Consider the following 461373-nt stretch of genomic DNA (forward strand, 5'->3'; position numbering starts at 1 on the left):
AAATTCTCTTCTTATAACATGGTCTTCAGTTTTAAGGTTATTAATAATATTAATTTTATTAATATAAACCTTATCAGCTTTCTCAATAATAAATTTAATATCTGCAGTATGATTAGCACTTTTCATTATATCCGGATAAACATTTACTGCAGGATAACCGTTTGCTGTAAAATATTCTCCGATTTTTTCAGCTATATCATCAACCCTTTTCATATTAAAAACCTTGCCTTGCTTAATATTAACAATTTTATTAAGCGGTGTTATATCTATATTAGTTAATTTATTGTCTATTGTAATATTACCGAAGCTATATTTTTCTCCCTCTTCAATGGAATAGGTAAGGGTAAAATATTCTTTAGTATTATTGAGTTCTGCCGATGCCGAAATTACTCTAAAATCTGCAAAACCTACAGATTGATAAAACTCTCTCAGTAATTCTTTATCATACTCCACTCTATCAGGATCGTAAGTATCGTTACTTTCTAAAAAACGAAACCAACGAGATTCTTTAGTTAAAACAATAGATTTAAGTTCTGAATCACTATAATTTTCATTACCGCTAAAATAAATATATTTAATACCGGTTTTTGGTCCTTCTGCTATATCAAAAATAACCTTAACTCTGTTGTTTTCTAAATTTTCGATTTTAGGCGTTACCGTGGTAGCAAAACGTCCGCTACGTTTATAAATTTCTAATATTTTCTTTACATCTAATTCAATTTTAGCTTGGCTAAGAGATTCGCCAGACATTGTATAAATTTCTTTAGCGAGCATATTAGTTTTGATTTTAGAATTACCGCTAAATACTACGCTACTTATAAAAGGCGTTTCAGTAACGTTAACTATTAAATTACCCTCATTTGTTATATACATATTTATACTTCTAAAAAGTGAGGTGGCATATAAATTTTTTATTGCTTCATCTTCTTTAGAATTATTATAGGTTTCTCCTATCTTAAGCTTTAAATAGCTCTCAATAGTAGAACGCTCAACCCTATGGTTACCTTCGATAGTTATTTTACGAATTACAGAGTCAGCTAATGAAATATGATAATAAAAAATAGTTAATAATAAAATTGTTAACTTACTAATTGATCTGATTTTCACCTAAAACCTTCTTTAAGATTTAATTTAAATTTCTAATGTTTAAATACGATGTCATTCCCGCATGGGGCGATTCTGCCAGTGTCATCCCGCGACTTGATCGCGGGATCCAGTCTTTTTAAATTTTTTTCTGGATACCGTGGACAAGCCACGGTATGACACCGAATGCGTTTTCCGATCCACGTACCACTACCACGGGATGACAGGTGCATTTAAACGTAATTAATGTACTCCACTATAGTAGATAATATAAACGAGAGCAAGCAAATCTATAATTTAGGAAAATAAATTTTGTATATCGTTGGAAATAGAGATTATAATAAGAAAAATTATTATTGCCGTTCCTAATTGTAATAAAATATTTTTAGTTTTAGGATTCGGTAATTTACCTGTAATTGCTTCATATAATATAAATACTAAATGTCCGCCGTCAAGCACCGGTATAGGTAGTAAGTTAAGTAACCCTAAATTAACGGAAAGCATTGCTATAAATAATAGATACATTTGGGTTCCACCAGCTATAGATTTTCCTGACTCTTTAGCAATAGCTACCGGTCCTCCTATCTCATCGAATGAACGTTTTCCTACAATCATTTGCGATATTGCTTTTAGAGTTAAAGCAGACATATCTATAGTAGTATTAATAGCTTCCCAAAATCCTCTTAAAATTCCTATTTTAGTATGAATAGGTTCATTTTTAGCTATAATACCGATGCGAAGAGTTTTCTTAACTTTCTTTTCTTCGGGAGGCGATATAATTATTTCTTGAGGCATTATATTAACGGTAAATTCTTCACTTTTTCTTTCTATAGTTAAAGTAGAAGAGCTAAAGCCGTTAATTAATATCTCTCTCTGTACGTCCCCGAAATCTTTAACAGATTTATCGTTAACCTTAACAATTTTATCTCCTTCTCTTAAGTCTGCTCTCTCTGCCGGTGATGAAGCTACCACATCACCTATTATAGGAGGAATCTCTGTTTTTCCAAAGTAACAATAAAAACCTGCAAATATTATTACGGCAAGTAAATAATTAATGAGCGGTCCTGCCGCAACTATTAAAAAACGTTCTAAACAAGATTTAGCATAAAAAGCTACTTTTTCGTCAACTTCTTTAGTCTTATCCATAAGGCTGCGATCATAGCCGTAAATCTTGACATAACCGCCAAGCGGTATAAGACAAATCTTCCACCTAACTCCTCTTGTATCGGTAATGCCTATTAGTTCTTTACCGAAACCTATCGAGAATTCTTCAACTTTTACATTAAAATATCTAGCAATACAATAATGCCCAAATTCATGGATAAATACCAAGATACTGATAGTTATAATAAATCCGATTATAGAAAGCATAAATTATACTCGTTTTATTTGAAAAATTGGCGGCGTTACTTCTCGCTTATAATCCTCACGTATTATATATACGCTGCGGTTATAAGCTTCAAAGTGCCTTGCTCTTTTCCAAATAAAACTTCGTCTACGCATTTTCATATTTTTTATAAGTTTACTAATAAGTTATTTTAAGGTATAAATTGCAAGATTATAGATATCGTTTCGTTGTTGCGAGTGATATTGTTGTAGGGTTTGAGTTTCTTAATGTCATCCCGCGACTTGATCGCGGGATCCAGTCTTTTTTATTTTTTTTTCTGGATACCGTGGTCAAGCCACGGTATGACCCTGAACGTAATACTCACTCGCAATAACAAAAATTAAATTTTAAATTTCTTTTCTCTATGAGTTCAAATAAAATTAATAAAAAGTCGATTGCACGTATTGCAGCAGTGCAAGCTATTTATCAAAACATATTGCAAAATAACGACGATATGGATGATATCATGCAGAATGTACTTTCTTTTTATCAAAATAATAATTCTATAACAGATTCACCTGAGAATTTAAAAATATCACTAAGTATAAGTCATTTTAAAATGCTGGTAAAGTCAGTATTTGAAAATATTAATAAACTAGACGAAATTATCGACAATCATTTAACAAATGATAAAGATCCTGCACATATGCCGATCTTACTCCGAGCTTTATTGCGGGTTAGTATATGTGAGCTATTATTTTGCCCTACTACTCCTGCTAAAGTAGTAATCAACGAATATACGGACATAGCAAATGATATGTTAAATGAGAATGAAATTGGTTTTGTTAATTCCGTATTAGACACAATAGCCAAAGAGCATACTCGTTTAATTTGAAAAATTGGCTACAGCGTATTTCAGAAAGCTTGATACAAGCGAATTTTGCAGGATTCGCCTGTGCTCACGTAGTATATCTACGCTGCGCAGGCTTACCTTTAAATTCATCTTGTCTGAAGCTTTCTGAAATACGCTGTAAGTTGTCCTATAAGTACGCAGGTAGCCACGTATTAAGTATACGCTCCGCTCCTCGTCTTATGGACTCCTTGCTCTTTTCCAAATTAAACTTCGTCTGCTTATTCTTCATTTATTTAAAGTATAAAAGATTTTATGACAAATAATTTAAGCGGTTATAGAAATAAATTCGTTAGAGTTAAGACTTCTAAAAAACGTACCGTCTCTTCTAGTAATTGGCTTAGACGCCAATTAAACGATCCGTATGTTGCAAAAGCACGTATAGAAGGCTTTAGGTCGAGAGCTGCATATAAACTACTTGAAATCCATGAAAAATTTAAACTTTTTAATTCTAACATGAAAATTGTTGATCTAGGAGCAGCTCCTGGGGGGTGGAGTCAAGTAGCTTCCAAGCTTATTAAAGCTTCAGATAATAGCTTAAATAATAAAATAATCTCTATCGATTTGTTAGAAATCGAACCTATTGCCGGAGTTGAGTTTTTTCAAAAAGACTTTTTTAAAGAAAATACGGAAGAATTAATTATTCAGGCTTTAGACGGTAAAGCTGATATAGTAATGAGTGATATGGCATCAAATACCATAGGTCATAAAGCTACAGACCATATAAGAACCTTACTTTTATGTGAACAAGCTTTTGAATTTGCTTTAAAAGTACTAAAGCCCTCAGGTCATTTTATTGCTAAAATTTTTCGTGGCGGTGCAGAAAATGAATTATTAAATAAAGTGAAGCGTGAATTTAGAACGGTGAAACATTTTAAACCTTCATCCAGCCGTAGCGAATCTACGGAAATCTATTTAGTTGCTCTAAATAAGAAATAATCAATATGAAAGGCGAAAGATGGTTTTCGCCTTTAACATACTAGAGGACATAGATGATAATTACTTATATCTCCTGTTGTTTTGACTTCCTGAGTGTATTCTTGATTGCAGCTTTGAAAATTATTATATATCCCAACTAAATTAGCTCCGGTTTCAGTTTCAACTATTTGATTATATAAATTAGTTTTTAAGTTTAGAGTATTTTTAGCATATTTTTGTGTTCCTGCTTCCCAATCATCTATGGTTAAAGTAATATTCTGTTTTAAATCAGAAAAATTAACAAGTCCATGTTTACTGATTCCGGCTATTATTTCCTCAAAGCCTTCGACTATTCCATTAATTCCTAGATATTTTGTAGCTTTTTGCTTGGCAAAATTATATAAATATGATGCCCATTCTTCTGATTGTGATAGTCCTGTTTTTTTACCAGGAAGAACCATTGTTGTTTTTCCCAAATGCTTATTAGTAATATTAATAAGATTATGTTTTGCATTATATATCTTAGAATGGGTAGCTAGCTCTTCTATTGGAGTTGTTACTTTTCCGGTAAATAAATTTTTTTCTATGCCTCTTTCAATTATTGGTTTTGAGCCAGGGCTGTCAAAAGTTGTAGATTTATTAAAATGTAAGTTGCGAGAATGTATTTCTACTGAAGTTAAATCTGCAGTTATTGCTCCAAGTGAATGACCGCTAGTATTAAAAATATATTCTGTGGCTTTACTTAAGCCGCCTAATTTGTTAATTACTTCATTAACAAATTCCTGAAGTGGAGTTAGTTTAGTAGGTAAATAATGAAGAGCGATAAGTAAGTCGTCTAGTAAATCATATATATTGAATTTTGTACCGGCACTAGCAATATGAACTTCTTTAGTTTCTTTATTTATAAATGCAACAGCTTTATAACCATATTTAGCAGTGTTGACATAATCACATGAAGCAGTCAGTATTTCCCAGCCGCTATCTGTTAATTGTTCATTGACCTTTGATGCTTCTAGATTATAAACATTTAAATCATCTGTTTTATATGCGAGGTCTAACCCTATATAAGCAAGTTTTTTAGTGCTAATATGTTTAGAATTTTTGTGCTTAGACATATCTACCTCTTTTTTAACTTGTGACCATATTTTATGGTAATTTGAAATAAAAGTCAACTAATTAGTTAATGTTTATTAAGATATAGAATATGAATCTGTTTTAAAATATTCTGTAAGACACAGTAAATTAAAAATTTATAGAGTGGCTTAAAGTAAAAAACCATCAGCTATTTATCAATAATTGATGGTAATTTAGATTGTAATTAAAGTATAAAAATTTACTTTCCTATTAGAGATACTTCTACCCATTCGTCTTCAATATCTTTTGACTCTAAGTTAGGTGCTTCTATTACTTCCGGAGTTGTATTTGAAATAGTATCAATAGTGTTTTTACAAGTTTCTACTATGTCTGAAATAGTATTAGCCCCACTGCGTGCTAGTCTAGCAATACCAAAAACAACATACTCTAACATATCATTGATATTAAATTATTATTTATATTGCCTATTTGTTCAACTTCCATAGCACAAGATTGTTGCAAATCATTATATGCCCAATGGAATACATCTACTCCAACCATACTAGTATATTCATCATCAGTAATTCTAGTGGTATCTAGTAAATATACGTCCTTGCCGCTAGATGGAATAGCTTTAAGTTTTTGAGTATCTTCGTTATTTTCTAATATTTGTTCTTTCCAATCGGCTATAGGTAAAACAGCATTACCTTTTAAATCAGCAAAATTCTTTAGCTTATGATTGTTTAATCCTTCAACCATTTTATTAATACCTAGATATTCTGCAGCTTTGTAAGCGGCAGAGCCAGCCATATTATATAAATATGTTCCCCATCCTTCTGCTTTTGATGATTCTGATTTCTCGATATTATTTACTTTCGGTAGAACTAAGTTTATTTTACCGGCATGATTATTAGTAGTATTAATAATATTAGGTTTTGCATTATATACCTCGGAATGTTTAGCTAACTCTTCTAGCGGAGTTAGTACTTTTCCGGTAAATAAATCCTGATTTATAGCGTATTTAATTACTTCTTGTGAACCTGGGCTGTCAAAGGTTACAGATTTATTAAAATTTAAATTACGAGAATGTAATTCTACGCCGGTTAAATCCGCAACTATTGCTCCAAGTGAATGACCGCTAGTCTCAAAAATATATTCTGCAGCTTTCTCAATACCGCCTATTTTTTCAATTACTTCATCAACAAATTTTTGAGCCGTTTTTAGTTTATTAGGAGCATAATGGAAAGTGATAAGTGCATCATCCCATACGTCATTCATATCTGCTTTTGTGCCGGCACTAGAAATATGAACGACTTTAGTTTCCTTATTTATAAATGCAACAGCTTTATAACCATATTGAGCTGTATTTGAATTATCACAAGAAGCAGCAAGTATTTCAAATCCACTACCTACTAAATGATTACCATCTGTCGTTAATGCTTCTGCAAGGTATCGATTTGTATCATCTGTCTTGTACGCAAGATTTACTCCTAAATGGGCAAATTCCTTATGATTTATAGCATTTGTAGGAATTTCTGCTTTATTCACAAATTCAAAATTTTCCATATGTTTTTCAACCTATTTATATCTAAGTTACCATAAAATACGGTATTTATTAACAAATGTCAAGCATTAATATTAATATTTCTTAACAGTCTCTTTAGCTCTCTTTTCAAAAGCTATAATCATTTTTTCGGTTGCTTTGGTAAAATAAGTACCAATTAATTTATCCAGTATTAAGGACTTCATTTTAAAACTAATAAAGAATTTTAATTCAGTTCCTGCCGTGCATGGAACAAATTGCCAAGTACTTTTTAAATATTCAAAAGGTCCTGAAATAGCTAATGTATTAATCAAATATATTCCATCATACGTTATTTCGCTTGTAACTCGTGAGTTATATTTTTCTGAAAAGCCTTTTAACTGAATTACTAATTCAGCAATAACCTCTTGATTATTTTCTGAAATGATTCTAGAAGCAGAACACCAAGGCAAGAATTTAGGATAAGACTCTACATCCCACACCAAATCAAACAATTCTTGTGGTTTATAAGGTAAAATTTTAGTTTCTTGGAAAAAGGCCATCAGAAGTCAGTTACTTTACCTTTATGTTGCCAATCGCCGTATCTTGTCGGTTCTAGTCCTTTAACACCGCCGATTTCTTTTGGTACAGCGTCATTCACAAAGTTTGATACAGGCGAATTTTTTGAGTTAAGTCTGTACTCACGGACGTAAGTACGCCCCGTAGACTTACTCTTAAATTCATCCTGTCTGAAGCTTTGTGAATTTAGCTGTAAATTTTCTTCTTCTAATATATTATTATCTTTTTTATCGTCCATAATTAACACTCCTGCGAAGTGAAGAGTTGATATACGAAGATCAACTTGGAAAAGAGCAAGGAGTCTGTAAGCCGAGGAGCGGAGCGTACAAAAGTACGTGAGCATTCGAGGACTTACAAAGACGACACAGCCAATTTTTCAAGTTCATCGAGTATATATGAAATATAATCGTATCTATATTAATAGTCATTTAGCTGAAAATATCAAGATAGAATTAGCAGGTGATCATATTCATTATGTTAAAACGGTGCTACGTCTTAAAGTAAATGATGGTTTGCGTATCTTTAACGGTACGGATGGAGAATTTTTAGCACAAATTACCGATATAGGTAAGCATAACCTATCGGTTAGGCTTAAAGAACAGTTAAAAAAGCCGTATACAGAATCTGCGTTAACTCTTGCTGTTGCTATAATAAAGCAAGATAAATTAATGCTTGCAATAAATATGGCTACGCAACTCGGTATAACTAAAATTATTCCGTTAATTACTAGGCGGTGTCAATTTAGAACGGTAAATATCGAACGTTTAACGAAATGTGTTATTGAGGCAACAGAGCAATCAGAACGTCTTACTCCCCCGATAATTGAAAAAGCTATCACAATACAAGATTACCTTAAAGAGAATAATAATTTGATGTTATATGCTAATGAACATGAAAAAGAAGAAAATTCTATATTACGAATTTTATCATCACTTAGTAATAGTGATATAACTATTATTGTAGGACCGGAGGGAGGCTTTACTAATGATGAGCTGGTACTTCTTGCCTCATATAAGAATACAAAATCTATAAGTTTAGGAAGTAATATATTACGTGCTGAAACAGCAGCAATAACTGCTATAGCACAAGTGAGGTTGTTAAGTCGTCATTGCGAGTAGGTATTGCCCGTGTGAATACCTGAGCCGTCATTGCGAGGAGATGCGTAGCATCGACGTGGCAATCTCAGGAATTTGGCACGAGATTGCTTCGTCGAATTACTACGTAATTCTTCTCGCAATGACGAGAAAATTGATCCACGCAATAATGTCTGCTTGCAATGACAAAAAGATAAAGTTACTTCGCCTTTTCTATTCCGGGTTTACAAAATAGCTTACCTAAACAAAGGAAAGAATATACACCACAAAAGCCTATAATTATATAAAGTATTGTAACAATAATTGGAAATGAGCCAAATAAAAGTGTGACTAAATTAAAATTAAATAATCCGACTAAGCCCCAATTTATAGCACCTATAGAAGATAATAAATGTATAGTAGTAATAAGCGGATTATTAGAAGTATTTATTAACATATTTAAGCTCCTTTTAGTTAAACGTAAAATAATCATTTCTCATTTTGAGCTATATGTCTACTAAATTTTATAATTCTATAATTTATTAATCCTTCTTAAAAGTTTGATATATTACAGGTATAACAAAAATTGTAAATATAGTACCGATGCTTAATCCTCCAACTATTACAAAGCCTATAGAATTACGAGCAGCAGCACCGGCTCCATCTGCAAAGACTAGAGGTAAAGCTCCGACTACAGCAGCAAGGGTAGTCATAAGAATTGGACGCAAGCGAAGTTTTGAGGATTCTATTATAGCTTCTTGAACCTTTACTCCTTTTTCTCTTAGCTGATTAGCAAATTCTACTATCATAATAGAATTCTTAGTAATTAATCCAATTAAAGTAATAAGTCCGATATTACTATACATGTTAAGGCTATTACCGGCAAGCCAGAGAGCAAGTACACCGCCGGTTATGGAGAAAGGCACGGCGAGTAATATTAATAAAGGATCAGTAAAGCTTTCAAATTGAGCTGCAAGCACTAAATAGATAAATACAAGAGCAAATAAAAATGTTATAAGCATATTACTGTCTGCCTCTCTCATTTGTTTAATTTCGCCGATATATTCAATTATAGTATTACTAGGGTCAAGTAACTTAGCGGCTATTTTATTGATTTCATTAATTGCATCGTTAATTTTTCCGTCAGGAGCAAGATCGGAAGAAATAGTAACGGATTTTGAATTATTATAATGACTATATGATTTTACTGATATTTTTTCTGTAATATTGGCTATCGATTCGAGCGGTAACATATTATTATTTTTTGCTCTGATTAAAATTTTACTAAAATCGCTAATATCTTTTCGATCTTTTTGATTAAATTGCAATATAACATCATATAAATCATTACCCATTCTAAAATCCCCGATTTGTTGACCTGCAAGTAAATATTGTACCGTTTTGCCTATATTTGCCAAATCCATTCCGTATAAATAAGCCTTATCACGGTTGACTTCTATACTTATAGTCGGCATTGCCGATTGTAAATTTCTATTGACGTTTAAGAAAATAGGATTTGTTTTCATTATATCAATAAATTGTTGTGATATTTTATCTAAATCATCATATTCAAGGTTCGTTTGAATAGTAAACTCGATAGGGCTACTTGCATTCCCGCTAACCATTGAACGTGGATCCATAGCGAAAATCGACATGCCCGGTATTTCGGAAAACTGTTTATTTAACATATTCTTAATGATTTCTTGAGAACGAGAACGCTCACCCCAATCTTTTAACGGAATGAATCCAAAAACATTATCACTACCGCCTGCACCTATTACCATCAGATAACCTAATATATCTTTATAATTAGCAAGGATTTTTTCGGCTTCTTTCACTACTTTAGTAGAAGATTCTAAACTAGAACCTTCAGGTCCTTTAAGAGAAACTTGTAAAAATCCGTCATCTTCTTGGGGTACGAAAATTTTTTGAGTAAATTTAAAACTAATAATCAGCACTATAAAAGATGATGCAATAATGATGATAAATTTCTTTTTATTGTCAAAAGTTAGCTTTAGATAGTAAATATATTTATTTTGAATAAATTGTAGAATGTCGTTAAACTTTACTAAGAATTTCGGTAAGTCCGTATTATGTTTTATAACCATACGACTTGACATCATAGGAGTTAAAGTTAAAGCAACAAATCCTGAGAACAAAACGCAAAATGCTAAAGTCCAAGCAAATTCAATAAATAATTTCCCAATAAAACCCTCTATAAAACCGACGGGTAAAAATACGGCAGCAAGCGTAATAGTCATAGCAATGATTGCAAAGCCGATTTCTTTAGAAGCAAGTAAAGCTGCTTCCATGGGTTTATGTCCCATTTCATTATATCTAAAAATGTTTTCAAGCATAACTATCGCATCATCGACGACTAGACCTATAGCAAGTATCATAGCAAGGAGCGTAAATATATTAATAGAAAATCCAAAAGCATACATTATGCTAAAAGTACCGATCAACGATACCGGAATCGTCACAAACGGAATTAAGGTGATTTTAGCAGAAGCAAGAAATAAATAAGTGACTAAAACTACTAATATTAAAGCTTCAAAAATTGTTTGAAATACCGCATAAATTGATGCTTTTACAGGTGTTGCTCCATCATATGCGATACCCATGCTTATTCCTTTGGGCATGGATTCTTTAATTCTTTCTAGCTCTTTAGTTACTTCATTTGATAAATCTATGACATTAGCTTTTGATTCTTTTATAAGACCAAGAGCAATGGAGCTTTTGCCGTTATATCTGAAAATTATGTCCTAATCGGGAGAAGTTAAAGATATTTTTGCTATATCTCGTAATTTTATGATACCTCCGTTTTGTACTTTTAGAATAATATTACCGAATTCTTCCGGTGTAGATAAAGAACCTTCGAGAGTGACTATAAAATTATTACTTTTTGTTTTAATCGTACCTGCGGGATAATCTTTATTTTGCTCTTTTATTGCAGATTCAATCTCCAATAAAGAAATTTTATGTTGATATAATTTTTTGGAATCGGGTTCTATTCTCATTATATATTCCCGACCGCCGTAAATTTGTGATTGTCCTACGCTTTCAAGTTTATCTAAGGGTGTTTGTAGATTATCTTCGACGATCTTTGTTAATTCCAAATCGCTATATTGATCACTTTCAACACTTATGAAGAGGCTTGGGAAACTATCGGCATCAAGTTTTGCAATTGATGGGGCTTTCATATCTTGCGGGAACATATAAGTGATATCCGATATTTTAGAACGAACATCGTTTAATGCTACTTCAATATCGGTAGATAGTAAAAATGATAAAGTAATACTACTTTCACCTGTAGAACTTTGAGAAGTTATATAATCTAAATTTTTAACCGTCTTTAAAGCTTTTTCTATACGCGTCGTTATTTCTTTTTCCATATATAAAGCATCGGCACCTGCATAATGAGCTTCGACATTTATAATGGGAACTGAAATATCCGGAGTTCCTCTAATTTGTAGTTTGGTAAAAAAAATTGCTCCAAGAGCTACGATAACCAAACTCAAAACTGTAGCAAAGACAGGGCGTTTAATACAAATTTCAGACAATAACATTGGATTTAATATATTTTTCTTTAAAAATTTTATTCTAAATTTAATGTGAGTAGAGAATTATTACATAAATCTGCTATTCGGTTAGAAATATTCTATATAACAAAGTGAAAGATGGTTTCTAACTTATTATATAAATTAAGTATATATTGTTTTTTATTAAAAAACTTATAATTTTTTATAAAGTAGAAAATTAGCTTTTGTAATTTACTATTGACAATAAATTAGGGTTTTAATGCTAAATTTTCACTTTAATTACTTGATTAAGATAGTTTTAACAGTATAACTGATGTAAAATGGCTACGTTTTTCTATAAATTAATATAATAACGTATATATTTTAAACTTTGTAAATAACTGGCATTTGCAGTATGTGGGTAGTTTGTTATAATTAACTCACATAAAAAATATATTGATGTATATTATTGCCAGTTGTATATATTGTTTTATAAAAAAACATCAATACATATTAACCCATTAAAGGAGAGTTGATTTTATTATGAGTACACATAACAAAAAAGAACCAAAAAAAATGAATAAAACCGAATTTATAGCATTTATGACCGACCATGGTCATAATCATAAACATGCTTCACATAAAACATTAACAAAAGCTGATGCTGAGAAAGCACTTAATTTAGTTCTTGATAGTGTGATTAGTGCTATAAAGAGCCACCATAATATTAATATAACAGGTTTCGGTTCATTTGAAATACATCATAGAAAAGCACGTGAGGGCCGTAACCCAAAAACCGGAGCAAAAATGAAAATAGATGCTTACAATCAACCTATCTTTAGAGCTGGAAGAAAAATGAAAGAAGCTTGTAATTAATTAATAAATGATGTGACGTTGATCAAAATCGTCATTGCGAGGAGCGAAGCGACGTGGCAATCTCATGAAATAGTAACAAACTCCTGAGATTGCTTCGTCAATTGCTATGCAATTTTCTCGCAATGACGAGAAACCACGCATAAACCACTTATGATAATTGAACGCCTAGAGTTTAACTTAAAACATAATAAGCTATATAATAGTTGGCTTATCGAAGCCGAAAATATAGAGCAAGCTTTAAAAGATTTAGAAGATTTTATATATAGTAAGCTTTTTAAGAATAGCATTCCTCTTGAAAACAATCCTGATTATCATTTCATCGCTAGGGAAACTTCGGCTACATCTAATGCTAAAAATATTTCTATTGAACAAATAAGAAAATTACAAGATTTCTTAAGTAAAACTTCTGCAATTTCAGGTTATAAAGTTGTCGTAATTTATGCGGCTGATCTTATGAATTTAAATGCGGCGAATTCATGCTTAAAAATTCTTGAAGATGCACCAAAGAATAGTTACATTTTTTTAATTACTTCAAGAGCTGCAAGTATTATATCTACAATTAGATCAAGATGCTTTAAAATTAATGCTAACTCATCTCAACCTCATTCTATAAATGAACTATATCTTCAATTTATTCAGCCGATAGCAAATAATGAAACGTTAGATTTTATTAATCGTTTTACTACTAAAGACCGAGAATTATGGCTAGATTTTATTGATAATTTATTATTATTATTGAATAGAATTCTTAAAAAATCTGCTAACGTTAATATTGAGCTTCTAGATTTAGAAAACAAGATTTTTGATAGACTGGCAAATAAGCATCCTTCCTATTTAATACAAAAATTTACCGACATAAAAAAGTTAATATATAATACCGTTGATTATGATTTAGACTTAAAAATAAGTTATATATTAGTGGTAAATGAGTTTTTTAGTAATTAACACGATATCACTACGTTCCTTTCCACGTTATCCATAAAAGGCGTTATTGCATGGATAGGTAAAACCCGTTGTGTCACTTAGTTCGCTTGACCGCGAGATCCATAAAAACAACTTGAAATACTAATAATTTTAGTATTTTTAACTGGATCCTGCGATCAAGTCGCAGGATGACAACGGAAAATCGATCCATGCAACAACGCCTACATAAAACCATAAAATATATTGTTGCTAAAACATATTGAGCAAAATATATTAGAACTTTATAAATTAAATTATTTGCATGTTTAAAACTTTAACACAAAATTTAACGAAGATTTTTGATAAATTAGTCAGCTCAGGGATTTTAACGGAAGCTCAAATAGACACCGCTATGCGGGATATAAGAGTGGCTCTTTTAGAGTCGGATGTTGCATTACCGGTGATAAAAGATTTTATAGCAGAAGTTAAACAAAAAGCTTTAGGGCATGAGGTTATTAAGTCTGTTTCACCGGGGCAGATGATAATTAAAATTATCCATGAAGAGATGATAAATCTCTTAACTTCAAGCGAAAGCGATACGAAGCTAAATTTAAATGCCAAACCGCCCGTAAATTTATTAATGGTAGGACTGCAAGGCAGCGGTAAAACTACGGCTAGTAGTAAGCTTGCCTTACGTCTTAAGAATCAAAATAAAAAAGTTTTACTTGTTTCTCTAGATACTTACAGACCGGCCGCACAAGAGCAACTTGCTATACTTGCAAACTCAGTACAGATTAATTCATTACCTATTGTGCAAGGTGAGAAACCTTTGGACATTGTCAAAAGAGCTATTGCCGAGGCTAAAATTTCTGCTTATGACGTCGTAATTTATGATACGGCAGGTCGTACACAAATTGATAAAGAGATGATGGAGGAAGCTCTTGCAATAAAAAAGATAGTAGAGCCTACGGAAACTTTGTTAGTAATTGATAGTATGACAGGGCAGGATGCGGTAGTTACAGCAAGTAGCTTTAATGAAAAGTTAGAGATTTCAGGATTAATTTTATCGAGAATTGATGGCGATTCCAAGGGCGGTGCAGCACTCAGTGTAAAATATATTACTAAAAAGCCGATTAAATTTTTAAGTAGCGGTGAAAAACTAACTGATTTAGAAGAATTCGATGCTGAACGTTTAGCTTCTCGAATACTTGATATGGGTGATATTATCTCTTTTGTTGAAAAAGCAGCTAGTATTGTTGATAGAGAAGAAGCTGAAAAAACGGCAGCTAAATTAAAAAAAGGTAAGTTTGATTTAAATGATTATCTTCAGCAAATGAGAAGTATAAAAAAAATGGGAGGTTTTGGAAGCATACTTAGCATGTTACCGGGTAGCGGTAAAATTATGGATCAAATAGATCAATCAAAATTAAATAGTAAAATAATTGAACATCAAGAAGCAATTATTTTATCTATGACGCTGAAAGAACGTAAGAATCCTGACATCATTAATGCTTCTCGTAGAAAACGTATAGCTGCTGGAGCAGGGACTACGGTACAAAAGGTAAATATTTTGCTAAAGCAATATAAGCAAATAAACGAGATGATGAAAAAAGCAAGTAAAATGAATCCTAAAAATCTATTACGTAGCGGAATTGGGAAGTTGTTTTCGTAGTAGTAAATAGACGTTGTTGCGTGGATACTGAGTCGTCATTGCGAGGAGCGAAGGGCTTTGTTGCATAGCTCGGTTTTTTTGTTGTTATCCCGTGATTTATTCACGGGATCCAGTTAAAAATACTAATAATATTAGTACTTTTAGTTGTTTTACTGGATACCGTGGACAAGCCACGGTATGACACTCAGCAGGTTTTCCGAGCCATGCAACAACGCCGGAGCGAAGCGACGTGGCAATCTCGTAAAATAATAACAAACTCCTGAGATTGCTTCGTCGAATTACTACATAATTCTTCTCGCAATGACGAAAACTGCTCCACGCAGGTGAGCTAAATTTAATTAATTTTTAATTTCAAAGCATTTGCAAAAAATGTATAGATATTGATAAAATAATTAGCACTATCTTTTAAGTCACTGCCGCTACCGTGTCCGCTATCATTACTCTCTAAGAAATAAGTTGTAATGTTTGAATTTTGCTCAAGTGCATACTCAAAAATACGTGCATGCCATGGATGTACACGCTGATCAAGCACTGAGCCGGTAATTAAAATAGTAGGATATTTTTGAGTTAAAGATAAATTTTCTAAAGGTGCATATTTTTTAATATGTACTAAATCATTTGGATTTTCCGGATCTCCATATTCAGTTACCCATGAATGTCCTGCTCCGAATTCTTTATAGCGTACCATATCAAGTATCGGTACTTCGCATGCTATAGCTCCAAATAAATCGGGACGCTGCGTCATTGCAACACTTACTAGCAACCCGCCGTTACTTCCTCCTTTAATTCCTAAATACTCAGGTCTAGTAATATTTTGCTTTATTAAATCCTCTGCTACTGCAATAAAATCATTAAAGCCGGTTTGACGTTTTATTCCTTGAGCCGCCTTATGCCACTCAGGACCAAACTCTCCACCACCTCTGATATTAGCAAGAACATTAACTCCACCATGTTTAACCCATACTTCATTTTCCACACGAGAGAAATATGGAGAGTTAATTACTTGAAAACCGCCATATGCTTCAAGTAATGTTGGGTTTTTACCATCAAATTTTGTACCTTTTTTATAGACAATAAAATATGGTATTTTAACTCCATCCGAACTTGTTGCTTCCTTTTGCTCTACAACATAATTTTTGCTATCAAACGGATATAAAGGCTTTCTAATAACTTTTAATTCATGAGTTTTATCCCATAAATAGATAGTTGGAGGAACTATAGAATTTTCTATAGTAATTAATGCGTCTTCTTCCTCATCATCAGACAACATACCAAAAATTGCATTTTCATAAGGCAGTTTTAAAGTTACCGGTTTTGTCCATTCATTATTTTCTAATGTAAATGTTACTACTTTTGAAATAACATTCTCATAGCTAGTTAAAAATACTGTATCTTTAGTCATCCCTACAAAATAAAATACTTCTCTCTCTGTTGGGGTAAATAATATTTTTAAGCTAGTTTTATCGTTATCTTCTTTTAGAAGATCAGCGTAGTGTATGGCAATAAGCGAACCTGCTTTTATATTACTATTTTTAAATTTCCAATCGGAACGCAGCCGCCAAAATACATATTCTTTAAAAGAACCTTCAGGTGTTGCATCTGATGGCATATTTATTTTTTGTAATTTTAAGTCCTCATCTTTAGTATCTAAAATATAATTATCGTAATTATAAAAATCCTTATCTGCAGATATAAATATTAAAGATGAAGAAATATTATCGGATAAAAGCTTACCGGCTGATACACGTATATAATTCTTTGGTATTTCAAATAGTTTTTTGGCTTTCTCTATAGGTTCTCCTCGCTTCCATATGTAGAGCGAGTTAGGATATAAAGAGTCAGTAACTTCCTCTTTATGCAAAACTGGATTAAATATAATAGTATTTTGGTCAACCCAAGTAGGGTAGGTAAATTTACCTTCTAACAATTTTCCATCGCTAGTTTTTGGTTCAAATCCATTTTTTACAAAATCTTTTTTCTCTAAATCCCATTCTCTAAAAAACATCTCATCCTTACCGCCAAATGACATGGCAATTAAGAAGCGATTAGGGTTTTGAAAACAATCACTTCCACCTCGATACATTACTTTTTTACCGAGTTTTTTGGATAATTTATCAAAATCGATTAGAACTTCCCAATTTGGTTTGTCTTTCGAGTAATTCTCAACTAATGTCCTACGCCATAATCCTTGCGGATTTTTATCATCCATCCAAAAATTATATACATATCCTTTACGGATAATACCATAAGGGGTTTTTCTTTGGTCATATAATATAGATTCTATTTCTTTTTTAAGTATCTTATAACTAGGCATAGATTGGAAAGCCTTTTCTGTTTTATCAGTACGCTCTTTTGCCCATTTTAGAGCTTCAGCTCCTTCAGCTTCCTCTAGAAACTTAGTGTCTTTTGAGTTATATATTTGTTCATCATTGTTTCCCATAGCTTGAACACAAAAAGTTAATAAAACAATTATAAAATAGCAGGTAATTTTTTTCATAATTTTAATGATATCTATTAAATTAAAAGCTTTATTTAAAGTTTTCTTTGAATTAGAATAGTGTTTTATCATACACCTTGAATAAAATCAAAGAAAATGCTAGGTTTTGTGGGCATTTCTAATTGATTTGCTATTTTGAGGTCTTTTTTAGCAAAAATTAATAAGATTTTTGTAGGAATAGTTATTCATATTTCAAAAAAATCTTATAATTGCTAGCTGCAAATAACCAAAATTAAATCTTTTTAGAAATGTCCACAGAATCTAAGCTAGCACTAGCAAAAATACAAAATATGAGAGTTATGGCTAATGATTTAAGTATTTATATTCATTGGCCGTTTTGTTTGTCAAAATGTCCATATTGTGATTTTAATTCTCATGTGGTAAGTACTATAGATCATCATCAGTGGCTTAAATCCTATGAAACGGAAATTGAGTATTTTAGGGATATTATTCAAAATAAATATATAAAATCCATTTTTTTTGGCGGCGGTACTCCCTCTTTAATGAATCCTGTAGTCGTTGCAGGAATAATAAATAAAATCAGTAATCTAGCAATTATTGATAATAAAACCGAGATAACTCTAGAAACTAATCCCACATCCTTTGAAACTGAGAAGTTTAAAGCATTCAAATCCGCCGGAATTAATCGTGTTTCAATTGGAATACAATCCTTAAAAGAAGACGATTTAAAAAAATTAGGCAGAACTCATGATTGTATGCAGGCCATTAAAACAATTGAGGCGGCAAATACAATTTTTCCACGCGTGTCATTTGATTTAATATATGCACGTAGCGGTCAGAAATTAAAACAGTGGCAAGAAGAATTAAAGCAAGCTATGCAGCTCGCAAATGGCCATATCTCTCTTTATCAATTGACTATTGAAAAAGGTACACCTTTTTATAAATTATTTAAGGAGGGTAATCTGATTTTGCCGCATTCAGATGCGGCAGCTGAAATGTACGAATGGACGAATCATTATCTAGAATCTAAAAAATATTTTAGATATGAGATATCTAATTATGCTCTAGCAAATCAGGAATGTTTGCATAATTTGACTTATTGGAATTATAATAATTATTTAGGTATAGGTCCCGGAGCTCATAGTAGAATAATTGATACTTCAAATTCAGTATCGGCAATTATGATGTGGCATAAACCTGAAAAATGGTTAGACTCGATTAACACAAAAAATGTTGGTATTCAAACTAATACTAAGTTAACAAATAAAGAAATCATTGAAGAAATACTAATGATGGGTTTACGTCTTAGCAAAGGCATAAATATTGCCACATTAGAGAAGAAAATAAACGCAAAATTAGTGGATATTTTAGACATGAATAACCTGCAGCATTATCAAAGCCAAGACTTAATTAAATTAGATAAAAATATCTATCTTACCGATAAAGGTTTAATGCTACATAGCTACATAGTCCCTAGGCTGATTATATGAAAATTATTCAAGTAATTTTAAAGTTTATAATTATTTTTATTATTCCTTCTATTCATGCTATGGAATGTAAACTTGAGTTTAAGACTGAAAAGATATATGTGAATGGTGCCACGTATGATCAAAAAGTCGGAACTCCAATTACACCGATAGCAGATGCTATTAAAGCAGATAATATTGATGAAGTAAAAAAAATATTAGACGAGGGGTACGGAGTAAATCAACCATGCTTGGGTTGGACTCCTCTAGATTATGCTATATCGAATAATAATATAAAAATTGCCGATTTTTTATTAAAGCGTGGTGCATCCATGAGTTTAATCCATATAAATATAGGATTTATGAAGTCGGAAATTGCTGAATTTTTAATTAATCAGGGAATGAGTCCTAATTTAAGATATGAAAACGGTATTACCGGAATGATGCTAGCCGCAGAAAGAAATAATCCTGATTTAATAAAACTTTTGCTTAAACTAGGTGTTAATCCTAACGTTCAAAATTCTAAAACCGGGATGACTTCCCTTATGTATGCAGCATCATATCTTAATGTTGAACCTGTTCGTATTTTATTAGAATATGGAGCAGATCAAAAAATTAAAGATTTTAAAGGAAAAAGAGCTTTGGATTGGATAGCAGTGGATGCTAATAGAAATTTGCATGCTTCTGATGCAGAATATTATACTGCTTTATTTCTTGCTCCATTTAAAACTAAACTGAAAATTATAAAAGAAAGAAATAGCATTAAGACAAGAAATAAAGAAAAGGAAAAAGAAATAAAAAAGCTTCTCAATTCTCACCACTAAATTTTGGTAGTGTTTCTATTTATATTTTACAAGTTAGGATAAAAATCTATTCTAAATTTTTATGGCGTTGTTGCATGGCTCAGAAAACCTGCTGAGTGTCATACCGTGGCTTGTCCACGGTATCCAGTAAAACAACTAAAAATACTAATATTATTAGTATTTTTAACTGGATCCCGTGAATAAATCACGGGATGACAACAAAAAAACCGAGCCATGCAACAAAGCTGCAGTCGTAGTACTTGCGTAGCAATCTCATGAAATAATAACAAACTCCTGAGATTGCAGACGTACAATTGCTATACAATTTCCTCGCAATGACGACTTTCAGTATCCACGCAACAATGCCTGAACGCAATGACGTTTTTACGTGATTTGCATAAAACCGTCTGGTATTATGGTTACTATACCCATATCCAAGGTTGAGCAGAATTTGCTAATATACCTTGCTTTATATCTTTCACTGAATATATTCTAATAAAATAACGGTCTTTTCCATCCCATTTAGGACTATAGCTATCTCTTTTATGTAAAACCGTTTTATTGCTTAATACAATAATATCACCGGAAGTAACATATATATAGTTTTGAATAGATTTTTGATCTACGATTTCTCTAATTTTATTTAAAAACCCTGCTGCTCTTGGTGTTTCAGGAATAGCATTCATTTTTATTCTGCTATAATAGCCGGTAGCGTGTTCTATTAATAAAGGAAGATTCTTGCTCACTATTTTACATGAAAAAGAATCTGCACTTGTTACTGTAAATTCATTACTACACCCGATTAAGATATCTTGGTAGCTCAATTGATTTAATATATCTTTAAGGCTAATATATACTATAGGTAGATTCTCATGTCCTTTATGTACAATCCCAAAAATTAAATAGTCAACTATAGGAGATAAGTTATCACTCTTCTCTGTCATTGGACGGTATGCAGCATCTACATGCCAATCTAAATCATTATACGGCGATTGAGAGCTACGTTCATTATGAGAATTACGTTTTGGTGCTACTGCTCTAATAATATTCTTATCCTCATCTTTATATAATACAGGAAAACTACCAATTATCCCTATTACTCCATACATATGATAAATTAGCTCTTCTATTTCGCTAACCCGTACCTCACCGTCATAGGGAGTCATTATATTATAATTTTTTTGATCGATATTTTTTATATGTATAATTTCTGCATTATTATTTACAGCATCTTTAATTTCTTTTGTATAATTTACATATTTTGTTTCTAAAAAATTTTTTAAAAATACAGTAGATTTATATGGATTTTTAGTAAAATTGTTTAAAGCCTCATCGTTATTAATATTAAAATTTTTTAGATAAATTTCCTTTCTCATAATACACAGTCATTATCTTTAAATCTTTTTTATGACTGAGTTCCAATTTTTAGAAGCATTAATAATACCGAAAGGATCTACATATTTTGTATCTACTAAATATAAATCTTTTTTTTCTTTCAACCAGGTAGTTAATCTAACGATTTTATTGTTTAAATTTTCTAATTTTGCTATACAAGTTTTTTCATCTAAAGTTTTTCTCCAAACATCATAGCAAGCATTATTATAGTCAATATTAGTATCTTCAATGATGAAATAATCCCCTTCTTCAAAGATATTATTATGAAAATATTCTAAAATACCTATAGTATTAATATGAGCATCTTCTATTAATAGTATAGGATGCACTATTTCGGATATTTTTTCTTTTGAGAATATAGCCTCTACTTTATTAGAATCGCCTTGTAAAAATTCTATTCTATTATCCCCTTTTACGGTTTGATCAATATTTTCAAAATCAATATCTATACTAATAACTTTACCGTCTTTTACTGATAAACTTTGTATATCCGCCAACCAGAGGGCGGAAGCTCCTTTAAAGCTTCCAAATTCAATTATGGTTTTGGGTTTTAATTCTTGAATTAAACCTTGAGTAGTAACAATCTGAAAAGGACTTTTTTGTAATGGTATATTTTTCCAATTAATATCACAGCTATTTTCAGCGATAGAATGCCAAAACGATTCAGGTAAATCGCTTGCCGGAATTCTATTATTTATAGATACAAATCTTTTTGATGATGCAGTATTATTTAGGAAATTTAACATATATCCTCAACTTTAAGTTAATATAGCTATTGTAATACACGCTATGAATTCCAAAGTCAATAGCTTTTTAAATTAAAAGTTGAAAATAAGAAAAGAAATTTGAGCATTATCATCCTGCAAACTTGTAGGCGTTGTTGTATGGATATCAAATCGTCATTGCGAGCGACCGTAGGGAGCGTGGCAATCTCATGAAATAATAACAAACTCCTGAGATTGCTTCGTCAATTGCTATGCAATTTCCTCGCAATGACGATATTCGGCCTTAATATAATTAAGATAAATATACTTCCTTATCTAAAGTATCTTCGCTGTTATCTATAATCATAGTAATTGTTGCATCACCGGTAATATTGATAGTAGTACGTAGCATATCAAGTATTCGGTCAATACCGGCAATAATTGCTACTCCCTCTATAGGTAAGTGAACCGAAGAAAGAACCATAGGAAGCATTATTAAAGAAGCACCGGGAATGCCGGCTCCGCCGATAGATCCAAGTGTTGAGGTGAGAATAATTACTAGATAGTCGTGAGGAGCAAGCGTTACTCCCATCATTTGAGCAAAGAATATGGTAGTAAGAGACAAATTTATAGCAAAGCCATCCATATTAATTGAGGCTCCTATCGGAAGTACGAATGAAGTACTAGACTCTGAAATGCCAAGCTTTTCACGACAAACTTGCATAGTAGTTGCAAGAGTTGCTTTACTACTTGAAGTAGAAAAAGCAAGTATCTGATATTCAAAACTTTTTTTATAAAAAGGTATAGGGGAAACACGGCAGAATACATATATAAGTAAGCCAAAAACTAAATATTGAAATGTCATCGCCACAACTACCGCTACAACAAGTTTCGATAAACTAATCATTACTTCAACTCCCTGCATGCCTACAATCCAGCCTGTTAAAGCAAAAGCACCGTAAGGAGATAATTGAATAACAAACGATATCATTTTTAATATTAATTTTGACATTACATGAATTAAATCAGTAACAGGTTCACCGACAGATTTCATTTTGTTTAAGGTAATCCCGACAAAAATAGCAAAAAATACAACTTGCAAGACATCACCGTTTGCAAAAGCCCCAACAGCATTATCAGGGACGATATTTACAAAAAAATCAATTATATTAAATGAAGTTCTACTTGTCGTTCCTGAAGAGGTAAAATCTATATGTATGCCTACTCCCGGCTTTAATACTAAGGCAACAGTAAGTCCAAAAACCGTGGCAAAAAAAGTAGTACCTAAAAAAGCGGCTACCGCTTTCATTCCTACTCTGCCAAGGGCAGAAGTATCATTCATACTAGTGATACCGGAAACCAAGCTAAAGAAAATTAAAGGGGTAATGATCATTTTTATCAAGCGTAAGAAAATGTCACCGATAGGTTTAATATAATTAACATATTGTGGTAAGTATATACCAAATATAATACCTAAGATTAACCCTAAGGTAACTTTTTGCCATAATTTCATAATTTACTTACTTAATTTTTAAATTTGCTCAACTATAAGTTTATTTACTATTTTGGTCAATCCATTCTAAGTACTTTTGAAAGCCATAGTCAATATTTATTTTTATTATTTGCGGTAATTCATAATTATGAATTTCAAGGAGTTTATTTTCAATTTCGTTATAATTAGAAGATTTTGTTTTAATTATAACTCTATATTCGGTTTCTAAAGTTACTCTACCATCCCATCTAAAGTAACTTTTGACATCGTCAATTTGAATGCAGGCAGCAAGGTTTAATTCTAACAAAACAGATGCTATTTTCTCGGCAATTTGCAAATCATTAGTAGTCGTTAAAATTAAACAGCAATCTTGCATGCTTAAACCTCAACAAAACAATTAGGTGTTTCATATAGTTTGAGGCTCGCTACGAAGAAGTTTTGACCTACGAAAAGTTTAGGAAAAATTTCATTCTTTAAATGCGTCGCTATATTTTCTGCAGTTGGGTTATTCTGCATGTAATATATTTTTTGACCGGTACAATTTTCTATTTGTTGTCCCATTTCCTTATCGTCTTGATGTAGGATTAAGCTATGATCAAAATTTTCATCAATCCATTTTTTAGCTAAATCCTTAATTAAACCAAAATCGATTACCATACCAAGTTTATCGGTTTTGTTTGCGGCTATAGCGATCTCAAGAACATAGCGATGACCGTGCAGGAATTGACATTTATTTTGATGTCCTATAATTCTATGTCCTGCATCGAACTCAATGCGACGAGTACATTTTATCATTAATATATACTTTCTTTGAACGGTAGGCAAATCGTCATTGCGAGGAAATTACGTAAGTAATTGACGAAGCAATCCAGTAAAAAATGTTAAATTAACATTTTTTTATTATTTTTTCTAGATTGCCGTGCTCCTTACAGTCGCTCGCAATGACGACATTTACTACAAATTTAACAATAATTTCTCAGGATTCTCGATTAGCTCTTTAATTTTTACTAAGAACGATACTCCTTCTTTCCCATCAATTATACGATGATCGTAAGATAAAGCTATATACATCATCGGGCGTATTTCAATTTTACCGTTTATAACTACGGCTCTTTCCTCGGTTTTATGTAAGCCTAGAATACCTGATTGAGGAGGATTAATAATCGGGGTAGATAATAATGAGCCATATACGCCTCCGTTAGAAATCGAGAATGTTCCCCCTGACAAATCAACCATAGAAAGCTTACCCTCACGAGCCTTTTTAGCCAAAGTTCCTATAGCTTTTTCTACTTCGGCAAACCCCATTTTATCGGCATCCCTAACAACCGGTACAACAAGCCCTTGCTCTGTTCCGACAGCTACACCAATATCATAATAATTTTTATATACTAAATCATCGCCGTCTATTTCAGCATTTACCGACGGGATAAGCTTTAAAGCTTCAATTGTTGCTTTAACAAAAAACGACATAAAGCCAAGTTTCACAGCGTGCTTTTTCTCAAACTCTTCTTTATATTGATTACGCAAGGCAATTACTTTTGACATATCGATTTCATTAAAAGTAGTCAAAATAGCTGCTGTATTTTGTGAATCTTTTAAACGCTGTGCAATAGTTTTACGCAAGCGTGACATACGAACACGCTGTACTCTTTCTTCATTAGTTTTGTTTACTGTAGGAGTAGAAGTAGCAGCAGACGGTGTGTTTATTGTTTCAAGCACGTCACCTTTGGTAATTCTACCGTCTTTACCTGTTCCTTTTATATTATTGGGATCAAGCTTATTTTCGGTAACTAATTTTTGTACGGAAGGAGCAAGAATATTATTAACCACGACAGGTTTTTCTACAGACTTTTCTGAAGTAGGTTGCGTAACTGCTTGAACTTTAGCAGATTCATTATTAGTACCGGCAGTACTTGCAGCTGCCCCTTCATTTATTTCGCCTATTTCTTCGCCAACTGCTACATTTGCACCGTCAGTTTTCGATATTTTACCTATAGTACCGTTACAAGGAGCATTAACTTCTAAAGTCACTTTTTCGGTTTCAATTTCTAACAGTAATTCATCGGTTTTAACCGAATCACCTTCTTTCTTATACCATTTGGCAATAGTCGCTTCCGTTACGGACTCTCCAAGCGACGGTACTATAATTTTAACGCTCATAATTTATTCTACTCCTAAAAATACGGTCAGTGTTATTCCTGCTCTATATGTCATTCCCGCGTAGGCGGGAATCCAGTAATTAAAAGGTATAAACACACTAAATTTTTAAAATTAAAAGCTCGATTTATCTCGCTTTATGCTGGATTCCTGCCTACGCGAGAATGACATCCAATCCTATAGCTTCTTTTAGCAATCTTTCCTGCTGTTTATTATGTGCTTGCAGCGAACCTACTGCCGGAGAGGCTGATTCCTCTCTACCTACATATTTAAATTCGTTATTAATTCCTGCTTCTTTTAAAGCATCGTTTAAGTGAGAAACTATATAACGCCAAGCTCCCATATTTTTCGGTTCTTCCTGACACCAAATAAATTCCTGCGTCCTATTATATTTTTTTAATAGTGATGCTACAAGTTTTTTTTCAAAAGGGTATAATTGCTCAAGCCTAATAATCACTATATTACTGTTATTGCCACGCATTTCAAATAGATCGTAATATACCTTACCGCTACATAAAATTACTTTAGTAATATTATTTGTGTCTAGTTTATTTACCTCATCTAAAACCGGTAGGAAAGTAGTATTTTCGCTTAGCTCATTAAGTTTAGATACGGCATATTTATGACGTAATAATGATTTCGGCGACATTACGATTAGCGGTTTGCGGGTATCATCAAGTATTTGACGACGTAGCAGGTGGAAAATCGAGGCAGGAGTAGTTGGATATGTAACATACATATTATCCTCAGCCGCTAGCTGCAAGAACCTCTCAAGCCTTGCCGAGCTATGCTCCGGTCCTTGCCCTTCAAATGCGTGAGGTAACAAAACCACAAGTCCGCTCATACGAAGCCATTTTGTTTCGCTGCTTGAAATAAACTGGTCAAAAATTATCTGAGCACAATTCGCAAAATCACCGAATTGTGCTTCCCATAAAACTAAATTTTTTGGATTTGCAAGTGAATAACCATACTCAAAACCAAGTACTGCATATTCAGATAAATTACTATCGGCTACCTCGTATTTTGCTTGTTCTTTAGATAAATTATTTAGAGGTATATAGGTAGTATCGTCAATTTGATTGTGCAATACTGAATGACGATGCGAGAAAGTACCGCGTCCGCAGTCTTGTCCGGTTAGCCTTATATTTGTACCTGAAGCAAGTAAGCTTGCAAAAGCTAGCTGCTCAGCTGTTGCCCAATCAATAGGCTGATCAGCCGTTAGATTGGCTTTTCGAGCTTCAAATAGTTTTACAAGTTTTGGATTAACGGCAAAATCTTTCGGTATTTCGCATAGTTTAGTTCCTAAATCTTGTAATGTTTTTTTTCTGACGCCCGTTATTGCAGCTTGTGAGCGAGTACGAGAAATGCCTTGCCATAACCCACCTAAGAAATGTGCTTCCGGCTTATAACTTTTTGCCTGCTCATATTCCTTATCTAGTCTTGCTTTAAATTCTTCTTTTAACTTAGCAAAATAATTATTATCAATTATACCGCTTTTTACTAACTCATTTGCGTAAATATTACCGGGAGTCGGTTTGCTTTTAATAATATTATACATCTTACCTTGAGTATACATCGGCTCATCGCCCTCATTATGCCCGTATTTGCGGTAACAAATAATTTCGACTACAACATCCTTACCGAATTTTTGCCTGTATTCTACCGCAATATTGGTGGCTTTTAACACTGCCTCTATATCATCACCGTTAACGTGTAAAATCGGAGCAGCGATGATTTTAGCAAACTCCGTAGAATATCTGCTAGCTCTAGTATCTGCAGCATTAGCCGTAAAACCTAGCTGATTGTTAATGACGAAATGTAATATTCCGCCGATATCATAAGCAGTGAGCGGTGACATTGATAGGCTCTCTGCAACTACGCCTTGACCGCAAAAAGCAGCGTCACCATGCACTAAAATAGCCTTAACTTTACTGCGTTTAGTATCTACAAGAATATCCTGTTTTGCTCTTACTTTCCCTGCAACTATAGGATTTACCGCTTCTAAATGTGAAGGATTATCAGCTAGTGATAAATGTATTTTCTTGTTATCTATAGTTCTATCGGACGAATAGCCTAAGTGATATTTCACATCACCTGAAACATTTAGCTCATTAGGAAATACGCTACCGCTTATGAAGCCCGCAATAACAGCTTTATATGGCTTACCTACTACTTTAGTCAGAGTATTTAATCTCCCTCGATGTGCCATACCGATAACGATTTCTTCAACGCCTTGATTCATGGATAAATCTATAGCTTTACTCATAGCAACTATAGAAGCATCGCCGCCTTCAACGGAAAAACGCTTAGCTCCAGGAAATTTTGTATGTAAATACTGCTCAAACCCTTCTACTTCTACTAAATCATTTAAGATAGTTTTTTTGTCTTCAGGAGAAAATGTAACTTCGTTTTCTAGCTGACTATATAACCAGCTTTTTTCTTCTTCGCTTGTTAACTGTTCAAATTCAATACCGATAGAGCCTGCATAAGTTTTATCGAGCTTGGTAATTAATTCAGATAATTTACAGTTCCAATTACCAACAAATTCATCCGTAATATTGATATTTTCCTCTAGTTGACTGTTATCAAGCCCAAAGATTTCTATATTAAGTTTTAAATCGTTTTTTGTTTTACGTAGCTCAAGACCAAGCGGATCAAGATTTGCTAAATAGTGAGCATGCTTGCGATAGGCATTGATCATTTCTTTAGCTTTCAAACTATTTAAGCTTTCAGAAGATAGATTATTATTTAACGGTTCTTTTTTTGTCTCATCAGGGATAATTACTTTAGCCGTGCTTTTATTGAGTAAAGTATTATTATCCTTAATTTCGGTAAAAAACTCTTGCCAAGTTTGGTCAACAGAATTTGGGTTCGCTAAATATTGTCTATATAATTCTTCAACAAAAACAGCATTCCCACCAAATAAATAACCTGTTTTTTTTAAATATTCTTCCATATTATTGTTTATATTGTTTGTTTAATGTCATTGCGAGCGACTGTAAGGAGCGTGGCAATCTCAGGAATTTTCCCGAGATTGCTTCGTCAAAGCTTATAGCTTTTCCTCGCAATGACGGTTTTATTACTATAAATACTTCCCCTCTAAATACCCTATATATACTTGCGGATTTATCTTGTCCTCACCGCTAGCACTTTTTAATAAATCGGCTGAATTTTTTAACGAACCGAGATTTCTAAAATTCTTATTTAGATAATTATTGAGGTTATTAAAATCCCCATTTAATATATCATCTTTTATACTCGGGTACATCTCTTTTACTTTTTTCATCACCATTGATGCGATAATTGCACCGTTTGTATAGGCAGGAAAGTAACCGAAATTTCCGTGTGACCAGTGAATATCTTGAAGACAGCCATTACTAAAGCTTACCGGTTTAATGCCTAAATATTCCTGCATCTTACTATCCCAAAAGCTTGGTAACTCATCAAGATTCAAGTCACCATTGATAAGCATTTCCTCTATCTCAAAACGTAATATTACATGCATCGGGTAAGTTACTTCATCTGCATCTACTCTTATAAAATCAGGTTTAACTTTAGTAATCTTTTTATATAAATTTTCTGCTGAATATTCTTCACTTTTAAAAGCAAATTCGTCTCGAAGTAATTTAGCTAAAAATTCCGTAAATTCTCTTGATCTACCTACTTGCATCTCCATAAATAAAGACTGGCTTTCATGAAAAGCCATACCTTTAGGACGTCCTACCGGTTGTCCTTTATACATTTCCGGCAAATTCTGCTCATATAAAGCATGACCTGTTTCGTGAATAATTCCCATTAAACCGCTTATGAAATTGTCTTTATCATATCTAGTAGTTAAACGTATATCATTCGGCGTACCGCCGCAAAAAGGATGCGTTGATTCATCTAAGCGTCCTTTTGTTAGATCAAACTGCATAATTTCCATAATGCGTTTTCCGATACGCTTTTGCATCTCAGGAGCTAGCTCACTGCTTACTAATTCTTTCTCGCTTTTCTGTTTTTCTAAAACTTTATTTATGAGCAGCGGGAGTTCTTTTTTAAGTACTGAAAAAACTTGTTTGATTTCGCTACTTTTTCTGCTTGGATCAAACATATCTATTAATGAGTCGTATAATCCGCAATTAAAAGCATTTGCTCGTACTTTAGCAACTTCTTTAGTATAATCTAAAACTTTTTGTAAGTGCGGTTTAAATAAATTATAGTCGTTATTTTTTCTTGCTTCTCTCCAAACAAGTTCAGCTTTAGTAGTCGCTGCTACCAATTTCTTTTGTAGCTGTTCATCAATACAATTCGCATCTATTATTTGCCTCTCAATCTCTCTAATATTAGCATTTTGCCAATCGTCAAGACTCTTTGATTCTTCTTTTGCCTTGCTAACTAACTCTTTTAGCATAGGAGATTTGAGCAGCGAGTGAACTAGCGACGTTAAAGTTACTATTTCGTTTGTCCTACTCTCATCTGAACCCATAGGCATATTTACGGCAATATCCCAGTATAATATGCTCAAAATATTATTAAAATGCGAGACGGTAGAAAACTCGTTTTCTAATTTTGTGTAGTTGTTGTTCATATATTTCTTGTTTTTTGTCATTGCGAGGAGGCATTGCTTGCGTAGGTACCTAAATCGTCATTGCGAGGAAATTACGAAGTAATGGACGAAGCAATCTCAGGAGTATTATTTCATGAGATTGCCACGCAGTCTACGACTGCTCGCAATGACGTTCATTACAAATGCAACAACTCCTTTGCTGCTTTTAAACTTGCCTCGGTGATTGTTTTGCCTGAAATCATGCGGGCGAGTTCTTCCTGTCTTTCAGTTAAATTTAAAGCTTTTACCGTTACTTTTGTTTCTTTTTCTAGCTGCGTTTTCTCGATTTTTATATGCAAATCTGCTTTACCTGCTACTTGCGGCTGGTGCGTAATAACTATTACTTGAGTAACGCTACTAAGTTTTTTTAATCGCTCACCTACTTTATCTGCGACCTCTCCGCCAATCCCAACATCTATTTCATCAAATATAATAGACGATTTTACCATTTTATCAAACAAAGAAGTTTTTAAAGCAAGCATAAATCTTGATAACTCGCCGCCGGAAGCAATTTTATTGATTGCTTCTGCTGCCGTTCCAGGGTTAGTAGAAGCCTTAAACACAATATCATCATTACCGCCGCCACTCGGTTCTTTTCTAGCTTCTATCTCAATCTCAAAAATTGCTTTCGCCATTTTAAGCTGTTTTAACTCCTGATGCAACGATTCTTCTAGGCGTTTTGCAGCGATAAGACGCTTTGCAGACAAATCACTAGCTAGCTTATAATATTTTTCCTGTAATATTACTTCTTGAGCTTTTAACTCATTACTATTTGCTATTTTGTTTTTTAATATACCGAGTTGCTCTAAGGATTTATCTAAAAATACACCTAGTTCATCAGCAGGAACATTATATTTACGGCTAATAGCTTTTATTAAAAATAATCTTTCTTCTGTTTCTTCGAGATTATATTCTTCATGATTAAAACTATCTAACAGCTTTGATAATTCTTGACGTGCTTCTTCTAGATTATTATAGGCTTCCTCTAAACTTGTAGCAATAGTTTCAAAACGCTCATGGTTGCTGTGTCTTGCTAATAATTTCTCTGCTCTATTAATTGAGGTATTTATTTCGGGATTATTAATCTGTTCTAGAATATCTTTTATTAGCTGTAAATCCTTATCTTTATTTTGCAAATCTTTTCTGATATTTGCTAATTTTTCTTCTTCACCTATTTGAATATTCAGCTTAGTTAATTCTTCCGTTGCAAAGCTCAAATAATCAATTTCCTGCTCTATAGAATTTTGTTTAAGCGTTATTTCGGTAATTTCTTTCCGAGCATTTTGCCAAATCTGATAACATTTGGAAAGCTCGGCTCGAAAGTCCAAAAGATTTCCATAGCTGTCTAAAATATCACGCTGAGTATTTGCTTCTAGAAGAGAAATATTATTATTTTGTCCATGAAGCTCAAATAAATAAGTAGCTAATTGCTGCATGATAGCTTTATTAACTACTTGATTGTTAATGAAAAAATTTTTTCGTCCTTCGGCTTTTTGCAAGCATTTTACAAGCAATAATTCTTCAGGCTCAATAAAATTTTGGATCAGAAAATTTTTTATCTCTTTATTTAAAGAGAATATTATATTAACAACAGCGTAATCTTTTCCACGCTTTATTATATTATTTGAAGTTTTATAACCTAGGCAAAATAAAATAGCGTCAAGTAAAATAGATTTACCGGCTCCCGTTTCACCGGTAATAACACATAAACCTTTATTAAACTCAATTTCCAGCTCGTCTATCAGAATGAAGTTTTTGACTGAGAGACTGCAGAACATATACTGCTTAATTTTGATGATTTTTAACTAGCCTGTACGCATAACTATACCATTGACTATCAGGATAGTTGTAACCTAGTACCGAGGCATATTTTTTTGCTTCATCAGGTAACCCAAGCATCATATAGCTTTCGACTAAACGGTAAAGAGCTTCTATCGAGTGAGAAGTAGTTTGATAATTATCAATTACCTCTTCAAATCTGTTAATTGCTGCCATTGGGTTCTTTTTCTTTAAGTAAAATCGACCTACCATCATCTCTTTACCTGCTAAATGATCATTTACTAGGTCAATTTTTAAAGACGAATCAATAGCATATTTAGTATTTGGGAATTTTGCTATTACGTCTTCAAAACTATCTTTAGCTAAGAAAGTTCTAGATTGATCATGATTTACGTCTGAAATTAACATATAATATGATAATGCTTTAAGGTAATATGCGTAAGCAATATCGACATTTGCAGGGTGCAAATTAATGAACATATCAAGCACATCAACCGCTTCTTCATATTGAGCAGCGAGGAATAAAGAATAAGCCTGCATTAATTCGGCTTGTGGGGTCATCTCATTACCCGGATGTTGGTAAAATACTCTTCCGAATTCTTCCGCAGCTTTCTTATATTTTTTCTTTTCTAATAAGGTAACGCCTTCGTTATAAAGGGTAGGGATAGGAACTACTATGTCATCACTGGTTTTTTTACTTTTACAGCCGCTTAAAGATAGACCTATAATGAAAAGGACGCTTAATAATTTTGCTAATTTCATAAGAACTTAAATTCAGTTAATAACTAAATATACATATAGGCTTATAGAATTTCAAGGATTCAATTTAAAAATATACTCTGCTGATTTCAAGAATTGCTCTTTATTATCTTCATGGATTCACGTACTCACTTATTAAGTATAAGCTGCGTGCGTTCACCATTCGATAACAAATTCAATTCTTGAAATCATTTGAGTATACTTGGTGAATTTCAAAAATTGGCAGCGTCGTCTAGCAAGTGGCTTTGTTGCATGGCTCAAAAAACTCGCTCGGTGTCATACTGTGGCTTGTCCACGGTATCCAGTAAAATAACTAAAAATACTAATAATATTAGTATTTTTAACTGGATCCCGTGAATAAATCACGGGATGACAAAGGTGAGACTGAGCCATGCAACACCGCTCTAGCAAGTTCTGCGGTACTGAACGTTTAAGTAACGGATTCCGCTCCTCATTTTACAGACCGATTACTCTTTTTGAAATTGACTTTCGTGTATCAATTCTTCATTTATTAGGAGTGTACCCAGTGCCCTTTATCATTTTTATGATATTTTTTTTCTACGGCCGACCATGCTACTTTATGTGCAACTGTCTCTCTAGAGTCATTTCCGCGTCTTTTATCGGCATCCTTATATTGTTCAAATGCGTGATTAAAAGCTTCGCGATAAATATCCTTAGCATGGCTTGGAAGATGATTTTTAACTGAATCGGGTAAATCGTTATTATTTTTATAAGGCATAAAAACCTCCGGTAATATTATGCAAGTAATATTTTATAACATCGGAGGTTTCATTTCTATAGGAAAGTTAAATAAAATTCACGACCATAGACTTTTCATTTTATTAAAAAAGCTACCGTCATTTTCTTTTTCATTTATTGATTCTTTTTTGAATTCTTCTAGTAGTTCACGTTGTCTTTTGGATAAATTTTTAGGTACCTCGACATGAATATGTGTAAGCATATCACCTCTAATAGTAGATCTTATTTTAGACATACCTTTACTGCGGAGTCTTAACTGATCACCGTTTTGCGTACCTGCTGGAATTGTTAAGTTTACTTTTCCGCCTTCAATTACCGGTACTTCTATCTCTCCTCCAAGAGCGGCATTTACAAAACTAATAGGTAGTTTACAATGTAGATTTGCTCTGTCTACTTTATAAATATCATGTGGTTTTATTGCTATATCAACGTATAAATCACCACTATTTCCGCCTCTAACACCTGCATTACCTTCGCCTGGATGTCTTATTCTAGTACCGTTTTCAACACCTGCAGGAATATTTACCGATAAATTTCGCTGCTTATGGTAACGCCCCATACCATGACATTTCTTACAAGGATTTTTGATAATTTGACCGTTACCTTGGCATTTATGACAAGTTTGTTCGATAGTAAAAAATCCTTGCTGAATTCTAGTCGCTCCAACACCACCGCAAGCGTCGCAAGTAGTTACGGTTTTACCTTTTTCAGAACCGCTACCATGGCAAGTATCGCATTTTACTTCGCTAGAAAAACTAATATTTTTTTCTATACCGTGAAATGCTTCCTCTAGGTTAATTGTCAGATCATATTTTAAATCCGAACCTCTAGCCTTACTTGATGTAGGCTTTCTTCTATTACCTCCCATAAAGTCGCTAAAGAAGTCACCGAAAATATCGTTAATATCGGGATGAAAACCACCGTGATTTCCTCCTCCGTCTCGTGACTGTTGATTTTGAAAAGTATCATGCCCGAAACGATCATAAGCGGCTCTCTTTTGCTCGTCTTTTAGAACATCATAAGCACTATTTATTTCTTTAAATTTCTTTTCAGCATCTTTAGCATCAGTAGTATCAGGGTGATATTGCTTGGCTAATTTGAGGTAGGCTTTTTTAAGGTCAGCTTGGCTAGCTGTTTTACTAACGCCTAATATTTGATAATAATCTTGTGACATAATTTAATTTATAAACATGGTTGTAGCGTCATTGCGAGCAGCCATAGGCTGCGTGGCAATCTCGTCAAATATCCTGAGATTGCTTCGTCAAAACTTACAGTTTTTCCTCGCAATGACGAAATTATTTCTACTTCTTCTCTACATCCTGAAAATCGGCATCTACTACTTTTTCATCGTTAGCAGTATTTTCTTCAGCAGGCTGGCTTTCGCTTTGTGCTTTATACATTGCTTCACCGATTTTCATACTAGCTGCAGTTAAGCTCTCTGTCTTTTCTTTAATTAAAGCGGCATCTTCCGACTCAAGAACAGCTTTTAAAGCAGATAGTGCTTCTTCAGCAGCTCCTTTATCTTCTGATGATAATTTATCGCCATACTCCGTAAGACTCTTTTCAGTAGAATAAACTAAACTATCGGCAGCATTTTTTGCTTCAATAAGTTCCTTACGCTTTTTATCTTCATCGGCATTCTGCTCAGCGTCTTTAACCATTTGTTCGATTTCGGCATCGCTAAGACCGCCGGAAGCCTGAATAGTTACTTTCTGTTCCTTACCGCTTGCTTTATCTTTAGCCGAAACATGCACTATTCCATTAACGTCAATATCAAATGTTACTTCTATTTGTGGAACGCCTCTTGGTGCGGGAGGTATGCCTTCAAGGTTAAACTGACCGAGTAATTTATTACTAGCCGCCATTTCACGTTCACCTTGGAACACTCTAATAGTTACGGCGTGCTGATTATCGTCGGCAGTTGAGAATACCTGACTTTTTTTAGTAGGTATAGTAGTATTACGATCGATTAACCTTGTAAATACGCCGCCGAGAGTTTCAATACCAAGAGATAGAGGCGTAACGTCTAATAATAATATATCCGTTACTTCTTTATTAAGTACTCCCCCTTGAATAGCAGCACCAAGAGCTACCACCTCATCAGGATTTACGCCTTTATGCGGTTCACGCCCAAAGAATTTCTTTACGGCTTCTTGTACTTTCGGCATTCTGGTCATACCGCCGACAAGTACTACTTCCTGAATATCAGAAGCTTTTAAACCTGCATCCTTTAATGCTTTACGGCAAGGTTCAATAGTTTTCTCAATTAAATCATCTACTAACTTTTCAAGGTCTGCTCTAGTAAATTTAAGATTTAAATGTTTTGGACCGCTGCTATCAGCCGTAATATAAGGCAAATTAATATCGGTAGTTACTGCAGAAGATAGTTCTTTCTTAGCTTTTTCCGCTGCTTCTTTTAAACGCTGAAGTGCTAAAGGATCGTTACGTAAATCTATACCGCTTTCTTTTTTGAATACATCTATTAAATGGTTTAATATTCTTGTATCGAAATCTTCACCGCCAAGGAATGTATCGCCGTTTGTTGATTTTACTTCAAAAACACCGTCACCGATTTCAAGAATTGAAATATCGAACGTTCCGCCGCCAAGATCGTATACTGCAATAGTTTTACTTGCCGATTTATCAAAACCGTAAGCAAGAGCTGCAGCAGTCGGCTCGTTAATTATTCTAAGGACCTCAAGACCTGCTATTTTACCGGCATCTTTTGTTGCTTGACGTTGTGCATCATTGAAATAAGCAGGCACGGTTATTACTGCTTGTGTTACTTTTTCGCCTAAATAATTCTCTGCGGTTTCTTTCATTTTTTGTAAAATAAAAGCACTAATTTGGCTTGGTGAATATTTATTGTTATCAGCTTCGACCCATGCGTCACCGTTATCGGCTTTAATTATATTATACGGTACGATATCTTGGTCTTTCTTAACCATAGGATCGGTGAAATTTCTACCGATTAATCGCTTTACCGCATATATAGTGTTGCGAGGGTTAGTTACTGCTTGTCTTTTAGCAGACTGCCCGACTAATTTTTCGCCGTTTGCAAAAGCTATTATTGACGGCGTAGTTCTCTCGCCTTCTGAATTTTCTATTACTTTTTGCTCTTTACCTTCCATGACCGCGACACAAGAGTTAGTAGTCCCAAGGTCGATACCTATTACTTTTCCCATAAGATTCCTCGTTTTCTTTTTTTTATTTTATTATGACTTTTTATTTGATATAGTGCGGCTTAAATGATTTTACAAGAGGTGAAAATGAAAAAACTACCGATTTTACTAAAACTTTTATTTATTATTAATTTAGTTTTCCTAAATAATATAGTTTTAGCATCTTCTGAAGCAAGCAGTGCTATATTTGAAAAAGCGAAGAAAGCAATCGTAACAATTGATACTAGAATTGCCGTATCGGCATATGATGATACAAGTAGTTGGACAGGAACGGGATTTATTAACGATAAGAATAACGGTTATATAATTACTAATACTCATGTTGTCGGCGGTGCGTCTATCGGAACTTATTTTGTTACTTTTTATAATGGCGAGCAGGCGGAAGCAAAACTTATCTATTACGATATTTGGCAAGATTATGCCGTTCTAAAAGTAGAGAGCAAAGATATACCGGCATCTGCTACACAAATAGCTTTCTCAAATGAACTTCCAAAGTTAAATCAAAAGGTTTTCGTAGTCGGTAACACGGAAGCAAAAGGCTTTTCTTTCCATACCGGTTATTTGTCCGATCTTTATAATATTGAAGGTTTAATGCCGCAATGTACTTATGTTATTAATTTAAATAGTACTGGCGGTGCTAGCGGTTCACCGGTACTAAACGATAAGATTGAGGCTATAGGAGTATTATACGGCGGCGGTAAAACTCATTCTCTAGCACTGCATGGTGATTATGTAGCTCGTACCTTAGAAAGTTTAAAGAATAATAAACAACCAAGCAGAAAGCATATAGGAATAATAAGCGAGTTATATTCTTTAAATAAAGCAGTTAGACATCATAATTTCCCTAAAGAAGAAATGGATAAATATATAAATAAATTTCCTGACAGTAGAAATAGGGTGATAAGCGTTAAGGCAGTTTTAGCCGGTTCGCCTGCTGAAAAATCTTTAAAAGCCGGTGATATTATTTGGGCAGTTAATGATAAGGAACTCGGCGGTAATCTAGCATTATTTGATAGAGAAATGGATAATTTTAAAGGAATAGCTGTTAAACTTACTATATTTCGTGACGGAAAAAAGCTAGAACAAGCAGTAGATTTATATGATGTAAACAATAATAAAATCGCTAAAATGATAAATTTCGGCGGTGCGGTATTTTTTGAAGCCGATGATTATTTTAGTAATAAATCAGGTGTCCCGCTTAAAGCTTTAAGTATAGCTTCCGTTCAATCCGGTAGTAGCTTTAGCTCTATACCGACATTCTTTACCAAAGATTATAAAAATGTTTATAGATTACAAATTTTTGAGATGAAAGATTTGACCTTAAGTAATCTTGAAGATTTGGTGAAATTCTTACCTGCTATTACTAAAGAGAAATTTATAACGGTTAGATTTAAAAATTATCAACCTTATTACGCTAATTTCGGTTATAACGAACTTATCTCCTCACATGATGATATGATTGCCGATGTAACCTTGGATTCTATAGATACCAAGCCTTATATATTAAAGTATAATACTGTTTCTCATGATTGGGATATGGAAAATATAAAACTTCAGTAACTAATCAATTGTGATAAATTAACAATTCTTAATCAATTAAGTAATATATAATTCAACTCGGCTTGTTGCGTTATTACCCTTAAATTTATAATCTTAATTTTAGGAGAATTGCAAATTAGCTCAATGTCATTCACCATGTTATGTAATTCACGCATAGGGCGTTGTTGCATAGATCGATGTCATTCCTAGCTAAAAGCGGGAATCCAAAAAAATAGTCTAAATAATAGTACATACTTGATAAAATAACCCTATAAAAAACAAGTTTTATAGGGTTTACTGGATTCCTGCTTTCGCAGGAATGACATAGTCGAACACCTAAGAAATACAGCTAATTAGCAATCCCTCATAAAATAATTAATAACTAATAAATTTAGGAGAATTAATGACAAAAAAAACTATCTCTTCAGCTTTAGATTTTAAAAAAGTAGAAGAAGTACAAAAACAAGACGCAGTGATTCAAGAAACAGCATTGATGCCAGAAGCAGAACTTTTAAAATTTTTTACAGAAAATTTTGAAGAATATGGTAATAATTCTGATATTCAGGAGTCACTAACATTACCATGCTCAGATGATAATATAAAAAGGGATATTTCTAAAAAAGAAGCTTCTTTAAAAGAATTGAAAGTATTAATAACTAAGAATAATCAAGATGAACTAAAAGCATTTCTATTTGATGAAAACAATCAGTATATCTTACATGATGCGGTTGAGAGTGATGATGCAGAATCGGTTGAAACGATATTAATACTTGCTCCACACTTAACTACTGTGACCTATAATGGTTCAACAGCCTTACATTCAGCAGCTAAATTGTGTAGCCAATGTATCATTGATGCCTTACTAAGAGTAGCACCTCAACTAGCAACTGTCCAAGATGCGGATGGTAAAAAGCCATTTGATAACACACCATATGATTTGCAGCATGAAATAAATACATATTTAAAATTATCAGGAGAAAATGAGCCATATTTTGAGGAACCTAAGGCTTAACTTTTCTTATAAATAGTTTTATAGGGAAATATGCCATATGTTGTCCCCACACTACGGGAATGATATCAACGACCCACAAGCCCATGATATTGTAAAGGCTTGAGTAGCAACTGATAAATTTAGGAGAATTAATGCCCAAAAAACAACAAATGTCTACTTTACCCACGGCAGATTTAGATGAATATAAAACTTTAGGTCTAGATTCGCCTGAGTCAGATATAGAGATGAAATCCGCATCAGTAAAGAGTGATATAGACGAGTTAGAAAAATTATTTAAAGATAAAACAAAAAACGGTATAGCAATTTTTAATAGTGCATTAAAGGTATGTATTGAAAATAATCCCAATGCCTTATTACATGAAGCAGCTGAGCATGGTAAAAAAGAGTTAGTGGTAGCAATCTTAAAAGTAAATCGAGACTCTATAAATTCTACGACTCCTCTAGGTTTAACGTTATTACATTCGGCAATTGCAGGGGTTAGTAATAAAGAAACTATTGAAATTCTATTACAGGCAGAGCCTACTTTAGTGACAAAAAAAGATGCTTCAGGTCTCACTCCATTAAATTATTCTACATATTATGGAAGTAGGGTAGAGATAGTAGAAATATTACAAACTTACACTCGAGATGTTAAAGATCGAATTCCTATAGAATCATCAAAATACAATATAACACCATGTAATAATTTAGAAGAAGATATACACGAATATTCAAAAAATGATATGTCTATAATCGGAAAAGTTAAGTGTAAAATAATGGAGCTTGTATAAAAAATTTGTAAATTATTGGACAAGCATCTTCCTTGTAAATTTAACATAGAATATTAGATTTGCAAGGAAGATGTAGAGAGTTCTTTAATAAAAAACGGTAAGTATCTAAAACTTACCTATAAAATATTTTAAGCTTAAAAATTATAACTCAGTGATAGGTATTTCGTTTCCTAACTCTTCAACTTGATAATACGCTGTTTTGTATGAATCATAGCCATAAACAGGTGTTATCTCTCCATCTTCTTTGGCTATATAATACTTTACTATGTGTAGCTTATGTTCCTCAATTCGTGCTAAATTACCTTGTTCTATTGCTTTGCTTATTAACTTTAATCTATTCAGACCAAAGTTTGTATTTAAATCACTTGCTTCTTCAATACAGTCTGATTCTGTTTCTTCTGATTCCTGCTTTATTTCGTCACTTTTAAAAAAACATGCTTTGAATTTTTTGATATATTTGCTAATAAGGTGTTTTATGCTACTAAGTCCCTTTATTGTATCTTCTTGAGAAACTGGTTTTGAGTGAGTGAAAAGTGATATGATACTCATATTAATACCTTAAAATTATTTTGAAGCGGCAATATATAAGTCTTATTTATAAATGTCAACATAAATTAATATATAATTACTATAAGTATTAACAAATGCTAATTATTATAATTTTCTTTCACAAAATCGAAATAAACTGTTATTAATATAAAAAATCAATCTTAATCTAAATATATGCGTTCTTTATTTGTAGTAATTATATTCTTTCTAATGAGTAGTTGTAATTTAAAACCGGTATATAGTGAAAAATACAGTAGAAATAATGATTTAGAAGCTATTAAAGTTGAATTGATTAGAACAATTGAAGGAGCTGAGTTTTATCATCGTTTAACTAGTATTTTACCTCAGAAAGCAAAAGCAAAATACCTGCTTAAAGCAGAGCTTATCGCAACAACTATGCCTGCTACTATTGAAAAAAACTCCAATATTTTAAGGGAATATATTAATCAATTAGTTAGGTATAAATTAATTGATATAGAAAGCCAAAAGGTTTTAATTGAAGAGAAGTTTTACCAAAACACGTCATATAATGCTATTTTTACACCATATGCAACAAATGTTGAAAGAGATGAAACAGGAATAGACTTGGCATATCAAGCAGCAGAAGAAATTCGTAGCAGATTAATTTTATATTTTACACGGAAATAGTTAAGCTATGAAATTTTATTTTTCACAAATAGGTAGATTATTTGAGCTAATAACAGCCGGAAAGATTAGAGCTCTTTTACTATACGGTCCTGATAAAGGCTATATAGAAAAAATTTGTAAGCATTTAGTAAAAAGCTTAAATATGCTACAAACTTCTATAGAATACTCAGATCTTAATATTTCATCTTTAGAAATATTACTTAATTCGTCTAATTTTTTTAGTCAAAAGGAATTAATTAAAGTTAGAGGTGTAGGTAATTCAATCGATAAGAATTTAAAAACAATTCTAAACAATGATTATATAAATTTTCCTGTATTTATAGGTGAGGAAATTACTTCAAGCGGAAGCTTTAAAAAGTTTTTTGAAACAGAAGAATATTTAGCGGCAGTTGCTTGTTATCATGACGATGAAGCAAAAATTGAACGAATTATTTTAGGTAAAGTAGAAAAAACTAATAAAATTATAAGTAAAGAGGCTATCACTTATTTAAAAACTCATTTAAAAGGTGATCATGATTTAATTTGTAGCGAAATAAATAAACTGATATATTTTGTTCATGATCGAAGAGAAATTACTTTAAACGATGTTCTAAAAGTTATAAGTAGCGAAATTACGGCAAACGGCAGTGATTTAGCAATATATTTTTCAAAAAAAGATTATAGTAATTTTCTTCAAGAGCTGGAAATATTAAAAAAACAAAATGTCAATGAAGTTTTAATTATTAGAGCATTAATAAGGCATTATTTAAATTTATATATAGTTTTGTCGAAAGTACAAAACGGTGAGAGTTTGGAACTCGCAATAAAATCATTATCCCCACCGATTTTCTATCAATATATTAATGATTTTACAAAGATAGCAAACCGCCTTAGCCTAACTGAATGTTTAGAGACTTTAAAACTGTTACAGCAAGCGGAGGTGGATTATAAGCTAAACCCTGCTAGCTTTGACTTGCTCCAAAGCGTACTCCGAAGTAAATGCAGGTAGACGAAGTTTAATTTGGAAAAGAGCAAGGATACTATAAGGCGAGGAGCGGAGCGTATACTTAATACGTGAGCACCGTAGCTCTTATAAGACGAGGTAGCCAATTTTTCAAATTAAACGAGTATACATTATGCCCAGACCTGATTTTTCTGACCCTGACAAACAAATTCACGAAATAATTAGAGTTAATCATGCTGGAGAGTATGGGGCAAAAAGAATTTATCAAGGGCAGCTAAAACATATCAAATCTCAGAATGATCATATATTAATTAAAGAAATGCTTGATCACGAAGAGGTTCATTTAAATTATTTTGAAAAAAAATTATTAGAAAAAGAAGTAAGACCCACGTTTTTATTATTTTTTTGGCATCATTACGGATTTTTACTGGGTGCTTTATCTTCCTTGATGGGAATAAAAACGGCGATGCTTGTTACCGAGAGTGTAGAAGAAGTAATAGAAAAACATTATGAACAGCAAATAAATTATTTAGAAAATAAAAATGTTGAGCCGGAATTATTAAATAATATTATTAAATTTCGACTTGATGAAATTGAACATAAAAATATTGCTATAATGAATGATAGTACTGAGGCAGTATTTGCAGAAATAACTAGTAAAATAGCGAAGATAATTTGTCGTATCTCTATAATTTTAAGTAAGAAAATTTAGAGTTAACAGCTTAATTAGTTGAAAAATCTAGAAATATTTTATTTCTAAGATATTAAGAAGATAATAAAAAAACATTAATAATATTATTAGAAACGGTGATGAAAAGAAAAACTTTTTTTGATTTTTTCTTTATTTTTTGCATTTGTATTTTTTAGAATTAATAAATCTTTATTTTTATCAAACATAGCTAATACTACTCGCAATTCCTTTATTTAATTTATGCCTAAACCTAATCTAGAATTAATAAATAAAGGTGCCAGGGGTTAAGCTCCGTTGCTGTAAGACAACAACCTCCATTATACTTCATGATTTTACTCACTTATAATAATAGACCCCTGGCATAACTTAATATTAAGTTTTGACAGATTGGTCTTGCAACAATGGAGCTTAAACATTATTAGCGGTCTATATATTAGTTGAATAATATAAAGAGTCAAGAGATTTTAGTTGTCATTAATAATAAATAATGTAATTCTAAGTTACGAGGTATATTTTCTATATAATCTGCTTCTAGAATTTGCTTTTACATCAATAATAATTTATATTTATTTATATACTAAGATAGAACTTGGAAAATTGACTATCTCGTCTTTGTAAGACCTTGGACGCTCACATATTACTATACGTTACTGCTCCTCGACTTACAGACTCTTTGCACTTTTCCAAGGTGATCTTCGTATATCTATTCGTAAGTATAATTAGAAAATGATAAAATAAAATATGAGTCCAAATTCACATTCTATTACTAAATCGCACTTATTCCATATAGTAGACCCAAGCCCTTGGCCCGTCCTAACATCTTTTGCTTTACTTCTTTTGGTTATAGGCGGCGTCTCGTTCATGCATGGCTACAAATTTAATATATATATTTTATCTGCAGGGGTTATTTCAGTAGGTTACTGTTTATATTCTTGGTGGAGAGATGTAGTGAAAGAAGGAATAGTCGAACATCAGCATACTAGTCCTGTTAGAAAAGGTTTACAAATAGGTATGGCGTTATTTATTTTAACGGAGATAGTATTTTTTGGTGTATTTTTTGCTTCTTTTTTTAAATCAAGTCTATCACCCGTAGGTCTTTTAGACGGTGTATGGGTTGTAAAGCAGGGAGTTTGGCCTCCACCTACAATTAAAACTTTTGATCCATTTGATATTCCTTTTATTAATACTTTAATACTACTCTTATCAGGCACTACCGTTACTTGGGCTCACTACGCCTTAGAAGAAAAAAATCAAAAAGATTGCGTAACTGCACTTGCTCTTACCATATTGCTTGGAATATTTTTTACAACTATGCAGGCATATGAATATTATCATGCGGCATTTAAATTTACAGATGGTATATATGCTTCTAATTTTTATTTAGCCACGGGTTTTCATGGAGCTCATGTAATTATAGGTACTATATTTCTAATAGTTTGCTACTTTAGAGCAAAAAGAGGAGATTTTACTACAGAAGGTAATGGACATTTAGGGTTTGAATTTGCTGCATGGTACTGGCATTTTGTGGATGTGGTTTGGTTATTTTTATTTACGTTTGTTTATATATTTGGAAGTTAAATTATACTATATGTGATTATAATGTTACTTAAAATAAGTGTTTTTAAAATATTTTTGCATATTAATTAAAATTGCATATATTTAGGAGTTGATTTATATATAAATAAATTATACATTATTTTTTAAATGCTAATTATTTTATTGAGGTAAAACATATGAACTTTCCTATTCGTAAATTAAACGAAGAATTAATCGATTATAATCTATCATTACGCATACTATTTACTATTCTAAGCGTGGCTATTATTATGGTAGCTTTTGATAGCTTAGGTAGTGGTAGTGTCGGCGATCCTGTAGGTGATGCATTGTGTAAGTTAATTAAAGTATTCAGAGGCAATACTGCAAAAGGTATAGCTGTTGTCGGTATAATTGTTCTAGGAATTCAAACATTAAGAGGAAAATTGCAGTGGGAAGTAGCTTTAGTAGTAGTTACTGCAATCATTATATTATTTAAAGCTCCAGATATTGTTAATATGGTATCAAGTGATACTAATAGCTCAAATTGTGGTGTTTCCTAATACGCGATAATAAAAATTATTATATCTTTAGTAATACCCATAAGTTTCGGCTTATGGGTATTTTTATTTTTAAGTGAATTGCCTGTGTGGATACCGAGTCGTCATTGTGAGGAGGCATTGTTGCGTGGACCGGTTTATCCGTCATTGCGAGGGAAAACTGTAAGTTTTGACGAAGCAATCTCAGGATATTTGACGAGATTGCCACGCTCCTTACAGTCGCTCGCAATGACGGCTCAGTGTCACCCCGTGGCTTGACTACGGGATGACAGAGGCGAAATTGATCCACGCAACATTCTTACTTAAATAAAAGTCCTAATCTATTACCTATAGCAATATCAATATATTTTGCTGTAACAGGGATCCCTTCAATATTCATTTCTAGATATATTGCTTGTTTTGCAGGGATTTTTGTTTGTAGTTTTCTAATTGATACATATTCATCTAAAGCTTGATTATTACTATCCATTACTCTAACTTTGATTATAGGATCAGAAATTAAATAATCAGACTGATTAGATAATTTATAAAATATCTTCATACCGCCTATATGATGAGATTTTCCTAAATTAATTTCTTCTATCTTTAATTGATCATATTTACCTAAAAATTTAAAACTATCTATTAGTAATATCACTAAACAAAAAATTATAAAGCTAGTCCATAATATTGGAAATATATTATATTTTTTCTTAGTAGGAATATACGGTAAAATAACCGGCACATTAGCATTATAATGATTTTTAATAGGAGTTTTAATAGTTTCTGTGTGTACTTTATCTTTAAAGTCATTTAATTTACTAGTATTATAGTCTAATTTTTGATACCACAAATGGCTACATTTGGAACATTTTACTCGTCGTCCGTTAATACCTATTTGATTGCTTGTAACAATAAATCTTGTTTGGCAATTTGGGCAAGTAATATACATAGTTAATTATAATTATTATGTTTGACTTCATGATAATCTCATTTATTATTTTTGGCAATAAAACAGTTAAAAGATATGTCCTCTCTTATTAAAGAAATTGAAGAAGCTTGGCAAATTAAGAACAAACTTCTTCAAGATTCTTCAAAGCTTATAACATTAAAAAAAACACTTAATGATATTATAGAAAGCTTAAATCAAGGTGTAATTCGTGTTTGTGAAAAGAAAGAAAATAGTTGGGAAGTTAATGAATGGGTAAAGAAAGCTATATTGCTATATTTTATCACTACGGAATCGCAACTTTATAATAACAATTATAATAGTTGGTATGACAAAGTTGCTCCTAAATTTTCTGCGGATACTGATAAAAATACATTCAAAGAAGCAGCTATACGTAAAGTTCCCGGAGCTGTTGTTAGAACCGGTACTTATATAGCTAAAAATGTTGTAATTATGCCTTCTTTCATTAATATAGGTGCTTATATAGATGAGGGAACAATGATTGATACATGGGCTACTATCGGCTCATGTGCTCAAATCGGTAAGAATTGCCATATTTCAGGTGGTACGGGAATAGGAGGGGTACTTGAACCGTTACAAGCAAAGCCCGTTATCATTGAAGATAATTGTTTTATCGGTGCAAGATCGGAAATAGCAGAAGGGGTAATAGTAGAGGAAGGAGCAGTAATTAGTATGGGAGTGTTTATCGGTAGCTCTACAAAAATAATATACAGAGATACAGGTGAAATTATTTACGGCAGAATTCCGGCTTATTCTGTTGTAGTTCCAGGAGTATTACCTGCTAAAGAAGCAGGTAAGCCTGGACTTTATTGCGTAGTTATCGTAAAACAAGTCGATAAAACTACTAGAGCTAAAGTAAGCATTAATGATTTACTGAGGTAAATCTTTAATATCGCCTAGTATCTTGTTTCTTTCTTGCTCTGAAGAAATATCCGGTTGTTGAGTTGCGTTATTATCTGAGATTCCTAAGAAAGTATTATATGCCGTAAGTACCGAGTTTTGTTGTTTTTGAGGATCATATACAACACCGGCTGCTTTAAAATATGATTCTGTAGCATCTGCTTCCTGTTGTTTTTGAAAGCGAAGTTCGTTTCCTTGGTTCATATATAAATCATATTTTTTTATAGGCTTTTCAGCCTTATCTATAAGACTGGTATAACATTCTAATATAGAGTCTAATTTATTATTCTTTCTATAAAATATGATAGCTGAATCTTCACGTCCTAAGTTAAATAGCATATCACCGATTTTATCGTACATTTCTTTAAGCTCTTCATTACATGTTAGGGCTGCATTATAATTAGCTAAAGCTCCATTATAATCTTCTTCTTCGCTCAATATATCGCCTATTTTAGAGTAGCAGTTAGCTATAGTTTTAATTACTTCCGGCTTGTCAGGATATTTACTTAACTACTTTATGGCTTCTTGGTAATATTGCACCGGTTTATTATTTTCAGGTGTTATATTTTTTATAGAAGATAGATAGTTATTTTGTACGAATAAATCACATGTTTCAATTAAGGAATTATAGCACTCATTGGACCTAGACCATGTTGTAGATAACATTTCTTCAAATAATGATAATTCTTTAATTTGTAGGTTTAATACATATCGGTAGGTTTGAATAACCAGCTTATTATCCGTGAATTTCTCAATAGAGTCTAAAATTTGAAATATTGCCTCTATAAGGTTATTATCTTGTCTGTTTGATATAATAGTTTGAAGTTCCGATAATTGTGTTAATCCTTCAAAATAAGTAAAGAGTTTTTTCTATAGCTGGATATTGTATTGAAGAACTTGGTAAATATGGTTTAACATACTCATCATAATTATTATTATCTGAAAATTTTACACAGTTAAGAGATTTAGATATATTAAAATCTCTGAAAATTGATTGGATAGTATTAATTATATATTCTACATTTATCTGTATTTGTATATATAAACTTTCTATAAGATTGTCTTGTTCCTTTAGAAATGAACTTAGCTTCTTTATCTCTAAATTTTGTACTCCTGCTCTCTCTTCTAGATCTTTTAGCTCTAGGGTGAGCTTTATTTCTTCATCTTGAGAAGTAGGTTTATAGAAAAATTTTATATCAGAGGATTCTAATATATCTTTGTTACTAGCAATGCTATTTTGTAACATTGATATAATGTTTTCATGATTATTTTCATTATGTTGGGTTATTACGCATGTAACATTTCCTTTTAATTTTTTGTATTCTTCTAAAGGGAAAAACTTTTTAAAGTCTTCTATGATCCTGTTAAAGATACTAGGAGATTTTACAGTCTCTTCTTTTGCTACTATGATAAATTTTAATTTATCGGTCATTTGAACTAGTTTTTTTATGAAAAATATATTGATTAACTCTTGAACTATATCTGGTACCCCGTTAGAGCATTCCCAAAATACTTTTTCTGCAATTTCAAATTTTTGTGGGTGATATACGGCCGGTTCATATTTATGCTTAATTTCTGGTGTGTCAAAATCAAATAATTTATTAAATGTAAATTCTTCACCGTTCTCGATAATCTCGAGGTTGTTTTCAATAGCATTTAAAAATGTGCTTTTTCCGCTATAAGGCAACCCTATTATTACTGTAGCTTCCGGTGTTTTCCCTGCTTGTATTAGTGAATAATTAACTTCAGTCAATGCAGTTAGAATATTTTCTTTTAAAGAATCAAGAGCAGTTTCTTCTTCTGTTAAAGATTTAATATCAACTTCTGTGGGAATTTTAAACATAATACTATAATTCATTAATTTATCCGGTATTGCTAACTAAATATAGATATCGTCATTGCGAGGAAAATTACTTAGTAATTCGACAAAGCAATCCAGTAAAAAATTTTGTAAATCAGAATTTTTTTATTATTTTTTACTAGATTGCCACGTCGCTTCGCTCCTCGCAATGATGATATCTATATTTGGTTAGCAGTGCCATTTATTCTTTAATATAAATTTTTATATTGTCGTTTTCGCCGCTATCACTGATAGCTCTAATAATAAATTCACCGATTTTTGCTTTCCATATTACAGGTTCGTTTGATTTTGCGGTTGCTATTAATTCATTATCTACAAACCAAAAAACGTTATTGGTTTTATTATCGCTAATCGCACTAAAAGTAATATTACCACTATCTTTAATTGAATGTATGGAATTTCTTAACGGGTATATAATTTTAGGTTTCTGATGATGCCAATTTATCAACCTATTGCAATGGTTTGTGGGTATCGGTTTCGGTAATATATGTATTCCTGCTTTTTGGTAAACCGAAAGCATATCCGTCGGCCATAAATTTACTGTTTTATATTCTGTTTGTCCTTTAATAAAGTTGCAAGCAGGCATACCAGTTTTTAAATCTATCAACATTTTTCTATAAATACCGGATTGTTTTATCGGCGATTTGCCTTTAATAAATAAGGTTTCTGCTTTAACCGGACACATATCGTTATCAATATCTCCCGTATCTGCACAAACTTTTACTTTAGTAATATTTAGTTCATTAATTTTTGAAAAGATTAAATCCTCATCTTTATTTGGCTGGGCTATTGATTCTATAACATTAAAGAATAAAGGGGCAGCAGAAATATTACCTGTAAATGTTCCGTGAGTTTGACCTTTGAAATCTCCAACCCAAACGGCAAGTACGTATTTTCCGAATATGCCTACGCTAAGTGCGTCTCTAAATGAGCTAGAAGTACCTGTTTTCCAATAAATCGGTAAGTTATGCTTTGTATTGTTATAGGTAATAGGACGAGTCGTATCTTTTATAATATCAAGAGTTAGGTAGCTTGCTTCTGGGGATAATAGTACAGCATCCGTGTCACCCCGTGGCTTGTCCACGGGATCCAGTCTTTTTAAATTTTTTCTAGATCCCGTGGACAAGCCACGGGATGACATCAAGTTTTTCCTAAGCGGTTTATAGGTACCGAAATTAGCAAGCATAGCATAAAGAGTAGTTAACTCTTCAAGAGTAATTTCTGCTGTGCCGAGTACTATAGATAGGCCGTAATTTTCAGGTTTTCGTAATCCGCTAATTTTTGCTTGTTGTAAGAACTCATAAAAATTCGGTTTTTTTAACTTAGAGGCCAGAAATATTACAGGTACGTTACGGCTCTTTATTAACGATTCTCTAGCACTTAATCCTCCTGTAAATCTGCTATCAAAATTTTCCGGTTTATAATGATCATAGTAAGTAGGTGTATCCTTTAGTAAAGTTAACGGATGTATTAGCGATTGATCAAAACTAAGTGCATAGACAAACGGTTTTAAAGCTGAGCCTGGAGATCTTCGACTTTTGGTGCCGTTAATCTGTCCGCAAATATCGTTATTAAAAAAATCACCTGAACCAACGCTTGCAAGCACTTCCATAGTAGTAAAATCAATAAGAATTATGGAAGCATTATTAATGCCGTATTTTTTCAGGTTATTAATATATAGCCGGACTTGCTTTTCTATAGTAGTTTGTAGATTCTTATCAATGGTCGTATATATAATAGGGCTATCATTATTTGCTAGTATATCTAAAGTGAAATGCGGTGCAATAAAAGGAAGATTTTTATTTTGATTAAATTTAATCGGCAAACTAATTAACTTATTATAAATAATATCTTGTGGGTGAGTCGTTAGCCACTCAGTAAATAGATATTTACGCGCTTTAAAAATATTAATATCATTCCCGCCTCTTTTAAGAGGATTTTGTGGGATTACTGCAAGGCTTAGAATATCGATCAAATTTAAATCTTTTAGGTCACGATTGAAGTAAATATAACTGCCGGCTGCTATCCCTTCAATATTACTACCGTAAGGCACTAGGTTTAGATAAGCTTCTAGGATTTCATTTTTTGAATAATGTAGCTCTACATGAATAGCTTTAATGCTTTGATGGATTTTACCAAGAATAGTAGAAGAGCTTATTCCGTATCTTAAACGTGCTACTTGCATTGTTATAGTAGAGCCGCCTATTTTACGATTATTCTGTAAATAAGTAGAATAAAAAGCTTTAGCTAAAGAAACTGGGTTAACTCCAAAATGCTTATAAAAATGCCTATCTTCATATAATAACACCGCTTCTATAAAACTTGCCGGTATTTCACTTATAGGAGTGAATATTCTATATTTATCGTCTTTAGAAAGCGAAATACGCATTAATTCGCCGTTTCGGTCAAATACTCTTTGTGAGAAACTTATGTTTTTAAGCAGTGGAGCAGGAGGAATAGCGAAATATAATATTATAATGCCGCTGATTGTAATAAAAAGTAATTTGGTTTTGAGAGACAATTTATGTACCTTATAGTTTAATGTCATTGTTGCATAGATGTTGTTGCGTGGATACCCAAACCGTCATTGCGAGCAGCCGTAGACTGTGCGGCAATCTCATGAAATAATAACAAACTCCTGAGATTGCTTCGTCGAATTACTGCGTAATTCTTCTCGCAATGACGTTGAGATCGCACTCAACAATCATTATAAAGCATTTTAAAAATAATGAAAATTTTAATAATATAGCTTGCATGTATAGAAGTAATATCATATAATGCACCACAAGGCATTAATAAATTAACTAATCGTTAACAAAAATTAAACATTACGATTGTTATAAATATTAAATTATCATATAAAATCTACGCTACTATCCTACTTATAACTCATCAATATAAATTTCTTGACATAATATTTTTTTCGTGTATAATTACCTTTAATAACAAATTAAACATTAATATTTTAAGTAATAATTAATATTTATTAAAGGGGAATTAGATATTATGACAAAAAATATAAATTCTAAACTTACAAAATTATTCTTACTTAGCTGTGCTAACGCGGCAATCATGACTGCTATGGCCGGAGAAGCAAGAGCAGATATAGAGATCTATGATATATTAAATCATACTCCTGAGTATGAAGCATTAGTCCCTGCACAAAAGCTTAATATTATAAGAGGGATTCAAGCTCGTGAAGATTTTGGCGATCTTTTTGATGATCTTATGCCGCAGGAAAGAAGATTATTCAATAACGAAATAATAGAAGTCAATAAACTTCAAGCAGCTGCTCCTGTACTTAACGGTGCTAGAGAAAGAAGAGAAGCACGTGTAGCCGGTATTGAAGTTGTTGATTTAATAGGTAATACGGCAGTAGAAACAGGACGTAACGAGCAAGAGATGGCTCTAGAAAATAGGCTTCAAGTACTGGAAATCCTTGCTAAAGCTGAAGGGGCAAATGCCGTAAGCGTTAACGATAAAATTAAAAAGGCTATACATTTTAATAACATAGAAAATTTAAATACACCTTTGGAGCAGTTAAAATATATAGCTATGGCGGGCGGTGTAGATTCTAATGATAATTTAAAAGTTGTAAATAATTATGTTGAAACCCCTTTAACAAAAGAAACTTTTGAATATGTATTTTTTGGAGGTAATATTACTGACCCTACTGTAAGAGGTAAGGATACTTATGTTGATTATTATAAACCGGGGCAAAGTGATTTATTAAAAAAGTTTAAAAGCGTAGCGACTCCGGAAACAAAGCGTAAATTATTAAATCAATTTGAAAATTATGTTACTCAAAACTTAGTTGAACTTGAAGCTAACAAATCTAATATTACTACAAGACAGGCTATAATAAAGCTAGCCGATCCTGCAAGATTAGTTACTTATTTAGAGAAAATGGCTGAATTAAAGACGTCATATATCGATAACGGTAAAAATAAGGTGGTTAATGAAGAGGGGAAGTTACTTGATGAAGCCGGTTTAAAGAATTATAACAAGATTTTAAAAGATGCCGGTTTAATAACTAAAGATTTAGACGGCAAGAAAATGCAAGCATTGATAGATAATTTCGATGCTTTCACGATGAGTGATCTTGCACTTATTTTAAACAAGACTGTAGGTGAAATAAAAATAGATAATGAGCGTTTAGTAGGGCTTAATAATACAATGCCGCCGTTTCGGGGAGCAGGTGGTAGACCAGTTAGAAATTTAAATAATTTGGATGCGATAGCTGATCTTAGCCCAGAATTAAAATTAGCGGGTCATGATCTAAAAGCGAAAGAAGATGCGGTTGTAGTAGCAAGAGGAGCTGCACCGGTTATAGGTGGAGCAGCGGCAGTTGAAGAAGCTCTTGTAGCCCCGAATACTTTAGACGGCATATTTCATAATGAGATGTATTTAGTTAAAAATACAAAAAATCCTGAAAAATTAGAAGTAAGAACATTAGGTGCAGAAAAAGATTTAGGAATTACAATAAGAACACTTTTAACTTTAGAAGAAAGAAAAAGCCCGCGTGAGTCTTTAGCATTATTTTCAGAAGCAAATCCTGATAAAGCACAATTAATAATAAAAGCTAAGAATATTTGGAATAGACTAAAAAATGATGATTTAATAAAGCAAACTTCAAGGCAAGCTTTAACTTTAAATAATAAAATAGCAAATGGTACATTTTTTGAAGAGCTGTTCAACGAAGAAGAACATAACGCAATAGATCGTTTAAATTATACTTTTGGTAAATTACCGCTGGACCTACAAAATCATATTACGGCAAAAAGTAATGAAATAAAAATAAAAGATGAACTACAAGGTAAGAAAACAATTATATCAAGAATAGATTATATTGCTAAAAATGAAAATGTTTTAGGAGCAAATTCTTTAAATAATGAAATAGAGAGAATTGTTGATAATTTTAATAGTTTAAAATTATCCGAGGTACTAGATATTGCTCTTAATAAAGAAAATGTACGCGATAATATAGCCCTTACTCCTAAAGCAAACGAAGTAAATATTCAAGTAAATAATTGGATTAATAACAATATTGTTAATTTAACAGTGGAAAGTAATATAGATAGCGGCGATTTAACATTTTTACAAAATAAAGCTGCCCCGGCAACATTATCAAAAATTTATGAAATAGGAGTTGATACTAAAGCAAAATTACTAAAAAAAGTTTTAGCCGATAATGCAGCTGACTTATCTAAAGCTTCTAAAAACATTACAGAGAAAAATATAACAGAGGAAGTAGCAAAAAATTTCAATGCAAAAATGAAAGCTTTAACACCTAATACTAAAGATTTCTCAAAAGAGGAAATTGTAAAATTTCTTAATGTAATAAGTGATACGAAAATAGAAGCGGTATTAAAAGCAGTAAAAGCAGCGAAAGCTGCTAATAACCCTGCTGCTGCACCGGTGGTAATGGTGGTAGCAGGTGGACCACCGCCACCCCCACCGCCGCCTGTGAGAGTGGTAGGATATAATGGGCTTGGTATGGACGGTCTAGTTAGAAAGATGAATATCTTAAAGCCTATCGAAAATCTTTTTCCTAAAAAACCCGATGCAGATGTAAGTGAAGTGGTTTATATTGCTCCTACTTCTGAAATAGGAAGAAAATATGAAGATGCCGTTAAAGTTATAGCAGCTGCAGCTGACACTGAGTTTAAAAAAGAGTTAGCAATAAAAACTAAAGGAAAAGAAAAGCTAAAGGCACTAATTGTAGAGGAAGTTTTTGAGAAATATACAACTAAAAATGCAGATGCACTTGATGGTGATATAAATCAATTAGCTCAAGCTATACAAGAAGGAACCGATATTGAGTTTATCGGTCCTAAAAGAGAAGTAGCAAGTGGTATAGATCAGGAAATAAGAAATCTATGTGTTAGAATGAATCAAGATGCAGGATTAATGCAGCAACTTAAAATGAATAATCCTAGGTTAGCTGCAGTTATAGAAGCGGCGGCCGTAAATGAAGAAGAAGTTGCTACAAGGCTTCCTGAATCGGCAGCAGCACAAGCAGTAGCAAACGGAGACGTAAATTATGGTGGAGTAGTTGTAGTAGCTCCTGCTGCTGTGTCCGTAGTTCCTGTTGTACCGTTAGTGTTACCGGCAGACCCTGAAGAGGAGGAAGAAGAGCCAATAGCTGCTCCGGTGGTTATTAATATGGAAGATGTAGTGGTAGTTCCGCCTCCGGTGGAAGAAGCACCACAGGCTGATGCAGAAATTATGATTGTTCAACACATAGATAGGATTGTTCCGGTAGAGGGTAATATTGAAGACTTTGACGATGAGGATGATGATGAAGATTTTGAAGATGAGAACGATGATGATATAATACGAGAGCAAACAAAAGTAAAAGTATCTAGTAGCATTGCAGTAATTGGAAATAAATCAGAATCTAAGGATTCTGAAGATAACCTTGAAAACCTGAAACAAGAGGAAGCAAAAGTAGCCGCTTCTATAAAGGAAGCAGAGGAAGCAAGAATTGCTGAAGCTGTAAGAGTTGAAGCTGCTGAAGTTGTAGAAATGCAAACGGCAGTAAAAGAAGACAAAAAAATAATTGGAGCAATATATAATCCGATTTATGATATCGCTAAAATGGGCCGTAATATTATATCGAATAGAATGTTCTCTGTTGCTGCGGTTGCTGCGGGTGATGAAGATGAAAAAGTGTTAGATAAAGGTCTTTGGATTGCAGGTACTATCGGTACTAATAAGCAAAAAGGGGCTAGCGGTTATAAAGGTCAAGCTTCAGGCGGTACTATAGGTTTTGACATCGGTTCTGACAACTTTAAAGATTTAGTCGGTATTGCTTATACTAAACTAGATTCAAAGTTTAAATCTAGCGGTAGTAAATTAAATACTACTGTTGATAGCCATATATTAGCTCTATATGGTCAAAAAGAGTTACCGAAAAACTTTATAATCCAAGCTATGTTTGCTTACAATCATAATATAGTAAAGAGTAAAATCAATCGTTTAGGTACTATTGCAATCGGTAAATATAAGAGTGATAATTATAACTTTGAAACCTTATTAAGTTATAATCATCTTATGAAGGGCGGTATTACCCTTACTCCAAATCTCGGTATAAGATACGGTCACTCTAAAGACGGTTCGTATCAAGAAAGTGATGTAGGTATTCAGCATTTAAGTATTGCTTCTAAAAAGCAGCATTTATGGAGCGGTATTTTAGGTGGCAGCGTAGCTTTAGCTCCGCAAAAAATAGCTGAAGGTTTCAGTATTACGCCTGCACTTCAAGCGTCTGTAGAAAATTACTTTAACAATAAGAGTAAAAAACTTAATGCTAAAGTAAAATGGAAAGATAGAGAAATTAATGAAACCGTTGCATTACCAAAACAACCTAAAGTCGGTTATAATATCGGTGCTAGTGTTTTAACAGAAAAAGGTAATGTAAGCGTAACGCTTGAATATAACTGCCACTTACAGAAGAAATATCAAAGCCATCAAGGTTTTGTTAAGCTAAAAGTGAAGTTGTAATAAATGATGGTATTTCCGCAAGGTATTATTGCGTGGATATCTAATCGTCATTGCGAGGAGCGAAGCGATGTGGCAATCCGAAAAAAATAATAAAAAAATTCTGCAAATCAGAATTTTTTTTCTTCCTTGCTTCGTCAAATTACTTCGTAATTCTTCTCGCAATGATGGAAAACCGAGCCACGCAACAACGCTTTCCAGCGTAGGCGGGAATCCAGAAAAATTAATATAGAAGTTACATATTTGGTAAAATAAATCTAAAAAAACAAGTTTTTTATAGGTTTTACTGGATTCCCGCCGTTGCTAAGAATGACATAAAACTAGCCATGTAACAACGCCGACTTGATCGCGGGATCTCAGGACACAGCTTGTGATATAAGATACCGTGGCGGGGCCCCATGGGATGACACTGAATAATACTTATTACTCGTCTCTTACTACTAAAACTGATATATCTGAATGACGGACGATTTTAGAAGCATTAGGTCCAAGCATATAATCTTTTAATTGTAGTCTGACTGCAGAGATTATTATTAAATCGGCTTTAATTTCATTAGAGTGCTTAATTATTTCATCATAAACGGCACCGTTACCTATATAATAATCTGTTTCAATTTCATCAGGAATATATTGTTTGATAAGCTCTTTAATTTGAGTCTGATACTTTTCTTTTTTCTCCGTTTTCCAATTTTTAGGTAAATAATCTTCAAACATTTTCGTACCGAATTCAGGAATTACATACATAAAATGTAATTTTGCTTGAAAGTTCGTTGCAAGCATTAAAGCCTTAGAAAGAATACCTTTTATAGATTTTTTATCATTTAAATCTATAGGTATAAGTATATTTTTAAATATAGTATTTTCAGACATAAGATATTGTTAGTTTTTATTTCTTACTGAATCATGTTTTGGTAGAACAAAATTTTTAGTATCGGCAAAATAGTTAATATCGAGGTTATTTAATAAGTAATTAGAAAGTTTAAAATTTGCTACGTTTCTATGAAAAGCTCCGATAAATTTATCTAAAATATCACGATTCGCCTCATCTCTAGTTACTAGGATTGCTGATACTTTTACTGTAGTTTGATCATCGGTAATCCCTGGATATAAGCCCTTGTGAAGTATAGCTTTATGAAACGCTCTATTTTGTTTTATTAATTCTGCTATTTTATCATTTTCAATTGAAACGAAATCAACTTCACACTTATTAGCTATTAAATTTACTAAGGGGTTAGAGTGTCCAACCATCATTATTATAGCATCTATTTCCTTATTACAGAATTTATCAATAGAATCTTCATAATTAATATGTAGCTCTTCAGGTTCTTTAGAAAATTTATATAAAGAACGTATGGCATCATAAGTAATATTACTACTGGAAAATGCCGGACCGTTAGTTATTTTTTTTCCGTCAATATCAGCAAAAACTTTTATTTTATCCTCATCTTTTACAATAATCGTAAAAAACTCATCATGTAGATTAAGTACCTGACGTAAATTTTGCATTTTTTCTTGATCGTGATAATAACCTATGCCCTCATATGCTTCTACTGCAATATTAGCTTGCACTAGAGCTAAATCAATTTTGCCTTGTTGTAATAATTTTAAATTTTCTATACTGCCGTTTGTTGCAACAACTTCACATTTAATATATTCATTATTTTTATCATCATTTGTAATAGTCTTGCATAAATCAAGTCCAATAGCATAATATCCTTTTAAAATAGAGCCGGTACCGATTTTAATGACTTTTGGAGCAGCATAAATACTACTACAAATAAGAAATATGCTAATAATAGTAGCTAGTTTAAAATTATTCATAAAACTAATTTGAATTATTTTCGGTGTTTTGGTCTTCTTTATGTTCACCAAGTTTTAGTTCTAATAAATTAATAGAACCGATATTTATTCCTTTATCTGAAAACTCAATATCAAACTTAGCTTTTTCTATATTGTTGTAAGCCGAATTTGAATCATTTTGATCTATATTTAATTGTTCGTCGGAAGCTTTATTAATTGCTTTAGCAATAATTGTTTTAATTATTTTCTTAGAAAAAATAATATTATTCGGTAATAATTTATCAACTATGGAATTATAATTTTCCAGCTCAAAATATAGTTTTCCTTCCGGTAATTTATTGGCAAAGAATTGTAAAGCACCGTTTAAATTAACTTTAGAATCATTGTCACAAGTAAAAATAAATCTTTCTATATTAAAATTTTGTAGAATAGCTGAATCTTCTCCGTCTTCAGCAAATTTTAAAGAAGCAGCAATATCTAAATTAGCATTTTTAAAATTCAAAATATCTTTTTCTGAATAATAATTCATATTTAAAAATAAGGATATATTTTCCTCACTTGCTAAATTCTGTTTTCTTATAAGAAATGCTAAATCATTAATTTTAAAGATTTCTTGATTATCTTTAAATATCGATAATGCTTTATTATTTAATTGAATTGATTTTAATATTTCTTTTAAATTATCATCTTTTGATATTTTATATAAAGGTTTATTAAATTTTCCTATACCCTTTATGTCATCATCGCTGCGTACATCATAGGTAAATGTTTTATCGCCGTAATTATCTACTTCTCTAATAAAAGGACCGAAATTAAGAGCGGCTCTTTTAGTACTAAAAGCTATATTTAGGACAATATTTTCACTAGTAAATTCTTTAGAATTTACATGATCAATTAATTTTACTTTAGGATCTGTTACGGTAATTTTCCAATTAAAAGGATAGCCTGAAAACTTAACTGCATTATAAGATATTTTAAGATTATCGGATTCAGAATTCTTAATTAAACTTACAACGTTATTTTTTATAGTATATGCAGTTGCAAACCATATTATAGTAAAGGCTAAAAACACAAAAAGAAGTATTTTACGTATCACTTTTTTAATCCATTATAATTTTATATTACGAGTAGCAGAGGGAAGGCGTACTTTTATGCCGTCTAATTCTTCGGTTAAAATAATTTGGCATCCCAATCTAGAAGTATCGGTAAGACCGAAGGCTAAGTCAAGCATATCTTCCTCTGCTTCCGTAGGTTTTTTTAATTTGTTGTAAAATTCTTCTTCTAAAATAACGTGACAAGTAGCACAAGCAAGCGATCCTTCACAAGCTCCCTCAAGGTCTAGATCGTTACTATGGGCAATTTCTAAAATGGAAAGCCCTATAGGTGCTTCTACAGTTTTTTCTTCTCCATCATTTATAATAAATGTTACTTTTATTTTTCCTGACATTCTTCTTATTTTTCCTTATCTAAATTAGTTCGATTATATATAACTGAGGCTATTTAATTTGATTGATATTTTTACCTTTTAGCAAATTATTAATTATTATATTAAACTTTGTATTCATAGATTTTTTTATTTTAGATTTAAACTCTTTAATAGAATTATTAATTAAGATCCGATCTCTAGAGTGTGCGGCTTCTTTTATATTATCTAATAAAGAATTAATTATAGATATCTCACTTTCCGATAATAAAGCTGTTAATTCTGCTATAGCACGTTCTATGCTAAAGATTAAAGCCTCTGCTTCAATTATTGCTTCTTGTAATAATCTTGTAGTATAATCTATTTTAGCATTTTTATAAGCTTTTTCTAACATAATATCAATCTCCGTTTTATCAATACCGTGATTTGGCTTTACTTCTATAGTATGTGATGTATTGCTGATTTTCTCATAAGCAGAAACGGATAATATGCCGTCTGCATCAATAGCAAAAGTAACTTCGGCTCTAATATTTCCTGCTTTCATAGGAGGAAGTCCCTTTAACTCAAATCGAGTCAAGCTACGGCAATCGATAGCCATTTCACGTTCACCTTGCAATATATGAAATTGTATACCAGTTTGATTATCGGCATAAGTCGTAAATTCTTTTACTACCGAAATAGGAATCGGAGTATTACGCATGATGATTTTTTCAACTATACCGCCATATAATTCCATGCCCAACGATAAAGGTACTACATCAATCAATAATGAATTTGTATGGGGTGCTATTAAATTTTCTGCTTGTAATGCAGCCCCCCATACAACTGCTTTATCAGGATCAATATCCGATAGAATATCTACTTTAAATGCTTTATATAATTCGTCTTTTATTAAAGAAGTGCGGGTTGCACCTCCTACTAAAATAACTCCGTCTATATTTGGATTTCCTGCTTGTTCTAAACATTCTTTAGCTATATTGATAGTATTTTCTACTAAAGGCAAAATTAATTGCTCTAATGTTTGTTTATTAATTGATATATGATCATTATTAAAACTATTTCTATATGTTAAAGTTTCTTTTGCTTTTTTTGCAAGTTGTAAAGTATCTATAGAATTAGGTAAATCAAATTTATTGCAAAGATATTGTGTAATTACTACATCTATATCGTCACCGCCAAGCATATTATCGCCGTTTGTTGCTATAACCTGAAAAATGCCTTCTTGGATATTAAGAATAGATACGTCAAAAGTACCGCCGCCTAAATCATATACTAAATAACAGCCTTGTTGGTTTTTGTTTAAGCCGTAAGCATAGGCAGCTGCAGTAGGTTCGGCAATTAGCCTTAATACTTCAAAACCTGCTATTTTAGCCGCAAGCATTACTTCGCCTCTTGCTGCATCGTTAAAATGTGCAGGTACGGTTATAACTGCTTTAGTTATATTAGTCTTTAATTGCTCTTCTGCTTGATTTTTTAGGTAAATAAAAACTTCTGCTGCAATTTCAGAGATTCGCAGTTGTTTATTAGCAAAATTTAGCTTAAGCTCACTACTATAGTCAATTGATTTGGACTCGCATACATCGTCACTCGTCGCTCTCCTATTAGTTATAGGCTTCGCTTCTCGCTCCTTGTATCCAAATCCAACTGAATTGACTATATCTATGTCGATATAATCTTTAACTAACGAAAAAAGTGCTGGAGTATTCAGAATTTCTTTTAATGTTTTACCGAATAGTCTTTTAATAGAACGCAGCCCTTTATTATTACCTATTATAAAATTTTCGTTTGTAAAATCTATAGTAGTTGGGGTTAATTCTTTATCATCTATAGATTTAATAACTTTAACTTTTCTATTAGTTGCAATAGCTATTAATGAGTTAGTAGTGCCAAAATCGATACCGACTGCTATTTGCCGTTCTTGCTTAAAATCAGCTTGCTCCGGTTCTGTAATTTCTATTATTTGCATGATTTTATTTTTTCCTGCAGTTTATGCAGCAATGTCCCAATATATTTAAGCTTGCTAGTTTTTATAGTTGCGTCTGATAGATTTTGTTCTTCAAAAGCTTGTTTTAAAGAATCAATCTCAAGCTTTTTCATTAATTCATATTTGTCTTTTATTTTTTCTAAATCACTAAATAAGATTGTATTTTCGATTATTTCCATTTCATCCCAGAATATGCTTAATTCTAGCGGCGAAAGTAAACTACGTGTCTTTTCGTCATTCAAATTTATATTTTGCAAAAGCAGCATATATTCAGCACGCTTTAAGGCATCTTTAAGAGTAGAGTAAGCATTATTTAATTCAGCCGCAGTAATTAGATTTTGTTCCTTTTCCTGCAAAGTTTTTGCTTTATCGGGATGATATTTTACCTGCATAGCAAAATATTGCTTTTCTAATATCTTTAAATCAATATTATAATCTTGCGAAAGTCCTAATAATTGAAAATAATTTTGCACTTTTCCTTTTTTGTAATTCTAAACTGCTCTATCATATATCAAAAATTAAAAAAATACAATTATGGAAGTAGATCTATTACATTTTGAAAAAAAATATCATAACTATATTGTAGCAGGTATAGATGAAGCAGGTAGAGGACCGCTAGCAGGTCCGGTAGTAGCAAGTGCCGTTATAATAGATAACACTAATATTATAACGGGTATTAAAGATTCTAAAAAACTTTCCAAAAAGAAAAGAGAACTATTATATGAGCAAATAACTAGTAATTATGTTTGGGCAACTGCTATTATTTCTCATACCGAAATTGATGAAATTAATATATTAGAGGCAACTAAAAAAGCTTGTTCTATTGCTGCGGCAAATCTTAGCCTTAAGCCGGAAATAGTTTTAGTTGACGGTAATATGCCGTTTAAGGATAAAAGATTTGTTAGTATAATTAACGGTGATAATTTATCGTTATCGATTGCTGCGGCTTCTATTGTTGCAAAAGTTACTAGGGATCGTTTGATGCTAGATTTAAGTACTGAATTCCCACAATATTTATGGCATAAAAATTCCGGCTACGGTACAAAAGAACATATAGAAGCTATTAATATGCACGGCTTATCACCGTATCATAGAAGAAGTTTTAAGTGTTGTTAATGGGCGTTGTTGTATGGATCGAAAAACCTGCTGGGTGTCATCCCGTGGCTTGACCACGGGATCCAGCATAAAGCGAGATAAATCGAGCTTTTAGTTTTAAAAAATTGTTATATTTATATTTTTTTACTGGACCCCGTGGTCAAGCCACGGGGTGACAATCGGGTTTAGCTCAACTCAAGTGCTGCCTCTTCTAGAGTTTTCAGCTGATCACGAAGTTTGGCGGCTTGTTCAAATTCAAGATTACTTGCGGCTTTAAGCATTTCTTTCTTTAATTTGTCAATATGAGCTTTGAGCTTAGCGGGATTATCAAATAAATTATGGGCTTGTTTTTTATCAAGCTTATTACCGACTTTTTCAAGTTCTGCTAAAGCATGGATAGCACGGTTAATAGTCTTTGGAATTATGCCGTGCTTTTCATTATATTCCTGCTGAATTTGCCTTCTACGCAACGTTTCACTAAGAGCTTTATCGATAGATTTAGTCATTTTATCGGCATAAAGTATAACTCTGCCCTCACTATTTCTTGCAGCTCTTCCGATTGTTTGTATTAACGATACTTCAGACCGTAAAAACCCCTCTTTATCTGCATCAAGTATAGCAACTAAGCCGCATTCAGGGATATCAAGCCCTTCTCGAAGTAAATTAATACCAACTAAAATATCGATAGTGCCTTGTCTTAAATCTCGTAAAATCTCGATACGCTCAAGCGTATGAACGTTAGAATGTAAATAAGAAGTTTTATATTTTAGCTCCTGCAAATAGGCGGTTAAATCTTCTGCCATTTTTTTAGTTAAGGTGGTGACTAGAACACGAAAACCTTTAGCTATAGTAGCCTGAATCTCGCCAATTAAATCCTCAACTTGGTTAGTAGCAGGCTTGATAATACATTCGGGGTCAAGCAGTCCCGTAGGTCTGATAATCAGCTCTACTACAGTGCCTCCGGTTTCTTCTAGCTCAAATGGTCCCGGGGTTGCTGATACAAAGACGGTTTGCGGTCTGAATTTTTCCCATTCTTCAAATTTTAAAGGTCTGTTATCAAGTGCAGACGGCAGACGAAATCCATGCTCTACCAATACTTCTTTCCTTGCTCGATCACCGTTATACATTGCTCTAATTTGTGGTACGGATACATGGCTTTCATCGACAAATAATAACGCATCTTCCGGTAAATATTCAAACAAGGTAGGCGGCGGTTCACCGGCATTACGTCCTGTAAAGAATCTCGAATAATTTTCAACGCCTTTACAGCTGCCTGTTTCCGTTAACATTTCAAGGTCATATTGAGTACGCTGATTTAGCCTTTGCGTCTCAAGCGGTTTATCTTGCGACTTTAAGAATTCTAAGCGTTTTTGTAATTCTTCTTCAATGCCTGATATGGCACTATTTACAGTTTCTTGGGGCATCACAAAGTGCGAATTACCAAAGACCATAGCTTTATCGAGCTTAGCAAGTTTTTCGCCTGTTAGGGGATCGAATTCATGGATATACTCAAGTTCGTTACCGAAAAACGACAAACGCCAAGCTTTATCGCTATAATGTGAGGGAAAAATATCGATATTGTCACCTTTAACCCGAAAACAACCACGCTCAAACCCGATATCATTACGCTCATATTGCAGATTTATCAAATCATTTAGTAGCTTATCACGAGGATAGCTTTTACCAGGTTCTAGATTAACCGTCATCTGATAATACAAATCAGGAGAGCCAAGCCCGTAAATACATGAAACGGAAGAAACTACTATAACGTCACGGCGCTCTAATAGCGATCTTGTAGCGGAATGACGCATTAAATCAATCTGTTCGTTAATTGATGAATCCTTTTCTATAAAAGTATCGGTACGTGCTATATAAGCTTCGGGCTGGTAATAATCATAATATGAGACAAAATACTCAACGGCATTTTTTGGGAAAATCGACTTTATTTCTGAATAAATTTGAGCAGCTAAAGTTTTATTATGAGCCATTATTAACGTCGGACGATTTGTCCTTTCTATAATATTCGCCATAGTAAAAGTTTTGCCTGACCCCGTAATACCAAGCAACATTTGTGAGCGTTTTTTACTATTTAACCCTGCTATAATTTCATCTATTGCTTTTGGTTGATCGCCTGCCGGTTTATATTCTGAGATAATAGAAAAATTATTCATGTATTTTTACTTGCTTTAAAAACTATAGTTTAAGATAATATATTAAAATCTAACAAAAAAATATAACATTATGAATAAAGCTATATTACACACAATTATTATTTATACTCTCGCTAGTTGTCCTTATTGTATAAAAGCTAAAGCATTGCTTGATGAGAAAAATGTTGTTTATGAGGAAATTGAAGTAAGTAATTTTACTCAGGAAGAGAAAGAAAAATTTATTAAGAAATCCGGCGGCAAAAGAACTGTCCCGCAGATATTTATAGATAATATACATGTTGGAGGTTGTGATGCTCTGTTTGATCTTGAAAAAGAGGGAAGGCTAGATAAGTTGCTGGAAGGGCAACCGAAGAAGAAGACGCCTGCAGCCGGGGCGTAGGAAATAAGACTCTTAGGTGTCATACCGTGGCTTGTCCACGGTATCCATAAAAACAACTAAAAATACTAATAATTTTAACTGGATACCGTGGACAAGCCACGGTATGACAATTTCATGTCCAACAACAATCACAAAAATTCATTTTATCTACTTCTGCCGTATTTATGGTCGAAGGATTTTGATATACGCCTGCGTATTGTTACGTCTCTTATTTGTCTAGTCATAGCTAAAGTAATCAATATTTTCGTTCCGATTGTTTATAAATATATAATAGACGGGCTAAATAAAAATTTTGCTCTGTCGGTTATTATCGGGATTATTGTTGCATATGGTGGAACAAAAATACTTGTTCAAATTTTCAGTGAATTACGAAATATCATTTTTTCAAAGGTAGGACATCAGGCAACTCGTTTAGTTGCTCTAAATGTCTTTAAGCACATGCATAATTTAAGTATGCGTTTTCACATTACTAGAAAAACAGGGGGCTTAAGTAGGTCAATAGAGCGTGGTACTAAAGGTATTGAAGCGGTGCTGCGTTATTCATTATTTAATATTTTTCCGACAAGCGTAGAAATTATACTTGTAAGCGGGATGTTATGGTATGTTTATGGTATTTGGTTTGCCGTAACTATTTTAATAACCATGATAGTTTATGTTGGTTATACTTTCCTAATCAGTACTTGGCGTATTTCTTTTGCAAGGGAAATGAACCAAAGTGATAACACCGCCAATAATAGAGCAATCGATAGTTTACTGAATTTTGAAACTGTTAAATATTTCGGTAATGAAGAATATGAGGCGATAAAGTTTAATGAGGCTCTGCAAACTTATGAAAAATCAGCCACTAAAACTACTAACAGCCTATCGATTTTAAATATCGGGCAGGATGTTATAATATCCTTAGGGCTTGTTAGTCTTATGATACTTTCGGCAAATGCTATTAATCAGAATAAAATGACCGTCGGCGATTTAATAATGGTTAATACTTACTTGTTTCAGCTATCAATTCCGCTTTCAATACTTGGCTTTGCTTATAGAGAAATTAAAAACGCTCTAGTTAGTATGGAAGATATGTTTAATCTTTTAGATATACCGGCAGAAGTAGAGGACGTAGTAGATGCTAAGGAGTTAATTATCTCAAAAGGTGAGGTTAGTTTTGATAATGTTAGCTTTGCTTATAATCAGGAACGTCCGATTTTGCACAATATAAGTTTTACGATTGGTAGCGGTAAAACTTTAGCGGTGGTAGGTAGTAGCGGGGCAGGGAAATCAACTATATCACGCTTGTTGTTCAGATTTTACGATATTAATAGCGGTAGCATTACTATAGATAATCAAGATATACGAGAAGTTACTCAAGGCTCGCTACGTAAATCTATCGGGATTGTTCCGCAAGATACAGTATTATTTAATGATACGATATATTACAACATCGCATACGGTAATAACGCAGCAAGCTATGACGAAGTTATAGCAGCCTCAAAAAATGCTCATATTCATGAGTTTATTAGCACGCTGCCTGAAGGGTATGAAACGCAGGTAGGCGAGAGAGGCTTAAAGCTTTCAGGCGGCGAAAAACAACGTATTGCAATCGCAAGAACCATCCTAAAAAATCCGGCAATATATGTTTTTGATGAAGCTACTAGCTCGCTTGATACTAAAACCGAAAAGCTAATCCAAGCAAGCCTTAAAGAGATCTCAGCACATCATACTACCCTTATCATTGCTCATAGGTTATCGACTATTATCGATGCAGACGAGATTATCGTTTTAGATAACGGCTATATAGTCGAACGAGGCAACCATAAAACCTTGCTACAGCACAAAGGCTATTATGCGGAACTTTGGTATAAACAGCAGGAGGAGAAAAGTAAATAAAATACTAATTTATTAATATTCTCTTTACTTAATTTATAATTTTGTGTATAATGGTTTTTTAACAAAAAATAAGGTAGAAATTATGACAAAAAGTACAACAATATATAATAGTGCTAGCATAGAGAATCTAGGAGCAAGGGATAGTTCGGTATCAGGCAGTGATACACTCAAATTTGGAAATTTTTCTAATATAAATTATAATAGCTTAGGTAATGGAGCAATAGTTTCTTCGGCGAATGGATTGCATGCTACTATAAATACAAGGCTTACTAAAGATATTATATTTAAACCGTGTTGTCCTAAAAATGATTTTAATTATTATTATGATAATAATGATAACGGAGGGGAAGGCTTCGGGATATTAATAGGCAATTCTGAGTCTATAGAGGTTTGTTAATATAGTTACTTCTTCTTAATTTGATATAACTTTTAATAACTTTGTCATGGTTGGGGTGATAAGGCGTTGTTGCATGGCTCGGCTTCGCCTTTGTCATCCCGTGATTTATTCACGGGATCTAGTTAAAAATACTAATAATATTAGTATTTTTAGTTGTTTTACTGGATACCGTGGACAAGCCACGGTATGACACCGAGCGGGTTTTTTGAGCCATGCAACACCATCTTTTGTCGTTCGCAATGACGATGAAACCGTTCCACACAATAACATCGATAGCTAATTGACATTTCAAAAAAATTGAGTAAAATCTCTTGCAAGAATAGCGGTAACGTTATTCTGGGGTTTCAAAGCCTCACTCCTAAGCGGTATTATCAGCCGTATAAATGGTATAATCCTCGACTTCATCGCGGTCGGGGAGATAATAGCTATGTACAGAGCTTAAAGCATTGCTTTAAGCTTAAAGGCTATTGTAGCTGTCTTAGGCGGTTCTTTGAACTCCCCCGACCACCAAGGGATATTTCTCTTCGGTGGTTGAAACTTGAGCAATTTAAGTTTAATCAATCGGGAGCAATTACATGTTCAACAAAACTAATAAATTATTATCTAAAATATTACCGGTTTCTAAAAAAAATAAAGATTATAGTAAACTGATCCCCACTTTGTGCTTCGTTGTCCGCCCTTTCGCCTATTATTATAGGCTTCGCTCCTCACGTCTGTCACAAAATGGAGCTGAGTTTACTATAGAAAAATTGAGAGCTAAGTTTAAACAAAGGTTAGAAGAACCAGTAACATTAGATGATATAAAAAGAATAGAGCAGCGTTCATTATATTTAGAAAGTATAAAATAATTCTAATATATAATAAAGTTTGTTAACTCTTACGATTATGTCATTGCCTAGAAACGGTTGATGTCGTCATTGCAAGTGACTAAAGAGCTTGTTGCGTAGATACCTAAGTCGTCACTGCAAGCAGGCATTGTTGCGTGGACCGGTAAAATCCACTGTGTCACTCCGTGGCTTGCTAACTAGGTCCATAAAAACAATAATCCTGATTGACAATAAAAATCAGCTCAATATATTACCTTATATTTAGTTAAAATTAATTAATCTTTAAGGTTTGATATGTTTTTATTTGAATTTAGTCGTGATAATAAATCGGCTTATTTATTAGGGTCAGTACATTTTTTAAGCATAGATTTCTTGCCAAAGGTAGCAAAAGAATTTTTATTGAAACAGAAAATACTTATTACCGAAGGAGATGGAGAAAAATCTGTTTCAGAGAGATTACAACTCTTATCAGACTTAAAATTGCTAAATAAAAATGCTGATAGTACCCATGATGATATTGATCCAAGAATATTAAAGATAGCAGCAAAAGCTTTATCTCATAAATCGGAATTAAATCTTAAATTACACGATTTATCTCATGAAGGGGTTATAATGTTTGCTGCACAGGAAGGACATAAAGGTATGGATTCGGAGTTAGCAAGACATTACAGTCAAGAAGGAAAGTTAGTGCAAAACTTAGATGACACGAATACTATGCAAGGTATGGACATACAATACCTTGAGAATTATGTTGTTTCCTGTATAGAAGACCCAAGATGGATGAATATCATATCTTTAGAATATTTGAAAGGGCATATGTTGACAGATATGATCCCATCAGATGATGCACTGCTCATTAAACAACGTAACACAGCATGGATAACTAAAATAGATCATTACTTTAAAGAATATAATAAAGATATTGTATGTTGTGTAGGAACAGCACACTTATTTGGTGAATATGGCTTGCTAAAGCTATTAATAGAAAGAGGATATTTAATTAATAGAATTAATAATGATTTAAGTAAAATTGGATTCTCTAGCGATGATTTAAATGAATTAGAATCATCAGCTAAAGATTTATTTATCTATAACGAAAATATAAATGAGTGGTTCATCAATAAGGAATTAGACATAGAATCAGAGAATAACCTATTATATGAAGCAATAAGTTTGGCTAATCCCTTCTATGAGTTTCAAAGTGATACTAGTATAGAAAATAATAATTGTGTAGAAATTTTAGGATAAAATTAAATTAGTAGCCAAAATAAAAATCTCCTTTTATCTTGGCTACACATTATTTAAAACTCCTTTCTAAAAGAATTTTAATACTGCCTTTCAAAGTATAAAGTAAATACAAGCAATCCTTGAAAGAAATTTATTATGTCTCTATAATTAAATATAATTCATTAATTCAAGGCTAAGCAATCGTGACTGATCAAAATTTTTCCAATTTAGTACCGGTAAATATCGAAGATGAGATGAAAGTATCTTATCTTGATTATGCTATGAGCGTTATAGTAAGTAGAGCTATACCGGATGTTCGGGACGGCTTAAAGCCGGTGCATCGCCGAATTATCTATTCTATGCATGAAGCCGGTAATCATGCGAGCAAACCTTATAGAAAATCCGCAAGAATTGTCGGTGACGTGATGGGTAAATACCATCCGCACGGTGACAGTGCTATTTACGACTCGTTAGTACGTATGGCACAAGATTTTTCCTTGCGTTTACCGCTTGTAGACGGGCAGGGTAATTTCGGCTCGATGGACGGTGATGCGGCAGCGGCAATGAGATATACCGAATCTCGAATGGCCAAAGTTTCGCATAAGCTTGTGGAGGATATCGATAAAGAGACCGTCAGCTTTAACCCTAATTACGATGGTTCTGAAGAAGAGCCTTCCGTACTTCCTGCAATGTTTCCCAATTTATTGGTTAACGGTAGCGGAGGTATTGCGGTCGGTATGGCAACTAATATCCCTCCGCACAATTTAGGTGAGGTTATCGATGCTTGTTGTTTATATACAGATAATAACGATATAGAAATATTAGATTTACTTGAAGTCGTTAAAGGACCTGATTTTCCTACAGGTTCAATGATTTTAGGTATTAGCGGTATTAGATCGGCATATCTTACCGGTAGAGGTAGTATAATTATGCGAGGTCGAGCCGAGATTGAGAATATCGGTAATAGCCGTCAAGCAATTATTATTACCGAAATACCGTATATGGTAAATAAAGCAAGGCTTGTTGAAAAGATTGCTGAGATGGTTAAAGAGAAACGTATTGAGGGTATAAGTGATTTACGTGACGAATCGAATAAAAACGGTGTAAGGATTTTTATTGAGTTAAAGAAAGATGTAGTTGCTGAAGTAGTCTTAAATCAAATATACGCATGTACGCAGCTACAAACTAGTTTCGGTGTTATTATGCTTGCTCTTAAAGACGGGCTACCGAAAGTGATGAATTTGAAAGAAGTAATTGCAGCTTTCGTTAGTTTTAGGGAAGTGGTAATTACTAACCGTACTATATATTTGCTAAATAAAGCAAGAGATAGAGCACATATTTTACTAGGATTAACCATTGCCGTTAGTAATATCGATGAAATAATACGTATTATTAAAGCTTCAAATGACCCCAATGCCGCTAAACAGGAATTAATGGCCCGTAGCTGGGATGCGTTAAATATTCTGCCGCTTGTAAAGCTTGTTGATGATAAAGCAATGTTAAATGAGCATGGTAAATGTAACTTTACCGAAGTGCAAGCAAAAGCAATCTTAGAAATGAGATTACAACGTTTAACTGCTATGGAGAAAAACAAGCTTGAAGATGATTTAAAAAACCTTGCTACGGAAATTGCCGAGTACCTTAATATACTTGGCTCTCGTACAAGGTTACTTGAGATTTTAAAGGAAGAGCTAATTAAAGTTAAAGAAGAATTTGCGACTCCTCGTCTTACTTCAATTGAATTCGGCGAATTTGATCAAGATATAGAAGATTTAATTCAGCGTGAAGAAATGGTTGTAACCGTAACGCTTGGCGGGTATATCAAGCGTGTACCTCTAAGTAGTTATCGTTCACAAAAACGTGGCGGTAAAGGAAGATCAGGGCTTTCAATGCGTGATGAAGATATTACCACGCAAGTTTTTGTCGGTAGTACTCATACGCCAATGTTGTTCTTCTCAAATATAGGTCAGGTTTATAGTTTAAAACTGTATAAATTACCTTTAAGTAATCCGCAAGGTAAAGGAAGACCAATGGTTAATATATTACCGTTGAAAGAAAATGAGCATATTACGAATATTATGCCGCTACCTGAAAATCAGGATGAGTGGGATAATTTAAATATTATGTTTGCAACTGCTAAGGGTAACATCAGAAGAAGCGATTTATTAGATTTCAAAAAGATTCAGTCGAACGGTAAAATTGCTATTAGGCTTGATGAGGACGATAAATTAATAGACGTAAAACCATGTAAAGAAGACGAGCATATTTTACTTGCTACCAAAGCCGGTAAAGCTTTAAGATTCCCTGTTGAATCACTGCGTATTATTAAGAGCCGTACTTCCGACGGGGTACGAGGTATGAAATTAGCTAAAGACGATTTCGTGATTTCTATGACCGTGCTTAAAGGCATTAGCAGTACAAAAGAAGATAGAGACGCTTATTTATCTGTGCCATGGGAGCAGAGGCTCGGCATTGCTAAAGGTGAAGAGTTTAATCCTGAAGAACTTGGCGTAAGCTTAACTGTCGAGGCTATTTTAGAAATGGCAAATTCCGAAGAATTTATTTTAACCGTAACTGAGAATGGTTTTGGTAAGAGAAGTTCGGCATATGGCTATAGAATTACCGATCGTGGCGGTAGCGGTGTAATTAATATGGATATCAACGACAAAACCGGTTTAGTAGTCGGCGTTATGCCGGTTAAAATGGATGATGAGTTAATGCTGATCACCAATAGCGGTAAGTTAATTCGCTGTAAACTTGAATCAGTGCGTATTACGGGACGTAACACTAGCGGTGTAATCCTATTTAAGCTAGATGATGGTGAAAAAGTCGTGTCTGTCTCTTTAATTGCTGAAACTTCTGAAAACGAAGAAGATAGTGAGTTAGAGGAAGAGGGATTAGAACAATCTGAAGAAGTGTAGTAGTTGTTACGTGGATAAATAAATGCGTTCAGCGTCACCCCGTGGCTTGACCACGGGGTCCATAAAAACAATAAATATAATAATTTTAACTGGATCCCGTGGTCAAGCCACGGGATGACACTCGAAAAATTGTTTCATCAAATTACTTTGTAATTTTCCTCGCAATGACGTTAATTTATTAACTGCTCTGCTTTTAGTTACCAGTACCTCCCAAAGAACTTCTAAAAAAGTATTGCAACACTAATTTTTCTCTCTATAATAACTGTATATTGAATTTATGAATATGCAAATATTAACTTTCCAGTCTTTCTTTACTACTACAACCGGTTTAAGCCGGTAACAATATCTCTATATCTTTCTTTTAATTATATCCACCCCTTTAAATTAACTAATTATTATTAGGTAAGTTTTATGTTTCGTAAAATGCCACTTATTTTAATGGCTATTATCATAGCTATCATATTATTGAACCCACTAATGAGTTTAGAAGTAAAAAGGTTATTATATTCAATAAGTCTATCTATTAAATCTATAATTGGATTATTTCTTCCTTTAATTATTTTTGGCTTACTTTTTAAATCTGTTGTAATGCTAGCCAAAGATGCAACACGTATAGTTTTCTTAATATTATTACTAGTATGTGGGTCTAATTTTTGTTCTACCTTCATAAGTCATTATGTAGGTATATACATATATCAATTCGATTTATCAATGATCTCTCCTATAGAAAATGATAGCTTAAAGCCTTTATGGTTACTTAATTTCCCTAATATTATTTCTAATGATAAAATCGTATTTAGTAGTATTATCTTAGGCTTTATATCCTCAAAATTTTGTGCTGAGATTGCAATTGGATTGGCTTTCAAGATAGAAGCATTTGTTGCAAAAATATTGCGATTGTTTATCTATATAATTCCCTTATTTATAATGGGCTTTATCGTAAAATTACAGTTTGATGAAGTATTAGGTATAATTATTAAAGATTATATGTTCATTTTTGGGACAATCGCATTTGCTCAGTTTGGCTATATCTTTCTTGCTTATTTTATTTTAAGTAACTGTCGAGTTAAGGAATTCATAGTTAGCCTCAGTAATATGATGCCAGCGTCTATAAGTGGATTTAGTGCAATGTCTAGTGTTGTAAGTATGCCACTTAGTATAATAGGAGCGGAAAATAATACAAATAATAAAGCACTCGCTCGTACCGTTGTACCAATAACAGTAAATATTCACCTTGTTGGCGATTGTTTCGCTATACCGATTTTGGCTTATGCTATACTAAAAAGCTATGGATTAGCTGAACCTACTTTATTTAATTATCTTATTTTTGCTTTTTATTTTGTATTGGCAAAATTTTCAGTAGCAGCTATACCAGGTGGAGGAATTATTGTAATGCTTCCTATACTTGAACAATATCTAGGTTTTAATACTAATATGATGTCTCTGATTACAGCTCTTTATATCTTGTTTGATCCTGTGATCACTTGTGCTAATGTTTTAGGAAATGGTGCTTTTGTTAAACTGATAGATAATATATATAGTGTAACTCAGAAAGCTTAGATTAGGTTTCTCAAAATACTCTAGGTTCTTGCGTGCGGAAAATTAAATTATTTGTATTTTTAGATATTTTTAAGTGGAAATTAATAAGAACGCAAGAACCTAATATCTCTTTTTTCTTTTAAAGTAATTGTTGAATTATCTATATTTGATAAATTAGATATTTGTGTCCCTAGAATTGTTATTTTTTGTAAAGAATAGTTAATTTTTTAACTAATTATCAATATTAATTAGATAATTGATTTAAAAGAGAAAAAGCATATAATCTTTGTGTAGGAAGTTATATATTGAGTAATAAATTATGATGTGGTTATTAATTGCGATTGGTTTAACCGTTTTGGTTCTTATTATAGGGGTAGTGTCGATGGCTATCGGAGGAAAGTTTGATAAGAAATTTAGTTCAAAGCTAATGACTTTAAGAGTTTTTTTTCAGGCAGTTGCTATATTTTTATTGATTATAATATATTTTTATAAAGTTAATTTATAAATGCCTGAAAATAACTCAAAAAGCTACTTAATCAATTTCTCTAATTTCTTCACGTAATTCTTCCCATTTGTCTAAAATTTCTTCTAATGTAACTTCTTCGACTTTTTTCTCTTCATCTTCAAAGTCCTTTAAATCTCTAATCAGTTTCTCTAGCTTTAATAATGAAATTTTTTTTTCATTATACTGATCGCTACAATGTTCTTCGAGTTGTTCGGCAATTTCTTCAATATCACCCCAATGCATTATTGTTCCTCCTTAATTTTAAGCAAGCCTTATTTATTAACATGTTATCTGATATTTGCTATTATTTTTTACTAAATATTATTAATTCGACAAATTATTGCAAATAGGTGAGTTTATTATGCAACTATTGCCGGAATTAGGCAGGTTTGCTTTCTTTACATTTTAGTAGTTTTATGGTATAACTTAACGAAAATTAAAATTATACTTATGTCAATATTACCGATAGTAACAGCACCGGATGAAAGGTTAAAACAGAAATCTCAGAGAGTTTTAGAAGTTACCGATCAAACACGAAAATTTATGGATGATATGGTTAAAACTATGTACCATGAAGATGGGGGAGGGCTTGCAGCAGTACAAGTAGGGGTATTGAAACGTATTTTAGTAATTGATATAAAAGATCATGATCCGGTAGAAAGACCAAAGGATTTTTATCCGCTTTTTATAGTGAATCCTGAAATAATAGAAAAATCAGAAGAGCTAGTTACGGCTAATGAAGGCTGTATCTCATTACCGGAGCAACGTGTTGAGGTAGCAAGACCGGAATCTATAAAAATTAGATATTTAGACTATCATGGTAAACCGCAAGAACTTCAGACAAATGATTGGCTTGCAAGAGTTATCCAGCATGAGTATGATCATTTAGAAGGTAAGCTTATGATTGATTATTTAAGTAATTTAAAACGAGATGTAGCGCTTCGTAAGCTCAAGAAACTCAAAAATAATATAGTGTGAAAATAATCTTTATGGGAACGCCTGAATTTGCAGTTCCCGCTCTTAAAAAACTTATAACTCATCACGAAGTTAAAGCTGTTTTTACACAGCAACCTAAAGCTAAGGGTAGAGGACTAAACTTAGCTAAATCTCCAATACATCAATTAGCATTTGAGCATCAAATTCCTGTTTATACTCCTTCTACTCTTCGTAATGATGAAATAATAAATCTAATTAATAAAGTTAATGCTGATATTATAGTTGTTATTGCATATGGTTTTATTGTGCCGAAAGCTATATTAGAGGCTAAAAAATACGGCTGTCTTAATATCCATCCATCCGATTTGCCTCGTCATAGAGGAGCGGCTCCTCTGCAGCGTACTATTATAGAGGGCGACCGGAAAAGTAGCGTATGTATTATGCGTATGGATGCGGGGCTTGATACGGGCGATATATTGATGAAAGAAGACTTTGATTTAGAAGAAAGGACAACATTGGAAGAATTGCACAATAAATGTGCTAATTTAGGATCTGAATTACTAATAAAAACACTTGCAAATATCGATAATATAGTGGCGATAAAACAATCAAGTGATGGCATTACGTATGCTCATAAATTAACTAAAGAAGAAGGAAAAATTAATTGGCATGAATCCGCATATAAGATAGATTGTAAAATAAGAGGCATGAATCCCTGGCCCGGAGCATATTTTAGTTATAATGATAAAATAATTAAAATCCTTGAAGCAGAATATTTAAATGCGGATCATCACTTTACTTCCGGCACCGTTATTAGCGATAAGCTGGAAATAGCTTGTGGAAGCGGTATATTACGAGTGAAAAAACTTCAGCAAGAGAGTAAAAAAGCTTTGAATATAGAAGAATTTTTACGTGGTACAAATATTTTAAAAGATACAGTATTAAAATAATTAAGGACCACAAATCTGAACAAAAAGCCGACAAAGCCTACTTTAAAAAGAAGTTAAAATAACTTTAAGCCCCCTCATAAGAAATAAAATTAAAATTATTTGAAATTAGTGTTTGACAAGCTTTAAAAATATAGATATAAAATCATCACACAAAGTTTGAAACGTAAAACTTTGTAGCTGTTTAAAAAGTTGATAAAGCTAAAAAACTAAATACACCGCGATAATAAAAATTTATATCGTGAGTAGATACTGAAAATAATTGTGAAATTAATTCTGTATGCATCGTGTAATCTCAAGTTAAAAGCGTTAAGTAAATATAATAAGAGCATTTGGTGGATGCCTTGGCACTAGAAGGCGATGAAGGACGTAATACGCTGCGATAAGCTTCGGGGAGTTGCGAATAAACTTTGATCCGAAGATTTCCGAATGGGGAAACCCACCTAATTTATTAGGTATTGTATAGTGAATACATAGCTATATGAGGCAAACCCAGCGAACTGAAATATCTAAGTAGCTGGAGGAAAGGACATCAACCGAGACTCCGTTAGTAGTGACGAGCGAACGCGGACCAGGCCAGTGGCTTCAAAAAAATAACTAAAACAACATGGAAAGGTTGACCATAGAGGGTGATAGTCCCGTATAGGTAAAAAGTTTGAAGTCCTTGAGTAAGGCGGGACACGTGAAATCCTGTTTGAACATAGGGGGACCACCCTCTAAGCCTAAGTACTCTCTAGTGACCGATAGTGAACAAGTACCGTGAGGGAAAGGTGAAAAGTACCCCGACAAGGGGAGTGAAATAGTATCTGAAACCAAATGCTTACAAGCAGTCGGAGCAAGCGTATTTATATGTCTTGTGACGGCGTACCTTTTGTATAATGGGTCAGCGACTTAGTTTATCTAGCAAGCTTAAGCCGTTAGGTGTAGGCGTAGCGAAAGCGAGTCTGAATAGGGCGTTTAGTTAGATGAATTAGACCCGAAACCGGGTGATCTAGCCATGGCCAGGTTGAAAGCGGAGTAAAATCCGCTGAAGGACCGAACCCACTACTGTTGAAAAAGTAGGGGATGAGCTGTGGTTAGGGGTGAAAGGCCAATCAAACTCGGATATAGCTGGTTCTCCGCGAAATCTATTTAGGTAGAGCGTTATAGCGATTACCGTCGAAGGTAGAGCACTGAATGAGCTAGGGGGTCCCACAGACTTACCAAACTCAATCAAACTCCGAATGTCGACGAGTACAGCATAGCAGACAGACTATGGGTGCTAAGGTCCATAGTCGAGAGGGAAAAAGCCCAGACCGCCATCTAAGGTCCCTAAATCATGACTAAGTGTTAAAGGATGTGAGAAGACCAAAACAACTAGGATGTTGGCTTAGAAGCAGCCATCATTTAAAGAAAGCGTAATAGCTCACTAGTCTAAATAAGTTTTCTTGCGCCAACAATGTAACGGGGCTCAAGTCATGTACCGAAGATGCGGATTTATGCATTTGGCATAAATGGTAGCGGAGCGTTCCGTAAGCCTGTGAAGGTGAACCGTAAGGTTTGCTGGAGGTATCGGAAGTGAGAATGCTGACATAAGTAGCGATAAAGAATGTGAGAAACATTCTCGCCGAAAGTCCAAGGGTTCTTGCGTAAAGTTAATCTGCGCAAGGTTAGTCGGCCCCTAAGATGAGGCTGAAAGGCGTAATCGATGGGAATCAGGTTAATATTCCTGAACCTGAAGGATGTGACGAAAATAGTAAATTGTACAGTCTTATTGGATTGATTGTGCAGTGAATATTTTCCAGGAAATAACACCTTCATTATAGACCGTACCCGAAACCGACACAGGTGGACAGGTAGAGTATACCAAGGCGCTTGAGAGAACGATGCTGAAGGAACTAGGCAAATTGCATCTGTAACTTCGGAAGAAAGATGACCTGTATATGGGCAACCATGTGCAGGTGGCACAAGCTAGGGGGTAGCGACTGTTTATTAAAAACACAGGGCTCTGCAAAGTCAATAGACGACGTATAGGGTCTGACGCCTGCCCAGTGCTGGAAGATTAAAAGGAGGGGTGCAAGCTCTGAATTGAAGTCCCAGTGAACGGCGGCCGTAACTATGACGGTCCTAAGGTAGCGAAATTCCTTGTCGGGTAAGTTCCGACCCGCACGAATGGCGTAACGATTTCCCCACTGTCTCCAGTATCGACTCAGCGAAATTGAATTCTCCGTGAAGATGCGGAGTTCCCGCGGTCAGACGGAAAGACCCCGTGAACCTTTACTATAGCTTTGCACTGGTGTTAGGAATCAGATGTGCAGGATAGGTGGGAGACTACGAAGCGAAGGCGTCAGCCTTTGTGGAGTCACCCTTGAGATACCACCCTTTTGGTTCTTGACATCTAACCGAGATCCTTGAATCAGGATCCGAGACAATGCATGGTGGGTAGTTTGACTGGGGCGGTCGCCTCCCAAAGAGTAACGGAGGCGTGCGATGGTTAGCTCAGGTTGGTCGGAAATCAACTTTTAGAGTGCAATGGCATAAGCTAGCCTGACTGCGAGTCTGACAAGACGAGCAGAGACGAAAGTCGGTCATAGTGATCCGGTGGTCCCGAGTGGAAGGGCCATCGCTCAACGAATAAAAGGTACTCCGGGGATAACAGGCTGATGATTTCCAAGCGTCCATAGCGACGAAATCGTTTGGCACCTCGATGTCGGCTCATCACATCCTGGGGCTGGAGAAGGTCCCAAGGGTTCGGCTGTTCGCCGATTAAAGTGGTACGTGAGCTGGGTTTAGAACGTCGTGAGACAGTTCGGTCCCTATCTGCCGTGGGTGTAGGAAGTTTGAGAGGATCTGCCTTTAGTACGAGAGGACCGAGGTGGACGTACCCCTGGTGGACCAGTTGTCATGCCAATGGCACAGCTGGGTAGCTAAGTACGGAAGGGATAACCGCTGAATGCATCTAAGCAGGAAACCCACCTCAAAACTAGACTTCCCCATTAGAGCCGTGGAAGACCACCACGTTGATAGGTCAGGTGTGGAAGCACAGTAATGTGTGTAGCTAACTGATACTAATAGCTCGATTGATTTACTTTGCTGTGAGATTACATATGCATATAGTGTTAATTCTATAAAAATGTAGTATCAACTCACAAAGTTATCAGGTTAAATTAGCTTTATCGATGAATAAAAATGTTGTTGCATGACTAAACTTGTCATTCCTGCGAAAGCAGGAATCCAGATATTATAAATCTTTCTGGATACCGTGGTCAAGCCACGATATGACATTAACCATGCAGCAACATTAACAGCAAACTATAATACAAATCTGTTTTTTAAAAGTTTGTATTGCTAGCTTGGTGGTTATAGCATGAGTGAAACACACGATCCCATCCCGAACTCGAACGTGAAACCTCATAGTGCTAATGGTACTATGTCATAAGGCATGGGAGAGTAAGTCGCTGCCAAGCTTGCAATGCAAATTTTTAATTATCTTTCTTTCTCTTTATGAGATATTTTATATTCATAATTCTCATCCTCTTCTGTATTAGTAATGCTTACGCATTAAAGAATAAACATCAACTTATTTCCCGCTAAAATCTAACATAGAAATTAAAAAATTATTTAAAGAGAAAAATACTGATCAATTTATTTTAGAGTTACCAAATGGCACAGTAATTAATGAAGGTGGAATTTTAACTCAGGAAGGTTATATTCTACAAGATACTCAAACAAGCTTAGGTGATCAACATCGTTTATTAAATAAAAAACGAGATATTAATACAGAAAATCCTTTATATTTTAATGGAAAATTAGCAGTAATTTCATCTTCTGGTTCTGAAAATTGGTATCATTGGCTGCTACAAATTTTACCTAGATTAATTATATTAAAAGAATCGGACCTTGAATATGACCGTATCTATATTAATAATTTAAAATATTCATGGCAAATTAAGTCATTAGAAATAGTATTAAATTATTTAAATATACCGGAAGATAAGCTTTTTGTAGTAAATAGTGACTGTATAATTCAAGCTACTAGACTAATTATTCCATCTGTACCGTTTATTCCGGTAAAAGGTATGCCTTTGCCTTTATGGTTAAAAAAAGATTTAAGAAATATTTTTATTAAAGATAATAGTAAAGCATACGATAAAATATATATTTCTCGTAAATACGCTTCTACCAGAAAAATAGTTAATGAAGAAGAATTAATAGAAAAAATTGAGAAACTAGGCTTTAAGATAATATATCTAGAGCTATCCTCGCCGTATGAACAGGCTCAGCTTTTTAATAAAGCAAAAATAATAGTTGGACCGCACGGATCAGGATTTGCTAATCTTATTTTTGCGGCTCCAAAATGCAAAGTAGTAGAGATTGATCACGGCACAACTCCTCCTAGAAGTTTTTATAAAAGAATGGCAAATTATATGTCATGTGATTATTATCCTTTTTACGTAGATCAGACAACAGAAGAGCATTTAGAAGACGATATAAATATCAATATTGATGAATTTATTAAATTTCTTAGGTCTATCTGTAAATAAATTTTAATTAGCTTTAAAATGGATTCCAGCTTCCGCAGGAATGATATTAGAGTCTGATTTCATACTACAAAGTAACTCTTTCTAAGCAATAAAACAAAATAACTTGACTTCAAGACATACGATATATTATTAATGGATTACTTATAATATTATTGAATTCTAAATGTCTAAAGTTTTCGTTAAAGATTTAGTTGTTTTTATAACCGGTGCTAGCCGAAAAAAAGGTATAGGACGAGCTCTTGTTGAAGAAGCAATAAAAAGGGGAGCAAAAAAAGTTTATGCTACGGCACGGAATATCTCTCAATTAGATGATCTAGTTGCAAAATTTCAAGGAAAAGTAGCTCCTGTTGAATTAGATGTAACTAACTTAGAGCAAATTAAAAAAGTTGTTCAAATAGCAAAAGATACTCAGGTTTTAATAAATAATTCCGGAGCGGTAGGGTTTACCGGTTGTATTCGTAATTACAACGAAGAAATAGCCCGCCAAGAGATGGAGATTAATTACTTTGCTCCGTTTCGTCTTATAAATGCTTTTTCAGAAAATCTTATAAAAAATAGTAATTGTGCTATAGTTAACATAATTTCTATTGGAGGATTGTATCCATCTCCGGTACATGTTACTTATTCAGCTTCAAAGGCGGCTCTATATTCTTTGACGCAAGCTATTAGAATAGAAATGATGATGTATTCGCATTTTATTCCTGTTTTTGGTGTTTATCCTGGTCCTATTGATACTGATATGGCTGAAGATATTGAAGTGAAGAAAGAAACCCCTGTTAATGTAGCTCTTCGTGTTTTTGATGACATGGAGCAGGGTATATTAGATATTACGACAGATGCATTATCTGATAATTTTGTAAGTTATTTAAAAAAAGATCCTCAAATTATTGAGGCACTCAAGAAAGAATTTAATAGAAAAAACTAATTATATAAATATTATGACTGATACTAACTTAAATAAAGCAATATCTTATTACACAGCTATGCGTGATAAAAATTTTGATGAAATGGCATCATGTTTACATCCCAACATTAATTTTATAGGTCCATTATCGATTATGGATGGTAAAGAATCAGTTGTAGAAGCTGCTAAAAATTTCTCGATGTTTTTTAAGAACCTTACAATTCGTGAAAAGTTTCATGACGGAGATAAGGTTATGTTAGCACTGGATTTTGATTGTCCTGAACCTATAGGTATTTTCAGGGGTGCTTCATTATTATCTTTTAATGAAAATCTTATTTCTCGAATAGAATTATTTTATGATGCTCGTCCTTTTGAAAAGAAAAAAGAAGAGATTTTTAATTAAAATCAATTCCTAAAATCATTATTTAACAAATAAGCCGTACTATTCATTTCATTTAGTCTTGAGATAGTGCGTTTGAATTCTGCGGCTCGTGCTGAACCTTGATATATTTTATTTGGGTTATCTTCTAAGCTCATAAATAAGAGTATTTTATAGAAATAGGCATTATCGATAAAATTGATAAATCTAACGGCTGTATTTGTATCATTAGCATCGATAGTATGAATATTCCCCACTATAATAACGTTGAAATTTTGACAAATATTAACATAATCGATATAGCTTAAGTCTCTTGTAAATAATTCATTATAATCTGTTACTAATATTCTTTTATGTACTTTTTGAAAGGATATTTCTCTACCTAGAACCTGTATATTTTGAGAAACGAGATTATTATCACTAATATCTGTGATAATTTTTTCAAGTTTGTTTTGGTTTTCTAAAGTTAAGGGATAAATTATCCTTGCCCCTTTAACTCCTAACGCTTTATCAAATCGATAATCATGCTGATTATCTAGATATTTAACGTAAAATGTATTATTGATTATCTTTATAAAAGGTAAGAAAGATTCTCGTTGTAATCCGTCTTTGTAAAGATTATGGGGACTCGTGTTAGAGGTTATAAAAATAAAAATATTTTGCTTTATTAATTCATTAAATAATCTACCGATTATCATTGCATCGGTAATGTCTTTAATTTCAAACTCATCTATACATAACAGTTTAGTATGTTTAGCATAGTTTTTAGCAATTTTAGGAATGATATCTTTTTGATTTTCTGTTTGTAATTTATGCATAGATTTATGAATTTCCTGCATAAAGTTCTGATAGTGTATTATTATTTTAGGTATGCTTATCTCTTCAAAAAAAGAATTCATAAGCATAGTCTTACCGCTGCCCACTGGACCGTATAAATAAATCCCGCTTTTTAAATTTTTTTGATTAAAGAACTTAAATAAGCTCTTAGGTTTGTTAAGTTCTGCTGCTAGTTGTTTTAATTCTTCTAATAATGCAGCTTGTTTTGAATCTAATATTAATGAAGTAGAGAATTTTATCATCCAAAATATTTCTTCTCTAGTTTGTTATAGGTTTTTTCTAAAACCGGTAGATATAATTTAATATTTTCAAAAACTCGTTGTGCATCTTCATATTTATAAACATGAGAAGTAATATTACGATCATCAAGCATTCCGAGCCATAATTTCTCATCATCAATAAGACTAAACTGAAAAGCTTTACTTAGGACATCTTTTGGAGTATTACTTTCAGTCTTTTCGTGTTTAAGTATTTTTTTCAAGGTTTTCCAAAATAATTCAATAACAAATTCAAATCTTTGAATAGCAGCATCTAGAAAAATAGGTTCTTTATCGATTTTAGTTCTTTCTATAACCTCGTGTAAACGCTGTATAGCTTGCCCTAGTGCTAGGAAAGAATCTTTCCAAAATATTTCTTTCATTAGTATGAACCTTTTTTATAAAGAATTTTTTTAAAATTAATGATATTTTGTTTAAACTTATCATCATCGTTTAATGTATCGAATCGTACACAATCTATTTTTAAAAGTGTATCTGCATCATCTATTATGTCTAAAACTTGATACCAATCATCTTTATTTGCATTAGGACAAAGGATGGCGATATCAATATCAGCACGCTCATGATTATCACCTCGGCTGCGTGAGCCAAAAAGCCAAATCTCTTCTATAAAGGGTAATTTGGTTAGATTTATAAAAAAAGAATATTCTTTAATATTGCTCATATCTTCCTATACAAAAGTGTTGCATCGCCGTAGCTGAAAAAACGCATTTTTTCTTTTATAGCATATTTATATAATTCATGCATCTCTTTAAATCCGGCAAAAGCACATATAAGCATAAATAAAGTAGATTTAGGAAAATGGAAATTAGTAAGTAACATATCGGCTGTTTGGAATTTAAAGCCCGGGGTTATGAAGATATCGGTTTCAAAGCTACCTGTCTTTATGATGCCGTTATTGTAAGCACTCTCAAGAGTTCTAAGCGAGGTAGTGCCGACTGCAATAATGCGTCTTCCCTCTTGCTTTGCTTTGTTGATGATTTCAGCAGTTTCAGGAGTAATAGAGCAATATTCGGTGTGCATTTTATGCTCATGAATATTTTCGGTTTTTACAGGTAAAAAAGTTCCCGCTCCCACATGTAATGTTAAAAATGCGGTTTGCACTCCTTTTTCTTTAAGCTTATCAAGTATATCCTTTGTAAAATGCAAGCCTGCCGTCGGTGCTGCAACCGAGCCTTCTATTTTACTATAGATTGTTTGGTAGCGTAGAGTGTCTAGCTTTTCGTCATTGCGAGGCGTTTTTTGGGACGCCGTGGCAATCTCAGGATTTTGTAACGAGATTGCCGCGTCAGGACTGCGTCCTTCCTCGCAATGACGTCTAATATAAACCGGTAGCGGCATCTCGCCGTACTTGTCCAAAAATTCAAATACAGAAATATCATCAAGTTCAAATTTTACTTTAATCTCACCCATCGCAAGTTTTTCAGTAATAATTACCTTATGATTATCAAAAATAAACTCATCACCGATACTAAGCTTACGGGCAGGCTTAGCAAAAGCCGACCATAGATTATCTGATAATTTTTGATTCAAATTTATTGTAACATTCTTCCCCAAATGTAACTTAGCTTTTATCACTTTACTGTTATTAAAGACTAACAAGTCACCTTCTCTTAAGTAATCTAGTATGTTATAGAATTTAGTTTTAATAGGCTTTGTCCCGGCAATTAATAAATCCGAGTGATCACGCTTATCAGATGGATATTGTGCGATAAGCTCGCTTGGTAAATCAAAGTCAAAATCAGATAATTTCATTATAGAATATTAGCAGTTAAACAAAGTGACTATAATAACATATTACGATGCTTAATTTAAGGTTTTATTTTATTGACTAGTTATTAATAAATTAATTCTTTATTGACTAATTGATTTTTTTCTGTATGATACAAAAACATTATTAATTCATTAGGTTCTGTGAAGCTTTTTAATTGATTTGCTATTTTGAGGTATTTTTTAGCGAAAATTAATAAGATTTTTGAAGGAATAGTTATTCATATTTCAAAAAAATCTTATAATTTGCAGCAAAAAATAACCAAAATTTAATCTTTTTAAAAAGCTTCACAGAACCTACTAACAAGGGGAAAAATTATGAAGAAACAAGCAGAAAAAATAGAAATAACCGATGATATAATTAAGAATAAGTTTGATGAGATATTAAGCGGTAAAGATATAGAAGTACAACAAATTATGGGATTTAATAATATAGATGAAATAAAAAGATATGAATTTTTAAGAGAAAATTTTGTTAAAGAAGTAAAATCCTTAATTAATAATCTAAGTTATAGTAGTAATCCACTTAAGGTAGCTTATAAAGTAGCATATAATTTCACTGGCAAAATGGCGAAGGACCCGATACCTGTTATATATAGTGCAATCGCGGATAATGATATTGATTTAGTGGAAGCGTTATTAACAAGTTTAAGAGTGGATCCAAATACAGAATTTAATCAATATCCAACTAACACCTTTTTAGAAGCTGCTTTATCGCGGAATAAAGAAATGGTTAAGTGTTTACTTAAAAAAGGAGCAGATCCGATTTTTGGTTTTTATAAGATGATAAAAGAGAGTAAAGCAGCTGCAGAAATGGGCTTTGATAATATAGAGGATTATTCCAAAGCTAAAGCTGCAATAAATGATAACTTAATACCCGAAGAAGAGAAAAGCACATTAAATGCTAAAATAAAAAAACATGAATTTTTGAGAGAAAGTTTTATTACAAAATTTAAAGTCTTTATTGAAGATCCAAATAAAAATACTTGTGATGCGTATTATAAAGTATACTGCGATATAGCTACAATAACAAATAATCCCGAATATTTTACAGTTAAAGCAATTCAGCAAGGTGATTACGATTTAGTTAATACTTTGTTAACGGCTTTCAGTATTGCTCCAAATAAAGTAGCTTACGTATTGAGTGATAGCGGGTGTCTTTTATATTTTGCGTGTATTAATCATCAGAAAGAGATAGCCGAGCTTTTAATTAAAAAAGGAGCGGATGTAAACTTTAGTGATAATTATTATAAACCACCTTTATATAGTGCTATAGAAGCAGGGCACTTGGATATGGTAGCATTTCTACTTGAAAATGGGGCCAATCCTAATTACATGGGAAACCAAATTTTTTCTTGTTTAGAAGAAGCTACTTTCAGAAACCAAGATATAGCTATAGTAACCAAGTTGCTTGCTTACGGTGCTAATATGGAATTTAAAAGTAGTACAAAGACTGTATTTGAAACATTAACATCTTTAAGTAGCAGTGATCAGGGGCAGGATAAGCAAAATAAAATGATGAAAGTATTTTTACAATACGGAGCTAATCCGGAGGGGCTCGATCCTGACTGTCAAAGGTTCTATGACATGGAGATAATGTATAAACCTCTGAGAGCTCTTTTAACTCTTGAATCCGCATTTCGTCGGAATGATTACACAGCAATTAAGGATATTGACAAGAAAGATTTAGCTGAATTCATTCAATGGAAATCAGAAATATGGCCTGTTAAAAATGTTTCTAAGAATGAGTATATTAAAAATCTATCAGAGCTGATTACATTTTCAAAACAAGTGCAATTGGATTCGGATGATTCTATAAAACAACCGCTAATAAAATTAAAAGAAAAGATAGATAAATTGGCACCGTCTTTGAAGTTTCAATGCCTTGTAAAAACTGCAGATATTATTAAAGGTGATGTTGAAGGTACGATAACATTTGATAATGAGCTAAAGTATAATACTATAATGGACTTACTGGAAAAAAACGGGTTTCAAGTTGACGTAACAGGAAAAATAGAGGAACATGCTGCCTAAGTTTAAAGTTTTTTTCGGTGTCATCCCGTGATTTATTCACGGGATCCAGTTACAAATACTAATATTATTAGTATTTGTAGTTGTTTTACTGGATACCGTGGACAAGCCACGGTATGACAGTAATTGCCTCACACTATCAATCCTTTCACTTGTGAGTTCCATAATTTTTGATATAGCTTACTATTTTTTAGTAATTCTGCATGGCTACCGTCATCGATTATACTACCTTTTTCAAAAACTAAAATCCTATCCATATTAAGTAAAGTAGATAATCTGTGAGCGATAACTATCACGGTTTTATTTTGCATTAAATAATCCATTGACTCTTGAATCAGGCTTTCCGTCTCGCTATCTAAGCTACTTGTTGCTTCATCAAGAATTAAAATAGGAGCATTTTTTAAGATGGCTCTTGCTATGATAATTCTTTGACGCTGACCGCCTGATAAATTATTGCCCCGCTCTCCGCACATAGTATCGTAACCATCCGGTAGATTATCGATAACATCATGAATATGTGCAGATTTCGCTGCTTCTATAACCTCCTCAAGAGTTGCTTCTTTTTTTCCGTATCTGATATTTTCCAAGATAGTACGATGAAATAGTACCGGTTCTTGCGGTATAAGGCTAATAGCTTTTCTTAGAGAATCTTGAGTTACGTTTTTAATATTTTGATTATCTATTAAAATCATCCCTTCTTCTATATCATGTAATCTAGTGAGTAAACTAATAAAAGTGGTTTTCCCTGAACCGGAAAATCCAACTAATCCAACTTTTTGCTGGCTTGGGATTAACACTGATTTGTTATAAAACAGATTATTATTATGATGATAATTAAACGTAACATTTCTAAATTCAATAACCCCTTCTTTGATATCTAAAGGAGTAGCGTTTTCAATATCAGTTATAATATGCGGTGCCATTAGGGATAAGCCTTGATTAAATGCTCCGACCTGCTCGAACATATCGCCTATTTCTTGCGTTAAATCCCAAATATCGTCTGCTACATTTATACATAATGTTAGCACTAATACGCAATCACCTATGCTTATAGATAATTCGCTACGAAGTTTAGATAAATAATAAATCATTATAAAAATCATTATTGAGCAAGAAGTCCCAAGAGCATAACGCAATTTGAACATAAAGAATTGCATAGTCTGCTCATCAGCCACGGCATTTTCTACTCTTGTTTCTAGATGTTGACGTTCAAATTTATGGGCTGTAAACATTCTAACCGCATTAATGTTGCTAATGGCATCTACGACACTGCCTGCAACAAAAGACTGACTTCTAGCATAATTTAATGAGTATTTATTGATTTTATCCGAGAAAAGAACGCTAAGTCCTAAAAAAACCGTAATCCATAAAATAAATATCGTAGCAAAAACGTAATGTACGGAATATAAAGCAACTAATGCAAATACAATAATAGCAAGCTTCCGAAGAATTTTTTCGCCGAATATCGAGATGATCATCTCAAACGACCTTGCAGTTTCGGTAATACGATTACTAATATGTCCAGCTAGATTATCTTGAAAGAATTTATGGCTATGATATTGAGTATAATTATAAAGTTCATTTAATATTTTCCCTTTTATTACGGGCATAGTTTTTAGATACAAATAATCATATGAACGATATGTTATATTAATACTCTCCCACCAAAGAGCATAAAATACTGCCCAGTAAATCATAGAAGATAAAAGGTTATTAGCATTCTCATCGCCAAAAGATTCAATTAAATCAATGATTTTTTGAAGTAATATACTATCAATTGCCGGAATCATACCGAATAAAATACAGATCGCAGTTAATAAAGTAATTTTAACTTTATCGAATTTTAAAAAATAAATACCTAAGCTAAATGTTGATTTAGATAAAGTAGGGTATTTTATCACGATAATGTACCTCAATTTTAAAATAATATATTAATTCGTGTTATTTCGGAGCATATTTTAATTTAATTATTTTGCAAAAATATACCTAAAAATATTAAATCTATGGAAAAATAATAAACAAGCCTTGCTTCTTACCTTAAATAATGCTACAAAATTCAGAAAATAACTTCAAAATCATTAGAAATGCAAGAAAAAGAATTATCTAATAATTTTTTAGAAGAACAAGAAAAGTCTAAGGAAGACGATTCTCCGTTCTTTGATGTAAAATATATTTGTCAAGCAAGTTTATTAATTACGGATTCTATCCGAAAAGGGTATGATGTAACGCAATTGCCCAATGGTGATATTAATGTTACAGAAGTAAGAATAGTAAATGTTCATTATAATTGGAACTCCGAAAAAGGAAAATTTGTTAAAACTAATCAGATAGAATTTAATAATAGCAAAGGTGGATGATTAAATCAAATATTGTATTGATGTTATTGTGTACTTCAGTTTTTTCGTCATTGCAAGCGGGCATTGCTCGTGTGATACCAAATCGTCATTGCGAGCAAGCCGTAGGCTGCGTGGCAATCTCATGAATAATAAGAAACTCCTGAGATTGCTTCGTCAAAATTTTCAATTTTTTCTCGCAATGACGTTGAATCTTAAAACAGCAGCTTAAATATGGAATTTGATCAAGTATTATTATCGAGGATTCAGTTTGCCTTTACCATAAGTTTTCATATAATATTTCCTGCTTTTACTATAGGGCTTGCAAGCTTTTTAGCGGTAATTGAAGGATTATGGTTAAAAACAAAAAAGCCGGTTTATCAAGAAATATACAAATTTTGGGTGAAGATCTTTGCCGTTACTTTCGGTATGGGAGTAGTTTCGGGCGTTGTAATGTCTTATCAATTCGGTACTAACTGGTCGAATTTTTCAGATAAGGTTGGAAATGTCCTCGGTCCGCTTCTCGGTTTTGAAGTATTTACTGCCTTTTTCCTCGAATCTTCTTTTTTAGGTATAATGTTATTCGGCTTTAATAAAGTCAGTAAAAAAGTACATTTTATTTCTACGTTAATAGTTGCCGTTGGTACTGTAATCTCAGCTTTTTGGATACTTGCAGCTAGTAGCTGGATGCATACGCCTGCTGGTTTTGAACTGCGAGGCGAAGGATTCTTTTATCCGTTGAATTGGCTAGAAATTATCTTTAATCCTTCTTTCCCATATCGCTTTTTTCATATGATTACGGCGGCTTATTTAACTACTTCTTTTGTTATCGGGGGTGTAGCTAGCTTTTATTTACTAAATAATCGTTATAAAGAGCATGCTAAAATTATGCTTTTTATGGCGGTGTTAATGGCATTAATTGTTGCACCTATTCAAATATTTATCGGTGATCTGCATGGTTTAAATACTCTTAAATATCAGCCGGTTAAAGTTTCGGCTATGGAAGGTATTTGGAATACGGAAAAAGGAGCAGCTTTTAATCTTATCGGCTTTCCTGACGGGGAAGAAGAAAAAACAAAATATGCTGTAGAAATACCTTATGCTAGTAGTTTAATCTTAACGCATAGCTTAGACGGTGAAGTGAAAGGATTAAAAGAATGGACAAAAGAAGAGCGTCCGCCGGTGCTAGTCGTATTTTTTAGCTTCCGTATTATGATAGGAATCGGTTTCTTAATGGTATTTACAGGTATTGCGGGGTTATATCTTTACTTGAAGAAAAGATTATATACTACGCATTGGTTTCAATATTGGTATATATTAATGTCGCCTTCAGGTTTTATTGCAGTACTTGCTGGTTGGTTCGTAACCGAGGTAGGTAGACAACCTTATATAGTATATAATATTTTAAAAACCGTGGATACGGTATCACCGGTACTCGGCAAATATGTATTTATTTCTCTAATTGCTTTTGTAGTAGTATATGTGATCATTTTCGGAGCGGGTATATATTATATAATGCATTTGATAAAGAAAGGGATAGAAGCGATAGATAATAAAGAAACGTACGGAGAGATTGGTTTGAATAACCCATTATTAGAAAAGTAATAAGCTTATGTTAAATTTTGCACCTTATATAGATTTACCGCTTGTTTGGGGTGGGCTTATAGCTACCGCTATTTGTTTATATGTTTTATTAGACGGTTTTGATTTAGGAGTAGGAATCTTATTTCCGTTTGCACCTACCGATGATTGCCGTCATAAAATGATCAATTCTATTGCTCCTTTTTGGGACGGTAACGAAACTTGGTTAGTACTTGGCGGCGGTGGTTTATTTGCAGCTTTTCCGCTCGCATATTCCTTATTAATGCCGGCCTTATATATTCCTATTATATTAATGTTACTTGGCCTAATATTTCGTGGTGTAGCTTTTGAATTCCGTTTTAAGGCTCATATAGGTCATCGTTATATTTGGGACTATGCTTTTCATTTCGGTTCTATGCTTGCTGTTTTTTGTCAAGGTTTGATGCTTGGCACGTTTGTCCAAGGAATAGAGATAGAAGGACGAGAATTTGCAGGAGGGGGCTTTGATTTTCTTACTCCTTTCTCCGTTATGACAGGGATAGCATTAATATTCGGTTATGCACTCTTGGGTGCTACTTGGCTTATTCTGAAAACAGAAAAGAAAACACAAGATTGGGCTTATAAATCTGCTTTATATATTTTATTTTACGTTGCACTTTTTATGGGACTTGTAAGCTTATGGGTTCCTTTCTTAAATAACCACATAAATCATCGTTGGTTTAGTGTACCTAATATTTACTATTTATCGATTGTACCTATTGTAACGGCTTTAATATTTATTAAGTTAATTAAAGCCGTTAAGCAAAAAAAAGAAGTAAAGCCGTTTATTTATACGATCTTGTTATTTTTATTAGGATATTTAGGGCTTGCTATAAGTATATGGCCATATATCGTTCCTTATAAAGTTACGCTCGAAACCGCAGCAGCAGCGCCGGAGTCACAGTCTTTACTGTTGATAGGGGCTGGGATATTCCTACCTGTCATACTTGGCTATACTTTTTATTGTTATTATATATTCCGTGGCAAATCATCTCATCATCCGATATATTAAAAAAATAACCTCTTGTCTAAAAGGGTGGCAATGGTTTATTATTCTATGGCTCAGCGGATTATTATCTACGCTACTTTTAACTTATATAGTTAAGTTGGTGTTTAAGATGATAGGGTAAAGTAAGTAATTAAAATAGTCATCGTCATTGCGAGGAGAAACTGTAAGTTTTGACGAAGCAATCTCAGGATATTTGACAAGATTACCACGCTCCTTTTAGTCGTTTGCAATGACGATTTGGTATCCACGCAACAATAGACTAAATATATGACAAAAATCTCAGCATTTATTATTACCAAAAATGAAGCTGCAAGAATAGCACGAGCTATAAATAGCGTAAAAAATATTGCGAGTGAAGTGATAGTAGTCGATAGCGAAAGTACTGATGATACAGTAGAAATAGCTGAAAAATTAGGAGCAAAGGTAATAGTAAAGCCGTGGCTTGGTTATGTAGGGCAGAAATCTTTTGCCGAAAGCCTTTGCGTCAATGATTGGATTCTTAATATTGATGCCGATGAGGAGTTATCTAAAGAGTTACAAGACGAAATAGAGTATATTTTTGCCTCTCATAATCAAGATCGTTATTTAGCTTATCAAATAAAGCTGCTAATAATGCATCGTAACGACCGAAAGCCACGAATGTTTGCTCCATTTAATAAATGTATTCGGTTGTATAATAAAAAATTTGCAAGCTTTGCAAATACCTTAAATAGTACTACTCATGACTCGGTGGTATTTAACAAAGATGTTGATTTTGCAGATAAAGTGTATCTATTAAATGAAGCTGCTTATCATTATTCGGGTACTTCAATTGAGCAGTTGGTAACTAAAGCAAATTTTTATTCTAGTGAGCAAGCAAAAGATTTAGTTAAGCAAGGAAAAAAGCTTTCAAATTTTCGTTTAACAACTGAAATGATATGGTGGTTTTTTAAAGCGTTTTTTATCAGACGCTATTTTGTATTTGGTTTTGACGGTTTTGTAGATTCAATAATTTTTGCTTTTGCAAGATTTCTAAGGCTTGCTAAGTTAAGGGAGGCGTCGCTTAAATCAAAAAACGTCATGAGCTACGCGACTGATAAGGAGCGTGGCAATCTCATGAAATAATAACAAACTCCTGAGATTGCTTCGTCGAATTACTATGTAATTCTTCTCGCAATGACGATTTAGAAAATAAAAATAAATAAATTATGAAAGAAAATTTTAATGTTAGTAAATTAAAAAACGGTTTGACAATTTTAACCTATAATATGCCTTATGTTAATTCGGTAGCAATAAATTTAATTGTTAAAGTCGGAAGCCGTTATGAAAATCCTGAAGAAGAGGGTATTTCTCATTTTCTTGAGCATATGGCTTTTAAAGGTACTACAACAAGAACGGCAAAACAAATAGCCGAAGAATTTGATGAGATAGGCGGTCATTTTAACGCTTATACAGGTCATGAAAAAACAATATATTATGCACGAGTATTATCCGAAAATTGTGATAAAGCACTTAATATACTTGGCGATATAATACAAAATTCTATCTTTGCTGAAGAAGAGATAGCAAAGGAATATCAGGTAATATTACAGGAAATAGCACATAGCCAAGATAATCCTGATGATTTAATATATGAGAAGTTTTATAGCAGTGTTTATAAGGATCAACCGCTCGGTAAACCGATTCTTGGAACAAGCAAAACATTATCTAGTTTTACTAAAGAGCATTTTTTGAGTTTTATAGATAAACATTATAACGCTGGAAATCTGTATTTATCGGTTGCCGGTAATGTTGAACACGATAAAATAGTAAGTAGTGCAGAGCGATTGTTTTCCTCTTTAAAGCAAGGAGAAAAAAGTAATTTTCTTCCTGCAAAATATATAGGAGGTAATAGCTTTATCAATAAGGATTTGGAGCAGACTACTTTGATAATGGGTTTTGAAGGAACGCCTTATATTAACTTAGAAAGGCTTTACCGAACCCAGTTACTTGCTATAATATTCGGAGGTGGTATGTCTTCACGTTTATTCCAGCATATTCGTGAAAAATTAGGTCTTGCATATGCAGTGGGTAGTTATAATAGTACATATTCTGATAGTGGTGTATTTACTATTTATGCAAGTACCGCACATGATAAATTGGAGTTATTATATAAAGAGCTTAAAACCGAAATAACCAAGATGACTGAGAAAGTTAATGAAGAAGAGATGATTAGAGCTAAAACACAACTACGAAGTAATTTGTTGATGGCACAAGAAAAAGTAGCTTATAAATCAGAAGAAATCGGTAAAAATTATGCAGCTTTCGGTAAATATATTTCTCCTGAAGAGATTATGGAAATTATTACGAATATAAAAGCCGATGACATTATTAATACGGCAAATAAAATATTTAGTGGTATTACTACATCGGCAATTATCGGTCCGAATGATCTTCAGGGATTTTAATCTCGTTCTCGCGTTGATATCTAATCGTCATTGCGAGGAGCGAAGCGACGTGGCAATCTCATGATAACAAACTCCTGAGATTGCTTCGTCGAATTACTACGTAATTCTTCTCGCAATGACGGAAAATCGGCCCACGCAAGCAAGCATTCTTAGCAATGACGAGGAAAATGAATTTTGAGAAAATAGCAAATGAAAACACAACTTTACAAAGGTTCAAGTAAAATTTTATATTCCGCCAAAGAAGATTTTTTACTTATAATGGCCTTTTCCGATAATGTTAGCTTAGAAAGCGGTGAAAATATTGAGGTCTCAGGTAAAGGGGTACTTAATAATAATATTTCTTCCTTTCTAATGGATAAACTGGAAATGAACGGCATTGAAAATCATTTTATTGAAAAAATAAATATGAGGGAGCAATTAATTCAATATGTTGAGGTTTTTCCGGTACAAGTAATAATATCATCGGTAGCATGCGGTAGATTTGTAAAAGAGTTCGGTATGGACGAAGGGTATGTATTTGATAAACCGATCATTGATTTTAAGGTCCGAAGTCGTGAATTTAAATATCCAATAGTTAATGAGTATCAAATATTAAATTTCGGCTGGTTAACTAGGGATGAAATTAAAGCGGTAAAAGAGCAAGCTTTGCGTATATATGATTTTTTAAGCGGCTTATTTATCGGTGTCGGGATTCGTCTTGTTGAGTGTAAATTAGAATTTGGGCGTGTGTTTAACGGTGAAGAATCAATCATTATGTTAACTGATGAAATTAGTCCGGATAATTGTAGGTTGTGGCATATTAACAGTAATGAAAAATTAGGATTTGAATTGCTTGAAAACGAGCCGAATAAAGCTTTTGAGTCATATCAGCTAATAGCTGATCGTTTAAAAGAAAAATAAATATATTTTTTAAGCGATATATGATATTTTGGACTTGAAAAACACTCCGATGTCATACCGGTTTTGTTTCATCGTCATTGCGAGCGAACGTTAGTGAGCTTGGCAATCTCAGGAATTCGTCCCGAGATTGCTTCGTCAATTTACTATTGTAAATTTCCTCGCAATGACGATTTGGTATCCACACAGGAACAACATTCTTGATTTTTAATAATTTTTTACAGTAAAAAAGATGAAAATACGATTTATTATAATAAGTTTTATAGCTCTAATCTTAGTGGGATGGGGATATGCTGCTTATAAATTTGAACATCAAAGTAAAGAGAATATTATCTCTATTCTTGACGAATATGGGGAATATATAACTTATGATTCAATGAAAGTTAATAAATATTGTTTTAGTGTTACTTTGAATAAAGTAATGCTAAAACCTATAGATTTTTATCATGATGAAGTGGTTATTAAGCATATACCGTTTTTAAATATTACAAAAATTGACTCTTACGGAAATGACGTAAAAATTACTACCGCTCAAGATGAAGAAGATATTTTATATTCTCCGGATCATCATACAACAATTTGGTTTAGAAAATCTTTATTTAATAGAGAGCCAAGTTATTGGAAATTAAGCATGAATGATAGTAAATCAACTCTATATAGTTCTAGGGATTCAGAAAAATTAGAAGAGAGTGATAGTGGTAATTCTGTAATTACTAATACTAAAACCACAGACAATCTTAATTTGTTGACTATAGACGGGAAAGATAACGTTTCTTTTATTTCTGAAAACTATAGTAAAAATTTACCTGATAAGATTTTAAAGTTTTTAAGAAACAAAATAGGAGAGGATTTTAGCCTTAACTCATTTGAATATGATTTAGCAAAGTTGGAGGTATTAAATGTACCAACTACTTATAATGCTAAATTAAAGCTTAAATATAGTGATGAGCTATTAGCTCTTGGAAAATTATTAATTCAAAACTTTTCTCTAAATCAAAAGCAAGATGAAAATATGCACGCTGTTATTTTTATGCAGATATTAGGAGAATTAGTAAAAGGTAAACCGTTTTTATTCTCTTGCGATATTGAAAGAAAAGGAAAAGTAGAAAGTAATTTATATAAATTAAATATAGAAAAAGATAAAATCTTTGATTTTGCTTTAAATATTAAATCTACTAAAGAACCTTCTGAAACATACCAAAAAACGGCAGTTGAAGCTTTAGGAAGCTACTTTAGTAATGGTTTAAACAAAAGAGCCGAGTTAGATAAAATTTTTAAACTAACTAGCCCTATTACTCAAGAAGACGGAGAAAAAGTAATGGGAGTTTTTGCAAAAATAAATAATTCCGAATTTAATTTAAAAGGTGAGTTTGATCCTGAAGCAAAAAAATTATCAGGTAAAACTAACCTTGTGATGGATGATTTTAATTTTGCTATTGATATTGATATGCCTAATTTAGAGAATATTCTAAATCTAGAAAGTGTAATAAAATTATCGGATCCAAATGCGTTTATAAATAATTTTGTGAATTATACTAATAATGCTATTATACCGGTGCTTAATAAAATAGAAGATTCTAAGGAATTTGCTTTAAATCTAGGGAAACAATCTTCAATAATAAAGCAATACGGCTTTAGGGCAATAGAAGCTTTTAGTAAAAATTCTGAATTAAAAGACGGTGAATCTTTAGTAGTTGATGTAAAAAGTAAAGATGCCGGACTAACTATTAACGATAAAACTACGGATCAGATTTTTGGTGATGCAAGAGTATTAGAATTTATGAATGCTATGGCTATGATAGAGCAAGAAAGACATATTGTTATTCACCAAAAAGGATGAAATATGAAAATTTTTCAAAATGATACCGCAAAAATATATCTTGCAGATTGCTTAATTGCATTGAATGATATTCAAAATGAATCTATAGATCTTATATTCGCAGATCCTCCTTATAACATAGGTAAACGATTTGGTAACTTTGTTGATTCATGGCCTTCTGATAAAGATTATGAGAAATGGTGTTACAAATGGCTTGAATTATGTATTAAAAAACTGAAGCCTCATGGGTCTCTTTATGTAATGACAAGTACACAAGCTATGCCATATATTGATTTATGGCTGAGAGAAAAAATGACTATTTTATCTAGAATAGTTTGGCATTATGATAGTTCTGGAGTGCAAGCAAAAAAATATTATGGCTCATTATATGAACCAATATTATTTGCAGTAAAAAACCCAAAATCATATACGTTTAATGCTTCGGATATTGAAGTAGAAGCAAAAACGGGAGCAAAAAGAAAATTAATTGATTACAGGAAAGCAATTCCAACAGCGTATAAAACTACAAAAATTCCAGGTAATACTTGGTACATTCCAAGAGTTAGGTATAGGATGAATGAGTATGAAGAACACCCAAGTCAAAAGCCTGAAATGTTATTAGAGCGAATTATAAAGGCAAGTAGTAATGTTGGTGATGTAGTCCTTGACCCATTCGGTGGAACATTTTCAACTAGTGTAGTTGCTCAAAGATTAGGAAGAAACAGCATTAGTATTGAACTACAAGAAGAATACTTCAAGATTGGGTTAAGACGATTAGGAATTTCAAGTGAGTATAATGGTGAAAAACTAGTAGAATCAGATAAAAATTTTATTAGAAAGAATCAAAAAGAAATTTCCACACAGTGTATGGTATTATGACTAATAGTTTATCAATGATGCACTTTTTTTCGCAAAAGATTATTGAAATATTAGAAAAGCATTTTGGAAGCAATGCCATATTTATTTTTGAAAATAGTCCTCTTATAGGATATTTAAACACAAAAACAAAATCAGCTAGTAAAGGATCAAAAGCACGAGGAGCATTTGCAAATCATTATGCCTTGTATGTCATTATCGAGGATTATATAAATAAAGGATACCTAGATAAAAGTAATGGCGAATATGCTAATTACGAAGGTGCAAAATTTAGCGATTTATTTAGAAGGCAGAGAGAACTTCCTTTTGGTATAAAATTGCAAAACCATGCTTTAAATTCAAGATTGAATGACGAATTTAAAAAATTTTATCCACTACTTGGAAAAACTCCGATTGTTAGAGATGTTGAAACACAAAGATACTGGATACAGGAAGACTTATTAAAAATAAAAACTCAAGATGAAAACGGGAATAATTTAGAATTAAATATTTCAAAAGCTATTATTGATATAATTAATGAATATATTGCAGCAAAAAAATTAGCCTTTGAGAGTTTTATAGAGGTATGTACAAAAATTGCATTGTTAGGAAAAGAAAATCATAATTCTGCTATAGATTTTGTTAAAGAGCAGTTAAAACCAAATGTCGATGCTAGAGTTTTTGAAATTGTTAGTTATGCAGTATTGAAAACAAGGTATGGTAAGCAAACAATATGGATAGGTAGAACAAAGGAAGATTTAACGGAAGAAGTTCTAATTTTATATAAGACAGGTAGAACTAATGCTAACGATGGTGGTATTGACTTTGTCATGAAACCACTTGGTAGATTTTTTCAAGTTACAGAAACGATTGATTTCGACAAATATTTTCTTGACATCGATAAAGTGCAAAAATTTCCAATAACTTTTGTTGTAAAAACAGAAGAACCGGTAGATCTGATTAGAGAATCTATAAAAGCACAAGCCAGGTCCAAATATAAAATTAATGCTATAGTTGATTCATATATGAACTCTATTGAAGAAATTATTAATTCTTCTAATTTAATTGAGTATTTCAATTCTATTGTTCAATCTGGTTCTTTAGAACAAGTCATGGATGAAATAATTAATCAAAGTAAAGTAGAATTTAATTATATAAGTGATGAGGAGAATGAAATATTTGATGAATCAATTATTAATGAAGATTGAATTAGTTATTAAATTTTAAAAGCCTTTAAGTGAATATTACAAAGAGATTTGTAGAATCGATGAGCAGCATCTAGGCTATCAGAATCGTCATTGCAAGAAGGCATTCATGCCGGTTATAATCCTTAAAATTATAAGTTTTAAAAAATAAGTTAGAATAAAAAATGATAAATATTTCCTTTCCCGATGGTAGCGTAAAGCAGTTTGAAAAAAACATTACCGCCTATGAAGTAGTAAATGCAATTTCAATGTCGCTTGCTAAAGCAGCAATGGTTGCTGAAATAAACGGTGAGCTTAAAGATTTAAGTACTGTAATTGAAAATGATTGCAAGCTTCGTATTTTAACTGCAAAAGATCCTGAATGTCTTGAGATTATCAGACATGATGCAGCTCATATTATAGCTGAAGCTGCTAAAGAATTATTCCCTGATATTCAAGTAACTATCGGTCCTGCAATTGAAAACGGTTTCTTTTACGATTTTGCTAAGGATAAGCCATTTACGCCGGATGATGTGGCAATGATAGAAGCAAGAATGCATGAAATAGTTAAGCGAAACGAACAAATTACTAGAGAACTATGGGATAGGGATAAAGCCGTAGAGTTTTTTAAATCGATAGGAGAGCATTATAAAGCCGAAATTATTGCTTCAATTCCGGCAGGTGAACCAATTACTTTATACAAGCAAGGTAATTTTATTGATCTGTGCCGAGGTCCGCATGCTCCTTCTACGGGTTTTGTTAAACATTTTAAGTTGATGAAAGTTGCAGGAGCTTATTGGCGAGGTGATAGTCGTAATGAGATGTTGCAGCGTATATACGGTACGGCTTGGGCTACGAAAGAGCAGCTTGATAATTACCTATTTATGCTTGAAGAAGCTGAAAAGCGTGATCATAGAAAACTAGGTAAAGAGCTTGATCTGTTCCATTTCCAAGAAGAAGCTCAAGGGATGGTATTTTGGCATGATAAAGGCTGGAGTATATATAATACTATCGAGCAATATATCAGAAAAAAGATTCGTAAGAACGGTTATACAGAGGTTAAGACTCCTGTTTTGGTGGATAAAAGCCTTTGGGAGGCTTCAGGACACTGGGAAAAGTTTCGTGAAGATATGTTTGCGTTAGAAACAGATGACAAGACATTAGCTTTAAAGCCGATGAATTGCCCTTGCCATGTGCAGATTTTCAAACAAGGTATCAAGAGCTACCGTGATTTACCGCTTCGTATGTCGGAGTTTGGTTTGTGTCACCGTAATGAGGCATCAGGGGCTTTACACGGCTTAATGAGAGTACGTAGCTTAGTGCAAGACGATGCACATATATTTTGTGCAGAGGAGCAAATTACCGATGAAACAGTTAGTTTTTGTAAATTACTGACGGAAGTTTATAAAGATTTCGGTTTTACCGATATAAAGGTAAAATTCTCTGATCGCCCTGAAATCAGAGCAGGAAGTGATGAAGTTTGGGATAAGGCTGAGAATGCTTTAAAAGAAGCAGTGGAAAAAGCAGGGTTTACTTATACGTTAAACCCGGGCGAGGGAGCATTTTACGGACCGAAGCTTGAGTTTGTTTTAACCGATGCGATAGAACGGCAATGGCAATGCGGAACACTTCAGATGGATTTTGTTTTGCCGGAGCGACTCGATGCTAGCTATATTGCAGCAAGCGGTGAGAAAAAAAGACCGGTAATGCTCCATAGGGCAATACTCGGCTCGCTTGAGCGTTTTATCGGTATATTGATTGAAGAATATGCCGGACGTTTTCCTATTTGGCTTGCTCCTATACAAGTCGCTATTGCAACAATCACAAGCGATTTAAACGATTACGCTTTAGAAGTACAAAAAGCTTTAATTGATAACGGGGTAAGAACGGATATTAATATTTCTCCCGATAAAATTAACTATAAGATTCGTGAGTTTTCTAACCAAAAAATACCGATGATTGCCGTAATCGGTAAACAAGAGCAAGAAAATAAACAAGTAACGATTAGAAGGCTTGGAACTACCGAGCAGGAAGTATTATCGATAGAGAAGTTAGTACAGTTAGTGAAAGAGGAGAATGCTAAATATCTTTAAGAAAAAATATACGTCATTGCGAGAAGAATTACGTAGTAATTCGGCGAAGCAATCTCAGGATATTTGACGGGATTGCCACATCGCTTCGCTCCTCGCAATGACGATTTGGCATCCATGCAACAAATCATTATTTACTGTAAATGAAGGGTGCAATTATATCGCTGATTATATTTTCCTTCAAATATTTCACAATTAAAACCTAAAGCACGATAAAAGTCTACTGCATCATCATCAGTTTCAACTATTATTCTCTTTAAAGCAAAATGACTAATTATATATAAAATTAGTTGTTTTCCAATTCCTTGAGATCGAAAAGTTTTTAATACGCTAATATGCTTAATTATAGCTTGCATAGGTAATACTTCAATTCCAATTATACCAATTAAGTTTTCTTCTATAAAGCATCCGATAAGGTGCAGTTTAGTATTGTTGTAACTTTCTAATACTTGACTAATTTTTTCAGTAGTAGGATTACCTATACTATCAGCGATTAAAGTATCTAGATTTTTTTCGGTAAAATTTACCGGTCTAAATATTGGTTGCATAATAAAGCAGATTGAATTTTAGTTAGGAGCATTGTATTATAAATAGTCTGCAATTTAATAAAAATCAATATTTATGAATCCCCTCTCTTTTTTATGGTCGGTTATAAAGCCGTATAAATATTGCTATCTTGTTATGATAATGGCCCCGTTTGCAAATGGTGTTCATCCTATTTTATATAATTATGCCGTAAAGCTTTTACTTGATCTGTTTACCCAAAATGAATAAATTACATTTGCCCAAAGTTATAAACCGATAATATGGTTTATAGCAGCACAAGCTATACTTGATGGGGCTTGGCGTGCTCACAATTTTGCACAGCTTAAAGCTATGCCTTATATCTTCCAAGATATGATGAATAAAATATGTACTCACTGTTTTAATTTGCCGTATACTTATTTTCAAAATAACCTTTCCGGCTCTATAGTTGGAAGAATGCAGGGCATAGGTGATAACTATCATAAAATGCATCAATCTATTGAGGGGAAATTAAGCAAACCGCTACTCATTACACTATTTTCAGGGATTACTCTTGCCTATATTAATATTAAAATATTTACTGTTATTATTGCCTTTACTGCTTTTTATCTACCGCTTGCATTACGGTTTTTTACTAAACTTGCAAAAATGGAGCAGGCTAAGCAAGATTCTTGGTATAATTTATTTGGAACAGTTGCTGACTGTATTACAAATATCTTTACTATTTTTTCGTTTGCGTCAAAACAACGAGAATTAAATAAAGTACAAGATTATTACCGTAATGTACATAACCCTCTAACAATAAGATATTACAAATACGATCTAATTATCTCTATAATACTTGCCTTAGTCTATTGGGTATATTTGATAGGAGTTTTTGTATATGTAATTTACTTGCGTAATTTAGGAGAAATTAGCATTGGTGATATTGCTTTTATTATGTCGCTAACGTTTCTATTTGCTGAAAATTCTTGGCATGCTACTATGGCAGTTAAAGACTTTTTAGAAGATGTGGCAGCTTTTCGTTCATCCTTTACAATTATGCAAATTCCGCAAGATACTATAGATAAAGAAAATGCCGCTGAATTAAAAATTTCTAAAGGAGAGATTATATTTAAAGATATATCTTTTTCATACAAAGAAGGGAGTAGTGTATTTCAGTCTCTTAATTTGCATATAAAAGCCGGTGAGAAAGTTGGTATTGTAGGGCATTCAGGTGGCGGTAAATCTACTTTGATTTCGTTATTGTTGAAAAACTTTAAAGCATCAAGCGGCGATATTATAATCGATAACCAAAGTGTTTACGATACTTCATCTGATAGCCTACGGAAGCAGATATCATTAATTCCGCAAGATATTATGCTTTTTCATCGTGGGATAGGCGAGAATATCGGCTATGCAAAAGAAAATGCTTTACCTCAGGAAATAGAAAATGCTGCCAAAGCTGCAAATATTCATGAATTTATCGAAAGTTTACCGGAAAAATATAACACCATTGTTGGTGAGAGAGGAGTAAAGCTAAGTGGCGGGCAGAGGCAACGTATAGCAATTGCCCGTGCTATTCTTAAAAACGCTCCTATCTTGGTTTTAGATGAGGCAACTTCAAGCCTTGATAGCCACACAGAGCAAGAGGTACAAAAATCTATTAACACAATGCTTGATATTGATAATGTAACGATAATTGCTATAGCTCACAGATTATCTACTATCAAGCATATGGATAGAATTATTGTTATGGATAAAGGCAAAATCATAGAAGACGGCACTTTTACGGAACTTGTGCGTAAAGAAAATGGTAAATTTAAGGAGTTGTGGGAGCATCAAGTTAACGGCTTTGTCTAGACTCGTTTAATTTGAAAAATTGGCTGCGTTGTTTCATATTTTTTGATCCTCACGTACTAGTATGTAGGCGTTGTTGCGTGGGTCGGTAAACCCCACTTGTCACCCCGTGGCTTGACCACGGGGTCCAGAAAAAATAACTTCAACATTGTTACCCACACTACGTGTTTAACAAAATAAACATATAAAAATAAATTTTTATATGTTTTACTGGATCCCGTGAATAAATCACGGGATGACAGAGAGGAATAATAAGCCACGCAACACCTGTGAACGGTTACACCCCTAAGGCTTTTTTACCTTTAGATTGTTCTTGTTCAACTGCTTGAGTATGAGACTTGACTTGAGGGATTGCGAGATCGACTACATGTTCATATCTAACGCCGTTTTCAAATAAAACTTGACCGCATTTATTCACTTGAATAACATCTTCTTTAGAGAACTTATTTAAAATAACTTCTGTAATGTCGTAAAGGAATTTCCAAGATAATTCTATTCTTTCTTGTAATGTCAGCTTTTTATTTTCCGGTTTTTGACTATTAAGAGCAACATTTGGCGAATCATCAATATTATCTCCAGTAGGTAATATATTTTTTTTACGTGCTGCTATTTTCTTATACATTAAAAATATTAATAATAATGCTAAGCAACCTATGGCAATTAAAATATGAGTATTAGAATTAGACACTATTTTGCTCTTCCTTGTTGTTGAGTTAAGTTTTGTGTTTTAGAAAGTATCGTAACCACTGCTTTACCTATATTAACTAAGTTAGCTATATCAGGAGCTAGCTTTGCAACTGCTAAGACTGGAGGCGGTAATAAGTTAGTTTTTATTGTTAGACTTATAACATTTCCGAGTTCTTTACTTCCTGGTATTACTCCTACTATTTTTTTTATGTCACTTGCAATTTCCATAGCTTTTTCTGCGGTTTTACATAAGGATTCTATCTTTTCGCCAAAAGAAGCTTCCGGATTTAATACTTTTAATAATTCTGTTTTAGCTTCATTTAGATTATCCGAAATAGTATTCTTTACAGAGTTTAATTTGTCAATATTTATATCTTGTGGAATTGCATTTTCAATATTACTTTTTAGTTCTGCTATTTTTTCTTCTACTTCATCTTTACTTTTTGGTATAGCTTTAGCAGCTTTTGCAACATTCTCTAGTGAAGCTTGGTTATTAGGGTTTTTATTTGCTATTTCAATAATTTTTCGAGGCGGTTCTTTTGATATTTCTGAAATTGCGGCAACTTTCTTGGCTTTTTCATAGATGTTTTCAAGCTTCTCATTAGATTTAGCCTCTTCCCTTATTTCTTTTATATCATTATGCAATTTTGTTATTTTTGGCAATAATTTTTCAGAGTCAATAAGATTATTTACTTTTTCAAGTATTCCGCTTGTTTGTATAAATATCCCAAGCATCGGTATTTGAGTGGATATAACCCCGACTAATATATTTTCTAATGATTCTATAATTTTTTTAGAAGCTCCAGGATAGAGTTTATCTAATTCTTGCTGAAATTTTAAAACTTGTTCTAAAACGTTTAAACATTTTTCTACAATAATCCCGTCAAATAAAAAGATATCTTTTGTTTTTAACTGTTCTTGATATGCTTTCTCAAGTGCTTCAGATAAAGTAGTTAGAGATTCTTGTATTGTCCTATTAAAAAGTTTTTCTATTTTCTCTATATCGATATTTTCAGTGTGAGATAATTCATTTAAAGAATTTTGTAAAATATAAAATAAATGATCTTCTAAATCTTTTACATTCATTTTCAAAGATTTTGTAAAACCGTTTAATTTTATTAAAAGTCTTTGTAGTTCTTCTTGTTGTTCTTTATTTAATCCGCTGAAACTAGAAAAATCAATTATAGACATAAAATTTATTATTTTGTTACCAAATATTAATTAATCTTAAAGCTTTATAACCGTAAAATAAAATGTAAAATAGTTATCATTGCCCTTGAGATTAATTTTTGTTATATTACGTGCTAACATTGCTACAATAGATTTATATTGTTTTATTGGGATATAGGTATATTCTTGAAAGATTAAACTAATCTAACTAACATATTATCAATTATTCAAAAAATTTATGCGTAAATTAACTACATTTATTATCACATTATTACTAACCGGTTCGGCTGCTGCTGTTGATTTGCAGGAAGCTTTAACTGAAGGATATAAGAATAATGAGGAGCTAAAAGCTGCTAGAATTAAGTTTTTGAATGCGATTGAGCAGTTCCCTCAAGCTTTCTCAGGATTTATGCCTAATGCCGGATTGCAGATTAATAGACAAAATAGTAAGACTAAATATAATCAAAAATATACTGATAGGCTTGGTCTTACTCCAAGAGAGACAGATAGCAATCAAGGTGCATTAACAATTGAGCAATCATTATTTAGCGGTGGTTCTAGTGTTGCGGCTCTTAAAGCTGCTCAATCAGGGTTTAGAGCGTCACGAGGCGAATATTATGCTGGCGAACAAAAAATATTATTAAATTTAATAACTGCTTATCTTGATTGTTTTGAGAGCAAAGAGAAATATGATATTTCTGAAAGTAGGGTTCGTACTAACATACAACAAGTTAACACTGTTGAAGAGAAATTAAGACTAGGGGAAGCAACGGCAATAGATATAGCAACCGCAAGAGCAGGGCTTGCAGCGGCAGAAACGAATAAACTAGCTGCCTATGCCGATTTTCAAGGAAAAAAAGCAAATTTTATTAGAGTATTCGGTATAGAGCCTAAAGATATAACTATGCCTAATTTACCTGATAGATTACCTGCTTCATTGGATGAGTTAACAAGAAAAGCCGCTAAATTAAACCCTGATATTGATTCGGCAAGACATAATGTAACTTCGGCGAAAGCTTTGGAAATGGTGCAGAAAGGAAAATTATTGCCGCAAGTAAGCGTAAAGTTGCAATCAGGTAGAACTAACTATAATCCACAAGATCCAGCTGTTCAAAATATAAACAATAAAAGCTATACTACTATTCTTTCGGTAAATATCCCTATTTATCCAAATGGAGGGGCTCAATATTCAGAAATTAGAAAAGCTAAAAACCAAACAAGAAATAGTGCAGTTCAGCTTGATAGTGCGATAAAGCAGACACAAGCGGGTGTTGTAAGCGTGTGGGAAGGATTTGAAGCGGCAAAATCTCGTATTGTTGCAGCTAATCAAGGTGTGGAGGCCGCACAAATATCATATGACAGTACGGTGCAAGAGGAAATAGTCGGCTCCAAAACTATACTCGATGTTTTAGATGCTGAGCAAAAATTGTATGAAGCAAAAATAACTCGTGTGGATGCGTATAAGAATTCAGTACTTGCGGCATATCAAATGAAATTGTTAACCGGCGAGCTAACGGCTCAAAGTTTAAAACTTAAAGTAAAATATTTTAGTCCTGAAGAAGAGTTTAAGACTATTAAAAAGAAAATGTTTATAGGTTTCTAACGTGAGTAAGGAAAATAAAAAGAACCAAGATATGTCAATAGAAGACATATTAAAATCGATCAAAGGAGTAATTAACGAACGTAAAAATCCTATTTATGAAGATGATAGTGAAGATGAAGATATATTAGAGCTAACGGAAATAGTAAATCAAGATGAGGAAGAAAAGTTGATATCAACTAAATCTGCTGAAGAGATAGGTGATATTTTTAAAAATTTTACCGATACTATTAAAGATAAAAAGCTGGATAATAATATCTCATCTAAAAATGCACTTGAAGAATTAGTCGCCCAGATGTTAAAACCGGAACTTAAAGCTTGGCTTGATAAAAATCTACCTGTACTTGTTAAAGAGTTAGTAGAAATTGAAATAAAGAAATTGGTGCAGAATAGTAAGAAGTAGAAGAGTAAACGTCATTGCGAGGAGGGACAGAGTCCCGACGCGGCAATCTTGTTAAGAATCCTGAGATTGCTTCGTCAAATTACTTTGTAATTTTCCGTAGCTTATGACGTTATAGGATAATTATTTAATAAGGAATTATATGTTAAATAAATTATGTAAGATATTATTTTTTATCAATCTGTTATTGGTTGCAGTGCAAAGTTATGCTTCTCCTCCGCCCTTACCGCCATCATTACCGGCTGCCGAAATAGATACTAAAGATAAGGATGTTAGCTCTAATTCCGATATTTCTTTTTTTGATAAATTTAAGCAATTTTTTAATAAATCAAAAAAGAAAAATATCCCCCCTAAGCCAAATGAACAAACAAAAGCAGTCCCTCAAGAAGAGCCAAAGCTAGCTTCACAAGAGCATACTGAAGCTGATGCGTCTGAACCTTTTATAGATACCGGTAATACGGCGTTGCCTAGTGTCACCGCAAGTAATGAACATGAAAATAGTGTAAATTTAGCTTCTCATGACATTCAGGAGCCTAATGAAACCGAGGCATCTAAACCTTTTATAGATGTTGGTAATATAGCGTTGCCTAGTGTCACCGCAAGTAATGATGTTCATACAAATACCGAGCATGAAAATAGTACAAATTTAGCTTCTCATGACAACACACCGGATATACAATCTACACATCAAGAACCTAATGAATCGGAAACATCTGAACCTTTTATAGATATTGGTAGTGCAAAGTTGCCTACTGCTACAAGTAATGAAATACATGAGGAAGGAGTTGCTTCTGATGAGCATAAAGATACAAATTTAGCTTCTAATATTATAACTCCTAATGTACCGAGACCGATAGTATCTATGCCCCCGGCTCAAGCAGGAAGTTATGTAGTGCCTCCGCAGCGACCGGTGCAAATATATAAACCAACTAATTTGCCGCCTGTGCATAAGCCTATTCCGCTTAATCCCCCTCCTAATGCTAATAAAGAGGAAGAAAGCGTAGCACCGATAGCACCGCAATCTATACCTAATATGCCCGCTGTTTCTCCGCCTGTGGTTAGCCCGCCGGTAATCCAAGATACTACTACCCCTAGTACTATGCCGACAACAGTACCTCCTGCAGAAACTCCGGCAGTACCTAGTAATGTACCTGCACCTCCGGTAATACCTACAAATCAACCTTCTACACAGCCTATACTACCTCCTAGCCCAAATACCCCCGTTACTACTCCGTCTAAAGTAGTTCCTACAACTGATTCTTCGGCGGAAATAAATAATTCGCAAGAGACATTTGTTGCTGTTTCAGATGTCCCAAAAAAACAAGATTGGAATACTCCGCTTATCCCCGTTGTTGTAGTAAAGCCAAATCAACCTCAATCTCAGCCTTTAGAGGAGCAAATTAAGAATAATCAAACTACAAATAATCAAGAGAAATCACCGCCGACAAGCTCTCCAAATGTTACGATTCAAAAACAAGATAATAACGTAAATAATGAAACCTCGGAGTTAGTAACAAAATTTGTTAAAGATGAAACGCAAATGTTACTTTTACCTGATGATGATATAGTTCTTGGTAAACTAACAGAGCAAGCGACTTTAGAGCAGATGGATATGTATGCATATATAGAGCTGTTCCAAAAGAAAGAAGAATGGATAGCAAGTGCTGAAAGAAGAAAAGTTGTAGAGAGTTTTATTAAATATGATAATGATATAAATAAAAAGAAAGATATTTATGCCAATCTATCTTATTGTAAGGCAGTAGATAATGTTTTTAGAGCAGTTGATAGAAACAATCTTTTTGGGTTGCGTGCGTTACTTGACGTTTATCCAATATTGCAAGAAAAAAGTAGAAGCGGTGAGACATTACTAACTGCTGCTATTTATAACGATAATTACTATTTAGCAAAATTTTTGGTTATACGAGGTATTAAAATCTCTACTCTAAATGATGAATGCCAATATCCGTTAGATATTGCATTAGCTCAAGGAAACGCTAACATAGCTTGCATGTTAATCAAAGCTAAGGGATACAATTGATAATGTCATGCCATTGAGGCATTGACGTTGTTGTGTGGAATGGTTTTCCGTCATTGCGAGGAAATTACGAAGTAATTGACGAAGCAATCCAGTTAAAAATTCTGTGAATCAGAATTTTTTTAATTATTTTTCTGGATTGCCACGTTGCTTCGCTCCTCGCAATGACGATTTGGCATCCACGTAACAATACCTGCTCGCAATGACGTAGAGTTTTCAAACAATTTCTTCAAAGCTTAATTGCTTTTCTATGTTAAATAGTTTAATTTAGGAAAGAAAATAATTAATTAAATCTCTAATATATGAGCGATTTATTCAGCTTTAACAAAGAAAAAAAGAATAAGCTAGTCGATAATAATTACAGTGCAAAAGATATTGAAGTATTAGAGGGGCTTGAGCCTGTTCGTAAAAGACCGGGGATGTATATCGGGGGTACCGATTCAAATGCTATGCATCATTTAGTATCTGAGGTGCTGGATAATGCTATGGATGAAGCAGTCGCCGGCTTTGCAAGTATCATCACGATAAAGATGAATCAGGATCATAGTATTACTATATTTGATAACGGTCGTGGTATTCCTATTGATAATCATCCTAAATTTCCTGACAAATCAGCCTTAGAAGTAATTTTAACTACTCTTCATTCAGGAGGTAAATTCTCAAATAATGTTTATCATACTGCAGGCGGATTACATGGTGTTGGAATATCGGTAGTAAATGCTTTATCTAAACATTTAGAAATAAAGGTTTATAAACAAGGTAAATTATATAGCCAAAGTTATTCTAAAGGAGAAAAATTAACTGATTTAATATGTGAAGAAGCATCTAAAAGGCTAAGAGGTACATCAATAAATTTCACTCCAGATCCGGAAATTTTTAGTGAAAAATTACATTTTAACCCTAAAAAGATTTATGAGCTTGCAAGGTCAAAAGCTTATTTATATCGTGGTGTTACTATAGAATGGGAATGCGAAGTAGAAGTACCGTCAGATATACCTAAAAAGGCATTAATAAATTTTCCGAACGGTTTAAAGGATTATTTAAGTTCAAAAATAACTTTAGATAATTTAATTATTCCGGAAATTTTTTCAGGTAATATAGAGTCTACGCCGGACGGGATAAAACTTGAATGGGCGATTTGTTGGCAAAATAATGATAACTCGGCATTTATTCAATCATATTGTAATACTGTTCCGACTCCTCAAGGAGGAACACATGAGCAAGGTCTTAAGTCGGCTATTTTACGTGCGCTTAAAGCATACGGTGAAATGATAGGAAATAAAAAAGCTGCTAATCTAACTATTGAGGATATTTTAGAAACCGCAAGTGTCGTACTTTCTATTTTTATAGCTGAGCCGTCTTTTCAAGGACAAACTAAGGAAAAATTAGTGTCAAACGGTGTAAGTAGACCGGTTGAGAATATAATAAAAGATCATTTTGACCACTTCCTTAGTAGCGATAAAGCTTTAGCTACTAATTTACTTGATCATTTCATTGCCATTGCTGAGTTTAGAATAAGTAAGAAAAACGAAAAAAATATTTCCCGTAAAAATGCCACTCAAAAATTACGTTTACCCGGTAAACTTGCCGATTGCACACGAACTACGCCCGGAGGGACGGAATTATTTATTGTAGAGGGTGATTCGGCAGGAGGCTCTGCAAAACAAGCTCGTAATAGAGAAACACAAGCAGTATTACCGCTATGGGGTAAAGTTCTAAATGTTGCGAGTTCTACGCTTGAGAAAATCGTTAATAATCAAGCAATACAAGATTTAGAAATAGCTCTTGCCTGTGGTAGTTTAAAGAATTATAAAAAAGAAAATTTGCGTTACGAAAAAATAATTATTATGACTGATGCAGATGTTGACGGTGCTCATATAGCTTCGTTATTAATGACTTTCTTTTTTTTACGAATGCCGAAATTGGTAGAAGAGGGGCATTTATATCTAGCTAAGCCTCCGCTTTATCGTTTAACGCAGTCTAATAAAACTTATTATGCAGGCGATGAAGAGGAAAAAGCTAAGTTAACGGATAAATTATCAAAAGCTAGTAAAGCTAAAATTGAAGTAGGTAGGTTTAAAGGTCTCGGTGAAATGATGCCTGCACAATTAAAGGAAACTACTATGCATCCAGAAAAAAGATCGCTTTTAAAGGTAACTTTAGAAGATTTCCAAAATGTCGATAAAATAGTAGATGATTTAATGGGTAAAAAGCCGGAAAAAAGATTTCAATTTATTTATGAACAGGCTTTAGTTAAAATGGATAAGATTATTAACGAGTTGGATATTTAATCGTCATTGCGAGGAGCCGTAAGCGTTGTTGCATGACTCGAAAAACTTGCTGGGTGTCATACCGTGGCTTGTCCACGGTATCCAGTAAAACAGCTAAAAATACTAATATTATTAGTATTTTTAACTGGATCCCGTGAATAAATCACGGGATGACAACAAAAAACTGAGCCATGCAACAAGACCGGAGCCGTAGGCGACGTGGCAATCTCGTCAAATATCCTGAGATTGCTTCGTCGAATTACTACGTAATTCTTCTCGCAATGACGCTTTGCTTAAAACACACACATATTTGGAGTATTATGTTATTACGTTTAATTATAACACTATTTTTTATTATAAATTCTATTTGTGCATTTGCAGAAGAAGAAAAAGAGCCTGAAAATAAAATATCGAATCAAGAAGCTTATAAGCAATTTCAAGACGTATTTGAACGCATTGAAAAGGATTACGTACAAGTTCCGGATAGGCAAAAAATGATAGATGAAGCAATTAACGGTATGTTAAATTCCCTTGATCCTCATTCAAGCTATTATACCGATGAGGATTTAGAAGATATTTTTACTTTTACAAAAGGTGAATTCGGCGGAATCGGTGTTGAAATTATGTATGATAGCGGAGCAATTAAGATAATATCGCCTATTGATGATTTGCCGGCTTTCAAAGCAGGGCTTAAAGGCGGGGATTATATAGTAGGCGTGAATGATGAGTTAGTCTCTACGCTTGGACCTAATAAAGCTATAAAAGAGATGCGTGGTACGCCTGGTACTAAGGTTAAATTGTTGATAATTAAGGAAGAAGAGGCAAAACCGCAAGAGCTAGAGCTTACTCGCGAAATAGTAAAAATCAAGCCGATAAAAGCACATTTAGAAAAAAATAATATTGCATATATACGTATAACTACTTTTAATGAGTCAACAATTTCTGAGTTGAAAGTAGCAGTAAAGAAGTTAAAAACTGAAAGTAAAGATAACCTAAAAGGTATAATTCTAGATTTACGTAATAATGCCGGAGGTATACTAGATCAAGCTATTGCCGTTAGTGATTATTTTATTGATTCCGGTGTAATTGTAACAACAAAAGGTAGAACTACATCAAGTAATAGCGAAACTAAAGCAAATGAGTTTTCGTTAAAAGCTCCCAAAGTACCTATGATAGTTTTAATAAACGGTAATTCTGCCTCTGCCTCGGAAATAGTTGCCGGAGCTTTGCAAGATCATAAAAGAGCAATAATACTTGGCACTAAGTCTTTTGGTAAAGGATCAGTTCAGGCTTTAACGCAAATCAATTCTAGGGCTGCCGTAAAACTCACTATATCTAAATATTACACCCCAAGCGGTCGTTCTATTCAGGCAGAAGGAATAGAGCCTGATATTTTAATTGAGCCGGCAAAAGTCGAATATCCTGAGGTGAAAAAAATAGATAAGCGTTTTTCAGAAAGTTCTTTAAAAAATTACTTAAAGAATGATAATGAAAAAAATAAAGATAATTCATCTAAAAACAAAGATAGCAAAAAAGAAACAAAAGCTAAAAATAATAAACAAGAAGAGAATGAATTATCGGAATTATACAAAAAAGATTATCAATTTGCTCGTGCTTATGATGTAATTACAGGGTTGATTATCAATAAGAAGCTGGAAACGAAAGAGAAAGTTAAACAAGAAGATAAGTAGAGAGGATAATGTCATTCTAGGTTTTACTGCATGGATGCCGATGTCATTCCCGCTTACGCGGGAATGACATACTGAACGTTCCGTACAGTAGAGAGGCAAGCCATGGGATGGCTTGAGCTAAAAATAACTACTAGGTCTTGTAATGAACCATAATAAGTATATAGTAAGATTGTCATTTATTATATTGTTTCTTAATATTATCATAAATATGATGTTTTATCGTTATTTTATAATAAAAGAAATGATAGTAAAACAAGTGGCTTTGGAACATACTAAAATTGTAGAACTTTACACTGATAATATTTGGAATACTCATCAGAACGTAATCAGTAAATTACATAAATTCGATTATTTAAAACTATTACAAGATCAAGATTTTATTAATTTTGCAAAGATTACCGCTCAATGGTTCACCAATCTTAATATTAATATTTCTCTCTACGATCTCAAAGGTAATAAATTCATCACTAGTAATATGTTACATATGTATAGTGTAGACAATTATAAAGATGATAGCTTGGTTGAGATATTTACTGCAAAAATCGATAAATTTTTTTTGAAATCCTTTACTTCAAAAGCTCCGCTTCGGGATGCTTTTGAAGGTATTACAAGTCATATATTATTACCAAGGGTAGTAATAGAAAATGAAAGTGATTTAACAGTGGAAGAAGCTTCTTTTGTTACTAGCTATATCCCTGTTATAGATAATAATTTAGATTTTCCCGTAGATGCAGTATTTGAGATTAATACTAATATTACCAGCCAATGGCAAAATATAACCTCTCTTGAGCAAAAGGTTTTTATAACTTTTATCATTATTTTTATAATATTCTGCACTATAATTATTAGTAATACTAACTATGCTAGACAAATTATTGAGGAGCAGCTTGAAACAAATAGAAATTTAAAAGCCCAGATAGTAAAAGTAGAAAAAACCAGTTCTTCAAATACAAAGTTTTTTGCTAATATTAGTCATGAATTGCGTACACCACTTAATGCTATAATAGGCTTTTCGGAAATTCTTATGTCGGAAAGAGATGCAGAAAAAAGTAAAAATTATATTAAAGATATAAATGATGCTGGTAAACATTTGCTTAGTATGATTAATGACATTTTAGATCTTTCTAAAGCTTCTGCCGATAAATTAAAAGTAGATAGTATAGATCTTGATTTAAATAAATTAATTAGTTCTTCGCTGATACTTGTTAAGCCTCGTGCCGATCAAGCCGAAGTGGCTTTAATTAGTAGATTACCGAAAGAGCATGTGGTTATAAAGGCTGATCCAAAAAGGCTAAAACAAGTATTCTTAAATCTTTTATCAAATGCCGTGAAATTTACAAATTCTGGAGGAAGTGTTACTATTGCACTTGAAAAAGATGAGTTAGCAAAATTAGTATATATAAAAGTTATAGATACCGGTATCGGTATTGAGGAAAAAGATATTCCAAAAACTTTATCGGTGTTCGGTCAAATTGATAGTGAGCTTAGTCGAAAATATGAAGGTACTGGGCTTGGGCTGCCGCTTACTAAAAAGCTGGTTGAACTTATGAACGGTAAATTTGATTTGCAAAGTAAAATAAATGAAGGTACCACCATAACAATAACTTTTACATATGATGGTAGTATTGAAATATAAAAAATTATGTGGAATATTAAAAAATTTTGGGTATACTTGTTTAATTTGAAAAATTGGCTACGTCGTTCTACAAGATCTACGGTGCTCACGTATTAAGTATACGTTCCGCTCCTCGACTTGTGAACTCCTTGCTCTTTTCCAAATTAAACTTCGTCTACTGTTATAATAAAAAAAATTATAAATTTTTAAAAAATATATGAAGCTTATTATCTTATTATTTACTTTTTTATTTTCTATGTTTTCTTTTGGAGAAAGCGAAACTATTAAAGGAAAGCCTTTAAAATATGCAGCAAATAATGATTTTGAAAATAGGCTAGATGAACAGGAACAAGAAATCAGAAGATTAATAGGTAAAGTTGAGGTGTTACAGCATAAGATTGATATGTTAACGCAAAGCTCAAATATCCTGACCCAAGAAGGAGATGCTGTGGCTTTAGAGGATAATGATTCAAAAAAACAAGATGTTTTTGATATAGCTTTGCTTAAAGATATGCCGGATAATGCTCCTAAAAAACCTATTGCGGTTAATAAGGATATAGCTCCTGATAAGCAAGCTTACGATTTGGCTCTTGCTGCTTATAAAGATAATAAATTTACTGAAGCAAAAGATAAGTTTAAAAATTTTATCCAAAAATATCCTAACAGTTCGCTAATTAGTAATGCTTATTTTTGGTATGGGGAATGCTTTTTTAAACAAAAAGACTATAACGGAGCAGCGGTTAACTATTTAAAAGGCTATAAAGAGTCGCCGAAAGGGGCAAAATCTTCCGATGGATTATTGAAGTTGGCACTTTCCTTAGGCGAACTAAAAAAGACGACTGAAGCCTGTAATATGCTTGCTAAGCTTGATAAGGAATTTCCAACTAATAGAACTGCCGCATCCAAGAAAATGGCAGAAGATGCTAAGATTAAATTTGGCTGTAAAAATAAATAAAAATAATAAAATATGACTGATATTTTGGATGAAGTACTGAGTGATCAAAATGAAGAAAAAAGGTTAATTTTTTTCAAAAAGCTTTTACCTATAATAATAATCATTTCTATAATAGCTATTACTATAATGGTTGTTATTAATAATAATAAAGATAAAAGAGTGAAAAATAACCAAAAAAACGGAGATATTCTTGTTAAGACTGTTGGTTTGGAAGCAACAAAAGATAATGAGGAATTAGCTTTTAATACTTTAGAGAATTTAGTTACTACTAGTAATACTAAAATAAAAGAAATAGCTGCATTAGAACAAGTAGCCATAAAGATTTCGGAAAAAAAATATTCAGAAGCGAAAGACCTGCTTAATAAAATTATTGAAAATAAAGAATATTCCGAAATTTCTACTTCTTATGCACGTATTTCATGGTGTGGTCTTGTTATTGATGATCAAAATTTAGATATTCAAGATAAAGAAAAATTGACAAAATATTTAAACTATTTTGATGACGAGAAAAAACCTTTTTGGGCTACGGCAACTATCATAAAAGCTATGTGGGATATTAAGAATAATATGAAACCGCAAGCAGAAAAAAATCTAAAAAATTTATTAATTTCAAATAATGTATCTGATCTAATAAAAGATCAGGCTAAAGCATTGCTTGTAAATTTAAATAAATAATAATTTGTACTTAAGGAAAAATATGACAAAAAAAATAGCACTTCTGTTATTACCTTTTATTTTAATTTCATGTAACGGGCTTGGACCAAAAAGGGTAAAAAATATTGTTGAGTTGACTCCTAAATTAGCAATTCAGACTAATGAGCCTATATATTTAGATTCTAATGCAAATATATATACATTTAATGCAAATATGCTTAAGAATAAACAGTATAGTTTTGCTAGAAGCAAAACAATTACTGAGCCGATTTTTATAGGCGATATGATTTATTCATTAGATATTAGATCGAATATTTCTGCATTTTCTATAGAGAAAAATAAGATTATTTGGTCTTATAATTTAAGTAGACATAAAAAAGATAATTATATAGGCGGCGGAATTTTACACCATAACGGAAAATTATACGTAACATACGGTTCAAGGTTGCTCGTAGTACTAGATGCAAAATCAGGTTATGAAATAATTAGAAAAGAACTTCCGGATATTATTAGAATTAAGCCTATTGTGCTAAATGATAATACTGTCTTAGTACAAACTATCAGTAATCAAACTATTGCTTTAAATGCAGAAACTTTAAAAACCATATGGGAACATGAAAGCCTAGCGGAAGTTTTATCTGCTAGTTATTTTATGACACCGATAGTACAGCATGATAATGTAATAGTAACTTATAATTCCGGTCAAGTACTTGCCTTAAATATAAAAAACGGTGAAGTAAGATGGAATTTTGAGTTTGCAAATCTTAATGATCGTACAGCTATACCGAATTTTGACGAATCAAGTATTTTATGTACCCCCGTTCATGATAATATGAATCTGTATATAGCGACCGGTCTTGGTAAGCTTATTAAGCTTAATATAGCAACCGGTAGTGTGATTTGGCAGGTAAATGCCGAGGATATTCAATCAATGTCTTTAATCGGTAATAGCCTATTTGTAACAAATAATGCTAGACAAATAGCAGCATTTAATCCTGAAACAGGGAAAGTAAAGTTTGTAGCTGACTTAAATGACGGTAAAGATCCTAAGAAACTAAAATCTGCTACTTTTTTAGTACCTTTTGTTGGAGTTGATAATAACAATAAGCGAAGTTTAAATGTTATTTCCGTTAACGGTGTTTTATATAGTTTTGATGTTGATAATAATGGATTAAACATGATACCTAATATTGTCAAAATTATAAAAAATATTCGTTATTATGGGCTAATGGCAAATAATAATTTATATTTTTCTACCGATAGAAAAATAATATTCGGAAGTAAATAAATTATATTTAGCTTGACAGATAGCGGGTATTAATGCTATTAAATATGTTTCTTGATTCTTTAATTTTAAATTCTAATTAAAATAGATACTATTGTGAAAACTTACTCGGCAAAGCCATCGGAAATTGAAAAGAAATGGTGGGTCATAGACGCAAAAAATATTGTACTAGGACGACTCGCTAGCAGAGTTGCTAATATGCTACGCGGTAAGCATAAGCCTAGCTTTACGCCTCATTTAGATTGTGGTGATAATATAATCATAATAAATGCAGAGCATGTAAAATTAACAGGTAAAAAAGCGAATCCCAAAGACGGAAAAATATATTACAGACATACAGGATTTCCAGGTGGGATAAAAGATACTACGGCAGGTAAAATCTTAAGCGGTAAACACCCTGAGCGAGTTATTAAAATGGCCGTAAAAAGAATGATTACAAGAAATACTTTAGGTGCTAAGCAAATGAGTAATTTGTATGTTTATGCAAATGGTGATCATCCTCATATGGCACAGCAACCTACTGTTTATGATTTTGCAAGCCAAAATCCAAAAAATAAAAAGTAATAGAATATGACCGAGTTAAAAATTAAAACAGAAAAAGTAGAAAAGCAGTTAACTAAAGAGCTTTTAAAACCGGTATTAAAAACTCCTAAAGAAAAAATAGATAATTCAGGCAAGTTTTATGCTACAGGTAAAAGAAAAAATGCTATAGCACGAGTATGGCTTAAAGTAGGAAAAGGAAAAATAGTTGTTAATAAAAAAACAATAGACCAGTATTTTCCTTCTGAAACTTATGTGAAAACTATCTTACAGCCGTTTGTCTTAACAAAAACTATTGATCAGTATGATGTAATTTGTACTGTTAGAGGTGGAGGAATTTCAGGACAAAAAGGTGCTATTTTACATGGAATTTCTAAAGCTTTAGATAAATCTGCTCCGGATTTTCATGCTATTTTGCGTAAAGGCGGTCTTTTAACGCGTGATTCTAGGGTAGTAGAGCGTAAGAAATACGGACAACGTAAAGCACGTAAGAAAACACAATTCTCTAAACGTTAAGATATTGGCCATTGTCATTGTTGCATGGTTTGAGAAATCTATTCAATGTTATTATTGCGTGGATGCCAAATCGTCATTGCGAGGAGCGAAGCTTTGCTGCAATCTAGAAAAATAATAAAAAAATTCTGATTTACAGAATTTTTTTTCTTCCTTGCTTCGTCAATTGCTATGCAATTTCCTCGCAATGACGGATAAACAAGTCCTCGCAATAATGCCTTCCCACGTAGGCGGGAATGACATAAACAAGCCTATACGACAACGCCTACGATCAATTATATAAACACTTCTCCCCTGGCGGGGTAGCTCAGCTGGTTAGAGCGACGGAATCATAATCCGTGTGTCGGGGGTTCAAATCCCTCCCTCGCTACCATTTATTATCCCTTTTACTATATAATGCGAGCGACTAAAGGCGTTGTTGCACGGCTTAAAAAATGCCCTCGGTGTCATTCCCGCGTAGGCGGGAATCCAGCATAAAGCGAGATAAATTGAGCTTTTAATTTCAAAAACTTGCTGTATTTATACTTTTTTTCTGGATTCCCGCCTACGCAGGAATGACATAAGCGAGCCATGCAACAAGGCTGCGACTGAAAGGAGCGTGGCAATCTAGGCTCTGTGAACATTTCTAAAAAGATTTGATTTGTACTAAAAAATATCTTAAAATAACAAATCAATTAAAAACCTTTGCAAAGCCTAGCATTTTATGAAATTGATTTTAACAGGTTTAATTTTTATGAGCTCTCTTCCAATATATGCTAAATCCTTACCTAAAGGGTTCGTGTATCTGAAAGATATCGACCCTACAATTATTCAAAATATGCGTTATTATTCATATGAAAATTTTGTTGGTAAAAAGGTAGATGGTTATAAAGCACCGGAAGCAATTTTAACCATAGAAGCTGCTAAGGCTCTTAAAGCAGTACAAGCTGAGATAAAAAAAGATGGTTATTCACTTATTATATATGACGCATATAGACCGCAAAAAGCTGTACAACATTTTTTAAGATGGAGCAAAGATAATATTGACCAAAAAAATAAGGAACGCTTTTACCCATATATAGATAAGTCTAAATGTTTTACACTAGGTTATATAGCTGAAAGATCCAGTCATAGTAGGGGTAGTACTGTAGATTTATCAATTATAAAGCTTCAGAAGGAAGTTAATAATAATCCTGAAGTCATTAAGAGAAAATTGAAAGATGAACGTGTTATATCCTATTTAGATGATAATACGGTAGATATGTATACTTCTTTTGATTTATTTGATGAAGCTTCACATCATGACAGTAAATTAATTGATAAACAATATTTAGAAAAACGTAATTATTTACGTTCTAAGATGCAAAAACATAATTTTAAAGCGTGTCAGATTGAGTGGTGGCATTATACACTTGAAGATGAGCCCTATAAAGATCAATATTTTAACTTTGATATAGAATAAACTTCCTGCATAAGTCACTTCTAAAGGTAATTTGTACGTCGATCCGGTACTCGAATCCTCACGTACGCTTGTATACGCTGCGGTTCGAGGTGAAGTGTCTCTTTCAAATTCCTCTTTATAAGATGACTTATGCAGGAAGTCTAATAAAAAACTATGACAGTATTAAGCGAAAAAAAATGTCTCTCGTGTGAGGGCGGTATTCCGCCGCTTGAGAAAAAAGAAATTGATAAGTTACTAGCGGAGCTGCAAAGCGAATGGCAAGTGAATGAATTAGGGCATCTTTATAAAAAATATAAATTTCCTAATTTTGTAAAAGCTATGGAATTTGCAAATAAGATAACTGAAATTGCAGAGCAGGAAGCACATCATCCCGATTTAACTATATCTTGGGGAGCATGTAGTGTGGAAATATGGACTCATAAAATCGACGGTCTTACGGAAAGTGACTTTATATTGGCTGCAAAGATAGAAAGTGTTAATTACTTAAGTGAAAAGAATAATAGCAAAAATCATACAAGTATCAACAGCTAAACGATGATTTCTTATTAAATTAATTGAATTATAACAATATTCTTAATAATATTTAATAATAAGACATGTTTATAATAAACATAAGGTAAGGTTATGCCAAATTATCATATTAAATTTTTACCAAATATAGTTAATTTAATCGGTTATTTTTGTAGACTTATTTTATTACCAAATTTAATACCAGCTGATTCTAGTGAAAATATTTATGACCAAAGCCTTGATAGAAATAAGGTATATTCTGTCATTTAAAACCTTTTTCTAATAGTTCTACATATTTTTTAGATGAGCATCCTGATCATACCTTTGTACATATTGCTGATAAAAAATATATTTTATGTGGATTGGTTAGAGAGCTAAAATTTACGTTTGAAGATATAAATTCATGGTTTTTAATGCCGGAAGCTCAAATTGATACGGTTAATTGGGAAACTGAAACAACAACAAATCACTGTCTAAGTAATTTTATTATAAACTTATTTCATATAAGAGAAGTAAAAGATTTTATTGCTAATATAACTATATCTAACCTAGCAAATGTATTTACTGCCCATATAATCGGTGATAATAATTATAACTTAATAAAGAATGATAGTACATATTATATGATTGAATCTAGTTGCGATAAAGATATTAGTTTATTGTCCAGAGGAACAAATGAGTGTGCTGTATTTACTTTAGGAAATGATACGGATACTTCATTATTTAGTGCTATAAATGAATTAATTGAAGGTGATAGAGAGGTAAATAGTGCTGCTACAAGTACTATCTTTATCTGTATTACAACAGCAGTAACATTAAGTATATTAGGCATAAGATACATAGCTAATAAAATTAAGGTACATATAAATTCTGATTACTATGATGATAGTGATCAACATAATATATGTTTAGGTCAAATAGAGGATCAAGAGGCTCTAAATAATTAAGTATACTCGTTTAATTTGAAAAATTGGCTACGTTATCTTTTGCTGATAATCCTCACGTACTAGTATGTACGCTGCGTTTATCAGCTTCAAGATTCCTCGCTCTTTTCCAAATTAAACTTCGTCTACCAACTCTTCATTTATGAGATATATATATAAAATTTTTACTGAATTAATGATTCAAATTCTTTTACGACGGCTTGATAAAGTTTCCGTTTGAAAGGAATTATAATAGATAATAGTTCGTCAAGTGATGCCCAACGCCATTGGTCAAATTCCGGATTAGAGGTATTTATATTAATATCTTCGTTATTTCCGGTAAATCTAATTAAAAACCAGCGTTGTTTTTGTCCGCGAAAATTACCGTTCCACAATTTAGGTATTAAAAAGCTTGGTACATCATAACTATACCAGCATTTGCTTTCGGCAATAATATATCCTTTATCACTTCCTATTTCTTCTAACATCTCACGCATTGCTGCAATACTCGGTGTTTCGCCGGGAACTATCCCACCTTGCGGCATTTGCCATGCAGATATTTTTGTATCTATTCTTTTACCGACGAATATATGGTTATCGTCATTTAATATCATCATGCCGACTCCTGGTCTATATGGTAAATCAAGATGTTTTTTGGAAGAATTTCTCATTATTTTTTTACTTTAAAAAATCAATTATAATTTTACTACTTTATTTTTCCCCGTTGTTTTAGCTTCATACATAGCTTTGTCAGCACGTTCAATGAAAGATTCTATTGATTCTTCTTTTTTATATTCCGTAACTCCAATTGAAATAGTTTTTTTTAAAGGTTCAATTTGATCTTCAATGTGAAAATCCATATATTCTATTTTAACTCTAACTCTCTCCGCAGTTTCAATTGCTTTAGAAATATCTATATCCGTTAAAAGTATAGTAAATTCTTCACCGCCGAATCTTGCTATTAAGTCTGTTACTCTGAGAGTATTCTTCAAAATACGGGATACAATTGTTAAAACCTTATCGCCTGCTTGATGACCATAAGTATCGTTTACGTGTTTAAAATTGTCGATATCGCACATAAGTAAATATAATTTAATACTTTCTTTATTAGCTTTCTCAATCATTTGTTTGAGGTGTATATCGAAATAGCGACGATTAAATAAGCCGGTTAAGCCGTCTTTAGCTGCTAAATTAACACTTTGTTCAAGGTCATTACGTAGATTATCTTGATATTGCTTACGCCTTAATTGTGTTCTAATTCTAGCAAGTAATTCGCTTTCCTCTATAGGATAAACGAAATAATCATTAATACCGAGTTCAATACCTTTCACAACTAAAGGCATACCGTCTTCATCAATTTGTAAAATTATTACCACGCCGCTTATTTCTGCTTTACCTCTTAAAATAACACTGATTCTTAAAGGATCTTCATTTTCGAGCGTACTACTGATAATTACTAAATCGGGTGTATATTCATTTATAATATCTAATTCATCGGAATTACTTATTACCTTTACGTTTTGGGTAATCTTAAGTAACATTTGTTTTATATTTTTAGCTTGTACCACATCATCATTAATTAGTAATATTTTTTTATCTGCAAAAGTGTCATGCATTTCGATATTTGTTACGCCTAATAATGCATTAGTGCTATTACGAAGCTTTAATTCATCAATTAAGCTTTTCATTCTAGATAGCGATTTAAGTCTTACAAATAGAGCAGTATCGTTAATAGGCTTTGTTAAAAACTCATCAGCCCCTGCTTCAAGACCTTTAACTCGATCATCAATATCAGAAAGTGCAGTTACCATTACGACCGGTATATGAGTAGTTTCCGGATCGGTTTTTATCGTTTTACATACCTCAAATCCATCCATTTCCGGCATCATAACATCAAGTAGTATAGTATCGATTTTCTCCTTTTTAAGAATTGCTAGTGCTTCTTTGCCGCTATTTGCAGTAAGAACCGTATAATACTCTTTTAAAAGTTTGGCTGTTAGTAACTTAATATTGGTTTCTATATCGTCTACTACTAATATTGTGGTCATAAGATTAAATTCTTGTTTTTAAAGGAAATAATTTGTATATTTATACTTTAATTTTAAGTCTTAAATGTATAATATATGAAAATTTCAGCAAATTCAATTAGAACAGGTAACATATTAGTTTATAATAATGATTTATGGGTTGTAAGCAAAACACCGGAACATACGCAACCTGGAAAAGGTGGAGCTTATGTACAAGTTGAGATGAAAAATTTAAAAACAGGTACAAAGCGTAACGATAGATTCAGCTCTTCCGATTATTTAGAAAAAGCCGAACTTGAACAAAAAGATTATCAATTTTTATATTTTGAAGGTGATGATTTAGTGTTGATGGATACCAAACATTTTGAACAAATAAATGTTCCCAAGGAAATTTTAGAAGAAAAATTACCTTTCTTAACTGAAAATATGATTGTTAAAGTCGAATTTTACAATGAGAAGCCTTTAAATATTGAGCTTCCTCCAACTGTTATACTTGAAATTAATGAAACTGATCCGGTAATAAAAGGAGCAACCGCTACCGCTTCTTATAAACCGGCAATTTTAGAAAACGGTATTAAAGTTAAGGTTCCGCAATATTTAGAAGTAGGAGAAAAAATTGTTGTTAAAACTGATGATATGACATATGTCGAGCGAGCTAAATAAATTTCCATTATGCAACCTATAACTAATTTATTAATTAATGCCCTGCGTAAAGCAGTTAAGTTTTTGCATAGAGATTTTTTAGAACTCGAAATGCTGCAAAAAAATTCTGTAAGAAACGAAGAATTTTGTAAGCGATCTTATTTAAGATTAAAAACTTTATTATGTGAAGAATTACAAAAACATACACAATATTTATTTTTTCCAGAGGATCAATTCGATTTAAATAATAATTATGAGAGCGTCTTTTTAATTAATCCTATAGATAGCCCAAATAATTTCGCCAGAAGCATACCTTTTTTTGCGATATCTGTAACTTATTTAAAAAAGAATCAAGAAGTTTTAACTCCTACTTCTACAGTAATATATTTTCCTGCTCTTAATGAAATTTATTATGCTGAAAAAGGTAAAGGAGCTTGGATAGAAAAAAATAATTTAAACTCTAATTATCAAGGATTAAGACTTAGAGTTTCCGATAATGCCGATTTAAAGAATTGTTTAGCAATTATTGAAGGTTTAAATTATGATAATTTGGAGGAAATATATTCCTGTGAAGTGAAGAGTGAGTATATAAATAATATTAGATCTTTTGGCTCTCCTTGCTACGGGGCTACGCTTGTAGCTTCAGGTAAAGCGGATTTAATATGTTTATCATTATTAAATTTTACATTATATTATGCATTTGAGCTTCTTATTAAGGAAGCAGGCGGGATAATTATAGATTCTAGCGATAAATTTATATATTCAAATCGTTATATTGCTAAGAAGCTTGAAAAATAGGCTATCTGTATCAGTTATTTTAATTGATGATTAAAGAGATTTTAGAAGGAATAGTAGTTCTTATTTCAAGAAAATCTTATAATTTGTAGCAAAAAAGCATTTAATCAGCTTTAAAGTAACTGATACAGTAACCTCTTGGACAGAAATTATTTTAGATTTGCATTTTTATTGTTAGAATATAATAATATTAATATAATTATTAATTCATAAAGTTATGGCACATTATAAAGAGTTTGAATTTGACTGCGATTTTGGTGGACAAAGAGCCAAGTTTAAGTTTTATATAGGTACGCCTCAAGAAGGTCATCATCCGCTACAATTTCAAGCAAAATGGTTATCTGAAGAAAGAGGCGGTACTATTCCTGATGAGGTTATGAAAGCAATATCACAGCTAAATGATCTTGTCAAAAAAAACGGTGTTCCACTTCCGGATTTATGCGTATATGCTCTTGGTTCTGCTCAAGAAGCCCAGGCTACTCCTCAAGAAGAAGATGAAGATGAGAGTGAGAACCAAGAGGATAAAGCAGAGCAGGCATAGTTAAAAACTAATAAGGAGATTTATAGAGATTAAAATGAAACAATATAATGATTTATTTAAAATTATTCACCGCGAAGGATATATATTTATTGCTAGCTTTGCATTAGTAAGTTTTTTATTAGCATCATTTAATGAAAAACTTGGCTGTATTGGATTTATTGCTACTGCTTGGTGTATTTATTTTTTCCGTAATCCTGATCGCTTTGTTCCTATAAGTGATGATCTGGTAATAAGTCCTGCAGATGGAATAATTCAAGAAATTAAGGAAGCATTGCCACCTCCGGAATTAGGTCTTGGTGATGTGGAAATGATTAGAGTTAGTATTTTTCTAAATATTTTTAATGTCCATGTTAATAGAATCCCGGCAAACGGAAAAATTTTAGCACTTCATTATAATCCCGGAAAGTTTTTTAATGCTTCACTTGATAAAGCTAGTATTTATAATGAGCGTCAATCAGTATTAATGGAAACTGATCAAGGGCAGAAAATTGTTTTTGTTCAAATAGCTGGACTTATAGCAAGGCGTATAGTTTGTGATTTAGAAGAGGGTAATGAAGTTAAAACAGGCGAGCGATACGGTATAATTCGTTTCGGTAGCAGAGTAGATGTTTATCTACCGTTGAAAACAGCTTTATTAGTGAGTAAAGGGCAGACTGCTATAGGCGGTGAAACTATCATTGCTGATTTTGGACGTAAAAAGACAGCAGAATTTAAGTTTGAGAGGAAGTAGCTATACGTCATAAGCTACGGAAATTACGTAGTAATTGTACGTCCGCAGTCTCAGGAGTTTGTTTCATGAGATTGCTACGCTCCTTGCAGTCGTAGTCTTGTTGCATGGCTCAAAAAAAGCGTTCGATGTCATTCCCGCGTAGGCGGGAATCCATAAAAATAACTTAAATATTAATCATATTTGGTAAAATAAACCTAAAAAAACAAGTTTTTTATAGGTTTTACTGGATTCCCGCCTACGCGGGAATGACATAAAACGAGCCATGCAACAAAGCCTGCAGTCGCTCGCAATGACGTTCTTTATACAATACATTTTGAGTATTAAATTTGTTAAAAATTCGTAAATCTATAATAACTAAGCCTGTACCTCTAATAAAATTAATTCCCAACTTTATTACGTTGCTTGGTTTAGTAACCGGTATGAGTTCTATAAAATTTGCTTTGGATAGCAGATGGGAACTTGCGGTATATTGCATTATAGTAGCGGCAATTGTTGACGGTATCGACGGTAGAATAGCAAGGATGCTAAATGCAGCTAGCCCATTTGGTGCAGAGCTTGATTCATTATGCGATTTTGCTAATTTCGGTATAGCTCCTGCCTATTTAATATATTTATGGTCTTTTCAGCAATATGAATATAAGGTATTTTCATCAGCGGTAATGCTATTATTTATAGTGTGTATGGCACTACGTTTAGCTCGCTTTAACGTTGGTATTTATCAACCGAAACAAGATAAAAAAACTGAATATTTTTTTACCGGTGTACCTGCCCCATGCGGTGCTTTACTTGCTTTAACTCCTGTAATGATAGATTTTGAAATCGGTACGTTATTAAATATCAATACCCGTACTCACACTATAACAATTAATATATATTTGGCTATTATAGCTTTTCTACTTGCTAGTAGGCTTCCTACAATCTCAACAAAAAATTTGAGTATTAAACCTGAATATTTATCGCTTGCAATGATTTTAGTTGCTATTGTTATTATAAATCTTATCATATATCCATGGTATTCAATGCCGTTAATTGCAGTTATATATATTCTTTCTATACCAATTTGTTATTTTTTAAAACATAGAGGGTATTGGTAAAGTTAATTATGCCTAGTGTATTACAACAAGCTATCGACAAATATAAACATCATCCATTTACTAAATATGTAATTATTATAGCCTTAATAATATTTATTTATTTGGGATATAGAATTTATGTTTGGGCAAATACACAATCCACGGATAATGCTTACATAGATGCAGATATTTCAAATGTTAGTGCTGAAGTTAGCGGTGTTTTAACAAAGTTATTTGTTACAGATAATACTAAAGTTAATAAAGGTGATCTGATAGGAGAAATTGACGATAGAGATTATAAGGCAAAGCTTGCAGCACTTGAAGCATCTATTGAAGCTTGCATAAAAAATATAGAAATTATAGAGCAAAAAATCTCAATAGGGCAGATTAGCCTAGAGCAGGCGGCTGAAAAATTAAAGCTTACTAAAATAAGCTTTGATATTGTTTCAACAGATTTTACTAGAGTGCAGGAATTAAATAAGGCAAAATTTGCTAGCTCTAAAACGTTAGATGATTCTAAAAACGCATATCAAAAAGCCAAAACGGATTATAAACAAGCACAGTTAGATTTAGATATATCTAAGCAAAATTTACAACTTCTTGAGCTTGAAAAAGCAGCAGAACAGGAAAAACTTAAAGAGCTAACGGAAAACAAAAAAGTAACGTTAAGGAGCTTACAAAATACTAAACTTATTGCTATGGTACCCGGTATATTCGGTAATAGTAGTTTAGAAGTCGGAAATTATATAGTACCGGGTAGGGCGTTGTTTTCTATAGTTCAAGATAATACTATGTATATTCAGGCTAATTTTAAAGAAACGCAAATTAAGAAATTTAAGTCCGGCATGAAAGTCAAAATTGAATTTGATGCTTTGCCTAAAAAAATAATTTACGGGGAGATTCGTAATATCGCTCCTGCTACCGGTTCTAAATTTAGTTTAATCCCTCCCGATAATGCTACAGGTAATTTTACTAAAATCGTACAACGTGTCCCTGTTTTAATAGATTTTGAATCCCCAAATGCTAATCTAGTCCCCGGCATGTCAGCAATAGTATCAATCAGAACCGATCAAAAGACATAATTTTCGTCAAAAATAGCAATAATTATTCTACTAAAAGTATACATTCTAGTATTATTTACTTATTACTTAAAAAGTTATATAATATAAGTAATACTAAAAAGTAATAATTAATATGCAAAGATATTTAGATCCTACAAATGATAGTTTATTTAAAAAAATCTTTCGTGATTTAGAAAGGTTAAAGGAATTTATCAATGCAGTTCTTGAATTACCTGAGGGGTTTAGAATTAAAGAAATAGAATTTATACCTGTAGAGCAAGTACCTATTATTGATAAAGGGAAAAAAAGCATATTTGATTTAAAGGTTAAAGATGAAGCCGGTAGCTGGTATATAATCGAAATGCAAAAAAGAAATGAAAGCGATTATTTAAAAAGAGTACAATATTATTCGGCTCATTCATACGTACAGCAACTGACTAAAGGGATAAAGCATAAAGATTTATTACCGGTAATAGTTATTTCACTTATTAAGACTAAAATGTTTGACGACGAAGTACCTTGTATAAGTCTTCATAAAATGCTTGAAACTAAAACAAATAAGCAATATTTATTTGATTTTTCCTATGTGTTTATAGAGCTTAAAAAGTTTGATAAAGATAAGTTTGATAGTACTATAGATGAGTGGCTACATTTATTTAAGTGTGCAGAAAACGAAACTAGTCCGCCTGCAAATATAAAGAGCGAGAAAGTACTAGATGCGTATAATGTAATTGAAATGCACAACCTCACGCCCGAAGAATACGACGCCTACATAAGAGCAAAATTAATGGAAGATGCTGAAGAAATAGCTTTAGAAGAAAAATTTGAAAAAGGTAAAGCAGAGGGTAAAGCTGAGGGGAAAGTAGAAGGTAAAGTCGAGGGTAAAGCAGAATTAATACAAATGATGCTAAAACAAGGTAAAACTGTTCAGCAAATAATAGAGTTCACAGGATTATCTAAAGAAGAAATAGAACAGCTAAAAGCAAAAATAGAAAATTCTAAAGCTAGTTGATTAATTATTTACCGCTTAACTCTGTTAATTCTTTTTTTAGTTTTATTACTAAAGTTTGTAATTTTTCAAATTCTTCGCGAGTGACGTAATTACCTTTAAGTATTTTATCCTCAATTATGCCACAGCTTTTATCCGCTATACTATTTAAGGCTTTTTGTGCGACAACGCTAGCTCCAACGGCTACTTTTAAAATATTATTTGTTTTCATATTACCTCTATAGATAAAGCATGTAAGCCGCTATTAAATTCATCGGCAAGTAAGTTATTAATAGTGCGATGATTGGCAATTAGGCTTTTTCCCTGTAATGTTTCTGCAGCAATTCTTATTTTTATATGGCTGTGAATTCCGTCATAATGACTAGCATGTTTATAGCTTTCATCTATTATTTCTTGAAAATGTGGTTTTAACACACTTAATTTTTCTTGTATCCTTTCTATACGGCTCATATTTTTATTTCATTTACAGTAAAAATGTCTTAATATTCTTAAGTATATAATTTTATGATAAAAATGGCAATGTCGGAATTAATAACGGATTATAAAGATTTACAAGATGAGATAGATAAATTGGGAAAAGGCGTATGTTTTGCTTGTAGATTAGTTAATTATGATGAAATAGAATTTATAGAGCAGGATAAGCATTTTATAATTGAAGATTTAGATCAAATCATTGAAGATGTAAGCAAAGAACTTAATATTTTTTCAAAGTTTAAGAAAATAAAGAAAGATAGAATATTATTTATCCTAAATACTACTGATTCTGACTTAATTAAAAATTTTGCTAGAAAATTATATTTATTTTCACAGCTTTATATTAATGAACAGAAGCCGGCAATTTATATGAATTGTTATATTGCTAGTATTAAATTTCCAAAAGTAAGTAATAATGCTAAGGAAATTGAAAAAACATTAAATATGTTACTTTCACAAAATAATAATTATTATTACCGTGAATATAGCAGTACAGAACATGATTTGGAAAATATAAGAAAATCTAATCTTCAGCTTAACTTATTAAGACAAGCCTTAGCAAAAAAGACTATGCGATTTGCTTATCAGCCTATAATAGATCGTAGTACCATGAAAGTTCATTATTATGAATGTCTGCTTCGTATACCTGACGAGAGCGGCGTTTATATTTCAGTAGGTCCTATAATCCCTATTGCTGAAAATAAAGGATTAATTTTTATAATTGATCAAATTGTTTTGGAAATGACTGTTAACGAACTTGCAAGCAACCCAAACTTAATGTTAGCCGTTAATATTTCAAATATAGGAACAGGCGATGAAGCTTTGTGGGAAATAGCAGAAAACTTATTAAAAGCTCATAATGTTCGGGATCGTTTAATTATTGAAATTACAGAAACTTCTTTCAATGAGAATTATGATAAAATAACTTTATTTATTAATAAACTACGTAAGTACGGATGTAAATTTGCATTAGACGATTTTGGCTCGGGTTTTACTTCTTTTAAACAACTTCAAAGCTTACCAATTGATATTATCAAAATTGACGGTAAATATGTACGTAGTATTACAAGTGATGTACAAAGTAGGTATTTCGTAGAAAGATTAATTAAAATTTCAGAAGATTTAGGTATTGAAACAGTAGCTGAATTCGTAGAAAACGGAGAAATAGCCAAATTTTTAATTGATCTAAAAGTCGGTGGGTTACAAGGGAACTTCTATTCCGAAGCAAAGTTTAATAGAACTGATGTCATCCCGTGGCTTGACCACGGGATCCAGAAAAAATAACTTTTAATATCAATGATTTTAATATTTAAAGCTGGATCCCGTGGTCAAGCCACGGGATGACAAAGGACTTGACAACCTACATAAAAACCTCTATGCAGAACTCAACTTTAAATGATTAAACTTAGATGCTGTTACTTGAATTAAAAAAAACTAATCAAACCTTAGAAACTATACATTTTATAGGTATCGGCGGTGTTGGAATGAGCGGTATTGCTGAGATATTACATAACCTAGGTTATAAAGTACAAGGTTCCGATCTAGTAGAAAATTATAATACTAAAAGACTTGAGTCATACGGCATTAAAATATTTTTAGGACACGCCGAGCAGAACATTACCAATGTTTCGTATGTTGTTATTTCATCGGCAATTAATTCAAATAATCCTGAAATAAAAGAGGCATTAGAGCGTAAAATTCCGATTATTAGGCGTGCGGAAATGCTTGCTGAGCTTATGAGATTAAAATGTTCCGTAGCAGTTTCAGGATCGCACGGTAAAACCACTACTACTTCTTTAGTTGCTTGCTTATTTGAGGCAGCTGGTTTATGTCCTACGGTTATTAATGGCGGGATTATAAATAATAAATCGACTAATGCATATCTTGGTTCAAGTAATTATTTAATTGCGGAGGCTGATGAATCGGATGCGACGTTTATTCATATTCCATCAACTATAGCGATAATAACTAATATTGATCCTGAGCATTTAGATTATTACAAAGATTTTGAAACATTAATTGGTGCATTTAAAAGCTTTATTACTAATTTGCCGTTTTACGGTTTTGCTGTTTGTTGTATTGATCATAAAATAGTTCGTAAATTAGTAGATGATATTACCGAAAGGAAGATTGTTACTTATGGAATCGATTCGGAAGATGCTCATATTATAGCGTTTAATATTAACACTGATATTGCTTCCTCTACTTTTGACGTAAAAATTAGTCTACCAAATGTACTAGGTACAACGATTATTGAAAAAATTACTATTCCAACGCCCGGAAGACATAATATTTTAAATAGTCTTGCTGCAATTGCCGTTGGGATAGAATTAGATTTCGGTATTAAAGCTATTAAAAACGGTTTTAATAATTTTAAAGGAGTGAAGAGGAGATTTACTAAAGTAGCGGAATATAATAAGGCGGTGGTTATCGATGATTACGCTCATCACCCCGAGGAAATCAAAGCAACACTTGCGACGGCTAAAAATATAGCAAATAAACAAAACGGTAAAGTTATTGCTATTTTTCAGCCTCACAGATATTCAAGAATGCAGCATTTATTTGATGATTTTATGTTTTGCTTTGCTGATGCCGATATACTCTATATTACCGATATATATGCTGCAGGAGAAGAGCCTATAGAAGGGATTACAAGTCAAAATTTAGTTGATAAAATTGCTAAGAATAAGCATCACGATAAAGCAAATTTTCTAGCACAGCTAGATGATGCGGTCGGGGTTATTATAGATAATGCAGCTTCCGGTGATATGATAATTATGATGGGAGCAGGTAATATTTCAAGTTTTGCAAATGAATTACCAAAAAAATTCGGTAATTTGTGATGACTTTACCGATAGTAAAAGGCGAGTATAAAAAAGATTATAATTTAAAACATCTGACATGGTTTAAAGTAGGCGGTAATGCCGAAATTTTCTTTAAACCTTTTGATGGTGAAGATTTAGCAAGTTTCTTAATACAAAATAAGCAAAAATTACCTATAACTACTTTTGGTGCAGGCTCAAACATTATTATAAGAGACGGCGGCATAGAAGGGGTCGTTATAAAACTTGGTCAGAATTTTAGTAATATTGAGTTTATAGATGATCATCTAATAGTAGGGAGCAGCTGCCTTAATTATAATTTAGCAAAATTCTGTCAAGCAAATGCTATTTCCGGTTTTGAGTTTTTAGTAGGTATTCCTGGTACTATCGGTGGCGGTGTTGCTATGAATGCCGGTGCTTATGGTTCTGAATTTAAGGATATCATAGTTAGAATAGAAGCGATTGATTTTGCAGGAAACTTTTTAACATTCACAAATGAAGAAATCGGTTTTAAATATCGTGGTAACAATTTACCAAAGGATTTAATTATTCTCAAAGCCGTTTTTAAAGTAAATAAAGGCGATAGTGAGAATATATTATTACGGATGAACGAAATAAATAACGCAAGATCAGCTACGCAGCCTATTAAAGAGCGTACAGGCGGTAGTACTTTTGCGAATCCTGAAGGGCTTAAATCTTGGGAACTTATTGACAAAGCAGGACTTAGAGGCTATAGAATAGGCGGTGCTTCGATGTCAGAACTTCATTGTAATTTTATGATAAATAACGGTGATGCTACCGCTAAGGATTTAGAAGATTTAGGTGATTTCGTCCGGCAGAAAGTATTTGAAGATAGTGGTGTTAAGTTAGAGTGGGAAATAAAACGTTTGGGTAGGTATGTTTAAATAATTATGGTTTGAAGCCCTCGGTGTCATCCCGTGGCTTGTCCACGGGATCCAGAAATTTAATAATATAATGAAACAATATTATGTATATATATTAGCTAGTAAACGTAATGGTACATTATATATTGGAGTAACTTCAAATATTATAAAACGTATTTATGAGCATAAACATAAGATAATTAAAGGATTTTCTTCTAAGTATAGCATAAATAAATTAGTTTATTTTGAACAATATGATGATGTTATAGCTGCAATTAATCGAGAAAAATTATTAAAAGAATATAAAAGATAGTGGAAATTAAATTTAATTGAATCTCAAAATCCGGAATGGCATGATTTATATGAAAAAATTATTTTATAATTTTTTTTCTGGATACCGTGGACAAGCCACGGTATGACACGGAACGTAACAACTGCAGGACGACAATATATAGAATAAAAGCAAATAATATGAAATATCAAACACATTGGGTGGAACATTCTGAAGTCAAAATATTAAGTACTACCGGTAAAAAACATATAGCGTTAGTAGCGGGCGGTATGTCTGCTGAGCGTGAAGTATCGTTAGTATCAAGCGAAGGAGTTAGTAAAGCCTTAATTGAATTAGGATATAAAGTTACCTTTATTGATATGGGAGCGGATATTGCGGTTAAATTACAGGAAATAAAACCTGATATTGTTTTTAATTGTTTGCACGGTACATACGGCGAAGACGGTAACTTACCGGGGTTATTAAATATACTTCGTATCCCATATACTCATAGCGGGCTTTTTGCGTCTTGTATAGCCTTTAATAAGATATATTCTAAGGGTATTATGGGAGCAATAAGAGATATACACCTTCAAGAAGAATTTGTCGTAATTAATAAAGAAGATAATATAAAAATCGATCCGATACCAAGACCGTATGTTATTAAACCATTAACTCAAGGATCAAGTATCGGTATTGAAATAGTATTTAAGGAAGATAATTTTAACTTTGCTGATTACAATTTCCCTTACGGTAACGAAATAATAGTTGAGAGATATATTAAGGGTCGTGAACTGCAAGTAGCCTTGTTGAATGGTAAAGCTTTAGGAGCTTTAGAAATTCAGCTTCTCAAGAATCGCTTTTATGATTATGAAACCAAATATACTGAAGGATTAGCTAAACATTTGTGTCCAGCTCCATTAACTAAAGATTTATATCAGAAACTATTAGGGGCTTCTGAAGAAATTTATCGGGCTATTGGTTGTAGAGGGGTAGCAAGGGCAGAATTTATTTTAGAAGATCAGACAAATAAATTATATCCTTTGGAGATAAATACTCACCCAGGTATGACGCCTTTATCAATAGTGCCGGGAATTGCAGCTTATGCAGGGATAAATTTTACTAACTTAATTGAAGAAATTATAAAGACGGCAAGCTTTGAATCATGAGAAAAAAAACAAGCTCCAATAAAAAAAAACAAACAAAAAAAACTAATAATATCTCATTACGCCGAAAATTAGGACTAATTTACAAAAAAGCAATATTAGGGCTTAAGATTGCTTTAATTATCTTTGTATGTCTATTTGTTTTTACAAAATATTTTGCCGGCATAAAAACCTACTTAACAACAAATATATATCAAACAACAACAAAACTTGGGTTTAAACTTGAGAATGTTATCATCGAAGGACAGCAAAATGTCGATGAGCCTACAATATTAAAGGTTTTAAATGCGAATAAGGGCAGTCCTATTTTTGCTCTTAAATTAGACGAAATTAGAAATAATTTAAAGAAAAATAAATGGATCAAGGAAGTATATGTCAGTAGAAGATTACCAAATACTATATATATAAAATTATTTGAAAGAGAACCTATTGCTATTTGGCAAATTAATAATCAGCTTTTCTTAGTCGATGAAGAAGGTTACGAAATTAGTAAAAATATTCAGCCTTTTCCTCATTTATTACATGTTGTAGGGGAAGGGGCAAATATCTACGCAGGTAAATTAGTACTAGAGCTACAGAAATATCCGGCATTAATGAATAAAACTTCAGCTGCCGTAAGACTGGGAGATAGAAGGTGGGATTTAAATCTTAAAGGTAATATAACTATTAAGTTACCTGAAAAAGAGTTTGAAGAAGCATTAAAATATGTCGATGCACTCAATAAAGCAAGCAAGCTATTTAACCAAAATTATAAGGCTTTGGATTTGAGAGATAAGAATAAGTATTATATTGAGAAGTACTAATGTATACTCGATGAACTTCAAAAATTGGCTACGTCGTTCTACAAGTTCTGCGGTGCTCACGTATTAAGTATACGCTCCGCTCCTCGACTTGTGAACTCCTTGCTCTTTTTGAAGTTGATCTTCGTATACCGATTCTTCATTGAAGTATATAAGGAAAGACATCAAAATAAAAAAATGAAAGAGAAAATATCAAATTTTGTGACACTTGATTTCGGTAGTAGTAAGATTGCCGTAATTGCTGCCTATATTAGTAAAAAAGGTGAAATTAAAGTAGCTAGCCAAAATTTGCATCATTCTAAAGGTATTAAATCAGGAGTTATATCAGATTTAAAAAACGCTGAAACTAGCATTGTTTCGGCAATTTATGCACTTGAAAAAGATTGCGGTAAAAATATAAAAAAAGTTATATTGTCGTTATCAGGTGCCGATACTAAATCTTATTATATTAATTATACCATTAAAGTTAACGGGCAAACCGTAACGCAGCAGGATATTAAAAAGTTACTACAAAAAGCATTACTTGAGTTTAAAGTTAAAAACCAAGAAATTATTCATTATTTTCCTCTTGAATTTACCCTTGATAATAATTCAGTCGAGAATCCTATAGGTATGTACGGTAGAGAGCTTAGTTGTGAATTACATATTATTGCAGCTAGTTCAAATATGTTATCAAATATTGTACAATGCTTCGCTAAATGTCATGTTGAAGTCACAAATATTACTCTAGCAATTTATGCTTCTGCTATTAGCTGTCTTACGAATGATGAAAAAAATCTAGGCTCGCTTATTATAGATATGGGCGATAAAACCACCTCTTTCGGCATTTTTTTTGCCGGTAAATTAATATATACAGGGCATGTAAATATAGGTAGTTTTCATATTAGTTCAGATATTGCTAAAGTCTTTGGTATTGATCTTGTTACGGCAGAGAAATTAAAAATTTTATACGGTAATGCAATTATACCTTTATTTGAGAAAGATAGTATTATAAATATGGATGATTTTCAGGTTGATACTCATCATAATTTAAATACTTCCATAACAATTTATAAATTAGCCGAGGTAATAAGAGCGAGAGTCGAAGAAATATTATCAATGGTAAAAGCCGAATATGATAAAGCAACAAAAGGGCAGGTTGAAGTTTTTAGAGTTGTAATTACCGGTGGTGGGTCTCAGCTTAGAGGACTTAAAGAGCTTTCAAATAAAATTTTTGAAAAACAGAGTAGAATCGGTAAACCGGAGATTATTGCCGGTTTTACAGAAGATTATAATCCGGCTATGTATTCAGCAACTATAGGAATGCTAAAAATTCATGCTCTAAAACAGCAAAAAGAATTCGCTCATATTAGACTTGATGAAAATAGCAGCTTCTTTAAAAAAGCTTTTGATTGGTTCAAGGAGAATGTTTAGAGAGGCTGCTTGCGTGGATCAATTTTTCCGTCATTGCGAGGAAATTACGTAAGTAATTGACGAAGCAATACAGTTAAAAATTCTGATTTACAGAATTTTTTTAATCTTTTTCTAGATTGCAACAATGCTTCGCTCTTCGCAATGACGATCCAATATTACCCGGCAGCTGGGGTAAAGCCAAAAGCCGATTCTTCTCCTATTACAGGCATAAGATCATTTTCGATATTACTAACCTCAGTTGATTCATTTAATTCAGGCAAAGTAATGTTTGAAATAATATTAAATTGTTTTATATATTTAATAGCTTCTTTAGCTAGTTCAATATCATATTTTTTGGTTATTATGTCATAGCAGCGTTCATGATCTTCAGGTTTAATATTCTTGATATTAATCTTTGCAAGCAATTTTGGTAAAATTTCTAAATTATTTTCTTCCAGTGCAAGAAAAATTTTTAACATTGAGATTTTACTTTTATTTATTAATTCATCTATAAAAGATGTTTGTGCTTTTTCTCTAATAACATAGTTTAAAGCTAGATCAAAATTACCGTTATATTTGCTATATACAAAATCAATAACTTCTGAGTTTTTTGTTTTAAGAGTTGATTCTAGCTCCTTATGTGCTATCTTTTTTTTGCTATTAAGTACCATTTTAATAGCTGGTAAGTTACATGATTCAATTACTTTTATTGCCCTTAAATCACTAATATTATCAATTTTTGAAGAGATTAATTCAATTATTTGATTCTTCTGTTGAATCCCAAACTGACAATTAAAAGCTATATCAAGGTTATTTTCGTTTATTATCGATATTTTATCGACTATCATTTTAATTATATGCAAATAACCTGTTTCTATAGCTTTCCCTAGATATAGATTCAACTTTATATCCTCAATTTTTCCTGCTTTATTCAATAGTGTTTCAACTGCAAATGGAGCCTGAGATTTAATAGCATGAGATATATATCGACTAGGATCATCATTTATTTTATTAAGTATTGTTTCAGCAAGTAATATAATTTCACAACCGTTTTCACTAATAAGATCACAAAAAAGATATGTAAGATCGGTCTTATTTATCATATTTAAAATAGTTAACATTTCTTGACCGCTTAAACTCTGATTATATAAATTAAGTATTGTGCCAAACGCCTCCTCTAACTCATTACTTGTATATATCTTCTCCAAAAAATCATAATCTGGTAATAGCTCTGAATTTAGATGCTCCTGAGAAAAATGTTCTTTGAGTTCTTTATAAAATTCTTTTACTTTTTGATATTGCTCTTGCAAGAATTCTGAAAAGCTATTCATGTCCATTGTTTTTATAGTTTTATGATCAAAAGCCAAACTATGTATATTATTATTTAATTTGTAACTAATAGAAAAGCCGACGACTGTTAATAACGGTAGATTTTTTACTATAAAATCAATTAAACTCTCTGAGTTACAGTTTTTATTAAACAACAGATTATCTATCCCTGCCTTTGTAGTATTTGTAGCCGGAATATAAGTACATAATACAACATTGCCTTCAACATCTTTTAAATTATGCTGAGCTGCACCGGAATGACAGGAAAATATATGTACAATATTAAGTTGATCTCCTACAGTATTTTTTGCTATTTTTGTCAGAACGTTATGTGCTAGTTGTTCAGAGAGGTTACAAGTATTATTTTCTTGAAATACCTCTAACCTTAATTGTGATAATAAACTTTTTTCAAAATGCTCCATTCCATGAGCATATATAAATATTTCTTGAGGATTATGAGAAGAAGCAAGATATGTTTTTATCTCATCTTCTTTATAAATTTTTGCTAAAGTTTCTTGGTTTGGTAAGTTTGTTATTCTTGGTCCTTGGAGAACTATTTTTTGCATATATTATTACCTTAAATAAATCATTAAAATTTTTAGAAAAAATTAAGCAATTGAAATAAGATAAAAATATATTTATTATAGTTATAAGGAGTACTAATTCATTATAACTAAAGAATTATATTCATTGCTTATATTGTGAATTATACACGAAAATTTTATGTTTGCAAGATAATAGTTAATTTTTTAATTATTTATTAGGAAATAACATTAATAGATAGGAAAATAAGAATATATTTAGTTATTATTAGGTTTATGCTTAGAACAAATTAGTACATTCCCTTTAACTTCTATAATAAAAAGTCGGTCGCCTGTTTTTGCATCGATTTCGTTTGGAGCAAGATAAGCATTCATAATAGCACCGGACCATCTTACTTGTCCTATAGTATCAGAAGAAACGGTAGAACTATAAACCTCTACCGTTTTGCCTATCATATCCGAGTAATTTTCTGTTTTATCAGTTTTATTATAAACATATTTTTTAAGAGGATAATATAATATGCAAAACCAAATAAGCGATAATATACCAAAAAATGTTATTTGATTTGTTAAGCTAACTAGAGGATAGTTATATACCACAAGAGTGTTTGATAATGCTCCAAGCCCAAAGAATAAGAATCCGATACTTGGAACCGCAAAGAATTCAACGACTACACAAATTATGCCTATTATTAACCATATTTCGGTGAGGTAATTATTTATCATGAACATAAGTTTTTAAAAATAATATTACGTCAGCTATGTCTTGTGGTTTTGAGATACCGGCAAAGGACATTTTAGTTCCTGGTGCATAGCTACTTGGTTTATGTAAGAAAGCAAATAAACTATCATCATCCCATACGCCGCCGAGTTTTGATAGAGCAGGGGAATATTTATAGTCTGCTATGCTTGCTTTTGGTCTGCCTGCTACATCCCAAAGATGCGGTCCTAGTTTATTTGGACCGTCTTTATCAAGAGAATGACACATTAAACATTTCTTGGCTATTTCACGACCGTTATCGGCGTTAGCAGTCTTCATTAATTCCGGTATATTTACCGGTGATTGCTCTAGTGCAGTAGTATTTTGATTTTCTGATGATTCTTGAACCGCAACGCTGTAGCCGCGATGTAAAACTTGTAAGTTTGGTTTGTATAATATATTTGCAACAAATCCAACCATCATAGCAATTAAACTAGCAAATAAGATGGCTGCAACAATTTTATTTAATTCTTTTCCAGACATTTATTTTGTTTTTTTATTAGAATTTATACTATAATTTAAGTTGTAAGAGAAGTTAATTAAATAAATAAAAGAAAAATTTATAAAAATATTTGTTCTTTGGAGAGAAAAATAAATGTCTGATTCAAAAAAATCAAGGGTTAGAAAAATATTTAATAAGTTAAAATCTTATTGGACTAGTTTTAGACAAAGTAAAATCGGTAAAATATTATTTAGCAATAGTTTAAGTTATGCAGTTTCCATAGCTTCTATAGCAATTGCAGTTTCCGGACTTTTTACTCCTATATCACCAATAATTATAGCTGTAGCTGTTGTTTCAGGAGTTAGCGTAGGAATTCAAGCTATAAATGAGACTTTGAAAGTGCATGGTTTGCGTAAACTTCATAAAGAGAATAATTTATTAGTACATAACAGAAATGCTAAAAGTCAGCAAGATTATATATTATCATTAGAACCGAGTTTAAAAGATATTTTGAAAAATGAATTATATACGCCGCAAACGGTAGGTAAGGATACTACTCAAGATAAGTATGAGTTAAATGTAAATAAATTGAAAAGTACAGGACGAATATTTGGAAATAATTTAGGTGGAGCCGCAAATTTGGCTGCCTCTATTATTAAAGGTGCTAGCGGTAATGTACTTGATATATTAAAAGCTACGGGTTACGGTGTAGTTACGACCGCATCATTAATTATCGACGGTCTTACTGAAAAGGAAAAAATAGAAATAAAAGCAATATTTAAATTAAATATAAATGAAGAATATAAAAAACAAGACACTCCTATATATGAAAATTTAGAACAATTAGAGAATTATACTAAGAATCAAATATTGCAAACATTAGCTTTGAAAAAATTAATAACGGATAAGAATTATTGGAGTATGAATAAAGACCAAAAAATACAAAAATTTCGAGAAATAAGAGGTAATTTTAATTTTGAAATAAAAAGAAACGGTTTAAAAGAATTTTTTAGAGAAAATAAAATAACAATGGATAATAGAAAAGAGAGTTATATTAAAGATATTAAAAATGTAATGAATCCATTTTATGAAAACCCTAGTAAAGCCGAAGGATATAGTCCTTTAACTAAAGCTATGGATAAAGATAAAGTTAATAATGCTGAAATAAAAAAGACAAAAAGTGAAAATTTAAAAAGGATGCAAAAAAGAAAGCGAAATTTAACAATATGAAATGATTATTATAACTCACTGCTAGTTACAAATTTGTAAGAGGTAGTATCGCTAAATATTCTATGTAATAATTCATTATTAAGAGCATGGCTGGTTTTGTAGCCTTTAATTGAACTTACAACACTAGTGCCGCTGGTATATAAATCACCGAATAAATCTAATAATTTATGGCGAATAAATTCATCTTCATAACGTAAGCCGTTTGGGTTTAAGATTTTATCCTGCTCATCTATTCCTATAGCATTCTCAAATGAGGCCCCTTGGGCAAGTCCTTTGCTTTTCAAATAATCAACATCTTTTATAAACCCAAAAGTTCGAGCATCCGCAATATTTTTAGTAAAAGATTCTTGAACCCCAAAACTTAGATTTTGTCTTCCTATAGCTTTACTGCTAAAATCAATGGTTAAATCTACAGTCATGTGATCGGAAGGAGTACAGTATAATTCACAATCTTTATGAACTACTTTTATATCTTTTAAAATTTTTAGATATTTTTTAGGAGCATTTTGTAATTTTTTTCCTGCACACTCAATCATAAACACAAAAGGTTTACTACTGCCGTCCATAATTGGTACTTCAGGACCGTCAATTTTAATAATTGCATTATCAATGCTGCATCCCCAAAGTGCTGCCATTAAATGTTCAATTGTTGAAATTTGAACTTTATGATTATTACTTATAGTGGTAGATAACAAGGTATCGGAAACGTTGAAATAGCTAGCTTCAATATAATTATTTTCAGAAGATATATCGGTTCTAACAAATATAATACCGGTATTTTCTTTAGCAGGCTCTAGAGTTAATTGGGTGCGTTTCCCTGAGTGAACGCCGATTCCGTAACAACTAACCGGTTTTAATAATGTACTTTGCTGCATTCTAGGAATTGTAAAAGATATACCTAAATATTAACATTTAATGCCGAATTATACAAATTATATTATGTTACAAAATATTACACATATACTCTTCTGCTTTCAAGAATTGCTCTTTCATTTTATCAAGGATTCGCATCCTCACCTATTAAGTATAGGCTGCGGGTGCTCACCTCTCAAAATAAAATTCAATTCTCGAAATCATTTGAGTATACTTCCGATAGAGCTTCAAAAATTGGCTACGTCGTTCTACAAGAGCTTTGGTTCTCACGTATTAAGTATACGCAGCACACCTCGCCTTGTGGACTCCTTGCTCTTTTTGAAATTGATCTTCGTCTATGTAGTATATAATCGACGTACAAATACCCTTAGAAGCAAGTTATGCAGGAAGTATATATTCCTATGAAATGAAGGGTTGTTATACGAAGTTCAACTTGGAAAAGAGCAAGGAGTCCACAAGGCGAGGTGTGCTGCGTATACTTAATACGTGAGAACCAAAGCTCTTGTAGAACGACGTAGCCAATTTTTCAAGTGGGGCGAGTATAATTAGAATCTATATAATTTATACTTAATAAAATACCAAAAATGATAAGCTACAAAACTACCGACTACGGCAAAAACGGAAAATAAGAAATCGCTGCCGTTAATAGTGCCGTAAGGTACATGAGATGATAAAGCTCCGGCAATACCGATGCTGCACATTGAAAAATATGAAAACAAAGCGGTTCTGAGTTCGTAATCTCTAAATTTATCAATTAGTATTAAAATATTGCAAATATAAATGGATCCTAAACAACTACCGATTAGTATTATATATAATATATTAAGGTTTTTACTAGTTCCATGAAGCGGTAGTAAAATAAAGCAGACGAGCAGAATTATAGTTAGTGATAAATTAGCCAAATATTTATTTACTTTGCTTAATATGTAGCATATAGGAATTATAGAAAAACATATTGCTAGGAAAATATATTTTAGTATAAGTCTTAAATTAATTAATGCTAATTCTTTCTTTAATGCAAAAGCTTCATAATACCATAATATATCCAAGGTGACATAGGCAACTACGAAGCCTGTCAATAATTGTAATTCGATATTTTTTATTAAGGATGAGAATTTTGAATTTAGATTTAATTTATGAGATGTAGGATTATAATGCAGAAATTCGGTTAGTATATTGATACAATATAACAATGCACAAATTACTATAGTATTATTTGTCGGTTTTATAAATGGATTTAATAAATCTACCATTAAGTTTCCACCCGCCCATAACAACATTATACAAGCTAAAAAAAAATATTTCTTTTTTTTGCTACTCTCAATAATGTCTAATGTTATAGAAGTGAAATATGAAAATGTTCCAAAATTAATTAAAATAAAATTAATTTTAATTAGAGTATAATTATTTAATAAAATTAGGTTTATTGTACAAATAATTAATAAAGATAAGCTAATTAAAATAATTTTTTTATTACTTAACCTATTAATTAACTGTGTTAAGGCAAAGCCTGCGATTATCGAACCTATAAATTTAGTTTGATTTATATGATTTATTTGTTCTCCGCCTAGATTTTTATTTATCAGTAAAAAGATTTTAAAATTATAAAAATTTATAGCATTGATACAGGAAAAAATAAATATTCCCAAAAGCGAGAAAAAAATAGTTTTATAATCGTTTTTTAAAGTCATAAATTAAGTGTTTGCTAAACATAAATACATGGTATATAACTCATAATTATAATGATTAAGATTATTATCTTAAAAATTAAAGAGATTCGTAATTCCATTATTTAAGTATATATGGATAGTTATTAGATTATCAGCTTTTAATCAAGTATGGTAGTCTTATTTATAATTTGTATATAATTATTGTTTAATTTTAAAAAAATTAATGAATTAAATAATATGAAAATATTTTAATGTAAGAAAAATAATAATATATTTTTTAGTATTTTAAAGAAGTGTTATTTTAAGTTTATCTAGAATTTCATTTTTGCTCTTTAATCATAGATAAATTATCTATTTAAATAAATTAATACAAGATAAACAATGATTTTTCTTAAGATACAAGCATTATATTAATTATTTGTTCTTCAAGTTAGTGAGCAAGATAAATGAATAAAAAGATTATAATTGATGCTAATTTTCCAAGCGAAACAAGAGTAGTTTTATTAGGACAAAGCAACAATATAGAAGATATTGAATTTCAAACAACTGTAAGACAACAAAATAAAGGTAATATTTATTTAGCAAAAGTTACAAGAATAGAGCCGTCCCTACAAGCTGTTTTTATAGAGTACGGAATGGATAAAAGTGGATTTTTACCGTTTAGTGAAATCCATCCTAACTATTACAATTTGCCTGCCTCAGAGAGAAATTTTCCGGTTAATGCTTTTCCTGAAATAGCTCTTTCAAATATTACGGTTGAGGATGACAAAGAGAAACCGGCTGCTATATATGATTCTTTGGTTGATAGTGAAGAAATTGACCTAAAAACCATAGAAGATTTAGTAGAGAGTAAATTCCAGTCAGAACTTAATTTAGAAGCGGCTGACGATATTGAAATTATTCAAAGCGGTGTTGAGCAGAACGTTCCGCAATATAAACAATATAAAGTTCAGGACGTAATAAGAAAAAACCAAATATTATTAGTACAGGTTACTAAGGAAGAACGAGGAAATAAATGTGCCGCTTTTACTACTTATATATCCTTGGCTGGTAAATATTGTGTTTTAATGCCTAATAAAGGTTCGCAAAACGGCATATCACGTAAAATATCAAACGGAGAAGAAAGAAAAAGACTGAAAGATATTTTAAATAAAATAGTAAGCGGTGACAAAAATGCTTACAGCGTCATTGTTAGAACCGCAGGTAGAGGAAGTAGCACCTTAGATTTGAAGAAAGACTATAATTATTTAGCAAGGTTATGGAATAAAATTCGTAAAAGTACTATTAAATTTCCGGCTCCGTGTTTTATTCATGAAGAAGATAGTATAATACGTAAAACCATACGTGATATGTGCGATCACAATGTTAAAGAGGTGGTAATTCAAGGACAAGAGGCTTATGAAGACGCTTCAAAATTTATGCAGGATTTATTACCTTCAGAGCTTTCAAAACTTAAAGAACATAAAAATAAAACTCCTATATTTACTAAGTTTCAAGTAGAAGAGCAATTAGTTAAATTATATCAGCCTGTCGTGACACTACCTTCAGGAGGATATATCGTTATTAATCCTACGGAAGCTCTTATTTCAATTGATGTAAATTCCGGTAAATCAACTTCTGAAAAAAATATTGAAGAAACGGCACTAAAAACTAATTTAGAAGCAGCAAAAGAAATAGCAAAGCAAGTAAAGCTTAGAGATCTATCAGGTTTGATAGTTGTTGATTTTATAGACATGAGCGAAGCTAAGAATCGTAAAATTATTGAACGATCCTTTAAAGAGTTTTTAAGTCGTGACCGTGCTCGTATACAAACCGGTAATATTAGTCAGTTTGGACTACTTGAATTTTCAAGGCAGAGATTACGTTCTTCTTTCTTAGAAACTAATTCAGCAATTTGTTCTCATTGCAACGGTAAAGGAGTCATTAGAGCGAGTGACGCTAATGCTATGTTAATTTTACGTACTATAGAGAATGAAATTTTTGAAGAAAGAATTGATATAATAAATGTTTTTACCAATATCGTTTCAGTTATTTATCTACTTAATAATAAACGTGCTGAGATAAAATTTATTGAAGAAAAATATAATATAAAGCTTAATTTTTATTCCGATCCTAATGCTACATCGGATAGTTATTCGATTGAAAAAGTGAAGCTGTTGAAGAAAAATAATAATAATGTTAATCCTGTTAAGCCGGTAATTCAGAATCATAGTGCCGATTATACTGAAGAAGAACCGAAAAAAGAACAGTTACGCAAAAATAAACATAAATGGAAAACAGCTAATAATAGTAATAATATTGCTAATGAAGTAAAAGATAAGAGTTTAGAAGCAAAAGAACTGATAGAGCAAACCGTAAGCGTTGTGGAAGAGGTGAAAGTTGTAGAAAGTAATACCGGCTTAGAAGAAGCACCAGCTGTTCCAAAAAAGACAAAACGTAGATATCGTAATAAGAAGTCAAATAAGAAACGTCCTGCTAATACCGCTGAAGATACGGAAAAGAATGTAGAGTCTTGATTAATATGTCATTTCTGCGTGGATACCTATGTCATTCCTGCGAAAGCAGGAATCCATACTACTTTAAAGATTTTTAAAAGCTCGATATATCTCGCTTTATGGTGGATTCCTGCTTTCGCAGGAATGACATTGAACACTTTTCTTGAGCCACGCAGCAATGCCCGCTAACAATGCGACAAAATAAAAACATAAACTTAAAATAAAAGTGCAGAAAAGTTTAATTACAAAATGGTTGTATATAAGTTGTATAATGGTCATAGCGATGATTGTTATAGGGGGGGTAACAAGGCTTACAGGTTCTGGTTTATCTATAGTTGAGTGGCGTCCGGTAACCGGTATTTTGCCGCCTTTTAGTTTTGAAAGCTGGCAAGCGGAATTTGCTAAATATAAAGCTTTTCCTGAATATAACTCCGTTAATTATGGAATGACTTTAGCACAGTTTAAGTTTATTTATCTGTTAGAGTTTATACATCGGTTACTCGGTAGAATTACAGCTTTAATATATATTGTACCTTTAATATATTTTTATTTTAAAGATGTTATAAAAAATCGTGACATACTACCTTATATAGTTGCTTTGCTATTATTTTGCGTACAAGGTTTTATGGGGTGGTATATGGTTAAAAGTGGTTTGTTGAATAGCCCGTCTGTTGGTCATTTTCGACTTGCTTTTCATTTAATTATTGCCGTAATTATTTATCACATACTTTTTTATCAATTAATAAAAAATCGTTGTGATATTTTGTTAATACCGTCACAAACAGATTTAAAATTACCATTAATATTTTTCGGTATTGCTATTACTGTAATATATGTACAAATTTTTTTAGGGGCGATGGTTGCAGGGCTTGATGCAGGTCTGATATATAATAGTTTTCCATTAATGGGTGATAGTTTTATCCCGATGGAGATAAAAGATAATTTCTTTAATCTTGCGAATTTGCATGATCCGGTTTTTATACAATTCATACATCGTTTAGGCGGCTATAGCGTATTTTTAGTTGTTGTGGTTTTGGTAATTTGCTTGTTAAAAATAGAACATCCGAAATTAAATAAGATAGCGTATTTTCTAATGATTGCATTATTGATGCAGATATCTACCGGAATAATTACTCTTTTATACTCTGTACCTATAATAATTGCCTCTATACATCAGCTTTTTGCTATAATCCTTTTATCTATAATAATTTGGTGCTATTTTTTAATAAAAAGTAGTTAAAATGTCATACCGTGGTCAAGTCGGTATTGTTGCATGGCTCGGTCCCACCTTTGTCATCCCGTGATTTATTCACGGGATCCAGTTAAAAATACTAATATTATTAGTATTTTTAGTTGTTTTTTTGGATACCGTGGACAAGCCACGGTATGACACCGAACGGGTTTTTTGAGCCACGCAACAACACAATAAAAAGTTCTAAATGATTATCGATGTCAATACTCCTATTTCTTCTAGATTAGATAAATATTTAAAACGTCTATATCCATTATTGACTCAAGGAGTAATAGAGAAAGCATTACGTCAAAAACAAATTACCGTTAATTCTCAGAAAGCAGAAGCGAGTTTAAGAGTAAAGGGCGGCGATAAAATTTTTATTAACGATAAGTTTAATTTACCTGTTAAGCAACCCAAAAAATTAGTTTTTACCGATGCTGAAATTAAGCTAGCGAAGAAAATTACTACCGATTATCTGATATATGAAGATGATAATTTAATAGCTATAAATAAACCTGCAGGTCTTGCTACTCAAGGTGGCAGTAAAATAAATTTATCTATTGACTCTGCATTAAAATATTTGAATTATAAAGGTGCTGATTTTAAGCTAGTACATAGGTTAGATAAAGAAACAAGCGGTTTGCTCTTAATAGCCAAAAATTATTTAAGTAGTGTAAAACTTCATGATGCTTTTAAAGAAAAATTGGTTGTAAAAACATATTTTGCTGTAACCTATGGAAAGCCAATTAAAAATGTAGGAGAAGTTAGAAGTAATATAGAGAAGAGTAAGGGAAGTACACCTAAAATTACTGATATTGATAATGAAAATGGTAAACTTGCCATTACTTATTATAAATTACTTAAATCACTTGATAATAACTTATTTTTAATTGAATTTACACCGGTTACAGGTAGAATGCATCAATTAAGGTTGCATGCTAAATTATTAGGTTGCCCAATACTTGGAGATGATAAATATGGTAATAAAGAAATAATGCCGTATAGTAAATATATGTTCTTGCATGCTAATAATATATGTTTATCTGAAAAGATTTTTGGTAAGGAGATTAGTTTAGAAGCAGAGTTACCGTTTTATTTTACTAGACGTCTTACAAACGTTCGCTAATAAAGAGGAATTTGGAGGAGACACGGAAGCACTTGCCACCGCAGCGTACACTTTAGTACGTGAGGATGCGAGTAACGGATCGACGTACAAATTACCTTTAGAAGCAAGTTATGTAAGATGTCTACTGATAAGTTTGTGGAGTGTTGAAGTTATGATTCGTAGATATTTTTTATTGCTGCTTTTTTTAATTACTAATAGTATTGATTGTTTTGCAGATATACAGCAAAGAATCAATGAAGCAGAAAAAGAATATATAAGTAATAGATTTTTAAATGCCGTTTTTATGTTTGCCGATGATTATAAACCTTTATTAACCGGTGCTAAAGGAATCTTTGCTTTAAACGGTGAGCAATTAAAAGCAAATGAAATGATGCCTATTGCTTCTGCTACAAAGCCTTTTACAGCAGCAGGAATTTTAAAATTACAAGAACAGGAATTATTAAATATTAACGATAAAATCTATAAATATCTTGATCCGGAAATGTGGGGTGGAAAAGTACCGGATTGGGCGTATAAAATATCTATCCATAATTTATTAACGCATAGTAGCGGTATTGCTGAATATTTTAGTTTTGTTAAACTTGATTTAAATATGCCTAAGAAAGAGATTCACAAGAAAATATTACAATTTGTTTCTTCTAAACCTTTAGAAATATCTATAGGGAAAAAATTTAAATATAGTAATACTAATTTTGTTATACTCGGTATGATTATCGAAAAGGTGGCTAAAAAAGATTTAGCTAACTTTTTTTATGATGAATTTTTTAAACCTCTTAATATGAAATCTACTAGCTTTGCTTCATATAGTGAAGCCGCTAGAATCCAAAAGAACGTTATTAGTTCTAATTATCCGGTAAGATATTTTTTAACGCCTAATAATAGTAATAAACCTATATTTACTCCTGTAACTGCTGATTTTTTAGCAGTTCCTTGTGCTGACGGCGGTATAATATCAATACCGGTTGATCTTATTAAATGGTATAGGGCATTAAATGAGGGAAAAATTCTTTCTAAGAAGTCGTATAAACTTATGACTACTAAATATTTTTTAGCAAAAGATATAGAAGGGCGTAAGTCTTATATGGGTTACGGTATTTTCCTTACGGATCTTGATTCTAAGCATTTAATGATTCATTATACCGGAAAAGCCCTTGGAATACAAAGCGAAGCAGGATATGTTTTGCCTGATAATCTTTATTTTGCTATACTCAGCAATACTATGATTAAAATTCCTGAAGAAGAAAAAGATAAAATCGATATGAAAGATCCTTTAAATCAACTTGGAATAGTTTATTTCAGGGATGCAATAATAGGGGCAGCTATAAAGAATTAAATAGACTTGTTGTATAACCTATCTTATAAAGAGAAATTTGAAAGAAACACGGAACGCAGCACTGCCGCGTACATTTAGTACGTGAGGATGCGAGTACCGGATTGACATACAAATTACCTTTAGAAGGAGGTTATACAACAAGTCTAATGAAGATAGTTACTTGGAATATTAATTCATTGCGTCTGCGGATCGATTTATTAAGAAAATTAGCACATGAGCATCAACCGGATATTATTTTACTTCAAGAAACAAAAGTAGATGATTCGCTATTTCCTCTTGAAGTTATTAAAAATATAGGCTATGAACATGTAATATATTCAGGGCAGAAATCATATAACGGTGTTGCTATTATTTCAAAATTTCCTTTGAATAATGTTTTTTCATTGGAGTTATATAATAGTGATAAAAGGCATATAGCAGCTATAGTTAATGATATAGAAATACATAATTTTTATGTTCCTGCCGGTGGTGATATACCTGATATAGAGGTAAACTTAAAATTTAAGCATAAGCTCGAATATGTAAGATTAATGCAGAAATGGTTGACCGCTAACCGCACTAAAAATGATAAGATGATTATAGTCGGGGACTTGAATATCGCACCGCTAGAACATGATGTATGGTCTAGTAAGCAGCTACGAAATGTTATCAGCCATACCGATATTGAACGCTCGTTATTGGTAGAGCTACAAAACTCGTTAGGTTTTATTGACAGCAGTAGACATTTTGTCCCATTTGACGAAAAATTCTATACTTGGTGGAGCTATAGAAATATAGATTGGAAAAAATCTAACAGAGGGAGAAGGCTTGATCATATTTGGGTTAGCAATAATTTAAAAGAAGCGTTATTTTCTATAAATTTGCTATCAGAAGCACGTGATTGGCTTTCGCCTTCAGATCATGTACCGTATTTTGTGACTCTCAATGTCATTCCCGTGTAGGCGGGACCAGTAATATTAAATGTCACACCGTGGCAAGCTAGGCGTTGTTGCATGGCTCGGAAAACCTGCTGAGTGTCATACTGTGGCTTGTCCACGGTATCCAGTAAAACAACTAAAAATACTAATATTATTAGTATTTTTAACTGGATCCCGTGAATAAATCACGGGATGACAACAAAAAAACCGAGCCATGCAACAAAGCCGGCAAGCTACGGGGTGACACTAACCTTAAGGAGTAATTAGTGGATATAAGTTCAAGAAAATATAAGCCGACAAAAGAAGAATATATAAAAAGCTTTAAAGATATGCTCCTACTGCGTCGTTTTGAAGAGAAATGCGGGCAGTTATACGGTATGGGAGAAATAGGCGGTTTTTGTCATTTATATATAGGACAAGAAGCAGTAATTTCTGCGGTAGATATGGTTAAACAAAAAGGAGATAGTACAATTACTAGCTATCGTGACCATGCTCATATTATTTTAGCCGGAACAGAGCCTAAATATGTTCTTGCTGAGCTTATGGGGCGAGCTACAGGCTGCTCAAAAGGTAAGGGTGGTTCTATGCATTTATTTGACGTACCGAACAAATTTTACGGTGGACACGGTATAGTCGGAGCTCAAGTACCTATAGGCACAGGGCTTGCTTTTGCTGAGAAATATAATGGTACGAATAATATTTGTTTTACTTTTTTAGGTGATGGTGCGGTTAATCAAGGTCAAGTATATGAAGCCTTTAATATGGCTGCTTTATGGAGTTTACCTGTAGTTTATATTATTGAAAATAACGAATATTCGATGGGGACGTCTGTAGCACGTTCTACCTTTATGCGTGATTTATATAAGAAAGGGGAATCGTTTGGGATTAAAGGATTCCAGCTAGACGGTATGGATTTTGAAGAAATGTATAATGGAGCTAAACAAGCAGCCGAGTATGTTAGAGAAAATAGCTTTCCGTTAATATTGGAGGTAAAAACTTATCGTTATCGTGGGCATTCTATGTCCGATCCGGCAAAATATCGCAGTAAAGAAGAAGTTGAGCAATATAAAGAGCGTGACCCACTAGTGATAATAAGAAAAACGATACTCGACAATAAATATGCAACCGAAGCAGATTTAAAAGAAATAGAACAATCGGTAAAAGAAATTGTGAAAGAAGCAGTAGAATTTTCAGAAAACTCACCACTGCCTGATGAGGGGGAGTTGTATACGAATATATACGTTTAGTATTTATATGTCATCCCTGTGTGGATGGCAAATTGTCATTGCGAGGAAATTACGAAGTAATTGTACGTACGCAATCTCAGGATACTTGACGAGATTGCCACGCTCCTTTCAGTCGCTCGCAATGACGATTGTAGGCAAATCCGCTCGCAATGACGTTTAATTTAACCAAATAAAAAGAAAAATGCAAATAACGGTACGTGAAGCATTGCGTGATGCGATGCAAGAAGAGATGATAAGAGACGACAAAGTTTTTGTCATGGGTGAGGAAGTTGCAGAATATCAAGGTGCTTACAAGGTAACTCAAGGGCTGCTTGAGCAGTTTGGTCCTAAGAGAGTAATTGACACTCCGATAACGGAATATGGTTTTGCAGGGCTTGCAGTTGGAGCAGCTTTTGCAGGGCTTCGTCCGATCATTGAGTTTATGACCTTTAACTTTGCTATGCAAGCGTTCGATCATATAGTTAATTCAGCTGCAAAAACGCATTACATGTCAGGTGGGCAGGTCAAATGTCCGATAGTATTTAGAGGACCAAACGGAGCAGCAAGTAGAGTAGCAGCACAACATAGCCAAAATTATACAGCTTGTTATTCTCATATCCCGGGGTTAAAAGTAGTAGCTCCTTATAGCGCTGAAGATCATAAGGGGCTTATGCTCACGGCTATTAGGGACGATAATCCGGTTATTTTTTTGGAAAATGAGATTTTATACGGTCATAGTTTTGACGTACCGGAAACAATCGAGCCTATACCGTTTGGTCAGGCAAAAATTTTAAGAGAAGGTAGCAGTGTCACTATAGTAACTTTCTCGATTCAAGTAAAACTCGCCCTAGATGCTGCAAATATTTTACAGAACGATAATATTGATTGCGAGGTTATTGACCTGCGTACTATTAAGCCTCTTGATACTGAGACAATAATAGAATCGGTGAAAAAAACTAATCGTTTAGTTGTGGTGGAAGAAGGTTGGTTTTTTGCTGGCGTTGGAGCAAGTATAGCCTCTATAGTTATGAAAGAAGCCTTTGATTATTTAGATGCACCGATAGAGATTGTCAGCGGTAAAGATGTCCCGCTTCCTTATGCCGTTAATTTAGAAAAACTAGCCCTGCCGAGCGAAAATGATGTAATAGAAGCGATAAAAAAAGTCTGTTATTATAGTATTTAGGTTATAGTTTTTTATTGTATAACCCAGTCTTTTCGTCATTGCGAGGAAATTACAAAGTAATTGATGAAGCAATCTCAGGATATTTGACGGGATTGCCACGCTCCTTACAGTCGCTCGCAATGACGATTTGGTATATCCCCTTAGGCAGTGCCTTACGAGAATGACATCGAATCCTTGCAACAATGCTACTATTTTCTGGCTACTTGTTTGTTAATAAAATTATCTATAATTTCATATAATTCTTGATTTGGGAGAGCGAAACTATTAACCATTAAAACAAAGGCTTTTTTATGGTATGGTTGTTCCAAATTATATCCACATAGACAACTTATTCCCAATATATTTCCTGTCTTTGCAATAATATTCTTTGAAAGTTTAGAGCGATTTTTAAGAGTAGAACTCTCTTCTCCGGCTTTTGGTAAGGAAGCCACAAATTCAGGAATTGTATAGCCTTGTTTTAATAATGAAAAAAGAATTATAGGCTGAACACGATTATATCTAGAAAGCCCGGAACCGTCTATAAATAAAGAATCTTTGGCATCAATCCCGAAATATTGTTTAATTAATTGTTTAATAATAACATCTCCTTTAGCCCAGTCTGTAATCTCTTGATTTGAATTATAGGTAATCACCGTCAAATATATACTATCAAATACTAAATTATCAGAAATTTTCATAGCCGGTTTTATTATTTCTTTAAGCGGTGGTGATTCGATTTGGTTTATTGACTTAAATTTGCTAAGTATGTTACTTGTATTTTGAATAGTTTTTACCTTAGCTCGGATATTAAGTGCTTTCATCACTTTTTGTATCTTTTTTATTACATATTTATCATGATCTTTAGGAGCAAGTTTTAGCTCTATATAACTATCTTTTTCATTAATATTGCCTGTAGCATTAATAATATTACCATTCCATGATAACGAAATAGAAGAAGGCTGATTATTTGTTATTACATTAGAGTGGGTATTATATTCTAGGTCTGTAGATATTTTAGCAAACTCACCTAGTTTTGTTGGTTCTACTTTTACTGAAATAAGATTTTTATCTATATTTATAGAAGAGACGGGAGGGGAATAATTTCTACCTATATCATCTATCATAAGATTAGGCGAATATGGCGGTACTTTAAAAATTGAATTATCTAAAATAACATATTCTTTGATCTTTGAATTATGAAGCGGCTTTAATAAATCTATTAATTGACTAGAAGTTAAAACAGGATTTCCGGAAAATTTAATAATTACATCATGAATAATACGGTCTTTTTTATTAATTAATAATTCAGTTTTATATCTATATTCAGGACCAAGAGTTTTTAATGCCACAAGCGAGGTTATAACTTTTTGGCAGCTAGCAGGTGTAGCATACACTTTAGATGCGTACTCTTTATAAATATAATCACTTTGTACATCACCTATAATATAGGAATAAAACCCCGGCTTCTTTTTATATAGTTGCTGATGCGATGAAGTACAGCTCGTCAGCAATATACATAAAAGAAATATAAAATATAGTAGACTTCTTGCATAACTTGCTTCTAAAGATAATTTATACGTCGAGCCTAGACTCGCATCCTCACGTACTAGTGTGTACGCTGCGGTGGCAAGTGCTTCCGTGTCTTCTTTATTAGCTAAGTTATGCAAGAAGTCTAATTTTAAATTCATAATTTATAAACTTACTGGATCTTTATTTTAGGCAATATTGTATTATAAACAAAATCTAAACATTGTTAATTGACTTGCTGCTTTATCAAATGTGATAAGCGTTGTTGCATGGCTCGTTTTATGTCATTTCCGCGTAGGCGGGAATCTAGTAAAACCTAAAAAAACAAGTTTTTTTAGGTTTATTTTAGCAAATATGTAACTTCTATATCAATATTTAAGTTATTTTTCTGGATTCCCGCCTACGCGGGAATGACATCGAATAGGTTTTTCGAGCCATGCAACAAGCCCGGAAATTGCAGCGCTGTTGCATAGCTCGGAAAACCTGCTGGGTGTCATACCGTGGCTTGTTCACGGTATCCAGTAAAACAACTAAAAATACTAATAATATTAGTATTTTTAACTGGATCCCGTGAATAAATCACGGGATGACAGAGGTGAGATCGATCCATGCAATAATACTTTTCTACTTCGCAGCTCTTTTACGGTCGTTAGGGTCAAGCATAGCTTTACGCAAACGTATAGATTTCGGTGTTACTTCAACTCTTTCATCATTCTCGATATAGCTAATTGCTTGCTCTAGAGTTAAAAGCATCGGAGGGGTTAGCCTTATAGCTTCGTCTTTACCTGATGCTCTAACGTTACTTAGTTGCTTTGCTTTTAGCGGATTTACCTCTAAATCATTATCACGATTATGTTCGCCGATAATCATACCTCTATATACTTTATCGCTAGGGTTTATAAACATTTTACCCCGTTCTTCTAGATTCCATAGAGCATATGCAACTGCTGCCCCGTCACCGTTAGAGATAAGTACGCCATTGCGTCTTCCCTCGATAGCTCCTTTATAATCGGCATATCCGTGGAAAATACGGTTCATAATTCCTGTACCTCGTGTTTCGGTTAAAAATTGGCTATGGTAACCTATTAGCCCTCTGGACGGTCCGATAAACGTAACACGGCTTTTGCCTCCGCCTGACGGTCTCATATCAGTCATTTCAGCTTTTCTAAGTGCTAAAGATTTTACGACCACTCCCACATAATCATCATCAACGTCAACCTGAATTTCTTCCATCGGTTCTTGCTTATTGCCTTTCTCATCGGTTTGGAATAATACTTCCGGTCTGCTAATAGATAACTCAAACCCTTCACGACGCATAGTTTCAATTAAGATACCAAGCTGTAATTCTCCTCGTCCTGCAACTTGGAAAGCATTTTTTTCAGCTGCTTCGGTAACTTTTAGTGCGACGTTACTCTCAAGTTCACGCATTAATCTAGCTCCGATCAAGCTCGATGTAACCTTTGTCCCTTCGCTTCCTGCAAGCGGTGAGTCATTAACGCTAAAAGTCATAGATAAAGTTGGTGGGTCGATTGGTAGAGACGGTACAGCCTCGGTTACTTCAGGCGAGCAAATAGTATCGGCAACGTTGGCATTTTCAACCCCTGCTACGGCAATAATATCGCCGGCTGTAGCCTCATCTATAGCGATTCTCTCTAAACCTCTAAATGCTAATATTTTAGTGATACGTCCGGTTTCAAGTACTTTATTCTCACGATTTAATACTTTTACGTTTTGATTGATTTTAACAGTGCCGCTTTGTACACGACCAGTTAAAACTCTACCGAAGAAAGAATTATATTCTCTAGTAGTAACAAGCATAGAAAATGGTGCTTTATCGTCAGCTGCGGGTTTTGGTACATGCTGTACTATAAGGTCGAAAAGCGGTGCTAAATCATCTGCTAAATTGTCTAAAGGATTAATTTTATCATCAAATGTTAAAGATGCTCTTCCTGCTCTACCTGATGCGTAAACTATAGGGAAATCAAGCTGATCGTTATTAGCCTCTAATGCTACAAATAGCTCGAATACTTCGTCTATCACTTCCTTAATTCTTTGGTCATCTCTATCTATTTTATTAATAACGACAATAGGTTTTAAGCCGAGATTTAATGCTTTAGAAAGCACAAATTTTGTTTGTGGCATTGGTCCTTCAGATGCGTCGACAAGTAACACAACACCGTCAACCATGCTTAATATGCGTTCTACTTCACCGCCAAAATCAGCATGTCCAGGTGTATCAACGATATTAATACGGATATCGTTCCACATAAGAGCAGTGCATTTGGCTAGTATTGTTATTCCACGCTCACGCTCAAGGTCGTTAGAGTCCATAGCACGCTCGGCTACAGCTTGGTTAGCTCTAAATGTTCCGCTTTGTTTAAGCATATTATCGACAAGCGTAGTTTTCCCATGATCAACGTGGGCAATAATTGCTATATTACGAATAGATGTCATCTTTAAAAATTCTCACAAGTTTACAATAGTTTTCCGTATTATACACTAAAATACCAAAAATTGGAATAAAGTTCTTGAAAAAGAAATTAATTTAACTGCAAAATAAAAATTACTAAGAATTTTTAAACTTTAAAATAAGAGAAATTAATGAACGATAATACAGCTTTATTTATATTTGATTTTGACGGCACTTTAGTTAAGAGGCATTCGCATAATTATATAGGGGAGAGGTTAGGAGGCTTAATAGCACGTAATATACAAAATCGCTTTTTTAGCTCATATGAGGAACGTGATAAAGAAATAGCTAGGCTTGAACAAAAATTCACTATAGAGCTGATGGAAAATTTTTTAGATAATGAAAACTTAGGTTGGAAAAATGAAGAGCAATTAGTACGTCTTTTTAAAAATATCATATCATCCGGTCATAAAATAGCTATAGCATCGTTTAATGATTATCCCAATGCCGTAAAATATGCATTAGAGCAATTATTAGACAAAGAAATAGTAGAAAATATATATATAAAATCAGGTTTACCTTCTAATAATTTTCAAGAAATACAAAATTGTACTAAAAAAGAATATATAAGAGAAATAATTAATAATACTGGAGTAACTAATAAAAAAAACGTATTTTTCATGGATGATGATAAAAAGCATACCGATGCTGCAAAAGACTATGGAGTTACAGCAGTTTTGGTTGAGAATAAAGGAAAAGAGCATATTCATCAAGCTTGTAATTTTTTATATAAGTTTAATGAACAACATGAAATTTATGTTGATTTTAAAGATACTGATACTGAATTTTTTCTTAGCGAAAAAGATTTAAGAGAAACTATTCCATTTGCCCCTTTTTCTGATGATTATTATTCGGAACATACACCATATGGAAATGATAAGGTACTAACGTTAGGGGACGATTAAGTTTTTAATGATAGACAAATCATCTGAGGTTATTTATTCTTGGATTAATAGAGGACATTCGTCATTGCGAGCGACTAATAAGGAGCGTGGCAATCTCAGGCAAAATTCCTGAGATTGCCGCGTCGTGTCGCTCCTCGCAATGACGGGGTGGCATCTACGCAACAATGCCTACTCGCAATGACGAAGGCAACCGGCACAGTTTAATCTAAAAGGATCAAGGATGATATACCGAATATTATGTTTATGTATATTTATAATAAATTTCTCAGTGATAGCAAAAGCACAAAATGTGTCGATTAAAGAAGATAATTTCAAAGTTAGAGTAGCTGTTGCTGATGTACAATCTATATTAGAAGGTTCGATTGCTATAAAAGATTTGCGTAATAAAATCGAAAAGCTTAATCATAAAATTCAAAAGGATATTGCTGCTAAAGAAGCAGAATTTAAACCGCTGGAAGAGAAATTGCTAAATGAGCGTTCTAATTTAAGTGAAACCGAATTTGAGCATAAAGTAAACGAATTTAATGCAAAAGTTAGCCACGTTAGAAAAGAAATTCAGATTAAGAAAACAAAGCTTGAACAAGCCCACGCTGAGGCTATGAGTAGAGTCCATGAAACAACTATTACAATAATTAGTGAACTTGCCGAGAAATATAACCTTAATTTGGTAATTCCGAGTGCTCAAGTCTTATATGCCAAAAATAATTTGAATATAACTTCCGAAGTGACTTTTATGTTGAATGAGAGATTAAAAGAAGTAACGATTAACTATTGATAGTGTTGTATGGTTTAGTTTTTCCGTCATTGCGAGGAAAATTACGAAGTAATTGACGAAGCAATCTCAGGATATTTGACGAGATTGCCACGTCGCTTCGCTCATCGCAATGACGATTAGGTATCCACGCAGGCAACACTATTACTTAATGAGATTATTTTTATATGATAATACCGATTACAATTGCATACGGGGACGGTATAGGTCCTGAAATAATGGAGACAGTGCTTTATATATTACGTAAAGCTGAGGCTCGTATTCGTTTAGAAACCATTGAAGTAGGTGAAAAGCTTTACAAGAAGCATTATACTTCAGGCATAAGTGAAGAAAGTTGGGAATCAATACAACGCACCGGCATTATACTTAAAGCTCCGATTACTACCCCGCAAGGTGGAGGATATAAAAGTTTAAACGTTACGATTCGTAAAACATTACAGCTTTTTGCTAATATTCGTCCTTCCGTTTCGTTTCATCCTTTTACTAGAACCTTACATCCAAATTTGAACCTCACTATCATACGTGAAAATGAAGAAGATTTATACGCAGGTATAGAATATCGCCAAACGCATAATATGTATGAATCAATGAAGTTGATAAGTCATACCGGTTGTGAAAAAATTATTAGATATGCTTTTGAATATGCAGTAAAAAATAACCGCAAAAAAGTCACGTGCTTAAGCAAAGATAATATTATGAAATTTTCCGATGGGATTTTTCATAAAGTATTTAATGAGATTGCAAAAGAATATACGCAGATTAATAATGAGCATTATATTATCGATATCGGGACTGCAAGGCTTGCTACCAAACCGGAAATATTTGACGTTATCGTGACTTCTAATCTATACGGTGATATCATATCCGACGTAGCTGCTGAAATTTCAGGATCTGTGGGGCTTGCCGGTTCTGCAAATATCGGGCAGCATTATGCGATGTTTGAAGCGGTACATGGAAGTGCTCCCGATATTGCGGGCAAAGATATTGCTAATCCGTCAGGGCTTTTAAATGCTGCTATAATGATGCTAGTACATATAGGGCAGGGTGATATTGCTAGTTTAATCGAAAATGCTTGGAAGAAAACTATAGAGGATGGAGTTCATACAGCGGATATATATAACGAGCAGAATTCTAGTAAAAAAGTCGGTACAAAAGAATTTGCTGAAGAAGTAACGAAAAGATTAGGACAGATACCGACAAAGCTACCTAAAGCAGATTATCCATTAATTGCAGAGAAACAAGAAAATAATATAGAGTATAAGATTGATACCAAAGAAGTTAAAAAATTGGTTGGTACGGATATATTTGTGAATATGAATGTATCTTCCGCTCACGATATAGCAGATAAAATTAATAAGCTTGATATCGGTAATTTTGAGCTAAAAACTATATCTTCAAAAGGGCTAAAATTATGGCCTCGTGATACAAGGTTTGAAACTGTTTTCGATCATTGGTGTTGTCGTTTTATGAATAAAGACGGCACGGAAATAAAACATTTAGATATAACAAGATTGCTTGAAGCTTTAGTCAAAGCAAATATTGATTTTATCAAAGTAGAGAATTTATTTGAGTTTGATGGTGTGGCAGGGTATAGCTTGGCCCAGGGTGAATGATATACTCGATGAACTTCAAAAATTGGCTATGTCATCCTACAAGTACTGCGGTGCTCACGTATTAAGTATACGCTTCGCTCCTCGTCTTGTGGATTCCTTGCTCTTTTTGAAGTTGATCTTCGTCTATCAATGCTAAATAATTAATAAGATTAACAAAAATGACACTATACTATATCGGAATATTATTAGTAATTATTGGATTATTTGCTATATTTTCAGGGATAATCGGTTTTTTTAGATTTCCTGATTTTTATACTAAATTACATGCAGCAAGTGTTATTGAGAGTTTTGGAGTGCCTGTTTGCTTAATAGGTTTTGCGTGCATTGAAGCAGATATTGTTAACTCCGGTAAATTAATTTTAGCGGCTTTATTGATTTTTCTACTAAATCCAGTAGCAACCCATGCACTCGGTAAAGCATCTTTATTTATGAAAATTAGGAGTACCGTCATTGCGAGGAAAATTACGAAGTAATTGACGAAGCAATCTCAGAATATTTGACGAGATTGCCACGCTCCTTACAGTCGTGTGCAATGACGTTAAATTTTAACAACCATATGGAAGTAAAAACAGCTTTAAATTTTGATCTCGGCAATTACCTACTTAACTTAATTGCTTTTTTATTGATTTTAATATCTATAAAAATAATTTTTGCTAAAGATTTGTTAGCGGCAGTGATTGCTTCCTCTGTCTTTAGCTTATTAATAGGTGTATCTTATCTTATTATGGATGCTCCTGATGTTGCAATGACCGAGGCAGCACTTGGAGCTTGCTTATCAACATGCGTATATTTGAATTTGTTACGTAAATTACCTCCTGATTTAAAGAATATTGATAGAACTAATATTATTCCCGCAAGTTTAATATGTTTATTGTTTGTAGTAACTCTTGCTTATATGGGGCTAGAATTACCGAATTACGGTGATGATAATGCTCCTATTCATATGTATTCAAGTAAATATTATCTCGAAAATACCTCTAGAGATATAGGTGTACCTTCTTTTGTTGCGGCTATTCTTGCAAGCTACCGTGCTTATGATACTTTAGGTGAAACTAGTGTAATTTTAATTGCGGGAATTGCTGTATTATTGGTATTTTCAAAGAAATTTGAAGAAGTGGATTCCCGCTTTCGCGGGAATGACATAAATGGTAAAAGGAATGACACTATACTCAAAGCATACCCGATAATAAAATATATCACTAGTTTTATAATACCTTATATAATTTTATATAGTATATATATTCAGCTTAACGGTGAGTCTTCGCCGGGTGGTGGGTTTCAAGCAGGTGTTATATTTGCATCTAGCCTTATTGCTTATGATTTAGTTTACGGTAATCGAAAATTAAGCAGATATTTTCCTCCTAACGTGCTAATTTGTATTGCTGTTTTAGGTGTAGCAATATATGCAATTGTAGGAACAATATCATTCTTTTTTAACGATAATTATTTAAATTATTATTCACTAACAAATTTTATCAATGATAAGCTACTTGCTCAGCATATCGCTATAGTTATTGTTGAAATTGGTATAGGTTTAACAGTTTCTGCAATAATGTACTTAATTTACAACGTATTTAATAATTATGAATAATCTATTTGTATTAATTAAGCGTGAATTTATAGTGCAGAATCGCATTAATAATATAATTAAATATATAGTTATATTTTTTTTATTTTGCATAATTAGTACTGTTTTAATTAACAGTGAAAGAGATATTAACAAATTCGGTTTAATTTTTTCGGTAATTTGTTTATTAATTTCATTAATCGGTTTTTCTGCGGTTATATTTAAATCTGATTTGGAAGACGGAAGCTTAGAGTTATTATTATCAATTGTTAGTTATGAAAAAATTATATTAGCTAAATTTTTTGCTATATTTATCAGTAGTACGGTAGGGCTGGTTTTTGTTTTACCCATTATTTATGTTTTTTTTGATCAAACTTTGCTTGAGATAATATTTTTCTTTATTAGCGTATGGATGATGTTAGTTTTATCAAGTAGTTTAGTAGTTTTATCCGGTAGCGTGCAATGTTATTTTAAGAAGAATGCTAACTTTGTCGGTACGTTTATCATGCCGCTATTAATTCCGAATATTATAATGACGGGCTTAATATTACAAGATAATAACTTACAATTAATTTTTATTATGATAGGAATTAATTTAGTATTTTTACCGATTTCATTCTTCTTGAGTTCCTATTTAATTAAAAATATTTATAATATTACGTGATTTTGCTTTATTTTTACTAATGTAGTGATATAAAATAAAGATGAATATTATTAATAAATTTTTTTGAGAAAAATATATGTGGCAGGCTTTACGAAGGTTAATTGCAGCAAATCCTATGGGATTTTTTCTGTGGTCTATTATCACTAAATGGTATTTGATTATAGCAGTTGCTTCCTTAATTACTTTATATTATACAGTATTGGGCTTAAAAAAAATTGGGTTTATAGATTATTTTACTGAAACTACAGTCGAGATATTAGATACAACTAAAGCAGTTGCTCAAAATTGTACTACAAAACTTGGTCCTAATTGGAATCATTTAGTTAGTTTTTGGAATTGTTTAAGTAATCCTGGAAAATATGAGCATGAAGAAGGAACAGGAGCAAAAGTTTTAGAAGATGAAATAAATAAGCTTACGCCAAAACAAGCAGATAGTGCTGCAGACGCTGAACGTCCTATAATAAATCCTTATGAAGAACTAGAAAATCCAAATAATCTTAATAATACCCAAAGCGGTAGTAATAATAATCGTTAATTTATGTCACTTTAATATTATATGTCGGATACTGAAGATAATAAAAACAAACAAACAACACGTCGTGATTTTATGGTTCTAACGGCTAGTAGTGTTGCAGCGGTCGAGGTAGCATGTACTCTTTGGCCTCTTATTGATTCTTTAAACCCTTCCGCAGACGTGCTAGCTTTATCATCAATTGAGGTTGATTTATCAAATATTGCGGTAGGGCAAACAGTTACGGTTAAATGGCAAGGTAAACCGGTTTTTATCACGAACCGTACTCCTGATAAAATAGCTGAAGCAAGAGCCGTAAAGATGTCGGAGCTTATTGATCCTGAGACTGATGAAGCACGTGTGAAAGCAGGGCATGATAATTGGCTTGTAACAATTGGGATTTGCACGCATTTAGGTTGTGTGCCGCTTGCTAATCAAGGTGAGTATGATGGATGGTTCTGTCCATGCCATGGCTCACAATATGATTCTTCAGGTAGGGTTAGAAGAGGTCCTGCTCCTTTAAATTTAGCAGTGCCGCCTTATACCTTTATTAGCGATAAAAAAATTAGAATCGGGTAGTTATTTATGAATGAAGATATTACCCCTAAAAAGCCTAATGTTATTGTAGAATGGATAGATTATCGCTTACCTATTTTTTCGTTCCTAAAGCATTTTAGTCATTATCAAACTCCAAAAAATCTTAGCTATTTATGGAATTTAGGCTCTATTGCTGGTATTGCGTTAGTAATTCAGATCATTACTGGTGTGGTACTTGCTATGCATTATACGCCGCATGTTGATCATGCTTTCGATAGTGTTGAGAGAATCATGCGTAATGTTAATTACGGCTGGTTACTGCGTTATACTCATGCGGTAGGTGCATCGATGTTTTTTGCTGCCGTATACTTACACATAGCAAGAGGTTTGTATTACGGCTCTTATAAAGCTCCTAGGGAACTGCTTTGGCATATCGGTATTATCATTTTTCTAACCATGATGGCTACTGCCTTTATGGGTTACGTGCTTCCTTGGGGACAGATGAGCTACTGGGGTGCTACGGTAATTACTAATTTATTCTCGGCTATTCCGCTAATAGGGGAATCCATAGTTACGTGGTTATGGGGTGGTTTTTCTGTTGATAACCCAACATTAAATAGATTCTTTTCACTGCATTATTTATTGCCGTTTATTATTGTTGCTCTCGTGATGCTACATTTAGTAGCCTTACATCAGCATGGTTCAAATAATCCGAAAGGTATCGACGTTAAAAGCCCTAAAGACACTATTCCTTTCCACCCTTATTATACCGTAAAGGATTTTGTCGGTTTCGGAGTTTATTTCATAATATTCGCTTATTTTATTTTTTACGAACCTAATTATTTAGGACATCCCGATAATTACGTTCCGGCAAATCCTTTAGTTACGCCTGCTCATATCGTACCTGAATGGTATTTTCTACCGTTTTATGCGATTCTTAGAGCTGTACCTTCTAAGCTCGGCGGGGTGTTATTAATGTTCGGAAGTATATTCGTGTTATTCTTACTACCGTGGCTTGATACTTCAAAAGTCAGAAGTAGCAATTATAGACCGATATATCGAATAGCTTTTTGGATATTTATGGCAGATTGTGTATTGCTTGGTTATTTAGGCGGACAGCCGGCAGAAGAGCCGTATATTACAATTAGCCGCTTTGCTGCTTGTTATTACTTTTTCCATTTCTTAGTAGCTCTGCCGCTGATAGGTAAATATGAGAAGCCGCTACCGCTACCGGAGGAGTTATAAAAAGGTGTTGTCGTTGCAAGGATATGGTTCTATGTCATTCCTGCGAAAGCGGGAATCTAGTAATAATTGTCATACCGTGGCTTGTCCACGGTATCCAGCAAAACAACTAAAAATACTAATATTATTAGTATTTTTAACTGGATCCCGTGAATAAATCACGGGATGACAACAAAAAAACTGATCCACGCTGGCAATGCCTCATAGGAATGACATCGTCACGAAGATATAAAAAAAACTTATGAAAACTAAACTACTTATTTCTATCATCATATTATTAGCCTCTTCTTTAAGCCTTGCGGGCGAAGAAGCGTTACATCCAAAAAAGATGAAATGGTCGTTTGACGGCGTATTTGGCACAGTTAATCGTGAAGCAGCACAAAGAGGTTTTCAGGTTTATAAAGAAGTTTGTAGCGTTTGCCACGGTTTGAATAATCTATATTATCGAAATCTTAAAGATATTGGTTTTTCAGATGATGAGATAAAAGAGATTGCTAAAGGCTATACGGTAAAAGACGGTCCAAATGATGACGGTGAGATGTTTGACCGTCCCGCTCTTCCATCTGATCGTTTTGTATCTCCTTACCCTAATGAACAAGCAGCAAGGGCAGCTAATAACGGAGCACATCCACCTGATTTATCGCTGATAATAAAAGCACGTCATGATGGAGCTAATTATATATATTCGCTGCTTACCGGTTATACTGAACCTCCGACAGACTTTAAGCTAATGAATGGAGCTCATTATAATCCGTATTTCCCGGGGGAACAAATAGCAATGCCGCCACCGCTTACAGACGGGCAGGTGACTTATATGGATGGTACTCATGCAAGCGTAGAGCAAATGAGCCACGATGTTGCGGTATTCTTGCAATGGACAGCTGAGCCGGAAATGGAACATCGTAAATCTATGGGTCTTAAAGTTATGATGTTTTTAGTAGTGTTTACTATCTTTTTCTATATTGCAAAAAACCGCATTTGGTCTAATTTAAAGTAGTTCACTGTGTTGTCAAGCCGGCGTTGTTGCATGGCTCGGTTTTTTTGTTGTCATCCCGTGATTTATTCACGGGATTCAGTTAAAAATACTAATAATATTAGTATTTTTAGTTGTTTTACTGGATACCGTGGACAAGCCACGGTATGACACTCAGCAGGTTTTTCGACCTACACAACAACTCCCCTCTCTTAGTATAATGACTTATCTTTGCTATACTTATCCTAAAACTTATATGGATAGGTATTTATGATTACTTTATTTGCGGCGATAACAGGATTTATTAGCTCTATCATTCCTGAAATTTTAAAAATATACAAAGATATTAACGACAAAAAACATGAGATAAATATTTTAGATCGTCAAATTGCTAATAACAAACTCAATCAGTCTAAAACTTTTACAGAGCTTACCATATCACAAGAAATGGCAGAGCAATATTCTCTTTATTCAACATATAAATCAGGTGTTAGCTGGGTTGATGCTTTAAACGGTTCGGTAAGACCGGTGCTTGCCTATAGCTTTTTTGCAATGTATGGAGGAGTTAAATATGTTCAATATAAATCATTAAAAAGTTCTGCTCTGCTAGTGGAGTATCTAGATATATTATGGAGCATAGAAGATCAAACTATTTTTGCGGGGATTATTAGTTTTTACTTCGGTCAGCGTACTTTCAGCAAATTATGGAAGTATACTAGATGAACTTTAAAAATACAGCTTAAAAAATATTTCTTTTAGTTTAAAAAACTGTATACTTACTATAACATTTTGTTATAGGAGAAAAAATGAGTTTTGAAAATAAATTAGTTATTATTGTAAATAAAGACATTGATATTGGGGTTGCTATGAATGCAGTAGCTCATGCTTCTCTAGCAGTCGGTGCTTTACTTGGACAACCCACTTGTTTTTTACAAGCTAATATTGATGCAAGCGGTAATAATTGGCAAGTTTCGGGGATGCCTTATATTATCTTACGCGGTAAATTAAATGAGATAAAAAAAGCTATTCTTGCAGCAAAAGAATCTAAAGTTATGCAACTAGCATTTGTAGATAGTATGACCGGAGGAACATATTTAGAACAAATAGAAAATATTGCAAAGAAAACAGAAGAAGAACATATTTATTATTCGGCTGTTCTTTTTGGGAAGTGGGATATAGTTTCTCAAATCACTAAAAAGTTTTCTCTTTATAAATAATTTAATCTTCTGTATGCAAGAACCTATAGCAAAAGAGATTGAATTATATTCAATCTCTTTTGCTATAGAAACGAATTAACATTAGTAATGACTTATTATTTTACCAAAATTTTATTTCTCTGAAACAAAACCTTTCTCTATATAGCTAGGTAATTTGAGTAATTCTTGTTTTAAATCATTATAAATACCGGGGGCTTCAAATTTCCGGTCAACTAGGAAAATGATAGGTTTAGTGTTATGATTGAAGAAGAAGTCAAAATTCGGTTTGTTGTCAAAATACCTGGTAACACGAGGAAAATGATAAGCATGAGTAACAATAGCAATTTCGGCGTTATTTAAGTCAATATTACCGTCTTCATGTTCCTTATATAGAGTTTTAAATTGCCCACCGGTATTGGTTTGATTTTCCGGTAATGTAAAAATATAAAAATTTTCTTTCGGATAATCCATGATTTCATTTTTATCTAGAGCTTCTTTTAGTAAACTATTATCATAAGCTCCGCCGTTAAATAAGATTACAGGACCGTATTTTTGTAATTCTTCGGATGTTAAGTTAGATTCCTGCTTATCAAGCTTTTTAGCTGCCACTTCTCTTGCAATTTCTATACCGAGCCTTACTCTATTATAGCCGTCTTCTTTATCTATAGCATCGGCATTTTGAGCATCGGAATTAATCAGTATTTTTGTATAAGAATGTCTTGCGGATAAAACCCATACATATTTAATATTCTTATCTATTTCAGGATTTTCGGTTGCATAAATATTTTGTATTTCAGAAATAAAATTCTTGCGGATTTTTTCATTAGCAGAATCAAACTCTAGATTATTTAAATTGCTAATTATTTGCTCAAAATGTTTATCTTGAGAATATTTTTGGTAATTTTGGAATCCTAAAAATGAAACTACACCTATAATAATTATAGAAATAGCTATGTTAAAACTTTTACAGTTTTTCATATTATTGCAATCTCTTATGTCATTTCCGCGAAAGCGGGAATCTAGAAAAATTTTTTAAAACTCTAAATTTATGTTTATTTCTCTATGGATTCCCGCTTTCGCGGGAATGACAAGCCACCCGCATTCATAGCAAGGCTTGCGGAAACAAATTCTTCAAGGTCGCCGTCAAGTACTCCTTTAGTATCAGAAGTTTCATAATCGGTACGTAAATCTTTCACCATTTGATAAGGTTGTAAAACATATGATCTAATTTGATGCCCCCAGCTATTATCGGTTTTAGCAGCATTCTGTTCGTTAACGCTATCGGCACGTTTTTGTAATTCTAATTCGTAAAGTTTTGCCTTTAGCATTTTCATTGCTTCGTCTTTATTTTTATGCTGCGATCTACCACTTTGGCACTGCGTTACCGTATTAGTCGGTAAATGAGTAATACGCACTGCTGAATCTGTAGTATTAACATGCTGCCCTCCGGCTCCTGATGACCTATAAGTATCAATTCGTAAATCCTTATCATCAATAATAATCGTTATGCTATCATCAATTTCGGGATATACCCAGCTACTTGCAAAGCTGGTCATTCTTTTACCTGCCGCATTAAACGGAGAAATACGCACCAGCCTATGAACTCCTGCTTCGGTCTTAAACCACCCGTAAGCACGTTTACCTATTATTCTAATCGTGCATGATTTAATACCTGCTTCTTCGCCGTTAATCATGTTTATTATTTCGGTTTTAAAGCCGAGTCTTTCGGCAAAACGTAAATACATACGCATCATAATAGATGCCCAGTCATGACTTTCAGTTCCTCCTGCTCCGGCATTAATCTCTAAAAAGCAATTATTACCGTCTGCTTCACCTGAAAACAAGCATTCCGTTTCAAATTTGGCAGCAATTATACTTAAGCCTTTAAAATCCTGTTCAACTTGTGAAAGTGTTTCTAAATCGTTTTCGGCTTCAGCCATTTCTTCAAGTTCTAAAGCGTCTTTTAAATTAGATTTGAGTTTATTAAAAGCATTTAGTTTTTCTTCTAAATTGCTTTTTTCTCGCAATAATGTTTGTGCTTTAGCCTGATCATTCCATAAACTCGGATCGGCTGTTAACTCTTCTAACTCTTTTAGTCTTTCAGTTGATGATTCAACGTCAAAGTGACCTCCAAAGTAGCTCTAAAGACTGCTCAATTTTTTTTACATAATTTTCTATTTCGGCTCGCATTATTTTTTCCTGTTATAAATTTCGATTTTGTTATATATTGTACAGCACATTCCATAAAGCTCAATACAAGCGAATTTTGCAGGATTCGCCTGTGCTCACGTACTTTTGTACGTTCCGCAGGCTCACCTTTAAATTCATCTTGTCTAGAGCTTTCTGAAACATGCTGCACTTCATTCTTAGCAGCACCCAACATTCGTAGGGATGACAGGTAATAAACAAACGCAAATTATATCACAATAATTATGAATAATCAAAAATATATACGGAACTTCTCAATAATTGCCCATATTGATCATGGTAAATCTACATTAGCTGATAGGTTAATTGAGCATTGCGGCGGACTTCAAGCTAGAGAAATGAGCCAACAAGTGTTAGATTCTATGGATATCGAAAAAGAGAGAGGTATAACTATTAAAGCACAAACAGTGCGGCTTGTATATAAGGCTAAAGACGGTAATACCTATTATTTGAATTTGATGGATACTCCCGGGCATGTCGATTTTGCTTATGAAGTTAGCAGGTCTTTGGCTGCTTGTGAAGGGTCGCTGTTAGTAGTTGATAGTACACAAGGAGTAGAAGCCCAAACGCTTGCCAATGTTTACCAAGCAATCGAGAATGATCACGAGATTGTGCCGGTGCTTAATAAGATTGATCTGCCTGCCTCAGAACCTGAGCAAGTCAAGCAGCAGATAGAGGATATAATAGGAATCGATGCAAGTGAGGCTGTGCTAATCTCTGCCAAAAGCGGTATAGGTATTGATTTGGTTTTAGAGGCTATAGTAAATAAATTACCTCCGCCAAAAGAAAGTAATTCCGATATTTTGAAAGCTTTGCTTGTTGATAGTTGGTATGATCCGTATCTCGGCGTAGTTATTCTAGTACGTGTTATTGATGGAACTCTGCGTAAGAATATGCGGATTAAAATGATGGCAACAAACTCGGTTTATACCGTTGAGAATGTTGGATATTTTACTCCGAAAAAACATATTTCTGATGTTTTGTATGCAGGTGAAATTGGTTTCTTTACTGCTTCTATAAAGCAGGTAGCGGATTGTAAAGTCGGGGATACTATCACTGATGAGAGGAAACCTTGTGAGCAAGCACTACCCGGTTTTAAGCCGAACTTACCAGTGGTTTTTTGCGGGCTTTATCCAACAGATAGTGCAGAGTTTGAACATCTAAAAGATTCGCTAGCTAAATTACGCCTTAATGATGCTAGTTTTGAGTATGAAATGGAAAGCTCGTCAGCACTCGGGGTAGGCTTTAGATGCGGTTTTTTAGGGCTACTACATTTAGAAATAATACAAGAGCGTTTAAGTAGGGAATTCGATTTAGATTTAATCACCACTGCCCCAAGTGTGGTGTATAAAATCCATATGCAGGACGGTGAAAGTTTAGAGATTCATAACCCCGCAGATTTGCCTGATTTGCAAAAAATCGAATCGATGGAAGAACCGTGGATTAAAGCAACTATAATGGTACCTGATGAGTTTTTAGGTGCGGTATTATCGCTTTGTACGGAAAAGAGAGGGGTGCAGCTCGATCATAGCTATATAGCAAATAGAGCTAAAATAATTTATAAATTACCGCTAAATGAGATAGTTTACGATTTCTACGATCGTTTAAAAAGCTGCTCTAAAGGTTATGCAAGTTTTGAATGGCAAATGGATGTTTATGAACCTTCTGAACTTGTTAAGCTTGGGATTTTGGTTAACGCAGAGGCGGTTGATGCACTGTCCACAATCGTACATCGCTCACGTGCCGAGCAGAGGGGTAGGGCGTTATGCGTGCGGTTAAAGGATTTAATTCCAAGGCAGCAGATTGACATAGCAATCCAAGCAAGTATCGGTAGCCGTATTATTGCCCGTGAGACTATTAAGGCTCTACGTAAAGATGTTTTATCTAAATGTTACGGCGGTGATATAAGCCGTAAGCGTAAGCTTCTTGAGAAGCAAAAAGCAGGTAAAAAGAGAATGAGACAGTACGGTAATATCGAAATTCCACAATCTGCTTTTATCGCAGCGTTAAAAATTGGGGATGAGTAAAACTTTTTTTATTTTATATAAAGAAAACGCTAGACGTTATAGAAAAGATTTGTTATAAGAAGTTACAGCATATTTTAGAAAGCTTGATACAAGCGAATTTTGCAGATCTTGCCTGTGTTCACGTACTTTTGTACGCTGTGCAGGCTCGCCTTTAAATTCATCTTGTCTGAAGCTTTCTAAAATATGCTATATCTAAAATTTTTTAGAAACTTACTACGTTCCTCGGTAGCTCAGTGGTAGAGCAAACGGCTGTTAACCGTTCGGTCGCTGGTTCGAGTCCGGCCCGGGGAGCCATTCCGTACAGTTGGCTACTTCTTGTAGTTTATTGAACGGGAGAGCCAAGGAGTAATCAAGGTTTCAGCCTTTCAGTTCTAGGTTCGCAAACACAAAATTTAAAAATTCTCTTTTTTCGTCAATCGTCGAACCTTTGAAATTTTCATATGCGTTTGTCATTACATTTATAAAGTCTAAAAGCTTTTTAGAAAACTTATCGTCTGCTTTGTCATAACTTTTAATTAACTCGTTTAATTCGTATTGACGCTCTTTTAACTGCGATTTCTTACGTGCAAACTCTTCTCCAGTTATAACCACGTCTGCTACTAACTCTAAATATGAATCAAGCTTATTTGTTCTATGTTAAAAAACTAGAAAGAATCGTTAGAGGTCGTCAAATAGAACGTACAGTATTTTAGAGAAAGAAGATTTATTAAATATATAATTATTACAATCAACAATTATAGTTATTGACTTATTTTAATTACTTCTATAGATTACTTCTCTCAGGTGATAATTAAGCTCTATCATTCATATATAAGTTAATTTAAAAGAGTTAAAATATGGAAAATAAAGAAGAAGAAATTTTAATCTCTGAATCTTATATTGATGAAGAGGAAGAAAAGAGATTAAAAGCTGAAAACGCAAGGAAAGAGCTTAAATTAATATTAATAACATTTGCTATTATTCTTACTAGTTTTTTAACTTTTACTTATTTCTTTTTAAATTATGTAGAAGAAAAAGCAGCAGAATATAAATTACAGCAGGAACAAGAAGCTAAAGCAACTAATAAAACCGAATGAAGTTGCTTAAATACAATGTAACCGAAAGTTATTAATATATTTAAAGTTAAAAAGCTATTTGTTATTGCAATTTTTTAATTTTTACTATAATTGTAATCAACTATTATTAACAAAAATAAGAAAATAACTTTTATGGAAGATTTAAGCTCTTGGAAAGAAAAGTTTGAATTATGTGCTTACGCTAAAAAACTACTTGATAAACTCGAATATTTAAACACTAAAGTAAAAAATCCTGTTGATATAGAGGAAATTAAAAAAGGCATCTACTACGCTCGTAAATATCATGGGTTACAAATGCGTAAATCGGGTGAACCTTATTACTCTCATCCTATTGAGGTGGCTTATATGTTTGCTGAATTTGTAGCCGAAGAAGCTCCTAAGCTTTATAACGATATTATGCTACAAGCCGCTTTGCTTCACGATACTATTGAAGATACAGAACTTACTGAAGAGATGGTGGCTGAGATCTTTGAACCAGAAGTAGCAAGACATGTAGAGGGATTAACGCGAATCAAACCTTATGGTAAAATTACCGCTAAAGAAAGTTTAAATCTATTAATTCAGCAAAAAAGATATAATACGGCACTTATAAAATTATTTGATCGAATACATAATGTGCAAACTCTAGGAGCTAAATCTCTTGAAAAAGCACAAAAAATTATAGAAGAAACTATAACGGATTTTTTAGTTGTTGCTGCCCGCTTGGAAATACACAGTATAGAAGAAAAATTATTCAATATATGTAATGAATTTATCAATGGCAACAAAACTATTATTAAATCTGATGCTCGCTGTTCTTTTCTAAATTCTCAAAATGACGTAGCCCGAAATAATAGCCTATTGTTACCGGTACCATAATTATTAATACCCCCCAGTAATCAAAATATTCTGTTAAATAGGCAAGACCAAATGATGTTATGATATACATTAATGCACGAGATAAAGCGAATACAAAGCTAGTATGCGTAAAACGTTTAAAAATTGGAAATTGTTTATAGAAAATTGATGTAGCAGGGGTGGCGGTAGGAGCGAATATAAGAAAATATAATTGAGTTAACATTATATAATGAGGTGTCAAGTTTTGCATTATAAGTGGTGAAAAACAAAGAAATATTAACAGAACATAAAACGTAGTTCTTAATATCTTTAAGGGATAAATCTTGTAACTCAAATATGTTAATAGTATAGAACCTAAAACATCACCAATTGAGATATAAAAATTGTGCTGGATAACTTCAGCTGGATTATATCCAAAATCTTCAGTCAATATATTTCCACAGTAAAAATAACCGAAGTAAGACCACACTGGGTATGTACATTGTATTAAAAAGTATGCTAATAAAATCTTGGAATTTGTTTTTTCCTTTACAAAACTATTATTTTCGATTTGTTTGGGGTCTAAACCCATTTTTTCAATATTTGATTTAATTCGTCTTTTAGCATCAACAAAATCAGGGGTTTCTTTCAATGTTGTTCGTGCTATAGTACCGGTGATGGCAACAAATGCTCCAAATAAAAAAGCATAACGCCAATTAAGATTTATCGAAGTTACAAGAGCTGCAACGGCAAGAGCTGCAAGAGTTCCTAATGTACCAAAAATTGTAATTGATGTCACTGCAGGATATTGCAAAGGAGGTTTTATTGTTTCTGTAATATAAAGTTTAGCCCCTGTAACTTCTGCCGCAGATGAAATACCTTGAATAGTGCGGAAAAGTGTAACCAATACTGTAGCAGAAAAACCTATTTCTTCGTAAGAAGGAAGAATAGCCATACCTATACAAGTACAAGCCATTAATATAGTTGTAATAATAATTGTTGGTTTACGCCCTATATTATCACCTAGCCAACCGAATATTAAAGCACCAAACGGTCTAAATACAAAAGTTGAACAATAAGCAAAAGCTGATAGCATTTTTACAGAGTAAGTATTATCAGGAGAGAAAAATATTTTATTTAGAAGCACCGACATATGAACATATAACATCAAGTCAAAATATTCAAGAAAAGTACCTATAGACAATAAACTTATAGCTTGTTTTTGACCTCTACCAAATATCCTTTGTTCTTTTGCATAACCCAACATAGTTTCTTTACAAAAAATTAAATTGTAAAGAAATCTATACTGTTTTATATAAAAGTCAATAGGAATTTTCGCTTTACACGATAAATAAGAAAATGAAGTGCAACTTAGTACATGTTATAACTTAATGATTAGTTGCTTAAATACAATTTAACCAAAGGTTATCAATATATTTAAAGTTAAAAAGCTATTTGTTATTGCAATTTTTTAATTTTTACTATAATTGTAATCAACTATTATTAACAAAAATAAGAAAATAACTTTTATGGAAGATTTAAGCTCTTGGAAAGAAAAGTTTGAATTATGTGCTTACGCTAAAAAACTACTTGATAAACTCGAATATTTAAACACTAAAGTAAAAAATCCTGTCGATATAGAGGAAGTTAAAAAAGGCATTTTCTATTCCCGTAAATATCACGGTTCGCAAATGCGTCAGTCAGGCGATCCGTATTATTCGCATCCAATTGAGGTGGCGATTATGCTTGCGGTGTTTGTAGCTGAAGAAGCCCCTAAGCTTTTTACCTCTAACATGATAAATGCTGCTCTACTTCATGATACTATTGAGGATACAGAGCTTACCGAAGAAGTCATAGCTACAATTTTTGGGCTAGAAGTTGCAAACCACGTAGAGGGTTTAACTAGAATCAAACCATATGGTAAAATTAGTGCAGAGGAAAGTTTAAATTTGTTAGTTAAACAAAAAAGATATGCTACAGCATTAATAAAGTTCTTCGATAGGATTCATAATTTACAAACTTTAGGTGCTAAGTCACCTGAAAAGGCTAAAAAGATTATAGAAGAAACTTTAATTAATTTTGTAACTTTAGGTATATACCTTGGCTTACATAAAGCTGAAGAAAAATTAAGTGTATTATGTTTTGAATATTTAGGAATAAAAAATTCATATAAGTACAGAGAATTTTATTTTAATGATCAATTTCAGCCATTGACTCGAGCTTATAAAAATGACGTAGTCCAATCCAATATCCAATATCCAATAGCTATAGGTATCATAATAAATAGTAAACCCCAATACTTAAAATACTCTGTTAAATATATAAGTCCAAATGAACTAACAATATAAATGCTTGCACGCGATAAAGCGTATATCATTCCTGTACTAATAAAACGCTTAAAAAGTGGAAAATTTTTAAAAATAATTGGTAGTGCTGGAGTAGTAGCTGGGGCAAACATAGCACAGAAACATTGAATTAAAAATATATAAAAAGGAGTAGTAGCATTAGTCATCAAGAAAGGAATAAGCAAAACAAAAGGTATAAAAATAAAAAATTTAATTTTTAATATCTTTAATGGGTATATTTTATAACTTAGTTGCATTAGTATTATCCATGAGAATAATTGTAATAAAGATACTATGAAATTTTGGCTTATAACTTGTTCTGCTGTATAGCCTAAGGAGTTTTTTAAAATACCTCCGCAGTAAAAATAAGTAAAGTATGCACATAAAGGCCAAAAGCAATCTAAAAGGAAATAAGATAAAGCTGTTTTTTTATTAACTTTAATTTTATAAACAATATTATCCTTTAGATTCTCTTCGTTTACAGAAGCAAGCTCTAATTTTTTCTTAATTCGTAGTCTAGCATCAATAAATTCTGGAGTTTCTCTAAGGGTAGTTCTTGCGACTATACCAACTATTGCAATTATTGTTCCAAACCAAAAAGCTAACCTCCAATTAAGCCCCAAAAAAGTAACAAGAAAAGCAATGCCTAAAGCAGCAGTAGTTCCTAAAACTGCGATTACTTCGATTAATGCTACGGCAACATATTGTATAGGAGGTTTTGTGATTTCTGTAATATAAAGTTCTGCTCCAATTATTTCACCAATAGAAGACATACCTTGAAGAATACGACAGACTGTTATAGCAATAGAAGCTGTAATGCCTATTTGTGCGTAAGTCGGTAAGTTAGCCATTGTAAAACATGCTAACGCCATCATACTTGTTGTAATTATAACAGTAGACTTACGTCCTATTCTATCTCCTAAATACCCAAATACCAATGCTCCTAAGGGTCTGACAGCATAAGTGGTACAAAAAGCAGTAGCAGCTAAAAGAGCAGCTACACGTGCATTTCCTTTTGGAAAAAATAAATCATTTAATAACACAGCCATGTGTAGGTAAAGCATAAAGTCAAAAAACTCAAGAAACGTACCTATAGATAATAATCCTACTGCTTCTTTTTGTTCTCTATTTAAACTTCTTTGTTCTTGTGCATAGCCTAGCATAAATTCTTTAATAAAAGTTAAATTGTAAAGAAATCTATACTGTTTTATATAAAAGTCAATAGGAATTTTCGCTTTACACGATAAATAAGGAAATGAAGTGCAACTTAGCACTGTGTTGTGCGGACGTTCAAGGTGTTATTCCTGTAGAGGCATTGTTGCGTGGACCGGTAAATGCTCTTTATGTCATTCTTAGCTAAAAGCAGGAATCCAAAAAAAAAGTATAAATACAGCAAATTTTTGAAATTAAAAGCTCGATTTATTTTGCTTTATAATGGATTCCTGCTTTCGCAGGAATGACACCGAACACTTTTCTTGAGGGTGCTGCCCTAAGGGTTCAATTATCGGCTCGACATATACCGACCACTTTTTCATTACCGTACCTTGGTTCGGTATTGAATCACAATAAGAGTGTCCTGAATCTTTTTTAACTAAATAATCAAAATCTTTACCGCGTGCCATTATCTCTTCCCAGCTTATTTCTCTGTTTCTTACTTCTGCTGCATGAAATTTTATTTTTTCGATACATTTATCAGCAAGTTTTTGTGCTTGATTCGGTATATTTTCACCTCCCACAAGTTCTATTGTTTGTTTATCGCCTAGCTTTACACCAATAGCCATAGTTAGATACATTAGAAACTCATTTTTAACTATACCATAACCATGTATTAAACTTGCTGCCAAGTAATATGCAGTCTCTTTAATTCCTATAACAAGATTTAAAAATAAATTCCAAGAAGTATCTTTGTTCCCATCGTCTGATACCTCTCGTAAATTTGTATCAGTTTTATATGCTTCATGTGTTTCACATTTTCTACGTTCTTCATAACACGCTAGAATTTCTTTAAGATTAGCTTTATAAAAATATTTATTAGATAGATATGTATTAATACCGCTTTGATCATTGTTCGGTACATTTACCCTTTTGAATTTAAATTTCATATATTCCTTCCTTCATTTTTTTTAGCCATTGCTGCTTCTCGAGCTGCAAATTTCCCAATTGCCGGAGTAGGTGTTGGTGAAGCTATTTGGACTGATTTTGCTTGTGATGCTTGAATAGCAGGTAATTTACCTTTAATTGCTTGTAAATCATTTTCGTAGCCAAGCTTAACTATTTTTTTCTCAGTAATATTATTTTTTACTTCCCGTGGGATATTATTTTTGCCGTATTTTTCTTGAGCAGCAAGTACCGGCTCTTCTTTGACTGGAGGAGATTTAGCCGGTTCTTTTTGATTAGTAAGGGAAGTAATTTTTTCTGAAGTTTCAATTTTAGCTGTATTAGATTTTTGGTATTCTTCCATTTCCTTTTCAATTCCTAACTCTTTTTCAAGTCCGGCTTTTTTGACTAATTGATACATTTCTTCTAAGCCCTTATGGTTAGGGTCTTTAGCTGTCATATCTTTATATCTATCAATACTACCTTTGAAATGTTCTTTTATACGATTTTTTACTAATTCAGGATGTTTTTCTGCAGATTTAATAAGCTTGTGTCTTTCTTGGTCTAATTCAGCAAGGGCTGGATTAATTTGTTTGTCTAGTTTTTCTTGGTGAGAATCAATACTTGTTTGATGTTGTTGTTGTTTTTGATATAAAGCTTCTTTTTTCTGAGGGTCGGGCTCTGCTTCTATCTTCTTCTTAATATCTTTTATCTGTTCTTTTTCATGTTCAATGGAGTGATTAAAGTCTTTTTGAAGTTCATAAGATAATTTTGCACCATTAATATATTGTTGTGTTTTTCGTTCAGCTTCCAGTCTTTCTTCTTCACTTGCATATTCCCCGCGGGCTAGCCTTTTCTGCTCTTCGGTCAAGGATTCAGGACTATTAATTACTTGATCAAGAAAATCACTATTTTCTTTTAGTTGCTGACGGAAATCTTTTTCAATTTTCTCATATTCAACCCAATTCTTTTCTATTCTTGCTCCCCTTTCCTCATGTTCCTGCTGCTTACGCACAACCTCAGGGTCTTGCTGTTCTAGCGTTCCTAAATTCTCAGCAGCTATTTTAGAAGAGATATTCTGCTCGGCAGTTTCTTCTTTTTTGCTAATTGCAGCTTGTACGCCTTTAATTTGTTCTAGTAGTTCAGGATTATTAGTACTAGCCGCTAGACCTGCGGCGGCACTTGCTAAACGTGCAAGTTCGGCAGGGTTCGCAGTAGCGGTAAGTTGAGCCTTAATTGCTCCAAGCTCATTTTTAACCTGAGCATCATCTTTATCGTCTGCCATTGGAATATTTTTTAATAGTATTTAAACCTATTAATTATCCTAAAATCTTTAATATATTGGCTCAAAATATATCAATTGTTAAGAATATTATTTAAGTTGCTAAGTTAAAGGTTAATATTATTTAAACAAACAGTCAAACAATTAACTATTTTTTTTTCTATTTGTTCTAAATCTTATTGTAAAAATACAACCTAAATAGAACCTAAGAAGGGAAATATAGTAATTTACCTTTTTCTTCTATTTCTTCTTTATTATATGATGGATTTAATTCAGGAGGCAAAATTTTAACAAGCTCTTTAGCTTCTTCTATATCCCCAAGGCTTGCATAGCTAAAAGCTTTTGCTGCGAGTATTATTCCTCTGTTTCTCTCTGATATTTGACCTGCTCCGTGCTTTAAAACGTAATTACAGCAATCCATTGCCTCTTTATATTTTCCTATTAAATTTAGTAATACGGCTTTATGTCTATATAAATTTAGTTTTTCATATTCAATTTTAAATTCTAAAGCCTCATTTATAGAAGCAAGTGCTTCATAGTATTTGTTCTGATCACTTAGATGTATTGCCCTTATAAAAAGATAGCATATTTGTAATTCTTTATTTTTTATACCTAATCTTTGGATTCTTCTAAAAAATCTTTCTGATTCTTCAATCTTTTTTTCATTTAGTAAACTTAAAGCTTTATCTAATAGCATCTCTATATTATTTATATTTCTAGGCAGCTGATTATTTGCAAAGCCTAATTCTTTTAAGCATCTTAATTTAAAATTAATAGCACTAGAAGATTCAGGGTTTAAAGTTAAGGCTTGATTTAACTTAATAAGTGCCTTTTGATATTTTTTTCTATGAAATAAACATATTCCTGCAAGGGTAAATAAAGTTTCCTTTGTGTAATTATCATTTATTTTATTAAATATTTTATCTCTTAATATTTTGTCAGCTTTTTCAAATTGTTGTTTTTCAATAAGTTTGTTAATGATAATTAATAAAGTTGCTCCTTTAATATAAATATAATCAGGATTATCAGGATTTAATTTTATCGCTTTATTATAAGCTTTAATCGCTTCTTCGTTTTCATTTAATAATCCTAAAGCTATTCCTTTATTAAAGTAGAATAAAGCATCGTCACGTTTTAGCTTTATTGCTTTATTAAATGACTCTAATGCTTTTTCTGGTTCCATATATATTTGAGATTTACCCAACAAATACCAGTATTCACTATTATTTGATTCTTTATCAACTTGCATAATAACCTAAATATTAAAGACTTTTTAAAGCCTATAATAGACTTCCTGCATAAATTACTTCTAAAGGTAATTTGTACGTCGATCCGGTGCTCGAATCCTCACGTACCTCTATGTACGCTGCGGTTCTGTGCTCCGTGTCTCCTTCAAATTCCTCTTTATAAGATAACTTATGCAGGAAGTCTAATCTGCTTAATTTTTATAAACTTATAGTTTCATTTTATTAACTTATTACTAGCTATTCAATAATCGTTAACTAAAAAATTAATAAATATTATTAATTAGTTGTATTTTTGTTAACTACATATCGTAATAATAGTAAAAATAGTGAAAAAATTATAAAGACTTAGTGTTGGTTATTCTTGGAGTTATTATTTAAGAAAAACTCTATGTATAAAAAGTTAAGCAAAAAATATTATGTTCCTTACTTTACTCATTCCGAACTTGCCTGTAAACAAACCGGTAAAATAGTACTAGCTGAAGGATTCGCAGAGAAATTAATTGAACTACGTACTATATTCGGTAAATCCATGCCGGTTGTTTCAGGTTGCAGATCACGTGAGTATAATACCAAAATAAAAGGAGCTAAGAACTCTTTTCATATCTACGACTATCCTCACCATAGTGGTAAAGGTTGCTGTGCCGTTGATATTGCTACTACAGACTCTAATTATCGAGGTAACCTAATGGCTTTAGCTTGGAGCGTCGGTTGGTCCGTCGGTATTCACAAAAACTTTCTACATATAGATAGACGTATCGATTATACAACCTCTAACCAAATTATGTTTTTGTATGATTGATAAAAAATAAGTTGAAAATAAAATAAATCTTACTACTATAGGCTACGATATTTATACAATGTAATAATTTAAAAAAAGTTTTTAAAAATGACTATTAATAATAATGTTTATATAAATCAGTTAAAACCAACTGCGAAAGCAGCAATGCTTATTCGTAAACCAATTGACCAAGTATTTGAAGCTTTTATAAATCCTAATATTACCTCAAAATTTTGGTTTACTAAAAGCAGCGATAGACTAGAAGTTAAGAAACAAATCACTTGGACCTGGGAAATGTACAGCTTCTCAGCTCAAATTAACGTGCAGGAAATTGAAAAAAATAAAAAAATACTTATGGAATGGGATACGTATAAAACTCCAACATTAGTAGAATGGCAGTTTACTTCGATTAGTTCAGAAGAAACTTTTGTTACTATTACAAATACCGGTTTTATAGGCGATGCTAATGAAGTGGTAGAGCAGGCTATTTCTTCAACCGAAGGATTTACCTTAGTACTTGCCGGAGCTAAGGCATTTTTAAAGCATAATATTATTTTAAATCTTGTAAGTGATCGTTTTCCTAAAAAAATAGATTAATAAACTTTCTACTGAAAAATATCTTTTATCTTATTTAGGTGATAATAAAGATAAGTTCATAATGTTGTTAGAAAAAATAATATAAAGAAGATTTTTAGTAGACAAGCTTAATAATATTAATAAAACAGAATAAAGTTGCTTAAATACCAAAGAGTTAAAATTATCATGCTTCCTTAGGATTAAAAAACTATTTATTATTGCAATTTTCAAATTTTTACTTTAATTGTAATCAACTAATTATTAATAAAAATAAGAAATGACTTTTATGGAAGATTTAAGCTCTTGGAAAGAAAAGTTTGAAACTTGCGTTTACGCTAAAAAACTATTACACAAAATCGAATATTTAAATACTAAAGTAAAAAATCCTGTTGATATAGAAGAAGTTAAAAAAGGTATCTACTACGCTCGCAAGTATCACGGTGTGCAGTTGCGTCAATCAGGCGATCCTTATTATTCTCACCCGATTGAAGTAGCGATTATGCTTGCAGAGTTTGTAGCCGAAGAAGCTCCTAAGCTTTATAATGCTATTATGCTGCAAGCTGCTTTACTGCATGATACTATTGAAGATACAGAACTTACCGAAGAAATGATAACCGCAATTTTTGGACTGGAAGTAGCAAAGCACGTAGAGGGTTTAACTAGAATCAAACCATATGGAAAGATTAGTGCAGAGGAAAGCTTAAATCTATTAATTAATGAGAAACGACATGATACGGTATTAATAAAGTTCTTTGACAGAATGCATAATTTACAAACTTTAGGTGCTAAATCACCTGAAAAAGCTAAAAAGATTATTGAAGAAAGCTTGGTAAGCTTTCTAATTTTTAGCATGTACTTAGAAATGCCGCAAGTTACAAAATATTTAACTAATATATGTTATCAAAGTTTATCTATTGTATTTTCTGAAACCCCAAATTATAAAGTGTTTTAATAGAATAATTACCTGTTTCTTTTTCTAATTTTTCAAAATGGAAAATACCCCAAATGAACCCTATAACTACAGGGATAGTTACAATAAGTATTCCCCAATTACCAAAATATTTTGTAAGATAAATTAACCCGAATGAAGTAATTATATATATAAAAGCTCTTGATAAAGCATATATAAAACTTGCATAAGTAAAACGCTTAAATACAGGAAAATGTTTGTAAAAAATAGGCATAGCTGAAGAATAGCTTAAAGAAAATATTACTAATAATATTTGTATTATTAATAATGCAGAAGAAGAGGTTATAATGTTTAAAGCATAAGGGAAAATAAGAGTAATACACGTGAATATTACTACTTTGTATTTAAGAAGTGTTAAAGGATATACATAACAACTTAAATAAGTCCATATTGCAAAGCCTAAAACTTGAAATATTGAAACAATAAAATTTTGATGAATAACTTCTTCTGAGGTAAAATTAAAATTAGTTTTAAGTATATTCCCACAGTGAAAATAAGTAATATAAAAACATATAGGCCATGCACATTGTATAAAAAATAAAGCTAAAGAATTCTTTTGCTTAACTTTTTCTTTCCATGCTAGATTATCTTCTAATTTCTCTGTATTGATATTAATTTTTTGTGAAGCTAACTCTAGAGATTTTTTTAATTGACGCTTTGCATCAACAAATTCAGGAGTTTCACGAAGATGGGTTCTAGCAATCGCTCCTATAATAGCAATAACTGCACCTATTACAAAGGCAATACGCCAATTAAAACTTCCATTTATCGCTAGATCGGCAATCCCCAAAGCAGCAAATCCTCCTATACTCGAAAAAATAGTAACTATTGCAACAGCTGGATATTGTATTGGTGGTTTTGTTATTTCAGTTATATAAAGCTCAGCTCCTATTACTTCGCCCATTGATGATATACCTTGAACAATACGACATACTGTTACTACCCATGCAGCGGTTACACCAATTTGTGCATAAGTAGGAAGAGTAGCCATAGCAATACATGAAATAGACATTATAGCAGTAGTTATTACTACCGTACTTTTTCTGCCTATATTATCACCTATCCATCCAAATATTAAAGCTCCAAATGGTCTTAACAAATAAGTGGAACAGAAAGCAGCTGCTGCATATAGTGCTGAGGCATGTGCATCAGCCTTTGGATAAAATAACTCATTTAAAAGCACTGCCATATGGACATATAGCATAAGGTCGAAATATTCAAGAAATGTACCGATAGATAATAACCCTATCGCTTCCTTTTGATTACGTGTTAAGCTTCTTTGTTCCTTTTCATAGCCGAGCATAAATTCTTTATAAAAAATTAAATTGTAAAGAAATCTATACTGTTTAAAATAAAAGTCAATAGGAATTTTTGCTTTATACGGTAAATAAGAAAGTGAAGTGCAACTTATTATTAATTTATGTTATCAATTTTATAAATATAATTGAACTAGTTTAAAGTTGTATGTCCGTGTACCTGAGCATTCATCACAAGTCCAAAGCCTATTAGCATGGATGCGATCATTGTTCCGCCGTAAGAAATAAATGGCAGTGGTACGCCTACTACGGGAAGTAAGCCCATAACCATAGCTATATTAATAAATACGTGACTAAATAAGATTGAAGTGATACCTATTACCATTAATTTACTAAAAATCTTTCGGCAATTTGCGGCAATTAATAAAGAAATAGTTATAAGTGCAAAGTATAATATTAGTAAAAACATTCCTCCTATAAAGCCAAACTCTTCGGCAAAGGTAGCAAAGATAAAGTCTGTTTGATGTTCGGGAAGAAAATCTAAATGGCTTTGGCTACCTTGATTTAAACCGCGTCCAAATAGGCTACCTGAACCTATAGCGATTTTAGACTGAATAATATTATAGCTAGCACCGAGCGGATCATGTTCCGGATCTAAAAAAACCATTACCCGTTTTTTTTGATAATCATACATCATATTCCAAGCAATAGGCAGACTAATAAGAGCAGCAAGACCTAATATTATAAAATATTTTATTCTAAAACCCGTTGCAAAAAATATAATTGCCGAAACAATTAAAACAATCATTCCCGTACCTAAATCCGGTTCTCTAATTATTAGAAAAGCCGGTATTAAAACTCCTATAATCGGTATGATAACTTTATGGAATTTTGTTAGATCATCAATTGTGAGTAGATGGAAATACCTCGCAAGCATTAGCACAACGGCAATTTTTATCGGTTCGGAAGGCTGAAGCTTAACTATACCGATATCGATCCATCTTTTTCCACCCATAGCAGTTGAACCGAAAAGCTCCACAGCAACTAGTAAAGCCAGCACGCAAAAATAAAAAATATACGATAACCTAAAGATTATCCGCAAATCAATTAGTGCAATAATAATGGCTAAAGGCAAGAATATACAAAAATTTATAATTTGTTTGTAAGCCCAGGGTTGTAAATTACTATTTGCTGCAGAATAAAGCACAATGAAACCAATACAGCAAATTAAGCTAATTAGTAAAATTAAAGTAATCGGTAATTTTTGTAATTGTTCTAGATAATTTTTATTCGTCATTTTTTGCAATCAGTAAATAATGGTGATAGACGAAGTTTAATTTAGAAAAGAGCAAGGCGTTTCATATTTTTTAACCGCAGCGTATACTTTAGTACGTGAGGATTAAAAAATATGAAACAACGACGCCAATTTTTTAAATTAAACGAGTATATCAAACACGCTAAAAATAAATACTAATTCGTCGGCCATTTCCTTCAGATAATCAAAACGACCGGCGGAACCTTTATGTCCCGTATCCATATTCGTTTTTAATAATAAGGGATTATTGTCCGTTTTTAGTTCTCGTAATTTCGCTACCCATTTAGTAGGTTCCCAGTAACCGACGCGAGGGTCGGATATACCGCAAGTAATAAATAGAGCAGGGTAGTTTTGTGCTTTTACGTTATCATAAGGAGAATATGATTTAATATATTCAAAATATTCTTTCTCTTTCGGATTACCCCATTCATTATATTCCAAGAGAGTTAGCGGTAAGCTTTCATCAAGCATGGTATTAAGTACGTCTACAAATGGTACATGAGCAACGGCTAATTTATAAAGTTCAGGTTTTTCGTTTAGGACATAACCTATTAACATACCGCCGGCACTACCGCCCATTATTACTATATTATTGTTACTTGTATATTGCTTGTTAATTAAAGCTCTACTACAAGCTATGAAGTCTTCAAAGGTTCTTTTTTTGGTTAAAAACTTAGCAGCTTCATACCAGTCATGACCTAAATCGTCACCGCCTCTAATATGAGCAACTGCGTAAATAAAACCACGATCGGCAAGTGTTACTGCCATATTTCTAAAATTAACCGGCATAGCGATGCCATAAGCTCCGTAACCCATTAGATATAAAGGATTTGAGCCGTCTTTTTTAAATAAAGATTTTTTATAAAACAAGGTGATAGGTACTTTGACATCACCATTATCTGCAAATATTCTCTCTACTTTATACTCTTCAGGATTAAAGCCTGAAGGTATTTCTTGGCTCTTTAATATCGTTAATTTATCGCTATCAAAATCGTAATTATAAGTGGTATTTGGTCTTGCTAGAGAAGAGTAATTTATTCTGATATCGTCTTCCTCAAAGTTTGTAGAAAAGCTACTTGCTTGGAAACTTTCGTCTGGGAAATTAATTATTTTTTCTTGTAGATCTTTAAATTGCTTTATTTTAATTAGCGGTAAACCTTGGTCGCGATAATTTAAGATTAAGTAATTACTTGTAACATCAAAGCTTTTTAAATATTTATCCTGCTCTTCTTTAATATAAATATCATCCCAATTAGCATTTTCAAAATTATTTATCGGTAGCTTTACAAGATGGAAATTCTGAGCTTTATAATTAGTTTTAATATAAAAATAATCGCTATTATATTCTATTTCATAGAATATTTTATTTTCTGCGGCTCGTACTAATTTAGGAGTGAAATTATCATCCTGCATAGAAATCACATAAATTTCATTTCCATTATAATCACCTGAATTTATAAAAATATATTTACTACTTGCTGATTTTTCACAGCTGATAAAATGAAGAGGGTTTTTTACTTCAAATATTAATTTATCCTGAGTAACATCTTCACCTAGACGGTGAAACATTACCTTATCCCAGCGTTGATTCTCATTAATAGTAATATAGAAAAAGCCGTTTAATTGTTCATGCCAAATAATAGATGGTGCTACCTCTTTTACTTCATCAGCTAAGTATTTTTGTTCTTTAAGATTGTATATTTTGATATTATATTTCTCATTACCTGTAAAATTAACGCTATAAGCCATTAAATTTTGATTAGGTGACATTGCGACTTTGGCAACATCGGTAAAACCGCCGTTTGGAGTAAGAAAATTGACATCTAATATTATCTCTTCATGTGCTTCCATACTATTATGCTTTCTACAATATATCGGATAATTTTTATCGCCTTCTACTCTATGGTAATAGTAATAATCTTTTTTCTTAACATATACCGATTCATCATCTAATTTGATTCGTCCTTTTAATTCTTCAAAAATCTTTTCCTTATCGTTTTGCAGGTCATTAAAGAAATTTTCGGTATATTTATTCTCAGCCTTTAAGTAATCTAAAATTTTAGAGTCTTCTACATTTGGCCATTTAGGATCACGCAGCCATTGATAATCATCGTTTATTGTTTGTCCGTGGGCTTCAAAGCTATAATTTTGTTTATTTGCGATTGGCGGTTTCATATTTTTTATGTTTTTGTATGGTTTTATGTCATTGCGAGGAAAAACTATAAGTTTTGACGAAGTAATCCAGTAAAAAATTCTGATTTACAGAATTTTTTTATTATTTTTTCTGGATTGCCACGTCGCTTTGCTCCTCGCAATGACGATTTGGTATCTACGTGGGAATGACAAGCATTAAAATCAAACTAATTAATAGGAATAATACAATAAATATAGCAGTTTGCTGATTATGCCAAGTAGATAATGTACTTAAAATATTATCCCAAATAACCTTAAAATTAAGATATTCTTCTGTATCTTCGGCACTCTCTGCCGTTTCTTTATATTTATCTATACTGAAATATATAAGTTTTTCAATATATTGGTATAGGTCAAGATTAATATCTTCTGTCGAAATGCGTGGTATTTTTCTAAATATTAAAGCCAATAATACTGAGATTGCAAGGATAACTAGCTTAGAATTAGTAGTATGTGATATTTGAATAGGGTAGAATAAACATACGCATAAAGTTATGATACAGAAAGAGAAGTAAAATACTTTTGTCATACCGTGGCTTGACCACGGTATCCATAAATATTTATTATCATTGCTTATTTTTTTACTGGATACCGTGGACAAGCCACGGTATGACACGTGCAAACTCTCCATCAACAATCCAAATAATACGGTACAAGTTGCTATCTTGGAAAATATAATAATATTATTTGCATCTAAAAGATTGGCAATTCCGTCTTTGATATAAGAAGAATTAATAGGCAGTATAGATGTATATATTAATATGCTAACTACAAACCCGCTTAATAGAATAGGGTTAATTTGAGTATTCTGAAGATCTTGGTAATTTTTAATACTGTATTCATCTTCTATATAGGTAAAATATAAAGCAAATAACCCATTATATAGTATATGTATGAATATAAAGCTTGTAATAAGATAAGCTATGTTTGGAGAATTTATACTAATAGCTGCTAATATAAAACCAAGCTGCGAAACTGTAAGATAGCATATTAGTCGTTTAAGGTTTTTCTCAATTAGAGAAAATATTAACCCGTAAATAATCATTGATATTCCAAAAAACTTAAGTATCTCAAGACCGCTAAATAATTTTAAAATGATAATTAAAGTAACTTTAGTAGTAAAACTAATTAAATATACCACACCGCTACTTGAAGCTATAGGATAGCAATTAACCACCCAACCGTTTACAAAAATAGCTGAGGCATTAATCAAACAACCTGCAAGTATGAATATTGCCGGTAACTCAAAATTAGATACTGATTCTGTTAAAGAAATAAAAGCTGTATTACCCGTTGTTTGGATTAGAAGAGTCATACCGATTAAAATTAACCCGCTACTGAATAAATGAGTGAGGAAATATTGACGTGCTGGTTTTATCTTTAATTGGTCACAAAAAACAATTATGCAGGCAAAAATTGTCATGAATTCAAGCGAGATTATCATGGAAATAAAATCAGCTGCAAACACGCATATAATAGAAGAGAGACAGTATAAACTACCTATTAGCATCTCAAATTTTCTATTTTGGGAAATTGTATAAAGATTTAAGATAGCGGTAACAATTAGAAATGCTAAAGCTATTAATTGATTTTGAGAGCTAAGGTCAAAAGCAAGTTCAAAATTAGCTAGCGAAAGTGCAAATTGAGTGTTTTGAATAAACATTTTAATCTTTAAGTGAAGCTGTTAATACTTCTAATCCTTGAATTCTTTTAAAATCTTTCATATTTAAAGTTAATAGAGGATAACCATGCGTTATTGCTGTTGTAGCAATTAGCATATCATTAGTATCGATAGTTATTTTTTCTTTACGTAAATTGTCTATAATTTTTGCATATATACGAGCTTCTTCAGCTTTAAAGGGTAGAATTATAAGTGAATTGATTATATATTCGATAAAAACTAAACGTTTAATACGTCTATTTTCATTATCGGCTCTATCTGCACCTATTAATAATTCTGTTAGAGTAATAGGACTAATGTAGCATTGTTCATATTCTTCTAGTACCTTATAGGTTAATCTACCTCTCTCTAAATCCACTAATATAGAGGTATCAATAACTACTTCCATTTATTATCCTTTTTAAAATCATATTTTTGACGTGCTTCATACACGACTTTTTTAAATTGTGCAGCATTCTCAGGATCTAATATAGGGGCATGCTCGAAAAATTCTTTTAACGTTTTTTTTGGTTTATCAGCTGCGTGTACAGGCGTGATCCTTGCTACGATATGGTTACCTTTTTGAACATCAAAACTCTCGCCTTTATAGTAAACTCTGTTCATAATATCTGAAAAAGATCGTACAAACTCTGTTGCTCTAATAATTTGTGCCATATTTATCCTCAAAAATAGTTGTTGTATTTACATATTATATGATTATATGTAAATTATGTAAATATGTTTATATAATATAAGCTAAAAATTCTCTAATTAAGATTTGGATAAAGTAAAATAACGTTATAGCTAAAGCACAAATGATTATGCTGATTTGCATAGAGCATGGTAGTGGTTTTGTTACGCTAGATTCTACCAAAGAAGGTTTATAAATAGAGCTTAATATTTTGAGAAGATAAAGACTTGAGAATATACTACTAGCTATTACGACAATCATAACGATAATTTGATTCTGCTCACTTGCGGCAAGTAATATTGAGAATTTGCTAATAAATCCGCTAAAGATAGGTATGCCGATTAATGATAATGAAGAGATAGATATAATAAAAGAAATTAAAGGAAATTCTTTGGATGTACCATGTAAATTCTGTACTTGATCGGTTTTTGTTAAACTGTAAATACTTCCCATGCTATAAAATAAGCAGATTTTTGTAAAAGAATGTGAAACTAAATGGAGTATTGCAGCTCCAAGTGCCTTAGGTGTGAGCATGAAAGCACTAAGTAAGGCAAGGCTTAATTGGTTCATAGTAGAGTAAGCGAGTATTTTTTTGATATTGTCCGTGCCTAGTGCTTTGATTGAGCTGTAAAATATGCTCACTATCGGTATAAAGATTAACCAGTTAAACCCGGCAAATATCATTTGTAAATACGATAAACCAAATATATATAATAGGATTTTGTAAATACAAAATAGTCCGGTTTTAACCACTATTACAGCGTGCAGTAAACTACTAACGGGATAATGTGCAACCATTGCAGCGGGAAGCCACGAATGTACCGGAAAAATTGCAGTTTTAGCAATACCGAAAATAAACATTAATAATAAAATAATTGACTGGCTTTTGGAAAAATAATTTTCTACTAGGCTACCGCTTGCAAAATCCCCGTTACCGGTTTTAGTATAAATAATTATCACTGCCGGTAAAAATAATATTGTGGCAGAAATCATCAGAATTTTTAGATATTTGTATAACCCGCTAAGTACTATATTATTTTTGGTATGTCCCACTAAAAAAGCTGTAGAAATAGTTAAAAGCTCATAGCAAATAAACATCGTGAATAAGTTACTAGATAAGGCAATTAAAACACCGATTAGAATAGTTAAGTTAAAGAAAAATAAGAATCTAGAAGAGTGTTCTATATTATTAATAGCAAGATATTTAGGGGTGTAAAGTAAAGCACAAATCCATAAAAACCCTATTAAACTTAAGAATATAAGTCCTAAAGGTTCAAGATGGAATCCTATAGAGTAATTACCGAATATATTGAATTCAAATCCTGCTCTAATACCTTTTAAAAACAACCAATCTATAATTAAAATATTACCGAAGAAAAAAATAGAGATAATAATAAGCAAAAAATTACGTATAAAACTATCTTTTTTAGTGGCATACGGACTAGTTAAGTTTAATGCACCAACTAGCAAAGTTGATAGAATCAAAAGACTTGGAATAGTAAATTGTGTAATCATGTTTTCCTTTCCCTTGTCACCCCGTGGCTTGACCTATAGTACCAGACAGTTTTGAAAAGCCCCGTCATTGCGAGCCAGCATTTATGCTGGCGTGGCAATCTCAGGAGTTTTTTATATTATCTTATGAGATTGCCGCGTCGTTGCTAACGCAACTTCTCGCAATGACGAGGGATTTTCATAATGTCAAAGGTTAATCAATTCTTCCAAAAAGTAACTTTCACCATTTTATAATGATAAAATAGCGATCCTACGGAGCTGAGTAAAATTATAACAAAATCTAATAATAGTTTTTGTCTAAATAATAATTCAAGAATATTTACTTTGATAAAAAATAATGGGCTGATAGGTAAGCCACAACTGCAAATAATAATAATTATGGTTAAAACTTTGTTAGAATTCTTTTTATAGCTTTCATTATAAGCATCTATTAAGAAAAGAGCTATTTTATTTATACTGTCCACAAGTAATAAACTTGGTAAAATTATTATACCGCCCTCAGTAACATATAATAAAAATACATAACCTATTTGAGTGAAACATGAATAAATTATAATATTTTTGAAGTCTTTTGCCTGGTAAGCAAAATACGGAGCTATAATAAGAGTAGCTAAAGCGATAGGTCTTATAAAATTTGTAATAGAAGTTTTAATCGTCTCATAGCCTATAATAATATAAGTAAATTTATATATTATATATATTCCTATTATAGTAGAAATCCCTGCTAAATATATTAAAATAACCGAAGCCGTGTTATTATAAGCTCTCATCATCCAAAAGTGCATAGGGAAAAAAGCAGTTTTTAAAATAGCTCCTGTTAAGAAAAAACCGATAGCTATAGTGATTATACGGGAATTAGTATGTTCCTGTAAATAAGCTGCAACATCATACATATTTAAGCTACCCGTAATGCTTAGCAAAAATCCTATGGCTATAAGAATAAGAGTTGCACCAATACTACCCATTATCAAATAGTCAAAAGCTCCGATTAAAGATTTTGGGTTATTACCTGAGGCTATCAAGACATAGCTACTAAGTGCCGAAATTTCTATAAATACATATAGATTAAAGAAATCATTAGTGGCAATCATTCCTAAATAGCCCGTATGAGCGAATAATAATATACCGTAAAATAAAGATTTTCTATTATTGTTGATATATTTTAAGATTGTTCGATTAGTAATCTTATGACAAAAAACTAAAAAGAATAATAAAACCAAGTTAAGATAAATAATAATAGCTTGGTTTAGTGAATTTAGCTGATATTCTATTCCTATTTTTGAAGTCCATCCTCCCATGGTGTAAGATAGCTCCGTATTTTGTATAATGCTATATCCATAAACACTGACCAAAAGGCTAGATAAAATGCAAATCGTAGTAATTACTCGTGCAAAGGTAATAAAGCGAAAAGATATTATTGAGAGTAACGCCCCGAATAAAGGAAGTAATATTTGTATGATAGGGAAATGGTTGGTCATGGAACTTTATTCTCCATCGTCATTGCGAGGAGCGAAGCGACGTGGCAATCCAGCAAAAATAATAAAAAAATTCTGTAAATCAGAATTTTTTACTGGATTGCTTCGTCGAATTACTGTGTAATTCTTCTCGCAATGACGGAAAATCGTTCCACGCAACAATGCCCGCTCGCAATGACGATTCAGTACCCATGCAATAATGTTTTGCGGGAATGACATAACGGAAAGAAGCTTATGTATCAAAATTAATTTCATTTTCTGATATTGTACCAAAATGTTTATAAATTTGATATATTAAACTTAAAGCTACGCTAAGAGTAGCAAACCCAACTACTATAGCAGTTAGCATTAATACATGAGGCAAAGGACTAGTGTAAGTAGTTAGCCCATCTTGTAAAATAGGTACACCGCCTGTTTTAATTTTTCCGATACTTAAATAAAACACTAATACCGAACTTTGAAAAATTCCAAGCCCGATAATTTTATGAATATAATTACGGCTTGTAAGCATTATAAATAAGCCGCTAGTTAGTAAAATCAAGGTAAAGAAATATATTAAATGTGACATAACATTGTCATACCGTGGCCCCGCCACGGTATCCAAAAAAATTTTAAAAAAGACTGGATCCCGTGGTCAAGCCACGGGATGACAGAGATAAACCTGAACCACGCAACAATACCTCCTCGCAATGACGTTGGTAGACATTAATATGCTTTGAAAGACTGATTAAATACGCATGTGACTTTTTTACCCTTACGTATAGCGAGCTTAGGAAAAACCTGTTCAAGGATCACCATATTAGGATTATCTTGAGCAAGGCGATAATTTACTAAAGATTCTCGAAGTGAATCATCTACAGCAAAAATACCGGAAATTTCAGCGTTTTTGTCTCTAAATTGCAGATAAGTAAATTCGCCGTCGTCAAAAATTTTAATAGGAGCTATTTCTTCGCTGCCGCTAATATAATAATTAAAGTTATATTTTTCAGGATGAGTAAGATCGGGACTGGCTAGGGAAGCAGAAAAAGTTTGCATATGACCGCTCATATTGTCATTTTCGTCATCCGGGTAAAGAAACTTTACGTTAAAGACCATTTCAGGATCACGCATATCAAGAGTTTCGGCGGCATATAGTTCAAAGAAATAAGTCCGTTTATTAGTAATTAAAGTCATATTAGTAGTAGCATCCGGTTCCATCGGTTTAATAAAAATCCTATGACCGGCAGGTACTATTTGCCATGAAGTAGTATCTCCCATAGAAATACTGACTATTTCCTCGTCTCTTGCTAGCTCTATACTTGCTTGATAGCCGTAATATCCTGTGAATTTGAAAACATCGTCAGGGTTATAAGTCATAACTCTTAGACGTGGGTCTCGACCTAGAGGTCGTGATATAGTAAGAGCAAATACATCTAATGTAAGTATTATAAAAGTACAAAATATTATTAGTTGCTTCATATTATTTCTGATTTTTATTCCTTAATAACTTTAGCTTGTAACTAGTGACGGTAAAATTGAAGGGCATATCAGGTGATGTACTTGTACTGATAGAATCCATTATAAATCCGATTCTTGCTTCCCATACCATATTTTCTAAAATTTCACCCGTACTATTTTGTGCCAATGATTCAAAAGTAACAACTGCCTCATTATCGTTTATATTGTTAATTGATAATATATTAATTGAGCGTCTATATAGTTTTTGATATCTTATGACCGGTGATAATGAGTTATCAATATTCATAAAATTAGCAAATTGCATATAAACAATACTCGTAGAAGCATTTTTGATAAAGGTAAATTGTTCTTTTAATATATCGTAATTATATTCTTCCCGTTGTTTTACATAATTCTGAAGCATAATATTTGCAACAGAGATATAAGGATTCGCGAGTGTTGAATGTTTAGTATTAGTAACGGTAGCTTGTTTTTCGGCATCATCTTTTATTAAATAACTTACTTTTTCGTTTATTGGTAGCAATATATTGATATTTATACAAATTAAGGTTAATAATAAGGTAAAAATCGTGCATATTAAAAGCAGAAGACTTCTATGACTTAACGGTAAGATATACTTAAAATTATACCATTTTCTTGCATCAATAAAATATTCGCCGGATTTTATATATTCTTGTATTGCGTTGGTTAATGGGTCCATAATTACTAGATTAATATCTAATTTTATTCTGTTTTAACTCTATCATAATTATTATAATATGATTATGATTTGTTAATTTAATGTTATTTAAGCTATAAAATAAGTTTATATTGTTGCTACAATACCAAATATTGTTTAACTTTAAAATTAAAATAAATAAATTATAAATTAAAATTATACAATAACAATTATTGATGGTAGTTATTATGCTATACTCGTCCCACTTGAAAAATTGGCGACAATATATTTATAAGTCCATAGGTAGCCACGTATTAAGTATACGCTCTGCTCTCAAGTTGAACTTCGTATAACTACTCTTTATTTACTTCAGAGTATAATAGTTTACAATCTTTTTAATATTTATAAATAGATTTTTTCAAAAAATGCTTGTGAACTATTGTATAGTAAGGTAATTTTAAAATAGTAACAAGATAATTTAATAATGTATAATTAGAATGTTAAAATCATTAAAGTTTCTATTAGTATTAATTATGCTTGCTCAATTGTTGTCATGTACCCCTTCAGCTCCTTATGAAATTAAAAGCCCGTGCGTTTCTGCTGATATAGATGATGGATCGAGTTTAAGCGTAAATCCTTGTATAAGAAGACCGGTTAATTCAGTAAATATAGCATAAAAGTAATAGTTTTACACAATAACAATGTAATAATAAAAATACCTTTGATATGAATAATATATTTGGCTTCTTTAAATCAAGTAACAACTCGAAAAGCGGTTCAGGAGATACACAAAATCAAGAAAGTATTAAACCGGCTAATCCTTTAAAAATTACTCAGAATTGGTATGAAGAGCGATCTGATAAGTTAATTGTTCAACGTAACTTACTTATCATATTAATAATACTACTAACCATTTTTATGGTTATATCAACTTTAGTAATAGCATTTGTAGTAAAATCTAAACAGTTTGATCCTTTTGTTATTCAGCTTAATAGTAATACCGGACGTGCCTCGGTGGTAGAACCTATTTCATCACCGGTGTTAACGGCGGATGAGTCTCTTACAAGATATTTTATAAAGAAATATATAACGGCACGGGAAACATATAATCCAGTTGATTTTGCGACGATAGCTCGTACGACAATAAGACTATTTTCAACAAGCGGTGTTTATTATAATTATCTTGGCTATATAAGAAATAAAGATTTTGATCCTACGATAAAATATAAAGAAGATAATACTACATTTTTAGTAATAAAATCATGGTCAAAAATCGCAGCAGATAAATATATAGTTAGATTTTCCGTAAATGAAACATCAGGAAGCCAATTAGTTTATAATAAAATAGCGGTAGTAAGTTATGCTTATGTGCCTATGCAATTAACAGATTCAGAACTTGATATAAATCCGGTAGGGTTTCAAGTTAACGGATATAGGGTAGACGATGACAATAGTTAGATTTTATTTTTTAGTTTTTATATTATTAAGTGGTTTTACACTACAACGAGAATGTCCACTTGTAGATGATCCATGTAATAATAATAGTAATAATTATGTAGATGATTTATCTATAACTAAAGATAATAGGATAAAAACTTATATATATAATCCAAATGAAGTTTATTTATTAGTTTTACATTTTGGCTTTCAATCGCATATAGAATTTGCTAAAAATGAAGAAATCCAAAATATAATTCTTGGGGATGCTTATGCTTGGAAAATAACTCCTTTGGCAAATAGATTATTTATTAAGCCTCTTGAAAAAGATATTCGTACAAATATGACTATTATAACTAATAAAAGAACATATGAATTTGATATCGCTTCTACAGAACTTATGATGGGTAACGAAAGGGATTTAGTATATGTAATTAAATTTTACTACCCTAAGAAAAATAGTAATTACATGGCAAGGTTTTAGTAGGGTACTGTGTCATACCGTGGCTTGTCCACGGTATCCAGAAAAGCAACTAAAAATACTAATAATATTAGTATTTTTAACTGGATCCCGTGAATAAATCACGGGATGACAACAAAAAAACCGAGCCATGCAACAAAGCCGGTCAAGCCACGGTATGACAATTTTTAATATAAAACACTTTAACTAATATAATTTAGATATGGCTGAAGAGCAAAATAACAATAATAATACCGGTTCTTTATCAGGAGCAGATGCTCCTGAAGTACAAAGAGAATTATCAAAAGTTTCAGTTAGCTTTAATAAGAGTATTGCGATAGTAGTCGTAATTTGCGGTATTTTTATATATATTTTTTATACTCTTTTTTTCGGTACTAAAAAAGAAGAAATACCGGAGACTCAAGTGCCGACTAATATTGTAAAACCTGTTACGGATGTTGATGATAATATTCCGGAGATTCCAAAGTTACCTGATCCGCCTAAGCTTGAGACGCCTACTGCTCCTCCACCGCCTCCTCCTCCGGTAGTAGAAGTTCCACCGGTCTTACCTCCTACTACTCCTGTAGAAGAGAATAAAGACAAAACGCTTCCATTGCCGCCGATTTCATTGCCTTCGACCTCAGGAACGCTAGTTGAGAGCGATGCAGAGAAGCAACGTCGTGAAGCAAAAAGAAAATCAGCTATAGTGTTAGTTGGTGGTGTAGAGCCTAAAAAAACACCGGAACAGATTACGGCAGAAGCGACCTTTAAAGATCGTGGTGATATGTCTTTAGTTCTCGGACGCGGTAAATTAATTGATGCAGTGCTTGAGACGGCAATAAATAGTGATCTCGGCGGTGAAATAAGAGCCATTATTAGTAGAGACGTATTTTCTGAGAAAGATAAAGTTATATTGATACCGAAAGGGTCAAAAATATTCGGTAAATATGCAACTTCAACTAACGCCAGTAGTTACGGTAGAGTTTCTATAATATGGGATAGAATCGATTTAACTAACGGTTATATTATAGAATTCGACTCACCTGCAGTTGATAATTTAGGTAGACCTGGACTACAAGGGAGAGTTGATAATAAATATAAAGAACAATTTGCAAATGCCGTATTACAATCCGGCTTTAATATAGGTCTTGCTAAAGTCCTTGATAAGTTAGTGCCGCCTCCTATAGATTCACAGGCAGCAGCTACCAATAGTGCTACGGCAACACAATTGTTAAATACTGCTCAAACTATTGCGGCTAATACCGCTATGGATGCAAATACTAGGATAGTTACAATTTGTACTAATATACTTGCTGCTATTACCGATAAAACTTCGACTGCTTATACTACTATGACTCAAGCATGTACAACAGCACAAACTGCTTCTTCAGCGAATACTGCTGAGCAGAGACTTCAAACCTTAGTACAGGCAGTTAATACGGCAGCTTCAAGTTTGCTTACTACTACCTCTATAGCATCGACTCCGACACAAGCACAACAAGCTTCTACTCAAGCTTTTACGGATGTGACGAATGTTGTACAAAATATGATAACTCAGCAGCAGTTTAAGCCGACGACAACGGTTAATCAAGGTACGCCGGTTAGAATATACGTTAATAAGGATTATAAATTCCCAAAAGCCGTTTTATTAAAATCGAAGGTAATGAAATGAATGAAGAATTTGCAGCCTTAGAGACGTTTTTACTTCCTTTTAAAAATTTATTTGCTGAAGACGGTATTAACGAGATTATGGTTAATAAGCCCGGAGAAGCATGGGTTGAAAAAAAAGGCGATATATATTCTAAGCAAATACCGGAACTGGATAGCGAACATCTACTTTCATTAGGGCGTTTAGTCGCTCAATCTACCGAACAGATGATTTCAGAAGAAAAGCCGCTGCTTTCAGCAACTTTGCCGAACGGTTACCGTATTCAAATAGTATTTCCTCCTGCTTGTGAAATAGGACAAATCATTTATTCTATAAGAAAGCCTAGCGGTATGAATCTAACTTTAGATGAATATGCTAAAATGGGAGCATTTGATGATACTGCAACAGAGAGTTTAGTAGATGAAGACGCAGTAATTTTAAATAATTTCTTAGCTGAAAAAAAGATTAAAGAATTTATTAGACATGCAGTTGTTTCAAAGAAAAATATCATAATTAGCGGCGGTACTTCAACCGGTAAAACTACTTTTACTAATGCGGCACTTACTGAAATACCTGCAATAGAAAGATTAATTACTGTAGAAGATGCTCGTGAGGTTGTGCTATCAAGCCATCCTAACAGAGTGCATTTACTTGCTTCTAAAGGAGGGCAGGGGCGTGCAAATGTTACTACTCAAGATTTAATAGAGGCATGTTTGCGTTTAAGACCGGATAGAATTATAGTAGGTGAGCTTCGAGGTAAGGAAGCTTTTAGTTTTTTGCGTGCTATTAACACAGGTCACCCCGGTTCAATATCAACACTGCATGCGGATAGTCCCGCTATGGCTATTGAGCAGTTAAAGCTTATGGTTATGCAGGCGGATCTCGGTATGCCGCCTGAAGAAGTAAAGAAGTATATTTTAACCGTTGTAGATATCGTTGTGCAGTTAAAACGCGGTAGCGGTGGGAAAAGATATGTTTCGGAAGTGTATTATAAGAAGAACAAAAACGCCGAAGGTATGGTGTAGATCTACTGTCATCCCGTGGTCAAGCCACGGGATGACAGTAGAAAAACCGTGAAAGTTCACGAATAAACTAGGAATATTAATTCATGGAATGGTATAAGATACTTAAAGTTACTAGGAATATATTCGGTCATGCTATAATTCATCCGGTTGTTATTTTTTGTACCATTTGGATAAGCGGTGCATTTGTTGCAATTTTTACTAATGAAGTTGGAGCTTTAGGTGTAGATATAAATGCTATAAATATTGCTTATAAGTGGGCTTACTGGCTTATTAACGTTTGGGGGCAGTTAAAAATTGCCGATTATAATTATTTAAAATTGAAGCTACTTGCATCTCTTCTTGGTCCCGCTATTGTTGTCATAATATTTTACATTAAAAATTTTGAAAGAATAAAATCATTACAATTTTTTGAGCAACCGGAAAAAGTATATGGAGATGCTAGCTGGGCTAATCCGTCAGATATAGAGGCTGCTGGTCTTAGATCCAAAAAAGGTATGTTAATAGGTGTTGATGCCGGTGGATATTTTGTTGCAGACGGATTCCAGCATGCTTTATTATTTGCTCCTACCGGTTCTGGTAAAGGTGTGGGGTTTGTAATACCTAACCTGTTATTTTGGAGTGATTCGGTAGTAGTACATGACATAAAGCTTGAGAATCACGGCTTGACAAGCGGTTGGCGTGAGAAACAAGGCCAGAAAGTTTTTGTATGGGAGCCTTCTAATCCCGATGGTATTACGCATTGTTACAATCCGATTGATTGGGTTAGTACTAAGCCCGGGCAGATGGTTGATGACGTGCAGAAAATTTCAAATCTTATAATGCCGGAAAAGGATTTTTGGAATAACGAAGCACGGAGTTTATTCTTAGGTGTAACTTTATATTTAATAGCTGATCCTACTAAAACTAAATCTTTCGGTGAAGTAGTGCGTACCATGAGAAGTGACGACGTAGTTTATAATCTAGCGGTCGTACTCGATACGCTTGGCGGTGTAATACATCCTGTTGCATATATGAATATTGCTGCGTTTTTACAAAAAGCCGATAAAGAGCGTTCGGGCGTAATATCTACAATGAACTCATCGCTTGAATTATGGGCAAACCCGCTTATTGATTCGGCTACTGCATCTTCTGATTTCAACGTACAAGAATTTAAAAAAGTAAAAACAACCGTATATGTAGGGTTAACACCTGATAATATACAGCGTTTACAAAAATTAATGCAGGTATTTTATCAGCAGGCGACAGAATTTTTAAGCCGCAAAATGCCGGATTTAAAGGAAGAGCCGCATGGGGTAATGTTCTTACTTGATGAGTTCCCGACGCTTGGAAAGATGGATACTTTTAAAGCTGGTATAGCTTATTTTAGAGGTTATAGAGTTCGGTTATTTTTGATTATTCAAGATACGCAGCAGTTAAAAGGAACATATGAAGATGCAGGGATGAATTCTTTCTTATCTAATGCAACATATCGTATTACTTTTGCTGCTAATAACTATGAAACAGCAAATTTAATATCACAGCTTGTCGGTAATAAGACAGTAGAACAAAGATCATTTAGTAAACCTTTATTTTTTGACCTTAATATTTCTACTAGAACCCAAAACGTTTCTCAAGTTCAAAGAGCTTTACTTTTACCTCAAGAAGTAATACAGTTACCGAGAGATGAGCAAATTGTTTTAATAGAATCCTTTCCGCCTATAAAATCTCGTAAAATTAAGTATTACGAAGATAAGTTTTTTACTAGTAGATTATTACCGCCGACTTTTGTACCTACTCAAGTACCTTTTGATCCTAGGGCAAATAATAATGAGGCTCAAGAAGAGACTGAAACAACAACTGCTCCGGAAAATAATGAGTAAGATCCAAAAATGCGTTCAGCTATTATTGATATCGGTTCAAATGCTTTAAGAGCTGTAGTTTATGAAAGTGATGAGCTTGGAGCTCCGGAAATTTTTAATTATAAATTTAGAAATTATCTTACAAATTTACTTAATTTAGATAATTTAGACGTAAAACATCAAACATATTTATCTCTACAATATCTTATCCATATTTTTACCAAACTGTCCGTTACTAATATTAGATGTGTTGCAACAGCTATACTTAGGGGGCATCCTAAAGCAGATGAATTCAAAGCTATAATTAAAAAGAGATTCAATATTGATATTGAAATTATCTCAGGTGAACGTGAAGCTTATTTAACAGCTGCCGGATTAATTTCCGGTATTAGTGATGCTTTCGGTATTGTAGCCGATCTTGGCGGTGGAAGTCTTGAGCTTGCACAGATTGGAAATAAAAAAGTCGGTAAATTAAAATCATTGCCGCTTGGTACAAAAATTATTGCTAGTAGCAATTTTGGTGATGTTGGGCTGATTACTAAAATGCTAGAGGAGGAATTTGGAGCTGCACATTATCCTAATTTATATTTAATTGGCGGTGCATTACGTCTAATGAGCCGTATATACATGGAGTCTATAAATTATCCCCTTAAAAATTTACATAATTTTGAAATAAATCGTGTAGAGTTTGAGTTATATTTAGAGAAATTATCGCAAATCGATAAATTAAAGCTGAGTTATTACGAGCAGAAAGCCATAAATTATAATGCAGTTTTAGTAATAAAAGCGATGATTAAGGTATTTTCACCGGAAAAGATTATTATCTCAAATTACGGTTTAAAAGAAGGAGTAAGATTTGATTCATTACCGTCTCATGAAACAGAAAAAGATATTATTTATGAGAGGGTGAAGAGATTAGTAAAATTTGATAGAAATATATGTAAAATTGAAAAATATATTGAAGCAGTACAATATCTTTTAATTAATTCCGATGCCACGACTCTTATTATTATTGAACTTGCTATAATGCTAGCACAATATAATAAAAATATTGATAAAACACTCAGAGCAAATTTTGTTTCGGAATTTATACTATCTTCAGACATTCCGTTTAGTCATAGACAGCGTCTTATGCTCGGCATTGCTCTTACGGTTACTTATACTGCTAAAACTGACATGCAGATTAATAAAATAGCTAAGAAAATGATTAGTAAAAGTGATTACTATAACAGTCATATAATCGGTTATTATATAAAAATTGCTAGAGAAATTGATGGACCGGAATTCCAAGAACCTTCTTTTTCGATTAAATTAAAAGATGATAAATTTTTACAAATTAATGCTTCAAATATCTTGCCTAAACAAGTTTTTGAAAAGGTTTGTGAACGTTTAAAAGATATAAGTTCTGCTAGAAAAAATATTAGTTATAATTTTAGTGATTAATTGTTTTTTGGATCCCGTGGTCAAGCCACGGGATGACATCGAGTACGTTTTCCAGTCTACACAACAAGACATTCCTGCTTTCGCAGGAATGTCATTGAAATCTTTTTAAAAACTGTCCGGTACTATTATTTTAAGCTCTCTTAGTCTATCTCCCAAATCATTATATAATCCTGAAAACAACAAATATATTAGGATATATGATAAAAAATTATTGGAAAAAATTTTGGAAGAATAGTACTACCAAATCACAAAATTTTATTGAACTAAACGACATTACATACGGAAACTTAAAAAGAGTTAAGATAGGCATAGAAGCTTATCGTGAAAATGTTATAGTATATAGATGTATTAATTTAATTGCACAGTCAGCGGGACATGTTCCGTGGAAAGTGCTTAAAAGTAAAACCGGAGAAGTAATATCAGACCATCCGCTACATTATTTACTAAAAAGACCGAATCCCGAAAAAGCCGGAGCAGATTTTTTTAGTGAGCTAATTGCAAGCAAATTATTATTCGGTAATAGTTATATTTTATCAACCCTAGACTATCATCCGAAAGAAATTTATTTACTATCGGCTCTTGCTACTGAGCTTGTTATAGAACATAACAATTTAGTTGCTTATAGATATAAAAGTAGCAAAGGTGACAGGATTTATAAGATTGATCCTATAGCTAAGATGAGTAGAGTCTTGCATTTAAAAAACTATCATCCTCTAGATCAGCATTACGGGTTATCTTGTTTAGAAGCTGCTTCGCTTCCTATAGATTTACATCAGCAATCTTCTTATTGGAATCATTCATTATTACAAAACGGGGCGAGACCTTCCGGTGCATTAATAGTAAAAGATAGTAACGGTTATCTTAGCGATGAACAGTTTGAAAGATTGCAAGCTCAATTATCAGAGAAATTTAGCGGTAATAGTAATGCTGGTAAGCCTTTACTGCTTGAGGGAGGGCTTGGCTGGCAAGAAATGAGTATCAACCCAAAGGATATGGATTTCATTGAATCTAAAAACTCTGCGGCAAGAGAAATAGCTTTAGCATTTGGAGTGCCACCGCAGTTACTTGGTATAAATGGCGATAACACCTATAGCAATATGCAGGAAGCTCGTCTTGCTTTATGGGAAGAAACGCTAATCCCTTTACTTGATAAAATTGCGGATAGTATGAGTAATTGGTTTTCATATCTTTTTAATGAAGACATTATTATTGATTTTGATCGTGATTCTATATCTGCATTAACCGAAAAGCATGAAAATTTATGGGCTAAAATCTCTAATGCTAATTTCATGACTTTAAATGAAAAAAGAGCTTTTGTTGGGCTTCCACCGATTATAAACGGTGATAGATTATGACTAAAGATATTAGCGATACGTTAAATAATTTGTATGACCTTATAGCGAGACTAATTATTCTACTCGAAGATGAATTAGTACGTATTACATTGCATAAAAATGAAAATAATATAATAGATACTAAAAATATTGCTGAAACCTTAAATAAACTAGTTAACTTAATAGTACAGTTAAATAAATTATCTAATAGCCGTACAAACTCGGAAAATTCAAAAATAGATGAAAAAGATAAAATGATAATAGATAATTTTTTAGAAAATTATAATTTAAAAAATCTTTTTTAGAAATGTTCACAGAACCTAATATCTTATCTAATTTTAACCTCCTGATTAATATGTTAATAGCCTAAAAAACCTAATGTTGTAAAAACAACTCATCAATTCAATAAATATATCATTACTTTATATAAAAATTAATAAACTAAAGGGTTTTAATATAAAGTTTTAGTCAATAAATCAACTATAAGGTTAAGAGTTATGAGGAAAAAATCTAGAATATTAAAAAATTTTCTAGCAACCGCATCAATATTAGGTCTGTCATTGACCATACCGGTAAATGAAATATATGCAGCAGCTGTTAGTCAAATGGTCGGGGATGTTAACCTTAATGATGCAAATACTAATTTTAATCCACCATTTGTTGACGGTAATACTATTGAAGTGATTAATTCTGGTAATATAACTGTATCAAATAGCGGTACTTACAATATAGGTGCTATACGAGCTGATCAAGAAGTAACTACAATGTCGGTCGGTAGCAGGAGCACGGATCTAGCTATAAATCTTACAATTGGTTCAATGTCCGGTGTTGTAAAGAGTTTGAATATTACAAGATTTAATAATGCTACTAATATAAATATTACTTTAAATGGTAGTGCAGGGGTCGGCGATATTCCTTCAGTAAATGATTATAGTGCATTACAACAGGTATCATTTACACAGATGGGTGGCGGGGCTAGTGCAAATAGTATTAATTTGAATATTAATGCCCCAGTAACTCTAAATAGCACCTTTTACACTAGTGCATCCTCAGAAACAATAAATGTAAATGACGAGGTTATAATAACTCAGCCTACTAAAGCCAGTGGTGCCGGAAATATGAATTTTAATATTGCCGGAGATAAATCACTTACTTTATCTGCTCCCAATTCGATTCAAGATGGAACAGGTGCAGGGAGAGTAAGGTTTAATTTTACAGGTGCAAATTCTGTCCTAAATATAGATGGTACTAATACTACAATTAGAGGGGCAATAACTAACGGAGCAAATGGAACATTAAATGTAAATGCCGGAGTTACTACGGCTACTGATTCAACTGTTACTACTATTCAAAAGACGAATATCGCCGATAACACTAGTTTTAATATTGATAGTGTTAATAGTAACATGAATTTATTAAATAATGGAACAAGTATAGCGTTTAAAGGAGCAAGTTCAGAGTTAGATTTAATAAATACCAGTAATACGGATAAGCAGTTTACATTATATTCTAACTTAAATCCATCAGATGCAGAAGATGAATATGGGATAGTACGAGTAGAAGCAACTACAAATAATCTTACTATAGCAAATAATGGAGGACCTTATACAATAGGGCAGGATAATACCCATCGCCTTAAAGAGTTTGAAGTTAAAGGAGCGGGTAATATTGTAATTGATAATACTATATTTACAAAGCAATTTAATATGAATAGTACCGGACAGGTAACACTTAATCAGGTCTTAGATTTAGGAGCAGGCGGTAATATCGCTTTTGGAACGGATGGTACGTTAGTGTTAAACAGAGGGATAATTGGGGATGTTGATTTTAATGATAGTGCCGGCACGTTAGTAATGGCTAGTAACTTTGGAACTGGTAGTAAGTTCAGTAATGCGGCGAATGCTACAGTGCAAATATTTAGTTCTTTAATATCTTTAAGAGATTCAAGTGCAGGAAATATAGGGAATATTATAATTGGAAATGATAATGGCGGTGCTACGCTTCAAGCGAATGGTGGAATAAATTTCACGGGTAATATGAGATTTGGTAACAAAGGTGGGACGCTTTTGATTACTAATAGTCAAGTTTCATTCTCAGGAAAGATTATTAACGGTGAACAAGGTCGGTTAGATATAAATGCTAATTTTACAGCTCTAGATTCAACCATTGCTACTATTCAAGAAACTAATATTGCAGATAATGTTGCTTTTAATATAGATGCTAAAAATGGAAATGTAGATTTATTAAATAACGGTGCAAAGATAATATTTGAAGGGGCAGGCTCGAAATTAAATTTAATAAATACCGGTAATACGGATAAGCAGTTTACATTATATTCTAACTTAAATCCATCAGATGCAGAAGATGAATATGGGATAGTACGAGTAGAAGCAACTACAAATAATCTTACTATAGCAAATAATGGAGGACCATATACGATAGGGCAGGACAATACGCATCGTCTTAAAGAGTTTGAAGTTAAAGGAGCGGGTAATATCGTAATTGATAATACTATATTTACAAAGCGATTTAACATTAATAGTACCGGACAGGTGACTCTTAATCAAGTATTAGATTTAGGAGTAGAAGGAGAGGTATTATATAATCAGCCCGGTACATTAAATGTTAGCGGTGATAATCCTATTATAGGAAAGGTTAACTTTCAAAATGTTGATGATATTCTTAAGGTAAGCATAGGTTCTAATCAAGTTTTCGCAGCTAATATAGATAATATCAATAATGCAGATAATAATGGTTCAGTTATTATATCGCAAGGAGGAAATAATATAGCACAACCTTCTATTATAAATAGTGCTATAGGTATGACTAATCCTATAAAGGAATTAATAATAAATAATGCAAATGAATATAGTCTTAATATTGTATTAAACGGGGAGGTCAAAGCGTCTAAGATTCAAGTAAACCGTACTAGTGGTAGTAACCCAAATATGCGACTTACTATAAATAATGATGTTACTGCTGATATAGAAGGTGTTAGTAATGGTAGTAATAATTTTGTATTAACTATTAATCAAGGAAAGACAGTTACCGGTGCAATAGATTCTATAAATACTGCTTCAACAACTATAAATTTGAGAGGTAGCGTTACGGGTCCAATAACCAATGCCACTACTATTAATTTCGATGGTACAGGAGATACAAAACTAGGTTCTACTGCAAATACTACAGATTTTATAGTAGCTAATGCTAAAGCTAAGGTAACTGCCGATGGTCGTATGACCGGTAATTTAAGTTATAACGCAGCAGGTACGGTAGCAGCTACTAAAGGGATAACAGGAGATATCAACTTTAAAGGTAATGATGGAGTATTTAATTTAGGAGACGGTTCTACGATTGATGGGGCAGTGACCAGTACCGGCTCCGTTGCCGGTAGCTTGTATTTTATAGGTGATGGAGAAGTTACCGGTGGAGTAGAGGCAAAAAAAGTAGTGTTTAACGGTATAGATAATATAGAGGGGGCTGCAAATGCAGAAATATTTACTGTAGCAAACGTTAATACAAAAGCGGATATTACCGGAAAGATGGTAGGAAATATAGAATATACTGCTGCAGGTGCTTTACTTGCAAATGGAGGGCTAACAGGAAATGTTAACTTTAATAATAGAGGAGGGACATTTTATTTAGGGGAGGGAGCTAAGATTATCGGTAGTGTTACTAGTACCGGAGGTGTGGCCGGTACTTTATCATTTATAGGTGACGGAGAAGTTACCGGTGATATAGGTACCGATGATGAAAACAAACCTGATATTATAGAAATTTCCGGTGATAATACAAAACAAGTAAAGTTAAGAGGAAATGTACTTGTAAATGATTTAGTTTTTGTTCAAGGTGTTGATTCTTCAGGTAAGGTAAATATTGAGAGCGGTTTAGTTGCAAGAAGAGTAGTTTTCAATAATGAGAATGCAGACGGAGGTACATTAGTAATAAATGCACCATCTGCAGTTAATGCTATAGTAAATCCTAATAACGGTATGATAGTGCTGAACGCTGATTTTACAATTAGTGACCCAAGTGCCGGAGATATAAGAGAGATAAAAATAGCTGATAACATAAAATATACGATTGATGCTAAAAGTGGAAATGTAGATTTATTAAATAACGGTGCAAAGATAATATTTGAAGGGGCAGGCTCGGAATTAAATTTAATAAATACCGGTAATACGGATAAGCAGTTTACGTTATATTCCAACTTAAATCCATCAGATGCAGAAGATGAATATGGGATAGTAAGAGTAGAGGCAACTACGAACAATCTTAATATAGCAAATAATGGAGGACCATATACGATAGGGCAGGATAATACCCATCGCCTTAAAGAGTTTGAAGTTAAAGGAGCGGGTAATATCGTAATTGATAATACTATATTTACAAAGCGATTTAACATGAATAATACCGGACAGGTAACTCTTAATCAGGTCTTAGATTTAGGAGTAGGCGGTGGGGTATTGTTTGCGGCAGATGGCAAGTTAACGGCAAATAACGGGATTAGCGGCAGCGTAACAACGGCTACAAATGATACAGGAACATTGACGATAGGAGGAGGGAATGTAACCGGAGCGATAGGCACGAGTGGCGGTAATAAATTAAAGCAAGTACTATTTAACGGTGCAAGCAACGTAACAACGATTGATGCAACAATTGTAAAGATTAGTAATGTAGCAGCAAACGTAACGGCAGCTGGGCAAATCAGTGGAGCAGTAAATTATACGGCAGATGGAAAGTTAACGGCAAATAATGGAATTAGCGGCAGCGTAACAACGGCTATAAATGATACAGGCACACTGACGATAGGAGCAGGGAATGTAACCGGTACGATTGGTACTAATGGGAAAAGTTTAAAATTAGTAAATATCGGAGCAAATCCTATTACGTTCTCATCTCATGTATTTGCTCCTGTTGCTTTAACTGATCAAAATTCACAATTAACATTAGCAGACGGTATTGTAGTTACCGGATCAGTAACCACAAAAAACAATACAAGAGGAGTATTATCGCTTGGAGTCGGAAGTAGCATAACGAACGGAATAGGAGCAAATAACTTCAACTTAGAAAGAGTAGAGCTTAGAGCTGGAGTGAGCAGTCTTGGCGGGAATATATATGCTGGAGCGGTGAAGCTTATGACCGATACTTCAGTCTTAACGCTTGAGGATAATGCAAAGGTTTATGGCAGTGTAACAACGAAGACGGACACAAAAGGTATATTAGTACTTGGCCGAAATAGCAGCGTTGCGGGTATTGGAGCAAACGGGTTTGCTCTTGAAAGAGTAGAGATAGGAGTGGGAGCGAGCAGTTTAAGAGGTAATATATATGCTGGAGCGGTGAAGCTTATGGCTGATGATTCAGCTTTAACGCTAGAAGATAATGCAACAATTCACGGTAGCGTAACAACGAAGACTAATGAGAAAGGCATATTAATTTTTAGCCGGAACGGTAGTGTAACGGATAATATAGGGGAAAATGGAGCAGCTTTAGAGAAAGTAATATTTAAAGGTGTAGATACTATAGAAGGTGAGGCTTATGCTAAAACTTTTACTATAGCAAATGCAAATGCTAATGTCACGGTTAAAGGATTAATGACCGGTGACGTAAATTATGAAGCAGACGGTACATTAGCATCCGAAGGTATAATAGGAGATATCGACTTTAAGGGGACTAACGGAATATTTAGTATAAATGACGGTCGTGCAATTGATGGAGCTGTACTTAGTACCGGCGGGGTCGGTGGTATTTTAAATTTTAAAGGTAATGCTAATGTAACTCAGAATGTTGGTGCTGATGAAGAAAATAGTCCTGCTATTATAAATCTCCAAGGAGATGATACAACAAATGTATCTCTAGCAAATGATGTATTTGTAGGTGGTGTTAATTTTACAAATAGTGGGAAACTACAACTTAGTAAGAGTCTCTCGGCAAAGAATGTTGATTTTGGAGCAAAAGGCGGTACTTTAGAGTTTAACGGTAATGATAAATATATTTTCAATGCTGTTATAGCAAACGGACAAACCGGTATATTAAATGTTTTAACTAAGTTAACGGCTACGGATGCAAGCGTTGGTACGCTTAAAACAATAAATATAGGGAATGCTAATGCAGGGCAGAGTTTTTTAATTGCAGTAAATAATGCTAACTTAGCTCTACTAACTAGTCCAAATAGCAGTATTAATTTTAGCAATGCAAATTCACAATTAACATTAACTGCTCCTATAGATCAAACTGTTACGTTTGCTAACAATTTAAAAGGTGGTGGTATTGTTACTTTAAACGGTAATGGTCATAATTTAGTTGTAGACGGTATTAAGGGAGTAACGCTCGGTAGTAAAGGTAATGAGTTAGCTGAATTAAATATTAAGGGGGACGTTACTATCACTAATAATTTGGACATCCATAATATTAATAAGTTAAATATTCAAAAAGGAGCATATTTTACCGATCAAAGTTTAACGTCCGCTAAGGTTGCTGAAATAAATATAGGTCAGCTAATAGATAAAACTTCATATGCAGCTACTTATGCTTTAGATGCTGTAAACGGTGATTTTGAGTTAAATACTGGCGGTATGAAGTTTATACATGAAGATTCGGCATTAGACCTTAAAAATAGCTCAAATGCTAATGATCATACTATAAATTTAACCGGACCTTTGGATTCGGGGCATGATAAGTTTGGTATAATAAAGTTAACTATAGGAGATAAAAATCTAACGATTATTAATAATGGTAATGTCAATAATACGCTTGGCGTAAAAGGTCATAGATTAAAGGAATTGGACTTTGTTAGCACCGGTAACGGTACTATAAATTTACAAACAGAAATATATGTTGAGATATAGTATTGGATATTCATGCTATTACGCTTAATAAGGTAAATGCAAATATTAGATTTGAAGATGATACGATATATACCGCAACAGGAAATATAACAGGTGATATTATAGATTTCCAAGGTAAAGCAGGCGTAATTAATATTGCCGATAATGTAAAAATTGATAGTAAGGTTACAAGTACGGGTGATACAAGTGGTACATTGAACTTTGAAGGAGCAGGGGAAGTTACTAAGCTAATTACTAATATAAAAATGTTAAAAGCAGGTAACGGTAATGTAGCATTAACTGCCGGCGGTGATTACTCTATCGGTGAGATTCAAGGTAACGGTAATAATAATTTAACTTTTGGTCCTAATTCCAGGCTAACTACGACTTATATTAATAAGACAGGGGGCAGGCTGTAAATTTAATCTTTACCGACGGCGGTAGTGTTCGTAATGCCGTTGGTTCAAATGCGGCAGTCGGTGATATTATCGTAAAAGCAGGTGCGGTAAATTTTGGCAGTACCGTTAAAAGCGGCAATATTATAATGTCAAACGGTGTAGAAATAGAGGTTAATGATAATATCATCGCTACCGATATTGCAGGTGAAAATGAGAATGACGGTACTTTAAAATTAAACAATAAAGTCCCTATTAATATAACCGGTACCATCGGGAATAATAATAGTTTAGGTATAGTAGAAGTAGCCGGTAAAGACGTTACTATTACAGGTGAATTAAAAGCTCAAACTATTAACTTCTCAAATGCAGGACAAGAAGCAATATTAACGCTTGCAGCGGCAGGTGGGGTTACTAATATTACTACAGTAGGAAATAATCTTCATACTTTAGCAGTAGCCAATTTTGATACCGGTAACGGTGCTATTGGGGCTGAAGATCACAGATTAAAAGCAATAGAATTAACAGGAAACGGTTTAGTTACGGTAAATACTAAGAATTTTTATTCGGATGTAACTACCGCAAATAACGGGAAAGGTAACGTAAAACTTAATATAGAGGGTGGTACTACTTATAATTTAGGAAGTAAAAATAATAGTTTAGCAAGTATACAAGTTAGTGAGAATAGTACTATTAAAGGTGATGTATATTCTAAAGAGATTAACATTGATGCAGGTAAGAATATAGATTTTGAACGAGGTAATAATAGAAATGCTAAAAATATAATTATACAGGATGTTTTAGTAGATAGAGATCTCCTTCCTCGTTCGCTTCAGTTATTTACTTATTTAACTGATATTAAAGTAGATAAGCTGAATTTTGCAGATGCTGCTGCTTCTGTACATTTTAAAGATGCGGTTTTAGTAAATGCTGAGATTGATGGTGGCGGTGCTATAAAATTTGATGAAAATGTTTGGTTAAAAGAAGAAATCAAAAATGTAGAGCGTTTAGAGTTTGGTCCTGAGAAATTTGCTATTCTTGAGAAAAATATTAAAGCAGCTAATTTAGTAGCAAATAAAGCAAATATAGTATTATTGGATAATTTAGGAATAGATGCTGATTCACAATTTACGGATAGTGCTTTAGATTTAGCTACTTACGAATTAAAGCATACAGGAAATGTTACATATAACGGTATTCTTGAGATTATTACATATTTTGATGTGACTGCGAAATCGGGGGGCATATATTAGTCGGTAACGGGGCTAATGTTGATATGTCAGCTTTAGATAGTTTAGTAATTAAAGTCAAATCACGCTCTGATATTACTAAAATTACTCCTGATACTAAACATGAAGTAATACTAAAAGAAGCAGGTGGAAATTTTACTCCTGTTGCTCAAAATAAAGTTACTGTTGATACAGGTGGAGAATTAAACAGGTTAATAAGATGGGTAAGATGGGTAAGCGATGAGAATGGAGTTGTATTACTGAATAATAATGATAACGGTGGTGGTAATCCCGAAAATCCTGATCCAGGAGACGGTGATCCAGAGAACCCAGATGACGGTGATAACGGTGGAGAAAATCCTGGAGACGGAGAAGGTAGTGTAATAGTGCCTATTTTTGATCCAAAACCGATAAGAGATGAGGTTACGGGTCCTATAGCTCCCGGTCTTGTAGAGCAATTAATTGGTATTGGCATTGGTAATGAGAGTGATGCAGGTAAAGTATTAAATGATTTAGGATCAACAAAAAATGTTTCAGAAACTTTAAATCGGTTAGGCGGAAGAACGGATATACGAGAAGTGAGTGAGGGACTTGGAGAGTTTAATATAGAAGAAATACAGGACATATTAACAGATATTTCGGTAAATATGGACAGCGTTGTTTCTTCAGGGATTAATGCTAGACTAGGTGAAGTAAATAATAAAGATGAAAGTACATTTACATTAAATGGTTTAAATAAACCTACTAGTGGCAATAATCATGAAAGTCGTGCTAATTACTATGCGGCAGCAGCTGCCGGTGATGAAGATATTATCGGTACGGGTATTTGGATAGTTCCTTTCTACGGCATCGCTACACAAAAATCCCGTAATGATGGGGCAAGTGGGTATAAGTCTAAATCTCAAGGAGGAATAATAGGTTTTGATTATGCTCTAAGTGACAGTGTAATAGTTGGAGCTGCTTATACTAGAGCCGATAGTAAATTACGCCACCAAAATTATAAAGTTGGTGATAAGACTAAAGCTATAAGTGACATATATTCTATCTATGGACTTTATAATTGTGAGACAAGTAATTTCTTTGTTGAAGCTATAGGCTCATACGGTAGAAGTAAAATTAAGAATTATGAAAAACGTAAGGTTTATACGGATGATCAAACTGCAATCGGTAAATTTAATAACACTTCTTATAGTGGTGAATTACTTGGTGGTTATAATTATTTAATATCTAACCTCACGGCTATAACCCCGATAATTGGAACTCGTTATGCTACGTTTAAAAATAATAGTTATACTGAAGTAGGAACTACTTTCCAGAATTTATCCGTTAGAAAAAAATCATATGATAGATTTGAAGGCATAGCTGGATTAAAAGGTGTAACTAATTTCTTTGTAAGAGACGTAAGAATAAAACCGGAATTACACGGCTTCGTAAGTTATGATTTTAAAGGGAAATTACCGAATATTGATGCACGGCTTGATGGAATAGATGAGCCGCTTACAACAGTTAAATTTAAACCTACAAAACTAAATTATAATTTAGGCGGAAGTCTTTCTGTTCAATATAATATGATGGAGTTTGGTATTAGATATAATTTATCCCTTGCGAAGAAATATATAGCGAACCAAGGTTCTTTAAGGCTTAAGGTAAATTTATAATCTACTCGATGAACTTCAAAAATTGGCTACGTCGTCTTATAAGTTCTGCGGTGTTCACGTATTAAGTAACTGCTGCCGCTCCTCGTCTTATAGTATCCTTGCTCTTTTTGAAGTTGATCTTCGTATATTTCTCCCATTGGTTAGAAGAATATTCATTTATTTAAATAAATCTTGATTTTTCTCACATAATCTCACATAGTAACCATGTGAGATTATGAATGAGCTTACAAAATTTTCGTATTCATAAAAGATTAAGGTTAAACCCTGAAATAGTTGAAGAAATTTATACTATAATTTCTGAAATTGAAGGAGTAAAAAATAGTTGGCAAATTACTAAACAGCTGTTACCTCAAACTCTAGATCGCTTAACTCGCAGCGTAATTATAACTTCTACCGGTTCTTCTAATCGTATTGAGGGTAATAAACTTACTGATGATCAAGTAGAAAATCTTTATAGAAATTTAAATGTTCGGAAATTTAAAACACGAGATGAACAGGAAATAGCAGGATATCTACAATGTCTTGAATTGATTTTTGATAATTATAAAGAAATACATATTACAGAATCATTCATATTAAAATTACATAGCGATATGTTGGTTTATAGTGATAAAGATATGTATCATAAGGGCAATTATAAATTTGCCTCAAATCGTGTAGAGGCAAAAGATTATGACGGTAATGTAGTTGGAGTAATATTTGAGCCGACACCGCCGTATTTAGTTAAAAAAGAAATACAGGAATTGATAGATTGGTATAATCTAGCAGTTAACGATAAGTCTAAGCATTCGCTCATACTTATTGCTAATTTTATTTTTGAATATTTAGCGATTCACCCGTTTCAGGACGGTAACGGACAAACAAGTAGATTATTAACAAATCTATTGCTTCTAAAACATGGTTATTTATTTACTCAAATCGTTTCTCATGAGCGTATTATTGAAGAAAACAAAATTGATTATTATAAGACGTTAAATAAAACTCAAAGATCTTGGAAAACAGAACTTGAAGATATTACCGATTGGTTAAAGTTCTTTTTAAATGTAGTTAAGCTACAAACTATTAAAGCTTTACAGATTATCAAAGAAGATAATATAGAATATTTATTATCCGAAAAACAATTAGCAGTATGGAATTGGATTAATAAAGAAAGTAAAGAGTTTAGTCGGAAGGATGCAGTAGATGCAACAGGCTTTCCTAAGCGAACTATTGAATCCATAATAAAAAAATTAGTCGATTTCAAACGATTAGAACGAATAGGGCAGGGAAAAGCCACTCGTTATAAACTTAAGTAAATATTTTTTCTAAAGTCTTAAAAACTAAATTTATAGTTTCGTTGTCCAAAGTTCCAAGGTTTTTTATAATTCAATATTTAAACTTTTATTGTCAAAAGTAACCGGAATACGAGTTGGATAATTTTTAATTTTACTCGTCATAAGTGCAATGATAAGAGTGTTAATATGCTTATTTATGTACCTAAATCTATATAATCTTCGTTTAAAAGTTGGTCAGCTTTCTTTTCAGTCATAGTTTTAAAACTTTCTTCTTATCCACAACCCTGTTTTTAAAATACAAATTTCAATCCTAGATTATTAGATTTTTTCTGCTATTATCCGAATATTACTATTTTAAATAATATATGTCAGAAAAAATAAAGCATGATAAATTTTTCCAAAAAGCTTTAGAAAATCCATACATCGCTAGAGAGTTCTTTGAAACTTACCTGCCGCCGCATATAAAAGCTTTATTTTCTCCTGCTACTTTAACGCTGCAAAATGATAGTTTTATAGAGTTGAGTCTTAAAGAATCTATAAAGGATGTTTTATTTTCCGTTAAAATTAATAACAGTGAAAGTTATCTATATCTACTACTGGAACATCAAAGTAGTTCTGATCACTTGATGGCTTTTCGCTTGTTTAAATATATGTTAAATATAGCTGAGCGACATTCAAATTTGTATCCTAGCTCCAAGAAATTTCCGTTTATATATCCGTTGGTATTTTTTAACGATAATCAAAAATATACTGCTCCTTTAAATTTATGGGATTTATTTGAAAATAGTGAATTAGTAAAAGCTACTTGGAGCAATGATTATCAACTTATAGACTTGCAAAATATAGATGATGAGAAATTAAAAAAAGATCCTTGGCTTGCTATTTTACAAATTCTAATGAAATATATTCACAAACCTAATTTATTTGATAAATGGCAAGAAATATCTAACTGTTTGACAATAGTTGCTAGTTCTAATACCGGTATTGATTATATAAAAAGTGCTTTGAGTTACTCTTTGACTAAAATAGAACAAACTGATAAAATAGAGTTAGAAAATATACTTAAAACATGTTTAAATCCTAAAGTAGAAGAGGAAATTATGGGAAGTATTGCACACCATTGGCTTCAAGAAGGTATCGAGAAAGGTATGCAGCTCCAAAAAGCTAAAGATGAGGAAATCATGGGAAGCATTGCACACCATTGGCTTCAAGAAGGTATCGAAAAAGGTATACAAATCCAAAAAGCTAAAGATATGGAAGTTGCTGAATATATAGTAAAGGCAGAAAAAATTACCTTAGTTAAAAAAATGCTAACGGATAAAGAGCCTATAGAAAAAATTCTAAAATATACCGGTTTAACAAAAAAAGAAATAGAGCAGCTGAAATAAAAGAAGTTTACAACCCTGCTTTATTTTGGAAAGTAATTTCTATAGATGATAGGTTGCCGACTTTAAAATATATTTTGTTACCTTTTAATTTTTTAGCTACGGGAATTATATTAAAATTCTTTTCAAGTAAAATAAAATTTTCGTGCTGAATATGAGAGCGAACCAAGTTTTGCGTTGCAAATTCCCCTCTTACTATTTCGCTTATTTTGTAAGTATCGATATCTAATTTTCCCATCTTTTGAATTTTATAATTTCTAGACCGAAAGCTGCTAAGTTCTAATCATCATTAACTAATGTTTCAAAATTTTTATAGTTAATAGTAAGAGAGTTTGAAGTAAAGCTGATAACGCTTCCTATAAAAGTCTGGTTAGTTAAATTTGCTATTTTGGTATAATCTCTGCCGTCTGTAGACACATATAAGGCTTCATTAACATTACTCTGTAAATAAAAAGCTAGATAAGGCTGATCATTTCCCTCTACCACATTAAAAGGTAAATCAAGTATAACACATTTAACTTCGGTCTTTATGGTTTTCTCAAAACCAGATAAAATATTTGCAGCTGGCAAATAATAAGAAGATAAATTATCTATAACGCCTGTAACATAAGAAGTTAGGGAAAGTAGTTATATATTTACTATTCTAATTTGATATTTAAGTTTGTTATAATGCAGTATTAAAAAATCGCCTGGCTTAAACCTATGAAAGATGGAAGGTATTAGGAATTTAATTACTTTACTTTCAATAGAAGCATTTTTTAAGATTAATCCTCCTATTTTCTCTATTTCGGGTAGGGATAAAATAATAGGAATTTTGACGTTAAGGGTAGGACTATTTGAATCTGTTTCATTGCTTATGTAACAATAGGAATTAGTATAATTATTAAACCTATCGATAAAATTAATACTAAGCTTGCTAATAATATTTTCTTCAGGTATTTCTGTTTGCTTTAAATAACTATTATCTAAAATTTTTATTAAACTCTCGCTGCTTAGATGCTCTAAATTACCTGCTCCTCGCTTCAGAAATTTAATTTTTTCACATTCACTTGCTATCACATCAAAAAAGTAAAATATTCTTAGAGAATTAATAACATCTATTGTAGATAAAATTTTATTTAAAATAAAACCGTCTACCACTTCGTCAATAGTAGAAATATCGATTTTCTTCAGGTCGATACCGCTTCTAGCAGATAGCTCAAGGATTATCTCGGCAAGGCTGCAAGTGCCGAATTTGCCGTTAACCCAATGTCCTTTTTCCCATAAATGATTATCGCTCCAAATATTCCCGTGCGGCCATGCAGGGTAGGGGCGTGCGTCCCAAGTCCATAAGAACATTTCTTCTATATATTCTTGCGTTTGCCAATATTCTACAAATCCTTTAATAGCCGTGCGTTGCACTGAGAAATCCGTACCTGCCGAGGAATATTTAGGACTACCGCCGTCCGTACATTTGGGATCAAAGAACACGTTTGGCTGGTTTGGAGCTTTATCTATTGACGGAAAGCCAAACTCGGTAAACCATATTTTTTTCATTTTTGGTTGCCAAGCCGTTCGATTTCCATCAGGATTATAGTGATGATTTTCCCACCAATAACCTATATTTTTCCAAGCATAAGCAGCAGATAGAGGTTGTTTATTACTGTTACCGTCTAAATAATAATCATACCCTTCACCTGACCTGCAACCTTTCATAATTTCTTCTTTAGTTATCTGAGAGCTTAAAGAACTAGTTAAAGGGAAATAAGCATCTATCCCGACAAAATCAATATAAGGGGAAGCAAATAACGGGTCTAAATTATACCACCCGCCGCTAGTATGATGATATTCCGACCAATCAGCGGCATAAGTAACTTGTACATTACTTCCTAATATTTCTTTTACTAAACGAGCAAGATTTATAAGTTCTAGCACTGCCGGAAAATTATTTGCTGAATCTTTTATAGAAGTTATGCCGATTAGTTCCGAGCCGATTATAAAGGCGTCAACGTAATCTTTAACAAGCCTTGCATAGTGAAGAATGAAGTTATTATAACCGTCCGCTTTATGAAAAAAATTACTTACTACATTTGCAGAACCTGTTACATGCCCACGCCATGGTTTACCTGATAGATCCATGAAAAACATTGGATAAAACATAATTTTTAAATTACGTCTTTTAAGCTCGGTTAGGTAATGCACTAAACTAGCATCATTAACAGTGCCGCCGTAATGAGGGTTGTCATGCTCATCTTTAGAGATAATTTTAGCATTTGCTCTATTATAACGACCGACTTGCCAAGTACATGAATATGAGGTTAGAGGGTCGTTAAACTCTATAGCAGGTTTTATGCTGCAATAGCCTATATCTAAACTATCGCCAAACCAAGAAACTACCGGTGCTATCCATTTTATATTAGGGCATGTGGTTTGTAGCTGATTGAGACTAAATATACTATCTGCAATATTATAATGATTATGAGAGTTAATAGCCTCATGGCTTATAACACCGCCGTAAGAACTGCTCAAAGTTTTATACTGTACTTCCGTATCGTAAACAAATTCGCCTGAACCCGGAATCATGTTAATGCTACTAATTAGATTTTCAACTTTTGCATAATTATTAGGCAGATAAATATTGGGTTTTCTCGTTACCTCAAATGAGAAATTTGGAATAATATTACCAAAATCTTCTAAAGGTAATTCTTCAAAGACTATATAGCTAAGTGACCTAAAAGCAGGGGTTTTGCCGCTGCCTAGATAGTTTTCAATTAAAGGATCGGGTAGTTGTGTTTCTGAGCCTTTATATAATCTAAAATTATACTTACCTAAATTTATTATCTCATCACCTGCCCATACTCTGTTAATCTCGGTAATTTCTCCCTCGCAAATACTAACTGCAAAAGAAAAGAAATAGCTATATTCAGTGAAATTAGTAACGGATTTTAAGTTATGAAAATAAGGGAAATATTCTTTATGACGAGTACTATTTGCTACCTCTTTTATGTTATCTGCCCAAATTATTTTTCCGTTAACTCTTGCAGTACCGAAAATTAACGGTATAGCTTCGCCGTAATTAGCTGTTATATATTTAAAATTTTCTTTGAAATTTTTAATATTGTCATATTCTATCGGTTCGTGATTTAGTTGATCTAAATACTCACCAAGCATTTTACCGGCAAATCTTCCCACGCTTGAAAATATGCCGCCTCCAAATGTATTTCCTATGCTACTGCCAAGTGAACTAAAAAAACTTCCAAACATATTTACCATATTATAATTTAATATGGATTGATATTAGCACTATGATGTGGTAACACTAATATATACTCGTTTAATTTGAAAAATTGGCTACGTCGTCTTATAAGATCTGCGGTGCTCACGTATTAAGTATACGCTCCGCTCCGAGGACTTTAGACTCCTTGCTCTTTTCCAAATTAAACTTCGTCTATCCTATACAATAATAATAAATTTTTAAAAATTATGATGATATTCAAAAAATCTTTATTCATCTTACTATTACTTATTACTTCCTTAGTTAAAGCAGAAATTATCGAAGTAGATAACTTAGATAAAATAAAACAAGATTTTAAAGAAAATTATAATAAAAATTATGCACCTCAGGATTTATTAGTAGTAACGGTGTTAGATGAATTTTTGTTTAAGCCTTTAGTGCCTATCGTTGAACAACTTGATCAAGATATATATATTAAACTAACTCCTCTTTTGCTTAATATTAATAAAAATCCAAAAACTATTTATATAAATCAATTGATTTTAACTAATGATAGTTATAAGAAAGAATTACAAGAAGCTGATTTTCCAAATTTTGTAAATGAAATGAGTAATAGTAAAATTCCTATAATAGCAGTAAATGATGGCTTTACCGGTAATTTTAATAATATTCCTAAATTTGAAATATGGTTTGCCGATTATTTAAAGAAAAATTTCAATATTGATTTTTCAAATAGTTTTCCAAACAATAATTATATTATTTTTAATAATTTAGACAGTTTTGCTAATACTTATCCGGTATTTTATAAGGGTATATTGACGAGTAATAATATATCGGAAGCGGAAATGATGCTCAATTTCCTTGTTCAAATGAATTTTATACCGAAATGCTTTATAATGATTAGTAGTAGCGTAGAATTGCTAAGTTCAATGGAATTTCAGCTTAATAGTTATAGTTCTAATATATTATTTATTGGTTATCATTATAATAATAAAAATGCTCCGGAAAATAAAGATGCTGCATATTATACTAAAACCATTGGTGATTTAATACCTCAAATAAATAAATTAAAAAGAAATAATCCACCTTTAAAGAATAATAATGCGAAAGGTAAAAATCCTTATGACACGAATAAATAAAGTTTTATTGAGTTTACTTTGCTTAGTTATTTCGTATGCGGGCTATGGTCAAATTATTCCTACTTACTCTGTAGATTCGGTAACAATGAAAAATTTATTACCGAAGATAGATGCAGATACGCTGGTACTTATAAATATAGATAATACTATTATAACACCGAAATCCAAATTATTTCGATATCAGGATAATTCTTATATAAATTTTACTAAATATTTATATAGTCTTGCAGCGGGTAACGCATCAGTTAATAAAACTATTGCAAAATTGATAGTGCAGCGTCAAATGATGCTTGTTGAATCTAAATGGGTAGATTTAATTAATAAGATGAAGCAGCAAGGTGCAACAGTTTTAGGTCTTCAAGAAATAACTGCTCCATGTAATTTAATTGAAAATTATGAAGGATGGTTATATACATTACTTTACGGACTCAATATTAATTTTACTAATAAAGTTAATGATAAAGATGTATTTAGATTTAATCCAAGCGATGCTGGAGCCCCTATTTTTTATTTAGGTATAATATTTACCGGTAATATAAATAGAGTAAAAACTCTTGTAGAGTTCTTAAAAATTATACCAAAACAACCTACAAAAATAGTAATTTTTGCAAATAATAAAAAAGATTTAGAAAATATGGACTCTTATTTAAGCATGGTTGATATAGGATATTATGGAATTGAATATTTAGGGTGGCAAATGTTGCCGGGATCACCTGATCATCAAATCGCTGAGTTGCAGCAATCTACGTTTTTAAATACCGGTCAGTGGTTAGAGGATGATGTAGCTGCAAAGATGTTAAATAAATAATTATGAATGACAATTTAATTAATGCTTTAAAAGATTTAATTATTAATACCGGCAAGGTTGCACTAGATATAAAAAAGGCAGGAATATTGACTGATATTAAATCAGATGGGTCAGTAGTCACTAATGCCGATAAGGAAATTAGTAAAGTAATTTATCAGGCTCTACAAGTCTTAACCCCCAAAATAGCTATAGTATGTGAAGAGCAGCCGCTACCTATATTAAGCAGTGATACTTTTTGGTTAATCGATCCTATTGACGGGACACGGAGCTATGTAAACGGTAAAAATACATATACGGTAAATATAGGGCTTATTAAAAACGGTCTTCCAACTATCGGCTTGATATATCACCCTGAAACAGCAAAGCTATATTATACCGATGTACAGGGGCGGTTAAAAATCGAACAGAATTCTAAAGAAATATTTGTTAATCATGAACCTAAACATGAAGAGCTTAATGCGGTAATAGGTTTTTATAATTCAAATAAAGCTACTAAAGAATTTTTAAGTAAATATTCATTCGGTCAAATAAATGCAATAGGTAGTTCAATTAAACTATGCTTAATTGCTGAAGGAGCAGCTGATATATATCCAAAATTCGGTCAAACTATGGAGTGGGATATAGCGGCAGGTCATGCTTTAATTAAAGCCGGCGGCGGTAATATTTTAGATACACAGGGACAAGAAATTACTTACGGTAAAGAAAATTTCGCTAACCCCAATTTTTTCGCCTGTAGTAAATATTGGTTGGAAAAGGAGACTGGGTTTCGTGAATACTAAATCGTCATTGCGAGAAGACGCCATAGGCGTCGACGAAGCAATCTCATGAAATAATAACAAACTCCTAAGATTGCTTCGTCAATTACTTCGTAATTTTCCTCGCAATGACGGGAAAGTTGAACCACGCAACAAGCCCTATATCAGCTCGCAATGACGAAGAAGCTACAACCCATATCAAACCAACTTCTTCAATTCATAAATCAACTCAAGTGCTTCTTTAGGGGATAGTTTATCAGGGTCGATAGTTCTGAATTTTTCGTCTAATTTGCTGCTTATAGTAGTTTTATTAGGCTCAAGATTGAACAAGCTCAAATTATTTGATTCCGTTGATAAAATATTTTTTCCTTTACCGGTAGAAGTTTTCTCAAATTTAAGCAGAATCTGCTCAGCTCTATTTATAACGCTGGCAGGGAGTCCTGCTAAAGCTGCAACATGAATACCGTACGACCTATCAGCTGCACCTGGTATAATATTATGCAAAAATAGAATATCTTTACCTGATTCCTCAATAGCAATAGTATAATTTTGTAAAGCCGGCAGGAAATTACTCATAACTGTTAGCTCATGATAGTGCGTTGCGAACAAACAACGACATTTCAGCTTATCATGGATATATTCAAGCACCGACCACGCTATAGATACACCGTCATAAGTGGACGTGCCTCTACCTACCTCATCAAGTATTATTAGTGAGTTTTTTGTAGATTGAGCAAGAATTGCCGAGGTTTCAAGCATCTCTGCCATAAAGGTTGATTGTCCCTTAATTAAATCATCGGCAGCACCTATTCGGCTAAATATTTTATCGACTACCCCTATTTTGGCACTTTTAGCAGGTACAAACGAACCTATTTGAGCAATGATTGCAATAATGGCGTTTTGACGTAAAAAAGTACTTTTACCTGCCATATTAGGACCGGTAATTAACCAAATACGCTCAAGTTCCGATAAATGACAGTCATTATATACAAAGCTTTTGCTTTCTCGTTGTAGTGCTTTCTCTATTACAGGATGCCGTCCTTTAACGATATCAAAGCTTAAATCATCGGTAAATTCAGGCTTAATATAATCATATTCATCAGCGATGTAAGCAAAATTACAAAATACGTCAAGCCCGCTTAAGGAGCTTGCAAGCATTCGTAAATAGGAAGCCTTTTCGATTACTTGGCTACAAATATCCGCATGTAATTCTTTTTCCAAGCTTATTACTAAGGTTTTAGCGTTGACTAACTCGCTTTCAAGCTTTTGTAGTTCAGTAGTAGTGTAACGGACACTATTAACCGTTGTTTGACGGTGAATAAATTTGGGATCAAGGATTTTATTAACATTTTTAGCGGTAATATCGATAAAAAGCCCTATAACATTATTATGAGATATTTTTAAACTGTCTATGCCCGTTTCTTTGCGATATTGATCTTTTAGCTTTTCAATATGTAATTTCCCGTTATTAATTAAATCATGTAATTGGGCTACTTTCGGATGATATTCATGTTTTATTATACCTCCGTCATTTAAATTATTCGGTGCATCTTCTCTTATGCTCTCGTCTATTAAATTATATAATTCTGCATCGCCTGATAGAGGTTTAGTAATTTTTTCGATAAAATCAGGTAAATTAAAAACGTAAGCGTCAAAAAATACTCCTTTAATAATCGTTGCAGTTTCCAAGGTATATTTAATACTAAGTAAATCACGACCTGAACTTCTGTTCATTGTGATACGTGTTAGGCAGCGTTCTATATCACTAGTTTTTTTTAAAAGTTCTCTAATTCTTTTTACTATTTCTAAGTTAGAATAAAAGAACTCGGTAATATTTAAACGATGATTTATTTTAGCAATGTTGGTTAAAGGACTTGAAAGAAAATTATATAGTAAACGTCCTCCTTGTTTAGTAACCGTATGATTGAGGGTGCTTAGTAAACTTCCTTTCGAGCTGCCTTGTGAGTTTGTTACAATTTCAAGGTTGCGTCTAGTGGCAAAATCAATAGTCATATAGCTATGAAAATTGATAATTCTAGGAATCGGTAAATGAGGAATATTTTGTTTTTGCGTTAACGATAAATATTCTAAGATGCTGCCTATAGCACAAATTTGATTGCTAGATATTTCGCCGATTCCTTTAATATCTTTCATTTTATAAAAATCTAAAATGATTTTTTCACATTTATTAACCGCAAAAAAACTATCAACTTGATAGGTAATACGAAAATTTAATTGTTTGAAAATACTATCCGCAAGATTAGAAGATCTCAAGTTTTCGCTAAGCAGAATTTCACGAGGCTTTAAACGAGCCAGCTCATTAAGAATTTCTGCTTCTGGTACATTAACTACAAAAATTTCGGAAGTAGAAAGATCAACATAACAAAGGCTAGCCGTTTCTTTATTTTTCGGTATTACAAGACTTGCTAAATAATTAGGTTCGGCTGAAGCAATTAAATTCTCTTCAATTATGGTTCCCGGAGTTATAATACGTGTAACGTCTCTAGTAACTACCGCTTTATAACCGCCTCTATTTTTTGCTTCTTCAGGTGTTTCAAGCTGATCGCAAATAGCAACTTTATAATTTTCTTCAATTAGCTTAGTTAAGTAATTCTCAAGTGCATGATAAGGCACTCCACACATCGCAATTTCTTCTTCACCGTTTTTACCTCTTTTTGTTAAGGCAATACCGAGTACATTGCTGGCTAAGATTGCATCATCATAGAACATCTCATAAAAATCACCCATTCTAAATAGTAGTAAACAATCTAAATGAGCAAATTTAATGTCTAGATATTGTTGCATCATTTTCGTTGCAACATCGTAATTATATTTTTGTTTAAACTCTTGAAGATTCATATTAAGTAGCATCAATTCATATTATGGTTTATCAAAATATATAGGAATGTCTCATTAAGTTAAATATATATTTTTGGAGGAAAATTAATTATAATACTGCATTATTAAATTATTTCTGCTATTATTGATTTATACTGAAAATATTTAAATTGGATCATTATGAAAACACAGCTTGTAGCTCTTACTAACAGAGGGCAAATGACAATCCCAAGTCATATTCGAGAGAAATTAAATTTATCTACAGGAAGTAAGCTAGAGTTAATAGTACAAGATAATTCTTTTATGGTAATACCTATAAATAAGTCAGTTAAAAACTTGAAACATATTTTACCAAAACCTAAAAACGCTCTAACTATAGATGAAATGAATGAAATTATTAAAGGTTCATATGATAGGAATTGATACAAATATTCTTATTCGTTATTTAACAGGAGACGATAAAGTACAAAGCATTAAAGCTACAGAATTAATAGAAAGATATTCCGGTCAAGAAAATTCAATATTTGTAAATAATATAGTTATATGTGAATTAGTTTGGGTATTAGAAAGAGGTTATAAATATTCAAAAGAGCAAATAATTTTAGTACTAAAAGAAATATTTAGTACAGTTGAATTTAGTTTTGAGAATCAGCAAGTATTATGGCTATCTGTTTTAGAGTACGAAAATTATAAAGCAGATTTTTCTGATATATTAATAGGTAAGTTAAATATATTTAATGGATGTAATTATACTGTTACTTTTGATAAAGCTGCAAGCGAACTAACAATGTTTAATGGTTTATAAAACTACTTTATTTTTGATAGGCGGGTGCTATGTCTGCCACCTTCAAATTTAGTGGTTAAAAACTTATCTATAATATCAAATACTATTTTATGATCTACGGTTTTTGCTCCGAGTATTAAGATATTAGCGTCATTATGAGCTTTAGCATTTTCGGCAGTTAATATATCGTTACACAAAGCTGCTCTTATTTCCGAGCTACGATTAGCGGCTATAGACATACCAATTCCTGTATCACTAATTAAAATACCAATAGGAGCTGATTTTTCAATAATAATATCTACTACTTTCTTAGCATAATCAGGATAATCAACGGTTTGTGTATTATTCGTTCCGCAGTCATAAATCTTTAAAGATTTCTGCTCTAAATAATTGATAATTTCAGACTTAAGCTCATAACCTGAGTGATCACTAGCTATGACAATATTATAAGTTTTCATAGTTAATTTTTTGATGGAAAATAATGATAAAAATTATATACTATGTAAGATTTGTTTTCTAATATAAATAATAGTTTTGTTAAATATATGAAATATCCTGTTGTACTTAGTATCGTTATATGTTTTTGTTTAGTTGCTTGCGTTGATCAGCCGCCTGCTCCGATTGAGTATAAAGTAGGAGATGTTACTGCAAATAATAATTCTACCGAATTAGAACACGATGAGGGGTTGATAGTTCAAAGAACTATGGAGGACGATTCCGTATCAGAAAAAGTTAGCGGTAGACTCGAAGAACCAAAGGCAAAACTTATAGAAGATGATAATGATGATATTGAGGTTCCTATATCTCGGAGTGAAGATGAAGAAGAGATAGAGCAGTCAAACTTTGTAAAACCGTTAAACGGGGTAATTATTACCGAGTTTAAAGCCGGTAAAAGTAAAGGGATAGATATTGCCGCTAAAGAATATAGCGAAGTTAAATCGATAGCTGCAGGAACGGTAATATATTCAGGCTTTAATAAACAATTCGGTAATTTAGTAATAGTTAAGTTAGATAAAGATGATTTGGAAGTAGCATATGCGAGTTTAGACGATTTGTTACTTAAAAAAGGTGATAAAATTACTAAAAATAGTGTTATCGGACATGTAGAACATAAGTTATATTTTGCGATGCGTAAAAACAAAATAGCGGTTGATCCAAGCAAATATATAGAATTTTAAATGGAAGATTTTATTACCCTTACCAAATACGGCGAACCTCAAAATGTTATAGTAAGAAGGAGTAGCAAAGCTAAAAATATAGCCATCCGAATTACGCCTAAGGGAGCGGAGCTTGTATTACCTCTTAAGGTAAAGCTAGAGAAAGGTCATAATTTTCTGTTAAGTAAAGAATATTGGGTTAGGCAAAAATTACGCCGTAAAGTAACTGTGATACCAAAGGATGAAGATAAGATTTCTATTTTGGGTAAATCTTATGAAATAATACATATTGATTCGTCTAAAAATCAGATAAAACTAAATGATTCTACGTTAGAAGTGTGCTGCAATATGGTACTAAAAAAACTTAGTATAGAAATATTCCTTAAAAAGAAATTATTAGCAGAAATAAAAATAATAGTAGAGAATATATCCAAAAAACATAATTTGACCTATTCTAATATTAGAATAATGGAAAATATTAGCCGTTGGGGGAGTTGTTGCAGTAAAGGGAATCTTGCTTTTAATTGGCGGATAGTTTTTGCCCCCTTTGAAGTATTGAAATACTTAGTAGCTCATGAAATGGCACATTTAAAAGAAATGAACCATAGTGAAAATTTTTGGCAGCTAGTTGAGGATATATATCCTCAGTACCAACCGGCAAAATTATGGCTAAAAAGAAACGGTAAAAATTTATATAATTATTTGTCATGAAATAAAAAGGTAAAATATATGAATCATTTAGTTACAAATGAAGAATCTAAATATATAAATAAGCTAATTGATGAAGTTACGCTATATCATCAACCAACTTTAATAAAAGGAAAAAGGAATAATGCTATATTAATTTCTGAAGAAGATTGGGAAGATATACAAGAAACTTTACTAGTATCATCAAATAAAAAATTAAGTGAGTCTTTACTTAAAGGCAAAAATACCCCTTATTCTGAGTGTAGTACAAAATTAGATTAGTTTATAGTGTATACCTTATATTATACGCATGATGCGAAAAAAGATTTTAAGAAAATTATAAAATCAAATCATAAAGAGATTTGCTTACAGTTTTTGGATTTAATAGCTCAAAATCCTTTTCAAACTCCACCTCCATATAAAAAGCTTTTAGGCGTACATTCAGGGATGTATTCACGAAGAATTAATATACAACATAGATTATTTTATGAAGTTGATGAAAAAAATAAAAGAATAAAAGTATTAAAAATGTGGAATCATTATTATGATAATTAAAGAATACAGAGGATAGAATGCACAACACCACAAAAAGAGTAACAGTCCCGGCACTTGAAGAAATCTTATACGAGCCTATAAAAGTCTTAGATCACGGATTTATTAGAGTTATCGACTATATGGGTGATGATAGTGCTATAGTACAAGCAGCTCGTGTTTCTTACGGTAAGGGTACGAAGCAGTTAAACCAAGATAAAGGGCTGATAAATTATTTGCTTCGTCATTATCATACTACCCCTTTTGAGATGTGTGACATTAAGTTTCACATTAAGCTACCGATATTTATTGCAAGGCAATGGATTAGGCACAGAACAGCTAGCGTTAACGAATATTCGGCAAGATATTCTATTTTAGGCAATGAATTTTATTTACCCGAACCAGCAAATATTGCTTCTCAATCTGCCGTAAATAAACAATGTAGGGAAAGTGATAGCTTGCCGAAAGAAGTGGCTGAAAAGGTCCTTGCTATTTTAGAGGAAGATGCTAGACAGTGCTACGGGCATTATAAGGAGCTGATGAATGCTGATGAAGAGGGTAATATTATAGATGAGAATACCACGGGGATAGCAAGAGAGCTTGCCCGTATGAATTTAACTTTAAATTATTATACGGAGTGGTATTGGAAAATTAATTTGCATAATTTACTTCATTTTTTAAGGTTGCGTGCCGACCCTCATGCTCAATATGAAATTAGAGTTTATGCCGAAAAAATGCTTGAAATAGTCAAAGCGTGGGTTCCTTTTACTTACGAAGCTTTTGAGGAATATCGTTTGCAGGGAGCAAATATTTCACGTAAAGGTTTAGACGTAATAAAAAGAATGATAAAAGGTGAAAAAGTTACCCATGAGACTAGCGGTATGACTAAGAGAGAATGGGAAGAATTGATGAAGATTTTTGGGTGATATACTCTTCTGCTTTCAAGAATTGCTCTTTCATTTTATCAAGGATTCGCATCCTCACCTATTAAGTATAGGCTGCGGGTGCTCACCTCTCAAAATAAAATTCAATTCTCGAAATCATTTGAGTATACTCAGATAGAACTTAAAAAATTGGCTACGTCGTCTTTGTAAGTTCTCGAATGCTCACGTATTAAGTATACGCTCCGCTCCTCGACTTACAGACTCCTTGCTCTTTTTCAAGTTGATCTTCGTATCCCAATTCTTCATTTTGTGTGTTACTTGCATGGCTCGAAAAACCTGTTAGGTGTCATACCGTGGCTTGTCCACGGTATCCAGTATAACAACTAAAAATACTAATAATATTAGTATTTTTAACTGAATCCCGTGAATAAATCACGGGATGACAACAAAAAATTGATAATAAGGAGTATTTTGAGTGAAAAATATTATATATTTTATACTATCACTATTATTTAGTTTTAAGGGTTATGCACTTGAAACAATAAATATTGAGCATGGGCGAGCTGATCCGACGCCCATAGCAGTCAATAAATTTGATGCCGATAGCTCTACTGATAATGTAGTAGGTCACGATGTGGTGAAAGTTATCTCTAATGATTTAAAGCTTTCTGGGTTATTTCGTCCTATTTCCTCTGCATCTTTTATAGAAGAGAAGACAGGAATAGAATATAAACCGCTTTTTGCTGCATGGCGTCAAATTAATGCTAGCCTTTTAGTAAACGGTGAAGTTAAAAAACTAGAAAGCGGTAAACTTAAAATTAGCTTTATATTATGGGATACATTGCTTGAAAAACAGCTTGCCGGCGAAATTCTTGAAGTACCGGAAAATCTATGGCGAAGAGCAGCACATAAAATTGCCGATAAAATTTATGAAAAAATTACCGGTGATGCCGGTTATTTTGATACTAAAATAGTGTATGTATCAGAAAGTAGTTCTTTACCGAAAATAAAAAGAATTGCTTTGATGGATTATGACGGAGCTAATAATAAATACCTTACCAATGGAAAGTCACTAGTATTAACACCAAGATTTGCTCGTTCAGCGGATAAGATTTTTTATGTTTCATACGCAACTAAAAGAAGAGCTCTTGTTTATGAAAAAGATTTAAAAACAGGCAAAGAAAGCGTAGTAGGTGATTTTTCCGGTATATCTTTTGCCCCTAGATTCTCACCGGACGGTAGAAAAGCCGTAATGTCGATAGCTAAAAACGGCTCAACTCATATTTACGAAATCGACCTTGCTACTAAACGTCTTCATAAATTAACTGACGGTTTCGGTATTAATACCTCTCCTAGCTATTCACCGGACGGTAAAAAAATTGTGTATAATTCTGATAGAAACGGTGTTCCTCAATTATATATCATGAATTCGGACGGAAGCGATGTTCAGCGTATTAGTTTCGGTGGCGGTTCTTACGCTGCCCCTAGCTGGTCGCCTAGAGGAGACTATATAGCATTTACTAAGATTATTAGAGGAGCTGAAGGAAAAACCTTTAATATCGGGGTTATGAAAGCAGCCCCTCAAGATGATGAGAATAGCGAAAGGATAATAACAAGCGGGTATTTAGTTGAAAGCCCTTGTTGGTCGCCTAACGGACGAGTTATTATGTTTGCTAAAGGTTGGCCGTCGAGAGCTAAAGCTCCGGGGAAAAACAAAATTTTTGCAATTGACCTAACAGGTCATAATGAAAGAGAAATTATAACACCGGCAGATGCTTCCGATCCTGAATGGTCAAATATATTGAATTGAAAATATTTTATTAATTAAATTATTGCATAATTAACTTGCGTCATATATAAAAACTTAAGGTAACATTAATATATTAACAGGGATTAACATGGCATACCAAACAGGAATTAATTTCAGCACTAATAATAATCGTTCATTAGTAAAACCCGACAATAATTATGATTTTGCTCTTATTAAGGCGGTAGAACGGAATAACCCTATAGACTTTACTAATATATTTTTGAGAATAACTGAAGTTTCACTGAATGAATACGAAAAACCGGAACCATTTCTTGACTTACTTGATAAAAATGGAAAAAGTTTGATAATGATTGCTGTTGAGAACGCAATAACTAATCCTGAATATATAGAAGGTATACTTACGACTCTAATAAATTTTGAATACCAAACAAACATCTTAGATGCTACTAACCGCACTCCTTTACACGTAGCTGCTGCTGCCGGTAATAAGGTAATTGTGGAAAAACTACTTGCTACAGGAATGCTTAATATTGATAAACATATACCTGATAGCGGTATTAATTATGGCAGTGCCTTATTTGCTGCTATAAAAAAAGGACATTTAGAAATAGCAGAATTATTACTGACAAAAGGAGTGAATATTAATATTCAGCTTTTTCCTATCGAAGCTTTAATAAAAAACGGTGATATAGAAGCATTAAATTACTTCATCAAATTATCCGAAAATAATGTTTCAGTAATTAGTAATAAGACTCCAATAATAAAATCTTCTGATTTTGATAAATTTTCTAATAATTTTAAGGAAAATTTTTGGGTCAATAATACGTTAAAAATTGCTGCTCAAAGTGAGCAACCAATTGTTTTTGAGTTTTTGATTGAACAATTTATTACTAACCATTACACGCTAGCCCTCAAATCAGCAATATATCATGAGCAAAAAGTAAGATCGATGATTTTCGATTGTTTACAAAAAGATGAAAATTTATTAAAAATTTTGCTTCAAAAAGGTGAAGTTGTAGAATTGTTATTCGAAGCTTTCGTTAATGATAAAAATACCCCATCAAATAAACTGGAAACAATTCTAAATTATAATCCGGAATTATTAGGCGAAGAAAATTCTAAAAAATTTATACAAAAATATTCTAATAAGGAGTTTGATGATAAGAGTAAAATTGAAGTTTTAATTAAAACGATGGTATCTAACACTGCAAAACTTGGTAATACTTCTGAGTTTGATAATTTATTAAGCATAGAATCAAACGAATTTTCTAAATCAATTAAAAAGCAAATACTAGAATATTCATCTTTAGAGCTTGCCGTTCAACATAATAATTTTTCTATAATTGATGCCATAGTGAAGCATATTTTAGTGCATAGCGATGTAAAAGCAGTTAAAAATTTATTACACCTTGCTACTAGCAATATGAAAAAGCATGTTTTTAACGAAAAAATTATGCAAGAAAATAACTTTCAAAAATTTTCTGAATATTTCAAAGGGAAATTAGAAAGCGGTGAATTATTAACGACTATCCTCAAAAGCGATAGAGAAAATAACCTTGAGGGAGTTAAAGTTCTAGTTAAACATGGAACACCTATTGAAGCTAAGCATTTTGAGTTAGCGGCAAAAGATCTAAAAACTTTTATATGTTTAAGCAAGAATGCTACGGCAGGTATCGTAACATCAGAAGTTATTAATACTGCAAAGCAAAAATATATTAGTTCTATAAAACCTCAATTTGAAAAATGTAAAGACATTAAAACAGTTAGTGATTTTTCAAATTATGTAATAGAACTAGCTCAATATTTTGATCCCAATACTACTGATACTTATGGTACTTTAGAAAAGCAAGCACAATATGAGGACATGGCCTTTTTAGGTTTATTGGGAAAAGAATCGCTGTACTGATAAGATAAATGTTATTGCGAGAAGGCATTGCCTGCGTGGACCTGCTTTTTCGTCATTGCGAGGAGGCATTGTTGCGTGGATACCTAATCGTCATTGCGAGGAGCGAAGCGACGCGGCAATCCAGAAAAAAATAATAAAAAAATTCTGTAAATCAGAATTTTTTACTGGATTGCTTCATCAAATTACTATGTAATTCTTCTCGCAATGACGAAAAACCGGTCCACGCAACAATGCCTTGCGAGGAGCGAAAAGGCCTGTTGCATGATTCGAGAAACCTGCTGGGTGTCATACCGTGGCTTGCCCACGGTATCCAGTAAAACAACTAAAAATACTAATATTAGTATTTTTAACTGGATCCCGTGAATAAATCACGGGATGACAAAGGTAAGGTCAAGCCACGCAACAACACCTACAATTGCGTAGTTCAGGACGATTAAGAATATTAAGCTACTTCTCTACTATGGTTTAAGATAAACTTTTTTATTTTTTCAAAAGCCGTATTCTCTATTTGTCTAATACGTTCCTTAGAAATATTATACTCATTGCTTAGAATATCTAGAGTTTTAGGAGTATCTGTTAATTTACGTTCTGTAAAAATACGAAGTTCTCTATCATTTAAAATCTTCATGGCATTTGATAGTAACTTCCTTTTACCGGTAGAGTCTTGCTTATTAATAGCCATAGTTTCGGGGGTAGGGCGTGTTTCCGGTAATAATTCTATTAATTCTCCCGATTCTGCATCCTCGCTATTTATAGGGTTATTTAACGATAAATCAGGACCTGAAATTCTAGTATTCATCTCGGAAACTTCATTAACCGAAACACCTAACTCATCTGCTATTTGTGCAAAATCATCGGTAGTAATAGCTCTTGAGTATAAATTAGTAATTTTATGCTTAACTTTATTAAGACTAAAAAATAATTTTTTTTGTGCAGCCGTTGTTCCCATCTTTACTAATGACCAAGATTTTAATATATATTCTTGTATGGCTGCTTTAATCCACCACATCGCATATGTTGATAGGCGGAAACCAAGTTCGGGATTGAATTTTTTTACTGCCTGCATTAAACCTATATTACCTTCTGAAACCAATTCGGTAATAGGAAGACCGTAAGTCCTATAGCCGCTTGCAATTTTTGCAACAAGTTTAAGGTGGCTCGTTACTAATTTATGTGCAGCTTGTAAATCATTCTCTTCTAAATAGGATTTCGCTAATAAAAATTCTTCTTCTTGCGTAAGTGAAGGAATTTTATTGATTTTCTGTAAGTAGCTATAAAATCCTGATTCGCTAGAGATTGCTAATGCATTAATATTATTAGTCATACTAACCTTAAAAACTATTTTTCTTTATACTAACACATATATGATCTAAAATAAACTTTTTCTAGAGTATTTTTAAATAAAATCAAATAATGTCTAAAAAATCCAATAAAAATTTAGCCTTTTCCTTGCTGGGATTAATAATTAGTATGGTGTTACTAAGTTTTGCTTCCGTACCTATCTATAACTTATTTTGTAAAGTTACAGGCTATGGCGGTACTACTGCAAAAGAAACGGTGAGTGTATATTCTAGAGTAAAAGGTACTAAACCTATAATTATTGAGTTTGATGCTAATGTTGATAAAGATTTACCTTGGCGGTTTATTCCAAGGCAGCAAAGAGTGCAAATTGTTCCGGGTCAGAATACTCTAGTGTTTTATGAAACGGAAAATCTAAGCAATAACGATATAATAGGTACTTCCGTATATAATGTTACTCCAAATAAAGCGGGAAAATATTTCGTAAAAATTCATTGTTTTTGTTTTGAAGAACAATTATTAAAAGCCGGCGAAAAAGTTTTAATGCCGGTTACATTTTATATAGATAAGGATTTTGAGCTTGACCCTGAAATGCAAGACATTAAAGTACTTACTTTATCTTATAGCTTCTTTAAAGTAAGAGAGCTATATACTCGCTGAATTTGAAAAATTGGCTACGTCGTCTTGTAAGTCCTCCGGTCCTCACGTATTAAGTATACGCTGCGGTCCTCGGCTTACAGACTCTTTGCTCTTTTCCAAATTGAGCTTCGTATACCAACTCTTCATTTACTTGAAGTATAGCTATCACCTAGTTCGCTTGACCACGGTATGACAACGGAGCGTTTTTCAAGAGCCACGCAGGCAATGCTCATCATTGATGTTCGATAACCCATTTACGAATTCTAACAATCGGCGGAGTGTTTATAAGAGCAGTGGAAGGTAAAACTTTGCCGTTAGTATTAAAATTAATTATAGGTTCTATACCGTATATGCTATACCATGGCTTTAATGGTGAGCTATTTGAATATTTACGGTGAAACCAAGATAAGAAAGGTGCTGTTTCTTCATATTCTATTACTTTAACCGATTGTGGATTTTTGTGATATATAAGGCTAAGTACTGATTGGTCGGAATGATGCCATTTATATTCATCGTAATTAGGATGAATATTATAATCTTTGCCTGAAAGAATTCTAATATCTTCACAACTTTTTAGCCATTTTTCAATAAAAGAACGAGAAAGTTCGGTATTACGCACAACAATAACAGCACTCCAAATATGATCGTTATTTCTACATTCTTCGTTCAGACAATCCATTAAAGCAAAAGTTTCGCCTTTAACAAAACTACCGTTTTTACGATCGCGATCATGTACCAGTAATATATCATTATCACCTAAAAGATTTGTTAAATTACTGATATGCTTTTTAATAACAAAAGCTGAATCTAAATATACTATAATAGCTCCTTCCGGTGCATTTTTCATTGTTTCAAGTATAATATAAGGTTTCCATAGCCATAACCCCGCTCCTGCCGGTTCATTAAAAATTTCTTGATTTTTTTCTATAAATGCTTGATTTATAAGCTTTTTCTTATAGTTAAATATGAAATCTATCCCTTTATTAATCGCATAGTGAGTAGTAGCATTTTGATTACGATAAACATATTCCGGACCGTCGGCATAAGAAACTAAATAAATAGGCTCTTTTATAGAATTCTGAATAGATAAATCTACTTTTTGTAATGATAAATCATTAATAAAACCTTGGTGTGCATATTCTAAGATAATCAGTACGAAATAAATTAGAGCTAATGTAATAATCGTTTTGTATAATATTTTAAATAACATATAATTTTTGAATTTTTTGAGCTACGTCATTGCGAGGAAATTACGAAGTAATTGACGAAACAATCTCGTGCAAAAATCCTGAGATTGCCGTGCGAATTAAAGTTCGCTCGCAATGACGAAATTATAGCATTTTAATATATTAAAAGATAGTGTTGTAATTTAATTATAAATTTAGTATAATTTGCTGTTTGTTTAAGGTTGGTATGATTAATTTAGGGGATAAGCAGTCTACTATAGTTGTTGCAATGTCAGGCGGAGTTGATAGTTCGGCAGTTGCCGCAATGTTGCATGAGCAGGGACATAATGTTATAGGTATTACCTTGCAGCTATATGATCACGGTATGGCAGTAGGCAAAAAAAATGCCTGTTGTGCCGGTCAGGATATTTACGATGCTAAAATGGTAGCAAATAAGCTAGGTATTCCCCATTATGTACTTGATTATGAGAGCAAATTTAAAGAGTCGGTAATAGATAATTTTGTTGATAGCTATCTACAGGGTGAAACCCCGCTTCCATGCGTGCAATGTAATAAATCGGTGAAGTTCAGGGATCTAATTAAAACGGCTAGAGAGCTTGGAGCAGATAAGCTTGCTACAGGTCATTACGTGCGAAAAGTAAACGGTGATAGTGGAGCAGAGTTGCATACGGGACTTGATCCGGCAAAAGATCAGAGTTATTTTTTGTTCACTACTACTAAAGAGCAATTAGAATATTTAAGCTTTCCTCTTGGGGGGCTTACTAAGGATGAAACACGTAGGCTTGCTAGTAAATTCGGTCTTGAGGTAGCAGATAAACCCGATAGCCAGGATATTTGTTTTGTAGTTGACGGAAATTATAAGAGCGTAATAAATAAAATACGTCCGGGAGCAAGTGAAAGCGGCAAAATTATTCATGTAAACGGGTTTGAGCTAGGAGAGCATAGCGGCATAATTAATTACACTATAGGACAACGTCGTGGGCTTGGTATAGCTTATAACGAGCCTTTATATGTAGTAAAGATTGATCCTAATAATAATATAGTATATGTAGGACCGGAGTCTGCATTACATGTGCAGGAATTTATAATTAAAGACGTGAATTGGCTTGCTGATGAGATTAAAGATAATGAAAAGCTAGAAGTAGAAGTTAAAATTCGTTCGACAAGACCGCCTCGTTTAGCCGAAATAAGCAAACTCGATGATGATAAAATGAAAGTAAAATTTTTATCCGAAGAAAAAGCTGTTGCCCCTGGGCAAGCATGCGTTATTTATGCTGGCGAAAGAGTACTCGGCGGCGGATGGATTACTAGGGATATAAGGTAGTTTAATGTCATTCCCGCGAAGGCGGGAAAGCATTGTTGCGTGGATCAATTCCACCGCTGTTATTCCGTGATTTATTCACGGAATCCAGTTAAAAATACTAATATTATTAGTATTTTTTATTGTTTTTCTGGATCCCGTGGTCAAGCCACGGGGTGACACAGTGGGTTTTACCGGTCCACGCAACAATGTCCGCTAGCAATGACACAATTCACAAAAAAATAAGCTCACTAAAACAGGAGAAACTAATGAGTTTTTTAAGGAAGAAAAGTTTTGAATCAGTAAAAGAAATAGGTAGCTCAAGCGGTCTTAGCAAGACACTTGGAGCATTCGATTTAATATTACTGGGTCTTGGTGCAATGATTGGTACCGGCGTATTCGTTGTTACCGGTATAATTGCTGCTAAATATTCAGGACCTGCAGTAATGTTATCTTATGCGATTGCAGGTATTACCTGTATTTTTGTGGCACTTGTTTATACCGAGCTTGCTGCAATGCTTCCGACTTCGGGAAGTATTTATACTTATTCCTATGTTGCATTCGGCGAAGTATTTGCTTGGATGATAGGTAGCTTTATAATATTAGAACTCGGTGTTGCTGCAGGAATAGTAGCTGCGGGCTGGTCGGGTTACGTACAAGGAATATTAGCGGCAGGCGGAATTAATTTACCGAAAGAATTAACTACCGTACCGACAAACGGCGGTATAATAAATTTACCGGCATTTTTAATCTCGGTGTTTATTGGATTTATTTTATTTTTAGGTACTAAGGATAGTAAGCGACTAAATGCAATTTTAGTTTTCATAAAAATGGCTGCAATATTTGTATTTATACTCGCTGCTGCTCCGCATTTCGATGCTACTAATTGGAGTAATTTTATACCATTCGGTTTTAGTAATGTTTTAGTAGGTGCATCTATTTTATTCTTAGCTTTTACGGGCTTTGGAACGATTGCAACCGCAGCTGAGGAATGTAAAAATCCAAAACGTGATATAATGATTGGTATTATCGGCTCGCTTGTTCTAACTACTATAGTTTATGTAACAATGGCAGGGCTTGTGACCGGTATTGCACCTTTTGATCAGTTAAATAACGACCAACCGCTTGCTTATGCTTTAACTATCAATAATAGCAAGATTGGCTCTGCTATTGTTGCAACCGGTGCGGTTTGCGGTATGATGACGGTATTGATGATGAATATTTACGGTACTTCTCGTATTTTTTATGCTATCGCACGTGACGGTTTGTTACCGAAAAGTTTTGCAAAGCTACACCCAAAATATGACAGTCCTTATATTACGATTATAATATTTGCTTCTTTAGCCGCTATCCTTGGAGGATTTTGCTCTACGGAATTATTAACTCAATTAACTTCAATGGGAGCATTAATTGATTATATAACCGTCACAATAATAGTGGTATTATTTAGGGTAAAGCTACCTGATGCTCAAAGACCTTTTAGATGTCCTTTAGTATTTATTATTGTACCGTTTATTTTAATTGCTTGTGCATACTTACTATTTATTCAAATATATGACGGTGAATTTAATCTATTAACGGCAGGTCGTGCATTAATATATTGGTTTATTACGATATTTGTTTTATATATTATAAGATCGTTCTTTATGAAAAAAGAACAGAATTAGGTACAAATGTCATACCGTGGCTTGACCACGGTATCTAGAAAAAAATAAAAAAAGACTGGATACCGTGGACAAGCCACGGTATGACACCGAACGTATTTACCGGTCCACGCAACAACGCCTATGGCTGCTCGCAATGATGTTAATCCACACAAAACCACAAAATTAAGCAAATGATTGAAAAGCTGCAACCACTCCGAGGAATGAAAGATCTCTTGCCGGATGATTATAAAGTTCAGGACTATATAATTAACAAAGCAAGGGAGGTTGGAGTATTATACGGCTATAAGCAAATGAGTACTCCTATTTTGGAGTATACTAAAGTCTTTAACCGCTCGATGGGCGAAAGCTCTGACGTAATCAGTAAAGAAATATACAGTTTTTTAGATAAAAGTAATGACTCCGTAGCATTACGACCTGAGTTCACCGCCGGTATCATTAGAAGCTTCATCTCAAACGGTTTACAGCATAAATTACCCTTAAAGCTCTTCTCTACCGGTCCTGTTTTTCGTTATGATAGACCGCAAGCAGGGCGTCAAAGACAATTTCACCAGTTAAATTACGAATATATCGGTGCTAAAGGAGCAATTACCGATGCTGAAACTTTGAAGTTAGCCGCAGATATACTTAAGGTACTTGAAATAGAGCAGGATACTACATTAGAGCTGAATTCTCTTGGATGTAGTCAGTCAAGAAGCGTTTATCAGCAAAAACTGGTAGAATATCTGAATGATTTTAAAGATCAATTATCGGAAGAAAGCAAAATAAGATTATCCAAAAATCCAATGCGGATTCTTGATTCTAAAAGCGAAATTGATCAGAAAATAATAGCAAACGCACCGGTTTTATCTAAATATTACACTGATGAGTCTAAAGAATATTTTGAAGATCTGTTAAAATATCTCGATATTTTAGGCGTGAAATATAGTATAAATCCACGTTTGGTTAGAGGGCTTGATTATTATTGCCATACTGCTTTTGAATTCACTACGAAAAAGCTAGGGAGTCAATCCACTATTCTCGCCGGCGGACGTTATGACGGGCTTGCTAAAATCATGGGTAATAATGATGATGTGCCGGCTATTGGTTTTGCTGCCGGTATCGAGCGAATTGCTTTAATGCGGGAATATAATATATCTTCATTGAGTCTAGTAGCTGTATTACCGATCGATGAAAATAATATTGCTTACTCTTTAGAAATTGCTGACAAATTACGCTCGCAAAATATTGCTACTATTATAGAATCTATAGGTAAAATAGCTAAAAGAATGCAACGCGTTCTTAATGAAAATGCTAAATTTATTATTTTCATAGGTGACGAAGAACAAGCAAATAATAGCCTCAAACTTAAAGATTTAGAAAAACAAGAAGAATATATAGTAGATTTTACAAAAGCCCTTGAGCTAATTAATGATTCCAAGTGATTGTAAGTATTGTTGTGTGGCTCGAAAAACGTGTTCAATGTCATCCCCGCGAAAGCGGGGATCCAGAAAAATAACTTCAATATTGATATAGAAGTTACATATTCGATAAAATAAACATATAAAAAGCTTGTTTTTTATATGTTTTACTGGATTCCCGCCTCCGCGGGAATGACATAGAAGAAGCCATGCAACAACGGCAACGTCCCACGGGAATGACATCGAACGCTTTTTTAATAGGAATTCTCTCCATCAATTAGAAAATCTTCACAGAACCTAGGAAATGCCAAAATAGTGTACATACATAAACCAATCCAGATCAAAGATCTTGAGCTATCTTTTTCCCACAAAACTTGCTTTGAAGATTTTACTACCACAATAAATTATGGTAGTCGAATTGCTATTATTGGTCGTAACGGTAGCGGTAAATCAACCTTGCTTAAAATGTTACTAGGTAATTTTGAACCTACAAGCGGTGCTATAAAGACGCCGGAAGGTGCAGTATTTTCTTATGTGCCGCAACTAATTGATGAGCCTGAAGGTTTAAGCGGTGGTGAAAGGTTTAATGAAGCAATGACTAAGGCTTTAAGCACGCATCCTAATATTTTCCTTTTGGATGAGCCGACAAATCATCTAGATCGACGTAACCGCACGAGTTTAATGCGAATGCTACAAAATTATAGCGGTACTCTTATTATAGTTTCTCATGATACTGAGTTAATACGAGGTTGTATTAATAGCTTTTGGCATATTGATAATGGCAAGGTACAAATTTTTTCAGGTAATTATGATAATTATGTTAAAGAAATAAGGCTAAAAAGAGCAGTAATTGAAGCGGAACTCTCAAGGCTTGATCATCAAAAGAAAGATATACATGCTAGATTAATGCAAGAACAGCAAAGAGCTGCTAAGAGTAAAAATAAAGGGGTAAAAAACCTTGAGAATAATAAATGGACAAAAATGTCTGCTGATTTTAAAGTTATGAAAGCTGAAAAATCACAAGGCAAAAAGCTAAAAGATATAGTTGATACGAAAAATCAATTAATTGGGCAATTAAGTGAGTTGCGTTTGCCTGAAATTATTATTCCTAAATTTTCTTTAAATAACTCTGATATTAAAGACCGTGTGCTTATGCAGGTAACAAACGGCAGTGCCGGTTATGAACCACATCATCCTGTGTTATCAAATATTAATCTTACCGTTTCAAGTAAAGCCCGCATAGCAATTATGGGTGATAACGGTAGCGGAAAAACAACCTTAATTAAGGCAATTCTAGAAGATGAGAATATATATAAAGAGGGTGACTGGTTTGTACCGTCTAAAGCCGATATCGGTTATTTGGATCAGCATTATAGCACGTTTGACCCAAATAAATCAGTGTTTGAGACGATAGCAGAACTAGCACCGAATTGGTCTAAAGCGGAAGTTAGAAATCACTTAAACGATTTTCTATTTCGAAAAAATGAAGAGGTAAATAATTTTATTAGTAAACTCTCAGGAGGTGAAAAAGCAAGATTGAGCTTGGCTCAAATCGCAGCTTGCTTACCAAAACTGTTAATCCTTGACGAAATTACTAATAATCTTGATTTAGAGACAAAAGAGCATATAGTACAGGTTTTAAAAACATATCCCGGTGCTATGATTGTAGTTTCGCATGATATAGATTTTCTAGAAAAAATAGAGATAAAAGATTTTTTAACAGTTTAAAAATATATGATCATTATAAACGATTTAGCCATGAGTTATGATGCAAGAATACTATTTACCGATGTAAATTTGCATATTAAAAACAATAAAAGATATGGGTTAGTAGGTGCTAACGGAGCAGGTAAAACAACTTTTTTCAAAGTCTTAACTAAGGAAGAAGAACCGGCTTTCGGTGATATTAATATACCTAAAAACTCTAAAGTAGGTTGTTTAAAACAAGATCAATTTCTTTATGAAAATACTAAAATTATAGATACGGTAATAGCAGGGAATAAGGAGCTATGGAAAGCTTTACAGGAAAAAGAAGAGATATTAAGTCGGCAAGAATGTAGCGATGAAGATGGGTATAAGCTTGGTGAACTTGAACAGATAATATACGATAATGACGGTTATACCGCTGAAATTTTTGCGGCTAACTTACTGGTAGGTCTTGGAATAGCCGAAAAATATCATTACGAGCCACTTTCTGCGTTGTCGGGAGGTTATAAGTTACGTGTTTTACTTGCACAAAGTCTATTTAATAATCCCGATATTTTACTACTCGATGAACCGACAAACCACCTTGATATTATTTCAATATATTGGCTTGAGAATTATTTAAAAAACTCTTTTAAAGGAATATTAATTTTTATATCGCATGATTTAGCTTTTTTAAATAATGTTGCAACTGATATTTTAGACATAGATTATGGAGAAATAAAACCATATACGGGCAATTATGATAATTTTGTTCAAGAAAAGGAGATAATAGCGGCTCAAAAATTAAGCGAGCGAAATTTTTTAGAAAAGAAAATAGAAAATATGCAGGCTTGGGTTGATAAATTTAGAGCAGGGACAAGAGCAAGGCAAAGTGCTTCTAGAGAAAAACAGCTAGAGAAGATAGAATTACCGGATATACAAAAATCTTCAAGAATTAGCCCATTATTTAGATTTAAACAATTAAGGAATTCAGGAAAATTAGTATTAAAAATCGATCAAATAACTAAAAATTTTGAGGATAAGCAAATATTAAATAAAGTGAGCTTTAGTGTATCACGAGGAGAAAAAATTATTATTATCGGTGCAAACGGTATCGGGAAATCTACTTTGTTAAAAATCTTAATGAATAAAATATCAGCAGATCAAGGTAGCTATGAGTGGGGATATGAATCACAAATATCTTATTTTGTTCAAGACCATCATGAACTACTTAATGAAAATATTAGTATTATTAATTGGCTTAAAAAGCAATCTGAAAAGGAAACGGAAAATACTATTAGAAATACGCTTGGACAAGTATTATTTCGTAGTGATGAAGTAAATAAAAATATTTTGAGTTTAAGCGGAGGTGAGGGGGCAAGGTTATTACTTGCTAAAATGATGCTAGAAAAAAGCAATATTTTGGTTCTTGATGAACCGACAAACCACCTTGATATTGAGTCAAGAGAAGCTCTTAAAAAATCTCTAATCGATTTTGAGGGTACGGTAATATTAGTAACGCATGATCGTGATTTTGCAAAATCCATAGCAACAAGAATTATTGCTCTTTCCCATAGGAAAAATATTGTTGATTTTAAAGGTAAATATGATGATTATATTGAGAAATACGGTAATGATTATTTAAGTTCTGCTACGAAATTATCCTAGGTTTATTAAATATAGATATCGTCATTGCGAGCAGTCATAGGGTTGTTGCATGGCTCGAAAAACCTACTGGGTGTCACCCCGCGGCTTGACCACGGGGTCCAGAAAAGCAATAAAAAATACTAATAATAGTAGTATTTTTAACTTGATCCCGCGATCAAGCCCCGGGATGACAACAAAAAAACGAACCAAGCTACTAGATGACCTAGGGTGAATCACTCCACATTATAGAACTCTAAATGATGACCGCTAATAAGCTTTTTTACTTCAGCATGGTTACCATACTCATCAAACTTTAACAATAATCCTTGTTTGTTAAAATATAATATATTTGTAAATAGTCTATCATCACAGTCCCATTTAGCTTTAAAAGCATTGTCCTTAACAAGTTTCACTCCGTTTACTCCGTGTTTGTGATATATTATTCCTTTTTTTAAAGCAGAAACAAAAGACATAATTTTACTTTTATCGAAAGTATCATAAATTTTTTTAGAAATTGTACCGTAACAATCAAATCCTCTATATTTACCGAGTAATATAGCCTTACCTTTATCTAATTCTTTATCAATTTTAATCTGTCCTTCTTTAGGAATATTCCAAGAATTATTATTGAGATGGGTAATTTTTTGAATGGCTAAATAAAGTTCATGTTTCTTTTTTAGTTGATAATATTGATGAATTTTCTTTGCATCATATTGACCAATTAATTGCTCTAAATTCCCTACTTGTTTATTATCACGAGAATAGCTGTTAATAATCTCTTCTTGTTTTTCCGGGCTTAAGTTACTTGCATATCCCTGTACTTTTTCTCGGTTATTATTTAATAGGGCAGTAACTACCCCGATCTCTAAAGTGGTCTCATTGCAAGAATCATTTTGTAGAGCATTTTCAACATTTTGGAAAATCTTTTTGGATTTTTCAGAAGTTAATTTTGTTTCGTTATCTGCTATTAAAGTGGTATTAATGGCATTAAGAAGTTCTACTTTTTCATCGGGTTTCAGAGTATTATTTTGAGGCAAATTATAATTGGGATCCGTGTAACTCTGAAGCTTTATAATAGCTTTTGCATACAAATTTATTTGATGCTCAGGCATTTTATTGAAAATATCAAAAGCCGTTGTAAATTGCTTACTACATAGAGCGAATGAGAACGCTAGTGAGGCATCACTAATTGCTTTTAGTTTGTCGGTTAATATTGATTGCTGTTTTTTTGTAATTGTTCGTTTATTGGAAATTTTGTTATAAAAAGCCATGTATTCACAGCAATCATATATTGATAAATAAAAAGGAACTAAGGTATTTTTTTAATTAAATCTAATTTCTCATAAGAAATTTTATATGGATTAGTTAACATTTCTAGAATGTGTTTTATATATTCTACCTGCACATATTGTATTAAGTCGTTAGCTTTATCAAATTCGCCTTGTATTCTATAATTAGCCCATAAATGATAGGAGGCTGTCGGATGTGTGGGTAGAAGCCCAAAGGCATGTTCATAACATTTAGTGGACATATCATAGCTTCCGGTTTCCTCATAAGCACGACCTGTGCTATAATACCACTGGACTAAAATCTGATCTTCAATATTATTATTGAACGAAAACATAGATTCTTCAAGTAACGCTTTTGCTTCTTCAAAATTCTTATTCTCTATTAATAAATCAGAGAATTTACCTGATAAATCCAAGCTGAATTTTATATACGGTACTAGTGCTTGGATAATTTTAAGCTGAGATTCCGGTTCAATAAGTTTTAGAATAGGAAGTACATATTCTGCACATTTGATATATTGTTCAACTTCTTTTGCAAAGTGATTAAAATATAAATTTGTTGCTGTAATTATATATTTAAATATCTCTTTAGCAGTTTCATCTCTTTTATTGAATATGCTACATTGAAAAGCAGAACACATTACTTGAATTTTAGTTAGCGTATCAGGCGTTATAGGAATGATTTTATCCGGTATCCCGTCTATGTATTCACCGTCTAATTTATATTCAAAAAAGCCGGCATTTTTATTTATTTCATATTTTTTTAATAATTCATTATTTCTGTAGCTTTCATATGAATAATTATATATTAATCGCTGCATTAGTGAATGCTTGAGTTCTTTAGATTTCATGCTACTAACTATAGCTTTTTCGCTATCTAAATGTCCAAATATATAGTGCATTACTTCTATAGCTGCACTAACAGTCGGTATAGATAAAAAGCTTTCATCCATTTTCGGTATGTTAAAACCATGAGTAGTTTGTCTAAAATTTCTTACGTTACTTTGGGACAATATATTTTTGGAGTTACAAATCTTATCAATATCAATCTTAAAAGTAATTGAAGGGTCTGTATTTTTCATGAATATAATTTAGTATTAGTTGGGCTTAAGAACTGCTAAATTTAATGAGAAAGTTTTGAGATTTTACATAGAATTATTATTAAAAGATTATTCTAAAAATAATAACAAAGAAGTTTAAGAAGACAATAGAGTTTTTAATTTAAAATGATAGCGAATGTTTAGTTAGAAATAAATGTATTGATTTTTTTATTGTCACCCCGTGGCTTAACCACGGGGTCCATAAAAACAATAAAAAATACTAATAATTTTAGTATTTTTAACTGGATACCGTGATCAAGCCACGGTATGACACCGAACGGATTTTTCGGTCCACGCAACAAAGCTACGCGGGAATGACATTGAAGAGCTAAACTACCTTACAAAGTAATATTTATTCAAACCCTAATCCGGCAAAATATTTATGAAAATATCCGGGATCATGACCTATAACTTTAACTTTATCATTAGAATAAAGTGATTCAGATTCACTATATATAGTCGTGCCGTCATCCATATAGCGAATAGAATAAGATGGGAGGCCATAAGGTCTAAAAAAAATGTCTTCACGTATAACTTTAGGAGCTTTAGCGGATTTTTGTGTATTTTCGGATTTTAGCATATTGGCTTCCTTAATAAATAATTGTTTTATTAATATATAATTTTTATATATTATCGCAAGAATAATTAGAATAGCTATCTGAGCCTAGAAATTCAGATTTATAAATTGCAGTATTATATTCATAAGGATATTCTAAATATTTTTGTAATTTTACAGTATTTTCTTGAAACAATGGGTAATTATTTGCCGGTTCGTGCTTTGATAAATTGAAATATTTCCTTGCTAACCATTTCTTATCTTGAACATCATTAAAAGCTTTGATTTTTGAATATCCGCCTTGTTGTTCTTCTTGTAAAAAATAATCCTTATAATCTTTGGGAAGATTTAATATAAATCTAGAATATTGTTCTAACTGAAAGTTAGTTAACCAAGTAAATATAGAATATAAATTTTCTCTATGATCTGAAGAAAAAATAACAGCAACTTCTGATTGATTTATATTTTCTCCTACTTCTCTTTCAATAACGTCATTAGATAATATCACTAATTCTTTATTATAATGTTTTTTATTTTTTTGAGCTTGGATGAGTATGTCAAATATCTCAGTGTTTAATTCTTTTAAGGTAAATAATTGTTTATATTTATTAAGCCACGGACCAAAAGCTATAGATTCAAGTTTTTTAAAATATTCGGTTAATTTCATGTGCAACTCTAGATTAAATTTAAGAGCAGCACTTTATATAAAAAATTGAGATAAGTCAAGGGATATTAAATTAATAGTTTAAAAAGTATATGTCATCCTGTGATTTATTCACGGGATTCAGTTAAAAATGCTAATCTTTAGCATTTTTATATTTTTTTCTGGATACCGTGGACAAGCCACGGTATGACACCGAGCGGGTTTTTCGAGCTATGCTAAATTGATTACTAAAATTTTTCACATAACCTAATGACAAAAGTAAAATATGAATATATTATTTAATTTTAGAATAATTAAATAATATACATTCAATGAGTGCAGATACTAATATTAGCGATAGCTTAGAAATTGTTACGCAAGATCATTTATCGATTTTTTCTTTAATAAGTTCATCCGATATTATCGGTAAGTCGGTTATGTTGATGCTGCTTATTGCTTCCATTTGGTCATGGGCTATTATTTTGGATAAAATATTTAAGCTAGCACAAGTACAGCGAAGAATGAAAAATTTTGAAAATGTGTTTTGGTCAGGTGGAGTATTAGAGCAATTATATGAAAGCATAAAAAGGTCGGTTAATAATCCGCTAGCTTTGATATTTGTTTCGGCTATGGATGAGTGTAAAAGCTTGAATACCAAAGGGCTTTCCGATGCGTTAAAAAATAACCATAAAGAGCGTATAACGGGTGCAATGTACTTAGCTCAAAATAGAGAAGTCGAAAAGCTTGAGAAGAATTTAAGCTTCTTGGCAACTGTTGGGTCAAGTGCTCCTTTTGTGGGTTTATTCGGCACTGTTTGGGGGATTATGCACAGCTTCCAGTCGATTGCTACTTCTAAAAATACTTCTCTTGCCGTAGTAGCTCCAGGGATTGCTGAGGCGTTACTTGCAACGGCAATAGGCTTGTTTGCAGCTATTCCGGCAGTAATTTTTTACAACTATCTTATTTCCCGTATTACTCTTATCAATAATAAGATTGAAGATTTTAGTAGCGAGTTGAACTCTATACTTTCTAAGGCAATTGATCAGGAGAAGATGTAATGGCCATAAAGCTTGTCGGAAGCAATAGAAAAAGTAAAAGAGCGGTAGTTAGCGAAATTAACGTTACGCCGCTTGTTGACGTGATGTTAGTTCTATTAATTATTTTCATGATCACTTCTCCAATGCTTGTTTCGGGTGTAAACGTGGATTTACCTGAGACAAATTCAAGCCCGATTTCAGGGCAGGATGAGCCTTTAGTTGTTACTATCAATAATAAAGGCGAAATTTTCTTGCTTGAAACTCCAATAGAGAGAACGCATTTAACCGACAAGCTTGCAAATATCACTAAAGAAAAAAAGGATGCTAGAATTTTTGTAAGAGGTGATAGAAATGTCTCTTATGGACAGGTAGTAGAGATAGTTGCCGAAATTCATGCTGCCGGCTTTTCTCGTGTAGCTCTTATTTCAAATATTAAAAATAATGAAAAGTAATCAAAATAAGGATAATTTTACGGTTTTCCTTAGCTTCTCTGTTGTTCTGCACTTACTCCTTTTATATTTTTTTCTATTTGGTATGCCTTCACTTTTTGAAAAATTACCGGAAGAGCAAACTATAACTTTTGAAATGCTACCTGTTAGTGATAAACCAAATATCATAACAGAGACAAAGCAAAAAGAAGCCCCTATAGAAAACGAAGATGCTAAAAAGTCTGAGCAGAGTAAGCCAAAAGAAGAAGAACCGCAGCAAGATTCCCCTAAAGAAGAAAAAATAAAAGAGCCTGAGGCTAAAGCAATAGAAGAAAAGCCAAAAATAGAAGAGAAAAAACCTATAGATGAACCAAAGCCGGAAGAAGTAAAAGAAGCATTACCTGAGAAAAAAGAAGAGGTAAAGCCTAAAGAAGAGGAAAAAAAGCCGGTAGAGGAGGTGAAAAAGCCTGAAGAAAAGAAAGAGGAAAAGAAACCAGCTGAGAAGCCAAAAGAAGTAAAGAAGAAAGAGCCTAAAACCGATGAGCTTGATTCTCTACTTAAGAATTTAGAGCAATCTTCGGAAGGGAATAATGTAAAATCCAATAAGCATCAAAGATCAAAAAAAGTTGATAATGCAAAAGAAGCTAAAGGGGTTTATACGGATGGGCTGCCTCTTTCCGATAGTGAAACGTCTTTGATAAAAAGACAAATTGAAAGGCATTGGAGTAATGTACCGGCAGGGGTTAGAGGTAATAATAAGGTAAAAGTCATTATTAGCATTACGCTGGATAAGGCCGGTAATGTTGAACAGGCAAAAGTTAAAGAAAAAATCTGTCCTAATATTTCTGCTAGCGTTTGTGAAGCTTTAGCGGATAATGCAGTTAGAGCGGTATGGCAGGCAAGCCCTATTGAGAACCTCGATCCTGCACGCTTTAACCATTGGAAAGAGATTAATTTTAGCTTTGATCCTAGTAAATTGTAGGTGGGGTATGGCTTGGTTTTTCGTCTGGATTGCTTCGTCGAATTACTACGTAATTCTTCTCGCAATGACGGTTTGGTATCCATACAACAACACCGGTCTCTACTCGGTATGTTCATTCGGCTTACCGATTAATTCAAACCCCATATCTGTTTGCTCATTATTGAAGCAACAATGGCAGCAATAACTAAACAAGCATAATAAAGCTGCTCCCATTAAAAATAAAGTCAAAGCAGCAGAGTATATTTATAAATAAAAAAACTTTACGTGTTTGTCTACTGAAAATTTATTTCATATTATTTTAAGAGCAGGGTAGGTAAATAACAATAAATGGCATAAATTTAGACCAAAATGGACTATCATAGAGCATAATATTTTGCCTGTTTTATAATATCCATAACCATAGAAAAAACCGCATATAGTGCTTAAAGCTATATATATTAGCCCACCTTGAAAATGTGCGACCCCAAATATTAAAGATGCTATGATAATAGCTAAAATTTGTTGTTTCGGTACAGCATAATTCATAAAGCTTGATACAAGCGAATTTTGCAGGACTGGTCTGTGCTCACGTATTTTTATACGCTGTGCAGACTCGCCTTTAAATTCATCTTGTCTGAAGTTTTCTGAAATATACTGTAAGAGATTTTGTAATGTTCTTTGTAAAAACCCTCGAAAGAATACTTCCTCAGCCATACATACTAAAAAGAAATTGTTAATTGCCCATATCGGTAATATGGTTGGGATTTTAGGTTCAAATAAGACGTAACCGCTTATTAAAGATAGAACCATAATTATTGCTATACATAGTAATAGAGATAGTAATGTGTATTTTATTGCCCCACTACTTTCTTGTTTTTCTAAAATATATAAATCACTGATAGAGAAAATTATTAAAGCCGGCATTACCTTATCAAAATTTAGATACATAGTAAACGTTATAGATAATTCCGATAATTGTACTTTATCGATAGCAAGTATATTAAAGAATCCCGGAACTTTATGAAAAGCAAATAAAGTAAAACAAAGGGAGATTAATATAAATAATGAGGTTTTTAGTACTTTATTTAGCTGTAAATTAAAATAGATATAAGTGATAGCAGTAAAAATAGATAAAGCTCCAATCCCTACAATATTTATTACGCCTTGATATGAAGCGGCTAAAATTGTAATGCCTATGCCTAAATATGCAGGTCTTTTATCACGACAAAATAAAGATATTAAGATTGTTGTAATGAGAAAAATGTAGGTGATAGTTAAGGATGACATATAAACCTTTGTAAAAAACTATTTTTAATATATAGTTATTTTTTAGCATTAAAAATAGAAAAATTATTAAATAATTAGATTTTAAAAAGAAAATATAAAAGATAATCATAAGAAAAACCAATAAAATAATATATATGTAATTGGGAGATTTTATGAAAGATATAGAATATTGGGAAAAAAATTTTGAAAGCTGTAAATATTCAGATAAATTAATCGAAAGGCTGTTATTTTTAAATACCCAAGTAAAACAACCTATTGATATTAGAGAAGTTAAAAAAGGTATTTATTATGCTCGTAAATATCATGGTGAGCAAATGCGTCAATCGGGTGACCCTTATTATTCTCATCCAATCGCAGTAACAATTATGATAGCAGAATTTGTAGCAAAAGAAGTGCCTAAACTTTTTACTTTTAGAATGCTACAAGCTGCATTACTTCATGACACTATTGAAGATACTGAACTTACTGAAGAAATGATTAGTAACATTTTTGATGAAGAAGTAGCAAGGCATGTAGAAGGTCTAACTAGAATTAAACCTTGTGGAAAAATAAGTAGCGAGAAAAGTCTTATTTTATTAATTAAACAAAAAAGATACGATACTGCTCTTATAAAACTTTTTGATAGGATACATAATTTACAAACTTTAGAAGCAAAATCGCCTGAAAAAGCTCATAAAATAATTAAAGAGACATTAAAAAGCTTTTTAGTGTTAAGTGAAATACTTGAAATACCTTCAGTTTCAGAGCTTATATATGCTGAATGTTATAAAAATAATTTAAAGTTTAATATAAATTCTACTTTTAATAAAATTATAAATCTCGATTCTTTTCCATTTTCTCAAAATAAGTTACTCCCATAAAGAAAGTTATACCTACCGGAATGAAAATTAAAAATAATCCCCAATATCCTAGATAATTGGTAATATAAACTAAACCAAATGACGTTATAATATAAGTAAATAATTTTGCTATTGCACTTAGCATACTAGTATATGTAAATCTCTTAAAAACCGGAAAATATTTATAAAATATAGGAGCTGCCGGTACGTGATCAAATACGAATAACGCAGCTAAGCACTGAAAAATGAAAATATATAAAGGAGTAGGATTATAGTTTAACATTATAGGAAAAAAAATGAGAGAGGTAAAAAATAAATATAATTTTACCTTTAGTATTTTAAAAGGATGGATTTTATAGCTAATAAATGCGAGACCGATAATACCAAGTAAATCTATTATAGATACCCAAAAATTTTGATTTATAATTTGATTCGGAGTAAATCCGCATTCTCTTTTTAATATATCACCGCAATATATATACACGAAATAAAAACACGGTGGTCTAGCACATTGGATAAAGAAATACCAAATAGAAGTGGCGTTTGGGACTTTTTGATCTAGAATATCTTTATCAATTTCTTCAAGCTTAATATTATTTTCTTGAAGTCTTAGTTTTAATTTATTTTTTTTATTTGAAAATGCATCTGCTTCTTTTAAACTAGTCCTCGCAATAGTACCTACAAAAGCAATAGTTGCACCAACAAAAAAGGCTATACGCCAACTTGATTCATGTTGATAAATATTTTGATTAGTAAAAATTGATGCAATACCTAGTGCTACTGTCGTGCCTACGGCAGAAAATACGGTTATAATTGCTACTAATGGATATTGTATAGGAGGAGATGAATTTTCGGTTAAATACAGCTCTGCACCTCGTGCTTCTGCAGTTGCCGACATACCCTGAATTATACGACATATAGTAAGAACCCAAGAGGCTGTTATACCTATCTGTGCATATGTTGGCATACTGCCTATAATCACACAAGTAATAGCCATTAATAGAGTAGTTAAAACAACTACAATCTTACGTCCAAAATGATCTCCTATATATCCGAATATTAATGCTCCTATAGGTCTTAACAAGTAGGTAGAGCAGAAAGAAAAAGCAGTAAGCAGCGAAAAAGTGAAAGGATCATATTCCGGAAAAAATAAATTATTTAAAAGCACCGCCATATGCACATAAAGCATAAGGTCAAAATACTCTAGAAATGTACCTATAGAAAGTAATCCGACAGCTTGTTTTTGTTCTTTATTTAAACTTCTTTGTTCTTTTTCGTAGCCTAACATAACCTTTATATATAATTAGATTGCGAAATAAGCTATACTTTTTTGGTTAAAAGTCAATAAAGGATTAAGAATTTCTAATAAATATTATTACAAAATATTTAGGTTCCGTAAAGTTATCTAGCCTAAAATCTTCAAATTATCTATTTTTCTCTGAAAGCTTTAAATGCAGTATCAGTAACAGGATCGAGTAAATATCTAAGTAGTGTTCTAGTACCGGTTACGATTTGTACCTCAGCTTGCATACCGGGATGTAATTCAAGATTTTTAACTTTAGCAACTTTGTTAAATTCATCCATATCAATTTCAACTCTTGCAACATAATAATTATCTTGCTGTTGTCCCGGATGTTGTCTTTCATCTTGTACGATATCGGGTGATATGCTTACTACTTTACCGGTAAATGTTGGAGTCGTTCTTGATTTAAATGCACTGAAACGTATTTTTGCAACTAATCCCTCATGTACTGAGTCAATGTTTTTTTGAGATACCTTTGCTTCTATTATTAATGGGTCATTAATTGGCGAAATTTCCATAATAGGTTGTCCGTGACTTATAACACCGCCTATAGTATGATATTTTAAATTATTAACTATACCGTCAACAGGTGATCTGATTATCACACGATTAAGCGAATCCGTCAGGGAATTATATTTTTCTTTAAGAGATGCTGTTTGTACTTGAGCTTCACGAAGCTCTGTTAAAGTCCGTTCAGTGTATTTATTTTGTTGATTTATAATTTTAATTTGAGTTTCAGTAATAGCATGGCGTATCCCTGCTATTTCGGCTTCAGTTGTTGCAACATCGCTTTTTGAAGCGGCAACTTTTGCCTCTTGGTCTAATAAGGCTGCTTTTTGTACAAAGCCTTTTTCTTTTAGCGTTCTTAAAGCTTTTAAACGGTCTTGATAAACTTCAGCAGTTTTTGAAGCGGCAACTTTTTTTGCTTCTAAACCTTCAATTTTTTTCTCAAGTTGAGCAATATTTTGATGTAATGCATCTTTCTCTGAGTTATATACTTCTTTTCTAGATCTAAATAAATTTTCCTGTGTATGAATTATTTTAGCTACTTCCGGTAAATTTATATCCTGCATTAGAAAATCAGAGAATTCGATTTGTTCTAAATTATCACGTTCGGCAATTAAACGATTCTCAGTTGCTAAAAAATTACGGTACTGACCAAGAATATTTTCATGTTCGCTTTTTATTCTAGTTTCTTCAAGTTCTATTAGCTTATCGCCTTCTTTGACTTTATCACCTTGCTTAACATAAATAGCATTGATTATTCCACCTTCATTATGTTGAATTATTTTTTTGTTTGTGCTTGGCATTACGATACCAACAGCTACAGCACCGCTATCAAGAGGGGCAAGAGCCGCCCATAATCCGCCTATTAATACTAAAAAGATAATAACATAAATACCGAAAAGTATAGGTGACCTTGCAGCTTGGGCTACGTTATTACGATCTTTATCTGTTTTTTTGGTAGTAAAATTAACAAACCTGTCAAGCTTTACTAATAAGAACTCTATAACGTGAGAGGTTTTCTTTAATGTAGTATTTATTAAAGCTTTACGCTTAGAACTTTGACCTTTAAGGTTTAATGAATCTTCGCGTAAGGACAATAATTGTTTCAATTGTTCCGGAGTAATTTGAGGTTTATCGTGTTTTAAGTCCTGCATAATATTTAATCATTATTCTCCTATGTCATCCCGTGATTTATTCACGGGATCCAGGAAATTATTAGTATTTTAAGTTGTTTCTGGATACCGTGGACAAGCCACGGTATGACAGTTGAGCTTATTTTGGTATAACACTTTAGTTATTAATATGAATTGTACCGCTTTTTAAAGTTTTAAAATGTTTTTGAATCTCTTCTTCCGTTCCGTAAACTGCAACGGCTCCATCTTGTAATATTAGAATTTTATCAACAACGGATAATACGGATGGTCTATGTGAAATTACAAGAACTGCTATTCCTTTAAGTTTTGCTTGTTTTAAGGCACTTGCAAGGGCAACTTCACCTGCCTCATCTAAATTAGCATTAGGCTCATCTAAAATGATGAGTTTTGGATTGCCGTAAAAAGCTCTAGCAAGCCCGATACGTTGTCTTTGACCACCTGATAGATTAGAGCCTGCAGGACCGATATCAGAATCATAACCATCAGGGAATCTTAATATCATTTCATGAGCTCCAGCTATTTTAGCTGCTTCAATAACTTTTTGCGGATCGGCATTTTCTTCCATTCTAGCTATATTTTGTTTAATACTACCGCTAAAAAGTTCTATTCCTTGAGGAAGATAGCCAACATGTCTACCAAAATCTTCTCTATTCCAACGATAAATTTCAGCACTATCTAAACGTACAGAACCTGATGATTCTTTCCATACCCCGACTATGATTTTAGCTAAAGTTGATTTTCCTGTAGCCGAAGGACCGATAATTGCTAAAACTTCGCCCGGTTGTACTGCAAAACTAACGCCTTTTAAGATATATTGCGGTACGGGAGGTTGTGGTAAATGTTTTGGTATAGGATGAGCATAATAAATATTTTCAACAGTAAGATGACCATCAACGTTCGGAATTGGCATCGCTTCATCTCTAGAAGAATAAGTGTTAAATAAATTATTAATGTTTTTGTATGATTTAATAGCACCGCTCATACTTTTCCATAGCTCAATAGCATTATCGAAAGGAGCAAGAGCTCTACCGACTATGATGGAACTCATAATCATATTACCGGGAGTCATATCTGCACTGTGAGATTTTACAACAATGTAAGCACCGACTCCGGTAACAGCCATTTGCATTATGTTACGGATAAACCTTGAAAAGTTAGAAATAACACCGTTACGATAGCTAGCAACTGATTGTTTATTAAGTGCTAATATGTTAAATTTATGCCAATTTTTTGTAACATTCTTCATCATTCCCATTGCTTCAATTGCTTCTGCATTTCTGTTTGCAATATCGGCTTGAGTCATACCTTTTATCGAAAATTCGGTAGCTTCACCGAGCGTTTTATTAGTAGCGGCCGCATTAAAGAAAGCTGTTGAAACAATAACTACTGCACCAAAAACGGTAATAAGACCGATATATGGATGAATTGAGAAAATAACCGCAATATAGATAAGGCTCCAAGGGGCATCGAATAAAGTATTAATTCCGGTACTTGTTAGGAATGTTTTGACGGCTTGAAAATCACGTAATAATTGGCTAGAACCCATATTTGCTCGTGTTGCAGCCGCAGAAATTGAAGAAGCAAAAATTACGGGAGCTACTGTTCTATCAAGCCATTCTCCTACCTTTATAAGTGTAAAAGAACGAGCAATTTGTAATAATCCGTAAACAAAATAGATATATGCGATTATTATCGATAAAAATAATAATGTTTGTAGATTACCGCTTCCAAGGACTCTATCAAGAACTTGTAGTGAGTAAAGAGGAGTAATTAACATTAATAAGTTGATTACAAAAGCAAACCAAAAAACTATCCAAAAAGCTGTTCTACATTCGCCTAATGCTATTACTAGCGGGTTTTTTTTATTTAGATTATTATTTTTATTATCCATATTAGTTATATTATAAATAATTATTAATTAGTTCTTCAGCAATTTGGACGCTGTTTAAAGCTGCTCCTTTACGTAAGTTATCACATGTAATCCATAGATTTATCGTATTAGGTTTACTTACGTCATTTCTAATGCGGGAGACATATACGGCATCTTCGCCTACCACTTCAACGGGTGAGATATAAGCAAGGTCATTATTATTAGAAATTGTAACAATTCCATCTGCGTCTTGTAATATTTCTTCAGCGATGTTAGCGTCCATTTTGTCGTTAAATTCTATGTTAACGGATATAGAATGACCGATAAATACCGGTACTCTAACAGAAGTAACGCTAGCTTTAAAGTGATTACCTATAATTTTGTTTAGTTCAAAAGCAATTTTTGCTTCTTCACTTGTATAGCCGTCTTTATTTAAATCACCTATATGAGGAAAAAGATTAAATGCAATCTGTTTTGGAAATTTCTTAGGATCATTCTCTCCAAAAACATATTTAGATTTTGTTTGGTCGTAGAGTTCGTCCATTCCTGCTTTACCTGCTCCTGATACTGATTGATAAGTAGATATCACTACTCTTTTAATCTTTATTTCATTATCTAGCGGTTTTAATGCTACTGCAAGCGGAATTACTATACAGTTAGGGTTAGCTATGATATTTTTAGTATTAAACTCTTTAAGTGTTGATAAATTAACCTCAGGTACAATTAACGGTACTTGATTGTCAACTCTAAAAAGTGAGGATTTGTCGATAACTACACAATTACTAGCAGTAGCTTTTGGTATAAATTCTTTTGAAACTTCTGAACCTGCACAAAAAAAAGCAATATCGATATCATCAAAATTTAAATTAGTTAAACTACTGATTTTCAGTATTTTTTCTCCATAACTTATTTCTCGTCCTATAGAGTTATCTGAAGCTATAGCATAAATTTTATTAACGGGAAAATTACGCTCAGCTAGAATATTTAGAGTTTCACGCCCTACATTTCCTGTAGCTCCAATTACTGCAATATTGTATTTTTTAGTCATTTTTATTTATTAATCCGATGAGTTTTTCACCGCCGATAATATGGAAATGGAAATGAAAAATAGTTTGTCCCGATTTTTCGCCTTTATTAGTTATTAAACGATAGCCGTCTTTATCTAAACCCGCTTCATTTGCTATATCAGAAATTTTAGCAAAAAAATGTTTTATTTCGTCTATTTGAGCTTTAGAGATAAAATCGGCATAATCTATATATTCGTTTTTAGGTATAACGATAATATGTACAGGTGCTACGGGTGCTATATCTTTGAATGCTAAAATTTGTTCGTCTTCATAAATTATTTCTGCCGGAAGATTTTTATCTATAATTTTTGCAAAAACATTTTCTTTGTTATACATCATTTTATTCCTGTTAAAGGTGACTTGAAAAACGCACTTTATGTCATTCCCGCATGGACCGGTAAAATCCGCTGTGTCACCCCGTGGCTTGACCACGGGGTCCAGTTAAAAATACTAATAATATTAGTATTTTTATTTCTTTTCTGGATGCCGTGATCAAGTCACGGCATGACAATCGAACGCTCCAAAAATTTCAATTCAGCTTCAATGCTAGAGTTGGCAATTATTATATCTTCTAGTCGGTAATTATTTCTTTTTAAATAATTTTCTCTAATATCTGAAGCAAAAAAGCCGAAGCTTAATATTAAGACTATCTTAAATATAAACTTTAACTCTTCGATATTAATCGCTGTAACGATTATATTCGCTATTACGGCAATAGCAACAACTAACCACATTTTATGGTATAATGCCCAAAATATACTTAAAAGAGCAGCTATCCATGAAAAGCCTTCTTCAATAACAATAAAATTATTATTTTTTTGTGTGGAGTTAATGTATATTGCGTATATATTCATTATTTAAGTTTAAGCCTTGAAAATTCAAGGGACAATAATTAATTAAACCTGATTAGTCAAGTATACTCTGCTGCTTTCAAGAATTGCTCTTTGGTTATCTTCATGGATTCACGTACTCACTTATTAAGTATAAGCTGCGTGCGTTCACCATTTGATAACAAATTCAATTCTTGAAATCATTTGAGTATATACTAAGATAGAACTTCAAAAATTGGTGACAATGTTCTACAAGAGCTGTGGTACGAACTATATTAAGTAACGGCTTCCGTTCCGAGGACTTTGAACTCCTAGCTCTTTTTGAAGCTGTGTCGAATAACTCTTCATTTTATTTAGGAGTAATTCAATACTATATAGTACCTAATTAACAACTTAATATCAATAAATTTTATATTATGTCAGATAATTTAGCCTTACATGGCACAACAATACTTTGTTTAAAAAAGAACGAAGAAATAATTATAGCAGCAGATGGACAAGTCTCGCATGGTAATACTGTACTAAAATCTACAGCACGAAAACTTCGGACTATAGCAAATAATAAAATTATTGCAGGTTTTGCGGGTTCTACGGCTGATGGTCTTGCGTTATTTGAAAAACTTGAAGTAAAGATAGAACAACATAAGCATAATCTACTTAGAAGTGCAGTTGAGCTTGCAAAAGATTGGCGTAGCGATAAATATTTGAGACGTTTGGAAGCAATGATGATTGTTGCCGATCGTAGTCATATATTAATTTTAACCGGTAACGGTGATGTCGTAGAGCCTGAAAATAATGTTGCAGCAATAGGTTCAGGCGGTTTATTTGCCCTATCTGCCGCTCGTGCTCTTATGTCTTACGAGAATAATTTAACTGCTGAAGAAATTGCTTTAAAATCTATGAATATAGCTGCAGATTTGTGTGTATTTTCTAATCATAATATTATAATGGAAAAAGTTGTATGAAAGCTACTAAAACTACTTATAAAAAAGACCCTATGGGGCTTACCCCTTCTCAAATAGTTAATGAACTTAATAGATTTATCGTAGGTCAAGAAAAGGCCAAAAAAGCCGTTGCTATTGCACTTAGAAATCGCTGTCGTCGTAAAAGAGTAGAAGGTAATTTACGTAATGAAATAGTACCGAAAAATATTTTAATGATCGGTTCAACCGGTGTCGGAAAAACGGAAATAGCAAGACGCCTTGCAAAGCTGACTAATTCTCCTTTCTATAAAATTGAAGCAACTAAATTTACCGAAGTCGGATATGTAGGGCGTGATGTAGAATCAATAATTCGTGATTTAGTCGAAATAGCCGTTAATACTGAAAAAACTTTAGCAAAAACGGAAGTAGATATTAATGCACGTGAAAAAGCGATAGAGAGAATATTAGATAGTTTAGTAGGTAAAACTTCTAGTAGTGAGACTAGAGAAAAGTTCAAAGAAAAAATTTTAAACGGCGAACTTGATGATACGGAAATCGAAATTAGCGTAGCTGATACTACACCTGTCGGTGGTGGAAGTTTTGAAATACCGGGCATGCCAGGAGCATCTATGGGCGTTCTTAATCTTGGCGATATGATTGGACGTGCCCTTGGTAGCAGTAAGACTAAAACAAAAAAAATGCTAGTTAAAGATGCTATGGCTATTATTATACCTGAGGAATCAGAAAAATTAATAGACCAAGAAAAAATTATTCAGCAAGCTATAAATTTAGCTGAAAATGACGGGATAGTTTTTATTGACGAAATTGATAAAATAGCTTCGACCGGTAGTTCCGGAGCAAAAAATGCTGAAATAAGTAGAGAGGGAGTGCAAAGAGATTTGCTACCTTTGATAGAAGGAACAACGGTTAATACTAAATATGGACCGGTTAAAACCGATCATATATTATTTATTGCTTCAGGTGCTTTCCATATTGCTAAACCTTCTGATTTATTACCGGAGTTACAAGGAAGGTTACCGATTAGAGTGGAATTAAATTCACTCACCAAAGATGATATGGTTAAAATATTGCTTGAGCCTGAAACTAGTTTAATAAAGCAATATTCGGCGTTAATAGGTACTGAAGACGTACATCTTGAATTTGCTGCTTCTGCTATTGAGAAGATAGCGGATTATGCGATCACCGTTAATTTAGAAGTCGAAGATATAGGGGCTAGAAGGCTGCATACTATACTTGAGAATTTGCTTGAGGATATAAGCTTTGAGGCTAGTGAAATGAAAAGCAAAAAAATAACTATCGATGATAAATTCGTAGAAAATCAATTATCAAAAATAATAACTAATCTTGACTTAGCTAAGTTTGTTCTATAGTATGCTTTTTCGATTAATGGTTGAGGTAAGATTGTTATTTTTCGTCATTGCGAGGAAAATTACAAAGTAATTTGACGAAGCAATCTCAGGAGTTTGTTATTATTTCATGAGATTGCCACGCATCCTATGGCTGCGGCGTTGTTGCATGGCTCGGTTTTTTTGTTGTCATCCCGTGATTTATTCACGGGATCCATTTAAAAATACTAATAATATTAGTATTTTTAGTTGTTTTACTGGATACCGTGGACAAGCCACGGTATGACACTCAGCAGGTTTTCCGAGCCATGCAACAACGCCTATGGCTGCTCGCAATGACGATTTGAGTGTAACAATACTTACCTCACAAAATAGCATTTGAAGAAAAATTTCATGATAATTCATATAGCAAGTCTAACGTTTAATGGAATTGATATTATTGATGTTGACGTGCAGGTACAAATATCACCAGGTATCCCTGCTTTTACTATAGTAGGGCTTGCCGATAAAACTATAGCTGAATCAAAAGAACGAGTTAAAGCAGCGTTATCTTCTATAGGGCTTGCACTACCTACTAAAAAGATTTTAATAAATTTAGCTCCGGCAGATTTAGTAAAAGAAGGAAGCCATTTTGATCTTGCGATTGCTTGTTCAATACTTACCGCAATGAATATTTTACCTGAACTTGAAATTGCGGAATATTTAATAATAGGAGAGTTATCATTAGATGGTTCAATTTTACCGGTAAGCGGAGCTCTACCTGCAGCGATTGGGGCTTCTGCTAGAGGTAAAGGACTTATTTGTTCAAGTAAAAATAGTTCAGAAGTTGCTTGGTCGGGTAATGATAATATACTTGTTGCAGGTAATTTAATTGAACTAGTAAATCATTTTAAAGGTTCACAAGTTTTAACTTCTCCGGAAGCTAAATTGCAAGATGAGCCAATAAATTATCCCGATTTTAAAGATATAAAAGGTCAAAAAATTGCTAAACGAGCTTTAGAAATTGCAGCATCAGGAGGGCATAACCTTTTAATGTTCGGTCCTCCCGGAACCGGTAAATCAAGGCTTGCTGCATGTCTTCCCGGTATACTACCTAAAATGTCTACAAAAGAAATTTTAGAATGCAGCACGATTACAAGTATCGCTGGAAAATTTTCAGATGGTAAGCTTACAAAAGTAAGACCGTTCAGAACTCCGCATCATTCATGCTCGCTTGCTGCTATGGTCGGTGGGGGTGTAGGAAAAAAAGTAAAGCCGGGTGAAATTACGCTTGCTCATAACGGCGTATTATTTTTAGACGAATTACCTGAATTCCCAAATAATGTTATTGATTCCTTAAGACAACCTATTGAAAATGGTGAAATATTGATTTCAAGATCAAGTGCTCATATAAAATATCCGGCGAATTTTCAGTTAATAGCAGCTATGAATCCTTGTAAATGCGGTTATTTGGGTGATCCTTATAAAGAATGTATGAAAGCCCCTAAATGTGCTAGCGATTATCAAATGAAAGTTTCAGGACCTATTATGGATAGATTTGATTTGCATATAGAAGTATCAAATATTAATATTTATAATTATGACTTTATTACAGATAATTCTGAGGAAAAATCTGAAGATATAGCTGCAAGAGTCGAGAAAGTACGTTTGATTCAAGAAAAGAGATATGAGGGCTATAGTATTAAAACAAATAACAGATTAGACGGGCAGTTATTAATAGATTACGCTATGCCTGCGGATGAAGGTAGGGATTTACTGAATGAAGCAGCAAATAAATTTCGTTTATCAATGCGTGCTTATAACCGAATACTTAGAGTAGCGTGCACGATTGCCGATCTTGAGAATGTTGATAAGGTCTTGAAAATTCATATTGCTGAAGCTTTAAGCTATCGTAAAATGGAATTTAACAATACGTATACGTAGATAGAACTTTAAAAATTGGTGACAATGTTCTACAAGATCTGTGGTACTCACGTATTAAGTATACGCTCCGCTCCGAGGGCTTTGAACTCCTTGCTCTTTTTAAAGTTGATCTTCGTATACGGTCTTCATAAGGAAAAAAGATATGAGTACTATAATAAGTTTTGATTACGCTATAAAATATTTGCTTAAAGATAAAGGCGATTATGAGATAGTTGAAGGATTTATCTCGGCAATACTCAAAGATGCCGGTTTATAGTCCCGTTAAAATAAAAGCCCTATTAGAAAGTGGCAGTAATAAAGAAAATGATAGCTTAAAATCTAGTGTAGCCGATGTAATTGTGGAAGATGAGGAAGGGCATAAATATATAGTAGAAATAGATAAATCCTATACAAATCTTTTTTTGCATAAAGCTTGCTTTAATAGTAGTAGATTAATAGTAGATAGTATTTCAAAAAATGATGATTACTCCACAATTAAAAAAATATTTCATATTAATTTATTATATTTTCCTTTTGCTGATATGAAAGCACCTTTATATCACGGTAAGACTATTTTTAGAGAAGTTGATAAAAAACACCCTATGAAATTTTCTTTGGGAGATATGAGAGGTAAAATATTTGATTTATGTAATGTATTTCCAGAATATTTTGTAATATCAGTACCATTATTTAATGATGTTATAAGAGATGAATTGGATGAATGGCTATATGTAGTAAAACATTCTGAAGTTAAGAAAGATTTTAAATCTCCATATATGAAAAAGATCGCAAATCGACTTAATATACTTAAGATGACCCCTAAAGAGCAGATAATTTATCGTGCATACATGAATAAGAGCTTTAAAGAACGTGATTATATAGTTTCTGCTGAAGAAAAAGGTATAAAAGACGGTGAGGTTAGAAAAAGTATAAAAATAGCAAAAAAGATGTTGATTAAAAAAAACTCGATAGAAGAAATACATGAAATTACTGAATTATCTATAAAAGAAATAGAGCAATTAAAAGCAGAAATTGAGAACCTTAAAAAATAACTATCTTCAATGACAAAAATTTACTTTATAGCCGGTGAGGTGTCAGGCGATTTTATCGGTGGTCGTATAATTCAGCATTTAAAAAATAATCTGAGGGCTTATAAAGACGACGCAGCCAATTTTGAGGGTTCATCGAGTATACAGGTTGTCGGTGTTGGCGGTAAATGTATGGAGGAAGCCGGTAGCTTTGAAAGCTTATTTCCTATTACTGCCATAAATTTAATGGGTTTCGTAGAAATTTTGCCTCATATTTTTAAGCTTAAAAAATTAATTGATAAAACTGTGAAGGATATAATAAATAGTAAAGCTGATTTATTAATTACCATAGATTCACCAGGGTTTACTTATCGTGTGGCAAAGCGAGTAAGAAAACTTTTACCAAAGCTGAAAATGATTCATATCGTTGCACCGTCAGTTTGGGCATATAAAGAGGGTAGAGCAGTAAAATACGCTAAAATTTATGATTGTTTATTTGCTTTACTACCGTTTGAACCTCCATATTTTACTAAAGTCGGTCTTGACTGTAGATTTATAGGTCATCCGATTATGGAGCAGGAGTTTTATAGGGATAAAATAGCTTTACGTGAAGAGTTTAAAATAGATGAGAATGAGAGAGTTTTATGTGTTACTCTTGGAAGCAGAAAAGGAGAGATTCTAAAGCATTTACCGGTTTTTATTTCTTCTATTGAAGAAATATTCAAGAGTTGTAATAATCTTAAAGTTATATTTACTCTTGCAAATCCTGCTCATGAGGCAATAATAAAGCCGTTTTTAGAAGATGTTAAGTTTAATTATTTATTTTCAAGTGAAAGACTTAAAACTTATGCTGTTGCGGATGCAGCTTTAGCAAAATCCGGTACTAATACTTTAGAGATAGCAGCTTCCGGTACTCCTATGATTGTAGCTTATAAAGTTAATCTTATAAGCTTTTTTATTATCAGGCTATTGATAAAAATAAAATATGTTACGTTGATAAATATTATAGCTGATAAAGAAATAATTCCGGAATTTATCCAATTTAATTGCCGAGCTAGTCTTATTAGTAATAAGCTTCAAGAGTTGTTATTTAATTCTAAAAAAGCTTATGAGCAGGTAATAGAAAGTCAAAAAGTTTTGCAGCAATTAGGATTTAAATCAAACCGATTACAGCTAAATTCAGAAAGTTTTAGACACGATGAATTTAAAGGCACGCTAGCTAAGCATACAGAAGTACGTGAGCACAGGATTAGCTTGGAAAATTCGCTTGTATCAAGTGATCGAGATGATGCTATACCTTCTTATATAGCTGCAGAAATTATTAAACAGGAGTTCTTAGAACCTAAAATAAAGTTGTTAAAAGAGAAAGATTAGTACTTAAACCGGTGGTCCACAACATTTTCTGAATTATAATAAACATTAATATTAATATAATAACAAAATATATTTCCATATTTTTTCTTATAGTATTAATTTGTTTCATTAAAATTTCTAAATCATTGGAAATTTTTTTGTATTCCTCATTGTTATCAGAACGCATTGTTGTCAAGAAACCGGATAAGTTTCCTAACTTATTTTGTAAAGCTTTTAACCTTTCAGTATGTTCTTCGTGTTTTAGATCGGTATTGTGATCTTGTATCATAATATATAATGCCCATTATAAGATCAGTATTAACGCCGGTATAGTAATATGAACTATGAATAAAGATTTATATTTTTTGTTTGTAATAAAAATTCTAACTTTTCATTTTACAGGAGTATACTATTGTTATAGTAAATTGGTTTACGTTATTAATTTGTTGCTTGTTAGTCATCTAATTTTAATATTTTAATTACTAAATATTAAAACTATTGATTTATTTAGCAAAAACTATATAATTTAAATTCAGCAAATATTTAACTTCAACCAAACTTTAAGTTAGTTTTACTATATGTTATTTCAAATGTCAAGAAAAAACCATATTTCGTGGTAATATTTTTTATCAATATTTCTAAGTCTTATAAAAATAATAGTTATTATGTTAAAAAACCTATTAAAAACTAAACTTTTTTTAGTTATAGTATCTCTAACTATATTTATTACTTTGCTAAATTTTAGTATATTTTATATTTTTGTGCCGGGTAATCTTACTCAAAATAAAACGATAATTATTGAACCTAAATTATCCGTAAATCAAATAGTTACAAAACTTTATTCTAATGAAGTAATCAAATATCCGAGAATTTTTAAGGTAATTGCTAAAATTTATTCTATAAAAAGACCTCTTAAAAGCGGTGAATATGTGTTTACTCGTAATATATCGCCTCTGCAAACTTTAAGAATATTAGCAAGCGGTAAATCTATAATACACAAGATAATTGTCCCGGAAGGTACGGTAGTTAGTGAGGTTATAAAGAAAATTAATGAAGAAAGTCGATTACTTGGAGAAATAAAGGGTATAATACCGGAAGGTTTTTTAATGCCTTCCACGTATTTTTTTTCTTACGGTGATCAAAAAGAGCAGATAATCGAGCAAATGAGAAATTTAATGTCTGCTAATTTAGATAAGGTAATGCAAAATCTTTCATCGGATTCTCCGTTAAAAACTAGACTTGAGGTATTAACTCTAGCTTCGATAATTGAAAAAGAAGCCGGCTCAAATGCAGAAAAGCCTATTATAGCAGCAGTATTCATTAATCGTTTAAAGAAAAATATGAAGCTACAAGCTGATCCGACTACTATATATGCTTTGACTGAGGGAAAATTTAAATTAGCAAGAGCTTTAACAAAAAAAGATTTATTGCAAGAACTGCCGTATAATACTTATTATATAAAAGGTTTACCGCCCGGTCCGATTTCTTGTCCGTCGTTAAAATCTTTAGAAGCAGTGGTAAAACCCGCTAAAACGGATGCCTTATTTTTTGTGGTTGACGGTAAAGGCGGACATAATTTTTCTAACAATCTTAATGATCATAATAGATTTGTTGAAACTTATAGAAAAAGTTTGATTAGAGTACCTGAGCCGGAAATTGACCCTGAAACACCATCTACTCGATGAACTTCAAAAATTGGCTACGTCGTCTTATAAGATCTGCGGTACTCACGTATTAAGTATACGTTGCGTTCCTCGCCTTATAGACTCCTTGCTCTTTTTGAAGTTGATCTTCGTATATTTTTATCCATTTAACGGATGTTATCATGAATAATAGTGAATTTAGTAAAATAGCCGAAACAACAATTGCATATATAGCAGACAAGATAGAAGAGCAAGATAAAGAAGCAAGTATAGACGTAGATTTACAAGGTGATATACTAAATCTTGATACTGATAAAGGTGTGTATGTAATAAATAAACAAAGTGCAGCTAAAGAAATTTGGTTATCGTCGCCGGTTAGCGGTCCTTATCATTTTTTTTATGAACAAGGAAAATGGAAAAACAAAACTGGACTTGAGCTAATGGCTATTTTGGCTGAAGAACTGGGGATTGATTTTAGTAATATAGGGCAGTATACTACTGTGAAATGAAGAGTTTATTATACGAAGTTCAACTTGGAAAAGAGTAATCGGTCTGTAAGCCAAGGAGCGGAGCGTATAATAAACGTTCAGCATCCGAGGTCTTACAAAGACATTGTTGCCAATTTTTCAAGTGGGCGAGTATATATGAAAGATTTTGAAACTGCCGATAGTGCTGCAAAAGTTTATGATTTAATAATAAAAAATGTTCCTATTGGTACATCTATATTCCTTGATGTTGACGATACTGTTATAACTCCTAAATCAAAAACTTTTAAGAAGCCACCTTATAATCAAATGATTGATAGGATTAAGGAAAATAAAAGTAATTATGATAATTATGAAGAAATTGTTAGTAATTGGCGACTGCAACGAAAGGCAATATTAATTGATGAAGAGTGGGCAGAAGTTATAAACAAGCTTAAGGCAAAGTTTCCTGTTTATGTTCTTACGCAAATGAATACGGGAAAATTCGGCAATATTCCTTCAATGCAAGATTGGCGATATAAAGAACTAAAAGAGCTAGGTATAGAGTTTTCGGATAATGAAAAATTAGCAATTTATAATTCAGGACAAAATGATGATGCTATTTTTTATAAAGGTATATTCATAACAGGTAATCATTCAAAAAGCGGTACTTTATCAAAATTTTCTAAAGATTTAAATGTTAGTTTTATTGTATTTGTTGATGATCGTGGAAAACATGCGGAAGATGTTAGAGATTATTGTAAAAAGAATAAAATCGGTTTTTTAGGTATTTTATTTGACGGGCTTAAAAATTTAATAGGTGAACCTGATAAAAAACTCGCCGAATTTCAAGAATCATATTTAATAGAAAACGCTAAATGGCTTGAAGATGATGAAGCTTATGAATTAATGACAGAAAGTAATAATTAAATAATACATACCTATATAGATATCGTCATTGTGAGCGGGTATTGGCGTTGTTGTATGGCTTGAGAAACTTGCTGGGTGTCATACCGTATAGTACCGGACAGTTTTTATTTTATGTCATTCCCGCCTCCGCGGGAATGACATAAAACGCATTTTCCGAGCCATGCAACAAGCCTGAATAAATCACGGGATGAAAAATGAGAAACTAAAATCCATGAGTTTTAAAAATGCACTTTCTAAAAAATTTTTTGATAATATTTGTAATTGTAATTCCGAATCTAGTATTTGCAAACACTTATCGGCAAATAAATTACAAAATAAGCCCCTTATCTAATGCACCTGTTTCGGCTATTAAAGTTGAAACTGAAATAATCGGGGATATGGACGGCGAGATTGTTTTAGATTTACCCTATGCTTGGGCAAATGCTACATATTACAAGCAAATCAAAAATGTTAAACTTGAATATCCGATTGGAAAATTACACCTTAAAAATCAAGAGGGGAACCCAGCTGTTTTAAATACGGGAAGAATCAATATTATCCGTTTAAGCTACGAAATATACCAAGAAGCCGGTAATCCTTCGGATATTCATGGAACTATAATTAGGTCAAATTTGATCCACTCACCAGGATACGGACTTTTTACTTTACCCGCAGATATCAATGATAAGGATAAAATTGAGTTTAATATTGAATGGAATAATATTCCTGATAGCTGGAAAACAATATCAGATTATGGTCTTGGCAAAAGCGTGAAATTTAAAGTTACGCCGATTGAATTATATAGTGCCGTTTATGCAGCAGGTGATTTACGTATTTACAAAATTGTCGATCAAAAAAATCCAGTATATCTTTCTCTGCACGGTCAATTTGATCTTAAAGACCGAGAAATATCCTCCTATATAAATAAAATTATCAAGGGACAGAGAGCATTTTTTCATGATAATGATTTTCCTTATTATCTAATAAGTTTGATTGAAGGCGATCAGCCAAGACATATGAGCGGTACAGGCTTAACCCATAGTTTTACCGCTTTTATTCCTCAAGGTTTAGACAAACAGGATTATATAACGTTACTTGCTCATGAACATTTGCATAATTGGACAGGGAAGAAAATACGCAATAATTTAGAAGGATTAAATTATTGGTGGAGTGAAGGGTTTACCGATTATTATAGTAGGGTTTTAGCCTTACGTGCCAAGGTTATAATGCTTGAGGAATTTATAGAAGAATTCAACCAATTCTTTCAGGATTATTATTTATCACCGGTAATAAATGAGCCTAACAGCAGTATTAAAGAGGATTATTGGAAAGATTATGCCGTAGAGAAATTACCGTATTATCGTGGGTTTGTTTTTGCACTTTATTTGGACAATTTCATTAAAGAGAATAATAAGAGTAAATCGCTGGATAATGTTATGCTTGATTTGTTTAAAACCTCAAAAGAACAAGAATTTTCTACAGATTATTTTAAAAAAATAGTTAGAAATTATGTTCCAAAAGGGATAGATAAAGAGATAAATGAATATATAGAACAAGGTAAAACTATAGATTTAGCTGATATTGTTAAAGTGTTGCCGATTGAGAAAATAAAAATGGGGGCATATGACCGTGGTTTTGATAAAGATGCTTTAATAAATAATTATACAATAAAAAATATTGATGAAAATAGTAACGCTTATAAATCCGGACTTAGAAACGGGGACATAGTTATAAAATATGATTTTCCTAAATGGGGTTCTCCTGATCAGATAGTTACAATCAAAACAACTAAAGGTGCGTTTAAATTTAGACCTGAAAGTGCTAATAAAAAAGATATATACAGATTCAAGCCTAATTTGTCTAAAGAAGATAAGCTAAAAATCAAAAAGTTTTTTGGTTTTTAGATTTTTTGTAATAAAGTAATTAATAATCAGTAATAGAAAATTCATGTTGTAAAATATCTCTTTTCTTTTTTTTTATTTCTTTATATTATCCAAAAATAAAATATAAACTAAATAATGAGGTATATCATGAATTCTCTATTAAAAGTATTATATCCGAATAGAGTTGTAGAACATTTAAATACAAATTCTTACGCTCTAGATATTGTTAAAATAATTATGGGAGTAGTGGCTATTTTTGCTTCGTCCCAAATAAGCATTCCTATAAAACCGGTAGCAATTACGATGCATAGCGTAATACTTTGTATTATAGCTTTTACTTATAGTCCACGTCTTAGTTTTCTAACTATGCTAACTTTCATTTTTGTAGGTGTAATGGGCTTGCCGGTATTCTGTAAATTTTCTAGCGGGATAAATTATTTTCTAGGAGCAGCAGGTGGTTATTATCTCGGCTTCTTAATCGGAACTCCTGTTATGAGCACTTTAAATGATAAGTTACCTAAGAATTTTGTAAACGTTACCATAATTTGTATTATCGGTCATACTATATTTTATCTATTCGGCGTTAGTTGGCTTGCAAGTATGATAGGTTTAAAACAAGCAATTTATAGCGGATTTATAATTTTCATTCCCAGCGGTCTTGCTAAACTTTTTGTTTTTTCTTCTTTATTTTCCTACGTTAAGAACCTAAAACGAAAGTAATTTTTAGAAATGAAAAAATGGATTTTTGACGAGGCTAAAGAAATCTTTAGCCTTCCGTTTATGGAGCTGATCTATCAAGCTCAAACAGTGCATCGTGCTAATTTTGATCCAAGTAAGATCCAAATCAGCAGCCTTTTAAGTATTAAAACAGGAAGTTGTCCTGAAAATTGTAAATTCTGTCCTCAATCTGCTCATTATAAAACTTATGTAGAAAAAGAACCTTTGATACAAATTGAGGAAGTAATTACGGCAGCAAAACGTGCTAAAGCAGCTGGTAGCACCCGCTTTTGTATGGGGGCTGCGTGGCGTGGTCCACGTGATGAGGACTTAAAGTTGGTTTGTGAGATGATTAAGGAGGTCAAAAAATTAGGTTTAGAAACTTGCGTTACGCTTGGTTTATTAAAAGAGCATCAAGCAGTTACGCTTAAAAAAGCAGGGCTTGATTTTTATAATCATAATATTGACACTTCCAAAGAGTTTTACGATAAAATTATTACCACTCGCACTTTTCAGGATAGGCTAGATACTTTGCAATATGTTCGAGCTTCCGGTATGAAAGTATGCTGCGGCGGTATTTTAGGAATGGGAGAAACAAATGATGATCGTATTAATATGATCTTAACTCTTGCCAATCTTGAAGAACCTGCTGAATCGGTAACTATCAATAAGCTAATAAAAATTCCAGGCACTCCGCTAGAAAATGTAGAAGATATTGATCCTTTTGATTTTGTTCGAGTAATAGCTTTAGCAAGAATAATGATTCCAAAATCATATATTCGTTTGTCGGCAGGTAGGGAACAAATGTCTGATGAATTGCAAGCTTTATGTATTATGGCAGGCATTAATTCAATATTCTACGGAGAAAAGCTTTTAACTTCAGCTAATCCAATGCCTACAAAAGATAATGAGTTATTTGAGAGACTATCTATAAAGTAATTATTAACTTTTTAATTATTTATTAATAATATCCATTGACATGGTCTAATATTTAAGTTATAATTGCGTCACGATTTAATTTTAAGGGGAAAAATCATGACAAAAATCTATACGGGGCCACAAACCTCAAAAAAAACATCTAGTTATTTTGATAGTGCTACAATTCATTTTCAAAATGCTACCAAAGCTGCAGCAGATTTCACAATGTATGCTACCTCAGCAACAGAACATGCTATTAATGTGATAGAAAATGGTGCGAGTGCTCTATGTTCTATTCAAAATGTTATTTCTGATGTGAACACTAATTATTCTTTTATATCTACATTTGCTCAAGCAGCTGTAGCAAGTCTTGCAACTTTTGCTTATTACAATCCTCCGGCTCTTATCGGTGCTTTTACCTTAGGAGCAATTGCAATTTCGCCGTCCGATTCTATCGGATGTGTAAAAGACACAATAAAAGCAGGGGTTGCTGCAGGATATGTGGTTTGTGAAACCCTGGAAGGTTTAGTAGAAGGAACAGCAGGTATAGTTTCTCTTATCGCTGATAATATCTACGGCGATACCGCAGAACTTGCCGGTGCTATTAATACTAATATGATAGAGTATCATAGCTAAAATATTGTTATCTCAAGTTGTCATTGCGAGGAAAAACTGTAAGTTTTAACGAAGCAATCTCAGGAGTATTATTTCATGAGATTGCCGCGTCGCTTCGCTCCTCGCAATGACGATTTAGCATCCACGCGGGCAGCACCCTGCGGGAATGACATAAAAAGTTACACGCTATAGTCAAATCAGTTGGATTTAATTACAAGAAGCAAGGAGCGAAGCCTATAACTAATAGGAGAGCGACGAGTGACATCGTCAGTGAATTCAAATTATTTGACTATAGTTAATCGTTTTATTATTTCTTCTCTATCAATCAAAGGTAAAACACCTGCAATTTCCGGTCCTGATTCTCTACCGGTTAAAGCAAGGCGAAGAGACAAAAATAACTCCTTACCTTTCTTGCCTGTTATATTTGTTATTTCTTTAGTCCAAATACTCCAGCTATCTTTAGTAATTTCTCCTTGCGGTAATAATTCTGCAGCTTGCTTTAAATAATCCTTATCTAAATTTAGATTTTCTACATTCGGAGTTTTATGACAAATCTCCCACCAATCTTTTACATCACGTAATTTTTGTAAATTAGGTCTTACCGATAACCAAAAATTTTCATCAATATACTCGGCATCGATTTCTTTAAGGCGGTCTTTTACTTCGTCAAAATCTAAACTTATCAATAATTTATGATTTAGTCTTTCCAAATCTTCCGGCTGATAGATAGTCGGGCTTTTAGAAAAGCTACTTATCTCAAACTGATCCGCTAGCTTATCCATTGATTTATAAGGTAAGATTTGTGCCGATGAACCAAGTAAGCTAAAAAAGCTAGCTATTGCCATAGCTTCAAGACCGATTTCTTTTCTAAGAGTTGCGATCTCAAACCCTCCCACTCGTTTAGAAATTTTCTCGTCTTTATTGATTATTAAACTTAAATGTCCAAAAGTCGGAGGAGTAGTATTTAAAGCCTCAAACATTTGAATTTGAATAGCGGTATTGCTAACGTGATCTTCACCCCTAATAATATGAGTAATATCATAATCAATATCGTCAATAACTGAGCATAACATATAAGTCATACTACCGTCTGCTCTTATCACTATTGGATCGCTTAAAGCCTTACCGTCATATTTAACTTCGCCTTTGATCATATCACGCCAGCTAATAGGTTCATGATTTACCAAAAATCTATAATGCGGTTTTCTTCCTTGCTCTATATATTTTTGTGTTTGCTCTTCTGTTAGATTTAAGCTAGCTCGATCATAAATCGGCGGTAATCCCTTAGATAATTGAAATTTACGCTTTAATTCTAGCTCTTCCGGAGTCTCATAGCAGGCATATAATCTTTTTTTGTCTAATAATAGATTTTTGATTTCATCATATCTACTTAAACGACTTAATTGATTAAATGTCTGATCCCAATTAAGATTTAAAAATTTTAAATCTTTTTCGATAGCGTCTTTATATTCCTGTTTACTACGCTCTAAATCCGTATCGTCAAATCTTAAAATAAACGGCCCGTTATGCTTCTTTGCATATAGCCAGTTAAGCAATGCTGCCCTGATATTTCCGACATGTAACATACCGGTTGGTGACGGAGCAAATCGTGTTATAATTTTTGTCATTTTTTATATCTTTTTATGTCATTCCTGCGAAAGCAGGAATCCATAGAACTATTCAATTAAATCTTTCCATTCAGGGTTAGCTTTTTCTATCAGTTCTATTTTCCAACTACGCTTCCATTTTTTCAAGTTTTTTTCTCTTGTAAGTGCTTCTTTAATATCAGTAAATTCTTCTGTATAAACAAGCTTTATAATATTATATTTTGAGGTAAAACCTTTTATTATTTTTTGTTTATGTTCATAAGTACGACGTATTATATTATTAGTAATACCAATATATAAAGTACCATGCTTATTAGAGCATAATATATACCCAATACATTTTCTGTTTTTTAGTTTTATTTTATGGATTCCTGCTTTCGCAGGAATGACATCAATCAAATCACGGGGTGACGCGCTAAACTGTTTACCCCTGTTTCTTCTCTAACTTCGCCTTATTGTCTTCAATTAGCTTCATTGCGTCGTCTAAGCTTAAATTCAGAAAATCATATTTTTTAGGTATTGAAATAAACTTTCCTATATATTTTATGTAAGGACCGAATTTACCGTAATCTATCGTAATTTCCTCGTCGCTATCTTTATGCACGCCGATTTTAAGAGGTAAGCTTAGAAGCTTCAATGCCATCTCAAGTGTGATATCGTTTTGATTCAAGCTAGGAGGCACGGGGCTACGTTTCGGCTTTACTTTGCCTTCTTGTTCACCAAGTTGAATATAAGATCCGTAAGGTCCTTTTTTTAAGTGTATTTCTATCCCGTCTTTATCAGTGCCTAAAATTTTATTCTCATTAGGAATAGCGGAAGGTTCGCCTTCATTTTCGTTATTATCGTTACCGCTAACAATGGATTTTCTGAAAGTACATTCAGGGTAATTACTACATGCTAAAAACGCTCCGAACTTACCGAGTTTTAAGCTAAGCTCACCCGTTTTACATGAAGGACAAACTTTAGATTCTTTATTCTCACCGAACAAGTGATAATCAAGGGCTTTCTGTACATAGCTAATAATCTCGGTTATTTTTTGTTCGTTTACCGATTCAATATTATGATTAAAACCGCTCCAAAAATTATTTAAAGCAGCTTTCCATTCAAGCTTACCTGCCGCTATTTCGTCTAACTCATTTTCAAGACCTGCGGTAAAATCATATTCTACATATTTCTTGAAAAAACCGACCAAGAATACCGTTACCAAACGTCCTAATTCTTCAGGCATAAAACGCTTTTTCTCAAGAGAGACGTATTTACGATCTTGTAAAACCGATAAAATACTAGCATAGGTCGAAGGGCGACCGATCCCAAGCTCTTCAAGTTTTTTCACTAAGCTTGCTTCCGAATATCTTGGAGGAGGTTCTGTAAAATGCTGATTAGGAATAATTTCTTTAGTTTTAAGCGGTTCTTGTTCTTTTAAAGGAGGCAGCATTTTATTTTCTTCTTCAGCCTCATCGTCCACACTTTCACGATAAACCTTATAAAACCCGTCAAATGCTATAGTCGAGCCATTTGCTTTTGCCAAATATTCTTTATTTTCCGAAGCTAAACTTGCAACTACCAAATCCATTATCACATTTTCCATTTGGCAGGCTATAGTCCTTTTCCAAATTAGTTCATAGAGTTTATAGTAATCCTTTTCTAGCTTTTCTTTTAAGCTATCAGGCGTATAAGTGATATTTGTGGGTCTTATTGCCTCATGAGCTTCTTGAGCATTTTTTACTTTGGATTTGTAAATTCTAGGGCTAGTCGGTAAATATTTGTCGCCGTAATTTTTATCGATTAAATTACGTATATCAGCTATTGCGTCATTTGATAATGTAACGCCGTCGGTTCTCATATAGGTAATAAGCCCTATAGTTTCCTTACCTATGTCAACGCCCTCATAAAGTTTTTGTGCTATTTGCATAGTCTTTTTAGCACTAAAACCTAATTTTCTTGCTGCTTCTTGTTGCAGTGATGAAGTGATAAAAGGAGGTTGTGGCTGACGTTTTTGTTGTTTCTTTTCTATCTTATCAACATGAAATTTTTGAGATTTTAATTTCTCAGTTAAATTTTTGGCATCTTTTTCCTTAATAATTGAGAATTTTTCTAACTTTTGATCGTTTACGTGAGTCAATTTAGCAGTAAATAGTTCGTTATTACTATTTTGCATTTTAAGGCTAATATCCCAATATTCTTCTGACTTAAAACGCTCTATTTCATCTTCTCGCTCACATATTAATCGCAGAGCCACAGACTGTACACGTCCCGCCGATTTACACCCAGGTAACTTACGCCATAAAAGAGGTGAAAGGGTAAAGCCGACTAAATAGTCTAAAGCTCTTCTTGCTTGCTGGGCATTTACTAAGTTAGTGTCAAGTTTTCTAGGGTTCTCAACGGCATGAATAATTGCTTTTTTAGTAATTTCATTAAAGGCTACCCTTTTGAAAAAATCATCGGATTTAACTTTATTCTTTTCTTTTATTACCTCTGCAACATGCCATGAGATAGATTCACCCTCACGATCCGGATCGGTTGCAAGATATACTGCATCAGCTTTTTTAGCATCTTTAACTATGGCATCTACATATTTACCGGCTTTATCGGAAATATCATATTTCATCGCAAAATTTTCATCAGGTAACACTGAGCCTTTTTTAGAAGGTAAATCTCTAATATGACCGAATGATGCAATGACCTTAAATTCATCACCTAAATATTTATTTATCGTTTTTGCCTTTGCCGGCGATTCTACTATTACTAATTTCATCGATGGTTATTTTTCATTATAAAAATAATTATTCTATTATTATTTGCCCCACTCTTTACTATGTCATTCCCGCGAAAGCGGGAATCCAGCGTAAAGCGAGATAAATCGAGCTTTTCAAAAAATCTTTTTGATCAAGATTTTATTCAAATAAAGCTTTTAAAAAGCTTTAAAGTATTGGATTCCCGCCTACGCGGGAATGACATAGAGCATTAGGCGTAAACTAATGATATTTTATTGCCGGCGTGACGTATTGCTTTGCCGGCGAGTTCTAATTCTAATATTACCGTATATATAATAGGAAGCGGTAATTCTGTCTCTTTTTGTAAATATTCAAAATCTATAGGTACTGCCGATAATAATTCCAATATAGCAGTACGCTCCTTTTGTGACGGTTCTTTAACATATCTCGTATTTAGTGTTTCTAGCTCAACAAAATCTTTAAATAACTCATCATCTTTTTTAATAAAATTTTCATATTGCGGTAAATTAGTTACAATGTCGTCTACTGATTCCACTAAATATGCTCCCTCTCTAATCAATTTATTTGTACCCTGACATCTTGGATCTAAAGGGAAACCGGGAACAGCAAATATTTCCCTATTCTGTTCAAGTGCAAATTTTGCAGTTATTAATGAACCGGATTTTAAGCTTGCTTCTACTACTACCACTCCTAAGGCTAGCCCCGATATTATCCGATTACGTTGCGGAAAATGTTTTCCAAGAGGTGTAGAGCGGATAGGTAACTCAGCTAATATTAAACCTTCTTCTGCTAAATTTTCAAATAGTTTTTTATTTTCCGGTGGATATATATGATCAATACCGCCTGCAATAACTCCGATAGTTTGAGAAATTGCAGCTTGATGTACGCTACTATCTATCCCCCTTGCTAATCCTGAAATAGTTATATACCCTTCGTTTACTAAATCATTTGCAATTTTATGAGCAAAGCTTCTTCCGTTTGCAGAAGCGTTTCTTGCACCTACTATTGCAACGCATTTATTATGATTTAATAACTCTATATTACCTTTATAGCTTAATATTGGTGGTGGATCATAAATTTCAAGTAATAATTTTGAATATTCCGGAGATTTATATGTGATAATCTTAGCATTATCTTTTTCGAGAAGTTCTAACTCTTTTTCAGCATCGCTTTTACTGAAAATTTTAATTGGTTTCGACTTTCCGCCTCGCAATGAAAAATCCGGAGCGTTATCTATGGCAGTTGCTGCATCACCGAATAATTTAATTAAACTAAAGAAAGTTTTAGGACCGATATTTTCACTCCTAATAAGACGTAAAATATTAATTGTTTCAACATCATAGGATATTTTAGGAGTAGAAAATAATTCTTTTAGCATTATTTAGGGTTATTTGATATGGGTTTTGGTTTAATTGTTAACGTCATTGCGAGGAAATTTACAATAGTAAATTGACGAAGCAATCTTGGGAAGGATTCCTGAGATTGCCACGCTCACTAACGTTCGCTTGCAATGACGAAAAAACCGATCCACGCGGGAATGACATAATACTACAGTTTCTCGGCATGTGAGCTTAAATAATGTGCTATACCTTCATGTGACGGGGTAATTGCTTCCTCACCTTTATGCCAGCCTGCAGGACAAACTTCGCCGTGCTTTTGATGATGAGTTAAAGCATCGATTACTTTTAATGTATAATTAATATCACGACCGATAGGTAAGTCGTTAACTAGCATGTGACGTACTATGAAATCTTTATCAATTAAAAAAGTTCCACGCAAAGCAACACCGTCTTCATTAAGTACGTTATATTTTGAAGAAATATCCTTTTTTATATCGGAAACCATTGGAAATTGTACTTGTCCAAGTCCGCCTTTATTATGCGGAGTATTTTTCCAAGCTAAATGGCTAAAATGAGAATCAACGCTAACAGCTACTAATTTAGTACGTCTTTCGGTAAATTCACCAAGCTTATTGTGAAATGCTATAATTTCCGATGGACAAACAAAAGTAAAATCTAGAGGATAAAAAAATAACACTATATTATCCCCTGCAGCATAATCGCTAAGTTTAAACTTTTCGTCTATATTATTATTAGGCATAATAGCTTTAGCTGTAAAATCCGGAGCAGTTTTGCCGACAAATACTGACATATTCATAACCTTTTATTAATTAATAATCTGATATGATATATAAAACTAATTATTATTACAATAATAAATCTTTATAAATTGCTACTTATCTATTTTCTTTTCCGAAGAAGCTTTTAATTGGTTAAATATAGTTAACGCTCCGGTTACAAAACTACTCGGTTCTGAAAGATTTGCGGGTAAAATTACGGTGTTAGTATCTTTAGCCAAATTACCGAATGCACTAATATATTGCTCGGCTATTTTAAGAGCTACTGCATCGCTTCCTCCCGTTTTTTGTACGGCAGCTGCAACAATCTCAATACTATTTGCCGTGGCGGTAGCGACTAAGCCTATTGCTTCAGCTTCACCTTTTGCTCTGTTAACTTGATCTGTATAAGAAGCTTCTGAATTCAGTACGATTTGTGCTTTTTCACCTTCTGCATGGTTAATTTTTGCTTGCCTATTACCTTCCGATTCTAGAATTTGAGCTCTTTTTTGACGCTCTGCCGCTACTTGCAATTCCATAGCTTTAAGTATAGTTTGCGGAGGTTGAATATCTTTAATTTCATAACGCATACATTGTATGCCCCAATTTATAGCAGCCTGATTAATAGCTGCTACAATTGCTACGTTTAAAGTTTCGCGCTCTTCAAAAGTTCTATCTAAAGGGAGTTTACCGATTTCCGAACGCATAGTAGTTTGAGCAAGCTGCGTTATAGCATAGTAAGGATTATTAACACCGTAAGACGCTGCCATCGGATCAATAATTTTAACATATAAAACACCGTCGATAGATAATGTTACGTTATCGTTTGAAATAGCTGTTTGAGCGGTAACGTCTATAGCTTCTTCTTTTAAAGTATGTTTGTATGCTACTCTCTGAATGACAGGGATTAGTAAATTTAAACCAGGTTGTAGTACTTTGTCAAATTTTCCAAGTTTTTCTACTACCCATGCTTGTTGTTGAGGTACAACTTTAACCATTTGTATTATAACTAAAATCGCTATAATACTGAAAATTAATAATGCATATTCCATAATTCAATACCTTTTTTTATTTCCACTCTATATTATTTTTAATTATAAAAAAAGGATTTAAATTAAACGAGTATACATTAATTATATATTTTTTTATCAATAAAATGGGTTTTAATTACTTTGAGTAAAGAAAGAATGCTTGAATATTCTTCAAGTTGTTCATTTATATTTTTTATCTCATTTAAAGCACTATTAAAATCTTTCTGTAATAAATAAGTTTCAGCGGCTTTATTTTGTTCTAGTGTTTTAAGTAAAATACTTTGTAAAAATCTATAATAATAGTCATCTAGTTTAGGTATATCAGACATAATAATAAATCATATAATTATTGAGATTTTAATTTATATATAAATTTTTTAATAATTCAATAATTTTTAACTAGACTTACATATACTTAAGTCTTTATCTACTATGTTGGAATCTATATTTAAACAGTCAAGGATTGAATGAAATACATAATCATGGCTAATTTCGGTATTAGCATAATTTTTAATTGAGTCTACCGATTCAGGATATTTTTCTTTAAAATCATCTGATACCCAAACTATAAGCGGCACTGTTATTTGTTCTGCAAGTAGTGGACCACCGTGACCGTAATAACCATTTTCTCCTAGCGATTCGCCGTGATCGGATACATATAATAAAAAGGCATTTTTATCTTTAAGCAAATCTATTAAATTAGATAAAAAAAAATCAGTGTATAAAATTGAATTATCATAACTGTTAACTAAAGCAAGCTTATCGCAATCACTTGCATCTCCCTTAACCTTAATAGGACAGGTAGGGGTAAAATACTCAAACTCTTTTGGATATCTCGCATTATAGTTCCAATGGCTGCCGGAAGTGTGAACTACTAAAAATTGTTTCTCTGAGTTTGTTATTATTTCTTTTATAAAAGGTAATATTTTTTCATCATGATCATTTAAAGAAAATAGAGCAGAGCCGCCCGGTACTATAGTAAAATTAACGTCATTATATATATTACTGAGGTCAAAATTTGCGAAACTCCTCATTAAAGTTTGAGTACCGATCCAGGTAGTATTAAAGCCAAGATTTGTTAAAATTGATAAAAAGCTGTTCTCTTGTCTAGTATTTTCAATTTGACTTGCAGGATAACGTGAAAGTAATGACGGTACAGAAAGATAGGTAAGATTAGAAGAGGATTTAGCTTTGAAAGAAGTTAGATTTTGAGCAGTTTTTAAGTAAGGAGTCGTATCTCTTTCATAACCGTTAATACCGAAATGATCAAATCTTGCCGATTCTCCTATAACTAAAACACCGATAATATCTTTATCTGACTTATCTATAAAGTTATATTGCTTACTAATATCTATACATGTATAATTTTTATCACCAAAATTTCCAGCAAAATTAAGGTAGCTATTATGTAAATACTGAATGGGAAAGTAATTTTTTAGTATCTTAAATGAAGGAGTAATAATATTATATACAAAAATAAGTAAGCAAGCGGCAGATAATAATTTTGTTACGAATGATTTAGAATTTTCGGCAGCAAACGATTTGAGAGTATAAAAACAGGTAAAAAGGCAAAAAATTATCCATATTACTAACTTAATGCTGATTAATTCATAAACTTCGTTTAAATCCGTTGAGAAAAAACTCCCTATTACTTGTTTAGTAGGATTGATTTTGAAGAAATAAATGTAATAACTAGCAATAGCGGATGTTATAAATAAAAACCCTACGCCGATTTTTAACACTAATTTATGTACGCTAAGACCAAAAAATGCTATAAAAGAAAATATATAAATATAACAAAAATCTTTTGATAGCTCTAATATCCCTCTAAAAATCGTTGCTTTATAATAATCAAATTTATAAATCAATATTGCGGTATTAAATAACAAACAATAAATAAAGGCTAAAATAGCCGATAATTTAATTAATTTCGTATCTAAATGTTTTTGAATAGTTTTTAGCATATATAAGTAATATAAGATAAATAGTAGAATTAATAACTACCATGATCATAAAAAATCTTCAAGAATTTTATCCGCTTTTAATACCAAATGCTCCGCTTATCGCTATTGATTACGGAAGCAAAAAATTAGGAATCGCATTATCTAATCAAGAACGTAGTATTGCTATGCCCTTAAACACTATAATTGAGATAAATAAAAAAATCGTTATTACTTCCTTGCTTAATATTATCGAAAAATATAAAGTTTGTGGTGTTGTAGTAGGTCTACCGATTGATATGAACGGAGCAGTAACGGAGCAAACAAATATAGTGATGAAATTTGCAGAAGAATTAACAAAATCTGTAAATTTGCCTATATATTTACAAGATGAAAGACTAACTACAAAAGCTGCAAATAATTTCCTTAAATCATTCAGCGTTAAAAGAAAAGACCGTAATAATAATGATGATGCCGTAGCTGCTAGTATGATTCTTGAAACAGTGCTTGATTCTATAAAAAATATTTAATTAGGAAAGAATTGAGGAGTTATTGCATGGGTCAATTTTTCGTCATTGTGAGAAGAATTACGTAGTAATTCAACGAAGCAATCTAGTAAAAAATTCTGTAAATCAGAATTTTTTTAATTATTTTTTACTTCCTTGCCACGTCGCTTCGCTCCTCGCAATGACGATTTGGCATCCACACAACAATCGTTGATAATTATACTCTGCTGCTTTCAAGAATTGCTCTTTGTTATCTTCATGGATTCACGTACTCACTTATTAAGTATAAGCTGCGTGCGTTCACCATTTGATAACAAATTCAATTCTTGAAATCATTTGAGTATATATATTCTTAGCTTTGAAAAAACCTTATTGTAAAGATATATTATTTATGATAGAAACGATTCGATAAAAATAAATAAAATATATCATGAAAATATTAATTCTAGGTGTTACCGGTATGCTGGGTAACAGCATGTTTAGGTTTTTAAGTCAGGATAGTAAGTTTGACGTTTATGCGACAGCCCGAAATAATTCCGCTCGTTCTTATTTTTCTAAGGATTTATCCGATAAATTAATTACAAATGTAGATGTTGAGAATCATGATTCATTAGTTGAGGTCTTCAATAAAATAAAACCCGATGCCGTCATAAATTGTATAGGGCTTGTGAAACAACTAGCTGATGCAAACGATCCGTTAAAAGCATTGCCAATAAATAGTTTGTTACCGCATAGGCTAGCTAATTTATGTAAATTAGCTAATTCAAGGTTAATCCATATTAGTACTGATTGTGTATTTTCAGGAAAAAAAGGTAATTATAAGGAAAGCGATTTTTCTGATTGCTATGATCTTTACGGTCGTTCTAAATTCCTTGGCGAAGTAGATTATCCGCATGCTATTACGCTGCGTACTTCTATTATAGGTCATGAGCTAGCAGGTAATAGAAGCTTAATCAATTGGTTTTTAAGTGCAGAAGGGCAGGTGAAAGGTTTTGAAAAAGCTATTTATTCAGGATTCCCGACAGTAGAGCTTGCAAGAATAATAAGGGATTTTGTATTACCGAATAAAGAACTGCATGGGCTTTATCATGTTGCATCAAAACCGATTAATAAGTTAGAATTGTTAAAATTAGTAGCGGAAATATATAATAAAGAAATCGATATTATTCCATCGGATGAGCTTGTGATAGATCGTTCTCTAGATGCTACTAGTTTTAACGAGGTAACGGGATATACGCCTCCTGAGTGGAAGGAGCTTGTAAAGCGTATGTGTGAGTTTAAGTAGGCTTGTGTCATACCGTGGCTTGACCACGGTATCCAGCTTAAAAATTATTGATATTAAAAGTTATTTTTTGGATACCGTGGACAAGCCACGGTATGACAGTTAACTTCAAAAATAGGTACTAAATAAATAATGTTTGTAGATAAAACTTTAATGATTACAGGAGGCACCGGTTCGTTTGGTAATGCGGTGCTTTCTCGTTTTCTTAAATCCGATATTATCAATGATATTAAGGAAATTAGAATTTTTAGTAGAGATGAAAAAAAGCAAGAGGATATGCGTATTGCTTTAAATAACTCAAAACTTAAATTCTATATCGGGGATGTACGTAATTATAAAAGTATTGATGAGGCAATGCATGGTGTAGATTATGTATTTCATGCCGCCGCTTTAAAGCAAGTTCCGACTTGTGAATTTTATCCTATGGAAGCAATCAATACTAACGTGTTAGGTGCTGAAAATGTTTTAAGTGCTGCTATTAATAACAAAGTTACAAAAGTTATTGTACTGAGTACCGATAAGGCTGTATATCCAATTAATGCAATGGGATTATCTAAAGCATTAATGGAAAAGTTAGCAATAGCAAAAGCACGTATGCGTTCTCCAGGTGAGACTGTGCTTTGCGTCACTAGATATGGTAACGTTATGGCATCTCGTGGTTCGGTAATTCCTCTTTTTATAAATCAAATAAAACAAGGTAAGGAATTAACCATTACAGAACCGTCAATGACACGTTTTTTAATGTCGCTTGTAGATTCCGTAGATTTAGTTTTATATGCGTTTGAGCATGGGCGTCAGGGTGATATCTTCGTACAAAAATCTCCGGCAAGTACAATTGAGGTACTTGCAAAAGCATTACAAGAAATATTCGATAGCAAAAATGAAATACGTTTTATCGGTACACGTCACGGCGAAAAACATTACGAATCGCTAGTATCATCTGAAGAAATGGCAAAAGCTGAGGATTTAAGGGATTATTACCGTATTCCTATGGACGGGCGTGATCTTAATTATGCAAAATATTTTGTTGAAGGTGAAAAGAAAGTAGCACTTTTAGAGGATTACACTTCCCATAATACAAAACGTTTAAATTTAGAAGAAGTAAAAGAGTTATTACTGACGCTTGATTACGTACAAGAGGAGCTAAAAAATGCTTAAGGTAATGACGATTGTCGGTACTCGTCCTGAACTTATTAAATTATGCTGCGTGATTTCCGAGTTTGATAAATATACTAATCACCTCCTAGTTCACACTGGTCAAAATTATGCATATGAATTAAATCAGGTTTTTTTTGATGATATGGGGATTAGAAAACCTGATTATTTCTTAGAAGTAGCAGCAGATAATACGGCAAAATCTATCGGGCTTATTATCGAAAAAGTAGACGAGGTACTTGAGAAAGAAAAACCCGACGCCGTTTTATTTTACGGCGATACTAATTCGTGTTTATCGGCGATTGCTGCTAAACGCCGTAAAATTCCGATTTTTCATATGGAAGCAGGAAATCGTTGTTTTGATCAGCGTGTACCTGAAGAAATAAACCGTAAAATCATTGATCATATTAGCGACATTAACATTACGTTAACCGAGCATGCAAGACGTTATTTAATTGCTGAAGGTTTGCCTCCTGAGCTTATTTTTAAATCAGGCTCGCATATGCCTGAAGTTCTTGACCGTTTTATGCCTAAAATATTAAAGTCGGATATTTTAGATAAATTATCGCTAAAATCAAAGCAGTATTTCTTAATTAGCTCACATCGTGAGGAAAATGTCGACGTCAAAAATAATCTGAAAGAATTATTAAGTAGTTTACAAACGCTTATTAAAGAGTATAATTTTCCGGTAATCTTCTCGACACATCCAAGGACTAAAAAAAGGCTTGAGGATTTAGAGGGGTTTAAGGAGCTTGGTGATAAAATAAGATTTTTACCGGCTTTTGGTTTTACGGATTACGTTAAGCTCCAGATGAATGCATTTTGTATTTTATCCGATAGCGGTACTATTACTGAAGAAGCATCTATACTTAATTTACCTGCTTTAAATATTCGAGAAGCACATGAACGTCCTGAAGGTATGGACGCCGGTACGCTTATTATGTCGGGCTTTAAGGCTGAACGGGTACTACAATCGATGAAAGCTATCACGGAAGAACACGAGAATAACAAACGTTCGCAAGATATTGTAGCCGATTATGCTAAAGCGGGAGTTGTATCAAAGAAAATATTACGTATAGTTTTAAGTTATGTGGATTATGTTAACCGTACGGTGTGGTTTAAAAAGTAATCCTATTATCCTATTCATTATTATCATATCAAAAGCATGAAATTCTTTAAATCAATAAAATTTAATACTTCATTTTTAAGTGTTTTTTTACTGATAACTCTTATATCTTCTTTTTGCTATTCTAAAGAAAATTCTTATAAAAAAATAGTTTTCCTTGTTAGTACAGAGACATTCGGTGGCAAAGGCGTATACGCAATGTATAATGAGATGAAAAAAATAGGTCATGATGTCAAAATTGTAATAGTACCTCATCCTCATCCTAATATTCAAGGAGGAATAGATACCGAGTTTATTAGTAAATTTGATACACAAGACGTGATATATCCATGTGGTGAGTATACTTCTTATTCAAATGTTAATACAAAATGTGAAATTTCTGAACTAAAAAATTATCAACCGGATTTTATCTTTACGCAAAACCCTTACGAAAATTTTCAAGGCTATATATCAGAACCTTTTACGGCTGCTAATTTGTATAAGAGTTTTAGAGGAACTAAAACAAAAATTATGTATGTAGTTTATGGTCCGCATATCTTTCATCAAAAAAATATTGATGATGATAAGTTATCAAGTTTCATAGAGACGGTATTTGTTGACTCGGAAAGTACAAAAGATATTTTTATTAGTAATTATAAATTTCCTAAGGATAGAGTTATTGTTTCAGGTTATCAACCATACTATGAAGTAAGAAATTATAATATTAAAGAAAAACCAAACTCGGAAACCATTTTATGGCTTCCTAGATGGGAATTATCATTTAAAAATAGAGATTTATATGAAGGAGGTTCTACTTTCTTAAATTATCACTATTTTTTCTATAATTATGCATTACAACATCCTAATATTCATTTTATCATAAGACCACATGTTACACTATTTACCTATGCGGTCGGTAAAAATTACTTAAGCCAAAGTGATATGGATAATATATTAAGTAGGTTTAATTCTTTAAGAAATGTTACTATTTCTGCACATGCATTCAGGTCGTTACTAGATGATATAATGGTGTCGGATATTGTAATAAGTGACGGTACGTCATCTCTTGCTGAAGTAGTAGTTGCAGATAAGCCTATAATTTACTTAAGTAATGGTTGGAATAATGAATTTAATAGCAATGCTCTATCTAAAGAATTAAAAAAATATATGTATTTTGCTTATGAGCCGCAGGATATTATTAACTATATAGAATTTATTAAGCAAAATCATTATTTACCTTATCATGAAAATAATAAGGGTAGAAATCAATTTAAAAAGATGCTTGATCCTGTAGAAAACCCTGCTGCATTTATTGCAGAATATTTGTTAAAATTATAATAATTAAAATATGTGTATATTAGAAAAAATTTATAATGATGGGGAAAGATTAATTCCTGGAGAAACACATGATATTTCAGAGGTAATTCGTCATAAAAGTAGTTATAAGATTTTTAAAAAAATTATAGAAACCGATATACTTAATAGCCCATTAATGCTAAATCAAAAAATAAAAATTTTAGATATAGGTTGTGGAACAGGACACGGAACTTTCATGCTTAGCGATATATTAGGAGTAGAAATTACAGCAATAGATCTCAGTAAAGAATCTATAATTTATGCTGAACAAAATTATGAAGCATCTAATATAAAATATATTGAATCTGATTTAGTTAGTTTTATTAAAAAGGCAGAAGAATATGATTATATTGTATCAAGACATGCACTTGAGCATATTGAAGACGGCTTAAATCTAGTACTTAATCTTAAATATAAAAAACGATTAATAGTAAATGTACCTTTTAATGAGGCAGAAGGAAATATATATCATTTAGTGAATTGGATTACTGAAAAAGACTTTGAGTCATATCAGAACAAAGAATTTTTCTATGAAGGATTAGATGGAATAACTTCAGATAAACGTTCTGAAGAAAATCCTCCTAATTCTATAATCTGTATATCCAGTAACTCAGATTTAAAGCCGGTAAAAAAATTATTTAGCTATCCAATTACTGCTTGGAATCCTGAATTTTTAGAAAAGTTAGGGCTTCAATCTCAAGGTATATTAAAACAACTTCAACAAGTGCAAAATGCATTTAAAGATAGCGAAGAGAAAAATTTGAGCTATGAAAGTAAATTAAATAATACTGTAACAGAGCTAAATAATGCTTTAGAAGAAATAAAAATTCTTAAAAATAAATTAATTATTAGCGAAGAAGAAAAATCTATTTTTCTAAAACTCTATAGAAAATTTAAACAATAAAACTAACATTTTATAAATTATTTTTAAAATTTATGACAACTAAAAAAGATAAACCTCTAAATATTTATCATCCTTTAGTTTCCATTATTATACCTGTCTATAATGGGGCTAATTATATGTGTGAAGCTATAGATAGTGCTTTAGCTCAGACTTACAAAAATATCGAAATTATTGTTGTTAATGACGGTTCCAAAGATAATGGAGAGACAGAAAATGTAGCATTATCATATGGTGATAAAATACGCTATTTTCATAAAGAAAACGGAGGTTGTGGTTCGGCTTTAAATTACGGTATAAAAAACATGAAAGGGGAGTATTTTTCATGGCTTAGCCATGATGATATATATTACTCTAATAAAATCGAGAAGCAAGTTAACATATTAAGTGAGTTAGATAATAAAAATACTATCATTTATGGCGGTTATGAATTAATTGATGAAAAAGGAAACTCTCTACGTTATATTAAACCGGATAATGTGCTACCTATAAATAAACTTAATATTTCTTTATTACCTTTATTACGAGGATTAATACATGGTTGTTCGCTATTAATTCCTGCTAAATATTTTCATGAAGTCGGTATATTTAATGAAGCTTTACCGACAACACAAGATTATGATTTATGGTTTAAAATTTTCCGTGTTGCTTCTATTTATTTTGATGAGTCTATCCTAATTAAATCTCGTTTTCATTCAGAGCAAGGTAGTAAAAAAATATCAAATCATAACGAAGAGTGTAATGTATTATGGTCATCGTTTCTTCGTGAGTTAACAGAAGAAGAAATGATCAAAATGGAAGGTTCCTCTTATTTATTTTTAACTCGTACAGCTAATTTTTTATCAAATAATACTCCTTATAAAAAAGCCTGTGATTTAGCAAATACTATGGTAAAGCAAGTATTAAATGATACTAAAGTTAGTGTTATTATACCGGTATATAATAGAATAAATTGGGCAATTGAAGCTATAGAAAGTGTACTTATTCAAACACACAAAAATTTTGAGATACTTATAATAGATGATGGATCGACTGATGATACATCAGAATTAACTTCAATATGCAAAAAAGATAAAAGAATAAAATATTTTTATAAAAAAAATGAAGGACCTGCTGCTGCACGTAACTTAGGTATTAAAAATGCTATAGGAAAATATATTGCTTTCCTTGATTCGGACGATTTATTTTATAGGGATAAAATAGAAACCCAATTAAAATTTATGGAAGAAAATAATTTTATATTTTCTCATACTTCATATCAAAAAATAAATGAAAAAGGAAAATATATAGAATCTGTTCATTCCGGGTTTTTTAGTGGAAATGTTTTTCCTCAAGTCATACAAACTTGTCCAATAGCAATGCCGACAGTTATGGGAACTTTGACATTATTCCAAGAAAATTTATTTCCTGAAAATATAAGAAGTGGTGAAGATTGTTGTTTATGGATATCTATTGCTAGTAAAAACTTAATAGGCGGTATAGACAAAGAATTGTCTAAAGTACGAATTAGCGGTGGTACTAATACATTTATGGACCCAAATAAATATTCAGTAGGTTTAATAAATATTACTTCTTATGTTCTTAATGATTCTTATTTAAGTAAATTTAGTCCGTTTACTATTAATTTGTTATTAGCAGCTGTTACACAATTAAGATTACTAGAAAATAAAAATGAAGACTATAAAAAAAGTAATATTTCTTTTTTCAAAAATAACTATGTAATTCAAAAAATACGAACCTATTGCTTTGTGACAAAAATTTTGATTTTATTAACTATTACTTCTTTAAGGCACAATGGAATACGTGCAACTATATCCAAAATACGTAGATGGCTTAGAAAGCATATATAAATAACTATTCCTCAAGTACCTTAACTTTTGAGCCATCACCGATTTTAGTCATACCTTCGGTAACGACTAAGTCACCTTCTTTAATATCGTTAGAGGTAATTTCAATTAGACCTTCTGTACGTGTGCCGATTTTTACATATAATTGTTTTACGGTATCACCGTCTATTTTATAAATAAAATTACCTTGATTATTTCGTTGAATACAATTTTCAGGAACGGTTAGATTTTTATGAGGATTAATTATAAGCTTAACATCTACAAAGCTATTATGCAGGATTTTTGTCCCCATAGGTAAAATAATTTTGGCTGTTAAAGTACCGTTATCTGATAAGTAGTGCGATACTGCCCCGATTGTACTTTTAATTTTTCCTGCAATTAAAACTTCAGTATCGACTCCAACTTTTCCGCTTAAAGACTCCGGCAATTCAATAAAAATACTTTGTGAGTTTTCTGTTCCGGTAATGCTAAAAAGATAGTCGCCTATTTTTACTTCATCGCCGACCATAGACTTAATTACGCCTATTTTACCGGAATAGGGTGCAGTAATTATCATATGTTTTTAAAGCTTTGGAATAATTAAATTTTGCATCTTCAAGCTCGCTTTTTGACCTTTTATATTCCTCGTTGCTTACAAATTTTTTAGCAAATAAAGCTTCTTTTCTATTATAATCTTCTTGTTTTGTATTTAATAAAGCTGCTGCTCTAGATTTAGTGGTTTCTGCTATGTTCTTATCTATAACCAGCAATATATCTCCTTTTTTTACTATTTCTCCTTGATGTGCTGAGACTTTTTCAACTACTCCAGTAGCATTAGCATAATAATCACGACTATTATCATTCTGGCATTGCCCTACAATATTAAATATGTCGTAAAGCTCGGCAATTTGTACTTTAGTTGCTGTTACTCCTGTAATTTTTTCTTCTTCCTTTTTACTTGCCACAGTAGAAAGTGAGATAAGTAAGGTAAAAAGAACAATAAGTTTTGCAGGCATAATATTATACTTTAAGTTGAATAGGTGTCATCTAGTTAGTTTGTCTGCGTTAGGTATTGCCCGCGTGGATTAATTTCACCTCTGTCATCCCGTGGCTTGACCACGGGGTGACATATTGGGTTTACCGCTCCACGCAACAATACCTCCAAGTTATGACAAAGTATGCTTTTTAAGTTCCTCATCCGTTAACCATTTATATTCTTTTTCTAGAATTTCAAATCTGATTTTTTCTAATTGTTCATCAAGATCAGGTTCAGGAACGATAGCAGAACCCATAAATTCAAATCCTTGATAGTTAATTTTTAGTTTCTTACAAGTCTCTTGTAATGATAGTAAATTTTCTTCTATATCATCAATAAATATTATTGATTGCGGATAATAATCTGTTTTGCGTAATACATATTCAAGTACGCTTCCTTTATCATATTCCGCAGTATAAATTATGCCATCTTTTAATGTAGGTTTACCGTAACCGATATTAAAATCCTCGATTGTTATTTCATCTTCTAAAGGTGAAAATTCTTGAAAATTTACCTTTAATTCAGTGAGTTCACGAACTCTCCATTCGATCATATCTTCAATTACGCCGAATTTACCGGTAGGAAGTTTAGTAAGCCCCATTGCCGGAATATTTTTTTCTTTAAGTAGAGTAAATATTTTTAAAATATCTGAATTAACGAACCTAGATTTTTTTCCTTTAAGAATAACGCTAAGTAATAATTCACATTCTTTTCTAGTAAGTCTTTTTTCAATGCTCTTCATTAATTCTTTTCTATAATCATGTGTTAACCTAGACTCATCAGTATCCATCACAATTACGTCATCAACGTCAAAAAGTACCAAACTAGTATTATTAGCTTGTTCTACTGCTTCTATAACTTCTTTAAAATCATGAACTTTATTTATTTTGCTATACATATTTGTTTTTTATTTAATATTACTTATCACTTCTTCTAAGGAATTTGTCATTACCTTTAAGTCTTCTTCTCTAGATAAATTATGGTGGCCGTCTTTAATTAGCTTCATTACTATTTGTTTACTTGTTATTTTTTCTAATAATTTTACTGAAACATTATAAGGCACGTCTTCATCTAACATTCCATGAATTAGATGTACCGGTATATTTATATCAATCTGTTTCTTTGTCAATAATAAATGTTTTTTTGCATCTTCTATCAGTTTATAGCTTATAGGATATTTATGATCGCAATTCTTACTACCTACCTCTAATACTCCCTCTTTTTGCATCTTACTTTGATCATCTAGCGATATATTTTGCCAAATATCTTCGGTAAAATCCGGAGCAGGGGCTACACACACAAGTCCTTTTATTCTATCAGGAAATCTTAAAGCCGCAAGAAGTGCAAGCCATCCTCCCATGCTCGAACCTACTAATATCGCCTCCTTATCAATTAATTTGTCTAAAATTAGTGATACTCCTTCTAACCAATCACTAATTGTTTGTTCCTCAAATTGTCCCGATGCGTTTCCATGGCCGAAATTATCAAAAACAATAAAATTATAATTGTTTTTTTTACAATAATCTATTAAATAGATAGCCTTGGTTGATTGCATACTAGACATCAAGCCGTGTAAAAAAATTACAGATGGAATATTTGTATTAATTATTCTATAATTATCATAGACAATAAATTTGTCTTGTGTTTTATTATAAAGCTTGTGCATTTTAAATAATTATTTTAATAGATTGAGATTTAATGCCTTTATTAAAGTCAAGTAAACGATACAATAAATATACTATTTTGCAAGTAGTTCCTGCTCTAGTTTCGGGAGGGGTTGAAAGAGGTACTATAGAAGTTGCAAAATATCTTAAAATTCTCGGTCATACTCCTATCATAATTTCAGCAGGCGGTACTCTAGTTAAAGAGTTAGATAAGGAAGATATATTGCATATTGAAATGAATAGTAGCAGTAAAAATCCTTTTGTAATTCTGAATAATGCAAAATTGATAGCAGAAATAATCAAAAAATATAATGTTGATATAGTTCATACAAGATCAAGGGCACCGGCATGGAGTTCATATCTAGCCACAAAATGGACGAATGCTAAATTTCTGACTACTTTTCATGGGGTTTATAATATTCCAAATAGTTTTAAAAAATATTATAATAGCATAATGCTAAAAGGCGAGAAAGTTATTGCTGTATCCAATTTTGTAAAACAACATTTGCTTGAAAACTATAAAATTGATGAAGATAAAATAGTAGTAATTGAACGTGGAGTAAATTGTGATTATTTTGATCCGGCAAATTTAACACCCGAAAAACTTAAAAAATGTCGTGATAAATATGATGCACCGAGCAACGTGCCGATAATATTAATGCCTTCTAGAATGACAAGTTGGAAAGGGCATCTTGTTCTAGTAGAAGCATTAAGTAAGTTAAAACATAGAGATTTTTATTGTTTAATGGTTGGTGATATATCTAGACATCCCAATTTTACTAATAGAGTCAAAGAGCTTATAGCTGCTCTAAAACTTCAAAATAAAATTCAAATTTTTGGTAATGATTCGGATATAATAAACCTATACGGGATTTCCGATATTATCGTTTCTGCCTCAATCGAGCCTGAAGCTTTCGGACGTACTATTATAGAAGGGCAGGCGATGGAGAAGCTTGTTATTGCAACTAATATCGGCGGGGCAGTAGAAACGATAAATAATAATATAACCGGTTTCCACGTAGAACCAAATAATGCCGAAGCGTTAGCAGAGAAAATCGATTATTGTTTCTCGATTTTAGGCACTGATACTGCTAAGAAAATCCAAGAAGCAGCAAGACATACGGTAATTAATAATTTCTCTCTTGATCTGATGCTTAGAAAAAATCTTGAAGTCTATAAAGAAATCTTAAAAAACTCCCATAATTAAAATTTTATTATAATCGCTATTAGTTAGTAGTGTGGTTTATGTCATTCCCGTGTGGCATTGTTATGTAGATGCCTAATCGTCATTGCAAGCGACTGTAGTACTTGTTGCATGACTCAGTTTTTTTTTGTTATCCTGTGATTTATTCACGGGATCCAGTTAAAAATACTAATAATATTAGTATTTTTAGTTGTGTTACTGGATACCGTGGACAAGCCACGGTATGACACCCAGCAGGCTTTCCAAGCCATGCAACAATGCCTTCCAACAACGGGGGGAAGGAAGAAAAAACATATATAAAAAAACTATATTACTCTTCATTTACTTGGAATATATAGGATTGAATAGAATAGCTATTCTCCTAATAATTTTATTTCAGCATACAAATCTTCAAAATTTATACACTGGTCATAAAAATTATTATAGTCATGAGATTTACCGTCATGATGTACTACAAGCATTAAAGTTTCCGGTAAAAATTCTTTTAAAGCTTGTTGTGCATTTTCTATAGATATTTTATCAAGATTGGCAAATACCTCGTCTAAAATTAATATTTTAGGGTTTGAAATTATAGCTTTAATGATTCCAATTTTTTTCTTTTGACCGCCACTTGGTGCATTTATTACATCATAATTTTTATCACTTAAGTGCGTAATTAATGTAGCTAGATCTAATTTTATAAATAATGTGTTAATTTTTTCTTCTAATGATTGTTTATTACTTTTAATGGTTGATTCATCAAGACCGGAGGTTATTACTTCAAATAAAGTAGATTGAGCCGGTATGTAACTATTCTGATCAATAAATATTATTTTTGGATTTTGATAATGGGTAGGTATGGAAATTTCGCCAACGCTATGGCATGGGTCAGCAATACAATTTACTAAACTCTTTAAAAAAGTAGTTTTGCCTTTTCCTGAGGAAGCTGAAAGAAGATAATGTGCTCCTAGTTTTAATACTAATTTTTCAAAACTCAAAATAGTTCTTTCTTCTATAATTAGGTTATAATCAGAAATTACAAGTTCATCATTTGTATCATTAGTAGTCCATGTTATTCCTTTTTTATCCTCGGAAGAAATTGCTTCTATTAATTTCGTAATTCTTGCTTGTGATATAACTGCTCCACTAAAGATTATTTTTAATGAGGAACTTGTTAAAAATGGTTTTATAGTTTCAAGCCAAGGATTAAGTAGTAGAGCTTGCTCAAGCGTAATCTCTCCATTTTTTACTTTATAAATATAGTAAAGTGATTTTATGAATTTATCTGAGATATCTAGTATAGTGGTCACAGTATTTTTTGTGCTATCTAAAAACAGCATTTTCTTTGATATTTCTTTTTTAGCTTTAAGTTGTTTGGCGTATTGGTTTTGTACAAATTGAGCAGAATCAGTTAACAAGATATTTGAAGTATTAGAGGATATATTTCTTACTATAGAAGCTTTATTTTCATTAATTTTCTCTGCTTCTTTCCGGTAAGAAATATCTAGTTGATATAATATATTTAAAAATCCTTGCTTAATATTTTCAAACTCATTAAATATAATAGCTCCTGGAACTAAATTCATTATATCTTGCAATGCAATAAGCTGTATAATTTTTTGAGTGGTTAAATTCCCTAATTGTAAAATTCCAATAGTGAAAGTATTATGAAGATCATTAAATAAATTATTAGTAATAGCTTCTATATCCTTTAGCCTTAAGATTTTACTTTTATATTCCTCGTTTAGTAACAGTTCTAAAGCTTTTTGTTCGATTAAATCTTGAGTATTTTGTGTTAAAGAAGTTTTATATGATTGGAATAGAGTGCTTATTATATTTTTTCCGCACCATAAAATACTGATTTTTGCTCCTTGAGAAATAAGAGGTCCTATAGCAGCATTAGGGTCCTGTATGAGTAAGGTCAATGCAATTAATGTATTGCCATCATTTCCGGTGTAGTTAATAAAACTACTATTTATACATGCTTCAATTAAATCTAAAACATTTGTTATAACCATATTTCTAATAATTGGATTATTAGAAATGTGATAAAATCCTTGAGTTACATCTTTAATTTCATTTTTTGAATTATTTTTAAAATTGTTAGAAAGTATATTAGGATCAATTACCCTAATATTAGGGGTTAAGTTTGTCTGAATTTCTTTTAAATTTTCCTGATAATTTAAGAAATCAGTCCCATAATATGTTAAGCTCAATATTGCAGCTGTAGAAGTTAAATAAATTGGTACCGAATAATTAGGAAAAGTTGTGATGAGATTTGTAGTGATAGGGTAGATTAAACTTCCTTTAAATGTGGCAGAAGTAAGATAATGTTTCTGAAAATACCCTTCGGTTATTAAGATTTCATCAGCAAGAGTTGCCGAAACAAAAATACTGCTTCCTTTTGTCCCATTTACAATAAAACCAGTTATACCACTAATTATTAAATGCGTTCCATATGCTAACTTCTTGGAAAAGGTAGAAGCAGCATTATTTTTATTAAAATTTACCTTATTAGATGAGATTGTAGATATTATATCATCTATATCATAGCCTAAGTTAGAAAAAGATTTTATTACCGGATTTTTACGAAATAAAAAAGAGAATACCATAATTATTAATTTTTATTAAAAATAATGGCATTATATGTTTTTAAAAATAATACGCAAGTAGAAACAATTATTATATATGGGATAGTGTTATAGGGTTGGTTTATGTCATTGCGAGAAGGCATTGGCTTTGTTGCATGGCTCGGTTTTTTTGTTGTCGTCCCGTGATTTATTCACGAGATCCAGTTAAAAATACTAATAATATTAGTATTTTTAGTTGTTTTACTGGATACCGTGGACAAGCCACGGTATGACACCCAGCAGGTTTTCCGAGCCATGCAACAATGCCAGCTCGGTTATGGAATCTTATTATTATAGGCTGAGTCTTGAGATACCGCAATCAAGTTGCGGTATGACACATTTAACTAGATTCCCGCTTTCACGAGAATGACATAAAATAAGCCATGTAACAAGGCTGATCAAGTTAGCTAGGACGACAGGATTATTAACGAGAATATAGCTCGATTACTAAATGAACTTCTGCTTCAAAAGGATATGGAACATCAGAAAGAGCAGGAATTCTTAAATATTTACCGGTTAATGAAGGTACATCAAATGATAAATAGCCTGGTGTTGTTTGACCTTGTTTTGAAACAGATTCTTGGATAAGCGGTATTTGTTTTACGGATTCTTTAACTTCTATAACATCACCTTCCTTTAATCGTATGCTTGCTATATCGGCTTTCTTACCGTTTAATTTAATATGTCCGTGTGAAACTAACTGTCTTGCAGCAAAAATAGTTGGAGCTATATTCATTCTATAAACAACTGTATCAAGTCTGCTTTCAAGTAACCCAATGAAGTTTTCACCGGTATTACCTTTCATTTTTTGAGCAAGTGCAAAAATATTTCTAAATTGTTTTTCAGTGACGCGACCGTAGTGGCATTTTAATCTTTGCTTAGCCTTTAAATGCAAACCATAATCTGAAGTTTTAATCATGGTATTTTGTCCATGCTGTCCGGGACGATAATTTCGTGTATTGAAAGCATCCTTGCTATCACCCCATAGACTTACTCCAAGTCTTCTACTAGCTTTATATTTAGAACGAACAATTTTTGTCACTGATAATATCCTTAACTTTATATTTGAATTACAAGAAAATATATACATTTCTTATATCAAAGTCAATCATTGATTTTTAACCTAAAACTTTTTATATTTGATTAAAAAATATTTCATATGAGTTCTTTAGTAAGGTCAATCAATTTAGATAAAATCAATTATTCACAGAGTACAGTTAAAGACTATATATTATTAATGAAACCGCGTGTGATGTCGCTTGTGATTTTTACGGGTTTTGTAGGTATGTGGCTTGCTCCTTATTCCGTGCATCCTTTTATTGCTGGTATTGCTGTTGTTTGCATAGCTCTTGGTGCAGGTAGTGCAGGAGCAATTAATATGTGGTACGATAGAGATATCGATAGCTTAATGAAACGTACTCAAAAAAGACCTATCGTCAGAGGTGCTATAGAACCTGATGAGGCTTTATCTTTTGGTTTGATAACGGGATTTTTTGCAGTATTTTTTATGGCTTTATGTGTTAATCTACTTGCCTCCTTTTTACTGCTATTCACTATTTTTTATTATATCTGTATTTATACTATTTGGTTAAAGCGTCGTTCTATACAAAATATTGTTATTGGCGGAGTATCGGGAGCATTACCTCCTGTGATAGGTTATGCAGCAGTAAGCAATACTATATCTCTAGAGTCGATTACATTATTTTTGATTATTTTTATTTGGACGCCGCCGCATTCATGGGCTCTTGCTTTATTCTGTAACGATGACTATAAAAACTGTAAAGTACCAATGATGCCTGCAGTAAAAGGGAATTTATATACTAAGAAACAAATTCTAATTTATAGCATTCTACTATTTATTGTTTCGTTAATGCCTTTTTTTATTGGAATGAATAATTTTATATATTTAATAATTTCCGGTATTCTTGGTTTAATATTTCTATATTATTCCGGTTCTTTATTCTATGACACCCCTGATAACAAACAGGCTAAACGATTTTTTGCCTATTCGATATTTTACTTGTTTTTTATATTTTTACTTTTGTACTCAACTAACACTATATCCCCTATTAGCTGAGAGATAATAGTGTTGGGTTACTTTTATGGAAGATAAAATTGAAACCCAACGTGAAGAAACATATCATAATTTTGATAAGTAGGAAGAGTTAGAAGATATATCGGATTTGATTCCAAGGGAGTAACCTGTCATGCAATATACTCCATCGTTTGATAAAATTACTCTTAATACCGGCTTTATAACGTACAGCCTTGCCTCCATATTCACTTACTTTATTTTCCTGTATATTTGGTTGCCAAATTAAAGCTTCACTCTCTAATCTATTTGAGGCAATATTTCTTTCATGCTGTTTGTCGTTATGTGTTAAAAATATGCATTCCGCTTTTATAAACGGTTTATATTGATTATTTATGTATTGATCTAAATTTTCAAATAACTTTGCATATTCGGTAAGCCAGCCTTCATAAGCAATAATAGGAGAAAAATTTAAATGAACTTCATAACCTGCTTCAATAAAAATATTCACCGCTTTTATTCTCTCAATAATTGGACTCGTTTTTGGCTCTAATATCTCACTTATCCTTGCCGGCATCAAACTAAATCTAATTCTTATTTTTCCGTCAGGATTAAAGTTAAGCAGCTTCGGATTAACATATTTAGTAGCAAAAGTTGCTTTAGCACGTGGATGTTCTTTAAAGAAATTAAATATCTTTAACCAATTAGTGTGTTTCCAATGCAAACTTACATCGGTAGAACAACCTATATCATATGTCCAATATTTAGAATCTGTTTGATTGGAAATTTTAGTCGGTAAACTTGCTACATGTTTATCTAATACGTCAAGTATTTGATCTATATTTTCATTTATATATAATGTTTCATAGTTGTGACGCATTACATAACAATAACTATTTCTACAACCTCCTGCACAGCCATATATAAAGTTAGGGGTTATGTAATCCGCTGATCTCCCATTAGGACGTACATGCAAAGTTTTCGTATTTTGTACTATTTTCTTAACCATACGATTTTAAATTAAAGTTTATTTAAAATACTTACTTAGCTTTACAAGCTTCAGATTTATTTACTTATATTGAAATTGTAGTTATAAATTATTAATTACGAATATATCATAAGTTATGGAAAAACCAAGCTATCTAAATTTTGATAATAAAAATTATAAATGGAAAAATGATATTGATTATCGTAAATGCCCGGAAAGCTATAGAGTAGGTAAAGGTGAACAAGGAGTATTAATTTGTCAACCGTATAAAAATGAAATTTTGCCTTATTGGAAGTTTAAAACTCCTGAAATTGCTAAAGAAAGTAGTGGAAAAATATATGAAATATTTTTAAAATACTTAGAGGATAATGATTTTGTTGGAGCTGATATGGCTCGTAAATATTTGCAAATGGGTTTTACTAGAAGTAGACGTTATGCTAATTATAAAGGTGGGAAAAAATATGACAAAGAACATGATTATAAGAAATTAGAAAGAGGATGGGGTGACCCAAAAAAAGTAAAAAGTGCCGATATATTTTTCAAAAAATGGAAAGAGGCAGAAGATAATAAGAAATATAAAAAGATGAAAATAGAATGGAAAAAACAATATGGGTAAATATTAGCTTCACCAATTTAGTTTTTTTATATTATAGTAGATTAATAGAGGATAGATTATGACTAAAGATGAAATTGCAGAGCTGTTTAAAAAATGTCTCGATCTTCATAATAGATATCAATATCAAGAAGAAAAAGACAATCTACGAAAATTCGTTGAAATTGATACTGAAGAACTTTCAAATTTTATTGCAGCCTATAATAAAACTGAACAGTATAATAATAGGGAAGCTGAAGTTTTTCATAGTTTAAGTTCTATTTTAATGGAAAAACAACAAGATAATGCAATTAAATCATTAAAGAAAGCTATTGAATTAGATCCAAGTAAAGCATACTACCACGAAGAGTTTTTTAATAAGTTACATAAAATAAATCCGGAGGAAGCACTCGCTTTTATCAAAAGAGCTAAGGGTTAAATCCAAATAGAAAATCATTGTATGAAGATTTAATTATTGTGCTTAAAGAGTTAAATATTAATGAAGAAGCAGCAAAAATTACTGAAGCAATTCAAGATTTCCCTAAAAACATACCTAATTTGGTATTAGATACCGGGGAAACAAAGGATGTGTATCCATTAGGTTTGGCACAGGAATAACTTTATCAAAACGTGGATATTTGTTACTATACTATATGTTTTGCTGGATCCCGTGAATAAATCACGGGATGACAAAGGTGCCATGCAACAACGCCGGACAAGCCACGGTATGACACAGAGAGGAATAATAAGTCATACAACACCTGTGACGGTCACATCAAAACAGTTTCTTTAATCCTTTTTGTAGCAGCTTATTTACAGGATCTGCCTGTTGGTTTTCCGGTGGAGGGCTACTTTGTTCTTCTGTGTTTGCATCTTTTTTCTTTCTAAGACCTAAAGCATCTTTAATAATATTTTCAGGTTTTTTCTCTCCGCTTTTTAGGTCTTTAATAACACTACTAAACACATTTTTGACTAAATATGTTTGAAGAGCTTGAATATCTAGCTTATGTTGAGGATTATTTATAAATCCGTATAATTTAACGGCTATAGGCGGTAAATCCCCAATAGTAACGCTTGCACTAATATCCATCGTATATTGCGGTAAGTTAATTTGACCGCTTGCATTTGCTTGGGCAGGTGAAGCATCTAAACTACATTCATTTAAATTAAGCTTGCCTTGCGTTATATTGCCGCTTGCAATGAGATTTTTGAAAGATGTTGATCCGCCGCTAAAAGAGCTGTTAATAAGCCGTAATACTCCTTCGGTATTTTTAGCATTATGTACTGCATCTGCAATTCGGTTTAAGTCAAACCCGCTTATTTTTCCGTTATCGCTATTTACGTTAAATTGTCCGTTTAGATTATTAACATATGTATAAATGCTATTACCGCGAGAAGTAAGATCTGCTTTAAAACTTAATCGTCCATCAGTTATTTTTATTTTACCTGATTGCGGAGTTAAACTTTTGAGATAGGCATTTTTTAAATCAATTTTAATTGCAGCGTTTTGCTCTTTTCCTGAACTCATATAACCGGTGCTACTTAGTTCACCACCGTAAATGCTCGCATTAACTGAAGTAATATTCAGCGTGCCACCGTTGATATTTAATTTTGCTTTTAAATTATTTATGATTAATGAGTCGTTAGTTAGTTTATCAATATTTGCGGATAATTGTCCTTCAATTTCATTTAAAAATCCTAAGTTAATAGGATTGTTTGACCAAGGAGAATTATTTTTAGCTGTAGGTATGTTTTGAGTAGCAGGACTACTAGTTTTACTTGGAACAGTAGTAGGGCTATTACTTGCAAGAATTTTATCCAAATTAACTAAAGGACTGTATAAGTTAAGATTAAAATTTGGCTTCTGAGCTGCTAAATTAACATCACCTTTAATAGATATATTAGTATTAAAAGCGGATATTTTATTATTGATACGGAAACTATCTTTAATTTTTTGTACTTCCCCGTTTAGCTGCAATACTCCAATCTTACTTAAATTACTTACTCCCATAAGAGACATAAACGACTCAAAATTATTAATTTTTAGATTGTGTAAAATAGTTATATCTTGTGCCGGGTTTTTAACCTCAATATCTCCCGTTAGATTACTATTTGCAGCAATTAAATTAATATTTTGCAGCTTTATTGCTTGGGAATTATAAATTACATTAGAAGTAACATTCAGTTTCTGGTTAATAATAGGAGGTAATTTATCAGTCTTTAGCTTTAGAGCATCAAGTATAGGTTTTAAACTATCAGCTTGTAGCATAATATTTGTCTTATCTAGATTAGAGCTAATCTCAGTTTTAATGTTACCAGGATTTACAATAATATTTGATTTTAGATTATTTCGCTCTATATCATAATTTGCATTTGCTAGTAATTCTATATTTGGATAATTAAGTCTAGCATCTTTGATAGTTATATTTTTACTATCGGCAGTAATTGCCGTAGTTAGCTCATAGTCATTTTGTAAATCAGCCGGCATACCTAAAGTTTTAGTATTACCTTTAATATTTGCGTTACCTATAAAAGAATTATTTTTGCTATCAAATTTCCCTTCGATTTTAATTTTTTCACTGGCAAGATTAATATTAGCACTTAACGGAATTATTTTTCCTATTTCTTCAATATTTCCGTCTATATTAACCTGTTGCTCCAAAGCCTTTAAAGCTAAAGTAAAATCTATAGGACCTTTAAGGCTTTTAATTTTAGTATCTAAGTTAATATCGTTAAATATTTTCTCACTATTTTTTTCTATATATATTACTTTGCCGTCTATTATTTTAAAATGACTAATCAAAATAGGAAGCTCTAATTCACTATTAGTATTAGTAGATTCTGTAGAACTAACGTTATTTTCTTTAGGCTTATTATTAGATTTAGCAAATTGCCAATTTTTTTGTCCGTTATTCAAAACTTCTAGATTTATAATCGGTTTTTGCAGTTCTATAGAAGCTACTTCAATTGCTCCTCTAAAAAGAGGAAAAAGCTTTAATGACGCTTTAGCATTTTCAACGAAAATTAGATGAGGTTCTTTCGTGCCGTCTATTGATGATAATTTAATTTCTGATAGTGATACTGCCGGATTTGGTAATAAAGATAATTTTATATCGCCGTTAATAGTTAAATCTCTATTTGTAGCCTCTTTGACTTTGTCTATTATTACTCCTTTATAATTATTTAAAGGAATAAAGAAAGGAATAACAATTAATAACAATATTATACTGATAAATATAATAAGTGAGTATTTTAAAGTTTTAGGCATAGAGCTTAACCTTTTATTTATATACATATATTGATTATAGTATTTAAGACTTAATTGTCAAATTCATATAATTTACCCAATTAAAGATTGAAATAATTATATTTTATGTCATTCTTGTGTGGATCGGTTTTCCCGTCATTGCGAGAAAAATTACGAAGTAATTGACGAAGCAATCTCAGGAGTTAGTATTACTTTATGAGATTGCCGTGCTCTCTTCGTTCGCTCGCAATGACGACCTGGATATCCTGTTCAAACTTCTCTTTGATAATTTAAAACGACATAATCTTTAGTTATAACAGGGAAAAACTCTTTATTGAAAGGTAATAATTCGGTTGTTTGGTCTAAAAATTCTATTTCAATTATATCACCAGCACCAAAGTTAAGAATATTTTTAATTTTGCCTATTTTTTTATGATCTTGGTTTAATACCGGTAAATGATTTAAATCTGCTATATAAAATTCATCTTCTTCTAGTTTTGGTAAACTTGCTCTTAAGCAAAATAGTTTATAACCTTTTAAATTTTCAGCTTCATTTCGAGTAGCTATATCATTAAATGTACAAATTAATTCTCCTTTAGTATTTTGGCTAATTAGCTTAATATGTATATCTTCTCCTGACTCATTTACTAAATTTCTTTCAAGTATTTTTGTAGCAGGTTCGGTAAAAGATTTTAAAATTACATGACCTTTAATCCCGTGACATGATTTTATTACACCGACTAAAATTAAATTTTCTAAAGAATTCATTAATTTACCTTTAAATTTTGATAGTTATATATAATAATATATTTAAAAACTTTTTTACAGACATGATAAAAAAAATAGCTGCCGGCATCATAATTTGTTTCTCATTATTATTATTTATAATTTTTGGTGCATTATCTTTTGTTAACTATAATTCGGTTACCAATAATCTTACCAGTCATTTAGGGATTGCGAAAGAAAATATCGGCAAAATAAAGATGAATAAATTTCCTTTGCCCTATTTAATTATTGAGACGATAAAGGAAGGAGGAGAGTTAGATTTAGAGCAGATTAAAATTCATTTTTCGTTGTGGTCGCTTATAAAATTTAATCCTAAAATTAATAAAATAGACATATTAGATGCTAAATTTTATTCTAATTCTAATGTATTAAATATTTATAATCACGAAGAGTTAATAAAGAATTTCTTTAAATATAAATTACAAAATATAAATCTAAATGTTACTAATCTAAGTATTATTAATAAACAAGATTATTCTATTTTAAATTTTAATAATTGTATATTAAAAAAAGAAAATGCTTTATCGTCTAATTACATATTTAAAACTACAAGTAACTATATAGGTAAAATTTCAGGTTCAATTAATAAACATGACGATATAGTAGATTTTAGTCTTGATATTGATAATAATGATTATGGTTTTAAGCTATCGCAAATTTACAAAGATTTTAAGCTTACTAGCGGTAGCGGTGAATATCAGATTAAAAATTTAGCATCGGTAATGTATAATATATTACCGGATTTAAACCATCTTTTTAATAAATTTAATCAAAATGAGGCAGTAAACGTTAAATTTAATATTTCAAATAATGAAGATGAAATAGAGCTAAAAGACATAGTAATAGCATCCTCTTTTATTACAGGTAATGGATTCGTTAACATTGCTAAAAATGATAATATTACTACTAATGTGAAATTAGATTTTCCTAAAATAGATCTAAGTTCGTTAATTTCTCCAAATGCAGAGGTAACATTTAATACTTCTTCTTCAAATATTAGATTTATTTTTGCCGACAAATTGCTTAAAGCAGACGTAGCAATTAACGAAATAATTTTAAGTAATAATGAAGCACTAGAAAAAATAATCTTTTCTTCTAACTTATCAAAGGGTACTTTAAAGATAAATGAATTTTCAGGTAATGTTAAATCAGGCGGAGAATTTAAGCTTACAGGTGATGTGACACAGAATGCCGTTAGAAGTATGTTTGATGGACAGCTATATTTAAAACACAATGATATAAATTCGTTACTGAATATTTTAGGATTTAACGATGTTACTATTAAAGAAACTATTCCTTTTAGCTTGTCGTCGGATTTAAAACTCACTTTAATAGATTTATTTTTTAAAAATTTATTACTTAAAACGGATAATTTAAATTTATCAGGAAATTTTTCTAGTAAATTTATTGCTCAAACACCTCGTTTAGATGCTACGCTTAATATATCTTCGCTTGACTTAAGCGGTAGGACGTATCCGATAATTTCGCCTCTTATCGAATTTACAAAAAATTTAACTAAAGATATGAAAACTTTAGATTATCCAAGTAAATTTATTCCTATTAGGACAATAGGATATTTAGCTAATTTAGATATTTTAATAGATAGCGTTAAGTATAATGATCATGTATTTGACAAAATGAATTTGCTTGCTAAAATCGTACCGGCTAATATAAAAATTAGTAATTTGGATTTTAAAACCGCGGGCAGCTATTTATCAACTAGCTGGAACTTAGATGCTTCAAGTGTATTGCCGTCTTTGACCATAGAAATTAAGGACGGTAATCTTACTACTGATTTATTATCACCGGCAGGAATGCTAAATTTAAGAAATAAATTAATAAATGATTATAGTTTAGATAAAGCTATATTGCAATTTTACGGGACATTATCAACATTATCACAAAATAATTTAATATTGAAAAATGTTAAATTTTATGTAGCAAATAATAATAATCTATTACAATTTAATAATATTGAAGCAGAATTATTAGGCGGTAAGCTTCAAGGTAGCGGCAATATTTTATTAGAACCTTATTCTATAAATTTCGTATATGCTTTAAATACAATAGATTTAGATAAAGTTTCGGCTCTTATGCCTAAAATATTTACTGCAAGTAGCGGAAAAGTAAGTATAAGCGGTAGTTTAGGGACTAACGGTCACACTCTTCAAAGTCAGCTATATAACCTTACTACAAAATCACAATTTGCTATAAATAATATAGATGTTAATAATTTTGCAATTGATTCTTTTATAGCAAAAATTAATACAGCTGATTATAAAGTACAAAATCTAGATAAAGATATAAATAGTGCTATAACCACAGGACAAGAAAATATTAGAGGCATAAGCGGTGATATTGAACTACAAAAAGGTATTGCTCTTTTAAAGAAAGTAAAATTTGCAACACAATATAGTAGCGGTGCGGCCTCTTTTGCAGTTAATATATATAATTTTGATATGGACGCATCAAGTATTTTATCATTTTATGTACCGGCAAGGCTTGTTAAGTTAAATACCTCAAATACGAGTTCTGATAAAGATAGTTTGGCACAGCTTAATATAAAAATGCAAGGGAGTATTTTTGCTCCTAAGAAAACTTTTGATAGTAGTGAGCTAAAAAAATTACTTATACACCAAACAACTGAAGACAAAACTACTACAGATAACCATTAAAAAATAAAAATAAATGACTAATACTAAAACTTTAGAAGAAAATATTAGCTTTGAAGAAGCTTTAAAAGAGCTTGAGGAAATTGTTAAAAAAATAGATAACGGACAAGAGAGTCTAGAGACGGCAGTTAATAGCTTTGAAAGAGGTATTTTACTTAAGAATCATTGTGAGAAAAAACTAAAGGAAGCTCGGTTAAAAATTGAGAAAATTACTAAACTTGCTGATTCTACGGTGGTCTTAGAAGAGACTGAAGTGTAGCTCGCAAGGCATTGCCTGTCTGAATAGCTAGTCGTCATTGCGAGCAGCCGTAAGCTGTGTGAATCAATTTCACCTCTGTCATACCGTGGCTTGACCACGGTATCCAGAAAACAACTAAAAATACTAATATTATTAGTATTTTTACCTAGATCCCGTGAATAAATCACGGGATGACAACAAAAAAACCGAGCCATGCAACAAGACCAATGCCCTGTGGGAATGACATAACGTAAAAATTACAATGCTTATGGTTAATCATATAATTGACTTTATCTATACCGTTCCTAATATTGTTTTATTCATCATAATAAATATTGTTTTGATGAGTTTTTGTGCGGGATGTTTATATTTAACAAAATACATTATTCCTAATAATTTTCAAAAAGAAGAGCTTGGAAGTCTTGGCGGGTTTTTATCGGGTGTAGTCGGTAGTATGTATGCGGTATCAACCGGTTTTGTATTAATTTATTTACTCGGTAATTTTAATAAAGCTCAAGAAGGGGTGGCAGCAGAATCTATAGTGTTGATGAGGCTTGCAGATAGTGTAGGTTGGCTTCCCCATGAAATGAGACCTGCAATTTATCTAGATATTAAAAATTATATCAAAGATGTAATGCAGCGTGAATGGCAATTAATGAAAGACGGCAAGAAAATTGGTCATGAAGCTCTTATTTTCCTCCAAGATATTAATAAGCGACTACAAGCTTATAAAGCAAGCGAGCAAATGCAGCTATTTACTAAGCAGGAAATCATTGAGGAGATAAAAGAGCTTTATACCGTAAGGTATAACAGGATTAAAATGTCCTATTTTTCCTTAAATATTCAATATTGGGTAGTTGTATGTATAATGACCGCTATTAATTTAATTTTTGTCTGTATGCTTGGTACCAAGCTTTATCTACATAAGATTTCGGTTGGTTTAGTTTGTATCACTTCATCATCAATGCTTTTTTTATTATTTATCCTTGATAAACCTTTTCGTGGTCCTTTTGCCGTAAATCAATATGACCTTATTAAGGCTTTACATTATATTGAGAGATTAAATTAGCGATATCAGTAACAACATAACGCCATAATTTATCCGTGCCTTTGGTAATACCAATGCGGGTAGTAGTAGAGTAGGGTAGCTTTAAGCCGATATCGCCGACAAAAAATTCGTTATTATTGATAAGATCGCATTTATTATGAGAAATATTAATTCCAAGGTATTTGCATAATTTACCCGGACCGTTTAGATATAGATTTTCAGGTGAAATAACATGTACGCCTCGAATTAAGGTCGCAGCCGGAAAGCCTTCAGTTTCAGTTACGAAATTTAAACAATAATACATTCCGTAAATTAAATAGACATAGCTAAATCCGGCTGGACCAAACATTATATCTGTTCTTTTGGTACGCCCTCTTGCTGCATGGCAAGCAGGATCATCCTGTCCTATATAGCTTTCAGTTTCAGTAATGATAGCTGTTTTACCTTGGAAATATAAGACTTTACCGATTAACTCAGTGCTTACTATATTAGTATCTCTTGCAAAAAACTCACGAGATAATGGGATTAGATTCATTATATATAATATAGTAAAAAATTAGTGTTGAATATATAGTGTTTATATTTATGGCGTTTATCGATGTCATTCCTGCGAAAGCAGGAATCCAGCCATTAAAAAGTATAAATGCACTAAATTTAAAAATTAAAAGCTCAAATAATTTCACTTTTTTTTGGATTCCTGCTTTCGCAGGAATGACATCGAACTTCTGTATCATACAATAAATTCCCCTTATAAAACGGTTGGCATTTGATGATTCTTTTAAAGGTAAGCCACAAGCCTTTAAGTGTGCCGTGTGTTGTTATAGCTTCTTTAGCATATTCTGAACAAGTGGGATGAAAGCGGCAATTATTGCCAAGTAGCGGGGAAATGAAATATTGATAAAATCTAAGTAATAATAATAAGATTCTAGTCATTTTGAAGCTTGTCTATTAGTTTTTCCATTTTTTCTTGAGTTAGATCTTCATAATAATCATCATTGATTTGTATGACCGGTGCGTTAACGCATGCTCCTAAACATTCTATTTCGCTTAAAGTAAATTTTTGATCTTCAGTAGTTTCTTTGAGTTTTACACCTAATTTCTTTTCGCAAATTTTCATTATATCGTCACTACCACGCAGCCAGCAAGGGGTAGTAGTACATACTTGAATATGATATTTACCGACAGGCTTTAAGTTAAACATAGTATAAAATGTTGCCACCTCATAAGCTCGCATATAAGGCATTTCTAACATATTTGCGACATACTCGATAGCAGGCACGGGTAGCCAACCGCCATTTTGACGTTGTGCTAAATCAAGCAGCGGAAGTACTGCACTTCTTTTACCCTCCGGCGGATATTTTTTTATAATATCTTCTGCTAGATTTAAGTTTTTCTTATCAAATGTAAAATTTGTAATTTTTGTATTCATATACTCCTAATATTATGAATAGTGTAGTAGACGAAGTTTAATTTGGAAAAGAGCAAGGCGTTTCATATTTTTTGACCGCAGCGTACATACTAGTACGTGAGGATCAAAAAATATTAAACAACGAAGCCAATTTTTCAAATTAAACTTCGTCTACCTATCTATCTCACCAAATACTATATCAAGCGTTGCAATAATAGTAATAACATCTGCCATTAAATGACCTTTAGACATAAAATCTAGTCCTTGCAAATGAGCAAAGCCGGGTGCTTTAATACGACATCTATAAGGTCTGTTACCTCCTTGCGAGTATAAATATACACCAAACTCGCCTTTAGGAGCTTCTACTGCTTTATAAGTCTCACCGGCTGGGACGTCATATCCTTCCGTATAGAGCTTAAAATGATGAATCATTGCCTCCATAGATTTTTTCATTTTGGCTCTTGTCGGCGGTGTTAATTTAGGATCATCGGTTTTAACTGCACCTTTCGGCATTTTCTCTATACATTGCTTGATTATCTTGATTGATTCATACATTTCAAGCATACGAACAAAATATCTGTCGTAACAATCACCGTTTTTGCCGATTGGTACTTCAAAGTCCATTTCATCGTAAACGTCATAAGGGTTTGACTTGCGTAAATCCCAAGCTATGCCTGAACCTCTAAGCATCGGTCCTGAAAACCCGAAGTCCATTGCCTCTTTTTGAGACACAACGCCGATATCTACTAAACGTTGTTTCCATAACCTATTTTCATTTAGTAGACTTTCAATATCGTGAAGTTTAGGAGGAAACTGCTTTATAAACTTATCTATATCTTCAAGTAAACCATCAGGTAAATCTTCTGCAACGCCCCCAGGTCTGAAGTAGTTTGAATGCATACGAGAGCCGGAAACACGTTCGTAAAATTCCATGATTTTTTCTCGCTCTTCAAAAAGCCATAATAAAGGAGTAGTAGCACCGATATCTAAAGCTTGACTGCCAATATTCAAAGTATGGTTCAAAATTCTTGTTAGTTCTGAGAATAGTACCCTGATAAACTGAGCTCTTCGTGGGACTTCGCATTCTAATAACGACTCGACGGCTAAGGCAAACGCATGTTCTTGGCACATTGGCGAAACATAATCAAGGCGATTAAAATAAGGTATAGCCTGCAAATATGTTTTATGCTCAATAAGCTTTTCTGTACCACGATGAAGTAACCCAATATGAGGATCAGCATTATTTACTACTTCCCCGTCCATTTCAAGGATTAACCTTAAAACTCCGTGAGTTGCCGGATGCTGTGGTCCAAGATTTAGAGTTATAGTTTTGGTGTTGTTAGTCATGGTTAGTAATTATATATTGATCAAACGTCATTGCGAGAAGAATTACGTAGTAATTCGACGAAGCAATCTCAGGAGTATTATTTCATGAGATTGTCACGCAGCCTAAGGCTGCTCGCAATGACGGTTTTGATGTAATTCTATTTCTGGATTCCTGCTTTCGCAGGAATGACATCAGTTGCCTTTTCATCCCCGGGTAATACGTAAGTCGGGCTATGCCAGTGAGAGCTAAAATCAAACTCACGATATTCTATATCTAAATCGACCGGCTCATAAGCCACTTTCTTTAGATTCTCGTCATATTTAACCTGCATATAACCAGTTAACGGGAAATCTTTACGCAAAGGATGTCCCTCAAATTCGTAATCGGTTAATATGCGTCTTTTATCGTCATTGCCATCGAAATTTACCCCGTACATATCGTAAACTTCACGCTCATACCAACAAGCGGCACTAAATATATTCATAGCTGAAGGTATGTTTTCTTTTTCAGATATATATACTTTTATTATAAGACGCTTATTTAATTTTAGGCTTAGTAAGTTGTAAACTACTTCAAATCTTTTATCTCTTTCAGGAAAATCAGAGCCGAATAAATCAGTAAGTACAGTAAAACGTAATTCTTCCGATTCTTTTAAAGCTTTTAAAAACGGTAATAAAAAATTCGATTCAATTTTGTAAGCTAAATAATCCTTAACTTTAATAGGCTTTATTAAAATGCTAGATTTAGCAGCAAGCTTTTCAATGAGTTTGTCTAGCGTCATACTTAAAACCTGTAGTACGTTTAATTTTTTTCTGTAACTGCATAAGTCCGTAAATTAATGCTTCGGCAGTAGGAGGGCAGCCAGGGACATATACGTCAACCGGCACGATTCTATCACAGCCGCGTACTACCGAATAGGAAAAATGGTAATACCCGCCGCCGTTAGCACAGCTACCCATTGAGAGTACCCATTTAGGCTCAGCCATTTGATCATATACTTTACGTAGAGCCGGTGCCATTTTATTAGTAAGCGTTCCTGCGACTATCATAAGGTCGGACTGTCTTGGGCTTGGTCTAAACAGCATACCGAAGCGATCCATATCATATCTACTTGCTGCTGCCTGCATCATCTCAACAGCACAACAAGCAAGCCCAAAAGTCATAGGCCATAAAGAATTAGCTCTTGCCCAGCCTATAACATCATCAACTTTAGTTAGTAAGAACCCTCTATTAGAAAGCTCATTATTTAATAATTCGTCTTCTTGATAAAAGTTATTTTTCATATTATTATCTCTTGTTATAACTCAACTTTCCAAATCTATAAGAATTAGGTATACGAAGATCAACTTGGAAAAGAGCAAGGAGCTTTGAAGCTTTTGACCGCAGCGTAGATAAACTACGTGAGGATCAAAAGCAAAAAGCGACGCCGCCAATTTTTCAAGTTCATCGAGTATACTACCAGTCTAAAGCTCCTTTCTTCCATTCATATATGAACCCGATAGTAAGTACGAATAAGAAAAATATCATTGAGAAAAAGCCTATTTTACCTATCATATTAAGGCTAATAGCCCAAGGCACTAAAAATGCGATTTCAAGGTCAAAGATAATAAATAAAATAGCAACTAAGTAAAAACGTATGTCAAATTTTGACCTTGCATCACTAAAAGGTGCAAAACCACACTCATAAGGCTCTAGTTTATCTTTATTATATTTCTTTGTTGCTAATAGGTTAGGTAGAATCATTATTAAACCGGAAACCAATACCGCAATACCGAAAAATATAGCAATCGGTAGATATTCTTGTAAAAGCTCTGAGTTTTGTAGCATATGTTTTTATTGTTTGTTATGTACTGTCATACCGTGGCTTGTCCACGGTATCCAGTCTTTTAATTTTTTTCTGGATCCCGTGGACAAGCCACGGGATGACCATACTCTATATTTACCTCAAATAGCATCAATTATCAACGACAATATCAGGTTTAACTAGTAACTTCATTAAAACTAGTACCCAAATACCGCTTGATATCCACCATATTTGCCAAATATTATATGAAATCATGCCGATAATATAGTAATTTATGAAGCATGAATAAGAAGCTGCTCTAAAATTAGAACTCTTTATATTATCGATTTGTTTGAGATATTTATAAACTAAGCATAAAAATAATATTAAACCTATTATACCAAGTTCAAGAGTAATTTGTAATATATTATTATGAGGGTGTAGCGGCAAAGGATGCCATTTTTCTCCGTTGTAATTGATCATTTCACTATTATTGACTTTGATATATTTAGAAGAAGCAAAGCCATAGCCTAAAATCGGTTTTAGAGTGATTTTATTTGCAACAAAATGCCAAATAAATAAACGATGAGCAGCGGAAGGTTGTGTAGCTAAATATTTTTCAGATAAATCTCGTGGTTCTATTTGTTTAGCTATAACAGGAAATAGTAACGAGCCGGTAATTAAACTTATTGCAATTAATTTGAAAAATATCGGCTTTATAAACCTTGCTAAAATAAATATTACTCCGCCTATACTAAAGCCTAAAAAACTTGCTAAACTATCGGAAATACTTAATAAATAAAGTACTAATATATATAGCATTAATGCGTGTCTTCTTCTGCCGTTAGAGAGTAAAATGATAATCGCTACCCAAGCAGTAATTGAAAGTAAAGCACAGCCCCTATCTAGCATATATAAGCCAAAATTAGCTTTGAATATTCTTGTTAGAAATCCATGAGAAGAATATTCGATGAAGAATAATAATATTGCTGTGAGAATTCCGAGTATTAAGGCTTTTTTGAGCTGCAAGCGATTCTCGAAAGGAGCAGAATTACTAACTGCAAAGCTAAGAGATAAGAGTATGAAAACTTGAGCAAAACTAGCTAAGCTATTAATAGGATGAATTGCGAATAAACAAGATATAAAGCACCAAGCGATGAATGACATTGTCATACCGTGGCTTGTCCACGGTATCCAGTTAAAAATATTAGTATGTTTAATTGTATTTTTGGATACCGTGGACAAGCCACGGTATGACATACCCAGCAAAAAAATTGTAACGGTAGCTGCAACTGATAAACCAGAAACCATTCCAAGGCTTGGAATTAAAAACATTAAGCTAGTGATTAAGTACTGCATCTAAAAACAATCTTTAGCAAAAATTTCGTAGATTGGGTGTTCAAATGTTGAAAGTGAAATGCTTGAAGAAATCATCCATCCTTGAAAGAGTAAATTAGGATCTTCGTCTATTTTATATTCCGTTATGGTCATCAACAAATAATTATCTTCATTATACGGATCAAGGTTTTTTATACATTTATGCAATTTGATTTTTATATTACCGAAATATTTCTCTTCCCCGACTTTAAAATTAATTTCTTCAGAAGTGGCAGTAATTTTATTTAGAGCAATAATTTTACCGTTTGTATAGCTCTTAAACTCGGAACTATCATTAATATTATCGTTTGGATTTAAAATAGGATGATTTTCATCAAGAGGGATAAATACGTCATTTTCAGTATCTTCAGTTGTAGTAACCGACTCTAAATTTTCTGCAAATATAGAAGAGTAAGCACATATGATCGTGATAAAAACAATTCGTAGTAACTTCATAAATAAACATATTATTTTTCAAAATTATATACTATAGGGGATTAATGGCAATGATAATTTATGATATATGTCATACCGTGGCTTGACCACAGTATCCAGTCTTTTTTTTTATTGTTTTTATGGACCCCCTGGTTAAGCCACGGGGTGACAGCGGGTTCAGTATGATATAATAACATGATCCACTCTAAAGAACTCTTAAATTCTATTTTACTACAGGATTTTCATAGCTTTATCATTAAGGTATTTAATACTATTAATCCGGGAGCGGAGTATTACTCAAGTAAACATATAAGAATAATTACCGATTATTTAAATGCCGTGCAAAGCGGTGATATTAATCGTTTAATAATCAATATACCGCCAAGGAGCTTAAAATCTATTTGTGTTAGTGTTGCTTGGCCTGCTTATCTACTTGGGGTTAAACCTACCAAAAGGATTATGACTGCCAGCTATTCTCAAATACTTAGCATTAAACACTCGCTAGATTGTCGGTTTATTTTAAATTCCGATTGGTATAAGGAACTTTTCCCGAATACTATCCTTAGTAAAACCCATAATCAAAAAAGTAAGTTTCTAACGACTGCTAACGGCTTTAGATTTGCAACATCGGTTGGAGGATCGGCAACAGGTGAGGGCGGTGATATCTTAATTATCGATGATCCTCATAATCCTAAGCAAATTCATTCTTATAAAATACGTAAGAAAGTTATAGATTGGTTTGAGCAAACTTTTGTTAGCAGACTAAATAATCGTAATAAGGGAGCGATAGTTCTAGTTATGCAGCGTCTTCATACTGATGATTTATCCGGTTATCTACTTAATAGTAGCAATTCATGGCATCATTTAAAAATTCCGGCTATTAGCATTCAAGATTACTCCTTTAAATTAATGAATAAAGAATATCAATACCTTAGCGGTGAGATTTTAGATAACTATAAAGAACCTCCTGATTGCTTAGCAAAGTTAGAGCAGGAAATAGGTAGCTATAATTATAATGCTCAATATTTACAAGAACCTATAGCTAGGGGGTCATCTTTGCTTAATATGGAGGATATTAGCTTTTATGAAACTCTACCTGAGAAGTTTGATTATTTTATTCAAAGCTGGGATACGGCAATTAAAATTTCTGAAGATTCCGATTATAGTGTTTGTACTATATGGGGGATTCTTGAGCAGAAATATTATCTAGTATCATTAGTACGGAAAAAAATTAATTATCCTGAGCTTAAAAATATAACGGAAAAATTGGCTAGAGAATATCAGCCAAAATTTATATTAATCGAGGATAAAGCAAGCGGTCAACAATTGATTCAAGATATAGGATTTTTAGGCGATAATATTAGAGTGATAGGGATTAAGCCAAGATTTGATAAAGTTACAAGATTCGCTTCAGTAGTTCCTTTATTTCAATCAGCTAGTGTTTTAATACCCAAACAATCAAGCATAATTTTAAAGGAATTACTGAATTTTCCTCATATTAAAAATGATGATATAGTGGATTCCGTTAGCCAGTTCCTGAATTTTATGAAGGATAAATTGTTTAAATATCCTGCAAGGATTAGGAGTTTAGTATAAAAATAGTTGCTTTTTCGGATGGATGTTGGTAGTATCTATGTCATTCCCGCGAAAGCGGGAATCCAGAAAAAATACAATTATCCGTTTATGGATTCCTGCTTTTAGCTAGGAATGACATAGGATCGTGGTATGACACTGATTCGGCTGGGTAGCAAAGTGGTAATGCCGTGGACTGCAAATCCTCTATTCGTCGGTTCGATTCCGACCCTGGCCTCCATTATAGAAATTAAAAAATCTTATGGAATTTATTTCGCAATTCCTAGAAATGCTTTTAGCCGAGCGAGCATTATCAAAAAATTCTATACTTAGCTATAAGCGTGACCTATTCGATTTTCAAAACTATCTTGCTAAACAAAGATTATCCGAATTAAATATTACTACAGAGAATGTTAGAGATTGGATTGAGTATCTAGCAAGTAATGATTTACAAGCTCGTTCAATTAACCGAAAAATATCGACTATAAAAAGCTATTATGAATTTTTAATTAGCGAAAATCATACTGCCTTTACTCCGGTTCTTAACGTAGATTTACCGAAATACCAAAATAAACTTCCTGAAATATTGTCTATAGATCAAATTAAATCTCTACTTGAATATTGTTCTCAAGATAATTCTCCTGAAGGTATCCGGCTTAATGCGATGATTCATTTGCTTTATGCTAGCGGTCTTAGAGTCTCAGAACTTGTTAGTCTTAAGCTTGCTGATATTTTAGCTAATAAAATGTCGGGCAAAGTGAAGAAAGTATTTTCTGTGCTTGGTAAAGGCAATAAAGAAAGAGTCATAGTAATAAATGAACAGGCAGTTATCTCTATTGCTAAATATCTTGCAATTAGAGATGTTTTTGTGAATAAAGCTAAACCAAAAAATCTAATTTATTTATTTCCCTCATCAGCTTTAGCCGGTTATATGACTAGGCAAAATTTTGCAATTCTGTTAAAATCTGCTGCTCTTTATGCCAATCTTAACCCTGAACATATTTCTCCTCATATATTACGCCACAGCTTTGCAAGTCATTTGCTTGAGGGCGGAGCAGACTTAAGAGTAATTCAAGAGCTACTCGGTCATGCTGATATATCAACTACCCAAATATATACTCATCTTCAAACTAATCATCTAAAAAAAGCATTATTGCATCACCCTCTTAACAAAAATTAATTTATCTTAATCTTTTATAAAGTGCTTGTTAATATTTTTTAACTAAATATAATACGCCTTTTTAATTTAAGGAATAAATTATATGAAGCTAAAAGAAATTATGCTCTCTTGTATTAGTAAACCTAGAGAAATTGAAGAAAAATATCCTAGATTAGCTCAAAAGAAAGAATCAGGATTCAATGTTTATTCCGGGTTAGGTCAAAGAAACTTAGAAAGAGAAGAATTATGTGATGAAGCATCACATAATTTAGCAAATTTAGTTATCAAAGAAATAGATAACGAAAATTTTGATTTTGGGATTTTACAAAAGATGCAGCAGGCTTTTAGCATTGCAAGTAAGCAAAAACAAAGAAAAGCTTTTATAAGTTTTTTAGATAAAGAGCTTAATAAAGAGCAGTTACATAAACTCAGTCAAGCAATAATGGAAAATGCAGATGAATTAATGCCGGATGATGATCCTAATTTCGTTTGTCGTACTCCTAATAATAAAGTTTTTCAAGAAATATTATTGTTGGAAGCAGAAAGAAACAATTTTGCTGTAGAAGTTGATAAAAAAGGAACTTTAAAAATTAACTTTCCTAGCAAGATACTTGAACTTTACAAGTTATTAGTAGATAATTTTTATTTGAAAAACTTTGAAAAAGAGAAATTGCAGAAAAAATTATATCAGGAATTGTTCCCTGATTGTCAAATTCCTTTTGAAGAACTAATTGAAAAAGAGAAATTGCAGAAAAAATTATATCAAGAATTGTTCCCTGATTGTCAAATTCCTTTTGAAGAATTAATTGAAGAAGTAAGTTTTTTTGAAAATTTTATTGAATGCTTAAAAGAATTTTATATTAAAAATAGCTTAGCACAAAGCATAATGTTTTTACTTGTGAGTGAATATATTAGAGAAAGTAGTGTAAGTGAAGAATTACTTGAATTAGATATATTTAAAAAATTATTTGAAGAAAAAATGTCATTATATGGAACTTCTGATGATTTTAAATTATCCGTTGTTCAGCGTGTTTTAAATGATAAAAACGGTGTTTATATTAGCAATTTAACATCTTCAAATATATTAGAGCTAGTAAATCATAGTCAACCAGATGGTGAGATAGTATCAATAGAAATTCTAGGAAATAGCGAAAGTCCAGTATGACTTTCTAGATACTGTCTTAAAGTTTTGATTATAAATATAGTAAAAACCTCTAGAAATTAATTTAATCTATCATTAATATTTAAATAATTATAAGTTAGATTAATATTAAATATGGCTACAAAAAATAAAAAAGAAACAGTGAATACTGAAACAAAAAATTTAGCAAATTTAGTTATCAAAGAAATAGGTAACGAAAATTTTGATTTTGATGTTTTGCAAAAGATGCAGCAAGCTTTTAGTACTGCAAGTAAGCAAAAACAAAGGGAAGCTTTTATAAGTTTTTTAGATAAAAAGCTTAATAAGGAGCAGTTACATAAGCTCAATCAAGCAATAATGGAAAATGCAAATGAATTAATGCCGGATAATGATCCTAATTTTGTTTGTCGTACTCCTAATAATAAAGTTTTTCAAGGAATATTATTGTTGGAAGCAAAACGCTCAGGTATGAAAGCAAAATTTAATGATAAAGGAGAATTACAATCTCTTGATGTAAAAGATATAACCCAGGAAATATTAGATCACTATCGTATTTTACAAGAAAAATTTTATCCTAAAAGAAACTCTAAAGATTTAGTAGATAGTAGAATAGCTCAAAGTATTAATTTTTTATTATATGCTCCACTTTTTCGAGAATCAGAAATATATGAGAAAATATATAAAAAATCACCGGAAGAAGCATTGAAAATAGAAGGAGGAATAGCTGCTCCTAACGGTAAGTATGTTAAACAATTAGTAGATGCTAAAATAGGAACTAATATACATTTTAATCCCAAAGAAAATTTAGAAAATAAAGCAAATGAAGGAAAAGAGACTAAGATATCTTCAATAATTGAAAAAGCAATAACAAAACTTGAGAAAGACAAAAAAGTAAGTATTGAAGATAAGAGACGAGAAGAAATAAAAAAGCATTTATCTAAATCCTTAGAAGGAGCTTCTGATTATATATTAACCTTCAAAAAAAATGATTTAGTAGATATAATACATCAAGAATTAGATAAAAGACAAACTTGGTGGTCAAAGATTGTTAATTATATAAGTATAAAATCATATTCCATTTCTAAAGAAAATCTTGAGAAAATAGGAAAAATAGTAAATAGTGAAATTAAAAATTCTCATACTCCTTTAAAGGTAGAAGTACAAGAACAGTTAAAACAAATCTCAAAAGAGTTAAATAGATTAAATAATCCGGCATTGCCGTCAGAAGCTAAAAAGGTTCAGGCAAAATCCAAAAAACCGCCTGTTCCTCCAAAACCCGAACACCTCAAAAAAAGAAATCATGGATTATAATGTCATTCCTAGCTAAAAGCGGGAATCCAAGGCTTTGGGATGTCATCCCGTGGCTTGACCACGGGATGCAGTTAAAAATACTAAAATTATTAGTATTTTTTATTGTTTTTATGGACCTAGTTAGCAAGCCACGGGGTGACACATTGGATTTTACTGGTCCACGCAACAACGTCATGCAGGAATGATATCGAACACGTTTAATGATCTATGCAATAATAATTTATACTTTATTACTTCCCATAATATTGTAGCCGCAATCTACATAATGAATTTCACCGGTAACACCTTTAGATAAATTACTAAATAAATATACTGCTGCTCCTCCTACATCTTCTTGGGTAGTATTACGTTTTAATGGTGCGGTTGCAGCGTGAGATTTAAGCATAGTACTAAAATCACCTATTGCACTAGATGCTAGAGTTTTGATAGGTCCTGCCGAAATAGCGTTTACTCTAATATTATTTTCTCCCAAATCGTTTGCTAGATATTTTACACTAGCCTCAAGTGCAGCTTTAGAAATCCCCATTACATTATAATTAGGTATAACTTTTTCAGCACCGTAGTAAGTTAACGTCACAATGCTTCCGCCGTCATGCATTAAGGCTTCTGCGGACCTTGAGAGTTCTAAAAGAGAGTAACATGATATATGTAAAGAATTATGAAAATTTTCTAAGCTAGTATCAACATAACGTCCTTTTAATTCATTTTTATCGGCAAAAGCCATACCGTGAAGTAAGAAATCGAAGCTACCCCATTTCTCTTTTATATCATCAAATAAATTACTAATTGATTTTGGATTCGTAACATCAAGTTCGCTAACAAAATTACAACCTATTTCCTCAGCGAGTGGTTTAACTCGTTTTTCTAGTACTTCCGATTGATAAGTAAACCATAGCTCTGCTCCGTGTTTTTTAGCAAGCTGTGCAATCGCCCACGATATTGACATATTATTTGCAATGCCTGTAATTAAGCCTTTTTTTCCTTGTAGTAATCCTGTAGTCATTTATTTACTCATTATATTAAAACTTGCTGAAATGATAGCATGATGTATTATTTTGTAAACAAATAATCGATAAAAATGTATAAACCTAAAATCATATGTTTACTGCTAGGGATGTTAAGCGGTTTAGTTTTTGCTCCGACTTTTTTTATACCGGCATTATTAACGTTATCTTACTTATGTTATATAGTTCAAAAATCCGAAAATTGGCAAGAAGCCGCAAAATTTGGTTATTTATTTGGTTTGGGGCATTTTTTAAGTGGAATATATTGGATAAGTATCGGTGTTAGCGTTTATATTGCGGATTTTTGGTGGGCAATTCCTTTTGCGTTATTTGGGCTACCTATAGTTTTAGCTTTCTTTATATCAGCAAGCTGCATGCTTAGTTTTTTTGCTAAAAATAATAAATATTACCAATTTATATTCTGTTTATATTGGGTATTATTTGAGTGGATACGTTCATGGATTTTTACCGGTCTTCCTTGGAATTTGATTGGCTATGCTTTCTCGTTTTCAGATATTTTAATACAGCCTTTAAGTATAATAGGGATATATGGACTTAGTTTTATAGTTATATATATTTCTACATCAGCTTATCCTTTATTTAGCAAGCAATTTACTCAGTTAAAAATATTACTAGCTAGTTCAGCCTTAATATTAACCGTAATTGTCATTTACGGAGCAGTAAGGCTAAGTAATAACCCTACAAATTTCACTGATATAAAAGTACGATTAGTGCAGCCTTCAATACCTCAAACCGAAAAATGGAATGAAGAAGAATTTTGGCATAATTTAATGCTACATATTAATTTATCGGAAAATTCGGAACCCACAGATTTAATTATTTGGTCTGAAGCAGCATTAGTAGTACCTGATGATATACCGCAAGTTAAATCAGAATTATTAAAAATGCTAAATTCTACAAATGCTATTTTGATAACAGGAGGGATCTCGGATAATAAAAAACAAGGTGATGAATTTGAACTTTACTCAGCTATGTATGCTCTTGATAAAAATGATCATAAATTATTTGAATATCATAAATCACATTTAGTACCTTTTGGTGAGTATATGCCTCTTAAAAAGATACTACCGTTTAAAAAATTAACTCACGGTTTAATTGATTATAAAGAAGGAGACGGAGGCCTTGTTTATCTTGAAAAATATAATCTTAAAATTAAACCTTTAATTTGTTATGAATCTATTTTTCCTGATTTTGTAAGGACGAATAATGAAATAGCCGATGTAATAATTAATATTACAAATGATGCGTGGTATGGTAAATCAAGCGGTCCATATCAGCATTTTCATATTAGTAGAAGTAGAGCCGTAGAGAACGGCTTACCTATGATTAGAGTAGCAAATAACGGTATTTCAGCTATAGTAGATCCTTTTGGTAGAACAATAAAAAAACTAAATCTAAATGAAATAAATTATACTCAAGGTTTAATTCCTAAAAAACTAACCTCTCCTACTATATTCTCGCAATTTGGTAATTTTACTATTCTATTACTCATCGTTTTTATACTTTTAATTAATTATTTATTAGCCTTGATTCCTGATAACTAAAGGGTTTTAGTATTATTATATTAAATTTTTAATAAAGTTGCTTGATTAAATATAAAGTAATATATATACTACATTTAAAGTTGAATAGACTTTATTAATAATTAATTTTTAATAATTAAAGCTTATTGTTAAAATGAATGATTCAATAAAACATCCGGACAAACTCGCAAGTGAACGTTTAAAAGAACGACGTCTTGCTGTAGGTATTAGCCAAAAAGAATTAGGGCAAGCTTTAGATATTAGTGCTCTCCAAGTTAAAAAATATGAAGAAGGTTTAAGTAATATACCTATAAGTAGGTTATATGTTTTTGCAAAAGTTTTAAATACGCCTTTAAAGTATTTCTTTAATAGTTCTGAAGAAGAAAAGTTAAAAACTGACGATAAAAATACTTCTAATAATAAAATTGAATATCTATTCAAAGAAATAGAAAGTGATTTCTTAAATAATATTGCTGAAGAAGAAGGGCAATATGAAAATGATGTCTCTTTTGATTATAAAGAATTATCAAGGACTATGGAAAGAGAACTTTTATCTTTAACTAGAGCATTTACTAGAGTACAAAATCCAAATATTAGAAAAATAATAATTGAACTTGTTAGATCAGTATCGATATCTTGTGAATAATATTTAAATTTTCATTGACTTAGCATTACCAAAGCATTAATTTTTTTTAAAATTAATGATTATTATGATACCGGTTTAACAGGTGAAGAGCCACTAGTAAGCTGGACTGCAGGTCAAGATGTTCTATCGCAATTAATAGGGCAAACGGTATTAGAACAAACAGAAAATACATAGTTTAAGAAATGAATTTCTTTTTCATTTTGCAAGCCTTGCTGTATAAGTACTGAATCGTCATTGCGAGCGGGCATTGCCTGCGTGGATATTTGAACCGTCATTGCGAGGAGCGAAGCGACGTGATAATCCAGAAAAAATAATAAAAAAATTCTGTAAATCAGAATTTTTAACTGGATTGCTTCGTCAATTACTTCATAATTTCCTCGCAATGACGGGAAAACCAGGCCATGCAACAATGCCTTGCGAGGAGCGGAAAATCCGTTCGGTGTCATACCGTGGCTTGACCACGGTATCCAGTTAAAAATACTAAAATTATTAGTATTTGTTTATTATTTTTATGGTCCCCGTGGTCAAGCGAACTAGGTGACACAGTGGGTTTTACCGGTCCACGCAACAATGCCACGCGGGAATGACATAGAACAAAAACTGTCGTGGTACTATAAGGTCAAGCCACGGGATGACAGAGGTACAATCGATCCACGCAGCAACTTTATACAATAATAACTTTTCACAGAAGCGGTAATAACATCGAGGTATAGGCTATCTCAGGCAATTCTTTTAGGTAATACTATTTATTGGTTATTGACATAATCTTAAAATGGTGCTAAACATTAAAAATTAAGAGACTATCTATAAATAAGTTTAATTAGTAGTTAAAGAGCTTTTTTAGCAAAAATTGATAAGATTTTTGAAAGAATATTATTTGTATTTCAAAAAAATCTTACTATTTGCAGCAAAAAATAATTTAATTAGCCTTAAAATTTATTTACCGATAGCCTCTAAGGTAGAGCTTTCTTGACTATTTAGCTTCTAGTCAAAGAAAGATAGGTTCTTTTACTTTATATTTCTACAGTTAAAAATATTTATGATATCTTTAAAGGGTAATAGTTTAATACAAAATTGGCGTTGGCGTAGATAATTTTTTGCGTTTATATGTTTGCTATATGCAAATTTAGATTTTGATTATTAAATTATAACTTATGACAGGATATTAAAATGTTTATCTCTAATATTTTTCAAAAATTTTTTTCTTTTCTTTTTGTTTTATTTATCACAGCTGCAATTTATGCGGATCAAAAAAAAGTAGCAATTATTGTTCCGCTTGAACATACTGCAATGACCGAGATTATATTGGGAATTAAAGAATCGCTAAAAGATATAGATGCAGAAATTATAGTTAAAAATGCTCATGCTGATTCTAATATTTTGCTTGCCATTGTAAAGCAAATAAAAGATCAGGATATTGATGTAATAATTCCCATCGGCACGACAACCAGCCAAACTGTTATTTCTCATATAACAAATAAACCGATTGTTTGTGCTGCTGCTATGATTAACAGTAAAAACCTACCTTTAGTTACCGGTGTTAACGATGAGATAAAAATTACCGACACCATTAGTAAATTACCTTTTTTACAGAATATCACTTTAATTTATAGCAGTAGCGAGAAAGTTATACCTGAAGTAGAAATGTTAAAATTATATACTGGAAAAAACAATATTTCTCTGCACACGGTAATGATACAAAATTTAAATGATATGCCGGTCGCTGTAAAAAATGCTCCTGAAAATACGCAGAGTTTTGTAATTCTGAAAGATCATTTGGTAGTTAGCGGAATTAATATTTTAAAGCAAGAAGCATTTAAACGCCGTATTCCTATCATTGCTTCCGATGAAGGGTCAGTAATTAGCGGGGCAACTATTGCTGTAGGAGTGCAAGAAAAGCAAATAGGCGTAGAAGCGGGGTTAATGGTAAAAAAAATCTTGCAAGGAATAGCACCAAAAGATATTCCGTTTGGGAATATGCAAGACTTAACTTTGTTTATTAATCTTCAATCTTTGTCAAAGCAAGATATTCTAACTAAAGAAAACCTGTCGGTACTTCCTTTTACTCATAAAGAACTCACAGAGTAGTAACATGAACATTTTAGTTACTGCTCTTGAGCAATCCTTAATAATGTTACCGCTTATTTTAGGGATGTATATAAGTTATAGGATTCTAAAAATTACCGATCTTACCGTAGACGGTACTTATGTGCTAGGAGCTGCTGTATTTGCCCGCAGCCTTTCATTTGGGTTATTTCCTGCATTAATATTTGCCGTAATATCAGGCGGTATTATCGGCAGCATTGTTAGTTTTATGCAGAAGAATAACCGTATTAACGGGCTTATAGCCGGAATACTTGCAAGTTTTATGCTTTATTCCGTTAACTTACAAATTATGCAGCGTCCTAATATATCAGTTCTTGGTATGCCAACTCTGTTATCTATATTAGAACTTGAAAATTGGTTAATACCTTTAATAATAATCAATTGTCTTATTATATTTGCTGTTATAATTTTATTAAAAGGTAAGCTCGGTTTGTTCCTTCGAGCTTTTGGTTTTAATAAAGATTTATTGATTAATTTAGGAAAACCTGCCGAGCTTTATCGCACGCTTGGGCTTAGCATAAGCAACTGCCTAGCTGCCTTAACTGGCACTTTATCGGCACAAATAAACGGTTTTGCCGATATTAATATGGGTTTTGGAGTGGCATTAGTCGGTATCGGTGCGATTGTCATAGGGCGGCATATTTTAATCCATGCTAATAATTTTAATGCGTTTAAAGAGATATTTTCTTGTTTTATAGGCATATTATTTTACTTTATTGCTCTGAGCGTTTTACTCCGAATTGGCATCGATCCCATAAATCTTAAGCTTATTTTAGGAATAGTGTTATTTATTTCATTGAGTACGGTGGGTAAGAAATAATACTTGTAATGTCATTCCCGTATGGCATTGCCCGCGTGGATACCGATGTCATTCCAGCAACGGCGGGAATCCAGAAAATGATTGTCACCCCGTGGCTTGACCACGGGGTCCAGTTAAAAATACTAAATTTAGTATTTTTTATTATTTTTATGGATACCGTGGTCAAGCCACGGTATGACATCTAGCACGTTTTTTATTAAAAAGACAAAATTATGAAACCTTATTTATATGCAGAAAAAATACAGTTCAAAGTTAAGGAAAGAAGTGAGCCTATAATTGCTGAAACTACTTTAAATATTGCTAAAGAAGAGTTTGTTGTAGTACTTGGGTCTAACGGTAGCGGGAAATCTACTTTAGCTAAAATACTTGCCGGTTATTTGAAGCCTACTAGCGGAAAAGTATTTCTAGACCAAGTTAGAATCGATAAAATACCTAAAGCTCAGAAAGCTCGTACGCTGGTTACACTAACACAAAAAGCTGAAGAGAGGCTATTTACCGAGCTAACGCTTGAGGAAAATATTACTCTGTGGGAAAGTAGATTCCCTAATAATGAACGGTTAACTTCTAGCGATGTGCTAGAGCTTACAGGCTCGCCTAAACGCTTTTTGCCTTTACTTTCACAGTCGCTCAGTAAATTTTCCGGCGGCGAAAAGCAAATTATACTGCTAGCACTTAGCATAGCTCATCCGCCTAAAATATTATTTCTAGACGAGCATACGGCAAATTTAGATCCAAAAGCTTCACATGCAGTGATGAAAAAAACAGCAGAGATTATAGAGAAGCATAAGATAACTTCCGTTATGATAACGCATAATTTGGAAGATGCAGTAAATTACGGCAAAAGGCTTATAGTCTTAGATAGTGGTAAGGTAGTACTAAACTACCTAAAACCACTGAGTTTTTCTTTAAAAGAACTGAAAGAGATGTTAAATTAGAAGTAAATCTCTGATGTATTGATCGAAAAACCTACTCGATGTCATTCCTGCTTTTGCGGGAATGACATAAGAACCACGCAACAATACCTCCATACGAAAGTGAGAATGAAATTGATTGCTGTTGCTTTAAAACTAAGATTTTTTTGGATAAAACCAAACTAGGAGTAAACAGATTAGAAGACCGATATTTAAGAGTAGATTATACTCCGTCATAGAAATACCGAAGATTTTGATTGCGGGTTTTGTGCAGGAAGTGATTGGTTGAGAATAGAACATTTGCTTGATGTGTTGTATAGACAAGCCTTTCGGGATACGGATCATCGATGAGCAAAGAGCACTTGGTTGTACTATCCCTCTTTCTACGAAGCTATGATATGTTGATAATATGCAAGAGCTAAGGATAGTTAGGAGAATGAATATTAAGGTATATTTGCTTAATTGTCTGATGATTAAAGCAGTTAAGCAAATTTTGATTAGCGTTAAATAGGGAAATCTTTCGTAAACGCATAAAGGGCAGGGAGTGTAATGGAATATATATTCAGCAATATAAGCGGTAGCAAGTGCTATTATAGAAATTGCAATTAGCCCTAAATGTAGAACTTTATAGCTATCTTTTCTAATGTAATTTATAATAGTATTAAATGGCATGGGTTTTATTTTTTTAAGGAACGTCATTGCGAGCGACCAAAGGGAGCGTGGCAATCTCAGGATGTTTTACAAGATTGCCACGTCGCTTCGCTCCTCGCAATGACGTTAGTTTATTCTTTAAAATCGTAAAAAATTCAAGTGATATTTTACAAATAAATAAATTTAGTATATTGTCACTGATTATTAATTAAAGTGCAAGAAAAATAAATGTCAGAAATTTGGGAAGATACTATTAAGTCAAACGCTTGGCCTTTTGTTGAGGCTAAGAAAATATTAGACAGCTTAAACGGTAAAACTCCTGAAAAAGGTTACGTATTATTTGAAACTGGTTACGGTCCTTCAGGTTTGCCTCATATAGGTACTTTTGGTGAGAATGCTCGTATGGTGATGGTGCAGAAAGCGTTTGAGCAATTATCCGATATTCCTACTAAGCTAATTTGTTTTTCTGATGATATGGACGGACTTCGTAAAGTTCCTAGTAATATCCCAAATCCTGAAATGGTAGCTGGGTATATGGATATGCCGCTTACTTCTATCCCTGATCCGTTCGGTGAGTGTGAAAGTTATGGGCATTATATGAACGCAAAGCTTCGCTCATTCCTTGATAAATTCGGTTTTAAGTATGAATTTTATAGCAGTACTAACTGTTATAAAGCGGGTATGTTTGATGAAATGCTGATAAGAGTGCTAGAGAAATATGACGAAATAATGGAGCTGATGCTACCGACTTTTAGAGAGGAGAGAAAAGCTACCTATTCGCCTTTCATGCCTATCTGTCCGAAAACCGGTAAAGTACTGCAAGTACCTATAGAAAAATGGGATGCTAAAGCAGGCACTGTTACGTATAAAGACGAAGCCGGTAATTATATAGAAGTACCGGTAACGGGAGGGCATTGTAAATTACAGTGGAAACCGGATTTTGGTATGCGTTGGGCTGCTCTTAAAGTCGATTATGAAATGTACGGCAAAGACCATCTAGCAAATGCTCGACTTTATTCAGAAATTTGCCGAATCCTAGGAGGCACGCCGCCAGTGCAGTTATGTTATGAGTTATTCTTAGATGAAAATGGTGAGAAAATCTCGAAATCAAAAGGCAATAGTATTAGCGTCGATGATTGGCTTAAATATGCTCCCGTTGAAAGCATGGCATTATTTATGTACCAAAATCCGACTAGAGCTAAGCGTTTGTTTTTTGATGTAATACCTAAAAATGTTGATGAATATATTACTTTTAATCAGAAATATCATTTAGAAGAGGATAGGGCAAAGCGTTTTGCAAATCCAGTTTATCACATACATCACGGAAATGTACCGAAAATTGAGACTTTTGGCATTACCTATGCGTTGCTTTTAAATCTTACTTCCGTGTGTAATCCTTCTGATAAATCGGTACTTTGGGGATTTATTAGTAAATATGAGCCAAAAGCAACTCCGAATACTAGTCCTTATCTTGACCACTTAGCAGAATTTGCTATAAGATATTATAATGACTTTATTAAAGCACATAAATCATATTTAGCTCCTTCTGAAAAGCATAAGGTTATTTTACAAGATATATTAGATATGTTATCTGATATATCCGATCAAACCGATGCTGAAGCGATTCAGAAAGCGATATACGATATAGGCATGAAAGCAGGATATGAAAATTTGCGTGATTACTTCAAAGATTTATATCAGATATTGCTAGGACAAAGCGAAGGTCCAAGATTTGGAACTTTCATAAAGCTTTATGGAGTGCAGGAAATGAAGAAGCTGGTTGAAGGAAAGCTTTAGTTTATATGTCGTTCCTGCGTGGGTATCTAAGCGTCATTGCGAACCAACGAAGTGAGTTTATCCGTCATTGCGAGGAGCCGTAGGCGACGCGGCAATCTCGTCGAATATCCTGAGATTGCTACGCAATTTCCTCGCAATGACGTTAAAATAAAAATTATTAACAAATGAATGAAATTTTTTGTAGTACATTACCTATTTTTTTAATTACGCTTCTTGGTAGTATTATCAAAAATAAATGGTTAACTTCGGAAGAATTTTGGCGTGGTATTGAGAAATTATCGTATTTTGTACTATTTCCTGCTATGCTGTTTAATTACGTATCTACTGCCGACTTAAGCGTCGCATCCATAATTAAGTTAGTAGTGGCTCTTATTATTTCCACTATCCTTGTATCAATCGGTCTTATAATTTACCAAAAAAAATACAACATAGATAAAGTCCAATTTACTTCCATTTTTCAAGGATCAATTCGTTATAATAGCTACATTTTTTTTGGGGTGAGTAGCCCTTTGCTTGGGTCCAGCGGGCTTTCTATTGTCGCCGTTATTTCTTCTTATATGATTATTTTTACCAATATTTTATCGGTAATGATTTTCGCTTATTATATCCCTAATAAATCTGTTACTAATACTATTAGAACCAGTTTTGTTTTAATGATGAAATTAATTGTGCGTAATCCATTAATTATCGCAAGTTTAGTAGGATTCGTTTTTAATTACTCAAATCTTGAATTACATTTAGGACTTAAGAAAACGCTAGATAGCCTTTCTAATGCTGCTTTAGCTATCGGTATGTTAAATGTCGGAGCAGGGCTTAATTTTACTATTAGGCGAGAACTTTTATACAATGTAATGTTTACAAGCTTTATTAAATTAGTTGCATTTCCTCTAGTTAGCGTAATAGTATTATGGTTAATGTCAATTGAGGGGATAGATAGATCGGTAGGGATATTATATAGCTGTCTTCCATGTGCAAGTACGGCTTATGTTTTATCTCGTCAGCTTGACGGTGATCCTGATTCTATGGCGTCGATTATAACATTTACTACTTTTTTCTCAGTAGTTACTATATCAATTATTATGTATATAATGGGGTGAAGTCGTTACGTCATTGCGAGGAAATTACAAAGTAATTGACGAAGCAATCTCAGGAGTTTGTTATTATTTCATGAGATTGCCACGCAGCCTACGGCTGCTCGCAATGACGGCTTGGGTATTCATGCAGCAACGCCCGCTCGCAATGACGAAAAACCAAAACAAATAAACAAAACAGGAATTTCTAAAATGGATGAGATGAATAAAATAAATTATGCTGAGGCTCTTGAATATCATGAAAAAGATAAGCCCGGTAAGATAGCTATTTCTGCAACAAAGTCTTTAGTTACTCAGCAAGATTTATCGCTTGCTTATTCTCCAGGTGTAGCTGCTCCTTGCCTTGAAATTGCTAAAAATTTAGAGGATGTATATAAATATACCGCTCGTGGTAATTTAGTTGCCGTAATCTCTAACGGTACTGCCGTACTTGGGCTTGGTAATTTAGGAGCGGCTGCTTCAAAACCGGTAATGGAAGGAAAAGCCGTACTGTTCAAAAAATTTGCCGATATTGATGCAATTGATTTGGAAGTGAATACGGAAGACCCTGAAGAATTTATTAATGCCGTGAAGTATCTCAGTTATAGTTTTGGGGGTATTAATCTTGAAGATATTAAAGCTCCTGAATGTTTTATTATAGAAGAAAAATTAAAATCTTTAATGGATATACCGGTCTTTCATGATGATCAGCATGGAACGGCGATTATTACCGCCGCAGGACTAATAAATGCAGCATATCTTACTAATCGCAAGCTTGAAGATTTAAAAATCGTAGTTAACGGAGCAGGGGCTGCAGCCATTGCGTGTATTGATTTATTAATTGCTCTTGGAGTCGATAAATCAAAGATTATTTTATGTGATACAAAAGGTGTTGTGTACAAAGGACGCCTAGAAGGTATGAATAAATGGAAAGAGCTATATGCAAGCGATACCAAGTTTAGAACTTTAGCGGAAAGCTTAAATAATACAGATGTATTTATAGGGTTATCGGTAAAAGGGGCGGTAACTAAAGAGATGGTGAAAGGGATGGCAAATAATCCGATTATTTTTGCTATGGCTAACCCTGATCCGGAAATTACTCCTGAAGATATAAAGCTTGTGCGGGATGATGCAATTATAGCAACAGGGCGATCTGATTATAATAATCAGATTAATAATGTTATGGGATTTCCTTATATTTTTAGAGGAGCATTAGACGTAAGAGCGAGAACCATTAATACAGAAATGAAAATAGCAGCAGCAAAGGCTATTGCAGATTTAGCCCGTAGACCTGTACCGGAAGAGGTATATAAAGCTTACTCAGGGCGTAAGATGGTTTTCGGTAAGGAATACATCATTCCCGTACCGTTTGATCCTCGTTTAATTACCGTAGTAGCAGCGGCGGTTGCCATTGCTGCAATAGAAAGCGGCGTTGCTAGGGTTAAAGATTTTAGTATAGGTAAATATAGGAAAGAATTGGGTAGTAGATTAAACCCTACTGCTAACTATATGAATTTCTTAGCTGAAAAAATTCATAATGCACCGCTTAAGCGGATTGTTTTTGCTGAAGGTGAAGAAGAAGAAGTAATTTCTGCCGCCCTTATGATGCGAGACGAGAAATACGGTCATCCGATTATAATCGGTCGTGTTGAGCGAATTGAGGCTACGTTAAAAAAGATAGGTCAAGATATTAGCTTAGACGGAATTCAAATAATGAATGCAGCTTTAACTGGTAGTTTAGAGAAATATATTGATTATTTATATAAAAGACTTCAGAGAAAAGGCTATTTATATCGTGATTGTGCTAAACTTGTTAAGACAGATAAGAATATTTTTGCTGCTTGTATGGTCGCTTGCGGTGACGGTGATGCTCTTTTAACCGGTGTTACTAAAAGCTATATTGATAGTTTAGAAGATATCATGAAAGTAATTTCGCCAAAACCTAATCGTAGAATCCTTGGTTATTCAATTATGATTGCTAAAGACAATAATATTATTATTTCTGATAATTGTATTACTGAATATCCAAACAGCTTAGAGCTTGCTCAAATAGCAACACAAACGGCAGAAATTGCTAAAAATATGGGAATCACTCCTCGTGTTGCACTTCTTTCTTTTTCTAGCTTCGGTAATGCTTCTAAGGAAAAAACAGCTCGTATTCGTGAAGCAGTAAATATACTAGATAATTTTAGTAAAGACAAAGAAGAGCTGAGCGGCATGAAAGTAGATTTTGAATATGATGGAGAGATGTCGGTTAAGGTAGCTTTAGACGGTGATTTACGTAAATTATATAAATTTTGTAGATTATCAGGATCTGCAAATGTATTAATTATGCCTGGTTTAAATTCAGCGGCTATTTCTACTGAATTATTACAAGAATTTTCATCCAATAGCTTCATAGGTCCTATAACAAACGGTTTTGAAAAACCCGTTCAAATACTTCAAGCTACAGCAACAGCTAATGAAATACTAAAAATAGCAACTTTTGCTTGCGTTGAGGCTATAAAAGAGGTTTAAGAGGCTATCTATAAATAAATTTTAACCGATAATTTAATTTTTTTTTGCTGCGAATTATAAGATTTTTTTGAAATATGAATAACTATTCTTGCAAAAATCTTATCAATATTTCTGAATAAAATCTTACAAGCCACAGTAACATAGTAAAATATTAAAAATTGCGGCTTTTACTTGTGTTGAATCTATAAAAGGTCTTTAATTACTAGATATTTAATTAACTTGTGAGAGATAAAATGGACTCATTAGTAAAAAACGAAGTAATTAAACTTTTTAATGATAAGCCAAAAAGCGGAATTGTAAGAATTAAAAAATGGTGTGCTGATAATAATAAAGATTTTGCAGAAGAAACTGCTAAATTTTTTTATGAAGAAAAAAGTAATCTAAATTTAGAGTTTGTAGGAGATTATCTTGGAACAGATGGAGGCGATAATAAAAAAGTATTAGAGAGTTTTACTAAGCAATTTGATTTTAAAGAAAAAGATTATTTAGAAAGTTTACGTGGGTTTTTACAATCATTTAAATTACCGGGCGAAGCTCAAAAAATAGATAGGTTAGTCGAAAGTTTTGGGACAAACTATTATGAACAAAATTTAAACGGTGAAATAAAAAGTAAGGATGCCGCATATATACTAGCTTACCAAACAATTATGCTTAATACCGACTTGCATAATCCTAGTATTGCCGAACCGAAAAAAATGACTTTTGAGCAATTAAAGAATAATTTAAAAGGTACTAACGAAAGTCAAAATTTTAATGATAATTTTTTGAAAAAGATATATGACGGAATAAAAGCCAAACCTTTCGTACTAAATTTTGTAGATAATAGTCCTGGTTATGAGATAGATAATATAAGTTCGCAAAATGATCAAACTTTTAAAAAATTAAGTAAATTCTTAGAAGAAAAAAGAAATATTCAAGACCTCTTTCCTAAATTACAAAATAATAATTTAACGGCAGAATTTAAAAATCCTAAAACATTGCTTAATAAGTTTACCGGTTATGAAGGGAGTGTAATAGTTAAAGATGAGAAAGGCGGTAAAGCAGAAATTCAAGTCTATAAACCAAGTGTATTTTCAAGATGGTTTTCAGGAGAAAAGTCTAAAATCATAATTCAGCCTTTAGGTGAAGAAGGAAAGCAGCCTTTAGAACAATCATTAAAGTTAGCAGCACAAATTACCGCAAGCTTTGAAACTAAAGTAACATCTATTAAAGCAACTTATGATTATTTAAAGGAAGATTTAAAGAGTCGGTATGAGAATATTAGAAATCCTAAAAAAGAATTAGAAAGAGCTAGTTCTATTGCAGAATTACATAAAAATATTAAAGAAATTACAGAAATTGTACAGCAAACAAATCAACAAATACCTGAAAAACCTTTGGCTTCTAAAGAGAGTTTTGAAGATCTCACACAAGCAGAGATAGGAATAAAGCCGGTAGAAATACTAATAAAGAGTTCATCTCAACCAGTAGAAAAGCCAAAATTTAATTCTTTTATAGAAGAGTTAGCATGGAAGAATGTGCAAAGAAAGCAGAGTGTTGATACTCCAATAAGTCAAAATAAAGAACCTAAAATCCAAACAGATAATCATGCAAAAATTTTAGAAGAATTAAAGCAAAAACAGAAAGAATTAGAAGATAAGAAAAAGGGGCTTGAAGAAAAAAAAGCTAATTCTAATATTACTAGAGAAGAAAGATGGAAAATTGTTGCAGAATTGGAATCTATTAATAATCAATTTAAAGCTATAGAAAAAGAACGTAGTAATATTAATAGTGCTTCAGATAGAGAAAAAAAGTTTGATAATAAAAATAACCCCTCATCGCCTATGAAAGGAGAACCGACAGCTGCAGATTTACAGCAACAAGGAGCATTAGCAGCTATAAAACGTATGAAAGAAGAGAAGATAAAGCAGCAGCAAACAGAAGCTACTAATCAACCTTCAAAAAATACTTCAACTATGCCTAGCGGTACTATACCGGTGCCGCCTCCAATGCCTGGGAGTGGTATTCCTATTCCACCACCACCTCCTCCTCCACCTCCTCCTCCGTCAATTCCAAATATTGTAAAAGAAGAGGCGAAAGATATTGGTAAACAAATACCTCAGGAAAGAGATAAGCATAAAGAAGGACTGGCAAAAGCTATAGAGGCACAAAGAAAAAAAATAGAAAAGCAAAACTCAGGAAGAGGAGTATAATTTGTTCAGGAATTTACTGGCTCTATATGTTATCGCTGCTTTTGATTCTTGTTGCAGCATTGTTGTTGCGTGGCTCGGAAAATGTGTTCGTTCGATGTCATTCCTGCGAAAGCAGGAATCCAAAAAAATAACTTCAATATTGATTTAGAAGTTACATATTTGATATAATAAACATATAAAAAAACAAGTTTTTTATATATTTCACTGGATTTCCGCTTTCGCGGGAATGACATAAAACGAGCTATGCAACACGCCGGCTTGACCACAGGCGATGTGAGTGGAATATATTAAATTAATTTTCTTTCATATAGCCTAAAGAGTTTGTATCATATGATGTTATCACCAAAAGAAAATATTATATGTTTAATTCAGCTTTTTTAGTTGCATTTTTTACCACGATTATCCGTTATTATGATTATGTTTTATTTGGTTTATCGGCTAGTATTCTCGCACAAAATTTCTTGCCTAATATAGAGCAGGATAAACAACTACTTGGTTTTTTTGCCATTCTTAGTGCAGCCGTTATAGTACGACCTTTAGGGTCTTTAATTTTTGGATTTATCGGAGATAAATACGGGCGTACTAAATCTATTAAGATATCAATGTTCATGAGTAGCATTTCTACCGGATTAATTGCTATTACTCCTTCCTTTGAGATGATAGGTATTTTTGCTACGGTAATACTAACATTATGTCGAATGGTTTTTTTAGCAAGCCTTGCCGGAGAAGTTGACGGAATAAAGGTTTATGTAGCTGAAAAAACAGGAGTTAATCGGAAAAATTTAAATATAGGAATAGTTTCATGTTGCAGCCAAATAGGTGCATTACTTGCGGCTATAGCTTATTATTATGCTAGCAATTCTGATATCCAGTATTTATGGCGTTTAAATTTCTTTATCGGTGCAATATTTGGTTTATTTGCTATTTTGATGAGAAATTTTTTTAAAGAAACTAGCGAATTCTTATATTATAAAAATAAACCTTCATCAAAAAGTACCATATGGCAAATTATAAAAGATAATAAACTATCCTTTATAATAGCATTACTAATAAACGGTGCTATTGGAGGAGTGTATCACTTTTTAGTAATTTTCTTAGGAGTTTTTTTAACAAAAATAGCTTTTATAAATCATCCTGAAATAAGATTTATGAATATAGCTCTTACTACTACCTATGGAATATCAGCCGTTTTTGCAGGGCTGCTTGCCGATAAAATAAACCCTTTAAGACAGATTACATGGGCTTTATTTGTTAGCATTATTGCTGCTTTAGGAATGCAAATAATGTTATACAAACAAATATTTAATATTCTCTGTCCCGTTATATTAATAGGACTTGCAGCATTTTATGCAGTACCGCTACAAATTATTGTTCAATCTTTGTTTAAGACTAATGTTAAAATGAGGCTTTATAGTCTATCTCATTCTTTTGGAGGTATTATTCTATCCTCAACTACTCCTTTCTTTAGTATGTTGTTGTGGCAAAATTTTAAGTCACTATCTCTAACTTTAAGCTTTTTTATATTTTTGCTTATAACATTAATGAGTACAGTGTTGGTTTTACGTAAGGTATCATCCTTGCATGGATACTAAATCGTCATTGCGAGTGACTAAAGGCTTGGTTGCATGGCTCGGTTTTTTTGTTGTCATCCCGTGATTTATTCACGGGATCCAGTTAAAAATACTAAAATTATTAGTATTTTTTATTGTTTTTGCGGGAATGACATAAATGAGCCATGCAACAGACTCAAAAACAAGAATAACATCAATTGTCTTAGATAACTCTTCCGTCTTTACTGCGACCTGTAGGTTTTATGCTAGGGCTACTTGAAGATTTGGAGCTTTGCTGTGCCTGTGTTCCAATTTTCTTCGCTTCTTTTGCTAAGTTTTCAAATTTGTCTTTTAAGCTTTTTGTATTGCCTTCTTTTATATATGTATCTTCACTAGCTTCTATATAACTCTTAGTTTGCCTTTTAGGTGCATTATCTTTAGATTGAGCATGCTTAGAATGTTCTATTAAAAATTTTGTACGAGGTCTTATTAGTTCATTCTCTTTCCCTGTACCTTTCTGTTTTTCTTCCTCCCATTTTTCCCATTCTTCCGGTGATGTCCAGTATCTTGTTATTTTACTATCAAAGCCTTTTTCAAATTTGTTTATTAAATTTTTAGTGCTATTCTCTTTAATTTCTTTACCTCGATTTTCAAACTCAAAATTTTTCTTAGGAGTTATATAGTCAGATTGAGTATTTTCATGTTGTTTTTCTACAGTCTGTTTCTTTTCTTCTGTCCAGTATTTTTTGATCTTGCTGTCAGAGTCTGCTTCAAATTTTGCTATTCTATCTTTTATACCGGTAACTGCTCCTGTAGATATTTTAGGTTGTTCTTGGGTTGATTGCTTAGTATGTTTCGGAGATGTATTTTTAGATAATTCATAAGTAAAAGATTCTAAACGAGATAAATTCTTTTGAACTTTTTCTATATTGGAATTTAAATATTCTATTTCGGGTCCTTTATATTCTATTATATTTTTTAATGTGGTATTAATTTCTACAAAAGATTCTTTAATCTCTTTATTAAACTTATCATCACTATTACTTATCTTACTACAATTAGTAGAAATTTTTTGAAGCTTATCTAATATATCGTTAATTCTCACATCTTTTTGAGAAGTCGATACCATACTTGCTAAAAATTCGCTTCTTCCTAAATTTCTATTAACATTACTTAAATATAGAGGTATGGTAGAGGCTTTAGAATCTTGTGGAAATTTATCTATTTCTTCTTTAAATCTCTTTAAGAACTTTATTGTATCACCGAATATAGGATGAGTATTCCAGGAAAGAGCAGGAGGAGCCGGTATTGCTTCCTGCATTGGTGATGTGTCTTTAGCTAATTCATCATTAAACAAGATTCGTATTTTGGGTAATACATTATCAATATTAACGTGCTTAGGAGATGTATCTTTAGCTAATTCGTCATTAAACAAGGTTCGTATTTTAGGTAATACATTGTCAATATTAACGTGCTTCGGAGATGTGTCTTTAGATAGTTTTTCATTTTGTAGCTCAGATATATAATCATCTACTGCTTCTTTTAATTTATCTAAAACAGCACTATTTTGGGAAGGAGGCAGCCATTCCGGTGTCATCCCACTCTAAAGCGATATTATCGCTTCTACGCTCCTCACGAGGATCAGTTAGCTTATAGTAGTTTTTATTTAACAAACGAGGATCACGTGAATTTTCGCTCTTTTCATATTCCTTAATTTCTTCAAATATACCTAGTGTTTTATAAATATTATCTATTTCTTCTTGAGTAAGTCTTTCATTGCTTACTTCTTTTTGTTGGATAGATTTTTGTAGTTCTTTTGTTGCCGTTAACTTATCTTTTATTGTATTTGAATTTGATAAAATTTTCGCTTGTGCTAAATCAAGAGCCTCAATTAAATTAGTAGAGCCGCTTTTTCCAAATGTGGTAGATAATTCTTCTTGACTTGAACCGATTCCTGAATCAATGGAAGAAGATCTAGAAACATTATTAGATTTAGGATTAATATTTGCCTGTTGTACATAAGATTTGCCGGCATCTATTAATATTTTATCAGTGAATTGTTCTAGTTCATTGAATGAGTTTTCTAGTTTTGCAAAAAGTTCTGTTGAGGAATGTACTATTGCCGGCGATAACTTAGGTATAGAATCTTCAGGTATAGTTTCTAAAGAAGGAGAATATTTACTTGTTTCTTTCTGTAGTACTGATTCATTTTGCCTTATTAAATTTGATATATTTTTAAATTTATTTGCTAATTCTTCAGATAATATATCAATCTGGTTATTGTTATTACTTCCGGCATATAAGACTAGAGCCTCCTTTATATTTTGCGAGATATTATCTGCATGATCTATTAATAACATCTTATATTGTAAATCTAACTCGCTTGAATTATTAGTATTACGGAAGTAATTTTTATTTACTGATATACTTTTGCTGAGTATATTTTTAGAAGCTTCTATAAGTTCTTTTTGCCCTTTCTCTTCTTTATTTTTTAACTCCTCAAATAAATTTTGTAAACCGTCTGAAAAATCTCCGGCATTATCAAGATATAAAAATTTGCTTCTTATAATCTCTTGTGCTTTTTGATTGGAAGCTTGTTGAGCTTTTTGTTTCTCTTGCATTGCCCCTAGAATGATATTTTTATCTAATGAATTAATCACATCATAAAAATTTTTCATTTCCTCTAATTTTTCTCTAGGTTCTTTTATTTTTTGTAATCTTTCTCTTAATTCTTGAAATTTATCCCATTCATGTTGTTCAAGAAAAAATTCTTCTATTTTTGTATTTTTACTATTAGGGCTTCCTCCGCTACTCAGGATTTTATTTCTGGCTGCCTGTAATCTAGATGGTTGATGAGAGTTGATATTATTAATCAAATCTAAAATTTCTTTTGATGTCTTATTAAATTCTTCATTATTAGTTGGATTTTTGATTGTTTCTTGAACTGCTTCCCTTAACTTTATTATCTCTTCTTTAAGGCTAAGCTCTATTTTTTGTTGACCATGTGTTATAGCTTGTTCATTTTCTTGTGAGGTAGGTACTTTTTTATCTTGCTGTATATTTAGGCTCTTTTTCCCTACTTTCTGAACAACTTCTTCCATCAATTGCAATAGATTAATATTGCCATTTATTTTTGATCCTTGCTCATTAATGACCGGTAATGAATTACTTAGTTTTAATAATTCTGAAAAATCTGAAGGGGATATTAGGACATCAAGTTGAGCCTTTGTTTTTCTACCTTTTCCATCTTCCTTAAAGCCTTCAACTTTACCAATACTAATAGGTAGATTGTTTAAATAAATTTCTTTACTAGCCCCCTGTATATTTTTATCATTTGCTACTTTGAAGTTAGCTTGTTGCTGAGAAACATACGGTCCCGGCTTTCTAGGGTCTATTTTGTTTATTAGAGCTTCTATAAAATTAGTTGTACGTGTTATAGCTAGTTTATCTGTTTCTAAAATATTATTTAAATTAGTATTTTTTATTAAATAAAGATTCCTTATTAGCTGGTCTAATTCATTCTTATGTTTCATAATTTTCCTCTATTAATAAAAATAAACCAAAATGTAATACCATTTATGTTAAATTAACAATACTAATAATTAGTATTAATTCAATATTTTAAATCTTGTTGCATTTGTGCTTCAATAATATGATTTTATCATTTATTTTATCGTGTCAATGAGTTTTTTAACTCCCTCAACTGATTTGTCGAATAATGCTTTTTCTTCTTTAGTTAGCTGTAGTTCTACTACTTTTATGACGCCTTCTTTACCTATAATAATAGGTACTCCGACATATAAATCATTAACCCCATATTCACCTTGTAGATAAGCGGCACAAGTTAGAATTTGACGTTTATCTTTTAAATATGCTTCAAGCATTTCTATTGCTGAGGCTGCGGGGGCATAATAAGCAGAACCTGTTTTAAGTAATGCAACAATCTCACCGCCGCCGTTTCTAGTACGATCGATTATTTTTTCAATATTTTCATTACTTGATAAGTCCATTTTTATCAAGTCAGGTATCGGTACTCCTGATATTGTAGAATATCTTGCAAGAGGTACCATAGCATCACCATGACCGCCGAGAACCGTGCTATTAACATTGCTAACCGATACTTTAAATTCTTCAGCAAGAAAAAGATTAAATCTTGATGAGTCAAGTACGCCTGCCATACCTATTACTTTATTATGAGGTAGTCCGCTTTCTTTAAGCATGACATATACCATAACATCAAGCGGATTGGTAATTACTATTACAAAAGCATCAGGAGCGTATTTTTTAACATTCTCTGCAACATTTTTCATAATACCGGTATTAATGCTAATTAAATCATCTCTACTCATTCCTGGTTTTCTTGGTAAACCGGCAGTAATAATTATTGCATCAGACCCTTCAATATCTTTATAGTCGTTTGTGCCTTTTATTTTGATATCAGATCCGGCTATTGTACCGGCTTGCATGAGATCCAATGCTTTTCCTTGCGGTACTCCTTCAGCCACATCAAATAACACGATATCACCGAGTTCTCTAAGGCTAATTAAGTGAGCAAGCGTACCACCTATGTTACCGCTACCTATTAATGAGATTTTTGGATTTTTTTTCATTACTCCCTCTACAAATATTAAATATGCCTATTACTATATTACAAATAGATTCAAGAAAAAAGAATTTTTAAATTATATTATTAATTGGTTAATTCATAAAAATTAACCATTCACATTGACTTTATTAAAATAGATTAATATAATGCCGAGTCGAAAATACCATGAAACATGGAATTTTAATAAAATAACTAAAAAAAAGAAAATAACTATGCCTAAAATTTCTAAGTTAATAAATATTTTTAAATCTTGTATAGGAAAGGGAAGTAATGCAAAAGAATGTAAAACCGTTCCAGATGTGTTTCATGATTTACGCATTAGTATTAACAATAGTCTTAATAGTAAAGATGTAAGCTTTGATACGGTAGATAGCCCAGAAAACAAAAGTACCCTACATCATGTAACTGACCTAGTAGAACTTAAAGAGTTGCTTCAAAAAAATATTGATCCTAATATACAAGATGAGAATGGTTATACTGCTTTAGAGGTTACAGGTAATTTTGAAAAAGCCAAAATGTTACTTGAATATGGTGCTACGGTGAATGACTATAAACAGATGGGTGAAGTATTATATTACTGTGGTCGTAACTCAGTAGAAAATAAAATTATTCTTTCACTATTAATGCATAATAATGCTAATACTAATTTTACAAAAGCAAATTTAGTAAGACAATGTAAAGAACCGCATGAAGAGGCAGAGCGGTTAATAAAACGAATTGAAAAAATAAAGGGCTTAATATATCAAAGTAAAGAAGTAGAGACGTTAAGAGTATATGTTGACAGATTACAGAACTTAAAAAATAAATATGAAGAAGCAAACCAAGATGTTTCAAAAATAATATTAGATTATATTGAAAATCAAGAGAGTGATAGTTTAAAAGCTAAACTTGTTACTACTTGTCAAAATCTAGGGTTAATCGAAGATTATTCGGAAGTAGCTCAAGAAAATGCAGTATATAAGTGCTTGGATGAGGCTTTTGATTTACTTGATCAAGGATTAATAGGAGAGGATGCTCAAAATACAGTAGTTTGATCAACTATTTATTACCTGGATCGATTTAGTGGTCAAGCCGACCTTGTTGTATGGCTTGTTTTATGTCATTCCTGCGTGGATACCACCACGTCATTGCGAGCATTCGTAGAATGCGTGGCAATCTCATGAAATAATAACAAACTCCTGAGATTGCTTCGTCGAATTACTGTGTAATTCTTCTCGCAATGACGGAAAAGCAGGTCCACGCAACAACGCCAATGTCTTGCAGGATGATACACAAAACTATCAACGTTTTATCATCTTATTATAGTGTTCCGATAAAACTTTTACGCCGTATAGCCATAATAGACATACGATTACAAAGCTAAACATCAATAAACCGGCTATGTCGTTATGTACGGCGTTCGGGAAAATACTAAAGGATATGAATTGAATAATAGCACCTATTGATTTACCGATTTTAGTACCCATAACATCAACGGCAGCTTTACCTTTGGTCTTCATTTCACTATCGAGCGGAATATATACCATTTCTTTAGTAGCATCAAAAAGTGAATATTTTACGGATTTGGAAAGTACATGCCAAAGTCCGCCGATAAAAACTATAACGACAAGCGGCGAACTATAGCCGAGAGTATTTACGATATTTCCTAGGTGATTTTCAAAAACCGTGAATGAAAAGAACATAACGCCTGCTCCAAACATCATAATCGGTGTTATAATAGCTCCCCAAAACCAGCCGCATATTCTAATTAAACTACTTCCTAAAAACGCACTAACTAACGTGAGTACTCCCGTCCAAAAAAACACTTCACCGTGATAGGATATAAAATCCTTTGTAGCAGGATAGAGTTGTTTTACTTTTGACATCCATAATCCTTCTATTAGGCTAATACTCATAGAATAAGACATTACAAGAAGACAAATAAAACCGAGATATCTAGAAGTTAATATTACTTTTGCACTTTCGACTAAGCTTAATTTCAATATATCCGTTCTTTGATTTTTAAATTTAATATTTTTGTCTGCTTCTACGACTGATTTATCAATAAGTTTATGAAGAGCTAGACAAATTAATCCAGATATTAAAATAACCGTAATAAATGATTTTAAAAGGATTTCATTTGTATCGTTTAGATGAGAAAATAAAGGTAATAAGAAATGCTCACTCTTAGCAAAATAAATAATTACGGTTCCTGAGATGAGTAAATTAGTTTGTCCAAATAAAGTAAAAAATGAGTAAAATCTCGGTGCTTCTTCGACTTTAGTAATTTTATTTGCAAGCTGCCAATATAAAAGAGTAAATACTATAACCGGCCATAATTCTCCCATAATATAAAATAATACTAAACTCCACTGTCCCCAAATTATTAAAAACCATTTTAAGTGAGGAAGAACAGTGATATAGTGCTTAATTAATTCGGGATCGGGATGAAAAAACTCTCTGTACGGAAATAAAATAAAACCAAAAATTGCAAAGAAAAATAAAAAAGTGCCGGTAATTATCCTAAAAACTTGCTCTGTTGTCATAATATTACAGAGTTTAGAATAAAGAATAACAAATAAAATTCCCATCGGCATTTCGCCCCAAAGTTTGATAAAACTCAATACTTCCGAGCTAATTAAGGTAACAACAAAACTATCTTTAATACTACGAACTAAGTTTTGATTAAGTAGAATAAAAAACATTAGTAAGGCCATCGGGATGAATTTGGTTAATTCATACGATCTAATCGGCCATACTATATGCCTAAATTTACTGTTTCTGGCTTTATTCCAAATTGTGAAGTTAGAATCCACGGCATCCATTGATTTACTATGAGCTTATTTTTTTAGTACCGGAGTGGATACTAGAGTCGTCATTGCGAGAAGAATTACGTAGTAATTCGACGAAGCAATCTCAGGAGTTTGTTATTATTTCATGAGATTGCCACGCAGCCTATGGCTGCTCGCAATGACGGAAAAACCGTTCCACGCAACAAGACTTTTGCAGGGATGACTCCCAGCGTTTTTCAAAAACTGTCCGGCTATATTATTTTTTATGCAACCTAGACTATAATAAAAACTATGTCAAGATTTTTTAAAATAGTCTCATATATTGTTGTTAATTACATTTGTTATATACTCGATGAACTTGAAAAATTGGCTACGTCGTTCTACAAGATCTGTGGTGCTCACGTATTAAGTATACGCTCCGCTCCTCGACTTGTGAACTCCTTGCTCTTTTCCAAGTTGATCTTCGTATACCAACTATTCATTTACGCGGAGTATACTCAATCGCTGCTTTAATAAACTGAATAAATAACGGATGAGCTTCAAAAGGTTTAGATTTAAATTCCGGATGAAATTGTACTCCTACGAACCAACGCAGTAGCGGTAGTTCAATTATTTCTACAATCTCTTCATCTTTTGAAAAACTGCTAAATACTACTCCGTTTTTTTCAAAAATATTTTGAAATTCATTATTAAATTTATATCTATGACGATGTCTCTCATTTATTTCAAGGCTTTTATAAGCATTAGCTGCAATGGTACTTGCAACCAAACTACAAGGATAAGAGCCGAGCCTCATAGTCTTTTTTACATTTTCAATTGTTATTTTTGAGTCTTCACAGTTTTTATTTACTTTCTCAATAATTTTTGTACCGTCTACTTTAAACTCTTCCGTTACTGCATCTTTAATACCGATTAAGTTCTGAGCTATTTCGATCGTTGCAAGTTGCATACCGAAACATATTCCAAAAAAAGGTATGTTATTAGTGCGAGCATATGTTATTGCTGTAATTTTTCCTTTAGTTGCCCGTTCTCCAAATCCGCCCGGTACTAAAATCCCGTCTATATTTAATAATTTTTTATTAATATTCTCTTCAGTTAGATTTTCAGCATTTATCCATACTAAATCAATTTTGTATTTGTAATAAATACCTGCATGATCAAGTGCCTCGATTACTGATTTATAAGCATCTTTTAATTTATGATATTTAGCTATTATAGCAATTCTTACTTTTGAATTAGAATCTTTTAGCCTACCAATTATATCATACCATTTATCTAATTTGGACGGTACGACATTAATATTAAAAAATTTTAGTACTTTATTGTCAAGACCTGAATTATGATACGCAATCGGTACTAAATATATATTTTTTTGATCTATTGCCGGAATAACATACTCAGATTCTATATTACAAAATAAAGCTATTTTATCTATTTCGCTTTTTGAAATGTTACGTTCTGCACGACATACTAGTATATTAGGTGTAATACCTATAGCACGTAATTCTTTAACTGAGTGTTGGGTAGGTTTTGTTTTTAATTCACGGGCGGTTTTAACATAAGGTAATAATGTTAAATGAATAAATAAGCAATTTTCGCTTTTTAATTTGTTACCGATTTGCCTTATAGCTTCAAAAAACGGTAGACCTTCAATATCACCGACTGTACCGCCTATTTCACAAATAATAAAATCAAAGCCCTTTGTGTTTGAAAGTATAAAATCTTTTATTATATTTGTAACATGCGGGATGATTTGAACGGTAACGCCGGTGTAATTTCCTAAACGTTCATCTTTAAGTAGTTTTGAGTATATCGCTCCTGTCGTGATGCTATCAAACTTGCATGAGGAAACTCCGGTAAAACGTTCATAATGTCCAAGATCTAGATCAGTTTCTGCTCCGTCATCTGTTACATATACTTCCCCATGTTCGTGAGGATTCATAGTCCCAGGGTCGACGACGTTAAGATAAGGGTCTAGTTTTCGTACGCAAACTTTAAATCCTTTCGCTTGTAATAGCATAGCAAGAGATGCTGCCGTTAGACCTTTACCGAGTGATGAAACAACGCCGCCGGTAACAAAAATGAAACGTACCATTATTTATTATAAACCTAGTTTACTAATATTTTCGTAAAATTTTACTGCTTTTTTTAAGTCTTCTTCCGTATCTACGGAAATAGGAACATTCTCAACTAAACATGTACCTATAGTCATGCCGTTTTCAAGGACACGTAATTGTTCTAAACGTTCTGTTTTTTCTAAAAAAGTCGGCTTAAGAGATACAAATTTTTCTAAAGCGTTTTTGCGAAAACCATACATGCCTACATGATATAAAAATTCTTCTGCACCGTTTGGAATAAGACTACGCGAAAAATACAATGCTTTCCCCGCCGAGTCAACCGCTACGGTAACATTACTACTAGCTTCTACTGATTCTCTATCTACCTTTACTACCGGTGTAACAATATCGTACTCGCTGTTTTTTAAATATTCTATAATTTTCAAAATAGAGCTAGGTTCAATGAAAGGCATATCTCCCTGTACATTAACTATGTAATTAATGTTTTGATTATTTGGAATTAATTTAAAAGCTTCATAAGTACGATCAGTACCGGTTGGGATAGCACTATCCTTGAATATTACTTTTCCTCCGACTTTTTTAATAATATTTGCTATCTCTTCCGAGTCGGTCGCAACATATGTATGCTCAAGGTTAGCCTGATTTACTTGTTTGAATACCCGCTCGATTAAAGTTATAGAGCCGATAAGCTGCAGCGGTTTTTGTTTAAGCCTAGTTGAACTTAGCCTTGAGGGGATAATTATAGCCACATCCTGATGCTGCATAAACTTCCTATATATTAAATTAAAAAATAATTGTTGACAGATTAGCCTTTTTCGGCGATAAAGTAAAACATAATTTTTGAATATATTCAATATTCGATGAATTTCAAAAATTGGCTACGTCGTCTTATAAAGTCTGCGGTACTCACGTATTAAGTATACACTGCGTTCCTCGATTTATAGACTTCTTGCTCTTTTTGAAATTGATCTTCATATTGCTAATTACAATATATTTAAGAGCTCGTAGCTCAGTCGGTAGAGCATTTGACTTTTAATCAAAGGGTCCCGGGTTCGAATCCCGGCGAGCTCACCATACTTCTACACTGTGGGTTTGTAGCTCAGCTGGTTAGAGCACACGCCTGATAAGCGTGAGGTCGGAAGTTCAAGTCTTCTCAAACCCACCATTCAATCCACTAAAATCTATATTACATATTTAAAGTAGAATAAGAAATATTAGATTAATCAATAATTTCTTTGTATAGATAACATTTTTTCTCAATAAGTCTTTTTAGAGGCAGGAAGAGGTTATAGGGTAAGTTATCAAGAGCAAACCACTGCCAGTTTTCTACTTTATGAGGCTCAAGATTCTGTAATTCATGCTCATTTGAACAATGAGCTTTAAGGAAAATCGAGACATAATGCTTTTGTTCTTTTTCAAAAATATCGTTAGTCACCGCTATAAATTGTGGGTTTTCAATGATTAGATTTGTTTCTTCTAAAACTTCACGGATAGCACATTCTTCAAATGTTTCTCCAAATTCTAAATGTCCACCGGCAGGAGCATAACTAGACTCACCATGGGAACTAATACGTTTACCTAATAAAATTTCATTTCTATTATTAAAGATTAAAATACCGATACCGATCCGTGGGTGGTTAATCATATATTAAGTAGCTCCGGGTAAATGAAAAGTCGATATACGAAGTTCTATCTATTGACTTATTAATAGCTTACGTTAATTTCCAAATCAAATAAAAAATATTGCTTATTTAAATACCGTGAGCTATTTGTAGATTATATTTAATATTTACCTGTAGTTATGAATTCTACCAATCACTCACAAAATAATAGCTTAACTATCTCGTGGCTTAAGCTTGGTATTTTATCCTTAGGGTTTGCAGGTTTATATTCGGTTATTTTGGTAGTGTTACGTACTCCTCAATTAGCCGATTTTTTCCCAAATCCGCATATTTTCAAATCTGCTTTAATTATTCATGTTAATTTATCGGTATTAATTTGGTTGTTTTCTATCACTGCTAGCGTTTGGGGTTGTGAAACGTCATTGCGAGGAGAGGCAAAGCCTCGACGCGGCAATCTCGTCAAATCTCCTGAGATTGCCACGCTCTCTATTTTCGCTCGCAATGACGTGCTTTACCTTTATCCCAAACTTGCTTTTCTAGCTACTCTTCTAATTGCCGTATCCCCAATAGCCGGACACAATCCAGTGATGAATAACTATATACCGATGCTTGAAAATATTGTCTTTATTTTGGGGTTAAGCTTATTTGGTGTTACGTTGCTATTATACGCTATAAATATTGTATACTTATTCGATTGGATGAACTTAAATAGTCTAGTTAATTTTACTGTATTATCGACTATTATAATGTTTATTTTAAGCTTTGTTTGTTTTGGATGGTCTTATAACGGTTTGCAAAACATCATTCAAATTATTCCTATAGAGATAGAATTTTATTATGAATTACTTTTTTGGAGCGGAGGTCATTTATTACAATTTATATATACTCAAATATTAATATTTATTTGGGTTGTCTTATTTCAGAAGCTAATAGGTAGAGAATTAAAATTCCAAAAATTCTATCTGTTCTTACTTTATTTGAATTTTATTTTTGGTGTTATTGCAATATTTGGTCATGTATCTTATGACATTATTGACGGAGCATTCAAAGAATTCTATACAAATCATATGAAATATCTAGGAGGTCTTGCTCCTATTTTATGTTTGATCGGCATGGGGTGTGAGTCCTTGTCATTCCGTGGCTTGACCACGGAATCCAGTAAAAAAATAGATCCCGCAGTCAAGCCACGGGATGACACTGTTATAATAAATAGCAAAGTCATCAAAACCACCTTACTTTGCTCTATTACTTTATTTCTACTCGGCGGGCTTATAGCAATGAATATTACAGGTATAAATGTAGTAATCCCTGCTCATTATCACGGTTCTATAGTAGGTATTAGCATTGCTTGTATGGGGTATAGTATAGTGTCATTCCGTGGCTTGACCACGGAATCCATAGAAAAAACAAAGCAAGACTGGATCCCGTGGTCAAGCCACGGGATGACACTATTAACCGCCTACAGGATGACATTTGCCATCTACCTCCTAACATTCGGGCAGATTCTGCACATACTTGGGCTAGCATTCGCCGGTGGTTACGGTGTTATGCGGAAAGATCCAAATAGCGTAATGCCGATGTCAGCTAAGCTATTAATGGGAATGATGGGTGGAGGAGGGCTTATTGCTATAGTAGGCGGCTTGATGTTTGTATATATTTGTGTTAAAGTAATGTTTTTTAAAAGTATAAAACTAGAACATGAGTAAACCAACTAGAGAAGAAGCTAAAGAAGCGGTAAGAACATTACTAAAATTCATTGGTGAAGACCCAAATAGAGAAGGATTACTTAAAACTCCTGAGAGAGTAATTAACAGCTACGGGGAATTATTCTCCGGTTATGAAAAAGATATAGCAGAAATATTAAGTACAAAATTTTATGATACTTGTAATTTTCAGGATTTTATCTTACTGAAAGATATAAAATTTACCTCTTTCTGTGAACATCATATGCTCCCTTTCATCGGTACAGTAGATATAGCTTATATTCCCGATAATTGTATTATTGGTATAAGTAAGCTTGCACGAATAGTAAATGTTTTCGCTAGAAGATTACAGATTCAAGAAAAAATGACGGTACAAATAGCAGAAAGCGTTCAGGAGAATTTAAAGCCGCTTGGTGTTGCCGTTAAGATTTCTGCTTTACATAGCTGTATGACGATGCGGGGTGTAATGCAGGATAGTATGATGCAAGATAGCGATATTAATATTACTATGAATACAATGCATTATACGGGTATGTTTGCTGAGCAGCAGAAATATCGCCATGAGTTTTTGAATCTTACTGCTAAAAGATAATATACTCGATGAACTTCAAAAATTGGCTACGTCGTTCTACAAGATCTGCGGTGCTCACGTATTAAGTATACGCTCCGCTCCTCGACTTGTGAACTCCTTGCTCTTTTTGAAGTTGATCTTCGTATATCTGTTTTTTATTTTACTTAGAGTATATAATGTTATTATCAAAATATTTTTTACCTGTTTTAAAAGAAGAGCCAAGTGAAGCTCAAGTAACTTCGCATAAATTAATGCTTAGAAGCGGAATGATTAGGCAACAAGCAGCAGGTATTTATACATGGCTTCCGCTCGGCTTAAAAGTACTGAAGAATATCGAGAATATAGTACGCTCAAACATGAATAAAGCGGGAGCTTTGGAAGTTCTAATGCCTTGCATTCAACCCGCACATTTATGGATGGAATCGGGACGTTTTGATAATTACGGCAAGGAAATGCTAAAATTTCAAGACCGTCACGATAATACTTTACTATTTGGTCCGACTAATGAAGATATGATTACGGATATTTTCCGTCATAATATTAAGTCATATAAGGATTTACCGAAAAATCTTTATCATATCCAATGGAAATTTCGTGATGAGATTAGACCCCGTTTCGGTGTTATGAGAGGTCGGGAGTTTTTAATGAAAGATGCTTATTCTTTTGATATAAACGAAGAAAATGCCGTTAAGACCTATAATCAAATGTATCAGGCTTATATCAATACTTTTCGGGATTTAGGTGTGTTCGCTATCCCTGTTATTGCAGATAACGGTCCGATAGGCGGCAATTTAAGTCATGAATTTCATATTATCGCCGAGACCGGTGAAAGCACTATTTATTACGATAAAAGATTTAAGACTTTAAAAGATAATCCTAACATTGATGTAGAGGAAATTAAAAGCTGGTACGCAGCAGCCGAAGAAAAGCATGATTTGAATAAATTGCCTATATCTGAACAGGAAATAACTAGCAGTAAAGGGATAGAAGTCGGGCATATTTTTTATATCGGCTCAAAATATTCGGTTAATATGAATGCTCTTATTAATGATGAGCATGGTAAATTAACTCCTGTAGAAATGAGTTCTTACGGCATAGGTATTTCAAGGTTAGTGGCAGCTATTATAGAAGCAAATTGTGATGAGAAAGGTATTATATGGCCTTCTAACGTTGCTCCTTTTAAAGTTTCTTTAATTAATTTAAATATTCATGATAGTAAATGCGTAGAGCTTGCGGCAAAGGCTTATAAAGAGCTATCTGTTCAAAACATAGAAGTGCTATATGACGATACCGAAGCACGTGCCGGCAGTAAATTCGCAACGCACGACCTTATCGGTTCACCTTATCAAATTATAATCGGTCCTAAAAAAGCAGCGGATAATATCGTTGAATTAAAAGATCGTAAAACCGGTGCTATAGAAGATACCGAGGTAGAAAATCTTATTAATTATATCAAATAACATAGACAATGATAGTATCATATGATACTATCATATAATGAATAATAGACCGCCTTTTCAAATAACTAATAAAATCTTGGAGCTATCACAAGATATTTCTTATGAGCTTGGTATTTTAGCCGGTAGCAAACTTTATTCTCAGCCTATAAAACTTCGCAAAAATAATCAAATTAAGACTATTCACTCTTCTTTAGCAATTGAAGGAAATAATTTAAGTATAGAGCAGATAACAGATTTAATAGACGGCAAAAGGGTACTTGCACCTGAAAAAGATATTTTAGAAGTAAAAAATGCTATAAAATTATATAATGATCTGACTATATTTAATCCTTTTAAAATTGAATCATTGCTAAAAGCACATGAGATATTAATGCAAGGATTAGTAGAAGATAACGGGAAGTGGCGTAAAGGTAATGCCGGTATACTAAAAGGTACGGAAATTATACATTTTGCACCTCCGGCAAGCCGTGTATCTTTATTAATGCAGGATTTATTTGAGTTTATAACACAAGATAAGAATGTTTCCGGAATAGTTAAAGCTTGTATATTTCATTATGAATTTGAATTTATCCATCCTTTTTCGGACGGTAATGGGCGAATCGGTAGATTATGGCAACAATTATTACTAATGCAAACTAATAAAATTTTTGAATATATTTCCGTTGAAAGTTTGATAAGGAATAATCAAAGTGAATATTATAGTGTTTTAAGTAAGTGTGATAAGCTTGGTGAATCGACGTTATTTATCGAGTTTATGCTTGATAAAATAGTTGTAGCATTAAGATTATATAGTAATAATATAACATATGAGGCAAGTACTCCATTATATAGAATTGAATTTGCTAAGGTTAATTTAATAGATAAATGGTTTTCTAGAAAAGATTATACTAATGTACATAAAAATATTTCTACGGCAACGGCTAGTAGAGATTTGTTATATGGTTTGGAGCATAAGCTTTTAATAAGTAAAGGTGATAAGAACCAGACTTATTATAGATTCGTATAAGCCATACTCAATGCCTTGCAGGAATGACATAATACCGCTGATTCAAAAAGAGATTAACATGAAAAATTTTATAAAATACTTATTTTTTACCGGTCTATATATAGTAGTAACGATAATAGTTGCTTATATGGTTTTAGCTCAAACTATTCCTAATGATGGGCAGTGTCATATGATGGATAGACCGCTTGTTATTCATTACATTTTAGCAGCAATTATTACCGCTTTACCGGCACTAATTTTAATATATAGTAGAAGTAAGAAAAAGAAGAAATAAATTATATGATCGGTAAATTAAGCGGTAAGATTGATTCCCAAGGCGATGATTACATTATAATTGACGTAAATGGGGTAGGGTATCTTGTTTATGCTTCAGGTAAAACTTTAGGTAAATTTGCTGAAGGGGAGTTTTATAAACTATTTATCGAAACCCATGTTAGAGAGGAGCATATTCATCTTTACGGTTTTCTGACTCTAGAAGAGAAGAATTTTTTTAATTTGTTACAATCAGTAAACGGTATAGGTACAAGAATGGCTTTATCTATCTTATCAAACCTGACGCCTGCGGATATCCAAATTGCTATAAATAATGAGGATAAAAATATATTTAAAGCAATATCCGGAGTGGGAGCTAAACTTGCTGAGCGTATAGTGTTGGAGCTGAAAGGTAAAGTAGCAAAAATATCAAGCGGCTCTGCTATTATTAAAGATAATTTAAGTATTAAGAATATTACACCCGTCGCAAGCAATGAAGTAATAAAAGCTCTAGTAAATCTAGGCTTTTCTAGATTTGAAGCACAAAACACCGTTCAAGGTATCATTACCCAAAATCCCGAAATTTCTATTGATGAGTTAATCAAAACAGCCCTGAAAAATCGAAATTCTAATTTTTAAGAAAGTATTAATTAATTAATATTTTCTTTACTTTTATTTAATTTTGGTATATAATACGTATTCAAAAACATTATTAATAGGTAAAATTATGTCAAAATTAAAAATATTTTTAGCAAGTATAAATGCTAATAAGTTAATTGCGGAACTAGAAAAAGACCCAGCTACATTAAATATCAACGATGAAGTATTACCCAATCATTTGGAAGATTTACTAGAAACTTTAAAAGGAGATGATACTGTAAAAACGCTAAAGATTGAAAGTTCTGTATGGAATTCAGCATCATTACTATCACACAACGGTATAACAGAAGAAAGTAAAATAGAATTATTGAAAGCGATACCAAAAATGAATCTAAACGCTTTAGGTTTGACCGGTCTTACTCTAAACAATAGCGATATAGATATTTTTTGTGAAGCAATCAAACATAGCAAAATTAATGAACTTGAGTTTTTTTTAGGTAGAGAAATAAGTAATGAATCAAAAGCAAAATTATTCACTTCTATAAAAAATAATAAAGCTCTTCTTAATTGTTTGGTTACGGGTCCAAATGATATGTCCCCACAAGAGAAACAAGAAAAGAAAACATGGACAAGTCAAATTAATGAGAGAACTGATAAAAATCAGAGTATTCTAGAAGAAGTAGCACAAGTTTTAAAAGATTGGTCTGAAACGCCTAACAATTTGCATAAGGGTACAATTCATAGTTACTTAAAATTATATCAAAAGTTAAATAAAGATAGTGTTATAGAAGAGTTAGAAAAGTTAAAAGTAACTGATGCAAACTTTATTCTAGAAAACGCAGATAAACATATTAATGAGCATTTTTTTGAGATGGTGGGAATTGCAAAAGAAGTATATGCTGATGGTTTATTTGTGCCTACTGATATAACTAGTTACATCGCATCTTGTATTGGGGATTTATCTAATATAATAAATAAATCAAGTGATATAGAATCTTAAAATAATTTATAGCATAAAACTATTTTTTAGCTATTATTAGTCATTATATTCGATTTAAAATAATGACTAATATATTATCGCCTGAAAAAATTGAAAATGATCAAGAACTGCCGATAAGACCGTCATATTTACAAGAATTTGTCGGTCAACAGCAGATTAAAGAGAATCTTTCAGTATTTATTAAAGCTGCAAAATCTCGGAATGAACATCTTGACCATACTTTATTTTACGGTCCGCCCGGTCTTGGTAAGACTACGCTTGCTAAGATTATCTCTAATGAAATCGGCGGTAATTTCAAATCCACCTCCGGTCCTGCTATACTTAAAGCAGCTGACCTTGCTGCTATCCTAACTAATCTTGAAAAAAACGACGTATTATTTATTGATGAAATCCACCGCTTAAATACTGCGGTTGAAGAGGTTTTATACCCTGCTATGGAGGATTTTGAGCTTGATATAATTATCGGTGAAGGTCCGGCCGCAAGATCGGTGAAAATAACCTTGCCGCAATTTACTTTAATCGGGGCTACCACACGGCTTGGGCTGCTTAGTAATCCTTTGCGTGATAGGTTCGGCATTCCTATGCGGCTAAATTTTTATAATACTGAGGAGCTTAAGAAAGTTTTAAATAGAGCAAGTAAATTATTTAATATTGATTTGACCGATTCAGGTTCAGAAGAGATAGCTAAAAGAAGTAGAGGAACGCCGAGAATTGCATTAAGATTGCTGCGTCGTATAAGAGATTTTGCAGCAGTTGACGGTAAATCAAGAGTAGATAAAGAAATCTCTGATTTTGGGTTAAATCGTTTGGAAGTTGATCGCATAGGACTTGATAGTAATGATTATCGTTATTTGAAATTCATAGCGGATAATTATAACGGTGGTCCCGTTGGAATTGAAACGATTGCTGCTGCATTATCCGAACAGCGTGATGCACTTGAAGAAACCATAGAGCCTTATCTTATACAGATAGGTTTATTACAAAGAACTCCTAGAGGTAGGGTAATCACGATTGCCGCTTTTGAGCATTTGAAAATGCCGATACCTAATCAATCACATCATCAATTTAATATTTTTAACGAGAATGAGTAATAATAATTTAAATGATAGTTATACAGCCGCAGATGTTATAAAAAGGCTGATAAAAGATCATGTTAAACCTTACGCAAATAAAATATATTTTTCGATATTTTGCATGGTTATTGCAGCAATTTGTACGGCAGTGATTGTACATGCGGTTAGACCTATTATTGATAAGATTTTTTTAACGCATGATAAGAAAATGCTTATAATAATGCCTATAGTGCTTACTGTAACTTTTTTTATAAAAGGAATTTCAGAGTGTTATCAGAATTATCTAATAAAATTTGTTGGGCAGAGGGTACTAAACGATTTGCAGATAAAAATGTATGAGCATTTGTTACTTGCTGATATTTCTTTTATTCAAAACCAATCTTCAGGACGTTTAATATCTCGTTTTACTAATGATATTTCTTTGATGCGTGGGGCTGTTTCTAATTTACTTGTCGGATGTGCTAAACATTTCCTAACTGTAGTATGCTTAATAATAACTATGTTTCATTTAGAACCGCTATTATCTTGCGTAGTTTTTCTTGTGTTCCCTTTGGCTGTTTATCCGGTGCAAAGGATGGGCAGAAAGATAAGAAAAATATTTTCACAATCCCAAGAGGAGCTTGGGCATTATACTTCTAGGCTTGATGAAACATTTCAGTCAATTAAGATTATTAAATCTTTTGTAGGCGAAAAAATAGAAAGTAATAGAGCATCGTTGATTATTAATAATATTTTAGAGTTTTACAAAAAAACATCTAAGCTAGATGCGATGGTTTCACCGATTATGGAAGGTTTAAGTGGTCTTGCAGTCGGAGGGATGGTTTGGTACGGAGGTAATCTAGTTCTTGAGGGTAAAACTACACCCGGTGCATTATTTGCTTTTTTAGCTGCTTTTGCTGCAGCTTATAGACCTTTTAAAAGTTTGGTATCGTTAAATATTAATTTGCAAGAAGGAATAGCCGCAGCTAAGAGGGTATTTAGTATTTTGGATACCGAACCTCTTATTAAAGATCATGAAGATGCTAAAGAAGTAGAGCTATATAATCCACAAATTACTTTTGAAAAACTAGCTTTAAGTTTTGAGAGTAAAATAGCTATAAAATATATAGATCTAAAGCTAGAACCTCATAAGATAATTGCGTTTGTCGGGCGCTCCGGTAGCGGTAAGACGTCCCTTAGTAATTTATTAGTGCGTTTTTATGATCCAAATGAAGGAAGAATTTTAATTAATAATCATGATATTAAAGATATTAAGCTTACTTCACTTAGAGGTCAGATTTCCTTAGTTACTCAAGATACTCATTTATTTGATACAAGCGTTGCCGAAAATATAGCATACGGTCAGGAAAAAGCTACAAGAGAAGAAATAATTGAAGCAGCAAAATATGCAGATGCGCATGAGTTTATTATGCATCTGCCGAACGGTTACGACACGCAGATAGGAGTGCAGGGGACAACTCTTTCAGGCGGTCAGCGTCAGCGTTTATCTATTGCGAGAGCTTTCCTAAAAGACGCACCTATTTTAATTTGGGATGAAGCAACGAGTAGCTTAGACCAAGCTTCAGAGCAGAAAATTCTAGAATCTTTAAAGAAATTACGCCAAGGAAAAACCACTTTAATTATTACGCATCGTTTAAGCAGTATTATCGATCTTGATAATATTATCGTCATGAAAAACGGTGAGATTTGTGAGCAGGGTACTCACACTCAATTACTTAAGAATAAAGATGAATATTATAGGTTGTATAATAAGGAGTTAAGAGAAAATGGTTGATTTATAAAGTAAATAGTTTATATTTCTTAATTTTTGTTAACTATTATTACAATACTAATATTTTCGTCATTGTGAGGAGCGAAGCGACGTGGCAATCTCGTCAAGCATCCTGAGATTGCTTCGTCGAATTACTGCGTAATTCTTCTCGCAATGACGATTTAATGGAAGACCCCAATGCTCATTACCAAGATTTTTAAAGACTATAGATTATTTGAAATATTTATTTTAGGAATAGTTAGCGGTATGCCGTTGGTTATAATCTTTTCTACTCTTGCGGTATGGTTAAAAGAATCAGGAATAGATATCGCTGTTATTACTACTTTTGCGGTTGCAAGACTATCATATTCATTAAAAGTATTTTGGTCACCGTTAGTCGATAATTTTAAAATACCTTTTTTAAGTAGATGGGGACATAGAAAAAGTTGGCTTATATTATGTAGCTCTTTAATGGCTTTAGTACTAATTGCTATAAGCAAGGAAGACCCTACTGTTTCTTTAACTGCTTTATATTTCTTGACTATATTACTCGGCTTTTTATCCAGCACGTTCGATATTGCCGTTGATGCGTTGCGTATTGATAAGTTTGATCAGGAAACGCAAAGCATAGCTAGTGCAACTGCCGTATTCGGTTATCGAATCGGTATGCTTATTACAGGGGCAGGTGCTTTGTACCTTGCAGAAATAACCGGAAATAATTGGCAACTAACTTTCTTTGTTATAGCTATAATATTTGCTGTTGCTAGCGTTTTTATAATAACCGTAAAAGAAAAAGAATTAGTAAGAGAAAAAATTAATATTACTTCTATTACTTCATGGATTTCTACAGTAATTAATCCTTTCAAGGATTTTTTCAAAAGAGAATTTGCCGTAACTATTTTACTTGCGATAATATTTTTTAAATTAGGCGATGCTATGCTTGGAGCGGTTGCCTCACCTTTTTATATAGAGCTTGGTTATACAAAAGGTGAAATAGCAATAATCGCTAAGCTTTACGGGTTGATTGCGACCTTAGTCGGAGGCTTTGCTGGTGGTATTGTAATGTATAGGGTAGGGAATTTTAAAGGTTTGATTATTACCGGTATTGCTCAAAGTCTAACGCATTTTGCATTTATTTGGCTTAATCACCAACCTCCTTCTTTTGAAGCTTTATTAATTGCTATTACTATAGAGAATTTTGCTGCTGCTATGGGAGCTACTGCTTTAGTCGGCTATATAGGTAATTTATGTAATAAAAAATATTCGGCAACACAATATGCTTTACTTAGCAGTAGCAGTAGTTTATGTAACAATACTGTCACTATTTATGCCGGGAAACTTGTAAATATGATGGGTTGGGACGGCTTTTTTATCTTTACTATAATTTTAGCCTTGCCTGCTTTGTTTATATTAATGTATCTTAATAAGAAGGTTAATGTGTAGTAAGTTTTACTGTCACCCCGTAGACAAGCCAGTCTTGTTGTATGGTTCAAGAAGCCAACTCGATGTCATACCGTGGCTTGTCCACGGTATCCAGTAAAACAACTAAAAATACTAATAATATTAGTATTTTTAACTGGATCCCGCGATCAAGTCGCGGGATGACACAGTATTTTACTTGATTTAATTTGAATAATATTTTATTTATTTAAAATGTTTAGTAAATTTTTATTACCTTATATTTTTATTGCAACATTTTTCTTTGCTCCCATAAGCGAAGCGAAGAAAGCTGTAAAAAATACTCCTAAACCTCCTGTTCAAACTAGCTTAGTAATTGATGCAAAAAGCGGTAAAGTGTTGCAAGCCCATAATTCGCAAATCCGGATTTACCCTGCTTCTTTAACTAAGTTAATGACTCTATACTTAATGTTTGAATCAATTGAAGCCGGTAAGTTGCCTTTAGATAAGAAATTACTTGTCTCACAGAAAGCATCAAAAATGCCGCCTTGTAAGCTGGGTTTAAAAGCAGGGGAAACTATAACCGTTCGAGAAGCAATTAATGGATTAATCATAAAATCCGCTAATGATGCTGCCGTAACGGTTGCTGAAGGGTTAAAAGGTTCCGAAAAAGCTTTTGCTCATTTAATGAATGTTAAAGCTAAACAGCTCGGTATGAAGAATACCTATTTTAAAAATGCTTCAGGTTGGCATGACCCATTGCAGCAAACTACCGCAAGAGATATGGCTAAACTTGCTATGGCCTTAAAGAGAGATTATCCTAAATATTATCCGTTATTTGCTAAAACCAGTTTTGTATTTCGTGGAAACATAGTAAACGGACATAATAGGGTTACTAAAAATTATCAAGGTGCAGAAGGTATGAAAACAGGTTTTCATACACCGGCAGGTTATAATTTAGTAACTACTGCTTCTAGGAACGGTAAATCATTGATTGCCGTTGTTACAGGAGGCAAAAGTGCCGCATCTCGTGATCAAAAAATGATGGGGCTACTAGATCAGCATTTTAATATTAAGCCTATAGTCCCTAAAACTTCAATTAAACTTGCCTCTAATAATAAATCTACTACAAAAGCTAAATCAAAAATAGTAAAGAAAAAGAATATACGTAGTTGATATGTTTTTTTTCTGTAACTTTTACGGTTGCAGTATTGTTGTATGGCTTGTTAATTCGCCTGTTAATTTAAGTTCATACTTTTGTTCTAATTCCTCTTTTAGTACCTCTGGTAATGATGGTACAGGAATTCTATTCCCCTCTTCATTTTTAACACTGTTTAATAGCTGTGCTTCTAGTAAAATAGAAAGTTTTAATAACGGTCGTTCTGTTAACCATAAATCTTGCTTTCCTATATAATATTCTAAAACTGTTTTAAATGCTTTAATTAATTCTTTGTCAAATGCATAATTTTTAATTACTGCAAATTTGCTTAAATGATATAATTCATGTATATGTTTTTTTATAGCACTTACATTTCCCTTAAATTCTTTTAATTCTATATCAAATTTATTATATTTTTGCTGCTTCTTCTCTATAATAATAAAAAGAATGTTTAGCCCCATCATCTTTAATGTTTTTTTTGATCTCACTTAAAATTAATGCTTCCATAATTTTATATTGGTCTTCATCCTGATAATCAAATCTTCTTTTTAATCTTAATTCAAATAACTCTAAAACTTTAAGCTCATAGGTAGCCTAACTAGATTAAAAGGGTCGTCAGTATTTAGCTCTATTATTCCTGATTTAGAAGAATTTTCTTTCATAAATTATTTTTAAATTTAGATTCTATGTTAAGGATTTACGGCTAGCTTATATTTTAGATTTACAAGTTTTATATGACAATTAACACTACATTTAGCATTTTTTGTAACTTTAGTAGATGAAGATTTTTTAGAGTTTTTAGCTAAAGTTTTACTTTGTGGTTTTTTTAAATTAATATTTTTTAGAAACTTTTCAGTTTCATTAGGTAAATATTCTATTTTTACTTTAGTTATACCTTGATTTTTAAATGCTAAAATTTCGGCTGCTTTTTGAGAAACATCTATTATACGATTTTTCTTAAAAGGACCTCTATCATTAACCATTAAAATTACTGATTTATTATTGGCTTTGTTAGTAACTTTAACTAAACAAGGAAGTGGAAGAGTTTTATGTGCAGCAGTTAATAGATTTCTATTAAATCTATCACCGTTAGCTGTTTTTTTACCGTGAAAACCATCTTTACGCCCACCGTACCATGAGGCATAACCTGTTTCGGTAAAAGATTTAGGGCTGTGAGGTTTGTAAGTTTTTCCTTTTATTTTATAGTTTGTACCGACTTTATAATGTCCTTTATAAGTTAGATTATGAGGATCATCTTTTGATAATTCTTTGTAAGAATATTTGTGGGAATAAGGTAATCTTTTTGAGGTATTACAACCGCTTAGACTAAAAATCAATAAAAAAATTAATACAATAAGTTTATGGCGTTGTATCATCATCATGCTTATTAAAGTTATCCATTATTTTAGCGTAACACACAACTTTTTCAACACCTTTTATTTTTGATGCAATAGAAGCAAGCTTTTCTAGCTCTTCTTCTGATCTTGCAACTCCAAATAAATAAACAATATTATCTATAGTTAGAATAGTATAATTAGCAAATTTAATATCTTTTCTGACTAAGTTTTTAGCTTTAATTTGCGTGGTTATCATACTATCTTTAGTATATTGGGCTAAGTCAAAATGATTACTATTTTTATTTACTTTCAACTCATTAATAACTTCTTTTACGCCTTTTTGATTCCAAGCAATTTCTACGGCTTTTAACGCATCAGATTCTTTTTGAATATTTCCTGTTAATAATACTCTTCCTTGTGATACTTCGACCTTTATTTTAGCTCCTAAATCTCTAAAATTATTTTTTACTAAATCAGCTTTAATACCGGCAGAAATCCTTGAATCATTTAATGTTTCAGACATTGGTTGATCTTTTGAAGCAACAATTCCGGTAGTGGTTGCTGCAGTAAAAATAGCAGGTAAACAAGCAGATAGACTAAAAGAAAGAGCTATAAAAATTAGAACTCGTAACATCATAATAATAGTACCCTACGATTTTTAAAAAGATTATATTTGTTTAAGAATTAACTGTTTGTTTATGTCATTTCCTATAGTACCAGACCTTGTTGCGTACATACCGAGTCGTCATTGCGAGTAGGCATTGCCCGCGTGGATCAATTTCACCTCTGTCATCCCCCGTGGCCCTTCCACGGGATCCAGTTAAAAATACTAAAATTATTAGTATTTTTTATTGTTTTTATGGACCTAGTTAGCAAGCGAACTAGGTGACACAGTGGGCTTTACAGATCCACGCAACAATGCCTTCCCGCATAGGTATTATATATCATATCTTACTATCCGGTAATTTATTCTTTAATAAAAGAGGTAATTGCAGTAAAATAAATATAAAAGTAATAGGTATTACACCGAATACTTTGAATTTTACCCATGTTTCATCTGAGAAATTACGCCAAACTATTTCATTAACTACAGCCATAAAAAAGAAAAAAGCCGCTGTTCTATAGCTTAAGGTTATCCAGCTTTCTTCTTTAATACGTACTATACTCTCTAAAGCATATTTGATAAAAGGATTTTTTCTTATACCGCTCATGAGAAATATTATTCCAAAAATAACATATAATATAGTAGGTTTGATTTTTATATACATTGAATCGCCGCTAATTAAAGTAATGCTTCCCGAAACTAATAAAACAGTTGTGGAAATAATAGAAAGCTTAGATACTTTCTTATCTATAACATAACAAAGGGTGATACAAATAACAGAGGTAATAAGCATATAAAGAGTAGCGTTTTGTATACCGCCTCCATAAAAAAAGCCTGCAAAAAATGCTATTACCGGACCAATTTCTGATAAAAGTTTTAACATATTTAATTTAATTGTTCTCTTTGATAAAATTAATTTGATTCATTTTTTTGTACTGATATTAAGTTATTTTTGGAATATCTTAATTTTATTTGTATGAAAATATTTATCAGTAATATAGTAGTAAAATAGGCAAGTACTTGTAGCCCGTTAGGTCTTGCAATATAGCCGGTAACAATATGTAAGATTTTACCTATCATACTTCTATCTGCTACTAACCATGAACTATCCCAAAGTTGATCGGATAGAAACATAACTAGACCGGAAGAGGTTAAAATACCTGCAGCACTTGCTGCAAATCCGCCTGCTATTAGCATTAATAATACGGTAGAGATTTTAAAAATATATTTTTGATTAGCAATCTTAATTAAACCGAAATATATTACTAAACCAAGTAAGAAGCCACTTGTAGCACCTATTATCACTCCTTGCAAGTAAATACTGCTTGATATTGTTTCAACTGAAGATATGCTATATACTAAAATAATAATTTCTGCACCTTCTCGTAATATGGTAGTGGCAACTAAAAAAACCAACATGAAATAACTGGCGTTACCTTCATGAATTTTTACTGATAAGTCGTTTATATGTTGCTTTACTTTTATACCGTAACCTTGCATCCATATTATTGTCCAGCTAATCAGAATTGTTATTAGTATCATAATTCCAGAATCGAATAGCTCGTCGCCTATTCCGCCAAAAGATAAAGATAATTTACGGGTAAAAAATGCAAAAATTGAAGCAAATACTACTCCAAGCATTACTCCGGCAATAATATAAAGACGAGATTTTTCTATTTGTTTTGTTACGGCGAGTATTACACCAAGTAATAAAGATATTTCTAAACATTCACGAAACACTACTAAAGCAATTTTAAACATATTTTTATCTAATCATTAACAATTATAATACCCTGAGCCGTATCTTGATGAAAATCCCCAAAAATTTCATATTTTCCGGGCTTAAGCGGTGCAAGTATAATATTTATTGACTCATGTGGCATAACTATTTTTTCACGATGTAAATCATGACTTTCAAACTCTTCTACCGTATCATCTTCATTATGAACAATTAACCTTATCTTAGTAGATTTTGGTACTTCAACTATATTCGGAACAAATTTATGATCTTTTATAGTTATCTTTACTTCTAATATATTATCATTTGTTTTATTATCGGAACTCTTATTTGTAGAGATATAAATAATTACTGCTAAAAATATTAAACCTACTATTATAATAATATTTTTGTTTTTTTTAATAATTTCCATACTAAACTCCTAGCTTAATTAAAGTTTAAAGTAAGATTCTTATATACTCATTTAATTTGAGTTTTAAATTTTTAATAATTACAAAATTTATCCTGCAATTTTTATTAATGCTATAAGATATACAATTATTATCATTATGACAAGGATAGATAATAAAATATAATTTTTTTGTCTTTGAATTTTATTTTGTTTCATATTTATTTAATTTTGTTTAAAGTCTCCTAGTTCAAGCAAAAGATATTCATTTATCGGTAATGATTCATGAGAAATAATTTTATTTATGTTAGAACCTAAAGCTTTAAATGTTTTGCCTTCAGCAATAACACTGCGTGTTCCAACCGTTACTTTACCTTGCAAGGCGTAAGAAAAAATTAAAGGATATGTAATATCGCCGATTTTCATATCTATTTGTTGTCCTTTTTCTTTAGAATCATATAATATTTTACCGTTTGATAAACGAGTAATTTTAGCATTAAAGCTTACTTTTTCACCACATAATAAAGGAACACGATAAGCTATCTCATCATCATAAATTTTTACTTCACTATTTTTGACAAAATTTTGCGGTAATATAGATTTTAAAATTACATTAACTTTATAATTATAAGCATCATCGAAGATAATATTATTACTATTATTAACGGCGTATTTTGCCGGAATAATAGCTTCTCGTGCTTCTCCTACCATCATACCGATTATTACATTATCTAAGCCAAGCATTACAGGAGCAGAGCCTAAAGTAAAAGTTTTAGTATCTTCAGATATTAAAGTATTGTTCATGTCTGATATTTGATAAAATACGGTAACTACATGTCCGCAAGAAGCGGGACCGATATTACCGCTACCGAGCGTATTAATTTTGAACAGTGTTTTTACTAAATCCTTACGTACTTCAATAGTGTAATCATTAGGATTGATAGGTCCATTTAACGGTTGTAAAATATTTTCAAAAAATGCTTTCCCTTCTTCGGTTTTAAGAGCATTTATTACTATTTTTGAAACCGTACGTTCAAATAAATTACCGTTTAATGAAATAGGGGGTTCATTATTTATACTAGTTTGGTTTTCATCGGTAGATGAATTATTTGAAGCCGTTTGCTCTACCGTTGTAGGATTATTGTTGTCGGGAGATATTTTTAACTTTACTATATTGTAAAGTATTAGGATTACAATTATTAAAGATAAAAATTTTTGCATATGATATATAGTATTTTAGTACAACAAAGTTTACTATAACAATCAATTACTTAATAATCAAATGAGAATAAAAATAATTTGATTAATATAAATAATTGATTTAAATTTAGATGCAGAATTTTATAAATATAGTGGTGAAAAGTGAAAAAATTTATATTTTGTTTTTTATGTTTATGGACGTTAAACATATTTGCTGCTTCCAAAACTTACCCTAATAAGCTTAATCATTGTAAAATTACTAGAAATATATTTAATGATTATGAACCGAAAGTTTTTGAGACTACTAATAATTTATTACGTAAAACAGGAAGATTATCAAAATTTTACGGTGAAAAGATATTAATTAAAGGAAAAATATTAGATCAAAATTGTGTACCGGTTGCAGATGCTAAAGTTTATTTATGGCAAGTAGGAAGCGGAGGTAAATACCCTTATGAACCTTTAAAAACTAGAGTTGATAAAAGAAGATTTACAAGTAAAAGCGATTCAAGCTTTACCGGTTCCGGTATTGCTACTACTAATAATAAAGGAGAATATTACTTTATTAGCATGCTGCCTTATAAATCTTCTCGTTATTTGAGAAGTGCAAACATAAGAATAGAACATCCCAGTCTTACTACTCTTGAAACACGCTTAGATTTATCTGATAAAAATATGTGTGATAATGAGTGCGGTGAAGTAAATCCGATATTAATCGAACCGCAAGAAAATATGCCGTCTTATTGTTTTGATTTAGTATTACAAGGTACGACACTGAAGAGGTATTAGACACCTTGCCTAACTTGCTTCTAAGGGTAATTTGTACGTCAATCCGGTACTCGAATCCTCACGTTACTTGCGTGTACGCTGCGGTTCTGTGTTCCGTGTTTCCTTCAAATTTCTCCTTATTAGCTACGTTAGGCAAGGTGTCTATTGATGTCATTCCTGCTTATGTAGAAATGATATTAGATGACGGTGCTTCTAAAGGTTTTTTTATACCACAACTACATAATGTAAGTGCTAATACGAATAAATAAAAAGTTTTCATTACTATAAATTATTATATGACCTTAAGAAATTATAATAAATATCTTATATATATTATAGTGTTTTTATTATCTATAATAATTTTTATTCCTAAAATTCATGCTAAGCTCTATGAGAAGCCTAAGGATAAATTAGAATTTTCAAGAGGTTTAAGCGTTCCTGATAATATAATTTTTTTTGATGAAGAAAAAAATCAATATTCTCTTGATCAGTTTGAAGGAAAGACTATATTGTTAGTGTTTTGGGCTACTTGGAGTGCTCCTTGTGTCAAAGAAATGCCTGACCTTGATATGTTGCAAAAAGATTTTAGGAAATTACCTTTTTCAGTAATTCCGATTTCAGAAGATTATCAAGACATAAAAATTGTTAAAGAATATTTTAAAAGCTATCAAATAAGATATTTGCCGATTTATCATGATTATAGAAATGAATTATTTAAAGCCTTAGGGGTTATTAGTTTACCGACTAGTATATTAATAGACCCAAACGGCAAAATAGTAACTAGCTTTGTCGGCAATACAAATTGGTATGACGAAAAAGTTAGAGATACTATTTTATCTGCCATTCCCGGAAATTATCCTGAACCTAAAAATAGTTATAACGAGCAATCTCTGAATAAACCGGCTAAGCCTTTGCCGCCTGTAAAAAAAGATGCTATAGTAACTCCAAATAAATAGACGAAGCTCAATTTGGAAAAGAGCAAGGAGGCTGTAAGCCGAGGACCGCAGCGTATATTAATACGTGAGGACCGGAGGAGTTACAAGACGACGCAGCCAATTTTTCAAATTCAGCGAGTATATTAAATTAAAAATGAGCAAAATCAATGAATGAAGTAAATAAATCAACTATGGCGAATGCAGAATTTGATCAGATAATAACCAAACGGCAGATAAGTAAATTAGATCAATTATTTGCTTCGGTTTTTGGTGATTCTAAAGAAGTGATTGCCGTTTTACGCCTTAGTGGTGTTATCGGTAAAGTAAGTACTATACAATCGGGACTTACTTTAGAATCATTAAATGAACTAATAGAAAAAGCTTTTAAAATAAAGAAATTAAAAGCATTATGTTTAATTATTAATTCTCCCGGCGGTTCTCCGGTACAATCTGAACTTATTGCGAAACGTATTCGTGACCTTGCTAAAGAAAATAAAATAAAAATTTATAGTTTTATTGAAGATATGGCGGCTTCAGGCGGATATTGGCTTGCTTGCAGCGGTGACTGGATATATGCTTCTTATAGTTCGGTTATAGGTAGTATCGGAGTAGTGTCAAGCGGATTCGGATTCCATGAAGCGATTAATAAACTCGGAATAGAGCGTAGAGTTTATACGGAAGGAAAAAATAAAGCAATTTTAGATCCTTTTAAACCTATTAATAAAGAGGACCTTAAAATTATTAAAAATTTGCAACAGCAAGTTTATGAGCACTTCGTTGATTACGTAAAAACAAGAAGGGCAGGGAAGCTAACACAACAAGACGAGATTTTATTTAACGGCGAATTTTGGGCAGGGCAAACGGCTCTTGATTACGGCTTAATTGATGGCATAGGTGATATGTATAGCGTAATGAAAGAAAAATTCGGCGATAATATTAAGTTTCAATATCTGTGTGCTAAACAGCCTTGGCTTAAAAAGAAACTTGGCATGGGAAGTAAGATATTAACCGATAATCTTGCTAATTCTTTAATTGATGCAGTAGAAAATAAAATTATTAACGATAAATTTGATATAAGGTAGTATGACTATAACGCAAGTTAAAATTAAGAAATTAGAAAATTTTTCAGGTAGTTTGCCGGAATATGCTACAGAGCATAGTGCGGGGATGGATTTAATAGCTGCAAATGAGCAACCTATAACAATAAAAGCAGGTGAAATACAGCTAATTCCAACCGGCATCGCTATAGCATTACCTGACGCATTTGAAGCACAGATAAGACCTCGTTCGGGTCTTGCCGTTAAACACGGTATTACGGTTGCTAATTCACCCGGTACTATTGATGCAGATTATCGAGGCGAAATAAAGGTGATTCTTATTAACTTGGGTAAAGAAGATTTCGTTATAGAAAAAGGCATGCGAATTGCACAGATGATAATTTCTAAGTACGAACGCATATTATGGGAAGAAAGTAGTAGCCTTACGGAAACGATACGTGGTAGCGGCGGTTTCGGTTCTACGGGTGTTTGACGTCATTGCTGCGTGGATATCTAATCGTCATTGCGAGGAGCGAAGCGACGTGGCAATCCAGTAAAAAATGCTATACAACTAGCATTTTTTTATTATTTTTTCTGGATTGCCACGTCGCTTCGCTCCGGCTTTGTTGCATGGCTCAAAAAACCCGCTCGGTGTCATACCGTGGCTTGTCCACGGTATCCAGAAAAAAAAACTGGATACCGCGATCAAGTCGCGGTATGACATAAAGGTACTGGATCCCGTGGTCAAGCCACGGGATGACAACTGCAACAAATCATAAAACTTATGAAAATAAAATTATTAACTTCTATATTTTTGTTAGCTTTGAATTGGATCCCGTGGTCGAGCCACGGGATGACAACTGCGGTAAATTCTGATTCTGTTAAGCAGGTTTTTACCTATATCGATCAAAAAAATTGGTCACAAGCTGAAGATTTAGCTCTAGAGGTAAATAGTAAAGTTTTAACAAAAATTGTACTTTCTCAGAAATATTTAGATAATAAATATTCAGATAATAGTTTTGAACAAGTAATAAGGTTTTTACGCAATAATCCGGATTGGCCTCAAAATAAGCTGCTTGAAGAAAGAGCGGAAGAATATCTAAATAATAATACAAATAAAAAAGTAATTTTTGATTGGTTTAGTAAACATCCTCCTCTTACCGGCAAAGGTTATAAATTTTATGTGGCAGCTGCAAGTAGTTTAATCAAAGATCAGAAGATATTACTACCTATTATTAAAGAGGCTTGGGTATATGCCAACTTCACTCCTGAAGAAGAAAATGTATATTACAATAAGTGGCATAAATATTTAACAACAAATGATCATTTAGAGAGAATAGAAGAACATTTATGGAAAAATGATGTTAGGTCTGCTGAGCAATCCCTGAAATATATAGATCAAGGTTATCGTAATTCTTTTAAAGTCCAAATTGCGATTATAGGTAAATCGCCAAATGCTGAAAAGCTTTTTAAAACTGTTCCTGAAAAATACTATACTTCCGGTTTATTATATCGTTATTTAGATTTTAAAAAAATACAAAAGCCGACAAAGGAAATTATTACTTTATTTAAGAAAGCTAAAAATAACCGTAAACATTTTGCTAAATGGTGTCGTATTCAGTCCTATTATGCTCGTGAATTCATCGATTACAAAGATTTTGCTAATAGCTATAGAATGGCAACGCTTCCTTTTGCTACTTGTCCTGAAACTATAAGGGAGCAGGAGTGGCTTGCGGGTTGGCTTTCTTTAAGCTTTTTAAAGAAGCCTGATCAAGCATTAGTACATTTTAATAAGTTTATTAAAGTTGTTAAGACTCCGATTAGTTTGGCACGTGGATTTTATTGGCTCGGTCGTACTTATGAAGCGAGAAGCGATAAACAAACTGCCAAGAAATTTTATGAGCAGGCAGCCAAATATTCTTTTACCTTTTATGGGCAGGTAGCAAATATTGAATTAAATAGGACAAAATTAGTTTTACCTCCTATTCCCGTAATAACTTCTGAAGAAAGGAAAACTATAGAAAATAAAGAAATTATTAAAGCAATAAGGTTACTGGTTAAATATAATAAGAATAATTTAGCCATGATATATTCCAAAGTAGCGATTAAAACTACTAAAAATCCTGCAGAAATTCAAATAATTGCGAATATTATTAAAGCAAATAATAATACTAACCATATGGTTGAGGTAGCAAAAATTGCTGCCCAAAATAACGCTTTTATTCCGGATTGTGCTTTTCCAACGCCTTATAATCTAGGAGGTTTGCCTATCCCACCTCATTTAACTTACGGAATAATTAGACAGGAATCGGTTTTTGATCATAAAGCTGTAAGCTATGCAAATGCTATGGGACTGATGCAGCTTATTAAAGGTACTGCTTGTGATACTGCTAAATCTATAAATATGCAATGTAATGTAGCAGATTTGACTAGGAATCCGGTATATAATATTAAGCTTGGTTCACATCATTTTAAAAAATTATTAGATGAACATAAGGGTTCTTATATTTTATCGATTGCTTCTTATAACGCCGGAAGTCATAAAGTAGTAAAATGGATTTATAGATTCGGTGATCCAAGGGATATAAAAGATACAAGAAAAGTCATTGACTGGATTGAGTTAATACCTTATTCTGAAACTAGAGATTATGTTCAACGGGTACTTGAAAATGTTCAGATTTATAGGGTAATCTTAAATAAGAATAGTAGCTTGTATTTTAAGCGTGACTTACATGCTTGTGATATATCAAAAAGTTAATTTCCATTAGTGTTTTATTTTGACATATGATAATATATAAGTATGATACGGAAACTAATTAAAAACATAAATTAAGAAGGAAGTTATGAAAAAAATGGAGAAGCACTTATAAAAAACAGCGTAATGATACAGATACTCAAGTAAAGAAATATAAACAAGATCTTGATGCAATCGGCATTAAATATGACCATAAATCTGCACATGTTGAAATTCCAAATCATGCTACCGGCGGGTTTGAATATTTTAGATGGGATTGGATGACAAGTACGTCAGGGCATAAACATTCAGACCACGTCACTACATTTAAGAATGTAGTAAGAACTTTAAAAGAAACTAAAAATAATCCAGCCCAGTATGAAAATTTAGTATCTAGCTTGAATGCTAATACTAAAAGTGCACTTGAGGCTACTATTAAGAGTAATAACATTATTGTACCGACACAAGACACTAATAAGTTAATATCAGAAATATTAACAGGAATGCAAACATGGATCGATACAAAAAGTCATATCCCTATAGAACTTAAGCAAAAATTCTTAGAGTTAGGTGCTAGTAAGTTAGAATTATTCATAAAAGCTGCTCATGACCAATTTAATAATAAATGGATCGTTAAAGAATTTATTGATAATGCTGTAAAAACTGGAGAAGAAGGTAGAAAATATTTAGCCGATTGTGACTGTAGTTCAACTGACCAGCTATGGGCAAAGCTTGTTGAACCTAAAATAGAAAGTATTATAACCCAACAAGATACTAATAAGTTAATATCAGAAATACTAACAGGAATGCAAATATGGTTAGATACAAAAAGTCATATTCCCATAGAACTTAAAAATAAATTCTTAGAGTTAGGTTCTAATAATTTAGAAAAGTTTATAGAAAGTGCTTCTGATAAATTTAACAATAAGTGGATAGTTAAAGAATTTGTTGATAATGCTTTTGTACCACCTAGAGAGGAAGGTAATAAATATCTAGCTGATAGTAGTTGTGATTCTGTTGATACGCTATGGGCTAAAATAGAAAGCCTTATAATAAATGAGGATTCAAATAAAGCTACAACCTCTCAGGCTTCATCAGAGAGTATAAATTCTAGTGACTTTAAAGGTAACACGTCAGATGAAGATTCCGATGATGATATAGAGGTTATATCACAATTACTAGAATCTAAAGTAACGCTTAATAATGGTAAAAAAATTGAAGTTAAGAAAATTATAGATGCAATATATAACCCACAAGATTTAGATTTTTATTTAAGGAAGTTAACTCCTGAAACCAATCAGCTTGTGAAAAAAGAAATAGCATTAAAATTAGCTTACGATTTATATAATGATTCTAAAGAGTTAAGCGTAGTAAGTGCTATATCTGAAACATTAGGTATTAGTGAGGAGTTCAATAATTACACTGACTTTAGCCTTGCGGAGTTAAAAGATGAAGAAGTTAATATTACTGGTGGAGATTATTCGTATTTAGAATAATTTCCTTCCTCTGTTATACCGTGGTTTATCCACGGTATCTAGAAAAAATAAAATAAAGACTAGATGCCGTGGTCAAGTCACGGCATGACATAGTAGGGTTTACTGATTCATATAACAGGATTCTCAAATACCTATCAATTATATTCATGATTCTTAAAAACTTATCTTTACTAATAATATTATTCTTTTCAATATCAGCTTTTTCTGCTGCTACTAACCTAAAAAATATCCCTATTACTGTTGTTGCTCCGGCAACAGGTGCTGATAATAAAACTTTATCGGATTTAAAAAATATTAATGGATTAAATTTACAAATTCCTTCTAAATGTTTTGCTAAAGGTAAGCTACCCTTTCTTGCAAGTAGCGATGAAGTAAGATTTAATTGCCTGCGGGATATATTATTTGATGAGTCTGATAATGTAGTATGGAGTTTACGAGGCGGTTACGGTTCTGCTAGAATAATTCCCGATTTACTAAAGCTACCAAAACCAAATAAAGAGAAATTCTTTATAGGATATAGCGATATAACGGCGTTACATCTTTTTCTATCACAAGAATGGGGATGGAAAACTATTCACGGCAGTAATATAGCTGATTTATTAAAACCTGATAAAGAACAAAGTAATTTTACCAAGCTTGCTGAAATATTAAAAGGCACCGTAAAGCAGGTTACTATAGATAATTTGAGTCCGCTTAACGATATAGCAAAATCAAGTGATTTTGTTAACGGTAAACTAACAGGCGGTAACTTAACTATGGTGCAAACTAGTATAGGAACAAGTTGGCAAATAAAGACTAAAGGCAAAATTCTTTTTTTAGAAGATGTGAATGTAGCTCCTTTTAGATTAGATCGTGAGCTTTTACACTTAAAGCAAGCAGGGTTACTTAAGGATGTTAAGGCTATAATATTTGGTTCATTCGGTAAAGATCTTGACGCCACAATGTTAGTGCTTCGTAATTTTGCAGATAATTTAAATATTCCGGTATTTAAAACAAATAGATTCGGTCATGAAAAAATTAACGATCCGATTGTTTATAATACGGGTAGTAAGATTATTATGGGGAAGAATAAAGGATTTAAACTAGTGATGGAGTTGTAAACTCTATTGCGAGTAGCCATAGGCTGCGTGGATCGGTTTTCTGTCATTGCGAGAAGAATTACGTAGTAATTCGACGAAGCAATCTCAGGAGTATTATTTCATGAGATTGCCACGTCGCTTCGCTCCTCGCAATGACGATTTAGTATCCACGCAGGCAATACCTCGTAGGAATGACATAGTGAGCCTACCTACCCAAATGCAAATAATCATTATACTTTGATAAATTCAAATCATAAGAAAAAGACTTATTTGTAACGTAATATTCAAGTAATTTTATTAATCCTGCTTTATGTTTATTTAAAGTCTCGATGCTTAAAGCTATTTCTGTTGTTTGCACATAAGGTTCGGTACTGGTTATTTTTACATAGGCAATGGTGATTGGATTCCCGCTTTCGCAGGAATGACATAAAAGAGGCTGGGAATGACATAAAAGGGACAGAGAATGACATTCCGGGAATCCGTTTTCTAGTAACATCAAACTTTCTATAATAAGCTGTGGAGAGAGTCCAAGCTCTATTTCTTTCTTAGTCGGAATAGTGCCGGTCTTATAATCCAGTATAGTTATATTGTTTGATTTACTTATTTCAATTCGGTCAGCTATACCGATTATTTTTATATCTTGACCTGCAATATTTAGCTGTAATTCCCCTTTAATTTCAAAATAGATTTCTTTGCAGTTTTTCCGGCGTTCTATATCAAATAAAATAAAAGCTTTGCTGAAAGCCGTAAGTTTTATTTGCCAAGTTTTTTTTGTGTAGCTTGGTAAAATAGTGCCATATAAAATATGATTACCGATATTTATTAAAGCATTTTGTTTATCAAACAAATTTAAATTAATAAATTGTTTGTCGTAATTTTTAGAATATTCCTCTAAAACTTTATGAATAAAATTACCAAAATCCGATATTTTAGGCTCTTCCCATATATTATCTTTTTTACGTAGTCCAAGGATTTTCTTAGCATAAAACCCGTATGGGTTTCTTATTAATGTTTCTATGTCGGTTACTGATAAGATGCTTGGGAAAAAAGTGGAGTTTGCTGCTTTGTCATCCTTGCCTATCCCTATGTCATCTCTGCGTTCTCCTATGTCATCCCTGCGAAAGCAGGGATCCATGTCTAGGTTTGTATTAAGCTGGATTCCTGCTTTCGCAGGAATGACATAGGAAGAAGTAGGTATGACATGCTCAAGTTGCAGCTTCAAAAATAAATTACTCGGCACTGATAACTTACCATCATATTTTTTAGCGTTTAGTATAATTACTTGTTTATTTTGTAGAAATAAATTGAAGTAATCTGAATATAGAGTAGGGACGATTTCATTGTAATCTATATTTAGTATCTGCAAAGCTTTCTTGCTAAGCCATGGGTGAGATTTAGTGGTAGGTGTCCAGTTTTCATTATTAAAATGCGGTAATATAATTAAGTCGAATTTGCATAATGCTAAACCTTCCGGTGGTGCTATAATAATATTGGCAGAGTCGGTATTTTTATAATATTTGATATTAGAAAGTAAAAAAGAGAAGATTTTAGGAAAATCCTTTTTATCCGTTGAATTTATATATTTGCTGTATGAAGTTAAATTTGTTAAAAACTCAACTAGTTCTGCTCCTCCTTCTTTTTCCCAAATAGTAGGCAAAAGTTTTTCAGCTATTTCTTTAGTTAAGGTCAGAATATCTAGTATATTATGCGGGTTATCGGTAAATAAAATATCTATTAAGTTACGGCAATATTCTTTTGTATCCTCGTTATCAAATTGTAATTGTAATAAATATTTCGGTGAGGATATAAAGCGGTTTTTATTAGATAGCATTACTTCTAATTTTTGTGTAGCAGAGCAGTTAATTAAAGGATTTTTAAGTAATAAAAATAGGAGTTTTAAATCAAAATTATTACATAATATTTTAATAATGGAAGTTAGTAATTCACCTATATTAGTAAGCCTTAAGTCATTACCTAGTAAATCTTCGTATCTGTCTAAAAAATTGCAATATACTCTTTTAAGTTTATTATTATCTGTAACGATTGCTATTTTTTTATCGCTATTTTGACTGCATATATAAGCTATTTGTTTAGCTTCTTCATAAATGTCATTAGGTTCATAATAAGATATACCATCGCTAATCTGCTTGGAGGCTGGATTATAGTGAACTATATAGTCCTTTAAGTCTTCCTCAAATCTTTTAAAAAAAACATTAGGTTTGAACATTCCGGCGAGTATTATTTGCTTATTCCTATTCTTTATCCTTATTATTTCTTCTTGTAATAGCTTTAATTTGTAAGATGCCTTAGTTTGTTTTTGAGTAAACGATATTTCTTCTTGCCATCTCGAAAAGCAATATTCTAGAAATTTATAAATCTTTTGCCAATAATTGGAATTATTATAAGTTTCAATTAATTTTATATCGATATTATTGATTATAAGATCATTAAACAATTTCCTTAGAATTTCAGCAGCTTTTAGTGATTCATTTTTATTAAATTGTAAGTCTGTATATTCTGTAATTATTTTTGATATAATAAGAAGTTCTTCTATTTTAGATACATAATCCGAATTGGTTTTTTTTGAAATAAGAGAATTAAAAGGAATAATGGTAGGTAACTTAATTTTATATTTATCGGTTAAAATTTTCTTTAATTCTAGGCATGAAAAATTATTAGGTAATATTATTTGAACTTCTGCACCTTTCCCTAATTTATCAATGATGTACTCAGCAAAACTTTCTAAAAAAGAATAATCAGCAGTCATAAATAATGTTTTTTACGATAATATAACAGATCCAAGGTCCGAAACAAATCTTATTTAAAACGATAATATAGTACAATAAATAATATTTGATTATTAGTTTCTTATTAAGTATCTTAAAATATATTAATTTAAATTTTATAAATAAGGTATCATATGAAAATTTTTATTATATTATTTACTATTATAGTTTCTATAACATCACGAGCTTATGCTAATAATTTAAACTCACATATAGCTTATTGTGATAATATACAAGTAGAACAACAAGAAGATTTGATAATACAAAAATTGGTTAAACTATTTGCGGCTGAAATGAATTGTATTATTGGTGGCTGTTTACAACAATGGGATGTGCAAGATAATCGAGTAAAATATTCAATTGCTTGGCAAGAACAATGTGGACCTGTAATTTATGGTCAGTATCAACTGGGAGACAATGGTAGAGGTTCTACTTTCGTATGTGAACGCTCTAAAAATTCCGTATGTTGTTGGCCGCTTGGATATGAATATAATAAAGCGTTTGTAATATGTTCATCTAATTATATTGAAAACTAATATTTACTTACTAACTTTTACGAGTTCTTTAAATAATTCTAAATCTACTCCATTATCGTTAAGATATTCAGGATGCCATTGAACGCCGATAACAAATTTATGTTTAGTTGATTCAATGGCTTCAATTATCCCGTCTTCTGCTTTTGCAGATACTATAAGATTATTACCAAGTTGTTTAGCAGCCTGGTGATGAGTAGAATTAACCATAGTTTGTAGATGATTATTAGCTATTTTAGCAAGTTTAGTATTTGCTTCTATATTAATTGCATGCGAAACTATGTTTTTAGGCGAAGGTTGTGTATGATTAATTACAGTTTCAATATAATCAGGAATATGTTTAATAAGCGTACCCTTAAAAATAACGTTTAATAACTGCATACCTCGGCATATTCCTAAAACCGGAATATCTCTCTCTAATGCTTTCTTTAAAACTAATATCTCAAAATTATCACGTTCTTCATTAGAAATTACTACATCTTCGGCGTATTCCGGCTCATAAAATTTAGGATGTATGTCCTCATCACCTCCTGGAATTACAACACCGTCAACAAGTTCCATAAGCTGATTTATTGTATCAGTTTGATAAGGTAATAATAGAGGTACACCACCGGCTGCAATAATTGCATCGGTATAGTTTCTTCGCAAGGCGTACCATGGAAAAGCAGCGTAAGTATATTTTTCACAATTTTGAGCTAAATCAGGTGTAACACCTATTATCGGTTTCTTTTTCATTTTGTTATCGTTTTATTATTTTTCTGTCAGCTATGTTGTTTATAAAAGTCCCGTCATTGCGAGCCAGCATTTATGCTGGCGTGGCAATCTCAGGAGTTTTTTAAATTATCTTATGAGATTGCCGCGTCGTTGCTAACGCAACTCCTCGCAATGACGACTTGGCATCCGCACAGCAAAGGCACTATTACCCCTCAATATGCGGGGGTGTTTCAAAAGTATGGAATGGCGGTGGTGAGGTAAGCGTCCACTCAAGCGTATCAGCACCGTCACCCCAAGGATTGTTAGGACAATTTTTTCCGTATTTTAGTGTATAGAAAACGATAAATACAAAATAAAGAGCAGCCGCCATAGAGATACCTGCTCCTATCGACGAAACCATATTCCAGCCGGCAAAAGCTTCAGGGTAGTCCGGTATTCTTCTTGGCATACCCGCAAGCCCTAAAAAATGCTGTGGGAAGAAAGTTAAATTAACACCAATAAATGTAATCCAAAAATGAATTTTGCCTAAAATTTCCGGATATTGTTTACCGGATATTTTGCCGAACCAGTAATAAAATCCTGCAAATGCCGTAAATAAAGCACCGAGCGACATTGTATAATGGAAATGTGCCACAACATAGTAAGTATCGTGCAGTACCCTATCAAGTGCCGAATTTGATAGGATTATGCCGGTTACGCCGCCAATCGTGAATAATATAATAAATCCTATTGAAAATAGCATAGGAGTCGGGAATGTAATCGAGCCACCCCACATAGTTGCTATCCAACTAAATATTTTAATGCCCGTCGGAACTGCTATAATCATTGTTCCGGCAGTGAAATATATAAGTGCATTATAAGAAAGACCAACAGTAAACATATGGTGAGCCCATACGATAAACCCGACGAATCCGATTATTACCATAGCTCCGACCATTCCTTGATAGCCGAATATAGGTTTGCGTGAAAAAGTTGAGATAACCTGGCTAACTATACCAAAGCCCGGAAGTATTACGATATATACTTCAGGATGACCGAAAAACCAAAATAGATGCTGAAATAATACGGGATCACCGCCGCCGTCAGGCTTAAAGAAATTAGTTCCAAAGTTACGATCTGTAAGTAGCATAGTAATAGCTCCGCCAAGTACCGGCATGGCTAAGATTATAAGGAATGCAGTTACTAATATAGACCAAACGAATAACGGCATCTTGAAAAGTCCCATGCCCGGAGCTCTCATATTAAAGATAGTAACGATTAAGTTAATTGATCCGAGGATTGATGATAGACCCGTTAAATGTAAGCTAAAAATAGCCATATCAACGGCTGCTCCCGGATGACCGCTCAAATTACTTAAAGGAGGGTAAAGCGTCCAGCCCGTTCCGGGACCGCCGTCAACAAAAGCAGAACCCATAAGTAGGATGAAAGCAGGAACTAACAGCCAAAAACTGATATTGTTAAGGCGTGGAAATGCCATATCGGGAGCTCCTATTAACAGAGGTACGAAATAGTTACCAAAGCCGCCAAACAAAGCCGGCATAATCATAAAAAATACCATAATAACCGCATGTGCCGTGATAAGCACGTTATATAGCTGGAAATCATGATTTAAGAAAGTGCCGCCGGGCATTGCAAGCTCTAACCTAAAAAGCAGTGAGAACAAACCGCCGACAATTCCGGCAAAAACGGCAAATATGATATACATAATGCCGATATCTTTATGATTGGTAGAAAAAAGCCACCGCCTCCAACCGTGCGGAGTGTGGTGGTCATCGTGATAAATTTCGGTAGTAGTTATAGTCTGAGTCATAAATTATCCTGAATTTTGCTAGCTAATGCTATTCTGATTGTGTATTAGGTTTGAGGTACCCAGAATGACTTGTTTTATAAAAGTGACGTATCTTTTCAATATAATTACGAAAATCCTTATTTTCTTCAGCTAAACGGTTTGCCGTATTCCAATCTACTTCCGGTCGTTCTTTTGCCGGAATTCTAATATAGCTTTCTAAAGGTTTATCTATATTAAGTTCAATAACACCAATCCCATGTAAGTTGCATAATATGTTTAATTCTTTTTTTTGTATTGTCACCGCGAATTTCCGTGATAACTAAATATCCCAAATTAGCCCAAGAAGAATTACTAACAGTTTGAAAAAATATTTGACGAACATTGGATTGGTTAATTACCGTTTTTACTTCGTACGATGATAGTTTGGTTTTTTTGTCAAAATATTCTTGTACACAATCCTTGATTTCATCGTTCCAATCGGCACTTAAATCTTCTATTCCAACAATATCGGGATATAACCATTTATTACCGTCGGGTCCACGTCCATTGGTTGAACGTTTTTCATTAATTCGATAACTATATATGTTGAATTCTGAATGCAAAAATTCAGATAATTTACTATATAAATCTTTTTCTTTTAACTTAGGAGAAGAGCCGGAAGCGTTAAATGTTTCTATCTGCTCAATTTCTTCTATATCGGTTTTTTCTGTATAATAATATTTACGTGGTCGTCCTTCTATTGTTTTAATTTTAGGATGATTTTTCTGTAAACTTGATCGAAACTTGGGGATTTCAGCTGCAATTTGTTTAATCAAAGCCTTATCATCTGTTAATAATACTTTTTTTGCTTTACTTCTTTGTCGTTTTTCTTCGCATTGTTTAGGATAATCTTTAAAAATTCCTTTTGCAAGTTCGTCAGATGTAAATTTTTCATCAGAATGCTTTTGTAAAAACTCAGGAATAACTTTTGGTAGATTTAATGTCATAAATATTTACTATTATTATTTTGCTTGTACTAATTTCTCAGTATTGGCTTCGAGTTGATTTGTTATTCATTATTCTTAGTTAGCAGCCAATTTTGGATTTTCACCATTTACAGCAACCTTATTCTTACTCGCTATCCAGTTGTCGAAATCCTCTTTACTTACTACTTCTATAGCAATCGGCATGAAGCCGTGATTAATACCGCATAGCTCGGAGCATTGCCCGTAATATACACCTTTCTTGGCAACTCTTGTCCAGGTTTCGTTTATTCTACCTGGGACTGCATCTATTTTAAACCCAAGCGACGGAACGGCAAAACTATGTATTACATCACCTGCGGTAATAAGAAACCTTACGGTAGCATTTTCAGGGATAACAATGCGATTATCAACATCTAATAATCTTTTTTGGTCAGGTTTTAAATTCTCATCAGAGATCATTACGCTATCAAATTCTAAATTATCATGATCAGGATATATATAATGCCAATACCATTGATAACCTACTACTTTAATAGTTAAATCCGTTTCGGGTATTTTTTCGGCATGACGCAATATTCTAAAAGACGGCACTGCAATAATAACTAAAATTATAATAGGTATTACAGTCCAAATTATTTCTATTAAAACATTATGTGAAAATTTTGCTGGTACTGGATTATTTTTTGCATTAAATCTGATACATACAAAGCCGAGTAATCCGGCAACAAATAAAACAATAGCTGTTGAGATATAAAGCAGAAAATTATGAAAATGATGTAATTCCTCCATAATCGGGCTTGCCGGCGGTTGGAACGTTACTTGCCAAGGTAACGGCTCGGAGGCAAAGCAATTACTACTAACAATCAAAAAACAAATTAAAGCAATAGACATCTTCCAAAACTTCGCTTCTAGAGGTAATTTATACGTCGAGCCTAGACTCGCATCTGCACGATTGCTTATGTATGCTGCGGTGCAAGGTGAAGTGTATCCTTTAAATTCCTCTCTATAAGCTGGTTTGGAAAGATGTCTAATAATATTTTTCATAGCACATATAAAGTTATTTCTATATATAATATAAATGTATATACAGTTTTATTAAAGTAAAAATCGATAAATTTTTGTAAAAACTACATATTTTTAATAATATTTGAGCTAGAAAGTGTACCTATATTAGGATGTTGCAGTAAGTCAATAACTTCTATTACTTTTGCATTTATTAATTTTGCTTGAATTTGTTTATTTATTAACTGAGGATCGTGCTTTGTTACAGCGATTACAGAAGGACAAATATTTTGCACTAACCGAGCATAATCATTAAAATCTTTTAGTTTAGGTAATATAAGTATTTTATCAACAAATGTGAAAGAACTTAAAATTTTTGCTCGTTGTAATTGATTATGAATAGGTTGACGTTTTTTATATTTAATAATTGTTTCATCCGGCTCTAAAGCAATGATTAAGTATTTACCTTGTTTTTTAGCTTTGCGTAGAAATTCTATATGACCGTAATGTAATAAATCAAAACAACCGCCTACTAGAACTATTTCACTATTTATAGGACAGTTTTTATTTAAAGAAATATTCTCATAATATTCTATTTTGGGCAATTTAATATCATTATGGTTAGATGAGCAGGACATAAGATTTATAAAAATTAATAGAAGTAGGAAAAGTCTAGGCATAATCTTCATTTATATAAGTTAATGAAAATTAACTTATATAAAAAATTTAATTTTAATCAATAAAAAACTAATAAAACAGAAATAAAACAAAATTTTACAATTTTCTATTGTAATTTGTTTGTATATAGTTCATATTATTATTAGTAATGAAAAATTGATTCAAATAATCTTCAGAGCAATTTTAATGAATGATACCGCACTATCTTATGATTTTAATGGCATATTACCATCATCTTTTATTAGTGCACGTCTCAGGAAAATCCTCACCTCTTCTTCCTTATTATTATTTATAGCATTAGTTGTTTTTGTCTCTTTTGCCGTTAATAATTATGTTAACGACACTTTATCCATAACTTTAGTACAACCTGATAGTAGTGAAGAAGAAACAATTTCATTTAAAGAAGTAGTAGTAAAAAAAGGCGATACTATAAAGTCAATTTTGATAGAACAGAATATCCCTAAAAATGAAATAGAAAAAATTGTAAGTTTAGTAAAAGAGGGGAAGTTATCGTCCTCACTGAAAATAGGGCAGCAAATTACTTTTGAATATGAAACAAAAATTACTGAAAACGAGGATGAAGATTTAACCTCAGAGGTAACATTCTTAAATAAAATCGTTATAATTATCGATAAGCTAAAAACTATTGAAGTAATTAGAGAAGGTGATAATTTTAAAGTTGAAGAAATTGTAGTACCTTTAAGTAAAAAAGTTGCTAAATCGTCGGTAAGTATTGAATCAAATTTTATGTCAGCCCTTAAAAAACTGGGTTTATCGAATAATAGTATAATAGAGCTGATTAATGCTTATGCTTATCAAATCGATTTTCAGCGTCAAATAAAAAGCGGTGACACCGCAACCGTAATAACGGAAAAATACGTAACGGAAGACGGTAAATTTTCTCACCACGGTAAAATTTTATATGTTTCATTAAATCTTTCAGGGAAAGAATATAATATATATCGTTATTCTCATGATGGTAATGCAAATAATCAGGTGTTTTTTTCCGAAGACGGTAAGAGTGTAAAAAGAAGCTTACTTAAAACTCCGCTAAAAGTTATAAAAGTTTCTTCACATTACGGTAATAGAAAGCATCCGATATTAGGTTATACTAAACTTCATAAGGGAGTTGACTTTGCAGCTCCAACCGGTACGCCTATATATTCCGCAGGAAACGGAGTTATAACGGAGATAGGTTGGAAGTCGGGTTATGGAAAATTTATTCAGGTAAAACATAGTGGTACGCTATCTACTGCTTATGCTCATGCTTCAAATTTTGCAAAAAATTTAAAAGTGGGAAGCATAGTAAAACAGGGGCAGGTTATAGCATATGTCGGAAGTACTGGCAGAGCTACAGGTCCACATTTACATTATGAAGTTAAAATTGACGGCAAACATGTTAATCCTATGTCGGTTAAAACAACACCGGGGGTAGAATTAAACGGAAAAAATTTAGAGAAATTTAAACAATTTAAAAAAGAAATAAAAACTTTAAATGTTAAGCTTGATAAGGAATTGCAAGTCGGTAAAGCAGTTGAAGTTTCTTTGTAAGATATTCGTCATTGCGAGCAGGCATTATTGCGTGGATACCCGAATCGTCATTGCGAGGAGCGAAGCGACGTGGCAATCTCATGAAATAATAGCAAACTCCTGAGATTGCTTCGTCGAAACTTGCAGTTTCTTCTCGCAATGACGATTTGTGTAACCATTCCATACTATATTACTCATTCACAAAACCCCTATGTTCCTACTCCTAAAAAAACTATATCTAACATTTGCTCGTAGTAGTCGTATAATAATAACCTTAGTGATTATTGATCAGTTAAGTAAATGGTGGTTTATTGATAATTTGAGATGGAAACCAGGCTTAATGCTCAAGGTTACTTCTTTCTTAAATATGGTTTATACTTGGAATTACGGTATTAGCTTTGGTCTAATGCGTGAATATTATCAATATAGCAATGCTATTTTTTTAATAACTAACACGCTTATTGTCTGTTATTTATATTATTTGATGCTACATTCAAAAACAATAGGGAGTTTTGCAGGTTATAGCTTTGTAATCGGCGGTGCCGTTGGTAATCTAATTGATAGATTTTTTAGAGGAGCAGTTTTTGACTTCATCCATTTTCATTATCAGAATTATAGCTTCCCCGTATTTAATTTAGCTGATTGCTTTATTACAATAGGAGTAATTATCTTAATAGAAGATTATTGTAGTACTAAAAAAGTTATTGAAGAAAAGGCTAAAGGGAATTATGATAATGCTCAAATTGAAGCTATGGCTGAAAAAATTCGTAACACCGATCATAACGGTGACAATAGACCTCTTACATAACCTATCTTATAAAGAGGAATTTGAAGGAAACACGGAAGCACTTGCCACCGCAGCGTATATAGACAATCGTGCAGATGCGAGTACCGGATTGACGTACAAATTACCTTTAGAAGGAGGTTATGCAAGAGGTCTAATAAAATATAATTTAAATTAAAGGTGTATAAGTGAAAAAGATTTTTTTATTATTTACTGTCTTATTAATTACTTCTGCTTGTAGTAAAAAGTTAAAAGAAACCGTAGGTATATCAACAGCCGGACCTAATGAGTATCAAGTACAGCGTGCTAAAGCACTAGAAGTTCCGCCTCATTATTATTTGCCTGATCCCGGGAATAGTAAATCGACCTATAATAATATAAAAGGACAGGGTGAATTTAATGAAGGTGAACAAGCTTTAATGCAAGAGATAAACTAAGGTTTTTCTATGTCATTCCCGCGAAGGTGGGAATCCACTTTGTCATCCCGCGAGCTTGTAGCGGGATCCAGCTTTAAATACTAATAGCTATTAGTATTTAAAATTGTTTTTATGGACCCCGTGGTCGAGCCACGGGGTGACAGTTTCTTGCTCACCCCTTCAATTACAAAATCATGAATTCTCATACAAAACAAAAAATAGGTATTTTTGGGCTTGGTAAAACCGGTATATCGGTTTATGAAGAGCTGCAAGGTAAATGTGACGTAATTGTTTATGACGATCTAAAAGCAAATAGAGATATATTTGAAGAATTATATATAGTCAAATCATTTGACTATAGTAAAACCGCTATTGTTGCTTTATCTGATTCAAGATGGCAAAATTTAGATAAAATTGTCTTAAGTCCTGGAATTCCTTTAACGCATGAGATAGTGAATATTGCAAAAAATTTTAATATTCCAATCATTTCCGATATAGATTTATTATTTGAAAAATCAAAAAATTTAAACTTTATCGCCGTAACCGGTACAAACGGTAAAAGTACTACTACCGCTTTAATTAGCCATATCTTAAATAGTAACGGTTTAGACTATCCGCTTGCCGGTAATATTGGAGTTCCTGCTTTGCAAGCTAAAGCAAGTAAGAATGGATATATACTTGAATTGTCTTCTTTTCAGCTAGATCTAGTAAAAACCTTTACAGCTAAAATAGCCGTGCTTCTTAATATAACTCCCGACCATTTGGATAGACATCAAGATATGACCGGTTATATTGCAGCAAAATCTAAGATTTTTGATAGAATGGATAAAGATAGTTATGCAGTAATTAATATTGATAATGATTATTGTCGTGAAATTTTTACGCTATTACAGCAAGAGCAGCGTATAAAACTAATTCCTTTTTCGGTTACTAAAATTCTTGAAAACGGCATTTCGGTAGTTGATGATAAAATTAACGATAATGATATAAGTTATAAATTATCTTTTAATAAAAATTTGCAAGGAACTCATAATTATGAGAATATCGCTGCAAGCTATTCGGTCGCTAAAATAATAGGAGTAGAGGCTAAAAAAATACTTGAGTCTATAAGTAGTTTTCAAAGTTTACCTAATAGAATGCAATATATCGGTAGTATAAATAATATAAGTTTTTATAATGATAGTAAAGCAACAAATGCCATATCTGCCGTGCAATCAATTAAAGCACTAGATAATATTTATTGGCTTGCGGGAGGAATCCCTAAAGAGGGCGGTATTGAGGAAATAAAGCCTTATTTCAGTAAAATTAAGAAAGCTTATTTTTATGGTCAAGCTAAAGAAATATTTGCAAATACTGCTAAGAATATAGTAGATTTTGTAATATGTGATAATCTTGAGCAGGCTTTCGATCTTGCTTATAAGGATGCAGTAGGTGATAATGCGGAGGTAAAAAATATCTTGTTAGCACCTAGTTGTAGCTCATATGATCAGTTTAAAAATTTTGAAGAGCGTGGGGAATTGTTTATGAAGTTGTATTTGGAAAAATAAATTATGAAAAATAGCGAATTTAGAGCTTACGTATTTATACAAAACTCTTTAAAAGAGCTTGGTTGGAACATAAAAAATCCGTACTTTAATACTCATGGTCAAGTATATACACAGCATGAAGCTCTAAAAAATGAAGTATTAAAAATAGCATTACAGAGAAAAGTACCTGAAAATGTTATTAAACTTGATAATGGATTATGGTGGATTATTGAAGCAAAAGCGAGTCATAAAGATTTAGAAACTGCAGTAAATGAAGCAAAAGAATATGCGGTAATGCTAAATAAGCTACAAGAAAATAGTTGTGTTTTTATTAGCGGTGTTGCAGGAAATAAAGAAGATTCATTTTTAGTTGAGACTTATTATTTTTTTAATAAAAATTGGTATAGAGTTGAAATAAATGGATACAAAACAACAGGCTTTTTAACTCCGGAAACAGTTGAGAAAATTATTAATACAAATCATTATTCAGTTAATGAAGAGGTTGTTTCGGACGAATTATTTTTAGCAAAAGCAAATAAAATCAACAATATATTACATAATGGAGCTATAAACAAAAGAAATCGTGCAAAAGTTATTGCCTCTTTACTTTTAGCATTAGCAGAAGATGAAAATTTAAAAATAAGTAAAGAACCAACAATTTTAATAAAAGATATAAATACTAGAGTACATAGTATTTTAGCAAAACAAAATAAAGAAAATTTTGTACAAGAAGTTGAATTAAAATTACCTACGTCTAAAGATGTTCATATAAAACATAGGCAAGCCTTAGTCGATACAATACAAGAATTAAAAAATTTAAATATTCGTTCTGCTATTAATAGTGGTAGAGATGTATTAGGACAATTTTAAGAGGTTTTTTTAAAATATGCTAATGATGCAAAGGAAATAGGAATTGTCCTAACACCTAGGCATATAACGGAATTTGCTGTTGAATGTATTGATATAAAGTATAATGATTTTGTGTTTGATCCTACCTGTGGAACAGGAGGATTCTTAGTTTCAGCTTTTGATCGTATAAAATCTACTGCCTCAGAAGAGCAGATTTATGAATTTAAAAATAAACATATTTATGGTGTAGAGCAAGATGCTGAAATAGTTAGTTTAGCATTGGTAAATATGATATTTAGAGGTGACGGAAAAAGTAATATATATGAGGGGAATACGTTAAATAGTAAATTTAAAAAGATAAGTAGTGAATATAAAAAAATAGATTTATTAGTAGAAGAAGATATAGGAGAAACTTTTATAACAAAAGTATTAATGAATCCGCCGTTTGCAATAGAAAATGAAGAAGAATACAGATTTGTTAACCATGCACTTTCTCAAATGGTTAGAGGAGGAATGTTATTTGCTATACTTCCAACCTCAACTATAACCTCAGCCAGTGATGCTAAGGGCGAAATAACATGGAGAAAGGAATTGCTGAAAAGGCATACTATAAAAGCGGTTATTAAGTTGTCTGATGAGTTATTTTGTCCTGTAGCCTCAAAAGGCACTTATGCTATAATAATTGAGGCACATAAACCTCAAGATTTTAATCAAGAAGTATTATTTGCGATAATGGATGATGGCTATACCATGAAAAAAGCCAAAAGGGTTATATTAGATAATCTACCTTCAAATATTAAATTAATAAAACAAAAGGTTAGAGAATTTACTATATTAAATAATAAGATTGACAATATAGAAAAAGTAATAGGATTATCAAAACTTAATACTGATGATGATAGCTTTGATTTAGCCCCTGAAAGTTATCTGCAAGCTTCAAGTGATTTTAGCATGACTTTTGAGATTACAACAAATTTGTTACAAGCATTTATTAATCGAGATAAACATAAATTTAAGCAAAGTATAAATGAAACTAACGAAGAAATAAAAGTATTTGATATTTTAGAATTTTTTTCATCAATTAAGCGAGGTAAATGTCCACCTATTAATTCTTTAAAAGAAGGTAATATACCGGTAATTACAACAACTGAACTCAATAATGGTATTGTAGGTTATTATGATATACCGGTGAATATAATTGATACGGATTGTATTACTATTTCGGCAAACGGTTCTTCATGTTGTGCATTTTATCAACCGTATAAATTTACTGCAAACGCTGATGTTTTAATTTGTAAATTGAAACAAATATACAATAACTTATATTTTAAAATATTTTTATGTACAGCAATAAGGAGTAGTGCTTGGAAATTTACTTATTATAGAAAATGTAGTAATACTAAATTATTAAAAGATGTAAAAATTAAAATACCAATAAAAAATCAGCAAATAGACTATGAACTTATTAAATCAAAAGTTGAAAATTCTATAGGATTTGATTTATTAAAAAGCTATTTGTCTAGTATTTAAGAACCATCACATGTCTAATAACTTTATAAAATTATGGTGGCGGAGTACCGATAGGCAAATAATAATTTCTTTAATTATCTTATTTGCTTTTAGTCTAATGCTTGTTACTACCTCGGGTTCGGCAGTAGCAAGTAGAATAGGTCTTGAAGAAAATTATTTTGCATCTAGACAAATATTTTATTTAGCAGCCGCTTCAGGGCTTATATTATTATTTTCATGTCTTAATAAAAAATGGTTAAGGCGGTTTGCAATAGTTGGGTTTATTGCTAGTATAGTTTTATTAATAGCAGTTAAATTTTTTGGTTATGAAGTAAAAGGGGCAGTGCGATGGATTAATATTTTAGGTCTATCTATTCAGCCTTCAGAATTTATCAAACCGTTTTTTGCAGTTGTTACGGGCTGGATATTATCGCTAAAATTTAGTGATGATTTCCCAAGTTTTACGATTTGTATAATACTTTATTCTATTGTTGCTATTCTCTTAATTATTCAGCCGGATTTTGGAATGCTTGTAATGATTACGGCAGTTTTCGGTATTCAGCTATTTATTGCGGGTATGCCGATATTTTGGATTGTTCTAGCCGGTTTTTTAGGAATAATAGGAGTAACCATCGCTTATTTTTGGTTACCACACGTCACGCAAAGAATTAATTCATTTTTAGATCCTGATAGTAGCGAGAATTATCAAGTTAGTAAGTCTCTTAAAGCTTTTGAGCATGGCGGATTATATGGACGAGGTCCAGGGGAGGGAGCAGTAAAGCAGGTACTACCCGATTCGCATACGGATTTTATTTTTGCCGTAGCAGGTGAAGAGTTTGGAGCTATTATTTGCCTTATTGTTATAGGTATATTTGCTTTTATAGTATTAAGAAGTCTTATTAAATTATTAAACGAAACAGATAAATTTGTACAATTTGCTGCTAGCGGTATAATTGCACAATTAGGGCTTCAGGCAATAATTAATATGGGTGTGACCTTGCATTTACTTCCTACTAAAGGTATGACATTACCGTTTATTAGTTACGGTGGTTCTTCAACGCTTGCAATAGCTATCGCTACCGGTATGCTTCTTGGCTTTACAAGACACAGAACACCTTTAAATTCGTACAAAATTCGTAATATTGAAATATGAAAAAAATAATTTTAGTAGCAGGTGGTACGGGCGGGCATTTTTTTCCGGCTGTCGCTCTTGGAGAAGAATTAGTAAAACGTGGATATGAAGTTCATTTTATTACTGATTTAAGATGCCAAAAATATATAAATCACAATCTGGGGTTAATTTTTCATATCTTAGATTTAAAACGCTCAGGTAATATTTTTTTATTTTTACCAAACTTATCAATTGCGATCTTAAAAGCTATTAAATTATTATATAATATCAAATCTTCAGCTATTATAGGATTTGGCGGTTATCCTGTTATAGCTCCAATGTTTGCGGCAATTTTTTTAAGAGTACCGATTATAATTCATGAACAGAATTCTTACCTTGGAAAAGTTAATAAATTTTTTGTAAACTTTGCTAAAAAGATAGCTATTTCTTATGAAGACGTAAAAAATTTACCGGAATTTGCAAAAAGTAAAATAGTAGTTACCGGTGGGGTAGTTAGGGAGAATATTAGGGAGTTGGATTCTGTAGTGTACTCAGTGTCACCCCGTGGCTTGACCACGGGATCCAAAAAAATAAAAAAAAGACTGGATTCTGTGGCAGGACCACGGAATGACAAGCTTTTTACTATATTCATCTTTGGCGGTAGTCAAGGAGCTAAGCTATTTTCAGAGCTGATACCTGCAAGTATTCAAATTTTAATGCAAAAACAGCCAAATCTTAAATTAAATATAATCCAGCAAGCAGCATTAGATGATCAAGTAAAAATAAAAGATATATACTCGAAATTAAACATTAATTATGAATTTGCTGAATTCTTTGATAATATGGCATCGCAATATAAAGAAGCCGATTTAGTGATTTCAAGAGCAGGCGCATCTACTATAGAAGAATTGACCTATATAGGGTTGCCGGCAATCTTTATTCCACTACCTAGTGCTGCGGATAATCATCAATATTATAATGCAAAATTGCTTGCAGATAAAAAAGCAGGATGGTGTTTAGAGCAGAATAATATTTCTGCAGGAAAATTAGCAGATAAAATACTCGATTTGATAAATAATCCTAAGATATTAGGGGATGCTTCACAAAATTTATTAAAAAGAAGAAAAGAAGGGCATTTGCTACTAAGTAATTTAATAGAAAGAGTGATTTAACGTTTTGGCTCTGCGGAGGTCATTCTTGCGAAGGCGGGAATCCAGAAAAAAGCGAGATAAATTGAGCTTTTAATTTTTTAAATTTAAGTGTGTTTATACTTTTTAGTAGTTGGATTCCCGCTTTCGCGGGAATGACATAGAATGGCTATATTAAGCCATCCTAGCAAAGCCAAAAATACCTCAGAATAACAATAATTTAGTTAAGCACACAGAAGTCCGGCTCTTTATTCTTGCAAATTTGGCTATTATGTGGCATTAATCAAGAAAGTCTAATCAAAGTTTTGGAATAATATAAATATATGTTAAAAAAAATTATAATATTATTTTTAGGAATGTTTTTACTTTCAGCTTGTACCGATAATTTTAGAAGCTATTTTCAAAGATCCGCAAATAATAGATTGGTTGATGGTAAAGGTGCTAAAGGCGGTAAAAGAAAACCTGTATATAATAATAAATATATTACTTTGGCTAAAAAGAATATAGTAGAAGATAATCTTGATTATGATAACGAAGATGATGATGACTATGATAGCGATAGTCCTTTAAGAGGAGAAAGAATCGATCCTGTAAAGAGAAATCGTGAAATGTATCTTAAGATGATTAAAAGGGATATGGCAAGGCAAAAAGCAGAAGCCGGCTTCGCTGAATCCGATGATGATATGACTTTAAGTAGAGCAAATAAAAAGGTTAGAAAAGACGATAGCGATAAAGAAAAAAGGATGCAAGAGGAATTAAATCAGATAAAAGCAATGCTTAGAGAAACTAAGCGTGATATATCAAAATATACTTGTCCAAATGCTACGGTAAACCAAAATTATGCACCACCCGTTACAAATTATGAACCTGTAAATTATCCACCGGTAAAAAATAGTAAGCCGTATAATAACAATTCTAAGGTAAAGCAAAAATTTATCCGTGAAGATGATGATAACGGTAGTAATGCTTGTTCGATATAATATATGTCATTCCTGCTTCCGCAGGAATGACATACTATGTAATATATTTATCACTATTTAATAGATTTATTGTTTTTCAAATAAGATTATTATTTATTAATAAAAATTAATATTTGAATATAGAAATATGTTAAATTTATTAATAGGTATATTATGAAAAGTAAACTCTCAGCAAGTACTGCTAGTCTTACCTCTATAAAAGGCCTTCAAAACCCTATTGTTACTGAAATAAAAGAATTAACAAAAAAATTACATTTTAAAGATCAAGAGCTTGAAAAAGCTTACGGGATGGCTTCAGATGATGTTTCTATTCAAGCAACAAAGGGAACAGATATTATATGCTTTAAAAGCTGTAGAATCTGCAAAACAACATTTGACAGACAAGACACAAGAATTTTGTAATAAATTAAATGACTACGGCATTTGTGTTGCTTACTCATTTGCTAATTATAAAAAAAGCGGTAAGGACATATTAGAATTTGTATCACCTTATTTATTAAAAAACGCATCTGATATGGAATATATTAAGGCCTATATTCCTGAAGCATATATAAAAGAGAGTAATAAAAATGATGCTATGGAATTGCTTGGTAAACGAGAAGTAAGAGACTATTTAGATCAAAAGTCTTCTGAGTTAGTAAGCAAATCGCCTGTACCGTCTACCCCTTCTACAACGGACACATTTAATTATGATAGTGATGAAATTACGGTTGCCGGAGAAGAGAAAACGACGCCGAATACTGAACAAGCTTGATAACGCTGTCATCCTGTGGCTTGTCCACGGGGTCTAGTTAAAAATACTAATATTATTAGTATTTTTAACTGTTTTTATGGATACCGTGGTCGAGCCACGGTATGACACCCAGCAGGTTTTTCGAGCTATGCAACAACGCTGGTCGAGCCACGGTATCACACCGAACGGGTTTCTCGAGCCATACAACAACGTTAATCTTTCCAATTTAATTCCGGATAGTTTCTAATTTCAACTTTGGAATTACTATTTTTTAGCCATCTCTTAGCTGCTTCTAAATATAGGAAAATTATCGGTGTAATATAAAGAGTAAGTAATTGTGATGTAAGCAACCCACCGACTACTGCAAGTCCGAGCGATCTTCTCTCTGCTCCCGTTGCTCCGACTCCAAGAGCAATAGGCATAGCTCCCATTAATGCAGCTAGGGTAGTCATCATAATAGGTCTGAATCTTATTATACATGCTTCATAGATTGCTTCATGCGAAGATTTATTGCCGGTTCTCTCAAGTTCTAGAGCAAAATCTATTATCATAATAGCGTTTTTCTTAACGATACCGATTAGCATAATAAGTCCAACAAATCCATACATATCAAGCTCGCTATTAAATATTAGCAATGTAAGTAATGCTCCGAATATAGCTGTAGGTAACCCTGAAAGGATGGTTATCGGATGTACAAAACTCTCATATAACATTCCAAGGATTATATAAATGACTATAACGGCAAGTCCAAGCAATAAGCCAAGATCAGAAAAAGACGACTGAAATGCCTGAGCAGTTCCTTGGAAGCTTCCCGTAATCGTAGCCGGCATTTGTAATTCCTTTATAGCTTCGTTGACTTTTGGAACGGCATCGCTAATTGAATATCCGTCTTGCAGGTTAAACGATACCGTAACCGAAGGTAATTGTCCGAAATGTGAAATACTAAGAGGGCCAACAGTATTAACGATTTTAGCAAGCGTAGTTAGCGGGACTAAATTGCCGCTTGCGGAGTTAATATTGACTAAAGATAACATTGACGAATCTGTTTGATATTTAGGATCTAGTTCTAAAATAACGTCATATTGAGCTGTCGGAGTATATAGTGTGGAAATTTGTTCAGCACCATAAGCCGCATATAAGATATTTTGGATTTGCTCGACCGATATACCGAGTTTTGCAGCTTTATATCTGTCGATTTGTACTAAAGTTTGCGGCTGTGCTATTTGTAAATCCGAAGTTACGTCAATAAAACCAGGTAGCCGTGCAAGCTTGTCCTTTAATTTCGGGGCAAAGCTAAATAGCTCATCTTGATCAAGTCCTTGCATAGTATATTGATATTGGCTTTTGGTTGCTTGCCCGCCGATCGTAATAGTAGGCACGTTTTGGATATATACCATTAAGCCTACTAAATGATTTAGTTTTGAGCGTAACTGATCAATTACCTCATCTGCTCTAATTCGTTGATTTCGTGGTTTTAAACTAATAAAAATCGTTCCCTGATTAACGGCAGAGTTTCTACCCGAAACACCGACTGCCGAAAAGAATGAATCTATATTAGGATTTTTAAGTAATACATCGCTTACTTTCTGTTGTTCTTTGACCATCGCATCAAAAGAAATAGTTTGAGCGGCTTCGGTAAAAACTAAGATTTGTCCCGTATCGGAATCAGGCATAAAGCCTTTACGAACTTTTCCGAATAAGTAAGCCGTTGCAATAATTACTAAGAGAAATATAAGCATAGTAGTTTTTGAATGCTCTACCACCGTTTTTAAGCTGCTACCGTATTTTTGTTTTATGTATTCAAAGGCACGTTCGGTTAATGGTAGACCGTCATTGCGAGGCGTCAAAGACGCTGCGGCAATCTCGGTTTGCTGTCCTGAGATTGCTACGTCGCTTCGCTCCTCGCAATGACGGCTTTGCCTCTCATTCCTCAAAAACACATTGCACAGCATTGGAGTGACGGTTATCGAAATAACCCCCGAAAGTAAAATAGCGGTAGTAATAACAACGGCAAGTTCGTGCAGTAATTTGCCTAAAATTCCGCTCATAAATAATATCGGAATAAATACTGCCATTAGGGATAAAGTCATTGAGACGATAGTAAATCCTATTTCTTTAGTACCGTTGATACATGCTGCTATTTTACCTTCGCCTTTTTCCATATGTCTTGTGATATTTTCAAGCACTACTATTGCATCATCTACCACAAAGCCCATTGCAAGGGTGAGGGCCATTAAAGACATGTTATCGATACTAAACCCGAATAGATACATAAAGGCAAAAGTACCGACAATCGATAAGGGGAGGGCAATAGTCGGAATAATCACGGACCGTAAATTATGCAGAAAGAGAAATATAGCAATCACTACGAGTATTAAAGCAAGTAACATAGTAAAATTGGCATCATTTACCGATTCTCTGATAGAAATTGACCTATCAAACATGATATTAATATTAACACCCTCAGGGATTTGCTTGCGAAGTAACGGCAATACTTCTTTTATAGAGTCAACTATCTCAATAGTATTTGTATCGGGTTGTTTTTGAATAGCAAGTATTACCCCGAGCTTATCCCTATACCAAGCGGCTATTTTATTGTTAGCTACGCTATCGATGGCTTTACCTATATTTTTAAGAAAAAGCGGATTACCGTTTTTATAAGTTAATATTAAATCGTTATATTCTTTAGCATTTTGTAATTGCCCGGGCGCTCTAATGCTTGAATAGATATCTTTGCCGTATAAAGCCCCGGTCGGTAAGTTAACGTTGGCAGAGCTGATAATATTTGATACTTGGTCGAGCCCTATATTATTTGCTGCCATTTTAACAGGGTCAACCTGCACACGTACCGCATATTGTTGTGAGCCGTAAACTTGTACCTGTGCAACACCCGGTAACATTGATAAACGCTCAGCCATAATTGTTTCGGCGTAATAGTCAACGGTATATAAGGGTAGAGTATCAGAAGTTAAAGATAAATAAAATATAGGTGCATCGGCAGGGTTTACTTTACGATATGAGGGCGGGGTAGGTAAGTCGTTCGGTAATTGCTTAGCGGCGGATGAGATAGCTGCTTGTACGTCTTGTGCTGCGGCATCTATATCTCGGTCTAAATTAAATTGCAAAGTAATTTGAGTAGTGCCGTTACTATTAACCGAACTCATCGAATCAATATCGGATATTGTTGAGAATTGCTTTTCAAGCGGTAATGCAACTGAAGACGCCATAGTAGTCGGGTCAGCTCCGGGCAAGCTTACTGAAACCTGAATAGTCGGGAAATCGATATCAGGTAAAACGCTTACCGGTAATAGCTTATAGCCGAATGCTCCAAACAGTAAAATAGTTACCATAAATAAAGTAGCAAGAACCGGACGCTTAATAAATATTTCTGAAATACCCAATTATTCCTCACTCCTGTCATCCCGTGGCTTGACCACGGGATCCAGTAATAAAAGTTACAAATATAGCAAATTCTTTAAATTAAAAGCTCGATTTATCTCGCTTTTTTTCTGGATCCCGTGGACAAGCTACGGGATGACAGTTAAACTACTCCTCCCTAACACTCACCTCTGATCCGTTAGATAATCGTAGCTGCCCATTGGTTATCACTGTTTCACCCTCATCTATACCGCTTTTAATAACAATAAAATCATCATTAGAAAAAACTATATCTATATTCTTAACCACAGCCTTATTATCTTTATCGACAACAAATACATAAGGTCCTTGATCGTTAGTTTGCATTGCTTTAGACGGAACTATTAAAGCATCTTTTTCTGTATAAACGGTTAAGGACACACGTACAAACTGTCCCGGCCACAATGCTTCGTTTTGATTAGGTAGAGTTGCTTTAACTTTGATAGTACCGCTATTTGGGTCAATTGTATTGTCGACAAAAACGATTTCACCGTCTTTAATTTCTTGGTCGCTTACGGTTCTAACCGTCAAAGCTAAATCATTAGATTTTTGAGATTTATTAATACGATCTAGATATTCTTCAGGTACGGAAAAACTAACATAAATAGGCGAGATGGTATTTATAGTGACTAGGCTTGCAAAATCCGGTGACACTAAATCGCCTATATCTACCTTACTCTCACTAAGTTTACCATCAAAAGGAGCTACTATTTTTGAATATTCAATTTGTAAATTAGCATCTGCAATAATTGCTTTATCTCGCTCTACGCTTGCTGTAAGCATATTCATATTAGTTAGCATCTGTAAATATTGCTCTTCCGAAACGGCTTTTTCTTCGTATAAACCACGATATCGTGCTTCTTCTTTTATAGCATTTTCGAGGTTATAAGTATCACTTAGTAAATTTGCTTGTGCTTGTTGTAATTGATTTTGAAAAAGACGAGAATCGATTTCATATAATAAATCACCTGCTTTTACTTCTTGTCCGTCATCAAAATTTACACTTAATATTTGTCCCGTAACTTGAGGTTTAATATCGGCACTTTGGTAAGTTTCAGCTACTCCTGCAAGCTCTATCACATAAGGCACGTCTTTTCTGATAACTTTTGTTACCTCAACCGGAGCTGCTATTATTATTTGTTTATTACTTTTATGATGATGCTTTATTACCCAAAATACTAATATTACCATTAGTACTAGTAATGTTATCAATATCAAATTACGCATTATTGTTTTAAGCATTGTTTTAATGTGTTTGTTTATATTAATGTCATTGCGAGAAGAATTACGTAGTAATTCGACGAAGCAATCTCAGGATATTTGACGAGATTGCCACGTCGCTTCGCTCCTCGCAATGACGTTACTCGTACTACCACTCCCCTCCAAGTGCATGGAAAATATTAACTATACTACTTAGCTGTGAGAGCTTTATAGCCACCCCGTCAATTTCGTTTTGTAATACGTTTTGTTTAGCTGTAAGTACTGTTAAATAATCTATATTACCTCGTTTATAACGCTGATCTGCAAGCTTAAATATAGACATTAAAGCTGCTTCGTTTTGTTGCCAAATATGAAAATTATTACTCGATGTTTGTCCTGCCGATAAAGCATCCATAACTTCCCCAAAAGCTGTGCGTACTACTAATTTATATTGTGCTATATATTGTTCTTTAACACTTTCGGCAATTTGTACATTAGCTCTAGTTTTACCAAAATCAAAAATAGGTCCTGCTATGTTGCCGCCCACCTGCCAAGTCTCAGCTGAGTTAGTAAATAGAGTATTAAGTTTATTGCTACCGAATCCTAATAAACCTGTTAAAGAAATTTGCGGAAAATAAGTAGCTTTTATTGCTTGTAAGTTTGCGTCTGCTGCTAGTAAATTCTGCTCTGCTGCTTTAATATCCGGTCTTTGCTCTAAAAGTTCTGACGGTAATATTTTAGGTAATACCGGTAGAGCAGGGAAGTAATCTATTGGTTTATCACGATAAATTAAGCCGTTTACTATATTTTCAGGAGTCCTACCTACTAAAATTTTTAAAGCGGTTTCCTGCTCATGTCTTTGTTGTTTTAAAGGCGGTAACGATAAATTAGTAAGTGCAAGCTCAGAAGCAGCCTCGCTAACCGATATTAGATCACCAACGCCAAGATTATATAATTTCTGATTTAATTTATAAATTTCCGTTTGAGCCTCAATTAGCTTTTCAGTTAGATATATTTGTTTATCTAATGCTAAAAGATTAAAATAACTTATTGTAACGTTACTTATAACTGATAAACGTACCGCTGCCTTGCTATACTCGCTTGCAAGGAAAGTTTTTTTAGCCGATTCGCTAGCATTTGCAGCTGCCCCCCATAAATCCAGTTCATAATTAAGCACGCTTGCTAGCCCAAAATTATTAGAAAATTTTGGCTCATTTGGTGCTTTTGTTTTCTTGCTATTTTTTGTTCGATTTGCTCCTCCTTGTAAATTAATTTGAGGAAACCTATAAGAATTAACAAGGTTAAGCTGTGCTTTTGCAGTAAGTACATTACTCATTGCTAGCTCAATATCGGAGTTATTGTCTAATGATTCTTTAATTAGCTCATTTAATATCGGATCGTTAAATTGCAACCACCACTTGGAGGATGCATTATCTTTCTGTGCTATAGAATAATTATTCCAAGTAGTAGGTAATGGGAGGTTAGGGGTAACATTATCTTGTTTTGTACTGCAGCTACATAACAGGAATATAAAAATTGATGAAATTAGAATATGCTTTGAATAAATAAAAAATCGGTATACGAAGATCAACTTCAAAAAGAGCAAGGAATCCACAAGACGAAGAACGCAGCGTATACTTAATACGTGAGTACCACAGTACTTGTAGGATGACGTAGGCAATTTTTGAAGTTCATCGAGTAGATTCATTAAAATAAATTAACATTACTTAATTTTAATTATGAATCTTTAAACTGTTATGTCAATATAGACTATTATTTTTTCAACTAACTATTTTTGTAACTGCGTAATAATGTTGCTACAGCATATTGTAGAAAGCGAAAGATTTGATGAATTTAAAGGTGAGCCTGCGAAAGCCGTTAAAAATACGTGAGCACAGGCGAATCCTGCAAAATTCGCTTATATCAAGCTTTCTAAAATATGCTGTAACTTTTCAGAAATAACTTTAATATCATAATTTTGTTTAAGAGTAAGGTAGGCGTTTTTAGAAAATTCTTTTGCTTTTAGAGGATTCTCTATTAGATAGACAATTTTTCCTGCTAAATCTTCCGGAGAAGCAGCTTTACAAATAAGCCCGTCTTGCATGTCGCTTAAGATTTCTGCAGGTCCTTCAGTATTTGTACTAACGATAGGTACGCTTGCCTCCATTGCTTCAAGCACTATAATTCCAAACGGTTCATGAAGAGACGGTAAACAAAAAATATCGATTTGTTTGAAAAATTTATCTCTATCGTTAACCCATCCCGTAAATGATATTTGATCTTGTAAATTAAGTTTATGTGCTAAAGCAATTAAATTATCTTTTTCCTCACCGTTTCCACCTATAACAACTTGAATATCATATTTTTTTTCTTTTAAAATTTTTATAGCATTAATAAAAATATCAACACCTTTTTTAGCTACAAATCTTGCTAAGGTCCCAATTACGATAGGTTTTCTATATGTTTTATTTGGAATAAAGTCTTTAGCAATATTTATCATATTCGGTAAGGTGCATATCCTAGATTCGGCAAAGTTATTTTTTAGTAAAAATTCTTTCATATGATGCGTCAAGGCAATAACAAAATCACATTTACGTAGCCCTTTTAAAGTATAATTGTGAGCGATACCTATTAGTTTTATATTTTGTGATTTAGCAAGTTTACTAAAATTTATTGCTCTATTACCGTGTGCTATAATTATATCGGGCTTAATTTTGTAGATTATATATTTAAGAATAAGTACCGATAACGGATCAATCGGTACCAAGTTAGGTAGTTTAAAACTTGTCTTACGTAGAAAGGAATTTATTTTTGCCTTGTAAGAAGTGATATTTATAACCTCAATTTTTTGCATTTCAAGAGCTGCATTATAATCTAAAAATGCTTGTTGAATGCCGCCAAGATCACGACTTAACATAATATTAAGTATCTTCATTACTTTAACTTTTCGATTTCTTCTTCTGTTAAATCGGTAAATTCCATAATTTCATCTAAAGGTCTATTTTTTGCTAACATTTTTTTAGCCATAGAAATTTTTTGCCTGGCTACTCCTTTGGCCTCTCCTCTTGCCTCTCCCCTTGCCTCTCCTCTTGCTTCTCCTCTTGCTTCTCCTTTAGCTTCAGCATCCATAATTTTTTGTTCTTCTACGGCTAAATTATCCATTTCGGTTTTTATCATTTTTTCGTAAGTATTTAGCTCCTCTTCAGACCAGCTAGCTTGATCCAAAGCATAAAAAGCTTTTTTAATAATAAAATCATGACCTATCAAATTCTCCATTTCTTCTAGAGTGCTTTCATGTGCATGTTTAAAGAAATATGCCCATTTTTCTTGAAGATTCTCTAATTGATCTAATTCTTTATTAAATTTTTCAAGCTCTAAAAAAATAAAATAAAAATCTTGTAAGTCGTTCTCGTAAGTCTTGGTATCAAGAAGCCTATGGTTTGATCTCCAGTCTTTTTTATCGGGAAATAAAATAAAATCGGCAATAGCTAAGAATATTACTCCTCGGAGTTTTGCGTATACTGCCATTTTCTTATGATTCTCATCCTCTTTGAGTATTTGCCTTGAATAGGCTTTTGCCGCATAAAGTTGAGCTCTTTTCTCAAAGCCCGGATGTTTACTTACTTGCATCTCTACGATGAATTGAGTACCGTGTTTATCTTTGCACAATACATCTACTATAGATTGTCTATAAGCTGCGATATCCGGATCTTGGATTGTTTTTAAAAAAGCATAGTTATTTTTAGGGTCTAAGAAACGTGAAATTAGCATAATAGTCTATATTTTTATATATCATAACTTCATTATAGCAAATTCCAAGAAATTTGCTATAATACAATTTCCTAATATGTAAAACATTATGATTAGTAAAATTAATTTTGTAAAAATGCATGGTCTCGGTAATGATTTTGTTGTTGTTAACAAACGAGATTTATTAAGTTCATATGATTTATCGCAGTTAGCAAAAAATATGGCTGATCGTCATATGGGTATAGGTTGTGATCAGTTTATTATTTATGAAGAGCATGATGATTTTTATGAGATGATTATATATAATATAGATGGCTCTAGTGCTAAATTATGCGGTAATGCTACAAGATGTTTAGCCAAGTTAATTTATCTTGATACGGGAAAGAAAGATATTACTGTAATGGTAGGCAATAAAAAATTGCTATGTAATGTGGAGGATGAAAATAATATTAGCGTTAATGTAGGAAGTGTTAGTTTTAGTGAAGCTTGGATGCCAAGCCGTGATAAGATTTGGGAATTTGCAGAGCGTTATATGATTGATTTAAAGGAGACTATTTGCGTTGACGTTGGTAATCCGCATTTGGTTATTTTTAGTAAGCTAGAGCCTCAAGATCAAAAAATTGTTGGTAAAAAATTACAGGCTAAGGAATTATTCGCAGATGGGGTAAACGTTAATTTTGCTGAAGTAAAAGATAATAAAATCTATTTATCCGTATGGGAGCGAGGGGCAGGGCTAACACTTGCTTGCGGAAGCGGAGCTTGCAGTAGTTTTGCTGCCGGTTTAAAACTCGGTTTTATCCATTCACCAAGCACGATAGTATTTAAGCATGGTAGCCTTACTATGAAAGAAGAGAGCGGTAATATAATAATGCAAGGGGCAGCTAAGCTTGTAGCACGTGGGGAATATTACTGTGAGCAATAATTTAAGACAAGAAGTAGTAACATTTGGCTGTAGACTTAATATTTACGAAAGTGAGATAATACGAAAAAATTTAGAGTTGTCGGGCATTGATAATGTGACAATATTCAATACTTGTGCTGTAACTAAAGCAGCTGAGAAACAAGCAAGACAAGCTATCCGCAAGGCTAAAAAAAACAATCCTGATTTAAAAATTATCGTTACTGGTTGTAGTGCTCAAACAAACCCGCAAATGTACGGTGATATGCCGGAAGTGGATAAGGTTATAGGTAACGAAGAGAAGTTATTACCTAATTACTACCAAATTACCGATGAAAAAATAACAGTTAACGATATAATGTCGGTGAAAGAGACGGCAGGTCATTTAGTAAGTAGCTTTGACGGTAAATCTCGTGCTTTTATTCAGGTACAAAACGGTTGTGATCATTTTTGTACTTTCTGTATTATCCCTTATGGTAGAGGAAAAAGTAGATCAGTACCGATAGGAGCTATAGTGAGCCAAGTAAAGCATTTGGTATTAAACGGCTTTAAAGAGGTGGTATTTACCGGTGTTGATGTTACGGCTTACGGTTCAGATTTACCCGGAAGCCCAACATTTGCACAAATGATTAAACGAGTTTTAAATTTAGTGCCTGAGCTAAAAAGGCTTCGTTTATCTTCAATAGATGTTGCAGAAATAGATGATGAACTTTTTGAGCTTATAGCTTACAGTGAGAGGATAATGCCGCATTTTCATATTAGCTTGCAAGCAGGCGACGATATGATATTAAAACGTATGAAAAGACGTCATAATAGAGCAAACGTAATAGAGTTTTGTCGAAAGCTACGAGCAATAAGACCGGAAGTATCTTTTGGTGCGGATATTATAGCTGGTTTCCCGACAGAGACTCCTGAAATGTTTGAAAATACAAGAAAATTAATTTCAGAAGCGGAATTACAATATTTACATGTTTTTCCTTATTCGGAAAGAGAAGGAACGCCTGCAGCACGTATGCCGCAAGTACCGAAAGCTATAAGGAAAGAAAGAGCTGAAATTCTAAGACAAGAGGGGCAGAATCAGCTATCTGAGTTCTTTAAGAAGCATATAGGTCAGAAAGTAGAGTTATTAGTAGAGAATAATAATATCGCCCATACTGAGAATTTTATTCCGGTGAAGTTAGATGAGCCTTTAGAAATAGGGCAGATATTTAAAGCGAAGCTGGTGGGGATAGAGGAAGGGCATATGAGGTGTATGTTGGTTTAATATGCTGTTATGTCATTCCCGCGAAAGCGGGAATCCAGAAAAAAACGAAATAAATTGAGCTTTTTATAGCTGTATTTTTTATTACTGGATCCCGTGGACAAGCCACGGGATGACAGTGTTTAACATAAAACAAAAAACAATCATGGAAAATATAGAAACAATATTAAGGCTTGCTGAAGAAAAAATCTTATTAGTACAAAGTTTAAAAGATCTGCAAGAATATAAAGTAGAGTTTTTAGGCAAGAACGGTATAGTGACCGGTGAGCTTAAAAAACTAGGTAGTTTAAATGAGCAGGAACGTAAAGAATTTGGCTTAAAAATCAATAAATTAAAAGATAAAATACAGAATATAATAAAAGCAAAAGAAGAAATTTTAGAGGAGCAGGAACTAAATTTAAAACTTGCTGCCGATAAAATTGATTTAACAATCCCTGCAAGAAGATATAAGCAAGGCTCTATTCATCCAATAACACAATGTAGTGAGGAGTTAATACAAGTATTTTCGCAGTTTGGTTTTACTATAGAAAACGGACCGAATATAGAGAATGATTTTCATAATTTTACTGCTCTCAATTTTGAAGATGACCATCCCGCAAGGCAAATGCATGATACTTTCTATTTAAAAGGTCAGGAAAATAATAAACCGCTGTTATTACGTACTCATACCTCAACAGTGCAGATTAGAGCTATGAAAAACGACAAACCGCCTTTTAGGTTTATAGCACCCGGTAGGACTTATAGATCGGATTCGGATATGACTCATACGCCGATGTTCCACCAAATAGAAGGGCTTGTTATTGATAAAAATATTAATATGGGACATTTAAAATATGTTATCACGAAATTTATAAAAAGCTTTTTTGAAAATTCTAATATTGAATTACGTTTTAGACCCAGCTTTTTCCCATTTACCGAACCTTCTGCCGAAGTTGATATTCGGATGAATAAAAATGATAAATGGCTTGAGGTACTCGGTTGCGGGATGGTCCATCCAAACGTGCTTAAAAATGTCGGTATTGATAGCAGCGAGTATCAAGGTTTTGCTTTTGGGCTTGGAGTAGAGCGTTTTGCAATGCTAAAATATAATATCAAAGATTTAAGACAATTTTTTGAAGGAGATATGCGTTGGCTTAAACATTATAATTTTGGGAGCTTTGATATACCAAATTTAGCAGGAGGGCTTACGAAATGAAATTTACGTTATCATGGTTAAAACAATTTTTGAAGACCTCGGCTTCAGTTACTGAAATTGCCGAAGCCCTAACAGCTATTGGTCTTGAAGTAGAAGAGGTGATAGATAAAGCGGCAGAGCTACAAAAGTTTGAAGTAGCATATATTACAAATACTAAACCTCACCCGTCAGCTGATAAATTAAAGCTTTGTGATGTTGATACTAAAAGCGGTATGCGACAAATAGTTTGTGGTGCGAGTAATGCAAGAGCAGGTATAAAAGTAGTACTTGCAAATATTGGAATAGAAATACCAAACGGTAAATTTAAGATTAAGGAATCTGTTATTAGAGGTGAAAAAAGCTGTGGTATGCTTTGCTCTGAAGAGGAATTACTGCTAGCTTCAGAGTCTGAAGGGATTATAGAGCTATCTGAAGATGCCGTAGTTGGAGAGAATTTTACTAAATATTACGGTTTGGATGATCCGGTATTTGTTATTAACGTTACTCCTAATCGTGGTGATGCGTTAGGGGTTTACGGCATTGCAAGAGATTTATCGGCAAAAGGACTCGGAACACTTAAAGAACTAGAAATTCCGGAAATAAAGAGTACATTTACTTCTAAAATGAAGCTTAACGTGCAAGACAAAGAAGCCTGCCCTTTATTTACTTTTAGAGAAATAAGAAATTTAAAAAATAAACCAAGCCCTGATTGGTTACAGAAATTATTAAAAAATGTCGGGGTAAAAACTATTTCAAGCTTAGTGGATGTAACAAATTATATTTCCTATAGCTTTGGGCAGCCGATGCATGCTTATGATGCGGATAAGATAAAAGGGGGGATTAGTGTAGGTCGTTATTGTAAGCGTCATTGCGAGAAGCGTAGCGACGAAGCAATCTCATGCCAAAATCCTGAGATTGCCGCAGCTGCTTTGCAGCCTCGCAATGACGTAAGGGTATTCCACGCCCTAAACGGCAAAGAATATTTACTTACCGAAAATGATTTAGCTATAAAAGATGAAAGCGGTATTCAAGGTCTTGCCGGTGTCATTGGCGGGGCTGAGAGTAGTTGTACTAATAGTACGACTAATATAATACTGGAAGCTGCATGTTTTAATGCTAAAATGGTTGCAGCTAGCGGGCGAAGATTTCAAATTGATACGGATGCTAGATATCGTAATGAGCGTAATATCGATAGAAATTTTACGGAAAAAGCTTTAGACATAGCGACTAATCTTATTTTATCAATATGTGGAAACGGCGAAGTATCGAAAGTAGTGAAATTCGGTGAGAAAGAGCCGCAAAAAAAACCTTTAGATTTTTCAGCATGCTATTTAGAAAAAATTACGGGAATTAAATTAAATATCAAAGAGATAGAAGCTATATTAAATGAACTAGGATTTATTACGGATGTTAAAGGTGAGATTATAAAGGTAATAGCTCCCTCTTGGCGTCATGATATAACTATTTTAGAAGATATAGCTGAAGAAATCGCTCGTATTTACGGCTATGATAAAATAGAGAATATAAAACTACCCGAACTAGACCAAGATAATAATAAGCTAAGAGAGCATAAAAGAGTATCTAGTTTTAAAAGGATATTAGCAAGCAAAGGCTATGATGAGGTAGTAACTAACTCTTTTATGAGTAGTGAAGATGCAAAGTTGTTTGCTGAATTAAAAGAAGAGTTATTTTTGCTTAATCCTATTAGCATAGGAGATAATTATATGCGTCCTACTATACTGCCGAATTTGTTAAGTATAGTAAGTAAAAATCTAGCACGTTCTATAAAAGATATGGCTTTTTTTGAAGTTGGACCTAGTTTTATAGATTTAAATACGGAAGCAACTTATTTAACGGCAATTATAAGCGGTTCATATAATAATAAAAATCCTCATTCGTTTGGACGAGGCTATGATGTTTTTGATCTTAAAGGCGATTTAGAGCTGGTAGTGGATTATGCAGGACTATCTATAGATAAATGTATAGCAACAAATGGGACAGCATTGCCACAATATTATCATCCAACTAGAGCAGTAAATATAGGGCTTGGTAAAAATTTATTAGGTCATTTTGGACAGATACACCCTAAAATCTTGAAATATTACGATATTAATCAGGAAATATTTGCATTCGAGCTAAATATTACAAATTTGCCGTTGATAAAAGCTAAATTCGGTAAAAGAGACGAATTTGCAGTATCGGATTTCCAAGCTAATTTTAGAGATTACGCATTCATTGTTGATCAAGATCATAGAGTCGGTGAAATAATATCATATATAAATAATTTTAATAAAAAGCTTGTCAAATCAGTTATATTATTTGATATTTATAGCGGTGATAAATTACCTGAAGGTAAAAAATCTATAGCGGTTAAAATAGAGCTACAAGCAGATGATCGGACGTTATCTGATACTGATTTAAATTCGTTCAGTAAAGATTTAGTTGCTGCCATCTCGCAAAAATTTCAAGGAACATTAAGAGAATAACAATATGTTAAAATTAATAGTTGAAACAAAAACGTTAGTTCAGTCCCTAGGGTTTGCAAGTTCCGTTGTTGAAAAACGTAATGTAATACCTGAATATGCAAACATTAAATTATCAGCAAAAGACGGCAATCTGGAGCTTAGTTCTACTAATATGGATTTGTATTTAAGTCAAAAAATAGCAGTACAAGTGGTAAGTGAAGGTGAACTTACCGTTTCTACGAAAACTCTAAATGATATAGTCCGAAAACTTCCGGATTCCGAGCTTACATTAACAGATCTCGGTACAACGGGACTTGAAATCAAAGGAAAAAATTGTAAATTTAATTTATTTACTTTGCCGGTTAGTTCTTTTCCTGCAATGGATAGTATTAATCCTGAAGCAAGTTTTAAAATTTCCTGCACGGATTTTGCTAAAATAATTGAATCAACAAAATTTTCGATTTCTTTAGATGAAACTCGTTATAATTTAAACGGTGTTTATTTACACATAAAAGACAAAGAGTTTTGTTCGGCAAGTACCGATGGGCATAGACTTTCGATTTCATGGGTAACATTAGAAAAACAAATAAAGAATTTTGGAGTTATATTACCGCAAAAAAGTGCAGAGGAAATTTTAAAAATAGTTAAAGATCCTAAAAATATAAATGAAGATATAGAAATTTTATTAAGTAGCAATAAGATTAAATTTATATGTAACGAAAATACTATTATGCTATCAAAGCTTATAGACGGTACTTTCCCTGATTATAGTGCTTTTATTCCGGAAAGCAGCAGCTCAAAATTAGTAATTAATCGTAAAATATTTGCAGATAGTATAGAAAGGATAGCGATAATAACCGTTGAAAAATTTAGAGCGATAAAATTATCGTTATCTCGTGAAACCTTAGAGATTAGTGCCGTCGGTGAAGCAAGAGGTAACGCAAAAGAGGTTATTAATTCTTCACAAGATAAGGAAAGTTTTTATGAATATAATAGTGATGAGTCTTTAGCTATAGGCTTTAATCCGCAATATTTGGAAGATGTCTTAAAAGCAGTGAAATCGGATTTAGTAGAACTATATTTTTCAGATGTTTCAGCACCGGTACTTATTAAATTTCCTGAGAATCCTAAAGATATTTTTGTCGTCATGCCTGTTAAGGTGTAAGTTTTATGAAAATCGGTGTATATAAACATTATAAAGGAAAATTATACCAAGTTATAGATATTGCAAAACATACCGAAACTTTAGAAGAGTTGGTAGTTTATAAAGCCTTATATGATGATTTTCAGCTTTGGGTAAGACCCTTTGAAATGTTTAACGAAATGATTTTATTAAACGGCAAAAATATTCCACGTTTTGAATTTATTTCTGAGAAGTAATTTGTGAATGGCTTGTATTTTTTCGTCATTGCGAGAAGAATTACGTAGTAATCAAGGCGAAGCAATCTCAGGATATTTGACGAGATTGCCGCACGGTCTTCGACCGCTCGCAATGACGGTTTGGTGTATATGCAGTAGTTGTTTCAAATAATTTTTGACTAATAGCCAAAGCTTCTCTATTATTTCCCCAGAGGCTATCTATAAGTAAATTTTAACTAGTAATTAAAGAGCTTTTTTAGCGAAAATTGATAAGGTTTTTGAAGAAATAGCAGTTCCTATTTCAAAAAAATCTTATAATTTGCAGCAAAAAAGAATTAATTATCGGTTAAAATTTACTTACAGATAGCCTCTTAAGCCCCTTAATTAAATATTGGTTATGAAAAAAATTATCGGATTATTTTTTGTAATTATACTTAGTGCAATAAGTACTAGTATCTTAGCGGATGATTATCCAAAAACAGAACGAGAGCAGAAATGGGACGAAGTAGGTTCTATAGCAGGTGAAGAAGGATTAGTTTTTAGACCGGGCAGGGTAAAAAACGAATCTACTAAAGCTGTAGGAGGCTCGGTTAATAAATATCTTTGGCAAGCAGCATTAGAGACTATAAGTTTTGCTCCTCTTGCATCAGCTGACTCAAACGGCGGTGTGATTATTACGGAATGGTATAGTCCACGCTCTAATCCTAATTTTCGATTTAAAATCAATATATTTATCAAAGACGATGTAATAAGCCCTGATTCAATTGAAGTGAAAGTATTTGAAGAAATGCTTAAAAATAAACAATGGGTACTTAATGAAAACACCTCAAATCTTGCTATCACGCTTGAAGATAAAATTTTAAGAAAAGCTAGAGATATATATATTAATAGTGCTAGATAGTATGTTATTCCTGTAGGCGTATAGTGTGGTTCAGAAAAAGCGTTCGATGTCATTCCCGCGAAAGCGGGAATCCAGTACTTTAAAACTTTTAAAAAGCTCGATTTATCTCGCTTTATGATGGATTCCCGCTTTCGCGGGAATGACATAGGGCTGCGGGAATGACATAGGCAACAGGTAATTTAGCAGCAGAAATTAAAAGAAAATAAAAAAATATGAATCAAATAGAACAAAAATGGCAACAAATTTGGCATGATGAGAAAGCTTTTGAGGTATCAAACGAGAGTAGTAAGCCAAAATATTACGTACTTGAAATGCTGCCTTATCCTTCCGGTAAAATCCATGTAGGTCACGTACGCAACTATTCTATAGGTGATGTTATTGCAAGGTTTATGACTATGCAAGGTTTTAACGTGCTTCATCCGATGGGCTGGGATGCTTTCGGCTTGCCTGCCGAAAATGCCGCAATAAAAAATAATTCTCATCCGAAAGATTGGACTTATTCTAATATCGAGAATATGAAAAAGCAGCTAAAATCTATGGGCTTTTCTTATGATTGGTCTAGAGAGATAAATAGCTGTGACCCCGAGTATTATAAACATGAGCAGAAATTCTTTTTAGAGCTTTATAAACGTAATCTTGCTTATCAAAAAGAATCGCTTGTTAATTGGGATCCGATTGATAATACCGTTCTTGCAAATGAGCAAGTTGTAGACGGGCGTGGTTGGCGTTCAGGTGCAATTGTTGAGAAACGTTATTTAAAGCAATGGTTCTTAAAAATTACTGATTATGCTGAAGAATTATTAAATGAAATTCAGAATTTAACAGAATGGCCTGAAGCCGTTTGCTCTATGCAAGAGAAATGGATTGGCAAATCGATAGGTGCTAACTTTTATTTCAAAATTAAGGATAATGAAGATACTACTATAGAAGTATTCTCAACCAAACCTGAAACTATTTTCGGAGCTGGCTTTATAGGAATTGCCTTTAACCATCCGATAATAGAGAAATTAATTTCCAAGACACCTGAAATATTGAGTTTTATAACTAAATGTTCGCACATTACAGGAAGTAGCGAACTAGAAAAGGCTGAAAAAGAGGGAGTTTTTACCGGTCTTTATGTCATTCATCCTTTCGATTCAAATATAGTTTTACCGGTTATTATTACAAATTTTGTGTTAATGGATTACGGTACTGGTGCTGTTTTCGGTTGTCCTGCACATGACGAACGTGACCATGAATTAGCCGTTAAAGTGAATTTGCCTATTAAGCAGGTAATTGAAACGGATATTGATGTACAAAAGACCGCTTATACGGAAGATGGAATTTTGGTTAACTCAGATTTTCTAAACGGCTTAACTAGTAATGAAGCAAAACAAAAAGTAATCGATGAATTTGAGAAACTAGGCATAGGTAAACGCAGTGTAAATTATCGTCTAAAAGATTGGGGGATTTCTCGTCAACGTTTTTGGGGATGTCCTATTCCTATGATTCACTGTGAAGTTTGCGGTATAGTTCCCGTACCTTACAAAGACTTACCCATTACGTTACCCGATGACGTAAATTTTGACGGTCACGGTAATCCTCTTGATCATCATCCTAGTTGGAAACATGTTAATTGTCCGAAATGCGATAAGCCGGCTGTTCGTGAAACCGATACTTTTGATACGTTTTTCGAATCATCTTGGTATTTTACAAGATATTGTAATAACAATGCTACAGAGATGACCGATAAAAAAGCTTGTGATTACTGGCTACCGGTCGATAAATATATAGGCGGCATAGAGCATGCAGTAATGCATTTATTATATGCAAGGTTTTTCACAAAAGTAATGAACGAGCAGAATTACGTAAGTGTTCGTGAACCTTTTAAAGGGCTATTTACTCAAGGTATGGTGCTGCATGCTACTTACAAAGATGAGCATAATAATTGGTTATATCCTGAGGAAGTAGTTAAAAAGGGTAATGAATTTTTTCATAAAGAAAGCAATAATAGAGTAGTGCAGGGACGTATTGAGAAGATGAGTAAGTCTAAAAAGAATCTTATCGATCTTGAAACAATGCAAGAGCAATACGGGGCTGATGCTATTAGACTTTTTGTACTGTCCGATAGTCCGCCTGAGAAAGATCTAGAATGGTCGGCAAGCGGTATTGAAGGCTGCTCACGTTTTATTAATAAGCTTGAGCATATGTTTGAGGCAATAGATTCTTTAAAAGATGATGTGAATAGTGAGATTAACAAGGAGCTTAATAGATTAGTACATTTTACAATAAAGCACGTAGCCGATGATATAAAGCATTTTGCCTTAAATAGAGCAATAGCACGTATGCGTGAGCTTTCTAATGCTATATCTGCTGAGCTTAGTAAAGAAGCAGTGGATGTAAAAACCGTAAGGCATGGCTTTAATGTTTTAGTACAGCTACTAAATCCTTTTATCCCGCATATTACGGAAGAAATTTGGCAAAAGCTTGGGAATAAAGAGCGGTTATATAATTCATCTTTTCCGGCATTTGATGAATCAATGCTAGAGTTAGATACATATGTTATGGCAGTGCAGGTTAACGGTAAACTCCGTGATACCTATGAGTTTAAAACTTCTGCAGGTGAAGATGAAATAAAGCAAATTACCATCAATCTGCCAAAAGTGCAAAAGTTCTTAGAAGGGAAAGAGCCGAAGAAGGTTATACTTGTCCCTCGTAAAATTGTGAATATTATAGTCAATTGATTTGGACTCGCCTACTGCGTTACTCGTCGTCTCACCTATTATTATAGGCTCTACCCTCGTGCCTTGTATTCGAATCCAACTGAATTGACTATATTGTTTGAATAATCATTGCGAATAGGTATTGTCTGCGTGGAACTATGTCATTCTTGCGTAGGCGGGAATCCAATAAAACCTATAAAAAACTTGTTTTTTAGGTTTATTTTGTCAATATTAAGACTATTTTTTCTGGGTTCCTGCTTTCGCAGGAATGACATAGAGTAGGCAATACCTACGTTCATTCGCAATGATGGACAAGAGGCATACTTAACCTGCTAAATTGATCTCAACTAAATGAATCGTGTTTCCTATAGGCTCAATGTAATTGAACTCAGCAGGGTCATTACCCCGCAGGTCGTTAATATCAAAATTAAATCGTGGCTCTGCATGTTCTGTTGGTTGTACTGGGCTCTCAAGGTAATTACAAATATTTCTCACGAATGATTCTACTACATAATTTACTATCCAACAAAATGCGACAATAATATTAATATTTAAAGCATTTACATTATTATCAACACTTAAAGTATTTTTCTCTGCTTCTAGTATCTCAAAACCTTGAATCGCCTCTAAAGTTTCTATTTTTTCCGGTGCTTTTACTTCATGTACTTCATAAGCTGTCATAGGAGGTAATTCATAATTAAAATCTACTATATCGCTTAGACGTAGGTTTAATAGAGTGTTATCTATTATAGTTTCCGCTATTTCTTTTTGCGTTTTTTTTTCTATTGTTTTTGTCTGTTTAGTCATAAAGATCCCCTATTTTAGTCGTTAATGTAGAACTGTTAACAAAATAATTTTAAAGCTATATTTTGTTAACATAGTAAACTCAGTTGAATTTTGCGACAGGCGTAAGGAGCGAAGCCTATAATAATAGGCGAGACGACGAACAACGAAGCGCAAAGTTCAAATCAGTTTACTATAGTCCTATAAATAGTGTGCCTGATTTTATACCTAGAGTCAATTTTTATGTTAATAATTTAATCTTTTTATTAATTTGTATTAATTTAAATTAATGCATGAAAATGTCGATTTCATTCCAACCTATAAGGTCTAAATCAGCTCTTGTCGGTAAAAAACGAAAAAGATCTTGGGCGAGTTCAAGCCTATTTTCTCTAACTAGCATTTTTTGTAAAATATCTTTTAACTGATGCAAATAAAGCACATCTTTTGCTGCATATTCTTGTTGTTCCAGAGATAAATTTTTAGCTCCCCAGTAAGAAGATTGTTGTTGTTTGGAAATATTTATGGAAAGTAGCTCCCGACATAAATCCTTAAGACCGTGGCTATCAGTATAGGTTCTAACGAGCTTTGAAGATATTTTAGTACAAAAGATATTTTCTAAATCTATACTCAAATATTTTTTTATGGCTGCTAAATCAAATCTAGCAAAATGAAATATCTTGCATCTAGTTTTATCTAATAATAATGCTTTTAAATTAGGAGCAGTATAATCTTGATTTACAAAATGAACAAGATGGGCTTCACCATTGCCGTTACTAAATTGTAGCAAACAGAGTTTATCTCTATGTAGATTTAATCCCATTGTTTCGGTATCTATAGCGATATCTCCTTCAAGTTCAAAATTATTAGGTAGGTCGTCTTGATAAATTTTAATATTCATAAATTATGTTCAATTCCTTTTAATCAATAATGTTGTTATGTGGTTCATTTTCCCTGTCATTGCGAGGAAATTGTAGCGTTGTTGCATGGCACCTTTGTCATCCCGTGATTTATTCACGGGATCCAGTTAAAAATACTAATTGTTTTTTATTTTTTTATTAATTTGTCATTGCGAGCGACCATAAGCGTTGTTGCATGGCTTGAAAAACCCGTTCGGTGTCATACCGTGGCTTGACCACGGTATCCAGAGAACAACTAAAAAATACTAATATTATTAGTATTTTTAACTAGACCCCATGGACAAGCCACAGGGTGACAATAGTAAAATCGAGCCACGCAATGATGCTTCTTCTACTCCCTAACAACACGCCCATACTCTTCTTTCAAAAGTTCTGCAATTTTATGATCATCAAAAGTAATCTTTTTATCACCAAGATCTATAGAACTAATATTGTGCACCTCGATTGCCGTACCTGTAACAAAACATCCAGTAAAATCCTCTATTTGCTCTAATTTCAAACGCTCTTCTTTTACTTCTAGACCTAAATCTTTTGCAATTTCAATAATAGTCTGTCTTGTTATACCGTTTAAAAATCTATCGGCAATTGGAGTATATAATGTTTTATCTTTAACAAAGAAAATATTTGTTGTAGTACATTCAGCAATATATCCTTCATAATCAAGTAATAATGCATCATCATAGCCAAGAGCTTTAGCTTCTTTTTTACTAGTTATTGCCATATTATATTGAGCGGCGGATTTAGATTGTACCGGGGTACTATCAGGCATTGCTTTACGCCAGCGGCTTACATGCAAATTTATACCTTTCTCAAAAGACCTTGGCATTGATGGAATACCGGCAATCAAAAGATTAGTAGACAAATCAGGATTAGTAATATTTAGCGATTCATCTCCGCACCAAATAAGCGGTCTTATATATGCATCCTTAATATTATTTTGTTTTATTACAAGTTCATGAGCTTTTATTATCTCGTCCACACTATAAGGTACTTTCAAACCTAATGCTTCTGCTGATTTTATTAATCTTTCTGTATGTTCTTTTAACTTAAAAACTTTGCCATTATAAGCTCTCTCACCCTCAAATACCGATCCTGAATAATGCAGGCTATGAGTTAAAACATGAATCCTTGCGAATTGATAAGGAACTAAATCACCATTAATCCAAACATGCCAAAAAATTTGCTCTAGTTTTATCATTGTCATTAACCTATATTTATATTAAAGTATTGTCAATTGTCATTGCGAGGAGGGACATAGTCCCGACGCGGCAATCTTGTCAAGCATCCTGAGATTGCCACGTCGCTTCGCTCCTCGCAATGACGGAAAAGCTAACACCAAATTTTTCAAATTAAACGAGTATACATGCATACATACAAAGCACATATTTTAATCGTTGATGATGATAGCAGAATATTAGCACTTTTAAAGCAGTTTTTAAATAAAAACGAGTTTTTAGTATCAACGGCAAGCTCAGTCATAGAAGCTAAAAATCTATTAAAAACTTCTAATTATGACTTAATTATTTTAGATGTTATGTTACCTGAAATAACAGGGCTTGATTTTGCTACTACTATAAGGGATGCCGGTAATAATATTCCTATAGTTATGCTTACTGCTTTATCGGAAGCCGATGACCGTGTTAAAGGACTTGAAGCCGGTGCCTCTGATTATATAACTAAACCTTTTGAACCGAGAGAATTATTACTTCGGATAAATAATTTAATTAATAATTATAATAACTTTAAAAAAGAAACGAATATAATTAAATTCGGCAATAATTTCTATAATTTTGATACAAAGGAATTCACTAAGAACGATCAAATCATATCTCTTAGCTCTACCGAACAAAAATTACTTGAGATATTAATAAAAAATTCCGGTAAATCTACTAGTCGTTTTGAACTTTCAAAAATTATGGGCGGGCTTAGTATGCGTTCTATCGACGTACAAATTACAAGAATAAGAAGTAAACTAGAAGATAATCCAAAAGAGCCGAAATATTTAAAAACCGTGCGTAATGAGGGCTATGCACTTTATATTTAGTCACTTATAAATTACATATATAATTTATAAGTGGGTAAAATAGTAAAAATGATAGCTTAAGACGGCTTTACGCTATCATTTTAGCTTTTTATCCTAATAATTATATTTAATATTAAATATAATTATTAGTAATTTATTTTTTATAATCAAGGCAAAGGGACGCCCCAAGCCTTGATTATTCTATTTTAAAACCGAATTTAGAATAATTTCTTATTCTAAATTCGATAAAATGAAGGTTATGCACTTTATATCTAAATTATTACCGAGAACATTATTTGTACGATTTATGTTTATTATAATCATTCCGATTTTAATAGGGCAAATCGTTGCTATATTTTTGTTTTACGATCGTCATTGGTATAATGTTTCATATTATACTAGTACTATTATTATCAATGAAATAGAATCACTGATTAAAGAACATAGAAATAATTTAAGAGAGATAACCCATTTATCGGAAAATTATCTTAATTTATCTTATCAATTTCAGCTTAATAAAAAGTTATCTATAAAACAACCTAAATTAAGTGAGCCTCTAACTATATTTAAAAATATTTTAGCTACAAAAATCCATGAAAAAAATATAGTTAAACTAAATAAAGAAAATAAAATCGAAGTATTTTTAGAATTAAACGATGGAACATTATATATTACTTTTCCTGCAAAATTATTGCTTAATCCTACGGTATATATTTTCGTTTTATGGATTATATCTTTAACTGTTATATTACTTTCTGTTTCTATTATTTTCTCCAAAAATCAGATTAAATCAATAATTGCTCTTGCCGATAGTATGGATAAATTTGGTCGAGGTATTTTAAAAGGTAAAAATTTCAAACCTTCAGGAGCTTTAGAAATAAGAAAAGCAGGGCTCGCTTTTTTAAAAATGAAAAACCGTATTGAAAAACAAATTACTAAAAGAACTACTATGCTTGCTATGATCTCGCATGATCTTAGAACTCCTTTAACAAGGATGAAACTACAGCTTGAATTAATGGAAGAAAGCGAAGAAACAATAGGATTAAAACAAGATATATTAACTATGCAGCAAATGATAAATTCTTACTTAGATTTTGCTAAAGGTGAAAGCAGCGAAGAATTTGAAGAAGTTTTATTATTACCTTGGATGGAATTTTTTTTAAATAAATGGTCACATGTAAATATTGAATTTATAAAACTTAATAATATAGATAATTTAAAAATACGAATTAAACCGAATTCTTTTGAAAGAGCCTTGTCTAATTTAATCGGTAACGCTATAAAATATGGAACTAAAACTAAGATATCTTCAAAAGATAATTCATCTACGGTAGCTATAATCATTGAGGATAACGGTCCCGGTATAGATGATACGGAAAAACACCTTGTATTTAAACCGTTTTATAGATCGGATAAAGCAAGACAGCTTGATAATGCAAGTAACGTAGGACTTGGGCTTGCTATTACTAAAGAAATAATAAACGATCATAAAAGCTCTATTTATTTAGGAGATAGCAAGGATTTAGGCGGGTTATCGGTAAGAATCGAAATACCTAAAATATGAATACTGATGTCATTTATGCGTGGATACCTAAGTCGTCATTGCGAGGAGCGAAGCGACGCGGCAATCTAGAAAAAATAATAAAAAAATTCTATAAACCAGAATTTTTTTTCTTCCTTGCTTCGTCAAATTACTATGTAATTCTTCTCGCAATGACAGAAAAAATCGATCCATGCAGCAACATCTAAAATATAAAATAATGACCAACATAAAACATTTAGCAATAATAATGGACGGTAATGCTCGTTGGGCAGATCGGCATAACTTAACAAAATCTGAAGGGCATAAGCTAGGTGCCGATAAAATTCGTGAATTACTGCCTGAGTTTATTAACCTTAATATACCTTATATAACTTTATATACTTTCTCTTCCGAAAATTGGCAACGTTCAAGCACGGAGGTAGATTTCTTAATAAAATTATTAAGTATTTATTTAAAAAATGAATTAAACAGTTTACATAAAAACGGCGTTAAAATAAAAGTAATAGGTAGGCTTAATTTATTAAGTAGCTCATTGCAAAAACAAATAAATAATGCTATAGAATTAACAAAAAATAATAATAAAATAACGCTTTGTATAGCTTTTAGTTATGGAAGTCGTCAAGAAATAGTTGATGCCTGCACAAAAATTATTGCAAGCGGTAAAAAAGAAATAAGTGAAAGCGATATAGGGCACGCTTTATATGATCCTGAAATGCCGGATGTAGATTTATTAATAAGACCGGGCGGGGTTTATCGCATCAGTAATTTCTTGCTTTGGCAAGCAGCTTATGCTGAATTATATTTCTCACCCAAATATTGGCCTGATTTTAATAAAGATGATATAATAGAAGCTATAAATGATTACTCAAAAAGGAAAAGAACATTTGGCAAAAGATAAACAAAATATATATTTAAGAATCCTGTCCGGTATAATTTTAGTGCCGTTATTTGTTATAGCTATATTATGGTTTAAGCCTTTATTCTATATTCTAATGATATTAGTGGGTATGGGAATGTTAAGTGAATGGTATAATATGACCTATTCTTCTATTCCTTATCTATTAATCGGGCTAATTATTATTCCGATTCCTATAAGCCTATTAATATTTTTAAGTATGGAAGATACCAATAGATGGCTTATTATGCTTTATTTTTGCATAATTTGGTCGGTAGATAGTTTTGCAATGATTGGCGGCAAAACTTTTAAAGGAGCAAAACTTGCTCCAAAAATCAGCCCTAAAAAAACTTGGAGTGGTCTGATTACGGGAGTATTATCGGCAGGTTTAGTTGCGGTATTAGTTAGTATTATACCAAATTTTCATATTAAAAATTACTATTTTTCAAATAAAGTATATTTGTTTATAATTAGTTGTATATTAGCATTAATAGCTCAATTAAGTGATTTATTTATTTCATATTTTAAGCGAAAATTTAATATTAAAGATAGCGGCTCTATAATACCAGGTCATGGAGGAGTACTAGACAGATTTGATAGTATTATTTTAACCGCTCCGGTATTGTTTTTTATAAGTATACTCTAATCGTCATTGCGAGCAGCCGTAGGCTGCGTGGCAATCTCGTCAAATATCCTGAGATTGCTTCGTCACTACGTTCCTCGCAATGACGGAAAATTTGGTCCATTATAACTTATGATAATACATTTAAATAATCATTCTAAAAAAATAATTTTAAATATCTTTTTAGCTTTACTGCTTGGATATTTTGTTTTTCATTGCATATATGGTAACAAAGGGATTATTGCATATTTAAAAGTAAATAGGCAGCTTGAAAAAGCTTATGATGAACTAAAAGGCTTACGAGCAGAAAGAGTAGAACTTGAACATAACGTCAAATTACTCCGAACGGAATCGCTAAATAAAGATATGTTAGAAGAACAAGCAAAGAAAGTTTTAGGGGTAGCAGATCCTAAAGAGCAGGTGTTTAATCACCAATAGCAAAACTTTGTTGTCATCCCGTGTTGGCATTGTTGCGTGGACCGGTTTTAACGTCATTGCGAGGAAATTACGGCGTTGTTGCATGGCTCTAGAAATCTGCTCGGTGTCATACCGTGGCTTGTCCACGGTATCCAGTAAAACAACTAAAAATACTAATAAATTAGGAGCAGTATAATCTTGATTTACAAAATGAACAAGATGGGCTTCACCATTGCCGTTACTAAATTGTAGCAAACAGAGTTTATCTCTATGTAGATTTAATCCCATTGTTTCGGTATCTATAGCGATATCTCCTTCAAGTTCAAAATTATTAGGTAGGTCGTCTTGATAAATTTTAATATTCATAAATTATGTTCAATTCCTTTTAATCAATAATGTTGTTATGTGGTTCATTTTCCCTGTCATTGCGAGGAAATTGTAGCGTTGTTGCATGGCACCTTTGTCATCCCGTGATTTATTCACGGGATCCAGTTAAAAATACTAATTTATTAGTATTTTTAGTTGTTTTACTGGATACCGTGGACAAGCCACGGTATGACACCGAGCAGATTTCTAGAGCCATGCAACAACGCCGTAATTTCCTCGCAATGACGTTAAAACCGGTCCACGCAACAATGCCAACACGGGATGACAACAAAGTTTTGCTATTGGTGATTAAACACCTGCTCTTTAGGATCTGCTACCCCTAAAACTTTCTTTGCTTGTTCTTCTAACATATCTTTATTTAGCGATTCCGTTCGGAGTAATTTGACGTTATGTTCAAGTTCTACTCTTTCTGCTCGTAAGCCTTTTAGTTCATCATAAGCTTTTTCAAGCTGCCTATTTACTTTTAAATATGCAATAATCCCTTTGTTACCATATATGCAATGAAAAACAAAATATCCAAGCAGTAAAGCTAAAAAGATATTTAAAATTATTTTTTTAGAATGATTATTTAAATGTATTATCATAAGTTATAATGGACCAAATTTTCCGTCATTGCGAGGAACGTAGTGACGAAGCAATCTCAGGATATTTGACGAGATTGCCACGCAGCCTACGGCTGCTCGCAATGACGATTAGAGTATACTTATAAAAAACAATACCGGAGCGGTTAAAATAATACTATCAAATCTGTCTAGTACTCCTCCATGACCTGGTATTATAGAGCCGCTATCTTTAATATTAAATTTTCGCTTAAAATATGAAATAAATAAATCACTTAATTGAGCTATTAATGCTAATATACAACTAATTATAAACAAATATACTTTATTTGAAAAATAGTAATTTTTAATATGAAAATTTGGTATAATACTAACTAATACCGCAACTAAACCTGCCGATAATACTCCCGTAATCAGACCACTCCAAGTTTTTTTAGGGCTGATTTTTGGAGCAAGTTTTGCTCCTTTAAAAGTTTTGCCGCCAATCATTGCAAAACTATCTACCGACCAAATTATGCAAAAATAAAGCATAATAAGCCATCTATTGGTATCTTCCATACTTAAAAATATTAATAGGCTTATAGGAATCGGAATAATAATTAGCCCGATTAATAGATAAGGAATAGAAGAATAGGTCATATTATACCATTCACTTAACATTCCCATACCCACTAATATCATTAGAATATAGAATAAAGGCTTAAACCATAATATAGCTATAACAAATAACGGCACTAAAATTATACCGGACAGGATTCTTAAATATATATTTTGTTTATCTTTTGCCAAATGTTCTTTTCCTTTTTGAGTAATCATTTATAGCTTCTATTATATCATCTTTATTAAAATCAGGCCAATATTTGGGTGAGAAATATAATTCAGCATAAGCTGCTTGCCAAAGCAAGAAATTACTGATGCGATAAACCCCGCCCGGTCTTATTAATAAATCTACATCCGGCATTTCAGGATCATATAAAGCGTGCCCTATATCGCTTTCACTTATTTCTTTTTTACCGCTTGCAATAATTTTTGTGCAGGCATCAACTATTTCTTGACGACTTCCATAACTAAAAGCTATACAAAGCGTTATTTTATTATTATTTTTTGTTAATTCTATAGCATTATTTATTTGTTTTTGCAATGAGCTACTTAATAAATTAAGCCTACCTATTACTTTTATTTTAACGCCGTTTTTATGTAAACTGTTTAATTCATTTTTTAAATAAATACTTAATAATTTTATTAAGAAATCTACCTCCGTGCTTGAACGTTGCCAATTTTCGGAAGAGAAAGTATATAAAGTTATATAAGGTATATTAAGGTTAATAAACTCAGGCAGTAATTCACGAATTTTATCGGCACCTAGCTTATGCCCTTCAGATTTTGTTAAGTTATGCCGATCTGCCCAACGAGCATTACCGTCCATTATTATTGCTAAATGTTTTATGTTGGTCATTATTTTATATTTTAGATGTTGCTGCATGGATCGATTTTTTCTGTCATTGCGAGAAGAATTACATAGTAATTTGACGAAGCAAGGAAGAAAAAAAATTCTGGTTTATAGAATTTTTTTATTATTTTTTCTAGATTGCCGCGTCGCTTCGCTCCTCGCAATGACGACTTAGGTATCCACGCATAAATGACATCAGTATTCATATTTTAGGTATTTCGATTCTTACCGATAACCCGCCTAAATCCTTGCTATCTCCTAAATAAATAGAGCTTTTATGATCGTTTATTATTTCTTTAGTAATAGCAAGCCCAAGTCCTACGTTACTTGCATTATCAAGCTGTCTTGCTTTATCCGATCTATAAAACGGTTTAAATACAAGGTGTTTTTCCGTATCATCTATACCGGGACCGTTATCCTCAATGATTATAGCTACCGTAGATGAATTATCTTTTGAAGATATCTTAGTTTTAGTTCCATATTTTATAGCGTTACCGATTAAATTAGACAAGGCTCTTTCAAAAGAATTCGGTTTAATTCGTATTTTTAAATTATCTATATTATTAAGTTTTATAAATTCAATATTTACATGTGACCATTTATTTAAAAAAAATTCCATCCAAGGTAATAATAAAACTTCTTCAAATTCTTCGCTGCTTTCACCTTTAGCAAAATCTAAGTAAGAATTTATCATTTGCTGCATAGTTAATATATCTTGTTTTAATCCTATTGTTTCTTCGCTTTCTTCCATTAATTCAAGCTGTAGTTTCATCCTTGTTAAAGGAGTTCTAAGATCATGCGAGATCATAGCAAGCATAGTAGTTCTTTTAGTAATTTGTTTTTCAATACGGTTTTTCATTTTTAAAAAAGCGAGCCCTGCTTTTCTTATTTCTAAAGCTCCTGAAGGTTTGAAATTTTTACCTTTTAAAATACCTCGACCAAATTTATCCATACTATCGGCAAGAGCAATTATTGATTTAATCTGATTTTTGGAGAAAATAATAGAAACAGAAAGTAATATAACAGTTAAAGATATAATCCATAAAACGAAAATATATACCGTAGGATTAAGCAATAATTTTGCAGGAAAAGTAATATATAATGTTCCATCGTTTAATTCTAAAAATACTTCGATTTTATTTTCTTTATTTAGTTTAACTATATTTTTTTCATGGATTTTTGTAGCTAAAATATTTTTAAATATAGTTAGAGGCTCACTTAATTTAGGTTGTTTTATAGATAACTTTTTATTAAGCTGAAATTGATAAGATAAATTAAGATAATTTTCCGATAAATGGGTTATCTCTCTTAAATTATTTCTATGTTCTTTAATCAGTGATTCTATTTCATTGATAATAATAGTACTAGTATAATATGAAACATTATACCAATGACGATCGTAAAACAAAAATATAGCAACGATTTGCCCTATTAAAATCGGAATGATTATAATAAACATAAATCGTACAAATAATGTTCTCGGTAATAATTTAGATATAAAGTGCATAACCTTCATTTTATCGAATTTAGAATAAGAAATTATTCTAAATTCGGTTTTAAAATAGAATAATCAAGGCTTGGGGCGTCCCTTTGCCTTGATTATAAAAAATAAATTACTAATAATTATATTTAATATTAAATATAATTATTAGGATAAAAAGCTAAAATGATAGCGTAAAGCCGTCTTAAGCTATCATTTTTACTATTTTACCCACTTATAAATTATATATGTAATTTATAAGTGACTAAATATAAAGTGCATAGCCCTCATTACGCACGGTTTTTAAATATTTCGGCTCTTTTGGATTATCTTCTAGTTTACTTCTTATTCTTGTAATTTGTACGTCGATAGAACGCATACTAAGCCCGCCCATAATTTTTGAAAGTTCAAAACGACTAGTAGATTTACCGGAATTTTTTATTAATATCTCAAGTAATTTTTGTTCGGTAGAGCTAAGAGATATGATTTGATCGTTCTTAGTGAATTCCTTTGTATCAAAATTATAGAAATTATTGCCGAATTTAATTATATTCGTTTCTTTTTTAAAGTTATTATAATTATTAATTAAATTATTTATCCGAAGTAATAATTCTCTCGGTTCAAAAGGTTTAGTTATATAATCAGAGGCACCGGCTTCAAGTCCTTTAACACGGTCATCGGCTTCCGATAAAGCAGTAAGCATAACTATAGGAATATTATTACCGGCATCCCTTATAGTAGTAGCAAAATCAAGCCCTGTTATTTCAGGTAACATAACATCTAAAATAATTAAGTCATAATTAGAAGTTTTTAATAGATTTTTAGCTTCTATGACTGAGCTTGCCGTTGATACTAAAAACTCGTTTTTATTTAAAAACTGCTTTAAAAGTGCTAATATTCTGCTATCATCATCAACGATTAAAATATGTGCTTTGTATGTATGCATGTATACTCGTTTAATTTGAAAAATTTGGTGTTAGCTTTTCCGTCATTGCGAGGAGCGAAGCGACGTGGCAATCTCAGGATGCTTGACAAGATTGCCGCGTCGGGACTATGTCCCTCCTCGCAATGACAATTGACAATACTTTAATATAAATATAGGTTAATGACAATGATAAAACTAGAGCAAATTTTTTGGCATGTTTGGATTAATGGTGATTTAGTTCCTTATCAATTCGCAAGGATTCATGTTTTAACTCATAGCCTGCATTATTCAGGATCGGTATTTGAGGGTGAGAGAGCTTATAATGGCAAAGTTTTTAAGTTAAAAGAACATACAGAAAGATTAATAAAATCAGCAGAAGCATTAGGTTTGAAAGTACCTTATAGTGTGGACGAGATAATAAAAGCTCATGAACTTGTAATAAAACAAAATAATATTAAGGATGCATATATAAGACCGCTTATTTGGTGCGGAGATGAATCGCTAAATATTACTAATCCTGATTTGTCTACTAATCTTTTGATTGCCGGTATTCCATCAATGCCAAGGTCTTTTGAGAAAGGTATAAATTTGCATGTAAGCCGCTGGCGTAAAGCAATGCCTGATAGTACCCCGGTACAATCTAAATCCGCCGCTCAATATAATATGGCAATAACTAGTAAAAAAGAAGCTAAAGCTCTTGGCTATGATGATGCATTATTACTTGATTATGAAGGATATATTGCTGAATGTACTACAACAAATATTTTCTTTGTTAAAGATAAAACATTATATACTCCAATTGCCGATAGATTTTTAAACGGTATAACAAGACAGACTATTATTGAAATTGCAAAAGATTTAGGTCTAGAAGTAAAAGAAGAGCGTTTGAAATTAGAGCAAATAGAGGATTTTACTGGATGTTTTGTTACAGGTACGGCAATCGAGGTGCACAATATTAGTTCTATAGATCTTGGTGATAAAAAGATTACTTTTGATGATCATAAAATTGCAGAACTTTTGAAAGAAGAGTATGGGCGTGTTGTTAGGGAGTAGAAGAAGCATCATTGCGTGGCTCGATTTTACTATTGTCACCCTGTGGCTTGTCCATGGGGTCTAGTTAAAAATACTAATAATATTAGTATTTTTTAGTTGTTCTCTGGATACCGTGGTCAAGCCACGGTATGACACCGAACGGGTTTTTCAAGCCATGCAACAACGCTTATGGTCGCTCGCAATGACAAATTAATAAAAAAAAAAAAACAATGAACAATATATTTAAAGGTTTAATTACCGCAGCTATAACACCTTTTAAAGATAATAAGTTAGACTTATATTCTTTAGAGAGAATTTTAAAACATCAAATAAAGCATGAAGTCGATGCAGTATTAATTGCAGGCTCAACTGGAGAAGGTAGTAGCTTGAGTTTTGAGGAATATAAATTATTACTACAAACTAGTGTGGAAATTGTGAATAAGAGTATTCCTATAATAAGTGGGTGTTCATCAAATAATACTGCTTATGCAAGAGAGCTTGCAGCAGAATCTACAAAAACGGGCATAGACGGTTTTATGGCTAGCCCGCCATCTTATATAAAACCTACTCAAGAAGGAATTTATAAGCATTTTGAAGCGTTGCATGAAGCATGTGATCTACCTATTATGTTATATTCAGCTCCGACTAGAAGCGGAGTAGATTTTGCTGATGAGACGATATTAAGACTTAGCAAGTTACCTCGTATTTTAGCATTAAAAGATTGTGGAGTAGATTTAGAACGTCCATTGCGGATTAGAGCAATAGTTAAAAAGGATTTCAACATTTTAACCGGTAATGATGAAGTAGTCTTAGCTTTTAACGCTCAAGGCGGGGTAGGGTGGACTTCCGTAGCTTCTAATATTGCTCCCGATATGTGTAAAGAGTTATTGGAGAAATGGAATAAGAACGATACTAAAGGAGCATTAGAAATCCATCAGAAATTACTGCCTTTATATAAAGCATTATTTGTAGAATCTAATCCGATTCCGATAAAATATGCTGCACATTATTTAGGTTTATGTGAAAATGAAATTAGACTCCCATTAACTAAAGCAAGCGATAGTGCTAAAAAACAAATTGAAAACATTATAACATCACTATCCATAAAATTATGACCGAGTATAAGAAAGTTATTGCACAAAATAAGAAAGCCCTTTTTAATTATTTTATTGAAGAAAGATTAGAAGCAGGTATTGTATTAAAGGGTAGTGAAGTACAGTCTCTGCGTCAAGGCAAAGCTTCTATAGAAGAAAGCCATGCGGCAGATACCGGACATGAGGTATTTTTGTATAACTGCCATATTGCGGAATATGAGAAAGCGAATAGATTTAATCATTCTACTCGTAGACCTCGTAAATTATTGTTGCATACTAAAGAGATAAAGAAAATTATCGGTAGAATTAGAATAAAAGGCTATACGCTAGTAGCTCTTTCTATGTATTTTAATAAAAAAAATAAAGTAAAAATTGAGCTTGGTATCGCTAAAGGTAAGAAATTACATGATAAAAGAGAGTCAATTAAAGAAAAAGATTGGAAAAGAGATCAGAGCAGATTAATAAGACAGAAGTAAGCGTCATTGCGAGAAGTCGTTATTGCGTGAGTCGGTAAAACTCACTGTGTCACCCCGTGGCTTGACCACGGGGTCCAGAAAACCAATAAAAAATACTAATAATTTTAGTATTTTTAACTGGATCCCGTAGTCAAGCCACGGGATGACAGAGGTAAAACTGATCCACGCAACAACGCCCGCTTGCAATGACGATTTCAAATAAAAATTAAGTATAGGTATTTATGCAGCATATTATAGGTAAAATATTGGTTATATTTGTAGTTGTTATAGGAGTTTTATTTGTTTTTAAAACAATGAAAACCTATTCTACAAATCCAGTTTCCGTGGAAGTTAAACAAAGTGAGGATGCAAGGAAATGTGAAGAGGAAAGAGTCCAAGAAATAATCAAAGATTATTTGCTTAAAACTCCGGAAATAATAATAGAATCAATAGAAGGCTTGCAAAAACGTAAAGTACAGGAAAATGAGAATAAAGTTAATAACTATATAAAAGATAATAAGTTAGGTATTGAAGATAGCACAAGCTTTCCTGTTATAGGAAATAAAGACGGTAATGTAACAATAATTGCTTTTTATGATTACAATTGTTCTTATTGTAAGAAAGGTGATGCTTCCATAAATGAATTATTGCAAAATGACCCACAAGTTAAAGTTATATTAAGACCGCTACCTATCCTTGGAGATGCTTCCGAATATCTTGCAAGAATAGTTTTAGCCGTTTATAAGGTTAATCCAAGTAAATTTAAAGCTGTTCATGATGAACTAATAAAAATAAGAGATGTTTCTAAGGAATCTATAAAAGAATTATTAACCGAGAATGGCTTAAATGCTACGGAAATTGAAGAAACTACCGATAGCAATGAGATTAAAGATTTAATTACTCAAAATATGAAAATAGCTAGAAGCCTTAGAATCCAAGGAGTACCTGCGTATATAATTGATTCAAAATTAATACCCGGGTTAATAGATTTCCCACAGTTACTAAATATAGTTAAAGAAATTAGGGATAATAAGAGTTCTTAAGAAACTTGGAGGGGCTTGGTGTTATTGCATGGCTCAAAAAACTCGCTCGGTGTCATACCGTGGCTTGTCCACGGTATCCAGAAAACAACTAAAAATACTAATTTATTAGTATTTTTAACTGGATCCCGTGAATAAATCACGGGATGACAACAAAAAAACTGAGCCATGCAACAAAGCTGGACAAGCCATGGTATGACACCGAACGCATTTTTCGATCCACGCAATAATATCACGTGGAAAGGGCATCATCCCCTAAAGTAGTTACATCAATAAAATGTTCCGGGTTTTGATCTATAAATGATGTTAAATAATGAAAATTATTTTCTTCTTCTAAAGTTCGATCATAACATTTATTAGCATTAAAATATTTATTAGCCTTAAATTCTTTAGCAGCTTCTACAAAATTATGTAAATTATAAATTGTTATAGTATCAATATTAGATTGATACTCTCTGATATTGGGTTAGCAAATTCATAATTCTTTTCACAATGGGTAAATTTTATTTTCGAACCTAATTCTAACTTTAATTTCTTGATAGGTAAATCAACATTCGTTTGTTCAAAGCTAGTATTTTTTGAAATACTGATACAAACTTTTTTACCGGTAGTGTTAAAGTTATTAAATATTGTATTTGCACTAATAGAAATTTTTTCTAGAGATGAATTATGATCATTCAATGTTAAAGTCGTAGGTCTGTATAGGTCTCCTTCTTGGACGTTAAGCTCAGTAACACGATCTTCAATATTGTATATAGAAATATTTGGTGATATATTAATATAAGTAGAACCATGATTACTTTCAAATTTAATAAAATATCCTAACTCTTTAATAATAATTCCGGTGTTATTTGTTTCGACATTAACACCATTATTATAGTGAACGACAGTAGTATGATTTAAACTATACTCATTATTATAATAAATACTTCTAAAATCATTCGTATCATCCGGAAAGATATCAGCATCTTTAGTTTCAATTTTAGTACCTTGAATAATAATACCGGCATTATTAGTTTCAATTTCTTTAAGCCCATTATTATAAGTATTATAAAAAATTTTAGTATTGCCAAGATCCCAAGGCTTACAGGAAATTTTAGAATCTATATGAGAATTATAGGCATAATTGAAAATATTATACGTATCGTCATTAAGATTTATAATGCTAAACTATTACCATGATTATTTATTGTTAATATACTCATTTTTTAATCTCTTATTAATTAGTTGGTGGCAATCACATTACATATAATAAAATTAATTATCAATCAAAAATTTAATTTTTTATTATTATTTATACTATATTAAGTTCTATGAAGATTTCTAGTTGATGTGCTAGTTTGTAGGAGGGGGGTTCAGAGTGGTATTGTCTGCGTGGATCGGTTTTTCCGTCATTGCGAGAAGAATTACGTAGTAATCAAGGCGAAGCAATCTCAGGATATTTGACGAGATTGCCACGTCGCTTCGCTCCTCGCAATGACGTTAAAACCGGTCCGGCGATTTATATAATTATTTAGCCTTTATTCAGTAAATCTAACATTGTTTTACCGATATCGGCAGGGGATCTAGTGATAGTCACGCCGGCATTTTGTAGAGCTTCAAGCTTATCTTCGGCACTTCCTTTTCCTCCGGCAATAATAGCTCCGGCATGTCCCATTCTTTTACCGGGAGGTGCTGTAATACCTGCAATAAAGCTAACAATAGGCTTCTTGATTTTTGATTGCTTGATAAACTCGGCTGCATCTTCTTCTGCATTACCGCCGATTTCACCAATCATAATAATTGCTTTTGTTTCATCATCTTTCAAAAACATATCAATACAATCAACAAAATTAGTGCCGTTAACAGGATCGCCGCCTATACCGACACATGTAGATTGTCCAAGTCCTACTGCTGTTGTCTGTGCTACTGCTTCATAAGTTAGAGTACCTGACCTTGAAACAATACCTATCGTTCCTCTTTTATGAATATGCCCAGGCATAATACCGATTTTACATTCACCAGGTGTGATAACTCCAGGGCAGTTAGGACCGATTAATCTAGTTTTAGAACCGACTAAAGCACGTTTTACTTTCACCATATCAAGTACCGGAATTCCTTCCGTTATACATACTACTACTTCAATTTCAGCATCGATTGCTTCTAATATTGAATCAGCGGCAAAACCTGGTGGAACATATATAACGCTTGCATTTGCACCGGTTTTTGCTTTTGCTTCATGTACGGTATTATATACAGGTAAATCAAGGTGAGTATGACCGCCTTTGCCAGGTGTAACACCACCAACCATGTTAGTGCCGTAAGCTATCGCTTGTTCAGAGTGAAAAGTTCCTTGTGAACCAGTAAAGCCCTGACAGATAACTTTTGTTTTTTTATTTATTAATATTGCCATGTTAAATAATTTGTTTTATATGTATTATGTTTTTATTTTGTATAATTGTCATTGCGAGAAGAATTACATAGTAATTCGACGAAGCAAGCCAGTAAAATGCGTAGCATTTTTATTATTTTTTTAGATTGCCACGTCGCTTCGCTCCTCGCAATGACGGCTCGGGTATCCATGCAACATTGTCTGCTTGCAATGACGAGAAATATCTACCTTATCGCTTCAACTATTTTATTTGCAGCATCTGCTAAATCATGGGCCGGTATTATTTCTAAACCGGAATTTGATAAAATTTCTTTCCCTTTTTCAACGTTTGTACCGGCCAAACGAACCACTAACGGTACTTTTATACCTATGTCTTTTGCTGCTGCAATAATCCCTTCCGCTATAATATCACAACGCATAATACCACCGAAAATATTAACTAAGATCCCTTGCACTTCTTTATCGGATAAAATTATTTTTAACGCTTCTTTTACACGCTCACGATCAGCTCCGCCGCCGACATCCAAGAAATTAGCGGGCGAAGCACCGTAAAGTTTAATAATATCCATAGTAGCCATAGCAAGACCGGCTCCGTTAACCATACAGCCGATATTACCGTCCATTTTTACATAGCTAAGCCCTGCGCTTGCTGCTCTAGTTTCTAGAGGATCTTCTTCATCATGGTCACGCATTGCTGTGATATTAGGATGCTTGAATAGGGCATTCTCATCAAAAGTAATTTTAGCATCTAAAGCTAATAAGTTCCCGTCACTATTTACAATTAACGGGTTGATTTCAATTTGTGCTGCATCGGTTTCAATAAAAGCATTATAGACTGATTTTACTATTTCTTTCATCTGTTTTGCTTGGTTATCCTTAAAGCCTAACTCATAAGCTATGCCTCGCATATGAAAATCTTGTAAACCAGTTGCAGGATCAACAGAAAATTTAACAATTTTTTCCGGAGTTTTTTCTGCTACTTCTTCAATATCAACTCCTCCTTCAGTAGAAGCTATGAAAGTAATACGACTCGCTGATCTATCAAACACGATACTGAAATAATATTCTTTTAAAATATCACAACCTGATTCGATATAAAGACGGTTTACTTTCTGCCCGTGCGGTCCTGTTTGATGTGTTACTAAATTAATCCCAAACATGTCATGAGCAACTTTCTTAGCTTCTTCTTTACTCTTAACAACTTTAACACCGCCTGCTTTACCTCTACCGCCGGCATGTATTTGTGCCTTAACCACGTATACTTCCGTATTTAACTTATCTATGGTTTCATTAATCTTTTCGGTTTTTGTAACAACTAGTCCGGTGGAAGTAGGTACACCGTATTTTCTTAAAATCTCTTTTGCTTGATATTCATGAATATTCATTTTAAATAATTTATTTAAATAATAAAAGCACAGTATAATAACTAATCTTTAAGCTGTAAAGAAGAGAGTTTTTTGTTGGCTTGTCATCCCATGGCTTGTCCGGTCTTGTTGCATGGCTCGATTTTCCTCTTGTCATCCCGTGATTTATTCACGGGATCCAGTTAAAAATATCAATAACATTGATATTTTTAGTTGTTTTTCTGGATACCGTGGTCAAGCCACGGTATGACATCGAGGGCATTTTTTGAGCCATGCAACAACGCCGGACAAGCCACGGGATGACATCATTTTACTCATTCCACATTCTCTTAAGTACGTTATCTTTCCTAATAAAGTGGTGATATAATGCAGCTAGTATATGCAAAATAATTAAAGCAGTAAATAACAAAGCAGCTTTTTTATGGATTTTCTTAAAGATTTTAGCAAATTGTAAATCTTGAGCAAAAGAATTTATAGTAAACAAACCATAAAAATCAATATGATGATTTGATTAAATAGTCATTAAGAAGCCGCTTATCGGCATTAATAACATTAAAAGATATAGCAAATTTATATTAACCATAGCGGCTTTTTTCTGCCAATTCGGTAAATCAGAGGGTAGTAAAACATTAGCATTATAGAACTTCCATAAAAGCCTTATTATTACTAAAGATAAGACAACTATACCGGTTGCTTCATGTATCCCGTATAATTGCCATTTTAAAGGAGGCTCTACGAAATTATCCATTGAGAAACCGACAACGAGCATTACTATAACTATAATACTCATGATCCAGTGGAAAAATTTTGTAATTAAGCCGTAAGAATTTTCAGTATTTGTAAGTAGCATGATACCCCCAAAATTGGTTGCATTGTCATACCGTGGCTTGTCCACGGTATCTAGAAAACAACTTGCGAACATGTTAATATTTTTACTGGATCCCGTGGTCAAGCCACGGGATGACACCGAGTCGCAGTATAATAGTTTGTTCTTAATTCCCAACTGCCGTATCTATAATCTTTTCTGCCTCTGTACCGCTAATTTTTTCTTTATCATTCAGAATGAGATTAGCATTCTTTAAGTCATCCCCTATATGCTCCGCTCTTCCTTTTAAAATCTTAGCTAAAAATTGTTCGGCAAGAGCGTAATATGAGATTCTATTACCTGGTTTTGCAAATCCATGTCCTTCATCTTTGTAAAGTGCATAAACTACCGGTATATGCTTTGCTTTCATGCTATTTACAATCTGTTCTGATTCTGCCTGTACGACTCTCACATCGTGAGCACCTTGTGCTATAAATAAAGGCTTTTTGATATTATCAACAAAATTAATCGGTGATCTTTGTCTTAAAAACTCTTTTTCTTCTTCAGTATCCCAAGGTCCTATACGTGTTTTATATATACTTAATAATGGTGTCATATAAGGAGCTTTAGATTGCACATGAGTTAATAAATTAGACATACCGACAACGTCAACACCACAAGCAAATATGTCAGGGGTCATGGTAAGACCGACAAGTGTAGCATAACCGCCATAACTTCCGCCCATAATACAAACTTTGTCAGAATCAACTATATTATTCTTAATAGCCCAGTTAACACCGTCAATTAAATCGGTGTGCATTTTACCAGCATATTCTAAATTACCGGCGTTTAAGAAATCTTTCCCAAAACCGGTAGAACCACGGTAATTTATACTTAAAACTGCGTAACCACGATTTGCAAGCCATTGATGCTCAGGATTGTATCCCCAGCTATCACGAACCCATGGTCCGCCATGAACATTAATTATTAGCGGTACTTTTTTATCAGGAATATTATTTTCATCAAGTTTTACATCATTTGGAAAAGTGATATAGCTAACTAAATCAAGCCCGTCACGTGACTTGATAATTACCGGTATCATCTTAGCAAGATTATATTGCTCAAGTTCTTTGCGATTAGTAAATAAAAACTCAGCTTTTTTATTTACCCTATCATATTTATAATACTTCACCGGTGCATTATCAGCCATATAAGCAACAATCCAAGTTTTATCGTCTAACGTTCTGCTATTAATAATTAAATCACCGCGATCGAGAGATTGCAAATATTTAATATCATCTTCAATATCTTTATCTAATATCTTGTATGAGACTCTATCATAGTCTATGGATACTGCTTGCGGAGTTTGCTTTGTGGGATGAACTGTAAATAAGCCAATATCGGCTTTTGAATCTTTAGCTAATATTTCTTCGCTGCCTGTAGCAAGTGTTATCGCCTTAAGGGCTGAAGTATTGCGGTTACGCCCCTCAAGCATATAAAGAATTTCGCCGCTAGCATCAAAACCGATTATAGAAGTATTGAAAGAATCTTCCATTGAGATTTTAGTATATAATTTAGGTTCTCCGTCTTTTAATTCATAATATTCAACGACTCCGTCTTTATCTAATAAACTACCGAATCTTAAATTTAAATTTTCATCGACTACGTAATCAGTAAATCTATCATTTTTATAAATCAGTTCTTTTTCTAAAGTATCTAGATTTAATTTGTAAATATCAAAATATTCAGGATTACGCTCATTTAAATATATTAATATCTCATTTGATTTCTTATGACTTGCTCCTGCTATTCCAGCTTTAACTCCTTTTTCGGGCGTAAGTAATTTTGTCTCTTTTGTCTCTATGTTATAGCTATAAATTCGGTCATTTTCATCACCGTTAAAATCTTGGGTATATAAAATATTTTTATTATTATAAGCTTTAGCATAAGACCAAATACCACGTCCTTTGTCATGGGTTATGGCTTCTGCTTTACTAATATCATCTGAGGGGGCTAGCCAGATATTTAATACACCGTCTTTCGGTGCAATATATAGAATATATTTGCCGTCGTGGGTTAGAGAAACCCTTGCTTTATCAGGGTTACCGAATAAAACTTTTCTTGGGATTATTTGATTGTTATCTGTTATCGTTTGTTTTTGAAACATAAAAATACCGACACTTATTATTAATATAGTGCCTATAATATAGAAAATTTTACTCATTACTAATAGTTTGTTATGCGATTTATAAGTCGTTATCGCGTGGACACTCGAATCGTCATTGCGAGGAAAAATTGAAAATTTTGACGAAGCAATCTTGTCGAATATCCTGAGATTGCAGCAAAGCTTCGCTCCTCGCAAGGCATTGTTGCGTGGATACCAAATCGTCATTGCGAGCGACCATAGGGAGCGTGGCAATCCAGCAAAAATAATAAAAAAATTCTGATTTACAGAATTTTTTACTGGATTGCTTCGTCGAATTACTATGTAATTCTTCTCGCAATGACGTTTACACTCTCTCAATTTTGCTTAAAAACCAATCAACTTCTTTGGTATTAGCATTACGTGTAAATGTCCATTCTTCTTTTAAATCTTCAATTTTGTCAACTACATTTTTACCTTGAAATAGTAATTTAATAAATATGTTATTACCGAACATGTAAATTTCTGAATATTTTGCACTTAAAGCCGATGAGTCAAAAAAATCACCATAAGACGGTGTTATTTTTTCAAATTCTTCCAAGTATCTTTTATCTATCAGTTCAGATAATTCTTGAGTGTCTTTTTTATAAGCAGCTTCTATAATCATTTGAAAAGCAGTTTTAGCATTATTTATAAATTTAACCGGCTCAAAGGAATAAAGGCATTTATGTACTTGTTCCATTCCATCTACGACCGCAGTTATATTATGTTCCACTATTATATCTTTAAAAGCTTTAATATCTTGGGCTGTTGGAATATTTTTTTCTTCTTTGTTAGAGTTAACTGTACTGTAAGTTACGTCCTTAATAACCGGTTCGCCAAAATAAGATTTTTGCTTTATCTGTTCCTCTTCTGAAGTAGAACCGAGAGTCGTAATTAATTTATTGATGATGTAAAAGGCAATAACGGCAAAAATTAATAACTCTATTATTTGAGGAGACATTTTCTATTTATTTTTATTAAAAGATTATTCTTATATCTTAATATAAAAAAATAATCTTTTAAAGTTATTTAATAAAAATAAGGGTTTATTTTTATTTGAGTTATACTTAAAGTTTAAAAAATAACTAAAATATCTTGATTATTTTAATTATTATGATATTATTGTTTTGTAAATGATGTTTAAACTCCATCATTGCAAAACATTTATAGCCTTTAGTCCATTTATGCTAGGGGGCTGTTGTACTAAAGCTTAATTTATTAAGCGTTTTTAGTATAACGGATAATTATTGTTTTCAATGATTGAGTTTATCCCCTAGCACCTATATATTTTTTAGCAACTCTTCCACTTTTATAGCATTATCAAATCCGTGATCATAATGAAATCTTATATCAGGCGAGAATTTCATATTTATTTTATTAGTAATAAAATTTCTGATAGCATTTTTAGAATTATTTAATGCATCCATAATTTCATCTATTGTTAGTTTAGTATTAAAAGGCAAGAAATAACAATTAGCTATTTTTAGATCAGCAGTAACTATAACTTTCGTAATAGTGAGAGGACAATCAAAAAGTCTGCTATCCAGCATTTTACCACGTCTTAGAATTTCGATTAATGCTTCATTTATAATGCTTGCTAATTTTTGCTGTCTATGAGAATTAGTTTTGGTTAATTTTTTCATGAGTTAAAATATATACAATTCTAGAGCATAATAGCATGCTTTTGCCAAACAACCAATACCTAAAAATTTTAGAAATTTTGTTTTAAAAAAACCGGAGAATAAAGAAATAAAGCATCCCCAAAAAGGAAAGCCCATTAAGAAAATTATAAATATCTCATATTTATAATATAATTGTGTTAAATTTTTATGTCTTAAGATATTTTGTTCGTTTTTGGAAGCATAAAAGATATTTAAAACTATTCTTCCAAAAATATAATTGACTGCATTACCGCTAAGAGAAGCACAAATAGCTACTAACAGCATTATTAAACTATTATAGCCCCCAAACATTTTCATAGAATGAAATATTAATTCATTCTGAAAACCGATAACAAGATTTGAGACAAAGCTATCAGCAAATAATAAACTATATGCTTCAAATTGATTCATAAATGTAATATATTGAATTTTAATTAAGGTTATAATCGTCATTGCGAGGAGCGAAGCGACGTGGCAATCTCGTAAAACATCCTGAGATTGCTTCGTCGAATTACTACGTAATTCTTCTTGCAATGACGATTTCGATACTCCTTACTATCTAATACAAAAATAAAGTAACCGGCAATGAAAAAGCAAATTATTTATCCCGATTTTATAGCACGAATTTTTTCTACAGCACTTGATTTATCATTATTTGCCTTTATAGCAATCCCAATATCACAATTTTGTTCTTTTAATTTATTATGGTTGTTCTTTAATGATTATTTCCTTAGCAATAACATTAATCTTCATAATTCCAATGAAATGTTTAACTCTGTTATGAGTCAGGAATTTTATGAATATCTTAAAGCAGGGAATTTTAATAAATATATTTTGTTTAATATTTCAATTTTTGCTACTAATATATTAGTAATAGGCTCATATTTCATAACGCTTTGGTATTATAAAGGTGCAACGCTTAGTAAAATGTTCCTACGTATGAAAATCGTAGATGCCGTAACATTAAATCGTCCGACTTTAAAGCAGTTAATTAAAAGATTTTTAGGGTATATGACTTTTCCTATCGGTATTTTCTTTATACTTTTTTCTTCTAAAAAACAAGCACTACATGATAAAATAGCCGGAACAATTGTTATTAAGTCTTAAATATATGAATGAAACAAATGATAATGAGATAGATCAGCTAATTTATCTTTTTTCAAAATTACCCGGTCTTGGTAGTAGGTCGGCAAGACGTATAGTGCTTTACCTCCTGCAAGATAAAGATGTTAGGTTAAAAAGCCTGATTAATAACCTTGTAGAGATAGATAAGAAAATAGTAAAATGCGAGATTTGCGGTAATATGGATACGGAAAATATTTGCCATATTTGTTCTTCTGAATATAGAGATAAATCGGTTATTGCCGTTGTTGAAACCGTAGCTGAATTATGGGCAATGGAGCGTAGCGGTAATTTTAAAGGTTTATATCATGTACTAGGTCATAATTTATCGGCAGCTAGTAGGCAAAATCCTAGCATACTTCGGTTACCTGAACTACTTAAAAGATGTTTTGCAGAAAATATTAAAGAAGTTATTATTGCTACTAATTCTACTTTAGAAGGTCAAACTACTGCGTATTTTATTACTGAATATTTAAAAGAACATCCTGCTAAAATTTCTCGCCTTGCTAGCGGTATACCTATCGGAGGTGAACTTGACTATTTAGACGAGGGTACATTATCTGCCGCTATTAACCTACGCCAACCTTTTGAGTAAAATATTATTGCTTTTACCTATCTGATTACTTAATAAAAATTAATTATTTCTTGACCTAATTATTAATTAATACTAATAATTAATATGGCACTGTTAACAAAATAATTTAATTAGCTTTAAAATTATTTTGTTAACAGTGCCATAGTTCAGTGATTGAACTTTTTATTAAAAAAATATGAGGTAAATATTATGCCAAATGATAATAATAACGGTATCAGTAACACAAATAGCCCAAACGGTAAATATATGGCTCCAAGACCGGAAGGAGTAAAACCTAACTGTGTAGTTATTACTTATTCTGTAAGTGATAATATTAATTCCACTCTTGAAGCCTTACAAGCACGAGGTGCAAGTGTTCATTACATAACTGATAAGGATGGAACGCAATATCAATATCATAACGATTTAACAGATCAAGCTTTTTATGCGGGCAAGAGTAGCTGGAAAGGAGAAGTAGGTGTTAATAAGTTTGGTATTGGGAATATGCTTATTAATGATGCAAAAAACGATTTTTCTAAAGAGCAAATAGGGAAATTAAAAAGCTTTCTTGCAGATATAGCAACAAGATATTCGGATTTAGATTTAAAGCATGATTTAGTCGGTCTTGGTGAAGTAACTGTAAACCGTGAAGGAAATGCTCATATAGCTCCTGGATCAAAATTTCCTTGGAAAGAATTAGCTGAAGCTGGTTTTGGTAGATATTTTGAGACTACGCAAGATCAAAAGAGTAAAGTATTATTAAGTCCTGATAGTACTGGAGAACAAGTTGATACTTTACAAACAAAGTTAAAAGCATATGGTTATGGAGTAGAATCTACAAGTACTTTTGATCAAATTACTCAACAAGCCGTCAGAGTATTTAATGATCGTTACGATACCGGTTTACCGAATGAAGAGCCGCCTGTAACTTGGACTGAAGCAAGTGAATATGAATTATCAAAATTATTAGGGGAAGAACTAGTTGGGGATATAATATAATTAAATATTATATCTTAATAATCATTCGCCAAATTGCTCTTTAATATTGAATTATTAAAGAGCAATTAAAGCTATAACAAATCTTGGTGAAATTCTAGATGATGTTCACCGGCGAATTTTATTACATCATTATGATTCCCTTGATGATCAAAATTTATCAGTAATTCACCTTGTTCGTTTGAATGTAATATATTTGTGAATAAACGTTGGTCGCCGTCAATTTTAATTTCAACTGCTTTTTTACCGATAAATTTAACGCCGTTGTCACCTTGTTGTCTATATATTATACCTTTCTTTAAGGCATTTATAAACTTATCACATTGACTCTTATCTAATTTTTCTTGTAATTTTTCACTAATTTTTCCGTAACAATCCAAGCCTCTATATTTACCAAGTGGAATAACGTCGTTAGTAGTAAAATCATGCTCTTTTGCAATATGCCATATACTATTAGGAATAATTTCTTGCTGACGATTAATTTTTTGGAGAGTATGAAATAAATCCTGTTTTTTTCTTAACTGATAATATTTATGGATTTCTATAGGATCCCACTCTTTGGGTATCTCATAGTTATCATCTTTAGGTAAGAGATTAGAATATTGTTGTATCTTTTCTTGATTATTAATTAATGAAGCCACCTCTAAACCTCTTTCAAGCACTTCTTGATTTTGAGGCTCGTGGTTTAGAACTTCATCAATTTTTTCTAAAGCTAGATTATACTTCTTATCTGCAATCAAACCGATGCTAACCTTATCAACTATTTTTATAGCTTGGTCTGATGAAAAATGAAGTTTATTGATAAGATTTTCTATATGGACTTGGTTACTATGTTTTTCAGGGTTTAGTAAAAATTCTAATTCCTTAAAAGTATTATTTACATGTGTATCTAGATAGAGAGTTATTTGAGGTACTTTTTCTAAAAATTGCTGTGCTAGTTCGTATTGTTTAGTCTTTAATGCAATTTGAGCTAATGTATACGGTTCATTAACACTCTTACTAATTTTAATTAGCTCATCTCTTAGGTTTTCTTTATTTGAAATTTTCTCAGAAGTAGAATATTTATTATATTTAGCCATATATTGAAATATGCGTAACATGCCTTTACAATTATCAGGTAAATTATTTTGATTAATTGAATTTAAGTTAGATTGCGAAATTTCGTTAAAATTCAAAATCATTTTTGCTAAAGTTTTTATATCATTAGAAGCATTTTGTATTAAATTCTCTGCTTCTGTAAATTTTCCATTGAGCCTATAAATCGTAAACAAATTATAGAAGTTACTATTATTTGGTTTGTCTTTTAACATGAGCAATAATTGCTCTTCAGCTGATGATAAATTTTTTGTATTAACATATGCTGACCACAGATTAGTCCGACAACGATATAAAGCTTCTTTTTCTTCACCATCGCTTACTAAAGTTGGTAGTTGAGGATTAAGTAGTGTAGACTCAAGTATTATTATTACTGCTTCATATTCTTTAGCATTACTTAATATTCCTGAAAAATGAGCTAAGTTCATAAGATTTATAGTTATTGTATTTATTAAATTTTTTATAACTTCAAGTTGCTTTTCAGGTTTTATAAATACTACAATATGTTCTAAGAATTGAAGATATTGTGGATAATCTATTGTAGTTTTTAGTAATTTTGAAACTACAGGGGCAGTATTAAGTAGATCTTTGGCTATTTTTTCCATAATTTGAATGTTTTTTTCTACTACTGCTATAAAGAAAATATTTTTTTGTGCATTATACTTAATAAGTAATACGATCTAAAGGATTTTGAAATGATATAGGTTCAAATTTAAACTCAATTTCTGATTCATAGCTTTTATGAATTATAGCCGTTTTATCTTGATTTATGGTATAATCTTCAAATAATTTGTGGCTTTTAAGGTCTTCATAATTATAATTTTTTAATAAACATTTTAGTAATAATTTTTTATGTCTATTACTTATTCTATTACTTGCTATATTTGCTGTTTCTAAAGCTAATTTTAAATCCTTTACGTTCTCTAAAATAATTTTCTATTTTAAACTTTCTAACTTCATCTTCGATATATGTTGTTGTCCCTTGTAACATAATATCACCAACAAGCGGTAACCATAAAATATGGTTATTTTTAGAAAGATTAATAGAGAACTTTTTTGCTTTCATATAATACCTAGTTATTTAACAAGGCATTATATATTATTTTACTTTTTAGTAAAGCAATTATTAATGTTTCTTAATTATTTATCTGATAAATTGTTCTTTAATATTAATTTTGTTGCATGGATCAGAAAACGCATATTAATATTTTTTAATAATTATCCACCGAATTGCTCTTTAATAATTCTATCTTCCAGCGTATGGTTTTTATTAAAAAGCAGTTTAATAGGTTTATCCTTAGTAGATTTAACGGTAACATTTGTGATATTATTAAATTCCTGAAAGTCGGCAGTAGCATTTACCGGTCGTTTATTTGTATTAAGTATTTCAAATTTAATTGTAGTAGATGAAAGCAGTAAAGCACCGTGCCATCTACGTGGTCTAAACGAACAGATAGGGGTTAGGCATAGCATATTTGATTCAAGCGGTAAAATAGGACCGCCGGCAGATAAATTATAAGCACTACTTCCGGCAGGGGTTGCAACTAAAGCTCCATCTGCTACTAATTCGCTCATTCTCTCTATCCCGTTTACATCTATTCTAAATTTAGCAGCTTGATTAGTTTTACGAAATATCGATACTTCGTTAATAGCAAGTGCGGTATATATTTGACCGCTTATATCTTCAGCTTGCATAAAAAGAGGATTTAGAATAGAAACTGTACTTTCATGTATATTTTGTAATAAATTCTTGGTATCTAAAGGATTCATTAAAAAGCCGAGACTTCCTAAGTTAACTCCATAAAAAGGGATATTAAGATTCATATAGCGGTGAATATTATGTAGTAATTCTCCATCGCCGCCTATTACGATAATTGCTTCTGCTTCCTCTATTTTACAATAATTATAGAGTTTTTTTATTTCCTCTATAATAGCTAGATGTTTGGAATTTTGGTTATAAATCAATGCTATTTTATTTATATTCATTATATGAATTTCTTTTTTAATATATAGACGCTTAACTAATAATAAGTTATAAGAATAAAGTAATAAAATAAATATTAAGTTAAATTATGTCATCATTCAACATCAAAAATCATAAAAATGATCTGCTATTTGTACCGCTAGGAGGATCTAATGAAATAGGTATGAATCTTAATCTTTACCATTATAAAGGTAAATGGTTAATGATTGATTGCGGTAGCGGTTTTGCCGATGACTACTTACCTGGTGTTGATATGATAATTGCCGATAGTAGCTTTATAGAGAAATATAAAAAAGATATAGTAGGCCTGATTTTAACTCATGCTCACGAGGATCATTTAGGCGGTGTCCAATATTTATGGAATAGTCTTAAATGTCCTATTTATACTACTACTTTCACAGCAAATTTTTTAAAAATTCGTTTAAATGAATATGATTTTGCTAAAAATATAAAAATTCATGAAGTGAAACCCGGTAGTAAAATAAGTCTAGAGCCTTTTTCCTTAGAGATGGTGCCACTGACTCACTCGGCTCCTGAAATGCAAGCAATTATGATCCGTACGGATGCAGGTAATATTTTACATACGGGAGATTGGAAATTTGATAATGATCCGGTACTTGGGAAAAAAGCCGATGAGGAGCTTCTAAAATCTTATGGAGATGAAGGGGTTCTTGCACTTGTTTGTGATTCAACTAACGTGTTTAATAAAGGAAGTTCAGGTTCTGAGGGAGATGTTAGAAAAAGTTTAGTAGATATCATAGCCGGCTGCCCTCAAATGGTAGTAGTTTCAACCTTTGCCTCTAATTTAGCACGGCTTGATACAATAATTCATGCTGCAGGGTTTGCTGGTAGAAAAGTAGTTTTAACCGGTAGAAGTTTGCATCGTATGATGCTTGCTGCTCAAGAAAGCGGTTATTTCAAAGATATTGCTCCTTTAATTAGTGAACGTGATGTTAGTAGATTTAGAAGAGAAGAATTATTAGTAATTGCTACCGGTTGTCAAGGCGAACCTATGGCAGCAACCGCAAAATTAGCTAGTAATGCTCATCCGTCTATAAAGCTTGCTCCTAAGGATACGATGATTTTTTCTTCCAAAATTATTCCGGGCAATGAAAAGAAAATATTCAGGCTATTTAATATATTTGTTAAAGCCGGTGTAGAAGTGATTACCGAGCGAGATCATTTTGTTCATGTTTCAGGGCATCCATCGATTGACGAGCTGCAAAAAATGTATTCTCTAATTAGACCGAATATTTGTATTCCCGTCCATGGCGAGCCTGTACATATTCATGAACATGTTAAGCTTGCTAAGAAAAACGGCATAAAACAGGCGGTAGAGGTTGAAAACGGTAGTGTAGTATTACTTGACCCTAATAATGCGAAAGTAATTTCAAAGGTTGAAAACGGTTATTTAGCTGTAGACGGTAATTATTTACTGCCCGTTGAATCTCCGATTTTCAAAGCTAGAAGACGTATGCGTGAGTCGGGTATCGTGGTAGCATCAGTAGTAATTAATAAAAAAGGGCTGCTTGCTGCAAACCCAATGCTGTCTATGCCTGGGCTGCTTGATCCGAAAGAGGATATGGCATTAGTTAACCTAATTAAAAACGACATTAAAGAACTTATTACCATTCAAAATAAACAGGCTAAAAAAGCATTGTCGGATGAACAAGTAATCGAAGCAATAAAAGGAACAATCCGTAAAACCTTGAAACAGGAAATTAATAAATCCCCTGTAATAATAGTAAATCTTGAGAAAAGTATACTCGTTTAATTTGAAAAATTGGCTACGTCGTCTTTGTAAGTCCTCGGATGCTCACGTATTTAGTATACGCTCCGCTCCTCGGCTTACAGACTCCTTGCTCTTTTCCAAATTAAACTTCGTATCCCAACTCTTCATTTACTTGGAGCATTGAATGAATAAATTTAAAAATATTGCGGTTTATGGGGGAGGGAGTTTCGGTACTAGTCTTGCTTCTTTAGCAGCACAAAACTGTAATAATGTTACTTTATTTTTACGTAACGAGGAAATAGCAAAAGAAATTTTACATAATAAAACTAACGTAAAATATTTAGGGGATATTAAATTACCTGCTCATTTACAGGCTACTACAAACTTAAGTGTAATTAAGGATTTTGAACTAATTATTATTGCAGTGCCGTCTTACGCTTTTGATGACTCAATAAAATTATTAAAAACTCACGGCATTTCTAAAGACAATACTCTTCTAATCGCAACAAAAGGTTTCGCTCGTAATCCTACCGAACTATTTTCTGATAGGTTAAAAATTCTATTACCGTACAGCACTACAGCATTTTTTGCAGGTCCGAATCTAGCGAAAGAACTAGCTAAAAATTTACCGGCTTCCGCAACTATTGCAAGTTTAGATATAGATATAGCAAATAAAATAGCCAATAACCTAAGTTCAAAAACTTTTACGACGAATACGACAAGCGATATTGTGACATTACAGGTAGCAGGAGCGTTGAAAAATATCTTTGCTATTAAAAGCGGAATTGATTTAGCAAAGAAGCAGGGCGAAAATGCAAGAGCAACGCTTATAGTAGCTGCCTTAAAAGAAATTGCTATTTTATCTAAGGCTTTGGGTGGTATGCGAGAACTTTCAGACATATACTCCTATGAAATGAAGGATTGGGATACGAAGTTCAACTTGGAAAAGAGCAAGGAGTTTGCACGCCGAGGAGCGGAGCGTACAGAAGTATGTGAGCATCCGAGGTCTTACAAAGACGACGTAGCTAATTTTTCAAGTGGGGCGAATATACTATTAGAGGCTGGAGTAGTAGGCGATTTAGTCCTTACTTGCTATTCTTTAGGCTCACGCAATACAAAATTCGGTTATGAGCTTAGAATTAGTAGCGATAAAAAGAAATTTTTACAGGAATATAAACAGCTAGTAGAGGGAAGAGAAGCATTAAAATTAGTTTTAGATTTGATAAAAAAATATAATTTACGAATGCCTATAATTTCCGAAGTGGCTTCGTGTATACTCGTTTAATTTGAAAAATAGGTAGACGAAGATCAACTTCAAAAAGAGCAAGGAGTCTATAAGTCGAGGAGCGAAGCGTATACTAATACGTGAGCACCGCAAATCTTATAAGACGACGTAGCCAATTTTTGAAGTTCATCGAGTATACTACAGCAATCTCTTCATCTGTTCTTGCTCTAATTTTTCTTCTTTATCTAGTTTATTTAAAAATTCTTTATAAAAACCATTTGTTATATATACAAGTTCCATTTCGGTATTTAATTCAGAAAATTCAAGTATGATTAAACATTCACCATCTTTGAAAGTAACCACTTTATCATTTTCTTCTTCTAAACTATATTTATCTTTTAAAATGTTATAAAACTCTTCAAACTTATTTTTATCTATAGTTAAGATAACGGCTTCTATTACATTAAAATCATTACATATTACTAAAGCTTTAGATATAGTTTTTTCGTTTGGTTCTATATAATAATTATATCCTTGCCAATAATTAGGTTCTTTATTGATGATTTTGTATTTTTTTATTAAATCTATATTGGTAGTTTTATTTAATTTAAGACCAAGCGGCATAGGATTAGAATAGGTATTTAAACAAAAAAATATAATGAATAAGGGTAATAGATTTTGCATAAATAATATGAAAATTTTATATTAAATTAGATACCTTAAATAACATAAGATTTTTTAAATTTCAATTAAAAATTTATTTTTGTCTGATGAAGTAAAAATCTTTACAAAATTTAGTGAAAAAAAATAAAACCTCATATATTATAAGTAATTATATCTTTAGCTCATTACATGATAATCTTTAGTATAGTTTTTTTTAAAACCGTTTCGGTATTATTAAGTGTAGTAATAGGATTCTTAGCAGGTAAATATTCAAATGTTGAAAGAGATAGTATCTCTTCGTTACTATTCTATTTTATATCGCCTATAGTATTTTTTACGATACCTGCTAGTACAACCTTAACACTTTCGGCATTAAGCGTTACAGTCGTAACATTTGTAATTGCAACACTATTATCGCTTTTTTCTTATTATTTTTTTGGTAAATTTTGGCAAGATCATACCCGTAATATTATAGCTTTATCTGCAGGTACGGCAAATGGCGGATATTTTATGTTGCCTATAGCTGCAGCACTTTTCGATGATTATACATTAAGTATTTACATGATGGCTGTTATAGGAGTTAATATTTATGAATGTTCCGTCGGCTTTTATATTTGTATGCGAAGTTTTGCAAATACCACCGATAGTATATTAAAAGTAGTAAAATTACCGATTTTGAACGCTTTTTTCTTGGGATGTTTATTTAGTTTTTGCGGTTTTACTTTACCGGATTTTTTAGATGATTTTATATATAATATGAAAGGCTCTTTTTCGATACTCGGTATGGTGATGGTGGGCCTTGCTCTTTCATCTCTACAAAAATTTGAAGTCGATATAAAATTTACTCTTGCTACGTTTGCTGCTAAATTTTTATTCTATCCTTTGGGAGTAGGGTTATTTATCATGTTTGATCATTTTGTAACAAAATGGTATAACAATGATTACTATAATGCTCTAAAACTACTTTCTACGGCACCACTCGCAGCAAATACTATAGTTATAGCGAATTTACAGAAATTTTATCCTGAGAAAGTTGCAGCTACCGTGTTTTTATCTTTGCTTTTTGTAGTTATATATATGCCGACAATGGTCAGTATATTTTTAAGTGACTTAAATTAATAACATGATGACAATGATTTTTTTAAAATTTATTCTAAATTGATATTAATAGGTTCATATGAAAATTAATTCAATAAAAATTGGTCCCTATATTAAAGATACATTATTCTTTTTTAAAAGACTAAATATTAAAAAACCTATTTGGCTCGGTACTTCAATGGGCGGTATTATAGGTATGGTACTTGCCAGTAAATATAAAAATATTTTTAAAGCCCTAATATTAAATGATATCGGGGCATTTATTGATGCTGCTCCTTTAATTAAAATTGGAGGTTATGCTAAAAAAACGGTACTCTTAGATGATTTGGCTAGTGCAAAAGAACATTTAAAACTTATTTATGCCCAAATAGGTATTAAAGATGAAGAAGATTGGGATTATTTAACAAAATATAGCGTAATTTCTACATTTGGCGGAAAATATAAAATGAATTATGATCCTGCTATAACAAAAGGAATGAAAAATGCTAGTAACCAAGAAGATGTTAAACTATGGTCCGTATGGAATAAAATAAAATGTAGAATATTAGTAATTCATGGGATGAAATCTCAAATTTTAACAAAATCTACTGTTAAAAAGATGAAAGAAACAAAAACTTTTGATCTTTATGAAATAAAATATGCCGGTCATGCTCCTTCCCTAATGAATCCTGAAGAAATTAACTATGTCAAATCTTGGTTAGAGAAGAAGTCTTGAGGTCGTTTCGGATACCAAATCGTCATTGAGAGGAGGCATTGTTGCGTGGACCTGTTTACCCGTCATTGCGAGAAGAATTACGTAGTAATTCGACGAAGCAATCTAGTAAAAAATTCTGATTTACAGAATTTTTTTAATTATTTTTACTGGATTGCCACGTCGCTTCGCTCCTCGCAATGACGATTAGATATCCACGCAAGCAATGCTTTGCAAGAATGACATAAGAATCATTTAAATAAACAAACAATAATTATGAAAATTAATACTAAAGTACTAATAATAGGTTCAGGTCCTGCGGGTCTAAGTGCCGCTATTTATACGGCTAGAGCCGCTCTAAAACCAATATTAATTAATGGTATGCAGCCAGGCGGGCAGCTTACAATTACCACCGATGTTGAGAATTATCCTGGATTTGCGGAAACGGTGCAAGGACCTTGGCTTATGGAACAAATGGCTATGCAGGCTAAAAATGTCGGTACAGAAATTATTAGTGATTACGTGGAAAAAGTGGATTTATCAAAAAGACCTTTTAAAGTATTTACCGGAGTTGGGAATGAGTATGAAGCAGAAAGTATAATCATCTGTACCGGTGCGGAAGCAAAATGGCTTGGTATAGCTTCAGAGCAGGAATTTCGTGGTTTTGGTGTTTCGGCATGTGCTACTTGTGATGGTTTCTTTTTTAAGAATCAAGAAATAGTTGTAGTAGGGGGAGGAAATAGTGCAGTAGAAGAAGCTTTATACTTAACCAATCATGCTAGCAAAGTTACTATAATACATAGAAGAGATAGTTTTAGAGCTGAGAAAATATTACAGGATCGATTATTTAAAAACCCTAAAATATCGATAATTTGGGATCATGTAGTAGATGAGATTGTAGGTAGCGATAAACCAAAATCCGTTACCGGAGTTAAAATTCAAAATGTCCACACCAAAGAGATTAGTTTAGTGAATTGTAGCGGTGTATTTATAGCTATCGGGCATGCACCGAATACGGGGCTATTTACCGGACAAATTGCAATGGATGACGATAATTATATCATCACGAAGTCAGGTACAACTAAAACTAGCGTAGAAGGGGTTTTTGCTGCCGGTGACGTTCAGGATAAAATTTATAGACAAGCAGTAACTGCTGCAGGTAGTGGCTGTATGGCTGCTCTTGAGGTAGAGAAATTTTTGAATAAATAATAAAATTCCTAAAAAAAAGACATAATCATATAAAAATTCATTAATTTTTTTTAATAAATTCTTGTATTAAAAATTATAGCAATATAATCTTTCTTTCTAATTTTATAAAATAGAGAGGAATTATGCCTACACAGCACTTAACTTCAGAGAAAAAATGGGAAATTTTTTTAAAAGCTATAGGAGCAGAAATAGGAGTTACAAAGGTAACTGATAATAAAGTTATTTTTAAAACAACTTCTAATGACTTAGAACATTTTCGTACATTATTAGCATCCCCTGATGAATTAAAGAAGAATGTGATACATGCTTTATTTAAGGATAATAAGGAGAATACAGTAGAATCTGAACTATATAGATACTTCAGATATAGAAATAGGAGAGTTATTTTATAAGCTAGTAGATGGTGATCTTATAACAGAGTATGGTTTGTCTAAAATTTTAGAAACAATAAGATTAGAAGCTGAATTTAATAAAGAATTATTAACTGCTGAGATTCAACTCTCTTGTGGAAATCCAATAAAACATAAAATGGATGAATCCAAACTTGAGACACTACAAGCCGTTATAAGTGATGAAAATAAATTATCAAAAATTTTAACAGGTGAAGCAACACCGGCTACAGATTATACCTATCCACCTACTGAATTTTCTAAATTAATATCCCAAATTATTTCTCATAAAGAAAATAATAGCTTAACTTTTACTCTAAATAACGGTGCAGCAATGCAAGCCGTTCAAGCTTATAAAATTGACGGTAAACCACCTATTATCGCTTCTAATTTGGACGGCAGATTTATCCTTGATAAGCAATATTTATTAAAATATTTATTTCCGATATTTAACGGTTTTGTCTGGCAGGAAAACGGTAAATTTCCTATTATGTTTTCTTCTAAAGACCCGGAATATCTAAATACTAATAATAATCATGAAATTACTTTATTAATAGATATTAGCGGTAGTATGAAATATACTTTTAGTGATTATAAAAGTAATATACAAAAGATACTAGCTAAATTAGTTGAGATCCCTAATTGGAAAATTAATATAGTTTCATTTAATGATCAATCTAGCATGGAATCTTTTTCTGATAAGGAAAACTCTCTTGAAGATATTAAGAAATATGTAGAAAATTTAAATGCTGATGGATATACAAGATTATACGGTACCGTCAAAGATGCTTTAGAATTATTGAAAGAAAAAATAGATATACATTCTACTATTATAGTATTTACTGATGGAAAGAACGAAGGAACTGACTGTAATACAACACAACAAGAGGTTATAGATTCTGCAATCTCTGTAATACAAAACCCTCAGTTTAATATGTATGCGGTAGGATTTGGTGAGAACTACAATAAAGAATTTTTTGAAGAAATTGCAATGCGTGGAGGATTTACTCATATTAGTTTAAGAGATCCGAGTGGTATGAAACAGCTTGAACAATATATTGACAATATTGAGCAAAAGGTGGTTATTTGGAAAATATTAGGAGAACAATTAAATTTGATAACACGAGTACAAGAAGGTGATGTTTTTATTGGAGATAAAGTAGATACCGATAAAGAAATTACGTTCTCTAAAGACGGTCAACAATTCACGATTGGAGTAGAGGAGTTTGATGCAAATATTGCCGGCGTAGTAAGAAGTTGTTACGATGAAGTAGCTTAATTGTTAGAGTGTCATACCGTGGCTTGTCCACGGTATCCAGAAAAATAACTAAAAATACTAATAATATTAGTATTTTTAACTGGATTCCGTGAATAAATCACGGAATGACAGCGGTGGAATTGATCCACGCCCAACACCTACTCGCAATGACGGCTTAGTATCCAAGCAGACAATGAGGAATTTATGAACTTACTTAAAAATATTACGGGAAAGAATTATATAAACGGTGAATTTATAGAGTTCGGGAAGCAAATATCCGTTATTAATCCTTCGACCTTAAAAGAAATTGCTACAGTTCCAAATTTAGGATTATCTAAGATTAATTCAGCAATTAATAATACGGTGCAAACTTTTTCTTCATGGTCACAAAGTTCGTTTGAAGAAAGAATAGCGATTCTTAGAAAATGGTATAATTTAGTAATCGAAAATATTGATGAATTAAGCCATATATTAACTCTAGAGCAGGGTAAGGTACTCTCTGAATCCAAAAAAGAAATTCTATACGGAGCATCTTTTATTGATTGGTATACATATGTTATACATAATATTCACGGGACCATTAAACCGGGCAGTAGTAAAGCTCATAAAATTGTTACGCAATATGAGCCGGTTGGACCGTCTGCGGCTATAACTCCTTGGAATTTTCCAAATGCAATGATTACTCGTAAGGTAGTGCCTGCAATAGCTGCAGGCTGCAGCGTTATATTAAAACCGTCAAGTCTTACGCCTCTATCAGCTTTAATACTTGCGAAATTTGCAAGCGATGCCGGTTTGCCAGCCGGAGTATTTAACGTGATTACCGGTGATTCGGATGTTATAGGTAAGTCTTTTTGTGAAGATTTTAGGCTTCGGAAATTATCATTTACCGGTTCTACAAATGTCGGTAAAATTCTATATCAAAATGCCGCAAATACTCTAAAACGTTTATCTTTGGAACTTGGCGGCAATGCTCCTTTCATTATAACGGCAGATAATGAGTTGGAAAAAGTAGCAAGCGATTTGGTAGTTGCTAAAACTAGAAATAGCGGGCAGTCTTGTACTTCACCCAATAGGATATTTATAGAAGAATCTATATATGAAAAATTTATAGAAATTCTAAAGGCTAAATTTACTAAGCTTAAATCTGGTGACGGATTTGATAAAGCATCAGATATAGGTCCGTTAATTAACTCTGCTGCCATAGAAAAAATACAAAAGCTACTTGCTGATGCACAAAATAAAGGAGCTAAATTAATTTGCGGCGGTAAAGCTGTTGATAATTTTATTGAGCCTACTATTATTATTGACTGTTTGGATAATATGGATATCTTTAGAACAGAAATATTCGGTCCAGTGGTTGCGTGCTATAAATTTAAAGATTTGGATGAAGTAATAGAACGTGCAAATAATACCGAATACGGCTTGCAAGGATATGTATATTCAAATAATATACCTGTGGCACAAATGATAGCGTCTAAGCTTGATTTTGGTATGGTATCAATTAACGACCCGTTACCTGCAAATGCAAAAGCACCTTTTGCAGGGCGTAAAGCTTCAGGCTTTGGAGTTGAAGGCTCATTTGAAGGGATATTTGAATATCTAAATACTAAATATATAAATTTACAGAATATAATATAATAAATATGCACATATTTAGCGATGTTACGTCTGAATTAAAAGAGCAAATAGAAAGCATTATATCTATTATTTATGATCACAATGGCTCATTAAGTAATGAGTTAAATCAAATATTAGAAAAAAATGTATCATTACCGATGGAGTATTTTTATCCTATAACAAACCTAATAAAAATATTTAGTAATGCTGATATTAAACTACCTCTAGATCTTTGTCGTACTTTAAGTACAGTACTACAAAATTTTTATAATGATCATTATGAGGAAATTGTAGGAGAAGAAGAGCCGGATAGTGATTTTGAAAACTTCACGGAAGATGATAATAACTTAAACAATATTGATATTCTAGGGGTGGATGAATAATAACACTCTAAAAATCTCAATAGTTTTACCGGTTTATAATAGAGAGAAGCTATTACCTTTTGCTATTGAGAGCTGCCTTAATCAAAGCTTTAAAGACTTTGAGCTTATTATTATTGATGATTGCTCAAAAGATAGTAGCGTTATAGTAGCTAGGAAATATGCAGAGCAGGATTCACGTATTAAAGTAATAGTAAATGAGAGCAATAAAAGATTACCGGCAAGTTTGAATGTGGCTTTTAAAGAGGCCAAGGGAGAGTATTTTACTTGGACTTCAGATGATAATCTTTTCCATGAAAATGCTTTAGAAAAAATGGTTAAGACACTTGATAATTCACCTGAGATAGGGCTTGTATATACTGATTATACTTTAATCGATGAGCAAGGTAGTATAGGTGCAAGACTTTATCAAGAACCGCCTGAGTTTTTACCGATTAGAGATTGTGTCGGTGCATGTTTCTTATATAGAGCCGATTTAGCAAGACAAATAGGGGGATATAATGAAAATATGCAGTTGGTGGATGATTATGAATATTGGCTTCGTTTTGGACTTGTTACGAAATTTGCTCATATACCGGAATCTTTATATTTCTACCGAGTACATGATCAAAGCTTAACAATAGAGCGTAAAATAGAAGCAAAACAGGCCAAAAGAGCTTTAAAAGAATTATTCAAAGATAAATATATTATTCCTGCTGAGATTAAACCTATAAATGATTTATATAATTGGTTTATTGAAGATAGAAATTTAAGCTCTTATTTTAGGTTATTTAAAATAATTATTTGTAGTCCGATAATTACTATTTCTTATATTATTAAAAATCTGAAAAGAATCAGGTGATGCTTTAGAATAGTGTCATACCGTGGCTTGACCACGGTATCCAGTAAAAAACCTAAAGTAGCTAGTATTAATTATTTTGTGGATACCGTGGTCAAGCCACGGTATGACAGGTACAATGCAAAATCAAGATTTCATACATACATTAAATCCACAACAGCAAAAAGCAGTTCTTCATACTGAAGGACCGCTTTTATTGCTTGCAGGTGCAGGGACAGGTAAAACAAAAGTACTTACCTCAAGAATAGCTAATATTATTCACCAAAATTTAGCCTCACCTCAAAATATTCTAGCCGTTACTTTTACTAATAAAGCTGCTAAAGAAATGGCTGAAAGAGTTAACAGTCTAATTAATTGCTACGGTCTTAATATAGGCACTTTCCACTCAATGGCAGCTAGGATATTACGTGACCAAATTGAGCATTTAAATCTTGGTTTAAATAATAGATTTACTATTATTAGTCATGATGATCAATTAAAACTAGTTAAAGATATAGTAAAACTAAAAGATATTGATACTAAAAAATATGCTCCTAAATTAATACATATCATAATTTCGAGATGGAAAGATCAAGGATTATTACCAAGTAAACTATCAGCATCAGATACTAATTTACCGTTACAGAGGGTGGCAAAACTTGTATATGAAGAATATCAGAAAAATTTACTTATTTCTAATGTTTTAGATTTTGGAGATTTGCTACTTTATAATAATGAGCTTTTTATTAAAAATCCTGAAATATTAAGATATTACCAGGAAAAATATCGATATATTTTAATCGATGAATATCAAGACACTAACGTTGTCCAGTATTTATGGGCAAGAATGCTCGCAAGTTTATATAAAAATATTTGCTGTGTAGGGGATGATGATCAATCTATCTATGGTTGGCGAGGAGCGGAAGTCGGTAATATATTACGTTTTGAAAAAGATTTTGCAGGTGCAACGATTATTAAATTAGAGCAGAATTATAGATCAACTTTGCCAATACTTGCTGCTGCTTCCAATGTTATTAATAATAATAAAAACCGTCACGGTAAAACGTTATGGACGGATAGGGAAAGCGGTGAAAAGATAAAAATTATCTCTTGTTGGAGTGATAAAGAAGAAGCAAGATATATAGCCGGCGAAATAGATAAATTAGTGAGAGAAGACCGATATAATGCCGGCAATATTGCAATATTAGTACGAGCCGGATTTCAAACAAGAAGTTTTGAGGAAGCGTTTATAAATAGTGCGATGCCTTATAAAATTATAGGCGGTTTACGGTTCTATGAACGTATGGAAATAAGAGACGTGCTTGCTTATATCCGTATATCTTTAAATCAAAATGACAATCTAGCACTTGAGCGTATTATAAATGTGCCGAAAAGGGCAATAGGTGCCGCTAGCTTAAATAAAATTAGAGTCTATGCACTTGAGCGAAATATTTCTAATTTCGCAGCCATTAAAGAAATGTTAGAAATGGGCGAGATTAAAGCAAAATCATATGAAACTCTAAAAGATTTGGTTACTAAAATCGATAATTGGCACGAAAGATTTAGTATAGATGCTCCAATAAACGTGGTTAAAGCAATACTTGATGATTCCGGTTACCTTGAAATGCTTCAAGAAGAAAAAACCGAAGAAGCATTCGGTAGAATCGAAAATATTAACGAAATGCTTAGAGCTATTGCTGAATTTAACGATATTCACGATTTTATCGAACATTCAAGCTTAGTTATGGAAAATGAAGTGCTTGAAACCAATTACGGTGGCTCTGTTACTATAATGACCCTGCATGCAGCTAAAGGGCTTGAGTTTGACGTGGTGTTTTTACCGGGTTGGGAAGAGGGGGTGTTTCCGTCTCAAAGATCTCTAGACGAAGATGGTGAAAAAGGCTTAGAAGAAGAACGCCGCATTGCTTATGTCGGCATTACGAGAGCTAAAAAAGACCTTTACATTACTCATGCGGAAAGCCGAAAAATATTTTATGAAATAGTCCGTTCTTACCCTTCAAGGTTTATAACCGAAATCCCTGACGAGATTACAATCAAAACCTCTTCTATAAAAAAATACAATTCTTTTTATAAGTTTTAATTAATTTTCATTCATAAATTTTAAAATGGTTTGCATTCTTTAACTAATTATTATCTAATTTAATTAATAATAATTAATAGAGGGAGTAATATGCCAAGTGCCAACGAAATAATGTCGGGTCTAACTTCAGTAATTAGTGCTGTAGATACATATAGTAGTAGAATAGCTGAAAGCAATCCTGTAAATAAAATTCTAACAAGCTATGATGCATATCTTGGAGCGGTAGCACAAGGAAAAGAAGGAATCAGAAATTATTTACCTTCAGAAGGAATTGATTCATTAACAAATGATATTAATAAGCAATTTGAAGCTTGTGTAAAATTGGAAGGTTCGCCGCTAAAACAAGCTAAAATGAGATTTGCAGCCGCAAATTTAGAAGCTTCTTTAAAAGGTTTTGAGCTGCCTCTAGAAAAGAATACAGCATTTGATAATTTGTCTTATGCCGGGTTAGAGGAAAAAGAAGTTTTAGAGAAAGCCATACCCGCAGTAAAAGAAGCTATAATTAAATTAAACGGTGAAACTGTTTCTAGAGAAAAATATGCTGAAGCAGTTATCAATGAAGCTTTGAATAATTTGAAAAAAGATCCAAAAATTTCTGCTGAATTACTTAAAAAATATGAGAATTTTATTACCCAAGGCGATAAAAGTAAGAAGTTTGTTAATGGAGAATTTCAGCCGGCAGTAATTCCGGGAAAAACTGATCAACTTGCGGAAGAAGCTATTAAAGCTGCTAATAAAGCTAAAGAAGCAATGAATAAAAATGTGATAGAAGCAGAACAAGTGACTATAGAAAATCCATATGCAGTTATAGATAATAAATTGAATACTAATGATAGTAAACTTGCAAATGATAATTTAAAAATTAAAATTGAACAGTATTTTGCCCCATTACTTGAGAGCAATAATCCTGCACTTGTTAACGGTACTAAAAAAGTATTATCAGAGCTAAATCCTGGATATTTAACTGAACACGGATGGGGAGAAAGTATAGCATTAGAATTACAAAGAGTAGCTAAACCTAAGCTATGGCAAAGAATAGTAGCAGTTTTTACCGGTACGGATTATGCTCAAAAAAATATAGATAAAGCAGTCGCTAACTTTAAAGAAAGTAATAGTCGACATATATATATGAAAAATTTGCCGGAAGAACTAAAAAAGGAAGAACAAGCACCAAATAAAGAAATCAATATCGTAACAGCAAAAAAAGAGCAAGGTAAAGAGCAAAATAAAACAATATCCCAAAGCTATGAGTCTTCTATATCAACCCCTATATCCCATGTTGATAAGCTTAATAAAAGTAAAGAGAGTGGGCAACAGTCAGGGCATAGTAAATAATGATTTATATGATAATATAGTTGCGAATTTTTAAGAAGTTTGATAATTTGGTTCTCATTATATCAAATAACTTAATAATGAGTATTATATGGCAGAAATTATAACTAATATAAATGATACTATTGAAAAAATTAAAAAAAACGAGGAAGTAACTGAGATATCGGCTGCAGTAAAAGGTAAAATAGGTGATATAAAAAACGTAGATAGTAGATTAGATACTTTGAATAAAAATATTGTTACTCTAGACCCTATTCAACAATATTTACAATCTGAAGAATATATCACTAGTACGCTTGAAGTACTTGCCAGTAAAATTATTAGTGAAGTTGTAGAAAATAAAGATATACAAAAATTAGTAGATAATTTGCATATCAATTTAGGACAAGATACAAAACTAATACCTAGTGCAGCAGATAAGTTAAAGTTTGATGTTGCAAGGGCTGAAGCAGCACTTAAGGGCTTTGTACTTCCTCTAAATAAAGGAGGACCTTTTGATGAATTATCATTTATGGGTATAGAAAATGAAGAAGAAATCTTTGCCAATCCTATAAGAGCAACTAAAGAAGCATTAATAGCCGTAAGCGGAAATTCTATACCTAAAGAGCAATATGCACAGGCTGTAAAAGATAAAGCTATAGAAATCTTAAAACAAGATCCTAAAAACACTCCGGAAAAACTTGAGAAATATGAAAAATTTATTATTCAAGGAGATAAAAATCAAAAATTTAATGAAGATAGTAAGCAGTTTATCCCAAGAGTAAATCAATTATCTCAAGCGGAATTTAAGGAATTACAAAACGCAGCCACTTATACGGTTCAGCAAATTAGTAATAGATTAGAAAAAAATAATAAAATTAGTAAGCAATTAGAACAAACTATTATGCTTACTAACTCATCAGGTATAAAGAATCCTGAAATAATAATAAGGGAATTAAATAAGTTAGATTCTACTTATCTAACTGAAAATAGTACTAAAATAGCCACTGAATTAAAAGATATTAATGATAGAGGTACTTCTTTATGGGAAAAATTTAAATCAATTTTTACAGGGAAAGATTATTTAGGACAAAGATTAGAAAAAGTTGTAAATGAATATATGATTAAAAGTGATGAGTATGTAGTAAAAGAAATTAATAATAAAATCTTTTCAAATGCTTTAACAAATCCTGAAATTGCTGAAGGTCTAACAAAATTTTTGAATGAAAATAAAGATAAAGCAGCAACTAATCCTGAATTTAAAAATTTAATTCCTAGTACGGGTGAGCCTATTATAGTTCAACCGCAACAAGTTAATAATTTTAATTTAGCGGAACTCAGAAAAATCAATCCAATATCATTTGATAAAACCATATTTGAAGATTTAATAAAACTAAGAAGTTCTAATATAAAACCTCCGCAAACTACTCCTAATACTTCTACTAAAAATCAAGAAGCAGTAAGAAGTAAGGGTTAAATTTTAATATGCGTTACATGTCATCCCCGCAAAAGTGGGGCGTTGTTGCATGGCTTGGTTTTTGTGTTGTCATCCCGTGATTTATTCACGGGATCCAGTTAAAAATACTAATATTATTAGTATTTTTAGTTGTTTTACTGGATACCGTGGACAAGCCACGGTATGACATCCAGTACGTTTTTCAAGCCATGCAACAACACTCAAAGCCTTTTGCAATAACAATATTTACCTTTAGTTAGGAATGGTTGGCGGAACGGTTAAATATTCCTCCTTCCATAGCTCGTTATAAAGAATAGGGTCGATATTACCGCCTGAGATTAGTACTAGTAATTTTTGAGGTTTGGATTGTGTTTTTAACCAATTTACCACTGAAACCATATTTATACTACTTGACGGCTCGCATATAACTTTAAGTAAATGAGTAAGCCACGCCGTCCAGTAATATATTTCATATTCTTCTGCTAAATAAAAATGATCAAGTTTTTTCAGATATTCAAATGTACGAGCTGATACACTCAAGGTTTTAAGACCGTCTGCGATGGTAGTCGGTGCATCATCAAATCTATATATTGAGCCGTTTTTAACTGATAAATAAGCATCATTCGCCGTAAGAGGCTCTGAACCTATTAACAAGCTTGTAGGTGATATTAATTCCTTGGCAAGATATGAGCCGGAAATTAAACCGCCGCCGCCGCAAGAGGCAAAAATAGCATCAGGACTAAAGCCTAGCTGCTGTAATGCTTCATAGCATAACGTGCCTGCTCCTGCTATTGTAGAATCACTATCGGAAGGATGTATATAGTAAAATCCTTGCTTTTCATCTTCTTTTGCTTTTTCTTCCGCTTCTTGTCTAGTATTTGTATATATAACTTCACCGCCGTAATAAAGGGCTGCTTGCTGTTTTACTTTTGAAGTATTTAACGGTAAATAAATCCTTGTTTTAATACCGAATAATTTACTTGCATAAGCAAGACCAATCCCATGGTTACCCGTACTATAACCGACTATTTTATCAGGTAACTTTCTTTGCTCTTTTAATTCCAATAAATGATTTAACACTCCTCTAACTTTGAATGCACCGGTTTTTTGTAATGATTCAACCTTAAAAAAAATCTCATGACCGAGCATCTCATTTAAGCTTTCAGAGTGAACGATCGGAGTTAAATGTAGATATTGTTTTATTCTATTATGTGCAGTAGCTACATTTTGAGAAGATTGTAGTAATAAATTCATAAATATAATTAATAAAGATGGCTTGAAATCGCATTTATACTATATTATATAGTTAATAATTAGAAATTTTAAAAGGTTTTAATTGATGAATAAAAAATCCCTGCCGCTTATGGCATTACGAGATATGGTAGTATTCCCGGGAGTAATTGCTCCTATTTTTGTGGGTAGGCAAAAATCTCTGCAAGCACTCTCTCATACTACCCTTTCCGAGGAAGATAATAGTAAATATATTTTAGTAACTTTACAGAAAAAATTTGATCAAGAAAACCCTAGTAAACACGAACTTTATAACACAGCTATACTTGCCAAGATTATCCAAATAGTGAAGTTGCCTAATAATACGGCAAAAATCTTAATAGAAGCAGTAGCAAGAGTAAAGCTAAGCAATATCAAAGGTGAAAAAGCTTTTGAAGCAAATTATGAAATTATTCCGGATGAGGAAATATTTGACGTTAATAACATGCGTTCATTAGTGGATAATGCAGTACAATTATTTAGTAAATATGCGATTAATGATAAGAAAGTTAATGCGGAAATTATTGAAACTATCAATAAAGAAATAAGTAATAGCACTAATTTTATAAATATTATAAATATATTAGCTTCACATCTGATAACTTCACTTGAGGCAAAGCAGCATTTATTAGAAGAAACTAGTCCTTTTAAGCGTATCACTACGGTTATTAGTACGCTTACTTCCAATATAGTAAATTCAGAAACCGAGCAGGCATTGCAGCAAAGAGTAAGAAAGCAAATCGAAAAAACGCAGCGTGATTATTATCTGCACGAACAAATGAAAGCTATTCAAAAGGAGCTTGATGAAGATAAATCAGAACTTGCCGATATCGAGAAAAAAATTAAAAGTTTAAAATTATCTAAAGAAGCTAAAGAGAAAGCAGAATCAGAGCTTAAAAAACTCCGTAGTATGAATCAAATGTCGGCAGAGTCGGGAGTGACGCGTAATTATCTTGAGACTTTGCTAAGTTTGCCTTGGGGTAAATACGATAATAGTAAAATAGATATTAACCAAGCGGAGAAAATTTTAAATCGTGACCATTTTGGACTCGAAAAAGTTAAAGAACGAATTATAGAATATTTAGCGGTATTACAGCGTTCAAGTAAAATTAGAGGACCTATATTATGTTTAATCGGTCCGCCAGGGGTCGGTAAAACTTCGTTAGTCAAATCTATTGCCGAAGGAATGGGCAGAAAATATACTAAATTTGCTCTCGGTGGTGTTAGAGACGAAGCAGAAATCAGAGGGCATAGAAAAACTTACCTTGGATCAATGCCCGGTAAAATTTTAGGTCAACTTAAGAAAGTTAAGACTAGTAATCCTGTAATGCTGCTTGATGAAATCGATAAAATGAGTTCTGACTTTAGAGGTGATCCGGCATCTGCTTTACTTGAGGTATTAGATCCTGAGCAGAATAGTCACTTTGTTGATCATTATCTAGAAGTGGAATATGATCTATCAAATGTAATATTTATTGCTACTGCTAACTCTCATGATTTACCTAGAGCTTTAAGTGATAGAATGGAGAAAATATATATTTCCGGTTATGTAGAGGAAGAAAAGCTCCAAATCGCCAAAAATTATTTAGTGCCGAAACAATTTAAAGCACATAAAATCAAAAAAGATGAAATTACTATATCCGAAGCAGCAATTTTAGATTTAATTAGATATTATACCAAGGAATCAGGTGTAAGAGCTTTAGAACGTGAAATAGGAGCGTTAACTAGAAAAGCATTAAAGCAAATTTTAGCAGATAAAAGTGTTAAGCATATTGCCATAGATAGTAATAATCTTGAAGAATTTTTAGGGGCTAAAAAATATAATTTCGGACTTGCCGAAAAAGAAGATCAAGTAGGAAGTACCACAGGGCTTGCTTATACTGAAGTAGGAGGAGAGCTTTTAACTATAGAGGCTTTAGCATTTCCAGGGAAGGGTGAAATAAAGACCACCGGAAAGCTCGGTGATGTTATGAAAGAATCGGCAATGGCTGCCTATAGTTGTTTTAGAAGCAGAGCAACAAATTTTGGATTAAAATACGACAATTATAAAGATTTTGATATTCACATTCACGTACCAGCCGGAGCTATTCCAAAAGATGGACCGTCTGCCGGTTGTGCTTTGTTTACTACTATTGTTTCGTTAATGACTAAAATACCCGTACACCGCACTGTAGCAATGACCGGTGAAATTACTTTAAGAGGAAATGTTTTACCTATCGGTGGTCTTAAAGAGAAGTTACTTGCTGCGAGTAGGGGAG

397 protein-coding genes, 5 tRNA genes, 2 rRNA genes and 44 pseudogenes (2 of these 448 cut by a window edge) are annotated in these 461373 nt (G+C 32.5%); 266 read left to right on the forward strand and 182 right to left on the reverse strand.

Annotation, left to right across the window (positions count from 1 at the left end; all coding sequences use genetic code 11):
* Positions 1-1107: the 5' end (the start) of an outer membrane protein assembly factor BamA gene (gene bamA / locus H6P87_RS01090; RefSeq protein WP_202069683.1), read on the reverse strand. Its footprint begins 1200 nt before the window's first position; 1107 of the gene's 2307 nt are visible here — the first part of the coding sequence; its start codon is at positions 1105-1107; its stop codon lies beyond the left edge, outside the window.
* Between the two features lie 273 nt (positions 1108-1380).
* Positions 1381-2454, reverse strand: coding sequence for an RIP metalloprotease RseP (rseP, locus tag H6P87_RS01095; protein WP_202069684.1), 1074 nt, complete (start codon positions 2452-2454; stop codon positions 1381-1383).
* Between the two features lie 218 nt (positions 2455-2672).
* On the opposite strand from rseP, the pseudogene H6P87_RS07460 reads away from it, so the two are divergent.
* Positions 2673-2805: pseudogene (locus tag H6P87_RS07460) on the forward strand (DUF4040 domain-containing protein); the annotation flags it as partial.
* A gap of 29 nt (positions 2806-2834) precedes the next feature.
* On the forward strand, positions 2835-3305 hold the full coding sequence (gene nusB / locus H6P87_RS01100; protein ID WP_202069686.1) for a transcription antitermination factor NusB: 471 nt from the start codon (positions 2835-2837) through the stop codon (positions 3303-3305).
* A gap of 9 nt (positions 3306-3314) precedes the next feature.
* Here the strand turns inward: nusB and H6P87_RS07465 are convergent.
* Positions 3315-3435: pseudogene (locus H6P87_RS07465) on the reverse strand (palindromic element RPE3 domain-containing protein); the annotation flags it as partial.
* Positions 3436-3575: 140 nt separating this feature from the next.
* Here H6P87_RS07465 and H6P87_RS01105 point away from each other — a divergent pair.
* Complete coding sequence (locus tag H6P87_RS01105) at positions 3576-4259, forward strand: RlmE family RNA methyltransferase (protein WP_202069689.1); 684 nt, start codon at positions 3576-3578, stop codon at positions 4257-4259.
* 32 nt (positions 4260-4291) lie between these two features.
* Here the strand turns inward: H6P87_RS01105 and H6P87_RS01110 are convergent, their stop codons facing one another.
* The 5 genes from H6P87_RS01110 to H6P87_RS01130 all read right to left on the reverse strand — a co-directional run bounded on the left by H6P87_RS01110 (position 4292) and on the right by H6P87_RS01130 (position 7651).
* Positions 4292-5353, reverse strand: a complete 1062-nt coding sequence (locus H6P87_RS01110; protein WP_202069690.1) for a hypothetical protein — start codon at positions 5351-5353, stop codon at positions 4292-4294.
* A gap of 218 nt (positions 5354-5571) precedes the next feature.
* A complete protein-coding gene (locus H6P87_RS01115) occupies positions 5572-5766 on the reverse strand; it encodes an RP165 family protein (protein ID WP_041078988.1) in 195 nt (64 codons plus the stop codon).
* A complete protein-coding gene (locus H6P87_RS01120; protein ID WP_202069691.1) occupies positions 5760-6878 on the reverse strand; it encodes a hypothetical protein in 1119 nt (372 codons plus the stop codon). The genes H6P87_RS01115 and H6P87_RS01120 overlap by 7 nt, the downstream gene beginning before the upstream one ends.
* A gap of 72 nt (positions 6879-6950) precedes the next feature.
* Complete coding sequence (locus tag H6P87_RS01125) at positions 6951-7397, reverse strand: type II toxin-antitoxin system RatA family toxin (protein WP_202069692.1); 447 nt, start codon at positions 7395-7397, stop codon at positions 6951-6953.
* A complete protein-coding gene (locus tag H6P87_RS01130; RefSeq protein WP_202069693.1) occupies positions 7397-7651 on the reverse strand; it encodes a DUF1674 domain-containing protein in 255 nt (84 codons plus the stop codon). The genes H6P87_RS01125 and H6P87_RS01130 overlap by 1 nt, the downstream gene beginning before the upstream one ends.
* Before the next feature lie 157 nt (positions 7652-7808).
* Here H6P87_RS01130 and H6P87_RS01140 point away from each other — a divergent pair, with 157 nt between their 5' ends.
* A complete protein-coding gene (locus H6P87_RS01140; protein WP_202069695.1) occupies positions 7809-8531 on the forward strand; it encodes a 16S rRNA (uracil(1498)-N(3))-methyltransferase in 723 nt (240 codons plus the stop codon).
* A 175-nt stretch (positions 8532-8706) separates the two neighbouring features.
* Here H6P87_RS01140 and H6P87_RS01145 read toward each other — a convergent pair whose 3' ends face one another.
* Positions 8707-8943, reverse strand: coding sequence for a DUF378 domain-containing protein (locus tag H6P87_RS01145; protein ID WP_040257031.1), 237 nt, complete (start codon positions 8941-8943; stop codon positions 8707-8709).
* Positions 8944-9028: 85 nt separating this feature from the next.
* Positions 9029-12055: pseudogene (locus H6P87_RS01150) on the reverse strand (efflux RND transporter permease subunit).
* 495 nt (positions 12056-12550) lie between these two features.
* On the opposite strand from H6P87_RS01150, the gene H6P87_RS01155 reads away from it, so the two are divergent.
* From H6P87_RS01155 to ffh, 3 genes are all read left to right on the forward strand, one after another.
* Positions 12551-12883, forward strand: coding sequence for an HU family DNA-binding protein (locus tag H6P87_RS01155; RefSeq protein ID WP_202069696.1), 333 nt, complete (start codon positions 12551-12553; stop codon positions 12881-12883).
* A gap of 150 nt (positions 12884-13033) precedes the next feature.
* On the forward strand, positions 13034-13828 hold the full coding sequence (locus tag H6P87_RS01160) for a DNA polymerase III subunit delta' (protein ID WP_202069697.1): 795 nt from the start codon (positions 13034-13036) through the stop codon (positions 13826-13828).
* A gap of 280 nt (positions 13829-14108) precedes the next feature.
* Positions 14109-15458, forward strand: coding sequence for a signal recognition particle protein (ffh, locus tag H6P87_RS01165; RefSeq protein WP_202069698.1), 1350 nt, complete (start codon positions 14109-14111; stop codon positions 15456-15458).
* Positions 15459-15792: 334 nt separating this feature from the next.
* On the opposite strand, the gene H6P87_RS01170 is transcribed toward ffh, so the two are convergent.
* Positions 15793-17955 carry a prolyl oligopeptidase family serine peptidase gene (locus H6P87_RS01170; protein ID WP_202070051.1) on the reverse strand — a complete coding sequence of 721 codons (2163 nt, stop codon included), beginning with the start codon at positions 17953-17955 and terminating at the stop codon, positions 15793-15795.
* 248 nt (positions 17956-18203) lie between these two features.
* On the opposite strand from H6P87_RS01170, the gene hemW reads away from it, so the two are divergent.
* The 3 genes and pseudogenes from hemW to H6P87_RS07220 all read left to right on the forward strand — a co-directional run.
* Positions 18204-19406, forward strand: coding sequence for a radical SAM family heme chaperone HemW (gene hemW / locus H6P87_RS01175; RefSeq protein WP_202069699.1), 1203 nt, complete (start codon positions 18204-18206; stop codon positions 19404-19406).
* A 59-nt stretch (positions 19407-19465) separates the two neighbouring features.
* A pseudogene (locus H6P87_RS07215) lies at positions 19466-19681 on the forward strand (hypothetical protein); the annotation flags it as partial.
* Positions 19682-19963 (forward strand): annotated as a pseudogene (locus H6P87_RS07220) (ankyrin repeat domain-containing protein); the annotation flags it as partial.
* Between the two features lie 644 nt (positions 19964-20607).
* Here the strand turns inward: H6P87_RS07220 and H6P87_RS01185 are convergent.
* From H6P87_RS01185 to dnaK, 13 genes are all read right to left on the reverse strand, one after another.
* A complete protein-coding gene (locus tag H6P87_RS01185; protein ID WP_246437987.1) occupies positions 20608-21561 on the reverse strand; it encodes a Fe(II)-2OG oxygenase family protein in 954 nt (317 codons plus the stop codon).
* Positions 21562-21579: 18 nt separating this feature from the next.
* A complete protein-coding gene (locus tag H6P87_RS01190) occupies positions 21580-22326 on the reverse strand; it encodes a CmcI family methyltransferase (protein ID WP_202069701.1) in 747 nt (248 codons plus the stop codon).
* Between the two features lie 271 nt (positions 22327-22597).
* The gene (locus H6P87_RS01195) at positions 22598-23797 is read right to left on the reverse strand and encodes a dicarboxylate/amino acid:cation symporter (protein WP_202069702.1); all 1200 of its coding nucleotides are present in this window, start codon (positions 23795-23797) and stop codon (positions 22598-22600) included.
* A gap of 40 nt (positions 23798-23837) precedes the next feature.
* Complete coding sequence (gene cutA, locus H6P87_RS01200; RefSeq protein WP_202069703.1) at positions 23838-24152, reverse strand: divalent-cation tolerance protein CutA; 315 nt, start codon at positions 24150-24152, stop codon at positions 23838-23840.
* Positions 24153-24154: 2 nt separating this feature from the next.
* The gene (locus H6P87_RS01205; RefSeq protein WP_045813037.1) at positions 24155-24571 is read right to left on the reverse strand and encodes a 6-pyruvoyl trahydropterin synthase family protein; all 417 of its coding nucleotides are present in this window, start codon (positions 24569-24571) and stop codon (positions 24155-24157) included.
* Positions 24572-24730: 159 nt separating this feature from the next.
* Positions 24731-25936 carry a 2-oxoglutarate dehydrogenase complex dihydrolipoyllysine-residue succinyltransferase gene (gene odhB / locus H6P87_RS01210; protein WP_202069704.1) on the reverse strand — a complete coding sequence of 402 codons (1206 nt, stop codon included), beginning with the start codon at positions 25934-25936 and terminating at the stop codon, positions 24731-24733.
* A gap of 151 nt (positions 25937-26087) precedes the next feature.
* Complete coding sequence (locus tag H6P87_RS01215; protein WP_202069705.1) at positions 26088-28889, reverse strand: 2-oxoglutarate dehydrogenase E1 component; 2802 nt, start codon at positions 28887-28889, stop codon at positions 26088-26090.
* A 126-nt stretch (positions 28890-29015) separates the two neighbouring features.
* Positions 29016-30503 carry a carboxypeptidase M32 gene (locus H6P87_RS01220; RefSeq protein ID WP_202069706.1) on the reverse strand — a complete coding sequence of 496 codons (1488 nt, stop codon included), beginning with the start codon at positions 30501-30503 and terminating at the stop codon, positions 29016-29018.
* A gap of 155 nt (positions 30504-30658) precedes the next feature.
* The gene (gene recN / locus H6P87_RS01225) at positions 30659-32299 is read right to left on the reverse strand and encodes a DNA repair protein RecN (RefSeq protein WP_202069707.1); all 1641 of its coding nucleotides are present in this window, start codon (positions 32297-32299) and stop codon (positions 30659-30661) included.
* 7 nt (positions 32300-32306) lie between these two features.
* Positions 32307-33062 carry an outer membrane protein assembly factor BamD gene (locus H6P87_RS01230; protein ID WP_202069708.1) on the reverse strand — a complete coding sequence of 252 codons (756 nt, stop codon included), beginning with the start codon at positions 33060-33062 and terminating at the stop codon, positions 32307-32309.
* Positions 33063-33570: 508 nt separating this feature from the next.
* A complete protein-coding gene (locus H6P87_RS01235) occupies positions 33571-33798 on the reverse strand; it encodes a ChaB family protein (RefSeq protein ID WP_202069709.1) in 228 nt (75 codons plus the stop codon).
* 78 nt (positions 33799-33876) lie between these two features.
* Positions 33877-34992, reverse strand: coding sequence for a molecular chaperone DnaJ (gene dnaJ / locus H6P87_RS01240; protein WP_202069710.1), 1116 nt, complete (start codon positions 34990-34992; stop codon positions 33877-33879).
* 127 nt (positions 34993-35119) lie between these two features.
* Positions 35120-37003 (reverse strand): molecular chaperone DnaK, encoded by a 1884-nt coding sequence (gene dnaK / locus H6P87_RS01245; protein WP_202069711.1) that lies wholly within the window; start codon positions 37001-37003, stop codon positions 35120-35122.
* 63 nt (positions 37004-37066) lie between these two features.
* Between dnaK and H6P87_RS01250 the strand changes: the two genes are divergently transcribed.
* The 3 genes from H6P87_RS01250 (at position 37067) to H6P87_RS01260 (ending at position 40321) form a co-directional block, all read left to right on the forward strand.
* Positions 37067-38560: a S1C family serine protease gene (locus H6P87_RS01250; protein WP_202069712.1), complete on the forward strand. Its 1494-nt coding sequence runs from the start codon at positions 37067-37069 to the stop codon at positions 38558-38560.
* Positions 38561-38942: 382 nt separating this feature from the next.
* Positions 38943-39551 (forward strand): hypothetical protein, encoded by a 609-nt coding sequence (locus H6P87_RS01255; protein ID WP_202070178.1) that lies wholly within the window; start codon positions 38943-38945, stop codon positions 39549-39551.
* Between the two features lie 131 nt (positions 39552-39682).
* Entirely contained in the window at positions 39683-40321 is a 639-nt protein-coding gene (locus H6P87_RS01260) for an ankyrin repeat domain-containing protein (protein ID WP_202069713.1), read from the forward strand.
* A 141-nt stretch (positions 40322-40462) separates the two neighbouring features.
* On the opposite strand, the gene H6P87_RS01265 is transcribed toward H6P87_RS01260, so the two are convergent.
* On the reverse strand, positions 40463-40870 hold the full coding sequence (locus H6P87_RS01265) for a hypothetical protein (RefSeq protein WP_202069714.1): 408 nt from the start codon (positions 40868-40870) through the stop codon (positions 40463-40465).
* A gap of 174 nt (positions 40871-41044) precedes the next feature.
* On the opposite strand from H6P87_RS01265, the gene H6P87_RS01270 reads away from it, so the two are divergent.
* The 5 genes from H6P87_RS01270 (at position 41045) to H6P87_RS01290 (ending at position 45248) form a co-directional block, all read left to right on the forward strand.
* Positions 41045-41518: a hypothetical protein gene (locus tag H6P87_RS01270; protein ID WP_202069715.1), complete on the forward strand. Its 474-nt coding sequence runs from the start codon at positions 41045-41047 to the stop codon at positions 41516-41518.
* Between the two features lie 7 nt (positions 41519-41525).
* Positions 41526-42506 carry a DNA polymerase III subunit delta gene (holA, locus tag H6P87_RS01275; protein WP_202069716.1) on the forward strand — a complete coding sequence of 327 codons (981 nt, stop codon included), beginning with the start codon at positions 41526-41528 and terminating at the stop codon, positions 42504-42506.
* A gap of 127 nt (positions 42507-42633) precedes the next feature.
* Entirely contained in the window at positions 42634-43173 is a 540-nt protein-coding gene (locus H6P87_RS01280) for a demethoxyubiquinone hydroxylase family protein (protein WP_202069717.1), read from the forward strand.
* A gap of 720 nt (positions 43174-43893) precedes the next feature.
* Complete coding sequence (locus tag H6P87_RS01285; protein ID WP_202069718.1) at positions 43894-44730, forward strand: cytochrome c oxidase subunit 3; 837 nt, start codon at positions 43894-43896, stop codon at positions 44728-44730.
* A 155-nt stretch (positions 44731-44885) separates the two neighbouring features.
* Entirely contained in the window at positions 44886-45248 is a 363-nt protein-coding gene (locus H6P87_RS01290; protein ID WP_202069719.1) for a TrbC/VirB2 family type IV secretion system protein, read from the forward strand.
* 295 nt (positions 45249-45543) lie between these two features.
* Here H6P87_RS01290 and H6P87_RS01295 read toward each other — a convergent pair whose 3' ends face one another.
* On the reverse strand, positions 45544-46176 hold the full coding sequence (locus H6P87_RS01295) for an MJ0042-type zinc finger domain-containing protein (protein ID WP_202069720.1): 633 nt from the start codon (positions 46174-46176) through the stop codon (positions 45544-45546).
* A 75-nt stretch (positions 46177-46251) separates the two neighbouring features.
* On the opposite strand from H6P87_RS01295, the gene dapD reads away from it, so the two are divergent.
* The gene (dapD, locus tag H6P87_RS01300; RefSeq protein WP_202069721.1) at positions 46252-47076 is read left to right on the forward strand and encodes a 2,3,4,5-tetrahydropyridine-2,6-dicarboxylate N-succinyltransferase; all 825 of its coding nucleotides are present in this window, start codon (positions 46252-46254) and stop codon (positions 47074-47076) included.
* Here dapD and H6P87_RS01305 read toward each other — a convergent pair.
* The 4 genes and pseudogenes from H6P87_RS01305 to pbpC form a co-directional block, all read right to left on the reverse strand.
* Complete coding sequence (locus H6P87_RS01305) at positions 47065-47532, reverse strand: hypothetical protein (protein ID WP_202069722.1); 468 nt, start codon at positions 47530-47532, stop codon at positions 47065-47067. The two genes, dapD and H6P87_RS01305, sit on opposite strands and share 12 nt — an antisense overlap.
* A gap of 72 nt (positions 47533-47604) precedes the next feature.
* Positions 47605-47760 carry a hypothetical protein gene (locus H6P87_RS01310; RefSeq protein WP_202069723.1) on the reverse strand — a complete coding sequence of 52 codons (156 nt, stop codon included), beginning with the start codon at positions 47758-47760 and terminating at the stop codon, positions 47605-47607.
* A 540-nt stretch (positions 47761-48300) separates the two neighbouring features.
* Positions 48301-48526, reverse strand: a pseudogene (locus H6P87_RS07230) (hypothetical protein).
* A gap of 610 nt (positions 48527-49136) precedes the next feature.
* Positions 49137-51476 carry a penicillin-binding protein 1C gene (pbpC, locus tag H6P87_RS01320; protein WP_202070053.1) on the reverse strand — a complete coding sequence of 780 codons (2340 nt, stop codon included), beginning with the start codon at positions 51474-51476 and terminating at the stop codon, positions 49137-49139.
* Positions 51477-52036: 560 nt separating this feature from the next.
* Here pbpC and H6P87_RS07235 point away from each other — a divergent pair.
* A pseudogene (locus tag H6P87_RS07235) lies at positions 52037-52459 on the forward strand (cell surface protein); the annotation flags it as partial.
* 3123 nt (positions 52460-55582) lie between these two features.
* A complete protein-coding gene (locus H6P87_RS07240; RefSeq protein WP_338050474.1) occupies positions 55583-56458 on the forward strand; it encodes an autotransporter outer membrane beta-barrel domain-containing protein in 876 nt (291 codons plus the stop codon).
* Between the two features lie 420 nt (positions 56459-56878).
* Here the strand turns inward: H6P87_RS07240 and H6P87_RS01330 are convergent, their stop codons facing one another.
* From H6P87_RS01330 to hscB, 6 genes are read right to left on the reverse strand one after another with little or no spacing between them, the layout of a single operon-like run.
* Positions 56879-57325, reverse strand: a complete 447-nt coding sequence (locus H6P87_RS01330) for a universal stress protein (protein WP_011271379.1) — start codon at positions 57323-57325, stop codon at positions 56879-56881.
* A gap of 9 nt (positions 57326-57334) precedes the next feature.
* Positions 57335-58276 carry a TAXI family TRAP transporter solute-binding subunit gene (locus tag H6P87_RS01335; protein ID WP_202069724.1) on the reverse strand — a complete coding sequence of 314 codons (942 nt, stop codon included), beginning with the start codon at positions 58274-58276 and terminating at the stop codon, positions 57335-57337.
* 4 nt (positions 58277-58280) lie between these two features.
* Entirely contained in the window at positions 58281-59351 is a 1071-nt protein-coding gene (locus tag H6P87_RS01340) for an RP198 family tick cell line-upregulated protein (protein ID WP_202069725.1), read from the reverse strand.
* A 12-nt stretch (positions 59352-59363) separates the two neighbouring features.
* Complete coding sequence (locus H6P87_RS01345) at positions 59364-59702, reverse strand: ferredoxin family 2Fe-2S iron-sulfur cluster binding protein (RefSeq protein WP_010423662.1); 339 nt, start codon at positions 59700-59702, stop codon at positions 59364-59366.
* A gap of 49 nt (positions 59703-59751) precedes the next feature.
* Positions 59752-61644 carry a Fe-S protein assembly chaperone HscA gene (gene hscA, locus H6P87_RS01350; protein WP_202069726.1) on the reverse strand — a complete coding sequence of 631 codons (1893 nt, stop codon included), beginning with the start codon at positions 61642-61644 and terminating at the stop codon, positions 59752-59754.
* Positions 61635-62135: a Fe-S protein assembly co-chaperone HscB gene (gene hscB / locus H6P87_RS01355; RefSeq protein ID WP_202069727.1), complete on the reverse strand. Its 501-nt coding sequence runs from the start codon at positions 62133-62135 to the stop codon at positions 61635-61637. Before hscB ends, hscA begins: the two co-directional genes overlap by 10 nt.
* Before the next feature lie 61 nt (positions 62136-62196).
* Here hscB and H6P87_RS01360 point away from each other — a divergent pair, with 61 nt between their 5' ends.
* Entirely contained in the window at positions 62197-62778 is a 582-nt protein-coding gene (locus H6P87_RS01360; protein WP_202069728.1) for a ribonuclease HII, read from the forward strand.
* 164 nt (positions 62779-62942) lie between these two features.
* Here H6P87_RS01360 and uvrB read toward each other — a convergent pair whose 3' ends face one another.
* A complete protein-coding gene (uvrB, locus tag H6P87_RS01365; RefSeq protein ID WP_202069729.1) occupies positions 62943-64928 on the reverse strand; it encodes an excinuclease ABC subunit UvrB in 1986 nt (661 codons plus the stop codon).
* A 70-nt stretch (positions 64929-64998) separates the two neighbouring features.
* Here uvrB and grxC point away from each other — a divergent pair, with 70 nt between their 5' ends.
* From grxC to H6P87_RS01410, 9 genes and pseudogenes are all read left to right on the forward strand, one after another.
* Complete coding sequence (gene grxC / locus H6P87_RS01370) at positions 64999-65307, forward strand: glutaredoxin 3 (protein ID WP_202069730.1); 309 nt, start codon at positions 64999-65001, stop codon at positions 65305-65307.
* 114 nt (positions 65308-65421) lie between these two features.
* On the forward strand, positions 65422-67185 hold the full coding sequence (locus tag H6P87_RS01375) for an ABCB family ABC transporter ATP-binding protein/permease (protein WP_202069731.1): 1764 nt from the start codon (positions 65422-65424) through the stop codon (positions 67183-67185).
* Between the two features lie 82 nt (positions 67186-67267).
* Complete coding sequence (locus H6P87_RS01380) at positions 67268-67582, forward strand: hypothetical protein (protein WP_202069732.1); 315 nt, start codon at positions 67268-67270, stop codon at positions 67580-67582.
* A 575-nt stretch (positions 67583-68157) separates the two neighbouring features.
* Positions 68158-68430 carry a hypothetical protein gene (locus H6P87_RS01385; protein WP_202070179.1) on the forward strand — a complete coding sequence of 91 codons (273 nt, stop codon included), beginning with the start codon at positions 68158-68160 and terminating at the stop codon, positions 68428-68430.
* 273 nt (positions 68431-68703) lie between these two features.
* Entirely contained in the window at positions 68704-69657 is a 954-nt protein-coding gene (locus tag H6P87_RS01390; protein WP_202069733.1) for a TraB/GumN family protein, read from the forward strand.
* A 182-nt stretch (positions 69658-69839) separates the two neighbouring features.
* Positions 69840-72557 (forward strand): DNA topoisomerase (ATP-hydrolyzing) subunit A, encoded by a 2718-nt coding sequence (gene gyrA / locus H6P87_RS01395; protein ID WP_202069734.1) that lies wholly within the window; start codon positions 69840-69842, stop codon positions 72555-72557.
* A gap of 477 nt (positions 72558-73034) precedes the next feature.
* Positions 73035-74117 (forward strand): cation:dicarboxylate symporter family transporter, encoded by a 1083-nt coding sequence (locus H6P87_RS01400; protein WP_246438141.1) that lies wholly within the window; start codon positions 73035-73037, stop codon positions 74115-74117.
* Between the two features lie 32 nt (positions 74118-74149).
* Positions 74150-74315: pseudogene (locus H6P87_RS01405) on the forward strand (peptide deformylase).
* A 100-nt stretch (positions 74316-74415) separates the two neighbouring features.
* Positions 74416-74601 (forward strand): twin transmembrane helix small protein, encoded by a 186-nt coding sequence (locus H6P87_RS01410; RefSeq protein ID WP_202069736.1) that lies wholly within the window; start codon positions 74416-74418, stop codon positions 74599-74601.
* Between the two features lie 27 nt (positions 74602-74628).
* Here H6P87_RS01410 and iscX read toward each other — a convergent pair whose 3' ends face one another.
* Positions 74629-74844 (reverse strand): Fe-S cluster assembly protein IscX, encoded by a 216-nt coding sequence (gene iscX / locus H6P87_RS01415; protein ID WP_202069737.1) that lies wholly within the window; start codon positions 74842-74844, stop codon positions 74629-74631.
* Positions 74845-75051: 207 nt separating this feature from the next.
* Here iscX and def point away from each other — a divergent pair, with 207 nt between their 5' ends.
* From def to H6P87_RS01450, 7 genes are all read left to right on the forward strand, one after another.
* Positions 75052-75579 (forward strand): peptide deformylase, encoded by a 528-nt coding sequence (gene def / locus H6P87_RS01420; protein ID WP_202069738.1) that lies wholly within the window; start codon positions 75052-75054, stop codon positions 75577-75579.
* A complete protein-coding gene (gene fmt / locus H6P87_RS01425; protein WP_202069739.1) occupies positions 75576-76487 on the forward strand; it encodes a methionyl-tRNA formyltransferase in 912 nt (303 codons plus the stop codon). Before def ends, fmt begins: the two co-directional genes overlap by 4 nt.
* A gap of 308 nt (positions 76488-76795) precedes the next feature.
* Positions 76796-79556 (forward strand): 23S ribosomal RNA (locus H6P87_RS01430).
* A gap of 259 nt (positions 79557-79815) precedes the next feature.
* Positions 79816-79930 (forward strand): 5S ribosomal RNA (rrf, locus tag H6P87_RS01435).
* Between the two features lie 414 nt (positions 79931-80344).
* Complete coding sequence (locus H6P87_RS01440; protein ID WP_246438088.1) at positions 80345-81007, forward strand: glycosyltransferase family 61 protein; 663 nt, start codon at positions 80345-80347, stop codon at positions 81005-81007.
* 163 nt (positions 81008-81170) lie between these two features.
* On the forward strand, positions 81171-81932 hold the full coding sequence (locus H6P87_RS01445) for an SDR family NAD(P)-dependent oxidoreductase (RefSeq protein WP_202069740.1): 762 nt from the start codon (positions 81171-81173) through the stop codon (positions 81930-81932).
* 13 nt (positions 81933-81945) lie between these two features.
* Positions 81946-82314, forward strand: coding sequence for a nuclear transport factor 2 family protein (locus H6P87_RS01450; RefSeq protein ID WP_202069741.1), 369 nt, complete (start codon positions 81946-81948; stop codon positions 82312-82314).
* Positions 82315-82316: 2 nt separating this feature from the next.
* On the opposite strand, the gene zapE is transcribed toward H6P87_RS01450, so the two are convergent.
* From zapE to queA, 4 genes are read right to left on the reverse strand one after another with little or no spacing between them, the layout of a single operon-like run.
* The gene (gene zapE, locus H6P87_RS01455; protein WP_202069742.1) at positions 82317-83369 is read right to left on the reverse strand and encodes a cell division protein ZapE; all 1053 of its coding nucleotides are present in this window, start codon (positions 83367-83369) and stop codon (positions 82317-82319) included.
* Positions 83366-83767: an HI0074 family nucleotidyltransferase substrate-binding subunit gene (locus tag H6P87_RS01460; RefSeq protein WP_202069743.1), complete on the reverse strand. Its 402-nt coding sequence runs from the start codon at positions 83765-83767 to the stop codon at positions 83366-83368. Before H6P87_RS01460 ends, zapE begins: the two co-directional genes overlap by 4 nt.
* Positions 83767-84069, reverse strand: a complete 303-nt coding sequence (locus H6P87_RS01465; RefSeq protein ID WP_202069744.1) for a nucleotidyltransferase domain-containing protein — start codon at positions 84067-84069, stop codon at positions 83767-83769. The genes H6P87_RS01460 and H6P87_RS01465 overlap by 1 nt, the downstream gene beginning before the upstream one ends.
* The gene (queA, locus tag H6P87_RS01470) at positions 84066-85160 is read right to left on the reverse strand and encodes a tRNA preQ1(34) S-adenosylmethionine ribosyltransferase-isomerase QueA (RefSeq protein ID WP_202069745.1); all 1095 of its coding nucleotides are present in this window, start codon (positions 85158-85160) and stop codon (positions 84066-84068) included. Before queA ends, H6P87_RS01465 begins: the two co-directional genes overlap by 4 nt.
* Positions 85161-85493: 333 nt before the next feature.
* Between queA and H6P87_RS01475 the strand changes: the two genes are divergently transcribed.
* Positions 85494-87209 (forward strand): ankyrin repeat domain-containing protein, encoded by a 1716-nt coding sequence (locus H6P87_RS01475; protein WP_246437995.1) that lies wholly within the window; start codon positions 85494-85496, stop codon positions 87207-87209.
* 128 nt (positions 87210-87337) lie between these two features.
* Here H6P87_RS01475 and H6P87_RS01480 read toward each other — a convergent pair whose 3' ends face one another.
* Positions 87338-89107 carry an ABC transporter ATP-binding protein gene (locus tag H6P87_RS01480; protein ID WP_202069746.1) on the reverse strand — a complete coding sequence of 590 codons (1770 nt, stop codon included), beginning with the start codon at positions 89105-89107 and terminating at the stop codon, positions 87338-87340.
* Positions 89108-89290: 183 nt separating this feature from the next.
* On the opposite strand from H6P87_RS01480, the gene H6P87_RS01485 reads away from it, so the two are divergent.
* The 10 genes from H6P87_RS01485 (at position 89291) to thrS (ending at position 101442) form a co-directional block, all read left to right on the forward strand.
* A complete protein-coding gene (locus H6P87_RS01485; protein WP_010976947.1) occupies positions 89291-89563 on the forward strand; it encodes a DUF2671 domain-containing protein in 273 nt (90 codons plus the stop codon).
* A 210-nt stretch (positions 89564-89773) separates the two neighbouring features.
* Entirely contained in the window at positions 89774-91144 is a 1371-nt protein-coding gene (locus tag H6P87_RS01490; RefSeq protein WP_202069747.1) for a cytochrome ubiquinol oxidase subunit I, read from the forward strand.
* A gap of 7 nt (positions 91145-91151) precedes the next feature.
* Entirely contained in the window at positions 91152-92171 is a 1020-nt protein-coding gene (gene cydB, locus H6P87_RS01495; RefSeq protein WP_202069748.1) for a cytochrome d ubiquinol oxidase subunit II, read from the forward strand.
* 264 nt (positions 92172-92435) lie between these two features.
* Positions 92436-93272 carry a glycosyltransferase family 2 protein gene (locus H6P87_RS01500; protein WP_202069749.1) on the forward strand — a complete coding sequence of 279 codons (837 nt, stop codon included), beginning with the start codon at positions 92436-92438 and terminating at the stop codon, positions 93270-93272.
* Between the two features lie 83 nt (positions 93273-93355).
* Positions 93356-94594, forward strand: coding sequence for a M16 family metallopeptidase (locus H6P87_RS01505; protein WP_202069750.1), 1239 nt, complete (start codon positions 93356-93358; stop codon positions 94592-94594).
* Positions 94595-94783: 189 nt separating this feature from the next.
* Positions 94784-95494 carry a phosphoribosylaminoimidazolesuccinocarboxamide synthase gene (locus H6P87_RS01510; protein WP_202069751.1) on the forward strand — a complete coding sequence of 237 codons (711 nt, stop codon included), beginning with the start codon at positions 94784-94786 and terminating at the stop codon, positions 95492-95494.
* Positions 95495-95723: 229 nt separating this feature from the next.
* On the forward strand, positions 95724-97331 hold the full coding sequence (locus tag H6P87_RS01515) for a phosphoribosylaminoimidazolesuccinocarboxamide synthase (RefSeq protein ID WP_202069752.1): 1608 nt from the start codon (positions 95724-95726) through the stop codon (positions 97329-97331).
* 3 nt (positions 97332-97334) lie between these two features.
* Positions 97335-98189 carry an adenine-specific DNA-methyltransferase gene (gene yhdJ / locus H6P87_RS01520; RefSeq protein WP_202069753.1) on the forward strand — a complete coding sequence of 285 codons (855 nt, stop codon included), beginning with the start codon at positions 97335-97337 and terminating at the stop codon, positions 98187-98189.
* Positions 98186-99373, forward strand: a complete 1188-nt coding sequence (locus H6P87_RS01525) for a hypothetical protein (protein ID WP_202069754.1) — start codon at positions 98186-98188, stop codon at positions 99371-99373. The genes yhdJ and H6P87_RS01525 overlap by 4 nt, the downstream gene beginning before the upstream one ends.
* A gap of 161 nt (positions 99374-99534) precedes the next feature.
* The gene (thrS, locus tag H6P87_RS01530) at positions 99535-101442 is read left to right on the forward strand and encodes a threonine--tRNA ligase (RefSeq protein WP_202069755.1); all 1908 of its coding nucleotides are present in this window, start codon (positions 99535-99537) and stop codon (positions 101440-101442) included.
* Between the two features lie 131 nt (positions 101443-101573).
* Here the strand turns inward: thrS and H6P87_RS01535 are convergent, their stop codons facing one another.
* Positions 101574-101987 carry a GNAT family N-acetyltransferase gene (locus tag H6P87_RS01535; RefSeq protein ID WP_202069756.1) on the reverse strand — a complete coding sequence of 138 codons (414 nt, stop codon included), beginning with the start codon at positions 101985-101987 and terminating at the stop codon, positions 101574-101576.
* A gap of 73 nt (positions 101988-102060) precedes the next feature.
* On the opposite strand from H6P87_RS01535, the gene H6P87_RS01540 reads away from it, so the two are divergent.
* Complete coding sequence (locus H6P87_RS01540; protein ID WP_246437998.1) at positions 102061-102213, forward strand: hypothetical protein; 153 nt, start codon at positions 102061-102063, stop codon at positions 102211-102213.
* 54 nt (positions 102214-102267) lie between these two features.
* Positions 102268-103806: an ABC transporter ATP-binding protein gene (locus H6P87_RS01545; protein WP_338050464.1), complete on the forward strand. Its 1539-nt coding sequence runs from the start codon at positions 102268-102270 to the stop codon at positions 103804-103806.
* A 274-nt stretch (positions 103807-104080) separates the two neighbouring features.
* Here H6P87_RS01545 and H6P87_RS01550 read toward each other — a convergent pair whose 3' ends face one another.
* A complete protein-coding gene (locus H6P87_RS01550; protein ID WP_202069757.1) occupies positions 104081-104491 on the reverse strand; it encodes a DUF2660 domain-containing protein in 411 nt (136 codons plus the stop codon).
* Entirely contained in the window at positions 104491-105681 is a 1191-nt protein-coding gene (locus H6P87_RS01555) for a hypothetical protein (protein ID WP_202069758.1), read from the reverse strand. The genes H6P87_RS01550 and H6P87_RS01555 overlap by 1 nt, the downstream gene beginning before the upstream one ends.
* Positions 105682-105898: 217 nt before the next feature.
* On the opposite strand from H6P87_RS01555, the gene H6P87_RS01560 reads away from it, so the two are divergent.
* The 13 genes from H6P87_RS01560 (at position 105899) to H6P87_RS01620 (ending at position 120659) form a co-directional block, all read left to right on the forward strand.
* The gene (locus H6P87_RS01560; protein ID WP_202069759.1) at positions 105899-107263 is read left to right on the forward strand and encodes a TolC family outer membrane protein; all 1365 of its coding nucleotides are present in this window, start codon (positions 105899-105901) and stop codon (positions 107261-107263) included.
* A gap of 1 nt (position 107264) precedes the next feature.
* On the forward strand, positions 107265-107663 hold the full coding sequence (locus H6P87_RS01565) for a DUF2497 domain-containing protein (protein ID WP_202069760.1): 399 nt from the start codon (positions 107265-107267) through the stop codon (positions 107661-107663).
* A 139-nt stretch (positions 107664-107802) separates the two neighbouring features.
* Complete coding sequence (locus H6P87_RS01570; RefSeq protein WP_202069761.1) at positions 107803-109698, forward strand: ankyrin repeat domain-containing protein; 1896 nt, start codon at positions 107803-107805, stop codon at positions 109696-109698.
* A gap of 299 nt (positions 109699-109997) precedes the next feature.
* Entirely contained in the window at positions 109998-111986 is a 1989-nt protein-coding gene (gene parE, locus H6P87_RS01575) for a DNA topoisomerase IV subunit B (protein WP_202069762.1), read from the forward strand.
* Between the two features lie 299 nt (positions 111987-112285).
* The gene (locus H6P87_RS01580; protein WP_202069763.1) at positions 112286-113656 is read left to right on the forward strand and encodes a S41 family peptidase; all 1371 of its coding nucleotides are present in this window, start codon (positions 112286-112288) and stop codon (positions 113654-113656) included.
* Between the two features lie 142 nt (positions 113657-113798).
* Positions 113799-115292 (forward strand): sensor histidine kinase, encoded by a 1494-nt coding sequence (locus H6P87_RS01585; protein ID WP_202069764.1) that lies wholly within the window; start codon positions 113799-113801, stop codon positions 115290-115292.
* Between the two features lie 196 nt (positions 115293-115488).
* Positions 115489-116226 carry a tol-pal system protein YbgF gene (ybgF, locus tag H6P87_RS01590; RefSeq protein WP_202069765.1) on the forward strand — a complete coding sequence of 246 codons (738 nt, stop codon included), beginning with the start codon at positions 115489-115491 and terminating at the stop codon, positions 116224-116226.
* Positions 116227-116238: 12 nt separating this feature from the next.
* On the forward strand, positions 116239-116901 hold the full coding sequence (locus H6P87_RS01595) for a DUF2659 family protein (RefSeq protein WP_011271310.1): 663 nt from the start codon (positions 116239-116241) through the stop codon (positions 116899-116901).
* 22 nt (positions 116902-116923) lie between these two features.
* Positions 116924-118168: an outer membrane protein assembly factor BamB gene (locus H6P87_RS01600; protein ID WP_202069766.1), complete on the forward strand. Its 1245-nt coding sequence runs from the start codon at positions 116924-116926 to the stop codon at positions 118166-118168.
* 93 nt (positions 118169-118261) lie between these two features.
* Positions 118262-118729, forward strand: coding sequence for a 50S ribosomal protein L13 (gene rplM / locus H6P87_RS01605; protein ID WP_041078837.1), 468 nt, complete (start codon positions 118262-118264; stop codon positions 118727-118729).
* 6 nt (positions 118730-118735) lie between these two features.
* Entirely contained in the window at positions 118736-119221 is a 486-nt protein-coding gene (rpsI, locus tag H6P87_RS01610) for a 30S ribosomal protein S9 (RefSeq protein ID WP_041078838.1), read from the forward strand.
* A 293-nt stretch (positions 119222-119514) separates the two neighbouring features.
* Positions 119515-119591: transfer RNA gene (locus tag H6P87_RS01615), tRNA-Met, on the forward strand.
* A 444-nt stretch (positions 119592-120035) separates the two neighbouring features.
* Positions 120036-120659: a M15 family metallopeptidase gene (locus H6P87_RS01620; protein WP_246438090.1), complete on the forward strand. Its 624-nt coding sequence runs from the start codon at positions 120036-120038 to the stop codon at positions 120657-120659.
* Here the strand turns inward: H6P87_RS01620 and H6P87_RS01625 are convergent.
* Positions 120648-120803 (reverse strand): annotated as a pseudogene (locus H6P87_RS01625) (palindromic element RPE1 domain-containing protein); the annotation flags it as partial. The gene H6P87_RS01620 and the pseudogene H6P87_RS01625 sit on opposite strands and share 12 nt — an antisense overlap.
* 9 nt (positions 120804-120812) lie before the next feature.
* Between H6P87_RS01625 and H6P87_RS01630 the strand changes: the two are divergent.
* The 3 genes and pseudogenes from H6P87_RS01630 to H6P87_RS07250 all read left to right on the forward strand — a co-directional run.
* Complete coding sequence (locus H6P87_RS01630) at positions 120813-121190, forward strand: 4a-hydroxytetrahydrobiopterin dehydratase (protein ID WP_202069768.1); 378 nt, start codon at positions 120813-120815, stop codon at positions 121188-121190.
* Between the two features lie 93 nt (positions 121191-121283).
* Positions 121284-121573, forward strand: a pseudogene (locus H6P87_RS01635) (hypothetical protein); the annotation flags it as partial.
* Between the two features lie 9 nt (positions 121574-121582).
* A pseudogene (locus H6P87_RS07250) lies at positions 121583-121801 on the forward strand (hypothetical protein); the annotation flags it as partial.
* 476 nt (positions 121802-122277) lie between these two features.
* On the opposite strand, the gene H6P87_RS01640 reads toward H6P87_RS07250, so the two are convergent.
* Both H6P87_RS01640 and H6P87_RS01645 read right to left on the reverse strand, forming a co-directional pair.
* The gene (locus H6P87_RS01640) at positions 122278-122763 is read right to left on the reverse strand and encodes an RNA pyrophosphohydrolase (RefSeq protein WP_202069769.1); all 486 of its coding nucleotides are present in this window, start codon (positions 122761-122763) and stop codon (positions 122278-122280) included.
* A 24-nt stretch (positions 122764-122787) separates the two neighbouring features.
* A complete protein-coding gene (locus tag H6P87_RS01645) occupies positions 122788-124140 on the reverse strand; it encodes a PleD family two-component system response regulator (RefSeq protein WP_202069770.1) in 1353 nt (450 codons plus the stop codon).
* A gap of 75 nt (positions 124141-124215) precedes the next feature.
* Here H6P87_RS01645 and efp point away from each other — a divergent pair, with 75 nt between their 5' ends.
* The 7 genes from efp to H6P87_RS01680 all read left to right on the forward strand — a co-directional run bounded on the left by efp (position 124216) and on the right by H6P87_RS01680 (position 129973).
* Positions 124216-124782 (forward strand): elongation factor P, encoded by a 567-nt coding sequence (gene efp, locus H6P87_RS01650; RefSeq protein ID WP_202069771.1) that lies wholly within the window; start codon positions 124216-124218, stop codon positions 124780-124782.
* Between the two features lie 9 nt (positions 124783-124791).
* Positions 124792-125559 carry an inositol monophosphatase family protein gene (locus tag H6P87_RS01655; protein WP_202069772.1) on the forward strand — a complete coding sequence of 256 codons (768 nt, stop codon included), beginning with the start codon at positions 124792-124794 and terminating at the stop codon, positions 125557-125559.
* A 214-nt stretch (positions 125560-125773) separates the two neighbouring features.
* Positions 125774-126097, forward strand: a complete 324-nt coding sequence (locus tag H6P87_RS01660; protein WP_202069773.1) for a DUF2610 domain-containing protein — start codon at positions 125774-125776, stop codon at positions 126095-126097.
* A gap of 34 nt (positions 126098-126131) precedes the next feature.
* Positions 126132-126827 carry a phosphatidylserine decarboxylase gene (locus tag H6P87_RS01665; protein WP_011271361.1) on the forward strand — a complete coding sequence of 232 codons (696 nt, stop codon included), beginning with the start codon at positions 126132-126134 and terminating at the stop codon, positions 126825-126827.
* A 326-nt stretch (positions 126828-127153) separates the two neighbouring features.
* Positions 127154-127921, forward strand: a complete 768-nt coding sequence (locus tag H6P87_RS01670) for a CDP-alcohol phosphatidyltransferase family protein (protein ID WP_202069774.1) — start codon at positions 127154-127156, stop codon at positions 127919-127921.
* Positions 127922-127929: 8 nt separating this feature from the next.
* Positions 127930-128982: an HlyD family secretion protein gene (locus H6P87_RS01675; protein WP_202069775.1), complete on the forward strand. Its 1053-nt coding sequence runs from the start codon at positions 127930-127932 to the stop codon at positions 128980-128982.
* Positions 128983-129094: 112 nt separating this feature from the next.
* Positions 129095-129973, forward strand: a complete 879-nt coding sequence (locus tag H6P87_RS01680; protein ID WP_202069776.1) for an Rpn family recombination-promoting nuclease/putative transposase — start codon at positions 129095-129097, stop codon at positions 129971-129973.
* Between the two features lie 4 nt (positions 129974-129977).
* On the opposite strand, the gene H6P87_RS01685 is transcribed toward H6P87_RS01680, so the two are convergent.
* Complete coding sequence (locus H6P87_RS01685; protein ID WP_202069777.1) at positions 129978-130181, reverse strand: hypothetical protein; 204 nt, start codon at positions 130179-130181, stop codon at positions 129978-129980.
* Positions 130178-130420, reverse strand: coding sequence for a BolA family protein (locus H6P87_RS01690; protein WP_202069778.1), 243 nt, complete (start codon positions 130418-130420; stop codon positions 130178-130180). The genes H6P87_RS01685 and H6P87_RS01690 overlap by 4 nt, the downstream gene beginning before the upstream one ends.
* 54 nt (positions 130421-130474) lie before the next feature.
* Between H6P87_RS01690 and H6P87_RS01695 the strand changes: the two genes are divergently transcribed.
* From H6P87_RS01695 to ftsA, 7 genes are all read left to right on the forward strand, one after another.
* Positions 130475-131728, forward strand: coding sequence for an EAL domain-containing protein (locus H6P87_RS01695; protein WP_202069779.1), 1254 nt, complete (start codon positions 130475-130477; stop codon positions 131726-131728).
* A gap of 125 nt (positions 131729-131853) precedes the next feature.
* The gene (gene murC / locus H6P87_RS01700) at positions 131854-133287 is read left to right on the forward strand and encodes a UDP-N-acetylmuramate--L-alanine ligase (protein ID WP_202069780.1); all 1434 of its coding nucleotides are present in this window, start codon (positions 131854-131856) and stop codon (positions 133285-133287) included.
* Positions 133284-134171, forward strand: a complete 888-nt coding sequence (murB, locus tag H6P87_RS01705) for a UDP-N-acetylmuramate dehydrogenase (RefSeq protein ID WP_202069781.1) — start codon at positions 133284-133286, stop codon at positions 134169-134171. Before murC ends, murB begins: the two co-directional genes overlap by 4 nt.
* A 70-nt stretch (positions 134172-134241) precedes the next feature.
* Positions 134242-134463, forward strand: a complete 222-nt coding sequence (locus H6P87_RS01710; protein WP_202069782.1) for a GIY-YIG nuclease family protein — start codon at positions 134242-134244, stop codon at positions 134461-134463.
* 158 nt (positions 134464-134621) lie between these two features.
* The gene (locus H6P87_RS01715) at positions 134622-135590 is read left to right on the forward strand and encodes a D-alanine--D-alanine ligase (protein ID WP_202069783.1); all 969 of its coding nucleotides are present in this window, start codon (positions 134622-134624) and stop codon (positions 135588-135590) included.
* On the forward strand, positions 135587-136390 hold the full coding sequence (locus H6P87_RS01720) for a cell division protein FtsQ/DivIB (RefSeq protein ID WP_202069784.1): 804 nt from the start codon (positions 135587-135589) through the stop codon (positions 136388-136390). Before H6P87_RS01715 ends, H6P87_RS01720 begins: the two co-directional genes overlap by 4 nt.
* A 174-nt stretch (positions 136391-136564) precedes the next feature.
* Positions 136565-137800 (forward strand): cell division protein FtsA, encoded by a 1236-nt coding sequence (gene ftsA / locus H6P87_RS01725; RefSeq protein ID WP_202069785.1) that lies wholly within the window; start codon positions 136565-136567, stop codon positions 137798-137800.
* A 155-nt stretch (positions 137801-137955) separates the two neighbouring features.
* Here ftsA and H6P87_RS01730 read toward each other — a convergent pair whose 3' ends face one another.
* The 3 genes from H6P87_RS01730 to H6P87_RS01740 form a co-directional block, all read right to left on the reverse strand.
* A complete protein-coding gene (locus H6P87_RS01730; RefSeq protein ID WP_202069786.1) occupies positions 137956-139674 on the reverse strand; it encodes a hypothetical protein in 1719 nt (572 codons plus the stop codon).
* Between the two features lie 234 nt (positions 139675-139908).
* Positions 139909-140382 (reverse strand): NfeD family protein, encoded by a 474-nt coding sequence (locus H6P87_RS01735; RefSeq protein WP_202069787.1) that lies wholly within the window; start codon positions 140380-140382, stop codon positions 139909-139911.
* A complete protein-coding gene (locus H6P87_RS01740) occupies positions 140366-140893 on the reverse strand; it encodes a c-type cytochrome (RefSeq protein ID WP_202069788.1) in 528 nt (175 codons plus the stop codon). Before H6P87_RS01740 ends, H6P87_RS01735 begins: the two co-directional genes overlap by 17 nt.
* A gap of 112 nt (positions 140894-141005) precedes the next feature.
* Between H6P87_RS01740 and H6P87_RS01745 the strand changes: the two genes are divergently transcribed.
* Positions 141006-142082, forward strand: coding sequence for a hypothetical protein (locus H6P87_RS01745; RefSeq protein ID WP_202069789.1), 1077 nt, complete (start codon positions 141006-141008; stop codon positions 142080-142082).
* 8 nt (positions 142083-142090) lie between these two features.
* Here the strand turns inward: H6P87_RS01745 and lpxC are convergent, their stop codons facing one another.
* Together lpxC and H6P87_RS01755 are read right to left on the reverse strand one after the other, a co-directional pair.
* A complete protein-coding gene (lpxC, locus tag H6P87_RS01750; RefSeq protein WP_202069790.1) occupies positions 142091-142957 on the reverse strand; it encodes a UDP-3-O-acyl-N-acetylglucosamine deacetylase in 867 nt (288 codons plus the stop codon).
* Between the two features lie 543 nt (positions 142958-143500).
* A complete protein-coding gene (locus H6P87_RS01755) occupies positions 143501-144646 on the reverse strand; it encodes an MFS transporter (protein WP_202069791.1) in 1146 nt (381 codons plus the stop codon).
* A gap of 425 nt (positions 144647-145071) precedes the next feature.
* Here H6P87_RS01755 and H6P87_RS01760 point away from each other — a divergent pair, with 425 nt between their 5' ends.
* The 8 genes and pseudogenes from H6P87_RS01760 (at position 145072) to H6P87_RS01800 (ending at position 154139) form a co-directional block, all read left to right on the forward strand.
* Positions 145072-147141, forward strand: a complete 2070-nt coding sequence (locus H6P87_RS01760; protein ID WP_202069792.1) for an Rne/Rng family ribonuclease — start codon at positions 145072-145074, stop codon at positions 147139-147141.
* Between the two features lie 205 nt (positions 147142-147346).
* Complete coding sequence (locus H6P87_RS01765; protein ID WP_202069793.1) at positions 147347-148360, forward strand: COX15/CtaA family protein; 1014 nt, start codon at positions 147347-147349, stop codon at positions 148358-148360.
* A gap of 199 nt (positions 148361-148559) precedes the next feature.
* Entirely contained in the window at positions 148560-149480 is a 921-nt protein-coding gene (locus tag H6P87_RS01775) for an RluA family pseudouridine synthase (protein WP_202069794.1), read from the forward strand.
* 151 nt (positions 149481-149631) lie between these two features.
* Positions 149632-150813, forward strand: a complete 1182-nt coding sequence (locus tag H6P87_RS01780) for a serine hydrolase domain-containing protein (RefSeq protein WP_202069795.1) — start codon at positions 149632-149634, stop codon at positions 150811-150813.
* Positions 150814-150947 (forward strand): annotated as a pseudogene (locus H6P87_RS07470) (palindromic element RPE1 domain-containing protein); the annotation flags it as partial.
* A 12-nt stretch (positions 150948-150959) separates the two neighbouring features.
* A complete protein-coding gene (xth, locus tag H6P87_RS01790) occupies positions 150960-151754 on the forward strand; it encodes an exodeoxyribonuclease III (protein ID WP_246438094.1) in 795 nt (264 codons plus the stop codon).
* Positions 151755-151996: 242 nt separating this feature from the next.
* Positions 151997-152977 carry a pyruvate dehydrogenase (acetyl-transferring) E1 component subunit alpha gene (gene pdhA / locus H6P87_RS01795; protein WP_202069796.1) on the forward strand — a complete coding sequence of 327 codons (981 nt, stop codon included), beginning with the start codon at positions 151997-151999 and terminating at the stop codon, positions 152975-152977.
* A gap of 181 nt (positions 152978-153158) precedes the next feature.
* Positions 153159-154139 (forward strand): pyruvate dehydrogenase complex E1 component subunit beta, encoded by a 981-nt coding sequence (locus H6P87_RS01800; protein ID WP_202069797.1) that lies wholly within the window; start codon positions 153159-153161, stop codon positions 154137-154139.
* Between the two features lie 302 nt (positions 154140-154441).
* Here the strand turns inward: H6P87_RS01800 and dacB are convergent.
* Together dacB and typA are read right to left on the reverse strand one after the other, a co-directional pair.
* Positions 154442-155806, reverse strand: a pseudogene (gene dacB, locus H6P87_RS01805) (D-alanyl-D-alanine carboxypeptidase/D-alanyl-D-alanine endopeptidase); the annotation flags it as partial.
* A gap of 463 nt (positions 155807-156269) precedes the next feature.
* On the reverse strand, positions 156270-158099 hold the full coding sequence (typA, locus tag H6P87_RS01815; protein WP_202069799.1) for a translational GTPase TypA: 1830 nt from the start codon (positions 158097-158099) through the stop codon (positions 156270-156272).
* A gap of 147 nt (positions 158100-158246) precedes the next feature.
* Between typA and H6P87_RS07255 the strand changes: the two are divergent.
* The 12 genes and pseudogenes from H6P87_RS07255 to H6P87_RS01880 form a co-directional block, all read left to right on the forward strand.
* Positions 158247-158474 (forward strand): annotated as a pseudogene (locus tag H6P87_RS07255) (HAD family hydrolase); the annotation flags it as partial.
* Positions 158475-159240: 766 nt separating this feature from the next.
* Positions 159241-159795 (forward strand): OmpH family outer membrane protein, encoded by a 555-nt coding sequence (locus tag H6P87_RS01825; RefSeq protein ID WP_202069801.1) that lies wholly within the window; start codon positions 159241-159243, stop codon positions 159793-159795.
* Positions 159796-159959: 164 nt separating this feature from the next.
* Complete coding sequence (locus H6P87_RS01830) at positions 159960-161405, forward strand: NADP-dependent isocitrate dehydrogenase (protein ID WP_202069802.1); 1446 nt, start codon at positions 159960-159962, stop codon at positions 161403-161405.
* A 158-nt stretch (positions 161406-161563) separates the two neighbouring features.
* Entirely contained in the window at positions 161564-161878 is a 315-nt protein-coding gene (locus H6P87_RS01835) for a Na+/H+ antiporter subunit G (protein ID WP_202069803.1), read from the forward strand.
* Positions 161879-161961: 83 nt separating this feature from the next.
* On the forward strand, positions 161962-162996 hold the full coding sequence (locus H6P87_RS01840) for a DUF4040 domain-containing protein (protein WP_410528055.1): 1035 nt from the start codon (positions 161962-161964) through the stop codon (positions 162994-162996).
* Positions 162989-163636 carry a heme exporter protein CcmB gene (locus H6P87_RS01845; RefSeq protein ID WP_202069805.1) on the forward strand — a complete coding sequence of 216 codons (648 nt, stop codon included), beginning with the start codon at positions 162989-162991 and terminating at the stop codon, positions 163634-163636. Before H6P87_RS01840 ends, H6P87_RS01845 begins: the two co-directional genes overlap by 8 nt.
* A 76-nt stretch (positions 163637-163712) precedes the next feature.
* Positions 163713-164171 (forward strand): DUF2670 domain-containing protein, encoded by a 459-nt coding sequence (locus H6P87_RS01850; RefSeq protein WP_202069806.1) that lies wholly within the window; start codon positions 163713-163715, stop codon positions 164169-164171.
* 21 nt (positions 164172-164192) lie between these two features.
* Entirely contained in the window at positions 164193-164726 is a 534-nt protein-coding gene (gene petA / locus H6P87_RS01855) for a ubiquinol-cytochrome c reductase iron-sulfur subunit (protein WP_202069807.1), read from the forward strand.
* Positions 164727-164732: 6 nt separating this feature from the next.
* A complete protein-coding gene (locus tag H6P87_RS01860) occupies positions 164733-165929 on the forward strand; it encodes a cytochrome b (RefSeq protein ID WP_202069808.1) in 1197 nt (398 codons plus the stop codon).
* Between the two features lie 238 nt (positions 165930-166167).
* On the forward strand, positions 166168-166923 hold the full coding sequence (locus tag H6P87_RS01870) for a cytochrome c1 (RefSeq protein ID WP_202069809.1): 756 nt from the start codon (positions 166168-166170) through the stop codon (positions 166921-166923).
* Between the two features lie 246 nt (positions 166924-167169).
* Positions 167170-167622 carry a hypothetical protein gene (locus H6P87_RS01875; RefSeq protein ID WP_246438009.1) on the forward strand — a complete coding sequence of 151 codons (453 nt, stop codon included), beginning with the start codon at positions 167170-167172 and terminating at the stop codon, positions 167620-167622.
* An 83-nt stretch (positions 167623-167705) separates the two neighbouring features.
* Entirely contained in the window at positions 167706-168116 is a 411-nt protein-coding gene (locus H6P87_RS01880; protein WP_202069810.1) for a DUF2000 domain-containing protein, read from the forward strand.
* A 335-nt stretch (positions 168117-168451) separates the two neighbouring features.
* Here H6P87_RS01880 and H6P87_RS07260 read toward each other — a convergent pair.
* The 3 genes and pseudogenes from H6P87_RS07260 to H6P87_RS01895 all read right to left on the reverse strand — a co-directional run bounded on the left by H6P87_RS07260 (position 168452) and on the right by H6P87_RS01895 (position 170478).
* Positions 168452-168632, reverse strand: a pseudogene (locus H6P87_RS07260) (hypothetical protein).
* Positions 168633-169147: 515 nt separating this feature from the next.
* Positions 169148-170285, reverse strand: a protein-coding gene (prfB, locus tag H6P87_RS01890; protein ID WP_410528056.1) for a peptide chain release factor 2 whose coding sequence is annotated in 2 segments (ribosomal slippage) — positions 169148-170221 and positions 170223-170285 — 1137 coding nt in all. Because the reading frame shifts where the segments join, the coding sequence is not laid out codon by codon here.
* The gene (locus H6P87_RS01895; protein WP_246438015.1) at positions 170248-170478 is read right to left on the reverse strand and encodes a palindromic element RPE3 domain-containing protein; all 231 of its coding nucleotides are present in this window, start codon (positions 170476-170478) and stop codon (positions 170248-170250) included. The genes prfB and H6P87_RS01895 overlap by 38 nt, the downstream gene beginning before the upstream one ends.
* 49 nt (positions 170479-170527) lie before the next feature.
* Here H6P87_RS01895 and lepA point away from each other — a divergent pair, with 49 nt between their 5' ends.
* Positions 170528-172330: a translation elongation factor 4 gene (gene lepA / locus H6P87_RS01900; RefSeq protein WP_202069812.1), complete on the forward strand. Its 1803-nt coding sequence runs from the start codon at positions 170528-170530 to the stop codon at positions 172328-172330.
* A gap of 45 nt (positions 172331-172375) precedes the next feature.
* On the opposite strand, the pseudogene H6P87_RS07475 reads toward lepA, so the two are convergent.
* Positions 172376-172516: pseudogene (locus H6P87_RS07475) on the reverse strand (palindromic element RPE3 domain-containing protein); the annotation flags it as partial.
* A 33-nt stretch (positions 172517-172549) separates the two neighbouring features.
* Between H6P87_RS07475 and H6P87_RS01905 the strand changes: the two are divergent.
* Positions 172550-172624 (forward strand) — tRNA-Asn (locus tag H6P87_RS01905).
* Between the two features lie 63 nt (positions 172625-172687).
* On the opposite strand, the gene H6P87_RS01910 is transcribed toward H6P87_RS01905, so the two are convergent.
* Positions 172688-172921 (reverse strand): hypothetical protein, encoded by a 234-nt coding sequence (locus H6P87_RS01910; RefSeq protein WP_202070180.1) that lies wholly within the window; start codon positions 172919-172921, stop codon positions 172688-172690.
* A 245-nt stretch (positions 172922-173166) separates the two neighbouring features.
* On the opposite strand from H6P87_RS01910, the gene H6P87_RS01915 reads away from it, so the two are divergent.
* Both H6P87_RS01915 and H6P87_RS01920 read left to right on the forward strand, forming a co-directional pair.
* Entirely contained in the window at positions 173167-173406 is a 240-nt protein-coding gene (locus tag H6P87_RS01915; protein ID WP_039594906.1) for an RP671a family tick cell line-upregulated protein, read from the forward strand.
* 132 nt (positions 173407-173538) lie between these two features.
* Positions 173539-174264, forward strand: coding sequence for an HD domain-containing protein (locus H6P87_RS01920; protein ID WP_202069813.1), 726 nt, complete (start codon positions 173539-173541; stop codon positions 174262-174264).
* Here H6P87_RS01920 and H6P87_RS01925 read toward each other — a convergent pair.
* The gene (locus H6P87_RS01925) at positions 174182-175489 is read right to left on the reverse strand and encodes an MFS transporter (RefSeq protein ID WP_202069814.1); all 1308 of its coding nucleotides are present in this window, start codon (positions 175487-175489) and stop codon (positions 174182-174184) included. The genes H6P87_RS01920 and H6P87_RS01925 overlap by 83 nt on opposite strands.
* 262 nt (positions 175490-175751) lie before the next feature.
* Here H6P87_RS01925 and H6P87_RS01930 point away from each other — a divergent pair, with 262 nt between their 5' ends.
* Complete coding sequence (locus H6P87_RS01930; RefSeq protein ID WP_246438017.1) at positions 175752-176570, forward strand: HD domain-containing protein; 819 nt, start codon at positions 175752-175754, stop codon at positions 176568-176570.
* Positions 176571-176608: 38 nt separating this feature from the next.
* On the opposite strand, the pseudogene H6P87_RS01935 reads toward H6P87_RS01930, so the two are convergent.
* The 5 genes and pseudogenes from H6P87_RS01935 to H6P87_RS01955 form a co-directional block, all read right to left on the reverse strand.
* Positions 176609-177730, reverse strand: a pseudogene (locus H6P87_RS01935) (MFS transporter); the annotation flags it as partial.
* 243 nt (positions 177731-177973) lie between these two features.
* Positions 177974-178669, reverse strand: coding sequence for a hypothetical protein (locus H6P87_RS01940; protein ID WP_202069816.1), 696 nt, complete (start codon positions 178667-178669; stop codon positions 177974-177976).
* The gene (locus H6P87_RS01945; RefSeq protein WP_202069817.1) at positions 178666-179949 is read right to left on the reverse strand and encodes a hypothetical protein; all 1284 of its coding nucleotides are present in this window, start codon (positions 179947-179949) and stop codon (positions 178666-178668) included. The genes H6P87_RS01940 and H6P87_RS01945 overlap by 4 nt, the downstream gene beginning before the upstream one ends.
* A 202-nt stretch (positions 179950-180151) precedes the next feature.
* On the reverse strand, positions 180152-181195 hold the full coding sequence (locus H6P87_RS01950; protein ID WP_202069818.1) for a tetratricopeptide repeat protein: 1044 nt from the start codon (positions 181193-181195) through the stop codon (positions 180152-180154).
* Between the two features lie 49 nt (positions 181196-181244).
* A pseudogene (locus H6P87_RS01955) lies at positions 181245-181379 on the reverse strand (palindromic element RPE1 domain-containing protein); the annotation flags it as partial.
* Positions 181380-181581: 202 nt separating this feature from the next.
* On the opposite strand from H6P87_RS01955, the gene H6P87_RS01960 reads away from it, so the two are divergent.
* From H6P87_RS01960 to H6P87_RS01970, 3 genes are all read left to right on the forward strand, one after another.
* Positions 181582-181992, forward strand: coding sequence for a D-Ala-D-Ala carboxypeptidase family metallohydrolase (locus tag H6P87_RS01960; protein ID WP_202069819.1), 411 nt, complete (start codon positions 181582-181584; stop codon positions 181990-181992).
* An 87-nt stretch (positions 181993-182079) separates the two neighbouring features.
* On the forward strand, positions 182080-182568 hold the full coding sequence (locus H6P87_RS01965; protein WP_202069820.1) for an SRPBCC family protein: 489 nt from the start codon (positions 182080-182082) through the stop codon (positions 182566-182568).
* Positions 182569-182833: 265 nt separating this feature from the next.
* Complete coding sequence (locus H6P87_RS01970) at positions 182834-183499, forward strand: HD domain-containing protein (protein WP_202069821.1); 666 nt, start codon at positions 182834-182836, stop codon at positions 183497-183499.
* Here H6P87_RS01970 and H6P87_RS01975 read toward each other — a convergent pair.
* From H6P87_RS01975 to H6P87_RS02025, 12 genes and pseudogenes are all read right to left on the reverse strand, one after another.
* Positions 183459-184820, reverse strand: a complete 1362-nt coding sequence (locus H6P87_RS01975; RefSeq protein WP_202069822.1) for an MFS transporter — start codon at positions 184818-184820, stop codon at positions 183459-183461. The two genes, H6P87_RS01970 and H6P87_RS01975, sit on opposite strands and share 41 nt — an antisense overlap.
* 146 nt (positions 184821-184966) lie before the next feature.
* Positions 184967-186070: a rod shape-determining protein RodA gene (gene rodA / locus H6P87_RS01980; protein WP_202069823.1), complete on the reverse strand. Its 1104-nt coding sequence runs from the start codon at positions 186068-186070 to the stop codon at positions 184967-184969.
* A 138-nt stretch (positions 186071-186208) separates the two neighbouring features.
* Positions 186209-188263 (reverse strand): S9 family peptidase, encoded by a 2055-nt coding sequence (locus H6P87_RS01985; protein WP_202069824.1) that lies wholly within the window; start codon positions 188261-188263, stop codon positions 186209-186211.
* A 21-nt stretch (positions 188264-188284) separates the two neighbouring features.
* Positions 188285-188434 (reverse strand): annotated as a pseudogene (locus H6P87_RS07480) (zinc ABC transporter substrate-binding protein); the annotation flags it as partial.
* A complete protein-coding gene (locus H6P87_RS01990) occupies positions 188418-189944 on the reverse strand; it encodes a proton-conducting transporter transmembrane domain-containing protein (protein ID WP_202069825.1) in 1527 nt (508 codons plus the stop codon). The pseudogene H6P87_RS07480 and the gene H6P87_RS01990, both read right to left, overlap by 17 nt.
* A gap of 1 nt (position 189945) precedes the next feature.
* Positions 189946-190350: a PIN domain-containing protein gene (locus H6P87_RS01995; protein WP_202069826.1), complete on the reverse strand. Its 405-nt coding sequence runs from the start codon at positions 190348-190350 to the stop codon at positions 189946-189948.
* A complete protein-coding gene (locus H6P87_RS02000) occupies positions 190341-190616 on the reverse strand; it encodes an antitoxin (RefSeq protein WP_202069827.1) in 276 nt (91 codons plus the stop codon). Before H6P87_RS02000 ends, H6P87_RS01995 begins: the two co-directional genes overlap by 10 nt.
* Before the next feature lie 67 nt (positions 190617-190683).
* Positions 190684-192147 carry a proton-conducting transporter transmembrane domain-containing protein gene (locus tag H6P87_RS02005; RefSeq protein ID WP_202069828.1) on the reverse strand — a complete coding sequence of 488 codons (1464 nt, stop codon included), beginning with the start codon at positions 192145-192147 and terminating at the stop codon, positions 190684-190686.
* Positions 192148-192341: 194 nt separating this feature from the next.
* Positions 192342-193622, reverse strand: coding sequence for a proton-conducting transporter transmembrane domain-containing protein (locus H6P87_RS02010; RefSeq protein WP_202069829.1), 1281 nt, complete (start codon positions 193620-193622; stop codon positions 192342-192344).
* Between the two features lie 229 nt (positions 193623-193851).
* Complete coding sequence (locus H6P87_RS02015; protein ID WP_202069830.1) at positions 193852-194187, reverse strand: Na+/H+ antiporter subunit C; 336 nt, start codon at positions 194185-194187, stop codon at positions 193852-193854.
* Positions 194188-194324: 137 nt separating this feature from the next.
* Positions 194325-195077, reverse strand: a complete 753-nt coding sequence (virB9, locus tag H6P87_RS02020) for a P-type conjugative transfer protein VirB9 (protein WP_008580257.1) — start codon at positions 195075-195077, stop codon at positions 194325-194327.
* A gap of 1 nt (position 195078) precedes the next feature.
* Positions 195079-195777: a VirB8 family type IV secretion system protein gene (locus H6P87_RS02025; RefSeq protein ID WP_202069831.1), complete on the reverse strand. Its 699-nt coding sequence runs from the start codon at positions 195775-195777 to the stop codon at positions 195079-195081.
* A gap of 455 nt (positions 195778-196232) precedes the next feature.
* On the opposite strand from H6P87_RS02025, the gene H6P87_RS02030 reads away from it, so the two are divergent.
* The 15 genes from H6P87_RS02030 to H6P87_RS02100 all read left to right on the forward strand — a co-directional run bounded on the left by H6P87_RS02030 (position 196233) and on the right by H6P87_RS02100 (position 217691).
* Positions 196233-196412: a DUF2706 domain-containing protein gene (locus H6P87_RS02030; RefSeq protein ID WP_011270796.1), complete on the forward strand. Its 180-nt coding sequence runs from the start codon at positions 196233-196235 to the stop codon at positions 196410-196412.
* Between the two features lie 49 nt (positions 196413-196461).
* The gene (locus H6P87_RS02035) at positions 196462-197193 is read left to right on the forward strand and encodes a VirB8 family type IV secretion system protein (RefSeq protein ID WP_202069832.1); all 732 of its coding nucleotides are present in this window, start codon (positions 196462-196464) and stop codon (positions 197191-197193) included.
* Positions 197180-197656, forward strand: a complete 477-nt coding sequence (locus H6P87_RS02040) for a TrbG/VirB9 family P-type conjugative transfer protein (RefSeq protein ID WP_202069833.1) — start codon at positions 197180-197182, stop codon at positions 197654-197656. Before H6P87_RS02035 ends, H6P87_RS02040 begins: the two co-directional genes overlap by 14 nt.
* A gap of 199 nt (positions 197657-197855) precedes the next feature.
* Positions 197856-199304: a TraB/TrbI/VirB10 family type IV secretion system protein gene (locus H6P87_RS02045; protein ID WP_202069834.1), complete on the forward strand. Its 1449-nt coding sequence runs from the start codon at positions 197856-197858 to the stop codon at positions 199302-199304.
* Positions 199301-200305, forward strand: coding sequence for a P-type DNA transfer ATPase VirB11 (gene virB11 / locus H6P87_RS02050; RefSeq protein ID WP_011270800.1), 1005 nt, complete (start codon positions 199301-199303; stop codon positions 200303-200305). Before H6P87_RS02045 ends, virB11 begins: the two co-directional genes overlap by 4 nt.
* Positions 200306-200388: 83 nt before the next feature.
* Positions 200389-202164: a type IV secretory system conjugative DNA transfer family protein gene (locus H6P87_RS02055; protein ID WP_202069835.1), complete on the forward strand. Its 1776-nt coding sequence runs from the start codon at positions 200389-200391 to the stop codon at positions 202162-202164.
* A 9-nt stretch (positions 202165-202173) separates the two neighbouring features.
* Positions 202174-203586, forward strand: coding sequence for a Ppx/GppA phosphatase family protein (locus H6P87_RS02060; protein WP_202069836.1), 1413 nt, complete (start codon positions 202174-202176; stop codon positions 203584-203586).
* 197 nt (positions 203587-203783) lie between these two features.
* On the forward strand, positions 203784-204941 hold the full coding sequence (locus H6P87_RS02065) for a phage portal protein (RefSeq protein WP_202069838.1): 1158 nt from the start codon (positions 203784-203786) through the stop codon (positions 204939-204941).
* Positions 204938-205225 carry a hypothetical protein gene (locus H6P87_RS02070; RefSeq protein ID WP_202069839.1) on the forward strand — a complete coding sequence of 96 codons (288 nt, stop codon included), beginning with the start codon at positions 204938-204940 and terminating at the stop codon, positions 205223-205225. Before H6P87_RS02065 ends, H6P87_RS02070 begins: the two co-directional genes overlap by 4 nt.
* Before the next feature lie 192 nt (positions 205226-205417).
* The gene (locus tag H6P87_RS02075; RefSeq protein ID WP_202069840.1) at positions 205418-211768 is read left to right on the forward strand and encodes a hypothetical protein; all 6351 of its coding nucleotides are present in this window, start codon (positions 205418-205420) and stop codon (positions 211766-211768) included.
* Between the two features lie 2 nt (positions 211769-211770).
* Positions 211771-212166 carry a hypothetical protein gene (locus H6P87_RS02080; protein WP_202069841.1) on the forward strand — a complete coding sequence of 132 codons (396 nt, stop codon included), beginning with the start codon at positions 211771-211773 and terminating at the stop codon, positions 212164-212166.
* A 125-nt stretch (positions 212167-212291) separates the two neighbouring features.
* Complete coding sequence (locus tag H6P87_RS02085; protein WP_202070182.1) at positions 212292-213395, forward strand: hypothetical protein; 1104 nt, start codon at positions 212292-212294, stop codon at positions 213393-213395.
* A 23-nt stretch (positions 213396-213418) separates the two neighbouring features.
* Positions 213419-215029 (forward strand): autotransporter domain-containing protein, encoded by a 1611-nt coding sequence (locus H6P87_RS02090; RefSeq protein ID WP_202069842.1) that lies wholly within the window; start codon positions 213419-213421, stop codon positions 215027-215029.
* Positions 215030-215247: 218 nt separating this feature from the next.
* The gene (locus tag H6P87_RS02095) at positions 215248-216324 is read left to right on the forward strand and encodes a Fic family protein (RefSeq protein ID WP_202069843.1); all 1077 of its coding nucleotides are present in this window, start codon (positions 215248-215250) and stop codon (positions 216322-216324) included.
* Positions 216325-216668: 344 nt separating this feature from the next.
* The gene (locus tag H6P87_RS02100; protein WP_202069844.1) at positions 216669-217691 is read left to right on the forward strand and encodes an Rpn family recombination-promoting nuclease/putative transposase; all 1023 of its coding nucleotides are present in this window, start codon (positions 216669-216671) and stop codon (positions 217689-217691) included.
* 7 nt (positions 217692-217698) lie between these two features.
* Here the strand turns inward: H6P87_RS02100 and H6P87_RS02105 are convergent, their stop codons facing one another.
* The 3 genes from H6P87_RS02105 to H6P87_RS02115 are packed head-to-tail and all read right to left on the reverse strand — an operon-like array spanning position 217699 to position 220940.
* Positions 217699-217926 carry a hypothetical protein gene (locus H6P87_RS02105; RefSeq protein ID WP_246438019.1) on the reverse strand — a complete coding sequence of 76 codons (228 nt, stop codon included), beginning with the start codon at positions 217924-217926 and terminating at the stop codon, positions 217699-217701.
* Positions 217927-217967: 41 nt separating this feature from the next.
* Positions 217968-218258 (reverse strand): hypothetical protein, encoded by a 291-nt coding sequence (locus H6P87_RS02110; RefSeq protein ID WP_202070184.1) that lies wholly within the window; start codon positions 218256-218258, stop codon positions 217968-217970.
* A gap of 57 nt (positions 218259-218315) precedes the next feature.
* Positions 218316-220940, reverse strand: a complete 2625-nt coding sequence (locus H6P87_RS02115) for a baseplate megatron protein TIM-barrel domain-containing protein (RefSeq protein ID WP_246438026.1) — start codon at positions 220938-220940, stop codon at positions 218316-218318.
* 216 nt (positions 220941-221156) lie between these two features.
* On the opposite strand from H6P87_RS02115, the gene H6P87_RS02120 reads away from it, so the two are divergent.
* From H6P87_RS02120 to H6P87_RS02130, 3 genes are read left to right on the forward strand one after another with little or no spacing between them, the layout of a single operon-like run.
* Positions 221157-222041 (forward strand): DUF2608 domain-containing protein, encoded by an 885-nt coding sequence (locus tag H6P87_RS02120; RefSeq protein ID WP_202070067.1) that lies wholly within the window; start codon positions 221157-221159, stop codon positions 222039-222041.
* Positions 222004-222849 carry a DUF2608 domain-containing protein gene (locus tag H6P87_RS02125; RefSeq protein ID WP_202069846.1) on the forward strand — a complete coding sequence of 282 codons (846 nt, stop codon included), beginning with the start codon at positions 222004-222006 and terminating at the stop codon, positions 222847-222849. The genes H6P87_RS02120 and H6P87_RS02125 overlap by 38 nt, the downstream gene beginning before the upstream one ends.
* A gap of 2 nt (positions 222850-222851) precedes the next feature.
* The gene (locus H6P87_RS02130; protein WP_202069847.1) at positions 222852-223628 is read left to right on the forward strand and encodes a 3'(2'),5'-bisphosphate nucleotidase CysQ family protein; all 777 of its coding nucleotides are present in this window, start codon (positions 222852-222854) and stop codon (positions 223626-223628) included.
* Positions 223629-223802: 174 nt separating this feature from the next.
* Here H6P87_RS02130 and mutS read toward each other — a convergent pair whose 3' ends face one another.
* Positions 223803-226463, reverse strand: coding sequence for a DNA mismatch repair protein MutS (gene mutS, locus H6P87_RS02135; RefSeq protein ID WP_246438029.1), 2661 nt, complete (start codon positions 226461-226463; stop codon positions 223803-223805).
* Between the two features lie 159 nt (positions 226464-226622).
* Here mutS and H6P87_RS02140 point away from each other — a divergent pair, with 159 nt between their 5' ends.
* On the forward strand, positions 226623-226865 hold the full coding sequence (locus H6P87_RS02140) for an AbrB/MazE/SpoVT family DNA-binding domain-containing protein (protein WP_202069848.1): 243 nt from the start codon (positions 226623-226625) through the stop codon (positions 226863-226865).
* Entirely contained in the window at positions 226852-227247 is a 396-nt protein-coding gene (locus tag H6P87_RS02145) for a PIN domain-containing protein (RefSeq protein ID WP_246438031.1), read from the forward strand. The genes H6P87_RS02140 and H6P87_RS02145 overlap by 14 nt, the downstream gene beginning before the upstream one ends.
* A gap of 2 nt (positions 227248-227249) precedes the next feature.
* Here H6P87_RS02145 and rpiB read toward each other — a convergent pair whose 3' ends face one another.
* On the reverse strand, positions 227250-227684 hold the full coding sequence (rpiB, locus tag H6P87_RS02150) for a ribose 5-phosphate isomerase B (RefSeq protein ID WP_202069850.1): 435 nt from the start codon (positions 227682-227684) through the stop codon (positions 227250-227252).
* A 51-nt stretch (positions 227685-227735) separates the two neighbouring features.
* Between rpiB and H6P87_RS02155 the strand changes: the two genes are divergently transcribed.
* The 8 genes and pseudogenes from H6P87_RS02155 to H6P87_RS02190 all read left to right on the forward strand — a co-directional run bounded on the left by H6P87_RS02155 (position 227736) and on the right by H6P87_RS02190 (position 234162).
* Positions 227736-228404, forward strand: coding sequence for a murein hydrolase activator EnvC family protein (locus H6P87_RS02155; protein WP_202069851.1), 669 nt, complete (start codon positions 227736-227738; stop codon positions 228402-228404).
* Entirely contained in the window at positions 228405-229094 is a 690-nt protein-coding gene (locus H6P87_RS02160) for a M48 family metallopeptidase (protein WP_202069852.1), read from the forward strand.
* Between the two features lie 18 nt (positions 229095-229112).
* On the forward strand, positions 229113-229352 hold the full coding sequence (locus tag H6P87_RS02165; protein ID WP_040257406.1) for a type II toxin-antitoxin system Phd/YefM family antitoxin: 240 nt from the start codon (positions 229113-229115) through the stop codon (positions 229350-229352).
* 6 nt (positions 229353-229358) lie between these two features.
* Entirely contained in the window at positions 229359-229625 is a 267-nt protein-coding gene (locus H6P87_RS02170) for a Txe/YoeB family addiction module toxin (RefSeq protein ID WP_197062057.1), read from the forward strand.
* A gap of 17 nt (positions 229626-229642) precedes the next feature.
* Positions 229643-230527, forward strand: coding sequence for an FAD-dependent thymidylate synthase (thyX, locus tag H6P87_RS02175; RefSeq protein WP_202069853.1), 885 nt, complete (start codon positions 229643-229645; stop codon positions 230525-230527).
* 186 nt (positions 230528-230713) lie between these two features.
* Positions 230714-230900 (forward strand): annotated as a pseudogene (locus tag H6P87_RS07485) (hypothetical protein); the annotation flags it as partial.
* Positions 230901-230960: 60 nt separating this feature from the next.
* The gene (gene tolB, locus H6P87_RS02185; protein WP_202069854.1) at positions 230961-232295 is read left to right on the forward strand and encodes a Tol-Pal system beta propeller repeat protein TolB; all 1335 of its coding nucleotides are present in this window, start codon (positions 230961-230963) and stop codon (positions 232293-232295) included.
* An 88-nt stretch (positions 232296-232383) separates the two neighbouring features.
* Positions 232384-234162 (forward strand): ankyrin repeat domain-containing protein, encoded by a 1779-nt coding sequence (locus H6P87_RS02190; protein WP_202069855.1) that lies wholly within the window; start codon positions 232384-232386, stop codon positions 234160-234162.
* 442 nt (positions 234163-234604) lie between these two features.
* Here H6P87_RS02190 and rpoH read toward each other — a convergent pair whose 3' ends face one another.
* Entirely contained in the window at positions 234605-235486 is an 882-nt protein-coding gene (rpoH, locus tag H6P87_RS02195; RefSeq protein WP_202069856.1) for an RNA polymerase sigma factor RpoH, read from the reverse strand.
* An 89-nt stretch (positions 235487-235575) separates the two neighbouring features.
* On the opposite strand from rpoH, the gene H6P87_RS02200 reads away from it, so the two are divergent.
* Positions 235576-236121, forward strand: a complete 546-nt coding sequence (locus H6P87_RS02200; protein ID WP_202069857.1) for a cytochrome c oxidase assembly protein — start codon at positions 235576-235578, stop codon at positions 236119-236121.
* A gap of 211 nt (positions 236122-236332) precedes the next feature.
* Here H6P87_RS02200 and H6P87_RS02210 read toward each other — a convergent pair whose 3' ends face one another.
* A complete protein-coding gene (locus tag H6P87_RS02210; protein WP_202069858.1) occupies positions 236333-237310 on the reverse strand; it encodes a hypothetical protein in 978 nt (325 codons plus the stop codon).
* 203 nt (positions 237311-237513) lie between these two features.
* On the opposite strand from H6P87_RS02210, the gene mnmA reads away from it, so the two are divergent.
* From mnmA to H6P87_RS02240, 5 genes are all read left to right on the forward strand, one after another.
* Positions 237514-238611, forward strand: a complete 1098-nt coding sequence (mnmA, locus tag H6P87_RS02215; protein ID WP_202069859.1) for a tRNA 2-thiouridine(34) synthase MnmA — start codon at positions 237514-237516, stop codon at positions 238609-238611.
* A gap of 245 nt (positions 238612-238856) precedes the next feature.
* Entirely contained in the window at positions 238857-240254 is a 1398-nt protein-coding gene (locus H6P87_RS02225) for an amino acid permease (RefSeq protein WP_202069860.1), read from the forward strand.
* Between the two features lie 170 nt (positions 240255-240424).
* Complete coding sequence (gene hisS / locus H6P87_RS02230; protein ID WP_202069862.1) at positions 240425-241675, forward strand: histidine--tRNA ligase; 1251 nt, start codon at positions 240425-240427, stop codon at positions 241673-241675.
* A gap of 291 nt (positions 241676-241966) precedes the next feature.
* Entirely contained in the window at positions 241967-243379 is a 1413-nt protein-coding gene (locus tag H6P87_RS02235) for an ABC-F family ATP-binding cassette domain-containing protein (protein ID WP_202069863.1), read from the forward strand.
* Between the two features lie 6 nt (positions 243380-243385).
* A complete protein-coding gene (locus H6P87_RS02240) occupies positions 243386-245005 on the forward strand; it encodes an ABC-F family ATP-binding cassette domain-containing protein (protein WP_202069864.1) in 1620 nt (539 codons plus the stop codon).
* Between the two features lie 212 nt (positions 245006-245217).
* Here the strand turns inward: H6P87_RS02240 and H6P87_RS02245 are convergent, their stop codons facing one another.
* The 4 genes from H6P87_RS02245 to H6P87_RS02260 all read right to left on the reverse strand — a co-directional run bounded on the left by H6P87_RS02245 (position 245218) and on the right by H6P87_RS02260 (position 248596).
* The gene (locus H6P87_RS02245; protein ID WP_246438033.1) at positions 245218-246255 is read right to left on the reverse strand and encodes a hypothetical protein; all 1038 of its coding nucleotides are present in this window, start codon (positions 246253-246255) and stop codon (positions 245218-245220) included.
* Between the two features lie 38 nt (positions 246256-246293).
* Positions 246294-247355, reverse strand: coding sequence for a tetratricopeptide repeat protein (locus tag H6P87_RS02250; RefSeq protein ID WP_246438035.1), 1062 nt, complete (start codon positions 247353-247355; stop codon positions 246294-246296).
* 370 nt (positions 247356-247725) lie between these two features.
* Positions 247726-247953: a hypothetical protein gene (locus H6P87_RS02255; RefSeq protein WP_202069865.1), complete on the reverse strand. Its 228-nt coding sequence runs from the start codon at positions 247951-247953 to the stop codon at positions 247726-247728.
* A 43-nt stretch (positions 247954-247996) separates the two neighbouring features.
* The gene (locus tag H6P87_RS02260) at positions 247997-248596 is read right to left on the reverse strand and encodes a hypothetical protein (RefSeq protein ID WP_202070186.1); all 600 of its coding nucleotides are present in this window, start codon (positions 248594-248596) and stop codon (positions 247997-247999) included.
* 308 nt (positions 248597-248904) lie between these two features.
* On the opposite strand from H6P87_RS02260, the gene tolQ reads away from it, so the two are divergent.
* The 3 genes from tolQ to H6P87_RS02275 are packed head-to-tail and all read left to right on the forward strand — an operon-like array spanning position 248905 to position 251019.
* Positions 248905-249630, forward strand: coding sequence for a protein TolQ (gene tolQ / locus H6P87_RS02265; protein ID WP_202069866.1), 726 nt, complete (start codon positions 248905-248907; stop codon positions 249628-249630).
* Positions 249630-250061 carry a protein TolR gene (gene tolR / locus H6P87_RS02270; protein ID WP_202069867.1) on the forward strand — a complete coding sequence of 144 codons (432 nt, stop codon included), beginning with the start codon at positions 249630-249632 and terminating at the stop codon, positions 250059-250061. The genes tolQ and tolR overlap by 1 nt, the downstream gene beginning before the upstream one ends.
* Positions 250051-251019 (forward strand): energy transducer TonB, encoded by a 969-nt coding sequence (locus tag H6P87_RS02275; RefSeq protein WP_202069868.1) that lies wholly within the window; start codon positions 250051-250053, stop codon positions 251017-251019. Before tolR ends, H6P87_RS02275 begins: the two co-directional genes overlap by 11 nt.
* Positions 251020-251307: 288 nt before the next feature.
* On the opposite strand, the gene H6P87_RS07490 is transcribed toward H6P87_RS02275, so the two are convergent.
* Entirely contained in the window at positions 251308-252285 is a 978-nt protein-coding gene (locus tag H6P87_RS07490; protein ID WP_202069869.1) for a palindromic element RPE3 domain-containing protein, read from the reverse strand.
* A gap of 152 nt (positions 252286-252437) precedes the next feature.
* Here H6P87_RS07490 and H6P87_RS02285 point away from each other — a divergent pair, with 152 nt between their 5' ends.
* The gene (locus H6P87_RS02285; protein WP_202069870.1) at positions 252438-253145 is read left to right on the forward strand and encodes an HD domain-containing protein; all 708 of its coding nucleotides are present in this window, start codon (positions 252438-252440) and stop codon (positions 253143-253145) included.
* On the opposite strand, the gene H6P87_RS02290 is transcribed toward H6P87_RS02285, so the two are convergent.
* From H6P87_RS02290 to H6P87_RS02315, 6 genes are all read right to left on the reverse strand, one after another.
* Positions 253096-254412: an MFS transporter gene (locus tag H6P87_RS02290; protein ID WP_202069871.1), complete on the reverse strand. Its 1317-nt coding sequence runs from the start codon at positions 254410-254412 to the stop codon at positions 253096-253098. The genes H6P87_RS02285 and H6P87_RS02290 overlap by 50 nt on opposite strands.
* Before the next feature lie 140 nt (positions 254413-254552).
* On the reverse strand, positions 254553-256088 hold the full coding sequence (locus H6P87_RS02295) for an HlyD family type I secretion periplasmic adaptor subunit (protein ID WP_202069872.1): 1536 nt from the start codon (positions 256086-256088) through the stop codon (positions 254553-254555).
* 136 nt (positions 256089-256224) lie between these two features.
* Positions 256225-257979 carry a type I secretion system permease/ATPase gene (locus tag H6P87_RS02300; RefSeq protein ID WP_202069873.1) on the reverse strand — a complete coding sequence of 585 codons (1755 nt, stop codon included), beginning with the start codon at positions 257977-257979 and terminating at the stop codon, positions 256225-256227.
* A gap of 10 nt (positions 257980-257989) precedes the next feature.
* Positions 257990-259006, reverse strand: a complete 1017-nt coding sequence (gene asd, locus H6P87_RS02305) for an aspartate-semialdehyde dehydrogenase (protein WP_202069874.1) — start codon at positions 259004-259006, stop codon at positions 257990-257992.
* Positions 258999-259361 carry an HIT domain-containing protein gene (locus tag H6P87_RS02310; RefSeq protein WP_202070073.1) on the reverse strand — a complete coding sequence of 121 codons (363 nt, stop codon included), beginning with the start codon at positions 259359-259361 and terminating at the stop codon, positions 258999-259001. The genes asd and H6P87_RS02310 overlap by 8 nt, the downstream gene beginning before the upstream one ends.
* 161 nt (positions 259362-259522) lie before the next feature.
* Entirely contained in the window at positions 259523-259879 is a 357-nt protein-coding gene (locus H6P87_RS02315) for a DUF2628 domain-containing protein (RefSeq protein WP_202069875.1), read from the reverse strand.
* A gap of 392 nt (positions 259880-260271) precedes the next feature.
* Here H6P87_RS02315 and hslV point away from each other — a divergent pair, with 392 nt between their 5' ends.
* The 5 genes from hslV (at position 260272) to lpxB (ending at position 266449) form a co-directional block, all read left to right on the forward strand.
* Positions 260272-260820, forward strand: coding sequence for an ATP-dependent protease subunit HslV (gene hslV / locus H6P87_RS02320; protein ID WP_032139554.1), 549 nt, complete (start codon positions 260272-260274; stop codon positions 260818-260820).
* On the forward strand, positions 260817-262169 hold the full coding sequence (gene hslU, locus H6P87_RS02325; RefSeq protein WP_202069876.1) for an ATP-dependent protease ATPase subunit HslU: 1353 nt from the start codon (positions 260817-260819) through the stop codon (positions 262167-262169). Before hslV ends, hslU begins: the two co-directional genes overlap by 4 nt.
* Positions 262170-262538: 369 nt before the next feature.
* Positions 262539-264068 carry a YifB family Mg chelatase-like AAA ATPase gene (locus H6P87_RS02330; protein WP_202069877.1) on the forward strand — a complete coding sequence of 510 codons (1530 nt, stop codon included), beginning with the start codon at positions 262539-262541 and terminating at the stop codon, positions 264066-264068.
* A 242-nt stretch (positions 264069-264310) separates the two neighbouring features.
* Positions 264311-265099: an Rpn family recombination-promoting nuclease/putative transposase gene (locus tag H6P87_RS02335; protein ID WP_246438038.1), complete on the forward strand. Its 789-nt coding sequence runs from the start codon at positions 264311-264313 to the stop codon at positions 265097-265099.
* 9 nt (positions 265100-265108) lie between these two features.
* The gene (gene lpxB / locus H6P87_RS02340) at positions 265109-266449 is read left to right on the forward strand and encodes a lipid-A-disaccharide synthase (protein WP_202069878.1); all 1341 of its coding nucleotides are present in this window, start codon (positions 265109-265111) and stop codon (positions 266447-266449) included.
* Here lpxB and H6P87_RS02345 read toward each other — a convergent pair.
* Positions 266418-266717: a hypothetical protein gene (locus tag H6P87_RS02345; RefSeq protein WP_202069879.1), complete on the reverse strand. Its 300-nt coding sequence runs from the start codon at positions 266715-266717 to the stop codon at positions 266418-266420. The two genes, lpxB and H6P87_RS02345, sit on opposite strands and share 32 nt — an antisense overlap.
* Before the next feature lie 376 nt (positions 266718-267093).
* Between H6P87_RS02345 and mltG the strand changes: the two genes are divergently transcribed.
* The 8 genes and pseudogenes from mltG to H6P87_RS07275 all read left to right on the forward strand — a co-directional run.
* Positions 267094-268113: an endolytic transglycosylase MltG gene (mltG, locus tag H6P87_RS02350; RefSeq protein ID WP_202069880.1), complete on the forward strand. Its 1020-nt coding sequence runs from the start codon at positions 267094-267096 to the stop codon at positions 268111-268113.
* 140 nt (positions 268114-268253) lie between these two features.
* Positions 268254-268580 carry an iron donor protein CyaY gene (cyaY, locus tag H6P87_RS02355; RefSeq protein WP_202069881.1) on the forward strand — a complete coding sequence of 109 codons (327 nt, stop codon included), beginning with the start codon at positions 268254-268256 and terminating at the stop codon, positions 268578-268580.
* Positions 268581-268715: 135 nt separating this feature from the next.
* Positions 268716-269465, forward strand: a complete 750-nt coding sequence (locus H6P87_RS02365; protein WP_202070074.1) for a DUF2608 domain-containing protein — start codon at positions 268716-268718, stop codon at positions 269463-269465.
* A gap of 224 nt (positions 269466-269689) precedes the next feature.
* A complete protein-coding gene (locus H6P87_RS02370; protein WP_246438041.1) occupies positions 269690-271348 on the forward strand; it encodes a M61 family metallopeptidase in 1659 nt (552 codons plus the stop codon).
* A 114-nt stretch (positions 271349-271462) separates the two neighbouring features.
* Entirely contained in the window at positions 271463-272047 is a 585-nt protein-coding gene (locus H6P87_RS02375) for a biotin transporter BioY (RefSeq protein ID WP_202069882.1), read from the forward strand.
* Between the two features lie 9 nt (positions 272048-272056).
* Complete coding sequence (bioB, locus tag H6P87_RS02380) at positions 272057-272983, forward strand: biotin synthase BioB (RefSeq protein ID WP_202069883.1); 927 nt, start codon at positions 272057-272059, stop codon at positions 272981-272983.
* 96 nt (positions 272984-273079) lie between these two features.
* The gene (locus H6P87_RS02385; protein WP_246438043.1) at positions 273080-273598 is read left to right on the forward strand and encodes a hypothetical protein; all 519 of its coding nucleotides are present in this window, start codon (positions 273080-273082) and stop codon (positions 273596-273598) included.
* A gap of 167 nt (positions 273599-273765) precedes the next feature.
* Positions 273766-273873 (forward strand): annotated as a pseudogene (locus tag H6P87_RS07275) (palindromic element RPE2 domain-containing protein); the annotation flags it as partial.
* On the opposite strand, the gene gltX reads toward H6P87_RS07275, so the two are convergent.
* The 8 genes and pseudogenes from gltX to H6P87_RS02430 form a co-directional block, all read right to left on the reverse strand.
* Positions 273859-275205 carry a glutamate--tRNA ligase gene (gltX, locus tag H6P87_RS02395; RefSeq protein ID WP_202069884.1) on the reverse strand — a complete coding sequence of 449 codons (1347 nt, stop codon included), beginning with the start codon at positions 275203-275205 and terminating at the stop codon, positions 273859-273861. The pseudogene H6P87_RS07275 and the gene gltX sit on opposite strands and share 15 nt — an antisense overlap.
* A 48-nt stretch (positions 275206-275253) precedes the next feature.
* A pseudogene (locus tag H6P87_RS02400) lies at positions 275254-275524 on the reverse strand (GIY-YIG nuclease family protein).
* Positions 275525-275608: 84 nt separating this feature from the next.
* Positions 275609-277939 (reverse strand): type I DNA topoisomerase, encoded by a 2331-nt coding sequence (gene topA / locus H6P87_RS02405; protein ID WP_202069885.1) that lies wholly within the window; start codon positions 277937-277939, stop codon positions 275609-275611.
* Between the two features lie 209 nt (positions 277940-278148).
* Entirely contained in the window at positions 278149-279297 is a 1149-nt protein-coding gene (gene dprA, locus H6P87_RS02410) for a DNA-processing protein DprA (RefSeq protein WP_202069886.1), read from the reverse strand.
* Positions 279298-279467: 170 nt separating this feature from the next.
* Complete coding sequence (locus tag H6P87_RS02415; RefSeq protein WP_202069887.1) at positions 279468-280070, reverse strand: peroxiredoxin; 603 nt, start codon at positions 280068-280070, stop codon at positions 279468-279470.
* An 81-nt stretch (positions 280071-280151) separates the two neighbouring features.
* Positions 280152-281087: an SPFH domain-containing protein gene (locus H6P87_RS02420; RefSeq protein WP_010423399.1), complete on the reverse strand. Its 936-nt coding sequence runs from the start codon at positions 281085-281087 to the stop codon at positions 280152-280154.
* A gap of 77 nt (positions 281088-281164) precedes the next feature.
* Positions 281165-281395 (reverse strand): hypothetical protein, encoded by a 231-nt coding sequence (locus H6P87_RS02425; protein WP_040257485.1) that lies wholly within the window; start codon positions 281393-281395, stop codon positions 281165-281167.
* A 66-nt stretch (positions 281396-281461) separates the two neighbouring features.
* A complete protein-coding gene (locus H6P87_RS02430) occupies positions 281462-283030 on the reverse strand; it encodes a phosphoethanolamine transferase (RefSeq protein WP_202069888.1) in 1569 nt (522 codons plus the stop codon).
* A gap of 41 nt (positions 283031-283071) precedes the next feature.
* Between H6P87_RS02430 and ruvX the strand changes: the two genes are divergently transcribed.
* The 7 genes and pseudogenes from ruvX (at position 283072) to H6P87_RS02465 (ending at position 291161) form a co-directional block, all read left to right on the forward strand.
* The gene (gene ruvX, locus H6P87_RS02435; protein WP_202069889.1) at positions 283072-283536 is read left to right on the forward strand and encodes a Holliday junction resolvase RuvX; all 465 of its coding nucleotides are present in this window, start codon (positions 283072-283074) and stop codon (positions 283534-283536) included.
* 406 nt (positions 283537-283942) lie between these two features.
* The gene (locus H6P87_RS02440) at positions 283943-284797 is read left to right on the forward strand and encodes a dTDP-4-dehydrorhamnose reductase family protein (RefSeq protein ID WP_202069890.1); all 855 of its coding nucleotides are present in this window, start codon (positions 283943-283945) and stop codon (positions 284795-284797) included.
* A gap of 129 nt (positions 284798-284926) precedes the next feature.
* Positions 284927-285952 carry a UDP-glucose 4-epimerase gene (gene capD, locus H6P87_RS02445; protein WP_202069892.1) on the forward strand — a complete coding sequence of 342 codons (1026 nt, stop codon included), beginning with the start codon at positions 284927-284929 and terminating at the stop codon, positions 285950-285952.
* The gene (wecB, locus tag H6P87_RS02450) at positions 285945-287078 is read left to right on the forward strand and encodes a non-hydrolyzing UDP-N-acetylglucosamine 2-epimerase (RefSeq protein ID WP_202069893.1); all 1134 of its coding nucleotides are present in this window, start codon (positions 285945-285947) and stop codon (positions 287076-287078) included. The genes capD and wecB overlap by 8 nt, the downstream gene beginning before the upstream one ends.
* Positions 287038-288392, forward strand: a pseudogene (locus H6P87_RS02455) (hypothetical protein). Before wecB ends, H6P87_RS02455 begins: the two are co-directional and overlap by 41 nt.
* Before the next feature lie 16 nt (positions 288393-288408).
* Positions 288409-288891 (forward strand): annotated as a pseudogene (locus H6P87_RS02460) (class I SAM-dependent methyltransferase); the annotation flags it as partial.
* Between the two features lie 455 nt (positions 288892-289346).
* Positions 289347-291161, forward strand: a complete 1815-nt coding sequence (locus H6P87_RS02465) for a glycosyltransferase family 2 protein (RefSeq protein WP_202069895.1) — start codon at positions 289347-289349, stop codon at positions 291159-291161.
* A 4-nt stretch (positions 291162-291165) separates the two neighbouring features.
* On the opposite strand, the pseudogene H6P87_RS02470 reads toward H6P87_RS02465, so the two are convergent.
* The 3 genes and pseudogenes from H6P87_RS02470 to H6P87_RS02480 form a co-directional block, all read right to left on the reverse strand.
* A pseudogene (locus H6P87_RS02470) lies at positions 291166-292156 on the reverse strand (efflux RND transporter periplasmic adaptor subunit).
* A 147-nt stretch (positions 292157-292303) separates the two neighbouring features.
* Entirely contained in the window at positions 292304-293071 is a 768-nt protein-coding gene (locus H6P87_RS02475; protein WP_202069896.1) for a DUF2608 domain-containing protein, read from the reverse strand.
* Between the two features lie 9 nt (positions 293072-293080).
* Positions 293081-293839 (reverse strand): alpha/beta hydrolase, encoded by a 759-nt coding sequence (locus H6P87_RS02480; RefSeq protein ID WP_202069897.1) that lies wholly within the window; start codon positions 293837-293839, stop codon positions 293081-293083.
* A 32-nt stretch (positions 293840-293871) separates the two neighbouring features.
* Between H6P87_RS02480 and H6P87_RS02485 the strand changes: the two genes are divergently transcribed.
* A complete protein-coding gene (locus tag H6P87_RS02485; protein ID WP_202069898.1) occupies positions 293872-295044 on the forward strand; it encodes a glycosyltransferase family 4 protein in 1173 nt (390 codons plus the stop codon).
* A 350-nt stretch (positions 295045-295394) separates the two neighbouring features.
* On the opposite strand, the gene H6P87_RS02490 is transcribed toward H6P87_RS02485, so the two are convergent.
* Positions 295395-297632: an ATP-binding cassette domain-containing protein gene (locus tag H6P87_RS02490; RefSeq protein ID WP_246438046.1), complete on the reverse strand. Its 2238-nt coding sequence runs from the start codon at positions 297630-297632 to the stop codon at positions 295395-295397.
* A 442-nt stretch (positions 297633-298074) separates the two neighbouring features.
* Complete coding sequence (gene rpsD / locus H6P87_RS02495; protein WP_202069899.1) at positions 298075-298692, reverse strand: 30S ribosomal protein S4; 618 nt, start codon at positions 298690-298692, stop codon at positions 298075-298077.
* Positions 298693-298809: 117 nt separating this feature from the next.
* Between rpsD and cyoE the strand changes: the two genes are divergently transcribed.
* Positions 298810-299727 (forward strand): heme o synthase, encoded by a 918-nt coding sequence (gene cyoE, locus H6P87_RS02500; RefSeq protein ID WP_202069900.1) that lies wholly within the window; start codon positions 298810-298812, stop codon positions 299725-299727.
* 88 nt (positions 299728-299815) lie between these two features.
* Here the strand turns inward: cyoE and H6P87_RS02505 are convergent, their stop codons facing one another.
* Positions 299816-300691, reverse strand: a complete 876-nt coding sequence (locus H6P87_RS02505; RefSeq protein WP_202069901.1) for an SPL family radical SAM protein — start codon at positions 300689-300691, stop codon at positions 299816-299818.
* 115 nt (positions 300692-300806) lie between these two features.
* Between H6P87_RS02505 and H6P87_RS02510 the strand changes: the two genes are divergently transcribed.
* Genes H6P87_RS02510 through H6P87_RS02520 form a run of 3 tightly spaced genes read left to right on the forward strand, consistent with a single transcriptional unit; the run spans position 300807 to position 301880 of the window.
* Positions 300807-301286 carry a DUF4385 domain-containing protein gene (locus H6P87_RS02510; protein ID WP_202069902.1) on the forward strand — a complete coding sequence of 160 codons (480 nt, stop codon included), beginning with the start codon at positions 300807-300809 and terminating at the stop codon, positions 301284-301286.
* A 58-nt stretch (positions 301287-301344) separates the two neighbouring features.
* Complete coding sequence (locus H6P87_RS02515; protein ID WP_246438048.1) at positions 301345-301701, forward strand: hypothetical protein; 357 nt, start codon at positions 301345-301347, stop codon at positions 301699-301701.
* Between the two features lie 17 nt (positions 301702-301718).
* Positions 301719-301880: a hypothetical protein gene (locus H6P87_RS02520; RefSeq protein ID WP_246438051.1), complete on the forward strand. Its 162-nt coding sequence runs from the start codon at positions 301719-301721 to the stop codon at positions 301878-301880.
* A 157-nt stretch (positions 301881-302037) separates the two neighbouring features.
* On the opposite strand, the gene H6P87_RS02525 is transcribed toward H6P87_RS02520, so the two are convergent.
* Together H6P87_RS02525 and rimM are read right to left on the reverse strand one after the other, a co-directional pair.
* Positions 302038-304530, reverse strand: a complete 2493-nt coding sequence (locus H6P87_RS02525; protein ID WP_202069903.1) for an AsmA family protein — start codon at positions 304528-304530, stop codon at positions 302038-302040.
* Positions 304531-304779: 249 nt separating this feature from the next.
* Complete coding sequence (gene rimM / locus H6P87_RS02530) at positions 304780-305277, reverse strand: ribosome maturation factor RimM (RefSeq protein ID WP_202069904.1); 498 nt, start codon at positions 305275-305277, stop codon at positions 304780-304782.
* 62 nt (positions 305278-305339) lie between these two features.
* On the opposite strand from rimM, the gene H6P87_RS02535 reads away from it, so the two are divergent.
* The 4 genes and pseudogenes from H6P87_RS02535 (at position 305340) to H6P87_RS02545 (ending at position 309274) form a co-directional block, all read left to right on the forward strand.
* The gene (locus H6P87_RS02535) at positions 305340-307970 is read left to right on the forward strand and encodes an AsmA-like C-terminal region-containing protein (protein WP_202069905.1); all 2631 of its coding nucleotides are present in this window, start codon (positions 305340-305342) and stop codon (positions 307968-307970) included.
* 13 nt (positions 307971-307983) lie between these two features.
* Complete coding sequence (locus tag H6P87_RS02540) at positions 307984-308226, forward strand: exodeoxyribonuclease VII small subunit (RefSeq protein WP_008580037.1); 243 nt, start codon at positions 307984-307986, stop codon at positions 308224-308226.
* A 62-nt stretch (positions 308227-308288) separates the two neighbouring features.
* Positions 308289-308369, forward strand: a pseudogene (locus tag H6P87_RS07495) (permease); the annotation flags it as partial.
* Between the two features lie 179 nt (positions 308370-308548).
* Entirely contained in the window at positions 308549-309274 is a 726-nt protein-coding gene (locus H6P87_RS02545) for a bestrophin-like domain (protein WP_202070078.1), read from the forward strand.
* On the opposite strand, the gene H6P87_RS02550 is transcribed toward H6P87_RS02545, so the two are convergent.
* From H6P87_RS02550 to H6P87_RS02595, 9 genes are all read right to left on the reverse strand, one after another.
* The gene (locus H6P87_RS02550; protein ID WP_202069907.1) at positions 309240-309788 is read right to left on the reverse strand and encodes a DNA-3-methyladenine glycosylase; all 549 of its coding nucleotides are present in this window, start codon (positions 309786-309788) and stop codon (positions 309240-309242) included. The genes H6P87_RS02545 and H6P87_RS02550 overlap by 35 nt on opposite strands.
* 134 nt (positions 309789-309922) lie before the next feature.
* Positions 309923-310186 carry a membrane protein insertion efficiency factor YidD gene (yidD, locus tag H6P87_RS02555; RefSeq protein WP_202069908.1) on the reverse strand — a complete coding sequence of 88 codons (264 nt, stop codon included), beginning with the start codon at positions 310184-310186 and terminating at the stop codon, positions 309923-309925.
* The gene (gene nuoE, locus H6P87_RS02560; RefSeq protein ID WP_202069909.1) at positions 310179-310682 is read right to left on the reverse strand and encodes an NADH-quinone oxidoreductase subunit NuoE; all 504 of its coding nucleotides are present in this window, start codon (positions 310680-310682) and stop codon (positions 310179-310181) included. The genes yidD and nuoE overlap by 8 nt, the downstream gene beginning before the upstream one ends.
* Positions 310683-310832: 150 nt before the next feature.
* On the reverse strand, positions 310833-312008 hold the full coding sequence (nuoD, locus tag H6P87_RS02565) for an NADH dehydrogenase (quinone) subunit D (protein WP_202069910.1): 1176 nt from the start codon (positions 312006-312008) through the stop codon (positions 310833-310835).
* Between the two features lie 137 nt (positions 312009-312145).
* The gene (locus H6P87_RS02570) at positions 312146-312769 is read right to left on the reverse strand and encodes an NADH-quinone oxidoreductase subunit C (protein WP_202069911.1); all 624 of its coding nucleotides are present in this window, start codon (positions 312767-312769) and stop codon (positions 312146-312148) included.
* Positions 312747-313271: a NuoB/complex I 20 kDa subunit family protein gene (locus H6P87_RS02575; RefSeq protein ID WP_202069912.1), complete on the reverse strand. Its 525-nt coding sequence runs from the start codon at positions 313269-313271 to the stop codon at positions 312747-312749. Before H6P87_RS02575 ends, H6P87_RS02570 begins: the two co-directional genes overlap by 23 nt.
* Positions 313272-313443: 172 nt before the next feature.
* Entirely contained in the window at positions 313444-313815 is a 372-nt protein-coding gene (locus tag H6P87_RS02580; protein ID WP_202069913.1) for an NADH-quinone oxidoreductase subunit A, read from the reverse strand.
* A 127-nt stretch (positions 313816-313942) separates the two neighbouring features.
* A complete protein-coding gene (locus H6P87_RS07280; protein WP_202069915.1) occupies positions 313943-315130 on the reverse strand; it encodes an O-antigen ligase family protein in 1188 nt (395 codons plus the stop codon).
* Positions 315131-315604, reverse strand: coding sequence for a DUF2155 domain-containing protein (locus H6P87_RS02595; RefSeq protein ID WP_202069916.1), 474 nt, complete (start codon positions 315602-315604; stop codon positions 315131-315133). It lies immediately after the preceding gene.
* 174 nt (positions 315605-315778) lie between these two features.
* On the opposite strand from H6P87_RS02595, the gene terL reads away from it, so the two are divergent.
* The 6 genes from terL to H6P87_RS02625 all read left to right on the forward strand — a co-directional run bounded on the left by terL (position 315779) and on the right by H6P87_RS02625 (position 320951).
* Positions 315779-317179: a phage terminase large subunit gene (gene terL / locus H6P87_RS02600; RefSeq protein ID WP_246438060.1), complete on the forward strand. Its 1401-nt coding sequence runs from the start codon at positions 315779-315781 to the stop codon at positions 317177-317179.
* 142 nt (positions 317180-317321) lie between these two features.
* A tRNA-Cys gene (locus H6P87_RS02605) sits at positions 317322-317396 on the forward strand.
* Positions 317397-317417: 21 nt separating this feature from the next.
* Positions 317418-318335, forward strand: coding sequence for a site-specific tyrosine recombinase XerD (locus H6P87_RS02610; RefSeq protein ID WP_202069917.1), 918 nt, complete (start codon positions 317418-317420; stop codon positions 318333-318335).
* Positions 318336-318417: 82 nt separating this feature from the next.
* Positions 318418-319479 carry a DUF5410 family protein gene (locus H6P87_RS02615; RefSeq protein WP_202069918.1) on the forward strand — a complete coding sequence of 354 codons (1062 nt, stop codon included), beginning with the start codon at positions 318418-318420 and terminating at the stop codon, positions 319477-319479.
* A gap of 111 nt (positions 319480-319590) precedes the next feature.
* Positions 319591-320766, forward strand: coding sequence for a DUF5410 domain-containing protein (locus H6P87_RS02620; protein WP_202069919.1), 1176 nt, complete (start codon positions 319591-319593; stop codon positions 320764-320766).
* Positions 320766-320951 carry a hypothetical protein gene (locus tag H6P87_RS02625; RefSeq protein ID WP_202069920.1) on the forward strand — a complete coding sequence of 62 codons (186 nt, stop codon included), beginning with the start codon at positions 320766-320768 and terminating at the stop codon, positions 320949-320951. Before H6P87_RS02620 ends, H6P87_RS02625 begins: the two co-directional genes overlap by 1 nt.
* A gap of 35 nt (positions 320952-320986) precedes the next feature.
* On the opposite strand, the gene fabI is transcribed toward H6P87_RS02625, so the two are convergent.
* On the reverse strand, positions 320987-321769 hold the full coding sequence (gene fabI / locus H6P87_RS02630) for an enoyl-ACP reductase FabI (protein WP_202069921.1): 783 nt from the start codon (positions 321767-321769) through the stop codon (positions 320987-320989).
* A gap of 75 nt (positions 321770-321844) precedes the next feature.
* Here fabI and lnt point away from each other — a divergent pair, with 75 nt between their 5' ends.
* From lnt to H6P87_RS02665, 7 genes and pseudogenes are all read left to right on the forward strand, one after another.
* On the forward strand, positions 321845-323335 hold the full coding sequence (lnt, locus tag H6P87_RS02635) for an apolipoprotein N-acyltransferase (protein ID WP_202069922.1): 1491 nt from the start codon (positions 321845-321847) through the stop codon (positions 323333-323335).
* Positions 323336-323468: 133 nt separating this feature from the next.
* A complete protein-coding gene (locus H6P87_RS02640) occupies positions 323469-323960 on the forward strand; it encodes a helix-turn-helix domain-containing protein (RefSeq protein ID WP_202069923.1) in 492 nt (163 codons plus the stop codon).
* 54 nt (positions 323961-324014) lie between these two features.
* A pseudogene (locus H6P87_RS02645) lies at positions 324015-324134 on the forward strand (negative regulator of beta-lactamase); the annotation flags it as partial.
* A 49-nt stretch (positions 324135-324183) separates the two neighbouring features.
* Positions 324184-324356 (forward strand): annotated as a pseudogene (locus tag H6P87_RS07500) (zinc ABC transporter substrate-binding protein); the annotation flags it as partial.
* Between the two features lie 774 nt (positions 324357-325130).
* Positions 325131-326048 carry an ABC transporter substrate binding protein gene (locus tag H6P87_RS02655; RefSeq protein ID WP_202069924.1) on the forward strand — a complete coding sequence of 306 codons (918 nt, stop codon included), beginning with the start codon at positions 325131-325133 and terminating at the stop codon, positions 326046-326048.
* Between the two features lie 4 nt (positions 326049-326052).
* Positions 326053-326886: an ABC transporter permease gene (locus tag H6P87_RS02660; protein WP_202069925.1), complete on the forward strand. Its 834-nt coding sequence runs from the start codon at positions 326053-326055 to the stop codon at positions 326884-326886.
* A 212-nt stretch (positions 326887-327098) separates the two neighbouring features.
* Entirely contained in the window at positions 327099-327821 is a 723-nt protein-coding gene (locus H6P87_RS02665) for an ATP-binding cassette domain-containing protein (protein ID WP_202069927.1), read from the forward strand.
* Between the two features lie 132 nt (positions 327822-327953).
* On the opposite strand, the gene H6P87_RS02670 is transcribed toward H6P87_RS02665, so the two are convergent.
* Positions 327954-328469, reverse strand: coding sequence for a disulfide bond formation protein B (locus tag H6P87_RS02670; RefSeq protein WP_202069928.1), 516 nt, complete (start codon positions 328467-328469; stop codon positions 327954-327956).
* 207 nt (positions 328470-328676) lie between these two features.
* Between H6P87_RS02670 and H6P87_RS02675 the strand changes: the two genes are divergently transcribed.
* From H6P87_RS02675 to H6P87_RS02695, 5 genes are all read left to right on the forward strand, one after another.
* Entirely contained in the window at positions 328677-330245 is a 1569-nt protein-coding gene (locus H6P87_RS02675) for a lysine--tRNA ligase (protein WP_202069929.1), read from the forward strand.
* Between the two features lie 164 nt (positions 330246-330409).
* Entirely contained in the window at positions 330410-331342 is a 933-nt protein-coding gene (locus tag H6P87_RS02680) for an AEC family transporter (RefSeq protein WP_202069930.1), read from the forward strand.
* 186 nt (positions 331343-331528) lie between these two features.
* Positions 331529-333832, forward strand: coding sequence for an NADP-dependent malic enzyme (locus H6P87_RS02685; protein ID WP_202070081.1), 2304 nt, complete (start codon positions 331529-331531; stop codon positions 333830-333832).
* Between the two features lie 233 nt (positions 333833-334065).
* On the forward strand, positions 334066-336024 hold the full coding sequence (gene ralF / locus H6P87_RS02690; protein WP_202069931.1) for a T4SS guanine nucleotide exchange effector RalF: 1959 nt from the start codon (positions 334066-334068) through the stop codon (positions 336022-336024).
* 359 nt (positions 336025-336383) lie between these two features.
* Positions 336384-337616, forward strand: a complete 1233-nt coding sequence (locus H6P87_RS02695) for an MFS transporter (RefSeq protein ID WP_202069932.1) — start codon at positions 336384-336386, stop codon at positions 337614-337616.
* A gap of 181 nt (positions 337617-337797) precedes the next feature.
* Here the strand turns inward: H6P87_RS02695 and H6P87_RS02700 are convergent, their stop codons facing one another.
* From H6P87_RS02700 to mdh, 5 genes and pseudogenes are all read right to left on the reverse strand, one after another.
* The gene (locus H6P87_RS02700; protein WP_202070082.1) at positions 337798-337977 is read right to left on the reverse strand and encodes a hypothetical protein; all 180 of its coding nucleotides are present in this window, start codon (positions 337975-337977) and stop codon (positions 337798-337800) included.
* 147 nt (positions 337978-338124) lie between these two features.
* Positions 338125-338502 (reverse strand): annotated as a pseudogene (locus H6P87_RS07285) (hypothetical protein); the annotation flags it as partial.
* Positions 338491-338703 (reverse strand): annotated as a pseudogene (locus H6P87_RS07290) (hypothetical protein); the annotation flags it as partial. The pseudogenes H6P87_RS07290 and H6P87_RS07285, both read right to left, overlap by 12 nt.
* Before the next feature lie 433 nt (positions 338704-339136).
* A complete protein-coding gene (locus tag H6P87_RS02705; protein ID WP_246438062.1) occupies positions 339137-341107 on the reverse strand; it encodes a hypothetical protein in 1971 nt (656 codons plus the stop codon).
* 132 nt (positions 341108-341239) lie between these two features.
* Positions 341240-342184, reverse strand: coding sequence for a malate dehydrogenase (mdh, locus tag H6P87_RS02710; RefSeq protein WP_202069933.1), 945 nt, complete (start codon positions 342182-342184; stop codon positions 341240-341242).
* 208 nt (positions 342185-342392) lie between these two features.
* Between mdh and H6P87_RS02715 the strand changes: the two genes are divergently transcribed.
* The gene (locus H6P87_RS02715) at positions 342393-343214 is read left to right on the forward strand and encodes an ankyrin repeat domain-containing protein (protein ID WP_246438063.1); all 822 of its coding nucleotides are present in this window, start codon (positions 342393-342395) and stop codon (positions 343212-343214) included.
* Between the two features lie 246 nt (positions 343215-343460).
* Here H6P87_RS02715 and tlc2 read toward each other — a convergent pair whose 3' ends face one another.
* The 3 genes from tlc2 to H6P87_RS02730 all read right to left on the reverse strand — a co-directional run bounded on the left by tlc2 (position 343461) and on the right by H6P87_RS02730 (position 347793).
* Entirely contained in the window at positions 343461-344984 is a 1524-nt protein-coding gene (gene tlc2 / locus H6P87_RS02720; protein ID WP_202069934.1) for a nucleotide exchange transporter Tlc2, read from the reverse strand.
* 445 nt (positions 344985-345429) lie between these two features.
* On the reverse strand, positions 345430-347046 hold the full coding sequence (locus H6P87_RS02725) for a CTP synthase (RefSeq protein WP_202069935.1): 1617 nt from the start codon (positions 347044-347046) through the stop codon (positions 345430-345432).
* 6 nt (positions 347047-347052) lie between these two features.
* Entirely contained in the window at positions 347053-347793 is a 741-nt protein-coding gene (locus tag H6P87_RS02730; RefSeq protein ID WP_202069936.1) for a 3-deoxy-manno-octulosonate cytidylyltransferase, read from the reverse strand.
* Between the two features lie 234 nt (positions 347794-348027).
* On the opposite strand from H6P87_RS02730, the gene H6P87_RS02735 reads away from it, so the two are divergent.
* Positions 348028-348103, forward strand: a tRNA-Lys gene (locus H6P87_RS02735).
* Positions 348104-348117: 14 nt separating this feature from the next.
* Positions 348118-348194 (forward strand) — tRNA-Ile (locus H6P87_RS02740).
* A 153-nt stretch (positions 348195-348347) separates the two neighbouring features.
* On the opposite strand, the pseudogene H6P87_RS02745 reads toward H6P87_RS02740, so the two are convergent.
* A pseudogene (locus H6P87_RS02745) lies at positions 348348-348674 on the reverse strand (nucleotide triphosphate diphosphatase NUDT15); the annotation flags it as partial.
* 156 nt (positions 348675-348830) lie between these two features.
* On the opposite strand from H6P87_RS02745, the pseudogene H6P87_RS02750 reads away from it, so the two are divergent.
* The 12 genes and pseudogenes from H6P87_RS02750 to H6P87_RS02800 all read left to right on the forward strand — a co-directional run.
* Positions 348831-350016: pseudogene (locus tag H6P87_RS02750) on the forward strand (palindromic element RPE4 domain-containing protein); the annotation flags it as partial.
* 107 nt (positions 350017-350123) lie between these two features.
* Positions 350124-350357, forward strand: a pseudogene (locus tag H6P87_RS07505) (hypothetical protein); the annotation flags it as partial.
* Positions 350350-350946 (forward strand): GTP cyclohydrolase I FolE, encoded by a 597-nt coding sequence (folE, locus tag H6P87_RS02755; RefSeq protein WP_202069939.1) that lies wholly within the window; start codon positions 350350-350352, stop codon positions 350944-350946. The pseudogene H6P87_RS07505 and the gene folE, both read left to right, overlap by 8 nt.
* Positions 350947-351101: 155 nt before the next feature.
* Positions 351102-352385 carry a proline--tRNA ligase gene (gene proS, locus H6P87_RS02760; protein ID WP_202069940.1) on the forward strand — a complete coding sequence of 428 codons (1284 nt, stop codon included), beginning with the start codon at positions 351102-351104 and terminating at the stop codon, positions 352383-352385.
* Between the two features lie 37 nt (positions 352386-352422).
* Positions 352423-353391: a Fic family protein gene (locus H6P87_RS02765; RefSeq protein ID WP_202069941.1), complete on the forward strand. Its 969-nt coding sequence runs from the start codon at positions 352423-352425 to the stop codon at positions 353389-353391.
* A gap of 58 nt (positions 353392-353449) precedes the next feature.
* Entirely contained in the window at positions 353450-353665 is a 216-nt protein-coding gene (locus H6P87_RS02770; protein WP_040257589.1) for a hypothetical protein, read from the forward strand.
* Between the two features lie 5 nt (positions 353666-353670).
* Complete coding sequence (gene ruvA, locus H6P87_RS02775; protein WP_202069942.1) at positions 353671-354282, forward strand: Holliday junction branch migration protein RuvA; 612 nt, start codon at positions 353671-353673, stop codon at positions 354280-354282.
* Between the two features lie 88 nt (positions 354283-354370).
* On the forward strand, positions 354371-355243 hold the full coding sequence (locus H6P87_RS02780; RefSeq protein ID WP_246438065.1) for a hypothetical protein: 873 nt from the start codon (positions 354371-354373) through the stop codon (positions 355241-355243).
* A gap of 62 nt (positions 355244-355305) precedes the next feature.
* Positions 355306-356334 (forward strand): Holliday junction branch migration DNA helicase RuvB, encoded by a 1029-nt coding sequence (ruvB, locus tag H6P87_RS02785; protein ID WP_202069943.1) that lies wholly within the window; start codon positions 355306-355308, stop codon positions 356332-356334.
* Complete coding sequence (locus H6P87_RS02790; RefSeq protein WP_202069944.1) at positions 356327-358090, forward strand: ABC transporter ATP-binding protein; 1764 nt, start codon at positions 356327-356329, stop codon at positions 358088-358090. Before ruvB ends, H6P87_RS02790 begins: the two co-directional genes overlap by 8 nt.
* A 174-nt stretch (positions 358091-358264) precedes the next feature.
* Positions 358265-359509, forward strand: a complete 1245-nt coding sequence (locus tag H6P87_RS02795) for an AmpG family muropeptide MFS transporter (protein WP_202069945.1) — start codon at positions 358265-358267, stop codon at positions 359507-359509.
* Positions 359510-359719: 210 nt separating this feature from the next.
* Complete coding sequence (locus tag H6P87_RS02800) at positions 359720-360640, forward strand: D-alanyl-D-alanine carboxypeptidase family protein (protein WP_202069946.1); 921 nt, start codon at positions 359720-359722, stop codon at positions 360638-360640.
* A gap of 21 nt (positions 360641-360661) precedes the next feature.
* Here H6P87_RS02800 and H6P87_RS02805 read toward each other — a convergent pair whose 3' ends face one another.
* The 7 genes from H6P87_RS02805 to H6P87_RS02835 form a co-directional block, all read right to left on the reverse strand.
* Entirely contained in the window at positions 360662-361111 is a 450-nt protein-coding gene (locus H6P87_RS02805; protein ID WP_202069947.1) for a hypothetical protein, read from the reverse strand.
* Positions 361112-361312: 201 nt separating this feature from the next.
* On the reverse strand, positions 361313-361960 hold the full coding sequence (locus H6P87_RS02810; protein ID WP_267829892.1) for a septal ring lytic transglycosylase RlpA family protein: 648 nt from the start codon (positions 361958-361960) through the stop codon (positions 361313-361315).
* A gap of 22 nt (positions 361961-361982) precedes the next feature.
* Positions 361983-362597, reverse strand: a complete 615-nt coding sequence (locus H6P87_RS02815; RefSeq protein WP_202069949.1) for a BON domain-containing protein — start codon at positions 362595-362597, stop codon at positions 361983-361985.
* A gap of 307 nt (positions 362598-362904) precedes the next feature.
* A complete protein-coding gene (locus H6P87_RS02820) occupies positions 362905-363447 on the reverse strand; it encodes a septation protein A (protein WP_202069950.1) in 543 nt (180 codons plus the stop codon).
* 29 nt (positions 363448-363476) lie between these two features.
* Positions 363477-364325, reverse strand: coding sequence for an FTR1 family protein (locus H6P87_RS02825; protein ID WP_011270944.1), 849 nt, complete (start codon positions 364323-364325; stop codon positions 363477-363479).
* An 8-nt stretch (positions 364326-364333) separates the two neighbouring features.
* Positions 364334-364714 (reverse strand): cupredoxin domain-containing protein, encoded by a 381-nt coding sequence (locus H6P87_RS02830; RefSeq protein ID WP_202069951.1) that lies wholly within the window; start codon positions 364712-364714, stop codon positions 364334-364336.
* 201 nt (positions 364715-364915) lie between these two features.
* Entirely contained in the window at positions 364916-365911 is a 996-nt protein-coding gene (locus tag H6P87_RS02835) for an FKBP-type peptidyl-prolyl cis-trans isomerase (protein ID WP_202069952.1), read from the reverse strand.
* Positions 365912-366052: 141 nt separating this feature from the next.
* Here H6P87_RS02835 and H6P87_RS02840 point away from each other — a divergent pair, with 141 nt between their 5' ends.
* A complete protein-coding gene (locus H6P87_RS02840; RefSeq protein ID WP_202069953.1) occupies positions 366053-366679 on the forward strand; it encodes a dioxygenase family protein in 627 nt (208 codons plus the stop codon).
* A 12-nt stretch (positions 366680-366691) separates the two neighbouring features.
* On the opposite strand, the pseudogene H6P87_RS02845 reads toward H6P87_RS02840, so the two are convergent.
* A pseudogene (locus tag H6P87_RS02845) lies at positions 366692-366833 on the reverse strand (palindromic element RPE1 domain-containing protein); the annotation flags it as partial.
* 121 nt (positions 366834-366954) lie between these two features.
* Here H6P87_RS02845 and H6P87_RS02850 point away from each other — a divergent pair.
* The 6 genes and pseudogenes from H6P87_RS02850 to H6P87_RS02875 all read left to right on the forward strand — a co-directional run bounded on the left by H6P87_RS02850 (position 366955) and on the right by H6P87_RS02875 (position 373960).
* Entirely contained in the window at positions 366955-367614 is a 660-nt protein-coding gene (locus H6P87_RS02850) for a TlpA disulfide reductase family protein (RefSeq protein ID WP_202069954.1), read from the forward strand.
* Between the two features lie 146 nt (positions 367615-367760).
* The gene (locus H6P87_RS02855; protein ID WP_202069955.1) at positions 367761-368675 is read left to right on the forward strand and encodes a S49 family peptidase; all 915 of its coding nucleotides are present in this window, start codon (positions 367761-367763) and stop codon (positions 368673-368675) included.
* A 1-nt stretch (position 368676) separates the two neighbouring features.
* The gene (gene dut / locus H6P87_RS02860) at positions 368677-369123 is read left to right on the forward strand and encodes a dUTP diphosphatase (RefSeq protein WP_202069956.1); all 447 of its coding nucleotides are present in this window, start codon (positions 368677-368679) and stop codon (positions 369121-369123) included.
* A gap of 291 nt (positions 369124-369414) precedes the next feature.
* Positions 369415-371388 (forward strand): lytic transglycosylase domain-containing protein, encoded by a 1974-nt coding sequence (locus tag H6P87_RS02865; protein ID WP_202069957.1) that lies wholly within the window; start codon positions 369415-369417, stop codon positions 371386-371388.
* 85 nt (positions 371389-371473) lie between these two features.
* Positions 371474-372146, forward strand: a pseudogene (locus H6P87_RS02870) (hypothetical protein); the annotation flags it as partial.
* A gap of 860 nt (positions 372147-373006) precedes the next feature.
* The gene (locus tag H6P87_RS02875) at positions 373007-373960 is read left to right on the forward strand and encodes an LD-carboxypeptidase (protein ID WP_202069958.1); all 954 of its coding nucleotides are present in this window, start codon (positions 373007-373009) and stop codon (positions 373958-373960) included.
* Between the two features lie 184 nt (positions 373961-374144).
* Here H6P87_RS02875 and H6P87_RS02880 read toward each other — a convergent pair whose 3' ends face one another.
* Positions 374145-376706: a PD-(D/E)XK nuclease family protein gene (locus H6P87_RS02880; RefSeq protein WP_202069959.1), complete on the reverse strand. Its 2562-nt coding sequence runs from the start codon at positions 376704-376706 to the stop codon at positions 374145-374147.
* A 153-nt stretch (positions 376707-376859) separates the two neighbouring features.
* Between H6P87_RS02880 and H6P87_RS02885 the strand changes: the two genes are divergently transcribed.
* Positions 376860-377261 (forward strand): hypothetical protein, encoded by a 402-nt coding sequence (locus H6P87_RS02885; protein ID WP_202069960.1) that lies wholly within the window; start codon positions 376860-376862, stop codon positions 377259-377261.
* Positions 377262-377264: 3 nt separating this feature from the next.
* On the opposite strand, the gene H6P87_RS02890 is transcribed toward H6P87_RS02885, so the two are convergent.
* The 6 genes from H6P87_RS02890 to H6P87_RS02915 form a co-directional block, all read right to left on the reverse strand.
* Entirely contained in the window at positions 377265-377993 is a 729-nt protein-coding gene (locus tag H6P87_RS02890; RefSeq protein WP_202069961.1) for a gamma-glutamyl-gamma-aminobutyrate hydrolase family protein, read from the reverse strand.
* Between the two features lie 184 nt (positions 377994-378177).
* Positions 378178-379782 (reverse strand): cytochrome c oxidase subunit I, encoded by a 1605-nt coding sequence (gene ctaD, locus H6P87_RS02895; protein ID WP_202069962.1) that lies wholly within the window; start codon positions 379780-379782, stop codon positions 378178-378180.
* Positions 379783-379810: 28 nt separating this feature from the next.
* Positions 379811-380062, reverse strand: a complete 252-nt coding sequence (locus tag H6P87_RS02900; protein WP_202069963.1) for a hypothetical protein — start codon at positions 380060-380062, stop codon at positions 379811-379813.
* On the reverse strand, positions 380001-380747 hold the full coding sequence (locus tag H6P87_RS02905; RefSeq protein ID WP_202069964.1) for a hypothetical protein: 747 nt from the start codon (positions 380745-380747) through the stop codon (positions 380001-380003). Before H6P87_RS02905 ends, H6P87_RS02900 begins: the two co-directional genes overlap by 62 nt.
* A gap of 75 nt (positions 380748-380822) precedes the next feature.
* Positions 380823-381770, reverse strand: a complete 948-nt coding sequence (coxB, locus tag H6P87_RS02910; protein ID WP_202069965.1) for a cytochrome c oxidase subunit II — start codon at positions 381768-381770, stop codon at positions 380823-380825.
* A gap of 83 nt (positions 381771-381853) precedes the next feature.
* Positions 381854-382366 (reverse strand): FAD synthase, encoded by a 513-nt coding sequence (locus H6P87_RS02915; RefSeq protein WP_246438069.1) that lies wholly within the window; start codon positions 382364-382366, stop codon positions 381854-381856.
* 226 nt (positions 382367-382592) lie between these two features.
* Between H6P87_RS02915 and H6P87_RS02920 the strand changes: the two genes are divergently transcribed.
* From H6P87_RS02920 to H6P87_RS02975, 11 genes are all read left to right on the forward strand, one after another.
* On the forward strand, positions 382593-383957 hold the full coding sequence (locus H6P87_RS02920; protein WP_202069967.1) for a M23 family metallopeptidase: 1365 nt from the start codon (positions 382593-382595) through the stop codon (positions 383955-383957).
* 190 nt (positions 383958-384147) lie between these two features.
* The gene (gene lspA, locus H6P87_RS02925; protein ID WP_202069968.1) at positions 384148-384744 is read left to right on the forward strand and encodes a signal peptidase II; all 597 of its coding nucleotides are present in this window, start codon (positions 384148-384150) and stop codon (positions 384742-384744) included.
* 164 nt (positions 384745-384908) lie between these two features.
* Positions 384909-385157, forward strand: a complete 249-nt coding sequence (locus H6P87_RS02935; RefSeq protein WP_202069970.1) for a membrane lipoprotein lipid attachment site-containing protein — start codon at positions 384909-384911, stop codon at positions 385155-385157.
* Positions 385158-385330: 173 nt separating this feature from the next.
* Positions 385331-386683 (forward strand): UDP-N-acetylmuramoyl-L-alanine--D-glutamate ligase, encoded by a 1353-nt coding sequence (gene murD, locus H6P87_RS02940; RefSeq protein ID WP_202069971.1) that lies wholly within the window; start codon positions 385331-385333, stop codon positions 386681-386683.
* A 3-nt stretch (positions 386684-386686) separates the two neighbouring features.
* On the forward strand, positions 386687-387532 hold the full coding sequence (locus H6P87_RS02945; protein ID WP_202069972.1) for a hypothetical protein: 846 nt from the start codon (positions 386687-386689) through the stop codon (positions 387530-387532).
* A gap of 63 nt (positions 387533-387595) precedes the next feature.
* The gene (locus tag H6P87_RS02950; RefSeq protein WP_246438105.1) at positions 387596-389041 is read left to right on the forward strand and encodes an N-6 DNA methylase; all 1446 of its coding nucleotides are present in this window, start codon (positions 387596-387598) and stop codon (positions 389039-389041) included.
* Between the two features lie 10 nt (positions 389042-389051).
* The gene (ftsW, locus tag H6P87_RS02955; protein WP_202069974.1) at positions 389052-390173 is read left to right on the forward strand and encodes a putative lipid II flippase FtsW; all 1122 of its coding nucleotides are present in this window, start codon (positions 389052-389054) and stop codon (positions 390171-390173) included.
* The gene (gene murG, locus H6P87_RS02960; protein ID WP_202069975.1) at positions 390170-391303 is read left to right on the forward strand and encodes an undecaprenyldiphospho-muramoylpentapeptide beta-N-acetylglucosaminyltransferase; all 1134 of its coding nucleotides are present in this window, start codon (positions 390170-390172) and stop codon (positions 391301-391303) included. Before ftsW ends, murG begins: the two co-directional genes overlap by 4 nt.
* Positions 391304-391602: 299 nt before the next feature.
* Positions 391603-392259, forward strand: a complete 657-nt coding sequence (locus tag H6P87_RS02965; RefSeq protein WP_202069976.1) for a hypothetical protein — start codon at positions 391603-391605, stop codon at positions 392257-392259.
* A 153-nt stretch (positions 392260-392412) separates the two neighbouring features.
* Positions 392413-392661 carry a hypothetical protein gene (locus H6P87_RS02970; protein WP_202070188.1) on the forward strand — a complete coding sequence of 83 codons (249 nt, stop codon included), beginning with the start codon at positions 392413-392415 and terminating at the stop codon, positions 392659-392661.
* On the forward strand, positions 392633-393013 hold the full coding sequence (locus tag H6P87_RS02975; protein WP_202070189.1) for a hypothetical protein: 381 nt from the start codon (positions 392633-392635) through the stop codon (positions 393011-393013). Before H6P87_RS02970 ends, H6P87_RS02975 begins: the two co-directional genes overlap by 29 nt.
* Before the next feature lie 36 nt (positions 393014-393049).
* Here H6P87_RS02975 and H6P87_RS07510 read toward each other — a convergent pair.
* The 4 genes and pseudogenes from H6P87_RS07510 to H6P87_RS02990 form a co-directional block, all read right to left on the reverse strand.
* Positions 393050-393146, reverse strand: a pseudogene (locus H6P87_RS07510) (permease); the annotation flags it as partial.
* A gap of 58 nt (positions 393147-393204) precedes the next feature.
* Positions 393205-396342: an efflux RND transporter permease subunit gene (locus H6P87_RS02980; protein WP_458693841.1), complete on the reverse strand. Its 3138-nt coding sequence runs from the start codon at positions 396340-396342 to the stop codon at positions 393205-393207.
* 196 nt (positions 396343-396538) lie between these two features.
* Positions 396539-397651: an efflux RND transporter periplasmic adaptor subunit gene (locus tag H6P87_RS02985; RefSeq protein ID WP_246438070.1), complete on the reverse strand. Its 1113-nt coding sequence runs from the start codon at positions 397649-397651 to the stop codon at positions 396539-396541.
* A 127-nt stretch (positions 397652-397778) separates the two neighbouring features.
* Positions 397779-399200, reverse strand: a complete 1422-nt coding sequence (locus H6P87_RS02990) for an efflux transporter outer membrane subunit (RefSeq protein WP_202069979.1) — start codon at positions 399198-399200, stop codon at positions 397779-397781.
* Positions 399201-399420: 220 nt separating this feature from the next.
* Here H6P87_RS02990 and H6P87_RS02995 point away from each other — a divergent pair.
* Positions 399421-399556, forward strand: a pseudogene (locus H6P87_RS02995) (palindromic element RPE3 domain-containing protein); the annotation flags it as partial.
* Here the strand turns inward: H6P87_RS02995 and H6P87_RS03000 are convergent.
* Together H6P87_RS03000 and H6P87_RS03005 are read right to left on the reverse strand one after the other, a co-directional pair.
* Positions 399528-400544, reverse strand: a complete 1017-nt coding sequence (locus H6P87_RS03000; protein WP_202069980.1) for a glycosyltransferase family 4 protein — start codon at positions 400542-400544, stop codon at positions 399528-399530. The pseudogene H6P87_RS02995 and the gene H6P87_RS03000 overlap by 29 nt on opposite strands.
* Positions 400544-401380 carry an Rpn family recombination-promoting nuclease/putative transposase gene (locus H6P87_RS03005; protein WP_202069981.1) on the reverse strand — a complete coding sequence of 279 codons (837 nt, stop codon included), beginning with the start codon at positions 401378-401380 and terminating at the stop codon, positions 400544-400546. Before H6P87_RS03005 ends, H6P87_RS03000 begins: the two co-directional genes overlap by 1 nt.
* 88 nt (positions 401381-401468) lie before the next feature.
* Here H6P87_RS03005 and dapF point away from each other — a divergent pair, with 88 nt between their 5' ends.
* The 8 genes from dapF to leuS all read left to right on the forward strand — a co-directional run bounded on the left by dapF (position 401469) and on the right by leuS (position 412140).
* A complete protein-coding gene (gene dapF / locus H6P87_RS03010; RefSeq protein ID WP_202069982.1) occupies positions 401469-402281 on the forward strand; it encodes a diaminopimelate epimerase in 813 nt (270 codons plus the stop codon).
* Positions 402256-403521, forward strand: a complete 1266-nt coding sequence (gene mtaB / locus H6P87_RS03015) for a tRNA (N(6)-L-threonylcarbamoyladenosine(37)-C(2))-methylthiotransferase MtaB (protein ID WP_202069983.1) — start codon at positions 402256-402258, stop codon at positions 403519-403521. Before dapF ends, mtaB begins: the two co-directional genes overlap by 26 nt.
* Before the next feature lie 142 nt (positions 403522-403663).
* Complete coding sequence (gene pheS, locus H6P87_RS03025; RefSeq protein ID WP_202069984.1) at positions 403664-404713, forward strand: phenylalanine--tRNA ligase subunit alpha; 1050 nt, start codon at positions 403664-403666, stop codon at positions 404711-404713.
* Positions 404710-407178, forward strand: coding sequence for a phenylalanine--tRNA ligase subunit beta (pheT, locus tag H6P87_RS03030; RefSeq protein WP_202069985.1), 2469 nt, complete (start codon positions 404710-404712; stop codon positions 407176-407178). The genes pheS and pheT overlap by 4 nt, the downstream gene beginning before the upstream one ends.
* A 4-nt stretch (positions 407179-407182) precedes the next feature.
* The gene (gene dnaN / locus H6P87_RS03035) at positions 407183-408322 is read left to right on the forward strand and encodes a DNA polymerase III subunit beta (protein ID WP_202069986.1); all 1140 of its coding nucleotides are present in this window, start codon (positions 407183-407185) and stop codon (positions 408320-408322) included.
* 5 nt (positions 408323-408327) lie between these two features.
* Positions 408328-408537 carry a DUF1653 domain-containing protein gene (locus tag H6P87_RS03040; protein WP_202069987.1) on the forward strand — a complete coding sequence of 70 codons (210 nt, stop codon included), beginning with the start codon at positions 408328-408330 and terminating at the stop codon, positions 408535-408537.
* A 376-nt stretch (positions 408538-408913) separates the two neighbouring features.
* On the forward strand, positions 408914-409417 hold the full coding sequence (locus H6P87_RS03045) for a DUF3576 domain-containing protein (protein ID WP_008579838.1): 504 nt from the start codon (positions 408914-408916) through the stop codon (positions 409415-409417).
* A gap of 212 nt (positions 409418-409629) precedes the next feature.
* The gene (gene leuS / locus H6P87_RS03050; RefSeq protein ID WP_202069988.1) at positions 409630-412140 is read left to right on the forward strand and encodes a leucine--tRNA ligase; all 2511 of its coding nucleotides are present in this window, start codon (positions 409630-409632) and stop codon (positions 412138-412140) included.
* On the opposite strand, the pseudogene H6P87_RS07515 reads toward leuS, so the two are convergent.
* From H6P87_RS07515 to H6P87_RS03065, 4 genes and pseudogenes are all read right to left on the reverse strand, one after another.
* Positions 412126-412241, reverse strand: a pseudogene (locus H6P87_RS07515) (palindromic element RPE2 domain-containing protein); the annotation flags it as partial. The gene leuS and the pseudogene H6P87_RS07515 sit on opposite strands and share 15 nt — an antisense overlap.
* 202 nt (positions 412242-412443) lie before the next feature.
* A complete protein-coding gene (locus H6P87_RS03055) occupies positions 412444-412926 on the reverse strand; it encodes a hypothetical protein (RefSeq protein WP_202069989.1) in 483 nt (160 codons plus the stop codon).
* Positions 412927-413188: 262 nt separating this feature from the next.
* Positions 413189-413800 (reverse strand): ribonuclease D, encoded by a 612-nt coding sequence (locus H6P87_RS03060; protein WP_202069990.1) that lies wholly within the window; start codon positions 413798-413800, stop codon positions 413189-413191.
* A gap of 350 nt (positions 413801-414150) precedes the next feature.
* Positions 414151-415023: a branched-chain amino acid transaminase gene (locus H6P87_RS03065; RefSeq protein WP_202069991.1), complete on the reverse strand. Its 873-nt coding sequence runs from the start codon at positions 415021-415023 to the stop codon at positions 414151-414153.
* A 159-nt stretch (positions 415024-415182) separates the two neighbouring features.
* Between H6P87_RS03065 and H6P87_RS03070 the strand changes: the two genes are divergently transcribed.
* From H6P87_RS03070 to H6P87_RS03090, 5 genes are all read left to right on the forward strand, one after another.
* On the forward strand, positions 415183-415863 hold the full coding sequence (locus H6P87_RS03070) for a response regulator transcription factor (protein ID WP_040257671.1): 681 nt from the start codon (positions 415183-415185) through the stop codon (positions 415861-415863).
* 238 nt (positions 415864-416101) lie between these two features.
* Positions 416102-417406: an ATP-binding protein gene (locus tag H6P87_RS03075; RefSeq protein WP_202069992.1), complete on the forward strand. Its 1305-nt coding sequence runs from the start codon at positions 416102-416104 to the stop codon at positions 417404-417406.
* Positions 417407-417575: 169 nt separating this feature from the next.
* Positions 417576-418283: a polyprenyl diphosphate synthase gene (uppS, locus tag H6P87_RS03080; RefSeq protein WP_199402672.1), complete on the forward strand. Its 708-nt coding sequence runs from the start codon at positions 417576-417578 to the stop codon at positions 418281-418283.
* Positions 418243-418926 carry a phosphatidate cytidylyltransferase gene (locus tag H6P87_RS03085; protein ID WP_202069993.1) on the forward strand — a complete coding sequence of 228 codons (684 nt, stop codon included), beginning with the start codon at positions 418243-418245 and terminating at the stop codon, positions 418924-418926. The genes uppS (H6P87_RS03080) and H6P87_RS03085 overlap by 41 nt, the downstream gene beginning before the upstream one ends.
* A gap of 108 nt (positions 418927-419034) precedes the next feature.
* Positions 419035-419340: an FtsB family cell division protein gene (locus H6P87_RS03090; protein WP_202069994.1), complete on the forward strand. Its 306-nt coding sequence runs from the start codon at positions 419035-419037 to the stop codon at positions 419338-419340.
* A 149-nt stretch (positions 419341-419489) separates the two neighbouring features.
* On the opposite strand, the pseudogene H6P87_RS03095 reads toward H6P87_RS03090, so the two are convergent.
* From H6P87_RS03095 to H6P87_RS03120, 6 genes and pseudogenes are all read right to left on the reverse strand, one after another.
* Positions 419490-419685: pseudogene (locus H6P87_RS03095) on the reverse strand (ribonuclease D); the annotation flags it as partial.
* Positions 419686-419984: 299 nt separating this feature from the next.
* Complete coding sequence (locus tag H6P87_RS03100; RefSeq protein WP_202069994.1) at positions 419985-420290, reverse strand: FtsB family cell division protein; 306 nt, start codon at positions 420288-420290, stop codon at positions 419985-419987.
* Positions 420291-420398: 108 nt separating this feature from the next.
* Positions 420399-421082: a phosphatidate cytidylyltransferase gene (locus H6P87_RS03105; RefSeq protein WP_202069993.1), complete on the reverse strand. Its 684-nt coding sequence runs from the start codon at positions 421080-421082 to the stop codon at positions 420399-420401.
* Positions 421042-421749, reverse strand: coding sequence for a polyprenyl diphosphate synthase (gene uppS, locus H6P87_RS03110; RefSeq protein ID WP_199402672.1), 708 nt, complete (start codon positions 421747-421749; stop codon positions 421042-421044). Before uppS (H6P87_RS03110) ends, H6P87_RS03105 begins: the two co-directional genes overlap by 41 nt.
* A gap of 169 nt (positions 421750-421918) precedes the next feature.
* Entirely contained in the window at positions 421919-423223 is a 1305-nt protein-coding gene (locus tag H6P87_RS03115) for an ATP-binding protein (RefSeq protein ID WP_202069992.1), read from the reverse strand.
* 238 nt (positions 423224-423461) lie between these two features.
* Positions 423462-424142: a response regulator transcription factor gene (locus H6P87_RS03120; RefSeq protein WP_040257671.1), complete on the reverse strand. Its 681-nt coding sequence runs from the start codon at positions 424140-424142 to the stop codon at positions 423462-423464.
* 159 nt (positions 424143-424301) lie between these two features.
* On the opposite strand from H6P87_RS03120, the gene H6P87_RS03125 reads away from it, so the two are divergent.
* The 5 genes and pseudogenes from H6P87_RS03125 to H6P87_RS07520 all read left to right on the forward strand — a co-directional run.
* Complete coding sequence (locus H6P87_RS03125; protein WP_202069991.1) at positions 424302-425174, forward strand: branched-chain amino acid transaminase; 873 nt, start codon at positions 424302-424304, stop codon at positions 425172-425174.
* A gap of 209 nt (positions 425175-425383) precedes the next feature.
* On the forward strand, positions 425384-426268 hold the full coding sequence (gene dapA, locus H6P87_RS03130) for a 4-hydroxy-tetrahydrodipicolinate synthase (RefSeq protein WP_202069995.1): 885 nt from the start codon (positions 425384-425386) through the stop codon (positions 426266-426268).
* Positions 426265-426723: an SsrA-binding protein SmpB gene (gene smpB / locus H6P87_RS03135; RefSeq protein WP_040257674.1), complete on the forward strand. Its 459-nt coding sequence runs from the start codon at positions 426265-426267 to the stop codon at positions 426721-426723. The genes dapA and smpB overlap by 4 nt, the downstream gene beginning before the upstream one ends.
* A 221-nt stretch (positions 426724-426944) precedes the next feature.
* Entirely contained in the window at positions 426945-427745 is an 801-nt protein-coding gene (locus H6P87_RS03140; protein ID WP_202069996.1) for a DsbA family protein, read from the forward strand.
* Positions 427746-427769: 24 nt separating this feature from the next.
* Positions 427770-427847: pseudogene (locus H6P87_RS07520) on the forward strand (permease); the annotation flags it as partial.
* A 321-nt stretch (positions 427848-428168) separates the two neighbouring features.
* Here the strand turns inward: H6P87_RS07520 and H6P87_RS03150 are convergent.
* Positions 428169-428423 (reverse strand): hypothetical protein, encoded by a 255-nt coding sequence (locus H6P87_RS03150; protein WP_202069997.1) that lies wholly within the window; start codon positions 428421-428423, stop codon positions 428169-428171.
* A 713-nt stretch (positions 428424-429136) separates the two neighbouring features.
* Between H6P87_RS03150 and H6P87_RS03155 the strand changes: the two genes are divergently transcribed.
* Complete coding sequence (locus H6P87_RS03155; RefSeq protein WP_265738133.1) at positions 429137-429259, forward strand: hypothetical protein; 123 nt, start codon at positions 429137-429139, stop codon at positions 429257-429259.
* Here H6P87_RS03155 and sucD read toward each other — a convergent pair.
* The 7 genes and pseudogenes from sucD to H6P87_RS03195 form a co-directional block, all read right to left on the reverse strand.
* Positions 429256-430134, reverse strand: coding sequence for a succinate--CoA ligase subunit alpha (gene sucD, locus H6P87_RS03160; RefSeq protein ID WP_202069998.1), 879 nt, complete (start codon positions 430132-430134; stop codon positions 429256-429258). The genes H6P87_RS03155 and sucD overlap by 4 nt on opposite strands.
* A gap of 203 nt (positions 430135-430337) precedes the next feature.
* Positions 430338-431498, reverse strand: a complete 1161-nt coding sequence (gene sucC, locus H6P87_RS03165; protein WP_202069999.1) for an ADP-forming succinate--CoA ligase subunit beta — start codon at positions 431496-431498, stop codon at positions 430338-430340.
* 289 nt (positions 431499-431787) lie between these two features.
* A pseudogene (locus H6P87_RS03175) lies at positions 431788-432399 on the reverse strand (cytochrome b/b6 domain-containing protein).
* A 70-nt stretch (positions 432400-432469) separates the two neighbouring features.
* On the reverse strand, positions 432470-434506 hold the full coding sequence (locus H6P87_RS03180) for a S9 family peptidase (RefSeq protein ID WP_202070000.1): 2037 nt from the start codon (positions 434504-434506) through the stop codon (positions 432470-432472).
* 286 nt (positions 434507-434792) lie between these two features.
* Positions 434793-435428, reverse strand: a complete 636-nt coding sequence (locus H6P87_RS03185) for a Tim44 domain-containing protein (protein ID WP_202070001.1) — start codon at positions 435426-435428, stop codon at positions 434793-434795.
* Between the two features lie 319 nt (positions 435429-435747).
* Complete coding sequence (gene rbfA, locus H6P87_RS03190; protein WP_032138589.1) at positions 435748-436110, reverse strand: 30S ribosome-binding factor RbfA; 363 nt, start codon at positions 436108-436110, stop codon at positions 435748-435750.
* A gap of 3 nt (positions 436111-436113) precedes the next feature.
* A complete protein-coding gene (locus H6P87_RS03195; protein ID WP_202070002.1) occupies positions 436114-436539 on the reverse strand; it encodes a YqaA family protein in 426 nt (141 codons plus the stop codon).
* 174 nt (positions 436540-436713) lie between these two features.
* On the opposite strand from H6P87_RS03195, the gene H6P87_RS03200 reads away from it, so the two are divergent.
* From H6P87_RS03200 to H6P87_RS03210, 3 genes are all read left to right on the forward strand, one after another.
* Complete coding sequence (locus H6P87_RS03200) at positions 436714-437235, forward strand: RDD family protein (RefSeq protein ID WP_202070003.1); 522 nt, start codon at positions 436714-436716, stop codon at positions 437233-437235.
* 4 nt (positions 437236-437239) lie between these two features.
* Positions 437240-437845, forward strand: a complete 606-nt coding sequence (gene recR / locus H6P87_RS03205; protein ID WP_202070004.1) for a recombination mediator RecR — start codon at positions 437240-437242, stop codon at positions 437843-437845.
* A gap of 189 nt (positions 437846-438034) precedes the next feature.
* Entirely contained in the window at positions 438035-438823 is a 789-nt protein-coding gene (locus H6P87_RS03210; protein WP_202070005.1) for an N-acetylmuramoyl-L-alanine amidase, read from the forward strand.
* A gap of 71 nt (positions 438824-438894) precedes the next feature.
* On the opposite strand, the gene H6P87_RS03215 is transcribed toward H6P87_RS03210, so the two are convergent.
* The 3 genes from H6P87_RS03215 to H6P87_RS03225 all read right to left on the reverse strand — a co-directional run bounded on the left by H6P87_RS03215 (position 438895) and on the right by H6P87_RS03225 (position 441901).
* Positions 438895-440520 carry a hypothetical protein gene (locus H6P87_RS03215; protein ID WP_246438074.1) on the reverse strand — a complete coding sequence of 542 codons (1626 nt, stop codon included), beginning with the start codon at positions 440518-440520 and terminating at the stop codon, positions 438895-438897.
* 266 nt (positions 440521-440786) lie between these two features.
* Complete coding sequence (locus H6P87_RS03220; RefSeq protein ID WP_202070006.1) at positions 440787-440981, reverse strand: hypothetical protein; 195 nt, start codon at positions 440979-440981, stop codon at positions 440787-440789.
* A gap of 152 nt (positions 440982-441133) precedes the next feature.
* Complete coding sequence (locus tag H6P87_RS03225; RefSeq protein ID WP_202070007.1) at positions 441134-441901, reverse strand: NAD kinase; 768 nt, start codon at positions 441899-441901, stop codon at positions 441134-441136.
* Between the two features lie 86 nt (positions 441902-441987).
* On the opposite strand from H6P87_RS03225, the gene H6P87_RS03230 reads away from it, so the two are divergent.
* Positions 441988-443673 (forward strand): ribonuclease J, encoded by a 1686-nt coding sequence (locus H6P87_RS03230; protein WP_202070008.1) that lies wholly within the window; start codon positions 441988-441990, stop codon positions 443671-443673.
* Here H6P87_RS03230 and H6P87_RS03235 read toward each other — a convergent pair.
* Positions 443670-443772, reverse strand: a pseudogene (locus H6P87_RS03235) (palindromic element RPE5 domain-containing protein). The gene H6P87_RS03230 and the pseudogene H6P87_RS03235 sit on opposite strands and share 4 nt — an antisense overlap.
* Before the next feature lie 43 nt (positions 443773-443815).
* On the opposite strand from H6P87_RS03235, the gene H6P87_RS03240 reads away from it, so the two are divergent.
* Entirely contained in the window at positions 443816-444916 is a 1101-nt protein-coding gene (locus tag H6P87_RS03240) for an NAD(P)H-dependent glycerol-3-phosphate dehydrogenase (RefSeq protein ID WP_410528057.1), read from the forward strand.
* Between the two features lie 138 nt (positions 444917-445054).
* Here H6P87_RS03240 and H6P87_RS03255 read toward each other — a convergent pair whose 3' ends face one another.
* Positions 445055-445540 (reverse strand): hypothetical protein, encoded by a 486-nt coding sequence (locus H6P87_RS03255; protein WP_202070009.1) that lies wholly within the window; start codon positions 445538-445540, stop codon positions 445055-445057.
* Between the two features lie 168 nt (positions 445541-445708).
* On the opposite strand from H6P87_RS03255, the gene H6P87_RS03260 reads away from it, so the two are divergent.
* From H6P87_RS03260 to H6P87_RS03310, 11 genes and pseudogenes are all read left to right on the forward strand, one after another.
* Positions 445709-446638, forward strand: coding sequence for an AEC family transporter (locus tag H6P87_RS03260; protein ID WP_011271009.1), 930 nt, complete (start codon positions 445709-445711; stop codon positions 446636-446638).
* 85 nt (positions 446639-446723) lie between these two features.
* Positions 446724-447332: pseudogene (locus H6P87_RS03265) on the forward strand (alpha/beta fold hydrolase); the annotation flags it as partial.
* A gap of 252 nt (positions 447333-447584) precedes the next feature.
* Positions 447585-448517 carry a thioredoxin-disulfide reductase gene (gene trxB / locus H6P87_RS03270; RefSeq protein WP_202070010.1) on the forward strand — a complete coding sequence of 311 codons (933 nt, stop codon included), beginning with the start codon at positions 447585-447587 and terminating at the stop codon, positions 448515-448517.
* Positions 448518-448639: 122 nt separating this feature from the next.
* Positions 448640-448909, forward strand: coding sequence for a hypothetical protein (locus tag H6P87_RS03275; protein ID WP_246438075.1), 270 nt, complete (start codon positions 448640-448642; stop codon positions 448907-448909).
* 34 nt (positions 448910-448943) lie between these two features.
* Positions 448944-450185: a VWA domain-containing protein gene (locus tag H6P87_RS03280; RefSeq protein ID WP_246438076.1), complete on the forward strand. Its 1242-nt coding sequence runs from the start codon at positions 448944-448946 to the stop codon at positions 450183-450185.
* A 183-nt stretch (positions 450186-450368) separates the two neighbouring features.
* Entirely contained in the window at positions 450369-451802 is a 1434-nt protein-coding gene (locus H6P87_RS03285) for an NAD-dependent succinate-semialdehyde dehydrogenase (RefSeq protein ID WP_202070011.1), read from the forward strand.
* Positions 451803-451807: 5 nt separating this feature from the next.
* Positions 451808-452164: a hypothetical protein gene (locus H6P87_RS03290; RefSeq protein WP_202070012.1), complete on the forward strand. Its 357-nt coding sequence runs from the start codon at positions 451808-451810 to the stop codon at positions 452162-452164.
* Positions 452157-453002, forward strand: a complete 846-nt coding sequence (locus tag H6P87_RS03295; protein ID WP_202070013.1) for a glycosyltransferase — start codon at positions 452157-452159, stop codon at positions 453000-453002. Before H6P87_RS03290 ends, H6P87_RS03295 begins: the two co-directional genes overlap by 8 nt.
* 103 nt (positions 453003-453105) lie before the next feature.
* Entirely contained in the window at positions 453106-455079 is a 1974-nt protein-coding gene (gene pcrA / locus H6P87_RS03300) for a DNA helicase PcrA (protein ID WP_202070094.1), read from the forward strand.
* Between the two features lie 90 nt (positions 455080-455169).
* A complete protein-coding gene (locus H6P87_RS03305; protein WP_202070014.1) occupies positions 455170-456414 on the forward strand; it encodes a hypothetical protein in 1245 nt (414 codons plus the stop codon).
* A gap of 88 nt (positions 456415-456502) precedes the next feature.
* Positions 456503-457867 carry a hypothetical protein gene (locus H6P87_RS03310; RefSeq protein ID WP_202070015.1) on the forward strand — a complete coding sequence of 455 codons (1365 nt, stop codon included), beginning with the start codon at positions 456503-456505 and terminating at the stop codon, positions 457865-457867.
* Between the two features lie 25 nt (positions 457868-457892).
* Here H6P87_RS03310 and H6P87_RS07525 read toward each other — a convergent pair.
* Together H6P87_RS07525 and H6P87_RS03320 are read right to left on the reverse strand one after the other, a co-directional pair.
* Positions 457893-458061 (reverse strand): annotated as a pseudogene (locus tag H6P87_RS07525) (MFS transporter); the annotation flags it as partial.
* A gap of 37 nt (positions 458062-458098) precedes the next feature.
* Positions 458099-459100: a serine/threonine dehydratase gene (locus tag H6P87_RS03320; protein ID WP_202070016.1), complete on the reverse strand. Its 1002-nt coding sequence runs from the start codon at positions 459098-459100 to the stop codon at positions 458099-458101.
* An 85-nt stretch (positions 459101-459185) separates the two neighbouring features.
* Here H6P87_RS03320 and lon point away from each other — a divergent pair, with 85 nt between their 5' ends.
* On the forward strand, positions 459186-461373 hold the 5' portion of the coding sequence (gene lon, locus H6P87_RS03325) for an endopeptidase La (protein WP_202070017.1). Its footprint extends 149 nt past the window's final position; only the first 2188 of its 2337 coding nucleotides appear in the window; the start codon lies at positions 459186-459188; the stop codon falls past the right edge of the window.

The sequence above is a fragment of the Rickettsia tillamookensis genome, assembly GCF_016743795.2.
Lineage (GTDB): Bacteria > Pseudomonadota > Alphaproteobacteria > Rickettsiales > Rickettsiaceae > Rickettsia > Rickettsia tillamookensis.

What these genes read in the sequence shown, in the direction of transcription:
- rseP (WP_202069684.1), bottom strand. Translation starts at nt 2,454, where the DNA reads ATGCTTTCTATAATCGGATTTATTATAACTATCAGTATCTTGGTATTT.
- nusB (WP_202069686.1), top strand. Translation starts at nt 2,835, where the DNA reads ATGAGTTCAAATAAAATTAATAAAAAGTCGATTGCACGTATTGCAGCA.
- H6P87_RS01105 (WP_202069689.1), top strand. Translation starts at nt 3,576, where the DNA reads ATGACAAATAATTTAAGCGGTTATAGAAATAAATTCGTTAGAGTTAAG.
- H6P87_RS01110 (WP_202069690.1), bottom strand. Translation starts at nt 5,353, where the DNA reads ATGTCTAAGCACAAAAATTCTAAACATATTAGCACTAAAAAACTTGCT.
- H6P87_RS01115 (WP_041078988.1), bottom strand. Translation starts at nt 5,766, where the DNA reads ATGTTAGAGTATGTTGTTTTTGGTATTGCTAGACTAGCACGCAGTGGG.
- H6P87_RS01120 (WP_202069691.1), bottom strand. Translation starts at nt 6,878, where the DNA reads ATGGAAAATTTTGAATTTGTGAATAAAGCAGAAATTCCTACAAATGCT.
- H6P87_RS01125 (WP_202069692.1), bottom strand. Translation starts at nt 7,397, where the DNA reads ATGGCCTTTTTCCAAGAAACTAAAATTTTACCTTATAAACCACAAGAA.
- H6P87_RS01130 (WP_202069693.1), bottom strand. Translation starts at nt 7,651, where the DNA reads ATGGACGATAAAAAAGATAATAATATATTAGAAGAAGAAAATTTACAG.
- H6P87_RS01140 (WP_202069695.1), top strand. Translation starts at nt 7,809, where the DNA reads ATGAAATATAATCGTATCTATATTAATAGTCATTTAGCTGAAAATATC.
- H6P87_RS01145 (WP_040257031.1), bottom strand. Translation starts at nt 8,943, where the DNA reads ATGTTAATAAATACTTCTAATAATCCGCTTATTACTACTATACATTTA.
- H6P87_RS01155 (WP_202069696.1), top strand. Translation starts at nt 12,551, where the DNA reads ATGAGTACACATAACAAAAAAGAACCAAAAAAAATGAATAAAACCGAA.
- H6P87_RS01160 (WP_202069697.1), top strand. Translation starts at nt 13,034, where the DNA reads ATGATAATTGAACGCCTAGAGTTTAACTTAAAACATAATAAGCTATAT.
- ffh (WP_202069698.1), top strand. Translation starts at nt 14,109, where the DNA reads ATGTTTAAAACTTTAACACAAAATTTAACGAAGATTTTTGATAAATTA.
- H6P87_RS01170 (WP_202070051.1), bottom strand. Translation starts at nt 17,955, where the DNA reads ATGAAAAAAATTACCTGCTATTTTATAATTGTTTTATTAACTTTTTGT.
- hemW (WP_202069699.1), top strand. Translation starts at nt 18,204, where the DNA reads ATGTCCACAGAATCTAAGCTAGCACTAGCAAAAATACAAAATATGAGA.
- H6P87_RS01185 (WP_246437987.1), bottom strand. Translation starts at nt 21,561, where the DNA reads ATGAGAAAGGAAATTTATCTAAAAAATTTTAATATTAATAACGATGAG.
- H6P87_RS01190 (WP_202069701.1), bottom strand. Translation starts at nt 22,326, where the DNA reads ATGTTAAATTTCCTAAATAATACTGCATCATCAAAAAGATTTGTATCT.
- H6P87_RS01195 (WP_202069702.1), bottom strand. Translation starts at nt 23,797, where the DNA reads ATGAAATTATGGCAAAAAGTTACCTTAGGGTTAATCTTAGGTATTATA.
- cutA (WP_202069703.1), bottom strand. Translation starts at nt 24,152, where the DNA reads ATGCAAGATTGCTGTTTAATTTTAACGACTACTAATGATTTGCAAATT.
- H6P87_RS01205 (WP_045813037.1), bottom strand. Translation starts at nt 24,571, where the DNA reads ATGATAAAATGTACTCGTCGCATTGAGTTCGATGCAGGACATAGAATT.
- odhB (WP_202069704.1), bottom strand. Translation starts at nt 25,936, where the DNA reads ATGAGCGTTAAAATTATAGTACCGTCGCTTGGAGAGTCCGTAACGGAA.
- H6P87_RS01215 (WP_202069705.1), bottom strand. Translation starts at nt 28,889, where the DNA reads ATGGAAGAATATTTAAAAAAAACAGGTTATTTATTTGGTGGGAATGCT.
- H6P87_RS01220 (WP_202069706.1), bottom strand. Translation starts at nt 30,503, where the DNA reads ATGAACAACAACTACACAAAATTAGAAAACGAGTTTTCTACCGTCTCG.
- recN (WP_202069707.1), bottom strand. Translation starts at nt 32,299, where the DNA reads ATGTTCTGCAGTCTCTCAGTCAAAAACTTCATTCTGATAGACGAGCTG.
- H6P87_RS01230 (WP_202069708.1), bottom strand. Translation starts at nt 33,062, where the DNA reads ATGAAATTAGCAAAATTATTAAGCGTCCTTTTCATTATAGGTCTATCT.
- H6P87_RS01235 (WP_202069709.1), bottom strand. Translation starts at nt 33,798, where the DNA reads ATGCCTTATAAAAATAATAACGATTTACCCGATTCAGTTAAAAATCAT.
- dnaJ (WP_202069710.1), bottom strand. Translation starts at nt 34,992, where the DNA reads ATGTCACAAGATTATTATCAAATATTAGGCGTTAGTAAAACAGCTAGC.
- dnaK (WP_202069711.1), bottom strand. Translation starts at nt 37,003, where the DNA reads ATGGGAAAAGTAATAGGTATCGACCTTGGGACTACTAACTCTTGTGTC.
- H6P87_RS01250 (WP_202069712.1), top strand. Translation starts at nt 37,067, where the DNA reads ATGATTTTACAAGAGGTGAAAATGAAAAAACTACCGATTTTACTAAAA.
- H6P87_RS01255 (WP_202070178.1), top strand. Translation starts at nt 38,943, where the DNA reads ATGACAAAAAAAACTATCTCTTCAGCTTTAGATTTTAAAAAAGTAGAA.
- H6P87_RS01260 (WP_202069713.1), top strand. Translation starts at nt 39,683, where the DNA reads ATGCCCAAAAAACAACAAATGTCTACTTTACCCACGGCAGATTTAGAT.
- H6P87_RS01265 (WP_202069714.1), bottom strand. Translation starts at nt 40,870, where the DNA reads ATGAGTATCATATCACTTTTCACTCACTCAAAACCAGTTTCTCAAGAA.
- H6P87_RS01270 (WP_202069715.1), top strand. Translation starts at nt 41,045, where the DNA reads ATGCGTTCTTTATTTGTAGTAATTATATTCTTTCTAATGAGTAGTTGT.
- holA (WP_202069716.1), top strand. Translation starts at nt 41,526, where the DNA reads ATGAAATTTTATTTTTCACAAATAGGTAGATTATTTGAGCTAATAACA.
- H6P87_RS01280 (WP_202069717.1), top strand. Translation starts at nt 42,634, where the DNA reads ATGCCCAGACCTGATTTTTCTGACCCTGACAAACAAATTCACGAAATA.
- H6P87_RS01285 (WP_202069718.1), top strand. Translation starts at nt 43,894, where the DNA reads ATGAGTCCAAATTCACATTCTATTACTAAATCGCACTTATTCCATATA.
- H6P87_RS01290 (WP_202069719.1), top strand. Translation starts at nt 44,886, where the DNA reads ATGAACTTTCCTATTCGTAAATTAAACGAAGAATTAATCGATTATAAT.
- H6P87_RS01295 (WP_202069720.1), bottom strand. Translation starts at nt 46,176, where the DNA reads ATGTATATTACTTGCCCAAATTGCCAAACAAGATTTATTGTTACAAGC.
- dapD (WP_202069721.1), top strand. Translation starts at nt 46,252, where the DNA reads ATGTCCTCTCTTATTAAAGAAATTGAAGAAGCTTGGCAAATTAAGAAC.
- H6P87_RS01310 (WP_202069723.1), bottom strand. Translation starts at nt 47,760, where the DNA reads ATGTTATCTACAACATGGTCTAGGTCCAATGAGTGCTATAATTCCTTA.
- H6P87_RS07240 (WP_338050474.1), top strand. Translation starts at nt 55,583, where the DNA reads ATGTTCTCTGTTGCTGCGGTTGCTGCGGGTGATGAAGATGAAAAAGTG.
- H6P87_RS01330 (WP_011271379.1), bottom strand. Translation starts at nt 57,325, where the DNA reads ATGTCTGAAAATACTATATTTAAAAATATACTTATACCTATAGATTTA.
- H6P87_RS01335 (WP_202069724.1), bottom strand. Translation starts at nt 58,276, where the DNA reads ATGAATAATTTTAAACTAGCTACTATTATTAGCATATTTCTTATTTGT.
- H6P87_RS01345 (WP_010423662.1), bottom strand. Translation starts at nt 59,702, where the DNA reads ATGTCAGGAAAAATAAAAGTAACATTTATTATAAATGATGGAGAAGAA.
- hscA (WP_202069726.1), bottom strand. Translation starts at nt 61,644, where the DNA reads ATGCAAATAATAGAAATTACAGAACCGGAGCAAGCTGATTTTAAGCAA.
- H6P87_RS01360 (WP_202069728.1), top strand. Translation starts at nt 62,197, where the DNA reads ATGGAAGTAGATCTATTACATTTTGAAAAAAAATATCATAACTATATT.
- uvrB (WP_202069729.1), bottom strand. Translation starts at nt 64,928, where the DNA reads ATGAATAATTTTTCTATTATCTCAGAATATAAACCGGCAGGCGATCAA.
- grxC (WP_202069730.1), top strand. Translation starts at nt 64,999, where the DNA reads ATGAATAAAGCTATATTACACACAATTATTATTTATACTCTCGCTAGT.
- H6P87_RS01375 (WP_202069731.1), top strand. Translation starts at nt 65,422, where the DNA reads ATGTCCAACAACAATCACAAAAATTCATTTTATCTACTTCTGCCGTAT.
- H6P87_RS01380 (WP_202069732.1), top strand. Translation starts at nt 67,268, where the DNA reads ATGACAAAAAGTACAACAATATATAATAGTGCTAGCATAGAGAATCTA.
- H6P87_RS01385 (WP_202070179.1), top strand. Translation starts at nt 68,158, where the DNA reads ATGTTCAACAAAACTAATAAATTATTATCTAAAATATTACCGGTTTCT.
- H6P87_RS01390 (WP_202069733.1), top strand. Translation starts at nt 68,704, where the DNA reads ATGTTTTTATTTGAATTTAGTCGTGATAATAAATCGGCTTATTTATTA.
- H6P87_RS01400 (WP_246438141.1), top strand. Translation starts at nt 73,035, where the DNA reads ATGAGTTTAGAAGTAAAAAGGTTATTATATTCAATAAGTCTATCTATT.
- H6P87_RS01410 (WP_202069736.1), top strand. Translation starts at nt 74,416, where the DNA reads ATGATGTGGTTATTAATTGCGATTGGTTTAACCGTTTTGGTTCTTATT.
- iscX (WP_202069737.1), bottom strand. Translation starts at nt 74,844, where the DNA reads ATGCATTGGGGTGATATTGAAGAAATTGCCGAACAACTCGAAGAACAT.
- def (WP_202069738.1), top strand. Translation starts at nt 75,052, where the DNA reads ATGTCAATATTACCGATAGTAACAGCACCGGATGAAAGGTTAAAACAG.
- H6P87_RS01445 (WP_202069740.1), top strand. Translation starts at nt 81,171, where the DNA reads ATGTCTAAAGTTTTCGTTAAAGATTTAGTTGTTTTTATAACCGGTGCT.
- H6P87_RS01450 (WP_202069741.1), top strand. Translation starts at nt 81,946, where the DNA reads ATGACTGATACTAACTTAAATAAAGCAATATCTTATTACACAGCTATG.
- zapE (WP_202069742.1), bottom strand. Translation starts at nt 83,369, where the DNA reads ATGATAAAATTCTCTACTTCATTAATATTAGATTCAAAACAAGCTGCA.
- H6P87_RS01460 (WP_202069743.1), bottom strand. Translation starts at nt 83,767, where the DNA reads ATGAAAGAAATATTTTGGAAAGATTCTTTCCTAGCACTAGGGCAAGCT.
- H6P87_RS01465 (WP_202069744.1), bottom strand. Translation starts at nt 84,069, where the DNA reads ATGAGCAATATTAAAGAATATTCTTTTTTTATAAATCTAACCAAATTA.
- queA (WP_202069745.1), bottom strand. Translation starts at nt 85,160, where the DNA reads ATGAAATTATCTGATTTTGACTTTGATTTACCAAGCGAGCTTATCGCA.
- H6P87_RS01475 (WP_246437995.1), top strand. Translation starts at nt 85,494, where the DNA reads ATGAAGAAACAAGCAGAAAAAATAGAAATAACCGATGATATAATTAAG.
- H6P87_RS01485 (WP_010976947.1), top strand. Translation starts at nt 89,291, where the DNA reads ATGCAAGAAAAAGAATTATCTAATAATTTTTTAGAAGAACAAGAAAAG.
- H6P87_RS01490 (WP_202069747.1), top strand. Translation starts at nt 89,774, where the DNA reads ATGGAATTTGATCAAGTATTATTATCGAGGATTCAGTTTGCCTTTACC.
- cydB (WP_202069748.1), top strand. Translation starts at nt 91,152, where the DNA reads ATGTTAAATTTTGCACCTTATATAGATTTACCGCTTGTTTGGGGTGGG.
- H6P87_RS01500 (WP_202069749.1), top strand. Translation starts at nt 92,436, where the DNA reads ATGACAAAAATCTCAGCATTTATTATTACCAAAAATGAAGCTGCAAGA.
- H6P87_RS01505 (WP_202069750.1), top strand. Translation starts at nt 93,356, where the DNA reads ATGAAAGAAAATTTTAATGTTAGTAAATTAAAAAACGGTTTGACAATT.
- H6P87_RS01510 (WP_202069751.1), top strand. Translation starts at nt 94,784, where the DNA reads ATGAAAACACAACTTTACAAAGGTTCAAGTAAAATTTTATATTCCGCC.
- H6P87_RS01515 (WP_202069752.1), top strand. Translation starts at nt 95,724, where the DNA reads ATGAAAATACGATTTATTATAATAAGTTTTATAGCTCTAATCTTAGTG.
- yhdJ (WP_202069753.1), top strand. Translation starts at nt 97,335, where the DNA reads ATGAAAATTTTTCAAAATGATACCGCAAAAATATATCTTGCAGATTGC.
- H6P87_RS01525 (WP_202069754.1), top strand. Translation starts at nt 98,186, where the DNA reads ATGACTAATAGTTTATCAATGATGCACTTTTTTTCGCAAAAGATTATT.
- thrS (WP_202069755.1), top strand. Translation starts at nt 99,535, where the DNA reads ATGATAAATATTTCCTTTCCCGATGGTAGCGTAAAGCAGTTTGAAAAA.
- H6P87_RS01535 (WP_202069756.1), bottom strand. Translation starts at nt 101,987, where the DNA reads ATGCAACCAATATTTAGACCGGTAAATTTTACCGAAAAAAATCTAGAT.
- H6P87_RS01540 (WP_246437998.1), top strand. Translation starts at nt 102,061, where the DNA reads ATGAATCCCCTCTCTTTTTTATGGTCGGTTATAAAGCCGTATAAATAT.
- H6P87_RS01555 (WP_202069758.1), bottom strand. Translation starts at nt 105,681, where the DNA reads ATGTCTATAATTGATTTTTCTAGTTTCAGCGGATTAAATAAAGAACAA.
- H6P87_RS01560 (WP_202069759.1), top strand. Translation starts at nt 105,899, where the DNA reads ATGCGTAAATTAACTACATTTATTATCACATTATTACTAACCGGTTCG.
- H6P87_RS01570 (WP_202069761.1), top strand. Translation starts at nt 107,803, where the DNA reads ATGTTAAATAAATTATGTAAGATATTATTTTTTATCAATCTGTTATTG.
- parE (WP_202069762.1), top strand. Translation starts at nt 109,998, where the DNA reads ATGAGCGATTTATTCAGCTTTAACAAAGAAAAAAAGAATAAGCTAGTC.
- H6P87_RS01580 (WP_202069763.1), top strand. Translation starts at nt 112,286, where the DNA reads ATGTTATTACGTTTAATTATAACACTATTTTTTATTATAAATTCTATT.
- H6P87_RS01585 (WP_202069764.1), top strand. Translation starts at nt 113,799, where the DNA reads ATGAACCATAATAAGTATATAGTAAGATTGTCATTTATTATATTGTTT.
- ybgF (WP_202069765.1), top strand. Translation starts at nt 115,489, where the DNA reads ATGAAGCTTATTATCTTATTATTTACTTTTTTATTTTCTATGTTTTCT.
- H6P87_RS01595 (WP_011271310.1), top strand. Translation starts at nt 116,239, where the DNA reads ATGACTGATATTTTGGATGAAGTACTGAGTGATCAAAATGAAGAAAAA.
- H6P87_RS01600 (WP_202069766.1), top strand. Translation starts at nt 116,924, where the DNA reads ATGACAAAAAAAATAGCACTTCTGTTATTACCTTTTATTTTAATTTCA.
- rpsI (WP_041078838.1), top strand. Translation starts at nt 118,736, where the DNA reads ATGACCGAGTTAAAAATTAAAACAGAAAAAGTAGAAAAGCAGTTAACT.
- H6P87_RS01620 (WP_246438090.1), top strand. Translation starts at nt 120,036, where the DNA reads ATGCGTTATTATTCATATGAAAATTTTGTTGGTAAAAAGGTAGATGGT.
- H6P87_RS01630 (WP_202069768.1), top strand. Translation starts at nt 120,813, where the DNA reads ATGACAGTATTAAGCGAAAAAAAATGTCTCTCGTGTGAGGGCGGTATT.
- H6P87_RS01640 (WP_202069769.1), bottom strand. Translation starts at nt 122,763, where the DNA reads ATGAGAAATTCTTCCAAAAAACATCTTGATTTACCATATAGACCAGGA.
- H6P87_RS01645 (WP_202069770.1), bottom strand. Translation starts at nt 124,140, where the DNA reads ATGACCACAATATTAGTAGTAGACGATATAGAAACCAATATTAAGTTA.
- efp (WP_202069771.1), top strand. Translation starts at nt 124,216, where the DNA reads ATGAAAATTTCAGCAAATTCAATTAGAACAGGTAACATATTAGTTTAT.
- H6P87_RS01655 (WP_202069772.1), top strand. Translation starts at nt 124,792, where the DNA reads ATGCAACCTATAACTAATTTATTAATTAATGCCCTGCGTAAAGCAGTT.
- H6P87_RS01660 (WP_202069773.1), top strand. Translation starts at nt 125,774, where the DNA reads ATGGCACATTATAAAGAGTTTGAATTTGACTGCGATTTTGGTGGACAA.
- H6P87_RS01665 (WP_011271361.1), top strand. Translation starts at nt 126,132, where the DNA reads ATGAAACAATATAATGATTTATTTAAAATTATTCACCGCGAAGGATAT.
- H6P87_RS01675 (WP_202069775.1), top strand. Translation starts at nt 127,930, where the DNA reads ATGCCTAGTGTATTACAACAAGCTATCGACAAATATAAACATCATCCA.
- H6P87_RS01680 (WP_202069776.1), top strand. Translation starts at nt 129,095, where the DNA reads ATGCAAAGATATTTAGATCCTACAAATGATAGTTTATTTAAAAAAATC.
- H6P87_RS01685 (WP_202069777.1), bottom strand. Translation starts at nt 130,181, where the DNA reads ATGAAAACAAATAATATTTTAAAAGTAGCCGTTGGAGCTAGCGTTGTC.
- H6P87_RS01690 (WP_202069778.1), bottom strand. Translation starts at nt 130,420, where the DNA reads ATGAGCCGTATAGAAAGGATACAAGAAAAATTAAGTGTGTTAAAACCA.
- H6P87_RS01695 (WP_202069779.1), top strand. Translation starts at nt 130,475, where the DNA reads ATGATAAAAATGGCAATGTCGGAATTAATAACGGATTATAAAGATTTA.
- murC (WP_202069780.1), top strand. Translation starts at nt 131,854, where the DNA reads ATGCTGTTACTTGAATTAAAAAAAACTAATCAAACCTTAGAAACTATA.
- H6P87_RS01710 (WP_202069782.1), top strand. Translation starts at nt 134,242, where the DNA reads ATGAAACAATATTATGTATATATATTAGCTAGTAAACGTAATGGTACA.
- H6P87_RS01715 (WP_202069783.1), top strand. Translation starts at nt 134,622, where the DNA reads ATGAAATATCAAACACATTGGGTGGAACATTCTGAAGTCAAAATATTA.
- H6P87_RS01720 (WP_202069784.1), top strand. Translation starts at nt 135,587, where the DNA reads ATGAGAAAAAAAACAAGCTCCAATAAAAAAAAACAAACAAAAAAAACT.
- ftsA (WP_202069785.1), top strand. Translation starts at nt 136,565, where the DNA reads ATGAAAGAGAAAATATCAAATTTTGTGACACTTGATTTCGGTAGTAGT.
- H6P87_RS01730 (WP_202069786.1), bottom strand. Translation starts at nt 139,674, where the DNA reads ATGCAAAAAATAGTTCTCCAAGGACCAAGAATAACAAACTTACCAAAC.
- H6P87_RS01735 (WP_202069787.1), bottom strand. Translation starts at nt 140,382, where the DNA reads ATGTTCATGATAAATAATTACCTCACCGAAATATGGTTAATAATAGGC.
- H6P87_RS01740 (WP_202069788.1), bottom strand. Translation starts at nt 140,893, where the DNA reads ATGTCTGGAAAAGAATTAAATAAAATTGTTGCAGCCATCTTATTTGCT.
- H6P87_RS01745 (WP_202069789.1), top strand. Translation starts at nt 141,006, where the DNA reads ATGTCTGATTCAAAAAAATCAAGGGTTAGAAAAATATTTAATAAGTTA.
- lpxC (WP_202069790.1), bottom strand. Translation starts at nt 142,957, where the DNA reads ATGCAGCAAAGTACATTATTAAAACCGGTTAGTTGTTACGGAATCGGC.
- H6P87_RS01755 (WP_202069791.1), bottom strand. Translation starts at nt 144,646, where the DNA reads ATGACTTTAAAAAACGATTATAAAACTATTTTTTTCTCGCTTTTGGGA.
- H6P87_RS01760 (WP_202069792.1), top strand. Translation starts at nt 145,072, where the DNA reads ATGAATAAAAAGATTATAATTGATGCTAATTTTCCAAGCGAAACAAGA.
- H6P87_RS01775 (WP_202069794.1), top strand. Translation starts at nt 148,560, where the DNA reads ATGATTATCGATGTCAATACTCCTATTTCTTCTAGATTAGATAAATAT.
- H6P87_RS01780 (WP_202069795.1), top strand. Translation starts at nt 149,632, where the DNA reads ATGATTCGTAGATATTTTTTATTGCTGCTTTTTTTAATTACTAATAGT.
- xth (WP_246438094.1), top strand. Translation starts at nt 150,960, where the DNA reads ATGAAGATAGTTACTTGGAATATTAATTCATTGCGTCTGCGGATCGAT.
- H6P87_RS01800 (WP_202069797.1), top strand. Translation starts at nt 153,159, where the DNA reads ATGCAAATAACGGTACGTGAAGCATTGCGTGATGCGATGCAAGAAGAG.
- typA (WP_202069799.1), bottom strand. Translation starts at nt 158,099, where the DNA reads ATGACATCTATTCGTAATATAGCAATTATTGCCCACGTTGATCATGGG.
- H6P87_RS01825 (WP_202069801.1), top strand. Translation starts at nt 159,241, where the DNA reads ATGATATACCGAATATTATGTTTATGTATATTTATAATAAATTTCTCA.
- H6P87_RS01830 (WP_202069802.1), top strand. Translation starts at nt 159,960, where the DNA reads ATGATAATACCGATTACAATTGCATACGGGGACGGTATAGGTCCTGAA.
- H6P87_RS01835 (WP_202069803.1), top strand. Translation starts at nt 161,564, where the DNA reads ATGACACTATACTATATCGGAATATTATTAGTAATTATTGGATTATTT.
- H6P87_RS01840 (WP_410528055.1), top strand. Translation starts at nt 161,962, where the DNA reads ATGGAAGTAAAAACAGCTTTAAATTTTGATCTCGGCAATTACCTACTT.
- H6P87_RS01845 (WP_202069805.1), top strand. Translation starts at nt 162,989, where the DNA reads ATGAATAATCTATTTGTATTAATTAAGCGTGAATTTATAGTGCAGAAT.
- H6P87_RS01850 (WP_202069806.1), top strand. Translation starts at nt 163,713, where the DNA reads ATGTGGCAGGCTTTACGAAGGTTAATTGCAGCAAATCCTATGGGATTT.
- petA (WP_202069807.1), top strand. Translation starts at nt 164,193, where the DNA reads ATGTCGGATACTGAAGATAATAAAAACAAACAAACAACACGTCGTGAT.
- H6P87_RS01860 (WP_202069808.1), top strand. Translation starts at nt 164,733, where the DNA reads ATGAATGAAGATATTACCCCTAAAAAGCCTAATGTTATTGTAGAATGG.
- H6P87_RS01870 (WP_202069809.1), top strand. Translation starts at nt 166,168, where the DNA reads ATGAAAACTAAACTACTTATTTCTATCATCATATTATTAGCCTCTTCT.
- H6P87_RS01875 (WP_246438009.1), top strand. Translation starts at nt 167,170, where the DNA reads ATGATTACTTTATTTGCGGCGATAACAGGATTTATTAGCTCTATCATT.
- H6P87_RS01880 (WP_202069810.1), top strand. Translation starts at nt 167,706, where the DNA reads ATGAGTTTTGAAAATAAATTAGTTATTATTGTAAATAAAGACATTGAT.
- H6P87_RS01895 (WP_246438015.1), bottom strand. Translation starts at nt 170,478, where the DNA reads ATGTTGGGTGCTGCTAAGAATGAAGTGCAGCATGTTTCAGAAAGCTCT.
- lepA (WP_202069812.1), top strand. Translation starts at nt 170,528, where the DNA reads ATGAATAATCAAAAATATATACGGAACTTCTCAATAATTGCCCATATT.
- H6P87_RS01915 (WP_039594906.1), top strand. Translation starts at nt 173,167, where the DNA reads ATGGAAAATAAAGAAGAAGAAATTTTAATCTCTGAATCTTATATTGAT.
- H6P87_RS01920 (WP_202069813.1), top strand. Translation starts at nt 173,539, where the DNA reads ATGGAAGATTTAAGCTCTTGGAAAGAAAAGTTTGAATTATGTGCTTAC.
- H6P87_RS01925 (WP_202069814.1), bottom strand. Translation starts at nt 175,489, where the DNA reads ATGTTGGGTTATGCAAAAGAACAAAGGATATTTGGTAGAGGTCAAAAA.
- H6P87_RS01930 (WP_246438017.1), top strand. Translation starts at nt 175,752, where the DNA reads ATGGAAGATTTAAGCTCTTGGAAAGAAAAGTTTGAATTATGTGCTTAC.
- H6P87_RS01940 (WP_202069816.1), bottom strand. Translation starts at nt 178,669, where the DNA reads ATGAAATTTAAATTCAAAAGGGTAAATGTACCGAACAATGATCAAAGC.
- H6P87_RS01945 (WP_202069817.1), bottom strand. Translation starts at nt 179,949, where the DNA reads ATGGCAGACGATAAAGATGATGCTCAGGTTAAAAATGAGCTTGGAGCA.
- H6P87_RS01950 (WP_202069818.1), bottom strand. Translation starts at nt 181,195, where the DNA reads ATGCAAGTTGATAAAGAATCAAATAATAGTGAATACTGGTATTTGTTG.
- H6P87_RS01960 (WP_202069819.1), top strand. Translation starts at nt 181,582, where the DNA reads ATGTATAAAAAGTTAAGCAAAAAATATTATGTTCCTTACTTTACTCAT.
- H6P87_RS01965 (WP_202069820.1), top strand. Translation starts at nt 182,080, where the DNA reads ATGACTATTAATAATAATGTTTATATAAATCAGTTAAAACCAACTGCG.
- H6P87_RS01970 (WP_202069821.1), top strand. Translation starts at nt 182,834, where the DNA reads ATGGAAGATTTAAGCTCTTGGAAAGAAAAGTTTGAAACTTGCGTTTAC.
- H6P87_RS01975 (WP_202069822.1), bottom strand. Translation starts at nt 184,820, where the DNA reads ATGCTCGGCTATGAAAAGGAACAAAGAAGCTTAACACGTAATCAAAAG.
- rodA (WP_202069823.1), bottom strand. Translation starts at nt 186,070, where the DNA reads ATGACGAATAAAAATTATCTAGAACAATTACAAAAATTACCGATTACT.
- H6P87_RS01985 (WP_202069824.1), bottom strand. Translation starts at nt 188,263, where the DNA reads ATGAAACCGCCAATCGCAAATAAACAAAATTATAGCTTTGAAGCCCAC.
- H6P87_RS01990 (WP_202069825.1), bottom strand. Translation starts at nt 189,944, where the DNA reads ATGTTTATTCAAAACACTCAATTTGCACTTTCGCTAGCTAATTTTGAA.
- H6P87_RS01995 (WP_202069826.1), bottom strand. Translation starts at nt 190,350, where the DNA reads ATGGAAGTAGTTATTGATACCTCTATATTAGTGGATTTAGAGAGAGGT.
- H6P87_RS02000 (WP_202069827.1), bottom strand. Translation starts at nt 190,616, where the DNA reads ATGGCACAAATTATTAGAGCAACAGAGTTTGTACGATCTTTTTCAGAT.
- H6P87_RS02005 (WP_202069828.1), bottom strand. Translation starts at nt 192,147, where the DNA reads ATGATTACACAATTTACTATTCCAAGTCTTTTGATTCTATCAACTTTG.
- H6P87_RS02010 (WP_202069829.1), bottom strand. Translation starts at nt 193,622, where the DNA reads ATGACCAACCATTTCCCTATCATACAAATATTACTTCCTTTATTCGGG.
- H6P87_RS02015 (WP_202069830.1), bottom strand. Translation starts at nt 194,187, where the DNA reads ATGTCACATTTAATATATTTCTTTACCTTGATTTTACTAACTAGCGGC.
- virB9 (WP_008580257.1), bottom strand. Translation starts at nt 195,077, where the DNA reads ATGAAGCAACTAATAATATTTTGTACTTTTATAATACTTACATTAGAT.
- H6P87_RS02025 (WP_202069831.1), bottom strand. Translation starts at nt 195,777, where the DNA reads ATGGACCCATTAACCAACGCAATACAAGAATATATAAAATCCGGCGAA.
- H6P87_RS02030 (WP_011270796.1), top strand. Translation starts at nt 196,233, where the DNA reads ATGTTAAAATCATTAAAGTTTCTATTAGTATTAATTATGCTTGCTCAA.
- H6P87_RS02035 (WP_202069832.1), top strand. Translation starts at nt 196,462, where the DNA reads ATGAATAATATATTTGGCTTCTTTAAATCAAGTAACAACTCGAAAAGC.
- H6P87_RS02040 (WP_202069833.1), top strand. Translation starts at nt 197,180, where the DNA reads ATGACAATAGTTAGATTTTATTTTTTAGTTTTTATATTATTAAGTGGT.
- H6P87_RS02045 (WP_202069834.1), top strand. Translation starts at nt 197,856, where the DNA reads ATGGCTGAAGAGCAAAATAACAATAATAATACCGGTTCTTTATCAGGA.
- virB11 (WP_011270800.1), top strand. Translation starts at nt 199,301, where the DNA reads ATGAATGAAGAATTTGCAGCCTTAGAGACGTTTTTACTTCCTTTTAAA.
- H6P87_RS02055 (WP_202069835.1), top strand. Translation starts at nt 200,389, where the DNA reads ATGGAATGGTATAAGATACTTAAAGTTACTAGGAATATATTCGGTCAT.
- H6P87_RS02060 (WP_202069836.1), top strand. Translation starts at nt 202,174, where the DNA reads ATGCGTTCAGCTATTATTGATATCGGTTCAAATGCTTTAAGAGCTGTA.
- H6P87_RS02065 (WP_202069838.1), top strand. Translation starts at nt 203,784, where the DNA reads ATGATAAAAAATTATTGGAAAAAATTTTGGAAGAATAGTACTACCAAA.
- H6P87_RS02070 (WP_202069839.1), top strand. Translation starts at nt 204,938, where the DNA reads ATGACTAAAGATATTAGCGATACGTTAAATAATTTGTATGACCTTATA.
- H6P87_RS02075 (WP_202069840.1), top strand. Translation starts at nt 205,418, where the DNA reads ATGAGGAAAAAATCTAGAATATTAAAAAATTTTCTAGCAACCGCATCA.
- H6P87_RS02085 (WP_202070182.1), top strand. Translation starts at nt 212,292, where the DNA reads ATGTCAAACGGTGTAGAAATAGAGGTTAATGATAATATCATCGCTACC.
- H6P87_RS02090 (WP_202069842.1), top strand. Translation starts at nt 213,419, where the DNA reads ATGTCAGCTTTAGATAGTTTAGTAATTAAAGTCAAATCACGCTCTGAT.
- H6P87_RS02095 (WP_202069843.1), top strand. Translation starts at nt 215,248, where the DNA reads ATGAGCTTACAAAATTTTCGTATTCATAAAAGATTAAGGTTAAACCCT.
- H6P87_RS02100 (WP_202069844.1), top strand. Translation starts at nt 216,669, where the DNA reads ATGTCAGAAAAAATAAAGCATGATAAATTTTTCCAAAAAGCTTTAGAA.
- H6P87_RS02105 (WP_246438019.1), bottom strand. Translation starts at nt 217,926, where the DNA reads ATGGGAAAATTAGATATCGATACTTACAAAATAAGCGAAATAGTAAGA.
- H6P87_RS02115 (WP_246438026.1), bottom strand. Translation starts at nt 220,940, where the DNA reads ATGGTAAATATGTTTGGAAGTTTTTTTAGTTCACTTGGCAGTAGCATA.
- H6P87_RS02125 (WP_202069846.1), top strand. Translation starts at nt 222,004, where the DNA reads ATGCGAAAGGTAAAAATCCTTATGACACGAATAAATAAAGTTTTATTG.
- H6P87_RS02130 (WP_202069847.1), top strand. Translation starts at nt 222,852, where the DNA reads ATGAATGACAATTTAATTAATGCTTTAAAAGATTTAATTATTAATACC.
- mutS (WP_246438029.1), bottom strand. Translation starts at nt 226,463, where the DNA reads ATGAATCTTCAAGAGTTTAAACAAAAATATAATTACGATGTTGCAACG.
- H6P87_RS02140 (WP_202069848.1), top strand. Translation starts at nt 226,623, where the DNA reads ATGAAAACACAGCTTGTAGCTCTTACTAACAGAGGGCAAATGACAATC.
- H6P87_RS02145 (WP_246438031.1), top strand. Translation starts at nt 226,852, where the DNA reads ATGATAGGAATTGATACAAATATTCTTATTCGTTATTTAACAGGAGAC.
- rpiB (WP_202069850.1), bottom strand. Translation starts at nt 227,684, where the DNA reads ATGAAAACTTATAATATTGTCATAGCTAGTGATCACTCAGGTTATGAG.
- H6P87_RS02160 (WP_202069852.1), top strand. Translation starts at nt 228,405, where the DNA reads ATGGAAGATTTTATTACCCTTACCAAATACGGCGAACCTCAAAATGTT.
- H6P87_RS02165 (WP_040257406.1), top strand. Translation starts at nt 229,113, where the DNA reads ATGAATCATTTAGTTACAAATGAAGAATCTAAATATATAAATAAGCTA.
- thyX (WP_202069853.1), top strand. Translation starts at nt 229,643, where the DNA reads ATGCACAACACCACAAAAAGAGTAACAGTCCCGGCACTTGAAGAAATC.
- H6P87_RS02190 (WP_202069855.1), top strand. Translation starts at nt 232,384, where the DNA reads ATGGCATACCAAACAGGAATTAATTTCAGCACTAATAATAATCGTTCA.
- rpoH (WP_202069856.1), bottom strand. Translation starts at nt 235,486, where the DNA reads ATGACTAATAATATTAATGCATTAGCAATCTCTAGCGAATCAGGATTT.
- H6P87_RS02200 (WP_202069857.1), top strand. Translation starts at nt 235,576, where the DNA reads ATGTCTAAAAAATCCAATAAAAATTTAGCCTTTTCCTTGCTGGGATTA.
- H6P87_RS02210 (WP_202069858.1), bottom strand. Translation starts at nt 237,310, where the DNA reads ATGTTATTTAAAATATTATACAAAACGATTATTACATTAGCTCTAATT.
- mnmA (WP_202069859.1), top strand. Translation starts at nt 237,514, where the DNA reads ATGATTAATTTAGGGGATAAGCAGTCTACTATAGTTGTTGCAATGTCA.
- H6P87_RS02225 (WP_202069860.1), top strand. Translation starts at nt 238,857, where the DNA reads ATGAGTTTTTTAAGGAAGAAAAGTTTTGAATCAGTAAAAGAAATAGGT.
- hisS (WP_202069862.1), top strand. Translation starts at nt 240,425, where the DNA reads ATGATTGAAAAGCTGCAACCACTCCGAGGAATGAAAGATCTCTTGCCG.
- H6P87_RS02240 (WP_202069864.1), top strand. Translation starts at nt 243,386, where the DNA reads ATGATCATTATAAACGATTTAGCCATGAGTTATGATGCAAGAATACTA.
- H6P87_RS02245 (WP_246438033.1), bottom strand. Translation starts at nt 246,255, where the DNA reads ATGGCTTTTTATAACAAAATTTCCAATAAACGAACAATTACAAAAAAA.
- H6P87_RS02250 (WP_246438035.1), bottom strand. Translation starts at nt 247,355, where the DNA reads ATGAAAAATACAGACCCTTCAATTACTTTTAAGATTGATATTGATAAG.
- H6P87_RS02255 (WP_202069865.1), bottom strand. Translation starts at nt 247,953, where the DNA reads ATGCTAAAATCCGAAAATACACAAAAATCCGCTAAAGCTCCTAAAGTT.
- H6P87_RS02260 (WP_202070186.1), bottom strand. Translation starts at nt 248,596, where the DNA reads ATGAAATTAACCGAATATTTTAAAAAACTTGAATCTATAGCTTTTGGT.
- tolQ (WP_202069866.1), top strand. Translation starts at nt 248,905, where the DNA reads ATGAGTGCAGATACTAATATTAGCGATAGCTTAGAAATTGTTACGCAA.
- tolR (WP_202069867.1), top strand. Translation starts at nt 249,630, where the DNA reads ATGGCCATAAAGCTTGTCGGAAGCAATAGAAAAAGTAAAAGAGCGGTA.
- H6P87_RS02275 (WP_202069868.1), top strand. Translation starts at nt 250,051, where the DNA reads ATGAAAAGTAATCAAAATAAGGATAATTTTACGGTTTTCCTTAGCTTC.
- H6P87_RS07490 (WP_202069869.1), bottom strand. Translation starts at nt 252,285, where the DNA reads ATGTCATCCTTAACTATCACCTACATTTTTCTCATTACAACAATCTTA.
- H6P87_RS02285 (WP_202069870.1), top strand. Translation starts at nt 252,438, where the DNA reads ATGAAAGATATAGAATATTGGGAAAAAAATTTTGAAAGCTGTAAATAT.
- H6P87_RS02290 (WP_202069871.1), bottom strand. Translation starts at nt 254,412, where the DNA reads ATGTTAGGCTACGAAAAAGAACAAAGAAGTTTAAATAAAGAACAAAAA.
- H6P87_RS02295 (WP_202069872.1), bottom strand. Translation starts at nt 256,088, where the DNA reads ATGCAGGACTTAAAACACGATAAACCTCAAATTACTCCGGAACAATTG.
- H6P87_RS02300 (WP_202069873.1), bottom strand. Translation starts at nt 257,979, where the DNA reads ATGGATAATAAAAATAATAATCTAAATAAAAAAAACCCGCTAGTAATA.
- asd (WP_202069874.1), bottom strand. Translation starts at nt 259,006, where the DNA reads ATGACTAAAAAATACAATATTGCAGTAATTGGAGCTACAGGAAATGTA.
- H6P87_RS02310 (WP_202070073.1), bottom strand. Translation starts at nt 259,361, where the DNA reads ATGTATAACAAAGAAAATGTTTTTGCAAAAATTATAGATAAAAATCTT.
- H6P87_RS02315 (WP_202069875.1), bottom strand. Translation starts at nt 259,879, where the DNA reads ATGAATATATACGCAATATACATTAACTCCACACAAAAAAATAATAAT.
- hslV (WP_032139554.1), top strand. Translation starts at nt 260,272, where the DNA reads ATGTCAGATAATTTAGCCTTACATGGCACAACAATACTTTGTTTAAAA.
- hslU (WP_202069876.1), top strand. Translation starts at nt 260,817, where the DNA reads ATGAAAGCTACTAAAACTACTTATAAAAAAGACCCTATGGGGCTTACC.
- H6P87_RS02330 (WP_202069877.1), top strand. Translation starts at nt 262,539, where the DNA reads ATGATAATTCATATAGCAAGTCTAACGTTTAATGGAATTGATATTATT.
- H6P87_RS02335 (WP_246438038.1), top strand. Translation starts at nt 264,311, where the DNA reads ATGCCGGTTTATAGTCCCGTTAAAATAAAAGCCCTATTAGAAAGTGGC.
- lpxB (WP_202069878.1), top strand. Translation starts at nt 265,109, where the DNA reads ATGACAAAAATTTACTTTATAGCCGGTGAGGTGTCAGGCGATTTTATC.
- H6P87_RS02345 (WP_202069879.1), bottom strand. Translation starts at nt 266,717, where the DNA reads ATGATACAAGATCACAATACCGATCTAAAACACGAAGAACATACTGAA.
- mltG (WP_202069880.1), top strand. Translation starts at nt 267,094, where the DNA reads ATGTTAAAAAACCTATTAAAAACTAAACTTTTTTTAGTTATAGTATCT.
- cyaY (WP_202069881.1), top strand. Translation starts at nt 268,254, where the DNA reads ATGAATAATAGTGAATTTAGTAAAATAGCCGAAACAACAATTGCATAT.
- H6P87_RS02365 (WP_202070074.1), top strand. Translation starts at nt 268,716, where the DNA reads ATGAAAGATTTTGAAACTGCCGATAGTGCTGCAAAAGTTTATGATTTA.
- H6P87_RS02370 (WP_246438041.1), top strand. Translation starts at nt 269,690, where the DNA reads ATGCACTTTCTAAAAAATTTTTTGATAATATTTGTAATTGTAATTCCG.
- H6P87_RS02375 (WP_202069882.1), top strand. Translation starts at nt 271,463, where the DNA reads ATGAGGTATATCATGAATTCTCTATTAAAAGTATTATATCCGAATAGA.
- bioB (WP_202069883.1), top strand. Translation starts at nt 272,057, where the DNA reads ATGAAAAAATGGATTTTTGACGAGGCTAAAGAAATCTTTAGCCTTCCG.
- H6P87_RS02385 (WP_246438043.1), top strand. Translation starts at nt 273,080, where the DNA reads ATGACAAAAATCTATACGGGGCCACAAACCTCAAAAAAAACATCTAGT.
- gltX (WP_202069884.1), bottom strand. Translation starts at nt 275,205, where the DNA reads ATGACAAAAATTATAACACGATTTGCTCCGTCACCAACCGGTATGTTA.
- topA (WP_202069885.1), bottom strand. Translation starts at nt 277,939, where the DNA reads ATGAAATTAGTAATAGTAGAATCGCCGGCAAAGGCAAAAACGATAAAT.
- dprA (WP_202069886.1), bottom strand. Translation starts at nt 279,297, where the DNA reads ATGCTAAAAGAATTATTTTCTACTCCTAAAATATCCTATGATGTTGAA.
- H6P87_RS02415 (WP_202069887.1), bottom strand. Translation starts at nt 280,070, where the DNA reads ATGTCAGTATTTGTCGGCAAAACTGCTCCGGATTTTACAGCTAAAGCT.
- H6P87_RS02420 (WP_010423399.1), bottom strand. Translation starts at nt 281,087, where the DNA reads ATGGAATATGCATTATTAATTTTCAGTATTATAGCGATTTTAGTTATA.
- H6P87_RS02425 (WP_040257485.1), bottom strand. Translation starts at nt 281,395, where the DNA reads ATGTCTGATATACCTAAACTAGATGACTATTATTATAGATTTTTACAA.
- H6P87_RS02430 (WP_202069888.1), bottom strand. Translation starts at nt 283,030, where the DNA reads ATGCTAAAAACTATTCAAAAACATTTAGATACGAAATTAATTAAATTA.
- ruvX (WP_202069889.1), top strand. Translation starts at nt 283,072, where the DNA reads ATGATCATAAAAAATCTTCAAGAATTTTATCCGCTTTTAATACCAAAT.
- H6P87_RS02440 (WP_202069890.1), top strand. Translation starts at nt 283,943, where the DNA reads ATGAAAATATTAATTCTAGGTGTTACCGGTATGCTGGGTAACAGCATG.
- capD (WP_202069892.1), top strand. Translation starts at nt 284,927, where the DNA reads ATGTTTGTAGATAAAACTTTAATGATTACAGGAGGCACCGGTTCGTTT.
- wecB (WP_202069893.1), top strand. Translation starts at nt 285,945, where the DNA reads ATGCTTAAGGTAATGACGATTGTCGGTACTCGTCCTGAACTTATTAAA.
- H6P87_RS02465 (WP_202069895.1), top strand. Translation starts at nt 289,347, where the DNA reads ATGACAACTAAAAAAGATAAACCTCTAAATATTTATCATCCTTTAGTT.
- H6P87_RS02475 (WP_202069896.1), bottom strand. Translation starts at nt 293,071, where the DNA reads ATGTATAGCAAAATAAATAAAGTTCATGATTTTAAAGAAGTTATAGAA.
- H6P87_RS02480 (WP_202069897.1), bottom strand. Translation starts at nt 293,839, where the DNA reads ATGCACAAGCTTTATAATAAAACACAAGACAAATTTATTGTCTATGAT.
- H6P87_RS02485 (WP_202069898.1), top strand. Translation starts at nt 293,872, where the DNA reads ATGCCTTTATTAAAGTCAAGTAAACGATACAATAAATATACTATTTTG.
- H6P87_RS02490 (WP_246438046.1), bottom strand. Translation starts at nt 297,632, where the DNA reads ATGGTATTCTCTTTTTTATTTCGTAAAAATCCGGTAATAAAATCTTTT.
- cyoE (WP_202069900.1), top strand. Translation starts at nt 298,810, where the DNA reads ATGAGTTCTTTAGTAAGGTCAATCAATTTAGATAAAATCAATTATTCA.
- H6P87_RS02505 (WP_202069901.1), bottom strand. Translation starts at nt 300,691, where the DNA reads ATGGTTAAGAAAATAGTACAAAATACGAAAACTTTGCATGTACGTCCT.
- H6P87_RS02510 (WP_202069902.1), top strand. Translation starts at nt 300,807, where the DNA reads ATGGAAAAACCAAGCTATCTAAATTTTGATAATAAAAATTATAAATGG.
- H6P87_RS02515 (WP_246438048.1), top strand. Translation starts at nt 301,345, where the DNA reads ATGACTAAAGATGAAATTGCAGAGCTGTTTAAAAAATGTCTCGATCTT.
- H6P87_RS02525 (WP_202069903.1), bottom strand. Translation starts at nt 304,530, where the DNA reads ATGCCTAAAACTTTAAAATACTCACTTATTATATTTATCAGTATAATA.
- rimM (WP_202069904.1), bottom strand. Translation starts at nt 305,277, where the DNA reads ATGAATTCTTTAGAAAATTTAATTTTAGTCGGTGTAATAAAATCATGT.
- H6P87_RS02535 (WP_202069905.1), top strand. Translation starts at nt 305,340, where the DNA reads ATGATAAAAAAAATAGCTGCCGGCATCATAATTTGTTTCTCATTATTA.
- H6P87_RS02540 (WP_008580037.1), top strand. Translation starts at nt 307,984, where the DNA reads ATGACTAATACTAAAACTTTAGAAGAAAATATTAGCTTTGAAGAAGCT.
- H6P87_RS02545 (WP_202070078.1), top strand. Translation starts at nt 308,549, where the DNA reads ATGAGTTTTTGTGCGGGATGTTTATATTTAACAAAATACATTATTCCT.
- H6P87_RS02550 (WP_202069907.1), bottom strand. Translation starts at nt 309,788, where the DNA reads ATGAATCTAATCCCATTATCTCGTGAGTTTTTTGCAAGAGATACTAAT.
- yidD (WP_202069908.1), bottom strand. Translation starts at nt 310,186, where the DNA reads ATGACTAGAATCTTATTATTATTACTTAGATTTTATCAATATTTCATT.
- nuoE (WP_202069909.1), bottom strand. Translation starts at nt 310,682, where the DNA reads ATGAATACAAAAATTACAAATTTTACATTTGATAAGAAAAACTTAAAT.
- nuoD (WP_202069910.1), bottom strand. Translation starts at nt 312,008, where the DNA reads ATGACTAACAACACCAAAACTATAACTCTAAATCTTGGACCACAGCAT.
- H6P87_RS02570 (WP_202069911.1), bottom strand. Translation starts at nt 312,769, where the DNA reads ATGACGCTAGACAAACTCATTGAAAAGCTTGCTGCTAAATCTAGCATT.
- H6P87_RS02575 (WP_202069912.1), bottom strand. Translation starts at nt 313,271, where the DNA reads ATGAAAAATAACTTTTATCAAGAAGACGAATTATTAAATAATGAGCTT.
- H6P87_RS02580 (WP_202069913.1), bottom strand. Translation starts at nt 313,815, where the DNA reads ATGCTACAAAACTCAGAGCTTTTACAAGAATATCTACCGATTGCTATA.
- H6P87_RS07280 (WP_202069915.1), bottom strand. Translation starts at nt 315,130, where the DNA reads ATGCAGTACTTAATCACTAGCTTAATGTTTTTAATTCCAAGCCTTGGA.
- H6P87_RS02595 (WP_202069916.1), bottom strand. Translation starts at nt 315,604, where the DNA reads ATGAAGTTACTACGAATTGTTTTTATCACGATCATATGTGCTTACTCT.
- terL (WP_246438060.1), top strand. Translation starts at nt 315,779, where the DNA reads ATGATCCACTCTAAAGAACTCTTAAATTCTATTTTACTACAGGATTTT.
- H6P87_RS02610 (WP_202069917.1), top strand. Translation starts at nt 317,418, where the DNA reads ATGGAATTTATTTCGCAATTCCTAGAAATGCTTTTAGCCGAGCGAGCA.
- H6P87_RS02615 (WP_202069918.1), top strand. Translation starts at nt 318,418, where the DNA reads ATGAAGCTAAAAGAAATTATGCTCTCTTGTATTAGTAAACCTAGAGAA.
- H6P87_RS02620 (WP_202069919.1), top strand. Translation starts at nt 319,591, where the DNA reads ATGGCTACAAAAAATAAAAAAGAAACAGTGAATACTGAAACAAAAAAT.
- H6P87_RS02625 (WP_202069920.1), top strand. Translation starts at nt 320,766, where the DNA reads ATGTCATTCCTAGCTAAAAGCGGGAATCCAAGGCTTTGGGATGTCATC.
- fabI (WP_202069921.1), bottom strand. Translation starts at nt 321,769, where the DNA reads ATGACTACAGGATTACTACAAGGAAAAAAAGGCTTAATTACAGGCATT.
- lnt (WP_202069922.1), top strand. Translation starts at nt 321,845, where the DNA reads ATGTATAAACCTAAAATCATATGTTTACTGCTAGGGATGTTAAGCGGT.
- H6P87_RS02640 (WP_202069923.1), top strand. Translation starts at nt 323,469, where the DNA reads ATGAATGATTCAATAAAACATCCGGACAAACTCGCAAGTGAACGTTTA.
- H6P87_RS02655 (WP_202069924.1), top strand. Translation starts at nt 325,131, where the DNA reads ATGTTTATCTCTAATATTTTTCAAAAATTTTTTTCTTTTCTTTTTGTT.
- H6P87_RS02660 (WP_202069925.1), top strand. Translation starts at nt 326,053, where the DNA reads ATGAACATTTTAGTTACTGCTCTTGAGCAATCCTTAATAATGTTACCG.
- H6P87_RS02665 (WP_202069927.1), top strand. Translation starts at nt 327,099, where the DNA reads ATGAAACCTTATTTATATGCAGAAAAAATACAGTTCAAAGTTAAGGAA.
- H6P87_RS02670 (WP_202069928.1), bottom strand. Translation starts at nt 328,469, where the DNA reads ATGCCATTTAATACTATTATAAATTACATTAGAAAAGATAGCTATAAA.
- H6P87_RS02675 (WP_202069929.1), top strand. Translation starts at nt 328,677, where the DNA reads ATGTCAGAAATTTGGGAAGATACTATTAAGTCAAACGCTTGGCCTTTT.
- H6P87_RS02680 (WP_202069930.1), top strand. Translation starts at nt 330,410, where the DNA reads ATGAATGAAATTTTTTGTAGTACATTACCTATTTTTTTAATTACGCTT.
- H6P87_RS02685 (WP_202070081.1), top strand. Translation starts at nt 331,529, where the DNA reads ATGGATGAGATGAATAAAATAAATTATGCTGAGGCTCTTGAATATCAT.
- ralF (WP_202069931.1), top strand. Translation starts at nt 334,066, where the DNA reads ATGGACTCATTAGTAAAAAACGAAGTAATTAAACTTTTTAATGATAAG.
- H6P87_RS02695 (WP_202069932.1), top strand. Translation starts at nt 336,384, where the DNA reads ATGTTTAATTCAGCTTTTTTAGTTGCATTTTTTACCACGATTATCCGT.
- H6P87_RS02705 (WP_246438062.1), bottom strand. Translation starts at nt 341,107, where the DNA reads ATGAAACATAAGAATGAATTAGACCAGCTAATAAGGAATCTTTATTTA.
- mdh (WP_202069933.1), bottom strand. Translation starts at nt 342,184, where the DNA reads ATGAAAAAAAATCCAAAAATCTCATTAATAGGTAGCGGTAACATAGGT.
- H6P87_RS02715 (WP_246438063.1), top strand. Translation starts at nt 342,393, where the DNA reads ATGCCTAAAATTTCTAAGTTAATAAATATTTTTAAATCTTGTATAGGA.
- tlc2 (WP_202069934.1), bottom strand. Translation starts at nt 344,984, where the DNA reads ATGGATGCCGTGGATTCTAACTTCACAATTTGGAATAAAGCCAGAAAC.
- H6P87_RS02725 (WP_202069935.1), bottom strand. Translation starts at nt 347,046, where the DNA reads ATGGTACGTTTCATTTTTGTTACCGGCGGCGTTGTTTCATCACTCGGT.
- H6P87_RS02730 (WP_202069936.1), bottom strand. Translation starts at nt 347,793, where the DNA reads ATGCAGCATCAGGATGTGGCTATAATTATCCCCTCAAGGCTAAGTTCA.
- folE (WP_202069939.1), top strand. Translation starts at nt 350,350, where the DNA reads ATGAGTAAACCAACTAGAGAAGAAGCTAAAGAAGCGGTAAGAACATTA.
- proS (WP_202069940.1), top strand. Translation starts at nt 351,102, where the DNA reads ATGTTATTATCAAAATATTTTTTACCTGTTTTAAAAGAAGAGCCAAGT.
- H6P87_RS02765 (WP_202069941.1), top strand. Translation starts at nt 352,423, where the DNA reads ATGAATAATAGACCGCCTTTTCAAATAACTAATAAAATCTTGGAGCTA.
- H6P87_RS02770 (WP_040257589.1), top strand. Translation starts at nt 353,450, where the DNA reads ATGAAAAATTTTATAAAATACTTATTTTTTACCGGTCTATATATAGTA.
- ruvA (WP_202069942.1), top strand. Translation starts at nt 353,671, where the DNA reads ATGATCGGTAAATTAAGCGGTAAGATTGATTCCCAAGGCGATGATTAC.
- H6P87_RS02780 (WP_246438065.1), top strand. Translation starts at nt 354,371, where the DNA reads ATGTCAAAATTAAAAATATTTTTAGCAAGTATAAATGCTAATAAGTTA.
- ruvB (WP_202069943.1), top strand. Translation starts at nt 355,306, where the DNA reads ATGACTAATATATTATCGCCTGAAAAAATTGAAAATGATCAAGAACTG.
- H6P87_RS02790 (WP_202069944.1), top strand. Translation starts at nt 356,327, where the DNA reads ATGAGTAATAATAATTTAAATGATAGTTATACAGCCGCAGATGTTATA.
- H6P87_RS02795 (WP_202069945.1), top strand. Translation starts at nt 358,265, where the DNA reads ATGCTCATTACCAAGATTTTTAAAGACTATAGATTATTTGAAATATTT.
- H6P87_RS02800 (WP_202069946.1), top strand. Translation starts at nt 359,720, where the DNA reads ATGTTTAGTAAATTTTTATTACCTTATATTTTTATTGCAACATTTTTC.
- H6P87_RS02815 (WP_202069949.1), bottom strand. Translation starts at nt 362,597, where the DNA reads ATGATGTTACGAGTTCTAATTTTTATAGCTCTTTCTTTTAGTCTATCT.
- H6P87_RS02820 (WP_202069950.1), bottom strand. Translation starts at nt 363,447, where the DNA reads ATGTTAAAACTTTTATCAGAAATTGGTCCGGTAATAGCATTTTTTGCA.
- H6P87_RS02825 (WP_011270944.1), bottom strand. Translation starts at nt 364,325, where the DNA reads ATGTTTAAAATTGCTTTAGTAGTGTTTCGTGAATGTTTAGAAATATCT.
- H6P87_RS02830 (WP_202069951.1), bottom strand. Translation starts at nt 364,714, where the DNA reads ATGGAAATTATTAAAAAAAACAAAAATATTATTATAATAGTAGGTTTA.
- H6P87_RS02835 (WP_202069952.1), bottom strand. Translation starts at nt 365,911, where the DNA reads ATGCAAAAATTTTTATCTTTAATAATTGTAATCCTAATACTTTACAAT.
- H6P87_RS02850 (WP_202069954.1), top strand. Translation starts at nt 366,955, where the DNA reads ATGACCTTAAGAAATTATAATAAATATCTTATATATATTATAGTGTTT.
- H6P87_RS02855 (WP_202069955.1), top strand. Translation starts at nt 367,761, where the DNA reads ATGAATGAAGTAAATAAATCAACTATGGCGAATGCAGAATTTGATCAG.
- dut (WP_202069956.1), top strand. Translation starts at nt 368,677, where the DNA reads ATGACTATAACGCAAGTTAAAATTAAGAAATTAGAAAATTTTTCAGGT.
- H6P87_RS02865 (WP_202069957.1), top strand. Translation starts at nt 369,415, where the DNA reads ATGAAAATAAAATTATTAACTTCTATATTTTTGTTAGCTTTGAATTGG.
- H6P87_RS02875 (WP_202069958.1), top strand. Translation starts at nt 373,007, where the DNA reads ATGATTCTTAAAAACTTATCTTTACTAATAATATTATTCTTTTCAATA.
- H6P87_RS02880 (WP_202069959.1), bottom strand. Translation starts at nt 376,706, where the DNA reads ATGACTGCTGATTATTCTTTTTTAGAAAGTTTTGCTGAGTACATCATT.
- H6P87_RS02885 (WP_202069960.1), top strand. Translation starts at nt 376,860, where the DNA reads ATGAAAATTTTTATTATATTATTTACTATTATAGTTTCTATAACATCA.
- H6P87_RS02890 (WP_202069961.1), bottom strand. Translation starts at nt 377,993, where the DNA reads ATGAAAAAGAAACCGATAATAGGTGTTACACCTGATTTAGCTCAAAAT.
- ctaD (WP_202069962.1), bottom strand. Translation starts at nt 379,782, where the DNA reads ATGACTCAGACTATAACTACTACCGAAATTTATCACGATGACCACCAC.
- H6P87_RS02905 (WP_202069964.1), bottom strand. Translation starts at nt 380,747, where the DNA reads ATGACATTAAATCTACCAAAAGTTATTCCTGAGTTTTTACAAAAGCAT.
- coxB (WP_202069965.1), bottom strand. Translation starts at nt 381,770, where the DNA reads ATGAAAAATATTATTAGACATCTTTCCAAACCAGCTTATAGAGAGGAA.
- H6P87_RS02915 (WP_246438069.1), bottom strand. Translation starts at nt 382,366, where the DNA reads ATGTCCTGCTCATCTAACCATAATGATATTAAATTGCCCAAAATAGAA.
- H6P87_RS02920 (WP_202069967.1), top strand. Translation starts at nt 382,593, where the DNA reads ATGAATGATACCGCACTATCTTATGATTTTAATGGCATATTACCATCA.
- lspA (WP_202069968.1), top strand. Translation starts at nt 384,148, where the DNA reads ATGTTCCTACTCCTAAAAAAACTATATCTAACATTTGCTCGTAGTAGT.
- murD (WP_202069971.1), top strand. Translation starts at nt 385,331, where the DNA reads ATGAATTCTCATACAAAACAAAAAATAGGTATTTTTGGGCTTGGTAAA.
- H6P87_RS02945 (WP_202069972.1), top strand. Translation starts at nt 386,687, where the DNA reads ATGAAAAATAGCGAATTTAGAGCTTACGTATTTATACAAAACTCTTTA.
- ftsW (WP_202069974.1), top strand. Translation starts at nt 389,052, where the DNA reads ATGTCTAATAACTTTATAAAATTATGGTGGCGGAGTACCGATAGGCAA.
- murG (WP_202069975.1), top strand. Translation starts at nt 390,170, where the DNA reads ATGAAAAAAATAATTTTAGTAGCAGGTGGTACGGGCGGGCATTTTTTT.
- H6P87_RS02965 (WP_202069976.1), top strand. Translation starts at nt 391,603, where the DNA reads ATGTTAAAAAAAATTATAATATTATTTTTAGGAATGTTTTTACTTTCA.
- H6P87_RS02970 (WP_202070188.1), top strand. Translation starts at nt 392,413, where the DNA reads ATGAAAAGTAAACTCTCAGCAAGTACTGCTAGTCTTACCTCTATAAAA.
- H6P87_RS02980 (WP_458693841.1), bottom strand. Translation starts at nt 396,342, where the DNA reads ATGGTAACTATTTTACTGTTTGGAGCATTCGGCTATAAGCTATTACCG.
- H6P87_RS02985 (WP_246438070.1), bottom strand. Translation starts at nt 397,651, where the DNA reads ATGCTTAAAACAATAATGCGTAATTTGATATTGATAACATTACTAGTA.
- H6P87_RS03000 (WP_202069980.1), bottom strand. Translation starts at nt 400,544, where the DNA reads ATGAAGATACTTAATATTATGTTAAGTCGTGATCTTGGCGGCATTCAA.
- H6P87_RS03005 (WP_202069981.1), bottom strand. Translation starts at nt 401,380, where the DNA reads ATGCTAATTTCACGTTTCTTAGACCCTAAAAATAACTATGCTTTTTTA.
- dapF (WP_202069982.1), top strand. Translation starts at nt 401,469, where the DNA reads ATGATTAGTAAAATTAATTTTGTAAAAATGCATGGTCTCGGTAATGAT.
- pheS (WP_202069984.1), top strand. Translation starts at nt 403,664, where the DNA reads ATGGAAAATATAGAAACAATATTAAGGCTTGCTGAAGAAAAAATCTTA.
- pheT (WP_202069985.1), top strand. Translation starts at nt 404,710, where the DNA reads ATGAAATTTACGTTATCATGGTTAAAACAATTTTTGAAGACCTCGGCT.
- dnaN (WP_202069986.1), top strand. Translation starts at nt 407,183, where the DNA reads ATGTTAAAATTAATAGTTGAAACAAAAACGTTAGTTCAGTCCCTAGGG.
- H6P87_RS03040 (WP_202069987.1), top strand. Translation starts at nt 408,328, where the DNA reads ATGAAAATCGGTGTATATAAACATTATAAAGGAAAATTATACCAAGTT.
- H6P87_RS03045 (WP_008579838.1), top strand. Translation starts at nt 408,914, where the DNA reads ATGAAAAAAATTATCGGATTATTTTTTGTAATTATACTTAGTGCAATA.
- leuS (WP_202069988.1), top strand. Translation starts at nt 409,630, where the DNA reads ATGAATCAAATAGAACAAAAATGGCAACAAATTTGGCATGATGAGAAA.
- H6P87_RS03055 (WP_202069989.1), bottom strand. Translation starts at nt 412,926, where the DNA reads ATGACTAAACAGACAAAAACAATAGAAAAAAAAACGCAAAAAGAAATA.
- H6P87_RS03060 (WP_202069990.1), bottom strand. Translation starts at nt 413,800, where the DNA reads ATGAATATTAAAATTTATCAAGACGACCTACCTAATAATTTTGAACTT.
- H6P87_RS03065 (WP_202069991.1), bottom strand. Translation starts at nt 415,023, where the DNA reads ATGACAATGATAAAACTAGAGCAAATTTTTTGGCATGTTTGGATTAAT.
- H6P87_RS03070 (WP_040257671.1), top strand. Translation starts at nt 415,183, where the DNA reads ATGCATACATACAAAGCACATATTTTAATCGTTGATGATGATAGCAGA.
- H6P87_RS03075 (WP_202069992.1), top strand. Translation starts at nt 416,102, where the DNA reads ATGCACTTTATATCTAAATTATTACCGAGAACATTATTTGTACGATTT.
- uppS (WP_199402672.1), top strand. Translation starts at nt 417,576, where the DNA reads ATGCAGCAACATCTAAAATATAAAATAATGACCAACATAAAACATTTA.
- H6P87_RS03085 (WP_202069993.1), top strand. Translation starts at nt 418,243, where the DNA reads ATGATTACTCAAAAAGGAAAAGAACATTTGGCAAAAGATAAACAAAAT.
- H6P87_RS03090 (WP_202069994.1), top strand. Translation starts at nt 419,035, where the DNA reads ATGATAATACATTTAAATAATCATTCTAAAAAAATAATTTTAAATATC.
- H6P87_RS03100 (WP_202069994.1), bottom strand. Translation starts at nt 420,290, where the DNA reads ATGATAATACATTTAAATAATCATTCTAAAAAAATAATTTTAAATATC.
- H6P87_RS03105 (WP_202069993.1), bottom strand. Translation starts at nt 421,082, where the DNA reads ATGATTACTCAAAAAGGAAAAGAACATTTGGCAAAAGATAAACAAAAT.
- uppS (WP_199402672.1), bottom strand. Translation starts at nt 421,749, where the DNA reads ATGCAGCAACATCTAAAATATAAAATAATGACCAACATAAAACATTTA.
- H6P87_RS03115 (WP_202069992.1), bottom strand. Translation starts at nt 423,223, where the DNA reads ATGCACTTTATATCTAAATTATTACCGAGAACATTATTTGTACGATTT.
- H6P87_RS03120 (WP_040257671.1), bottom strand. Translation starts at nt 424,142, where the DNA reads ATGCATACATACAAAGCACATATTTTAATCGTTGATGATGATAGCAGA.
- H6P87_RS03125 (WP_202069991.1), top strand. Translation starts at nt 424,302, where the DNA reads ATGACAATGATAAAACTAGAGCAAATTTTTTGGCATGTTTGGATTAAT.
- dapA (WP_202069995.1), top strand. Translation starts at nt 425,384, where the DNA reads ATGAACAATATATTTAAAGGTTTAATTACCGCAGCTATAACACCTTTT.
- smpB (WP_040257674.1), top strand. Translation starts at nt 426,265, where the DNA reads ATGACCGAGTATAAGAAAGTTATTGCACAAAATAAGAAAGCCCTTTTT.
- H6P87_RS03140 (WP_202069996.1), top strand. Translation starts at nt 426,945, where the DNA reads ATGCAGCATATTATAGGTAAAATATTGGTTATATTTGTAGTTGTTATA.
- sucD (WP_202069998.1), bottom strand. Translation starts at nt 430,134, where the DNA reads ATGGCAATATTAATAAATAAAAAAACAAAAGTTATCTGTCAGGGCTTT.
- sucC (WP_202069999.1), bottom strand. Translation starts at nt 431,498, where the DNA reads ATGAATATTCATGAATATCAAGCAAAAGAGATTTTAAGAAAATACGGT.
- H6P87_RS03180 (WP_202070000.1), bottom strand. Translation starts at nt 434,506, where the DNA reads ATGAGTAAAATTTTCTATATTATAGGCACTATATTAATAATAAGTGTC.
- H6P87_RS03185 (WP_202070001.1), bottom strand. Translation starts at nt 435,428, where the DNA reads ATGTCTCCTCAAATAATAGAGTTATTAATTTTTGCCGTTATTGCCTTT.
- rbfA (WP_032138589.1), bottom strand. Translation starts at nt 436,110, where the DNA reads ATGAAAAAATTAACCAAAACTAATTCTCATAGACAGCAAAAATTAGCA.
- H6P87_RS03195 (WP_202070002.1), bottom strand. Translation starts at nt 436,539, where the DNA reads ATGAATCAATTTGAAGCATATAGTTTATTATTTGCTGATAGCTTTGTC.
- H6P87_RS03200 (WP_202070003.1), top strand. Translation starts at nt 436,714, where the DNA reads ATGAAAAAGCAAATTATTTATCCCGATTTTATAGCACGAATTTTTTCT.
- recR (WP_202070004.1), top strand. Translation starts at nt 437,240, where the DNA reads ATGAATGAAACAAATGATAATGAGATAGATCAGCTAATTTATCTTTTT.
- H6P87_RS03210 (WP_202070005.1), top strand. Translation starts at nt 438,035, where the DNA reads ATGCCAAATGATAATAATAACGGTATCAGTAACACAAATAGCCCAAAC.
- H6P87_RS03215 (WP_246438074.1), bottom strand. Translation starts at nt 440,520, where the DNA reads ATGGAAAAAATAGCCAAAGATCTACTTAATACTGCCCCTGTAGTTTCA.
- H6P87_RS03220 (WP_202070006.1), bottom strand. Translation starts at nt 440,981, where the DNA reads ATGAAAGCAAAAAAGTTCTCTATTAATCTTTCTAAAAATAACCATATT.
- H6P87_RS03225 (WP_202070007.1), bottom strand. Translation starts at nt 441,901, where the DNA reads ATGAATATAAATAAAATAGCATTGATTTATAACCAAAATTCCAAACAT.
- H6P87_RS03230 (WP_202070008.1), top strand. Translation starts at nt 441,988, where the DNA reads ATGTCATCATTCAACATCAAAAATCATAAAAATGATCTGCTATTTGTA.
- H6P87_RS03240 (WP_410528057.1), top strand. Translation starts at nt 443,816, where the DNA reads ATGAATAAATTTAAAAATATTGCGGTTTATGGGGGAGGGAGTTTCGGT.
- H6P87_RS03255 (WP_202070009.1), bottom strand. Translation starts at nt 445,540, where the DNA reads ATGCAAAATCTATTACCCTTATTCATTATATTTTTTTGTTTAAATACC.
- H6P87_RS03260 (WP_011271009.1), top strand. Translation starts at nt 445,709, where the DNA reads ATGATAATCTTTAGTATAGTTTTTTTTAAAACCGTTTCGGTATTATTA.
- trxB (WP_202070010.1), top strand. Translation starts at nt 447,585, where the DNA reads ATGAAAATTAATACTAAAGTACTAATAATAGGTTCAGGTCCTGCGGGT.
- H6P87_RS03275 (WP_246438075.1), top strand. Translation starts at nt 448,640, where the DNA reads ATGCCTACACAGCACTTAACTTCAGAGAAAAAATGGGAAATTTTTTTA.
- H6P87_RS03285 (WP_202070011.1), top strand. Translation starts at nt 450,369, where the DNA reads ATGAACTTACTTAAAAATATTACGGGAAAGAATTATATAAACGGTGAA.
- H6P87_RS03290 (WP_202070012.1), top strand. Translation starts at nt 451,808, where the DNA reads ATGCACATATTTAGCGATGTTACGTCTGAATTAAAAGAGCAAATAGAA.
- H6P87_RS03295 (WP_202070013.1), top strand. Translation starts at nt 452,157, where the DNA reads ATGAATAATAACACTCTAAAAATCTCAATAGTTTTACCGGTTTATAAT.
- pcrA (WP_202070094.1), top strand. Translation starts at nt 453,106, where the DNA reads ATGACAGGTACAATGCAAAATCAAGATTTCATACATACATTAAATCCA.
- H6P87_RS03305 (WP_202070014.1), top strand. Translation starts at nt 455,170, where the DNA reads ATGCCAAGTGCCAACGAAATAATGTCGGGTCTAACTTCAGTAATTAGT.
- H6P87_RS03310 (WP_202070015.1), top strand. Translation starts at nt 456,503, where the DNA reads ATGGCAGAAATTATAACTAATATAAATGATACTATTGAAAAAATTAAA.
- H6P87_RS03320 (WP_202070016.1), bottom strand. Translation starts at nt 459,100, where the DNA reads ATGAATTTATTACTACAATCTTCTCAAAATGTAGCTACTGCACATAAT.